The 392,359-nt window shown below is 71.4% G+C and carries 350 protein-coding genes, 5 tRNA genes and 1 riboswitch (1 of these 356 running past the window's edge); of the genes, 205 read left to right on the plus strand and 150 right to left on the minus strand.

Annotated elements, in window-relative coordinates; genetic code table 11:
* A protein-coding gene (locus ACIQU3_RS13530; RefSeq protein ID WP_403740288.1) for an alpha/beta hydrolase crosses the window boundary here: on the plus strand, positions 1 to 1,279 show its 3' portion. Its footprint begins 329 nt before the window's first position; 1,279 of the gene's 1,608 nt are visible here — the last part of the coding sequence; its start codon lies off the left edge, out of view; its stop codon occupies positions 1,277 to 1,279.
* A gap of 203 nt (positions 1,280 to 1,482) precedes the next feature.
* Positions 1,483 to 2,175 (plus strand): formylglycine-generating enzyme family protein, encoded by a 693-nt coding sequence (locus ACIQU3_RS13535; RefSeq protein ID WP_403924927.1) that lies wholly within the window; start codon positions 1,483 to 1,485, stop codon positions 2,173 to 2,175.
* A 60-nt stretch (positions 2,176 to 2,235) separates the two neighbouring features.
* Here the strand turns inward: ACIQU3_RS13535 and serC are convergent, their stop codons facing one another.
* Together serC and ACIQU3_RS13545 are read right to left on the minus strand one after the other, a co-directional pair.
* Entirely contained in the window at positions 2,236 to 3,354 is a 1,119-nt protein-coding gene (serC, locus tag ACIQU3_RS13540) for a phosphoserine transaminase (RefSeq protein ID WP_403924930.1), read from the minus strand.
* A gap of 72 nt (positions 3,355 to 3,426) precedes the next feature.
* Positions 3,427 to 4,779: a mucin-1 gene (locus ACIQU3_RS13545; RefSeq protein WP_403740291.1), complete on the minus strand. Its 1,353-nt coding sequence runs from the start codon at positions 4,777 to 4,779 to the stop codon at positions 3,427 to 3,429.
* A gap of 209 nt (positions 4,780 to 4,988) precedes the next feature.
* Between ACIQU3_RS13545 and ACIQU3_RS13550 the strand changes: the two genes are divergently transcribed.
* From ACIQU3_RS13550 to ACIQU3_RS13625, 16 genes are all read left to right on the plus strand, one after another.
* Positions 4,989 to 6,008 (plus strand): LacI family DNA-binding transcriptional regulator, encoded by a 1,020-nt coding sequence (locus ACIQU3_RS13550; protein ID WP_403740294.1) that lies wholly within the window; start codon positions 4,989 to 4,991, stop codon positions 6,006 to 6,008.
* 95 nt (positions 6,009 to 6,103) lie between these two features.
* Complete coding sequence (locus ACIQU3_RS13555) at positions 6,104 to 7,447, plus strand: ABC transporter substrate-binding protein (protein WP_403740297.1); 1,344 nt, start codon at positions 6,104 to 6,106, stop codon at positions 7,445 to 7,447.
* Positions 7,448 to 7,541: 94 nt separating this feature from the next.
* Positions 7,542 to 8,534 (plus strand): carbohydrate ABC transporter permease, encoded by a 993-nt coding sequence (locus tag ACIQU3_RS13560; RefSeq protein WP_403740301.1) that lies wholly within the window; start codon positions 7,542 to 7,544, stop codon positions 8,532 to 8,534.
* 7 nt (positions 8,535 to 8,541) lie between these two features.
* Positions 8,542 to 9,384 carry a carbohydrate ABC transporter permease gene (locus tag ACIQU3_RS13565; RefSeq protein ID WP_403924933.1) on the plus strand — a complete coding sequence of 281 codons (843 nt, stop codon included), beginning with the start codon at positions 8,542 to 8,544 and terminating at the stop codon, positions 9,382 to 9,384.
* A gap of 39 nt (positions 9,385 to 9,423) precedes the next feature.
* Entirely contained in the window at positions 9,424 to 12,363 is a 2,940-nt protein-coding gene (locus ACIQU3_RS13570) for an FAD-binding and (Fe-S)-binding domain-containing protein (RefSeq protein WP_403924936.1), read from the plus strand.
* Positions 12,364 to 12,667: 304 nt separating this feature from the next.
* The gene (locus ACIQU3_RS13575) at positions 12,668 to 13,801 is read left to right on the plus strand and encodes a lipid II:glycine glycyltransferase FemX (protein ID WP_403740313.1); all 1,134 of its coding nucleotides are present in this window, start codon (positions 12,668 to 12,670) and stop codon (positions 13,799 to 13,801) included.
* Positions 13,802 to 13,962: 161 nt separating this feature from the next.
* A complete protein-coding gene (locus ACIQU3_RS13580; RefSeq protein ID WP_403740316.1) occupies positions 13,963 to 14,919 on the plus strand; it encodes an EamA family transporter in 957 nt (318 codons plus the stop codon).
* A gap of 312 nt (positions 14,920 to 15,231) precedes the next feature.
* Positions 15,232 to 15,834 (plus strand): DinB family protein, encoded by a 603-nt coding sequence (locus ACIQU3_RS13585; protein ID WP_403740320.1) that lies wholly within the window; start codon positions 15,232 to 15,234, stop codon positions 15,832 to 15,834.
* 290 nt (positions 15,835 to 16,124) lie between these two features.
* Positions 16,125 to 16,919, plus strand: a complete 795-nt coding sequence (locus ACIQU3_RS13590; protein ID WP_403740323.1) for a TIGR03084 family metal-binding protein — start codon at positions 16,125 to 16,127, stop codon at positions 16,917 to 16,919.
* Positions 16,916 to 18,583, plus strand: a complete 1,668-nt coding sequence (locus ACIQU3_RS13595) for an acyclic terpene utilization AtuA family protein (protein ID WP_403924938.1) — start codon at positions 16,916 to 16,918, stop codon at positions 18,581 to 18,583. Before ACIQU3_RS13590 ends, ACIQU3_RS13595 begins: the two co-directional genes overlap by 4 nt.
* On the plus strand, positions 18,580 to 20,178 hold the full coding sequence (locus tag ACIQU3_RS13600) for an acyl-CoA carboxylase subunit beta (RefSeq protein ID WP_403924941.1): 1,599 nt from the start codon (positions 18,580 to 18,582) through the stop codon (positions 20,176 to 20,178). Before ACIQU3_RS13595 ends, ACIQU3_RS13600 begins: the two co-directional genes overlap by 4 nt.
* Positions 20,179 to 20,188: 10 nt before the next feature.
* Complete coding sequence (locus ACIQU3_RS13605) at positions 20,189 to 22,033, plus strand: acetyl/propionyl/methylcrotonyl-CoA carboxylase subunit alpha (RefSeq protein ID WP_403924944.1); 1,845 nt, start codon at positions 20,189 to 20,191, stop codon at positions 22,031 to 22,033.
* 56 nt (positions 22,034 to 22,089) lie between these two features.
* A complete protein-coding gene (locus ACIQU3_RS13610) occupies positions 22,090 to 23,217 on the plus strand; it encodes an acyl-CoA dehydrogenase family protein (RefSeq protein ID WP_403740336.1) in 1,128 nt (375 codons plus the stop codon).
* 39 nt (positions 23,218 to 23,256) lie between these two features.
* Complete coding sequence (locus ACIQU3_RS13615) at positions 23,257 to 24,825, plus strand: 4-coumarate--CoA ligase family protein (protein WP_403924947.1); 1,569 nt, start codon at positions 23,257 to 23,259, stop codon at positions 24,823 to 24,825.
* Positions 24,822 to 25,556, plus strand: a complete 735-nt coding sequence (locus tag ACIQU3_RS13620; protein WP_403924950.1) for an enoyl-CoA hydratase family protein — start codon at positions 24,822 to 24,824, stop codon at positions 25,554 to 25,556. The genes ACIQU3_RS13615 and ACIQU3_RS13620 overlap by 4 nt, the downstream gene beginning before the upstream one ends.
* Complete coding sequence (locus ACIQU3_RS13625) at positions 25,544 to 26,155, plus strand: TetR family transcriptional regulator (RefSeq protein WP_031135992.1); 612 nt, start codon at positions 25,544 to 25,546, stop codon at positions 26,153 to 26,155. The genes ACIQU3_RS13620 and ACIQU3_RS13625 overlap by 13 nt, the downstream gene beginning before the upstream one ends.
* A 233-nt stretch (positions 26,156 to 26,388) precedes the next feature.
* On the opposite strand, the gene pdxH is transcribed toward ACIQU3_RS13625, so the two are convergent.
* Complete coding sequence (gene pdxH / locus ACIQU3_RS13630) at positions 26,389 to 27,057, minus strand: pyridoxamine 5'-phosphate oxidase (RefSeq protein WP_366710965.1); 669 nt, start codon at positions 27,055 to 27,057, stop codon at positions 26,389 to 26,391.
* A gap of 283 nt (positions 27,058 to 27,340) precedes the next feature.
* Here pdxH and ACIQU3_RS13635 point away from each other — a divergent pair, with 283 nt between their 5' ends.
* Positions 27,341 to 28,441 (plus strand): citrate synthase 2, encoded by a 1,101-nt coding sequence (locus ACIQU3_RS13635; protein WP_366710967.1) that lies wholly within the window; start codon positions 27,341 to 27,343, stop codon positions 28,439 to 28,441.
* Between the two features lie 17 nt (positions 28,442 to 28,458).
* On the opposite strand, the gene ACIQU3_RS13640 is transcribed toward ACIQU3_RS13635, so the two are convergent.
* Positions 28,459 to 28,968 (minus strand): HIT family protein, encoded by a 510-nt coding sequence (locus tag ACIQU3_RS13640; RefSeq protein ID WP_403740352.1) that lies wholly within the window; start codon positions 28,966 to 28,968, stop codon positions 28,459 to 28,461.
* A 297-nt stretch (positions 28,969 to 29,265) separates the two neighbouring features.
* Between ACIQU3_RS13640 and ACIQU3_RS13645 the strand changes: the two genes are divergently transcribed.
* Together ACIQU3_RS13645 and ACIQU3_RS13650 are read left to right on the plus strand one after the other, a co-directional pair.
* Positions 29,266 to 29,679 (plus strand): RidA family protein, encoded by a 414-nt coding sequence (locus tag ACIQU3_RS13645; protein WP_403740355.1) that lies wholly within the window; start codon positions 29,266 to 29,268, stop codon positions 29,677 to 29,679.
* A gap of 140 nt (positions 29,680 to 29,819) precedes the next feature.
* Positions 29,820 to 31,280: a PAS domain-containing protein gene (locus ACIQU3_RS13650; RefSeq protein ID WP_403924953.1), complete on the plus strand. Its 1,461-nt coding sequence runs from the start codon at positions 29,820 to 29,822 to the stop codon at positions 31,278 to 31,280.
* A gap of 197 nt (positions 31,281 to 31,477) precedes the next feature.
* Here the strand turns inward: ACIQU3_RS13650 and ACIQU3_RS13655 are convergent, their stop codons facing one another.
* Positions 31,478 to 32,233: an SIS domain-containing protein gene (locus ACIQU3_RS13655; protein ID WP_403924956.1), complete on the minus strand. Its 756-nt coding sequence runs from the start codon at positions 32,231 to 32,233 to the stop codon at positions 31,478 to 31,480.
* A gap of 276 nt (positions 32,234 to 32,509) precedes the next feature.
* On the opposite strand from ACIQU3_RS13655, the gene ACIQU3_RS13660 reads away from it, so the two are divergent.
* Both ACIQU3_RS13660 and ACIQU3_RS13665 read left to right on the plus strand, forming a co-directional pair.
* Positions 32,510 to 33,202 (plus strand): metal-dependent transcriptional regulator, encoded by a 693-nt coding sequence (locus ACIQU3_RS13660; protein WP_020276329.1) that lies wholly within the window; start codon positions 32,510 to 32,512, stop codon positions 33,200 to 33,202.
* A gap of 600 nt (positions 33,203 to 33,802) precedes the next feature.
* Positions 33,803 to 34,756, plus strand: coding sequence for an alpha/beta fold hydrolase (locus ACIQU3_RS13665; protein ID WP_403924959.1), 954 nt, complete (start codon positions 33,803 to 33,805; stop codon positions 34,754 to 34,756).
* Between the two features lie 32 nt (positions 34,757 to 34,788).
* On the opposite strand, the gene ACIQU3_RS13670 is transcribed toward ACIQU3_RS13665, so the two are convergent.
* The 3 genes from ACIQU3_RS13670 to ACIQU3_RS13680 all read right to left on the minus strand — a co-directional run bounded on the left by ACIQU3_RS13670 (position 34,789) and on the right by ACIQU3_RS13680 (position 37,939).
* The gene (locus ACIQU3_RS13670; protein WP_403740367.1) at positions 34,789 to 36,381 is read right to left on the minus strand and encodes a transporter; all 1,593 of its coding nucleotides are present in this window, start codon (positions 36,379 to 36,381) and stop codon (positions 34,789 to 34,791) included.
* Entirely contained in the window at positions 36,378 to 37,169 is a 792-nt protein-coding gene (locus ACIQU3_RS13675; RefSeq protein ID WP_403740370.1) for an ABC transporter ATP-binding protein, read from the minus strand. Before ACIQU3_RS13675 ends, ACIQU3_RS13670 begins: the two co-directional genes overlap by 4 nt.
* Positions 37,170 to 37,276: 107 nt before the next feature.
* A complete protein-coding gene (locus ACIQU3_RS13680) occupies positions 37,277 to 37,939 on the minus strand; it encodes a bifunctional DNA primase/polymerase (RefSeq protein ID WP_403740373.1) in 663 nt (220 codons plus the stop codon).
* A 306-nt stretch (positions 37,940 to 38,245) separates the two neighbouring features.
* On the opposite strand from ACIQU3_RS13680, the gene ACIQU3_RS13685 reads away from it, so the two are divergent.
* Both ACIQU3_RS13685 and ACIQU3_RS13690 read left to right on the plus strand, forming a co-directional pair.
* Positions 38,246 to 39,631 (plus strand): transcriptional regulator, encoded by a 1,386-nt coding sequence (locus ACIQU3_RS13685; protein ID WP_403740376.1) that lies wholly within the window; start codon positions 38,246 to 38,248, stop codon positions 39,629 to 39,631.
* Positions 39,632 to 39,832: 201 nt separating this feature from the next.
* Positions 39,833 to 41,686, plus strand: a complete 1,854-nt coding sequence (locus ACIQU3_RS13690) for a hypothetical protein (RefSeq protein WP_403924962.1) — start codon at positions 39,833 to 39,835, stop codon at positions 41,684 to 41,686.
* Positions 41,687 to 41,729: 43 nt separating this feature from the next.
* On the opposite strand, the gene ACIQU3_RS13695 is transcribed toward ACIQU3_RS13690, so the two are convergent.
* Entirely contained in the window at positions 41,730 to 43,043 is a 1,314-nt protein-coding gene (locus ACIQU3_RS13695) for an ABC transporter substrate-binding protein (RefSeq protein WP_403924965.1), read from the minus strand.
* 117 nt (positions 43,044 to 43,160) lie between these two features.
* On the opposite strand from ACIQU3_RS13695, the gene ACIQU3_RS13700 reads away from it, so the two are divergent.
* Both ACIQU3_RS13700 and purU read left to right on the plus strand, forming a co-directional pair.
* The gene (locus ACIQU3_RS13700; RefSeq protein ID WP_403740389.1) at positions 43,161 to 43,661 is read left to right on the plus strand and encodes a hypothetical protein; all 501 of its coding nucleotides are present in this window, start codon (positions 43,161 to 43,163) and stop codon (positions 43,659 to 43,661) included.
* Positions 43,662 to 43,707: 46 nt separating this feature from the next.
* Positions 43,708 to 44,589 (plus strand): formyltetrahydrofolate deformylase, encoded by an 882-nt coding sequence (gene purU, locus ACIQU3_RS13705; protein WP_403740392.1) that lies wholly within the window; start codon positions 43,708 to 43,710, stop codon positions 44,587 to 44,589.
* Between the two features lie 121 nt (positions 44,590 to 44,710).
* Here the strand turns inward: purU and ACIQU3_RS13710 are convergent, their stop codons facing one another.
* Together ACIQU3_RS13710 and ACIQU3_RS13715 are read right to left on the minus strand one after the other, a co-directional pair.
* Complete coding sequence (locus ACIQU3_RS13710) at positions 44,711 to 46,240, minus strand: zf-HC2 domain-containing protein (protein ID WP_403925331.1); 1,530 nt, start codon at positions 46,238 to 46,240, stop codon at positions 44,711 to 44,713.
* Between the two features lie 221 nt (positions 46,241 to 46,461).
* Positions 46,462 to 47,043 (minus strand): sigma-70 family RNA polymerase sigma factor, encoded by a 582-nt coding sequence (locus ACIQU3_RS13715; RefSeq protein ID WP_403740395.1) that lies wholly within the window; start codon positions 47,041 to 47,043, stop codon positions 46,462 to 46,464.
* Between the two features lie 363 nt (positions 47,044 to 47,406).
* Between ACIQU3_RS13715 and ACIQU3_RS13720 the strand changes: the two genes are divergently transcribed.
* Together ACIQU3_RS13720 and ACIQU3_RS13725 are read left to right on the plus strand one after the other, a co-directional pair.
* Entirely contained in the window at positions 47,407 to 47,787 is a 381-nt protein-coding gene (locus ACIQU3_RS13720; RefSeq protein WP_403740400.1) for an STAS domain-containing protein, read from the plus strand.
* Between the two features lie 168 nt (positions 47,788 to 47,955).
* Positions 47,956 to 48,468, plus strand: coding sequence for an EF-hand domain-containing protein (locus ACIQU3_RS13725; protein WP_366710989.1), 513 nt, complete (start codon positions 47,956 to 47,958; stop codon positions 48,466 to 48,468).
* Here the strand turns inward: ACIQU3_RS13725 and ACIQU3_RS13730 are convergent.
* Positions 48,447 to 49,955 (minus strand): class I adenylate-forming enzyme family protein, encoded by a 1,509-nt coding sequence (locus ACIQU3_RS13730; RefSeq protein ID WP_403924968.1) that lies wholly within the window; start codon positions 49,953 to 49,955, stop codon positions 48,447 to 48,449. The two genes, ACIQU3_RS13725 and ACIQU3_RS13730, sit on opposite strands and share 22 nt — an antisense overlap.
* Before the next feature lie 101 nt (positions 49,956 to 50,056).
* Here ACIQU3_RS13730 and ACIQU3_RS13735 point away from each other — a divergent pair, with 101 nt between their 5' ends.
* The 4 genes from ACIQU3_RS13735 (at position 50,057) to ACIQU3_RS13750 (ending at position 54,257) form a co-directional block, all read left to right on the plus strand.
* Entirely contained in the window at positions 50,057 to 51,253 is a 1,197-nt protein-coding gene (locus ACIQU3_RS13735; RefSeq protein ID WP_403924971.1) for an amidohydrolase family protein, read from the plus strand.
* Positions 51,253 to 52,386 carry an acyl-CoA dehydrogenase family protein gene (locus ACIQU3_RS13740; protein ID WP_403740412.1) on the plus strand — a complete coding sequence of 378 codons (1,134 nt, stop codon included), beginning with the start codon at positions 51,253 to 51,255 and terminating at the stop codon, positions 52,384 to 52,386. Before ACIQU3_RS13735 ends, ACIQU3_RS13740 begins: the two co-directional genes overlap by 1 nt.
* Before the next feature lie 6 nt (positions 52,387 to 52,392).
* Entirely contained in the window at positions 52,393 to 53,334 is a 942-nt protein-coding gene (locus tag ACIQU3_RS13745) for an acyl-CoA dehydrogenase family protein (RefSeq protein ID WP_403924973.1), read from the plus strand.
* A 443-nt stretch (positions 53,335 to 53,777) separates the two neighbouring features.
* Complete coding sequence (locus ACIQU3_RS13750; protein ID WP_403740464.1) at positions 53,778 to 54,257, plus strand: ATP-binding protein; 480 nt, start codon at positions 53,778 to 53,780, stop codon at positions 54,255 to 54,257.
* A gap of 435 nt (positions 54,258 to 54,692) precedes the next feature.
* Here ACIQU3_RS13750 and ACIQU3_RS13755 read toward each other — a convergent pair whose 3' ends face one another.
* Together ACIQU3_RS13755 and ACIQU3_RS13760 are read right to left on the minus strand one after the other, a co-directional pair.
* Positions 54,693 to 55,973 carry an IPT/TIG domain-containing protein gene (locus tag ACIQU3_RS13755; protein WP_403924977.1) on the minus strand — a complete coding sequence of 427 codons (1,281 nt, stop codon included), beginning with the start codon at positions 55,971 to 55,973 and terminating at the stop codon, positions 54,693 to 54,695.
* A gap of 117 nt (positions 55,974 to 56,090) precedes the next feature.
* Positions 56,091 to 56,837, minus strand: coding sequence for an IPT/TIG domain-containing protein (locus tag ACIQU3_RS13760; RefSeq protein ID WP_403740425.1), 747 nt, complete (start codon positions 56,835 to 56,837; stop codon positions 56,091 to 56,093).
* A gap of 654 nt (positions 56,838 to 57,491) precedes the next feature.
* On the opposite strand from ACIQU3_RS13760, the gene ACIQU3_RS13765 reads away from it, so the two are divergent.
* On the plus strand, positions 57,492 to 58,577 hold the full coding sequence (locus ACIQU3_RS13765; RefSeq protein ID WP_403924980.1) for a right-handed parallel beta-helix repeat-containing protein: 1,086 nt from the start codon (positions 57,492 to 57,494) through the stop codon (positions 58,575 to 58,577).
* 56 nt (positions 58,578 to 58,633) lie between these two features.
* Here the strand turns inward: ACIQU3_RS13765 and ACIQU3_RS13770 are convergent, their stop codons facing one another.
* Positions 58,634 to 59,560, minus strand: coding sequence for a cyclase family protein (locus tag ACIQU3_RS13770; protein ID WP_403924983.1), 927 nt, complete (start codon positions 59,558 to 59,560; stop codon positions 58,634 to 58,636).
* 104 nt (positions 59,561 to 59,664) lie between these two features.
* On the opposite strand from ACIQU3_RS13770, the gene ACIQU3_RS13775 reads away from it, so the two are divergent.
* From ACIQU3_RS13775 to ACIQU3_RS13785, 3 genes are all read left to right on the plus strand, one after another.
* The gene (locus ACIQU3_RS13775; RefSeq protein WP_403732495.1) at positions 59,665 to 60,579 is read left to right on the plus strand and encodes an SDR family oxidoreductase; all 915 of its coding nucleotides are present in this window, start codon (positions 59,665 to 59,667) and stop codon (positions 60,577 to 60,579) included.
* A 204-nt stretch (positions 60,580 to 60,783) separates the two neighbouring features.
* On the plus strand, positions 60,784 to 61,932 hold the full coding sequence (locus ACIQU3_RS13780) for an acyl-CoA dehydrogenase family protein (RefSeq protein ID WP_403924986.1): 1,149 nt from the start codon (positions 60,784 to 60,786) through the stop codon (positions 61,930 to 61,932).
* Entirely contained in the window at positions 61,932 to 62,981 is a 1,050-nt protein-coding gene (locus ACIQU3_RS13785; RefSeq protein ID WP_403924988.1) for a Zn-dependent alcohol dehydrogenase, read from the plus strand. Before ACIQU3_RS13780 ends, ACIQU3_RS13785 begins: the two co-directional genes overlap by 1 nt.
* 12 nt (positions 62,982 to 62,993) lie before the next feature.
* On the opposite strand, the gene ACIQU3_RS13790 is transcribed toward ACIQU3_RS13785, so the two are convergent.
* Positions 62,994 to 64,067 (minus strand): GlxA family transcriptional regulator, encoded by a 1,074-nt coding sequence (locus ACIQU3_RS13790; protein ID WP_403924991.1) that lies wholly within the window; start codon positions 64,065 to 64,067, stop codon positions 62,994 to 62,996.
* 84 nt (positions 64,068 to 64,151) lie between these two features.
* Here ACIQU3_RS13790 and ACIQU3_RS13795 point away from each other — a divergent pair, with 84 nt between their 5' ends.
* The gene (locus ACIQU3_RS13795; protein WP_403924994.1) at positions 64,152 to 65,450 is read left to right on the plus strand and encodes an MFS transporter; all 1,299 of its coding nucleotides are present in this window, start codon (positions 64,152 to 64,154) and stop codon (positions 65,448 to 65,450) included.
* 12 nt (positions 65,451 to 65,462) lie between these two features.
* On the opposite strand, the gene ACIQU3_RS13800 is transcribed toward ACIQU3_RS13795, so the two are convergent.
* From ACIQU3_RS13800 to ACIQU3_RS13820, 5 genes are all read right to left on the minus strand, one after another.
* The gene (locus ACIQU3_RS13800; protein WP_403924997.1) at positions 65,463 to 65,930 is read right to left on the minus strand and encodes a hypothetical protein; all 468 of its coding nucleotides are present in this window, start codon (positions 65,928 to 65,930) and stop codon (positions 65,463 to 65,465) included.
* Between the two features lie 236 nt (positions 65,931 to 66,166).
* Positions 66,167 to 66,769 carry a flavin reductase family protein gene (locus ACIQU3_RS13805; RefSeq protein WP_403732512.1) on the minus strand — a complete coding sequence of 201 codons (603 nt, stop codon included), beginning with the start codon at positions 66,767 to 66,769 and terminating at the stop codon, positions 66,167 to 66,169.
* Positions 66,770 to 66,825: 56 nt separating this feature from the next.
* Positions 66,826 to 67,617 carry an enoyl-CoA hydratase/isomerase family protein gene (locus ACIQU3_RS13810; RefSeq protein WP_403924999.1) on the minus strand — a complete coding sequence of 264 codons (792 nt, stop codon included), beginning with the start codon at positions 67,615 to 67,617 and terminating at the stop codon, positions 66,826 to 66,828.
* Entirely contained in the window at positions 67,617 to 69,842 is a 2,226-nt protein-coding gene (locus ACIQU3_RS13815; RefSeq protein WP_403925002.1) for an acetate--CoA ligase family protein, read from the minus strand. Before ACIQU3_RS13815 ends, ACIQU3_RS13810 begins: the two co-directional genes overlap by 1 nt.
* Positions 69,843 to 70,364: 522 nt before the next feature.
* Complete coding sequence (locus tag ACIQU3_RS13820) at positions 70,365 to 71,570, minus strand: flavin-containing monooxygenase (protein WP_403925005.1); 1,206 nt, start codon at positions 71,568 to 71,570, stop codon at positions 70,365 to 70,367.
* Between the two features lie 246 nt (positions 71,571 to 71,816).
* Between ACIQU3_RS13820 and ACIQU3_RS13825 the strand changes: the two genes are divergently transcribed.
* The 5 genes from ACIQU3_RS13825 to ACIQU3_RS13845 all read left to right on the plus strand — a co-directional run bounded on the left by ACIQU3_RS13825 (position 71,817) and on the right by ACIQU3_RS13845 (position 74,632).
* Entirely contained in the window at positions 71,817 to 72,269 is a 453-nt protein-coding gene (locus ACIQU3_RS13825) for a DoxX family protein (RefSeq protein WP_403732529.1), read from the plus strand.
* On the plus strand, positions 72,266 to 72,682 hold the full coding sequence (locus ACIQU3_RS13830; protein WP_403732533.1) for a Zn-ribbon domain-containing OB-fold protein: 417 nt from the start codon (positions 72,266 to 72,268) through the stop codon (positions 72,680 to 72,682). Before ACIQU3_RS13825 ends, ACIQU3_RS13830 begins: the two co-directional genes overlap by 4 nt.
* A 9-nt stretch (positions 72,683 to 72,691) precedes the next feature.
* Positions 72,692 to 73,318, plus strand: a complete 627-nt coding sequence (locus ACIQU3_RS13835; protein ID WP_403732538.1) for a GNAT family N-acetyltransferase — start codon at positions 72,692 to 72,694, stop codon at positions 73,316 to 73,318.
* A 96-nt stretch (positions 73,319 to 73,414) separates the two neighbouring features.
* A complete protein-coding gene (locus tag ACIQU3_RS13840; protein WP_403732541.1) occupies positions 73,415 to 73,627 on the plus strand; it encodes a DUF4287 domain-containing protein in 213 nt (70 codons plus the stop codon).
* Between the two features lie 60 nt (positions 73,628 to 73,687).
* A complete protein-coding gene (locus ACIQU3_RS13845) occupies positions 73,688 to 74,632 on the plus strand; it encodes a GNAT family N-acetyltransferase (RefSeq protein ID WP_403925008.1) in 945 nt (314 codons plus the stop codon).
* Here ACIQU3_RS13845 and ACIQU3_RS13850 read toward each other — a convergent pair.
* Positions 74,609 to 75,286: a pyridoxal 5'-phosphate synthase gene (locus ACIQU3_RS13850; RefSeq protein WP_403732546.1), complete on the minus strand. Its 678-nt coding sequence runs from the start codon at positions 75,284 to 75,286 to the stop codon at positions 74,609 to 74,611. The genes ACIQU3_RS13845 and ACIQU3_RS13850 overlap by 24 nt on opposite strands.
* A gap of 207 nt (positions 75,287 to 75,493) precedes the next feature.
* Positions 75,494 to 76,663, minus strand: coding sequence for a thiolase C-terminal domain-containing protein (locus tag ACIQU3_RS13855; protein ID WP_403925011.1), 1,170 nt, complete (start codon positions 76,661 to 76,663; stop codon positions 75,494 to 75,496).
* Between the two features lie 222 nt (positions 76,664 to 76,885).
* Here ACIQU3_RS13855 and ACIQU3_RS13860 point away from each other — a divergent pair, with 222 nt between their 5' ends.
* Complete coding sequence (locus tag ACIQU3_RS13860) at positions 76,886 to 78,076, plus strand: acyl-CoA dehydrogenase family protein (protein WP_403925334.1); 1,191 nt, start codon at positions 76,886 to 76,888, stop codon at positions 78,074 to 78,076.
* Positions 78,073 to 78,546, plus strand: coding sequence for a nitroreductase/quinone reductase family protein (locus tag ACIQU3_RS13865; protein ID WP_403925015.1), 474 nt, complete (start codon positions 78,073 to 78,075; stop codon positions 78,544 to 78,546). Before ACIQU3_RS13860 ends, ACIQU3_RS13865 begins: the two co-directional genes overlap by 4 nt.
* A gap of 91 nt (positions 78,547 to 78,637) precedes the next feature.
* Here ACIQU3_RS13865 and ACIQU3_RS13870 read toward each other — a convergent pair whose 3' ends face one another.
* Positions 78,638 to 79,285: a TetR family transcriptional regulator gene (locus ACIQU3_RS13870; RefSeq protein ID WP_167345935.1), complete on the minus strand. Its 648-nt coding sequence runs from the start codon at positions 79,283 to 79,285 to the stop codon at positions 78,638 to 78,640.
* Between the two features lie 122 nt (positions 79,286 to 79,407).
* On the opposite strand from ACIQU3_RS13870, the gene ACIQU3_RS13875 reads away from it, so the two are divergent.
* From ACIQU3_RS13875 to ACIQU3_RS13885, 3 genes are all read left to right on the plus strand, one after another.
* Entirely contained in the window at positions 79,408 to 80,130 is a 723-nt protein-coding gene (locus ACIQU3_RS13875; RefSeq protein ID WP_403732555.1) for a VOC family protein, read from the plus strand.
* 193 nt (positions 80,131 to 80,323) lie between these two features.
* The gene (locus ACIQU3_RS13880) at positions 80,324 to 82,723 is read left to right on the plus strand and encodes a PQQ-binding-like beta-propeller repeat protein (RefSeq protein WP_403925017.1); all 2,400 of its coding nucleotides are present in this window, start codon (positions 80,324 to 80,326) and stop codon (positions 82,721 to 82,723) included.
* A gap of 167 nt (positions 82,724 to 82,890) precedes the next feature.
* The gene (locus tag ACIQU3_RS13885; RefSeq protein ID WP_403925020.1) at positions 82,891 to 83,517 is read left to right on the plus strand and encodes a hypothetical protein; all 627 of its coding nucleotides are present in this window, start codon (positions 82,891 to 82,893) and stop codon (positions 83,515 to 83,517) included.
* Between the two features lie 23 nt (positions 83,518 to 83,540).
* Here the strand turns inward: ACIQU3_RS13885 and ACIQU3_RS13890 are convergent, their stop codons facing one another.
* Genes ACIQU3_RS13890 through ACIQU3_RS13905 form a run of 4 tightly spaced genes read right to left on the minus strand, consistent with a single transcriptional unit; the run spans position 83,541 to position 86,898 of the window.
* On the minus strand, positions 83,541 to 84,491 hold the full coding sequence (locus ACIQU3_RS13890) for an alpha/beta fold hydrolase (RefSeq protein WP_403925337.1): 951 nt from the start codon (positions 84,489 to 84,491) through the stop codon (positions 83,541 to 83,543).
* Between the two features lie 49 nt (positions 84,492 to 84,540).
* On the minus strand, positions 84,541 to 85,317 hold the full coding sequence (locus ACIQU3_RS13895; protein ID WP_403925022.1) for an enoyl-CoA hydratase/isomerase family protein: 777 nt from the start codon (positions 85,315 to 85,317) through the stop codon (positions 84,541 to 84,543).
* Complete coding sequence (locus tag ACIQU3_RS13900) at positions 85,314 to 85,727, minus strand: Zn-ribbon domain-containing OB-fold protein (protein WP_403732566.1); 414 nt, start codon at positions 85,725 to 85,727, stop codon at positions 85,314 to 85,316. The genes ACIQU3_RS13895 and ACIQU3_RS13900 overlap by 4 nt, the downstream gene beginning before the upstream one ends.
* A gap of 10 nt (positions 85,728 to 85,737) precedes the next feature.
* Positions 85,738 to 86,898, minus strand: coding sequence for a lipid-transfer protein (locus ACIQU3_RS13905; protein WP_403925025.1), 1,161 nt, complete (start codon positions 86,896 to 86,898; stop codon positions 85,738 to 85,740).
* 97 nt (positions 86,899 to 86,995) lie between these two features.
* On the opposite strand from ACIQU3_RS13905, the gene ACIQU3_RS13910 reads away from it, so the two are divergent.
* Complete coding sequence (locus tag ACIQU3_RS13910; RefSeq protein ID WP_403732572.1) at positions 86,996 to 88,627, plus strand: FadD3 family acyl-CoA ligase; 1,632 nt, start codon at positions 86,996 to 86,998, stop codon at positions 88,625 to 88,627.
* Here ACIQU3_RS13910 and ACIQU3_RS13915 read toward each other — a convergent pair.
* From ACIQU3_RS13915 to ACIQU3_RS13925, 3 genes are all read right to left on the minus strand, one after another.
* Positions 88,593 to 89,519 carry an SMP-30/gluconolactonase/LRE family protein gene (locus tag ACIQU3_RS13915; RefSeq protein WP_403925028.1) on the minus strand — a complete coding sequence of 309 codons (927 nt, stop codon included), beginning with the start codon at positions 89,517 to 89,519 and terminating at the stop codon, positions 88,593 to 88,595. The genes ACIQU3_RS13910 and ACIQU3_RS13915 overlap by 35 nt on opposite strands.
* A 279-nt stretch (positions 89,520 to 89,798) precedes the next feature.
* Positions 89,799 to 89,975: a hypothetical protein gene (locus ACIQU3_RS13920; RefSeq protein ID WP_184910197.1), complete on the minus strand. Its 177-nt coding sequence runs from the start codon at positions 89,973 to 89,975 to the stop codon at positions 89,799 to 89,801.
* A 213-nt stretch (positions 89,976 to 90,188) separates the two neighbouring features.
* Entirely contained in the window at positions 90,189 to 93,227 is a 3,039-nt protein-coding gene (locus ACIQU3_RS13925) for an AfsR/SARP family transcriptional regulator (RefSeq protein ID WP_403925032.1), read from the minus strand.
* A 226-nt stretch (positions 93,228 to 93,453) separates the two neighbouring features.
* On the opposite strand from ACIQU3_RS13925, the gene ACIQU3_RS13930 reads away from it, so the two are divergent.
* The 6 genes from ACIQU3_RS13930 (at position 93,454) to ACIQU3_RS13955 (ending at position 100,881) form a co-directional block, all read left to right on the plus strand.
* Positions 93,454 to 94,701, plus strand: a complete 1,248-nt coding sequence (locus ACIQU3_RS13930; protein WP_403732582.1) for an amidohydrolase family protein — start codon at positions 93,454 to 93,456, stop codon at positions 94,699 to 94,701.
* Between the two features lie 14 nt (positions 94,702 to 94,715).
* Positions 94,716 to 95,618 (plus strand): TIGR03619 family F420-dependent LLM class oxidoreductase, encoded by a 903-nt coding sequence (locus tag ACIQU3_RS13935; protein WP_403733395.1) that lies wholly within the window; start codon positions 94,716 to 94,718, stop codon positions 95,616 to 95,618.
* 9 nt (positions 95,619 to 95,627) lie between these two features.
* Positions 95,628 to 96,398: an SDR family NAD(P)-dependent oxidoreductase gene (locus tag ACIQU3_RS13940; protein WP_403732585.1), complete on the plus strand. Its 771-nt coding sequence runs from the start codon at positions 95,628 to 95,630 to the stop codon at positions 96,396 to 96,398.
* 96 nt (positions 96,399 to 96,494) lie between these two features.
* Positions 96,495 to 97,613 (plus strand): LLM class flavin-dependent oxidoreductase, encoded by a 1,119-nt coding sequence (locus ACIQU3_RS13945; RefSeq protein ID WP_403732588.1) that lies wholly within the window; start codon positions 96,495 to 96,497, stop codon positions 97,611 to 97,613.
* An 89-nt stretch (positions 97,614 to 97,702) separates the two neighbouring features.
* A complete protein-coding gene (locus tag ACIQU3_RS13950; protein ID WP_403925035.1) occupies positions 97,703 to 99,433 on the plus strand; it encodes an amidohydrolase family protein in 1,731 nt (576 codons plus the stop codon).
* Positions 99,430 to 100,881, plus strand: a complete 1,452-nt coding sequence (locus ACIQU3_RS13955) for an aldehyde dehydrogenase family protein (protein ID WP_403732594.1) — start codon at positions 99,430 to 99,432, stop codon at positions 100,879 to 100,881. Before ACIQU3_RS13950 ends, ACIQU3_RS13955 begins: the two co-directional genes overlap by 4 nt.
* A gap of 6 nt (positions 100,882 to 100,887) precedes the next feature.
* On the opposite strand, the gene ACIQU3_RS13960 is transcribed toward ACIQU3_RS13955, so the two are convergent.
* Entirely contained in the window at positions 100,888 to 101,280 is a 393-nt protein-coding gene (locus tag ACIQU3_RS13960; RefSeq protein WP_403732597.1) for a nitroreductase/quinone reductase family protein, read from the minus strand.
* A gap of 100 nt (positions 101,281 to 101,380) precedes the next feature.
* Between ACIQU3_RS13960 and ACIQU3_RS13965 the strand changes: the two genes are divergently transcribed.
* Complete coding sequence (locus ACIQU3_RS13965) at positions 101,381 to 102,202, plus strand: endonuclease/exonuclease/phosphatase family protein (RefSeq protein WP_403925038.1); 822 nt, start codon at positions 101,381 to 101,383, stop codon at positions 102,200 to 102,202.
* Here ACIQU3_RS13965 and ACIQU3_RS13970 read toward each other — a convergent pair.
* Positions 102,199 to 103,707, minus strand: a complete 1,509-nt coding sequence (locus tag ACIQU3_RS13970; RefSeq protein ID WP_403925041.1) for a CehA/McbA family metallohydrolase — start codon at positions 103,705 to 103,707, stop codon at positions 102,199 to 102,201. The genes ACIQU3_RS13965 and ACIQU3_RS13970 overlap by 4 nt on opposite strands.
* A gap of 236 nt (positions 103,708 to 103,943) precedes the next feature.
* Between ACIQU3_RS13970 and ACIQU3_RS13975 the strand changes: the two genes are divergently transcribed.
* The 3 genes from ACIQU3_RS13975 (at position 103,944) to ACIQU3_RS13985 (ending at position 107,771) form a co-directional block, all read left to right on the plus strand.
* Positions 103,944 to 104,789, plus strand: coding sequence for an LLM class F420-dependent oxidoreductase (locus ACIQU3_RS13975; RefSeq protein WP_403732606.1), 846 nt, complete (start codon positions 103,944 to 103,946; stop codon positions 104,787 to 104,789).
* Positions 104,790 to 104,934: 145 nt separating this feature from the next.
* On the plus strand, positions 104,935 to 105,141 hold the full coding sequence (locus ACIQU3_RS13980) for a hypothetical protein (RefSeq protein WP_403732611.1): 207 nt from the start codon (positions 104,935 to 104,937) through the stop codon (positions 105,139 to 105,141).
* A gap of 44 nt (positions 105,142 to 105,185) precedes the next feature.
* On the plus strand, positions 105,186 to 107,771 hold the full coding sequence (locus tag ACIQU3_RS13985; protein WP_403925044.1) for a bifunctional FO biosynthesis protein CofGH: 2,586 nt from the start codon (positions 105,186 to 105,188) through the stop codon (positions 107,769 to 107,771).
* 114 nt (positions 107,772 to 107,885) lie between these two features.
* Here ACIQU3_RS13985 and ACIQU3_RS13990 read toward each other — a convergent pair whose 3' ends face one another.
* Positions 107,886 to 109,805 carry a GtrA family protein gene (locus ACIQU3_RS13990; protein WP_403925047.1) on the minus strand — a complete coding sequence of 640 codons (1,920 nt, stop codon included), beginning with the start codon at positions 109,803 to 109,805 and terminating at the stop codon, positions 107,886 to 107,888.
* Positions 109,806 to 109,929: 124 nt separating this feature from the next.
* On the opposite strand from ACIQU3_RS13990, the gene ACIQU3_RS13995 reads away from it, so the two are divergent.
* Entirely contained in the window at positions 109,930 to 110,928 is a 999-nt protein-coding gene (locus ACIQU3_RS13995; protein ID WP_403732620.1) for a glycosyltransferase family 2 protein, read from the plus strand.
* An 85-nt stretch (positions 110,929 to 111,013) separates the two neighbouring features.
* A complete protein-coding gene (locus ACIQU3_RS14000; protein ID WP_403925049.1) occupies positions 111,014 to 111,568 on the plus strand; it encodes a hypothetical protein in 555 nt (184 codons plus the stop codon).
* Here ACIQU3_RS14000 and ACIQU3_RS14005 read toward each other — a convergent pair.
* Entirely contained in the window at positions 111,561 to 112,070 is a 510-nt protein-coding gene (locus ACIQU3_RS14005) for a DUF2165 domain-containing protein (RefSeq protein WP_403925052.1), read from the minus strand. The genes ACIQU3_RS14000 and ACIQU3_RS14005 overlap by 8 nt on opposite strands.
* Before the next feature lie 272 nt (positions 112,071 to 112,342).
* Here ACIQU3_RS14005 and ACIQU3_RS14010 point away from each other — a divergent pair, with 272 nt between their 5' ends.
* Positions 112,343 to 113,644 (plus strand): hypothetical protein, encoded by a 1,302-nt coding sequence (locus ACIQU3_RS14010; protein WP_403925055.1) that lies wholly within the window; start codon positions 112,343 to 112,345, stop codon positions 113,642 to 113,644.
* Here ACIQU3_RS14010 and ACIQU3_RS14015 read toward each other — a convergent pair.
* Both ACIQU3_RS14015 and ACIQU3_RS14020 read right to left on the minus strand, forming a co-directional pair.
* Complete coding sequence (locus tag ACIQU3_RS14015; RefSeq protein ID WP_403925058.1) at positions 113,641 to 113,838, minus strand: DUF397 domain-containing protein; 198 nt, start codon at positions 113,836 to 113,838, stop codon at positions 113,641 to 113,643. The genes ACIQU3_RS14010 and ACIQU3_RS14015 overlap by 4 nt on opposite strands.
* Complete coding sequence (locus ACIQU3_RS14020; protein ID WP_403925061.1) at positions 113,835 to 114,647, minus strand: helix-turn-helix domain-containing protein; 813 nt, start codon at positions 114,645 to 114,647, stop codon at positions 113,835 to 113,837. Before ACIQU3_RS14020 ends, ACIQU3_RS14015 begins: the two co-directional genes overlap by 4 nt.
* Before the next feature lie 113 nt (positions 114,648 to 114,760).
* Between ACIQU3_RS14020 and ACIQU3_RS14025 the strand changes: the two genes are divergently transcribed.
* Positions 114,761 to 115,180 carry an ATP-binding protein gene (locus tag ACIQU3_RS14025; protein ID WP_403732646.1) on the plus strand — a complete coding sequence of 140 codons (420 nt, stop codon included), beginning with the start codon at positions 114,761 to 114,763 and terminating at the stop codon, positions 115,178 to 115,180.
* Between the two features lie 84 nt (positions 115,181 to 115,264).
* Positions 115,265 to 116,380, plus strand: coding sequence for an ADP-ribosylglycohydrolase family protein (locus tag ACIQU3_RS14030; RefSeq protein WP_403732649.1), 1,116 nt, complete (start codon positions 115,265 to 115,267; stop codon positions 116,378 to 116,380).
* Positions 116,381 to 116,425: 45 nt separating this feature from the next.
* On the opposite strand, the gene ACIQU3_RS14035 is transcribed toward ACIQU3_RS14030, so the two are convergent.
* Both ACIQU3_RS14035 and ACIQU3_RS14040 read right to left on the minus strand, forming a co-directional pair.
* Entirely contained in the window at positions 116,426 to 117,997 is a 1,572-nt protein-coding gene (locus tag ACIQU3_RS14035; protein ID WP_403925064.1) for a sodium:solute symporter family protein, read from the minus strand.
* Positions 117,998 to 118,123: 126 nt separating this feature from the next.
* On the minus strand, positions 118,124 to 118,909 hold the full coding sequence (locus ACIQU3_RS14040) for an SDR family oxidoreductase (protein ID WP_403732656.1): 786 nt from the start codon (positions 118,907 to 118,909) through the stop codon (positions 118,124 to 118,126).
* Between the two features lie 85 nt (positions 118,910 to 118,994).
* Between ACIQU3_RS14040 and ACIQU3_RS14045 the strand changes: the two genes are divergently transcribed.
* Positions 118,995 to 119,834 carry a hypothetical protein gene (locus ACIQU3_RS14045; RefSeq protein ID WP_403732659.1) on the plus strand — a complete coding sequence of 280 codons (840 nt, stop codon included), beginning with the start codon at positions 118,995 to 118,997 and terminating at the stop codon, positions 119,832 to 119,834.
* A gap of 3 nt (positions 119,835 to 119,837) precedes the next feature.
* Here the strand turns inward: ACIQU3_RS14045 and ACIQU3_RS14050 are convergent, their stop codons facing one another.
* Together ACIQU3_RS14050 and ACIQU3_RS14055 are read right to left on the minus strand one after the other, a co-directional pair.
* On the minus strand, positions 119,838 to 121,853 hold the full coding sequence (locus tag ACIQU3_RS14050; RefSeq protein ID WP_403925066.1) for an MFS transporter: 2,016 nt from the start codon (positions 121,851 to 121,853) through the stop codon (positions 119,838 to 119,840).
* A gap of 160 nt (positions 121,854 to 122,013) precedes the next feature.
* The gene (locus ACIQU3_RS14055; protein ID WP_403732668.1) at positions 122,014 to 124,860 is read right to left on the minus strand and encodes a D-alanyl-D-alanine carboxypeptidase; all 2,847 of its coding nucleotides are present in this window, start codon (positions 124,858 to 124,860) and stop codon (positions 122,014 to 122,016) included.
* 236 nt (positions 124,861 to 125,096) lie between these two features.
* Here ACIQU3_RS14055 and ACIQU3_RS14060 point away from each other — a divergent pair, with 236 nt between their 5' ends.
* From ACIQU3_RS14060 to ACIQU3_RS14070, 3 genes are all read left to right on the plus strand, one after another.
* Positions 125,097 to 125,852 carry a GPP34 family phosphoprotein gene (locus tag ACIQU3_RS14060; protein WP_403732671.1) on the plus strand — a complete coding sequence of 252 codons (756 nt, stop codon included), beginning with the start codon at positions 125,097 to 125,099 and terminating at the stop codon, positions 125,850 to 125,852.
* Positions 125,853 to 126,100: 248 nt separating this feature from the next.
* Positions 126,101 to 126,958: a helix-turn-helix transcriptional regulator gene (locus ACIQU3_RS14065; protein ID WP_053672886.1), complete on the plus strand. Its 858-nt coding sequence runs from the start codon at positions 126,101 to 126,103 to the stop codon at positions 126,956 to 126,958.
* A 196-nt stretch (positions 126,959 to 127,154) separates the two neighbouring features.
* Entirely contained in the window at positions 127,155 to 127,346 is a 192-nt protein-coding gene (locus ACIQU3_RS14070) for a DUF397 domain-containing protein (protein WP_385664851.1), read from the plus strand.
* 106 nt (positions 127,347 to 127,452) lie between these two features.
* Here ACIQU3_RS14070 and ACIQU3_RS14075 read toward each other — a convergent pair whose 3' ends face one another.
* From ACIQU3_RS14075 to ACIQU3_RS14085, 3 genes are all read right to left on the minus strand, one after another.
* Complete coding sequence (locus ACIQU3_RS14075; protein ID WP_403925069.1) at positions 127,453 to 128,337, minus strand: MerR family transcriptional regulator; 885 nt, start codon at positions 128,335 to 128,337, stop codon at positions 127,453 to 127,455.
* 77 nt (positions 128,338 to 128,414) lie between these two features.
* Positions 128,415 to 128,918 (minus strand): glutathione peroxidase, encoded by a 504-nt coding sequence (locus ACIQU3_RS14080; RefSeq protein WP_403925071.1) that lies wholly within the window; start codon positions 128,916 to 128,918, stop codon positions 128,415 to 128,417.
* Between the two features lie 9 nt (positions 128,919 to 128,927).
* Entirely contained in the window at positions 128,928 to 129,920 is a 993-nt protein-coding gene (locus ACIQU3_RS14085; protein WP_403925073.1) for an ArsR/SmtB family transcription factor, read from the minus strand.
* A gap of 288 nt (positions 129,921 to 130,208) precedes the next feature.
* Between ACIQU3_RS14085 and ACIQU3_RS14090 the strand changes: the two genes are divergently transcribed.
* Positions 130,209 to 131,387 carry an MFS transporter gene (locus ACIQU3_RS14090; RefSeq protein WP_403925076.1) on the plus strand — a complete coding sequence of 393 codons (1,179 nt, stop codon included), beginning with the start codon at positions 130,209 to 130,211 and terminating at the stop codon, positions 131,385 to 131,387.
* Positions 131,388 to 131,443: 56 nt separating this feature from the next.
* Here the strand turns inward: ACIQU3_RS14090 and ACIQU3_RS14095 are convergent, their stop codons facing one another.
* The 8 genes from ACIQU3_RS14095 to ACIQU3_RS14130 form a co-directional block, all read right to left on the minus strand.
* The gene (locus tag ACIQU3_RS14095; RefSeq protein ID WP_403925340.1) at positions 131,444 to 131,878 is read right to left on the minus strand and encodes a MarR family winged helix-turn-helix transcriptional regulator; all 435 of its coding nucleotides are present in this window, start codon (positions 131,876 to 131,878) and stop codon (positions 131,444 to 131,446) included.
* A 67-nt stretch (positions 131,879 to 131,945) separates the two neighbouring features.
* Entirely contained in the window at positions 131,946 to 132,629 is a 684-nt protein-coding gene (locus ACIQU3_RS14100; protein ID WP_403925078.1) for a hypothetical protein, read from the minus strand.
* Positions 132,630 to 132,890: 261 nt separating this feature from the next.
* Entirely contained in the window at positions 132,891 to 133,316 is a 426-nt protein-coding gene (locus tag ACIQU3_RS14105; protein ID WP_403925081.1) for a DUF5959 family protein, read from the minus strand.
* 152 nt (positions 133,317 to 133,468) lie between these two features.
* Positions 133,469 to 134,299, minus strand: a complete 831-nt coding sequence (locus ACIQU3_RS14110) for an SAM-dependent methyltransferase (protein ID WP_403925084.1) — start codon at positions 134,297 to 134,299, stop codon at positions 133,469 to 133,471.
* A gap of 131 nt (positions 134,300 to 134,430) precedes the next feature.
* Complete coding sequence (locus ACIQU3_RS14115; protein ID WP_403925086.1) at positions 134,431 to 134,925, minus strand: hypothetical protein; 495 nt, start codon at positions 134,923 to 134,925, stop codon at positions 134,431 to 134,433.
* A 94-nt stretch (positions 134,926 to 135,019) separates the two neighbouring features.
* The gene (locus ACIQU3_RS14120) at positions 135,020 to 135,625 is read right to left on the minus strand and encodes a TIGR03086 family metal-binding protein (protein ID WP_403925087.1); all 606 of its coding nucleotides are present in this window, start codon (positions 135,623 to 135,625) and stop codon (positions 135,020 to 135,022) included.
* Positions 135,626 to 135,707: 82 nt separating this feature from the next.
* Positions 135,708 to 136,406 carry a polysaccharide deacetylase family protein gene (locus ACIQU3_RS14125; protein ID WP_403925090.1) on the minus strand — a complete coding sequence of 233 codons (699 nt, stop codon included), beginning with the start codon at positions 136,404 to 136,406 and terminating at the stop codon, positions 135,708 to 135,710.
* Positions 136,403 to 137,080, minus strand: coding sequence for a glycoside hydrolase family 11 protein (locus ACIQU3_RS14130; protein ID WP_403925093.1), 678 nt, complete (start codon positions 137,078 to 137,080; stop codon positions 136,403 to 136,405). The genes ACIQU3_RS14125 and ACIQU3_RS14130 overlap by 4 nt, the downstream gene beginning before the upstream one ends.
* 359 nt (positions 137,081 to 137,439) lie before the next feature.
* Between ACIQU3_RS14130 and ACIQU3_RS14135 the strand changes: the two genes are divergently transcribed.
* Both ACIQU3_RS14135 and ACIQU3_RS14140 read left to right on the plus strand, forming a co-directional pair.
* Complete coding sequence (locus tag ACIQU3_RS14135) at positions 137,440 to 138,036, plus strand: hypothetical protein (protein ID WP_403925096.1); 597 nt, start codon at positions 137,440 to 137,442, stop codon at positions 138,034 to 138,036.
* Positions 138,037 to 138,271: 235 nt separating this feature from the next.
* The gene (locus tag ACIQU3_RS14140; RefSeq protein WP_403732712.1) at positions 138,272 to 138,571 is read left to right on the plus strand and encodes a hypothetical protein; all 300 of its coding nucleotides are present in this window, start codon (positions 138,272 to 138,274) and stop codon (positions 138,569 to 138,571) included.
* Between the two features lie 450 nt (positions 138,572 to 139,021).
* Here the strand turns inward: ACIQU3_RS14140 and infA are convergent, their stop codons facing one another.
* Positions 139,022 to 139,246: a translation initiation factor IF-1 gene (infA, locus tag ACIQU3_RS14145; protein ID WP_133931053.1), complete on the minus strand. Its 225-nt coding sequence runs from the start codon at positions 139,244 to 139,246 to the stop codon at positions 139,022 to 139,024.
* Positions 139,243 to 140,037 (minus strand): GNAT family N-acetyltransferase, encoded by a 795-nt coding sequence (locus ACIQU3_RS14150; RefSeq protein ID WP_403925099.1) that lies wholly within the window; start codon positions 140,035 to 140,037, stop codon positions 139,243 to 139,245. Before ACIQU3_RS14150 ends, infA begins: the two co-directional genes overlap by 4 nt.
* 287 nt (positions 140,038 to 140,324) lie before the next feature.
* On the opposite strand from ACIQU3_RS14150, the gene ACIQU3_RS14155 reads away from it, so the two are divergent.
* The 5 genes from ACIQU3_RS14155 (at position 140,325) to ACIQU3_RS14175 (ending at position 142,587) form a co-directional block, all read left to right on the plus strand.
* The gene (locus ACIQU3_RS14155; protein ID WP_403925102.1) at positions 140,325 to 140,783 is read left to right on the plus strand and encodes a MarR family transcriptional regulator; all 459 of its coding nucleotides are present in this window, start codon (positions 140,325 to 140,327) and stop codon (positions 140,781 to 140,783) included.
* An 85-nt stretch (positions 140,784 to 140,868) separates the two neighbouring features.
* A complete protein-coding gene (locus ACIQU3_RS14160) occupies positions 140,869 to 141,378 on the plus strand; it encodes a hypothetical protein (RefSeq protein WP_403732723.1) in 510 nt (169 codons plus the stop codon).
* Positions 141,375 to 141,680, plus strand: coding sequence for a transcriptional regulator (locus ACIQU3_RS14165; RefSeq protein ID WP_403925105.1), 306 nt, complete (start codon positions 141,375 to 141,377; stop codon positions 141,678 to 141,680). Before ACIQU3_RS14160 ends, ACIQU3_RS14165 begins: the two co-directional genes overlap by 4 nt.
* 16 nt (positions 141,681 to 141,696) lie before the next feature.
* Positions 141,697 to 141,891 carry a hypothetical protein gene (locus ACIQU3_RS14170; protein ID WP_403925107.1) on the plus strand — a complete coding sequence of 65 codons (195 nt, stop codon included), beginning with the start codon at positions 141,697 to 141,699 and terminating at the stop codon, positions 141,889 to 141,891.
* Positions 141,892 to 142,200: 309 nt separating this feature from the next.
* The gene (locus ACIQU3_RS14175; protein WP_403732732.1) at positions 142,201 to 142,587 is read left to right on the plus strand and encodes a hypothetical protein; all 387 of its coding nucleotides are present in this window, start codon (positions 142,201 to 142,203) and stop codon (positions 142,585 to 142,587) included.
* 676 nt (positions 142,588 to 143,263) lie between these two features.
* On the opposite strand, the gene ACIQU3_RS14180 is transcribed toward ACIQU3_RS14175, so the two are convergent.
* A complete protein-coding gene (locus tag ACIQU3_RS14180; protein WP_403732735.1) occupies positions 143,264 to 143,650 on the minus strand; it encodes a hypothetical protein in 387 nt (128 codons plus the stop codon).
* A gap of 653 nt (positions 143,651 to 144,303) precedes the next feature.
* Between ACIQU3_RS14180 and ACIQU3_RS14185 the strand changes: the two genes are divergently transcribed.
* On the plus strand, positions 144,304 to 145,947 hold the full coding sequence (locus ACIQU3_RS14185) for a hypothetical protein (protein WP_403732738.1): 1,644 nt from the start codon (positions 144,304 to 144,306) through the stop codon (positions 145,945 to 145,947).
* Between the two features lie 157 nt (positions 145,948 to 146,104).
* On the opposite strand, the gene ACIQU3_RS14190 is transcribed toward ACIQU3_RS14185, so the two are convergent.
* The 3 genes from ACIQU3_RS14190 to ACIQU3_RS14200 form a co-directional block, all read right to left on the minus strand.
* On the minus strand, positions 146,105 to 146,962 hold the full coding sequence (locus ACIQU3_RS14190) for a hypothetical protein (protein WP_403925110.1): 858 nt from the start codon (positions 146,960 to 146,962) through the stop codon (positions 146,105 to 146,107).
* Positions 146,908 to 148,380, minus strand: a complete 1,473-nt coding sequence (locus ACIQU3_RS14195) for a reverse transcriptase domain-containing protein (RefSeq protein ID WP_403732744.1) — start codon at positions 148,378 to 148,380, stop codon at positions 146,908 to 146,910. The genes ACIQU3_RS14190 and ACIQU3_RS14195 overlap by 55 nt, the downstream gene beginning before the upstream one ends.
* Before the next feature lie 359 nt (positions 148,381 to 148,739).
* Positions 148,740 to 149,978: an IS110 family transposase gene (locus ACIQU3_RS14200; RefSeq protein WP_403733401.1), complete on the minus strand. Its 1,239-nt coding sequence runs from the start codon at positions 149,976 to 149,978 to the stop codon at positions 148,740 to 148,742.
* Positions 149,979 to 150,417: 439 nt separating this feature from the next.
* Between ACIQU3_RS14200 and ACIQU3_RS14205 the strand changes: the two genes are divergently transcribed.
* Both ACIQU3_RS14205 and ACIQU3_RS14210 read left to right on the plus strand, forming a co-directional pair.
* A complete protein-coding gene (locus tag ACIQU3_RS14205; protein ID WP_062927388.1) occupies positions 150,418 to 150,600 on the plus strand; it encodes a helix-turn-helix domain-containing protein in 183 nt (60 codons plus the stop codon).
* On the plus strand, positions 150,600 to 151,751 hold the full coding sequence (locus ACIQU3_RS14210; protein WP_403732748.1) for a tyrosine-type recombinase/integrase: 1,152 nt from the start codon (positions 150,600 to 150,602) through the stop codon (positions 151,749 to 151,751). The genes ACIQU3_RS14205 and ACIQU3_RS14210 overlap by 1 nt, the downstream gene beginning before the upstream one ends.
* 68 nt (positions 151,752 to 151,819) lie before the next feature.
* On the opposite strand, the gene ACIQU3_RS14215 is transcribed toward ACIQU3_RS14210, so the two are convergent.
* A tRNA-OTHER gene (locus tag ACIQU3_RS14215) sits at positions 151,820 to 151,898 on the minus strand.
* A 234-nt stretch (positions 151,899 to 152,132) separates the two neighbouring features.
* On the opposite strand from ACIQU3_RS14215, the gene ACIQU3_RS14220 reads away from it, so the two are divergent.
* The 9 genes from ACIQU3_RS14220 to ACIQU3_RS14260 all read left to right on the plus strand — a co-directional run bounded on the left by ACIQU3_RS14220 (position 152,133) and on the right by ACIQU3_RS14260 (position 157,483).
* Entirely contained in the window at positions 152,133 to 152,612 is a 480-nt protein-coding gene (locus ACIQU3_RS14220) for a DUF6907 domain-containing protein (RefSeq protein ID WP_403925112.1), read from the plus strand.
* Positions 152,612 to 152,761, plus strand: coding sequence for a hypothetical protein (locus ACIQU3_RS14225; protein WP_403925115.1), 150 nt, complete (start codon positions 152,612 to 152,614; stop codon positions 152,759 to 152,761). The genes ACIQU3_RS14220 and ACIQU3_RS14225 overlap by 1 nt, the downstream gene beginning before the upstream one ends.
* 2 nt (positions 152,762 to 152,763) lie before the next feature.
* A complete protein-coding gene (locus ACIQU3_RS14230; RefSeq protein ID WP_403925117.1) occupies positions 152,764 to 152,976 on the plus strand; it encodes a hypothetical protein in 213 nt (70 codons plus the stop codon).
* Positions 152,973 to 153,347, plus strand: a complete 375-nt coding sequence (locus tag ACIQU3_RS14235; protein ID WP_403925120.1) for a DUF6907 domain-containing protein — start codon at positions 152,973 to 152,975, stop codon at positions 153,345 to 153,347. The genes ACIQU3_RS14230 and ACIQU3_RS14235 overlap by 4 nt, the downstream gene beginning before the upstream one ends.
* On the plus strand, positions 153,344 to 153,562 hold the full coding sequence (locus tag ACIQU3_RS14240) for a hypothetical protein (RefSeq protein WP_403925122.1): 219 nt from the start codon (positions 153,344 to 153,346) through the stop codon (positions 153,560 to 153,562). The genes ACIQU3_RS14235 and ACIQU3_RS14240 overlap by 4 nt, the downstream gene beginning before the upstream one ends.
* A 193-nt stretch (positions 153,563 to 153,755) precedes the next feature.
* Positions 153,756 to 154,691, plus strand: a complete 936-nt coding sequence (locus ACIQU3_RS14245) for a hypothetical protein (protein ID WP_403925125.1) — start codon at positions 153,756 to 153,758, stop codon at positions 154,689 to 154,691.
* The gene (locus ACIQU3_RS14250; RefSeq protein WP_403925128.1) at positions 154,688 to 155,011 is read left to right on the plus strand and encodes a hypothetical protein; all 324 of its coding nucleotides are present in this window, start codon (positions 154,688 to 154,690) and stop codon (positions 155,009 to 155,011) included. Before ACIQU3_RS14245 ends, ACIQU3_RS14250 begins: the two co-directional genes overlap by 4 nt.
* Before the next feature lie 2 nt (positions 155,012 to 155,013).
* Positions 155,014 to 155,190: a DUF6257 family protein gene (locus ACIQU3_RS14255; protein ID WP_403925130.1), complete on the plus strand. Its 177-nt coding sequence runs from the start codon at positions 155,014 to 155,016 to the stop codon at positions 155,188 to 155,190.
* A gap of 88 nt (positions 155,191 to 155,278) precedes the next feature.
* On the plus strand, positions 155,279 to 157,483 hold the full coding sequence (locus tag ACIQU3_RS14260) for an FtsK/SpoIIIE domain-containing protein (RefSeq protein ID WP_403925133.1): 2,205 nt from the start codon (positions 155,279 to 155,281) through the stop codon (positions 157,481 to 157,483).
* 132 nt (positions 157,484 to 157,615) lie between these two features.
* Here the strand turns inward: ACIQU3_RS14260 and ACIQU3_RS14265 are convergent, their stop codons facing one another.
* From ACIQU3_RS14265 to ACIQU3_RS14290, 6 genes are all read right to left on the minus strand, one after another.
* Positions 157,616 to 159,265, minus strand: coding sequence for a terminase (locus ACIQU3_RS14265; protein WP_403925344.1), 1,650 nt, complete (start codon positions 159,263 to 159,265; stop codon positions 157,616 to 157,618).
* Positions 159,246 to 159,632 carry a hypothetical protein gene (locus ACIQU3_RS14270; protein ID WP_403925136.1) on the minus strand — a complete coding sequence of 129 codons (387 nt, stop codon included), beginning with the start codon at positions 159,630 to 159,632 and terminating at the stop codon, positions 159,246 to 159,248. The genes ACIQU3_RS14265 and ACIQU3_RS14270 overlap by 20 nt, the downstream gene beginning before the upstream one ends.
* A 595-nt stretch (positions 159,633 to 160,227) precedes the next feature.
* Entirely contained in the window at positions 160,228 to 160,833 is a 606-nt protein-coding gene (locus ACIQU3_RS14275) for a hypothetical protein (RefSeq protein WP_403925138.1), read from the minus strand.
* Between the two features lie 172 nt (positions 160,834 to 161,005).
* Positions 161,006 to 162,604 carry a phage/plasmid primase, P4 family gene (locus tag ACIQU3_RS14280; protein WP_403925140.1) on the minus strand — a complete coding sequence of 533 codons (1,599 nt, stop codon included), beginning with the start codon at positions 162,602 to 162,604 and terminating at the stop codon, positions 161,006 to 161,008.
* The gene (locus ACIQU3_RS14285) at positions 162,604 to 163,503 is read right to left on the minus strand and encodes a bifunctional DNA primase/polymerase (RefSeq protein ID WP_403925142.1); all 900 of its coding nucleotides are present in this window, start codon (positions 163,501 to 163,503) and stop codon (positions 162,604 to 162,606) included. Before ACIQU3_RS14285 ends, ACIQU3_RS14280 begins: the two co-directional genes overlap by 1 nt.
* 295 nt (positions 163,504 to 163,798) lie before the next feature.
* A complete protein-coding gene (locus ACIQU3_RS14290; RefSeq protein ID WP_403925145.1) occupies positions 163,799 to 164,032 on the minus strand; it encodes a DNA-binding protein in 234 nt (77 codons plus the stop codon).
* Positions 164,033 to 164,157: 125 nt separating this feature from the next.
* Between ACIQU3_RS14290 and ACIQU3_RS14295 the strand changes: the two genes are divergently transcribed.
* Complete coding sequence (locus ACIQU3_RS14295; protein WP_403925148.1) at positions 164,158 to 164,778, plus strand: helix-turn-helix domain-containing protein; 621 nt, start codon at positions 164,158 to 164,160, stop codon at positions 164,776 to 164,778.
* Positions 164,759 to 165,958 (plus strand): tyrosine-type recombinase/integrase, encoded by a 1,200-nt coding sequence (locus ACIQU3_RS14300; protein ID WP_403925151.1) that lies wholly within the window; start codon positions 164,759 to 164,761, stop codon positions 165,956 to 165,958. The genes ACIQU3_RS14295 and ACIQU3_RS14300 overlap by 20 nt, the downstream gene beginning before the upstream one ends.
* A 96-nt stretch (positions 165,959 to 166,054) precedes the next feature.
* On the opposite strand, the gene ACIQU3_RS14305 is transcribed toward ACIQU3_RS14300, so the two are convergent.
* The 3 genes from ACIQU3_RS14305 to ACIQU3_RS14315 form a co-directional block, all read right to left on the minus strand.
* Positions 166,055 to 166,127 (minus strand) — tRNA-Arg (locus ACIQU3_RS14305).
* 186 nt (positions 166,128 to 166,313) lie between these two features.
* Positions 166,314 to 168,047, minus strand: a complete 1,734-nt coding sequence (locus ACIQU3_RS14310) for an IclR family transcriptional regulator C-terminal domain-containing protein (protein ID WP_403925347.1) — start codon at positions 168,045 to 168,047, stop codon at positions 166,314 to 166,316.
* 282 nt (positions 168,048 to 168,329) lie between these two features.
* Entirely contained in the window at positions 168,330 to 169,673 is a 1,344-nt protein-coding gene (locus ACIQU3_RS14315) for a M6 family metalloprotease domain-containing protein (RefSeq protein WP_403925349.1), read from the minus strand.
* A gap of 321 nt (positions 169,674 to 169,994) precedes the next feature.
* On the opposite strand from ACIQU3_RS14315, the gene ACIQU3_RS14320 reads away from it, so the two are divergent.
* Entirely contained in the window at positions 169,995 to 170,639 is a 645-nt protein-coding gene (locus ACIQU3_RS14320; protein WP_403732759.1) for a TetR/AcrR family transcriptional regulator, read from the plus strand.
* Between the two features lie 195 nt (positions 170,640 to 170,834).
* On the plus strand, positions 170,835 to 172,376 hold the full coding sequence (locus tag ACIQU3_RS14325; protein WP_403732762.1) for an MFS transporter: 1,542 nt from the start codon (positions 170,835 to 170,837) through the stop codon (positions 172,374 to 172,376).
* Positions 172,377 to 172,473: 97 nt separating this feature from the next.
* Here the strand turns inward: ACIQU3_RS14325 and ACIQU3_RS14330 are convergent, their stop codons facing one another.
* Entirely contained in the window at positions 172,474 to 173,007 is a 534-nt protein-coding gene (locus tag ACIQU3_RS14330) for a MarR family winged helix-turn-helix transcriptional regulator (RefSeq protein ID WP_403732764.1), read from the minus strand.
* Between the two features lie 90 nt (positions 173,008 to 173,097).
* On the opposite strand from ACIQU3_RS14330, the gene ACIQU3_RS14335 reads away from it, so the two are divergent.
* Positions 173,098 to 173,883 carry a dioxygenase gene (locus ACIQU3_RS14335; RefSeq protein WP_403925154.1) on the plus strand — a complete coding sequence of 262 codons (786 nt, stop codon included), beginning with the start codon at positions 173,098 to 173,100 and terminating at the stop codon, positions 173,881 to 173,883.
* 37 nt (positions 173,884 to 173,920) lie between these two features.
* On the opposite strand, the gene ACIQU3_RS14340 is transcribed toward ACIQU3_RS14335, so the two are convergent.
* Positions 173,921 to 174,439 carry a GNAT family N-acetyltransferase gene (locus ACIQU3_RS14340; RefSeq protein WP_403925157.1) on the minus strand — a complete coding sequence of 173 codons (519 nt, stop codon included), beginning with the start codon at positions 174,437 to 174,439 and terminating at the stop codon, positions 173,921 to 173,923.
* 194 nt (positions 174,440 to 174,633) lie between these two features.
* Between ACIQU3_RS14340 and ACIQU3_RS14345 the strand changes: the two genes are divergently transcribed.
* Together ACIQU3_RS14345 and ACIQU3_RS14350 are read left to right on the plus strand one after the other, a co-directional pair.
* Positions 174,634 to 175,632, plus strand: coding sequence for an RNA polymerase sigma factor RpoD/SigA (locus ACIQU3_RS14345; RefSeq protein WP_403925159.1), 999 nt, complete (start codon positions 174,634 to 174,636; stop codon positions 175,630 to 175,632).
* Positions 175,633 to 176,076: 444 nt separating this feature from the next.
* A complete protein-coding gene (locus ACIQU3_RS14350) occupies positions 176,077 to 176,877 on the plus strand; it encodes a TetR/AcrR family transcriptional regulator (protein WP_403925162.1) in 801 nt (266 codons plus the stop codon).
* A gap of 101 nt (positions 176,878 to 176,978) precedes the next feature.
* Here ACIQU3_RS14350 and ACIQU3_RS14355 read toward each other — a convergent pair whose 3' ends face one another.
* Positions 176,979 to 177,962, minus strand: a complete 984-nt coding sequence (locus tag ACIQU3_RS14355) for a helix-turn-helix transcriptional regulator (RefSeq protein ID WP_403925165.1) — start codon at positions 177,960 to 177,962, stop codon at positions 176,979 to 176,981.
* Positions 177,963 to 178,024: 62 nt separating this feature from the next.
* Here ACIQU3_RS14355 and ACIQU3_RS14360 point away from each other — a divergent pair, with 62 nt between their 5' ends.
* From ACIQU3_RS14360 to ACIQU3_RS14385, 6 genes are all read left to right on the plus strand, one after another.
* A complete protein-coding gene (locus tag ACIQU3_RS14360) occupies positions 178,025 to 179,530 on the plus strand; it encodes an MFS transporter (RefSeq protein WP_403925168.1) in 1,506 nt (501 codons plus the stop codon).
* A 276-nt stretch (positions 179,531 to 179,806) separates the two neighbouring features.
* Positions 179,807 to 180,568, plus strand: a complete 762-nt coding sequence (locus ACIQU3_RS14365) for a DeoR/GlpR family DNA-binding transcription regulator (protein ID WP_403732802.1) — start codon at positions 179,807 to 179,809, stop codon at positions 180,566 to 180,568.
* Positions 180,565 to 181,512, plus strand: coding sequence for a 1-phosphofructokinase (gene pfkB / locus ACIQU3_RS14370; RefSeq protein ID WP_403732805.1), 948 nt, complete (start codon positions 180,565 to 180,567; stop codon positions 181,510 to 181,512). The genes ACIQU3_RS14365 and pfkB overlap by 4 nt, the downstream gene beginning before the upstream one ends.
* Complete coding sequence (locus tag ACIQU3_RS14375) at positions 181,509 to 181,670, plus strand: hypothetical protein (protein WP_403732808.1); 162 nt, start codon at positions 181,509 to 181,511, stop codon at positions 181,668 to 181,670. Before pfkB ends, ACIQU3_RS14375 begins: the two co-directional genes overlap by 4 nt.
* A complete protein-coding gene (locus ACIQU3_RS14380) occupies positions 181,667 to 183,781 on the plus strand; it encodes a fructose-specific PTS transporter subunit EIIC (RefSeq protein ID WP_403925171.1) in 2,115 nt (704 codons plus the stop codon). The genes ACIQU3_RS14375 and ACIQU3_RS14380 overlap by 4 nt, the downstream gene beginning before the upstream one ends.
* Before the next feature lie 117 nt (positions 183,782 to 183,898).
* The gene (locus tag ACIQU3_RS14385) at positions 183,899 to 184,057 is read left to right on the plus strand and encodes a hypothetical protein (protein ID WP_403732813.1); all 159 of its coding nucleotides are present in this window, start codon (positions 183,899 to 183,901) and stop codon (positions 184,055 to 184,057) included.
* A 36-nt stretch (positions 184,058 to 184,093) separates the two neighbouring features.
* Here ACIQU3_RS14385 and ACIQU3_RS14390 read toward each other — a convergent pair whose 3' ends face one another.
* From ACIQU3_RS14390 to ACIQU3_RS14405, 4 genes are all read right to left on the minus strand, one after another.
* Positions 184,094 to 184,840, minus strand: a complete 747-nt coding sequence (locus ACIQU3_RS14390) for a DUF6227 family protein (protein ID WP_403732819.1) — start codon at positions 184,838 to 184,840, stop codon at positions 184,094 to 184,096.
* 191 nt (positions 184,841 to 185,031) lie between these two features.
* The gene (locus ACIQU3_RS14395; protein WP_403732822.1) at positions 185,032 to 186,249 is read right to left on the minus strand and encodes an Ig-like domain-containing protein; all 1,218 of its coding nucleotides are present in this window, start codon (positions 186,247 to 186,249) and stop codon (positions 185,032 to 185,034) included.
* A 166-nt stretch (positions 186,250 to 186,415) separates the two neighbouring features.
* Positions 186,416 to 187,444, minus strand: a complete 1,029-nt coding sequence (locus ACIQU3_RS14400; protein ID WP_403925174.1) for a P1 family peptidase — start codon at positions 187,442 to 187,444, stop codon at positions 186,416 to 186,418.
* 113 nt (positions 187,445 to 187,557) lie between these two features.
* Entirely contained in the window at positions 187,558 to 188,790 is a 1,233-nt protein-coding gene (locus tag ACIQU3_RS14405; RefSeq protein ID WP_403732828.1) for a low temperature requirement protein A, read from the minus strand.
* A 56-nt stretch (positions 188,791 to 188,846) separates the two neighbouring features.
* On the opposite strand from ACIQU3_RS14405, the gene ACIQU3_RS14410 reads away from it, so the two are divergent.
* Entirely contained in the window at positions 188,847 to 189,026 is a 180-nt protein-coding gene (locus ACIQU3_RS14410; RefSeq protein WP_403732831.1) for a hypothetical protein, read from the plus strand.
* Positions 189,027 to 189,114: 88 nt separating this feature from the next.
* On the opposite strand, the gene mscL is transcribed toward ACIQU3_RS14410, so the two are convergent.
* From mscL to ACIQU3_RS14440, 6 genes are all read right to left on the minus strand, one after another.
* Complete coding sequence (gene mscL / locus ACIQU3_RS14415; protein WP_403732835.1) at positions 189,115 to 189,573, minus strand: large conductance mechanosensitive channel protein MscL; 459 nt, start codon at positions 189,571 to 189,573, stop codon at positions 189,115 to 189,117.
* A 96-nt stretch (positions 189,574 to 189,669) separates the two neighbouring features.
* Positions 189,670 to 190,185, minus strand: a complete 516-nt coding sequence (locus ACIQU3_RS14420; protein WP_403732839.1) for an RcpC/CpaB family pilus assembly protein — start codon at positions 190,183 to 190,185, stop codon at positions 189,670 to 189,672.
* Between the two features lie 389 nt (positions 190,186 to 190,574).
* Complete coding sequence (locus ACIQU3_RS14425; protein WP_403732843.1) at positions 190,575 to 191,435, minus strand: S-methyl-5'-thioadenosine phosphorylase; 861 nt, start codon at positions 191,433 to 191,435, stop codon at positions 190,575 to 190,577.
* Between the two features lie 76 nt (positions 191,436 to 191,511).
* Positions 191,512 to 191,826, minus strand: coding sequence for an FmdB family zinc ribbon protein (locus ACIQU3_RS14430; RefSeq protein ID WP_403732847.1), 315 nt, complete (start codon positions 191,824 to 191,826; stop codon positions 191,512 to 191,514).
* Positions 191,827 to 191,893: 67 nt separating this feature from the next.
* Positions 191,894 to 193,186, minus strand: a complete 1,293-nt coding sequence (locus tag ACIQU3_RS14435; protein WP_403732850.1) for an MFS transporter — start codon at positions 193,184 to 193,186, stop codon at positions 191,894 to 191,896.
* A gap of 278 nt (positions 193,187 to 193,464) precedes the next feature.
* On the minus strand, positions 193,465 to 194,994 hold the full coding sequence (locus ACIQU3_RS14440; RefSeq protein ID WP_403732853.1) for a potassium/proton antiporter: 1,530 nt from the start codon (positions 194,992 to 194,994) through the stop codon (positions 193,465 to 193,467).
* Positions 194,995 to 195,232: 238 nt separating this feature from the next.
* Between ACIQU3_RS14440 and ACIQU3_RS14445 the strand changes: the two genes are divergently transcribed.
* The gene (locus ACIQU3_RS14445; protein WP_403925177.1) at positions 195,233 to 198,073 is read left to right on the plus strand and encodes a penicillin acylase family protein; all 2,841 of its coding nucleotides are present in this window, start codon (positions 195,233 to 195,235) and stop codon (positions 198,071 to 198,073) included.
* Between the two features lie 90 nt (positions 198,074 to 198,163).
* On the opposite strand, the gene ACIQU3_RS14450 is transcribed toward ACIQU3_RS14445, so the two are convergent.
* Entirely contained in the window at positions 198,164 to 198,787 is a 624-nt protein-coding gene (locus ACIQU3_RS14450) for a 5-formyltetrahydrofolate cyclo-ligase (protein WP_403925180.1), read from the minus strand.
* Between the two features lie 93 nt (positions 198,788 to 198,880).
* Here ACIQU3_RS14450 and galU point away from each other — a divergent pair, with 93 nt between their 5' ends.
* The 7 genes from galU (at position 198,881) to ACIQU3_RS14485 (ending at position 204,402) form a co-directional block, all read left to right on the plus strand.
* Complete coding sequence (gene galU, locus ACIQU3_RS14455; protein ID WP_403732863.1) at positions 198,881 to 199,780, plus strand: UTP--glucose-1-phosphate uridylyltransferase GalU; 900 nt, start codon at positions 198,881 to 198,883, stop codon at positions 199,778 to 199,780.
* Positions 199,781 to 199,784: 4 nt separating this feature from the next.
* Positions 199,785 to 201,125: a gephyrin-like molybdotransferase Glp gene (gene glp / locus ACIQU3_RS14460; RefSeq protein WP_403732866.1), complete on the plus strand. Its 1,341-nt coding sequence runs from the start codon at positions 199,785 to 199,787 to the stop codon at positions 201,123 to 201,125.
* Positions 201,126 to 201,207: 82 nt separating this feature from the next.
* Positions 201,208 to 201,717 carry a cyclic pyranopterin monophosphate synthase MoaC gene (moaC, locus tag ACIQU3_RS14465; RefSeq protein ID WP_403732873.1) on the plus strand — a complete coding sequence of 170 codons (510 nt, stop codon included), beginning with the start codon at positions 201,208 to 201,210 and terminating at the stop codon, positions 201,715 to 201,717.
* Positions 201,714 to 202,214, plus strand: a complete 501-nt coding sequence (locus tag ACIQU3_RS14470) for a molybdenum cofactor biosynthesis protein B (RefSeq protein WP_403732877.1) — start codon at positions 201,714 to 201,716, stop codon at positions 202,212 to 202,214. Before moaC ends, ACIQU3_RS14470 begins: the two co-directional genes overlap by 4 nt.
* A gap of 23 nt (positions 202,215 to 202,237) precedes the next feature.
* Positions 202,238 to 202,858, plus strand: a complete 621-nt coding sequence (locus ACIQU3_RS14475; RefSeq protein ID WP_403733413.1) for a GNAT family N-acetyltransferase — start codon at positions 202,238 to 202,240, stop codon at positions 202,856 to 202,858.
* A gap of 172 nt (positions 202,859 to 203,030) precedes the next feature.
* A complete protein-coding gene (gene glpR / locus ACIQU3_RS14480) occupies positions 203,031 to 204,245 on the plus strand; it encodes a gephyrin-like molybdotransferase receptor GlpR (RefSeq protein WP_403732879.1) in 1,215 nt (404 codons plus the stop codon).
* Between the two features lie 83 nt (positions 204,246 to 204,328).
* Positions 204,329 to 204,402 (plus strand) — tRNA-Ala (locus ACIQU3_RS14485).
* Positions 204,403 to 204,530: 128 nt separating this feature from the next.
* Here ACIQU3_RS14485 and ACIQU3_RS14490 read toward each other — a convergent pair.
* Positions 204,531 to 205,019, minus strand: coding sequence for a GNAT family N-acetyltransferase (locus tag ACIQU3_RS14490; protein ID WP_403925182.1), 489 nt, complete (start codon positions 205,017 to 205,019; stop codon positions 204,531 to 204,533).
* Between the two features lie 127 nt (positions 205,020 to 205,146).
* Between ACIQU3_RS14490 and ACIQU3_RS14495 the strand changes: the two genes are divergently transcribed.
* Positions 205,147 to 205,950, plus strand: coding sequence for an exodeoxyribonuclease III (locus tag ACIQU3_RS14495; RefSeq protein ID WP_403925185.1), 804 nt, complete (start codon positions 205,147 to 205,149; stop codon positions 205,948 to 205,950).
* Positions 205,951 to 205,960: 10 nt separating this feature from the next.
* On the opposite strand, the gene ACIQU3_RS14500 is transcribed toward ACIQU3_RS14495, so the two are convergent.
* On the minus strand, positions 205,961 to 206,602 hold the full coding sequence (locus tag ACIQU3_RS14500; RefSeq protein ID WP_403732890.1) for a MerR family transcriptional regulator: 642 nt from the start codon (positions 206,600 to 206,602) through the stop codon (positions 205,961 to 205,963).
* Positions 206,603 to 206,732: 130 nt separating this feature from the next.
* On the opposite strand from ACIQU3_RS14500, the gene ACIQU3_RS14505 reads away from it, so the two are divergent.
* From ACIQU3_RS14505 to ACIQU3_RS14520, 4 genes are all read left to right on the plus strand, one after another.
* Positions 206,733 to 208,256, plus strand: coding sequence for a flavin-containing monooxygenase (locus tag ACIQU3_RS14505; protein ID WP_403925188.1), 1,524 nt, complete (start codon positions 206,733 to 206,735; stop codon positions 208,254 to 208,256).
* On the plus strand, positions 208,253 to 209,176 hold the full coding sequence (locus ACIQU3_RS14510; protein ID WP_403732897.1) for an alpha/beta fold hydrolase: 924 nt from the start codon (positions 208,253 to 208,255) through the stop codon (positions 209,174 to 209,176). The genes ACIQU3_RS14505 and ACIQU3_RS14510 overlap by 4 nt, the downstream gene beginning before the upstream one ends.
* Entirely contained in the window at positions 209,173 to 210,057 is an 885-nt protein-coding gene (locus ACIQU3_RS14515) for an SDR family oxidoreductase (RefSeq protein ID WP_403732901.1), read from the plus strand. Before ACIQU3_RS14510 ends, ACIQU3_RS14515 begins: the two co-directional genes overlap by 4 nt.
* A gap of 76 nt (positions 210,058 to 210,133) precedes the next feature.
* Entirely contained in the window at positions 210,134 to 210,358 is a 225-nt protein-coding gene (locus tag ACIQU3_RS14520) for a hypothetical protein (protein WP_185007610.1), read from the plus strand.
* A 68-nt stretch (positions 210,359 to 210,426) separates the two neighbouring features.
* Here the strand turns inward: ACIQU3_RS14520 and ACIQU3_RS14525 are convergent, their stop codons facing one another.
* Positions 210,427 to 213,669 (minus strand): S41 family peptidase, encoded by a 3,243-nt coding sequence (locus ACIQU3_RS14525; RefSeq protein WP_403925191.1) that lies wholly within the window; start codon positions 213,667 to 213,669, stop codon positions 210,427 to 210,429.
* 155 nt (positions 213,670 to 213,824) lie between these two features.
* Between ACIQU3_RS14525 and ACIQU3_RS14530 the strand changes: the two genes are divergently transcribed.
* The 5 genes from ACIQU3_RS14530 to ACIQU3_RS14550 all read left to right on the plus strand — a co-directional run bounded on the left by ACIQU3_RS14530 (position 213,825) and on the right by ACIQU3_RS14550 (position 218,757).
* Positions 213,825 to 214,424 carry a TetR/AcrR family transcriptional regulator gene (locus ACIQU3_RS14530; protein WP_403732910.1) on the plus strand — a complete coding sequence of 200 codons (600 nt, stop codon included), beginning with the start codon at positions 213,825 to 213,827 and terminating at the stop codon, positions 214,422 to 214,424.
* Positions 214,425 to 214,521: 97 nt separating this feature from the next.
* Positions 214,522 to 216,729, plus strand: a complete 2,208-nt coding sequence (locus tag ACIQU3_RS14535) for an MMPL family transporter (protein ID WP_403925194.1) — start codon at positions 214,522 to 214,524, stop codon at positions 216,727 to 216,729.
* A gap of 283 nt (positions 216,730 to 217,012) precedes the next feature.
* A complete protein-coding gene (locus ACIQU3_RS14540) occupies positions 217,013 to 217,567 on the plus strand; it encodes a YbaK/EbsC family protein (RefSeq protein ID WP_403925197.1) in 555 nt (184 codons plus the stop codon).
* Positions 217,564 to 218,409, plus strand: coding sequence for an EamA family transporter (locus tag ACIQU3_RS14545; RefSeq protein ID WP_403925200.1), 846 nt, complete (start codon positions 217,564 to 217,566; stop codon positions 218,407 to 218,409). The genes ACIQU3_RS14540 and ACIQU3_RS14545 overlap by 4 nt, the downstream gene beginning before the upstream one ends.
* Before the next feature lie 72 nt (positions 218,410 to 218,481).
* On the plus strand, positions 218,482 to 218,757 hold the full coding sequence (locus ACIQU3_RS14550) for a DUF1876 domain-containing protein (protein WP_403732953.1): 276 nt from the start codon (positions 218,482 to 218,484) through the stop codon (positions 218,755 to 218,757).
* 6 nt (positions 218,758 to 218,763) lie between these two features.
* On the opposite strand, the gene ACIQU3_RS14555 is transcribed toward ACIQU3_RS14550, so the two are convergent.
* The 6 genes from ACIQU3_RS14555 to ACIQU3_RS14580 all read right to left on the minus strand — a co-directional run bounded on the left by ACIQU3_RS14555 (position 218,764) and on the right by ACIQU3_RS14580 (position 223,592).
* Complete coding sequence (locus tag ACIQU3_RS14555) at positions 218,764 to 219,939, minus strand: serine hydrolase domain-containing protein (protein WP_403732958.1); 1,176 nt, start codon at positions 219,937 to 219,939, stop codon at positions 218,764 to 218,766.
* Between the two features lie 40 nt (positions 219,940 to 219,979).
* On the minus strand, positions 219,980 to 220,426 hold the full coding sequence (locus tag ACIQU3_RS14560; protein ID WP_403732962.1) for an organic hydroperoxide resistance protein: 447 nt from the start codon (positions 220,424 to 220,426) through the stop codon (positions 219,980 to 219,982).
* Positions 220,427 to 220,528: 102 nt separating this feature from the next.
* On the minus strand, positions 220,529 to 220,990 hold the full coding sequence (locus ACIQU3_RS14565; protein ID WP_403732967.1) for a MarR family winged helix-turn-helix transcriptional regulator: 462 nt from the start codon (positions 220,988 to 220,990) through the stop codon (positions 220,529 to 220,531).
* A gap of 10 nt (positions 220,991 to 221,000) precedes the next feature.
* Positions 221,001 to 221,768 carry an energy-coupling factor ABC transporter ATP-binding protein gene (locus ACIQU3_RS14570; RefSeq protein WP_403732970.1) on the minus strand — a complete coding sequence of 256 codons (768 nt, stop codon included), beginning with the start codon at positions 221,766 to 221,768 and terminating at the stop codon, positions 221,001 to 221,003.
* Complete coding sequence (cbiQ, locus tag ACIQU3_RS14575) at positions 221,756 to 222,517, minus strand: cobalt ECF transporter T component CbiQ (RefSeq protein WP_403732973.1); 762 nt, start codon at positions 222,515 to 222,517, stop codon at positions 221,756 to 221,758. Before cbiQ ends, ACIQU3_RS14570 begins: the two co-directional genes overlap by 13 nt.
* Before the next feature lies 1 nt (position 222,518).
* A complete protein-coding gene (locus ACIQU3_RS14580) occupies positions 222,519 to 223,592 on the minus strand; it encodes an energy-coupling factor ABC transporter permease (protein ID WP_403732976.1) in 1,074 nt (357 codons plus the stop codon).
* Positions 223,593 to 223,760: 168 nt separating this feature from the next.
* Here ACIQU3_RS14580 and ACIQU3_RS14585 point away from each other — a divergent pair, with 168 nt between their 5' ends.
* Complete coding sequence (locus ACIQU3_RS14585) at positions 223,761 to 224,126, plus strand: SsgA family sporulation/cell division regulator (RefSeq protein WP_403732979.1); 366 nt, start codon at positions 223,761 to 223,763, stop codon at positions 224,124 to 224,126.
* Positions 224,127 to 224,271: 145 nt separating this feature from the next.
* Here ACIQU3_RS14585 and ACIQU3_RS14590 read toward each other — a convergent pair whose 3' ends face one another.
* The 3 genes from ACIQU3_RS14590 to ACIQU3_RS14600 form a co-directional block, all read right to left on the minus strand.
* On the minus strand, positions 224,272 to 225,939 hold the full coding sequence (locus ACIQU3_RS14590; protein WP_403925203.1) for a penicillin-binding transpeptidase domain-containing protein: 1,668 nt from the start codon (positions 225,937 to 225,939) through the stop codon (positions 224,272 to 224,274).
* Positions 225,940 to 226,042: 103 nt separating this feature from the next.
* Entirely contained in the window at positions 226,043 to 227,677 is a 1,635-nt protein-coding gene (locus tag ACIQU3_RS14595; protein WP_403925206.1) for a penicillin-binding transpeptidase domain-containing protein, read from the minus strand.
* 124 nt (positions 227,678 to 227,801) lie between these two features.
* Positions 227,802 to 229,550, minus strand: a complete 1,749-nt coding sequence (locus ACIQU3_RS14600) for a dolichyl-phosphate-mannose--protein mannosyltransferase (RefSeq protein ID WP_403732988.1) — start codon at positions 229,548 to 229,550, stop codon at positions 227,802 to 227,804.
* A 110-nt stretch (positions 229,551 to 229,660) separates the two neighbouring features.
* Here ACIQU3_RS14600 and rsmI point away from each other — a divergent pair, with 110 nt between their 5' ends.
* The 11 genes from rsmI to ACIQU3_RS14655 all read left to right on the plus strand — a co-directional run bounded on the left by rsmI (position 229,661) and on the right by ACIQU3_RS14655 (position 243,814).
* The gene (rsmI, locus tag ACIQU3_RS14605; RefSeq protein ID WP_403732991.1) at positions 229,661 to 230,509 is read left to right on the plus strand and encodes a 16S rRNA (cytidine(1402)-2'-O)-methyltransferase; all 849 of its coding nucleotides are present in this window, start codon (positions 229,661 to 229,663) and stop codon (positions 230,507 to 230,509) included.
* A 298-nt stretch (positions 230,510 to 230,807) separates the two neighbouring features.
* Entirely contained in the window at positions 230,808 to 231,236 is a 429-nt protein-coding gene (locus ACIQU3_RS14610; RefSeq protein WP_403732994.1) for a hypothetical protein, read from the plus strand.
* A gap of 79 nt (positions 231,237 to 231,315) precedes the next feature.
* Positions 231,316 to 232,206: a TatD family hydrolase gene (locus tag ACIQU3_RS14615; RefSeq protein ID WP_403732997.1), complete on the plus strand. Its 891-nt coding sequence runs from the start codon at positions 231,316 to 231,318 to the stop codon at positions 232,204 to 232,206.
* A 142-nt stretch (positions 232,207 to 232,348) separates the two neighbouring features.
* Positions 232,349 to 233,941, plus strand: a complete 1,593-nt coding sequence (locus ACIQU3_RS14620; RefSeq protein ID WP_403925209.1) for a ubiquitin-like domain-containing protein — start codon at positions 232,349 to 232,351, stop codon at positions 233,939 to 233,941.
* A gap of 39 nt (positions 233,942 to 233,980) precedes the next feature.
* Positions 233,981 to 234,871: a 16S rRNA (adenine(1518)-N(6)/adenine(1519)-N(6))-dimethyltransferase RsmA gene (gene rsmA, locus ACIQU3_RS14625; protein WP_403733000.1), complete on the plus strand. Its 891-nt coding sequence runs from the start codon at positions 233,981 to 233,983 to the stop codon at positions 234,869 to 234,871.
* Positions 234,868 to 235,770: a 4-(cytidine 5'-diphospho)-2-C-methyl-D-erythritol kinase gene (locus ACIQU3_RS14630; protein WP_403733005.1), complete on the plus strand. Its 903-nt coding sequence runs from the start codon at positions 234,868 to 234,870 to the stop codon at positions 235,768 to 235,770. The genes rsmA and ACIQU3_RS14630 overlap by 4 nt, the downstream gene beginning before the upstream one ends.
* Before the next feature lie 65 nt (positions 235,771 to 235,835).
* Positions 235,836 to 237,050, plus strand: a complete 1,215-nt coding sequence (locus ACIQU3_RS14635; protein ID WP_403733008.1) for a hypothetical protein — start codon at positions 235,836 to 235,838, stop codon at positions 237,048 to 237,050.
* Positions 237,051 to 237,121: 71 nt separating this feature from the next.
* Positions 237,122 to 238,933 (plus strand): ABC-F family ATP-binding cassette domain-containing protein, encoded by a 1,812-nt coding sequence (locus ACIQU3_RS14640; protein WP_403733013.1) that lies wholly within the window; start codon positions 237,122 to 237,124, stop codon positions 238,931 to 238,933.
* Positions 238,934 to 239,125: 192 nt separating this feature from the next.
* The gene (locus ACIQU3_RS14645) at positions 239,126 to 240,886 is read left to right on the plus strand and encodes a PQQ-binding-like beta-propeller repeat protein (RefSeq protein ID WP_403733016.1); all 1,761 of its coding nucleotides are present in this window, start codon (positions 239,126 to 239,128) and stop codon (positions 240,884 to 240,886) included.
* Between the two features lie 58 nt (positions 240,887 to 240,944).
* On the plus strand, positions 240,945 to 242,876 hold the full coding sequence (locus ACIQU3_RS14650; protein WP_403733019.1) for a PQQ-binding-like beta-propeller repeat protein: 1,932 nt from the start codon (positions 240,945 to 240,947) through the stop codon (positions 242,874 to 242,876).
* 257 nt (positions 242,877 to 243,133) lie between these two features.
* The gene (locus ACIQU3_RS14655; RefSeq protein WP_234850744.1) at positions 243,134 to 243,814 is read left to right on the plus strand and encodes a LuxR C-terminal-related transcriptional regulator; all 681 of its coding nucleotides are present in this window, start codon (positions 243,134 to 243,136) and stop codon (positions 243,812 to 243,814) included.
* A gap of 309 nt (positions 243,815 to 244,123) precedes the next feature.
* Here ACIQU3_RS14655 and ACIQU3_RS14660 read toward each other — a convergent pair whose 3' ends face one another.
* Both ACIQU3_RS14660 and ACIQU3_RS14665 read right to left on the minus strand, forming a co-directional pair.
* On the minus strand, positions 244,124 to 244,441 hold the full coding sequence (locus tag ACIQU3_RS14660; RefSeq protein ID WP_366712707.1) for a hypothetical protein: 318 nt from the start codon (positions 244,439 to 244,441) through the stop codon (positions 244,124 to 244,126).
* A gap of 30 nt (positions 244,442 to 244,471) precedes the next feature.
* Entirely contained in the window at positions 244,472 to 246,151 is a 1,680-nt protein-coding gene (locus ACIQU3_RS14665) for a sodium:solute symporter family protein (protein WP_403733023.1), read from the minus strand.
* 164 nt (positions 246,152 to 246,315) lie between these two features.
* Between ACIQU3_RS14665 and galT the strand changes: the two genes are divergently transcribed.
* From galT to galK, 3 genes are read left to right on the plus strand one after another with little or no spacing between them, the layout of a single operon-like run.
* Positions 246,316 to 247,377 (plus strand): galactose-1-phosphate uridylyltransferase, encoded by a 1,062-nt coding sequence (gene galT, locus ACIQU3_RS14670; protein WP_403925212.1) that lies wholly within the window; start codon positions 246,316 to 246,318, stop codon positions 247,375 to 247,377.
* Entirely contained in the window at positions 247,374 to 248,342 is a 969-nt protein-coding gene (gene galE, locus ACIQU3_RS14675; RefSeq protein WP_403733028.1) for a UDP-glucose 4-epimerase GalE, read from the plus strand. The genes galT and galE overlap by 4 nt, the downstream gene beginning before the upstream one ends.
* Positions 248,342 to 249,496 (plus strand): galactokinase, encoded by a 1,155-nt coding sequence (gene galK / locus ACIQU3_RS14680; RefSeq protein ID WP_403925215.1) that lies wholly within the window; start codon positions 248,342 to 248,344, stop codon positions 249,494 to 249,496. Before galE ends, galK begins: the two co-directional genes overlap by 1 nt.
* Before the next feature lie 63 nt (positions 249,497 to 249,559).
* Here the strand turns inward: galK and ACIQU3_RS14685 are convergent, their stop codons facing one another.
* The 3 genes from ACIQU3_RS14685 to ACIQU3_RS14695 form a co-directional block, all read right to left on the minus strand.
* Positions 249,560 to 250,582 carry a hypothetical protein gene (locus ACIQU3_RS14685; RefSeq protein ID WP_403733036.1) on the minus strand — a complete coding sequence of 341 codons (1,023 nt, stop codon included), beginning with the start codon at positions 250,580 to 250,582 and terminating at the stop codon, positions 249,560 to 249,562.
* Positions 250,570 to 251,229 carry a hypothetical protein gene (locus ACIQU3_RS14690; protein ID WP_403733038.1) on the minus strand — a complete coding sequence of 220 codons (660 nt, stop codon included), beginning with the start codon at positions 251,227 to 251,229 and terminating at the stop codon, positions 250,570 to 250,572. Before ACIQU3_RS14690 ends, ACIQU3_RS14685 begins: the two co-directional genes overlap by 13 nt.
* Positions 251,230 to 251,347: 118 nt before the next feature.
* Positions 251,348 to 251,806, minus strand: coding sequence for a GNAT family N-acetyltransferase (locus ACIQU3_RS14695; RefSeq protein ID WP_403733041.1), 459 nt, complete (start codon positions 251,804 to 251,806; stop codon positions 251,348 to 251,350).
* Positions 251,807 to 252,115: 309 nt separating this feature from the next.
* Here ACIQU3_RS14695 and ACIQU3_RS14700 point away from each other — a divergent pair, with 309 nt between their 5' ends.
* Entirely contained in the window at positions 252,116 to 252,883 is a 768-nt protein-coding gene (locus tag ACIQU3_RS14700; protein WP_403733044.1) for a LuxR C-terminal-related transcriptional regulator, read from the plus strand.
* On the opposite strand, the gene tamR is transcribed toward ACIQU3_RS14700, so the two are convergent.
* Positions 252,842 to 253,339, minus strand: a complete 498-nt coding sequence (gene tamR / locus ACIQU3_RS14705; RefSeq protein WP_234850245.1) for a MarR family transcriptional regulator TamR — start codon at positions 253,337 to 253,339, stop codon at positions 252,842 to 252,844. The two genes, ACIQU3_RS14700 and tamR, sit on opposite strands and share 42 nt — an antisense overlap.
* Before the next feature lie 138 nt (positions 253,340 to 253,477).
* Here tamR and ACIQU3_RS14710 point away from each other — a divergent pair, with 138 nt between their 5' ends.
* Positions 253,478 to 254,308: a trans-aconitate 2-methyltransferase gene (locus ACIQU3_RS14710; protein ID WP_403733047.1), complete on the plus strand. Its 831-nt coding sequence runs from the start codon at positions 253,478 to 253,480 to the stop codon at positions 254,306 to 254,308.
* Positions 254,309 to 254,453: 145 nt separating this feature from the next.
* Here the strand turns inward: ACIQU3_RS14710 and ACIQU3_RS14715 are convergent, their stop codons facing one another.
* Positions 254,454 to 255,131, minus strand: a complete 678-nt coding sequence (locus ACIQU3_RS14715) for a TetR/AcrR family transcriptional regulator (RefSeq protein WP_053675827.1) — start codon at positions 255,129 to 255,131, stop codon at positions 254,454 to 254,456.
* Entirely contained in the window at positions 255,128 to 256,141 is a 1,014-nt protein-coding gene (locus tag ACIQU3_RS14720) for an acyl-CoA desaturase (RefSeq protein WP_403733052.1), read from the minus strand. Before ACIQU3_RS14720 ends, ACIQU3_RS14715 begins: the two co-directional genes overlap by 4 nt.
* Before the next feature lie 294 nt (positions 256,142 to 256,435).
* Here ACIQU3_RS14720 and ppc point away from each other — a divergent pair, with 294 nt between their 5' ends.
* The gene (ppc, locus tag ACIQU3_RS14725; protein WP_403733056.1) at positions 256,436 to 259,168 is read left to right on the plus strand and encodes a phosphoenolpyruvate carboxylase; all 2,733 of its coding nucleotides are present in this window, start codon (positions 256,436 to 256,438) and stop codon (positions 259,166 to 259,168) included.
* Positions 259,169 to 259,231: 63 nt separating this feature from the next.
* Here the strand turns inward: ppc and ACIQU3_RS14730 are convergent, their stop codons facing one another.
* From ACIQU3_RS14730 to ACIQU3_RS14765, 8 genes are all read right to left on the minus strand, one after another.
* Complete coding sequence (locus ACIQU3_RS14730) at positions 259,232 to 259,936, minus strand: LPXTG cell wall anchor domain-containing protein (RefSeq protein WP_403925218.1); 705 nt, start codon at positions 259,934 to 259,936, stop codon at positions 259,232 to 259,234.
* Between the two features lie 145 nt (positions 259,937 to 260,081).
* Positions 260,082 to 260,585, minus strand: coding sequence for a hypothetical protein (locus ACIQU3_RS14735; protein ID WP_403925221.1), 504 nt, complete (start codon positions 260,583 to 260,585; stop codon positions 260,082 to 260,084).
* Between the two features lie 42 nt (positions 260,586 to 260,627).
* Positions 260,628 to 261,230 (minus strand): aminoacyl-tRNA hydrolase, encoded by a 603-nt coding sequence (gene pth, locus ACIQU3_RS14740; RefSeq protein WP_403733065.1) that lies wholly within the window; start codon positions 261,228 to 261,230, stop codon positions 260,628 to 260,630.
* Between the two features lie 69 nt (positions 261,231 to 261,299).
* Positions 261,300 to 261,896, minus strand: a complete 597-nt coding sequence (locus tag ACIQU3_RS14745; protein ID WP_403733068.1) for a 50S ribosomal protein L25/general stress protein Ctc — start codon at positions 261,894 to 261,896, stop codon at positions 261,300 to 261,302.
* Positions 261,897 to 262,089: 193 nt separating this feature from the next.
* Positions 262,090 to 263,070, minus strand: a complete 981-nt coding sequence (locus ACIQU3_RS14750; RefSeq protein WP_234850236.1) for a ribose-phosphate diphosphokinase — start codon at positions 263,068 to 263,070, stop codon at positions 262,090 to 262,092.
* 136 nt (positions 263,071 to 263,206) lie between these two features.
* On the minus strand, positions 263,207 to 264,655 hold the full coding sequence (gene glmU / locus ACIQU3_RS14755) for a bifunctional UDP-N-acetylglucosamine diphosphorylase/glucosamine-1-phosphate N-acetyltransferase GlmU (RefSeq protein WP_403925224.1): 1,449 nt from the start codon (positions 264,653 to 264,655) through the stop codon (positions 263,207 to 263,209).
* Positions 264,656 to 264,786: 131 nt separating this feature from the next.
* Positions 264,787 to 264,862 (minus strand) — tRNA-Gln (locus tag ACIQU3_RS14760).
* 14 nt (positions 264,863 to 264,876) lie between these two features.
* Entirely contained in the window at positions 264,877 to 265,737 is an 861-nt protein-coding gene (locus tag ACIQU3_RS14765; protein WP_403925227.1) for a hypothetical protein, read from the minus strand.
* Positions 265,738 to 265,905: 168 nt separating this feature from the next.
* On the opposite strand from ACIQU3_RS14765, the gene ACIQU3_RS14770 reads away from it, so the two are divergent.
* Positions 265,906 to 267,249, plus strand: a complete 1,344-nt coding sequence (locus tag ACIQU3_RS14770; protein WP_403733082.1) for a sensor histidine kinase — start codon at positions 265,906 to 265,908, stop codon at positions 267,247 to 267,249.
* A 184-nt stretch (positions 267,250 to 267,433) separates the two neighbouring features.
* Here ACIQU3_RS14770 and ACIQU3_RS14775 read toward each other — a convergent pair whose 3' ends face one another.
* Together ACIQU3_RS14775 and ACIQU3_RS14780 are read right to left on the minus strand one after the other, a co-directional pair.
* The gene (locus ACIQU3_RS14775) at positions 267,434 to 267,928 is read right to left on the minus strand and encodes an SUKH-3 domain-containing protein (RefSeq protein ID WP_403733086.1); all 495 of its coding nucleotides are present in this window, start codon (positions 267,926 to 267,928) and stop codon (positions 267,434 to 267,436) included.
* A 96-nt stretch (positions 267,929 to 268,024) separates the two neighbouring features.
* The gene (locus ACIQU3_RS14780; RefSeq protein ID WP_403733089.1) at positions 268,025 to 268,669 is read right to left on the minus strand and encodes a YwqJ-related putative deaminase; all 645 of its coding nucleotides are present in this window, start codon (positions 268,667 to 268,669) and stop codon (positions 268,025 to 268,027) included.
* A 373-nt stretch (positions 268,670 to 269,042) separates the two neighbouring features.
* Between ACIQU3_RS14780 and ACIQU3_RS14785 the strand changes: the two genes are divergently transcribed.
* From ACIQU3_RS14785 to ACIQU3_RS14800, 4 genes are all read left to right on the plus strand, one after another.
* Positions 269,043 to 270,047 (plus strand): SMI1/KNR4 family protein, encoded by a 1,005-nt coding sequence (locus ACIQU3_RS14785; protein WP_403733092.1) that lies wholly within the window; start codon positions 269,043 to 269,045, stop codon positions 270,045 to 270,047.
* 8 nt (positions 270,048 to 270,055) lie between these two features.
* On the plus strand, positions 270,056 to 273,031 hold the full coding sequence (locus ACIQU3_RS14790; protein ID WP_403925230.1) for an SUKH-4 family immunity protein: 2,976 nt from the start codon (positions 270,056 to 270,058) through the stop codon (positions 273,029 to 273,031).
* A 183-nt stretch (positions 273,032 to 273,214) separates the two neighbouring features.
* On the plus strand, positions 273,215 to 273,676 hold the full coding sequence (locus ACIQU3_RS14795) for a carboxymuconolactone decarboxylase family protein (RefSeq protein ID WP_366712670.1): 462 nt from the start codon (positions 273,215 to 273,217) through the stop codon (positions 273,674 to 273,676).
* Between the two features lie 141 nt (positions 273,677 to 273,817).
* Entirely contained in the window at positions 273,818 to 274,705 is an 888-nt protein-coding gene (locus ACIQU3_RS14800) for a cellulose-binding protein (protein ID WP_403733098.1), read from the plus strand.
* A 186-nt stretch (positions 274,706 to 274,891) separates the two neighbouring features.
* On the opposite strand, the gene ACIQU3_RS14805 is transcribed toward ACIQU3_RS14800, so the two are convergent.
* The 4 genes from ACIQU3_RS14805 to ACIQU3_RS14820 form a co-directional block, all read right to left on the minus strand.
* On the minus strand, positions 274,892 to 276,505 hold the full coding sequence (locus ACIQU3_RS14805; protein ID WP_403733101.1) for a cation acetate symporter: 1,614 nt from the start codon (positions 276,503 to 276,505) through the stop codon (positions 274,892 to 274,894).
* Positions 276,502 to 276,951, minus strand: coding sequence for a DUF485 domain-containing protein (locus ACIQU3_RS14810; protein WP_403733104.1), 450 nt, complete (start codon positions 276,949 to 276,951; stop codon positions 276,502 to 276,504). Before ACIQU3_RS14810 ends, ACIQU3_RS14805 begins: the two co-directional genes overlap by 4 nt.
* Positions 276,952 to 277,191: 240 nt before the next feature.
* Complete coding sequence (locus tag ACIQU3_RS14815; RefSeq protein ID WP_403925232.1) at positions 277,192 to 277,701, minus strand: GNAT family N-acetyltransferase; 510 nt, start codon at positions 277,699 to 277,701, stop codon at positions 277,192 to 277,194.
* Between the two features lie 20 nt (positions 277,702 to 277,721).
* Positions 277,722 to 279,215 carry an MFS transporter gene (locus tag ACIQU3_RS14820; protein WP_403925235.1) on the minus strand — a complete coding sequence of 498 codons (1,494 nt, stop codon included), beginning with the start codon at positions 279,213 to 279,215 and terminating at the stop codon, positions 277,722 to 277,724.
* Positions 279,216 to 279,684: 469 nt separating this feature from the next.
* On the opposite strand from ACIQU3_RS14820, the gene ACIQU3_RS14825 reads away from it, so the two are divergent.
* From ACIQU3_RS14825 to mfd, 3 genes are all read left to right on the plus strand, one after another.
* Positions 279,685 to 280,473 (plus strand): ABC transporter ATP-binding protein, encoded by a 789-nt coding sequence (locus ACIQU3_RS14825; RefSeq protein ID WP_403733113.1) that lies wholly within the window; start codon positions 279,685 to 279,687, stop codon positions 280,471 to 280,473.
* Positions 280,470 to 283,049, plus strand: coding sequence for an ABC transporter permease (locus ACIQU3_RS14830; RefSeq protein WP_403733118.1), 2,580 nt, complete (start codon positions 280,470 to 280,472; stop codon positions 283,047 to 283,049). Before ACIQU3_RS14825 ends, ACIQU3_RS14830 begins: the two co-directional genes overlap by 4 nt.
* 288 nt (positions 283,050 to 283,337) lie before the next feature.
* The gene (gene mfd / locus ACIQU3_RS14835; RefSeq protein WP_403733121.1) at positions 283,338 to 286,895 is read left to right on the plus strand and encodes a transcription-repair coupling factor; all 3,558 of its coding nucleotides are present in this window, start codon (positions 283,338 to 283,340) and stop codon (positions 286,893 to 286,895) included.
* A 109-nt stretch (positions 286,896 to 287,004) separates the two neighbouring features.
* Here mfd and ACIQU3_RS14840 read toward each other — a convergent pair whose 3' ends face one another.
* Positions 287,005 to 287,373 (minus strand): MerR family transcriptional regulator, encoded by a 369-nt coding sequence (locus ACIQU3_RS14840; protein ID WP_403925352.1) that lies wholly within the window; start codon positions 287,371 to 287,373, stop codon positions 287,005 to 287,007.
* 62 nt (positions 287,374 to 287,435) lie between these two features.
* The gene (locus ACIQU3_RS14845; protein ID WP_403925238.1) at positions 287,436 to 288,251 is read right to left on the minus strand and encodes an SDR family NAD(P)-dependent oxidoreductase; all 816 of its coding nucleotides are present in this window, start codon (positions 288,249 to 288,251) and stop codon (positions 287,436 to 287,438) included.
* Between the two features lie 217 nt (positions 288,252 to 288,468).
* Between ACIQU3_RS14845 and ACIQU3_RS14850 the strand changes: the two genes are divergently transcribed.
* The 15 genes from ACIQU3_RS14850 (at position 288,469) to ACIQU3_RS14920 (ending at position 305,354) form a co-directional block, all read left to right on the plus strand.
* The gene (locus ACIQU3_RS14850) at positions 288,469 to 289,245 is read left to right on the plus strand and encodes an HNH endonuclease family protein (RefSeq protein WP_403733127.1); all 777 of its coding nucleotides are present in this window, start codon (positions 288,469 to 288,471) and stop codon (positions 289,243 to 289,245) included.
* A 170-nt stretch (positions 289,246 to 289,415) separates the two neighbouring features.
* A complete protein-coding gene (locus ACIQU3_RS14855; RefSeq protein WP_403733130.1) occupies positions 289,416 to 290,162 on the plus strand; it encodes an N-acetyltransferase in 747 nt (248 codons plus the stop codon).
* Between the two features lie 185 nt (positions 290,163 to 290,347).
* The gene (locus tag ACIQU3_RS14860) at positions 290,348 to 291,010 is read left to right on the plus strand and encodes a hypothetical protein (protein ID WP_403733133.1); all 663 of its coding nucleotides are present in this window, start codon (positions 290,348 to 290,350) and stop codon (positions 291,008 to 291,010) included.
* Between the two features lie 38 nt (positions 291,011 to 291,048).
* A complete protein-coding gene (locus tag ACIQU3_RS14865) occupies positions 291,049 to 292,545 on the plus strand; it encodes a protein kinase (RefSeq protein WP_403733425.1) in 1,497 nt (498 codons plus the stop codon).
* Positions 292,546 to 292,684: 139 nt separating this feature from the next.
* Positions 292,685 to 293,332 (plus strand): SurA N-terminal domain-containing protein, encoded by a 648-nt coding sequence (locus ACIQU3_RS14870; RefSeq protein WP_403733136.1) that lies wholly within the window; start codon positions 292,685 to 292,687, stop codon positions 293,330 to 293,332.
* Between the two features lie 326 nt (positions 293,333 to 293,658).
* On the plus strand, positions 293,659 to 294,678 hold the full coding sequence (locus tag ACIQU3_RS14875; RefSeq protein ID WP_403925240.1) for a nucleoside triphosphate pyrophosphohydrolase: 1,020 nt from the start codon (positions 293,659 to 293,661) through the stop codon (positions 294,676 to 294,678).
* Between the two features lie 133 nt (positions 294,679 to 294,811).
* Complete coding sequence (locus ACIQU3_RS14880; RefSeq protein ID WP_403925242.1) at positions 294,812 to 296,119, plus strand: cytochrome P450; 1,308 nt, start codon at positions 294,812 to 294,814, stop codon at positions 296,117 to 296,119.
* A 120-nt stretch (positions 296,120 to 296,239) separates the two neighbouring features.
* Positions 296,240 to 297,214: a transglycosylase family protein gene (locus ACIQU3_RS14885; protein ID WP_403733145.1), complete on the plus strand. Its 975-nt coding sequence runs from the start codon at positions 296,240 to 296,242 to the stop codon at positions 297,212 to 297,214.
* A gap of 228 nt (positions 297,215 to 297,442) precedes the next feature.
* Positions 297,443 to 297,609: riboswitch (cyclic di-AMP (ydaO/yuaA leader) on the plus strand.
* Positions 297,610 to 297,613: 4 nt separating this feature from the next.
* A complete protein-coding gene (locus tag ACIQU3_RS14890; protein ID WP_403925244.1) occupies positions 297,614 to 298,309 on the plus strand; it encodes a transglycosylase family protein in 696 nt (231 codons plus the stop codon).
* Positions 298,310 to 298,595: 286 nt separating this feature from the next.
* Positions 298,596 to 299,876, plus strand: coding sequence for a phosphopyruvate hydratase (gene eno / locus ACIQU3_RS14895; protein WP_366712643.1), 1,281 nt, complete (start codon positions 298,596 to 298,598; stop codon positions 299,874 to 299,876).
* A 111-nt stretch (positions 299,877 to 299,987) separates the two neighbouring features.
* A complete protein-coding gene (locus tag ACIQU3_RS14900) occupies positions 299,988 to 300,464 on the plus strand; it encodes a septum formation initiator family protein (RefSeq protein ID WP_234846886.1) in 477 nt (158 codons plus the stop codon).
* A 52-nt stretch (positions 300,465 to 300,516) separates the two neighbouring features.
* The gene (locus tag ACIQU3_RS14905; RefSeq protein ID WP_385661312.1) at positions 300,517 to 301,047 is read left to right on the plus strand and encodes a DUF501 domain-containing protein; all 531 of its coding nucleotides are present in this window, start codon (positions 300,517 to 300,519) and stop codon (positions 301,045 to 301,047) included.
* A complete protein-coding gene (locus ACIQU3_RS14910; RefSeq protein ID WP_403733152.1) occupies positions 301,044 to 301,985 on the plus strand; it encodes an exopolyphosphatase in 942 nt (313 codons plus the stop codon). Before ACIQU3_RS14905 ends, ACIQU3_RS14910 begins: the two co-directional genes overlap by 4 nt.
* Positions 301,986 to 302,405: 420 nt before the next feature.
* Positions 302,406 to 303,794: an NAD(P)/FAD-dependent oxidoreductase gene (locus tag ACIQU3_RS14915; protein ID WP_234846889.1), complete on the plus strand. Its 1,389-nt coding sequence runs from the start codon at positions 302,406 to 302,408 to the stop codon at positions 303,792 to 303,794.
* A gap of 252 nt (positions 303,795 to 304,046) precedes the next feature.
* Positions 304,047 to 305,354 carry a class I SAM-dependent methyltransferase gene (locus ACIQU3_RS14920; RefSeq protein WP_403925247.1) on the plus strand — a complete coding sequence of 436 codons (1,308 nt, stop codon included), beginning with the start codon at positions 304,047 to 304,049 and terminating at the stop codon, positions 305,352 to 305,354.
* A 75-nt stretch (positions 305,355 to 305,429) separates the two neighbouring features.
* Here ACIQU3_RS14920 and ACIQU3_RS14925 read toward each other — a convergent pair whose 3' ends face one another.
* The gene (locus ACIQU3_RS14925) at positions 305,430 to 307,961 is read right to left on the minus strand and encodes an ABC transporter permease (RefSeq protein WP_403925250.1); all 2,532 of its coding nucleotides are present in this window, start codon (positions 307,959 to 307,961) and stop codon (positions 305,430 to 305,432) included.
* 38 nt (positions 307,962 to 307,999) lie between these two features.
* Positions 308,000 to 308,770: an ABC transporter ATP-binding protein gene (locus ACIQU3_RS14930; protein ID WP_403733160.1), complete on the minus strand. Its 771-nt coding sequence runs from the start codon at positions 308,768 to 308,770 to the stop codon at positions 308,000 to 308,002.
* 415 nt (positions 308,771 to 309,185) lie between these two features.
* On the opposite strand from ACIQU3_RS14930, the gene ACIQU3_RS14935 reads away from it, so the two are divergent.
* The 3 genes from ACIQU3_RS14935 (at position 309,186) to ACIQU3_RS14945 (ending at position 311,701) form a co-directional block, all read left to right on the plus strand.
* Positions 309,186 to 309,269: transfer RNA gene (locus ACIQU3_RS14935), tRNA-Leu, on the plus strand.
* A 140-nt stretch (positions 309,270 to 309,409) separates the two neighbouring features.
* Positions 309,410 to 310,585, plus strand: coding sequence for a 4-hydroxybenzoate 3-monooxygenase (locus tag ACIQU3_RS14940; protein WP_403925253.1), 1,176 nt, complete (start codon positions 309,410 to 309,412; stop codon positions 310,583 to 310,585).
* Between the two features lie 204 nt (positions 310,586 to 310,789).
* Positions 310,790 to 311,701, plus strand: coding sequence for a Bax inhibitor-1/YccA family protein (locus ACIQU3_RS14945; RefSeq protein ID WP_403733165.1), 912 nt, complete (start codon positions 310,790 to 310,792; stop codon positions 311,699 to 311,701).
* A 72-nt stretch (positions 311,702 to 311,773) separates the two neighbouring features.
* Here the strand turns inward: ACIQU3_RS14945 and ACIQU3_RS14950 are convergent, their stop codons facing one another.
* The gene (locus tag ACIQU3_RS14950; RefSeq protein WP_234846895.1) at positions 311,774 to 312,004 is read right to left on the minus strand and encodes a DUF4287 domain-containing protein; all 231 of its coding nucleotides are present in this window, start codon (positions 312,002 to 312,004) and stop codon (positions 311,774 to 311,776) included.
* Between the two features lie 101 nt (positions 312,005 to 312,105).
* Here ACIQU3_RS14950 and ACIQU3_RS14955 point away from each other — a divergent pair, with 101 nt between their 5' ends.
* Positions 312,106 to 312,411: a hypothetical protein gene (locus ACIQU3_RS14955; RefSeq protein WP_403925256.1), complete on the plus strand. Its 306-nt coding sequence runs from the start codon at positions 312,106 to 312,108 to the stop codon at positions 312,409 to 312,411.
* Between the two features lie 83 nt (positions 312,412 to 312,494).
* Here ACIQU3_RS14955 and ACIQU3_RS14960 read toward each other — a convergent pair whose 3' ends face one another.
* The 3 genes from ACIQU3_RS14960 to ACIQU3_RS14970 form a co-directional block, all read right to left on the minus strand.
* Positions 312,495 to 313,277 (minus strand): hypothetical protein, encoded by a 783-nt coding sequence (locus tag ACIQU3_RS14960; RefSeq protein ID WP_403733174.1) that lies wholly within the window; start codon positions 313,275 to 313,277, stop codon positions 312,495 to 312,497.
* 273 nt (positions 313,278 to 313,550) lie between these two features.
* Positions 313,551 to 314,771: an acetyl-CoA C-acetyltransferase gene (locus ACIQU3_RS14965; RefSeq protein WP_403733179.1), complete on the minus strand. Its 1,221-nt coding sequence runs from the start codon at positions 314,769 to 314,771 to the stop codon at positions 313,551 to 313,553.
* 213 nt (positions 314,772 to 314,984) lie between these two features.
* The gene (locus tag ACIQU3_RS14970; protein ID WP_403733182.1) at positions 314,985 to 316,010 is read right to left on the minus strand and encodes an SGNH/GDSL hydrolase family protein; all 1,026 of its coding nucleotides are present in this window, start codon (positions 316,008 to 316,010) and stop codon (positions 314,985 to 314,987) included.
* A gap of 158 nt (positions 316,011 to 316,168) precedes the next feature.
* On the opposite strand from ACIQU3_RS14970, the gene ACIQU3_RS14975 reads away from it, so the two are divergent.
* Entirely contained in the window at positions 316,169 to 317,557 is a 1,389-nt protein-coding gene (locus ACIQU3_RS14975; RefSeq protein WP_366712625.1) for a cystathionine beta-synthase, read from the plus strand.
* Positions 317,558 to 317,898: 341 nt separating this feature from the next.
* Here the strand turns inward: ACIQU3_RS14975 and ACIQU3_RS14980 are convergent, their stop codons facing one another.
* Positions 317,899 to 318,750, minus strand: coding sequence for a helix-turn-helix transcriptional regulator (locus ACIQU3_RS14980; RefSeq protein WP_403733187.1), 852 nt, complete (start codon positions 318,748 to 318,750; stop codon positions 317,899 to 317,901).
* A 145-nt stretch (positions 318,751 to 318,895) separates the two neighbouring features.
* Between ACIQU3_RS14980 and ACIQU3_RS14985 the strand changes: the two genes are divergently transcribed.
* A complete protein-coding gene (locus ACIQU3_RS14985) occupies positions 318,896 to 319,657 on the plus strand; it encodes an SDR family oxidoreductase (protein WP_403733194.1) in 762 nt (253 codons plus the stop codon).
* A 20-nt stretch (positions 319,658 to 319,677) separates the two neighbouring features.
* Here the strand turns inward: ACIQU3_RS14985 and ACIQU3_RS14990 are convergent, their stop codons facing one another.
* From ACIQU3_RS14990 to ACIQU3_RS15000, 3 genes are all read right to left on the minus strand, one after another.
* Positions 319,678 to 320,103 carry a hypothetical protein gene (locus ACIQU3_RS14990; protein ID WP_403733428.1) on the minus strand — a complete coding sequence of 142 codons (426 nt, stop codon included), beginning with the start codon at positions 320,101 to 320,103 and terminating at the stop codon, positions 319,678 to 319,680.
* A gap of 273 nt (positions 320,104 to 320,376) precedes the next feature.
* On the minus strand, positions 320,377 to 320,685 hold the full coding sequence (locus ACIQU3_RS14995; RefSeq protein WP_403925259.1) for a hypothetical protein: 309 nt from the start codon (positions 320,683 to 320,685) through the stop codon (positions 320,377 to 320,379).
* A 37-nt stretch (positions 320,686 to 320,722) separates the two neighbouring features.
* Positions 320,723 to 321,016, minus strand: coding sequence for a hypothetical protein (locus ACIQU3_RS15000; RefSeq protein WP_403733200.1), 294 nt, complete (start codon positions 321,014 to 321,016; stop codon positions 320,723 to 320,725).
* 675 nt (positions 321,017 to 321,691) lie between these two features.
* Here ACIQU3_RS15000 and ACIQU3_RS15005 point away from each other — a divergent pair.
* The 4 genes from ACIQU3_RS15005 to ACIQU3_RS15020 all read left to right on the plus strand — a co-directional run bounded on the left by ACIQU3_RS15005 (position 321,692) and on the right by ACIQU3_RS15020 (position 326,636).
* Positions 321,692 to 323,272 (plus strand): alpha/beta hydrolase, encoded by a 1,581-nt coding sequence (locus ACIQU3_RS15005; protein WP_403733203.1) that lies wholly within the window; start codon positions 321,692 to 321,694, stop codon positions 323,270 to 323,272.
* A 718-nt stretch (positions 323,273 to 323,990) separates the two neighbouring features.
* Positions 323,991 to 324,779 (plus strand): calcium-binding protein, encoded by a 789-nt coding sequence (locus ACIQU3_RS15010; protein ID WP_403925261.1) that lies wholly within the window; start codon positions 323,991 to 323,993, stop codon positions 324,777 to 324,779.
* 339 nt (positions 324,780 to 325,118) lie between these two features.
* Entirely contained in the window at positions 325,119 to 325,961 is an 843-nt protein-coding gene (locus ACIQU3_RS15015; protein ID WP_234846903.1) for a MurR/RpiR family transcriptional regulator, read from the plus strand.
* Between the two features lie 90 nt (positions 325,962 to 326,051).
* Positions 326,052 to 326,636, plus strand: coding sequence for a hypothetical protein (locus ACIQU3_RS15020; protein ID WP_403733210.1), 585 nt, complete (start codon positions 326,052 to 326,054; stop codon positions 326,634 to 326,636).
* Between the two features lie 76 nt (positions 326,637 to 326,712).
* Here the strand turns inward: ACIQU3_RS15020 and ACIQU3_RS15025 are convergent, their stop codons facing one another.
* Positions 326,713 to 328,074, minus strand: coding sequence for a diaminopimelate decarboxylase (locus ACIQU3_RS15025; RefSeq protein ID WP_403925264.1), 1,362 nt, complete (start codon positions 328,072 to 328,074; stop codon positions 326,713 to 326,715).
* Between the two features lie 130 nt (positions 328,075 to 328,204).
* On the opposite strand from ACIQU3_RS15025, the gene hutU reads away from it, so the two are divergent.
* The 5 genes from hutU to ACIQU3_RS15050 all read left to right on the plus strand — a co-directional run bounded on the left by hutU (position 328,205) and on the right by ACIQU3_RS15050 (position 334,121).
* Positions 328,205 to 329,869 carry a urocanate hydratase gene (hutU, locus tag ACIQU3_RS15030; RefSeq protein ID WP_403733220.1) on the plus strand — a complete coding sequence of 555 codons (1,665 nt, stop codon included), beginning with the start codon at positions 328,205 to 328,207 and terminating at the stop codon, positions 329,867 to 329,869.
* A 29-nt stretch (positions 329,870 to 329,898) separates the two neighbouring features.
* Positions 329,899 to 331,101: an allantoate amidohydrolase gene (locus ACIQU3_RS15035; RefSeq protein ID WP_403733431.1), complete on the plus strand. Its 1,203-nt coding sequence runs from the start codon at positions 329,899 to 329,901 to the stop codon at positions 331,099 to 331,101.
* Positions 331,092 to 332,444 carry a formimidoylglutamate deiminase gene (locus ACIQU3_RS15040; RefSeq protein WP_403733223.1) on the plus strand — a complete coding sequence of 451 codons (1,353 nt, stop codon included), beginning with the start codon at positions 331,092 to 331,094 and terminating at the stop codon, positions 332,442 to 332,444. Before ACIQU3_RS15035 ends, ACIQU3_RS15040 begins: the two co-directional genes overlap by 10 nt.
* Positions 332,441 to 333,736 carry an imidazolonepropionase gene (hutI, locus tag ACIQU3_RS15045; RefSeq protein ID WP_403733226.1) on the plus strand — a complete coding sequence of 432 codons (1,296 nt, stop codon included), beginning with the start codon at positions 332,441 to 332,443 and terminating at the stop codon, positions 333,734 to 333,736. The genes ACIQU3_RS15040 and hutI overlap by 4 nt, the downstream gene beginning before the upstream one ends.
* Positions 333,737 to 333,800: 64 nt before the next feature.
* Positions 333,801 to 334,121, plus strand: coding sequence for a hypothetical protein (locus ACIQU3_RS15050; RefSeq protein WP_403733228.1), 321 nt, complete (start codon positions 333,801 to 333,803; stop codon positions 334,119 to 334,121).
* Positions 334,122 to 334,207: 86 nt separating this feature from the next.
* Here ACIQU3_RS15050 and ACIQU3_RS15055 read toward each other — a convergent pair whose 3' ends face one another.
* On the minus strand, positions 334,208 to 335,134 hold the full coding sequence (locus ACIQU3_RS15055) for an RNA polymerase sigma factor SigF (protein ID WP_403733233.1): 927 nt from the start codon (positions 335,132 to 335,134) through the stop codon (positions 334,208 to 334,210).
* A 238-nt stretch (positions 335,135 to 335,372) separates the two neighbouring features.
* Between ACIQU3_RS15055 and ACIQU3_RS15060 the strand changes: the two genes are divergently transcribed.
* The 4 genes from ACIQU3_RS15060 to ACIQU3_RS15075 all read left to right on the plus strand — a co-directional run bounded on the left by ACIQU3_RS15060 (position 335,373) and on the right by ACIQU3_RS15075 (position 338,892).
* Positions 335,373 to 335,750: an STAS domain-containing protein gene (locus ACIQU3_RS15060; RefSeq protein WP_403733236.1), complete on the plus strand. Its 378-nt coding sequence runs from the start codon at positions 335,373 to 335,375 to the stop codon at positions 335,748 to 335,750.
* A 243-nt stretch (positions 335,751 to 335,993) separates the two neighbouring features.
* Positions 335,994 to 336,548 (plus strand): ATP-binding protein, encoded by a 555-nt coding sequence (locus tag ACIQU3_RS15065; RefSeq protein ID WP_403733239.1) that lies wholly within the window; start codon positions 335,994 to 335,996, stop codon positions 336,546 to 336,548.
* Positions 336,549 to 337,025: 477 nt separating this feature from the next.
* A complete protein-coding gene (locus ACIQU3_RS15070) occupies positions 337,026 to 337,730 on the plus strand; it encodes an LPXTG cell wall anchor domain-containing protein (protein WP_403925268.1) in 705 nt (234 codons plus the stop codon).
* Between the two features lie 166 nt (positions 337,731 to 337,896).
* Positions 337,897 to 338,892, plus strand: a complete 996-nt coding sequence (locus tag ACIQU3_RS15075; protein ID WP_403925271.1) for a hypothetical protein — start codon at positions 337,897 to 337,899, stop codon at positions 338,890 to 338,892.
* Between the two features lie 62 nt (positions 338,893 to 338,954).
* Here ACIQU3_RS15075 and ACIQU3_RS15080 read toward each other — a convergent pair whose 3' ends face one another.
* Positions 338,955 to 340,493, minus strand: a complete 1,539-nt coding sequence (locus tag ACIQU3_RS15080; RefSeq protein ID WP_403733250.1) for a peptide MFS transporter — start codon at positions 340,491 to 340,493, stop codon at positions 338,955 to 338,957.
* A 515-nt stretch (positions 340,494 to 341,008) separates the two neighbouring features.
* Here ACIQU3_RS15080 and ACIQU3_RS15085 point away from each other — a divergent pair.
* Both ACIQU3_RS15085 and ACIQU3_RS15090 read left to right on the plus strand, forming a co-directional pair.
* Positions 341,009 to 341,686: a response regulator transcription factor gene (locus ACIQU3_RS15085; protein ID WP_053675697.1), complete on the plus strand. Its 678-nt coding sequence runs from the start codon at positions 341,009 to 341,011 to the stop codon at positions 341,684 to 341,686.
* 28 nt (positions 341,687 to 341,714) lie between these two features.
* Positions 341,715 to 342,992 carry an ATP-binding protein gene (locus tag ACIQU3_RS15090; RefSeq protein ID WP_403733253.1) on the plus strand — a complete coding sequence of 426 codons (1,278 nt, stop codon included), beginning with the start codon at positions 341,715 to 341,717 and terminating at the stop codon, positions 342,990 to 342,992.
* Between the two features lie 32 nt (positions 342,993 to 343,024).
* Here the strand turns inward: ACIQU3_RS15090 and ACIQU3_RS15095 are convergent, their stop codons facing one another.
* Positions 343,025 to 343,525, minus strand: coding sequence for a GtrA family protein (locus ACIQU3_RS15095; protein ID WP_403733256.1), 501 nt, complete (start codon positions 343,523 to 343,525; stop codon positions 343,025 to 343,027).
* Positions 343,526 to 343,688: 163 nt separating this feature from the next.
* Here ACIQU3_RS15095 and ACIQU3_RS15100 point away from each other — a divergent pair, with 163 nt between their 5' ends.
* The 4 genes from ACIQU3_RS15100 to ACIQU3_RS15115 all read left to right on the plus strand — a co-directional run bounded on the left by ACIQU3_RS15100 (position 343,689) and on the right by ACIQU3_RS15115 (position 347,848).
* Complete coding sequence (locus tag ACIQU3_RS15100; protein WP_403733259.1) at positions 343,689 to 344,828, plus strand: 5-(carboxyamino)imidazole ribonucleotide synthase; 1,140 nt, start codon at positions 343,689 to 343,691, stop codon at positions 344,826 to 344,828.
* The gene (purE, locus tag ACIQU3_RS15105) at positions 344,825 to 345,352 is read left to right on the plus strand and encodes a 5-(carboxyamino)imidazole ribonucleotide mutase (protein ID WP_403733264.1); all 528 of its coding nucleotides are present in this window, start codon (positions 344,825 to 344,827) and stop codon (positions 345,350 to 345,352) included. The genes ACIQU3_RS15100 and purE overlap by 4 nt, the downstream gene beginning before the upstream one ends.
* A gap of 5 nt (positions 345,353 to 345,357) precedes the next feature.
* The gene (locus tag ACIQU3_RS15110) at positions 345,358 to 346,545 is read left to right on the plus strand and encodes a dipeptidase (RefSeq protein ID WP_403925274.1); all 1,188 of its coding nucleotides are present in this window, start codon (positions 345,358 to 345,360) and stop codon (positions 346,543 to 346,545) included.
* A 166-nt stretch (positions 346,546 to 346,711) separates the two neighbouring features.
* The gene (locus tag ACIQU3_RS15115; protein WP_403925277.1) at positions 346,712 to 347,848 is read left to right on the plus strand and encodes a dipeptidase; all 1,137 of its coding nucleotides are present in this window, start codon (positions 346,712 to 346,714) and stop codon (positions 347,846 to 347,848) included.
* Positions 347,849 to 347,860: 12 nt separating this feature from the next.
* Here the strand turns inward: ACIQU3_RS15115 and ACIQU3_RS15120 are convergent, their stop codons facing one another.
* Together ACIQU3_RS15120 and ACIQU3_RS15125 are read right to left on the minus strand one after the other, a co-directional pair.
* Positions 347,861 to 348,259, minus strand: a complete 399-nt coding sequence (locus ACIQU3_RS15120; protein WP_403733275.1) for a VOC family protein — start codon at positions 348,257 to 348,259, stop codon at positions 347,861 to 347,863.
* Between the two features lie 14 nt (positions 348,260 to 348,273).
* The gene (locus ACIQU3_RS15125; RefSeq protein WP_403733278.1) at positions 348,274 to 348,645 is read right to left on the minus strand and encodes a VOC family protein; all 372 of its coding nucleotides are present in this window, start codon (positions 348,643 to 348,645) and stop codon (positions 348,274 to 348,276) included.
* Positions 348,646 to 348,761: 116 nt separating this feature from the next.
* Between ACIQU3_RS15125 and ACIQU3_RS15130 the strand changes: the two genes are divergently transcribed.
* Positions 348,762 to 349,268, plus strand: coding sequence for a CGNR zinc finger domain-containing protein (locus tag ACIQU3_RS15130; protein WP_403733283.1), 507 nt, complete (start codon positions 348,762 to 348,764; stop codon positions 349,266 to 349,268).
* 167 nt (positions 349,269 to 349,435) lie between these two features.
* Here ACIQU3_RS15130 and ACIQU3_RS15135 read toward each other — a convergent pair whose 3' ends face one another.
* Positions 349,436 to 350,779 carry a UDP-glucose dehydrogenase family protein gene (locus ACIQU3_RS15135; protein ID WP_403733286.1) on the minus strand — a complete coding sequence of 448 codons (1,344 nt, stop codon included), beginning with the start codon at positions 350,777 to 350,779 and terminating at the stop codon, positions 349,436 to 349,438.
* Positions 350,780 to 350,965: 186 nt separating this feature from the next.
* Between ACIQU3_RS15135 and ACIQU3_RS15140 the strand changes: the two genes are divergently transcribed.
* A complete protein-coding gene (locus ACIQU3_RS15140; RefSeq protein ID WP_403733289.1) occupies positions 350,966 to 352,123 on the plus strand; it encodes an acyl-CoA dehydrogenase in 1,158 nt (385 codons plus the stop codon).
* A 43-nt stretch (positions 352,124 to 352,166) separates the two neighbouring features.
* Here ACIQU3_RS15140 and ACIQU3_RS15145 read toward each other — a convergent pair whose 3' ends face one another.
* A complete protein-coding gene (locus ACIQU3_RS15145) occupies positions 352,167 to 353,366 on the minus strand; it encodes a phosphatidylserine/phosphatidylglycerophosphate/cardiolipin synthase family protein (RefSeq protein WP_403733434.1) in 1,200 nt (399 codons plus the stop codon).
* Positions 353,367 to 353,619: 253 nt separating this feature from the next.
* Between ACIQU3_RS15145 and ACIQU3_RS15150 the strand changes: the two genes are divergently transcribed.
* Positions 353,620 to 353,985, plus strand: a complete 366-nt coding sequence (locus ACIQU3_RS15150; protein ID WP_403733292.1) for a four-helix bundle copper-binding protein — start codon at positions 353,620 to 353,622, stop codon at positions 353,983 to 353,985.
* A gap of 60 nt (positions 353,986 to 354,045) precedes the next feature.
* Here the strand turns inward: ACIQU3_RS15150 and ACIQU3_RS15155 are convergent, their stop codons facing one another.
* Positions 354,046 to 355,347 carry an LCP family protein gene (locus ACIQU3_RS15155; RefSeq protein ID WP_403733299.1) on the minus strand — a complete coding sequence of 434 codons (1,302 nt, stop codon included), beginning with the start codon at positions 355,345 to 355,347 and terminating at the stop codon, positions 354,046 to 354,048.
* 119 nt (positions 355,348 to 355,466) lie between these two features.
* On the opposite strand from ACIQU3_RS15155, the gene ACIQU3_RS15160 reads away from it, so the two are divergent.
* Positions 355,467 to 356,024, plus strand: a complete 558-nt coding sequence (locus ACIQU3_RS15160; protein ID WP_053675667.1) for an acyl-CoA thioesterase — start codon at positions 355,467 to 355,469, stop codon at positions 356,022 to 356,024.
* A 31-nt stretch (positions 356,025 to 356,055) separates the two neighbouring features.
* Here ACIQU3_RS15160 and ACIQU3_RS15165 read toward each other — a convergent pair whose 3' ends face one another.
* Positions 356,056 to 357,537, minus strand: a complete 1,482-nt coding sequence (locus ACIQU3_RS15165) for an LCP family protein (protein WP_403733304.1) — start codon at positions 357,535 to 357,537, stop codon at positions 356,056 to 356,058.
* 127 nt (positions 357,538 to 357,664) lie between these two features.
* Here ACIQU3_RS15165 and ACIQU3_RS15170 point away from each other — a divergent pair, with 127 nt between their 5' ends.
* Positions 357,665 to 358,702 carry a glycosyltransferase family 2 protein gene (locus ACIQU3_RS15170; RefSeq protein WP_403925281.1) on the plus strand — a complete coding sequence of 346 codons (1,038 nt, stop codon included), beginning with the start codon at positions 357,665 to 357,667 and terminating at the stop codon, positions 358,700 to 358,702.
* Positions 358,703 to 358,837: 135 nt separating this feature from the next.
* Here the strand turns inward: ACIQU3_RS15170 and ACIQU3_RS15175 are convergent, their stop codons facing one another.
* The 5 genes from ACIQU3_RS15175 to ACIQU3_RS15195 all read right to left on the minus strand — a co-directional run bounded on the left by ACIQU3_RS15175 (position 358,838) and on the right by ACIQU3_RS15195 (position 366,942).
* The gene (locus ACIQU3_RS15175; RefSeq protein ID WP_403925284.1) at positions 358,838 to 360,523 is read right to left on the minus strand and encodes an LCP family protein; all 1,686 of its coding nucleotides are present in this window, start codon (positions 360,521 to 360,523) and stop codon (positions 358,838 to 358,840) included.
* Positions 360,524 to 360,750: 227 nt separating this feature from the next.
* Positions 360,751 to 362,511, minus strand: coding sequence for an LCP family protein (locus ACIQU3_RS15180; RefSeq protein ID WP_403733314.1), 1,761 nt, complete (start codon positions 362,509 to 362,511; stop codon positions 360,751 to 360,753).
* Positions 362,512 to 362,743: 232 nt separating this feature from the next.
* Complete coding sequence (locus ACIQU3_RS15185; RefSeq protein ID WP_403733318.1) at positions 362,744 to 364,486, minus strand: LCP family protein; 1,743 nt, start codon at positions 364,484 to 364,486, stop codon at positions 362,744 to 362,746.
* Positions 364,487 to 364,728: 242 nt separating this feature from the next.
* Positions 364,729 to 365,943: an LCP family protein gene (locus ACIQU3_RS15190; RefSeq protein WP_403733321.1), complete on the minus strand. Its 1,215-nt coding sequence runs from the start codon at positions 365,941 to 365,943 to the stop codon at positions 364,729 to 364,731.
* Between the two features lie 228 nt (positions 365,944 to 366,171).
* Positions 366,172 to 366,942 (minus strand): TIGR03089 family protein, encoded by a 771-nt coding sequence (locus ACIQU3_RS15195; protein ID WP_403925287.1) that lies wholly within the window; start codon positions 366,940 to 366,942, stop codon positions 366,172 to 366,174.
* A 150-nt stretch (positions 366,943 to 367,092) separates the two neighbouring features.
* On the opposite strand from ACIQU3_RS15195, the gene ACIQU3_RS15200 reads away from it, so the two are divergent.
* Positions 367,093 to 368,559, plus strand: coding sequence for an N-acetylmuramoyl-L-alanine amidase (locus ACIQU3_RS15200; protein WP_403925290.1), 1,467 nt, complete (start codon positions 367,093 to 367,095; stop codon positions 368,557 to 368,559).
* A 133-nt stretch (positions 368,560 to 368,692) separates the two neighbouring features.
* Complete coding sequence (locus ACIQU3_RS15205; RefSeq protein WP_403925293.1) at positions 368,693 to 369,775, plus strand: sugar phosphate nucleotidyltransferase; 1,083 nt, start codon at positions 368,693 to 368,695, stop codon at positions 369,773 to 369,775.
* Between the two features lie 305 nt (positions 369,776 to 370,080).
* On the opposite strand, the gene ACIQU3_RS15210 is transcribed toward ACIQU3_RS15205, so the two are convergent.
* From ACIQU3_RS15210 to ACIQU3_RS15225, 4 genes are all read right to left on the minus strand, one after another.
* Positions 370,081 to 371,082, minus strand: coding sequence for a DNA-3-methyladenine glycosylase family protein (locus tag ACIQU3_RS15210; RefSeq protein WP_403925295.1), 1,002 nt, complete (start codon positions 371,080 to 371,082; stop codon positions 370,081 to 370,083).
* A 67-nt stretch (positions 371,083 to 371,149) separates the two neighbouring features.
* A complete protein-coding gene (locus ACIQU3_RS15215; RefSeq protein WP_403733340.1) occupies positions 371,150 to 372,481 on the minus strand; it encodes a coenzyme F420-0:L-glutamate ligase in 1,332 nt (443 codons plus the stop codon).
* Positions 372,478 to 373,437, minus strand: a complete 960-nt coding sequence (gene cofD / locus ACIQU3_RS15220) for a 2-phospho-L-lactate transferase (RefSeq protein WP_403733343.1) — start codon at positions 373,435 to 373,437, stop codon at positions 372,478 to 372,480. The genes ACIQU3_RS15215 and cofD overlap by 4 nt, the downstream gene beginning before the upstream one ends.
* 34 nt (positions 373,438 to 373,471) lie before the next feature.
* On the minus strand, positions 373,472 to 374,014 hold the full coding sequence (locus ACIQU3_RS15225; protein ID WP_403733346.1) for a cysteine dioxygenase: 543 nt from the start codon (positions 374,012 to 374,014) through the stop codon (positions 373,472 to 373,474).
* A 660-nt stretch (positions 374,015 to 374,674) separates the two neighbouring features.
* Between ACIQU3_RS15225 and ACIQU3_RS15230 the strand changes: the two genes are divergently transcribed.
* The 3 genes from ACIQU3_RS15230 to ACIQU3_RS15240 all read left to right on the plus strand — a co-directional run bounded on the left by ACIQU3_RS15230 (position 374,675) and on the right by ACIQU3_RS15240 (position 380,323).
* Complete coding sequence (locus ACIQU3_RS15230) at positions 374,675 to 374,938, plus strand: WhiB family transcriptional regulator (protein ID WP_010034659.1); 264 nt, start codon at positions 374,675 to 374,677, stop codon at positions 374,936 to 374,938.
* A gap of 163 nt (positions 374,939 to 375,101) precedes the next feature.
* Positions 375,102 to 378,761: a glycosyltransferase family 2 protein gene (locus tag ACIQU3_RS15235; RefSeq protein ID WP_403733350.1), complete on the plus strand. Its 3,660-nt coding sequence runs from the start codon at positions 375,102 to 375,104 to the stop codon at positions 378,759 to 378,761.
* Complete coding sequence (locus tag ACIQU3_RS15240; RefSeq protein ID WP_403925298.1) at positions 378,758 to 380,323, plus strand: DUF5719 family protein; 1,566 nt, start codon at positions 378,758 to 378,760, stop codon at positions 380,321 to 380,323. The genes ACIQU3_RS15235 and ACIQU3_RS15240 overlap by 4 nt, the downstream gene beginning before the upstream one ends.
* 52 nt (positions 380,324 to 380,375) lie before the next feature.
* Here the strand turns inward: ACIQU3_RS15240 and ACIQU3_RS15245 are convergent, their stop codons facing one another.
* Positions 380,376 to 380,831 carry a metallopeptidase family protein gene (locus ACIQU3_RS15245; protein WP_403733356.1) on the minus strand — a complete coding sequence of 152 codons (456 nt, stop codon included), beginning with the start codon at positions 380,829 to 380,831 and terminating at the stop codon, positions 380,376 to 380,378.
* Between the two features lie 295 nt (positions 380,832 to 381,126).
* On the opposite strand from ACIQU3_RS15245, the gene ACIQU3_RS15250 reads away from it, so the two are divergent.
* From ACIQU3_RS15250 to ACIQU3_RS15285, 8 genes are all read left to right on the plus strand, one after another.
* Positions 381,127 to 381,549 carry a DUF3499 domain-containing protein gene (locus ACIQU3_RS15250; RefSeq protein ID WP_161363971.1) on the plus strand — a complete coding sequence of 141 codons (423 nt, stop codon included), beginning with the start codon at positions 381,127 to 381,129 and terminating at the stop codon, positions 381,547 to 381,549.
* A gap of 474 nt (positions 381,550 to 382,023) precedes the next feature.
* Positions 382,024 to 383,391 carry a phosphomannomutase/phosphoglucomutase gene (locus ACIQU3_RS15255; protein ID WP_403925301.1) on the plus strand — a complete coding sequence of 456 codons (1,368 nt, stop codon included), beginning with the start codon at positions 382,024 to 382,026 and terminating at the stop codon, positions 383,389 to 383,391.
* Between the two features lie 70 nt (positions 383,392 to 383,461).
* Positions 383,462 to 383,632: a Trm112 family protein gene (locus ACIQU3_RS15260; protein WP_403733362.1), complete on the plus strand. Its 171-nt coding sequence runs from the start codon at positions 383,462 to 383,464 to the stop codon at positions 383,630 to 383,632.
* A gap of 106 nt (positions 383,633 to 383,738) precedes the next feature.
* The gene (locus tag ACIQU3_RS15265; protein ID WP_403733365.1) at positions 383,739 to 384,866 is read left to right on the plus strand and encodes an SIS domain-containing protein; all 1,128 of its coding nucleotides are present in this window, start codon (positions 383,739 to 383,741) and stop codon (positions 384,864 to 384,866) included.
* A 54-nt stretch (positions 384,867 to 384,920) separates the two neighbouring features.
* Entirely contained in the window at positions 384,921 to 386,072 is a 1,152-nt protein-coding gene (gene manA / locus ACIQU3_RS15270; protein WP_403925304.1) for a mannose-6-phosphate isomerase, class I, read from the plus strand.
* Positions 386,073 to 386,224: 152 nt separating this feature from the next.
* On the plus strand, positions 386,225 to 387,208 hold the full coding sequence (locus ACIQU3_RS15275; RefSeq protein ID WP_403733371.1) for a cation diffusion facilitator family transporter: 984 nt from the start codon (positions 386,225 to 386,227) through the stop codon (positions 387,206 to 387,208).
* A 348-nt stretch (positions 387,209 to 387,556) separates the two neighbouring features.
* Positions 387,557 to 389,014, plus strand: a complete 1,458-nt coding sequence (ahcY, locus tag ACIQU3_RS15280; RefSeq protein WP_403733374.1) for an adenosylhomocysteinase — start codon at positions 387,557 to 387,559, stop codon at positions 389,012 to 389,014.
* Positions 389,015 to 389,197: 183 nt separating this feature from the next.
* Positions 389,198 to 389,812, plus strand: a complete 615-nt coding sequence (locus tag ACIQU3_RS15285) for a hypothetical protein (protein WP_403925307.1) — start codon at positions 389,198 to 389,200, stop codon at positions 389,810 to 389,812.
* 89 nt (positions 389,813 to 389,901) lie between these two features.
* On the opposite strand, the gene ACIQU3_RS15290 is transcribed toward ACIQU3_RS15285, so the two are convergent.
* Positions 389,902 to 390,861, minus strand: coding sequence for an RDD family protein (locus tag ACIQU3_RS15290; protein WP_403925310.1), 960 nt, complete (start codon positions 390,859 to 390,861; stop codon positions 389,902 to 389,904).
* A 128-nt stretch (positions 390,862 to 390,989) separates the two neighbouring features.
* On the opposite strand from ACIQU3_RS15290, the gene ACIQU3_RS15295 reads away from it, so the two are divergent.
* On the plus strand, positions 390,990 to 391,997 hold the full coding sequence (locus tag ACIQU3_RS15295) for a stage II sporulation protein M (RefSeq protein ID WP_403925312.1): 1,008 nt from the start codon (positions 390,990 to 390,992) through the stop codon (positions 391,995 to 391,997).
* 179 nt (positions 391,998 to 392,176) lie between these two features.
* Here ACIQU3_RS15295 and ACIQU3_RS15300 read toward each other — a convergent pair.
* Positions 392,177 to 392,359: hypothetical protein (locus ACIQU3_RS15300; RefSeq protein WP_403925315.1), on the minus strand; the 183-nt coding region annotated here is incomplete at its 5' end.

Below are 392,359 nucleotides of genomic sequence, written 5' to 3' on the forward strand. Positions count from 1 at the left end.
CGTCGCGTCCTCCCTGCCCAAGGAGGTCGCCGCCCAGTACGACGTGATCGGCTTCGACCCGCGCGGAGTGGGCGAGAGCCGGCCCGCCCTCGACTGCAAGCCGGGTCACTTCGACCCGGTCCGCCCCGACTCCGTGCCCAGCACGCCGGCGCTGGAGAAGGCCAACCTCGCGCGCGCCAAGGCCTTCGCCAAGGCCTGTGGCACGAAGTACAAGGACGTCCTGCCGTACATCGACACGGTCAGCGCCGTGAAGGACATGGACTCCATCCGCAAGGCCCTCGGCGCGTCGAAGATCAACTACTTCGGTTACTCGTACGGCACCTACCTGGGCGCGGTCTACGCCAAGCTGTTCCCCGAGCGGGTGCGGCGCCTGGTGCTGGACTCGATCGTCGACCCGACCGGCGTCTGGTACGACGACAACATCCAGCAGGACTACGCCTTCGACAAGCGCCACAAGGCGCTCATGGCGTGGATGGCCAAGTACAACGGCACCTACAAGCTCGGCACCGACCCGAAGAAGATCGAGGCCAAGTGGTACGCCATGCGGGCGGCCCTGGCCAAGAAGCCCGCGGGCGGCAAGGTGGGCGCCTCCGAGCTGGAGGACATCTTCATACCCGGCGGCTACAACAACGCCTACTGGCCCACGCTCGCCCAGACGTTCGCGGCCTACGTCAACAACCACGACACCGCCGCACTGGTCAAGGCCTACGACAACATCGCGGCGATCGACGCCTCCGGCGACAACGGCTACAGCGTCTACACCGCGGTGCAGTGCCGTGACGTGTCCTGGCCGCGCGACTGGAAGCAGTGGCGCAAGGACAACTGGGCGGTCTACAAGAAGGCGCCGTTCATGGTCTGGAACAACGCCTGGTACAACGCGCCGTGCGCGTTCTGGCCGACGAAGTCGCTGAAGCCGGTGAACGTCTCCAACAGCAAGCTCCCGCCGGCGCTGCTGTTCCAGGCGACGGACGACGCGGCCACCCCCTACCAGGGCGGCGTCACCATGCACCGGCTGCTGAAGGGCTCCAGCCTGGTGGTGGAGCAGGGCGGCGGCAACCACGGCATCACGCTGGGCGGCAACACCTGCCTCGACAAGCACCTCGCCGCGTACCTGACCAACGGCAAGGTCCCGCACGGCAGCGGCGTGGCCGACGCGGTGTGCAAGAAGACCGCCGACCCGAAGCCGCAGCCGGCGGCGCCGAAGGCCGCGAGCGCGACGCAGCCCGCCGTCGCGGCGGTCGGCGACAGCCTGCGCGGGATCCTGGGGTTCGGCCGCTGAGCACCCCGGTGACCCGGCCCTGACAGGGCGACAGGGGGCGCCCGGCGAGTCTCGCCGGGCGCCCCTGGGTCGTGTCCGCACAGTCCCGTCGTCCGCTCGGAGGGCGTGCCGCGCGGCGTCTGTTGCGAGAGGGCGTGCCAGGCGTTGCGCGGCAGGCGGGACTTTGCGGACACGACCTAGGCTGTCCGGTCATGGGGGAGTGCATGAACAACGAGGTGGACGACGACATGGTGGTCGTCCCGGCGGGGGCCGTCACACTGTCCGACCGGCGGACCGGGCGTAGTTGGGCGGTCGAGGTCGCCTCGTTCCGGATGGCGGCGGTGCCGGTCACCCAGGCCCGGTACGCAGAGGTCACCGGCGAGCGTCCGAGCACGGCCAGGGGTGAACGACTACCCGTCGAGGGCGTGTCCTGGTGGGACGCGAACCGGTTCTGCAACGCCCTGTCCCGGCGCGAGGGCCTGACCCCCGCCTACGCCGTCCCGCCCGGCGCCGAGACCGCCGACTGGGACACCACCGCCGACGGCTACCGGCTGCCGACCGAGGCCGAGTGGGAGCACGCCTGCCGCGCCGGTGGCACCGGACCCCGCTACGGCCCGCTCGACGAGATCGCCTGGTACCGGGGCAACGCCGACGACCACATCCACCCCGTGGGCGGCAGGCGGCCCAACGCCTGGGGCCTGTACGACATGCTGGGCAACGTCTGGGACTGGTGCTGGGACCTGTACGACCCCGAGGTCTACGGCACCTACCGGGTGCTGCGCGGCGGCGGCTGGTCCGACGAGCACTGGAGCTGCCGCGCCTCGGTGCGCCGCCGGAGCCATCCGACGTTCCGGATCGACGACGTGGGGTTCCGGGTGGCGCGTTCGGCGCCGGCCACGGGCGCGCGTCCGGCCTGAGCGCGGGAGAGGGCGCCCCGCACGAGCGGGACGCCCTCGACACTCACGTACGCGAGAAGGTCAGAGCTTCTCGATCACGTAGTCGACGCACTTGGTGAGCGCCTCGATGTCCGCCGGGTCGATCGCCGGGAACATCGCGACGCGCAGCTGGTTGCGGCCCAGCTTGCGGTAGGGCTCGGTGTCGACGATCCCGTTGGCGCGCAGCACCTTGGCCACGGCGGCGGCGTCGACCTCGTCCGTGAAGTCGATCGTGCCGATGACCTGCGAGCGCTTGGCCGGGTCGGTGACGAACGGGTTGGCGTACTTGATGTCCTCGGCCCAGCCGTAGAGCGTGCGGGCGGAGGTCGCCGTGCGCCGGACCGACCAGTCGAGGCCGCCCTGGCCGTTGATCCACTCCAGCTGCTGGTTCAGCAGGAAGAGGGTGGCCAGCGCCGGGGTGTTGTACGTCTGGTTCTTGCGGGAGTTGTCGATCGCCGTCGGCAGCGAGAAGAACTCCGGGACGTGGCGGCCGGACGCGTGGATCCGCTCGGCGCGCTCGATCGCGGCCGGGGAGAACACGCCGATCCACAGGCCGCCGTCGGAGGCGAAGGACTTCTGCGGGGCGAAGTAGTAGACGTCCGTCTCGCTGACGTCGACGGGCAGGCCGCCGGCGCCGGAGGTGGCGTCCACGAGCACCAGGGCGCCCTCGTCGGCACCGGCCACGCGCTTGATCGGCATGGCGACACCGGTCGAGGTCTCGTTGTGGGTGAACGCGTAGACGTCCACGCCCGCCTGGGCGACCGCCTCGGGGTGGGTGCCCGGGTCCGAGGCGATGACGTCCGGCTCGGCCAGCCAGGGGGCCAGCTTGGCGGCCTTGGCGAACTTCGAGGAGAACTCGCCGAAGTTCAGGTGCTGCGACTTGTTCTCGATCAGGCCGTGCGTCGCCACGTCCCAGAACGCGGTCGAGCCGCCGTTGCCGAGGATCACCTCGTAGCCGTCGGGGAGCTGGAACAGCTCGCTGATGCCTTCGCGGACCTGGCCGACCAGGTTCTTGACGGGAGCCTGGCGGTGGGAGGTGCCCATGAGAGAGGTGCCGGTCGCGGCGAGGGCGTCCAGCGCCTCCGACCGCACCTTGGAGGGACCCGCGCCGAAACGTCCGTCCGCGGGCTTGATGTCAGAGGGAATCCGGATCTCAGCCACGGAGGGGAGCGTAGCCGTTTCCAGAAACGCGGGCGAAACGTCGTCCGTCGGGTGAGACGGCATGTGGACGGGTCAGCACGGGGCCGGGCCGGGCCAGACGGCCGAGGCGTCGTCGCGGTGCGGGTCCGGCAGCCGGAGCGGACGTACGGCGACGGGCCGCCGGACCCCGTCCTCGCCGGTGGCCGTCCAGGGGGCGGGGCGGCCGGAGTAGCACAGGGTGGTGAGGACGAAGACACCGTCGGCGTAGACCTCGACGTACTCCCCGACGGTGAGGATGCGCAGGCCGGTGACGGGTTCCGGCAGGAGGGTCTCGCCGAGCGGGGTGCCGTCGGGGCCGGTGACCCGGAGGTTCTTGCCGTCGCAGCCGATCGTGAGCGCGGGTCGGTCCGTGTCGGAGACATGCGTGCGCAGGGTGACTTCGGTGCGTCCCGAGAGGGTGACGTCGCCGACCGCGTGCAGGGGGGCGTCGTGGGTCTCCTCGCCGAGCCAGCGGTCCAGGCCGGGCCACCACTCCAGGCGTGGCGCCGCGTCCGGCGCTGCGACGAGGGACTTGGGCTGGGCGAGCATGCCGCGGCAGCGCTCGCCGGTGTCGGTCAGGCCGACGCGGCGCGGGGTGGTGTGCAGCACGACGCGGGAGCCGTCGGGTGCGGTGACGACGCGCGGGGCGTACGCGCCCGTCGGGCCGAGCGGGCCGCGGCGGGTCCACGGGCCGCGCAGGCGCGGAGCGGTCCACGCCTCGAAGCCCCGGGTGGCGCCGATGGAGCCGAGCAGCAGCCAGCCGCCGTCGTCGAGGCGTTCCAGGACCGGGCACTCCAGTTCGTCGACGTCACCGGGGGAGAGGAGCGGCGGGTGCACCGTCCAGTGCTCCAGGTCGTCCGAGGTCGCCCAGGCGACGCAGCCGCTGACCTCGACCGGCAGGGAGGCGTCGGCCGCGCAGATCAGCATGACCCAGCCGTCGGACTCGTCGTCTCGTACGACGAAGGGGTCGCGCCAGCCCATGCGTTCGCCCGTGCGGTACCAGCGCCCGTCCGCCTCGACGACCGGTCCGGTGCCGTGCCGGCGCCAGCCGGTGCCGTCGGCGCGCTCGGAGCGGGCCAGACCGACCGACTGCAGGGGCCAGCCGCCCGGCGTGAGTCCGGAGACGGCGGTGTAGAGCATCGCCATGCCGGTGCCGTGCGGGAAGGCGTGCATGGTCCACACCGCCTGCTGGTCGAAGCGGCCCGGCAGGCCGTTGCCGAAGGCCGTGCCCTGCGGTTCCCAGTGGACCAGGTCGGCGGAGGTGGCCCGGCCGTAGGAGGTCTCCATGCGCAGGTGGTCGAACTCGGCCGTCCACGGGCCCTGGAGGTGCAGCGCGGTGTAGGTGCCGTCCGCGTGGCGCAGGAGGTCGAAGTCGTTCACGCAGAGGCCGGGCGGCGCGTATCGCATGGACAGGTCCTGTCTGCCGACAGCGGCACTCAAACGTGTGCGCTGTTCTCGTGCTGGTGGGAGTTCCTCTGGGAGTCAGCCGAAGTAAATCCGAACGCAAACGCTTGCGCAACCACAGGAGCGGGTTTACGGTCTCGTCACTCCCTCACACGCCGATGTGCTCCGGGCGACCCCGAGCACACGGCGCCCATCCGATCCAGGAGCGTCCCGTGACGGTCAGCATCACCGATGTCGCCGAGGCCACCGGAGTCTCGGCGTCCACCGTGTCCCGCGCCCTGCGTGGCCGTCCCGGCGTGTCGGAGGAGATGCGGGCCCGGATCGTCGCGGCCGCCGCCGACCTCGGCTACACCGCCTCGCGCTCGGCCTCCAGCCTGGCCAGCGGACGCACCTACACCATCGGCGTCGTCGTCCCGTATGTCGGCCGCTGGTTCTTCGGCACCGTGCTGGACGCCGCCGAGAAGGTCTTCAGCGCCGCCGGCTACGACGTCCTGCTGTACAACCTCGGCTCACCCGAGGCCCGCAAGCGCTTCTTCACCAAGCTCCCGATCCGCAAGCGGGTCGATGCCGTGCTGTCCCTGCTGATCCCCGACCCGGAGGAGGCCGCCGCCCTGCGGTCCCTGGACGTGCCGCTGGCGACCACGGTCGGCGGCGCCCGGCCCGGCTTCACGGTGGTCGGCATCGACGACCGGGGCGGCGCGGAGAGCGCCGTACGGCACCTGGTGAACCTCGGCCACCGGCGGATCGGCATGATCTCCGGCGCCAGCGAGCCGCTGCACTGGACCACGCCCGTCGACCGCCGGCAGGGCTACCTGGACGTGCTCGCCGACTCCGGGATCGAGCCCGACCCCGCCCTGGAGGCGGACGGCGGTTACACGGTCGAGGGCGGCGAGCGGGCCATGACCGAACTGCTGGCGCTGCGCCAGCCGCCGACCGCCGTGTTCGCCCAGTCCGACGAGATGGCGATGGGCGCCCTGCGCGCCCTGCGCCGGCACCGGCTGCGGGTCCCGGAGGACGTGTCCGTGGTCGGCTTCGACGATCACGAGCTGTCCGAGGTGGTCGGGCTGACCACCGTGGCCCAGCCGGTCGCGGCCCAGGGCCGGGAGGCGGCCCGGCTGCTACTCGCGCAGCTCGACGAGCCGGACGCCGGGCCGCCGCGCCCCGTCGAGATGCCCATCCGCTTCATCCTCCGCGAGACCACCGCCCCGCCGCACTCCGGCCGGCAGCGGTAGCGCCGCGTCCTTTCCTTCCCCGACCCGCTGCTTCCCCTGTTTCCCCCTCCCCACCGTCCGCGCATCCACCGCACACCCCGCTCGGAGGCACCATCATGATCACCGGCCACGGAAGACACCGTCGTACGGGCCTGACGGCCCTCGCCCTGCTGCCCCTGGCCGCGCTGGCCGCCTGCGGCGGGGGCGGTGGCGGCACCGACACCTCCGCCGAACAGGGCAGCGGCAAGGGCACCATCAGCGTCTGGGCCCACCAGGGCCAGGCGAGCGAGGCGACCGCACTGCAGAACGCGGTGAAGTCCTTCAACTCCTCGCAGAGCGACGTCAAGGCCGAGCTGAAGCTCATACCGGAGAAGGACTACACGAAGACCATCACCGCCACCGACGCCTCCGAACTGCCGGACGTGCTGGAGTTCGACGGCCCGACGATGGCGAACTTCGTCTACAACAGCAAGCTCGCCCCGGTCGACGGCCACGTCTCCGCCAAGACCCTCGGCAACGCCACCGACGCGATCAAGGCGCAGGGCGAGATCGACGGCAAGCACTACGGCCTGGGCATGTTCGACGCCGGGCTCGGCCTGTACGCCAACAAGAAGCTGCTGGACGCGGCCGGCGTGACCTATCCGAAGGGCGTGGACGACGCCTGGACGGCCGAGGAGTTCGGCAAGGCGCTCAAGGCGCTGAAGGGCAAGGACTCCGACGGCAAGGTCCTCGACCTCTCGGAGCAGTACGGCCTGGCCTCCGAGTGGGGCACCTTCGGCTTCTCCCCGATCGTCTGGTCGGCCGGCGGCGCCCTGCTGAAGGACGGCAAGGCCGAGGGCGCCCTCGACAGCCCGAAGACCGTCTCCGCGATGAAGACCTTCCAGTCCTGGAAGCCCTACGTCGACCCCAACACCGACGGCAACGCGTTCGCCAAGGGCAAGGTGGCGCTGAGCTGGGTCGGCCACTGGAACTACCCCGCCTACAGCGAGGCCCTCGGCGACGACCTCGCCGTGCTGCCGCTGCCCGACTTCGGCAACGGTCCCAAGACCGGCCAGGGTTCGTGGGCGTGGGGTATCGGCGCCGACAGCAAGAACGGCAAGGCCGCGGGCGCCTTCCTGGACTACCTGCTGAACGACACCAACGTCGGTGCCATGACGAAGGCCAACGGCGCGGTGCCCGCCACCAAGTCGGCCCTCGCCAAGAGCGAGCTGTACAAGAAGGGCGGCCCGCTCCAGCTCTTCGCCGACCAGCTGGCCAAGCCGTGCGGCGACAGCGACATCACCTCCTCCTGCGTCGCCGTCACCCGCCCGGTGACCGCCGGATACCCCACCGTCACCGCCAAGTTCAACACGGCCCTCAACTCGATCTACGGCGGCGCCGACCCCGGGGAAGCCCTCCGGAAGGCCGCCCGCGCCATCGACCGGGACTTCACCGACAACGCCGGCTACGAGATCCCGTAACCCGCAGGACGCATCGGCCCGGGCGGCCGCCGTCGACGTGGTGACACCGTCACCGACCGGCCACGACCGCCCCGCCGGGAAGAGGACCCCTGTCGTGAAAACCGTGGAATCCGCACAGGCCGCGGGCCCAGACCGGGCGCAGGCCGTTTCGTCCGCACCTCCCGCGAAGCCCCCGCGTGCCGCCCGCGGCAACCGTGACCGGCTGCACGGGCTGCTGATGTCCGCCCCGGCCGTCGTCGGGCTGATCGCCTTCGTCGGCATCCCATTCGGCTACGCCGTGGTGCTCTCCTTCTACAACGTCCGCCTCGGCTCGCCGCTGGAGCCCGCCTTCTTCGGCGTGGAGCACTACCGGCGGCTGTTCACCGACCCCGACCTGTCGGGCCCGTTCCTGCGGGCGCTGCTGAACAACCTGACCTTCGCCGTCGTCGTCGTACCGCTCCAGACGGGTCTGGCGCTGGCGCTGGCGATCCTGCTCAACCGCAAGCTGAGGGCGATCGGCCTGTTCCGGTCCTTCTTCTTCATGCCGGTGGTCTTCCCGATGGCGCTGGTCGCCGTGATCTGGCGGCTGATCCTCGCCCGCAGCGAGCAGGGCATGCTCAACTCCCTGCTGGACGCGGTGAGTTTTGGCAACTGGGGCGCCTTCGACTGGCTCGGTGACGGCCTCACCGCGATGGGCTCGGTCATCGTGCTGTCGGTGTGGCAGGGCGTCGGCTTCCAGATGGTCATCCTGCTCGCCGGCCTCCAGCAGATCCCGGGCGAGCTCTACGAGGCCTCCCAGCTGGACCGGGCCTCGCGCTGGCAGCAGTTCCGGCACGTCACCCTGCCCGGCATCCGCGGCACCCTGGTGTTCGTCGCGATGCTGACCTCGGTGCTGTCCTTCCGGGTCTTCGACCAGGTGTACGTCCTCATCCGGGGCGGCGGCCTGGACGAGGACGCCACCCGCACGGTGATGTACCAGGCCGTCACCACGGCCTTCGACCAGAACGACATCGGCCAGGCCTCGGCCGTCACGGTGGTGTTCTTCCTGATCGTCGTCGCCCTGACCATCGTCCAGCGCCGCGTCGTCCGGCCCGACAACGAGGACTGACCCACCCATGGCCATGACCCGTACGCCCGTGCGCCGCGTCCTGGACTACACCGTCCTGAGCGTCCTGGCGTTCGTCTTCGCCCTCCCCGCGCTCTACCTCTTCCTCGGCAGCCTCAAGCCGTCCGACGAGGTCCTGAACGGCCTGTCCGGCTTCCTGCCCACCCACCTCTCCTTCGACAACTACACGGCCGTCCTCGACAGCCTGAACTCCGAGAGCACCGGCTACTTCTGGCAGTTCATGGGCGTCTCCGTGCTGCTGTCGTTCGTGGTGGTGACGGGCGGGCTGATCGTCAACTCGATGGCGGCCTACGGGCTGACCCGGCTGAAGTGGCGCGGGCAGAACGCGGTGTTCACCCTGGTCCTGCTGCTGATGCTGATCCCGTTCGAGTCGGTCGCGGTGCCGCTGTTCTACATGTTCAACGGCCGGCGCAACACCCTGTTCATCCAGGCGCTGCCGTTCGTCGCCAACGCCTTCGCGATCTACCAGTTCCACACGTTCTTCAAGAAGATCCCGACGTCGATCGAGGAAGCGGCCCGGCTGGACGGGGCGGGCCCCTGGCGCACCTTCTTCGCGATCATCGTGCCGATGTCCAGGCCGGTGTTCGCCTCGGTCGCCATCCTCACCTTCCTCATCCAGTGGGGCTCGTTCCTGTGGCCGGTGCTGATGGTGTCCGACCCGTCCGTGCGCCCCCTGCCGCTGGAGATGAGCGTCTTCCAGGGCCAGCAGCCCCCGGACTGGGGCCAGATCCTCGCCTTCGGCGTGCTGCTGGTGCTGCCCGTGCTGATCGTCTTCGCGTTCTTCCAGCGCTGGTTCGTCGAGGGCGTGGCGAGCTCGGCCGTCAAGGGCTAGAGGGCCGTCACCGCCAGTGTCCGGATGCATCCTGGACGCATGACGGATCTCGAAGCACAGCTGCGTGCCGTCGTCCGGGGCGAGGTCGGGTTCGACGTCACGTCCCGGGCGCTGACGACCATGGACGCGTCCAACTACCGGCGGGTCCCGGCGGGCGTGGTCGCTCCGCGTGACGCCGACGACGTCGCGGCGGTGCTCGCGGTGTGCCGGGAGCGAGGCGTGCCCGTGGTCGCCCGCGGTGGGGGCACGTCCATCGCCGGGCAAGCCACCGGCACCGGTGTCGTCCTGGACTTCACCCGGCACATGAACCGGCTGGTCGCCCTGGACGCCGAGGCGCGGACGGCCGTGGTGCAGCCGGGGCTGGTGCTGGACCGGCTCCAGGAGGCCGCCGCCCCGCACGGCCTGCGGTTCGGGCCCGACCCCTCCACCCACAGCAGGTGCACGCTCGGCGGCATGATCGGCAACAACTCGTGCGGCTCGCACTCCGTGGCGTGGGGCACGACCGCCGACAGCGTGCGGGAGCTCGACGTCGTCACCGCCCGGGGCGCGCGACTGCGACTCGGGCGGGACTGGGCCGGGGCGCCGGGCGGGCTGCGGGAACTGGCCGAGGCGGAACTGGCGCGGCTGCGCACCGGATTCCCGGAACTGCCCCGCCGGATCTCCGGATACGCCCTGGACGCCCTGCTGCCGGAGAACGGCGCCGACGTGGCCCGCTCCTTCTGCGGCTCCGAGGGCACGCTCGGGGTGCTGACGGAGGCCGTCGTACACCTCGTCGAGGCGCCACGCGCGCGTGCGCTGGCCGTGCTGGGCTACGCCGACGAGAGCGCGGCGGCCGAGGCCGCGGCCGGGCTGTTGCCGTTCGGGCCGCTGACGGTGGAGGGCATGGCGGCGGACCTGGTGCGGTCCACGGCCGAACTGCCGCGGGGCGGGGCCTGGCTGTTCGTCGAGACCGGCGGGGAGACGGCGGGGGAGGCACGCACGCGTGCGGAGGCGATCGTGCGGGCCGCCGACGTCGTGGACGCGCTCGTGGTCACCGACCCGGCCGGACAGCGCGCGCTGTGGCGGATCCGGGAGGACGCGAGCGGCACGGCGACGCGCATGCCGGGCGGGACCGAGGCGTGGCCGGGCTGGGAGGACTGCGCGGTGCCGCCCGCCCGGCTCGGGGCGTATCTGCGGGACTTCCGGGCGCTGATGGCGGCGCACGGGCTGCGCGGCACGCCCTACGGGCACTTCGGGGACGGCTGCATTCACGTCCGGATCGACTTCGACCTCCTCACCGAGGCCGGTGTCACCCGCTTCCGCCGCTTCTCCGAGGAGCTCGCGGACCTGGTGGTGGCGCACGGCGGCTCGCTGTCCGGGGAGCACGGCGACGGGCAGGCGCGGGCGGAGCTGCTGCCGAGGATGTACGGGGCCGAGATGATCGGCCTGTTCGAGCGGGTCAAGGGCGTGTGGGACCCGGACGACCTGCTCAACCCCGGGATGCTGGTCCGCCCCGCGCCCCTGGACAGCGGCCTGCGCTTCTCCGTCCTGCCCCGCGAACCGGTCGACGTGGCCTTCGGCTACCCCGCCGACGGCGGTGACTTCGCGGCGGCGGTACGGCGCTGCGTGGGCGTGGCCAAGTGCCGTACGACGTCGGTGTCCGGTTCGGCCGTCATGTGCCCGTCCTTCCGGGCGACGGGCGCGGAGGAGCACTCCACGCGCGGGCGGGCCCGGCTGCTGCACGAGATGCTCGCCGGCGAGGTGGTGACGGACGGCTGGCGCTCGGAGGAGGTCCGGGACGCTCTGGACCTGTGCCTGTCCTGCAAGGGCTGCCGGTCGGACTGCCCGGTCGGGGTCGACATGGCCACGTACAAGGCGGAGTTCCTGCACCGGCACTACGCCGGCCGGCGCCGGCCCGCCGCGCACTACGCGCTGGGACGGTTGCCGGTGTGGCTCCGCGCGGTGTCCCGTACGCGCACGGCACGGCTGGTCAACGCGCTGTCCGCGGTACCGCCCCTCGCCTGGGCGGCGAAGCGGCTGGGGGGTCTCGCGCCGGAACGGGAGATCCCGCGGGTGGCGACGCGGACGTTCAGCGGGTGGTGGGAGCGGCGCGGGGGCGGCGGTGCCGGTGCAGGGGGTGCTGCCGGTGGCCGCGAGCCTGCTCGTGGTGGTTCGGGCGGTGCCGGGCGGGGGCCGCTCGTCGTTCTGTGGCCCGACACCTTCACCGAGCATCTCTCGCCGGCCGTGGGACAGGCAGCCGTGCGGGTGCTGGAGGCGGCCGGGCTGCGGGTGGCGTTGCCGCCGACTCTGCGGCTGGAGAAGCCACCGGTGGGCGACGGCAGGACGGTCGCCCTCGACCCGCTGTCGCTGTTGCGTGGCCGGGGGCGCGTCTGCTGCGGGCTGACGTACGTGTCGACGGGGCAGCTGGAGCGGGCCCGGGCCGTCATGCGCCGCACGCTCGACCTGATGGAACCGGTCCTGGAGACCGGCGCCCCGGTCGTCGTGCTGGAGCCGAGCTGCGCGGCGGCCCTGCGCACGGACGTCCCCGAGCTGCTGCACGACGACCCGCGCGCGGCCCGCCTCGCCGCGAAGGTCCTCACCTTCGCCGAGACGCTGGAGCGCCACGCTCCCGGCTGGACGCCGCCGCGCGTGGACCGTCCGGTGGCCGGGCAGACCCACTGCCACCAGCACGCGGTGCTGGGCGACGCCGCCGACCGCCGACTGCGGGAAGCGGCGCTGCTCACCGGTGAACTGAGCGGCGGCTGCTGCGGCCTGGCGGGCAACTTCGGCTTCGAGAAGGGGCACTTCGAGGTGAGCGCCGCCTGCGCGGAGGAACAGCTCCTGCCGTCGGTGCGGGACGCCCCGCAGGACACGGTGGTCCTCGCGGACGGCTACTCCTGCCGCACCCAGCTGGAGCAGCTGGCGGGCGTGCGCGGCAGGCATCTGGCCCAGGTGCTGGCCGAGGCATTGGACGGGCACCCCGAGCGCGAGGGGACGTGAGGCGTTCGGGCTACGGGGCGGGCGGCTGTGTGGTGGGGCGTTCGGGGTGCGGGGCGGGCGGGCTGTGTGGTGCGGTGTTCGGGGTGCGGGGCGGGCGGGCTGTGTGGTGGGGCGTTCGGGGTGCGGGGCGGGCGGGCTGTGTGGTGGGGCGTTCGGGGTGCGGGGCGGGCGGGCTGTGTGGTGAGGCGTTCGGGCCACGGGGCCGGTGGACCCGAGTGTCTGAGCCGGGGAGGGCCGATGCCGCTCCTAGGCTCGCGGAACCAGTCACCGCCCGCCGAGGGCCGCTGCTCGAAGGAGCCCGCGCATGAGCGTCCGCGTCCAGCCGATCACCCGTGACGAGCACCTCGCGTTCGTCACGGCCCGCCCCTCCGCCAGCCACACCCAGGTGCCGTCCTGGGGCGAGGTGAAGCCCGACTGGAAGGCGGAGAGCCTCGGCTGGTTCGACGACGGCGGGCAGCTCGTCGGCGCGGGACTGGTGCTGCTGCGTCCCCTCCCCGGGCCGCGGCTGCCCGGACTGCCGCGCTACTTCGCGTACCTGCCCGAAGGCCCGCTCCTCGACTGGCACGAGCCCGGCCTCGACCGCCTGCTGGAGCCGATGCTCGCCCACCTGAGACTGCGGGGCGCCTTCGCGGTGCGGATGGGCCCGCCGGTCGTGGTGCGCCGCTGGAGCGCCGACGCGGTCAAGGCCGCGATCGCCGATCCGGCCGCCCGGCGGCTGCGCGACGTGCGGGCGACGTCGTACGAACCCCGGGCCGGCCAGGTCGCGGACCATCTGCGCCGCATGGGCTGGCGGCAGACCGGGCCCGGCGAGGACGGCTTCGCCGCCGGGCAGCCCCGGTACGTCTTCCAGGTGCCGTTCGCCGGCCGGTCGCTGGAGGACATCCACAGCGGCCTGAACCAGCAGTGGCGCCGCAACATCAAGAAGGCGGAGCAGGCCGGGGTGAAGGTCGTGCGCGGCGACCTGGAGGACCTGCCGGCCTTCCACGAGCTGTACAGCGAGACGGCGGAGCGGGACCGCTTCGTCCCGCGCCCGCTGCCGTACTTCCAGCGCATGTGGCGCGCGCTCACCGCCGAACACCCCGACCGGATGCGGCTCTACCTCGCCTACCACGACGGCGAGGTGCTCGCCGCGGCCACCATGCTGACCGTCGGCGACCACGTCTGGTACTCCTACGGCGCCTCGACCGCCCGCCGCCGCGAGGTCCAGCCGAGCAGCGCCGTGCAGTGGCGCATGATGACCGACGCCCACGAACTCGGCGCCGCCGTCTACGACCTGCGCGGCATCACCGACACCCTGGAGGAGTCCAGCCATCTGCTGGGCCTGCTCCGCTTCAAGGTGGGCACCGGCGGCGAGGCCGTGGAGTACCTCGGCGAATGGGACTACCCGCTCAACCGGCTGCTCCACAAGGCGTTCGGCCTCTACCTCTCGAGGCGGTGACGTCTCACGCCCTGGGACAGAGGCAAAAAGGGTTCACGCACCTGACGGAGTCCATTACCCTGGACTGTGCAGTACATCGGGATGCACATTGAGTGTGTCCGGGTGTACGCACCGCACACGCGCACCACCCGGACACCGCCCCCCGAGCCCAGGACCCGCCCGTGACCACGCCGGAGACCACCGCCACACCCCAGCCCACCGCCGGTGCCGCCGCCTCCGCGGCCGGCCCGGGCCGTCTCGGCTCGCTCGGACCCGTGGGCCTGGTGCTCGCGGGCGGGATCTCCGTCCAGTTCGGCGGCGCCCTGGCGGTGACGCTGATGCCCAGGGCCGGTGCCCTCGGAGTCGTGGCGTTGCGCCTGCTGGTGGCGGCGGTCGTGCTGCTCCTGGTCTGCCGGCCGCGGCTGCGCGGCCACTCGCGCACCGACTGGGGCACGGTCGTCGTCTTCGGCATCACCATGGCCGCGATGAACGGCCTCTTCTACCAGGCCGTCGCGCGCATTCCGCTGGGCCCCGCGGTCACGCTGGAGGTCCTCGGCCCGCTCGCCCTCTCGGTCCTCGCCTCCCGCCGCGCGATCAACGTCGTCTGGGCGGCGCTGGCCCTCACCGGCGTCTTCCTCCTGGGCGGCGGAGGCTTCGACGGTCTCGACCCCACCGGTGCGGCCTTCGCGCTGGGGGCGGGCGCCATGTGGGCGGCCTACATAGTCTTCAGCGCCCGTACGGGCCGCCGCTTCCCGCAGGCGGACGGGCTGGCGCTGGCGATGGCGGTGGGGGCGGTGCTGTTCCTGCCGCTGGGCATCGCCGAGTCGGGGGCGAAGCTGCTCGACCCGGTGACCCTGGGTCTGGGCGCGGCGGTCGCCCTGCTCTCCTCGGTCCTGCCCTACACCCTCGAACTGCTCGCCCTGCGCCGCCTGCCCGCGTCCACCTTCGCGATCCTGATGAGCCTCGAACCGGCCATCGCCGCGACGGCCGGCTTCCTCATCCTCGACCAGGCCCTCGACGCCGCCGAGGCCGCCGCGATCGCCCTCGTCGTCGCGGCGAGCATGGGCGCGGTGCGCACCCAGGTGGGTCCGGGGCGGAGGAAGAAGGCGGCACTGGAGAGCACGGGCCTGGAGGGCTGACCGGCCACGCGACGACCGTCCCGTCGACCCGGTGCCCAGTCGTCGGTCCGGGCGGGTGGTCTATACGGTGCCCGGCCGTCGGTCCGGGCGGGTGGTCTTTACGGGGCCCGGTCGTCGGCCCCGCCCGGCTGTGGGCCAGGCGGGTTGTCGAGCCGGTGCCCGGCCGTCGCCCTGGGCGGGTGGTCGCCCCGGAATCCGGTCGTCGGGGCAGGTGGTCCACCCGGCGGCACGTCGTCGGTCCGGGCCGGTTGCGGGCCTGGCCCTGCCGTCGGCCCGGCCCCGGTTGTCAGTGTCCGGTGCCACACTGCCCGCATGACCGCATCGGGCCCGAAGGCCGACCTCCTCCGCTATCTCCAGGACGCGCGCGATGCCCTGCTCTGGAAGCTCGACGGACTCTCGGAGTACGACATCCGCCGCCCCCTGACCCCGACCGGCACCAATCTGCTGGGGCTGGTGAAGCACGCCGCCGGGGTGGAGCTGGGGTACTTCGGGGACACATTCGGCCGCCCGTTCTTCACCGAGAACCCACCGCCCTGGTGGTACACGCAGGACGCCGACCCCAATGCCGACATGTGGGCCACCCCCGAGGAGTCGCGCGAGGACATCGCCGGGCTGTACCGCAAGGCGTGGGAGCACGCGGACGGCACGATCGGGAAGCTGCCGCTGGACGCCACCGGCCACGTCCCCTGGTGGCCCGAGGAGCGGCGGGAAGCCACCCTGCACCACCTCCTGGTGCGCGTGATCGCCGACACCAGCCGTCACGCCGGCCACGCCGACATCGTCCGCGAAGTCATCGACGGAGCGGTCGGCCTGACGCCGGGCAAGGGCAGCATGCCGCCGGGCGACCGGGCCATGTGGGACACCCATCGGCACCGGCTGGAGGAGGCGGCGAGGGCGGCGGACCGCACCGTCTGAACCCACCGCGGCGAGCGGGCCCGGGCAGCGCGCGGTCCGGCGCGCCGGCACCCCGCGCCGGCACCCCGCGCCGCGCCGGCACCCCGCGCCGAGCCGGCCCGCCCGGCGGCGCCGGCCCGCGCACCACGTGTATTGATCCCGCCCCCGAGGAGCACGCTTCCGGCCACCCCGACAATTTCATGCAAGCACGCTTGATTGTTTCTGGTGCCGCTGCCATGCTCCTCAGCACGCCGCACCACCCCGCACACCGCCACACCCCGCACACCGCCGTGCCCCGAGGGGAGCGCCCCGTGTCCGATCCGATGCCCGTGATCGACGATCTGCGCGAGGAGAGCGAGGAACTCGACCGCCTCATGGCCGGGTTGTCCTCGCAGCGCTGGTCGCTCACGACCCCCGCGCCCGGCTGGACCGTGGCCCACCAGATCGCCCATCTCGCCTGGACGGACCGCTCGGCCCTGCTCGCCGTCACGGACCCCGACGGCTTCCACACGCTGGTCGAGAAGGCCCTCGCCGCGCCGGACTCCTTCGTCGACCAGGGCGCCGAGGAGGGCGCGGGACTCCCGCCCGGCGAGCTGCTCGCCCGCTGGCGTGACGGCCGTACGGCACTGGAGGAGGCCCTGCGGGCCGCTCCGCCGAAGGCGCGCTTCCCCTGGTACGGCCCACCCATGTCGGCCGCCTCCATGGCGACGGCCCGCCTCATGGAGACCTGGGCCCACGGACAGGACGTGGCCGACGCCCTCGGTGTGGTGCGCCCACCCACCGACCGGCTGCGGCATGTGGTCCGGCTCGGGGTCCGAACCCGGGACTTCGCCCACGGCGTGCACGGCCTGACCCCGCCCGCCGACCCGTTCCGCGTCGAACTCCGCGCCCCCTCCGGCGACCTGTGGACGTACGGCCCCGAGGACGCCCCGCAGCGTGTCACCGGATCGGCCCTCGACTTCTGCCTCCTGGTCACCCAGCGTGCCCACCGTTCCGACCTCGCGCTGCGCGCCGAGGGCCCCGACGCCGACCGCTGGCTCGACCTCGCGCAGGCCTTCGCCGGCCCGCCGGGCGGCGGACGCCCGCCGAGGGGGACCGCCTCATGACCCTCCGCATCGGCAACGCCTCGGGCTTCTACGGCGACCGCTTCGACGCGATGCGCGAGATGCTCACCGGCGGCGAACTCGACGTCCTCACCGGCGACTACCTCGCCGAGCTGACCATGCTCATCCTCGGCCGGGACCGCCTGAAGGACCCCGCCGCCGGATACGCCCGCACCTTCCTGCGGCAGCTGGAGGAGTGCCTCGGGCTCGCGCACGAGCGGGGCGTCAGGATCGTCACCAACGCCGGCGGCCTCAACCCGGCCGGACTCGCGGACGCCGTGACGCGGTTGGCCGACCGGCTGGGCATCCCCGTACGCGTCGCTCATGTGACGGGCGACGACCTCACCGCCGCGCACCCCGGCTCCCTCGCCGCCCACGCCTACCTCGGCGGCTTCGGCATCGCGGAGGGCCTGCGGGCGGGCGCCGACGTCGTCGTCACCGGGCGAGTGACGGACGCGGCGCTGGTCACCGGGCCAGCCGCCGCGCACTTCGGCTGGACCCCGGGGGACCACGACCGGCTCGCGGGCGCGGTGGTCGCGGGGCACGTCCTGGAGTGCGGGACGCAGGCCACCGGCGGCAACTACGCCTTCTTCCGGGACGGCGACGTCCGCCGCCCCGGCTTCCCGCTCGCGGAGCTGCACGAGGACGGCAGCTGCGTCATCACCAAGCACCCCGGCACCGGCGGCTTCGTCGACGTCGGCACGGTCACCGCGCAACTGCTCTACGAGACGGCCGGTGCCCGGTACGCGGGGCCCGACGTCACCGCCCGGCTGGACACCGTGCGGCTGAGCCAGGACGGGCCCGACCGGGTGCGGATCGAGGGCGTGCGCGGGGAGGCGCCGCCGCCCACCCTCAAGGTCGGCCTCAACCGGCTCGGCGGCTTCCGCAACGAGGTCGTCTTCGTGCTCACCGGCCTCGACATCGAGGCCAAGGCCGCCCTGGTGCGGGACCAGATGGAACCCGCCCTTGCCAAGGTCGCCGACGTGCGCTGGGAGCTGTCCCGCACCGACCGCCCCGACGCGCCGACCGAGGAGACGGCGAGCGCGTTGCTGCGGCTCGTCGTACGGGACCCCGACCAGGAGACGGTCGGGCGGTCGCTGAGCGGGGCGGCCGTGGAGCTGGCACTCGCCGGCTATCCGGGCTTCCATGTGCTGGCCCCACCCGGAAAGGGCTCGCCCTATGGGGTCTTCGAGGATGTGTACGTCCCCCATGGGGGAGTCGACCATGTGGCCGTCCTCCACGACGGGCGCCGGATCCCCGTGCCACCCGCCCACGACACGGCCGCACTCGAGGCGGTGCCGGAGCCGCCCCTGCCGGAGCCGTCGGAGCCCGGGCCCACCCGGCGTGCCCCCCTCGGACTGGTCGCGGGTGCCCGCAGCGGCGACAAGGGCGGCGACGCCAACGTCGGGGTGTGGGCGCGCACGGACGACGCCTGGCGGTGGCTCGCCCACGAGCTGACCGCCGACCGGTTCCGCGAACTGATCCCCGAGAGCCGCGAGTTGACCGTCGTACGGCACGTGCTGCCGAACCTGCGCGCCCTCAACTTCGTCGTCGAGGGGATCCTCGGTGCCGGTGTCGCCGCGCAGCACCGCTTCGACCCGCAGGCCAAGGCCCTCGGCGAATGGCTGCGCTCCCGCCACCTCGACATACCGGAGGCCCTCCTGTGACCGTCCTGACCTCCGGGCTCGACCCCCACGGTCCCGGCTTCCGGGCCAACCGCGAGGCGATGCTCGCCAAGCTCGCCGCCCTCGACACCGAGCACGCCAAGGCCCTCGCGGGCGGTGGCGAGAAGTACGTCGCACGGCACCGGAAGCGCGGCAAGCTCCTCGCCCGCGAGCGCATCGAGCTGCTCCTCGACCCCGACACGCCGTTCCTGGAACTGTCCCCGCTGGCAGCGTGGGGCAGCGACTACACCGTCGGCGCGTCGCTCGTCACCGGCATCGGGACGGTCGAGGGCGTGGAGTGCCTGATCACCGCCAACGACCCGACCGTGCGCGGCGGGGCGAGCAACCCCTGGTCGCTGAAGAAGGCCCTGCGCGCCAACGACATCGCGCTCGCCAACCGGCTGCCCTGCATCAGCCTGGTGGAGTCGGGCGGCGCCGACCTCCCCTCCCAGAAGGAGATCTTCATCCCGGGCGGCGCCATCTTCCGCGACCTCACCCGGCTGTCCGCCGCGGGCATCCCCACCGTCGCGGTCGTCTTCGGCAACTCCACGGCCGGCGGCGCCTACATCCCCGGCATGTCCGACCACGTGATCATGGTCAAGGAGCGGGCGAAGGTGTTCCTCGGCGGTCCGCCGCTGGTGAAGATGGCCACCGGCGAGGAGAGCGACGACGAGTCCCTGGGCGGCGCCGAGATGCACGCCCGCACCTCGGGCCTCGCCGACTACTTCGCCGTCGACGAGCCGGACGCGCTCCGCCAGGCCCGCCGCGTGGTCGCCCGCCTCAACCACCGCAAGGCGTACGAGGATCCGGGGCCGGCCGAGCCGCCCAAGTACGACGCCGAGGAGCTGCTGGGCATCGTTCCCGGCGACCTGAAGAGCCCCTTCGACCCGCGCGAGGTCATCGCGCGCATCGTCGACGCCTCCGACTTCGACGAGTTCAAGCCGCTGTACGGGACCAGCCTGACCACCGGCTGGGCCACCCTCCACGGCTATCCCGTGGGTGTGCTGGCGAACGCCCGGGGCGTCCTCTTCAGCGAGGAGTCCCAGAAGGCCGCCCAGTTCATCCAGCTCGCCAACCAGCGCGACATCCCCCTGCTCTTCCTGCACAACACCACCGGCTACATGGTCGGCAAGGAGTACGAGCAGGGCGGCATCATCAAACACGGCGCGATGATGATCAACGCGGTCAGCAACAGCCGCGTGCCCCACCTCTCCGTCCTCATGGGCGCCTCCTACGGCGCCGGCCACTACGGCATGTGCGGCCGCGCCTACGACCCCCGCTTCCTGTTCGCCTGGCCCAGCGCCAAGTCGGCCGTCATGGGCCCGCAGCAGCTCGCGGGTGTCCTGTCGATCGTCGCCCGTCAGTCGGCCGCCGCCAAGGGACAGCCCTACGACGAGGAGGCGGACGCGGCCCTGCGCGCCATGGTGGAGCAGCAGATCGAGTCCGAGTCGCTGCCGATGTTCCTGTCCGGGCGGCTCTACGACGACGGCGTCATCGACCCGCGCGACACCCGCACCGTCCTCGGCCTGTGCCTCTCCGCGATCCACACCGCCCCCTACGAGGGCGCCCGCGGCGGCTTCGGCGTCTTCCGGATGTGAGGAACCTTCAGTGATCACTACTGTGCTGGTCGCCAACCGGGGCGAGATCGCCTGCCGCGTCTTCCGCACCTGCCACGACCTGGGCATCCGTACCGTCGCCGTGCACTCGGACGTCGACGCGAACGCCCTGCACGCGCGCGTGGCCGACGTGAGCGTACGACTTCCGGGGCAGACGCCCGCCGACACGTACCTGCGCGGCGACCTCATCGTGAAGGCCGCCGTCGCCGCCGGGGCGGACGCCGTGCACCCCGGCTACGGCTTCCTCTCCGAGAACGCCGACTTCGCCCGGGCCGTCCTGGGCGCGGGCCTGCGCTGGATCGGCCCGCCCCCGGACGCCATCGAGGCGATGGCGTCCAAGACCCGCGCGAAGCAGCTCATGGGCATCCGGCCCCTCACCGACGTCACCGGGACCGACCTGCCCGTGCTGGTGAAGGCGGCGGCCGGCGGCGGCGGCCGCGGCATGCGCGTCGTACGCCGACTCGCCGACCTGGAGGGCGAGTTGGCCGCGGCCCGGGCCGAGGCTGCGAGCGCCTTCGGTGACGGTGAGGTCTTCGTCGAGCCGTACGTGGAGAACGGCCGTCACGTCGAGGTGCAGATCCTCGCCGACACCCACGGCACGATCCGGCCCCTCGGCACCCGCGACTGCTCCCTGCAGCGCCGCCACCAGAAGGTGATCGAGGAGGCCCCGGCGCCCGGCCTGTCCCGGGAGCTCGAGGAGGAGGTCCGCGCGCTCGCCGTACGGGCCGCGCGGGCCGTGGACTACGTGGGCGCGGGAACGGTCGAGTTCCTCGTCGCCGGCGGCCGGGCGCACTTCCTGGAGATGAACACCCGCCTCCAGGTCGAACACCCGGTCACGGAAGCCGTGTTCGGCGTCGACCTGGTGGCGGAGCAGATCCGGATCGCCGAGGGGCACCCCCTCGCGGCCGACCCGCCGCACGCGCGTGGCCACGCCGTCGAGGCCCGCCTGTACGCCGAGGACCCGGCGCGCGACTGGTCCCCGCAGACCGGCACCCTGCACCGACTGACCGTCCCCCCGTCCGTCCGCCTGGACACCGGGTACACGGACGGCGACGAGATCGGCGTCCACTACGACCCCATGCTCGCCAAGGTGGTCGCCCACGCGCCCACCCGCCCGGAGGCCCTGCGCATCCTGGCCTCCGCCCTGGAACGGGCCGTGATCCACGGCCCCGTCACCAACCGCGACCTCCTGGTCCGATCCCTGCGCCACCCCGAGTTCACCGCGGCCCGCATGGACACCGGCTTCTACGAGCGTCACCTGCCGGACCTGACCGCACCGTCCCCCGACCCGCACGCCCCCCTGGCCGCCGCCCTCGCCGACGCCCACGGCCGATCCCGCTTCGGCGGCTGGCGCAACGTCCCCGCGCAGCCGCAGACCAAGCGGTACCTGATGGCGGGCGAGGAGCACGAGGCCCGCTACCGGCACACCCGGCAGGGCCCGGAGGCGGACGGGGTACGGGTGGTGCACGCGGACGCGCACCTCGTGATCCTCGAAGTGGACGGGGTGGAGCGGAAGTACGAGGTCTCCCGCTACGGCGACCGCATCCACGTCAACACCACCACCCTGACGGCCCTGCCCCGCTTCCCCGACCCCACCACGCAGCACGCCCCGGGCTCCCTCCTGGCGCCGATGCCGGGCACGTGCGTCCGAGTCGCCGACGGCCTGACGGCAGGGGCGCCCGTGAAGGCGGGCGAGCCCCTGCTGTGGCTGGAGGCGATGAAGATGCAGCACAAGATCACGGCCCCGGTGACCGGAACGCTGACCGACCTGTGCGTCGTACCGGGACAGCAGGTGGAGCCGGGCGCGCTCCTGGCCGTGGTGAAGGAAGCCCCGTAAGGGGCGCGGGGAACTGCGCGACTAGCCACATCCGGCCCGCACCGAAAGGACTCCCCATGGACACCGAAGACCACAAGGCGCTCCGGGAAGCCGTCGCCGCCCTCGGCAAACGCCACGGCCGCGGCAACGACCCCGCCCAACTCTGGTCGGATGCAGGAAAACTCGGCTACCTCGGAGTCAACCTCCCCGAGCAATACGGCGGTGGAGGCGGCGGCGTCTCCGAGCTCTCCATCGTCCTCGAAGAGCTGGGCGCAGCCGGCTGCCCCCTCCTGATGCTGATCGTCTCACCGGCCATCTGCGGCACGGTCATAGCCCGCTTCGGCACGGACGCCCAGAAAGAAGCCTGGCTCCCGGGCCTTGCCGACGGCACCCGTCTCATGGCCTTCGGCATCACCGAACCCGACGCCGGCTCCAACAGCCACCGCATCACCACCACGGCCCGCCGCGACCAGGACAGCGGCGACTGGCTCCTCACCGGCCGCAAGGTCTTCGTCTCCGGTGTGGACATCGCCGACGCGACCCTCATCGTCGGCCGCACCGAGGACGCCCGCACCGGCCGCCTCAAGCCCTGCCTGTTCATCGTCCCGCGCGACACCCCCGGCTTCACCCGCAGCCCCATCGACATGGAACTGAACGCCGCGGAGAAGCAGTTCGAACTGGTCCTGGACGACGTACGGCTGCCTTCCGACGCCCTGGTCGGCGACGAGGACGCCGGCCTCCTCCAGCTCTTCGCCGGCCTCAACCCCGAACGCATCATGACCGCCGCCTTCGCGATCGGCATGGGACGGCACGCCCTGACCGGAGCCGTCGAGTACGCCCGCGACCGCAGCGTCTGGAACACCCCCATCGGTGCCCACCAGGCCATCGCCCACCCCCTGGCCCAGGCCCACATCGACCTCGAACTCGCCCGCCTGATGATGCAGAAGGCCGCCGCCCTCTACGACGCGGGCGACGACATGGGCGCCGGAGAGGCCGCCAACATGGCCAAGTACGCCGCCGGGGAAGCCTGTGTGAAGGCCGTCGACCAGGCCGTGCACACCCTCGGCGGCAACGGCCTCACCCGCGAGTACGGCCTGGCCCGGCTGATAACGGCAGCGCGCGTGGCTCGTATCGCACCGGTGAGCCGGGAGATGATTCTCAACTACGTCTCCCACCAGACCCTGGGCCTGCCCAAGTCGTACTGAGAAGCCTGAGACGGCCCGCGCCGCGAGGAGGAACCAGCCATGTTCCGCAGCGAGTACGCAGACGTCCCGCCCGTCGAACTGCCCATCCACGAAGCCGTCCTGGCCCGGGCCGCCGAGTTCGGCGGCACCCCGGCGCTGATCGACGGCACCGACGGCACCACCCTCACCTACGAGCAGGTCGACCGGTTCCACCGGCGCGTCGCCGCCGGACTCGCCGAGGCCGGGGTCCGCAAGGGCGACGTCCTCGCCCTGCACAGCCCCAACACCGTCGCCTTCCCGACCGCCTTCTACGCGGCCACGCGCGCGGGCGCCACCGTCACCACCGTGCACCCACTCGCCACCGCCGACGAGTTCGCCAAACAGCTCCGGGACTCGGCGGCCCGCTGGATCGTCACCGTGTCGCCCCTGCTGGACACCGCCCGGCGCGCCGCCGAACTCGCGGGCGGCGTGCGGGAGATCTTCGTGTGCGACAGCGCGACCGGCCACCGCTCCCTGATCGACATGCTGGCCTCCACGGCCCCCGAACCGCGGGTCGCCATCGACCCCGCCGAGGACGTCGCCGCCCTGCCGTACTCCTCCGGGACCACCGGCGTCCCCAAGGGCGTGATGCTCACCCACCGGCAGATCGCCACCAACCTCGCCCAGCTCCACCCGGCGGTCCCCGCGGGCCCCGGAGACCGAGTCCTGGCAGTTCTTCCCTTTTTTCACATCTACGGCCTCACGGCCCTGATGAACGCGCCCCTGCGGCAGGGCGCCACCGTCGTCGTCCTGCCCCGCTTCGACCTGGAACAGTTCCTCGCGGCCATCCAGAACCACCGCATCACGGCCCTCTACGTGGCCCCGCCCATCGTCCTGGCCCTCGCCAAACACCCGGCCGTCGCCCAGTACGACCTGTCGTCCCTGCGCTACATCATCAGCGCCGCCGCACCCCTGGACGCCCGCCTCGCAGCCGCCTGCTCCCGGCGCCTCGGCCTGCCGCCCGTCGGCCAGGCCTACGGCATGACGGAACTGTCACCCGGCACCCACGTCGTCCCCCTGGACGCCATGAACGACGCCCCGCCCGGCACCGTCGGCAAGCTCGTCGCCGGCACCGAGATGCGCATCGTCTCCCTCGACGACCCGGGCAAGGACCTCGGCCCCGGCGAATCCGGCGAGATCCTCATCCGCGGCCCGCAGATCATGAAGGGCTACCTCGGCCGTCCCGACGCCACCACCGCGATGATCGACCCCGACGGCTGGCTGCACACCGGCGACGTGGGCCATGTGGACGACGAAGGCTGGCTGTTCGTCGTCGACCGGGTCAAGGAACTCATCAAGTACAAGGGCTTCCAGGTGGCCCCCGCCGAGCTGGAGGCCCTGCTCCTCACCCACCCGGGCATCGCGGACGCCGCCGTCATCGGCAGGTACGACGCCGACGGCAACGAGGTCCCGCACGCCTACGTGGTCCGCCAGCCGTCCGCCGCCGACCTCACCGAGGCCGAGATCATGATGTACGTCGCCGAGCGCGTGGCCCCCTACAAGCGGATACGCCACGTCACCTTCATCGTCGGCGTCCCCCGCGCGGCCTCCGGCAAGATCCTCCGCCGACAGCTCAGGGAGAGCGCATGACGCTGATCGCCCGTACCCGCGCCCGTGCCGTTCAGACCCTGTCCCTCGACTCGCCCCACAACCGCAACGCCCTGTCGGCGGCCCTCGTCGGCGAACTGGCCGACGCGCTCAGCGACGCCGGCAAGGACACCGGCGTCCGCGCGGTCGTCCTCACCCACACCGGCAACACCTTCAGCGCGGGCGCCGACCTCAAGGACCCGCCGCCGCCCGAGGCGCTGGTCGCATTGCTGCGGCAGATCATCGAACTGCCCAAGCCGGTCGTCGCCCGGGTCACCGGCCACGTCCGCGCGGGCGGCCTCGGTCTCCTGGCCGCCTGCGACATCGCGGCCGCCTCCACGGATGCCACCTTCGCCTTCACCGAGGTCCGCATCGGGGTAGCCCCCGCCGTGATCTCCCTGCCGATCCTGCCCCGCACCGGCCCCCGCGCCCTGGCCCGTCACTACCTCACCGGCGAACGTTTCGCAGCCTCCGAGGCCGTGGCAACGGGCCTGCTCACCACCTGTGACAGCGATGTCGACCAGGCCCTCGAACCCATCCTCGACGGTCTGCGCCGCTCCGCTCCTGAAGCCCTGGCCGAGACGAAACGGCTGCTCACGGCTAGGGTGCTGGAAGCCTTCGACCGGGACGCGGCCGACCTGACCGCGCTCTCGGCCCGGCTGTTCTCCTCCCCGCAGGCCCGCGAGGGGATGACGGCCTTCCTCGAACGACGGGATCCGGCATGGGTGGTGTGAGCACGGTCGACCGTGCGGAGAGAGTCCCCAAGCAGGACCGCAGCCGGGCCACCCGGCAGCGGCTCCTCGAAGCCGCCGTGTCCTGCCTCGCCGAGCACGGCTGGGCAGGATCCACCGTCTCCGTCGTCGCCGAACGCGCCGGCGTCTCCCGCGGCGCCGCCCAGCACCACTTCCCGACCCGCGAGGACCTCTTCACCGCGGCCGTCGAGTACGTCGCCGAGGAACGCTCCACGGCCCTGCGCGCCCTGTTCCCCGAGGGCGCGGCCGGCGACCGCCACGCCGTCGTCGCCGCCCTGGTCGACCTCTACACCGGGCCGCTGTTCCGCGCCGCCCTCCACCTCTGGGTCGCCGCCTCCAACGAGGAGCAGCTCCGGCCCCGCGTCACCGAACTCGAATCCCGTGTCGGCCGCGAGACCCACCGCATAGCCGTCGACCTCCTCGCCGCCGACGAGTCCGTCCCCGGCGTCCGCGAAACCGTCCAGGGCCTCCTCGACATGGCCCGCGGCCTCGGCCTCGCCAACCTCCTCACGGACGACGCGGCCCGCCGGGAACGGGTGGTCGCACAGTGGGCGGGCCTGCTGGAGGAGACCCTGGGCTGAGGGGGGCAGTGGCCGGCAGTGGCAGGGCTGCGGTTCCGTTGCCCCGCCTGCCCGCGCCCCGCCCCCCTGGCCCGACTGGGCCAGGACCGACGGTCGTCTCGCCCTCGGTCACCTCGGCTTCGAGTTCTGGAACCGGCCCGAGCTGACCGGCGACTTCCGTACCCGCCCGTCGGGCCTGCTGGACGGTCACCGCACGGCGTACGCGTGGGGAAAGATCCGCGCCCCGGAAACCGTCAGGGACTGAGCCGCTCCACCCGCCAGCTGCCGTCCGGCTGCTCCACGTACCGCAACCGGTCGTGCAGCCGGTTCTCGCGGCCCTGCCAGAACTCCACCGTCTGCGGGGCAACCCGGAAACCGCCCCAGTGCGGCGGCACCGGCACCTGCTCGCCCTCCGGGTAGCGCGCGGCCAGCTCGGCGTACGCGGCGTCGATGTCGGCCCGGGTGGGAACCACCGACGACTGGGCGCTGGCCCACGCGCCCAGCTGCGAGCCGTGCGGCCGGGTGCGGAAGTACGCCGCCGTCTCGTCCCGCCCGGTCCGCCGCGCCACCCCGCTCACGATGACCTGCCGGGCCATCGGATGCCAGGGGAACAGCAGCGAGACGTACGGGTTCTCCGCCAGATCACGCGCCTTGCGGGACTCGTAGTTGGTGTAGAAGACAAAGCCCTGTGTGTCGAAGTGCTTCAGCAGCACCGTACGGGCGCTCGTCCGCCCCTCCGCGTCCGCCGTCGAGACGATCATGGCGTTGGGCTCGAACAGTCCGCCGTCCGTCGCGGCCTGCTTGAACCAGCGCGCGAACTGCTCGACGGGCGTCGCGGCCAGCTCGGTCTCGGAGAGGCCCTCGGCCCGGTACTGCTTGCGCATCGAGGGCAGATCGAAAGGGACGTCGTCGCGGTCGGTCACCCGGTCATCTTGCCGTACCGACGGTGTCCTTCGTCACTGCCTGGCACTGAGTGCCGTGAACCCTCCCCAAGTGTGGCACTCGGAGATATCGTTTCCGTGCCGTTCCGGTTGGGTGACCGCCATCCGAACGGGGCATCACAGGGGCAACCGGCCAGGACCGCGAGTCGCCTGCACGACCGTGGATCCACTGGACGGCGCCCGCTTCGCCAGCTGACTGACACATGGTTCGTTCGTCCCACCCCATAACACACCATCTGTCACTTACATCACGAGGAGCCGCCTGATGTCCGACTTCGTACCCGGGCTCGAAGGAGTCGTCGCGTTCGAGACGGAGATCGCCGAACCCGACAAGGAGGGCGGCGCACTCCGGTACCGGGGCGTCGACATCGAGGACCTCGTCGGCCACGTCTCGTTCGGCAACGTCTGGGGCCTGCTCGTCGACGGCGCCTTCAACCCCGGCCTGCCCCCCGCCGAGCCGTTCCCCATTCCCGTGCACTCCGGCGACATCCGCGTGGACGTCCAGTCCGCCCTGGCCATGCTGGCGCCCGTCTGGGGCCTCAAACCCCTCCTCGACATCGACGCCGAGGAGGCCCGCGAGAACCTCGCGCGAGCAGCCGTCATGGCCCTCTCCTACGTCGCCCAGTCCGCCCGCGGCCAGGGCCTGCCGATGGTCCCGCAGCGGGAGATCGACAAGGCGCAGTCCGTCGTCGAGCGCTTCATGATCCGCTGGCGCGGCGAGCCGGACCCCAAGCACGTCGCCGCCGTGGACGCGTACTGGACGAGCGCCGCCGAGCACGGCATGAACGCGTCCACCTTCACCGCCCGGGTCATCGCCTCGACCGGCGCGGACGTGGCGGCGGCGCTGTCCGGCGCGGTGGGCGCGATGTCCGGCCCGCTGCACGGCGGCGCCCCCTCCCGCGTCCTCGGCATGATCGAGGAGATCGAACGCACGGGTGACGCCGAGGCCTACGTCAAGAACGCGCTCGACAAGGGCGAACGCCTCATGGGCTTCGGCCACCGCGTCTACCGCGCCGAGGACCCGCGCGCCCGGGTCCTGCGCCGCACCGCCCGCGAACTGGGCGCCCCCCGCTTCGAGGTCGCCGAGGCCCTGGAGAAGGCGGCCCTCGCGGAACTCCACGCCCGCCGCCCCGACCGCGTCCTCGCGACGAACGTCGAGTTCTGGGCGGCCATCGTCCTGGACTTCGCCGAGGTCCCGGCCCACATGTTCACGTCCATGTTCACCTGCGCCCGCACCGCCGGCTGGTCCGCCCACATCCTGGAGCAGAAGCGCACGGGCCGCCTGGTCCGCCCCTCGGCCCGCTACGTGGGCCCGGGCACCCGCAACCCCCGCGAGATCGAGGGCTACGAGGACATCGCCCACTGACACCCCCGCTCACGGCCTCACCCGACTCCGGGTGAGGCCCCCTGCCCCTCCCCGCCCCCGAGCCGGTCCAGCTCCTCCCCGATGGCCCCCCGCAGCCGGTCGTGCGCGGGCCCGAGGGCGTAACGCTCCTCGCGCCACGTCTCCCGCGGATACAGCCAGACGGGCAACCGCACCAGTTCCTCGGGCTCCCACTCGTACCGAGGCCACACGTGCGCGTGCAGAAACCCGTCGGTGTTCCCGAGGATCTCCAGATTGACCCGCCGGAACCCCGTCTCCACCCGCCGGCAGGCTCGCTCGACGGCTTCCCCCAGCCGGTCCATGTCGGCCAGGAACGCCAGCCGCGCGCCCCGTGGCAGCTCGGACAGCCGCTGGACGGCGGGGTCATCGGTCAGCAGCACCGAGTAGCCGGGCAGGAACTGCACATCACCGATCGCCGCGAACCCGGAATCCAGCCTCCGCATCACGGCCGGGTTCTCACCGCGCAGAGCGCTGCCGATCCGGTCCTCGCGCCATGCACCCACCGCCATCACCCCCGGGCACCTCGGAAAACACAGACGACCCGCGAGTCTGGTTCCTCCTGGGGAGGAGCCGGCCGGACGTACCGGCGACTCGCGGGTCGGGTGACTGCCTGAGATTGGGCCGGCTGCGCGCTTCGATCACACGCTGGTCCGGCACCGCACTGAGTGTGGTGACGAGCCGCTAGCCCGCAGCCACCTCACGCGTCCGGTTCTCATACATCTGCCGAACCACCTCCCTTCTCGTGTACCTGAACCCTAAGAAAGCGTTCGGTCTCGCATCAACCGTTTTTTTGAGACCTTGACTCCATGACGCAGCGGCGGGTGGTTCTCAGTGGTTCGGTGTTCGAGGAGCGGATCGGATATGCCCGGGCCGTCGTGGACGGGGACTGGGTGCACGTGTCGGGGACGACCGGGTTCGACTACGCGCGGATGACGATCTCCGAGGACGTGGTGGAGCAGGCCGAGCAGTGTCTGCGGAACATCGGGGCCGCGCTGGAGCAGGCCGGGTGTTCGTTCGCGGACGTCGTACGGGTGCGGTACCTGCTGCCCGAGCGGGAGGACTTCGAGCCGTGCTGGCCGGTGCTGCGCACGTGCTTCGGGGAGGTGCGGCCGGCCGCGACGATGATGGTCTGCGGGCTGGCGGACCCCCGTATGAGGATCGAGATCGAGGTGTACGCGCGGCGGGGCAGCGGCGGCGGGTCCCTGCCGTTGATCGACTAGCCGGCCGGCCAGGGGTGCCGGCGGGCCGGTGACGGGCCCGGTGGGACGCCCTCGGCGGCGTTGACGTGGGCATTGCCGCCGTACAACGATTCCTTCAATGTTGTGGGAACCCGGTGTGCGCTGGGTCACGTTCCAGTTGAATGATTGCAAGGAGCGAACCGACGTGCCGTACGTGCGGACGCAGCCTGCAGGGGGTCCAGGTGAGTGCTTCCCGGCGTAGTGGGACCACCGACGAGCTGGGGCCGGACGAGCCCGAGCGGGACGGTTCGGATGGTTCGGATCTGCTTGCCGCTTTGCTGGACGGGATGGACGCGGCGCTGTGCGCGTTCGACGCCGACGGCGTCGTCACGCACTGGAACCGCGAGGCCGAGCGGATCCTCGGCTGGAGCGCGGACGAGGCCGTGGGGCGACGGGGGCTCGCCGGGTGGGCCGTGCGCAGCGCGGACGCCGAGGAGGTCGAGGGCCGGCTGCTGTCGTCGATGCACGCCCCCGGCCGGCAGGTGCACGAGTTCGCGCTGCTGACCAAGGACGGCGGGCGGGTGCTCGTGCGGACGCAGTCGGCGGCGGTGCGCGGGCCCGACGGGAAGCCGGCGGGTGTGTACTGCGCGTTCAGCGAGGTGCACGCGCAGATCGATCTGGAGCGGTCGATCGCGCTGAGCGAGGCGCTGTTCGAGGACGCGAGCTGGGGTGTCGTCCTGGTGGACGTGGACCTGCGGCCGGCGGTGGTCAACGCGCACGCGGCCCGGGCGCTGGGCACGGGCCGTACGTCGGTGCTGGGGCGTCCGCTCGGGGAGCTGCTGTCGCAGGGCGTGGAGGAGCTGGAGAGCGCGTTGCAGCACGTGCTGGCGGAGGGCGCGCCGCCCGCGCCCGCCGAGGTGTGGGTGAGCGTGCGTGCCGTGGAGGGCGAGCAGCGCAGGTGCTGGCGCAGCGGCTTCCTGAGACTGGCCTCGCCGCTCGCGGAGGAGCCCGTACCGCTGGGGGTGGGCTGGCTGTTCCAGGACGTGACGGAGGCCAAGCAGGCCGAGCAGGAGGCGTCCCTGCTGCGGTTCCGTACGCAGCAGCTGCACCGGGCGTCGCGGGCGGCGGCCGAGTGCGAGGATCCGGCCGAGGCGGCGACGGTCCACCTGGACTTCGCCCTGGCCGGGTTCGCCGATCACGCGCTGATCGACCGGGTCGCCGGGGGTGCGCTCACCGACGTCGGGGAGGCGGAGGGGCCCGTCCGGCTGGTCCGGGTCGCCGCCACGCCGTCCGGAGCGCCGGGCCCGAGCAGCCTGTCCGGGCACGCGGGCCTGCCCGTGCGCTACGCCGAGGGGCACCCGGCCCTGCAGTGTGCGGAGCGGGCGGGTGCCCTGCGGGCGAGCGCGGGCACGGCCGCGCCCGAGGCGGCCCGGGAGTGGGCGGTGGCCCGTCAGTGGCCTCCGGACGCGGTGCACGCCTTGTGCGCGGTGCTGCGCAGCCGGGGCCGGACGCTGGGTGTCGTGACGTTCCTGCGGGGTGCGGGCCGCAGCGCCTTCGAGCGCTCGGACGCGCTGTACGCGGAGGACGTGGCGGTGCGGATCGCCGCGGTGCTGGATCTCGCGGGGTTGTCGGGCCGGGAGTGAGCGGCGCCCGGCGTGGTCCCGCCGCTGCGGGACGGGACCGGTCTCCCGTGTGTCGTGGTGCCGGTGTCGGCGCCGGATGCAGCGCCGGATGCAGTGCCGGTTCCAGCGCCGGATGCAGTGCCGGTTCCAGCGCCGGATGCAGTGCCGGTTTCAGCGCCGAATGCAGCGCCGGTCAGTGCCGGATCCAGTACCGGGATTCAGTGCCGGTAGAAGATCCGGTCGCGGTACTGCTCCATGACCCGGGCGTTCCATGCGTGGCCGCCGTCCACGTTCCCGGAGCGCAGCAGGGGCGGTTCGATGCCCCGGTCGGCGAGGGTGGTGGCGGTCGTCGCCATGACGGCCTGGAGGAGGGCCGTGGTGACGACCGTCGAGGCCGGGGCGAAGGGGGCCGGGATGTCCTCGTGGGTGAGTGTGGCGTCGCCGACCGCGATCCCCGAGTCGAGGACGAGGTCGCAGTGGTCCTTGAGGTAGGTCCCGGAGGAGTGCCGTGACTTCGTCTCGGAGGTGTAGGCCACCGAGGTCACGCCGATGACCTTCACGCCCAGGGCGCGTGCGTTCATGGCCATCTCCACGGGCAGCGCGTTGCGCCCCGACAGGGAGATGATCAGCAGGGCGTCGCCCGCGCGGAGCGGCGAGCTGTCGAGGACGGCGCTCGCGAGGCCGTCGACGCGTTCCAGCGCGGAGCCGAGCGGTGCGGGCATGACGTCGACGCCGACGACACCGGGCACGGCGAGCAGATTCATCAGGGCGAGGCCGCCGGCGCGGTAGACGAGGTCCTGCGCGGCGAGGGAGGAGTGCCCGGCGCCGAAGGCGAAGAGCCGGCCGCCTTCCGCGACGGTGTCGGCGAGGAGCGTCCCGGCCGCGGTGATGCTGTCGGTCTCCTCGTCGCGCAGCCGCTGCAGCAGGCCGATGGCGGCGTCGAGGAACGGGCCGGCCGGCGCACGGTCGCTCATACGGGGTCCCTTCGGGCAGGCCTGGGCGGCTGGTGTCGCGCATCACGGTGCGGTCTGGACCAGTGCGGTGTCAATACGGCCGTGGGTGCCGCGCGCGGAGCGCCTGAAGGCCCCCGAAGGGGAAGTCCGTACCCTTGCGCGCGGCCGGGTAATCCTCCGCTTCGCCTCCCGCGGCACGGTTGTCGGTGGTATCCGGCAGAATTGGGTTCAGGGCCAGCGCAGCGCACACGCCGGTGAGCCGTCCAGCCTCCGGCAGATCTCATTCGAGGGGCACGTATGTCCGGACTGATCGACACCACGGAGATGTATCTCCGCACCATCCTCGAGCTGGAGGAAGAGGGTGTGGTCCCCATGCGCGCCCGTATCGCCGAGCGGTTGGACCAGAGCGGGCCGACCGTGAGCCAGACCGTGGCGCGGATGGAGCGCGACGGCCTGGTGTCCGTCGCCAGCGACCGGCATCTGGAGCTGACCGACGAGGGCCGCCGGCTGGCGACGCGCGTGATGCGCAAGCACCGCCTCGCCGAGTGTCTGCTCGTCGACGTGATCGGTCTGGAGTGGGAGCAGGTCCACGCGGAGGCGTGCCGCTGGGAGCACGTGATGAGCGAGGCCGTCGAGCGCCGCGTCCTGGAGCTGCTGCGGCACCCGACGGAGTCGCCGTACGGCAACCCGATCCCGGGTCTCGAGGAGCTCGGCGAGAAGGACGGCGCCGACCCGTTCCTGGACGAGGGCATGGTGTCGCTGGCCAGCCTCGCCCCGGGTGCCGAGGGCAAGACGGTCGTGGTGCGCCGGATCGGCGAGCCGATCCAGACGGACGCGCAGCTGATGTACACGCTGCGGCGGGCGGGCGTGCAGCCCGGCTCGGTGGTGAGCGTGACCGAGTCTGCGGGCGGGGTGCTGGTGGGCAGCGGCGGCGAGGCGGCGGAGCTGGAGTCGGACGTGGCCTCCCACGTGTTCGTCGCCAAGCCCTGAGCCCGGGCCGTCCCTCGCGCCAGGGTGGACGCCAACTCCCGCTGTCCATGCGGTCGTTGTGGTGCCGGAGGCCTCTTGGCGTGATCCGGACCGAATCCGGGATCCAGTCCGTCGAACGGCAGCGCTCGCCCGCTTCCCGTGCGACGCTGTCGCGAGAGGCATATGACCTGAGGGCTCTGGGCCGCGGCTCGACAGTGAGACCGCCGGCCGGGGAGGGGGCGGGAGGATGTGCCGTGAGGACGCGGAGAGCCCCGGCGCCGTGCGGCGCCGGGGCCTGTCCTCCCCTGTGCTGACCCGGAGCCCCGAGCTCTCAGGGTCATTCCCCTCGGACCGGTTTCCCCGAGCGGTCCGCCTCCCGTTGAAGATCTCCCCTCGGAAGCGGCGATCAATCCCCGAGGATGGTCACTCGAACGAGGGGTGTTGCCCGCGAGAACGCCATCCTCGAAAGCGCATTCGATAGTCTGCGGGCGGCGCACGGCACATGTGCACCGACGCGTACGGCAACCAGCACGGCAGAAGGCACAGCAGGCAGAACACGGTTCACAGGACCGGCCGGCTCCGACGAGCCGCGGTCCGCGCGAGGCTTGGGGGGTGCCAGACATGGCGCGACGCATCGACGTGACCGGGACGGGCGGCGTACGCCTGGCGGCCTGGGAATTCGGCGACCCGCCCAAGACCGACCCGGCGCAGGACGGCCAGGGGGCGTACGACGGGCGCACCGCGCCGGAGGGTTCGCCGGGCGTGCTGTTACTGCACGGCCTCATGGGCCGCGCCTCGCACTGGGCGTCCACCGCCCGCTGGCTGTCCGCGCGCTACCGCGCGGTCGCCCTCGACCAGCGCGGCCACGGCCGCAGCGACAAGCCCCCGCAGGGCGCCTTCACACGTGACGCCTACGTCGACGACGCCGAGGCCGCGATGGAGGAGCTCGGCCTCGCCCCGGTGGTCCTCATCGGCCACGCCATGGGCGCGCTGACCGCCTGGCAGCTCGCCGCGAAGCGTCCCGACCTGGTCCGCGGGCTGATCATCTGCGACATGCGGGCCTCCGCGCTCGGAGCCGCCTCGCAGCGCGAGTGGGGCCAGTGGTTCGAGTCCTGGCCCCTGCCCTTCGCCACGCTCGCCGACGTCCGCAAGTGGTTCGGCGAGGACGACCCCTGGGTGGAGCGGCCCAATCCGGCCCGCGGCGAGTTCTACGCCGAGGTGATGACCGAGGCCCCGGACGGCTGGCGCCCGGTCTTCGAGCCGGAGCAGATGCTCCGTTCCCGTGAGACGTGGGTGTACGACGCGCACTGGGAGGAGCTGGCCCAGGTCCGCTGCCCCGCCCTGGTCGTGCGCGGTCTGGACGGCGAGCTGGGCCGCGCCGAGGCCCAGGAGATGGTTCGGGTCCTGCCCCGCGGCCAGTACGCGGAGGTCGCCGATGCCGGCCACCTGGTGCACTACGACCAGCCGGAGGCCTGGCGCGCCGCCATCGAGCCGTTCCTGGACTCCCTGGGTGACGGGGACGGGGACGGGCACGGGAGCGGGGACGGCGACAACGACGGCGAAAACGGCCGCTGACGGCCGCTGACGGCCGGTCACCGGCGGGCGGGTCACCCCTTGCTGACGGCCGCCAGGATCTCCGGCAACCGCCGGGCCGTCCGCGGAGCGGCCAGTTTCAGCCCCGCCGCCGTGAGAGCCGCCCCGTACGCCGTGCCCACCGGCAACAGCAGCCACGCCCAGTCGTCGCCGTCGGCGCTCACGTTCAGCCAGATCGCGAGCGCGATGACGGGCGCGCACAGCAGGGCGGCCGCCATCATCCCACCGAAGATGGAGATCCAGGCGAGCCCGGTCTGCCCGGGGGCGACGTTCTTGTAGCCCTCCTGCGGGATGGAGTACGGGAAGCGGGCGGATGTCCACGCCCCGGTCGCGAGCATCGCGCCGAGCAGCGCGAAGGACAGCCCCAGCGCCTCGGACAGCCGCCGCCAGTCGCCCAGCATGGCCGTCGTCAGAACCGTCACGAGCGTGGCGTACGGCAGGGTGATCAGCAGCAGGGCGTACGCCCGGGCGCGCAGCTCGACGTAGGCGTCCCAGGGCGAGGAGATCGTCATCGCGACCATCCAGAACGCCGAGGTGTCCTGCCCGAACTGGTTGTACATCTGGATGCCCAGCATCCCGGCGGCGAAGCACGCGAAGTACACCGAGCCGGTGCCCTGCCAGGCGTTGAACACCGGCACGATCAGCCCGATGGCCAGCGACGTCACCCAGGCCGCCTTGGTCTTCGGGTCCCGCCACACGTACCGCAGGCTGCGCTCCATGACCGTGCCCGTGCGGCCCGGGGGCAGCAGCCGCCCCAGCCCGGTCGAGGCCCGCTCTTTGGCTGCCGACTCGGCGCTCGGCAGGGTGGATCCGTCGGGCGAGGTCATCAGCCGGGTCAGATGCCGCGACCAGAAGGCGAGAATCGCCATCAGCGCACCGGTGGTCAGCGCCAGCTGCGCGACGGCGAGCCCGTAGGAGCCCTCGGACACCGCGTGCACGGCCCCGATCGCCGACGCCGGTGGCACCCATTGCAGGACGTGCGCCACCGGGTCGAGTTCCCCCAGCCCCGACTGCCCGAGACGCTGCGCACCGAAGTTGACGAGCTGCGCCCCGATCGCGATGACGAGCCCGCTGAGCACCGCCAGGTCCCGCCCCTTGCGGCTGGTCAGCAGCCGTACGTTGGCGGCGGCGACGGCCCGCGCGAGAGCCACGCACACCAGCAGCGTCAGTACGACGGCCACCCCACCCACCACGAACGCGGCCCCGCCCCGCGCCACCGCGATCACGGAACCGACCAGCAGGCACAGTGTGAACAACGGCCCGATGCCCACCAGCGAGGCCGTCAGCAGGGCCCGCACCAGCGGCCGGGGCCGCAGCGGCAGCATCACCAGCCGGGTCGGATCGAGGGTCTCGTCACCGCTGGGGAAGAACAGCGGCATCACCGCCCAGCCGAGCCCCAGCACCGCCACCGCCGGCACCACCACCGACTCGGCATGCGCGTGTCCGCGCAGCGCGATCAGCCCGATCAGCTGGAGCGCGGCGAACAGCAGCGCGAAGACGGCGGAGGAGATGTAGGCGGCCTTGCGCCCGCCGGACTGCCGCAGTCCGTTGCGCAGCAGCGACAGCTTCAGCCGTACGAAGACGGGGGTGAGCCCGGGGGTGCTCACCGCGCCCCTCCGCCCAGCCAGTCGAGGTCGGAGCCGGCGTCCCGGCTCCGCGCGCCGACGAGTTCGAGGAACGCCCGCTGCAGCGAGGGCGCGTCCCCGCGCACCTCGGCGAGGGTGCCGGTGGCGCGGATCCGCCCCGCGGCCATCACCGCGACCCAGTCGCACAGCGACTCGACGAGCTCCATGACGTGGGAAGAGAACACGACCGTGGCGCCCGAGGCGGTGTACCGCTCCAGCACGCCGCGGATGGTCTGAGCGGAGACGGGGTCGACACCCTCGAACGGCTCGTCCAGGAACAGCACTTCGGGATTGTGGAGGAGAGCGGTGGCGAGCCCGATCTTCTTGCGCATGCCGGTCGAGTAGTCGACGACCAGCTTGTGCTGGGCCCCGGCCAGGTCGAGGACGTCCAGGAGCTGCGTGGCGCGCTTGTCGACCTCGGCACCGGGCAGGCCGCGCAACCGCCCGTTGTACGCCAGCAGTTCCCGCCCCGACAGCCGCTCGAACAGCCGCAGGCCCTCCGGCAGCACCCCGATCCGGGCCTTCACCTCGACGGGGTCCCGCCACACGTCGTGCCCGACCACCTCGACGGTCCCTTGGTCGGGGCGCAGCAGCCCGGTCACCATCGACAACGTGGTGGTCTTCCCGGCTCCGTTCGGCCCGACGAGCCCGATGAACTTGCCCGCGGGCAACTCGAGATCGATCCCTGCGACAGCGACCTGCTGCCCGAACCGCTTCCAGAGCCCCCGCACACGCACAGCGCTGGATCCCACCGCGCCTCCCTCCGTCACGTAGAACCCTACGGGGGCGTTGTTCAGGGGCGCGGGGAACTGCGCGATCAACCACGACGAAGCCGCAGCCGCCGACGAACACGGACCAGGCAGGACAGAAGGCGCTCTCAGCGATCCCTGCCGCACGCATAGGCCAACGGCGAGATCAACTCCTCCGCATCCGGCAGCCACCGATTGGCAGGAGTCGGCCGGCAGGCCCACTGCACGGCCCCCCGGGACCCGAACCGCGTGGGCGGCGCGGCCACGTACGCCCCCTCACCCAGCACCGTCAGGTCCAGCGACGACACCGACCACCCCAGCTTCCGCACCAGATCGGGCACCTTCACGGCGGCCCCCGGCAGCACGAAGAACTCCATCTGCCGGTCCGGCGTGAGCGCCACCGGCCCGAGCGTCAGTTCCATCCGCTCCATCCGCGCCAGCGCCAGGAACCCGGCGGTCTCCGGCACGGAGATCGCGTCGAACGTCCGCCCCGTCGGCAGCAGGATCGACGCCGTCGGCTGCTTCTGCCACATCCGCCGCGCGACCGTCGCACTGCCCGTCGCCTGCGTCGCCCAGTCCGGACGCGCCGGGTGCGCTCCGGGCACCGGACACGCCACGTCACCGCAGGAGCAGCGCTGGCTGCCGTCGACGGCGTCGAGCCAGGTGCCGGGGAACACGTCCCAGTGGCGCTCCTCGACGTAGCGAACAGCGGTCTCCAGCAGCGAATCCCCGCGCTGCGTCGGGATCTGAGCGGCTTCGGTGCCGGCGATCGTCTCTTCCACGATGAACACAACTCCGGGCGTCACCGGGGGTTACGCCCGCCCGCGTGCGCGGGGGAGAGCATCGCCCCTGTTCCCGGGGCGCATGGGTGCATGTGCGGGGGCGCGCAGGAGGAACCGTGGCTGGGGCTGGGTAGCCACGAGTGGGGCCGGCAACAGCCGTTACCCCGGCATTCCTCACATGCCTCGCATTTTCGCCTGGTCGGCGGGGCATTGATCTTCACGGCCGGATCTTGTCGCTGGGACGTGAGGGGTTCGGCCGCGGAAGACACGTCAACTCGGTGCGTGGGCAGGCACCGCAGCCTCAGGGGGTACGCCATGGCCGCAAGGCCGCTCGTCGCCCGGCAGCCGAACGAACGGCTCCAGGCGCTCATCCAGGAAGCCGGATGCTCCAACGCCGGGCTGGCCCGCCGGGTCAACATGTGCGGTGCCGAGCACGGCCTCGACCTGCGCTACGACAAGACGTCGGTGGCGCGCTGGCTGCGCGGACAGCAGCCGCGGGGCCGCGCACCGGCGATCATCGCCGAGGCCCTGGGACGCAAGCTCGGCCGCACGGTCACGATCGACGAGATCGGGATGGCCAACGGCAAGAACCTCGCCTCGGGCGTGGGTCTCCAGTTCTCGCCGACGGTTCTGGGGGCCATCGAGCAGGTCTGCGAGCTGTGGCGCAGCGACGTGGGGCGGCGGGACTTCCTGTCCGGCTCCTCCGTCGCCTCGTCCGCGCTGGTCGAGCCCAGCCGGGACTGGCTGATCTCCGTGCCCGACGCGCAGGTGTCGCGCTCGGCGGGGCCGCGGGTGGGGCAGTCCGACGTGCAGGCCGTGCAGGCCATGACGCAGGCGCTGGTGGACCTCGACCACCAGTACGGCAGCGGGCACGTGCGGCCGGTCGTCGTGCACTACCTCAACAGCGTGGTCTCGGGACTGCTGGCGGGGTCGTACCGGGAGGCGGTCGGGCGGGACCTGTTCGCCGCGGTGGCCCGGCTGACGGAACTCGCCGGGTACATGGCCGTCGACACCGGGCAGCCCGGTCTGGCCCAGCGCTACTACATCCAGGCGCTGCGGCTGGCACAGGCCGCCGGGGACCGCGGCTACGGCGGGTACGTCCTCGCCGCGTCCATGAGCCACCTCGCCGCGCAGCTCGGAAACCCGCGGGAGATCGCGCAGTTGGCGCGGGCGGCGCAGGAGGGGGCGCGGGGGCGCGTGTCGCCGCGGGCGGAGTCGATGTTCCACGCGGCGGAGGCGCGCGGGCACGCCCTCTTGGGCGACGTGCGCGCCGCCCACTCCTCGGCGGGGCGCGCGGTGAGCGCCCTCGAGGCGGCCGACCCGGCCGCAGGTGACGACCCGGTGTGGATCGCGCACTTCGACGAGGCCTATCTCGCCGACGAGCTGGCCCACTGCCACCGGGACCTCGGGCAGGCCGACGCGGCGGCCCGGTGCGCGCAGGAGTCGCTGGCCGGGCACCCCCGCACGCGGGCGCGCCGCCGGGCCATCGGCTATGTGCTGCTCGCCACGGCGCAGGTGCAGCAGCGTGAGATCGAGGAGGCGTGCAACACCGGCATGAAGGCCGTGGAGCTGCTGGAGGGACTGCGCTCCAACCGGGGCGCCGAGTACCTGGACGACTTCCAGCAGCGGCTGGAGCCGTACCGGGACGAGGCGGTGGTCAGGGAGTTCGGGGCGCGGCTCGACTTGCAGGCGGCGGCATGAACACAGGGTCCGCGGATGCGTGAACGTGCGGGAAACGGCAGCCGGACGCGAGGGGGGTGACGTGGGCGACGTGCCGTGAGCCGTCGGTGTTATCGCGCTCACAGGGCGGGCGGCCGGGCCCTGTGCTGCGTGGCACGGGGCTCCGGGGACCCGGTAGCGTGACCCGACGATTCACAAGGTCCCCCATTAGTAGGAGTCCCGGTGACGCAGAGTGGACAGGGCGAGGAGCCCTCGGCGCGCCCCGCGCGCGAAGGCATCGTGCTGCCCTCCGACGGTGGCGAACCTCTGCTGCCGGGCATGACGGGCGGACCCGCAGACGCCCACGGCCGCCGACCCGCCCCGCCCTCGGCGGGCGGGCCGCAGGCGTCGGCCCCCGCCGAGGGCCAGACGTGGGGCCAGCCGTGGGGCCCCGAGCAGCAGCAGACCCCGCCTCCGCCGGGCCAGAGCTGGCAGTCCCAGCCCCAGTCGTGGAGCACGCCGGAGCAGCCCGCGTGGGACGCCCAGGCCCCGGGTGCCCTCCCTCCGGAGGGGGGTCAGGCCCCGAACCCCCACGCCGGCTCACCGACCGACCCGGGCTCGTACGGCACGCCACAGCCGCCGGCGGGCCCGCACGGCCACGCCTCGTACGGAGCCGCGGGCGGCGGCGCCCCGCTGCCCCCGGAGAGCTCCGGCACACCCGGATCCGGCCGGCCGCCGCAGGCCGCCGCCGACTACGGACAGCCGCCCGCCGCGGGAGCGTACGGCGCCCCGGGCGCGGGCGCCCCGCAGCAGCCGGGTGCCGAACCGTACGGGGCAGCACCGCAGCCGGGCGCCGACGTGTACGGGGGAGCACCGCAGCCCGGTGCCGGCACGTACGGGGGAAGCGCGCAGCAGGGTGACTCCCACGCGGGCGGTCTGCCGCCGGCCTCCGGGGCGTACGGGACCCCGGCCGGAGGCGCCCCACTGCCCGCGCCCGCGGACGAGGGCGCGACCCAGTACATACCGCCCGTCGCGGGTGACGCCGCCGCGGCCACGCAGTATCTGCCGCCCGTCGCCCCGGCCGCCGACGAGGGGGCGACCCAGTACATACCCCCGGTGACCCCGGGGGCGCTGCCGCCCGAGATGCCTTCCGGGGAGGACCCGGAGGCGACGCGGTTCCTCGGGACCGGACCCCGGGCCGGAGCGGGCGCGGGACCGTTGCCGCCCGCCTCGCATCCGGACGCCGAGGCGACGCAGTACATCCCACCGGTGCCCGGCGGCGACCAGCAGCCGCCCGCCGGGTTCGAGAACCTCTTCCGCAGTGACCCGGGCGCCGAGGGCCCTGCCGGGGCCACCCAGCAGATGCCCCGCATCGAGCAGCCGCAGGCACAGTCGCAGGCTCCGTACGGCGCTCCCCAGCCCTCTCACGCTCCGCCCGCCGGGGGCCGCTCGCGCGGTGGCCGCACCGGATCGCGCGTTCCCGTCATCGCCGCCGTCGGCATCGGCATCGCCGTCCTCGGGGTCGGCGCGGGCGCGCTGCTCGCCGGTGGCGGGGGCGGCGGTGACGACGACGGCGGCGACAACAAGACCGTGGCCGCCTCCGCACCCGCGACGGACGACTCCGCCTCGCCGTCCGCGGACCCGGCCCGGGCCCAGGCGGTCGAACTGGACAAGCTGCTCGCCGACAGCGGCAACAGCCGCAGCACCGTGATCAACGCGGTCGCCGACGTCAAGGGCTGCGACAACCTCCCCAAGGCCGCCAAGGACCTGCGCGACGCGGCCAAGCAGCGCAACTCGCTGGTCACCCGGCTGTCCGGCATCGAGGTCGACAAGCTGCCCGACCACGCCGCGCTGACCACGGCCCTCACCAAGGCCTGGCAGGCCTCCGCCTCGGCCGACAACCACTACGCGGCCTGGGCCGACCAGACGGCCGGCAAGAAGGGCTGCAAGAAGGGTCAGGCCCGCGCCACGGGCCAGACCCAGGCCGGCAACCGGGCCAGCGGCATCGCCAGCACGGAGAAGGCCAAGGCGGCCGGGCTGTGGAACGGCATCGCCAAGAAGTACGGCCTGACCGAGCGCCAGCCGACGCAGCTGTGACGGGGGCGGCCCGGCCGCGGCGTGAACCACAGGGCGGGGACGCTCAGTAGTTCACGTCGGCGTTCTCCAGCGTCCTCGTGGTGTCGAGGAAGCCCTTGCGGGCCGCGACGAGCCGCCCGTCCCGCACCACCTGAAGGGTCACGTCGGCGTTGACCAGGCGGGGGAAGCCCACCCCGGCGAGCTTGTCCTGGAACCGCCACCGCAGCGTCGGGGTGAGCCCGCCCGTCTCGATCTCCAGACCGTCGTCCAGGGCCTCCGCCACGGTGTCGGCACTCACCTCGCCGTCGCCGAGCGCCTCGACGATCTGCCGGAACACCGTGTAGGCGATCCAGGTGGTCTGCACACCGGCGTCCGCGGGGTCGATGCGGTTGTCGCCGAAGGCCTCCTCGCGGATCACCCGCTTCATCCCGTCCCAGCGCGGATCGCCGGCCACCGGGTACCAGCCGGTGATGTAGGAGCCCTCGTAGGGTCCCGACGCCCCGCCGGTCGCGTCGATCACCGTCTGGTCGACGCTGCCCAGCACGGTGGCCGTCCGCACCTCGGGGTAGTCCTCGCGGGCCCGCCGGAAGGAGTCCATGAAGGTGCCGTTGCGGTCCCCCAGCGCGGGCACCACGCACCCGTCGTCCGCCGCGCCGGCGGCGGTCGTGCGCAGAGCCCGGTCGGCCTGCCCGTCGTACGCGGTGGCGTCCTCCGCCGCCCGCTGGTCGGTCGAGGCCCGGTGCCCGCCCGCCTTCAGACCGGAGTCCAGCAGCGGGGGCAGCTGGTCGCCCGCGATGGTGTCGGGCCGGATCAGCGCGACGGGCCCGCAGTCGGCGAGGGCGCTGCCCAGACCGGCGAGCAGCGCGGGCTGCCCGCCGTTGACGGGGTAGGACAGGGGGCTGGTGAACTCGGCGTTGGTGATGCCGTAGCCGCCTATGTAGGGGATGCCCGCGCCCTCCAGCGAGGGGAAGAACGAGTCCGCGTACTGGCTGTAGGATCCGACGACCGCGACCACGTTCTCCTTGACGGCCCGCCGTGCGCACTTCGCGGCGGCCACGCTGTCGTTGTGGTCGTTGCAGGTCAGCACGTTGAGTTTGCGGCCGTTGATGCCGCCTTCGGCGTTGATCCAGCGGGCGTAGGCGCGGGCGAAGGCGGGCATGCCGGGCTTGTTGGTGGCCTTGGTGTCCTGCGGGGCCCAGGTCATGACGGTGATGGTGCCGTCGTCCCCGGCACCCCCCGTGGTACCGGGGACGACCCCGCATCCGGCGAGGAGCGACACGCACGCGAGGGCCGTGCCCGCACAGAGTGCGGCGCCTCTGGAACGACGGGTGAGGAGGCCGGGGAGGAATGTGCTGCGGGTGCGTCGCCTGCCGGTCATGCTTCCGCACGATTCCGTCACACGGCTAACCCGTGCGTGATCTCTGGTCAACAATGGGTGACGTGCAGGTGAATTGCGGGGGCCCGTGGGAGCGATGTGGAGGGGAACGTACGATCGATGACCGTGCAAGCTTCGGAGAACTCTTCCCGTCGTGGCCGTCGCTCCTCCACCATGGGCGGCATGCCTGTCAACGACATGCCGTGGTGGCGCTGGCGCAGCAATGTGCGCTCGGCGCTGCACATGCTCTCCGATCCCGGGTTCCAGCGGGACGTCTGGCTGGCCGGTGCGGACGGCTACGGTGACGTGACCGACGCGGTGTACCGGCTGGTCGAGGACACCTGGCTGGACCACTGGTCCGCCGACAAGTACGTCGGCACGATCTTCCGTGACTCGCAGGAGGCGGCCCTCGTCGACACCGCGGTGCTGCGGGTGCTGCGGATCATGCACCAGGTCGGGCCCGACGCGCCGGTCGCCGCCTACCTCGAGCACGAGGCCTGGCCGGAGGCGGTCCAGGCCGCCCGGGACGCGCACGTGCGGCTCGCCGCGAGCGACGGCGAGGAGCCGGACGCGGCGCCGCGGAGCCTGGAAGTGCTGCGGATCATGACCAGGTCCGCCTAGCGGGACGATTGCCGGTGGCGTCGTTCCTTGTGGGAACCTGTCCTGCATGAACGAGCAGTCCACCAGTGCCGCGGTCCCGGCCGACCAGTACGTCCTCACGCTTTCCTGCCCTGACCGCAAGGGCATCGTGCACGCCGTGTCGAGCTACCTGTTCATGACCGGCTGCAACATCGAGGACAGCCAGCAGTTCGGCGACCACGACACGGGACTGTTCTTCATGCGGGTCCACTTCTCGGCCGACGCCCCGGTGACCGTGGAGAAGCTGCGGGCGAGCTTCGCGGCGATCGGTGACTCCTTCCAGATGGACTGGCAGATCAACCGGGGCGACCAGAAGATGCGCATCCTGCTGATGGTCAGCAAGTTCGGGCACTGCCTGAACGACCTGCTGTTCCGGGCACGGACCGGGGCGCTGCCGGTGGAGATCGCCGGAGTGGTGTCGAACCATACGGACTTCGCCGAACTGGTGGGGTCGTACAACATCCCCTTCCACCACATTCCGGTGACGAAGGACACGAAGTCCGAGGCGGAGGGGCGGCTGCTCGACATCGTGCGTGAGGAGGGTGTCGAGCTGGTCGTGCTCGCCCGGTACATGCAGGTGCTGTCGGACGACCTGTGCAAGGCGCTCTCCGGGCGGATCATCAACATCCACCACTCGTTCCTGCCGAGCTTCAAGGGGGCGAAGCCGTATCACCAGGCTCATGCCCGGGGTGTGAAGCTGATCGGTGCGACGGCGCACTATGTGACGGCCGATCTCGACGAGGGGCCGATCATCGAGCAGGAGGTCGAGCGGGTCGGGCACGACGTGACGCCCGACGGACTGGTCGCCATCGGGCGGGACGTGGAGTGCCAGGCGCTGGCGCGGGCCGTCAAGTGGCATGCCGAGCGGCGGATTCTGCCCAATGGGCGACGGACTGTGATCTTCGCCTAGGAGCTCGGGGTGTCCCGTCCGGCGGCGGGTGCGGGTCGTGTGCGGTGGTTCGCGCCCACGCGGCGGAGCCGCATATCGGACGGAGCCCCGCGCCCCTGAGGACGCGCCCTGAGGCGGGGGACTACATCCGGCTGAGCGAAGCGGCCGCGAACAGGACGTCTCTGATCGCCTCCTTGTCTCCCACCTGGCCTGCCGCCGCCTCCTGAGGAGGAACGTGGCCGGCGGCAAGGCGGCAGAACTCGACGCCGTCCAGGGCCACATGGGCCACCTCGTGCTCGGCGGAGCCCTTCGCGGCGGGGGAGTCCAGCGGGATCAGCCACTCGCCGCCGCCCGAGCCCTCGATCTCCAGCCGGAGACTGCGGCCCGGTTCCCCCGCGGCGACCAGGTGGCGATGATGGGCCGGGGCGGCCAGACCGGCCCGGCGGCGGTGGGCCAGTGCGGTCGGCAGCATGCGGGCCGCCAGGTCGATCATGCGGTGCAGATGGCGCGGCGAGGGCGGGTCGTAGGGGTAGTCGACGGCGTCGGCGATGTCCTCCGCGTGCACCCAGCACTCGAAGGCACGGTCCAGCATCGCGTCGTGCAGCGGCAGTTCGAAGTCGCCGTACGACACCGGAGTCTGCTCGGAGACGCCGCCCGTGAAGGACACCGTGCGCACGAGGCTGTGGCTCTGCTCCCGCCAGGGCGCGCGGACGGACCGCGTGGGCGGGAAGTGGGAGGCGCGCCAGAACGCCTCGGTGCGGGCCGCCGGTGTCGGACGCCGGGCCGGGGCGTCGCCCAGCGGGTCGTCGAGACCGAGCGCGACCCCCACCAGGCCGTCGACGCTGAGCAGGTGCGCGATGACCCCCGCGACGGTGGTGCGGCGGCTCGTCGACGCGTCGGAGCGGAACCAGCGCAGCCGCACAGGCGCGTGCCACTCGGCGTCGCCGAAGTCCTGCAGCAGCGCGTCGAGGCGCGCGGTCTCGGCGTCGTACGCGGCGGCCCACTCCGGCACCGGGACGCGTGGCGGGCGCCGCTCCAGGCAGGCGTCCAGGACGCGGGTGCGCAGCCCCGGGTCCAGGTCGAGGCTCTCGGGGCGTTGCAGCAGTCCGACCGCCTCGCGCAGCCGCCGGGCCTCGTCGGCGCAGGAGCCGCACGCGCCGAGGTGCTCCTCGACGGCCGTGGCCTCCTCGGCCGAGCAGGCGGCCAGCGCCCAGGCGCCGAGCAGGGCCTTCAGTACGGGGTGCTCGAAGACGGGCGGGGCGGGTGGCGGTGGCGGATCGCCGAGGGCCGCCGGCGCGGGCAGCGGAAGCCCGCTGTCCTCGACGGACACCCGGGGCGTGGGGATCCGCGGCGGACGCTCCCGCCCCGTGGCCCCGACGCCGGCCTCCCCCCGACCCGCCCCACCCGGCCCCCCGAAGCCGCCCGGCCCCGGCTCGTCCGCCCCACCGGCGCCCTGCTGGTCCGCCCCACCGGCGCCGCCCGGCCCCGGCTCGTCCGCCCCACCGGCGCCCTGCTCGTCCGCCTGACCGGCGCCACCCGGTCCCTGCTCGCCTGTCCTGCTGGAGCCGCCCCGCGCTGACCCTTTCGTCCCGCCGAAGCCGCCCGGCCCCTGCTGGTCCGCCTCGCCGGCGCCACTCGGCCCCTGCTCGTCCGTCCTGCTGGAGCCGCCCAGTCCTGGCCCGTTCGGCCTGTCGGAGGTGTCCGGCGTGCCCGGGGTGGGGCCGGGCTCGGTCTTGCCGTTCGTGCGCGGCGTGCCGTTCTCGTCCCTCACACCGGCCTCGTGCTGAATGCCGCTCTCGTCCTGGATGCCGCTCTTGTCCCGGCTGTTGCCCTGTTCCTCGTGGTCGTCTTCCCCCGCGCCGCTCTCGTGCGCCTCGAACCGGTCCGGCCCGTTCACACCGCACCCCCGTATCCGGGCGGCGCACCGGGCGGTTCGGTGTCGTGGGCGGTGGAGAGCAGTTGCAGGCCGAGCCGCAGACGGCGGCGGGCCTCGTCCTCGGTGATGCCGAGGTCGGTGGCCGTCCGGCGGTAGTCGCGGCGCTGGAAGTAGGCCCGCTCCAGGGCCGAGCGCAGCGGGACCGGCATGGACTGGACGATGTAGTCGGCGCGGGCGGCGATCGAGGCGCGGCGCACCCTGTGCTCCAGCTCGTCCGCCGTGCCGGCACCGTCCCGGGCGAGAGCGGCGGTCTCGGTGGCGCGCAGCCGCTGCACCGCGAGCCGGTGCGTCAGGGTGGCGACCCAGGTGCGCAACGGGCCCTGCCTGGGGTCGTAGGAGCCGGGATGCTCCCAGACGTGGACGAAGACCTCGCGCGTGATGCCGTCGGCGGCGCGCTCGTCGCCGAGCACACGGTGGGCGAGGCCGTGCACGAGGGAGGCGAACCGGTCGTAGAGCTCGCCGAGGGCAGCCGCTTCGCCGCGGGCGAGCCGCTGCTGCATCGTGCGGTCCCAGCGGGGCGGTACGTCCTTTTCCGCCATGCGGCCCCTCCACCCCCCTGCTCGTGTCCCGCGCCCGTGCCGTGTCCAGCCTGTGTCCGACGTCTCCTCGAATGTAGTCGGCACGGCCGGTGGCGCACGCCCCTTTGTGGCAATGTGCGCCCCCTGACCGGCCGCAGGTGGTAGAGGACCACCGGCGCTCGCACCGGGTGCCTTTGGGCTCGCGCCTACCCCACCGGCCTCCGATCAGACCTGACTGAAGAGGATCGAACAGGATCGAAGTCGACTAAAACAAGCCTCTTCCGCGGGGGATCCGTTTTCCGGGTCGCGTTTCAGGGAACCGCCGCTGGGCAGCCGCGCTGCAAGGAAGCGTAGGGTCTGCTTCCGGTTTGGCGATCGAAGGGCGTGGTGGTGACCTTCAAAGTGACCGGCGGCGAGCAGGGCGGATGGGCCGTGCTCCAGGTGTCGGGCGAACTGGATCTGGTGACGTCACCGGTGCTGCGTCAGCGCGTGCACGACGTGGTGGCCGAGGGGCATCACTGTCTCGTCCTGGATCTGTCCGAGGTGTTCTTCTGCGACTCCAGCGGCGTCGGCGTGCTCATCGCGGCCCGTCGGCTGATCCGCTCGTGCCAGGGCCGGCTGCGCCTCGTGCTGCCCGCCCGGGGCGCGGCCGACGGGTCCCACGTCAACCGGGTGCTCGGCGCGCTGGGTGTCCGCAGACTGTTCGACGTGTACGGCGATGTGGAGGCGGCCCTCGGCGACGAGGGCGAACCCCTGTCCGCGTGACGGCCCGATGACGCACGGTACGGCGAATGTCGCCGTTCCGACACGCCGTTGTCCCGGAATTCCCCCGGTCTTGGCAGAAGTGACGTTTTCCCGCGCCCGAACGGCGCCCTCCGTCGTACGCTCCGACCGAGACGTACCCCACCCGACGTAAGGCGGCCCGAGAGAGACATGGTCAGCAGCGAGTACGAGCGCAGGATCGCCGCCCGGTTCGCCACCTTCGACCAGGACGGCAACGGCTACATCGACCGTGAGGACTTCTACGGCGCCGCCAAGGCGCTGCTCACGGAGTTCGCCGTGGCGGCCCGGTCCGACAAGGGCCAGGCCCTGTACGGCGGTGCCGAGGCCTTCTGGCAGGGCATGGCCGGCATCGCGGACCGCGACGGCGACCAGCGCATCACGCGCGAGGAGTTCGTCAACGGCGCGGTCAAGCGCCTGCGCGACAACCCCGACCGGTTCGCCGAGATCGCCCGCCCCTTCCTGCACGCGGCCCTGGACGTCGCGGACACCGACGGTGACGGCACGGCGACGGTCGACGAGGCCGGACGCGTCCTGAAGTGCCTCGGCGTCCCCGAGGACGTCGCCGGACCGGCCGCCGCCACGCTCGACACGGACGGTGACGGCAAGGTCGGCGAGGCCGAGGTCGTCCCCGCGTTCGCCCGCTACTTCACCGTGCCCGAATAGCGCTCGCGCAGCTTGTACTTCAGCACCTTCCGCAGGGTCTCGCCCCGCGGAAGGGCGTCCACCACCTCCAGCCGCTCCGGCAGCTTGTGCACCGACAGTCCCTCGGCGCGCAGGAACGCGGTGACGCTCGCGAGCGTCAAGGCCCCGGCCCCCGGCGGCTGTTCCACCACCGCGCACACCAGCTCGCCGCGCGCCGCGTCGGGCAGGCCGATCACGGCAACGTCCCCGACGGCCGGATGCCGGTGCAGCAAGTCCTCGATCTCCTGCGCCGAGATGTTCTCGCCCTTGCGGATGATCACGTCCTTCAGCCGGCCGGTGAGGACCAGATGCCCGGTGTCCGTGAGGTGACCGAGGTCGCCGGTGCGCAGGAACCCCTCGGCGTCGAAGGCCTCCACCGTCTGCCCCGGATCCAGATAGCCGCGGCACACGGCCTCCCCACGCAGCCGCACCTCCCCGTCCACGATCCGGATCTCCATCCCCTCCGGTGGCCGTCCCTCGGTCGTCGCCAGCAGCTCGGGATCGTCGTCGGGCGCCCCCATGGTGATCATCGGCACCTCGGTCATGCCGTAGCCGTGGGTGAGCCGCACACCCATCTCGCGCACGACCGCGTGGTACAGCTCCGGCGGCTTGGGCGCCCCGCCGCCCGCCAGCAGCCGCAGTGACGGCACCACCGGTTCGCCCGGGCGCTTGCGCTGCTCCGCCAGGAACATCGAGTAGAACGCCGTCGAGCCGCCCGCCATCGTCACCCCGTGCGCGCGGTACGCCGTCAGCGCGTCCGGCAGCGCGAACTGCTCGAACAGCACCGCCGGGAAGCCGTACAGTAGCAGCATCACCGTGTAGTCGGGACCGCCGATGTGGGCGTAAGGGAAGGCGATCGAGCCCACGTCGTCCGCCGAGGGGCGCAGCGCGTGCGCGAGGCAGGAGCCGCCCGCGAGCAGGGAACGGTCCGTGTGCAGCACGCCCTTGGGGTCGGACGTCGTGCCGGACGTCCAGTAGATCCAGCGGACGGCGGCGCCGTCGGAGGGCGGGGGAGGCAGGACGGACGGATCGCCGTCAGGCAGGTCGTCGTAGGCCTCGAAGACGCCCTTCGCGCCGAGGCGCCGGGCCATCTCGGCGTGGTCGAAGCCGCGCCAGGTGCCCGGCACCGCGAAGAACTCGGCCTTCGACTCGCGCAGTGCGAAGCCGACCTCGCGGTCCCGGTAGAAGGGGATCACCGGGGTCTGCACGGCGCCGAGCCGGGCCAGGGCGAAGGACAGCACGGCCGTCTCGATGCGGGTGGGCAACTGCCAGGCGACCACCGTGCCGGGGCGCACGCCCATGCCGTACAGCCCGGCCGCGACCCGCTCGGCACGGGTGTGGAGAGCCCCGAAGGTCAGCGTCCGCCCGTCCTGGAGGAAGAGCGGGCGGTCGGGCGTGAGGGCCGCACGGCGGGTGACCAGCTCCCACAGCGTGCGGGACGCACTCAGGGCCTGCGGGGTGTCGTGCACGGCTGCCCCCTGCTGCTCGGCGAGGTCCTTGGCTGACGGGTCGTCAGATGCGATGCTATCTGACGAGTCATCAGATTAGTACCGTCCGGCGGAGGGGACCCATGGCGACCGAACTGCCCCGCATCATCAGCGTCGACGACCACGTGATCGAACCGGCCCACCTCTTCGACACGTGGCTGCCGGCCAGGTACCGCGAGCGCGGCCCCAAGGCGCTGACCGCCGGAATCGGTGAACTCGCCTACGTCGGCGGCACATACCGCATCACCATGGACCCGGACGGCCAGCCCACCGACTGGTGGGTCTACGAGGACCTGAAGTTCCCGTACAAGCGCAACATCGCCGCCGTCGGCTTCGACCGTGACGAGATGACCCTGGAGGGCATCACCCGCGAGGAGATGCGGCCCGGCTGCTGGGACCCGAAGGAACGCCTGAAGGACATGGACCTCAACCATGTCGAGGCGAGCCTGTGCTTCCCGAGCTTCCCGCGTTTCTGCGGCCAGACCTTCGCCGAGGCGCACGACAAGGAGGTCGCCCTCGCCTGCGTGCGCGCCTACAACGACTGGATGGTCGAGGAGTGGTGCGGCGACAGCGGCGGGCGGCTCATCCCGCTGTGCCTGATCCCGCTGTGGGACGTCGGGCTGGCGGTCCGGGAGATCCACCGCAACGCCGCCCGCGGGGTGCGTGCGGTGACCTTCTCCGAGATCCCCACCCACCTCGGACTGCCGTCCATCCACTCCGGCTACTGGGACCCGTTCTTCGCCGCCTGCCAGGAGACCGGCACGGTCGTCAACATGCACATCGGCTCGTCCTCGCAGATGCCCGCGGCCTCCCCGGACGCCCCGCCCGCCGTCCAGGCCTCACTCAGCTTCAACAACGCGATGGCCTCGATGATGGACTTCCTCTTCAGCGGAGTCCTGGTGCGCTACCCGCGCCTCAAACTGGCCTACTCCGAGGGCCAGATGGGCTGGATCCCCTACGCCCTGGAGCGCGCCGACGACGTCTGGGAGGAGCACCGCGCCTGGGGCGGGGTGCGGGGTGCCATCCCCGAGCCGCCGTCCACGTACTACTACCGGCAGATCTTCTGCTGCTTCTTCCGCGACAGGCACGGGGTGGCGTCCCTGGACGTGGTCGGCCGCGACAACGCCACCTTCGAGACCGACTACCCGCACGTCGACTCGACGTTCCCGCACACCAAGGAGGTCGCCCTCGAGCACGTCGAGGGACTCGACGACGAGACGGTGTACAAGTTGATGCGGGGCAACGCCATCCGGATGCTCGACTTGGACCTCGACCGCTGATGGACCTGTCGGACACGCCCGAGGAGGCCGCTTTCCGGGCCCGGCTGCGGGAGTGGCTCGCGGCGGTGCTCCCCGGCCTCCCGAGCAAGCCGTCCCCCGGCGACTGGCCGGGGCGGCGCGCCTACGACCTCGGCTGGCAGCGGCGGCTCCACGACGCCGGCTACGCCGACGTCCACTGGGACGCCTCCCCGACGACCCGCCTGATCTTCCTGGAGGAGACCGAGAAGGCGGGCGCCCCCTACGTCGGTGCCAACTTCGTGGGCCTGCTGCACGCGGGCCCGACCATCGCCGCCGAGGGCACCGCGGAGCAGCGGCGGCGCTGGCTGCCGCCGATCCTGCGCGGGGAGGAGGTCTGGTGCCAGGGCTTCAGCGAACCGGGCGCCGGTTCCGACCTCGCGGCGCTGCGCACCCACGCGCGGCGCGACGGTGACGCCTACGTGGTGACCGGCTCCAAGATCTGGACGTCGCACGCGGAAGTCGCCGACTGGTGCGAACTGTTGGTGCGAACCGACGCCGGGGCGCCGAAGCACCGGGGCATCACCTGGCTGGCCATGCCCATGGACGTGCCCGGCATCACCGTACGGCCGCTGAGGACGCTCGCCGGGTCGGCCGAGTTCGCCGAGGTGTTCCTGGACGAGGTGCGGGTGCCGGTGGCGAACCGGGTCGGGGACGAGAACGACGGCTGGCGCGTGACCATGGTGACGCTGTCCTTCGAACGCGGCACGGCGTTCGCGGGCGAGGTCGTGGCCTGTCGGCGCGTGCTGGGCGAACTGGCCGTCGAGGCCCGCAAGAACGGCCGGTGGGACGATGTGGCACTGCGTCGCCGGCTGGGCAGGCTGCACGCCGAGTTCCGGGCGCTGTGGCGGCTCACGCAGTGGAACGTCAGTGCGGCGGAGGCGACGGGTGGGGTGCCGGGAGCCTCGGGCTCCGTCTTCAAGCTCCGCTACTCGCACGCCCGTCAGGAGCTCTACGACGCCGCCGCCGCGGTACTGGGGCCCCACTGCCTGGACCTGGACCGCCCGTGGGTCCTGGACCGGCTGTCCGCCCTGTCCTACACCATCGCGGCCGGCACCTCGCAGATCCAGCACGACATCATCGCCGAGCGCATCCTCGGCCTGCCCAGGGGACGGTGAGCCGCCGTGCGGTTCCGGCTGACGGACGACCAGCGGGCGCTGCGGGAGGGCGTCCGCGAGGTGCTCGCACGGCGGTTCGACGGGGAGGCCCTGCGGGCGGCGGTGGAGGCGGCCGGCGGAGGTGGTGTCACCGAGGGGGGTGCCGACGGGGCCGGTACGGGGCGCGTGGCCGGGCCGCCGCGGGTCGACCGGGGGCTGTGGCGGGCCCTCGGGGACCTCGGGTTCTTCGCCCTGCGGCTGCCGGAGGCGCAGGGCGGGGTCGGACTCGGCCTGCCGGAGGCCGTGTTGGTGTTCGAGGAGGCCGGGCGGGTGCTGCTGCCCGGCCCGCTCGTCGCGACCCACCTCGCGGCCGGTGCCGTACCGGGCGCGGCCACCGGGGAGAGGGTCGTGGCGGCCGTGGACGGCGGGCTCGTGGAATGGCTGGCGGAGGCGGACGTCGTCCGGGGGGACGCCGCGGGTGCCGTGCCGCTGCGCTCGGTCGACCCGCTGACCCCCCTGCACCGCGTGACCGCGCGGCGACCCGCGCCCGATCCCGTCGCGATCCTGCTCACCGCGGCCGAGCAACTCGGCACGGCGGCCCGGGTCTGCGCACTCGCCGCGCAACACGCCCGGGTGCGCGAACAGTTCGGCCGGCCTGTCGGGGCCTTCCAGGCGGTGGCACACCTGTGCGCGGGGATCCTGGTCCGCGTCGAGACGGCCCGCGCCGCCGTCTACGCCGCCGCCGTCACCGGCGACGCCGCCGACATCGCAGCGGCCCGGCTCCTCGCCGACGAGGCCGCCGTGCGCGGCGCCCGCGACTGTCTCCAGGTGCACGGCGGCATGGGCTTCACCTGGGAGTCCGAGGTCCATCTGCATCTGAAACGCGCATGGGTTCGAACCCAGCGTGCGGGCGGTGTCACGGAGAGTGAAGACCTGCTCGCGGCCACCCTGGCGTCCGAAACGGCCTGACGGGCCGTCTGGCTGCGATATCGCCGCACGCCCTCCCGGAGATGTCGCGGATCGTGGCATACCGGAATCACGGAGCGTTGATATCGGCTTGTGTCCTCAGTGTGACTCGTTACGGCCTGGAGTCGATTGCCGACTCCGGTACCTTGTGTCAGATGCGAGTGGCTCCGAGCGCAGTGCGACCCCGTGGCGCCGCCTGTTCGACTGCCCGCGGCGAGCGTCGCACAGTATGCCGCACGGGTACTCCTTCGCGCTGGAATATGCCCGAAGCGCTTGTTGGCGTGACTGTACGTCAACCATGCTGTCCCACAAGGGATTCACGTTCTGTGATCCTCGTCCCGGCCGTTGTTCTGGCCATGCAGAAAATGGCTACGATCGTGGCCCTCGTGAGGCGCGAGTTCAAGTGTCCGCCGGTTCGGATGGTGTGAGCGGTGCAGGTGCTTCAAGTGCAGCTGGAGATCCGGCCCGACCCCGCAGAAGTGGGGCGAGCCCGGCGGTGGGCCCGCTCCCGCCTGGCCGGGTCCGGCATACAGGCCGATGAGCCCGTCGCCGAGACGCTGATCCTGCTCGTCTCCGAACTCGTCACCAACGCCGTGGTGCACACCGGGTGCCCGGCGGTGCTGCGGCTCTCGCTGCCGGGCGCGGCGTCCGGGGAGGCCATCGTCCGCCTCGAGGTCGCCGACCGCAGCGTCCGCGCCCCCGTGCCCCGATGCGCGGACGACGACGCGACCGGCGGCCGCGGTCTCGCCCTCGTCGACGGGCTCGCCGACCGCTGGGGCTGGAGCGCCGAGGGCACCGGCAAGCGCATCTGGTGCGAGCTGGACTGCGGTGCCGAACCGCGCGGCGCCGCCGTGTGCGGGAGTCGTGTCGTGCCGTACGGCGGGGCCGCGGCGGCGCGTGAGGGGATCACCTACGAGGCGGTGTAGGGCCCGCTCGTCCGACCGGTGGCCGAGGTGTACGGGGGCACGGCGACCGAACGCCCCGGTCCTGCCACGATGCGGTGCGCCTGGGTGTGCTTCCGTGCGCGCCTGTATCAAAAAGGTCATAAGTGGCAAATCCCCGAACGGGCGTTGACGCGTCGTAATGGTTTGATCACGCTTGTGGGAACGATTCGCCGTGAGGGGACGGCGAGGGCTTCAGCGACGGGAGTCCTCGGCGAGTGTGGGTCGTGATCCGGTGCCCGTCGCCCAGGGCCGGGGAACCCGGGACCGGGACGCCGGATCGGGGTGACGGCGCGGACTGCCGGGCTCGGGGTGTGCAGTGCCGCGCCGTCGGCCGTCCTTCCGCAGGGGGGTGAAGGGCGCCAGAGCCGTCCCGGGCCGGAGGAATCCGTCCCGGGACGGTGCGGACGCCGCCGCCGGTCAGATGACGGGGGCCGCGACCCGGGTGTAGGTGACGGGATTGCTCGTGCCGGCGGGAGTGGTGACGCGGACGGGGACCGGTCCGGCCGCCCCCGTGGGGGCCACGGTGGTGATCTGGGTCGGCGAGACCACCGTGAACGACGCCGAAGTCGTGTCGAAGCGGACGTCGGTGGCGGTGGCGAGGTTGGTGCCGGTCAGGGTGACGACGGTGACGGCGCTCGCCGGTCCGCGATCGGGGGCGAGCGCGCTCAGCGCCGGGGACGCGAGATAGACGTAACCGACGGGGTCACTGGTGCCGCCGGGGGTGGTCACGGTCACCGACGTGGTGCCGGCCGCATGGGGCGGCGTGACCGCCGTGATCTGGGTGGCGGAATCGACGGTGAACGAGAGCGCCGCCACCCCGTCGAACCGCACCGCTGTCGCATTGAGCAGGTCGGTGCCGGTCAGCGTCACCGAGGTACCGCCGGCAGCGGAGCCGGAGGGTGGAACAGCGGCCGTCAGCGCGGGCCGGGCCGCGTAGTAGAAGTACGCCTGCGGATTGTTGGGATTGCTGGTGCCTGCGGCGGTCGTGACCGTGACGGGTGCGGCGCCGGGGGTGTTCGGTGGGGTGGTGGCGGTGATCTGGGTGGCGGAGTTGACGGTGAACGAGGTCGCCGGTGTGCCGCGGAAGGAGGCGGCTGTGGCGCCGGTGAGGTTGGTGCCGGTGAGGGTGACGGTGGTGCCGCCGGAGGTCGGGCCCTGGTTGGGGGCCAGGCCGGTGACTGCGGGTACCGCGAGGTAGGTGAAGGTGAGGCTGTTGCTGGTGCCGGCGGCGGTGGTCACCGTGACGGACGCGGCGCCGGCGGTGTTCGCCGGGGCGGTGGCGGTGATCTGGGTCGCGGAGTTGACGGTGAACGAGGCTGCCGGTGTGCCGCCGAAGGAGACGGCTGTGGCGCCGGTGAGGTTGGTGCCGGTGAGGGTGACGGTGGTGCCGCCGGAGGTCGGACCCTGGTTGGGGGCCAGGCCGGTGAGGGTGGGAACGGCGACGGTGACATAGGTGAACGTCACCTGCTGGCTGCTGGTGCCCTGACTGGTGGTGACGGTGACGTTGACCGCACCCGTGCCGGACGGCGTGACAGCCGTGATCTGGGTACTGCTGTTGACGGTGAACGAGGTCGCGCTCTTCACGCCGAATCGAACGGCCAGGGCGCCGGTGAAGTCCGATCCGGTCACCACGACGGTCGTACCGCCGGAGGCCGGCCCCTGGACGGGGGTGACGGAAGAAACCACAGGAGCGGCCAAAGCTGTACTCCTTCACATGGGGACACGGCTGCAAATGAAGGGGACCCGTCCGGGCGGAGGGGGGCCACCGCCCGGACGGGCGTCATCGCCTCCGCTGCGCGGAGGCCGCCAGGGGGATCAGATGCCGGGACCAGCGACGTACGTGAAGGCGCCGACGGCGGTGTCCGATCCCGCGGGGTTGGTCACCACCACGTCCACCGCGCCCGCCGTGCCGGGCGGGGTCACCACCGAGAGGGTCGTGGTGTTGATGACCGAGAACGGTGCCACGGCACCGTCGAAGGTGACCGACTCGGTGCTGTCGAGGTTGGTGCCCGTGACGGTGACCGCGGTGCCGCCCGAGGTCGGACCCGAGGTCGGGGTGAGGGACGTGATCGTCGGGGTGTCGACGTAGGTGTACGTCAGACCGTTGTTGGTGCCGCCCGCGGTGGTGACGCTGACCGAGACGGGTCCGGCCGCCGCGCCGGCGGGAACCGTGACACTGAGCGAGCTGTCGGAGTTCACGGTCGGCGTCGCGGTCACTCCGCCGAAGGAGACACTGGTGGCCGTCGACAGGCCGGTGCCGTTGAGGCTGATGGTGTTGCCCCCGGCCAGCGGACCGGACGACGTGCCCAGGGAGGACTTGAAGGGGGCGCCGACGTAGAAGAACGGAACCGGGTTGCTGGTCCCGCCGGGCGTGGTCACGGTGACCCCGACCGTGCCGGTGCCCGAGGGGGAGACGGCGGTGACCTGGGTCGGCGAGACGTTGGTGACGGCGGTGGCCGACTTGGTGCCGAACTTCACCGCGCTGGTGTTCGACAGGTTCGTGCCCGTGATCGTCACCAGCGTGCCGCCGCCGGTGGACCCCTGGTTGGGAGAAATGGGCATGAAGCACTCCTCACTGGTCGATGGAGACGTGCGAGGAACCGGCACAAGGCGTCCGGCGATGGCGGAGGTGTCATCGCTGCCGGGCCCCGGGCGGGCGAGGAGACAGGTCCGGTACGCCTCCTGGGCAAGGAGAAAACCGGCATGGGCTGCCTCGACGTCCCCCCGGCTCGGGGATGGGCAGCCCGCCGGTTCGTACTCTCAGTGACCCACAGGGCCAACCGAGTGACAAGGGGATGTCATTGCACGTCACCCGGACGGAGTAATGGGTGACGGGGTGCGTGTGCGGTGCCGGCACGGCGTCGGCCGGTGTCGTGGACGACACCGGCCGACTGGATCCAAGTCCCCACCAGGGGTGCCCATCGCGGTCCGCCAACATTCACTCCCGGCTTCTCCGGAGAAGTCGCAGGTGGTGCGGCTGCCGCAGCCCCCGGTGAGGATGGGCGGCCCACCGGTTGGATCTCCTTCAGTAATCCACCTCCGCCGCGGGACCGGCAAGACGCTCTGTGCCATGTCACGCGAATGGCCCAGTGGAATATGCGGTTCGCCCCGGAGCGGAACTCACTCATCCGGCTTGCCCTGCGTGCGCACGATCGACGGTCACGGTCAAGTGGGACTGCCGAGAGGCAGTCCGGCGCACCGACGAAGGGAGACTCCGTGCTGACCGTGAGAAGAGTGCGCTGCCTGGCGCTGGCCGCGCTGCTGGGTACGGCGGTGGCGGGTACGGTGCCGCACGCCGCCGCCGGCAGCCTCGGCCCACGCCGGGCGGTGGCGGTGCCGTGCGGGAATTCCGCCGCGCTGATCCAGGAGATCAACAAGGCCAACAGCCTTGGTTCCGGGTCCATTTCGCTCACGTCGGGCTGTGACTACCCGCTCTCCGGCCCGGCCCAGCCCCCGGGCCCCAACGGCCCCAGCGGGCTTCCCGTGATCACCGGGAATGTGGTCATCAGCGGCGCCTCCGCCGGCATCACCCGCGTCACCGGCACGCCGTTCCGCATCGCGGAGGTCGCCGCCGGCGGATCACTCACGCTCAACGGGATCACACTGGCGAACGGCAGCGCCACGGCGACCCCGGATGGCACCGGGGGCGGCGTCCTCACGCAAGGGACCCTCTCGCTGGCCAACTCCCGCGTCACCGGCGGCGAGGCCGCGCGACTCGGCGGCGGTATCGCCGTCGCCTCCGGCGGGACCGCCCGCTTGTCCAACAGCTTCGTGTCGGGCAACACCGCCTCGGACGGCGGTGGCATCCATGTCGGCGCCACCGGCCGGCTGACCGTGAGCGGCGGATCCGTCACGGAGAACACCGCCACCTACACCGGTGGGGGACTGGCCACCTACGGAAGCACGTCGCTCAGCAGCGTGACCGTGAGCCGCAACGACGCCGAGACCTTCGAAGGCGGAGGCGTCTTCGCCGGTGACGGTCCCCTGACCGTCACCTCGTCGAGGATCGCTACGAACTCGGCCGCCTCGAACGGTGGCGGCATCGCCAACCTGGGCGCCTCGGTGCGGCTGGTCGCCACCGGTGTGACGGAGAACGAGGCCGAACTCGGCGGCGGCGGGCTGTACAACCTCGCCGGCACCTCCACACTGGTCCTGGCCACCGTCACCGGGAACACCGCGGGCGAGCAGGGTGGCGGTGTCCTCCGTGACGGCGGTGCGGTCGTCCTGACGGGTTCCGTCGTCACCGGCAACACGCCCGACCAGTGCGCCCCGCCCGGGGCGGTCCTCGGCTGCTCCTCCTGAACGGTCCCGAGCGTCCCCCGAGTTCTTCGAGCTGCAGGAGTGTTCTGCCCCTGGCCCTAGAGGACGGCCACGGGTGCCACCGGGGCACCTGTGGCACCCGTGAACGGCTCGGGTGTCGCGGCCAGCAGAAAGGCGTAGCGGCCCGCTTCTCCACAGGCTGTGGACAATGCTTCCAGATTCCAGTTCTGCCCCTGCGGCATCCCCATCTCCACGAGATGCAGGGCGTGCACCGGCAGCCACAGTCCGTCCACCTCGGGCGGGAACACCTCGAAGGTCAGGGTGTCGTTGGCGACGGCCGCGACATCGCGCGCGTGGAACCACTCCGGCGTACGGATCGACAGCCCCGGTGACGGATACGCGTAGCCGTGCCGGTCCCCGGCCAGGAGGCTGCGGATCTGGCCGGTCCGCACGAGCACGACGTCACCGGCCCGCACCCGGGTGCCGGCCAGCTCCTCGGCGGCGTCCAGGTCCTCGGGCGTGACGGCGTACCCCCCGTCGAGCCGCTCCGTGCCCCGGGCCCGGGCGACGTCCAGCAGCACCGCGCGTGAGACCACGTGCCGGACCGTGCCGATGCCGCCGAACGCGGCGCCGCCGTGCGGGGTGACGGTGTCGGCCGGACGGCCGTTGTAGAGCCGGCCCGAGTGCGAGACGTGGGGCAGCGCGTCCCAGTGGGTGGCCGCCTGGAGCCCCATCGTCACCACGTCGTCGCTGCACGCGACCGTGCCCGGGCCGAAGATCTCCTGGTTGATCTGCACCATGGTGTGCAGGGGGTTGACACGGCCGGGGATCGCACCGGTCTGCACGCCGTCCTGCTGGAGGGGCAGTGCCAGCGGGACGCGGAGGCCGGTGCGGACGGTCGCCGCCGCATCCCGGACGACCTCGTCGGTGATCAGGTTCAGCGTCCCGATCTCGTCGTCGGCCCCCCAACGCCCCCAGTTGTTCACGCGCTTGGCGATGTCGTGGAACGCGTCCGGCAGCGACATGAGTCCTCCCCGGGGCTTGTCTTCCCGTATCTGACGGGTCGTAGAATTCGGGAACCGATAATCTAACGGTCCGTCAGAAACCGTGGGACGGGAAGGGGCCGGGCGTGGGGAACTTCTTGGCAGGCAAGGTCGTCGCCGTCACGGGTGCCGGGCGCGGCATCGGCCGGGCGGTCGCGCTCGCGGCGGCGGCCGAGGGGGCGAAGGTCGTCGTCAACGACTACGGCGTCACGGTCGACGGGTCCGCACCGACGAGCGAGGTCGCCGACGCCGTCGTCAAGGAGATCGAGGCGGCGGGCGGGGAGGCGGTGGCCGTCGCCGACGACATCTCCACGATGGCGGGCGGGCAGCGGGTGGTCGACGTGGCGCTGGCGTCGTACGGGCGGCTGGACGGGGTCGTCTGCGTGGCCGGGATCCTCCGTGAGCGGATGCTCTTCAACATGACCGAGGAGGAGTGGGACCCGGTCGTCGCGACGCACCTGAAGGGCACGTTCACGGTGTTCCGGGCGGCCTCCGCGGTGATGCGGAAGCAGCGGGCCGGGACACTGATCGGCTTCACCAGCGGCAACCACCAGGGGTCCGTCTCCCAGGCCAACTACAGCGCCGCCAAGGGCGGGATCATCTCGCTGGTGCGCAGCGCGGCGCTGGGGCTGCACAAGTACGGGGTGACCGCGAACGCGGTGGCGCCGGTGGCGCGGACCCGCATGTCGGCGGGGGTGCCGGTGGAACTGGCGGAGATCGGGCAGCCGGAGGACGTCGCCGCCCTGGTGGTGTACCTGCTGTCCGACGCGGCCTCCCGGGAGGGGATCACCGGGCAGGTGTACACGGTGGCCGGGGCGAAGATCGCGGTGTGGGCGCAGCCCAGGGAGCTGCGTGCGGCGTATGCCTCCGGCGGGTGGACCGTGGAGGGGATCGCGGAGTTTCTGCCCGGGTCGGTGGGGGTGGATCCGATGCCGATGCTGGAGCGGGTGGCGGCCATGGAGAAGGCGGCGGCTCGGGGAGAACGGCCGAACGCCCGGTAGTTCGGGGGCGGCGGTGGTGTGGCGGGTGCGGGTGCGTCGTGGCTTGTCGCCCAGTTGCCCGCGCCCCTTCGAGGCGTTGGTCCGCGGGCAGTCGTGCCGTCCGGGGCGGCATGGGTGGGCGCGGGCGGCACCCCGCGGCGCCGGGTTGCGCACTCGGCCCACCTCAGCTCGCCCACCCAGTCACTTCGATCCAAGGCGGCGATCGTGGACTTCGGATTCACTCGAGCGGACGAGGACTTCCGTGCGGAAGCCCGGGCCTGGCTGGCCGAGAACGTCAAAGGCGATATCGACCGCCGCACGTGGGAACGCACCCTCGGTGCCGAGGGGTGGATCGGGCTCGGGTGGGGCGTGGGCGGCTACGGGAACCGCAGGGCCACCCTCACCCAGCAGGTCGTCTGGGCCGAGGAGTACGCGCGGTCGGGGGCGCCGCCGCGTTCCGGGCACATCGGGGAGAACCTGCTCGCGCCCACACTCCTCGCCCACGGCAGCGACGAGCAGAAGTCCCGCTTCCTCCCGCCGATCGCCGCCGGTGACGAACTCTGGTGCCAGGGCTACAGCGAACCCGGCGCCGGATCCGATCTGGCCGGGATCCGGACCGCGGCCGTGAGCGAACCGGACGGCCGTACCTACCGCGTCACCGGGCAGAAGGTCTGGACGTCGCTCGCGCACCTGGCGGACTGGTGCTTCGTGCTGGCCAGGACCGAGCCCGGCTCGGCGCGGCACCACGGGCTGAGCTTCCTGCTCGTGCCCATGGACCAGCCCGGCCGGATCGAGGTCCGCCCCATCCGCCAGATGACCGGCACCAGCGACTTCAACGAGGTCTTCTTCGACGGCGCCCGCGCGGAGCACGTCGTCGGCGGGGCGGGCAACGGCTGGCGGGTCGCCATGAGCCTGCTCGGTTTCGAACGCGGTGTGTCCACGCTGGCCCAGCAGATCGGGTTCGCCGAGGAACTGGGCGCGGTGGTGCGGGCGGCCGTCGAGTCGGGCGCCGTGCGGGACCCCGTCGTACGGGAACGGCTCGTGCGGCAGTGGGCCGAGCTGCGCACGATGCGCTGGAACGCCCTGCGCACCCTGGGGAGTTCCGGTGACGCGGGCGCCCCGAGCGTGGCCAAACTGCTGTGGGCCGGCTGGCACCAGCGGCTCGGGGAACTCGCGGTGCTGGTGCGGGGCGCGGCGGCCGGGGTGGGCCCCGCCGACTGGTCGGCGTCGGCGCCCTACGAACTGGACGCCGCGCAGCACCTGTTCCTCTTCTCGCGGGCCGACACGATCTACGGCGGCTCGGATCAGATCCAGCGCACGATCATCGCCGAGCGCGTGCTCGGCCTGCCCAGGGAGCCCAAGGGGGCCGTGTAATGCGAGGCGTGATCTTCGACGGGAATCAGGTCCGGGTCGTGACGGATCTGGAGGTGCGTGAGCCGGGGCCGGGCGAGGTACGGGTCGCGATCTCGGCGGCCGGGCTGTGCCACAGCGATCTGTCGGTGGTGGACGGGACCATACCCTTCCCCGTGCCCGTGGTGCTGGGCCATGAGGGGGCCGGGGTCGTGGAGGCGGTGGGTGTGGGCGTCACCCATGTCGCGCCAGGGGACCATGTGGCGCTGTCCACCCTGGCGAACTGCGGTACGTGCGCGGAGTGCGACCGCGGGCGGCCCACCATGTGCCGGCGGGCCATGGGACGCCCGGGCCGGCCGTTCCGCCACGGCGGCTCGCCGGTGCACCAGTTCGCGTCCAACTCGGCGTTCGCCGAACGCACCGTCGTCAAGGCCGTACAGACGGTCCCGATCCCCGGCGACGTCCCGCTGACGTCGGCGGCGCTCATCGGGTGCGGGGTGCTGACGGGCGTGGGAGCCGTGCTGAACCGGGCGCGGGTGGACCGCGGTGACAGCGTCCTGGTCATCGGGACGGGCGGCATCGGCCTGAACGTGCTCCAGGGGGCCCGGCTCGCGGGTGCCGGGCGGATCGTCGCCGTCGACGCCAACCCGGCGAAGGAAGAGGCGGCACGACGGTTCGGCGCGACCGACTTCCTCGCCTCGGCCGAGGGCGTGCGCGACCTCCTGCCCACGGGTGTGGACCACGCCTTCGAGTGCGTCGGCCGCGTGGAGCTGATCCGGCAGGCGATCGACGCGCTGGACCGGCACGGCCAGGCCGTCCTGCTGGGGGTCCCGCCCGCCACGGCCGAGGCGTCCTTCCGCGTCTCCTCCATGTACCTCGACAAGTCCATCCTGGGCTGCCGCTACGGTTCCTCGCGCCCGCAGCGGGACATCGCCCTGTACGCCGGGCTGTACCGCCAGGGGCGCCTCCTGCTCGACGAACTGGTCACCAGGACCTACCCGGTCGAGGACTTCGAGAAGGCCGCCGCGGACGCGGAGGCGGGGCGGGTGGCGCGGGCGGTGCTCACTTTCTGAGGGCGGCGGTGCTCAGCCTGCTGTGAGGGGGCGGTGCTCACCCTGCTCTGGGAGCGGCGGTGCTAACCCCTCGACGGCCGCGGTGCTCTCGTTCTCCGCGCGGAACGTGCGCCGGTAGGCCGTGGGCGTGACTCCCAGCGCCGACTGGAGGTGCTGGCGCATGGACTGGGCCGTGCCGAAGCCCGCGTCCCGGGCGACCTGGTCGACGGAACGGTCGGTGGACTCCAGGAGGTGACGGGCCCGCTCCACGCGCTGCTGGGTGAGCCACTGGCCGGGGCTGACGCCGGTCTCCTCACGGAAGCGGCGGGTGAAGGTGCGAACGGACATGGACTCCTGGGCGGCCATGTCGCGCAGCTGGATCGGCTCGTGGAGACGGCCCAGGGCCCAGGCGCGGGCCGACGTCGTGGTCGCCTGCTGCGGGTCGGGCACGGGCCGGTGGATGTACTGCGCCTGACCGCCGTCGCGGTGCGGCGGTACGACCGTGCGGCGGGCCACGTCGTTGGCGACCGCCGTCCCGTGGTCCCGGCGCACCATGTGCAGGCACAGGTCGATGCCGGCCGCGACACCGGCGGAGGTCAGGACGTCGCCGTCGTCGATGAACAGGACGTCCGGATCGACCCGGATGTGCGGGAAGAGCCGCTGGAAGCGGTCGGCGTCGGCCCAGTGCGTGGTGGCGGGCCGGCCGTCCAGGAGACCTGCGGCGGCCAGGACGTAGACGCCGGTGCAGATGGAGGCGAGCCGGGTGCCCGGGCGGATGTGGGCCAGGGCGGCGGCCAGTTCGCCGGTGAGCACGCCCTGCTCGAAGACCGGGCCCAGTTCGTACGACGCCGGGACGATCACGGTGTCGGCGGTGGCCAGGGTCTCGGGGCCGTGCTCGACATGGATGGCGAAGTCGGCGTCGGTCTGCACCGGGCCCGGCGGGCGGATCGAGCAGGTGACGACGTCGTACAGCAGGCGTCCCCGGGCGTCCCGGGGGCGGCCGAAGATGCGGTGCGGAATGCCCAGCTCGAAGGGGAGCAGGCCGTCCAGGGCGAGGACGACGACCCGGTGCGGGCGGAACTCCGGCTCACGGCTCAGATTCTTCATGCCCCGATCGTATGGCCCGATCCTAGTGAATGCTGTCCTTCGGGCCACTCGATGGAGCGCACCGCAGGCCGGAAGCTTTATGTCGTGACCCAGACAACCGAAGCAGCCGCCGTCCAGCAGCCGCCGAAGCCGACCCGTGCGCGCGTGCACCGCGCCTGGTTCGTCGCCGCCGTCACCTTCGTGACGATCATCGGTGCCGCCGCCTTCCGTTCCGTGCCGGGCTTGCTCATCGACCCGCTGCACGAGGAGTTCGACTGGTCGCGCGGCACGATCGGCGCCGCGGTCTCGGTGAATCTCGCGCTGTACGGTCTGACGGCCCCGTTCGCGGCGGCCCTGATGGACCGCTTCGGCATCCGCCGGGTTGTCGCGGTCGCCCTGACCGTGATCGCCGCCGGCTCCTGGCTCACCGTGTGGATGACCGCGGCCTGGCAGTTGATGCTGTGCTGGGGGCTGCTGGTGGGCCTCGGTTCCGGCTCCATGGCGCTGGCCTTCGCCGCCACCGTCACCAACCGCTGGTTCACCGAGCGGCGCGGACTGGTCAGCGGCATCCTCACCGCCGCCTCGGCCTCCGGCCAGCTGATCTTCCTGCCCCTGCTGTCCTGGATCATCGCCCGGTACGACTGGCGTCCGGCGGCCGTGACGGTCGCGCTCGCCGCGCTCGCGGTGGTGCCGTTCGTATGGCTCCTGCTGCACGACCACCCGGCGGACGTGGGCCAGAAGCCGTACGGGGCCGCCGAGTTCGTGCCGAAGCCCCCGCCCGTCCGAGGTGCCGCCCGCCGGGCCGTGACCGTGCTGTTGTCCGCCGTGCGCACCGGCCCGTTCTGGCTGCTCGCCGGCACCTTCGCGATCTGCGGAGCCTCCACCAACGGCCTGATCCAGACGCACTTCATCCCCGCGGCCCACGACCACCACATGCCCGGCCAGGCCGCCGCGTCCCTGCTCGCGGTCATCGGGGTCTTCGACGTCGTCGGCACGATCGCCTCCGGCTGGTTCACGGACCGCTTCGAGCCGCGCCGTCTGCTGGCCGTGTACTACGCGCTGCGGGGCGTGTCGCTGATGTTCCTCCCGCTCCTGCTGGGCCCGGCGGTCCACCCGCCGATGGTCTTCTTCATCGTCTTCTACGGCCTCGACTGGGTCGCCACGGTCCCGCCCACCCTCGCCCTGTGCCGTGAGCAGTACGGCGAGGACAGCGCGATCGTCTTCGGCTGGGTCCTGGCCTCCCACCAGGTCGGGGCCGCCCTCGTCGCCTTCCTGGGCGGTGTCGCGAGGGACACGTTCGGCACGTACGACGTGGTCTGGTACGCCTCCGGCGCCCTGTGCGCGGCGGCGGCGCTGATGGCGCTGGTGATCCGGCGCAGGCCGGTGCTCGCGGCGGCCGCCTGAACCCGCCGCCCGTCAGGCGGGGTCCAGCCGTGCGAGACCCGCCCGGGCGGTGCTGCGGATCCGCTTCGTCCGCCCGTGTGCTGCGAGGACGGCGAGGGCCTCGGGGTTCGAACCGGCCGCGGTCCTCAGCTGGAGCCGGTCGGAGGCGGCGAGCAGATCGTCCCGGTGCCAGGGCAGCCGCAGCACCACGGACCGGTACAGCGACCACTCCTCCAGACGCCGCACCAGGAAGGGACGGCCGTCCACCACCCGGGCCATGGCCCCGGCCCACTCCTGCCAGGCGGCTTCGGGGCGGAGCTCCGCGGCGCGGCGATCGACGTGCCGCACCACGGCGGCCTGGGCCATCACCTGGTCCGGATCGGCCAGGTCACGCCCCACCAGCTCGACCTCGTCCCGGTCGGCGACCTGCTCCAGCTCGACGAGATACCGGCCGAACCGCGCATGCTCGGCGGGCTCCTCCGGGCTGTCCTCGGTGTGCATGGCGCCGCCTCCCCGTTCCGCCGGGACGCTCCGGCTGATCTGCCTGTTCTCAATGCTGCAACCCCACTGCCCCGACCGGGGCGAGGCGCGGGACGCCGTCGCGGCGGCGGGGCTGCGCGTCGCAGGGCGGCTGGACACCCGCCCGCGCCACTCCCGCGTACGGGACACCGGTGATCCGCTCCGTGCCGCGATCCGCCGAGGTCACGTCACTGTGGCGGCCGGCGGCGAGGTGAGCCCTACGGCGGGGTCAGCCGGGTGAACCGCCCCCGGTGGAACAGGAGCGGCCCGTCCGGGGCGTCGCCTGTGCCCAGGGCGTTCACCCGGCCCACCACGATGAGGTGGTCGCCGCCGGTGTGGACGGCGTGGATCGTGCAGTCGATCCAGGCGACGGCGCCCGGCAGCCGCGGGGCGCCCGACACCGGTGCCGCGTCGTACTCCACCCCCGCGAACTTGTCCGCGCCGCTCACCGCGAAGGCCCGGCACAACTCGTCCTGGCCCTCGGCCAGTACGTTCACGCAGAACAACCCGGCGCCGGCGATGCGTGGCCAGGTCGTCGACGTACGGCCCACCATGAAGGCGACCAGCGGCGGGTCGAGGGAGAGGGACGTGAAGGACTGGCACGCGAAACCGGCCGGGGAGCCGTCGCCGGTGGCCGGGGGTGCCGTGATCACGGCCACGCCGGTGGCGAAGTTCCCCAGGACCCTGCGGAACTCCCGGGGGTCGAGCGGAGCGCGTTCGTCGGCGCCGACGCACCTCAACTCGGGGCGGGGCAGCGGCTCGACGGGCTCTGGGGCGGCTGTGCGGACCGACCTGAGGTAGCGGACGGCGGCTTCCGCCATCCCTGCTTGTCCCATCACCCCGCCATTGAAGCTGACGTGCCGTCAGATAGGAAGGGTCAGCGTCCCCTGAACTCCGCGCCCCGGCGCTCCACGAAGCTCCGCACGCCCTCCTGTGCGTCCGTCGTCGTCATGTTGATCTCCTGCGCCGCGGCCTCGGCTGCGAAGGCGGCGGCGCGGTCGGTGTCGAGGGAGGCGTTGACGAGCTGCTTGGTCAGGGCGAGGGCGCGGGTCGGTCCGGCAGCGAGGCGCTCGGCCCAGGCGCGTGCAGTCTTCTCCAGCTCCTCGTCCCGGACGACCCGGTTGACCAGCCCGAGGCGTTCGGCGTCCGGGGCGGTGAGCGCGTCACCGAAGAACATCAGCTCCTTCGCCCGCTGTGGGCCGACGAGCCGGGGGAGGAGGTGGGCGCCGCCGCCGTCGGGAACCAGCCCGCGCCGTACGAACACCTCGATGAAGCGGGCGGACTCGGCCGCGAGGACCAGGTCGCAGGCGAACGCGAGGTGCGCCCCGAGGCCGGCCGCCGTCCCGTTCACCGCCGCGATCACCGGTTTCTCGCAGTCGAGCACGGCGGCGATCAGCCGCTGGGCGCCGGTGCGCAGGGTGCGCGCGACGTCCCCCGCGAGCCGTTCACCCAGGGCGCCGGAACCCCGGAGGTCCGCCCCGGCGCAGAAGCCGCGGCCCGTCCCCGTGATCACCACGGCCCGCACGTCCGCCGTGGCGGACGCCTCCGACAGCAGCCCGATGACCTCCTCGCGCTGCCCGGGCGTCAGGGCGTTGAGGCTCTCGGGCCGGTTGAGGGTGAGGGTGAGGACCTGGTCCGTGGTCGTGTGCAGCACCGTCGGCCCCGCCATCAGCGGCACACCGCCAGCGCGTCCAGCGCCACGGCGCCCTGCCCCTGCGGCAGCACCATCAGCGGGTTGATGTCCAGCTCGGCCAGCTGGTCGCCCAGTTCCAGGGCCATGCGCTGCACCCGCAGGACGACCTCCACCAGCGCGTCCAGATCCGCCGCCGGCCGCCCCCGCACCCCGTCGAGCAGGGCCCGGCCGCGCAGCCCGGAGATCATGTCCCGCGCCTGCTCCTCCCCGAAGGGCGGCACCCCGACGGCCGTGTCGCGCAGCACCTCGACGAGCACACCGCCGAGACCGACGGTCACGGTCGGGCCGAACAGGTCGTCGTGGGCGACGCCGACGACCGTCTCCACGCCCTGCTCCACCATCTGGCAGACCAGGACGCCGTCCAGGGTGACGTCCTCGTAGCGGGCGATGTCGGTCAGCTCCCGGTAGGCGTCGCGGACCTGGCTGGCCGAGGTCAGCCCGATCTTCACTAGGCCCAGCTCGGTCTTGTGCGCGATCCGGGCACCGGAGGCCTTCATCACCACCGGGTAGCCCACGAGCCCGGCCGCCCGGACGGCCGCCGCCGCACTGGTCACCAGCTGCTCGCGCGGGACGCGGATGCCGTACGCCCGCAGCAGCTGCTTCGCCGCGTGCTCGCTCAGCTGCCCGCCGGGGTGCATCAGGGCCTGTGCCTTGCGGTAGGACGGCGAGGGAGTGCGCGGGGCCTCGTCGAAGGGGGAGCGGTAGGCGGCCGTGAAGCGGTGGTGGGCGAGGTGGGCGCGGACGGCGGTGAGACAGTTGCCGACCGTGCGGAAGGTGGCCACGCGGGAGGAGCCGAGCAGCACCTCGCGGTAGGCGGGTTCGGTGCCGACCGGCGAACCCCACACCACGCACACCAGCTTGTCGGTCTGCTCGGCCGCGTCCACCAGGTCCCGGACGAGCCGGTCGCTGAGCGGCGGGAACGGCCCGGTGACCGGGCAGATCAGCACGCCCACGTCGGGATCGTCGAGGATGGCGTCGATGATCTTCCGGCCGCGCTCGTCCCCGACCGGGTGCCCGCCGTTGTCGACCGGGTTGGCGACGGACAGGTACGCGGGGATCCACTGGTGCAGCTCGGCCTGCTTGGCCTCGGACAGGACCGGCAGGCTCAGGCCCGCCTCGGTTGCGAGATCGGCGACGTGCGCGCCCGTGCCGCCCGAGATGGAGTAGACGACGACGCCGTCGGCCCGCGGTGGCCGGGCCCGGGCCAGCAGGGCCGCGGTGTCCTGGAGTTCGTCCAGCCCGTCGACACGGATCACGCCGTACTGGCGCAGCGCCGCGTCCACCACGGCGTCCGCGCCGGTCAGTCTGCCGGTGTGGGAGGCGGCCGTGCGGGCGCCGGTCTCGGTGCGGCCCACCTTGACGGCCACGACCGGCACTCCGCGCCGGGCGGCCCGGTCTGCGGCGAGCAGGAAGGCACGGCCGTCCTTCAGCCCTTCGAGGTAGCAGGCGATGGCGCCGACCTCGGGTTGCTCGGCGAAGTAGGACAGGAAGTCGGCACTGTCCAGGTCGGCCTCGTTGCCGGTGGGGGCCCAGTGGGAGAGGCGGATGCCGAGTTCCTGGAGGGCGAAGACGGGGCGGCCCTGGTGTCCGGACTGGGTGATCAGGGCGATCGCCGGCCCCTGAAGGTCGTCGCGGAACCGCTCGAAGGCGTTGAGGTTGGTGTTCGGCCCCAGCAGCCGCATCCCGGACTGCTCCACGGCGGCGGCCAGTCGCCGCTGGGCGGCCTCGCCCTCCGGTCCGGTCTCCGCGAACCCGGACGCGAAGACGACCGCGAACCGCGCCTTGGCGTCGGCCAGTTCCTCGATCACCGGGAGCGGGTCTCCGACCAGTACGACGGCCAGATCGACCTGTTCGGGCAGGGCGGCGACGGACGGGGAGCAGGGGATGCCGAAGACGGCCGGCCGGCTGGGATGCACCGGGTGCAGCCGGGCGCCGACCCGCTCCGCCCAGCCGGCCAGCTGCCGCGTGATGCCGGTGTTGGGGCGGCCCTCGGTGTCCGAGGCACCGATTACGGCGACGGACCGGGGGTGGAAGAAGCGGTCGAGATCGGGTACGCCGGCGTGCAGTGGCCGTCCGCCGACGTCCAGGTCGCCCGCCTGGGCCGGCCTGCCGTGCACGACGGGCCCGGACCGCTCGCCACAGGCGATGGCCCGGGCCCGGCGGGAGTCGGTGGTGAGGGTGCCGTGGGTCGATCCAAGCATCGTTTCCGCCCGCTCCTGTGAGACAGCAGCTAACTGACGCATTGTCAGATTACTGAACTGATGCGACGTCAGGAACCGAGCGGGCAAGCTAAGTTGTCGATACGCCGGGCGGGACCGGGCGGGACCGGGCGGGATCGGGCGGGACCGTGTGGTGTGGCGGTGCGGGGAGGGGCGGTGCGGGCTTCGACCCGGCCGCACTCCGGACCGGGCGGGGGTGGGTTGCGACCCGGCTGCGCTCCGGGCCGGGTGGGGGTGGGTTGCGACCCGGCTGCGCTCCGGACCGGGTGGGGGTGGGTTTCGACCTGGCTGTGCTCCGGACCGGGCGGGGGTGGGTTTCGACCCGGCTGAGCTCCGGACCGGGCGGGTGCGGGCTTCGATCCGGCAGTACCCCGGACGGGGCCGAGGCGGGCTCGGTCCGGCTGTCGCCGGGCCGGGCGGGGGCGGGGCTTCGGTCCGGCAGTCGCCCGCCCGGGCGGACGCGGGCGCCGGCCCGGCAGTGTGCCGGGCCGGGCCGGGCGGGTCTCAGGCCGGCAGTCGGGACACGCCCCGCGCGCCGTTCCGTGCGACGGCCTTCGCGATCTTCACCGCGTCCAGCGCCATCTCGCGCAGGTTGCCGCTGATCGGGTTGGTGAAGCCGGTGAAGTACAGGCCCGGGGCGGCCTGCGGGGTGCGGGCACCCTGGGCGACGGGCCTGCCGCGGTCGTCGAGCACGCCGAGGTGGCCGACGAGGCCCTCCAGTGCGCGGACGTATCCGGTGGCGGCGATCACCGCGTCCGGGGAGATCCGGCTGCCGTCGGCCAGGGCGACCTCGCCGCCGTCCTCGAAGCCCTCCACGGCGGCCACGATCTCCACCCTGCCCTTGCGCACGGCGTCGATCAGGCCGACGTCCTGCACCGGGATCGCCCCCTGCTTCACCCGCGAGTACAGCCCCGTGTCAGGACGCGGCAGCCCGTGGGCCGAAAGGTCGGGCACCGCCACCCTGGCCTGCACCCGGGAGATCCGGTCGACCAGGCCGACCGGCAGCCGGCGCACCAGGACGCCGCTGTACTGGGCGGCCCAGCCGGCGGTCGAACGGCGCACGATGTGGGGGACGGTGCGCACGGCGAGCCGGACCCGCGAGGCGCCGCTCTCCACCAGGTCGACGGCGATCTCGGCGCCGGTGTTGCCCACCCCGACGACGAGGACGTCCCGGCCCGCGTAGGGCTTGCCGCTGCGGTACTCGCCGGCGTGCAGGAACTCGCCGGTGTAGGCGGAGCGGCCGGGCCAGTCCGGCAGGCGCGGGGTGTGGTTGTAGCCGGTGGCGACGACCACGGCCGCGCCGGTCAGTTCCCGGCCGCCGGTGGCGTGCAGCAGCCAGCCCGTGCCGTCGGGGGCGCGCTCGACGCGGGTCACCTCGACGCCGGTGACGATCTCCAGACGGTGGTGCTCGGCGTATTTCTCCAGGTACCGCACCACGTCGTCCCGGGACACCCACCGTCCGAACCGGCGCGGCATCGGCAGTCCGGGCAGGGCGGAGAGGCGGCGGGTGGTGTGCAGGCGCAGCCGGTCGTAGTGGCCGCGCCAGGACGCCCCGACGCGGTCGGACTTCTCCAGGACGACGGCCCGGACGCCCCGGGCGCGCAGCGCGTACGCCACGGACAGCCCGCCGGGGCCGCCGCCGATGACGTAGACGGGGCGGTCGGGTGGGGGCTGTGCGGAGGCGTGTGTGGGGGGTGTGGAGTCGGCCATGAGCGGGAGCGTAATCACGGGACCGCTTGATGGGTCTCGGTCAAGACCGGAATTGGTTACGGAATGATCACGGCTGTAGGGGGAGGGGGCGGGGCCTGTGGGCGGCGGGTCGAGTTGTGGCGGCATGGTGATCGTTCCTGGCGGTGCGGCCGGTCGTGTGTGCCGGGCGCGGTCGGGGGGTGCCCACCGGGTGGATCGCCGAGGGGGGTCTTGCGCATCCGTGTAACTGACGTACCGTCAGATCACATGGACGCGATCTGGCTCACCGGGGCGGAATGGCTGGCCGTGCTGCGGATCGGGCTCGGGCTGTGGTGGCTGGAGAGCTGGCGGCACAAGGACCGCAAGGCCTGGTTCGAGCGGGGTGCCGGCATCGCATGGGCCGCCGGGATAGCCGCCGAGCACCGCTGGAGCGCGGTCCGTTCGGGCTTCGAGGCGGTCGTCGCGCCGCGCCCGCGCGTGATGGCGTACGTCGTCGTCCACGCGGAACTGGCCCTAGGACTGGGCCTGATCGCCGGGTTCCTCACCCCGGTCGCCCTGGTCGGCGGCCTCCTGCTCAACGCGCTCTACTTCACGCTCATGGTCCACGACGTCGCCGAGCAGGGGCAGAACTCGATGATGGCGCTGATGTCGGTGGTCGGACTGTTCGGGATGTCCTGGCAGGCGTGGTCGCTGGACAGTGCCCTCGGGCTGTTTCGATGACCGGCCGTTTCGACCTGCCCGAGCCCGACGCCTTCACCCGGACGTACTGGGACGCCTGCGCCGAGGGCAGGCTGCTGATCCGCCGCTGCGGGGCGTGCGGCCGGGCCCACCACTACCCGCGCGAGTTCTGTCCCCACTGCTGGAGTGAGGACGTGTCGTGGGAGACGGCCGGCGGCCGCGCCACGCTCTACACCTGGTCCGTCGTCCACCGCAACGACCTGCCGCCCTTCCGGGACCGTGTCCCGTACGTCGCCGCCGTGGTCCAGCTGGCGGAGGGGCCGCGGATGATGACGGAGATCGTGGGGACGGAGGCCCACCGGGCCGGTGCGGGTCCGGAGCTGTCGGACGGGGTGGACCTGGAGGCGGTGTTCCGGGACGGGATCCCGGTGTTCCGGCCGGTGCCGAGGGGTTGAATGGGCCCCATGGCCCCCATACGCGACCAGTCCCTTACCGGCCCCCGTCCGGACCTGCACGGCCACGGCCTCCGCCTGCACCCCTGGAACGCGGGGTCGGGTGCGGACGTGGACACGTGGCTGCGAGGGCTGAGCGACCCGGAGTTCCGGCGCTGGAACACCCCGCTGCGGCCGGTCACCGACCGGGCGAGTGCGCGGGAGTCCCTGCTCGCGCGGGCGCAGAGCGCCCTGGAGGGGACGTCGGTGTCGTTCCGGGTCGCGGACGCGCACAGCGACGCCTCCCTGGGACACATCGGCGTCAACGAGATCAAGTACCACCTGAAGGTCGCCCGGGTCGGCTATTGGGTCCTCCCGGAGGCCCGCGGCCAGGGCGTCGCCACGCGCGCTCTCCTGCTCGCCGCGCGCTGGGCCCTCACGGAACTCGGCCTGCACCGGCTGGAGCTGGACCACGCGGTCGGCCACGACGCCTCGTGCCGGATCGCCGAGCGGTGCGGGTTCCCGTACGAGGGCACCCTGCGCGACGCGATCTTCGAGGAGGACCGGCATGACGCCTTCCGGGACGCCCATCTGCACGCCCGCCTGGCCACGGACCAGGAACCGCGGGATCCACGGGAGGGATCGAGAGCGCTCATGTGACGCACGTCACTCCACTCGGCCGATCAGTCCCGCCCGCACCACCGGTCATACCCGTGACCGAAGCGCCACCGCAGTGCAGAAAAGGGACCGCCCGAGATGACCGCACCCGTGAAGGGCCCCGCCAGTTACTTCCCGTCCATCGAGAAGAAGTACGGCCGGCCGATCGCCGACTGGCAGGAGCTGATCCGCACCTCGCCGCTGACCCGGCACATGGAGCTCGTCACCTGGCTCAAGACCGAACACGGCCTGGGACACGGCCACGCCAACGCGCTGGTGGCGTACACGCTCGCCGAGGACAGCGGCACCTGAGCCGACGGGCTCTGCCGAAAATCAGGAGTGCCCGGCGGTCGGCGGACGGCACCATGAACCATGGACACCGACAGGAACACCACGAGCGGGAGGGGCAGTTGGCACCTCACCCATGACCTGGACGGCTTCCTCGCCCGCGCCGGCGCCTTCCTCCGCTCCCGGCCGGCGCTGCACACCGTGCCGCTGACCGTCACGGAGACCCTGCGGACGCGCGGCCGGTGCGTGTACGGAGAGGGGCCACCGGAGTTCGGCGTATGGGAACGGGACGGGGAGGTCCGGGCGGCCTTCTTCCGCACCCCGCCGCACTGGCTGAACGTCACGGCGCTGACGCCGGGGGACGCCGATTCCCTGGCCGCGCGCCTGGCCGCCCTCGGGCGGCGCCCGCCCGGTGTGAACGCGGACTCCGGCACCGCGGCCGCCTTCGCCGAAGCCTGGCAGCGGCACACGGGCGTCCCGGCCGCCCTGCGTCAGCGCCAGCGGCTCTACCGGCTCGGCACGCTGACCCCGCCCGGGCCCGTGCCGCCCGGCCGCCCCAGGGTGGCCGTCGCGTCCGACCGCGAGCGGCTCCGGCACTGGCACGACGAGTTCAGCGCATCCGTCGGCCTGGGCACCGTCCGCGACTCCGCCGAGTGGGCGGACGCCCGGATCGACAACGGCGGCATCACCTTCTGGGAGACCCCCGACGGCACCCCCGTCGCGATGGCCGGCACCACGCCCCGCGTCGCCGGCCAGGTTCGTGTCGCCCCCGTCTACACCCCGCCCCATCTGCGCGGCCGCGGCTACGCGGGTGCGGCGACAGCCGAGGTCAGCCGCGCCGCCCGCGCCGCCGGAGCAGAGGAGGTCCTCCTCTTCACGGACCTGTCCAACCCCACCAGCAACGGTCTCTACCAGCGCATCGGCTACCGCCCGGTGGCCGACTTCGCGGTGTACGACTTCACGTGGTCTCCGATCACGCCCGGGCGGCAGCCGGAGACACCGGCCTCACGGCCACAGCAGCTCCCGTGACCACTCCTCGCCGGCCCGCTCCTCCGCCCGCCGGTAGCGAAGCCGGACGTGGCGGCGGCGCTCGTCGCCCTGGAAGAACTCCACTTCCTCGGCCCGCAGCCGGTACAGCGTCCAGGACGGCACCGGTGCCTCCGGCTCGCGGGACGCTCGTTCCCACGCCGACTCCGAGGCCCGGGCCAGGTCGTCCAGGGAGGGCAGGACCTCGCTCTGCCGCCCGGTCAGCGCCGCCGCCAGCGCGCCCGTCGACCGGGCGTGCAGGTCGCCCTGGGCCGCCTCGGACGGAGCCGCGGTCACCGGGCCGCGGACCCGGACCTGGCGGCCCAGTACCGGCCAGTAGAAGCCGAGCGCGGCGTACGGGCGGCCGGCGAGGTGCCGGCCCTTGCGGCTGCCGGCGTGTGACGCGAAGGACCAGCCGTCGGCGTCGGCGCCGTGCAGCATCACGATCCGCACGTCGGGCAGACCCGACTCGTCCGACGTCGCCAGCGACATGGTGTGCGGCTCGGTCTGGCCGGCCGCCACCGCCGCCGCGAACCACTCGGTGAACAGGGGCAGCGGCGCGGCCGGAGCGGTGCCCGGCTCGAAGGAGCGCAGGTCCGTGACCTTCGGGTCCCAGACCCGCAGTGACCTCAGCAGCTCGTGAAGATCGGTTGCCATGCCTCGATTGTCACCGGTCGCGCGCGAGGGCGGCGGTGGGGGCCGGCAGGCCCCCGGGCGTGGCGCGGGGTCCAGCAGGGGCGCAGGCCGCTCACTCCGCCCCCGGCACCGGCGTCCCGTACGTGCGGCCCAGGAGTGGCGCAGGCCGCTCACTCCGCCCCCGGCACCGGCGTCCCGTACGTGCGGCCCAGGAGTGGCGCAGGCTGCTCACTCCGCCCCCAGCACCACCGTCCCGGACGAGCAGAACCAGCCCCCCGTCCCCGACGCCACCGCCAGCCGCGGCAGCGAGCCGCCGGTGCGCCGCACCTGCCGCTCCCCGCACTCCCCGCGCAGCTGCCGCACCGCCTCCACCAGCAGGAACAGCCCCCGCATCCCGGGGTGCTGCGCCGACAGCCCGCCCCCGTCGGTGTTCACGGGCAGCTCCCCGCCCTCGACGCGCAGCCGCCCCTTCTCGACGAACGCCCCGCCCTCGCCCTTCTCGCAGAAGCCCAGGTCTTCCAGCGTCACCAGGGTCATGTAGGTGAACGCGTCGTAGATTTCGGCGAAGTCGATCTCCGACGGCCGCACCCCGGCCCGTTCGAAGGCGAGCCGCCCGCTCACCGCCGCCGGCGTCACCGTGAAGTCCGGCCACTCGGACATCGCGGCGTGCGAGACGGACTCCCCGCTGCCCAGCACCCACACCGGGGAGGTACGGCAGTCCCGCACGTACTCCTGCGCCACCAGCAGCACCGCCGCCCCGCCATCGCTGCGGACGCAGCAGTGCAGCTTGGTGAAGGGGTCCGCGATCATGGGACCGGTCAGGACCTCGTCGACCGTGACCGGCGCGCGGAACATCGCCTCCGGGTTGAGGGCCGCGTTGGCCCGGGCCTGCACGGCGACCTGGGCCAGCTGCTCGATCGTCGTGCCGTACTCGATCATGTGGCGGCGGGCCGCCATGGCGTACTTGGCGATCAGGGTGTGGCCGTAGGGGACTTCGAACTGCAGGGGGCCGCGCGTGCCGAAGGACAGGGTCCCGGTGCGGCGGCCGGCCTTGACGTCGGCGCGGGCGGTCGAGCCGTAGACGAGCAGCACCGCGCGGGCGTGCCCGGCCGCGATCGCGTCCGCCGCGTGGGCCGCCATGACCTCCCAGGTGGAGCCGCCCACCGAGGTGGAGTCGACCCAGGTGGGGCGCAGGCCCAGATACTCGGCGACCTCCACGGGCGCCAGGGTGCCGAGGCCCGCCGAGGCGAAGCCGTCGACCACCGACCGGTCCAGGCCGGCGTCGGCCAGGGCGCGCCGGGCCGCCTGGGCGTGCAGGGCGTAGGGGGTCGCGTCGTCCACGCGGCCGCAGTCCGAGAGGGCCACGCCGGCGACGGCCACCTTCCTCCGGGCCATCATAAAACTGACGGTACATCAGATCGATGTCGCCGCGGCAGGGCTCTGGGCTTCCCCGTTCCTCCGCCCTAATATGACGCACCGTCAGATATGGCGAACGCGGGACGGCTCGGCCTCAAGGACAGTGCGGGTCGCCGACTGCTGGTCGACCGGCGTTCCCCTGCCGCCGAGCCGTTCTTCGGGGCCACCCACGGCAACCGAGGTGCTTGCGGAGAGAGGTGCCCCATGGACGCCCGCTTCACCGACGAACAGGACGAGATCCGCCGCACCCTGCGCGAGCTGCTCGCCAAGCGGTGCGGTCCGCAGGAGCTGCGGGCCGCCGTCGACACCCCGGCCGGGCACGACCCCGCCCTGTGGGCCGCCCTCGCCGGACACCTCGGCCTGCCCGCGCTGGCCCTCCCCGACACCTACGGCGGTGCCGGCTGCACCCCGGCCGAACTCGCCCTGGCCTGCGAGGAAACCGGCCGGGTACTCGCCCCCACCCCCCTGCTGGCCACCGCCGTCCTCGCCGCCCCGCTGCTGCTCGCCCTCGGCACCGGCGCCCAGCGCGCCGAGCTGCTGCCGCGCATCGCCTCCGGCGAACTCACCGCCGCCCTCGCCGTGCCGGGCCCCGCCCTCGCCACCGCCCTCGCGCTCACCGGCCGCGACCGGCGCGGGCAGTGGGCCGGCGGGGGACGGGCCGGGGGCGTCCAGGCCCGGCGGACCGAGGACGGCTGGCAGGTCTACGGGCAGGTCGACCAGGTTCTCGACGGGCACAGCGCCGGGCTGCTCGTCGTCGCCGCGCACACCGGGGGATTCGCCCGCTCCCGGGTGCTGCTGTTCTTGGTGCGCGGGGGCGCCGCCGGTCTCACCCGGGCACGGCAGACCGCGCTGGACGCGACCCGCCCACAGGGACGTCTCCAACTGCGGCACTCTCCAGCGGAGTTGCTGGGCGACGAGGAGGCCGACGCCCTGCCCGCCCTCGCCCGGCTCGGCGACACCGCCGCCGCCTGCCTCGCCGCCGAGGCGGTGGGCGCCGCCGCCCGGGTGCTGGAGCGGACGGTCGAGTACGCAGGGCAGCGCGAGCAGTTCGGCCGGCCGGTCGGCTCCTTCCAGGCCGTCAAGCACCGGCTGGCCGACGCCTACGTCCAGGTCCAGGCGGCCCGCTCGGCGGCGTACTACGCGGCCTGGACCGCCGCGACCCCGGCCCCCGAGGAGACGGTCGGCGCGCTGGCCCTCGCCCAGGCGCTCGAGGCGCTGCGGCGCGCCGCCGCGGAGGGGATCCAGCTGCACGGCGGGATCGGGTTCACCTGGGAACACGAGGCCCACCTGTACTTCAAGCGCGCCGCGGGCGACGAGCTGCTGTTCGGGCCGGTGCACCGGCTGCGGGCGCACGCCGCCGACGCGGCACACGTCTTCGAGGAGGCCGGTACATGAGAGGTGCGCGCGTGGTGCAGAAGGTGTCGTCGACCAGGGGCTTCGCGCGGGTGGCGCCGCACGTGGTGCCCGCCCTCGACCGGGCCGTCCACCGGCTCACCGGAGGGCGGGTGCTGCTCAGCGCGCGGATGCTGCCCGGTGTGGTGCTGACCTCCACCGGGGCGAGGAGCGGGCTGCCCCGTCGCACGCCTCTGGCCTGCATGCCGGAGGACGGCGGGCGCCGCTGGATCCTCGTCGGGTCCAACTTCGGGCGGCCGGGGCACCCCGCCTGGAGCCACAACCTCCTCGCGCATCCCGACGCGGAGATCAGTTGGAAGGGCAGGGACGTCCCGGTCACGGCCCGGTTGCTGGCGGGGGAGGAGCGGGCGGCGGCGTGGCAGGAGCTGCTGGCGTTCTGGCCGCCGTACGCGGCCTACCAGGCGCGGGTGGAGCGGGAGATCCGGGTGTTCCGGCTCGTACCGAGGCGGTGACCGGCGGCAAAGCGCGACAGGCGGCGGTCCACCTGGGTGAACCACCGCCTGCCAGACAGGACTTGGGTGCGCGAGGGGCCGCCGCCCGGCGTTACTTCGTCGGCTTCCGGCCGGTGACGCCGAGGTGCACCAGCAGGGCGAGGTTCGGTTTCAGTTCGGCCTGCTTCACTCCCCAGGAGGAGAATCCCTTCTGGTGGGAGGCGACCGCGGCGAGCATCGCGACCAGCGAACCGGCGACGGCCGCCGGGTTCACGTCCTTGTCGACCCGGCCCTTGGCCTGGAGCTCGGCGACGGCGTCCGCGAGCGAGTTGTTCACCGAATTGAGGATCTTCATCCGGAGTTTGTAGAAGCGTTTGTCGCCCTCGGCGGCGCCGAGATCGACGACCCGGAGGATGGCGTCGTTCTTGCGCCAGAACTCCAGGAAGCCGTCGACGAGTTCCTGAGCCGTCTGCCAGCCGGCCTTGCCGGCCCACGAGCGGCCCTCCAGGAGCTCCGTCAACGCGGCGCCCTCGGTCGCCATTTGCTCGGCGATCTCCAGGACGGCGCCCTCGACGTCCGGGAAGTACTGGTAGAAGGTCGCGGGCGAAGTGCCCGCCTTCCGGGCGACATCGATGACCTTGACGTCCCGGTACGGGGAGGAGCTGAGCATCTCGCTGAGGCAGTCGAGCAGCTTCTGCCGGGTCGCCTGCCCACGCCGGCCGGCCACGCGGCCGTCGACGGTACGCACTTGTCCTGTCATGCCGTCAGCTTACCGAGGCGTGATCGGGGCGCGATTCGGCCGACTGCAAATGGGGTGCGAGGGAGTACAGGGGCTGGTGTGCCTGGTCTGCGGGGTGCGGCAGTCGCGGTTACGTTGTCGGCATGGCCGAAAACAGGGCATCGGTGTACGGAGAGGGCGTCCCCTGCTGGGTTGACGCGCAGCTCCCGGACGTCGAGGCGGGCAAGCGGTTCTACGGTGAACTTTTCGGGTGGACCTTCGAGGACTGGTTCGGCTCCTTCGCGCAGGCGCTGAAGGACGGCGAACCCGTGGCCGCTCTGGTCCGCAAGGTGGACGGACGGTTGCCCAGCGTCTGGACGGTGTACTTCGCGACCCCGGATGCCCCGGCCCTGGCCCGGCGCATCCGGGACGCGGGCGGACAGGTCGTCTCGGCGCCGGTGCCGGCCGGCGAGCTGGGCGTCACCGCGCTCGTCACCGACCCCGAGGGTGCCGTCTTCGCGCTGTGGCAGCCGGAGGACCACCCCGGCTTCGGCAAACGGCACGAGCCGGGCACCTTCGCCTGGGTCGAGCTGTACGCCCGGGACACCGAGGCGGCCAACACCTTCTACGGCGACCTCTTCCGGGATGCCTTGTTCGGGCCGGACGCCGAGCCCGACTTCGGCCGGGCCGCCGTCACGGACGTCTTCTCCGAGCGGATGCCGCCCCACTTCCTCGTGCACTTCGCCGTCGAGGACGTACCGGCCGCCCTGGAGGACGTACGGCGGCTCGGCGGCCGGGTCCAGGCCCCGCCGTTCGGTACCTCGTACGGAGAGGTCGCCGTCGTCACGGACAATCAGGGGGCGTCGTTCGCGCTGTTGCGCCGCTGAGCAGGCATTGTTTGGTCATCTTTTGATCACTTCCATGTCGAGACATCCCAATTGTCAGCGGGTTCGCCACCAGGGCTCCGGCCAGGAAGAATCAGGGTGCGTGCCGCCATGGCGGTGCGGTGGTGAGACGCTGCACGAAGGTCGCGTGGAACATGTGGCTTGGCGCGGCTCGTACGGGGAGGTGGCAGGCAGAGTGGTGGATCAGCTGACGCAGCACGATCCGCGGCGGATCGGGCCGTTCGAGGTGCTGGGACGGCTGGGTGCCGGCGGCATGGGGCTGGTCTATCTCGCGCGTTCGGCGTCCGGCCGGCGCGTGGCGATCAAGACCGTCCGGACGGAGCTGGCCGAGGACCAGCTGTTCCGGGTCCGCTTCACGCGTGAGGTGGAGGCGGCCCGCGCCGTCTCCGGGTTCTACACGGCCGCCGTCGTGGACGCCGACCCGCGCGCCGCCGTGCCCTGGCTGGCCACCGCCTACGTCCCCGCGCCCTCCCTCGAGGAGATAGTGAACGACTGCGGCCCGATGCCGGCCCAGGCGGTGCGCTGGCTGGCGGCGGGCGTGGCCGAGGCGCTCCAGTCCATCCACGGTGCCGGCCTGGTCCACCGCGACCTCAAGCCGTCGAACGTCCTCGTCGTGGAGGACGGCCCCCGGGTGATCGACTTCGGTATCGCTTCGGGTGTGTCGAACACGCGTTTGACGATGACGAACGTCGCTGTCGGCACCCCCGCCTACATGTCACCCGAGCAGGCCAAGGACTCCCGCAGCGTCACCGGTGCCAGCGACGTCTTCTCCCTGGGCTCGATGCTGGTCTTCGCCGCCACCGGACATCCGCCCTTCCACGGCGCCAACCCGGTCGAGACGGTCTTCATGCTGCTGCGCGAGGGCCCGGACCTCGAAGGACTCCCGGACGAACTGCGTCCGCTCATCGAGTCCTGTATGCAGATGGACCCCACGGCCCGCCCCAACCCCGCCGACCTCCAGGCGCAGCTGGCCCCCCACCTCTTCGGCTCCGGCTCCGACGACAGCGGCACGGCCTCCGCGTGGCTGCCCGAGCGTGCCGTCGGCCTGATCGAGTCCCGCCGCAACGGCCGCCCGGCCGGAAAGCCCGCCCCGAACGCGGGCCGCAGCGGCGGCGGCGGACGCCCCGGCCCCGCGCCGGGCCCCGCCCCCATCCCGCCCCCGCCCGCGCACGACCCCGTCGTCCCGGCGCCCGTGCCCGCCGGTTCCGTGGCGGCCCCGGCCGGCGGCCCCGACACCGGCCCCGTCCGGCTGGCCGGCGCCCCGGTGCCCATCGGCCCGGGGCCGCGTGTCGCCGACGTGCGTGCCGCCGCCGTCGCGGCGCCCCGCCCGGAAGCCGCCCTCGCCGCCTCCTGGTCCAAGCCCCGCCCCGGCGTCAACGGCACCGACCCCGCCGTGGGCCCCGCCGTCGCCGCACCGGCCCCCGCCGCGCCGCCGGAGCAGGCCGGCGGCTGGCGGCCCTGGCGCTTCCGCATGTCCAACGACGTCTGGGGCACCCCCTCGGTCGCCGACGACCTGGTCTACGTCACCTCCTTCGAGGTGCACGCCCTGGACGTCGCCACGGGGCGCCGCCGCTTCAAGACCCGGGACGTCGCCTGGTCCATGGCGGTCGCGGAGGGCCGGATCCACGCCTCCGACGGACCCACTCTGTTCGCCCTGGACGCCCGTGAGGGCGGTGACCTGTGGCGCCTGCAGACCGACGCCTGGGTCTACTCGCTCCAGGCCGGCCGCGGCACCGTCGTCACGGGCACCCGCGGCGGCGGGGTCCAGGGCTGGGAGGCGTCGAGCGGCCAGAAGCTGTGGGAGGTCACCGGCTGCCAGACCGACTTCGAGTCCCCCGAGGCCGGGCCCGCCCTGCACGACGGCACGGTCTACGTGTGGCAGGACGCCCGGCTGCGCGCCCTGGACGCCCGCACCGGCGACGAGCGCTGGTCGTACCCGATCGGTGACACGGCCTCCTGCGGCGGCGTCCCGGTCCGGCTCACCCAGGCGGACGACGGCTACGTCTACGTCTGCGCCGGCACCCGCGTCCTCGCCCTCGACGTGGCCGCCGGGCACGTCAAGTGGCACTTCGAGGCCCCGGCCGTGTTCCTCTGCCCGCCGACCTTCGTCCCCGGCCCGGCCGTCACCGGCGGCGGCATCTACCTCGCCGACTACCTCGGCACGGTCTACGCCCTCGACGCCACCGACGGCCGCGACCGCTGGCGCATCGCCACCGAGTCCCGCTCCTGCGTCGATCCCGTCCTGGTCGCCGCCGGCCATGTCCACGTGGGCAGCGGCAAGGGCCTCTACACCCTCGACGCGGTCACCGGCACGCCCAAGTGGCGCTTCCAGGCGGGCGGCGACATCGTCGGCGCCCCCTCGGTCGCCGAGGGACGTATCCACTTCGGCTCCACCGACCATCTGCTCTACACCCTGAAGGCCGACGACGGCCGGCTCCGCTGGAAACTCGCCACCGGCGGCGAGATCACCGGTTCCCCGGTCGTCCAGGACGGGGTGGTGTACGCGTGCAGCAAGGACCGCTGCGTCTACGCGCTGGACGCGGAGAAGGGCACGGGCACCGCGCGCACCGCCTGACCGGCCCGGGACGGCCGTCGCACCGGCGTACGGAAGGGGCTCCGGACGGCGGCCGTCGCACGTGGGGAGCGGACCGATCACCGCTTCCACCCCAGACGCTACGCCGGGCACGCTCCGGTCGCCACGCGGTGACATGACCGTGACAGTCGATCACTACGCTCTCCTCCATGCGGATACGGGGGCGCAAACTCAGGTTCACGGCGGTGCTGGTCCTGGTGGTACTGGCACTGACCGGTTTCTCGTCGGGCCGGGGCCGCGGCGGCAGCCACGGTCACAGCGGCGGAGGCGGCGGGTGCAGCAGTTCCAGCCAGGACCACGACAGTTCGAGCTCGTCGTCGTCGAGCGGCGGCTCGTACGGCTCCGGCGGATCGAGCGGCGGTTCCTACGGCTCCGACGACGATGACTACTACGGCAGCAGCAGCAGCAGCGGCGGCAGCAGCAGCGGTGGCGGTTCCTACACCCGCAGGCCGGACCACGGGTCCACGCCGACGTCCTCCTCCGGCTCCGGCGGCCGCAAGGCGCTCGAGGACGGCACGGCGCGGCTGGTGAGCTGCGCGACCCCGGCCCGGCCGTACGCGACCGTCGAGGTCAGCAACCCCAACGGCCGCACGGCCGACTTCTCCGTCTCGGTCACCTTCGAGGACGACCGGGGCCTCACCGTCGTCAGCCGGTACGGGGAGGTCACGGTGCCCGCGAACGGCAGGGCCACCGTCGACGTCCGGGTGGGCGGCTCGGGCCTGGTGGACTCGGTCGACCACTGCGAGGTCGACCGTCAGGCCCTCGTCGACGACTGACGGGACCCGCGGGCGACGGGACGTCAGTCCCGCAGCTCGGTGAGGAATTCGATCAGCGCCTCGTTCACCTCGGCGGGCCGCTCCTGCTGCGTCCAGTGGCCGCAGCCCGGCAGCACGAGCGGCTTGCGGCGCAGATTGGGCATGAGGCCGGGCAGCCGCTCGATCAGTTCCGGCGTGCCCGGGAAGCCCGGGACCAGGTCGCGGTCGCCGTACACGTACAGCGCGGGCGGGGAGAGGACCGCGCCCTGCCAGGGGGCGGTCAGCTCCCAGTTGCGGTCCAGGTTGCGGTACCAGTTGAGGGCGCCGGTGAAGCCCGGCTCGAAGCTCTCGGTCAGCACGTCGAGGTCCGACTCGGTCAGCCACGCGGGCAGCACCTCGGGGTCCGGGGCGTCCGCGAGCCAGCCGCGCTCCGGGTCGACCAGGGCCTGCTCGGGCCGCCCGGCGCCCGGCGCGTCACCGGAGGTTGCGTACAGCAGCTTGCGCAGGGCCGTGCGGGTGTCGGCGCCGAGCTCGGCCTCGGCGGCCCCGGGCCGGTCGAAGTAGTTCCAGTAGAAGCGGCCCTCAAACCGCTCCTGCATGGTCTGAAGCGGGGGCCTGCTGCCGCGGAACGGCGGCGGCACGCTCAGCCCGGCCACCCCGCGCACCACGTCCGGGCGCAGCAGCGCGGTGTGCCAGGCCACCGGCGCGCCCCAGTCGTGCCCGACGACGAACGCCCGCTCCTCGCCCAGCGCGTGGACCAGCCCGACCACGTCCCCCACCAGGTGGAGGATGCTGTAGGCGGCCACGTCCTCGGGGCGGTCGCTGCCGCCGTACCCGCGCTGGTCTGGCGCCACCACCCGGAACCCGGCCTCGGCCAGCGGCCCGAACTGGTGCCGCCAGGAGTGCCAGGACTCCGGGAAACCGTGCAGCAGCACCACGAGCGGGCCCTCGCCCTGCTCGGCGATGTGCAGTCGTATGCCATTGACGTCGATCATCCGATGCTCAACCACGCCCCGAGCATACGCGTGTAGGGCTCAACGACTTTTACTCGCGCAACCGGTACTCCCGGGACCGCCCGGCGAACAGGCGGGCCTGCCGCTCACCCGCCGCGTTCCCGAGTGCGATCAAGTGGGGCGCCTGCGCGAAGCCCTGCGCCCGGCCCGCCTCACTCGCGGCCCACAGCGCCCGCACGGTGCCCTGCACGGCCTCGGTCGGATACCCGGCGAGGACGGTGGCGCAGGCGGTCGCCGCGGCCGGCGCGCCGCCCTCCGCGACGAGTTCCGACACCAGACCGACCTCGTACGCCCGCCGGGCCGAGATCCGTTCCGCCGTGCCCATCAACGCCATCCGGGCCACCTCCCCGTACGGCATGCGCTGGGTCATGAGCACGGACTCGTAGGCGCTGACCATGCCGTACGTGGTGTGCGGGTCGAAGAACGTGGCGGTGGTGTCGGCGACGACGAACTCCGCCTCACCGAGCAGGTAGAAGGCCCCTCCGCAGGCCATGCCGTGCACGGCGGCGACGACCGGCTTCCACAGGTCGTTCGCCTTCGGGCCGATGCCGAGCAGCGGATCGTCCTGTGCATACGGCGAGTTGGGCTGCGGTACGACCGTGTCCCGGTCGATGCCGGTGCAGAAGGCGCGCTCTCCGGCCCCGGTGAGGACGATCGCCCGCACGGAGTCGTCGAAGCGCAGCTCGCCCCACGTGGAGGCCAGTTCGTCGGCCATGGCGAGGTCGACGGCGTTGAGCCGTCCCGGCCGGTTCAGCGTCACGACGGCGACCCCGCTGTCCCGGTCGGCCCGCACGAGCACACTGCTCATGACCGCTCCGGAACCCACTGGGGGAGCCCGTCGTGGAAGACGGCCCGCACCCGCGCGCCGATGCGCAGGTTCTCCGCCGGGAAGGCGCCCAGGGGCTGTCCGGCTCCGGGGACCAGGTTGCCCACCAGCCGGATGCGGGGTGCCTCGTCCAGCTCGACGACGACCACGTTGTACGGCGCGTGTGCCGCGTAGTCGGGCAGCAGCGGCGGATGGGCGACGACGTACGACCAGACCCGGCCGCGGCCGGACACCGGCCGCCACTCGCTGTCGAAGGACTGGCAGTGCGGACAGCAGGGCCGGGGCGGGAAGCGCAGCTCGCCACAGGCGGCGCAGGCCTGGACGCGGAGTTCGCCCTGGGCGGCGTACTCCCAGAAGGGGGCGCCGTCGGTGTCGGGGACGGGACGCAGCATCGGTAGCTCCTCAACTCCTCAGCAGCAGGGCGGAGGTCGGGACCCCTTCGCCCGCCGTGACCAGACAGACGGAGGCGCCCGGCACCTGCGCGGTACTGGTCCCGCGCAGTTGCCTGACCCCTTCGTTGACGAGGTTGAAGCCGTGGACGTAGGCCTCGGACAGCCCGCCCCCGCCGGTGTTCAGCGGCAGCAGCCCGCCGGTCTCCAGTGCCCCGCCCTCGGTGAACGCCCCGCCCTCCCCGCGCCCGCAGAAGCCGTAGCCCTCCAGACTGAGCAGGACCAGAGGCGTGAACGCGTCGTAGATCTGGACGACGTCGACGTCCTCCGGTGTCAGGTCGGCGTGCTTCCACAGGTGCCGGGCGGCGGCCCAGGCGGGGCCCGTGAGGGGGTCGTCGTTCCAGTAGTTGACCATGCCGTGGTGCTGGGCGGGCAGCGACTGGGCGGCGGAATGGACGTACACGGGCCTGTGCCGGCAGTCGCGGGCCCGCTCGGCGGAGACCACCACACAGGCCAGCGCCCCGTCGGTCTCCAGGCAGTTGTCGAAGAGGCAGAGTGGCTCGCTGATCCAGCGGGAGGTCATGTACATCTCGCGGGTCAGCGGCCGGTCGTACATGATCGCGTCCGGGTTCTGGTTGGCCCGGTTGCGGCAGGCGAGGGCGACGTTGAACAGGTGGTCCCGGGTGGCGCCGTACTCGTGCAGGTAGCGGCGGGTGAGCATCGCGATCTCGTCGGCGGGGCGCAGCAGTCCGAAGGGCCGGGTCCACTGGGCCGGGGTCGGGAGCTGGACGGTGGTGCTGGTCCAGGGCCGGGGCCCGCTGCCCCGCTTGCGGGAGCGCCAGGCCACCCCGACGCTCGCCTGCCCGGCGGCAATGGCGGCGGCGAGATGGGCCACGGTGGCGCACGAACCGCCGCCCCCGAAGCCGACCTTGCTGAAGAACGTGAGGTCACCGAAGCCGCAGGCCTTCGCCAGCTCAACCTCGTCGGTCTCCTCCATGGTGTAGGAGGCGAGGGCGTCGACCTCGCCGGGCGCGATCCCCGCGTCGTCGAGGGCGGCCAGGACGGCCCGGCAGGCGAGGGTGCGTTCGTCCTCCGGAAGCCGTTTGGCGAAGGGCGTCTGGCCTATGCCGACGATGGCGGTGGCGTCCTTGAGGGCTCCCGATCCTGCTGCCATGCTGCGCGCACCTCCGGGCCCGAACGGTCGCTGACAGGTCGTCAGATTACAGATAATCTGACGGGTAGTCAGCTCCTACGTCGTCGGGAGGCGCACTGTGCGAGCGGATACGGCATGGGAGAGCATTCCTGCCCTGGTCAGGGCGTCGGCCGAGCGGTACGCGGACACCGAAGCCGTCGTCGAGGGCCGCACCCGCGTCACCTACGCGGAACTCGGCGCACGCGTGGAGCGCGCGGCGGCGGCCTGCCTGGCGACCGGCCTGGAACCGGGCGACCGCGTCGGCATCTGGGCCCCGAACTCGCTCGACTGGATCGTCGCCGCCCTGGGCGCGGTCTCGGCGGGGGCAGTGCTCGTCCCGCTCAACACCCGCTTCAAGGGCGCCGAGGCGGCGGACGTACTGCGCCGCAGCGGCGCCCGGCTGCTGTTCGTGACCGGCACCTTCCTCGGCACCTCGTACGTGGCGTCCCTGCGCCGGGCGGCGGGCGACGGCCCGGGCACCGGCCCGCTGCCCGGCCTGCCCGCGCTGCACCACGCGGTCGTCCTCTCGGACGACGCCCCGGCCGGCTTCCTCACCTGGAAGGACTTCCTGGCCGCGGGGGAGGGGGCGGAGGCGGCGGAGGTACGGGAGCGGTCCGCCGCCGTACGGGATACCTGGCCCTCGGACATCATCTTCACCTCGGGCACGACCGGCCGCCCCAAAGGAGCGGTCATCACCCACGGCCAGACCCTGCGGGCCTACGACATCTGGGGCGAACTGGCGGGCCTCACCCGGGGCGACCGCTACCTGATCGTCAACCCCTTCTTCCACACCTTCGGTTACAAGGCCGGGGTGATCGCCTGCCTGATGCGGGGCGCGACGATGATCCCCCAGCCGGTGTTCGACGTGAACACGGTCCTGGCCAACATCGCCGCCGAGCGGATCTCCGTCCTCCCCGGTCCCCCGACCCTCCTCCAGTCCCTGCTCGACCACCCCGCACGTGACGCCCACGACCTCTCGTCCCTGCGCCTGGTCGTGACGGGAGCGGCGGTCGTACCGCTGCGCCTGGTGGAGCGCCTTCGCACCGAACTCGGCATCGGCACGGTCCTCACGGCGTACGGCCTCTCCGAGGCGAGCGGCGTCGTCACGATGTGCCGGCGCGGCGACGACCCGACGGTGATCGCGTCCACCTCGGGCCGGGCCATCCCGGGCACGCGGGTACGAGTCGCGGATCCCGGGGGCCGGCCCCTCCCCCCGGGCCTGCCGGGCGAGGTCCTGGTCCGCGGCTTCCACGTCATGACCGGCTACCACGAGGACGAGCCGGCCACCGCCGAGGTGCTGTCCCCGGACGGCTGGCTGCGCACCGGCGACGTCGGCGTGCTGGACGAGGCGGGCAACCTGCGCATCACCGACCGCCTCAAGGACATGTTCATCGTCGGCGGCTTCAACGCCTACCCCGCCGAGATAGAGCAGCTCCTGTGCCTCCACCCGGAGGTGGCCGACGCGGCGGTGATCGGTGTACCCGACGCCCGCCTCGGGGAGGTCGGCCGGGCCTACGTCGTACGCCACCCCGGTGCCCTGCTGACCGCCGACGACCTGATCGCCTGGTCGCGCCGGGAGATGGCGAACTACAAGGTCCCGAGAAGCGTCGAGTTCGTCGCGGAACTGCCGCGCAATGCGAGCGGGAAGGTGGTGAAGGGCGCACTGCGGGACGCCGTCACCGGCCGGGCGGCAGGGCAGGGGTTCCGGTGACCGACATCATCAGGGAGTACAGGGTGGTGTCGGCGGCGATGAACAGGCGGTTGCGGCGGGCGCCGCCGAAGCGGACGTTGGCGACGGTGCCGGGCACCAGGATGCGGCCGAGCAGCGTGCCGTCGGGGTGGTAGCAGTGCACGCCCCCGTCCATGGCGGCGGCCCACAGCCGCCCCGCGTCGTCGAACCGGATGTTGTCGAAGGTGCCGTGCGCGCACACGGCGAACACCTCACCGCCGGAGAGCGAGGTCCCGTCCTCGCCGACGTCGAAGACACGGATGTGGCCGGCCAGGCTGTCGGACACGTACAGCCGCCTCTCGTCCGGCGAGAAGACCAGCCCGTTCGGCCCCTCGAACCCGTCCGCGACCAGCCGCACCTCGCCGGTCACGGGGTCGGCGCGGTAGACGTTGCGAGCCCCGATCTCGCTCTCGGCGCGACGACCCTCGTAGTCGGTGGCGATCCCGAACTCGGGGTCGGAGAACCACACCGACCCGTCCGACCTCACGACGGCGTCGTTCGGGCTGTTGAGCCGCTTGCCCCGGAACCGCTCGGCGATCACCGTGACCGAACCGTCGTGCTCGGTCCGGGTCACCCGCCGGTTGCCCTGCTCACAGGTGATGAGACGGCCCTGGGCGTCCAGGGTGTTGCCGTTCGGGAACCCGGCGGGGGAGCGGTAGACGCCGACGGCCCCGGTGGTCTCGTCCCACCGCAGCAGCCGGTCGTTGGGGATGTCGCTCCACACGAGATACCGCCCCGCGGGTACGTACACCGGCCCCTCCGCCCACCGGCACCCCTCGTACAGCGTCTCCAGCCGTGAGTCCCCCGCCTGGCACCTGCCGGTCCGGAACCGCTCGTCGAGCGTCTCGTAGAGGTGGGGCTGCTCGCCGGGCATGGGGGCCGCCTTCATATGGGGACCGACTGTGATCTGCGCCGACCCACTATCGCGCGCTCCGGCCCGCGGCGCACTCCGCCGGGCCGACGGTGCCCCGATGCCGCATGTCGTCGTGGAACCCGTGATCAAGGGGGGCGCCGACGCGGCGGTCGCCCTGCTCCAGGAAACCGGCCTGCCCGGCCACCGGCACGCGATCGGCGCGCCCCCGCCCCCGAACACACCTCGGCCGCGACGGCTCCCCCTCCGCGCCGCCGCGGCCGAACCCCGTGTTCCGGTGGCTTACTTCGTCGGCTTGAAAGGCTCCGACGTGGCGTGCAGGTCCTTGGTCTCCAGCGGCTCGTCCGTGGCGTGCAGGTCCTGCTTCTTGAGGGCCCCCTCGTCCGTGGCGTGCAGGTCCTTGGTCTCCAGCGGCTCGTCCGTGGCGTGCAGGTCCTGCGGCTTGAGCTCGTCGCCCATGTTCGTCAACTCCCCTTGCGATGGATCAGGCAGTCAGGTCGGCGGGCCCGTCCGGTCACTCCCCCGAGGGTGGCCGGGCGGGCCCACCCGGGTCTCACCCCGGACAACAGGGCGAGGCCCGTGCGACGACCCGTCTGCCCCCCGACGCGACGGATCGACTGCGTCCATCATGGCGGGAGGCGATAAACGAATGATGAACGCCCCGGCGAACCCTCAGGCTGCCTGCACCGGGGACAGCAGCGCCCGCACCTCGGCGGCTTCGGGCGAGCCCAACTCCTCGTAGATCCCGGCCGCTTCCTGCCAGCAGACCTGGGCCCGGCCGGTCTGGCCGATCCCGCTGAGCGCGCGCCCGAGGACCGTGAGGACATTGCCGCGCCGCCACTCCCCGCCGATCCCGCGCAGCACCGTGAGCGCCATCTCGGCATTCGCCGCGGCCCGCGCCGCTCGCCGGGCGGCGAGATCCACCTCGGCCAGCCGGAACAGGCTCATGCCTTCCCAGAGGCGCTGTCTGCTGTCGCGGAACACCTCCAGCGCCTCCCGGAGCCGGTCGGCCGCCTTGCCCAGTTCGCCGCTCTGGGTGAGAGCGAGCCCGAGGGCGTAGCGGGCGTTCGCGCCGCGCATCGAGTTGCCGAGGCCGTCGTAGACGTCGATGCCCTGCTGGGCCAGCGCGACAGCGCTCTGGGTACGGCCGGTCGCCAGGTGGATCCGGGAGAGGTTGCAGAGCGCGGCGGCCTCACCCGGGCGGTCGCCCAGGGCCCGGAAGTGCTCGATGGCCCGGGAGAGGTGCTCCTCGCCGTCCGTGTGCCGGTTCTGGTACAGCGCGATGATGCCGCGCGCGTTGCGGGCCCAGCAGACGGGGAGCAGGTCGTCGGACTCCTGCGCGAGCAGGATGGCCCGCTCCGCCTCCTCCTCGGCCCGTTCGAAACGGCCGCTCACGTGGTGGACGTTGACGAGCGTCATCAGGGCCCGTGCCTCCGCCCGCGCGAGGCCGTGCGAGCGGGCCGCTCCGACGAGCGCCCCGGCCGTCGCCTCGTACTCCCGGGAGTTGGCCCCCGACTCGGACAGGTCGTGCGCGGCCCACAGCATGTCGATGGCCCGGGGAAGGCTCTCCGGCTGCCCCGCGGACTGCCGTGCGCAGGCGAGGAGGCTCATGGCCTCCGCGTACAGCCAGTCCTGCGCCGCGTGCCGGTCGTCGAACCGCAGCCCCGGATACGACGTGGGTTCCAGATGGTCCACCAGCCGGTCGCCCGGTCGTTCGATCGCGTACACGCCGGCGGCCGACGCCAGGTAGAAGTCCAGCAGCCGGGACAGCGCCGCCCCCCGTTCGCTCGGGGGCAGTTCGTCCCGCTCCGCGCAGGCACGCGCGTAGAGCCGCACCAGGTCGTGGAAGCGGTAGCGGCCGGGGGCCGCCGATTCGAGGAGGGACGTGTCCACCAGGGACTCCAGCAGGTCCTCCGTGTCCTCGGCCGGCAGGTCCAGGACCGCCGCGGCGGCGGTGAGGGAGATGTCGGGGCCGTCCGCGAGGCCCAGCAGGCGGAACGCACGGGCCTGGGCGGGCTCCAGCTGGCCGTAGCCGAGTTCGAAGGTGGCCTTGACGGCCAGGTCGCCGGCCTGGAGTTCGTCCAGGCGGCGGCGTTCGTCGGCGAGCTTCGCCGCGAGGACCGACACCGTCCAGGTGCGGCGGGCCGCCAGGCGGGAGGCCGCGATGCGGATCGCCAGCGGCAGGAAACCGCAGGCGGCCACCACGTCCAGGGCGGCCTTCCGCTCGGACGCCACCCGCTCCTCGCCCACGATCTTCGTGAACAGCGCCAGCGCCTCGTCAGGGGACATCACGTCGAGGTCGATCAGGTGGGCGCCCGCGAGGTCCACCATCCGCACCCGGGACGTGACCAGCGCGGCGCAGCCGTCCGTGCCGGGCAGCAGGGGACGTACCTGGGCGGCGTCCCGGGCGTTGTCCAGCAGGACCAGCACCCGGCGCCCGGCCAGGACCGAGCGGAACAGGGCCGCACGCTCCTCCAGCGAGTCGGGGATCGCCGAGTCGGCCGTGCCGAGGGCGCGCAGGAAGGAGCCGAGGACCGTCTCCGGCTCCGCCGCCCGGGCGCCCGCACCCTGGAGGTCGACGTAGAGCTGCCCGTCCGGGAACGCCGTGCGGGCCTGGTGGGCCACGTGCACCGCGAGGGTCGTCTTGCCGACGCCGCCGATGCCGGCCAGGGCCGAGACCGCCATGACCCGCCCCTCGGCGGACGAGAGGATGTCGCCGAGTTCGCGGACGAACGCCGAGCGGCCGGTGAAGTCCGGGACGGTGGCCGGCAGTTGTGCCGGGCGCACCGGGACGGCGGCCGGTTCGGGCGCCGGGGAGGAGGGCTCCGCCAGCGAGGGGTCGGCCTGGAGGATCCGCTGCTGCAACTCGCTCAGGCCGGGGCGCGGGTCCACGCCGAGCTCGTCGGCGAGCAGGCGCCGGGTGTCCGCGTACACGGCGAGTGCCTCGGCCTGGCGGCCACTGCGGTAGAGCGCCAGCATCAGGAGCTCGCGCAGCCGCTCGCGCAGGGGGTGGGCGGCGGTGAGGGCCGTGAGTTCGGAGACGGCCTCGGCGTGCCGGCCCTGCTCCAGGTCCATGTCCAGCCGGGACTCGACCAGTTGGAGCCGCCACTCCTCCAGACGGACGCGCTGGGCCTCCGCGTAGGGGCCGGGCACGCCGGCCAGAGTCTCCCCGTCCCACAGGGCGAGGGCGCGGCGCAGGGTGGTGCGGGCGTGGCAGAGGTCGCCCGCGGAGCGGGCCTTCTCCGCCTCGGTCGCCAGGTCCTGGGCGACGGTGAGGTCCAGGGCGCCCAGGGCGAGGTCGCGGACCGCGTAGCCGCCGGACTCGCTGACCAGGACGGCGGTGGCGGTGCCGCCCGGCCGGCGGGCCTCGCCGCCCGGGTCCAGCACCTTGCGCAGGCGGGAGGCGTACGTCCGCACCGCAGCCAGTGCCTGGGAGGGCGGTTCCTCGCCCCACAGGGCGTCGATCAGTTCCGCCGCCGTGGCGGTGCGGCCCTCGCGCAGCAGCAGGGCGGCGAGGAGCGCGCGCTGCTGGGGGGACCCGGTGCTGACGGGCTCGTCGCCGCGCCAGGCGCGGACGGGGCCGAGTACCCCGAAACGCAGCGCCGCGGCCTCCGCCGGCCCGGCCGGTCCGGTCGTCTCCGCCGGCTCTGGTGTGGAGTCGGGACGCCGCTGCTCCGGTACGCGCGGCACACCCTTCGGTACACCGTCCATGCAGTCCCCCTAGACATCCTGAGCAACCAGGCCAGTTTGCCCTGTGGGCGGCGGATACGTCAGCCGTGGGAGACACCGATCACAGGGCGACGCGGGGGAGTCCACCGTGTCTGCACAATCTCTCCGCACGCACCCGGCCGCAACGAGCACATCACGCCACCGCGGCCGGAACCGGCCCCTGTACGCATAGCTGACGACCCGTCAGATCAGCGCTACCGTGAGCGCCATGGACACCCACCACAGCACCTTTCCGCTGATCATCTCCGTGGACGACCACACCGTGGAGCCCGCCGGTGTCTGGCAGGAACGGCTTCCGCGGAAGTACCGGGACGTCGGGCCGCGGATCGTGCGGGCTCCCGTGAGGGAGATGACCTTCCTCGGCGGGCGCTTCAAGCCGGTCATGGGGCAGGCCGGGGACGACGGTCCGGTCGGGGACTGGTGGGTCTACGAGGACCTGCGGCGGCCGCTGACCCGGCTCGACACCGCCGTCGGGTACGCCAGGGACGAGATCCGGCTGGAGGTCATCACCTACGAGCAGATGCGCCCGGGCTCCTACGACGTCACCGCACGGCTCGCCGACATGGACGTCAACCACGTCCAGTCCGCCCTGTGCTTCCCCACGTTCCCGCGCTTCTGCGGCCAGACCTTCACCGAGGCGAAGGACCACGAGCTGGGTCTGCTCTGCGTCCGGGCCTACAACGACTGGATGGTGGAGGAGTGGTGCGGCCCCGACGCGCACGGGCGGCTCATCCCCCTGCCCATCGTCCCGCTGTGGGACGCCGGGCTGGCCGCGGCGGAGGTCCGGCGCAACGCCGCCCGCGGCGTCCGTGCCGTCGCCTTCTCCGAGATACCGCCCTTCCTCGGACTGCCGTCCATCCACACCGACGACTGGGACCCCTTCCTCGCGGCGTGCGACGAGACCGGCACGGTCGTCGCCATGCACATCGGCTCCAGCAGCCGCATGCCCTCCACCTCCGCCGACGCCCCGCCCGCCGTCGGCTCCACCATCACGTACGCCAACTGCTGCTTCTCCATGGTCGACTGGCTGATGAGCGGCAAGTTCGAGCGCTTCCCGAACCTCAAGGTCATGTACGCCGAGGGGCAGATCGGCTGGATCCCCTACATCCTGGAGCGGGCCGACGTGGTGTGGGAGGAGAACCGCGGCTGGGGCGGCGTCGCCGACAAGGTGCACCGGCCGCCGTCCGAGCTCTTCGCCGGGCACGTGTACGGCTGCTTCTTCGACGACGCCTTCGGGCTGCGCAACCTCGACTCCATCGGCGTCGGCAACGTCCTCTACGAGACCGACTACCCCCACTCCGACTCCACCTGGCCCAAGTCCCGCGAGGTCGGCGAGGCACAGATGGGCCACCTGGCGCCCGACGTGGTCGAGCGGATCGTGCGCGGCAACGCCGTCGAGCTGCTCGGGCTGACGCCCGAGGGTCTGTGGCCGGGCACCGGCGGTGGTGAACGGTGACCCTGCGCTACGGGATGCAGCTGCCCGTCCAGTCGCAGAGCACCCTCTACGCCGAGGGCTGGGAGGCCGCCGCCGGGCCGGAAGACCTGCTGGAGATCGCTCGCGCCGCCGACCGGGCCGGGTTCGACTACCTCGCGAGCTGCGACCACGTCGGCATCCCCCGCCGGCTCGCCGCCGCGATGAGCACCGTCTGGTACGACCCCGTCGCCACGCTCGCCTTCCTCGCCGCCGCCACCGAACGCGTCCGGCTGCTCAGCCACGTCGCGATCGTCGGACTGCGGCACCCCCTGCTCACCGCCAAGCAGTACGCGACCCTCGACCACCTGAGCGGAGGCCGGCTGGTCCTCGGGGTCGGCGCCGGGCACGTCCAGGAGGAGTTCGAGGCCCTGGGCGTCGACTTCCGTGGGCGCGGAGCCGTGCTGGACGAGTCGATCGACGCCCTGCGCGCCGCACTCGGACCCGCCGAGTTCCCCGAGCACCACGGCAAGCTGTACGCCTTCGAAGGTCTCGGGCAGCGGCCCCGGCCCGTCCAGGACCCCGTCCCGCTGTGGGTCGGCGGTTCCTCGCCCGCAGCCGTACGGCGGGCCGCGCTCAAGGGCGACGGCTGGCTGCCGCAGGGGGATCCGCGGGACCGGCTGCCCGAGCGGATCGCCCGTATCGGGGAGCTGCGCGAGAGGGCCGGGGCGCGGGGCCCGTTCACCGTGGGGGCCATCGCCGAGCCGCTGTACGTCGGCACGCCCCGCTGGGAGGTGGGGCGCCGCACCCTCACCGGCGCTCCGCGGGGGCTCGCCGAGTCGCTGCGGGCGTACCGGGCGATGGGCGTGCACCAGATCCAGGTGCGGTTCCGCAGCCGGAGCCGCAGTGAACTCACCGACCAGATCGCGGCGTTCGGCGCCGAGGTCGCCCCCGAGCTGTGAGGAGACCCCATGGGCAAGCTCGACGGACGGGTCGTCATCGTCACCGGCGCCGCACGCGGCCAGGGCGAACAGGAGGCCCGGCTGTTCGCGGCCGAGGGCGCCCGGGTGGTCCTCGCGGACGTCCTCGACGACCGGGGCGAGACCCTCGCGAAGGAGATCGGAGGGCGGTACGTCCATCTCGACGTGGGCCGGGAGGACGACTGGGAGGCCGCCGTCACCGCCGCCAAGGCCGCCTACGGCCACGTCGACGGGCTGGTCAACAACGCCGGCATCCTGCGCTTCAACTCCCTCCTCGACACGCCCCTCGACGAGTTCATGCAGGTCGTGCAGGTCAACCAGGTGGGCTGCCTGCTCGGCATCAAGGCGGTCGCCCCGGAGATGGCCGACGGGGGCACGATCGTCAACACCGCCTCCTGTACGGGGCTGACCGGGATGGCAGCGGTGGGCTCCTACGCGGCGACCAAGCACGCCGTGGTCGGTCTGACCCGGGTCGCGGCCCTGGAGCTGGCGGGTCGCGGGATACGGGTCAACGCCGTCTGCCCGGGGGCGATCGACACGGCGATGGCCAACCCGGCCCGGCTCGACCCGGACGCCGACCCGGAGGAGGCGGCGAGGGGCCTCGACCGGCTGTACCGCAAGCTCGTTCCGCTGGGCAGGGTCGGCCGCCCCGAGGAGGTGGCCCGGCTCGCGCTGTTCCTCACCTCGGAGGACTCCTCGTACATCACGGGGCAGCCGTTCGTGATCGACGGCGGGTGGCTGGCCGGGGTCAATGTCATCTGACGCACCATCAGCTATTGACGCCCTCAGGGGCCGGTGAAACAGTCGGAGCCATAATCTGACGCACCGTCAGAATCAACTGTGGGGCGGTGAACCTCCTTGGAATTCGGCATCTTCGTTCAGGGATACGTCGGCAAACGGGCCGAGACCGACCCGCTCGCCGAGCACAAGGCGCTGATGGAGGAGACCGAGTACGTCATCCAGGCGGACAGGTCCGGCTTCAAGTACGCCTGGGCCTCCGAGCACCACTTCCTGGACGAGTACTCGCACCTGTCCGCCAACGACGTCTTCCTCGGCTATCTGGCACACGCCACCGAGCGGATCCACCTCGGCTCGGGCATCTTCAACCCGCTCGCCCCGGTCAACCATCCGGTGAAGGTCGCCGAGAAGGTCGCCATGCTCGACCACCTCAGCGGCAACCGTTTCGAGTTCGGCAGCGGCCGGGGCGCCGGATCCCACGAGATCCTCGGGTTCATGCCGGGGGTGACCGACATGAACCACACCAAGGAACTCTGGGAGGAGACCATCGCCGAGTTCCCCAAGATGTGGCTCCAGGACGAGTACCAGGGCTTCCAGGGCAAGCACTGGTCGCTGCCGCCGCGCAAGATCCTGCCCAAGCCGTACGGCGGCTCCCACCCGGCGATGTGGTACGCGGCCGGGTCGCCGCCGTCGTACGCCATGGCCGCGAGGAAGGGGCTCGGCGTGCTCGGCTTCAGTGTGCAGAAGGTCTCCGACATGGAGTGGGTGCTGGAGCAGTACAAGACGGCGATCGTGGACGCGGAGCCCGTCGGCGACTACGTGAACGACAACGTGATGGTGACGACGACCGCGATCTGTGCGCCGACCCATGCGGAGGCGGTGCGGATCGCGGCGAGCGGGGGGCTGCACTATCTGCCCTCGCTGGTGTTTCGGTACCACGACACGTTCCCGCGGCCCGAGGGGTTCCCGGTGTGGCCTCAGACGCTGCCGGAGTACACCGAGGAGTTCGTGGAGGTGCTGATCGAGGAGGAGCTGCTGATCTGCGGAGACCCGGACGAGGTGCTGCGGCAGTGCGAGCGGTGGGAGCGGGCCGGGGCGGACCAGTTGAGTTTCGGGTTGCCGGTGGGGGTGCCGAAGGAGGAGACCCTGCAGACGATCCGGCTGGTCGGGGAGTACGTGATTCCCAAGATCGACACGGATCCCGTGCATCGGACCTCGCGGTTCCGGCGGGGGGCCTGAGCTTTCGTCGGCGGGTGCGGCGTACATGTGGCTCGTCGCGCAGTTCCCCGCGCCCCTGAAGGTGATCATCCCAAGGGAGTTGACTGGGCATGCTCGATCACGTCATCAAGGGTGTGACCGTCGTGGACGGGACGGGCACTCCCGCTTTCACCGCTGACGTCGGCATCAAGGACGGGCGGATCGCGGCCATCGGTCAGGTCACCAGGAGAGCACGGTCGGTCGAGGACGCCTCCGGGCTCGTCCTCGCCCCCGGCTTCGTCGATCCCCACACCCACTACGACGCCCAGCTCTTCTGGGATCCGTACGCCACGCCCTCGCTCAACCACGGTGTCACCACCGTCGTCGGCGGCAACTGCGGGTTCACGCTCGCGCCGCTGCATCCCGGGCGGCCCGAGGACGCCGACTACACGCGGCGGATGATGTCCCGGGTCGAGGGCATGGCGCTGGTGGCGCTGGAGCAGGGGGCGCCGTGGAGCTGGCACTCCTTCGGTGAGTACCTGGACGCCCTGGAGGGGCGGATCGCCGTGAACGCCGGGTTCATGGTGGGGCACTGCGCGCTGCGGCGGTACGTGATGGGGCCCGGGGCCGTGGGCGGGCAGCCGAGCCAGGAGCAGCTCGCCGCGATGGTGCGGCTGCTGCGGGAAGCCATGGACGCCGGGGCGTGGGGGCTGTCCACCACCCAGTCGACCAGCCACTCCGACGGTGACGGGCAACCGGTCGCCTCCTGGCACGCCCAGCCGGCCGAGCTGCTGGCGTTGTCGCGGGCCGTCGGGGAGTGCGAGGGCACACAGATCGAGGCGATCGTCGCCGGCTGTCTGGATCAGTTCAGCGACGCGGAGATCGATCTGTTCGTGGAAATGAGCGCGGTGGCCGGGCGGCCGCTGAACTGGAACGTGCTGACGATCGACGCGGCCGTTCCCGAGCGGGTGCCCCGGCAGCTGCTCGCGAGCGAGCAGGCACGGAAGGCGGGCGGCAGGGTCGTGGCCCTGACCATGCCGATCCTCACGCCGATGAACATGTCGCTGGGGACCTTCTGCGCGCTCAATCTGATCCCGGGCTGGGGGCCCGTCCTCGGACTGCCGGTGCCCGAGCGGATCCGGAAGCTGCGTGATCCGGACGTGCGGGCCGAACTGCTGCGCCGCGCCGACTCCAAGGAGGCCGGGGTCTTCCGGCGGCTCGCCAACTTCGGGCGGTACGTCATCGGGGACACCTACAGCGAGGCGAACGCCGGGCTGACCGGGCGCGTGGTGGGGGACATCGCAAAGGAGCGCGGGCAGGAGCCCTTCGCGTGCCTGGTGGAGATCTGCGCCCGGGACGACCTGCGCACGGTGCTGTGGCCGATGCCGGCCGACAACGACCCGGCGTCCTGGGCCCTGCGCGCCGAGACCTGGCAGCACGAGGACGTGCTGCTCGGCGGGTCCGACGCGGGCGCCCACCTGGACCGGATGTGCGGGGCGCCGTACACGACCCGGTTCCTCGGGGACTGTCTGCGGGGGCGGAGGCTGGTCGGTCTGGAGCAGGCCGTGAAGATGCTCACCGACGACCCGGCCCGGCTCTTCGGGCTGCGGGACCGGGGCCGGATCGAGGAGGGCCGGCACGCGGACCTCGTGCTGCTCGACCCGGAGCGGATCGACGCGGGCCCGGCCACCCTGGTGCACGACCTGCCGGGCGACAGCCCGCGGCTGGACTCCCGGGCGCTGGGCGTGCGGGCCGTCTGGGTCAATGGGGTCGAGGCGATCCGGGACGACGTGGTGACCGGGGCCGTGCCGGGCCGGGTGCTGCGTTCCGGGCGGGACACGGAGACGGTGAGCACACGGTGACGGCACGGCAGTCGCTGTTCGTCGGCGGCTCCTGGGTGGAGCCGGACGGCGGGCACTACGAGGTGATCGACCCGGCGGCCGAGCGGACCGTCGGGTGGGCCCCGGAGGCCTCGCGGGATCAGGTGCGGGCGGCGTGCGCAGCGGCCCGCGAGGCCTTCGGGCCCTGGTCGCGCACGGCGCCGGAGGAGCGGGCCGCGGTGCTCGCCCGGGCGGCGGGGCTCATCGCCGCCCGGCTGAAGGAGCACGCGGAGCTGGCCGGGGCCGAGACCGGAGCGACCCCGCGCACCGCACGCGCCCTGCAGGTCGGGGTGGCGGCCGCCCGCTTCCGGCGCTACGCCCGCGTGGAGCCCGCCGAGTGGGCGGTCCCGCCGCAGATCAACGAGGCCGGGCCGATGGGGAAGGCGGGTGTGATGGGCGCCCTGGCCGTCCGGCAGCCCGTCGGGGTCGTCACCTGCATCACCTCGTACAACAACCCCTGGGCCAACCCGGCCGGCAAGGTCGCCCCCGCCCTGGCCATGGGCAACACGGTCGTGGTGAAGCCGGCTCCGCAGGATCCGCTGTCGGTCTACCGGATGGCCGAGGCGCTGGAGGCGGCCGGTGTGCCTCCGGGGGTGGTGAACGTGGTCAGTGGCACACGTGCGGAGGTCGGTGAGGCCGCCGTCGCCTCGCCGGACGTCGACATGGTGAGCTTCACCGGCTCCACGGCGGTCGGACGGAGCATCGCCGAGGTGTGCGGGCGCGGCATGAAACGGCAGTTGATGGAGCTGGGCGGGAAGGGTGCCGCGCTCGTCTTCGACGACGCCGACCTCGCCTCGGCCGTGGCCGGGATCGGGACCACCTTCTCCTTCTACAGCGGGCAGATCTGCACGGCGCCGACGCGGGTGCTGGCCCAGCGCGGGACGTACGACCGGCTGGTGGAGCAACTGGCGGCCTATGCGCGGCGATTGAAGGTCGGGGACCCGCGGGAGCCGGACACCGTCGTCGGGCCGGTGATCTCGGCGGCGCACCGCGACCGTGTGGAGTCGTACGTCGAACTGGGCCGCAAGGAAGGGGCGGTGGTGGTAACGGGCGGGCAACGCCCGGACCTGCCGACCGGCTTCTACGTCGCCCCGACGCTCCTGGCCGACTGCGGCAGCGACATGCGCGTGGCCCGTGAGGAGATCTTCGGGCCGGTGGTGGTCGTCATCCCCTTCGACGACGAGGAGGAGGGCATCGCGCTGGCGGACGACACCGACTACGGGCTGATCGACTACGTCTGGTCGGGCGATGTGGCCCGGGCCTTCCGGGTGGCCCGGCGGCTGCGGGCCGGCGGGGTCGGGATCAACACGGTCGGGCGGAACATGGAGGCGCCCTTCGGCGGCTTCAAGCAGAGCGGTGTGGGCCGGGACGTCGGCTCGTACGCCCTGCACGCCTACAGCGAGGTGCAGTCGATCGTGTGGCCGGGCTGAGGCCTCTCAGGCGTCCAGGTCCACCCGCACGGTCAGCAGGTCCGTCCCGAGGGCCCGCACCCCCAGGCTGTTGACCCGGGGCAGGCCCCGCAGCCGTGCCACCGGATCGTCCTGCGGCATCGGATGCGCCGTGCCCTCGTGCCACCGGCCGCGGATGCGCACCCGTACCCGCGGATCGGCCTTGATGTTGCGTACGTACTGCGACCGTTCGCCGAACTCCGACACCAGCCAGAAGGAGCCGGAGACGAGGCGCCCGCCCACCGGTGTGCGGCGGGGCAGCCCGGAGACGCGGCCCGTCGTCTCCAGGACCGTCTGGAAGGGGAGACGGCGAAGGATCGGGTTGAGGCGGCGTTGGAAGGCCGTCGTCGCGCGGAACCTCAGGTCGGAGCGGCGGGACATCGTCTGCGGGTCTCCTTCGCACGAAGCTCACACGGATTCTGGCAACGCGGCCTGCTTCAATGATCCCCCACGCGGCAACGAGGAGAGCGGGTGGCTGCGGATGCGGATCGTGACCTGGAACGTGTGGTGGCGCTTCGGGCCGTGGCAGACGCGGCAGAAGGCGATTCTCACGGCCCTGCGGGAGCTGCGGCCCGATGTCGTCGGCCTGCAGGAGGTGTGGGCGGCCGACGGAGAGAACCTCGCCGAGTGGCTCGCCGGTGAGCTGGGCCTGTACTGGGCCTGGGGCGCCTCGCCCGCCCCGGAGCGCTGGCAGCGGCGGATCGGGGACCCCACGGTCGGCATAGGCAACGCCGTGCTGAGCAGATGGCCGGTCGTCGAGCAGGACGTGCTGCCGCTTCCAGCCCCGCCCGAATCGGACGACGGCCGCCTCGCCCTCTACGCCCGCCTCGCCGCGCCCGGCCACGAAGTGCCGTTCTTCACCGCCCACTTCAGCTCCGTGCTGCACGGCTCGGCGGTCCGCTGCGGTCAGGCCGCCGCGCTCGCCGGGTTCGTCGCCCGGCACGTCGGCGACACCCCGTTCCCGCCCGTCGTCACCGGCGACCTCAACGCCTGGCCCGACTCCGACGAGGTCCGCCTGCTCGGCGGCTACAAGACCGCCCCGGCCGTGCCGGGCCAGGTCCTCCTCGACGCCTGGGAGTACGCCGACCCGGCCGCCCCTTCCGCCACCTGGGACGCGGCCAACCCGTACGTCGCGCGCACCCTGGAGCCCAGCGTGCGCATCGACTACATCCACGTGGGCCCGCCGGGCCCCGGCGGAGTCGGCCACGTACGGTCCGTCCGGCGGGCCTGTGCCGCCCCGGTCGACGGGGTGTGGCCCTCCGACCACGCGGCGGTCGTCGCCGACCTGGCGGACACCGATTAGGCGCGTCCCAGGAACACCGGGTTGGTGAACGCCGCCAGCGGCCCGGGCAACGGTCCCGCCGCCGCCTCGTGCCGCAGTTCGGCCCGTACGTACGCCGCGTACGACGGTGTGGTGCGCCACTCGACCACGCCCGAGCCGGAGACCGGCAGCGGGGCGCCGGTGTGCAGGACGCCCTGGTCGGTGACGAGGCGGACCGTGCAGCGCGGGGCGCCGGTGACCTCCAGGCGGACGGTGACCGGGGTGTCGCGGCCGACGGCGAGCCGCTCGCCGATGCCGGCGTGCTCGCCGCGTCCGCCGGAAGCCCGCAGCGACAGCGCGACCCTCGCGGACTCCGCGACGTAGCACCGCCCCGCCCGGATGCCCTCCAGGATCGCCTCCCGGGTGAGGTCGTCGGCCAGGACGACCGTCTGGGGGCTGCCCACCGCGTCCGGGGAGCGGTGGGCGTCGCTGCTGCCCATCGCCGGGAGCCAGCCGCGCCCGTCCCGCACCGACGCCACGAGCATGCCGTCCCAGTCGGCCAGCGCCACCTCGTCGTCGGGCGTGCAGGGGCCGTTCCACACCTCGACGGCGTCCGCCTCGGCGAAGCCGAACTTCCAGTTGCAACCGACGCACGTGGCGTGCGGGTGGGCCGGGACGACCAGGCCGCCGGCCCGGCGGATCTGCCGCGCGAACCGGCCGAAGCGGTTGTCGCGGGCCCGGTAGCGCCAGTCGACGAAGGTGCCCGGGTCGGTGCCCAGCGCCACCACGTGACCGTTGCGCGTGGTGATCTCCTCGCCCAGCATGACCAGCAGGTCGTCCCCGGCCACATCGGCCCAGTGGGCGTGCGCCGCATGCGTGTTGTGCTCGGAGGAGTTGATGAAGTCCAGGCCTGCGGCCCTGGCCAGGTCGCCGATCTCGGCGGGGGTGCGGCGGCCGTCGGAGTGCCAGGAGTGCAGATGGCAGTCGCCCCGGTACCAGGCCCGCCCCCGGCCTTTCGCCCGCTGCGGTGGATACACCGGCCGGGCGGTCTCGCCCGGCTCCCCGTGGGTCAGCGTGATCGTGATCTCGTACGACAGGCCCTGCGGGGCGACGGTGTACGGGCCGAGCGCGATGTGCCAGGTGCCCTCCCGCACCGGGCCGGGGAGGTAGCCGGGCGTCGCGTCGTCCGCCCGTACGAAGAACTCCGTGCGCGCCCCGCCCGACCAGCCCCGGAAGCCCCGTCCGCCCAGCTCGGTGCCGCGCTCGTCGAAGACGCCGATGTCGAGGGCGTTGCCCGCGGTCCCGGCCGGGACGGACGGCCGGTCGTAGGTGTAGGCGACCTTCAGCTCGCGGACCCCGGCCGGGACCTCGACGGGCACGTACACGAAGTCCGGGGAGCCGGGCGGCAGCGTGCCGCGCACGGTCCTGCTCTCCCGGTCCCCGTCGCCCGCTGAAGCGAAGCTCACGCTTCCCAAGGTAAGCGCGGCCGCCGCTCCCGTCACGAACAAGGCGCGCCGGTCGAGCCCGCCGTGGCTGTCCTCGCGCATGCGTCTGCCCCCAGAAGTCGTCGTCGACGTGGCACGGGTGGTGCGGGGTGGTGCGTGTGCACCCTTGTAGCCAGCCGTGAACAGGCGTGCAAGAGAGGAGAATCGGACGGCGGGCGGCAGGAGGCGGCGGTGGGGCGCGGGGCGCAGGCTGTCGGTCATCCCGCGTCCGCACCGGTCATGTGAAAGTCCGACCGGTCGGTATCGACAGTTGGGCCGTCCTCCGGTACAGATACGTCATGCGCATCGCCGTGACGATCTTCCTCACCGACGAGACGATCACCCCGACCCGGCTCGCCCGGGAGCTGGAGGAGCGCGGTTTCGCCGGGCTGTACCTGCCCGAGCACACCCACATCCCCGTCGAGCGGACCACCCCGTACCCGGTGGGCGGTGAGCTGCCGCCCGAGTACGGCCGTACCCTCGACCCGTTCGTGGCGCTCGGCCAGGCCGCCGCCGTCACCGGGCGGCTCGGGCTCGGCACGGGCATCACACTCGTCGCGCAGCACGACCCGATCGACCTGGCCAAGCAGGTCGCGACCCTCGACCACCTCTCCGGCGGCCGGTTCACCCTCGGGGTCGGCTTCGGCTGGAACGTCGAGGAGGCCGCCGACCACGGCGTGCGGTGGAGCACCCGGCGCGAGCTGGTCAGGGACCGGATGGCGCTGATGCGGGCCCTGTGGTCGCGGGAACCGGTCGCCTACGAGGGGGAGTTCGGCAGCGTCCGGGCCAGTTACGCGTTCCCGAAGCCCGTGCGCGAGCCGCGCGGCCCGGTCACCGGCCCGCGCACGCTCGTCGGCGGGGCCGCCGGACCCAGGCTGTTCGCCCACATCAGCGAGTACGCCGACGGGTGGCTGCCGATCGGCGGCCGGGGCCTGGGCGAGGCCCTGCCGCTCCTGCGCACCGCCTGGGCCGACGCCGGCCGTGACCCCGGGGCCCTCCAGGTCGTCCCCTACGCCGTCCACCCCACCGCGGGCAAGCTCGCCCACTACGCCCATCTCGGCATCGAGGAGGTCGTGGCGCAGCTGCCCCCGGCGGGGGAGGCGGAGGTGCTGAAGGCCCTGGACGGCCTCGCCGACCACCTCTGACAACTCGCCTGCGTGACGGTCTCCTTGGCGCTCCCTACTAAACTGCGGGTCAACAAACGGGCCGGGAGCACACCGGTGCGCGGCTGACCACCGCGCGCGAAACGGTGTGAGGGTCCGGCTCAGCGATTCCACGGGGGAGAGTGTCTTGAGGGTTGTCTGGTTTTCCTGGCTCCTGCGTCACTTCACGGAGTACGGATACAGCCAGGGGTTGCTGCGCGCCGCGATCGGCACCACGGCCGTGCTGGTGACCGCCGCGCTGGTCTGGTTCACCCTGCACCGCAACCGACCGGCCGCGATAGCCGCCGCGGGCCTGACCTCGGCCGTCGGCATCGGGTGGCTGGCCTTCCACTGACGGGGCTCCCCCGAGCCTGATCAGCGCACTCGTATGCTCGGAGGATGACGACTCCCGCGACCTCCGGAACCGGCCCCACCGAGAACTCCATGCGTCGCGCCCTGAAACGGGCCAGGGACGGCGTCTCGCTCGACGTCGCCGAGGCGGCGGTGCTGCTCCAGGCCCGGGGGGAGCGGCTGGAGGACCTGTCGGCCTCGGCCGCCCGGGTGCGGGACGCGGGCCTCGAAGCGGCCGGGCGGCCCGGAGTCATCACGTACTCCAAGTCCGTCTTCATCCCGCTGACGCGGCTGTGCCGGGACAAGTGCCACTACTGCACGTTCGTCACCGTCCCGGGCAGGCTGCGCCGTGAGGGCCACGGGATGTTCATGTCGCCCGACGAGGTGCTGGACATCGCCCGCAAGGGCGCCGCCCTCGGCTGCAAGGAAGCCCTCATCACCCTCGGCGACAAGCCCGAGGACCGCTGGCCGGAGGCGCGCGAGTGGCTCGACGCGCACGGTTACGACGACACCCTCGCCTACGTCCGGGCCATCTCCATCCGCATCCTGGAGGAGACCGGCCTGCTGCCCCATCTGAACCCGGGCGTCATGAGCTGGACGGACTTCCAGCGTCTGAAGCCGGTCGCGCCCAGCATGGGCATGATGCTGGAGACCACCGCGACCCGCCTCTGGTCCGAGCCGGGCGGCCCGCACCACGGCTCTCCCGACAAGGAACCGGCCGTCCGCCTGCGGGTCCTGGAGGACGCCGGGCGTTCGTCGGTCCCCTTCACCTCCGGAGTCCTGATAGGCATCGGCGAGACCTACGAGGAGCGCGCCGAGTCGCTGTTCGCGCTGCGGAAGGTCTCCCGGGCCTACCACGGCGTGCAGGAACTGATCATCCAGAACTTCCGCGCCAAGCCGGACACCGCGATGCGCGGCATGCCCGACGCCGAACTCGACGAACTGGTCGCCACGGTGGCCGTCGCCCGCCTCCTCATGGGCCCGAGCGGCAACATCCAGGCCCCGCCCAACCTCGTGGACGACGAGTACGAGCGGCTGATCCGCGCCGGCATCGACGACTGGGGCGGCGTCTCCCCACTCACCATCGACCACGTCAACCCCGAGCGCCCCTGGCCGCAGATCGAGCAGCTCGCCGAGAAGTCCCGGGCGGCCGGTTTCGAGCTGCGTGAACGGCTGTGCGTGTACCCGGAGTTCGTGCGCCGCGGCGAGCCCTGGCTGGACCCCCGGCTGCGTCCGCACGTGGCCGCCCTGGCCGACCCGGAGACCGGCCTCGCCCGCCCCGGCGCCCTGCCGGCGGGTCTGCCGTGGCAGGAGCCGGAGGAGGTCTTCACCGCGTCCGGGCGCACCGACCTGCACAGCTCCATCGACACCGAGGGCCGTACGTCGGACCGCCGGGACGACTTCGACGAGGTGTACGGCGACTGGGGCGCCCTGCGCGAGGCCGCCGCCCCGGGCATGGCCCCCGAGCGCATCGACACCGACGTACGCGAGGCCCTGCGCACGGCCGCCGACGATCCGACGAGGCTCACCGACGAGGAGGCCCTGGCCCTGCTGCACGCGGACGGCCCGGCGCTGGACGCCCTCGCCCGGGTCGCCGACGACGTGCGGAAGTCCGCCGTGGGCGACGACGTCACCTACATCGTCACGCGCAACATCAACTTCACCAACGTCTGCTACACCGGCTGCCGTTTCTGCGCCTTCGCCCAGCGCCGCACCGACGCCGACGCCTACACCCTCTCCCTCGACCAGGTCGCCGACCGGGCCCAGCAGGCCTGGGACGTGGGCGCGGTGGAGGTGTGCATGCAGGGCGGCATCCACCCGGACCTGCCCGGCACGGCGTACTTCGACATCGCGCGGGCCGTGAAGGAACGCGTCCCGGGCATGCACGTGCACGCCTTCTCACCGATGGAGGTCGTCAACGGCGCGACCCGCACCGGCATGTCGGTCCGCGAGTGGCTGACCGCGGCCAAGGAGGCGGGCCTGGACACCATCCCGGGCACGGCCGCCGAGATCCTCGACGACGAGGTGCGCTGGGTCCTCACCAAGGGCAAGCTGCCCGCCGCCGACTGGATCGACGTCGTCACGACGGCCCACGAGCTGGGCATCCGCTCGTCCTCGACGATGATGTACGGCCATGTCGACCAGCCGCGGCACTGGCTCGGGCACCTGCGCACGCTGGCGGGCATCCAGCAGCGCACCGGCGGGTTCACGGAGTTCGTGACGCTGCCGTTCGTGCACACCAACGCGCCGGTCTACCTCGCCGGGATCGCCCGCCCGGGGCCGACCGTGCGGGACAATCGCGCGGTGACGGCCATGGCCCGGCTGCTGCTGCACCCGTACATCCCCAACATCCAGACCAGCTGGGTGAAGCTCGGCACCGAGGGTGCCGCCGAGATGCTCCGCTCGGGCGCGAACGACCTCGGCGGGACGCTCATGGAGGAGACCATCTCCCGCATGGCGGGCTCGTCGTACGGCTCGTACAAGTCCGTGAAGGACCTGATCGCGGTGGCGGACGCCGCGGGCCGGCCGGCCCGGCCCCGGAACACCCTCTACGGCGAGGTCCCCGAGGAGCGGCAGCGGGCGGCGACGGCGTCGGACGGGCACCTGCCGGAGCTGCTGCCGGTGCTCGACTGACCGGTGCTCGACCGGCTGGTACTCGACCGACTGGTACTCGACCGGGTGGTGTTCGACCGGCCGGTGCTCGACTGAGTGGGATTCGACCGGCCGGTGCGCAAAGCGGCCGGTGGTCTACTGGCTCCCGGCGTCCGCCGGTTCGTGCGCCGTCAGGGTGCGGCCTGCCGTGGTGCCGGGGGCCGCCGGGGGCGGTGCGGGCCTGCCCCGGCCCAGCAGGAGCAGCAGCAGGCCGAGGGAGCAGGCGACGGCCGGCCAGTAGACGTACCGGTAGTCCGTCGCGGGCATGATCGGCAGGTAGCCGAGGACGTAGGCCGCCGAGCTGACGCCCAGCGCCCGGACGGGCATCGCGAACACACCCCGGCCGGGACGGATCGTCAGCACCAGCGCGACGGCGAGCCAGAACCAGCCGCGGAACAGCCACGGCAAATCCTGTGCCGTGCCCTTGACGTAACGGCCGAGCATCTCCTCCAGACGTGGGTGCGCCACCTCGGCGCCCAGGTCGTTGCGGGTGATCCCGGCCTTGTACGGGTAGTCGGTCTCGAACAGCAGGGTCGTGAAGAGCAGCAGCCGGTACTGGAGGTACTGCGGCACGTGCCCGCTCATCTCCCGCAGCCACAGGGACGTGATCTCGCCCGAGTCGCCGCGCAGCCCGTCGGCCGGGCGGCGGTAGCAGGCCCAGTAGGCGTCGGAGAGGGCGCCGACGCGTTCGCACTCCCGCGCGGAGGCCACGAGCCGGTCCCGCAGGGCGGGTGACACCTCCGCCGAGCGCAGTTCGTCCACGCTCAGCACATGGACGAGGTCGTCGAGCATGATCTGCGCGCCCTGCTTGGTCTGCAGCGGCGCGGCGAACAGTGAGATGGCGGTGGTGGGGACGACGAGCGCGGCCGCGAGCGCCGCCGTGCACGTCACCCACGTACGGCGCCCGGGGGTGCCCCACAGCGCGAGGACCAGCATGACGAAGACGGGGATCGCGGCGAGGAAGGCGTTCTTGCGCACCAGCATGGCGTAGGCGAGGAACAGCACGCCGAGCCCGAGCAGGCCCCAGCGCACGGCGGGCCGGGGGCCGCGGTCCCGCATCAGCAGGCCGGTGAAGGCGACCGCGCAGGCGGCGAGCAGTGCGACCGCCGCGTGCACGTCCTTCCACACCACCCCGGCGAATGTCAGGACGTACGGCAGCAGCCCGAGTCCGAGCACGGCGAGCGAACCGCCCCGGCTCGCGGTGAGCCGCCACACGCAGTGGGCCAGTACCCACAGTGCCGCCCAGAAGAGGAAGGACTGCAGAACCAGCATGGACGTGATCGAGCCGGTCACCGCGATGAGCGCCCGCCACACCAGGGCGAGCACGGGCGGGTGCCAGTCGGTCAGCGGGGTCATGCCCCGGGCCTGCCGCAACTGGTCGAGGCTGTCGGGACTCAGATAGCCGGGGGCGAAGACGAGGACCGTGGCCGTCCAGCACACCGCCGCGACGGCGGCCAGCCCCCAGGTCCAGTGCTGCCGCTCCCGCCGCACCCATCCCTTTTGTTCCATATGCCGGATGCTAATGGTTCGGTGGGGGGCGGCCGGCCGGGGAGCGACGAAGACGAAACGCCGGTAGGCGTAGAAGCGGAACAGGGTCGCGAGGACCCAGCCGGTGATGCGAGCGGTGTTGTCGCTGAGAGCCGAGTCCAGCCCGAGCAGCTGCCGGGAGGCGAAGACCGTGCCCGCGGTGATGGCGAGCCCGACCCCGTTCGCGACGAGGAACAGCGCCAGCTCGTGGGCCACCTTCTCGCGGTGCCGGCCGCGGTAGGTCCAGTAGCGGTTCCCGACCCAGCTGAAGAGTGCGGCGACGGCCGTCGCGACGACGGAGGCCTGCACGGGGGCGGTCCGCATCACCCCGCCCGCCGCCCCGCCGGGCACGCCGAAGACGAGCAGGTTGTACCCGCCGTTGTCGACCACGAAAGCCAGGACCCCGACGACACCGAACTTGGCGGCCTCGCGCCAGATGCCCTTGATGGCGTCACGCGCCCGCAGCGTCACAGACTCGAGGACCGGCACACGGCGAGCGTAGCGACCCGGCGTGCCCCATCCGGTCAGGCGCGCTCATATCGCATGATGTCCGACTATATGAGGTGCTGATGTATGAGGTGCTGACGGTGTGCGGGAACCGGTCGAGTGAGGAGTGGTCGTGGAACCGACGATCGCGTGTGTCGTGCCGTGCCACAACGAAGAGGCGGCCGTCGGCAAGGTCGTCCGCGACCTGCGCACGGCCCTGCCCGAAGCCGTCGTCTACGTGTACGACAACGCCTCCACCGACCGGACCGTGGAGGTCGCCCGGGCGGCCGGCGCGATCGTCCGGCAGGAGACCCGCAAGGGCAAGGGCAACGTCATCCGCCGTGCCTTCGCCGACGTCGACGCCGACGCGCTGCTCATCATCGACGGCGACGACACCTACGACGCCTTCCGAGCCCGGGACCTGGTGGACCTGCTCTTCGAAGGCCCGTACGACCAGGTCGTCGGCGCCCGCCGGGTGACCGTCGACGGGGCCTACCGGGCCGGGCACGCGGTCGGCAACAAGCTGCTCACCGGGGCCGTGCGGGCCCTGTTCGGCAACGACGTCACCGACATGCTCAGCGGCTACCGGGTCTTCTCACGCCGCTTCGTGAAGTCGTTCCCGGCGCTGGCCCGCGAGTTCGAGACCGAGACCGAGATGACGATCCACGCGCTGCACCTGCGGCTGCCCACCGCCGAGGTCCTCACCGACTACCGCGTCCGGCCCGCCGGCGGCGAGAGCAAGCTGCGCACCTACCGGGACGGCTGGCGCATCCTGCGGGTCATCCTCGACCTGGCCCGGCGCGAGCGCCCGTCGCTGGTCCACACCGTGCTCGCGGGCGTCCTCGCCCTGGTCTCGCTCGTCCTCGGCATCCCCGTCATCGCCGACTTCATCGAGACGGGCACCGTGCCCCGGGTGCCCACGGCGATCCTCGCCGCCGCGATCATGACCATCGCGGCCCTGGTCCTGCTCGTGGGCTACATCCTCGAATCCCTCATGCACATGCGCCAGGAACAGACCCGCCTGGTCCACCTCTCCTACGCGGCCCCGCTGCGCACCCCGCGCTACGCCGCCCGGGGCGCGGGCACGGGCCCGGTCCCGGTCCGCAAGACCGCCGGGGACCCCTGAGGGATCCGAGGGGCGGCGGGTGCGCAGTACGATGATCGGAACCCCGCTTCGCTGCGGGGTCCCGTGACTGAGGAGATGCGTGCCGGTGCCTGCCCGACTTCCTTCGTGGGCCTGGGTGACCGGGCTGACCGTGGGAGCGATAGCCGCGGTGACGGTCCTGGGCGTGCGGGCGGACCAGGGCTCGCACCCCACCGCCACCTCGGCCGAGCCGAGCAGCACGGCCTCGGCGCAGCCCACCCCCACGGCTTCGGCGCCCACGCGGGTGCCCGACGGCTCCGGCACCGGCCGGCGCGTCGTCTACTCGCTGGGCGAGAAGCGGGTGTGGCTGGTCGACGCGAGCGAGGCGACCCGCCGGACGTTCACCGTCTGGCCCGGCTCGGTCAGCCCCGACCCCGGCCGCTACACGGTGTCCTCGCGCAACCCGGCCACGACCGGCTCGGACGGCGTCCAGATCGAGCACATTCTGTATTTCACCGCGAAGGACGGGGTCTCCGTCGCCTTCTCCAACGCGGTCGACGGCGCCTCGCCGCCGCCCGCCGCCTCCGGTGGGAAGACCGGCGGGGTCCGGATGAAGAAGGCGGACGGCACGGCACTGTGGACGTTCGGCACGGTCGGCACGACCGTGACCGTCGTCAGGTAGCGGGGGTCTCCGTCCGGGGGCCCGACAGCTGGTTGACGATCAGCACGACCCCGCTGAACAGGAAGATCCGGGTCGCCGCGTCCAGCCCGTTCCAGTTCTCCGACTGCCACATCGAGAACCACTCGCCGCCGATCGCGATGAACCCGGCCCCGAACAGCAGCATGACCATCAGCAGCCCGTAGCTGGACATCCGTCGGGCCCGCAGGTCGTCGCGGCGGACCCACAGCCAGCTGCCGTATATGAGGACCAGTGCGGCGAGAGTCTCCCAGACGATGATCCCGACGTAGGCGGCGTCCTGCAGCCCGCGGTTCGTGACGGCCCGCCACATCAGGTCCTCGTCCTTGAACGTGGTGTCCATGGCCAGCACATGACGGACGAACTGCTGATTGGTCCCGAAGTCGGTGATGTTCCCGAAGGCGACGAGCGCCATGTAGAGAGCGATGGTCGCGGTGAGCAGGGTGGCGGCGAGCGACAGCGTGCCGCGTGAAGTGGAGGTGGCCATGACCGTCATTCTTCCCGATGTACGCCTGCCCGCAGGGGAGTTGGGAGCCCGCTCGGTGCAGTACCCGGCCATGCCCTAAGTGCCGTAAATCTATGGGTGATTCCGGAAGCGGGCGACATGTTCGAATGTGTGACGCCTAGGATCCCCCGGGACTTCAGGGGGGATGAATGACCGCTGGTGGCAGTGCCGTTCCTGTTCCTGGCCCAACGAGAAACCCCGACGACGAGGAGGGAAGGGGACCCGGGAGCGCCCCGGCCGGCCTGCTGCGGCGGATGGCTGCCAGAAGCGACACGTTCATGCGGGGGCTTCAACGGCGTATCCGCAAACCCGGCCGCATCCTCCTCCTGATCTACGGCCTGCTGCTCGGGTACGTCGGCCTCACGGACGTCTACGGCGGCCTGGATCTCGGCGCGAAGATGGTCGGAGTCCTCCTCACGGTCGCCGCCGGCGTCATCGTCGGCAGCTGTGCCGCTGCCCTCGCTTCCGCTGCGCCCCCTCCCCGGAGCCGGCTTCTCCCAGGACACGTGGCCACGATCCTGATCAACAGCTGGATCATTTCCCGGGTTCTCTCCGATTTCGCGGTGCAACCCGTCCTGGTCATGACCGCGGTGGTCGTGACCAGTGCGACCCTCCTGGCTCTCTGCCTTGCGTGGGGCGACGTACGTGACAGCCCCGCCGGGCCGCAGCCTTCTCCAGCCCCGCCCCAGGCGACGTCGTCCGACGAGCAGGCAAGATCGACGGTGCTCGGTGCCGTGATCGCAGCGGTGGGTGCCCTTCTGGCGGCGTCCTTCACCGTCCCGCAGTTCTACTACTCCGCGCTGTACGAGCCCTCCCAGGAGCAGCCGGTCGTGCAGGCGGAGGCCGGCATCGAGAGCATCGAACGGCGGGAGCACGGCGTCGAGCTCACGGTGGAGATCACGCTGGAGAACAAGGGGAAGACCCCTGTCACGATGCTCACGTCGCTGTATGAGATCACGGGGACGGATCTGGAGAGCCCCGCCGCCCCCGAGGAGTCCGAGTACGGGGAGATCGTCGGCGACAATTGGGGTTCTCCTGCCAGGATGAGCCCCGATTTCGGATACGCGGACCCCGAGCCCATCCAAGTCGGCCCGGTTGGAGAGGACTTCGCCTGGATCGGCCCTGACGAGGAGCTGCACGCCACCCTGGTCGCGCGTGTCCCCGAGGAAAAGGACTACTCCCTGTACCGGATCTCGGTGGATGTCGCCGTGGCGAGGGCGGACCGGGTGGAGATCGAGAGCCGGACGGGTTCCTCGCGTCGGACCATGACGTGCGAGGGCACTCGCATTGCACAGGACCGCCGTCCGCTCACTCACCGAGGCACCTTCGACCGGCTGACCGAAAGCAAGCGAGAACTTGTCACCTACTGGGTTCTCAGTGGCGAGAAGGGCTGGGAGTCACCCTGGTGGCCGCCGTTCCCGTGGAACGGAGTGTCGATCGAGCATGCGGGCCACGGCTGCGACCATGCCTTGAGCCCGGATGACGACGGCTTGGAGAACGAAGCCATGGTGGGCTGGACCAGCACGGTCGCGGAAGCATGGAGGCCGCCGGACTAGCCCTGAGGGCGGACCGACCTCAAGAACCCGGACCAGGCACCGCCGGTGAACGACAGTTGGGCGCCGTCCTTGTTCTTGGAGTCGCGGATGTGGATGGCGAGTCGGGGGGTGGGGGATATGGCGGCTTCGACGCAGTCGGCGTCGTCGTTGCCGCTGTAGCTGCTCTTGAACCACCTCGGCGGGGTGGGTGTCATGTCTCTTCTCCCAGTACTTTCTCGATGAAGGCTCGCGACTCCCGGGGCGAGAGGGCCTGCGCCCGGATCATTCCATAGCGCATTTCCAGGACTTGGACATCCCTTGGGTCACTGACGACTCGGTCGTGCAACTGGCCCGCCGAGTGCCCGAGGGTCTTGCCGTCCCGCAGCTTCAGCACCCGAAACGGACCCATCAAGCACGCATGCTCCTCCCGGTCCGTCGGCATGACCTGGATCGATACGTGCCTCAACCCCGCTACCTCAAGCAGGTGTTCGAGCTGGCCTCGTAGGACCATCCTGCCTCCGATGGGCCGCCGAAGCGTCGCCTCTTCCTGGACAAACGTGAGGAGCGGCCGGGGTACCTTCTCAAAGACGGCTTTCCGGGCCATACGGGCGGCGACGAGCCGCTCGATCTCCTCCTCGGTGTACGCCGGCCGCCGCATGGCGTACAAGGCGTGCGCGTACTCCGGCGTCTGGAGCAGGCCGTGAATGTGCAGACCGGCGTAAGCCCCGAGTTCGACGGCGTCGTCCTCCAGCCTGGTCAGGTCCCGCACCTTCTTCGGATACCGAGCCCTCTCCACGTCCTCCCTCATCGCGGAGATCTTGCCGCCCGCGCCCAGCACCTCATCCGCCTTGTCGAGAAAGTCTGGTTTGGGGATGCGCCGGGCCCGCTCGACGGACGAGACCATCTCCTCCCCGTAGCCGATGGCCGAACCCAGCTCCGTCTGCTTGAGCCCGGCGGCCTCGCGCCACATCTTGATCTGCCGTCCGACCGTCCGCAGCACGGCCGCGGCTTCCTCGTCCTCCATGCGTTCCCCTCCTGACGTACGGGCCGTACGACCCCACCACGCGTCCGGACAGTCACGCTCCGTACCGAGGTCGTCGCTGTTCAGGGTAGGTACGGACGAGCACGCTGGGTGACATGAGTCAGAAATCCCCCACGCGAACCCCGCCGCACACCCGGCATTTCGGAGTGCAGCTGTCCACCACTCGAAGAGGTGCCCGACTGGCCCGGCTGCTCACCGAACGCCGGCTCGACGAGTGGGGAGAGTCGCACGAGGCCGCCGCGCAGGTCGTCGCGGAGCTGGCGTCCAATGCCGTCCGGCACGGGCGGGTCCCGGGCCGGGACTTCCGGCTGCGGCTGAGGCTCGGCCCCGACCGCACGCTGCGCATCGAGGTCACCGACGCGCGGGGCGACCGGCTCCCGCGGATCCCGGACCCGGGGGAGGAGGACGCGGAGGGCGGCAGGGGCTTGCGCCTCGTCGAGGCGTACGCGGACCGCTGGGGGGTGGCGGACGCGCCGGCCGGTGCGAAAACGGTGTGGGCGGAGCTGGTGCCGTAGGGCCCGGTCCTCGAAGGGGCCCACCGGTCCCGTTCGATTACAGTGCTGGGCGTCGTACGTGTGGACGGTCCCTGGGAGGTCGAGGTGGGTGCGACTGCCGGCGCCGTCTGGGGCCGTACGGAGCAGCAGGACTTCCGCAGCCGGGTGCGGGGGACCCTGCTCGGCGTGGCCGTGGGGGACGCCCTCGGGACGCCGGTCGACGGGCTGACCATGCAGGGGATCCGGGAGGCGCACGGGGCGGAGGGCCTGGTGGACCTGGCCCCCGCCTACGGCAGACGCGGCGCCGTCACGCATCTCACACAGCTCACCCTGTTCTCCGTCGACGGGCTGATCCGGGCCCAGGTCAGACGGGACACCGGCGCCTGGCACCCGCCCACCGACCTGCACCGGGCGTATCTGCGCTGGGCCGCGACCCAGCGCGACTGGGGGCCCGACGAGCGCCGCAAGGAAGACGGGTGGCTGGCGCGGGAGGAGTGGCTGTACGCGCGGCGGGACCCGAGCCGTGCCCTGCTGCTGGGGCTCGGCGACGAGACCATGGGGACGCCCGAGGCACCCAAGAACCCCGGTGAGGCAGGGCCCGAGCCCGCGGCCCGGTCCGCCCCCTTCGGGCTGCTCGTGGGCTGGGAGCCGCAGCTGGTCGCCCAGCTCGCCGTCGAGTGCGCCGCGCAGACCCACGGCCATCCCACGGCCTCGCTCGCGGCGGGCGCGTACGCCGTGCTCGTGCACGCGCTGGCGCTGGGCGAGAGCCTCGACGCCGCCGCGCAGCGGACACTGGCGCTGCTGGCCGCCCGGCCCGGGCACCAGCCCGTGTCGGACGCGCTGCAGCACGCGCTGGGCGCCGTGCGGCAGGGCATGCCCGGCCCGGAGCGGGTGGCCGAGCTGAGCGGTGCGGGTACGGCCGAGGGGCTCGTCGCCGCCGCCGTGTACTGCGCGCTGGTCGCGGCCGACGTGCGGCACGGGCTGTGCCTCGCGGTGAACCAGGACGGCCCGTCCGCCGCCACCGCCGCGCTGACCGGCGGCCTGCTGGGCGCCCTGCACGGCGAGACGGCCCTGCCGCCGGCCTGGCTGGCCGAGCTTGAGGGCCGTCCCACGATGCTGGAGCTGGCCGACGACTTCGCCATGGAGATGACCCAGGGGCCCGCACTGCACGGGCCCGCAGGGTCGTCGCCGGGCTGGCTCGCCCGATATCCGAGAGCGTGAGCCCGCCCGGTCCCGGACCGTCGCCCCGGGTCCACGGCCGTCGTGTCAGTCCTTGACGGTGGTCCGCACCACGTCGCCGGAGGGGCCGGCCGGTGCCGGGACCCCGGCCGCCGCCGTCCCGTCGCCGTCCGTGTTGATCTTCTCGATGAGCGCCAGCCGCTCCGGTGTGTCCTCCGGCCGGATGCAGCCGACCAGGACGTACAGCACCAGCGACACGGCCAGCGGGATCGACACCTGGTACTGGAGCGGCACGCCGCCCTCGACGTTCCAGTTGATCGGGTAGTTCACCAGCCAGAACGCGAGCAGGCCCATCGACCAGCTGACCAGGGCCGCCGTGGGGCCGGAGCGGCGGAACGCGCGCAGCAGGCCCAGCATCATGGGGATCGCCATCGGGCCCATCAGGCCGGCCACCCACTTGATGACCACCGTGATGATGTCCTTGAACGCGGGGGAGTTGACCTGGGTCGCCGCCGCCATGGACAGGCCGAGGAAGACGACCGTCGCGATCCGGGCGACCCGCAGGCCCTGGCTCTGGTTCCACGCCCGGGCCCGCGCCCAGATCACCGGCGCGCAGTCCCGGGTGAAGACGGCCGCGATGGCGTTGGCGTCGGAGGAGCACATGGCCATGGTGTGCGAGAAGAACCCGACGATGACCAGGCCCAGCAGGCCGTGCGGGAGGAGCTGTTCGGTCATCAGGGCGTAGGAGTCCGAGCCGTCCGGCTTCTGCGACTCGACCAGCAGCGGCGACATCCACATGGGGAAGAACAGCACCAGCGGCCAGACCAGCCAGAGGATCGCCGACAGGCGCGCCGACCGCTCGGCCTCCTTGGCGTTCGGCGTGGCCATGTAGCGCTGGGCCTGGTTGAGCATGCCGCCGTTGTACTCGAAGAGCTTGATGAAGAGGAACGCCAGCAGGAACACCGTGCCGTACGGGCCGACCAGCGGTTCCTCATGGCCCTGTAGCTCGGGCGAGTCCCACACGCCGAAGAAGCCGCCGTGGTCGTCGAGGCGTACGAACACCGCCACGAACATCGCGATGCCGGCCAGCAACTGGATGATGAACTGGCCGAGTTCGGTGAGTGCGTCCGCCCAGAGGCCGCCGATCGTGCAGTAGACCGCCGTGATGCCGCCGGTGATGAGGATGCCCTGGTTGAGGGAGATGCCGGTGAAGACGGACAGCAGGGTGGCGATGGCGGCCCATTTGGCGCCCACGTCCACGATCTTCAGCAGCATCCCGGACCAGGCCAGTGCCTGCTGTGTCTTCAGGTCGTAGCGGTTCTTCAGGTATTCCAGCGGGGAGGCGACGTGGAACCGGGAGCGCAGCCGGTTGATGCGCGGGGCGAACAGCTTCGACCCGATGGCGATGCCGAGGGCGATGGGGAAGGACCAGGTGACGAACGACGTGACGCCGTAGGTGTAGGCGATGCCCGCGTACCCGGTGAACATCACCGCGCTGTAGCCCGACATGTGGTGCGAGATGCCGGACAGCCACCAGGGCATCCTGCCGCCGGCGGTGAAGAAGTCGCTGACGTTGTCGACGCGTTTGTGCGACCAGACGCCGATCGCGACCATCACGGCGAAGTAGCCGATGAGCACGGCCCAGTCGAGACCGTTCATGTGCGCCCTCCCAGGGATCAGCCCGGCGCTCATCGTGGGCGCTGCCGCGTGAACACGACAAGTCAGGGTAAGGTCAAAGGGAGGTAAAAATGTTCGAAGTGATGGCCTCAGTTCACTCATATGAACTCAGCGCATCAGCTCCCCGGCGTTGACCAGCAACGACTGTCCGGTGATCGACCGTGCCCGGTCCGATGCCAGGAACACCGCCGCGTCGGCGACGTCGGCGTCCGTGGCCAGCTCGGGCAGCGCCATCCGCCCGGTCAGCCGCTCCAGGACCGTCTCCTCGGGCACGCCCTCCGACTGGGCCGAGAACTGCACGTACGCCTGCACCGGCGGCCCCCACATCCAGCCGGGCAGCACCGTGTTCACCCGGATCCGGTGCGGCCCGAGCTCCCGGGCCAGCGAGTACATCGCACTCGTCAGCGCCCCCTTCGACGCCGCGTACGCGGTCTGCCGCACCTGTGAGGGGGCGGCCACCGCCGACTGCGTCCCGATGAACACGACGGATCCGCCGGCCTCCTTGAGTGACGGCAGACAGGCCCGGGTCATCCGCAGCGTGCCCAGCAGGTTCACGTCCAGCACCGACCGCCAGGACTCGAAGTCGGCGTCCTCCAGTCCGCCGAAGTAGCCGTCGAGCGCCGCCACGTGCACCACCGCGTCGATCCCCCCGAACCGCTCCCGCGCCAGCCCCGCCAGCGCCTCGCACTGCGCCTCGTCACGGATGTCCGTGACCCGGTACGCGGTGCTCACCCCATCGGGATCGGCCTCGGCGGCCGTCTTCGCCAGACTCGCCTCCGTACGGGCCCCGAGCACGGCACGCCCGCCGTCCCGTACGACCGCCGCCGCGACCTGCCGCCCGAGCCCGGCCCCGACCCCCGACACGACGACCGTCTTCCCCGCGAGCAGTGACATGGCAGGACCTCCCCGGACCGGAACCCTGGCGCTCTATCTGACGGAGCGTCAGAGTATGGGTCAGTCACCGACGAAGGGGAAGGGCATGAGCGAGGACACCCGCAGCGAGCTGTACGCCGAACTGGCCGCCGTCGGCCCCTACGGCACCCACCCCGGGCACGCCCTCATCACCATGGTCGAGCCGCATCCCGGCCACGAGTACGCGTACAACCGCTGGTACGAGGACGACCACTACTACGCCGGCGCGATGGCCATGCCCTGGATGTACGCAGGCCGCCGGTGGGTGGCGACCCGCGATCTCCAGCTGCTGCGCTACCCCGAGAAGTCGGCCGTCGCCCAGCCGGTCACCACCGGCTGCTACCTCTCCACGTACTGGATCACCGACGGCCGTTACGACGACCACATGCGCTGGACGGTCGCCGTCAACAAGCGCCTCAACCGGGACGCCCGCGTCTACCACGACCGCACGCACGTCCTCACGGCGTTCCAGAACCACGAGGCGACGGTCTACCGCGACGGAGCGGCCGGCCCCCGGGACGTCCACGCCCTCGACCACCCCTACGCGGGGCTGGTCCTCCAGGTCGTCGAGGCGGACGAACCCGGGCAGCGCACCCCGCTCCTGGAGTGGCTGCGCACCCGCCACCTCCCCCGGCGCCTGGCCGGCTCCCCGGCCGCGCTGGTGACGGTCTTCCGCCCGACGCCCCTGCCCGGCGACCGCATGACGTACGTCAAACAGGTCGAGGGCGTCGACACCCGCCTGACGCTCCTGTGGTTCCTCCAGACCGACCCGAGGGAATGCTGGGACCCGTTCTTCACCGGCCTCGACCGGGCGGTGACCGAGTCGGGCCTCGGCAGGGTGGAGCTGGTGGCCCCGTTCATCCCGACGGTGCCCGGCACGGACACGTACGTGGACCTGCTGCGCTGAGGGTCAGCGCAGCTCCTCCGGACACGGCGTACCCCGCGGGAGCTGGTACGGCGCCGCCAGCCGGTACGTCCCGGCCTTCGGGGCCAGCAGCTCCGTCCACTTGTCGCCCTGCGCGTCCTCCTCCGTCTCCGCCAGACAGCCGTTGACGTTCACGTACGTCTTCGGCTCGTCCTCGGGAAGGCTCCGGGACTCCTCGGTCTCCTGCGGCGGCTTGAGGCTCTTGCCCTCCGCGTCGACGATGCTCAGCCACGGCGAGTACGGGATGCGCACCAGGATCCGGCCCGGCTTCTTCACCTGGAGGACCATCTCGCCCTGTTCGGCCCGGTCGACCACCGCGTTCGGCTCGGCCAGCGGGGTCGGGGCGGTCACCCTGAACAGCTGCCAGGTGGCGTCACCCCAGATCTGGGTCAGATACGGCAGCCCGCGCCGCACCAGCGCCCGCTCCCGCTGCCCCCCGTCACCGTCCGGCTCGCCCTTCGGCAGCACGACGTAGTGCACCGCCCAGCGCTTCAGCCACTCGTGGTAGTTCGCCGAGTTGAGCGTGTCGTCGTAGAAGAGGGGGTTGCGCTCCATGTCCGCCTGGCGGTTCCAGCCGCGGGCCAGGTTGACGTACGGGGCGAGCGCGGACGCCTCGCGGTGGGAACGCGCGGGGACCACCTCGACCCGGCCCTTCTCGGCACCGACCTCCTGCAGTTCGTTGACCAGCGGCGCGAGCTCACGCGACCAGGACGCCGCCGGGGCCGTGTGCACGATGTCGTCGACCGTCTTGAAGCCGATCCACACCCCGAAGCCGCACAGCGCCACCACGGCCGCGTACCACTTGCGGCTGCGCGGCACCGTGAAAGGCAGCGCGGCGACCAGCGCGACCCCGGCGAACAGCATCGCCAGCCGCGTGATGTTCGACCCGATCTGGGAGCTGATCAGCCACACCAGCACGACCCCGAGGCCGTACACCGCGGCCGTGAGCCGGACCGTCTTCCACTCCTGCGGCACCAGCACGTAGGCCAGGACGGAGAACGCGAGCGGCAGCAGCACCGAACCGATCACCATCGGCTGCGTGCCCGAGAACGGGAACAGCCACGCCGACACCGCCACCACGGCGGTCGGTGCCAGGCCCAGCGCCCACGCGCCCGGCCGCCGCTTCTGCAGGAACAGCGCCACCGCCACCAGGCCCACGAACAGGCCCGCGACCGGCGACGCCATGGTGGCCAGCGCGGCCAGCGGCGCCGCGCTCAGCGCCTTCGCCCAGCGCTTGTACCGCCACCGGTAGGGCCAGCAGAACACGACGGCGACCGCGCCGAGCGCGAACATCATGCCGAGACCGAACGTCACCCGCCCCGACACCGCGTTGCAGAACAGCCCGAACACGCCCGCCAGCGACGCCCACAGCGGGTTGAGGACCGAGCGGCTGCGCAGCAGGAGCAGGGTCAGCAGACCGGCCGAGACCGTCCCCGCGATCATCATCGTGGTGCGCACGCCGAGCACCGACATCAGATACGGCGACACCACGCTGTACGAGACCGGGTGCATCCCGCCGTACCAGGCGAGGTTGTACGCCGAGTCCGGATGCCGGCCGACGAACTCGGCCCACGCGTCCTGCGCGGCCAGATCGCCGCCGCTGTTCGCGAACGTGAAGAACCAGAGGATGTGCAGCGCCGCGGCGAGCCCCGTGATGGACAGCACCGGGTGCCGCAGCATGCGCTCCCGCAGCGCCAGCACGGCAGCGGGCCACTGGAACCCCGTCTCGCCCTCTCCGGACGCGCTCCCTGCGGACGGGCTGTGTTCGGAGGGGCTGTGTCCGGACGGGCTGTGCTCGGCGAGTCCGGCTTCGGACGGGCTGTGCTCAGCGAGTCCGGCTTCGGACACGGTGACGTCCGGCGCCGGGGCGTCCGGTGTCCCTACCTCTTGTGCGCCGGCTTCCGGTGTTCTGGCTTCCGGCGCTTCGGGCAGGCGTATTCGCGGGCCCGGTACCGAGCCCGGTTCGGCGTCGTCTGCGCGTGTCGGCTCCGCAGTGGCCACTCGAAGGCACTCCCCGTGTCCCGTCTTCTGTTCTCGCTTCGCCACAGCGCCTGCGCGAGCGGCGGCATGTCCCGATTCGGGACGCTAGCACGCACCCCGCCGGGCGGCGCCCGGACGGGCCGTCACCGGCGGGGTGCGGTGGGGCGGGTCGTGCCCCGGGTCAGCCGATGCGCGTGAGCTTGGCCCCGAAGCCCGGCTCCGCCAGGTCCTTCTGGAGGGCGACCGGGACCTTCACGGCACTGGTGGTTCCGTCACCGACGGTCAGTGTGCCCACCTTGGTGCCGGCCTTCGCCGTGTGCGGCAGGTCACCCCCGGCGAACGTCAGCTTGACCGACAGGCCCGCCCAGCCGACGGCCGTGACGTCCTCGGTGACGGCGACCGGCGTGCGGCCGCCGAGACCGTCGTCGGCGTACCCGACGACGTCGCCCTTCTTCAGGATCGTCGCCGACTCCAGCGCACCCTGCGCGGCCCGGATCAGCTTGTCGCCCTCGTGCAGCGCCGCGCCCAGGATCGTGTTGTCCGGACCGCCGGCGGGCTGGCGCACGACCGCGCCGATGATCCGGTGGGTCTCGCCGTCGACGTCCTTCTTGGCCGCGAAGACGAGGTTGCCGAGCGCCGAGGTGGTGGTGCCGGTCTTGATGCCGGTGACGTCGTTGGAGCCGACCAGACGGTTCCAGTTGTCGTGCTTGGTGCCCTTGTAGTCGACGTACGACATCATCGCCGCGACCTCGCGGAACGCGGGCTGCTGCATGGCGGCCTTGGCGAGCTTCACCTGGTCCACGGCCGTGGAGACGGTCGTGTTGTTCAGGCCCGACGGGTCGGTGTACGTCGTGTTCTTCATGCCGAGGTCCTCGGCGGCGTCGTTCATCTTCTGCACGAAGGCCTTCTCGGACCCCGCGTCCCAGCGGGCGAGCAGCCGCGCGATGTTGTTCGCGCTCGCGATAAGGATGCTCTCCAGGGCCTCACGTTCGGTGATGCTGTCGCCCTTGGTGACGTCGACGGTGGACTCCTGGCCGGCGTCGGACTGGTCCTGGGCGGCCTGGTCGATGTCGATCTTCGGACCCTTCTCACCGCTCTTGAGCGGGTGCTCGCGCAGGATGAGGTAGGCGGTCATGACCTTGGCGACACTCGCGATCGGGACGGGCTTCTGCTCGCCGGAGGACCCGAAGGTGCCGATGCCCTGGACGTCGAGCGCGGCCTGGCCGTCGGCGGGCCAGGGGATGCCGACCTTGCCGCCCTCGAAGGTGTAGCTGTCCTCGGCGGTGAGTTCCAGGGTGGGCGAGGGGAGCGGGCGGAAACTCTGCACGACCGCGAAGACGACCACCAGCAGCAGCACCAGCGGCGTCCAGATCTTCACCCGCCGGGCCGCCGTGCGGAGGGGGGTCTCCGGGGGCGGCGGGGTGTTCGTCAGCTCGGCCAGCAGGTCCAGCGGCGGCTTGGGCGGCAGGGGTTGCTGCGTGGTCCGCTCGGGGCCGACGGTGGGGACGGGCGCGGTGGCCTCCGCCGGGGCGGGCGGCTTCCGGGTCGCCGGGTCGTCCGGGTGCTTGAGCGCGACGAACTTGCTGGTCCGCTCGGCGTCCCGCTCCGAAGCGCCGCCCTTGGGCGCGTCCTTCTCCGGAGCGGCCGTCTTCTCGGCGTCCGCCTTCGGGGCTGCTGCCTTCCGGGCGTCCGTCTTCGGGGCGGCCGGGTTCTGGGCGTCCGTCCTCGGGGCGGCTGTCTTCCGGGCGTCCGGCTTCGGAAGGTCCGACTTCGGGAGGTCCTTGGCCCCGCCCCCGAGCTTCAGCATGGTGGTGGGCTGATCGACCGGGGGCCGCAGCGTCTTGAAGACGGCGGTGGGCTGGTCGACGGGGGGAGCGGCGGGAACGTCGTCCCCCCGCTCCTCACCGCCGTTCGGGGTCTTGCCCGAGCCGGACGCGCCCACAGCGGCACCGGCGACTCGGCCGTCCTTCGGGGTCTTGCCCGAGCCGGACTCGTCCTCGGCGGTGCCGTCGGCCGGGTCGTCGTCCTCGGCGTCGTCGCTCTCGCCGTCGGCGTCGGTCGCGCCGTCGGCGGCCTTCGCGGCGGCCGCGGTGGCGGCGTCCTCGGCCTTCGGCGCGGCCTTGGTGCCGGCGGAGACGCGCGGGTCCGCAGGCGCGCGGCCCTTGCCGTCGGCCCGCTCGGCAGCGTTGTCGTCGCCGTCGTCCTCAGCGGCCTCGGGCGCGGTCCTGTCGCTCACTGCGGCACCGGCGGCCTTTGTGGCCTTGCCCGTCCCGGACCCGCCCTTGGCGGCGCCGTCGGCCGGGGCGTCGTCCTCGGTGTCGGCGGCCTCGGGCGTCGTCTCGGCGGGCCGCTCGTCCCGCTTCGTCTCGGTGTCCGCGCCGTCCGCGCCGTCCCCGCCGTCCGCTGTGGCGGAACGGTCCGCCTCTGTGCCGTCGGCATCCACCCGGTCCGTCTCGGGGCCCTCGGAAGCCGATCCCGCGGCTTCCCGGCCGTCCTCGCCGCCCGCGCCCGCTCCCGAAGCCTCGGGCTCGTCCTGCCCGTCCCGGGCGTCCGTGACGGCCCTCTCGGACTCCTCGGTCTTCTCCGCGCGCTCGGCCTCAGGAACCTCGTCGTCGGCCCCGGCGGCAGTCTCCTGCTCACCGTCCGCCGACGCGACCCAGGCGGCCACGGCATCCCGCAGCCGCCCGTCACTGCCCCCGGCGTCGGGCCCCTCGGCGGAACCCGCGCCGGCCGCCGCGTCCTCGGCGCCCGAGTCGCTGTCGGTGCTGTCGGCGTCCTCGGCGCGCTGCGCGTCCGCGTCGGCCTCCGGCCGTTCGGTGTTCTTCGGGTCCTCCGCCGTCCGCGTGGACAGCACGCGGGTCGCCGTATCGGCGCCGCCTCGCGTGGAGGACTTCTCCGCGTCCCGGGCCACCGCGAGCCGCGGGTCGGCGGCTTCACTCCTGGCTTCCGGAACCGGACTCGCGCTCCCCGACGTCCTTCGTGCCGACGACTCGCGCTGCTTCGACCTGTCGGGGGACTCGCCCGCCACCGATGCCTCCTCCTCGCGCCGCTGCTCCCCGCGTGCGCGTACCGAACCGTGAACCGCCGCCCGTGACACCGCCCCGGCGCTGTCCGAACCATCTACCAGTGTCCTGTGTGCGGGCCAAACCCATCCGGTAGACGAGAACGACATACCTACTGGTTCCACTACGAACCGGTCACGCACCCTCGACAGACCAATGTGAGAGGGGTCACCCTGTCTTTCATCCACGCGGGGAGGCATGGATGGGCAGGAGCCGCAGAACACTTCCGGAGGAGCTTCTGCTGCTGGCGTTGGACCCGACCACGGGTACCACTGCACAGCCGCAGTCGCTCGACCTCGGTCTGGCCGGAGCACAGCTAGTAGAGCTGGCGCTGGCCGGACGGATAGCCCCAGACGGGGATCGTATCGCCGTGGTGGCACCACGGCCGACTGGAGATCCGACACTGGACTGCGCGTTGGAGTTGCTGCGAAGGCGTGGCGCTCCCGTGCGTGCCGTCCACTGGATCGGCGGGCCGCGTCTCGGGCTGCGCCAGACCTACCTCTCGCATCTGGAGCGGTGCGGCATGGTGCATGCCGTGGCCGGACAGATGTGCGGAGTGCTGCCGACGACTCGCTACCAGGCGACGGACACCGAGATCAGCCGGGAGATCAGGGCCCGGCTGGACTCCGCGATCCGCACCGGCGTCCCGCCGGACCCGCGGACCGCGGCACTCGCCGCCCTCGCGCACGCGGTCGGCCTCGGCAAGCACCTGTACCCGGGCAACGAGGGACGTTCCTCTCGCTCCCGGCTCAGGGACCTGATCAGGCACGACCCCATGGGCGGTCTCGTCGCGCACGCGGTGATGGACGTCCAGAACGGCGTCGCGGCCCAGCCGCGCCGCAGCCCGGCACCGTCCGGCCGTCAGGCCGCCGGCGGAGCCAGGCCCGCGACGGAACCCGCCCGAGGCGTTCCGATGCAACCGCGCCACGGATCCATGGCGCGCGCCGTGGCCCACTGAGCCGCGCCGCGCCCGCACGACCTACGACCGGCACACGCACCACGGGACCCACGAACCCGGTCACGGGAGCCGCTGTCCGAGCGGGGCGGAGAGAGCGCATTCTCTCCGCCCCGCTCGGCGTGCCGTGTCCGAACTGGCGTGGACCCGTCGCATATCCACCGTTTCCCAGCGGTAGTAAGCACCTTGGTGGCAGTCTGCTCAACAGCAGATACGCAAAGTAGAGGCACGCAGCCGGAGGTGCACGTCCCGTGGCGTCCAATGTCAATCCCACCGTCAGGCGGCGCCGGCTGGGCCAGGAGCTCCGCAGGCTCCGTGAGCTCAAGGGCATGACGGCCGAAGAGGTGGCCGAGCGACTGCTGGTGTCGCAGTCGAAGATCAGTCGGCTGGAGAACGGCCGGCGCAGCATCAGCCAGCGCGACGTCCGCGACCTGTGCGGGGTCTACGAGGTCGAGGACCAGCGCATCGTCGACTCGCTGATGCAGATGGCCAAGGACTCCCGCCAGCAGGGCTGGTGGCACGCCTTCGGGGACATCCCCTACAGCGTCTACATCGGCCTGGAGACGGACGCCGAGTCGCTCCGGGTCTACGAACCCCAGATCATCACCGGCCTGCTGCAGACGCGGGCGTACGCGGAGGCCATCATCCGCGGCGGCTCGCCCGAGGCCTCCGAGGCGGACAACGACAAGCGCGTCGAGGTCCGGCTGCGCCGGCAGGGCCGGATCACCGCCGAGACCGAACCGCTGCGCCTGTGGGTGGTCCTGGACGAGGCGTCCCTGCACCGGGTCGTCGGCAGCCGGCCGGTGATGCGCGAGCAGCTGGAACACCTCATCGAGATGTCGCAGCTGCCCCACATCACCGTGCAGGTGCTGCCGTTCGAGGTCGGCGCGCACGCCGGCATCAACGGCCAGTACTCGATCCTGGAGTTCGCCGACGCGGCCGACTCCAGCGTCGTCTACATCGAGGGCGTCACCAGCGACCTGTACCTGGAGAAGCCGCTGGACGTGCAGAAGTACACGGTGATGTACGAGCACCTGCGCGCCCAGTCGCTGAACGTGGACCAGTCCCGGCAGCTCATCGAGCGCGTGGCGAAGGAGTACGCGCGCTGAGCCGCCGCCGGAGGATGACCTTCCGTCGGGCAAAGCGCGGGATATTACCCCCTGACACGCCTGACTGGAAGTCTCCCCTGGAATATGCCATCCGGTCGAGTGAATGGCTGCTCCGAACGATGAAGGTGGCGAGTAGCGTCGATCACGCCAACCACCAGCACGGGTTGGCGTAAACGCAACTCGCAACGGAGCGAACATGGCAATTCGTCTGGGCGCCACGCAGACGTGGACGACCTCCTCCTACACCAACAACAACGGCGCGTGCGTGATGGTCAGGTCGACCGTCGCCGAGGCCCTGGAGCTCGGGGACACCAAGGTCCCCGAGGGTCCCAAGCTGGCGTTTCCCGCCGACGCGTGGAGCGCCTTCGTGGCCTCGGTCAAGGCCTGACCCCGCGATCGACAGCACCACAAGCACCACCGACCGAGCCCTCTCGACCAGTATCGCCGTCCTTGCCGAGAGGGCTCCGCTTGTGCCCGGAGCTCCGCGCGGGAGATCAGCTCACCGGGAACGCCACGTCACACACCGGGTCCCCGGGCCCCGCGGCCTCCCAGTCGGCGAAGTACAGCTCCCGGCAGGGCCCGGCCGCCGTCAGCCCCCGGGTCGCCATCCACTCCTCCACCGCCTCGAACGCGGCCAGGATCTGAGGGTGCGCCACCTGCGCCTTGGTGATCCTCGTGTACGCCAGCCGCCGGGCAGGCTCCACCCGTACCACCGTCTCCCACGCCCTGCCGTGCCGCTCGGCCCAGGCCCGGGCAGCCCTCTCGTCGGCCACCGGCACGCACGCCTCCGCCGGCCCGTCGCTCTCCATCGACACTTCCGCGTGATAGGCGACGTACGGCACCCCGGCCACGCCCCCGCACAACCGGGCCGCCTCCTCCAGCCGGCCCAGCGCCGCCCCGATCCACGCCGGCAGCTCGTCCGCCAGCGTGTGCCGCTTCTCGGAGATCACCACCTGGGCGGGCACCTCCACCGTCCCGACCGTGAACTTCTCGTACATCTCGGAGCTCCTCCCCGACAGTCGTCCACGGAGGTACTCGGCGAGCGTCCGCTGCCCCGCCACCCGCGCCTCGACGTCCGCCCAGTACGTGCCGAGCAGCGCGGCAGCCGCTGTCCCGTCGCCGGCCTCGACCACCTCGGCGATCCGGGCGAGCGGCATGTCCAGCTGCCGCAGCATCGCCACCAGCCGGGCCCGTTCGACCTGACCGGCACGGTAGTAGCGGTAGCCGGTCGCCCCGTCGACATGCGCCGGGGCCAGCAGGCCCAGCCGGTCGTACAGCCGCAGGGCCTTCGGCGACAGGCGGGCACGAGCCGCGAACGCCCCGATGGTGAGCAGCTCCAGGTTCCGTTCCGGTCCGTCCACCACGGCATCCTCCGTCATCGGGCGGCTCTTCCGCCCGATGACGAGGACACTCGGGCCTGCCCCAGGGGCAAGGTCAATGCCCCGACGGCCCCGCCTCAGGCCAGCTGGGCCTCGATCGCCGCCACGACCTCCGCCGCGTCCGGGTCGGTCTGCGGCGAGAAACGGGCCACGACCTGGCCGTCCCGGCCGATGAGGAACTTCTCGAAGTTCCAGCGGATGTCCCCGCTGTGCCCCTCGGCGTCCGCGAAGCCCGTCAGACGGTCGTACAGCGGGTGCCGGCCCTCGCCGTTCACCTCGACCTTCTCGGTCATCGGGAAGGTCACGCCGTACGTCGCCGAGCAGAACTCGGCGATCTCGTCGGCACTGCCGGGCTCCTGGCCCAGGAACTGGTTGCAGGGCACGCCGAGGACGGTGAAGCCGCGCCCCGCGTACTGCTCGTGCAGCTTCTCCAGGCCCGTGTACTGCGGGGTCAGGCCGCACTTGGAGGCGACGTTCACCACGAGCACCGCCTTGCCCGCGTACTGGGACAGGTCGGCCGGGCCGCCCTGCAGCGCACCGATCTCGACGTCGAGGGGAGAGGAACCGTTGCTAGTCGTCATGAGCAGACCCTAGCTCCGCCGGGTGACGGGCCGGCTCCGGGCCTCGGCGGCCTCCACCAGCACCTGCCCCGCCGCCGTCCGCGAGTACAGCACCGACCGGCCCGCCCGCCGCCGCTCCACGAGACCGGCGTCCAGCAGCACCCGCAGATGCCGCCCCACCGACCCGAGTCCCTGCCCGGTCACGGCGACCAGCTGGCTGGTGCTCAGGGGCGAGCCCAGCCGGACCAGCACACCGGCGCGGGCCGTGCCGAGCAGCGCGCCGAGACTCGCCGGCACGGGCCTGCCGTCCGGGTCGGCGAGTGCCCCGGCACAGGGATAGACCAGCGCGTACCGGTCCGTCCCCTCCCACGCCACCCAGCCGATGCGCTGCGTGGTGACGGGCACGAACACCAGCTCCGCGCCGGACAGCTCGCGCGGCGGGTACTCGTGCGCGTTCACCTGGAGCCGGTTCTCCCCGAGCCACTGCGTCCCCGGCCGCAGCGTGTCCAGCGCACTCGCCCAGCCGCCCCGGCTGACCCGCGCGGTCCGGGCGACCACATCGGCTTCGAGGACGTGCCGGCGGTGCGGCCAGTACGGCAGCACCGCCGTCGTCCAGACGTACGTCAGGAGGTCCGCCGCGCGCTGCGGCAGATCGCCCCGGTGCAGCCGGGCCGGGACCGGGCCGCGCAGGGAGACGGTCAGGTCGGCGCGGGCCGTGTCCGGGTCGGCCGCACGCACCCGCGCGACGCCCTGCTCGAAGGTCTCCCCGTCCCGTGGAGTGGGGGAGAGGAAGTCCGCCGTCCACTCCCGCCCGATCCCGGCGCTGATCAACTGCGCGGTCACCGGATCACCCGCCAGCCGCCGCCGGTAGGCCGGCAGATGTGCGTCGAGCCACCGCCGCTCACCGGGATGCGCCGCCTCGGCCGCGTGCAGCAGCCGCAGACTCGCGAAGGCCTCGGCGAACGGCGAGATCACGAACCGGCTCCCCGCGAGCGTGTCCGCATTGATCTGCCACCAGCCCACCGGCCACCCCCTTCACCAACATCTCCACGAGCCCGCGCACCACGAGCACGTCCGTGCGCCCCTGCTCGGCGAGCCCTTGCGTGTGACCTGCTCCGCGGGCACGTCCGCGAGCCCCTGCTCGGTGAACACGTCCGTGCCGCCCCTGTTCGACGAGCCCTTGCGCGTGGTCTGCTCCGCGAGCCCTTCCGGGTGGCCTGCGCGCGAGCTGGTCCGCGTGGCCTGCCCCGTGAGGTTTCGCGTGCGTGCGAAACAATAACCACGCACACGGGGGCGTCGAAGACTCCGCGTATGCGCAGCTACCGCGATCTGTTCCGCACCCCCGAGTTCAGCCCGTTCTTCCTGGCCGCGTCGGCGCAGACGGTCGCCCAGACCATGGGCGGACTCGCCCTGGGCACCCTGGTGTACCGGGCGACCGACTCACCGCTGCTGTCCGCGGTGAGCATGTTCGGCTCGTCGCTGGTGCAGGTGCTGGGCGCGACCTTCCTGCTCTCCGCCGCCGACCGGTTGCCCCCGCGCGCGGCCCTGACGGCCCTCCCCCTGCTCTTCGCCGCGGCCACCGCCGCCCTTGCCCTGCCCGGCCTGCCCCTCTGGACGCTCTTCGCGATCGTCTTCGCCAAGGGGCTGGTGGAGTCCGTGGGCGGGGGAGTGCGCTGGGGCCTGCTCAACGAGATTTTCTCCAAGGACGGCTACCTGCTGGGCCGCTCGGTGTTCAACATGATGAGCGGCGTGATGCAGATCGCCGGTTACGCCACCGGCGGCGCTCTCGTGGCCCTGCTGTCCCCACGGCTGTCCCTGCTGGCGGCGGCCGCCCTGTACGGCACGGCGGCCGTCGTGGTCCGCCTGGGCCTGACCCGCCGCCCGCCCCGTACGACGGGCCGCCCCTCGGCAGCGGCGACCCGGCGCGCCAACGCACTGCTCTGGTCCTCCCCGCCCCGCCGCCAGGTCTATCTGGCGCTGTGGATCCCCAACGGCCTGGTCGTCGGCTGCGAATCCCTCTACGTCTCCTACGCCCCCGACGCCGCCGGCACCCTCTTCGCCTGCGCCGCGCTGGGCATGCTCGTCGGGGACGTTCTGGTCGGCCGGGTGCTCCCACCGCGCCTCCGCCCCCGTCTGGGCTTCCCGCTCCTGCTGCTCCTGGCGGTTCCGTACGTGCCGTTCCTGCTGCATCCGGCCCCTCCGCTCGCGGCGGCCGCGGTCACCCTGGCCTCCGTGGGGTTCGGCGCGAGCCTCGTGCAGCAGGAACGACTGGTGGTCCTCACCCCCGACGGGCTCACGGGGCACGCGCTGGGCCTGCACTCGGCGGGGATGCTCACGATGCAGGGGGTGGCGGCGGCGCTGGCCGGATCACTGGCCCAACTGACCTCGCCGGCCGGGGCGATGACGGTGATGGCCGTGGGCTCGGCCGGCGTGACGCTGTGGCTGATGGGGGCACAGAAGCGGGAGGAAATGAGGGCGGTGAGCTGCTGACCGGCTCGGGCAGACGAGGTGGGGCCGGGGCTCGGCCCGGTGTGGTGCTGAACGGCTCAGGCCGGTGAGGTGCCGAACACCTCGGGCACGGCGTTGTCCAGGACGACCCGTGACAGGAGGAAGGCGAGCCGGTCCCGCTCGGCACCGCTCAGCCCGGACGGCAGGACCTCCATACGACGGCAGGCCTCGGCGTGGAACTTCCCAGCGAGCGCGGCACCTTCGTCCGTCAGCCCCACCCGCACGGCCCGTCCGTCGCGAGGGTCGGCCTCCCGCCGCACCAGTCCCCGCCGTACCGTCCGGTCCACCAGCCCGGTCAGGCTCGACTTCGCCAGCCCGAGCGTCTCGCCCAACTCGCTCATCCCGTAAGGCTGCGGCAGCAGCACGCACAGCAACTGCCCCTGCTGCGGCGTCAGTCCGTACGCCCGGCCCGCCTCCGCGTACACACCGTCGACGAGGAACGCCGTGCGCACCAGCGCGGCGACGACCCCCATCTGCCCGGCTGCCCCGTTCCCCATCGGGTCAGGGTACCGACCGGTCAGTCGCCGTGCCGGGGCGTGGTCATTCCTCGTCCGGGGCCTCGCCCTCGATGAGGCGTTCGGCGATGTCGTCGGCCCACTCCTGGGCCCAGCGGCGCAGCCCGGGTACGGCCGACGCGTCGAGGCCGTGGACGGTGAACGCCCGGTCGTCGAGCCAGTCGGTGCCGGTGAGCCGGGCCTGGAGGTCGGTGAGGTCGAAGGTGTCGGGGGCGTGGCGGCGGCCCAGCTCCTCGAGTTCGGGGTGGCTCCAGTGCGCCGCGGCGGCGTGCACGTCGACCAGGTCACGCGCGAGTCCCCGGTCGGCCAGGTCCCGCACCCGGGTGCCCATCAGGTCGTCGAGGGCGAGCGCCGGCCCGAGTTCCGTCTCCACCGGCGGACGCCACAGCACCTCCTTGCGGAGGGTGACCTCGCACTCCGCGCCGCTCGGCGCGTCGGTCACGAGGAACTGTGCGGACAGCGCCCCGGCCTCCAGGGTCTGCACGAGCCAGCCGCGTCCGACCAGCCCGGTCCGCACGGCGTCCGCGACGACCTCCGTCGCCGCCGGATGCCCGGTGGCCACATCCACGTCCCGCCCGACCCGCTCCACCAGCCCATGAGCCAGCACGGCACAGCTCCCGGCGAGCAGAAGGGAGTAACCCTCCCCGACAGTCACCAGCTCTCCGAGCAGCCGACCGGCGGGCTCGGGGACGGGGGAAGGGGCGGACATGCCCTGATTATCGCGTGGCGGAGGGTGACACCTGAAACGACGGACCCGGACGGGTGACGGACGGGGACAGGTCACACCGAGCAGGCGGACGAGGCATCCGAGGGCGAGCCGCGCTTCATGGACCGCGACGAACACGACAGGGGGCCCGGTAGCCATGCACATCACCACCAGCGCCGACGGGGTGCGCATCGCCTACGTCGAACTGCCCGACTGACGGGCACCTCGACACGTTCCTCCGGACCGACCTGACCTTGCCGATCGTCAGTCCGTGGGCCAGGTCTCCCAGACCAGGTCGAGGCGTCGGTAGGCGTCGTCGAACCAGGCATCGACCAGGGGGACGGTGACCGTCACCCTGGTCAGGGACATCGAGTGGTCCTTGATCGTGACCTGGCACCGGTCGTCGTCCTCGTCGAGGTCGATGAACAGCCACGGAGCGCGCTGCCCCTCGCGCCAGGCGATGTCGCGTCCCGCGTCGAGGGAGTCCAGGGCCTGCTGCCACTGCCGCAGGTCCTCCGGAAGGATCCAGGTCTTGAGGGCACCACGGACGAAAGGCGTATCGACCAGGAACTCCCCGACCAGGACATCGGCCTCGGCGGAACCCTCCCGCTCCTCCCGCCCCACGACCCGGAGAACGACGCTGTTGCCCTCCCCCTCCAGCCGGATCAGATCGATCGGCCCCTCACCCATGACTGCCCCTCCCCACTCGTACCTGCCGCCGAACACTAATCGCCCGCGCGACCGTCCCCCACGGCGCGGCACACGACGACGGCGGTCCGCCCCTCAGGGGCGCGGGGAACTGCGCGATCCGCCCCCACGGCGCCGCACACCACGACAGGCTGCTACGCCTTACGCCCCACCCCGCAGTACGCATCCACCGCAGCAGGACCGGCTCCCGCCCCGGCACCCCCGGAGCCCCCAACACTCCCCGCATCAGCCTCCGGCCGCCACTCGGGAACCCTCACCACCCCCGGCTCCACCAGCTCCAGCCCGTCGAAGAACCCGGCGATCTCAGCCACCGGCCGGACGTAGTAAGGCACCGCCCCACTCGAGTTGTAAGCCTCCGACGCGGCGATCATGCCCTCACTCGTCGCGGTGCTGTCACTGATCACCAGGTAGCTGCCGGACGCGAGCCCGGCCATGAGCCGCCGCACCAGCTCGCGCGCCCGCCCGTAGTCGGCGACATGTCCGAGCGTGTTGAGGATCATCAGCCCGACCGGCCGTGAGAGATCCAGCGTGCCGGCGGCAGCCTTCAGCACTGCCTCGGGGTCGTACAGGTCCGCGTCCAGGTACGCCGTCCTGCCCTCGGGGCTACTGCTGAGCAGCGCGTTGGCGTGGGCCAGCACGATGGGGTCGTTGTCGACGTAGACGATCCGGGACTCCGGCGCCACGCGCTGCGCGACCTCGTGCGTGTTGTCGGCGGTCGGCAGCCCGGTACCGACGTCCAGGAACTGCCGTACACCCCGCTCACCGGCCAGATGTGTGACGGCCCGCCCCAGGAAGCGCCGGCTCGTGACCGCCACGTCGACGAGCCCCGGGAAGATCGACTTGATCTGGTCACCGATCTCGCGGTCGACCTCGTAGTTGTCCTTGCCGCCGACGAAGTAGTTCCAGAAGCGCGCCGAGTGCGGCTTGGACGTGTCGATGCGGTCGCGCAGGCTGTCGTCGGACACGGCGGGTCCTCCTGGGGGGGTGGGGAAGGGTGACCGGCCCACCAACCTAGGCGAACCTCACGCCGGGATAAGGGCGTTGCCCTTCCCGCCCCGGGCCCGCCGTGGTGTTTCGGCCACGGCCGGGCCGGCCGCTACACCCCGCGGGAGGCGACCCCGCCCAGATCGCCGCCACCGAGCCCGCCCTCGGAGCCGTGGCGCTGGGTGACCAGCCAGAAGGCCCACGCCAGGGACCACAGCAGCAGCCCGGCGGCGATCGGCGTACCGAACAGGATCAGCAGTCCGGCCCCGATGTTGGCTCCGATGCCTCCCGTGGTCAGGATCCGCCAGCCCACACCGGCCATGAGCCCGAGCGCCACCAGCGGCCCGAGCACCCCCCACCACCGCTGGTCCATCGCCCCGCGCAACGAGGCCCGCACGAGCCACGCCACGCCGGCCAGCGCCAGTGCCAGCGCGAGCCCGCCGGCGATCGCGGCCACGCCGTCCCCGATGTCCCACGGCTGGAACGCGTAGTCCAGCTCACTGGCCGGCAGCCCCTTGTAGTTCTGCTGCCCCATCAGTCCCCAGGCGGCCACGGGTACACCGCCGACAAGAGCGGCTCCGGCCGCCACGATTCCCCGATTCCTCATACGGCCAGCATCGGGCGCCGCCGCGGGCCCGGTCATGAGCACGCGTACTCAGATGCGCCCACCCGCGTGCCCGCTCCCGTAGCCGCCGTGAGGCCTAGGAGGCGCGCCGGCGGGGGTCGCGGCCGAGGTGGCGCAGGAGGACCGCCACGTCGTCGTCGCCCCGCTCGGGGGCCAGGGCGGCGGCGTACGCACCGTAGGGGCGCAGCGGCTCGACGATCTCCCTGGCGACCTTGAGGAGGGGGCGGGCCAACTCGGGGGTGAGCGGCGACGGCCTGCCCGTCGCCCGGGCGATGTCCCAGGCGTGGACCGCTGCGTCCAGCCCGCACGCCGCCGAGCCGGACCACGGGGACATCGAGTGCGGCGGCACCGGCGTGGGCACCTCGGCGGTGCCCGGGTCGACCCCGGCCCATGCCTTCGCCGCGCGCGCCAGAGCGTCCTCCAGGAACTTCGCCGGGTCCACCCCCTTCATCTCGCCGGACGGGTGGAACGGGTCGAAGCCGGGGCCGGGTTCACCGGTCAGCGCGGCGGCGTAGCCGATCTGGTCGCCGACGGCGTGCTGGAAGACCTGGGCGACGGTCCAGTCGGCGCAGGGCGTCGGCAGGTGCCAGCCGTCGTCGGGGACGCCGTGGACCGCGGTACGGAGTGCTTCGTGGGAGTCGTCCAGGACGTCCCAGCCGCTGGACTTCATGCCATTGCTCATCGAAGGGCCCCCTTTCGTGGAGCTCATTGTGCAAGAACTCCGTGGGGCGCGACGGTCGTTGACGCCGTCGCGCCACACGCCATCAGGAGGGGGCCACCGCCCGGCCCGTCCGGGGGGAGATCATTCCCGCGCACAGGCCTCGCGACTCCAGCGTCCGGGCGATACGGGGGACGGCGGCGAGGGTGTTGGCGGGCCAGTCGTGCATGAGGATGACCTGGCCGTCGGTGAGGCGGGCGACGGACTGCACGATCGCGTCCGTGCCCGCCCCGTTCCAGTCCTGCGAGTCGACCTGCCAGATGATCTCGGTGAGGCCGTACCGGGCCGCGACCGACTTCACCGTCGCGTTGGTCTCGCCGTACGGCGGGCGGAACAGTTTCGGTGTGCCGCCCCCCGCGTTGGCCACGGCCTGCTGGGTGCGGGAGATCTCGGAGTCGATCTGTGCCTGGCTCAGCCGGGTCAGGTGGGGGTGGGTGTAGCTGTGGTTGGCGACCCACATACCGGCCGCCACCTGGGCCCGGACCAGGGACGGGTTGGCCGCCGCGTTCTGGCCCTGGTTGAACATGGTGGCCCGCAGCCCGTTCTGACGGAGCGCGTCGAGCAGCTTCGACGTGCTGCCGGACGGGCCGTCGTCGAAGGTGAGTCCGACGTACCCGCTGCAGGCGGCGGCCCCCGCCGGGTCGGCGGTCGAGGAGGGGACGGCGGCCGAGGCCGTGACGGTCGTGACCGTGAGAGCCGCGGCCGCGGCCGTCGTGACGACGACCGGCACACGCCTCGTCCTCACGACCCCACCCTGATACTGGAGCTGCCGCTGCTCCGGTACCCCTCGGTCGCCATGATCATGTAGTACTTGAAGTTGCCCAGGGGCATCCCGGCCCGGGCCCACGCGTCGAAGTGGTTGCCGGCCGTGATGGTGCCGCCCGTCCGCTTCGACTGCCGCACGCTCCAGTACTGGTCGAAGGTGCGTACGCCCTCGACCGACGGGGCGTTGTACCGCGTCGTCTTGTAGATGTCGTACGTGCCTCCGTCGCTGGTGACGGTGCCCTTGTAGGTGCCGGTGGGCCGGTAGGTGCCCCAGTTGTCGACGATGTAGTACTCGACGAGCGGGTTCGCCGTCCAGCCGTAGAGGGTCAGGTAGGCGTTGCCGGACGGGTTGAACGAGCCCGAGTACGTCACGGTGCGGCGGGCACCGGTGCTCCAGCCCTTGCCCGCGACGAAGTTCCCGGTGTTGCGCCATGAAGTGCTGTAACTGCCGCCGGACGACAGGGTCATGGAGACCGTGCCCGGCGCGTCCGTCCAGAACGAGTAGTGGTAACCGTTGTTGGAGCCCGTCTGGTTCGTGGTGACGACGGTGTCGGCGTGCGCGGTGCCGGGCATCGTGAGGGCCGCGGCGGCGACCAGCATCATGGTGCAGGTACTGCTGATGAGCAGCCGGAAGCTGCCTGGTGACTTCTTCATGGGGGTGCTTCCTCCTCGTCTTCGTGGGGTGGGTCGACGGGGGAGCTCTGTCATCGACGGAGTGTTGGCCGGGCCCTGTCAACTGTCAATGGTTTCGGCGCCACTCACGAAATATTCGGTGTCATGCGACGACGGCACCCTCCTGAACCCCGCTGCTCAGTCGGGTGTTGAGGACGACGAAACAGCAAGCCTCGCCCCGGAACGAGCCCCGCCGCCCAAGAACAAACAATTCCGTTACCCGAATGTTTCGAACGATTTCCGGACCGGAGAACGACTTCTCCGCCCACCGGACCGGCGAAATCCGGCCTCATCGCAAAAGACGACGGAACCCTGCACAGGGCCCCGGGTACTCTCCGCGAGTGCCGTCGACCTCCGCAGCAACGCCCGCCGTTCCGCCCGCCGACGACCCCGAGTGTCTGGCGCTCACCCGTACCCTGCGCCGCCGAGGCGTGCTGGTGCTCTCGGTGTTCGCGCTGCTGTGGGCCGTCGCGGCGGCATCCGGCACCGGCTCGGCGACGGACGCCGCGCCGCTCGGCATCGAAGCGGCGGCACTGGTGCTCACCGTCGTGGCGATCTACCTGGGATACCGCGGGGATGCCACCCCCTCCCCCCGGCCGGTGAACCTGCCGCCCCGCTGGGCACGCGGCGTGGGCATCGTCAACACGGTCGAGCTGATGGCCGTCTTCACCGTCGTCGCCGCGTCCAACGCGGCGGGCCGGCCCGAGGCCGTCCCCGCGGGCATCGCCCTCGTCGTAGGACTCCACTTCTTCCCGCTCGCCCGCCTGTACGACCAGTGGCAGTACCGGTGGACGGCGTCGCTGCTGACGGCCGTCGCGGTCGCCGGGTTCGTCCTGATCGCGGCGGGCCTCGCGGACGAGAGCGTGCGGATCGTGGTGGGCCTGGGCAGCGCGGCGGTGCTGTGGGCCTCGTCGTACCACTTGGCGCTGCGCGGCTGACCGCCGTTCCCACTGCGGCCGTCCCACCCGGCCGAACGGCCGGCCCTCAACCGGCTTCCGTGCCGTTTCCCCGGACCGGCGTGGAAGTGATGGCCGAAGTCGACGACGTACCGCACATCCAACCTGCGTAGGGAATTCCGCCCTTGCCCGGAATGCCTGGATCGACTCCAATAATGGTCGACTGACCGTCAACTCCCTGTCCGCTGAATGACGAGGCAAAGGTGAGTGAGTGCACATGGCGGATTCCGAGCGGGAGCGGGAACCCGGCAGGATCGAGAAGGAGATCTACGGAAGGATCGGCGACGCGATAGGCGCCGCCAGCGGCGATGGCACGGGACTGCTGGGAAAGTTGTGGGGACGTGCCATAGAAGAGGTGGCGGCGAATCCCAAACGCTTCAACGACAACGTCGCGAAATACGGCACACTCCCGGGCAGCGGGCACATGATGCTGGTGGTCAAGGCGATGGACGACATGGAAGAGCATCGCCGCAACGACGAACGGCGACAGCAGCAGTCGCCGAAGAAAAAGAAGTAAGGGGGGTCAGAGGAGTGCTGGGGGCGGCCCGCCAACTCGGGTCACGTGCCGGGCACCGCTCCGAGAGCCGTCCCCACGAGAGTCACCATTCCACGCGGTGGATCGTGCCACTCGGAGACGTGCGGCGTGACGGACCACTGCAACGCCGACGGCCTGCCTGGCGGGTAGGGGCGTAATTTGCTTGCCTTGAAAACGAGTTGAGGCTGCACTGTGGCCGGACGGCACAGGGTCGTGGTCCGGTACCACGAGACAGGGACCTGGGCTCCCTTCCACACGCATCGCCCGCCACACTGCCTGCACTGGTTCTGAAGGATCTCCGCATCGGGAGCCGCCCCAGCATTACGGCCTCCCGGCGCCCAGGCATTCCGGCCACGAACACGCCGTGGCCGGAATGCCGGGGACACCTACATGCGAAGGAAGTCACCTACCGCCACTTCACGCCCAAATCAACTAGTTCCGATACCGGAACACGATCCGCCCACGCGTGAGGTCATACGGAGGGAGCTCCACCAGCACCCGATCCTCCAGCATGATCTTGATGTAGTTCTTGCGGATCTTCCCGCTGATGTGCGCCAGCACCTGGTGGCCGTTCTCCAGCTCCACGGTGAACATGGCGCTGCGCAGGCACTCGACGACTCTGCCCTCGACCTCGATGACGTTCTTGTTCCTGCTCATCGCACCAGCTCCAGGTTGCTGCTCATCGGCCGGGCGCCGACGCCCTCGAACAGCGCGGTGGCCGCGCGGTTGGACTCGTGCACCTCGGTCCAGGCCGTGGCGAACCCGGAGCGGTGGGCCGTCACCAGCGCATGAGCCAGCAGTGCCCGCCCGATGCCGCGACGCTGCTCGCCGGCCCGGACCGCGACCAGCCCGATGCGAGGCCGAATCGGAGTCACCACCCTGATCAACCCCAGGTAGCGGCCCGCCGCCGAGGCGACCGCGTACTTCGACGGGTCGACGACGGTGTCGCCCTCGGTGCGGGGAAACACCTCCGCGGGCATCGACTGCCACCACCCGACGCTGGTCTCGACCTCGTCCCGGATCGCGCGGTCCACGTCCCGCAGCAGACCCTCGTCGGCCTGACCGGCGGGCACGATCGTCACGCCCGAAGGCGGCAGGACCGCTTCGAGCCCCGTGACCCGCGGGTCGGTCGGTACGGCGTACTCCCACTCGCGCCGCCCGACCGCGAAACCCGCCCGCCGCCACTGGGCCGTCAGCTCGACGTCCGCTTCGTCGACCACCGTGTACAGCGGGGAGGTCAGTTCCGCCACCACCACCCGGGCGAGCCGGTCGAAGACGACGTCGTGCCAGGCGTCGATGCTGACGAACAAGCGCCCGTCGGGCCGGTACTGGGCATGCCCGCGACCGACCACGAGGTCGTCGTGCAGGGCGTGCCATTGCCTGTCCGCGACACGCGTGATCACCACTGCGTTCTCGCTCAGGCCGGACGCAAAAGGCTTTGTGTCCATCGGAGTCTCCCTTCCAGGAGTGCCTCGAACTCAGGCGCTCCTGGCGACACCGAACGTCAGCCGCCGGACCGTGACGGGATGAGGGAGCACCCACGGATAACTGCGTTCACGGGTCTCACCTCCTACGTCGCCTGACGGTCCACCGAGAAGGTAGCAGCGGCCCACCAGGTTCCTCAAAGCCTTTTCCCGACTCGCCGGGCCCGCACAACTTCCTTGACCTCAAGTTTGGTTGAGCTCCTACGGTCGATCGCATCGACCCGACGGGAGCAGCGACGGAGGCCACGGACATGGAGTACACGCACAGCGACACCGACCTGATCAAGCAGCCCATCGGCTACTGGAGCTGGGCGGCCTACAAGGCCGTCATCAACCGCACCCGAGCCGCACTCGCCGGAATCGGCACCACCCAGCCCCAGTGGTGGGTCATCGCGCAGGTCGCACGCACCGCCACACCCAAGACCCGCGATGAGGTCTCCCACCTCCTCCGCAACTACCTCGACACCGGACCGGAAGCCATGGAGTCGGAGATCGACAAGACCATCGTCCGCGGCTGGATCACCGAGGACTCCGAGGGGCGCCTGGGCATCACATCGCAGGGCAGAGCGTTCTACGACAAGACCGCGATTCTCCAGTCCGAACTCTGGACAGAGCGCCACGAGGGCATCTCCGACGAGGAGTACCTGACGACCCTCAAGGTGCTGCAGCGTTTCATCCACAACGCGGGGGGACGGGCCTGGCACCACTGAGCCACGCCGACACTCGGCAACCACTCTTTCCGTACCGGAAAACCTTCACTTGCCACACCGGAAAGACAGGCCTAGTCTTTCCGGCATGGAAACTGGTGCGAGCGTCCCTGACCGTTACCCCCTGCCCACGTCGGACGAGGCGCGGGCGACGCTGGCCGAGGCAGCTCGCATCAGGGCGACGGCCACCGCCCTGTCGGCCACGCCGTGGCCGACGTGGTTCGCCACGACCCTCACCGCCTACGTAGCGTTCTTCCCCTTCGCGTACGGAGGGCTGCTCGCCGACGAGCGATGGCTGCTGCCGAAGGCGGCCTGGGCGGCAGCGCTGCTGGTCGTCACGGCGGCGTACATGATGCTGTTCGCGGTCGCCGCCCGCTCCTGGAGGCAACGCACCGGTGTGGCACTCCGATTCGACGTGCTGCCCAAACGGGCGACCGTCCCCCTGGCGATCGGCATGCCGGCGCTGTTGGTGGGACCGGCCTGGGCCTTCCGAGCCACCGGCCAGGCAAGCTGGCTCGCCATCGCCGCGGTGGCCGCGGCCGCGGTGTCCGTAGGCTTCCACCTCACCTTCGTACGGCTGCACCGGAAGACCTCATGAGCACCGGCCCCACCGACGCGATGGACGGCTTCGACAACCTCGTCCACGCACCCAACCGCCTGCGCATCTGCGCGTTGCTCGACACCACGGGCGAGGCCGAATTCGCCGTACTGCAAGAACAACTCGGCCTGTCCGCCTCCGCATTGAGCAAACACGCCGGCGCCTTGATCGAGGCCGGCTACGTCGAACAACGCAAGGCGGTACGTGACACCCGCCAACGAGTCTGGCTACGCCTGACCCCCCAGGGCCACAAGGCCTACCACGGCCACCTGGCGGCACTCCGGGCGATCGTCGGCGAGTAGACACGGCAGGAGCACGATGGCTGATCACGGCTGGTACGACGACAGTGACCACCACGAAGCAGCGCAACAGGCCGAACGAGCAACACGGTTCGGCTGGTCAGCGATGGCCTGGTCTACGGGAGTGCTCGGCTGCGCACTGATCACCACCGCCGTTCTCTGCGCAGCCACGGTCGCCGCGTGCGTGTTCGTCGTGGTGTCGAGCCATTACTGAGTGCCCAAAAGACGCGAGTGCGGCCCCTGATCCGAATGGCCCCGTCCCGCGTCGTCGAGGCCTCCCAAGCCGCCAGCGATCTGTCTTCCTCGAAGCCCCTGAGTACGGCACCGTGTCTCCGACTGTCCGCGTGAGCCATGGGGGGAATCGACATTGTGGGAGCAGCTGCCGGCTTTGGCCGGCGTTGCCGTGGGAGCCATCGGCTCCTACGTGGCAACCAGCCTTACGGAACGGAGCAGGTGGCGACGGGCAAGAGCCGAACGCTGGGACCAGAAAAGGCTGGACGCCTACGCGTCCTATGCGAACAGCTTGAAGCATCAGATCAACATCGCCCAGCGCATAGGAGCGGCGAGGGGCTTCCAGCACGCTGTGGACCCGCTGGATCCGGAGCAGGGTCTAGTACAGCTCAGCGAGGCCGAGGCACGGCGTGCGGCCGATTGGGAGACGGTGCTGCTCGTCGGGGATGCCGAGACCATAGCGGCGGCTCGCAAGTGGCATGAAGCCGTGTGGAACGTCGAACTTTACGCTCGCGGCCTGAAGGAAGACCCGGCCGGCTGGGAGAGAGCAGTCGGGCAGATGAGCCGAGCACGTGATGACTTCTATGCTCTCGCACGCCGAGACCTGGGCATCTCGGGGCCCCCACCACCGTCCGGCAACTGGCCGCGAGCCTGGCAGCAGCAAGACGAAACGAACTGAGAGCGACCCGTGACTGCCACGGCTGCCGGAGCCACGACGTGAGCTACAAGAACGAATCGGAAGATCAAGCAGGCGCCTGGGACCGAATCCTGGAGGAACATCTCAAAGACGACCGGGGCCGTGATCCACGTCGGCGGGGGACGTCGGGCTCAGGGATGCGGCATCCACGTGGCACCAGTGGCACGCGTGTGGCACAAACCGCCACGACGAAGGGCCAGCCTGGGAGGAAGCCCCTCCTGAGCTGGCCCTTTTCTCTGTGCCCCCGGCAGGATTCGAACCTGCGACACCCGCTTTAAGAGTTCGATGCGAGCCCGCTCCTGCTGATGTCGGTGACTGGTGTGACGGCCGGACCGAAACGCTGTTGTATGCCCCTGTCCGGCGTCGTTGATGTCAGCCGTGGATGTCAGAAGCGCTTTGGGGCGGCTGCACTTGGTTGTAGTACAGCGGCGAGGCACCGCCGCTCCTCCTGGGCCCGGACCGTTGTCAGTGCCACTTGCTAGTTTGCTGGTGGAGTGAGACCGGTCAGAGAACCTTCGAGGTCCGCGGTCAAGGGGGGTGGGCATAAAGGTCCCCGGGAGCCACCTCGGGACTATGTTGCAGGCCGTAGATCCCCACCCCCCTCATCCTCTGAGGTCAGCGGCCGGGGCACCTCCACTGGACGGTTGTGCCGGGAGCCTCACTCCTCCCCAGGCGGGATAAGGCGATCGGCGTCCTCAGCGTCGTCCACGTGTCCGTGCGCGTCGACGGCGATCGGGGTGGCGCGTCCTCGGGCCGTGACCAGCCAAGCAAGAACCTGCTCGGTCAATGGCCCGTTGCTGGGCCCTTCGTCCTTCCAGTACGCGCGCCAGCCGCCACCTGGTACGGCGGCTACCACCTGGTCGGCTTGCTCCAGGTGGGAGAAATCCGGGTAGTCCGTCACGGGGCGGCGGGTACCGCGTTTGGGATCGACCACCAGTGCCACGCCCGTCGCCTCGTCCCAGGCGTCCACGTGCGCTGTTCGACCGATCGTCGTCTCCGTGCCGGTGAAGATTGCGAGCCAGCCTGTCCCGTTGAAGTACCGCATGCGGTCATCGTCCATGACGACGGCCGGCCCCGACGGGGAAGTGCCCACTTCGGTGCCTTGGCGTGCTCTCAGCTTGGGAAGCTCAAGTCTCATTGGCAGCGGTTACTGTGCTGACCTGCGGCGGAGTACCGGTGGAGTCCTGGTCGCACCAGGCCAGGTGCCCGCTATTCCCCGTCGCTCCCCGCAGGATCTGGCACGCGAGTGGCACGGTCCCTTTGCCTCGAACGTTCCTCGGTGGATCTGGACCCCCGAGGGGCTGAGCCTCAGCCGAGGGCAGTCAGCAACGCGGCGGGCGCGCTGACCGACCACGCACTTGTATGCCTTGCCGCGCCCCCCACCGCCACGCTGTCATGAGGTCGACCATAGTGGGCCGCGCCGGCGGAAGCGTGGTGGGCTGGAGAGATAACCAGCTGACCAGCGCTTTGCGGGATGTGCCGCGCGTAGCGACCAGCCGCAGACGTAGGCAGGACACGCCTGGGCATCCATAAGAGAGCTGAGCGGCAGCCGTTCGTAGAGCGTTAGGGAGCCCAGGAGACTGTCCGGGGCTTCCTGTTCTGTCTTGCGTGCACCCTTAGCCCTCAACGGGTGAAAGTGATGGATAAGCAAGAGCCACCGCCCTAGAATGGCATACCTATGCATTTCGGGAGGTAGCCGTGCCTGACATCAACACCCTAGTCACTTTCTTTGGTGAAACCTTTTTGACCTACATCGGCGACTTGGATCCTGTAGCGAAACGGAAAGAGGGGGAGCTTACACCAGAAACGGTTAGCATCCTGGACAGCATTTGCATGTCGACGGCATACCAGGATCCGCAGACCCGATGGATGAACGTCGCAGCTAGCATCATGCGCTATGTGGGCCCTGCCGATATCTCCTTGGGTAATTACCTGCGCCAGCTCAATGGCGGGGATCCTGTTGTTCTGGAAACTACAGATGACGAACTGCATAACCAGCTGATTACTGTCGCCGCGGCCCTATATCCTGCTTTCCTCGTGAAACGCCCGGACGGTGAGCCGCTTAACGGCACCTTGGCCTGTGGCGGGGAGTTTATGGGGCATCCTCAAGGCCTCTCGTTCCTGGTGGGCGCTTTGAGGGATCCGGACATTTCTAAGCTCTTCCCGGGCGTAGAGCCTCCTGTAGGTCAGGAGTTGGGAGGGCAAGCGCGCTCAGTTACCGGCGTGGAGTCTTTCCTCGCGACCTCAAAGGGGGGCGTGCAAATTTTGCGCCTGCATTCCCTAGGAGAGCACATTCTGAACAATGCTTTCCATCGGCTAGTAGTGCAGGGCGGTGAAGTATCGCTTCAGACGTTCCTAGCGCAGGTCGGAGAAGTCCTTGGTGACATTCGGAGGTTGGGACGTGGAGAGTCTATTGGTGTAACGGTAGCAGTGGGCTTGTCTCGACTCGGCCTTGAATGTAAAGGGATTAAGTTGGGCGACGAGCGCATTGTGAAACGCGAATTCTTCTATGGGCGCCAGGGGGATGGAAGTCCTTGGGCCCCCATCGTGCTTCTGGCAAGGCAGGAATACAAGATCTATGCCATTAAAAGTGTGGTTTGGCGCGACAGCATGTTTGAGGAACTAGATCCTACGCCTTATGTGGACCGTACGCGCGAGTGGCATAGCGCGATGGAGTTGCGAGTCGATCGGTGCTGTCTCTCAATCTTCCTGGCCTCTGGCGCGGCTAGGCCTACCGGAGCCGTAGTGGACTTCACGGCCATTTTGGATCCCTTTACGCACTATCCCGTTGAACCATGGCAATCCCGCCCCTCCCCTAATGTGAGCGGAATTAGTCTCACGCAAGCTGCTGCTGATGAAGTGGCTTCCTGGTACTCGCGCGTTGGACAAAACCATGCCGCCAACCTCGATGTGTGCATCAGAAGGATGGTGTCTGCCTGCAACAGTCGATACACACCATCGGATTCACTCCTGGATGCGGTACTTGCTTGGGAGAATATGTTCAGTGGCACCCCGGAGACTGTGTTGCGCGTCTGTGGAGCCCTCTCTTCCCTTCTAGCAGCGGATACTTACAAGGACCGCGCCGAGCTTTTCAGCGAAATGAAGAAAATCTACACCGCTCGCAGCCAGATCGTTCACGGGAAAACTAAGCGTACACTGACGGAAGACGTAATCAGAGCCCACGCCGATAAAGCAATCGAGTATGCCTTCAAGGCTCTAAGGAAGCTATACGACTGCCCGGAGGTGTTGGCACTGAAGGATTCTGATGCTCGAGGAATGGCAGTGCTGATGGGTATTGCTCATGACAGAGGACATATGCTCAGTGAAGGTGACAAAAATTGAGCATCCTGTCAGTTGATGGTGAGGCGTCGAGGTGACGCCAACCGATCGAGGGAAATGCCGCAGGGACGAGCTTGGCGACTGGCCTATAGTTCGGCACGGTCAAGTAGGGGCTTGAGCCGGCCAAAACGCGACGACGGGTGCGTTGACTGATTACTCCTCAAATAATCTTCTCGGCGTGCTCTGCGATGGGTACAACGTTGGGCGTACCTGGAAGCACACCGCGTCGCCTGATTTCTTCGCCAGTGAACCAGCCGAATTCATCTCGCGTGGCCGTGAGGGTTGACCTTAGTGTGTCCTCTTGTTCGCGGGTGGGCAACAGTTCGTACACGTCTGCCATGATAAGTTCATGTGAGTCGGCATAAGGGCTGAATCGAATCTTGTCCACTATGCGGCCCTGGTATTCATGGAAGATGTAAGGGAACGGACCAGAAGGAAGAATGGAAGTGGATATGAGTTCCTCCTGGAACTCTCGCCATGGTGCATCTTCACGTCCACTTCGACTTTCAAACCAATGATAGAAGACTGAAAGGCTTGCCCCTCTAAGTCGAATCCTCAAATCAGCTTCGCTGGTTTGATCAATAGGAATCAGGTCGTCGTCCTGAGCTTCAATACTCGCTAGGAAATTCTGACCCTTGGGTGAGACCTTGAAGACGCCTCCAACAGGCTGATAGTGAGGAAATCGGGATCCCTTCACCAGTAGGTATTTTCCGTCGATCTTGATACGGAACAAGTAGGCGGCGGAAATGCGCACCATCTCGCTTCTGTATCGTATCGAATACCATCGCATGCGCAGGGCTGTTTTCTCACCGTTGATGGCGATTGCGGCAGGGACCACAAGAGCCAAAAATCCACCAGTCGCAAGATCGCTAACAGTCGAGTTTTGAAAAGTGAACCCTGATATTAGTAGCGCCATCGACGTAATGGCGTAGGTAATTGCACGTAGCATGTTGCGTCGGCTTTCTATTTCGGGAGGGGTATAATTGGAGGCTTCCGGAGTAGGTAGCGTGCCGTCCATCGAAGGTCAGACGTTGAGTCGGACAAGCCTTCGAGAAGAAATGGAGGAAGGTAGTCACATTCATACAGGGCTACGAGTATCGCTCGTTGAACAGGCTCACTACCTTCCGCCTCGTACTGCATGCGGAGAAGAGGCCCATCCGCCATCTCTGAAAACCGTCCGATATATCGCGCTGCAAATTCACGCGGATAATTGGGGCGATTCCTGTCGCGTAGGGTTGTCCATGCGTAATCTTTGAGCACCTTGGAGTTAATTTTCCTGCGCAGCGCTGAGTGAAGTATGTTCCTTTCGAGATAGGAGTAGTCGGCTAGGTCGAAGTCAAGCACCGTCGATTCGAGCGTGCTTACCATATCCTCGCGATGCTTAGGTATGCTCTCAACATATCGAAGGATCTGATCAGAAATGTGGTGAAGGTCTTTGAGGCTGCGAAGGGCCCATTGAACTGCTGTGGCATCGCGCTTTCTGCGGAAGCGGGTTAGGGAGAACTTGATATCTCGCTCTCCTTTCGGCCCCTGTTGCGTCGCTTGCTTGAAGAGTTCCCGGAGTAGCTTCTTAGCCTGCTGCGATCCACGATAATAAAAGTACGAGATCTGATCATGTGTGGAGTCGTCTAGGTGAGCAAGGCTTTCGGCTCGATCAAGTATTTCCGTCTTTCTGGAAGCGATCGTCAGGCGCCTAGCGCGTAGGGCCTGATTGGCACCGGCTAGTACTGATCGCAACTGCTCCCAGCCATAGCCGAATATGTAGGTGTCGTCCGAGTAGCGAACGTGCTGCACTCCGGATTGCCTTATATATTCGTCATATGGAAGCAGGTAAACGTTCGAAAGTGCACCTGATGCACTAGATCCTTGAGGAAGGCCCCAGGCGTGTGATTGCTGCTGGAATCTTTGAAGAAAATTGTAGAGCTGGCTAAGTAGCGGCTCATCGACTCCGGCTCTCGCTAGGTCCAACCGTAGAATGTCGATATCTATGTGCTCGTAGAAGGAGGCAACATCAGTTCTTGCCATTGTTAGCAGCGAGTCACTGTCTAGTATCTTCCGCGCTTGATGGCGCCATTCCAGCCAGTCTTCCACTGAGTGGATTTGGCTGCGACTGGTTCTATAGCTAAAGACGTTGTCCGAAAGTAGGTCATCCGTCTTAGATGTTGCCTGTGCGACTATGGCTTCGTACGTTAGACGATCTTTGATATCGAATCGAGCAAGCGGGCGTACTGAAATGGGGTCTTTGGGATGTTCGATGATTTCGACTCTGTTGGGGCCGCAGTTGATTCGCGAGATGTGCTCTAACATTTCCCGGCGGTAGCCATCTGTCCATAATGAACTGATGTCCCGGAAATTGATGATGTCTGGAAGTTCTTGACGGCTCTCAACGTTGAACAGGCGGCCAGCTACGAGATCCAGATATTTTGCCTTCGCCACTGACTTTCCTGCCACCCCGTCAACTCGCCGTAGTCACAGGCAGGTTACCCCCAGGATGGGGGTGGGCTCCAGGGTGGCCGAGCGGGCGGTGCAGCGGCTTTGGGCTGGAGCTGCTTTGGCGCGAGTGATCATGGCCCCATAAGCTTCCGGCGCGTCGGGCAGTCTGTGGACCTGCCCGCTAAAGCACGACGTTGGGGCCATGATCTTCGAGGCTCGCGCCAAAGTGGCTGCCTAAAGCCGCGGAGCCGACCGCCCCAGCCACGACGTACCCCTTCTCTTACCTCAAGCGGCTGATCGCTCTAAGCGCGGTGCGGGCGCCGGCCGGGCTGGAGCGGGGCGGAGACAGACATCTCACGCTGTTAAGGCGTCAAGGGGTGGGGGCCGAAGGCTTGCTGTTCGTTGTAGGGCTGTCGGGTTTGGAGGCAGTGGTAGAGCTGTCCGAGGAAGCGGTTGAAGAGGTGGCGTTGGGCGGCGGCGTGCCAGTCGCCGTGGTTGCGCCTGCGTTGGTAGTGGGCTTTGGCTCCTGGTGAGGCGCTTAAGGAGGCGAAGGCCCAGAGGTGGCCGGCGTGGCAGAGGCGGTCGTTTTTGATGTAGCGGCGGCCCACGTAGTGCTTCTTGCCTGATGAGCGGGTGATGGGTGCGGATCCGGCATAAGCCTTCAGGCCGCGGGCGTCGGAGAAGCGTGTGTGGTCGTCTCCGATCTCGGCCAGGATGCGGGCGGCGAGCTGTGGTCCCAGGCCGGGGAAGCTGAGAAGGATCTGGGCGTCGGGGTGTGTGCGGAGTTGTTCGTCGACGGCGATGGTGAGGTCGTCGGTGGCTTGGCAGGCGGCGTCCAGTTGGGTGAGCAGGGCGAGCAGTTGTCGGCCCATGGCGTGTTCGACGGGTGCGGGCTGGCGGGGCCTGTCTGTGCGGAAGAGGGCGTGTAGTTGGCGGGCGTCGGTTTCGATGTTCCGGCTTCGGCCGGCGCGTGTGAGGGTTCTGCGGAGTTGGGCGAGGGTGAGGTGGGCGGCTTGGGCCGGGGTGGGTGCCGTGGTCAGCACGTGACGGGCGTCGGGTCGGGCCAGTCCGCCTTTTCTGTTCTGGAAGGCTTCCAGGGCGGCTGGGTAGTACTCCCGTAGGAGCGAGCGTGCCTGGTTGGCGATCTGCTGGCGGTTCCAGACGGCGTCTTGTTGGGCGCGGGCCAGGACCGTGATGGCTTTGGCCTGGTCGCTGTCGTTTGGCAGAGGGCGGTGGCGGTGTATGTCGGTGCGCAGGATGTGTGCCAGTGCCAGCGCGTCAGCGCGGTCTGACTTGGTGCGGGAGAGTGTGTGGCGGTCCCGGTAGCGGGCGACGGCGAGCGGGTTGATTGCGAAGACCTGCCGGTGGCCGTTGTGCAGGGCAGCGACGAGTAGGCCTCGGCTGGTCTCGATGGCAACGGGGATGGGGTGTGTCGGACTGTCGCCGTGTTCGGTGAGCAGATTCAGAAGTTGGGTGTAGCCGGTGGCGTCATCGGTGATGCGGCACTGGGCCAGCGGTGTGCCGGCGTCGTCGACCAGGGCGACATCGTGGTGGTGTTCGGACCAGTCGATCCCGCAGAAGACCTTCACGGCGTCCTCCATGCGCGCGGTGTTGTGGGCGGAGCCGGTGCGGGCCATGCGGCGACCTAATTCCAGGACTTGATCTGTCCGCCATCTCACCAGCCGTTCATGGCACTGCACTCGGCCGGGCCTCTGTCTCAAGGAGAGCTCGCTGGCTCGCGAAGCGACGAAGAGGTCACTACGGCCGGGCTGGCTCACACCCCAGCCGCGCAAGGGTTGTCTTGGCTGTGACGTGATGTCGTGCTGGTCCGAGGACACCGGGTGTACCGCTCTGTCTCAAGGCCTGCGGGCCAGAAGCGCAGCAGGTATCTGCCCGGTGTCCACGCGGCCGTCACGTTACGCCAGCGTCCTGCGGGCGCCGCTCTTCCGTGAGGCGTCAAGGGCCAGGAGAACCGCAGGCATCCCCCGGTCAGCCAGCACACCATCGACCGCCTTAAGGAGGAATTAGGAGAGCCCACCCATGCATGACGACGAACTGCTGACGGTGCCTGACGTGATGGAGCGGCTGAAGCTCGGCCGCTCCACCGTCTACGACCTCATCCGCTCCCGTCGTCTGCCCTCGATCACCATCGGCCGATGCCGTCGCATCCCCGCGCGGGCTGTCCGCGAGTACATCACCCACGAACTGGAGGCAGCCGCCTGATGGCCCAGCAACGCAAGCGCAACCCCAACGGCGCCGGCACCATCACCAAGCGCAAGGACGGCCGCTTCCAGTGCGCGGTCTACGTCCTCCAGCCGGACGGCACCCGCGCCCGTAAGTTCGCCTACGGCAAGACCTGGGCCGAGTGCGACGCCAAACGTCGCGAGCTGCTGGACAAGGTCGACCAGCGCGTGCCCGTGCCCACCAAGTCGGCCAAGCTCTCGGACTGGCTCCTGTACTGGCTGGACAACGTCATCAAGCCCCGGCGGAAGCTCAGCACGTTCGACAAGTACGAGGCACACGTCCGGCTCTACCTGGTGCCCCTGCTCGGTGCCAAGCGGCTGGAATCCCTCGGCGTCGCCGACGTCCGCCGGTTCCTCGTCCGCCTGGAGAAGGAGACGACCGCCGCAACGGCCAAGGAGTCGCTCCGAGTTCTGCGCTCGGCCCTGTCTTCCGCCTGCCGCGAGGAACTCATCGCGCGCAACGTCGCCAAGCTCGTCGAGCCGCCCCGCACGGACAAGCCCGAGCTGCACCCCTGGACTCTCGACGAGACGCTCGACTTCCTCGCTGCCTCCCGCAAGGACCCGCTCTACGCGGCCTTCGTGCTCGCCATCGCCATGGGGCTCCGCCGAGGAGAGATCGTGGGCCTGCGCTGGTCGGACCTCGACCTCGACAACCGTGTCTTGTACGTCCGCCACCAGGTCCAGCGCCGCCGTGGCGTTCTGTACGACGACGACCCCAAGAGCCGCCGTCGCCGGGCGGTCCCTCTCCCCGCCCTCTGCATCGCGCCCCTGCGCTGGCACCGCCTACGGCAGGCGGACGCTCGTGCCAAGGCGGGGGAGAGGTGGCAGGAGTCGGACTACGTGTTCGCCACCCGAACCGGCCGCCCGGTCGAGCCGCGCAACCTGTACCGCTCCTTCACCCGCGTCGCCGAGTCCGCTGGCCTCCGTGTCATCCGACTGCACGACGCTCGCCACGGGACGGCCACGTTGCTCACGGCGGCCGGAGTCGCGCCCCGAGTCGTGATGGAGATCCTCGGTCACTCCCAGATCAGCATCACCATGGACGTCTACACGCACGTCGTCCAGGACACCCAGCGCGAAGCCATGAGCCACATGGACCGCCTGCTCAGGAGACGCCTCATCCGCGCGTGACCGCCCGCGTTGATGTCAGAAGTAGATGTCAAAGGCCCCGGACCATGATCGGTCCGGGGCCTTTTGGCTGGTGCCCCCGGCAGGATTCGAACCTGCGACACCCGCTTTAGGAGTCCGTTACTGAGGCGGGTGTGACCAGCGATCGGCGACCAGCAGGCCTCTGACCTGCGCGTTTCTCATCGTTGGGTATCGGATGGTATCGAGCCGAGTCGGATTCTGATGTGTACGGCATGTGTACGGGAACCCTTGCCGAGGGTGTTGCACGTTAGACGCACCCGGGTCTAAGGTGATGTCATCGCTTCGAAAACGAAGCGGCCCCAACCCGGTGCGTCAACACCGTGAAGGGGCCTGACGGATCACCTGACGCAACAGGAGACCGCTATGGCTCAGTCTGCCATCAGCCAGCACGTTGCCGCTCTCGCCGGCATCCCTTCTCAGCCGACGGCTAAGACCGTTCCCGGCGCCCTGAAGCCGGGTTACCGGCTCGTCCCGGCCCGTATCGGCCGGTCGACCGACGAGGGCATCATCGTCCACCTCCCCTGCCCCACGTGGTGCGTCGTCGACCACGTCGCCGAGAAGAGCGTGTTCCTCGAGGACGTGAACCACGAGGGCGAGCGCCGGGCGATGTCCTTCACCCCGAGCAGCGGCCCGCGGGTGCCCGTCGAGGTGTACCTGTCGCAGTGGCCCGGATCGCACGAGCCGCAGACGCAGCTGGCGGTCGACCTCGACTACGAGGTGGAGACCTACGACCGGACGGCCGCGCTCGCGCTGGCCGACCAGATGGCGGCGTTCGCCGAGGACGTTCGCCGGCTCGCCGAGACGCTGCCGGACGACAGCCGGGTTCGTGGGGAGGCCGTCTGATGCCGCGCCGCAACGCGAACGTCGACCGCAGCAGGTACCTGGTCATCGAGTCGGTGGACCTGACCCGGGTCGAGGAGACGCCGGCCCTGCCGAAGCTGCCCCGTAAGGCCTGCTCCCGCCGCCGCGCCATGCGCGTCCGGGGGTGGTGAGCGTGAGCTACACGCCGCTGCACGACCCGGCCCGGGCGATCTCGGAGCCCGCGCACCTCGACGTCGAGATCGCCGTCACCCGGCAGATCCTCGACGAGACCGCCGGCCTGAACATCCACTCCGACGACGACATGCGGTCCGCGGCGTTCGCCCTGGACTGCCGCGTGCGCGCCCTGCTCGCCGCGATCGAAGCCGCGCGGGGTGAGCGCCAGTGAGCACGCCCCGCACGGTGACCGTGCACACCGGGGATCACGGCGACGTCCACATGATCGAGCCGTTCTGGTGCGCCGGGGACCACCCGGCCGAGGGGTACCGCGAGGACATCGAGCACCGGTCGGAGGATGTGGTGCTGACGGTGCCGACGCCCTGCTGCGGAGAGCAGAAGCTGACGACGCTCACGCTCGTGCAGCGGCCGTTCTCCCGCACGGACACCACCGCCAAGGCCACGGTCGAGTTCTCCGAGGACTACCACGACGTCACCTCCGCCCAGCTGGCCGAGTTCACCGACGCCCTGGTCGCCCTGGCGGTCGGCCCCCTCCACCAGTTCATCGAGCGCCTGCAGCTGCTGGAAGGGGGCGAGCGGTGAGCCGCGCCCTGATGTACGTCCTGGTCCTGCCGCTGCTGGCGGCAGAGGTGTGGGCGCAGTTCGTGGCCAACGACCAGCGGCTCGTCGCCCTGTTCGCGGTCCTCGCACTCGGGGTCCTCGCCGTGCGCTGGATCACCGGCCCGGAAGCGGACGCCTGCCCGCCCAACTGCCGCAAGTGCGCCGAGTCCGAGTCGCTCGCTGAGGGCGACCGGTGACCGCGAAGTGGCCCGTTCGCCGGCCGACCGAGCATGCCGCCTTGCGTGCGGTGTGCCGGTCGGCCCGGCCGACCCCGTCTGTCCCTGCCCTGATGGCTGCGTTGCTGCTCGCGAATGAGCGGCGTGACCGTGAGGGCGTCTGCCTGGCCGCACATCGCGTCGCTCGCGTCGCGGCACCGAAGGAGTTCGGAGAATGAGCACTCTCAAGAAGGCGGCGCCGTGGGCGCTGCCCGCTGCACTGACCGCCGTCGCTGTCGTGTGGGCGGTGGCCGCGATCGGCGACACCCTCACCGCGCAGGCTCACCCCGCGTTCGCGTACAGCGTCGCCGTCCTCTATGACGCCGTCTGGCTGTACGCCCTGGCGCAGGAGACCGCGCACCGCCGGCAGGGCTCGAGCGCCCGCCTGCCGAAGGCGATCGGCTGGACGTTCCTGCCGCTGACCGTCGCCGTGCTGGCCGTTCACGGGCTGCTCGCCGGTGACGTCCTGGCCGCCGCGGTCGGCGCCCTGATCCCCGTCCTGGCGAAGGTCACTTTGGTGATGGCGATCGACCGGGACCGCACACGGATCAGCCCCCGGGCGCAGGCCGCCATCGACCGGACCCGTGCTGCGACCCGTGACCGTATCGCCGTGTCCCGGGCCGTCGCCGCGGCACGGGCCGACGAGACCACGGCGGCGGCCGACATCGTGAAGGGCGCCCGCCAGGCGGAGGCGGAGGCGGTCACCGTCACGCACGACGCCTACGAGAAGTACGCCGAAGTGATCGACCGGCACCCCCTGCCGGAGGCGGTCGAGGAGCTGCCCGGCCTGATCTCCGACAGGGAGCTTGAGGCCCTTCTGTCGGGGGGTGTGCCGGAAGGTGTTCCCGCACTTGGCACGGGGGGTGCGGAGACTATCCGCACCCCTGGCGGCACACCCTCGGCACAGGAGGCGAAGGCCGCCAACGACCAGGCGGTGGCGCTGCTCGCCGTGCAGCTGTACGCGACGAACCCGCCGCCCTCAAAGCGCAAGTTCCGGGAGGCCATGCGCGCCGAGATGAACGCCCGTGGCCTGACCGGGTCGTGGGAGACCATCGACGCCCTGTACGACCGGGAGAAGTCCCTCACCGGGCAGGGCGGGGGCACGCCGTGAGCGACGCACTCGACAAGGCGGAGAAGGCCCTCATCGAGGCGCAGACGAACACGTCCGCCGTGCAGCTGGCCGCGATGGCGATGGAGCTGGCGAAGCTGGCCACCCAGCAGCAGGCACAGGCGCCGGCGCAGACCTGCCAGCACGACCACCACAAGCCGCGACGGAGCTCGGGCGAGTGGATCGGCATCGCCTGCGCGGTGTGCGTCGGATCCGTCGGCCTGGCGTTCGCGTCGCTGGCGCTGGCCATCCTCGGCGGCGTCGCCGCCATCGTCGTCCTGGTCCTGCGGGACATGTGGGCCGACTTCCAGAAGGGAAAGTGACCATGGCCGATGACCTGAGCCCGAGCGACTTCACGTTCGGGGAGAAGGCCCGCCTGGCCGGCCTGGTGGCCCGGATGGCGAAGCGCGGCGTGGCCGGCATGGACGTCGACATCCGCGACCTGCAGCGCAAGGTCGAGCGGATCGAGGACCAGGCCCGCCGCCGCAAGCACGGCAAGTAGCTACACCCCGGGGCGGCCGTCATGCTGCCAGGCTCGCCGGCCGCCCCGGGCCTTCCAGCCGCCCTCACGAGCAACCGGAGATCACATCATGACGGACACCCTGCCCCGACCCGCAATCAACGGGCACGACAAGCCGCAGGTGAGCCTGCTCAAGTTCGCACCCGAGCAGCCGGAACTGCCCGCTGTCGAGGACGCCCAGGGCGTCGAGGCGGTCGACCGCCCGGACAACCCCCTTGCCGACTGGCTGACCGTGCCGGACGTGCCGATCCTCCCGCCCTGGGCCCGCTCCGTGGCCTCCCTGAAGGCCAACACGGCGGCCCTCGGCCGTCTGTGCCTGTGGCACACCCGCTACCACTCCCTGCGCATCCCCAAGTACGCGTTCCGCATGGCGTGGCTGGCCACAAAGGGCCTGTGGCGTGCGGTGCGCGGCCTGTGGCCCACGCTGACCGCCCACGACCAGACCGCCCCGGTCAAGGCCCTGCGCGCCCAGGTCAAGGTCAAGCCCGAGGACGTCGAGACGGCCGCCCGGTACGCCCTCGCGCACCGCCAGCGAACCATCACCCGCCGCTGGAGGTGGGGTGCCGCCGCAACCGCCGTCACCGCCGCCGCCGTTGGCTGGTACCTGGCCCCGCCGCTGCTGCAGGCCGGGATGGCCGCCGCCACGATGGTGCCGCTGGCCTACTTGGGCCGCGGGGACGACGTGCAGCTGCTCGACAACCCGACCCCGCCTCTGCGGGTCGACATGACCGCCCAGCAGCTCAACGACGCGCTCCGGGCCGCGGGCCTGCTCAAGCAGGGCAAGGGCGACGACGACGGACCCAAGGTCACCTGCGTGATGGGCCCGGTACGAGACGGGCGCGGCTGGGCAGTCATCTTCGACCTGCCCAAGGGCGGCGGGAAGACCGCTGCTGACGTGCTGGCGAAGCGCACGGCGATCGCCGCCGAGCTCGGCGTCGACGAGATCCAGGTCATCGCCTCCCGCGTCCGCGCGGCGGCCGGCGGCAACGCCGGACGGGTGTCGATGTGGGTTGCCGACGACGACCCCTACCTCGGCACGCCGAACCCGTCGCCGCTGGTCAAGGCCGAGACGTTCTCCGTGTGGGACCCGATCCCGTTCGGGCAGGACGCCCGCGGCAACCGCATCACCGTGCCCGTCATGTGGCAGTCGCTGTTCTTCGGCGGCCTCCCCCGCCGCGGCAAGACGTTCACGCAGCGCCTCATGACCGCGGCCGGCCTGCTCGACCCTTTCGTCAGGCACTACGTCGCCGACGGCAAGGGCGGCGCCGACTGGATGCCGATGAAGGCCGTCGCGCACCGGCTCGTGATGGGCGCCGAGGACGACGCCGTCGAGGCGCTGAAGGCCATGCTGAAGGAGCTGCTGGCGGAGATGGAGCGCCGCTTCGTCCTGCTGCGCGGCCTCCCGGTATCGGTGTGCCCCGAGGGCAAGCTGACGCCGACGATCGTCGAGAAGTACAACGTGCCGGTCATCTTCGTGACGATCGACGAGCTGCAGGAGTACTTCACGGCGATGGAGAAGGACGACCGCGACCAGGTCATCAACGACCTGTGCCGCATCGCACGGCGCGGCCCGGCAGCCGGGTTCATCTCCAACTTCGCCTCCCAGCGGCCCGACGCCGACAGCGTGCCGACGAAGTTGCGGGAGATCATCACCCTTCGGTACTCGACGCAGGTCGTCGACCAGACGTCCAGCGACATGGTGCTCGGCAAGGGCAAGGCCGCCCAGGGCGCGGACGCGTCGGTCCTGTCCGAGGAGCACAAGGGCACGGGCGTGCTGGTCACAGGCCCGGCCTCGTTCGTCACGGTGCGGGCCGACTTCCTCGACGGGCCCGGATTCGCCGAGCTGTGCCAGCGCGGCCGTACCCTGCGCGTCAAGCACAACCAGCTGACCGGCGACGCAGTCGGGGACGTCACCGCGGCAGCCGACCAGGCCGGCGTCACCATCGCCCCCGTCCTGTCCGACTGCCTCGACGTCATGCGGCACGCCGACCGCATGCACACCGTCGACCTGCTCGACCGGCTCGTGAACGTCGACGAAGACCGTTACGGCGACTGGGACGCCGAGCGCCTGGCCGCCGAGCTCGAGGCCGCTGGCGTCGACCGCACCACGAAGCAGGTGAAGGTGGGCGGGAAGAACCTCGCCGGCTACCGGCGCTCCGACCTCGAGGCCGCCGTGCCTGCCGAACTGCTGCTGGCCGCACGGCGGGTAGAGGCCGCCCCCACTACGGACCCCGCTACGAACAGCCCTTCCGGCGAGATCACCGAAGGCGCCTGATGTAGAGGGGGCCCGCTACCCCGGTAGCGGGCCCGGTAGAGGGCTCCCACCTGCGAAGTAGTGCCCGTAGAGGGGCACAGAAGGCCCCCGTCCGAACCCACGGACGGGGGCCTTTTCGCGTTTCTGGGGGCGTCACCGCAGAACGATGACGCGGCCTTTGCCGGGCGTCCCGCGGCTGCTCTTGTCCTTGCCGAGTCCCTTAGCCATGGCGTCGACGCGGCACTGCCAGGCGAGGACCGCGGCCACGGCCGCGTCAATCTTGCGGGGCGACTCCGGATGCTCCTTCATGATCTGGATACCGGACCGGGACGAGCGGCGCCGGGCGTTGAGGATGTGGCGGGCCAGGACGCTCGACCCGTCGTGCGTCATCTCCGAGTCGGCAACCGACGAGCGGAACGCCTCCAGCGCCCGCACGATCAGATTCGATCGGCCACCCGTCATCCACCACTCGATGGGGTGCTGCATGGTCGCCTTCACCTTCAGCCGGCGCCCATACTTCGCCTCCCAGCTGGCGACGTGAGACTCCCACTTGGCAGGGTCCGCGTACATACCGACCACCTTGTACGAGCGGAACGCGTCCTCCACCGCGGCCAGCACCTCGACCGTGGGCACCTGCCAGTTCATCCCCTCCGGGCCGTCCGGCTGCTCCCAGCAGCCCAGCAGGAACACGTGCCCGTCCGAGACACGGCAGCCCACCAGGGCCGTCGCGTCCGTCACGGCGTGGGAGCGGCGCCGGGACCCGTCGAACCCGAGCACGATCGGCTCGTTCGGGCCGACGACCTTGTCCGCGGCCGTGACCGCCGACCACTCCGGCTGAGAGATCCACCCGTCCGCGGCGTGCGTAACCTGCCCCAGGTAGAAGCGGCGCGCGTCCTGCGGGTGCGTCGCCGGGTCCCACACCTCGGCGGCGATCCGCTCCAGCCGCACCCAACCGCCGTTCACATCAGCCGAGTCCCCGTAGGCGTGCGCAAGACCGCTCAGCAGAGACTCGCGGTCGCCCATGTCCGTCTCGGCCGGCGCCTCCCGGTGGTCGTACAGCAGACCCTCATCTTTCGCCCGACCTTCCCGTATCCGCTTCCAGTACTCCGCGGTGTCCTCCGCGACGGAACCCTCACCGGGCACGTAGGCGTTCGGCGACTCCACCGACGTCCCCCCGGTCTTGCCCAGGTTCCGGCGCAGCGTCGCCGCCAGGCGCACACCGCCGTTCGACGGGCGCCACTCCTCGGTTTGGTCGAGCACACACCAGATGGGCCGGTTGCCCTCCCTCGACGGTGCCGACGACGTCACGAACTCGATGCGCCCGGAGGGCAGGTTCACGAACGTGTCCAGCGGCTCGACGCCCCGGTACGCGTCCAGCACCGGACCCTCGCGGAGCATCTCCAGCAGGGGCGCCCAAGCGTTCCTGGTCTGATCCTCGGACACGGCTGCAAGTTGCAGCCAAGGAGTACGTACATCGGCCCACGGCCGGCCCACCGGTTCGCCGTTGGCGTCGTACCCGTCCGGGACCACATCGGCCAGAGCCTCCGCACAGGTGAGTGCGGCCAGAAATGGAGACTTCCCCCACCCCTTCGGGCGAGACAGGCAGGCACGGCGGTACCGGCGCTGCCCGGTCCGCGGGTCGATGGCGTACAGCTGCAGGACGAAATGCGCCTGCTCGCGGGTCACCTGGAACGGCTCGTAGTCGGCACGGTCCGGTGTCGCCAGGAACTCGCGCATCCAGTCGATGACGTAGTGCCCGAGCGTCGGCAGCTCCCCCGGGTACCTAGGCCCCCGCCACGGCATCCGTGCCACCCCCCTCGATCACCTTCAGGTCCGCGAAGCGCTCCGAGGACGACGCCCCGGTGGGCCGCTTGCTGTCGGCCTCGTCGGCCTGCGCGAACTGCATGCGCAACCTGGCTCGGTCCTCCGGGGTGGCGCCGAACTTCGCCACCCTCAGCCGCAACTCGGGGCCGGCCGACATCTCACCGGCCCACAGGCGGGCGTGAATCAGGGCCGTGTCGACCAGGAACGACCAGTCCGACGACGAGAAGTGCTCAGCCTGAGGGGACGCCTTCCACATCTCCCACCAGTCGAGGGTGGGCTGAGGCCACTCGGCATCCCGCGGGAGCCGCGGGAGGTCCGGCGGCTCCGCCTTTTCATGGCGGAGCACGGTCTGAGCGTGCTGATCCTTACGGTGCCCGGCACGGCGCCGGGGGTCCTTCGGCGGTACTCCGCGGCCTGCCATGGCCACCTCCCTAGTTCATGATCCAAAGGCCCAGAGGCGGGCCCAGACAGGGCGTCAATACGGTCCCGATCCGCATAACCGCAGGTCAGGGGCATTTCCCCAGGTCAGAGGCTTGATCGCGTAGCGCCTTGATCGGCTGCTTGATCGCGTCTCCGGGGTGCGGTGTCGGCGTCCGTGCTCGGTGTCGTCTCGCTCGCCTTGATGCTGTTGTTGATGTTGCTTTCGAGTTCCTTTGATCAATTCGTTTCGTTGATTGATCTTTCGAACTTCGTTTTGATCTTTTGTCTTTTGATCTTTGTCTTGTCTCTGCCCTTGCCCCTGCCCCCCGGTGGGGGGTGGGGGTAGGGGTGCGGTCCGGCCGGCTGGCGGCCTCGGCCCCGAGGTAGGACCGACCGGACCGCGCGACGCTGGTGAGTCGCTTGCAGTCGCCCCTGGAGGAATGGACTGCTCGCTCACCATCGGTCCATGTCAGCCGTGAAGATGGCAGCTGCACGGTGCCGTTGACGTCGGGTCTCATGGGTCAGGCTGCGTCGTTGCCGTGCACCTCGAGGTCGGCGCCTGCCAGCTGCATGACCTGTCCGGCGCTGAGCCTGCCGAGTTCGGTGGGCGTGTCGAGCGCGTAGCTCCAGTCGCTTCCGGTGTCAGGCTCGTGCAGTTCGGTGAGCTGCTTGTAGGTGTCGGCCTTGCCGGGCGAGGACTCGGCGTAGGCGGCGACGATGGGCTGCCATGCCTGGCCGAGGAGGGTGACGCCGGCCTGTTCGGCGGCGTGGGCGGCGAGGGCCTTGACCATGTCGGTGTCACCGGCGCGCTGCGCCCGCTGGAATGCGGCCTGTGCTTCGCGGGGGTCGGTGATGGCGGCGGCCTTCTCCCTCGCGTCCCTTGCGCTCATGGCGCCTGCGCCGGTGGAGTCGTCGCCGCCGAACAGCTTCCGCTCGAGGAAGTCGCGCTGCCGCTGGTAGCTGGCCTTGTTCTCTTCGAGCAGGGCGGCCATCTTCCGTTCGGCGTCCTGGTGGGCGCGGGCGATGGACACCTGCCGGGCCTGCTGGGTGAGGTCGCGCCGGCTGCGGATGCGGGCGAGGGCACGGTCGCGCTCGGCACGGATGCTGTCGGGGGTTGCCTTGGTCATGGTCAGTTCCCTTCGGGGAGTTCGAGGTGCGGGCATTGCCCGCCGTGGACGTCGGAGCACCGGGGGATGTGGGCGGCGCGGCATAGGCGGGCGCCGCAGTCTCGGCTGCAGGGCCGCCCGCGGCCGGCCTTCAACGGCCGGTCGCAGACGGCACAGCGGTAGCGGACCCGGGTCACGCGGCTTCACATCCGGGATGGGCGGTCTGGTCGGGTGCGTAGGGCTCGAACGGTTCCTTGCATCCGGTGCAGACGGAGGCTTGCGAATGCTGGGGCCACAATGGGCTGAGTCCCGTCTCAGCCCGTCTCACGCCCGTCTCTGAGTCGCTGAGACGGGTTGAGTCGGGACTCACGCCATTGCGGGCTGTACTTTTCAGCGTGAGTCCGGAGTAGGTCGGAATCTGCTTGCCGGTCTCGTCCCGGGGGCGGGTCCGCTTCACCTGGGGAACGACTGACTGAAGGTTGCGGCCGAACATGGCCTTCGTCCCGTGCCGCACCCCCTGGTCGTCGGCCCAGTCCTTCCAGGCGTCCCAGAGTTCGTCGACGGTGACCTCACAGGTGGGCCCCTTGTCGCAGCACTCCCGGACGAACGCGGACGTCGGCGACGCGGTGTCCTGCATCGTCGTCACGGCGTCCGCGGATCCGGGCGGCTCCGTGATGTGGCCGTTCTTCTCCAGGCGGGCGAGCCCGTCGAGTGCCCAGTTGAGGATGCCGGGCATCTCCCCGGCCAGCTTGTCGGTGAGGTCGGTGTCTTCCTTGCCGAGCCAGCTCACGGTCATGTTCAGGACGATGAAGCGACGAGCGATGACCCCGGAGGCGTCGCCGAAGTTCGGCAGCTCGTTGGACAGGATCATCAGCCGGGTGGGCATCTTGCCCGTCCACGGGTCGCGGAACTTCCGGTCAACGTCGATGGTGTCCTCACCGGAGATGGTGAGCAGCCGCTCGACGACCTGGTGCCCGTCCTTGCCCGCAAGCCGGGCGTCGGAGATGACGGCGAGGGACTTCCCCAGCAGAGGCGACAGACCGAAGTTGGTGGCCAGGCCGGCGAGGGTGGGGCCTGCCATGTTCCCTTTGCCGACCAGGTTGGTCAGGATGCGGGCGATGGTGCCCTTGCCGGACCGGGTGGGGCCGACGACGAGCAGGATCTTCTGCTGGTCGGTGCGGCCGGACAGGACGTAGCCGAACCACTCCTGCAGGGCCGCGATGGACTCGGGACTGTCGGGCCAGATACCGGCGAGGAACTTCTCCCAGGTGGGTGCTGTCGCCTCCGGCACGTAGTCGAACGGCACGGACACGAGGTTGAAGAACCCTGGGGTGAGCGGTAGCAGTTCGCGGTCATGGACCCGCAGGAGTCCGTTCGTGCACGCCACGATCGGGCTGTCATCTCCGTGCGTATTGGAATTGCCAGAGTCCCGACTCAACCCGTCTCGGGAGATCCATTCGGGGGCGTCGACGGACGGCCGGAGATGGGTGACAGCTGAGATCGCCTCCATCAGATCGGAGATCTTCCGCTTCGTAGGGGACCACGGCTTGATGAGCGGCTGGCCGTGCTTGTCGAGGCCAGCGACGTACTCGGCGTGCTCCAACTTCTTGTAGAGGCTGGCCCTCACCTCCTGGTCGTCCATCTCACGCCAGTACGAGCCCTCCCAGCGCATCCACGTGCCACGCCAGTAGCGGCGGGTCAGAAGCCCGTGCTCGTCCCGCCAGGCCGGGGCCAGCTGCCGCGCCACGGCCATCGGGTTGGTCGGGGGCGGGTACTCAAGTTCGTCGTTCATCAGGTCGCCCCTACGGTGCGGTTGGCGGAGGCGACCGTGCGCCGCGCTTCGGCCTCACTGAGACCGACGCGGGTAGCCGCCGAGATCAGCTCAGACTCGACGTCGCCGGCCGCGAGATGTCCGTCTGCCACGTGCGCCCACCCCTTGCAGGCGGCCCAGTACAAGCGGCTGTTACGCGTGTTGGCGGGGGCGTCGAGGACGACCCGCACCAGGCCCTCGAGGGCCCGCCCCGCGGCATCGCCGGACGTGGGGATCACGCGACGCTGGGGGCGGACGACGGGGGGCGGAGGCAGCATCAGGCGCAGCAGCGCCTCAGGTACCGGCTGAGGGTCGACGTACCCCAGCTTGGGGTGAAAGGTGTACTCCCCGTTCCGGCCGGTCGAGCCGGGGCCGACGACGTAACCGCCCGTCCCGCGGACGTCGATGCCGGGACCGAGACGGCCGACCGAGTTCGGCACGGTCACGCCCTCCGGAACCGTCAGCCACAGATGGAAGCCACCGGACGGGGTGCAGATCGTCACGGTCTGTGGGACGTCGAACCCGTGCTCACGGGCGAGTCGGTTGAGCGTGGCAACCCCGTCGACTCCGTTCTTCCTGTCGAGGTCCAGGCCGATCATGCGCCCGCTGCAGGCGATGCCGTAGCCGTCCGCGTGCGGGGCCAGCAGGAACAGACGACGGACATTGGCCGCGTCGGTGGTGGCGTCGTACACGCCGTGTCCGGGCTGCCCGCACTGTCCCTTGCAGTTGTGCCCCCGGTCGTGGGGCGACCGGATCGCCGGGAGCTTGTTCCGGGTGGGGAACACGGCCAGGCCCTGCGCTGCGGCCCGCTGGGCGTTGTCGTAGCCGGACCGCCAGGCAGCCTGGCGGGCCTGCTCGCGTGCTCGGGTCCATGCGCTCATGTCGTCACCGCCGGGACGCGCAGCTGCACGACGTAGACGGCTCCGCAGGGCGCGGTCTTGAGGACGGAGCGGACGAGGGGGAGGGGTGCTCGGTGAAGGTGGGGGTGCCCACAGCCAGGGCACTTCTCGACCTTGACCTGCCGGTGCCACTTCCGGGACCGGGACCGGTACGTGTCGAGCCGGCCCGCTACACGCTGCGGGTCGCCCTGCGGTACGGTGACAGCGGACTTACCGCCCGCCGCGGAGTCTTCCTGAAACGCCCCGGTCAGCCCCCGGGGCGTTTCTGCGTTCGTGGTCATGCTGCGCGCTGACCTCCAGTCCGCACGGTGTGCTCGTCCAGCCACCGCTCGATGGCAGATCGCCTGTAGAAGACGCGGCCGGCGCGCCCCTCGGCGGTCTTGATGTACTCGGGGCCTTGCCCGCGCCAACGCAGGTCGGCGAGAGCCTGCGTTGTGCTGAAGACCGGGTACTGCTCGCACACCTGAGCCGGGGGCAGGAGGTCGTCCACGGGCTTCCCGGTGTTCGGCATTGCGTCTCCTTAGCTCATACCGTTGCACGTTAGACGCGAGCGCATCTATGGTGATGCACATGAACGCGATGGTAGCCCAAAACAGTCGATACGCAAGAGGCTTGCTGCCGCATAGGCTTGCCGACATGAGCGATCAGCAGTACGGCCGGCGTGCAGTCGAGGTAGGTCCCACCGGAATGACCGTGGCCGACAACCTGGCCCGACTTCGCAAGGTGCGCGGGTACAGCACGCGCCAGCTAGCTGCAGAGATGGAACGCAAGGGGCGCCCCGTCTCCCCCTCCGGCATCACTCGCATGGAGAAGGGGGACAGGGTCGTGACGGCTGACGACCTAGTCGCGTTCGCCGCGATCTTCGGAGTCTCGCCCGTCTCACTACTGCTGCCTCTCACCCCCACGGCCGAGACCTCTGTAGAGATCACGGGTGGGGGGACGGTCGACGCGCTTAGGGCGTGGGAGTGGGGCATCGGCCGGCTGCCGCTGCGGACCACGCCCGAGCACGAGCGGACGCAGCTGGCAGAACACCGCCTGTACGGCATGCCGCAGTGGCTGCAGGATCATGTCGGTTACGCCGTGAAGATGCGCAGCACGGTAAAGGCGCAGCCCACGGCCGAGGCGCAAGCTGCGATGCAGGGCCTGAAGGACCGGTACCGCGAGCAGACCGGCAAGGAACTCGACCCGGACGACTTGCTGAGGCTCATGTTCGGCCCGTCGATGGAAGGGGGCGGCGATGGCCCGCGTGTGGATTGAGGACCGCGAGACCCACGCGGACTACCGGGAATCTGTGGAGAAGTGGCAGGCGGCGAAGAAGGCCGGCAGCAAGCGGCAGCCTCCGGGCCGGTGGCGGGTGCGGTGGTACGCCCCAGACGGCAAGGGCAAGGCGAAGACCTTCGCGAGGCTGCCGCAGGCCGAAGCAGAGGTGCACGCCCTCACAGCGAAGCTGAGCAAGGGCTCATACCGTGACCCTCAGTCGGGAAAAGCGGCAGTGCGTCTGGTCGCCGACGAGTGGCACGGCTCGCTTCGGAAGCAGGGCCGCCGGACGAAGGACGACTATCGGGAGCTGCTCGACCTGTACGTGATCCCGAAGTGGGGTGACTGGCAGGTGCGCGCGGTGCAGTGGGCGGACGTCAACGAGTGGGTTACCGAGTTGTGCGAGGCGCCGGGCAAACGGGGCGCGAAGCTGGGGCCGGACCGCGTCAGGAAGACGTACTACGTGCTCAGCAGCGTGATGAAGCACGCGGTGAAGACGCACCGGATCGCGGCCAGTCCGTGCCACGAACATGACCTGCCGCGCAACGATGACCAGGACGACCACGTTTACCTGACCCACGACCAGCTGGAAGCGCTCGCCGAGCAGGCAGGCCGCTACCAGACGTTCGTGAGGACGCTCGGCTATACCGGCATCCGGTGGGGTGAGGCCATCGCCATCAAGGCGGGCCGCGTGCAGCTGGCAGACAGGCGCATCCGCATCCTGCAGGCGTACTCCGACATCGACGGACACCTCGAGCTAGGCCCGGTGAAGAACCACGAGAAGCGGTCCGTGCCGCTCCCGCGGTCGTTCGCCGAGGAGCTGCGGCCCCTGGTCGCAGGCAAGCCGCGGGACGGACTCGTGTTCACGGCACCGGAGGGCGGGCCGATGCGGTACCCGAACTTCAGACGCCGCGACTGGGACAAGGCTGTGAAGGCGGCCGGCCTGGACGACCTCGACCTCACCCCGCACAAGCTGCGGCACACGGCCGCGTCGCTCGCCATCAGCGCGGGAGCAGACGTGAAGGTCGTGCAGACCATGCTCGGGCACAAGTCGGCGGCGATGACGCTCGACGTGTACGGGCACCTGTTCCCGGACCGTCTGGACGAGGTCGCCGACGCGCTGGACGCCGGTCGCTCTGCCGCACTGACAAGGCTGAGAGCGTCAATCATGCAACTCTGACGACTTGTGGATCATGTACGAAATGTGTACTGGCCCCCAGGATCATCCTGGGGGCCAGTCTCGTGATCTGGCCCGTGACCTGCACGGACTGTGCTGTGCCCCCGGCAGGATTCGAACCTGCGACACCCGCTTTAGGAGAGCGGTGCTCTATCCCCTGAGCTACGAAGGCAGTGGCAGTGGACGCAAGCAGCGACGTGCCCGTGGTCTGGGAGGACCACAGGCGTCAGCGTACCGGATGTGGGTCGGGCGGGTGTGGGGGTCAGGTCAGGGATGCGGGGTGGGTGGGTGTGTGGGACGGGAGGGGGCGGAGTCCGAGAGGCCCTTTCCGGTGGGCGTCGGGGAGAGGGCGGGTGGGTCAGGTCGTCGGGACCCGGGTGAAGCGGGACGCTGTGTGGAGGTCTGTTTGGATGCGGGTGGCTGTCGTCGTCAGTTCCGGGAGGAGGTCCGTCACGCACTCCGCCGGCGTGCGGCGGCTCACGTGCATCGCCGTGTTCAGGGCGGCCACCACCCGGCCCGACCGGTCGCGGATCGGGACCGCCAGGGAGCGGAGTCCCTCTTCCAACTCCTCGTCCACCAAGGCGTAGCCCTGCGAGCGGACCGTGGCCAGGGTCCGCTCCAACCGCTGCTCGTCCGTGATCGTGTGGGGGGTCAGAGCACGCAGGTTCTCAGGCCCCGGCAGCGGCGTGGGCGCGTCCGCCAGCAGGACCCTGCCGAGTGCCGTCGCATACGCCGGCAGCCGCGTGCCCACCGTGATGTTCACGCTCATCACCCGGGCCGTCGCCACCCGGGCCGTGTACTGGATCTCCTCGCCCGACTCCGACAGCACGGCCAGTGACGTCGATTCGTGGATGCGGGACGTCAGGTCGGCCAGGTGGGGCTGGGCGATCTCGGGGAGGGTCGTACGGGACAGGGATGGGAAGCCGAGGGAGAGGATCCGGGGGGTCAGGGCGAAGGTGCGGCCCGTCGCGGCCACCAGGCCCAGGTGCTCGTAGGTGATCAGAGCGCGCCGGGCCGTCGCCCTGGCCAGGCCCGTCGCCCGGGCCACCTCCGTGAGGGTCTGCTCCGGCCTGTCCTCGCCGAACGCCGTGACGACCGTCAGGCCACGCGCCAGGGACTCCACGAACTCGCGGCCCAGTTGCTGCTTGGACGTGCCCGTCCAGCGCGCCAGGTCCGAAGGGGGCGGGCCGGGCTCGGGGGGCGGGGCGGCCCGGAGTTCGCGTTCCATGGCCCGCACCGCGGACCGCAGCCGCGGGAGCAGCGTCGTGCGCAGGTGCCGCGCGCTGTGGCGGCTCGTGTGGCTGACCACGCTCGCCACGCACGCGATCCTGCCGTCCCTGCCGTCCGCGCCGTCCGTGCCAGGGGCCCGGACCGGTACCGAGACCGCCACCAGACCCGGCTCGATCAGCTGGTCGTCCAGGGACCAGCCGTTCGCCGAGGCCTCGTGCGCGCGGCGTACGAACGTCTCGGCGTCCCGCTCGTCCGCCCCGTACGTGCGTGGCGGTACGGCCGTGAAGAACAGGTCCCTCGGGTCCGCCGCCCTGCGCTGCCGCCAGCGCTGCCAGTCCGTGTCCGTCCACTCCGTCGCGAACAGCGGGCCGGGTGCGGTGCGTTCGGCGGGGAGCAGGTCGCCGATGCGGAAGCTGAGGGACATCGCGCGGCGGCGGGTCGCCTGGTGGATGAAGCGGATGCCGTCGAGGTCCGCGACCGCGAGCGAGACCGACTCGTCCAGTTCATCGGCGAGCGCGTCCGCGTGCGGTGCGAGCAGGGCGGGCAGGCGCAGGGCGGACAGGTAGGCGTTGCCCAGTTCCATCAGGCGGGGGGACAGGTGGACGTCCCGGCCGTCGAAGCGGACGTAGCCCATGCGGGCGAGGGTGGCGGTGATGCGGTCGACGGTGGAGCGGGCGAGGCCGGTGGCCCGTTCCAGGCCGCTCAGGCTCAGTGCGCCGTTCGCCTCCGTGAGTTCCCGCAGTACCGCGATGCCGCGGATGAGAGGGGTGACCGCCTCCGCGGGGACGTCCTTCGGGACGTCCTTCGGGACGTCCTTCAGGACGTGCTCCGGGACGTGCCTTGGGACGTCCCTCTGCCCCATCTCGTCGGCCGGCGAGGCGGCGCCCTCCTGGGGCTCGGGCATGGGCTTCGCTGGCATCGGCTCTCCGGTACGGCGCTCGCGACGGTCGCGGCAGGCCCACCGTAATCCGAGTCAACCGAGTCAACCGAGTCAACCGAGAGATCCGAGATCGGTGCCAGGTGGACAGATAACCGGGTGGCCAGGTGGATAGGAGGCCGGATGCAAAGTGGCCGGGTGGCCGGGTGGCCAGGTGGATGGGACGCCGCACACCGGGTGGCCCGGAGGCCAGGGCGGCGCTTGGTCCTAGTCCCGTGTGACCCGCACCCGGTACCCCCCTTCCACGCCCGCCCCAGCCACCCCGACCCCCGCCCCCACGCCCACCACCTCGATCGTGACCCCCCGGCCCGCGTCGCGGAACGTCTCCCCGGGGGTGAAAGGCGCGTCGGACAGTTCCGCGTGGACGTTCGGTGCGCGGGTGCAGCCGCCGCTGTTGCGGCGGGAGTCGGTGACGGTGACCGGGCCCATGCCCGTGTCAACCGCCGCGTCGACCTTGTAGATCAGGACGCCCGGGCGGCACACCGCCTCGTCGTTGCCGGCGCGGGTGCGCAGTTCGACGGCGTAGCCGGTCCCGCCGTCCAGGGGGACGAAGACGAGCTTGGGACCACCGGCTTCCGCCAGGGGCGTCAGGGTGTACTCCGTGGTGCCGGGGGACGACGCGCAGTGGACCTGGGCGGCGTCGAGCCAGCCCAGCTTCCACTTGTGCCAGCCGAGGAAGTCGTTGTTGGCGCCCCAGTCCTCGCTCATGATGTCCCAGTGGCCGACCGCGCCCCCGCCCTCCGCGGTGTACAGGTCGGGCAGGCCGAAGACATGGCCGTTCTCGTGGGGGAGGACGCGGTAGCCGGTGCGGTCGTAGGAGCCGGAGCCGTCGTCCTGGCGGGAGTAGACGAACGAGGCGTTGGCCACGGGTACGCCGTCGGCGAGCGGGGCGTCCGGGTTGCCGGCGAAGGTGACGGACAGGACCGTGTCCAGGGCGGAGGGGCCGGCGTTGGGGCTCACCAGCACGTTCAGCAGGTCGTACGCGCGGAAGTCCACCTCCGGGTCGGCCGCGGCGACGAGGTCCTGGACCAGGGTGCGGTAGCCGGGCTCGAACGGCGCCCCGCGCTCTATGCCGTACTCCCGGAAGGACTTCGGCATCCGCAGCCAGCCACGGATGGGGGTTTCGGGGCGGTAGTCGAGGCGGCCGTAGGAGCTGGTGCGGAACCACTTGCGGGTCTGCGGGAAGAACTCGCGGAAACGGTCCCGGGCGTCGCCCTCACCGGGGGCGTCCGAGAAGTCGATCATCAGGGTGAGGGCGCGGACGGTGCCGGTGGAGCGGGAGTAGCCGGTGGGGGTCGGGATGCCCTCGGACATCTGGACCCCGCGTGCGCCGCGGATCATGCAAGGGCCGTGCGCGGGGGTGTGGGAGAGGACGATCGGGCCTGCTCCCGCGGTACTGGTGCCCGGCGTGAGCCCGCCTGTGCCGGCCGAGGTGCTGACCGTGAAGGTCAGGGCGGTCACACAGGCCAGAGCGGTCAGGCGCCGTCCGGATATCCGGCCGCGGGGCGGCCCCGTGCCGTCCGGGCGGGGGCGACGGGGCTGCGGCTGTATGCAAGGGACCTGCAAGGGACCTCCCGCGCCACGGCAGCCTCCCGTCTCCGGCTGCACCCTTCCGATCACCCTGCGTCGCCGGACAGGGGGGACGCGCGCTGGAGGAGACCGATCGTGGGTTTCCCGTCAGTAGCGGGCGGGGTGGTGCGCGGTCGGCTCGCGGGCCAGACCCGAAGCTGCTTGTGAGTCAGGTCACAAAGAATTTCCTCGGGAGCGGGAAATACCGGGGACCCACTCCCCGTTTAGCCATGTGTCCGACCGAAACGGGGAACCGCTCCCCGGATCGGAGCACCAGCCACTTTCCACCACCAGGAGTACGCCGTGCAGACCGCCAGCCCCGAAGCGCGCAAGGTGCCCCGGCCCCGCGCCGACGCCCTGCGCAACCGGGAGCGGATCGTCACCGCCGCCCGGGAGATGTTCGTCGAGCACGGCCCCGAGGTGCCGCTCGACGAGATCGCCCGCCGGGCCGGCGTCGGCAATGCCACGGTGTACCGCAACTTCCCGGACCGCGACGCGCTCGTCCGCGAGGTCGTCTGCTCGGTCATGGACCGCACGGCCGCGGCCGCCGAGGCCGCGCTCACGGAGACCGGCGACGCGTTCGAGGCGCTGGAGCGCTTCGTGCACGCCGCCGCCGACGAGCGGATCAGCGCGCTGTGCCCGATGGTCTCCAGCACGTTCGACCAGCACCACCCGGATCTGGAGGCCGCTCGTGAACGAGTCGAGCGGCTCATCGCGGAGGTCATGGACCGCGCCAGGTCGGCCGGACAGCTCCGGTCCGACGTGGACGTGGGGGACGTCATGATCGCCGTGGCCCAGCTCAGCCGGCCCCCGGCCGGCACGGACTGCGTCCTGGCCGACCGCTTCGTCCACCGCCACCTTCAGCTGTTCCTGGACGGGCTGCGGGCTCCCGCCCGCTCCGTCCTGCCGGGTACGGCCGTGACCCTGGAGGATCTGCGCCGGCCCTGACCGACCCGTCCCGGCCGATCGGATCCGTCCGGTCGCCCCGGCCCGATGAGTTCAGACCGCCCCACCCGTCTGAACCCTGAACGACAGCCCCAGCACCACAGTCCCTGCGGCCGTCCCCGTGGACGAGCCGTCACCTTTCACCTTTCGTCATCTTCTTCCGTCACGAAGTCACGAAGTCCCGAAGTGGGTATCCCCATGTCTGAAACAGCCTCGAAGACTCTCGGCACACCGGTCAGAGAACCGGACGCCAACCGCTGGAAAGCGCTCGTCTTCATCGCCCTGGCCCAGCTGATGGTCGTCCTGGACGCCACCATCGTGAACATCGCCCTGCCCTCCGCCCAGCAGGACCTCGGCATCTCCGACGGCAACCGGCAGTGGGTCGTCACCGCCTACGCGCTCGCCTTCGGCGGTCTGCTCCTGTTCGGCGGCCGGATAGCCGACCTGTGGGGCCGCAAGCGGGCGTTCGTCCTCGGGCTCGGCGGTTTCGCCGCGGCCTCCGCGCTCGGCGGTGCGGCCACCAACGAGGCGATGATGTTCGGCGCCCGCGCCCTCCAGGGAGCCTTCGGAGCGCTGCTCGCGCCCGCCGCGCTCTCCCTGCTCGCGGTGATGTTCACCGACGCCAAGGAGCGCGCCAAGGCGTTCGGCATCTACGGCGCGATCGCCGGTGGCGGCGGCGCCGTCGGCCTGATCCTGGGCGGCTTCCTCACCGAGTACCTGGACTGGCGCTGGACATTCTTCGTGAACATCCCGTTCGCCATCGTCGCCGCGGCCGGCGCCTACTTCGTCATCCGTGAGCCGGAGGGCGGCCGCAACCGCTCCCCGCTCGACATCCCCGGCGTGATCCTGTCCACCCTGGGCCTGGTCGCCCTGGTCTACGGCTTCACGCGCGCCGAGTCGAACGGCTGGGACGACTCCCTCACCATCGGCATGTTCATCGCCTCGGCCGTGCTGCTGCTGTCCTTCGTGGTCGTCGAGTCGAAGGTCAAGGCGCCGCTGCTGCCGCTGCGCGTGGTCACCGAGCGCAACCGGGGCGGGATCTACCTCTCCCTCGGTCTCGCGATCATCGCGATGTTCGGCCTGTTCCTCTTCCTGACCTACTACCTGCAGATCGTGAAGGGCTACTCGCCGGTCAAGACCGGGTTCGCCTTCCTGCCGATGATCGCGGGCATGATCACGGGCTCCACGCAGATCGGCACCCGCCTGATGACCCGGGTCGCGCCGCGCCTGCTGATGGGCCCGGGCTTCCTGGTCGCCGCGCTCGGCATGCTGCTGCTGACCCAGCTGGAGATCGGCTCCTCGTACGCCGCTCTGCTGCTGCCCGCGATGCTGCTGCTCGGTCTCGGCATGGGTACGGCGTTCATGCCGGCCATGTCGATGGCCACCCAGGGCGTCGAGCCGCGGGACGCCGGTGTCGCCTCCGCGATGGTCAACACCTCGCAGCAGGTGGGCGGCGCGATCGGCACGGCCCTGCTGAACACCATCGCCGCCTCCGCGACCACGGCCTACGTCGCCGACCACATCGCCGGGGCGACCAGCCGGTCCCAGCAGCAGCTGGTCCAGCTGGAGGCCATGGTGGAGGGCTACACCAGCGCCATCTGGTTCGCCGTCGGCATCCTCGTGGTGGCCGCCGCGATCGCCCTGACGTTCGTCAACGCCGGCCGCCCGGGCGGTACGGCGGTGGCGTCCTCCGGCGAGGACGCGGTGGACGAGGCGCAGATCCCGGTCGTCGCCCACTGACGGCCGTGCACCGCACCCCTTCGGGCCATCCGTAGGCACGAGGAAGGGGACGCCCCGCACCTACGGAATCCAGGACCTGCCCTGGCCCCGCTTCGACTCAGCGGAGCCAGGGCAGGTCCGCACCCGCTTCGGCCGGCTGAAGTCCCTCGGCGATGATCCGCATGATCTCGCCGAGGGACTTCTGCTGTTCCGCCGACAGCCGGTCGAAGACGGCCTGCCGTACGGCCTCCACGTGTCCGGGCGCCGTCTGCCGCAGCACGTGCAGGCCCTCGTCCGTGAGGACGGCGAACTGGCCCCGCTTGTCGTCGGGGCAGTCCTCCCGGCGTACCCAGCCGTTCTTCTCCAGGCGCGCGATGGCGTGCGAGAGACGGGAGCGGGTGATCTTCGCCAGCATCGCCAGCTCGGTCATGCGCAGCCTGCGCCGCGGCGCTTCGGCGAGCTTGACCAGAAGGCCGTAATAGACGTGCGGCATGCCCGCGTCGCGCTGGAGCTGACGGTCGAGATGGTCGTCGAGGAGGGTGGCGCCCTCCATGAACCAGCGCCAGACGCGCTGCTCCTCGTCGGTGAGCCAGCGCGGCTCCTGGGGGCGGGCGGGTGAGCCGGTTGTCGGTGCGGATGCGGGTGCCTTCATGTGTTCCACTCTACGTGGCCCCTCCTTGAACTTTAAACAAATGGCCCGTACAGTTTTGTCAGGGAACCACGTTTCGGAAGGAGCCGCAGCATGTCCGCCGCCACCCGGGAGCGCATGCCCGCTCTGTACCTCAGCCACGGAGCGCCGCCCCTGGCCGACGACCCGGTCTGGCCCGGTGAGCTGGCCGCTTGGTCCGCCGGTCTGCCGCGACCCAAGGCCGTCCTGATCGTCTCCGCCCACTGGGAGGAGGCCCCGCTCGCCCTCGGTGCGACCGAGACCGTCCCGCTCGTCTACGACTTCTGGGGCTTCCCGGAGCACTACTACCGGGTGAAGTACGCCGCCCCCGGCGCACCGGAGCTCGCGGAGTCCGTACGCAAACTGCTGCGCGCCCCCGGCATCCCAGTCCAGGACGTCCCCGACCGCGGCCTCGACCACGGCGCGTACGTCCCGCTGGTCGAGATGTATCCGGAGGCCGACCTCCCTGTTCTCCAGGTGTCCATGCCGACGCTCGACCCGGTCCGGCTCATGGAGATCGGCCGCAGGCTCGCGCCCCTGCGGGACGAGGGCGTGCTCATCGTCGGCTCCGGCTTCTTCACCCACAACCTGGCCGCGCTCCGGCAGGGCGGCATCCCCGCCTGGTCGGCCGAGTTCGACGACTGGGGCCGGCGGGCGCTGGAGGCACGTGACGTGGACGCGCTGCTGGACTTCACCCGCAAGTCGCCCGCGGGGCAGCTCGCCCACCCGCGCACCGAGCACTTCGCCCCGCTGTTCGTGACCATGGGGGCGGCCGACGCCACCGGTGAGCTGGACGCGCAGAATTCCGTGATCGACGGGTTCTGGATGGGGCTGGCGAAGCGGTCGGTCCAGTTCGGCTGAGGCGGGCCCGGGCGCTCGCGCCCGCGGGGGGCCGCTCCTACAGCGGCTTCTCGTACCAGGCCACGTCCCAGTACCGCCCGAACTTGCGGCCGACCTCCCGGTACGTGCCCACGTGCCGGAATCCGAAGCGCTCGTGCAGCCGGGCCGACGCCTCGTTCGGCAGTGCGATGCCCGCGTAGGCGCGGTGCAGATCCTCACCGGACAGGGCCTCGAAGAGGGCCGTGTAGAGGAGCGAGCCGACGCCTCGTCCGCCGGCGCCCGGGGCGACGTACACGGTCGTTTCCACAGAGGTTGCATAAGCGGGCTTCACACGGAAAGGGCTGGAAGTGGAGTAGCCCAGGATCTGCTGTGTCTCCTGCTCCGTGGCAACCATCAGACGGTGCGGCCCGTCTTCAGGGTGGGAGAGCAGCCAAGGGCGGCGCTCCTCCGGAGTGAAGATCGCGGTATCGAATGTGATCGCCGTCTCACCCACATAGTGGTTGTAGAGGGCCGTGAGGGCCTCGAGGTCATCCTCGACCCCCGGCCTGACCTGCACCTCTGTGGACTGTGACGGCATCGGGCCTCCTCATGTGGCCGGGCAGGATACTGCATGATCAGAAAAATCGGGGGCCTGGTTGGGAATTCTGTCCTGATTCCAGTCGTTGTTTCCATCGGATGCAGGGCACCCGAGGAGAGTCCGGAGAGTCCCGGAAGACGGAGTCCAGCGTCCGAAGGACCACCCGCTGACCTCACCATCGCAAGGGAGCTCGCATGGCAACCCGTGCCGTCGCCCGTCGTCAGTCCGCCACCGGCGAGACGGTCGACGCGGCAAGCAGTGTTCGCGCCCATGGCGGCGAGATCGCCGACCGCGACCTGGTCGGCATGTACCTCGACGAGATCGCGCGTACGCCGCTGCTCGACGCCGCCAAGGAGGTCGAGCTGTCGCAGATCATCGAAGCGGGTGTGTTCGCCCAGCAGATCCTCGACGGCCTGGAGGAGAACAAGGCCGGGGCCTCGCCCGAGGAGCTGCGGGCCCTGGTCGAGGAGAGCGAGCGCGCGAAGGACGTCTTCATCCGCTCCAACCTCCGTCTGGTCGTCGCCGTCGCCCGCCGCTACCCCCGCAGCGGCCTGCCGCTGCTGGACCTGATCCAGGAGGGCAACGCCGGCCTGGTGCGCGCGGTCGAGAAGTTCGACTACCGCAAGGGCTTCAAGTTCTCCACGTACGCCACGTGGTGGATCCGCCAGGCCATCACCCGGTCCATAGCCGACCAGTCCCGCACGATCCGCCTGCCCGTCCACCTCGTGGAGGAGCTCGGCCGGATCCGCCGTGTGCAGCGCGAGTTCAACCGCGAGCACGGCCGGGACCCGGAGCCCACCGAGATCGCCGCCGAGCTCGGCTCGACGCCCGAGCGCGTCACCGACGTCTTGGACTGGGCCCGCGACCCGGTCTCGCTGAACATGTCGGTGGACGACGAGGGCGAGACCCAGTTCGGTGACCTCCTGGAGGACACGTCGGCGGTGTCGCCCGAGCAGTCGGTGCTCACGCTGCTGCGCAGCGAGGAGCTGGACGACCTGATCGGCCGGCTCGACCAGCGCACGGCGTCGATCATCAAGATGCGCTACGGCATCGAGGACGGCCGGGAGCGCACGCTGACCGAGGTCGGCAAGGAGCACGGCCTGACCCGCGAACGCATCCGGCAGATCGAGAAGCACGCGCTGCTGGAGCTGAAGAAGCTGGCCCGCAGCACCGGCTTCGACGCGGCGGCGTAACCCTCGACCCCGCGCCCCCGGCGCCGGTGAACCCGGTGCCGGCGGGCGTCGGTGAACCCGGTGAGCGTCCCGGTGCACGACGCGTCCCCACGGCCAGTGGGCGACGGGCTGTGTGCGCCCGGTGGACACCGCGTACGCCGGGTGGCGAAAGACCGCGCAAACATGGCGATGTAACGCCGCTTCAATCCGCGGACTCAGGGAACAAGACTTCTGGGTCCACCAGTTCGGATCCGGGACCACACCCCCTGGGTCCCCCGACAAGCCACGTCCCGTCGCACTCCCCCCGGCGCCGGGACTTTCCCCGAGACCGGGCTTCGGCGTCCCTCCCCCCCCGGACGCCGGGGCCCGGTTCTCGTCCGTCTGGAGGGCGGGCCACCCCGTACCTGAACCACGGGGTGGCCCGCCAGATGGCAGATTGTGTCACATGGGCATAGCCTGCCGGGCGTGAGCAGCACCACCCCGCCCCCGCCTCCGTCCTCGCTGACCGAGCGGCGGAAGGCAGAAACACGTAGGGAGATCGCCCGGGCGGCAGCCGGTCTCTTCGTACGGCACGGTCTGCGCGCCACCCGCGCGGAGGACATCGCCCAGGCCGCCGGTATCGCCCCGCGCACCTTCTACCGGTACTTCGCCACCAAGGAGGAGGCCGTCGCCCCGCTCTACGCGACCGGTGCCGAGCGCTGGGTGGAGGCGGTGCGCACCGCTCCCCCCGACGCCGGTGTGCTGCGGGCACTGGAGGAAGGGGTGCGGCACACCCTCACCCCGGGCGTCGCCGTCTCGGCGTCCTCCTGGGAGTGGGTCCGCACGCTCCTGCGCCTGGCCGAGGCGACCCCGTCCCTGCACCGGGTGTGGGCGGAGGTGTGCCAGGCGTCCGAGCGGCGCCTGGGGGAGGTGCTGGCGGAACGGGTGACACGTGCCGGTGCGCCGGGGTTGACCGGGGCGGCGGCAGGGGCGGTGAGCGGGACGGTTGCAGGAGCGGCGGCAGAGGCGGCGACCGGGGCGGTTGCCGGGGCTGCGGCCGGGGCGGTCGCCGGGCCTCTGGGCGGTGGCGACAACGTTGCCGTGGCCGGTGAGCCGCTCGCGCTCACCCCCGAGCTGCGCTTCGCCGCCGCCGTGGCCAGTGCCGCCGTACGGGCCGCCCTGGAGGCCTGGGCGGCGGGGGACGGGCCTGTCGAGGGGCCCGACGGCCCGGTGGAACTCGCCCTGCGCAATCTCGCGGCCCTGCGGGACTTCCCCTGGGGAAGGTGACGCCTCGGCGCTGGGGGCGCGGTGACGTGACGGCGCTGAGGCGATGGCGCCACGGCGCTGGGGACGGTGACGCCACAGCCCTGGGGCGGTGACGCCACGGCTCACGCCCCGCCCGTGTCCGGGGCCCCGGCCGCCCTGCTCAACCGTGCCCCCAACTCCCGCACCGCAGTGACGAGTTGCTCCGGCCGATGCACCACGAAGTCGCACTCCAGCATCGCCAGCCGGAACGCCACCCACTGCACCGCGTCCCCGGCGGACCCCCGCAGCCGGCAGCTGCCCTCGTCCAGCGGCTCGGGCCTGCCCAGCCAGTCGGGCACCCGGGCGGCGACGTAGTCGGCCGGTGCGGCGAACGTGACGTCGAAGTCGTAGGTCTGGTACTGCCGTTGCATCGAGCGCCGCAGGAACTCCGCCGCGTTCCCCGTCGGCAGTTCGCGCGGCACGAACCTCGCTCCGGTGGCGAACGGCTCGTTGACCCGGTCGACGCGGAACGTCCGCCAGTCGTCCCGGTCGATGTCGTACGCCACCAGGTACCAGCGGCGGCCCGTCGACACCAGCCGGTACGGCTCCGTCAGGCGCCGCGTCTCGGTGCCGTCGGCGGCCCGGTAGGCGAAGCGCAGCCGTTCGTGCCCGGCCACCGTGGAGGCCATGACGGTCAGGGTCTCGGGCGCGATGCTCGGCCCGTCCCCGCTGGTCAGTGGCGTGGTCGCGGCCTGGAGAGTGGTCACGCGGTGGCGCAGCCGGCCCGGCAGGACCTGCTCCAGCTTGGCCAGCGCCCGCACTGACGCCTCGTCCAGGCCCTCCACCGCGTGCCCCGCCCCGGCGCGCAGCCCGACCGCGATGGCCACGGCCTCCTCGTCGTCGAGCACCAGCGGCGGCATGGCCTTGCCGGCGACCAGCCGGTAGCCGCCGTCGGCTCCCTTGGTCGCCTGCACGGGGTAGCCGAGTTCGCGCAGCCGGTCGATGTCCCGCCGCACCGTACGGCGGGACACCCCCAGCCGCTCGGAGAGCTCGCCGCCGGGCCATTCGCGGGGCGTCTGGAGGAGGGAGAGGAGCGTCAGCAGCCGGGCCGGGGTGTCCGTCGTCATACCGATGAGGATGCCGCACCACTAGGACATGATCTGACCTAATAGGGGTCTAACTTCGAAGCATGAACTCCACCGACACCACCCCCGGCACGGCGGGCGGCGGGACCGACCGCCGGCGCTGGTTCGCTCTCGCGATCGTGATGACCGCGGCCTTCATGGACCTCGTCGACGTGACGATCGTCAACATCGCCATCCCGTCGATCCAGCGGGAGGCGGGCGCGTCCTTCAGCCAGATCCAGTGGATCACCGCCGGTTACGCCCTCGCTTTCGCCGCCGGTCTGATCACCGGCGGGCGGCTCGGCGACATCCACGGCCGCAAGCGGATCTTCCTCGTCGGCATCGGCGGGTTCACGGTCGCCTCCGCGCTGTGCGGCCTCGCGGTGAACCCGGAGATGCTGGTCGCCTCGCGGTTCCTCCAGGGAGGCATGGCGGCGCTGATGGTGCCGCAGGTGCTGTCGATCGTGCACGCCACCTTCCCGGCGCACGAGCGTGGCAAGGTGTTCGGGCTGTTCGGCGCGGTCGTCGGCCTCGGGGCCGTGTCCGGTCCGCTGCTCGGCGCGCTGCTGACCGAGTGGAACCTGTTCGGCTGGGAGTGGCGGTCGATCTTCCTGATCAACCTGCCGGTCGGCGTCGCCGGACTGATCCTCGGCAGCCGCTTCATCACCGAGTCCAAGGCGCCGCGCGCTCTGAAACTGGACCTGGTGGGCGTCGCGCTGGTGACGCTGGGCCTGCTCATGCTGATCTACCCGCTCACCCGCGGCCGTGAGCTGGGCTGGCCGGTGTGGGGATACGTCTCGATGGCCGGCTCGCTCGTCGTCCTCGCGGCGCTGGTGGCGTATGAGAAGCGCAAGACCGCGCGGGACGGGTCACCGCTGGTGGAGCTGTCGCTGTTCAGGGTCAAGAGCTTCGCGGCCGGGATCGCCGTGCAGACCGTCTTCGGTGTCGCACTCGGGGTGTTCTTCCTGGTGTGGACGCTGTACATGCAGGTCGGGCTGGGCTGGAGCCCGCTGAAGGCCGGGCTGACCGGCGTGCCGTTCTCGATCGCGGTGTCGGTGGCCGCCGGGATCTCGGTACAGAAGCTGGTCCCGCGCTTCGGCCGCAAGGTGCTGCAGACGGGCGCGCTGGTGATGGCCCTCGGGGTGCTGCTCTACATCTGGGAGTCCGGGCACTACGGACTGGACCTGTCTCCCTGGCAGATGGCACTCCCGCTCGTCGTGATGGGTGCCGGCATGGGCCTGATCGTCGCGCCGCTGACCGACGCGATCCTCTCGGAGGTGCCGCGCGAGCACGCCGGTTCGGCCTCGGGTCTGATCAACACGGTGCAGCAGATGGGCAACGCGCTGGGCCTCGGGCTGGTGTCGGTGGTGTTCTTCGGTTCGATCTCCGACCACCTGCGGCCCGAGCAGATCGGTCCGGCCTTCGCGGACGCCTTCCAGAACGCGCTCGGCTGGGTCGCCGCGGTGATGGGCGCCATCTTCCTGCTGATGTTCGCGCTGCCGAAGCGGCCCGCGCAGCACGTGGAGGGCGGACAGGAGCCGGTGGGGGAGAAGGAGGCGGTGCTGGTCTGACCGCAGGAAACGGGCCCGGCACCTCGGTGCCGGGCCCGTTCGCGTTGTCGCTCCCGTTCCCGCGTCCCGCTCCCGGGCCCCACACCCACTCCCGCGTCCCGCTCCCTTATCCCGCTGCCGCTGCCGCTGCCACTCCTACTCCTGCGCCTGCTCCCAGGTCCCGGTCTCGCTTTCTGGTCATGCCCGATTGGGTCCGAACCTGTTTACTTTGCGGAAATCTCGGCGTAGCCTCCCGCTGAAACCACACGTTCGGGCATGAGGCGGAGGCGAACGGACATGTACGCACCGGAGCGGCAGCAGGAAATCCTCCGGCTTGCCCGTGACGGCGGCCGAGTGGACGTCGTATCACTGGCCGAGGAGTTCCAGGTGACGGCGGAGACGATCCGCCGGGACCTGAAGGCCCTCGACCGCGCCGGTCTGGTCCGCCGGGTGCACGGCGGAGCCATCCCGGCCGGCCGCCTCGACTTCGAGCCGGACCTCGCCGAGCGCGAGACGACCGCCGCCGACGAGAAGGACGGCATCGCCAAGGCGGCCCTCGCGGAACTGCCGACCGAGGGCACGGTGATCCTCGACGCCGGGACGACGGTGGCCCGGATGGCCGCCGCCCTCCCCCTGGAGGCCTCCCTCACCGTCGTCACGCACAGCCTCCCGATCGCGGCCCGCCTCGCCGACCACCCCGGCATCCAGCTCCACCTCGTCGGGGGACGTGTACGGCACCGCACGCGCGCCGCCGTGGACGCCTGGGCGCTGCGGGCATACGGCGAGATCCGTGCCGACGTGCTGTTCGTGGCCGCCAACGGCTTCTCCGCCGAACACGGCCTGACCACCCCCGACCTCGCCGAGGCCGCCGTGAAGCGCGCGGCCGTGGCCGCCGCCCGCCGGGTGGTGCTGCTCGCCGACTCCTCCAAGCACGGCCAGGAGCACTTCGCCCGCTTCGGCGACCTGAGCGATGTCGACCTGCTGATCACCGACAGCGGGCTGAGCCCCGAGGACGCCGTCGCGATCGAGCGCGGCGGCACGGAAGTAGTGCGCGCATGATCCTCACCGTCACCCCCAACCCGTCCCTGGACCGCACCTACGAGGTGCCGTCCCTCGACCGCGGCGAGGTCATCCGCGCCACCGGCGAGCGGATGGACCCGGGCGGCAAGGGCGTGAACGTCTCGCGCGCCGTTGCCGCGGCCGGACAGCGCACGGTGGCGGTCCTGCCCCTGGGCGGCGCCCCGGGCGCACTCGTCGCCGACCTGCTCGACCAGCAGGGCATCGAGGTCGCGCCCGTCCCGGTGGCCGGGGCCACCCGCTCCAACATCGCCCTCGCCGAGTCCGACGGCGTCCTGACGAAGATCAACGCGCCGGGCCCCGAACTGTCCGGCACCGAGCGCGAACTGCTCCTGGAGACCGTGCGGCAGCAGTCCCGCGACGCCTCCTGGATCGCCTGCTGCGGCAGCCTCCCCCGCGGACTCGCCCCCTCCTGGTACGCCGAGCTGGTCGCCCGCGCGCACGCCGCCGGGGCCCGGATCGCCCTGGACACCTCCGGGCCCGCGCTGCTCGCGGCCCTGCGCGAGCGGCCGGATGTGGTCAAGCCCAACGCCGAGGAGCTCTCCGAGGCCGTCGGCCGCCCCCTCGCCACCGTCGGCGACGCCGTCAAGGCCGCCGAGGAACTGCGCGAGATGGGCGCCCGGGCCGTCCTCGCCAGCCTCGGCGCCGACGGGCAGCTGTTCGTCTCCCACGAGGGCGCCTGGTTCGGCAGCGCCCGGGTGGCCGCGGTCCGCAGCAACGTGGGTGCCGGTGACTCCTCCCTCGCCGGTTTCCTGATCGCCGGCGGCAACGGCCCCGAGGCCCTGGCCTCCGCGGTCGCGCACGGCGCTGCGGCCGTTCAGCTGCCCGGCAGCGTGATGCCGACGCCGGGCGACCTGGACCCGGCGGCGGTGACGGTCACGGCCGAGGTGCCGGCGGACCGTGTGCTGAAGGAGCCGGTGTCATGACGTACGACGAGCAGCGCGCACCCACGCGCGAGCGGCGGGCCCTCTCCCCGTTACTCAAGGGCCCCGCCGCCATCCCCGTCACCCCCCACCGCACCCCCGTCCCCCTCCCCGCCCACCCCTCCCACCGGGCGATACGCGTGCTAAGGAGCCCGCGATGAGCGACATGATCACGGCGGAACTGGTCGACCTCGGCCTGACCGCCGACACCAAGGAAGCGGCGGCCCGTGCGCTCGCCGAGCGCATGGTGGCCCTGGGCCGGGTGACCGACCTGGACGGCTTCCTCGCCGACGTGGCGGCCCGCGAGGCCCAGATGCCCACCGGCCTCGACGGCGGCATCGGCATCCCGCACTGCCGCAGCGAGCACGTCACCGAGCCGACGCTCGCCTTCGGCCGCAGCGCCGAGGGCATCGACTTCGGCGCCGCCGACGGCCCCGCCGACCTGATCTTCCTGATCGCCGCTCCGGCCGGTGCGGACGACGCCCATCTGACGATCCTGTCCTCGCTGGCCCGGCAGTTGATGAACAGCGAGTTCACCGACGCCCTGCGCGCGGTGGGCGACGCGCCGGCCGCGGCGGCCCTGATCCGCGGCGACGAGCCGGACACACCCGCACCCGCGGGTGCCGAAGACCCCGTGGCGTCGGCGGGAGCGGCCTCTCCCGCCGCCGCCACGGTCACCGCTGAATCCGGCGGCACAGCCGAAGCGGGCGGCACCGCTGAATCCGGCAGCACAGCCGAAGCGGGCGGCACCGCTGAATCCGGCGGTGAGGAGAGGCCGTTCCGCATCGTCGCCGTCACCTCCTGCCCCACCGGCATCGCCCACACCTACATGGCGGCCGAGTCGCTGGAGAACGCCGGCCGCGAGGCGGGCGTCGAACTCACCGTCGAGCCCCAGGGATCGGCCGGATTCACCCGCCTGGACCCGCAGGTCATCGCGGCGGCGGACGCCGTGATCTTCGCCCATGACGTGCCCGTACGGGAGAAGGAGCGGTTCGCAGGCAAGCCCACCGTCGACGTCGGGGTGAAGGCGGGCATCAACCGCGCCGCCGAACTCATCACGGAGGTCCGTGGGAAGGCCGCACGCGGCGAGGTCAGCTCCGGATCCGCCCCGGCCACTCCCGTGGAGCGCGCGGGCGAGTCCGGCGAGGGCTACGGCACCAAGCTGCGCAAGTGGCTGATGTCCGGCGTCAGTTACATGGTGCCGTTCGTCGCCGCCGGCGGTCTGCTCATCGCCCTCGGCTTCGCGCTCGGCGGCTACAAGGTCGACAAGGCCCCGTCGGTGATGGACCACTTCGTGTGGACGCAGGCCGACAGCTGGGCGGCCCTGCTCTTCCAGATCGGCGGTGTCGCCTTCGGCTTCCTCGTCCCGGTCCTGGCCGGCTACATCGCCTACGGCATGGCCGACCGGCCCGGCATCGTGCCCGGCTTCGTCGGCGGCATGATCGCGTTCAACATCAACGCAGGCTTCCTCGGCGGCCTGGCGGCCGGTCTGATCGCCGGTGGCGTCGTGATGACGATCCAGAAGGTGAACGTCCCTGCGGCGCTGCGCGGCATCATGCCCGTGGTGGTGATCCCGCTGATCTCCTCGGCGATCGTCGGGTTCCTGATGTTCGTCGTCATCGGCAAGCCCATCGCCGAGGCCCAGAAGGGCATGACCGACTGGCTGAACGGCCTGTCCGGCAGCAACGCCATCCTGCTCGGCACCCTCCTCGGCCTGATGATGTGCTTCGACCTCGGCGGCCCCGTCAACAAGGTCGCCTACACCTTCGCCACGGCCGGTATCGCGGTAAGCAGCCCCAGCGACTCGGCGATGAAGATCATGGCCGCGGTGATGGCGGCGGGTATGGTCCCGCCACTGGCCATGGCCCTGGCCACGACCGTGCGCGGCAAGCTCTTCACCCAGACCGAGCGCGAGAACGGCAAGGCCGCCTGGGTGCTGGGCGCCTCCTTCATCTCCGAGGGCGCGATCCCCTTCGCGGCGGCCGACCCGCTGCGCGTCATCCCCGCCTCCATGGCGGGCGGCGCGGTCACCGGCGCGCTGTCGATGGCCTTCGGCGCCACCCTGCGCGCCCCGCACGGCGGCATCTTCGTGGTCCCGCTGATCGGCAACCCGTTGCTCTACCTGGTCGCCATCGCCGTGGGCGTCTGCGTCACGACGGCTCTGGTCGTCGTCCTGAAGGGCATGCGCAAGCCGGCCCCCGGCACCGCGACGGCCTCCGGCGCGGACGGCGAGGTCCGCACGGCCGGGACGAAGCAGCCCGTCGCGGCCTGAAACGCCCTGCGGTTCGCCCCATTCGGGGTGTGTGAACCGTTCATGCCACCTGCGAGATAGATCACGAAAATCACGGCCCGGGACCAAGGTCCCGGGCAGTGGTGTCTACTGGGGCGCATGCCCGAGCACGTCTCCCGATGGCCCGAAGGCCACCCTCTCCCCGCCCTCCCGCAGCAGCGGCAGACGGGCTCCCGGTCGGAGTCAGTGGAGCTGACCGCCGAGGAGAGAGACGCCTTCGCCGATCTGGTGCGCCGGTTCGGCGGCAGACGCGCCTGAGGCCTGCCCGATCGGGGGCAGGCCGAGGGACGGCGCTCAGGACAGCTGCGCCGCCCGCCGCTCCATCGCCTCGCGTGCCGCGTCCTCGCTGGCGTACACCTCACACATGTGCCGGCCGTCCGGCGTCGCCGTGTGCTCGACCTCCCAGAGGGAGATCTCGTCACCGTCGCGCAGCAGGAACGCGTGCTCGTAGAGTGAGAAACCCAGCTGCGCCCGGCCCGCACGGCACGGGCGGCCGAAGGCCTGCGTGATCTGGTGCCCGGACGCCGTGGCGAGCAGGGCCGCGGTCTCCGCGCCCGGCCGGTCCACGTTCTCCGCCCGGCGCAGTAACCTGCGCGCGTGGTCCGCCGAATCCTCCGCGGCGTACGCGTGCCGGGGCGCCGGGACCGGGGACAGCTGCACCGTCACCGGCAGTTCGAAGTCGGGCGTGTCCGGCGGCAGCGGCAGCCGCGCGGTGGCGGCACGCAGCTCCTCCTCGTCCGCGTACACCTCGTGCTGCGGTTCGCTGCCCGGTGCGGTGTTGTGGACGAGCTCCCAGAGGGTGAGCGCCGAACCGTCGGCCAGCAGCCACGTGTGCCGGTACGTCTCCCGGTGCAGGCCCGCGCTGTGGTGCGCGGAGTGCAGCGAACCGTCGTGCGCCAGCGCGCAGTCAAGACGCCTGATCGCCTCGTCCGGTAGCTCGAAGGAGTTCAGGGCGCGGCCGAGGAGTCGCGCGAGGTGCTCCTCCGGAGTCACGGGCGAGTCGTGGGGTTCGTACGGCGCCGTCTCGTACGGAACGCTCAAGGTTTCTCCCGGCGTTGCTGCATGTCACCTTGTGGGTGCATACCGTAGCCCCTCGATCGGACATCATGTCCGGGAACCGAGAAAACGTACGTCCGGGAAAACGCCCGGGCCGCGCGAAAAGTTCCCGCGCGGCCCGAACGGCCCGTCAAAAACCCCAGCTGGGGCGCTTGTTCGAAGAGGCGTCGAACCGGTCAGGAAGCGCTGTCCGCGGTCCACTGGCTCCAGGCCATGTTCCAGCCGTTCAGCCCGTTGTCCGGAGCCACCGTCTTGTCCGGGGAGTTCTTCACGATCACCACGTCCCCGATGAGGGAGTTGTCGTAGAACCACTTGGCGGACGTGCTGCCCCCCGCGCCCTGGACGTCGGCGAGGCCCACGCAGCCGTGGCTGGTGCCCTGGCGGCCGAAGGGCGGGTTGCCCTTGTTGTACCAGTAGTTGCCGTGGATGAACGTGCCCGACGTCGTCAGACGCATCGCGTGCGGCACGTCCGGGATGTCGTACTCACCGCCCAGCCCGACCGTGCGGCTGTTCATCCGGGTCTGGACGAACTTCTCGGAGATCACCATCTGCCCGTTGTAGGTGGTGTGCTCCGGGCTGCCCGCCGAGATCGGGACCGTCTTGACGGTCTTGCCGTCCCGGACGACCGTCATCGTCTGGGTGTTGACGTCGACCGTGGAGACCTGCGAACGGCCCACGGTGAAGGTGACCGTCTTCTTCTGCACGCCGTAGACGCCGTCCGCGCCCTCTACCCCGTCCAGGTCGATGTTCATCGTGACCTTGGAGCCGGCCTTCCAGTACTCCTCCGGCCGGAAGTCGAGCCGCTGCCCGTTGAACCAGTGCCCCACGACCTGCTGCCCGCTGCTGGACGTCACCTTGATGTGCGACTGCACGGCCTTGCGGTCGGTGATGGCCTTGTCGAAGGTGAACGACACCGGCATGCCCACACCGACCGTCGTGCCGTTGTCGGGCGTGTACGTCCCGATGAAGCTGTTCGACGACGACACCGTCGTGAAGATCGAGTTGGCCGCGGCCGTCCGGCCGTCCGCGTCCTTGGCGGTCGCCGATATCCGGTACTTGGTCCCGCGCTCCAGCTGCTCCTTCGGCTTCCACACCTTGCCGTCACCGGAGATCGAGCCCTCGACGGCCTGCCCGCTGCCCGCCACCGTCATCTTCACGTCGGTCAGCTTCCCGTCGCTGACCTTCACGCCCGTCTTGTTGATGGACGCGCCGGTCGAACCGTCCTTCGCCGAGATGGCGATCCTCGCCACGGACGTCTTGCCGCCGCCCTTGCCGCCCTTCCCGTCGTCCTCGGCGTTGGCGCTGCCACCGCATGCGGTGAGCGTCAGGGCGCCGACCATCAGGGCGGCACAGGCCCCCAGAGTGCGCCGCGCTGAAATGTTCGGCGTTGTCACGGGCTGCTCCCAGTTCGTGTGATGTTGCGTGATCCGCTCCGGTACGTGGGAGTAGAGGGGCCGGGGAGCCGGTCGGGTTCCGTCCGTTCCCCATGAAGGCCGTCACGTGACAGAACCGCGACAAAAGACGGGCCCGCCGTGCATCCGCTGCGCCCCGCGCGCCTGTTCAGCGGCCCGGATACAACTCCCCGTACGACGGCCACACCCCGCCCGGGCCGTCGACCGGCTCCGCGGCCCGCACGGCCCGTACGATCGCGCGCGTCACCACGTCCGCGCCCGCCGCCAGGATCTCGTTCAGGGCGAGCGGGTTCGCGGTGTCCAGGGCTCGGCCGCCGGTCGCCAGCGTGAACACCGTGTCCCCGTCGTTGAGGAGATGCACCGGACGCACCGCACGCGCGATGCCGTCGTGCGCCGTGCCGGCCAGCTTCTGCGCCTGCGCCTTGGACAGATCCGCGTCCGTGGCGACCACCGCGAGCGTGGTGTTCAGCGGCGGTGTCGTGCTCCTCGCGGCCGTCTCGGCGAGACGCCGCTGCGCGGCCTCGTGGACCTCCGCCTCCGGGTACTCCACCCGCCCCTGGAACAACTCCCCGTACAACACCCCCGTTTCCGGATCCACCGTCGATCCCGCCGCGTTGGCCACCACGAGCGCGGCCACCGTGATCCCCGAGCCGAGTACCGTGCTCGCGCTGCCGACACCGCCCTTCACCACCCCGACCACGGCTCCGGTGCCCGCGCCCACGCACCCCTGGGGCACCTGGGCGCCGACCTCACTCGCCGCGGCCGCCTCGATGGCGGCCCGGCCGGTGCCGGCGTCGGGCCGGGCCCGGAAGTCACCACCCCGCCCCAGGTCGAAAACGCACGCGGCGGGCACCACCGGCACCACGTGCGCCGGATCCGCCCCGACCCGGATCCCACGCCCCCGCTCCTCCAGCCACGCCATCACCCCCGAAGCCGCGTCGAGCCCGTAGGCGCTGCCACCGGTCAGCACGACCGCCTCGACCGTGCGCACCACGTTGCGGGGGTCCAGCGCGTCCGTCTCCTTGGTGCCGGGCCCGCCACCCCGCACGTCCACGGCGGCCACCGCCCCGCCCTCCGGGGCGAGTACGACCGTGGTGCCGGTGAGCCAACCGCCGCCGGTGCGTGTCGCGTGCCCGACCCGCAGGCCGGAGACGTCCGTCAGAGCGTCAACTGTCATGAGACCCCAGTCTCGTCCAGCGGCCGGGCCCTGCGGACGCACCGAGCCGGTGCGGCACCCGCGCGGGCCCGCCCGGCCGTGAGCCGGTCGGCGGGGCCGGCCCTTCGGCGCGCTCACCCGGTGCGCGTCGTCGGACCCCGCTCGCCGGCGGCCAGTCGTGCCGCCAGGGTCTCGCCGGCCACCACCGACAGCGCGCAGACCACCCCCGCCGCGAACACCGCCCAGTGACCCAGGAACGTGCAGCAGATCACCAGCAGCGCCGTCGTCGGCAGCACCAGCTGCTGGGTGATGCCCCGCTTGAAGTGGCGCGAGTGCAGGGCCCACACCGTGAGCAGGTACAGGGCCGTCGGCAGGGTGACGGCCGCCGACGCCGCCAGCGTGGAGATGTGTGCCTTGCCGACCGTCTCCTCCACCGCCACCTCCAGCCCGGCCCCGATCGCCGCCGCGGAGGCGAACACCAGGTAGTGGCCGTAGCCCCAGAGAAACGCCTGGCGGTTGGAGCGCAGATGGCCGTGGATGGGCACCACGAAGTAGATCCACCAGGCGGCGAAGATGACCAGCAGTCCGCCCGCCGCGATGGGGAGGAGCTCGCCCAGCGCGTCGTTCTCGTCGATGCCGGACTTCACCGCGACCGTGGCAGCCGCGATCGTCTCGCCGAGCACGATGATGGTGAACAGCCCGTACCGCTCCGCGATGTGGCGGGGATGCCAGGACGTGGAGTGGCCCCTCTCCGCGAGCGGCGGCACGCACATCTCCAGCAGGGCCATCACCAGGAACCACCAGGGCCGCGCCCCCTCGGGCAGGAACAGCAGCCCCAGCCAGCCGACCTGGCACGCCAGGACGCCGCCGGCGTAGCGCTGGGCCGTGGTGCGCTCCGGGCCCTGACCGGCGCGGGCCGCCCGCAGCCACTGTGACGCCATGGCCACCCGCATGATCGCGTACCCCAGCCAGACCACGAGGTACTCGTGCTCCTCGAACGCCTGCGAGACCCCCGCCGCGAGGACCAGCACACCCGCGATCTGCACCAGGGTGACCACCCGGTAGAGCACGTCGTCGTTGTCGTACGCCGAGGCGAACCAGGTGAAGTTCATCCACGCCCACCACAGGGCGAAGAACACCATGGCGTAGTCGAGGATCCCCTGTCCCGCGTGGCCCTCGGCGACGGAGTGCACCAGCTCGCTGCCCGCCTGGGCGACGGCCACGACGAAGCACAGGTCGAAGAAGAGCTCCAGCGGCGAGGCGGTGCGGTGCGCCTCGTCACGGCCACGGGCCCGGAGCCTGCGCAGCGGCCCCCGGCCGCCGGGCGCGCCGGAGGGGACGGGCGGGGAAGCGGGGCTGGACGTCATGCGTCCCAGCAGAGCAGAAGGCACGGGGAATTTCTCCGCGAACGTACCCTGGTTGCATGAGTACCGTCCCCGGCCCCGAGCCGCGTGAGCCGAAGCCCGCGCTGGTCTTCGACGACCCGCTCGACCAGCAGTCCTCCGACGACACCGACCGCGGCTGGGGCGAGCGCACCGACGCCGGCGGCAGCGCGGCGGACCTCAAGCGCTTCCTGGACGAGAAGCCGCCGCACCACATCTGAGACGCGAAGCCGCCCCGCCACCTCGGAAACAGCCGGGCGGCCGCCCGCACCGGCTTCCGGGCCGCCCCGGCCGCTGCTCGAAGCGCCCCTACTGCCGGTCGTGCCCCGAACCGCGCTGGGCGACCAGGGCGTCCCGGATCTCCTTCAGGACCTCCAGCTCGGTCACCTCGATGATCTCCTGCGTGCCTTCCTTCTCCTTCCGGCGCGCTTCCTGCCGGGCCAGGTACTTCGCCATGGGCAGGACCATCAGGAAGTAGACGACCGCCGCGGTGATGACGAAGCTCAGCGTGGCGCCCAGCACGGAACCCCAGTAGATCTGGATGCCCTTCTCGCCCTCGCAGCTCGAGCTCAGGCACGAGCTGTAGTGGTCGAGGTTCTTGGTCCCGATGGCCCCGACGACCGGGTTGATGATGCCCTTCACCACGGCGTTGACGATGTTGGTGAAGGCGGCACCGATCACCACCGCCACTGCCAGATCGACGACGTTCCCGCGCATCAGGAAGGCCTTGAAGCCTTGCAGGATGGTCGGCTCCTTCTTCTCGCTCACCTCGGGGCGTCTCCTCACACGAGCAGCTTGTGGAATAAAACGCTCCGCAACCTACGTCAAGCCCGGGCCGAACCGGGAACCCGGGCCCCTCCGGGGTCACCACAAGGTCACCGCCAATCGCCCGGTGGCCCCCGCACCGGCCAGCCGCGCGGCGGTGGCCCGCGGCACCGACAGCACGACCAGCGCCCCGCTCCCGCCCGCCTCCTCCACGGGCTCCGGCACCTTCGTCACCCGGGCGCCGCGTGCCACCACCTCGGCAGCGCCAGCCGGCACCGCCCCCTCGGCGGCGATGACGTCGACCCGGTCCCCGGGCCGCAGCAGCCGCACGATGGCCGCATCGGAGATCCGGACCGGGGCCGTCACCGCCCCGGCGGCCTGAGGCGGATGCGCGGAGCGCTGCCCGGACAGCGACGCCGTGTGCGCGGGGGGCCGGGCCCGGGGATGACCGCGGGCTCCCTCGGTATCGCGCGGTACCGCCGCCACGAGTGCGGTCGCGGTGACCGCGAGTCCGACGGCGACGGTCCGCCGCCGGTGCCGGACGAGCCGGCCGGAGCGGTGGCCGCCTCGCACCCGCACCGGATCGAACCACGGCACCTCACGGGTCCCGGGCACCTCCGCCCCTGGCGGGCCCGAGGCGAGCGACCAGGAGGGAGCCTGGGGAGAAGAGGGAGAAGAAGGAGAAGAGGGAGAAGCGGACAGGGCCGAGGAACGAGCGAAGGGCACGGAGACCACCACCTGCGACGAGGGACCGGCTTGCGCTCCCCACGATGAGGCTTCGCGCCGCCGCCCACTCCGGCCTGTGGACCCACCGCCGACCTGTGGACAACTCCCTCACCCGAACGGCAACTTCCGGGCGCGCACGCCAATGCCCGCCTACGTCATCGCCTGAGCAGGTCAATGCCCGCCTACGTCATCGCCTGAGTAGGTCAATGCCCGCCTACGTCATCGCCTGAGCAGGTCAATGCCCGCCTACGTCATCGCCTGAGCAGGTCAATGCCCGCCTACGGCAGCACGAACCCCGGATCCATCCCGCCCAGCGCACTCACACACAGACAGTCCCGCTCCCCGGTCGCGGGCAGCGCCGCCACCGCATCGAACAGCACCCCCCGCAGCCGCTCCACATTCGCCGCGAACACCCGGAGCACCTCGTCGTGCGAGACCCCCTCACCCGTCTCGGCGCCCGCGTCGAGGTCGGTGACCAGGGTCAGGGACGTGTAGCAGAGCTCCAGCTCACGGGCGAGCGCCGCCTCGGGATGGCCGGTCATGCCCACGACCGACCAGCCCTGCGCCTGGTGCCACAACGATTCCGCACGGGTCGAGAACCGCGGCCCCTCGACGACGACCAGCGTGCCGCCGTCCACCGGCTCCCAGTCCCGGCCGCGCGCCGCCTTGAGCGCTGCGGCCCGCCCGGTGGGGCAGTAGGGGTCGGCCAGCGACACGTGCACCACGTTCGGCACCGAGCCGTCCGGCAGCGGCAGCCCGTCGAAGTAGGTGCCCACGCGGGACTTCGTGCGGTCGACCAGCTGGTCCGGGACGAGCAGCGTGCCCGGCCCGTACTCGGGACGCAGGCCGCCCACGGCGCAGGGGGCGAGGACCTGGCGCACGCCGACCGAGCGCAGCGCCCACAGGTTGGCGCGGTAGTTGATCCGGTGCGGCGGCAGATGGTGTCCCCGTCCGTGCCGCGGCAGGAAGGCGACCCGGCGGCCGGCGACGTCACCGAGGAAGAGGGAGTCGCTGGGCGGTCCGTACGGGGTGTCGATCTGGATCTCGGTCACGTCGTCGAGGAAGGAGTAGAACCCCGAGCCGCCGATGACACCGATCGCGGCGCCTGCCTGGTCCGTCACGTTCGCCTTGTTCGCCATGCCCGCACCCTAACCGCACGCGGAAACGCCGAGGACCCCGTCGCCCCAGGGCGACAGGGTCCCGTAAGAAAAGGCCTCAGGCGGCGGTGGTGCTGCTGGAAGAGGAGCTGCCGGTGCTCGACGACGAGCTCGACGAGCCGGAGTCGGAGGACGACGAGCTCGAGGACGACGAGGTGCTCGACGACTTCGCCGCCGGGGAGCTGCTCGACGAGGAGCCGCGGCTGTCGTTCCGGTAGAAGCCGGAGCCCTTGAAGACAATGCCGACCGCCGAGAACACCTTCTTCAGGCGGCCCTGGCAGCTGGGGCACTCGGTCAGGGCGTCGTCGGTGAACTTCTGCACCGCCTCGAGGCCCTCGCCGCACTCGGTGCACTGGTACTGGTAGGTGGGCACTGTCTTCCTCCTGGCACTCTCACTCGATGAGTGCTAACGACGATCCATAGTGACGTATTCCGGCCGCTCAGTCCACTGCCACCGGCACGCGGTGACCCACGCCACGTGCGACCGTCCGGCCGTTGCCCCGCGCCACCAGCCGGGAACGCAGGGCCAGGAGGGTCGCCAGGGCCAGCACCGTGCCGCCCATCGGCACCAGGAATCCGGCGCCCGACCAGAAGCGGTCCTCCAGCTGTCCCGCGACCGTGACGGCGGCGGCCTGGCCCAGCGCCACCGCTCCGGTCAGCCAGGTGAAGGCCTCGGTGCGGGCACCGGCCGGGACCAGACCCTCGACCAGGGTGTAACCGGTGATCAGGGCGGGTGCGATGCACATGCCGACCAGCAGGCCGAGGCCGGCCAGGACCGGCACCGAGTGGGCGGCCCACAGGCCGGAGGCGGTGAGGGCGAGCGCCGTGTAGCCGACCACCAGGCGCCGCTGCGGGGCCACCTTCCAGGCGATCGCACCGCAGACCACGCCGGAGAGCATGTTGCCCGCGGCGAAGACGCCGTAGAGGACGCCGTTCAGGCCCGGCTCGCCGATCGACTCGGTGAACGCGGCCAGGGAGACCTGCATGCCGCCGAAGACGGTGCCGATGCCCAGGAAGGTCACGATCAGCACGCGCACGCCGGGGACGCGCAGGGCCGAAGCGTGCTCCACGCGCGCGTGCCCGCCGCCGGCGACGGAGGGCTGGGTGCTCTTCTGCGCGGCGAACAGCAGGCCGCCGATCAGGGTCAGCGAGGCCTCGGTGACGAGTCCGGCGGCCGGGTCGACGGCCGTGCACAAGGCGGTGGCCAGCAGCGGGCCGACCACGAAGGTCAACTCGTCCGTGACGGACTCGAAGGCGGCCGCGGTGGTCATCAGCGGCGAGTCCTTGAGCTTGACGCCCCAGCGGGCCCGCACCATGGGGCCGACCTGCGGCACCGAGGCGCCGGTCGGCACGGCCGCCGCGAAGACCGCCCACAGGGGTGCGTCCAGCAGGGCGAGCGCCGTGAGTGTCAGCCCGGCGACCGCGTGCAGCAGCACTCCCGGGATCAGTACGGCGCGCTGCCCGTAGCGGTCGGCGAGGCGGCCGCTGTAGGGCGCGAACAGGGCCATGGAGACACCGGTGACGGCCGCGGCGGCGCCCGCCGCCCCGTAGGAGCCGGTGGTGTGCTGCACCAGCAGCACGATGGAGATGGTCAGCATCGCGAACGGCTGACGTGCCGCGAAGCCGGGGAGCAGGAACGTCCAGGCGCCGCGGGTGCGCAGCAGCCGGCCGTATCCCGGGCGGGCGGAAGCGGTCGGGTTCTCCGACGCCTTCGAGGTGACCGTGGACGCCACGGCCCGTGCCTTTCTGCCGCCTGGTAGCGCGGCCCCCGTAGCGGGCGGCGCCGAGAGCTGTCCTCTTGCGCGGAACTGCGGTAGATGCCGGGCCCGGTGAGGAGGGGTGTCCCGACCGCCATACGGTCGCGCCAGCTCTGCGTCAGGCAGAGTTGGTTCGATCTGGGTAACGCCTTCATCGTACAGGGATCAAGGCGGGGTGAACCTGTGAAAGTGAGCACCATGGGGCTGCCGCCCTGTGAATCACAAAGGGTGCAAAACGCCCCCACCCGAGGCCCTCAGGCGTTCGCCCCGCCCGTCCCGAGCCAGCCGGCCAGCTTGCCGCCGTGCCCCACGGCCCGCAGCCGGCTCTCGGTGGCGTCCCGGACGGGGTCCGTGGCGACCACGAGGAGCTCGTCCCCCCGCTGCAGAATCGTCGTCGGCAGCGGAACGAAGGACTCGCCGCCGCGCACGATGAGCGTCACGGCGGCGCCGTGCGGCAGTCGCAACTCGGCCACCTCCACGCCGTGCATCCTCGATTCGCCGGGGATCGCCACGGACAGCAGATGCCCGCGCAGCCGCTCCAGGGGCGCCGACTCGATGCCGAGGTCGGCCGCCTCCGAACCGTCACCGAGGCGCAGCTTGCGGCCGAGCCAGGGCAGCGTCGGGCCCTGGACCAGGGTGTAGACCACGACCAGCACGAAGACGATGTTGAAGATCCGGCGGCTGGCGTCGACGCCCTGCACCATGGGGATCGTCGCCAGGATGATGGGCACGGCTCCGCGCAGTCCCGCCCAGGACATCAGCGTCTGTTCCTGCCAGGACACCCGGAACGGCGACAGGCACAGCACCACGCTCAGCGGTCGCGCCACCATGGTCAGGACCAGTCCGATGACCAGCGCGGGCACGATGTCGTCGCCGAGCTCGTGCGGGGTGACCAGCAGGCCCAGCAGGACGAACATGCCGATCTGGGCCAGCCAGCCGAGCCCGTCGGCGAACCCGCGCGTGGCCGGCCAGTGCGGCAGCCGCGCGTTGCCCATCACCATCGCGGCGAGGTACACCGCGAGGAAGCCGCTGCCGTGCGCCAGCGCGCCGGCCGCGTACGCCACCACGGCGATCGCCATCACGGCGATCGGGTAGAGGCCGGACGCGGGCAGCGCCACGTGCCGCAGGCCCCAGGAGCCCAGCCATCCCACCGCGAGCCCGATGGCCGCGCCGATGGCCAGCTCCAGCATGATCACGCCCAGCAGCGTGTACCAGTGCTCGACCGGACCCGCCGTGGACAGGGACACCACGAGGATGACCACCGGAGCGTCGTTGAAGCCGGACTCCGCCTCCAGCGTGCCCGTCACGCGCGCCGGCAGGGGGATCTTGCGCAGCACCGAGAACACGGCCGCCGCGTCCGTCGAGGAGACGACCGCCCCGATGATGAGCGCCTGCCGCCACTCCAGCCCGATCAGATAGTGCGCGGCCGACGCCGTGACCCCGACGCTCACCGCGACACCGGCCAGCGCCAGTGCCGTGGCGGCCGGCAGGGCCGGCTTGATCTCCTTCCACTTCGTACCCAGACCGCCCTCGGCGAGGATCACGACCAGGGCCGCGTATCCGATGACCTGGGTCAGCTCGGCGTTGTCGAAATGGATGTCGCCCACGCCGTCCTGGCCCATGGCAACGCCTATCCCCAGGTACACGAGCAGGCTGGGGAGCCCGCTGCGCGAGGAGATCCGTACCGCTGCGACGGCGACGAGCAGGACGAGCGAGCAGACGAGCAGGAGCTGGTTGAGGTGGTGAACAGTCAGCGGCCGAATCCTTCCCTGGCCCGCACGCACGCGCGCGTGGGCTCACGTACATCGCACATGAAGCTGTGGCGCAGTGCGCCAACTACTTCGTTACCTTACCTAACTCTTGACGATTTCTTGACGCTTGCGGGGGCGGGATCGAACGTCAGTCCGTGCCGGTTCCCGACTCCGCGTCAAGGCGCGCAGGGTCCTGCGCCTATCGTTGCTCCAGCGCTCAGTTAAAAGCACAGCCGAACCTGCCGCTCGCGTTAGGACAGCAAGGACAGCGATGCCCACCGACACCACCGCCTCCACGGGTCAGCAGCCCGGCAAGTCCGGCAGGAGAAAGGGGCGCAAAGCCCGACTTATCGTGCTCGTCCTGGTGCTGGCCCTCATCGGGGGTGTGGCGTACGGGTCGTACTGGTCCATCAGTACGGTCCGGGCCTCCTTCCCGCAGACCAAGGGCACCCTGACGCTGAAGGGCCTCTCCGGCCCCGTCGAGGTCAAACGCGACAACTACGGAATCCCGCAGATCTACGCCTCTTCCGACGCGGACCTGTTCATGGCGCAGGGCTACGTCCAGGCGCAGGACCGCTTCTACGAGATGGACGTCCGCCGCCACATGGCCTCCGGCCGGCTCTCGGAGATGTTCGGCAAGAGCCAGGTCGACAACGACGAGTTCCTGCGCACCCTCGGCTGGGACCGGGTCGCGAAGCGGGAGTACGACACCAAGCTGTCGGCCGCCACGAAGAAGTACCTCCAGGCCTACGCCAAGGGCGTCAACTCCTACCTCCAGGGCAAGGACGGCGAGGACATCTCGCTGGAGTACGCCGCGTTGGGCTTCACCAACGACTACAGGCCACAGGCGTGGACCCCGGTCGACTCGATCTCCTGGCTGAAGGCGATGGCCTGGGACCTGCGCGGCAACATGCAGGACGAGATCGACCGCGCCCTGCTGACCAGCCGCCTGGGCCCGAAGCAGATCGCCGACCTGTACCCGAAGTACCCGTACAGCCGGAACAAGGCGATCGTGCAGGAGGGCCAGTACAACGAACTGACCGAGGCGTTCGAACAGGGCGGCACCTCCGGCACGTCCGGCGCCTCCGGGGCGAACGGCACCGGCGGCGCCTCCACGGGCACGGCGTCCGGCGCCTCCGGCACGGGCGGCACCGGCTCCGGCACGGGCGGAACGGCCTCCGGCGCGGGCGGCGCCGCCTCGGGCACCTCGGGCCTGGACAGTCAGCTCGGCGGCCTGACGCGGGTCCTCGACGACCTCCCGCCGGCCGTCGGCGTCAACGGCGACGGCATCGGCTCCAACTCCTGGGTCGTCGGCGGGAAGTACACCATCACCGGCAAGCCGCTGCTGGCCAACGACCCGCACCTGTCGCCCTCCCTGCCGTCCGTCTGGTACCAGATGGGCCTGCACTGCCGCAGCGTCTCCAGCGCGTGCCAGTACGACGTGAGCGGCTACACGTTCGCCGGCATGCCGGGCGTGATAATCGGTCACAACCAGGACATCGCGTGGGGCATGACCAACTCCGGCGTGGACGTCACGGACCTCTACCTGGAGAAGATCACCGGCGACGGTTACCTCTACGACGGCAAGATCAAGCCATTCACGACGCGCGAGGAGACCATCAAGGTCGCCGGGGGCTCCCCCAAGAAGATCGTCGTGCGTGAGACCAACAACGGCCCCCTCCTGTCCGACCGCGACGAGGAGCTCGTGAAGGTCGGCAAGAAGGCCGCCGTCGACACCGCCGCGCCCGACCGGGGCGACGGCTACGGCGTCGCGCTGCGCTGGACCGCACTGCAGCCCGGCACCACCATGGACGCCGTCTTCGCCATGGACAAGGCGAAGAACTGGACCGACTTCCGCAAGGCGGCCTCGCAGTTCGAGGTGCCCTCGCAGAACCTGATCTACGCCGACAACGAGAACCACATCGGTTACACGCTGCCGGGGAGGATCCCCACGCGCGCGAAGAAGGACGACGGCTCCGTCCCGGCGCCCGGCTGGGACCCGGCGTACCGCTGGACCGGTTACCTCCCGCAGGACGCGCTGCCCTACGAGTACGACCCGGAGCGCGGTTACATCGTCACCGCCAACCAGGCCGTGATCGACCCGGACAAGTACCCGTACACGCTCACCGCGGACTGGGGCTACGGCGCGCGCAGCCAGCGGATCACCGACCTGATCCAGTCGAAGATCAAGGACGGCGGCAAGATCTCCACGGACGACATGCGCCAGATGCAGCTGGACAACAGCAGCGAGGTCGCGCGGCTGCTGGTGCCCACGCTGCTGAAGATCGACCCGGAGAACAAGGACGTCCGCGAGGCGCAGAAGCTCCTGGAAGGCTGGGACTACACCCAGGACGCCGACTCCGCGGCGGCGGCCTACTTCAACGCGGTCTGGCGCAACGTCCTCAAGCTCGCCTTCGGCAACAAGCTGCCCAAGGAGCTGCGGCCCAAGGGGCAGTGCCTGTGGGTCGAGCCGGTCAACACCACGGGCCCGGCCGACGAGGCCGAGAAGGTCCGCGAGTGCGGCCAGCGCGACCCCGACCGGGCGCAGCCGGACGGCGGTGACCGCTGGTTCGAGGTGGTGCGGGGGCTCATGAACCAGCCGGACAGCGACTGGTGGAAGACGCCCAAGGTGAGCAACAGCCGTCCCGGCGCCGTCAACCGCGACCAGCTGCTCAAGCGGGCCCTGATCGACGCCCGCTGGGAGCTGACCGCCAAGCTCGGCAAGGACATCGACTCCTGGAGCTGGGGCCGGCTGCACCGGCTGTTCCTGAAGAACCAGACCCTCGGCACCGCGGGTCCCGGTTTCATCCAGTACGCCCTCAACCGCGGCCCGTGGGAGCTCGGCGGCGGCGAGGCCACGGTCAACGCGACCGGCTGGAACGCGGCCGGCGGCTACGGGGTGGTGTGGGTGCCGTCCATGCGGATGGTGGTGAACCTCGGCGACCTCGACAAGTCGAAGTGGATCAACCTCACCGGTGCCTCGGGGCACGCCTACAGCGCGCACTACGTCGACCAGACCGACAAGTGGGCCGACGGCGAACTGCTGCCGTGGGCCTTCTCCGACCAGGCGGTCGAGAAGGGCACGGCCGACAAGCTGGTGCTCAAACCGTGAGCCACCGGCGCCCGTAGGACGAGCGGCCCTCCACGCACGCGTGGAGGGCCGCTGCCGTATCCGCGACCGGGGCCCGCAGCACCGGGCCCGTCAGGGCTCCTGGCGGAACCGCCGTACGCCGGACGGGGTCACCACCGCGTGCACCGGCCGGTCGTGCGGCTCCTCCGGGACGTGCCCGACGACCTCGGAGTCGTACAGCAGCACCACCAGGGCCGGACGCGTGCCCGCCCGCTCGAGCCGTGCCAGGACCCGGTCGTACGAGCCGCCGCCCCGGCCGAGCCGCATCCCGCGCGCGTCCACCGCGAGCCCCGGCAGCAGCACGGCGTCGGCGGTGGTCACGGCGTCCGGCCCGAGGCGCTCGCCGGCGGGCTCGAAGAGGGCCATCCGGCCGCCGTGCCGGATCCGGGCGAGCGACTCCTCTCCCTCGTACGCGCCCCAGTCGAGGTCGTTGTCGGGCAGCAGCGCCGGAAGCAGCACGCGCACGCCCCGGGCGCGCAGGGCGTCCAGGAGCGCGAGGGTGCCGGGTTCACTCCCTACGGAGACATACGCCGCGACCGTGCCGGCACCCGCCAACTCGGGCAGCTCCAGCGCTCGCCCGGCCAGCGCGGCCGACGTTTCCCGCAGGTCATCCGCCGTCAACCTGCTCCTCACCGCGAGGAACTCGCGTCGCAAACTCCGCTTGTCAGGCTCGCCCGGACGTGCGATTGGCCTCATTGGTTGCTCCCGAACTATGGCAATACGCTCATATGAGCGTCTATGAACCGGAGCCGCAGATTCCATGCAAAGGCACCGGATAGGGTGGCGCACATGACTCAGCACCCTCGGATCAGCAAGGCTGTCATTCCCGCAGCAGGCCTCGGCACCCGGTTTCTGCCGGCCACCAAAGCCACTCCCAAGGAAATGCTGCCGGTCGTCGACAAGCCCGCGATCCAGTACGTGGTCGAGGAGGCCGTCGCGGCGGGTCTCGACGACGTCCTCATGGTGACGGGCCGCAACAAGCGCCCCCTCGAGGACCACTTCGACCGCAACTACGAGCTGGAGTCGGCTCTCCAGAAGAAGGGCGACGCCGACCGTCTGGCCAAGGTGCAGGAGTCCAGCGACCTCGCGACCATGCACTACGTCCGCCAGGGTGACCCCAAGGGCCTCGGTCACGCCGTCCTGTGCGCCGCCCCGCACGTGGGCGACGAGCCCTTCGCGGTCCTCCTCGGCGACGACCTCATCGACCCCCGCGACCCGCTGCTGCAGCGCATGGTCGAGGTCCAGGAGCAGCGCGGCGGCAGCGTCATCGCGCTCATGGAGGTCGCCCCGGAGCAGATCCACCTCTACGGCTGCGCGGCCGTGGAGACCACCGAGGACAGCGACGTCGTCCAGGTCAGCGGCCTCGTCGAGAAGCCCGACCCGGCCGACGCCCCGTCCAACTACGCCATCATCGGCCGTTACGTCCTCGACCCGCACATCTTCGAGATACTGCGCCGGACCGAGCCGGGCCGCGGCGGCGAGATCCAGCTCACCGACGCCCTCCAGCAGCTCGCCGAGGACGAGAAGATCGGCGGCCCCGTGCACGGCGTCGTCTTCAAGGGCCGCCGCTATGACACCGGCGACCGCGGGGACTACCTGCGTGCCATTGTCCGACTCGCATGCGAACGTGAAGACCTGGGCCCGGACTTCCGGACCTGGCTTCGCAGTTACGTAGCCGAGGAGATGTAGCACGTTGAGCAGCGCCGCGCCCCACGTCACCGGCCAGGACCACAGCGGCCCCGACCACCTCTGGTCGGTGGACGAGCACCTGGAGGACATCCTCGCCACCGTCCGGCCCCTGGAACCCATCGAGCTGCATCTGCTCGACGCCCAGGGCTGCGTCCTCGTCGAGGACATCACGGTGCCGGTGTCCCTGCCGCCCTTCGACAACAGCTCGATGGACGGCTACGCGGTACGGGTCGCGGACGTCGCGGGCGCGAGCCAGGAGTTCCCGGCGGCCCTGGAGGTCGTCGGGGACGTCGCCGCGGGCCGGGCCGAACTGCTCCACGTGGGGCCCGGCCAGGCCGCCCGCATCATGACCGGCGCCCCGCTGCCGCCCGGCGCCGAGACGGTCGTGCCCGTCGAATGGACCGACGGCGGCCTCGGCGAGGGCCCGGTCCACGGCATGCGCGCCCGCAGCCTCGCCCCCGAGGGCGCCACCGGGCACGTCCTGGTGTACCGCCCGGCCGAGGCCCGCGCGCATGTGCGCGCGAAGGGCAGTGACGTGAAGGCCGGCGACCGCGCCCTGGCGGCCGGCACCGTCCTCGGCCCGCCCCAGATCTCCCTGCTCGCCGCGATCGGCCGCGGCACGGTCCGCGTACGCCCGCGCCCGCGGGTGGTGGTCCTCTCCACCGGCAGCGAACTCGTCCAGCCCGACACCGAACTGGGCACCGGTCAGATCTACGACTCCAACAGCTTCGCCCTCACCGCCGCAGCCCGCGACGCCGGCGCCATCGCCTACCGCGTGGGCGCCGTCGCCGACGACGCCGAGACCCTGCGCTCCACCATCGAGGACCAACTGGTCCGCGCCGACCTGATGGTCACCACCGGCGGCGTGAGCGTCGGTGCGTACGACGTGGTCAAGGAGGCCCTGTCCCACGTCGCGGACGAGGACGAGGCGGGCAGCGGCATCGAGTTCCGCAAGCTCGCCATGCAGCCCGGCAAGCCCCAGGGCTTCGGCTCCATCGGCCCCGACCACACCCCGCTGCTGGCCCTGCCCGGCAACCCGGTGTCGTCGTACGTCTCCTTCGAGCTGTTCGTCCGCCCCGCGATCCGCACCCTCATGGGACTCGAGGACGTCCACCGTCCGACGACCCGGGCGACGCTGTCCGCCGACAAGGCGCTGACCAGCCCCAAGGGCCGCCGGCAGTTCCTGCGCGGCACCTACGCCGACGGCAAGGTCACGCCGGTCGGCGGCGCCGGGTCCCACCTGGTCGCGGCCCTCGCCCACGCGGACGCCCTGATCGCCGTCCCCGAGGACACCGTCTCCGTCGAGCCCGGTACCGAGGTCGAAGTGGTCCTGCTCGGCCGATAGCCGCTGGTTGGGGGTACCGTGTCGCGCACAACAGGCCCGTGCGCCGCACCGCGCCGGGCCCGGACCGGGAGCGCCACACAGCATGAGCACGCAGGACCCATCCCCGCACGACGGCCGTACGCCGGACCGGCTGACGCACATCGACGAGGCGGGCGCCGCCCGCATGGTCGACGTGTCGGAGAAGGACGTGACCTCGCGCACCGCACGGGCCAGCGGGCGGGTCCTCGTCTCGCCCCGTGTGATCGAGCTGCTGCGCGGCGAGGGCGTCCCCAAGGGCGACGCCCTCGCGACCGCGCGGATCGCCGGGATCATGGGCGCCAAACGCACCCCCGACCTGATCCCGCTCTGCCACCCGTTGTCGGTGTCCGGTGTGAAACTGGACCTGTCGGTCGCGGACGACGCCGTGGAGATCCTGGCCACCGTGAAGACGACGGACCGCACGGGCGTCGAGATGGAGGCCCTCACCGCGGTCTCCGTCGCCGCGCTCACCGTGATCGACATGGTCAAGGCGGTCGACAAGGGAGCGGTCATCACGGACGTACGGGTTGAGGAGAAGACGGGCGGCAAGTCGGGCGACTGGAGCCGCTCATGACCTATCGCGCTCTCGTCGTCACGGCCTCGAACCGGGCCGCCGCCGGGATCTACGAGGACAAGGGCGGCCCGATGGTCTCCGACGGCCTGAAGGGCTTCGGCTTCGAGGTCGACGGCCCGCAGGTCGTCCCCGACGGCGACCCGGTGGAGGCCGCGCTGCGCGCCGGTGTCGACGCCGGCTACGACGTCATCGTCACCACCGGAGGCACGGGCATCTCGCCCACCGACCGCACCCCCGAGGCGACCCGCCGCGTGATCGGCCACGAGGTGCCGGGCATCGCCGAGGCCATCCGGGCGTACGGCCGGGAGAAGGTGCCGACCGCGGCGCTCTCCCGGGGCCTGGCCGGAGTGGCGGGCCGCACGCTGATCGTCAATCTGCCCGGCTCCAGCGGCGGGGTGAAGGACGGCCTCGCCGTCCTGGAGCCGCTGCTGATCCACGCCGTCGAACAGCTCCGGGGCGGCGACCACCCCAGACCCGGCAGTGGGGGTGCGAGCTGAACAGCCCATCCTGGCCCGTGGAACTGGTGGACGGCGACATCGTCCTCAGGCCCATAAAGCTGCGCGACCAGCGGGCCTGGCGCGAGGTCAACCGGCGCAACCGCGACTGGCTGCGCCCCTGGGAGGCGACGATCCCGCCGCCCACGCCGGGCGGGCCGGTGACGCAACGCCCGACCTACCGCCAGATGGTCCGCCATCTGAGGGCGGAGGCGAACGCGGGCCGGATGCTGCCCTTCGTCATCGAGTACCAGGGGCGGCTGGTCGGGCAGTTGACGGTCGCCGGGATCACCTGGGGCTCGATGTGCTCGGGGCACGTCGGGTACTGGGTCGATGAGTCGGTGGCCGGGCGCGGGGTGATGCCGACGTCGGTGGCGCTCGTCGTGGACCACTGTTTCCGCACCGTCGGGCTGCACCGCATCGAGGTCTGCATTCGACCGGAGAACGGGCCCAGCCGCCGGGTCGTGGAGAAACTCGGATTCCGCGAGGAGGGGCTGCGGCCGCGCTATCTCCACATCGACGGAGCATGGCGCGACCATCTCGTCTTCGCCCTCACGGCCGAGGAAGTCCCGGACGGGCTGCTGAGGCGCTGGCACCGGTCGCGATCGCGGAGTAATCCGGGAATGCGACAGCACCCCGGAAATTGAATGCATGTTCGAAATTGATCGAGCGGTGACCGTCTCGGGGCAATGAATTCCCGGCCCGGGTGGTCTGCTGATCGCATCGGTCGCAAAAAAAGTTCGAAATATCAGCCAGATCGTGCGACACACCGGCTCAATTGGCAGATGGCCTCACACAAACCCCTCTACGGTGTGAGACGTGAGCAGCAGCGGCCTCATCTACGCAGTCATTGTCGGGGCCTGGGCCGCCTACTTGGTGCCGATGTGGCTCCGTAGGCAGGACGAGCTGAACGAGGCCCGTCCGACGGAACGCTTCAGCACCGCCATCCGGCTGCTGTCCGGACGGGCGGGAATGGAGCGCCGGTACGCCAAGGACCTGCGGGCGCGCTCCGCCGACGAGGGGGAGCAGGACGCCGACGACCCGGATGCCGTCACCGACTCGGTGGACGTCCGGGCCTTCGCCGTGTCCAAGACCCGTCCGCAGACCCAGGCACCCGTACCGTCTTCCGCCCCGGGGCAGCCGGCCCGCACGCCGAACCCCGAACCTCAGACCCCGCAGACGCCCGCACCCGCCGCGGCGCGCTCCGGGCGCCCCCGGGAACGGGTGCCCGCCGCCCGCCGCAGCGCCTCGGCGCAGGCGGACCGGGCGGCCGCAGCACGAGCCCGGCGCTCGAAGGTGCTCGCGCGCCGTCGGCGCACCACCATCATGCTGTTCCTCGCCTTCACTCTCGGCGCGATCGTCGCAGCCGTCGGAGGGCTCGCGTTCCTGTGGGCCCCCGGCGTGCCCGCGATCATGCTCAGCGTCTACATCGCCTATCTGCGCTCCCAGGAGCGCCGCCGCTTCGCCTACCAGATGGACCGCCGCACGGCCGAGGCGGCGGCCCAGCGCCTGCGCGAGCGGCAGCGCCAGCCCCGTCGGCGTGCCCTGGCCGAAGAGGAGAGCGACGAGCCGGAGGAGGGATCCGAGCCGGTCGCCGACCCCGGTCTGTCGGCCCTCGCGGCGGACCGGCGCGCCCTCGTCGAGCAGACCGACCACGCGGAGTGGGTCGACCAGCAGCGCGAGCGCCAGCGGCGGCCCGGGCAGGGCGGCGACAGCTGGGATCCGGTGCCGGTGCCGCTGCCGACGTACGTGACGGCCCCGGTCGCCCCGCGGGCCACCAGCGACGTGGACCTCGGCGCCCCCGACACCTGGAGCTCGGCCCGGTCGAGCACCGTGACCCCGGAGGCGGAGAGCGACTCCGGCGACCACCCGGCGGAGCCGCACCCGCCCGCCCCGGACACCGGCGACGGCGAGGACGACGGGCGTACCGACGCCCGCCGCGCCGCCTCCGCCCGGCGGGCCCGGGAGCGCGGCCGCACGCCGCTTTTCGACCAGTACGAGGACGGGGGGCGCCCCCGGGCGGCCAACGAGTAGCGCCGCGAAGCCGCAGGTGACCGCCCCTGGGGAACGGATTTCCAAGCAGGCCGATCGGGGTGCTAGAGTTTCACTCGTTGCAAGGGCCTGTGGCGCAGTCCGGTAGCGCACCTCGTTCGCATCGAGGGGGCCAGGGGTTCAAATCCCCTCAGGTCCACGCAGCTCAGAGCCCGGTCGGGAAACCGACCGGGCTCTGACGTGTGTTCAGGCCCCGGACGGTGGGCGACGGGCGGCGGCCCGCGCCGCGTGACACGGGCCACAGCCGGACCCGTCGCTGAGTGGCCGTCAGCCGGCCGGCCGCAGGTCCTTGGCGAAGCAGCGGCTCGCCTCGTGGCAGCGGTAGTAGCCGAACTTGGCGCACGGCTCGTAGCCGCTGGACGTGTACAGGGCGATGGCCTCCGGCTGCTTGGTGCCGGTCTCCAGGACCATGCGGACGCGGCCGGCCGAGCGGGCGTCCTCCTCCAGGGCGGCCAGGATGCGGCGGGCCAAGCCCCGGCCACGCATGCCGTCGACCACGTACATGCGCTTGAGCTCGGCGTCGCCGTCGAGGTTGCCCTCGCCGTTGGCGTCCTGGGCGCGCCAGCCGCCCGAGGCGACGGGGGTGCCGTACTCGTCGTACGCGATCAGGTAGACGCCGTTCGGCGGCTCGAAGTCCGCGACGGCCATGGGCGTGGCGTCGCCGTCGTCGCCGTAGCGGACCGCGTACTCGGCCTGGACCTGGTCGTTCAGCTTCACGGCGTCGGGGTGGTCGAAGGAGACCCGGCGTATGTGCATGGCCGCTACCGTATTCGATCCGGAACTGGACCTCGTCCAGCGTGCCGGTATCGTGCCGGGGTGCTCACTGTGACCTCCGACAACGGGTCCTGCCGATGGGGTCGCCTGTGATGTCGAGGAGAGTGCTTTGCTGACAGTGACCTCTGTGAATGTGAACGGGCTGCGTGCCGCCGCGAAGAAGGGCTTCGTGGAGTGGCTCGCGGGGACGGAAGCCGATGTGCTGTGCCTCCAGGAGGTGCGGGCCGAGCCGGAGCAGCTGCCGGAGCACGTCCGCGCGCCCGAGGGGTGGCACGTGGTGCACGCGCCGGCCGCCGCCAAGGGGCGGGCCGGGGTGTCCCTGTACAGCCGCCGCGAGCCCGACCGGGTGCGGATCGGGTTCGGCTCGGAGGAGTTCGACGGCAGCGGGCGGTACGTGGAGATCGACCTGCCCGGAGTCACCGTCGCGTCCCTCTACCTGCCCTCCGGCGAGGTCGGCACCGAGCGCCAGGACGAGAAGGAACGCTTCATGGGCGAGTTCCTCGCCTATCTGAAGGGGCTGCGGGAGCGTGCCGCGGCCGAGGGCCGCGAGGTGCTCGTCTGCGGCGACTGGAACATCGCCCACCAGCGGGCCGACCTGAAGAACTGGCGCGGCAACCAGAAGAGCTCCGGCTTCCTGCCGGAGGAGCGGGAATGGCTGGGAGGGGTCTTCGACCCGGCCGACGGCGGCTACGTCGACGTCGTCCGCACCCTGCACCCGGACACCGAGGGACCGTACTCGTGGTGGTCGTACCGGGGGCGGGCCTTCGATAACGACACGGGGTGGAGGATCGACTACCACGGGGCCACCCCGGGGCTCGCCCAGCGCGCGGTGAAGGGGTTCGTGGAGCGGGCCGCCACGCACGCCGAGCGGTGGTCCGACCACGCCCCCGTGACCGTCGTCTACGACCGCTAGGACCCGCCCGCTAGGGCCTTCGCATTCTCCGGTCCAGTGCCAGTGACAGTTCTGCCTCCACCACGCTTCGGGCCAGCGGGCGCAGGCGGGGGAGGTCCTGGGGGGTGGCGTGGCGGGTGACCAGGTCGGTGAAGAGGTCGGCCAGGGCGTCGGCGTGGGTGCGGACCTGGGCGGCGGCCTGGAGGACCTCCGCGAGGGGGATGCCCTCGTGGACGAGGGCCGACGAGACGTCGAGCAGGCGGCGGCTGATGTGGACGATCTCCTCGCCGTCGGTGCCGAGGTAGCCGAGTTCCATGGCGGCGGCGAGGTTCTCCGGAGTGGCCTCGCCCGCGAAGTGGTCGGCGAGTTCCTCGGGGGTGAGGTGGACCGGCTCCTCCTCGGTGGGGCCGCCGACGCCGAGCAGGTCGCCGACGTCCCGGCCGTGGTCGAACGCCTCGGCCAGTTCCGCGATGCCGTTGAGGGTGTGGCCGCGTTCCAGCAGGGCCGTGATCGTGCGCAGCCGGGCCAGGTGGTGGTCATCGTACCAGGCGATGCGGCCCTCGCGGCGGGGCGGGGGGATCAGTTTGCGTTCGCGGTAGAAGCGCAGGGTGCGCACCGTGATCCCGGCGAGGCGGGCCAGCTCTTCCATGCGGTATTCACGCTTCTCGGCCACCTGGGCACCTTAAGGCGTACTGCGGGTAACTTCCTTGTCCCGCCCCCTACCCATCAGTACGCCGCTGCCCTACGCTCCCATTGCGCCAGTGTTCACTGGCACGGTTCTCGTGGTGTGTGGAGGTGTCGGCGTGGGCGAGCGTGAACACGAGCATGTGCGGGTCGCGGTGGTCGGGTCCGGTTTCGGCGGGCTGGGGGCGGCCGTGCGGCTGCGCCGTGAGGGTGTCACCGACTTCGTCGTCCTGGAGCGGGCGGGCAGTGTCGGCGGTACCTGGCGGGACAACAGCTACCCGGGATGCCGATGCGACGTGCCGTCGCACCTCTACTCCTTCTCCTTCGCACCCCACCCCGACTGGCCGCGCACCTTCTCGGGGCAGGAGCACATCCGCGCCTATCTGGAGCACGTGACGGACGTGTTCCGGCTGCGGCCGCACATCCGCTTCGACTCGGAGGTGAAGCGGATGACCTGGAACGGCGAGCGGCTGTGCTGGGACATCGAGACCAGCAGCGGGAACCTGTCGGCGGACCTGGTGGTGTCGGCCACGGGTCCGCTGTCCGACCCGAAGGTGCCCGACATCCCCGGGCTGGAGTCCTTCCCGGGCAAGGTGTTCCACTCGGCCCGCTGGGACCACGACTACGACCTGCGCGGCAAGCGCGTGGCGATGGTGGGCACCGGTGCCTCGGCCGCGCAGATCGTGCCGGCGATCCAGCCCGACGTCTCGCGGCTCACCCTGTTCCAGCGCACCGCGCCCTGGGTCATGCCCCGCGTCGACCGGAACATCAGCGGCGCCGAGCGGTGGCTGCACCGGCAGCTGCCCTTCACCTCGCAGCTTCGGCGCGGACTGCTGTGGGGCATCCGGGAGTTGCAGGTCCAGGCGTTCACCAAGCATCCGGGGCAGCTCGGGTTCATCGAGGACCTGGCCCGGCGCAACATGGCCCGCGCCATCAAGGATCCGGCCCTGCGGGCGAAGCTCACCCCGGACTACCGCATCGGCTGCAAGCGGATCCTCCTGTCCAGCGACTACTACCCGGCGCTCGCCCAGCCGAATGTGGACGTCGTCGCGAGCGGGCTGACCGAGGTCCGCGGCTCGACCCTCGTCGCCGCCGACGGCAGTGCGGCCGAAGTCGACGCGATCGTCTTCGGCACCGGCTTCCACGTCACCGACATGCCCATCGCCGAGCGGGTGGTGGGCGCCGAAGGGCGGACCCTCGCCGAGACGTGGAAGGGCGGCATGGAGGCCCTGCGCGGCGCCTCGGCGGCCGGCTTCCCCAACTGGATGACGATCATCGGACCCAACACCGGCCTCGGGAACTCGTCGATGATCTTGATGATCGAGTCCCAGCTGAACTACCTCGCCGACTACGTCCGCCAGCTCGACGTCCTCGGGGGCCGGGTCGCCCTGGACGCCCGCCCGGACGCCGTGCGCACCTGGAACCAGCAGGTGCAGGAACGCATGCGGCGCACCGTGTGGAACACCGGTGGCTGCACCAGCTGGTACCTCGACGCGAGCGGCCGCAACACCACCATCTGGCCCGGTACCACCGGGGAGTTCCGGCGGGCGACCCGGCGGGTGGACCTCGGTGAGTACGACGTGCTGCGGGCGCCAGCGGCGACGAAGGCAGCCCCGGCACAGAAGGCGGAGGCGGACGCGTGAGCCGTCTCCTGCACGCCGACTCCGGCCCGTACGCCCCGCCCGCCCCGGTGCGTGAATTGACCGCGGTCTCCGCCGACGGCGCCCGCCTGCACGTCGAGGTGCACGGGCCGCAGGGCGCGCCCGCCGTCGTCCTCGCCCACGGCTGGACCTGCTCCACCGCCTTCTGGGCGGCCCAGTTGCGGGACCTCTGCGCCGATCACCGGGTCATCGCCTACGACCAGCGCGGCCACGGGCGCAGCCCCGCGAGCCCCGCGTGCAGCGCCGACGCGCTCGCCGACGACCTGGAAGCCGTTCTCACGGCCACCCTCGCGCCGGGCGAACAGGCCGTGATCGCCGGGCACTCCATGGGCGGGATGACCGTGATGGCGGCCTCGGGGAGAGCCGCCTTCCGGGCGCACGCGGCCGCCGTCCTGCTGTGCAGCACGGGCAGTTCGCAGCTGGTCGCGGCCTCCACCGTCGTGCCGATGCGGGCCGGGAGAGTGCGGACCTGGGTGACCCGGCGGATCCTCGGCTCCCGCGCTCCGCTCGGGCCGGTCACACCGCTGGCCCGCCGGATCCTCAAGTACGGCACGATGGGCCCGGGTTCGGCCCCGCACATGATCGAGGCGTGCGCCCGGATCGTGCACGCCTGCCCCCGCAAGGTCCGCCACGCCTGGTCGCAGGTGCTGGACCTGCTGGACCTCGACCACGGCGTGCGGGAGCTGGACGTGCCCACGGCCGTGATCGGCGGCACGGCGGACCGGCTGACACCGCCGGTGCACGCCCGGGCCCTGGCCGCCGCGCTGCCGCGGTGCACCGGGATCGTCGAGCTGCCCGGCATCGGCCACATGACGCCCGTCGAGGCGCCCGACCTGGTCAGCGGCACCATCAGGGAACTCGTCCACGCACACATCCAGGTCGTATCCGAGGAGAGCGCATGAGCAGGGTGAGCCTCGAAGGCAAGGTCGCCGTCGTGACCGGCGCGGCGCGCGGGGTCGGGGAGTTGCTGGCCCGCAAGCTCTCCGCCCGCGGGGTGAAGGTGGCGCTGGTCGGCCTGGAGCCGGACGCGCTCAAGCAGGTCTCCGCGCGGCTGCACAGCGACAGCGACCACTGGCACGCCGACGTCACCGATCACGAGGCGATGGTCCGCGTGGCCGGCGAGGTCGAGGAGCGCTTCGGCCGGGTCGACATCGTCGTCGCCAACGCCGGTGTCGCCACCGGCGGGCCCTTCGTCGATTCCGACCCGGAGTCCTGGCGGCGGGTGATCGAGGTCAACCTGATCGGCTCGGCGGTGACCGGCCGGGCGTTCCTGCCGTCGCTGCTGCGCAACCGGGGCTATCTGCTGCAGATCGCGTCCCTCGCCGCGATCACCCCGGCGCCGATGATGACCGCGTACTGCGCGTCCAAGTCGGGCGTGGAGGCGTACGCGCACAGCCTGCGGGCCGAAGTCGGGCACCGGGGTGTGAAGGTGGGCGTGGGATACCTGTCGTGGACCGACACGGACATGGTGCGCGGGGCCGACCAGGACGACGTCATGCGGGAGTTGAGGCAGCGGCTGCCCTGGCCGTCCAACAAGACGTACCCGCTGGGGCCGGCCGTGGACCGGCTCGTGGAGGGGATCGAACGCCGGTCGAGCCACGTGTACGGGCAGTGGTGGCTGCGCGGCATGCAGGGGGTGCGGGGTTATCTGCCCGCGGTCATCGGGACGGTGGGCCAGCGCGAGATGCGGCGGTTCGCGGACCGGCTGACGGGCATGCGCACGGGCCTGGTCGGGGCCGGTGGGGCCGCCGACGAACAGCGGCGGGCTACGCTCCGTAAGTGATCGACATGCGCAGCGTCACGGCCCGTGTGAATCTGATCGGGCCAGATCCCCTCACCCCCAACGGGAGTGAACCCACATGGGTATGAAGGACCAGTTCCAGGAGAAGTCCGAGCAGTGGCAGAACCAGGCTCGCCAGAAGGCGGACCAGGCTCGCGAGCAGGTGCAGGGCCGCGGTCGCCGGCGCGACGAGGACATGGACCCGTCGCACCCGCAGCGCGACCGCGAGCGCTCCGAGCCGCAGCGCGACCGTGAGCGTGAGCGTGACCAGGAGGACCGCTTCGACCAGGACTACGACGCCTGACGTTGCGCGCCCGAGGAAAGGGGCTCCCCTGCGCGGGGTGCCCCTTTCCCCTTGTGCCGCAGGGGCGTTCACGCCCTGGGCGGCAGCTTCGGACGGGAGCGGTCCGGTACGTCGCTGTAGGTCGGCGGTGTGGCGGGCGGGTTGGTCTCCAGCAGCCCGAGCGCCAGCTCCACCGCGTCGGACAGCTGGGCGTGCCGCCCCTCGGCCCAGTCCAGCGGGGTGCGCAGGACGTCGATGTCCGGGGCGACACCCTTGTTCTCCACCGACCAGCCGTAGGCGTCGAACCAGGCCGCGTTCATCGGCACCGTGATCACCGTGCCGTCGCCCAGTTCGTGGCGGCCGGTCATGCCGACCACACCGCCCCAGGTGCGCTGCCCCACGACCGGGCCCAGCTTCAGCAGCTTGAACGCGGCGGTGATCATGTCTCCGTCGGAGGAGGTCGCCTCGTCCGCCAGGGCCACGACCGGGCCCCGCGGCGCGTTCGAGGCGTACGACACCGGCTGGGCGTCACGGGTCAGGTCCCAGCCGAGGATGGTCCTGCTCAGCGTCTCGACGACGAGTTCGCTGATGTGACCGCCCGCGTTGCCGCGCACGTCCACGATCAGCGCCGGGCGGGACACCTCCATGCGCAGGTCGCGGTTGAACTGGGCCCAGCCCGAACCGCCCATGTCCGGGATGTGCAGGTAGCCGCAGCGCCCGCCGCTCAACTCGCGTACGACCGCACGGCGTTTGGCGACCCAGTCCTGGTAGCGCAGCGGGCGCTCGTCGACCAGCGGGACGACAGCGACCCGCCGGGCCGGGCCCCCGCCGCCCGTCGTGTCCCCGGGCGGTGCGAAGGTCAGTTCCACCGTGGTGCCGCCCGCGCCGGCCAGCAGCGGATACGGGCCCGCGTCCGGGTCCACCGGGCGGCCGTCGACATGGGTGAGGACCGCGCCTTCGCGGATGCCCGTACCGGCCAGCGGGGAGCGGGCCTTGGAGTCGGAGGAGTCGCCGAGCAGGATCCGCCTGACCGTCCAGCCGCCTTCCCTGCGAACGAAGTTGGCGCCCAGCAGGCCCTGCCGGCGCTGGTAGTGGGGAGGTCCCTCGTTGCGCCGGGCGGCGGTGACGTAGGCGTGGGAGGTGCCGAGTTCGCCGAGGACCTCGCGCAGCAGGTCGGCGAACTCGTCGGGGGAGGCGACCCGTTCGACCAGCGGGCGGTACTGGTCCAGCACCCCGTCCCAGTCGATGCCGCACATGCCCGGTTCCCAGAAGTGGGCCCGGATGAGCCGCCCGGCCTCCTCGTAGGCCTGCCGCCACTCCGCCGCCGGGTCGACCGTGTGCAGGATGCGGCGTGCGTCGATCCAGACGGTGGAGTCGCTGTCGCCCTGCTCGTCGGCCGGGACCGCCCGCAGCTCGCCCTCGTCGACGATCACCAGTCGGCTGCCGTCGCCGCTGACCGCGAACCAGTCGAGGTGCTGGGCGAGTTCGGTCTTCCGGGCCTTGGTGATGCCGAAGTGCTCCAGCGTCGGCCGGCCGCTGGTGTCGTCGGGGTTGGCGAACGTCTCGCCGAGGGCGCCCGAGATCGGCCAGCGCAGCCACACCAGTCCGCCGCCCGCGACCGGGCGCAGCGCCGAGTACTTGGAGGCGGCCACCGGGAACGGCGTGACGCGGCTCTCCAGCCCTTCGGCCTCGACGGTCACGGCCCCGCCGTCCCCGTTGCCGTCGTCCTCGACCGGGTCCAGGCCCCCGGCGGCCGGGCGGCCCTCCGGGTTCACCGCGAACGGGGAGGGCGTCGCGGAGGACAGCGGCACGAGGTAGGGGCGGCAGCCCAGCGGGAAGGACAGGTCTCCGGTGTGCACGTCGTAGACGGGGTCGAAGCCCCGCCAGGACAGGAAGGCGAGGTAGCGGCCGTCGCGTGTGAAGACCGGGTTCTCGTCCTCGAAGCGGCCACCTGTGACGTCCACGACCAGCCGGTCGGCGAGCCGGGCCAGCTTGATCTGCCGCAGCGTCCGCCCGATGCCCGGGTGGGACCAGGTGAGCCACGCACCGTCCGGTGAGAACGCGAGATCGCGCACGGGTCCGTTGATCGACCGGATCAGCTCGGTGACCTCGCCGCCGGAGTCCTCCGTGACGTCGAGCAGGAGCAGCCGGCCGTCGTGCGAGGCGACCGCGAGCCGCTCGCCCTCCGGGTCCGAGACCAGCTCGTGCACGCGGCCCAGGCCGCCCGGGGCCAGGCGGCGGGGCGCCCGTTCGCCGCTCGCCCGGGGCAGTGAGGCGATCTCGATCGCGTCCTCGCCCTCGGCGTCGGTCACGTAGGCCACCCGTCCGCTGCCGCCGAGCATCTCCGGCAGCCGCACCCGGACGCCGGGGGTGTCGGTGAGGGTGCGGGCCGGGCCGTCCCGGTGGGTCAGCCAGTACAGGCTGCCGCGCACGACGACGGCACTGGCCCGCCCGGTCTCGTCGACGGAGAGCCCGTCGACGTGCCGGGACGCCGCCACCTGGTACGGGCGTCGCCCCGCCCGCGGCCCGCTCAGCCGTACGTCGAGCCGGCGCGGCTCGGAGCGCGGGGACAGGTCGTCGACGATCCACAGGTCGCCCGCGCACTGGTACACCACGCGGGTGCCGTCGCTGGCGGCGTGCCGGGCGTAGAAGGCGTCGTGGTCGGTGTGCCGGCGCAGCCCGGAGCCGTCGTGGGCGCAGGAGTAGAGGTTGGCGACGCCCTCGTGGTCGGAGAGGAACGCGATGCGGCCGCCGACGAACATGGGGGAGTGCAGATGGCCGCCGAGGCCCTCCAGCAGCCGTTCGCCGTGCAGCCAGAGGCGGCCCGTGGCGCCGCCGCGGTAGCGCTTCCAGGAGGCCGGTTCGTGGGGTGGGGTGCCGGTGAGGAGGAGGGACTTGCGCTCCCCGTCGATGTCGGCGACCTGGATGTCGGAGACCGGCCCCCAGGGCAGTTTGCGGCCCGGGCCGCCGCCGGGGGCGACCTTGTAGGCCCAGGTGAAGTAGGAGAAGGGCTCGCCGTGCGAGGCCACGGCCAGGATCTCGCCGTCCGGGGTCCAGCCGCAGACCCGGGTGTCGGCGCTGCCCCAGTGGCTCACCTGGCGGCCCGGTCCGCCGTCCACCGGGACGGCGTGGACCTCGGGCACCAGGCTGCGCCAGCTCGTGTACGCGAGGTGGCGGCCGTCGGGCGAGAAGCGGGGGTGGCCCAGCTTGGTGCGGTCGACCGTGAGCCGCCAGGCCCGGCCGGGGGCGTCGAGCGGGGCCAGCCAGAGGTCGTCCTCGGCCACGAAGCACAGCAGGTCGTCATGGAGGTGCGGCAGACGCAGATAGGTCACGCCCTCATGCTTTGCCGGGGGACGTACCCGGGCAACTCAGGACGGATGCCCGGCCGTGACGCGCGACACGTACGAAACGGTTTCGTTTTCTTGGAGGGTGCGCTACATTCGTGACGTACGAAACCGTGTCGTTCGGAAGCAGGAAGGTGAGAGGGGTGACCGAGGCCGTCGCCGCGCGTCGCAGCCGGATCACCCCCGAGCGTGAGGCCGAGCTCTACGCGGCCGTGCTCGACCTGCTCCGCGAAGTCGGCTACGACGCCCTCACCATGGACGCCGTGGCCGCCCGCACCCGGTCCAGCAAGGCCACGCTCTACCGCCAGTGGGGCGGCAAGCCGGAGCTGGTCGCGAAGGCGATCCGGCACAACAAGCCGGGCAACATCGCCGACATCGACACCGGGTCCCTGCGGGGCGACCTGCACGCCCTCACCTCCCGTGAGGACGACTGCACCATGCAGCAGAACGCCGCGCTGATGCGGGGCCTGTTCATGGCGGTGCACGCCAACCCGGACCTGCTCCAGGCGTTCAAGGAACTCCTCGTGGAGCCCGAGATGGCGGAGTTCCACCGGGTGGTGCAGCGGGCCGTCGACAGAGGCGAGGTCCGTGCCGACTGTCCGGCGCTGGACTACGTCGTCCACATGCTCATCGGCGCGTTCGCGACGCGCACGCTGATCGACGACCGGCCTCCGACACAACGGTTCCTCATCTCGTACATCGACGCCGTGGTCCTCCCCGCCCTCGGCGTGCCCACCGAGTAGTCCCCCTCGCCCAACCCCTACCTGACGTCTCCGCTCACGTCGTCGGGCTGATCACCCCTGCCCTGAAGACCCCACGACTGACCGGGAGTACGCCCTCGTGGCCACTTTCCTGTACAAACTCGGCCGGCTCTCGTTCCGGCGGCGACACCTCGTCGCCCTGATATGGGTCGCGCTGCTGACCCTCGCCGGCGTCGGCGCGGCCAGTGCCCCCGCCGCGGGCAACAGCTCGTTCTCCATCCCCGGCACCGAGGCCCAGAAGGCCTTCGACCTGCTGGAGCAGCGTTTCCCCGGCACCAGCGCCGACGGTGCCACCGCACGCGTCGTCTTCAAGGCGCCCGACGGCGAGAAGATGACCGACCCCGGCAACAGGGCGACGGTCCAGGACACCGTGAAGGAGCTGTCCGACGGCTCCGAGGTCGTCCGCGTCACCGACCCGTACCGGGCGAAGGCCGTCAGCAAGGACGGCACGATCGCCTACGCGCAGGTGTCGTACAAGGTCTCCGGCATGGAGCTGGACGACGCCGCCAAGGACGCCCTGGAGAACAGCGCGCAGGACGCGCGCAAGGCCGGGCTGACCGTCGAGATCGGCGGTGACGCGCTCCAGGCCGTCCCGCACACCGGCTCCAGCGAGGTCATCGGCATCGCGGTCGCCGCGGTGGTCCTCGTCATCACCTTCGGCTCGCTGGTCGCGGCCGGGCTGCCGCTGCTGACGGCGCTCATCGGCGTCGGCATCGGAGTCTCCGCGATCACTGGCCTCGCCAGTGCGCTGGACCTGGGCACCACCACCTCCACCCTCGCGATGATGATCGGCCTGGCCGTCGGCATCGACTACGCGCTGTTCATCGTCTCCCGCTACCGCGCCGAGCTGGCCGAGGGCCGCGAGCGCGAGGAGGCGGCCGGCCGGGCCGTCGGCACGGCGGGCTCCGCGGTGGTCTTCGCCGGTCTGACCGTGGTGATCGCGCTGGTCGGCCTGTCCGTGGTCAACATCCCGATGCTGACGAAGATGGGTGTCGCGGCGGCGGGCACCGTGGCCATCGCGGTGCTGATCGCCCTGACGATGGTCCCCGCCCTGCTCGGACACGCGGGCCGCAAGGTGAAGCCGATGGGGGAGAAGGGCAAGCTCCTCGGCCGTGCGAAGAAGCCCGCCACGCCGCAGAAGCCGAACCTCGGCACCCGCTGGGCGAGCTTCGTCGTGCGCCGCCCCGTCGCGGTCCTGCTGCTCGGCGTCATCGGCCTCGGCGCGGCGGCCGTCCCGGCGACCTCCCTCGAACTGGGCCTGCCCGACGACGGCTCCCAGCCCACCTCCACCACCCAGCGCCGTGCCTACGACCTGCTGTCCGAGGGCTTCGGCCCCGGCTTCAACGGCCCGCTGATGGTCGTCGTCGACGCGAAGGACAGCGACGACCCGAAGGCCGTCTTCGCCGAGACCGGCGACGAGATCAAGGGCCTGAAGGACGTCGTCACGATCACGCCCGCGCAGCCCAACAAGGTCGGTGACACCGCCACCATCACCGTGATCCCGGGCTCCAAGCCGTCCTCCGTCACGACGGAGAACCTGGTGCACGGCATCCGGGACGCGGGCGCGGACATCAAGGCGGACACCGACGCGAACGTCCTGGTCACCGGCAGTACCGCGATGAACATCGACGTCAGCGAGAAGCTCAACGACGCGCTGGTGCCGTACCTCGTGTTGGTCGTCGGCCTGGCCTTCCTGCTGCTGATCGTGGTCTTCCGCTCGATCCTGGTCCCGCTGAAGGCGGCCCTCGGCTTCCTGCTGTCGGTGATGGCCGCCCTCGGCGCGGTCGTCGCGGTCTTCCAGTGGGGCTGGCTGTCGGACCTCATGGGAGTCGAGCAGACCGGGCCGGTCATGTCGATGATGCCGATCTTCATGGTCGGCGTGGTCTTCGGCCTGGCGATGGACTACGAGGTGTTCCTCGTGACCCGGATGCGGGAGGCCTACGTCCACGGTGAGAAGCCGGCCCAGGCCGTCGTCACCGGGTTCCGGCACGGCGCCCGGGTCGTCACCGCCGCCGCGGTCATCATGATGGCCGTCTTCGCGGGCTTCATCGGCTCGTCCGAGTCGATGGTCAAGATGATCGGCTTCGGGCTCGCGATCGCGGTGTTCTTCGACGCGTTCATCGTCCGCATGGCCGTCGTCCCGGCCGTCCTGGCCCTCCTCGGCCGCAGGGCCTGGTGGCTCCCCAGGTGGCTCGACCGCGCGCTGCCCAACGTCGACGTGGAGGGTGAGGGCCTGCGCACCCGCACCGACCGCGGCGACGAGAACAGGGAGCTGGTCCGCGCCTGAGGGGGGCGCCGCGAGTACCGGCCGGTGAGGGCTCCGTGGGGACGGGGACCCTCGCCGGTCTTCCCGCATCGGTCTTCCTGTGTCCATGCCTCCCGTCTCCCGTCTCCCGTCTCCGGTCTCCCGTTTCCCGTCTCCCGTTTCCCGTCTCCGGTCTCCCGTTTCCCGTCTCCGGTCTCCCGTTTCCTGTGTCGGTCTTCTCGTCTCCCGGTCTTCCGGCCCCCTGTCCCCGGGCCTGGCCGGAACCCACTCGCGTGGCTGATACACGCACCGTTACGGTGCCTTCATGACGACGACAGCCGCCACTGACGCCGAGGGCTCCGGAGCCCACCCCCGATTCGCCGAGGCCCTGCGCGAGCTCGGGCTCGGACACCTCGTACCGCAGGTCCGCCGCTTCCCCGACGCCACCCGTACCGCCACCGAGGCCGCGGCCGCCGTCGGGTGCGAGCTGAGCCAGATCTGCAAGTCGCTGATCTTCGCCGCATGGGGGTCCCCCCTGCTCGAGCGAAGCCGAGAGCCTGGGGGAGGCGTTCCCGTGCTCGTGCTGATGGACGGCGCCTCCCGGGTCGACCTCGAACTCGTCCGCAAGGAGCTCGGCGCCGACAAGGTCACCCGGGCCAAGGTGGACGTGGTCCGGGAGACCACCGGGTACGCCATCGGGGGCGTGCCGCCCTTCGGGCACAGGACCCGGACCCGCGTGCTCGCCGACCGCTCCCTGCTGGAGCACGACGTCGTCTGGGCCGCCGCTGGTACGCCCTACACCGTGTTCCCGCTGGCCCCCCGGGACCTCGTCGCCCACGCCGACGCCACGCTGGTGGACGTGCGCGAGCGCACCTCGTGACCCCGCTGGTCACCGCAGCCGTCCTGCTCGCCGCCGTCACCCACGCCAGCTGGAACGCCATCGCCCACAAGATCACCGACAAGACCGCCGGATTCGCGCTGATCTCCGGCGGCGGCCTGGTCATCGGGCTGGCCATGGCGCCCTTCGTGGCGTTCCCGGCGGCCGGGGCGTGGCCCTACCTGCTGGGCTCCGCCGCCGTCCACATCGCCTACTACGCCCTGCTGATGACGTCCTTCCGGCTGGGCGACTTCGGGCAGGCCTACCCCATCGCCCGGGGCACCGCGCCGCTGGTCGTGACCCTGCTCGCCGCCCTCTTCGCACACGAGGTGCCCGACGGGTGGGCCGCGGCCGGGATCGCCGTGTCCTGCGCGGGGCTCACCGGCGTCGCCCTGTGGGGGCTGCGCGGGCGGCGGCCCGACTGGGCGGCGATCGGGGCGGCCCTGGCGACCGGGCTGACCATCGCGGTCTACACCGTCGTCGACGGACTGGGCGTGCGCGCCTCCGGGTCCTCCCTCGGGTACATCGCCTGGCTGATGGCGGTGCAGGGGGTGGTCATCCCCGCGTACGTCGTCTGGCGCCGGCGTGGGGAGACCGTCGCGCTCCTGCGGCCCTTCGCCGGGATCGGGCTGATCGGCGCCGCGCTGTCCGTCGCCGCCTACGCCCTCGTCCTGTGGGCCCAGACCAGGGCCGAGCTCGCGCCCATCGCGGCGCTGCGCGAGTCGTCGATCATCGTGGGCGCGGCGATCGGGGCGGTGTTCTTCAAGGAGCGGTTCGGGGCGCCGAGGATCGCGGCGGCGGGGCTGCTGGTCGTCGGGATCGGGCTGATGCTGCACACCGGATAGGGGCCCGCCAGGCGGGTGCGTCCGGCCGGTGGGAGGAGCACCCTGGAACTAAGCGTTCCGGAGGTGATCGTCATGATGCACACCACCGTGGGGTGGCACGTCGAGATGGAGTTCACGGAGGACGACCAGCACACGAAGGCGGCTGCGATGGTCCGGCTTCCCGACGGCAGCGAGGTACGGGCGCACGGGCACGCCAGCCGGCACCGGACCGATGCGAATCAGCCGCGGGTCGGGGAGGAGATCGCCGGGGCCCGAGCGCTCAACGAACTCGCCATGGCGTTGCTGACCAAGGCCCACGATGAGATCGACCAGGCGTCCGGCCGGACCTCCCACCCCATCCACGTCTAGCCGGTCTCAGAGGTCCAGCACTCCCCGCACCGCCCGCACCAGCCCCTGCGCCCGCGGGTCCGCCGTCACCGTCTTGCGGAAGCCGTTGGTGACGTAGCCGAAGGCGATCCCGTTCTCCGGGTCGGCGAACCCGAGGGCGCCCCCGCGGCCGGGGTGGCCGAAGGAACCCGGGGTGAGCAACGGCGAGGCGCTGCCGTGCAGCATGTAGCCGAGGCCGAAGCGGGTGCCGACCACCAGGACCCGGTCCGGGCCCGCCGACTCCTCGGCCCGGGCCAGTTCCACCGTCTCGGGGGCGAACAGGCGTGGGAAGAGGCGCCCGGCGTGGGCCGTGTCGCCGATCAGCGTCGCGTAGAAGCGGGCCAGCCCGTCCGCCGTCGCCGTGGCGTTCGTCGCGGGGAGGGCGGCGGCCCGGTAGGCGGGGTCGTTCTGGTCGGGGAACGGGGAGATCGCGGCGAACGCCCGGCGGGTGAGGGAGGCGGGATCCTCGTAGGCCTCGGTGACCGAGCGCTTCGGGCGGGCCCGCAGCCCCCCGGTCGGCTCGGCCCCTTCGACGCGGCCCACGTGACCGGCCCGGCCGGCCTCCGACTCCGGCAGGCCGAGCCACAGGTCCAGCCCCAGCGGGCCGGTGACCTGCGATGCGAGCCACTGGCCGGTGTTCTGCCCGGTCACGCGCCGCACCAGTTCGTCGACCAGCCAGCCGTAGGTGAGCGCGTGGTAGCCGTGGTCGGTGCCGGGCTCCCAGGCCGGGGCCTGCGCGGCGACCGCCTCCGGGCCCCGCAGCGGGTCGAGCGCCTCCTGCGGGGTGAGCGGCCGGTCGAGCACCGGCAGCCCGGCGCGGTGGTTCAGCACGTGCCGGACCAGCACCCGTTCCTTGCCCCGCGCCTTGAACTCGGGCCAGTAGTGCCCCACCGGCGCGTCCAGGTCCAGTTGCCCGCGCTGGTGCAGCAGCAGGAGGACGGCCGCGGCGACACCCTTGGTCGCCGAGCGCACGACCTGGGCGGTGCCGCGCTCCCAGGGAGCCGTGCCGTCGACGTCCTTGGTGCCGCCCCACAGGTCGACGACCTTCTGCCCGTCCCGGTAGACGGCGACCGCCGCGCCCCGGTCCCCGAGTGTCTCGAAGTTCCGTACGAACGCGTCCCTCACCGGCTCGAAGCCCCCGGCCACTGTGCCGTGAACGTCCACGCCCGTACTCCTCGTCTCGCCGCTGTGCTCGTGGTCCCCCCTAGCCAAGCAGGATGGTCACCTCGATGTTCCCGCGGGTCGCGTTCGAGTACGGGCACACCTCGTGGGCCGCGTCCACCAGCCGGGTCGCCAGCTCCGCGTCCACGACCGGCAGCGAGACGCTGAGCGCGACCGCGAGACCGTAGCCGCGCTGCCGGTTCGGGCCGATGCCGACCTTCGCGGCGACCGTGGAACCGGTCAGGTCGTAGCCCTCGCGGTTGCCGACGAGGATCAGTGCGTTGTGGAAACAGGCGCTGTAGCCGGCCGCGAAGAGCTGTTCCGGGTTGGTGCCGTTGCCGTCGCCGCCGAGCTGCGGGGGCATCGCGACCTTGAGGTCGAGCTGACCGTCCTGGCTGGTCACATAGCCCTCACGGCCGCCGTGGGCGGTGGCCTCCGCCACGTACATGATCTTCGTCGGGCGGGTGTCGACGTCGGGGCCGTCGGTCATGCTGTCCTCCCCCGGAACCAAGTGCGCACAAAAGCATCGTGCACAAGGTACTGGCCGGTAACCGACCTGTCGTACCAGGGGGTATGCAACCGGGGGTAACCCTCAGTGGGCCCGGTCCGCCGCCGACTCCGCCCGCTCGGCCAGCCGCCACAGCTCCGCGCGCAGCCGCCCGGCCTCCGTCCCGTCGAAGCCCGTGACCGTGAGCAGTGCGCCGGGCACCCGCGCCGCCCGTTCCCGGAGTTCCTCCCCGCGCCCGGTCACGGCCACCAGGACCGACCGCTCGTCGCGCGCCGACCGCTCACGCCGGACCAGACCGGCCGCCTCCAGCCGCTTCAGCAGCGGTGAGACCGTGCCGTAGTCCAGGCGCAGGGCCGCGGCCAGGTGCTTGACCGTGGTCTCGCCGCGCTCCCAGAGGACCAGCAGGACCAGGTACTGCGGGTAGGTGAGGCCCAGCTCGTCGAGGAGTGGGCGGTACGCCGCCGTCACCGCGCGCTGCGCGGCATACAGCGCGAAGCACAGCTGCTCGTCCAGCAGCAGCGATCCGTCGCTCTCCTCGTTCGTCACGCGCCCATTGTCACGGACGGGCCCCGGCCGCCGGAACGGAACGCGGATCGAAACCGAACGGCAGCTCCAGGCGGTGGGCCCGCATCAGCCCCTCGTCCGAGAGCAACTCGCCCGTCGGCCCGTCGGCCGCGATCACCCCGTCGCTGAGGACCAGGGCACGCGGGCACAGCTCCAGGGCGTACGGGAGGTCGTGCGTGACCATCAGCACGGTCACATCCAGGGAGCGCAGGATGTCCGCCAGTTCCCGGCGGGAGGCCGGGTCGAGGTTGGACGACGGCTCGTCCAGGACGAGGATCTCCGGCTCCATCGCCAGCACGGTCGCCACGGCCACCCGGCGGCGCTGCCCGAACGACAGGTGGTGCGGCGGGCGGTCCTTGAACTCCGCCATGCCGACCCGCTCCAGCGCCCGGTCCACGCGCTCCTCGAGCCCGGGCCCCTTGAGCCCGGCCGCCGCCGGCCCGAACGCCACGTCCTCGCGGACCGTCGGCATGAAGAGCTGGTCGTCCGGGTCCTGGAAGACGATGCCGACCCGGCGCCGGACCTCGGCCATGTTCCGCCTGTCCACGGGCAGTCCGGCCACCGTCACCGTGCCGGTGCCGCCGGTCAGGATGCCGTTGAGGTGCAGCACCAGGGTCGTCTTGCCGGCACCGTTCGGGCCGAGCAGGGCGACCCGCTCGCCGCGCGCGACCGAGAAGTCGACGCCGAAGAGGGCCTGGTGTCCGTCGGGGTAGGCGAAGGCGAGGCCCGAGACCTCGAGAGAAGCAGTCACAAGGTCCATCCCAGCAGACAGACGAGCAGCGCGGCGCAGGGGAGGGCGAGGGCGTACGACCACTGCGCCCGGGACGCGGTCACCTCGTCGATGACGGGCATCGAGCCGGCGTACCCGCGGCTGACCATGGCCAGGTGCACGCGCTCGCCGCGCTCGTAGGAGCGGATGAACAGGGCGCCCGCCGACTTGGCGAGCACGCCCCAGTGCTTCACGCCCTTCGCCTCGAAGCCGCGTGACTCCCGGGCGATCCGCATCCGCCGCATCTCGTCGGTGATGACGTCGCCGTAGCGGATCATGAAGGACGCGATCTGCACGAGGAGCGGCGGGAGCTTGAGGCGCTGAAGGCCGAGCAGCAGTTCGCGCAGCTCGGTCGTGGCGGCCAGCAGCACCGAGGCCGCGACGCCGAGCGTGCCCTTGGCGAGCACGTTCCAGGCGCCCCACAGGCCGTTCACGCTCAGGGACAGGCCGAGGACCTCGACCCGCTCGCCCTCCGCCACGAACGGCATGAGCACCGCGAACGCGACGAACGGCACTTCGATCAGCAGCCGCCTGAGCAGGAAGCCGGCGGGCACGCGCGCGGCGTACGCGACGGCCCCCAGCAGTAGGGCGTACAGCGCGAACGCCCACATCGCCTCGCGTGGTGTCGACACCACGACCACCACGAAGGCGAACACGGCCGCGAGCTTGGTGTGCGGCGGCAGGCCGTGCACGGGCGAGTGCCCGTGCCGGTACAGCTTGTGCGCGTGCCCTGCTCCCATGTCAGACGCTCGTCGTGCTCGTCGTGCTCGACGTCTCCGAAGGGGAGGTGTCGTCCGTGCGGCGGCGGCGCACCGCCCAGAAGACGCCGGTGCCCGCGGCGACCGTGACGCCCACGCCGATGACGCCCGCCAGCCCCCCGGACAGGCGGGCGTCGTCGACGTCCTTGACGCCGTAGTCGGCGAGCGGGGAGTCGGCCGCCGAGTGCTCCTCGGCCTTCTTGTCGATGCCGTGGTCGGTGGCGACCTTCTCCAGGCCGTCGGGGTTCGCCGAGGCGTAGAAGCTGACGAAGCCGGCCAGCACGAGCGAGGTGACCAGGCCCGCCGCCCACACCGAGCGGTGCGAGGTCCGGGCGGCCACGGGAGCGGGCTCAGGCCGCGCGTCGGGCGCGTCGACCAGCTCGCCGTTCACGCGCAGCTTGAGCTTCTGCGTTAGACCGCGCGCCCCGTACACCAGGTCGGGGCGCACCGCGATGACCGCGCCGACGGTCAGCGCGGTGATCACGGCCTCACCGATGCCGATCAGGACGTGCACGCCGACCATGGCGGTGGCGACCTTGCCGATCGAGACGTCGGTGGTGCCGCCGATCGCGTACATCAGGGTGAAGGTCAGTGCGGCGGCCGGGACGGAGACCAGAGCGGCGACGAAGGACGCCACGGTGACCGACCGGCGGGTGCGCGGCAGCACCTTCACCAGGCCCCGGAAGAGGGCGTAGGCGACGACCGTGGTGACGATCGCCATGTTGGTGATGTTGACGCCCAGGGCGGTCAGACCGCCGTCCGCGAAGAGGATGCCCTGCATCAGCAGGACGACGGAGACGCACAGGACCCCCGTGCAGGGGCCGACGAGTATCGCCGCCAGCGCCCCGCCGAGCAGATGCCCGCTGGTGCCCGCGGCGACGGGGAAGTTCAGCATTTGCACGGCGAAGATGAACGCCGCGACGAGTCCGGCCAGCGGCGCCGTGCGCTCGTCGAGTTCGCGACGCGCGCCGCGCAGGCTCACGGCGACGGCGCCCGCGGCGATCACGCCGGTGGCGGCGGAGGTGGGCGCGTTGATGAATCCGTCAGGTACATGCACCCCTTGATGATGTGGCTTGATGCGAACGGTTTGCAAGAGCGTGAAGCTCGTTTTATCTCACCCGTGATATATGCGCCTCGGCAGGCGCAATCCGGAAAATATGCGACATTGGAGAGGGAGTGGACGCAGAGTTTCCACTCGGATTGCGCACGGTGAAGGGGCAGTCCGATGTCCGTAGTCGATCAGTACGCGCGAGCCCACATCGTCTCGGACGCGGCCGTCCCGCTCGTCGACGAGCTGGAGGCGGTTCCGGTCAGACTGCGCTACGACCCCGACCACGACCCCCGCAAGGTGCGCATGGAGCTGCCCGGGGCCGGGGGAGGCGAGTGGACCTTCGGCCGCGAGCTGCTGGAGGAGGGGCTGCGGGCCCCCGCCGGGAGCGGCGAGGTGCGGGTGTGGCCGTGCGGCCGGGTGCAGGTCGTCGTGGAGTTCCACTCCGCGCAGGGCGTGTCGGTGGTGCAGTTCGAGCGGCAGGCGCTGTTGCGGTTCCTGCGGCGGACGTACATGGCCGCCGCGGAGCCCGTCACCCACTGAGCCCCGCGCCTGCCCGCGGTCTCGGCCGCCGGCGGCCACGGTCTCGGACGGGTGAGCCCGAGGCGGTCCACGAGGTTGTGGCCGATCACCGATCACCGATCAGCCGGTCACGGTCACTCCGGACCCACATGTCCCGGCCCCTGTTTCAGCTGCCCGCCTTCAGCAGTGCCGCCACGATCGGACCGGCCGTCGAGCCGCCGTGCCCGCCCTGCTGGACCACGCCCGCGGCGGCCAGGTCGCCCCGGTAGGCCGTGAACCAGCCGTTCGGCTTCTTCTGCCCGTCGACCTCGGCGGACCCGGTCTTCGCACCGGCGTCGCCGCCGACCCCGGCCATCGCCTCGGCGGCCGTGCCGTACGCGGCCGTGTACGACATCAGCTCCCGCAGCTGCGACAGGGTGCCCGCCGGCAGGGTGCGCGAGGCCTTCGCCAGCTTGCGTCCGTCCACGTCCGGCGAGACCAGGTAGGGCTGGTGGAAGGTGCCGGACTTGACCGTCGCCGACACCGACGCCATGTTCAGCGGGTTCATACGGACCCCGCCCTGCCCGATCAGCGAGGCGCCCATCTGGGCCGCCGACTGCACCGGCACCGCGCCGTCGAAGGACGGCACGCCGATGGCCCAGTTGTTCAGCCCCAGGCCGAACACCTGCTGGGCCTCCTTCGTCAGGTCGTCGTCCTTCAGCTTCGGGGCCTGGCTGATGAAGGCCGTGTTGCAGGACCGGGCGAAGCTCGCCTTGAAGGTGCCGTTCTTGATCTCGAACTTGTCGTCGTTCTGGAACTTCCAGTGGCCGTACGTGAAGTACTTCGGGCACGGGTGCTTCTTGTCCGCCGCGGCCAGGCCCTTCTCCAGCAGCAGCGACGAGGTGATGACCTTCATCGTGGAGCCGGGGGCCAGGGAGCCCTGGAAGGCGGTGTTGAAGCCGGGGGAGGCGTTGGCCGCGGCCAGGATCTCGCCGGTCGACACCCGCAGCAGGACCACCGACGACCGGGCCTTCTTCGCGACCTGCTGCTCGGCCGCTTCCTGCAGGGCCGGGTCCAGCGTGGTCTTCACTGTGCCGGGCGTGCCCTCGCTCAGCTCCACCAGGGTCTTGTCGGACAGGTCCTTCGCCTTGGCGGCCTTGCCGCGCACGACCCGCAGCTCGATGCCGGCCTTGCCGCCGGCCTTCTTGCCGTACTTCTCCCGCAGCCCGTCCAGGACCGGGCCGAGGGAGGCGTACTTCTTCGCGGTGAGTTCGCCGCCGTCCCGGTCGAGGGCCTTGACCGGGGGCGTGCCCGCTTCGCCGGTGACCAGGGTGTCGCCGTCCTTCAGATCCGGGTGGACGACGGCGGAGTGCCAGTCGACCAGCGGTTTTCCGTCGCTCTGACGGCGCACCACGGTCAGGGCGCTGCTGTACGTCAGCGGTTTCTCGGCGTCCTCGTACGACACCGTGGCCCGAGCGCGGAACGGGACCTTGTCGCCCTCGGGCGTGCCCGCGGTGAGGGCGACGTCCTTGATGTGGGCGTCCTTGGTGTAGCCGGTGAGCAGGGACTTGGCCGCCGCCGGGTCGTCGGTGACCGCGGCGGCCCGGGCGGCCTTGCCCGACTGCCAGGCGGTGAGGAAGGCCTGCGCCGTCTCGGTGACCTCGGTCGCCGACAGCGGGCCGGTCTTGACCTTGGGCTTGTCGTCCGCCGCGCGGGTCCCGTCGTCGGCGGCGGCACCGCCGCCGAACAGCGCGTAGGCACCGGCTCCACCGCCCGCGACGACCACGGCGATCACCCCGCCGATCACGGCGGGACTCGTCTTCCGTCGCTCGGCGACGCGCCTTCTGTTGCCCACTGCTGTTCTTTCCTCCGCGAATCCCCAGGGTCCCCGTCGCCCTCAGCTGTCCCCTGTCCCAACGACGGCCACCACCCTAGAGTCCCGTCTCCCGGAGGTGAGATCAGCCACCTGTTCGTAGCACGGCTGCGACAATCGGCCCGGCCGCGTCGCCGCCGTGGCCGCCCTCCTCTGTCATCGCCGCCGCCGCGATGTCGTTCCGGAAGCCGGTGAACCAGCTGTTGGACTTGGCGTTGCCGTCGACCTCGGCGGAACCGGTCTTGGCGCCGATGCCCCCGCCGAGGTCGGCCATGGCCTGGGCGGCGGTGCCCTGCGTGGCCGTGAGCCGCATCATCTGCTTGAGCTGGGCGGCGGTGCTCGACCGCAGTCCCTCGGCCCGCGCCAGCTCCCGGCCGTCGAGCTTCGGTGAGACCAGATAGGGCTGGCGGAAGGCGCCGGTGATGGCGGTCGCCGTGACCGAGGCCATGTTCAGCGGGCTCATCTGGACCTGCCCCTGCCCGATGGCGCCCGCCGCCCGATCCGGCCCGTCGACCGCGGGCACGCTGCCGTCGAAGGAGACGACGCCGGTCTTCCAGTCGTCCCGCCCCAGCCCGAAGCGGTCCTCGGCCTCCCGGGTCAGCGAGGCGTCCGTGAGCGGCTTCTCGTCGATGAGCTTGATGAAGGCGGTGTTGCAGGACCGCATGAAGCTGTGGGCGAGGGTGGCGTTCTCGTTGGGCTTCATGTTCGTGAGGTTCTTGAAGGTCTGGCTCTGCCACACCGCGGTGTCGGGGCAGGGGGCCGGGCCGTTCATCGAGGTCACGCCGTTGTCGATGAGCATCGCGGCGGTGATGATCTTCATGGTGGAGCCGGGCGCCGCTTGGCCCTCGAAGGCCGCGTTGAAGCCGTCCGTGCGGTTGTTGGCCACGGCCAGGACCTCGCCGGTGCTGGGCTTGACGGCCACCACCGACGACTGGGCGAACCGCTTGACCGCCTTCTCGGCCGCCGCCTGCGCGCTCGGGCTGATCGTGGTGGTGAGCTTGCCGGGCTTGCCCTTGGCGAGGGTGAGCAGCGGGGTGTCGGGGGCGCCGTCGCCCTCGTGCCGGACGACCAGCTCGATCCCGGGGGTGCCGCCGGCCTCCTCGCCGTACTTGTCGCGCAGGGCGTCCAGGACCGGGCCGAGTGAGGGGTACTTCCCCTTCGTCAGCTCCGAGCCGTCGCGGCCCACGGCCTCGATGGGCGGGGTGGCCGACTGCCCGGTGACGAGGGTGTCGTCCTTGCGCAGTTCGGGGTGCACCACGGACGGCTGCCAGTCCACCAGCGCCCGTCCGGTGGTCAGTCCGCGCACGACCTTCAGCTCGCTGCGATAGCTCAGCGCCGCGGACTTCCCGTCGTAGGCCACCTTCGCCTTCACCGTGTACGGCACGGTCGTGCCCTTCGCCGATCCCGGCGTGATCTTCACGCCGGTGATGTGCGCGTCGTCGGCGAAGGCGGAGAGCAGCCGCTCGGCGGCCGCGTCGTTGTTGGTGTACGAGGCGGCCTTCGCGGACGCGCCCGTCTGCCAGGCCTCGAAGAAATCGGCCGTGGTCTCCTCGACCTCGTCCTTGCCGGGCGGACCCGTCCGCTTCTGCGCGGCGACCCCGTCCGTGCCGCCCCCGTCACCGCTCAGCGCGCTCACGATGTTGAAGGCGCCGTATCCGGCCCCACCCACCATCACCGCGAACACGCCGCCTATGACGGCAGCCTTGACCCCCTTGCCCATCGGGCCCTCCCCGTTGAGCCTTCCGCGCTCCTTTGAACGCGTTCAGAAAGCTCGATCCCGGGAGCACTCTATGCGTAAGCGGTTACCGGCGGGGCGGGCGTTTCGATTTTTGACCGAACACCGATCAGACCCACGTGTCCAGCCACATCCGCGACCGCCAGTCGTCGATCGGGATGGCCTGGCCCGTGTACAGCGGCCAGAAGTAGATGAAGTTCCAGGTGATCAGGAGGACCAGGACGCCTGCTGCCGTGGCGCCCGCGACGCGGCGGGTGTCGGAGGAGCGGGGCGGGCCGATGATCGCGCCGAGCAGCATCGCCACCGCCAGGCACAGGAACGGCAGGAAGACGACGGCGTAGAAGAAGAAGATCGTCCGCTCCTGGTACATGAACCAGGGCAGATAACCCGCCGCGATGGCGCAGGCGATGGCACCGGCGCGCCAGTCGCGGCGGAAGAACCAGCGCCACAGGACGTAGAGGACCGCGAAGCAGGCGACCCACCACAGCAGCGGCGTGCCGAGCGCGAGGACCTCGCGGGCGCACTTCTCGCCCGCGTCGGCGGGGCAGCCGTCCTTGCCGGGGGCCGGGGACTCGTAGAAGTACGACACCGGGCGGCCCAGGACGAGCCAGCTCCACGGGTTGGACTGGTACGTGTGCGGCGACGACAGACCGACGTGGAACTCGTACACCTGGTGCTCGTAGTGCCACAGGCTGCGCAGCCAGTCCGGCAGGAACGACCAGCCGCCGCCCTTGCCGCCGGTCGCGGCCCAGTTGCGGTAGTAGCCGCCGGAGCCGTTCGTCGCGGAGAGGATCCAGCCGGTCCAGGACAGCAGGTAGGTGACCAGGGCGACCGGGACCGTGGCGAGGAACGCCAGTCCCGTGTCCCGCTTGAGGACCGCCGAGTACGGGTGCCGCGCACCGGCGACCCGTCGCGAGCCGACGTCCCACAACACCGCCATCAGGCCGAACGCGGCCAGGATGTAGAGGCCGTTCCACTTCGTGCCGATGGCCAGGCCCAGCATCAGGCCCGCCGCCCAGCGCCAGGGGCGCCATCCCAGCCTGGCCGTCTCGGCCGTGTGCCGGTCGGGCCGGGCCCGGCCGTCCTCGTCCAGCGGCAGCGCGGCGGCGAGCCGCGCCCGGGCCCGGTCCCGGTCCACCAGCAGACAGCCGAACGCGGCCAGCACGAAGAACATCAGCACACCGTCGAGCAGCGCGGTGCGGCTCATCACGAAGTGCAGCCCGTCCACCGCCATCAGCGCGCCCGCGAGACACCCCAGGAAGGTGGAGCGGAACAGGCGGCGGCCGATCCGGCACAGCAGCAGCACGGAGAGCGTGCCGAGCAGCGCGGTCATGAACCGCCAGCCGAAGGGTTCGAACCCGAACATCAACTCGCCGAGCCCGATGACGTACTTGCCCACCGGCGGGTGCACGACGTACGCCGCGTCCGACGGCAGCGTGACATGGCCGCCCGACGACAGGATCAGGTCGTTGGCGTTCTTGTCCCAGTTGAGCTCGAACCCGCGGTGGACCAGCGCCCACGCGTCCTTCGCGTAGTACGTCTCGTCGAATATCACCGCCCTGGGGCTGCCCAGGTTCCAGAACCGCAGCACGCCCGCCAGCAGGGTCACGAGCAGCGGCCCGATCCAGCCCGACCAGCGCACCAGCCGGACCGCGAGCGTGTGCGGGACGCCGAGCGCCGCCCACAGGCGCGGCGAGGGCTCGGTGTACGGCGGCACCAGGCGGTCACGGACGTCGCGGGCGTCGCTTCCGGGCTGCCCCTGGTAGCCGAAGCGGCGCAGCCGCTGCTGCCAGGACGGCCGCTGGTCGAGCGGCGTCCGGCCCTGGCGGGTGTCCGTGGAGGATGCGGTACTGGTCACCGCGCCATCGTAGGGAACCGTTCTGTGTGAGTCCCGTGCATGGCCGTATGCGTCCGCATCGTCCGCCCCTGGGAGGAGTCCCGACCCGCCGCCCCTGGGAGGATGGGGGAGTGATCGGAACCCTCGTACTCGCAGGCACCCCCATCGGCGACATCGCGGACGCCCCGCCCCGGCTCGCCGAGGAACTGGCCGGAGCCGACGTCGTCGCCGCCGAGGACACGCGGCGGCTGCGCCGGCTGACCCAGGCGCTCGGCGTCACGCCGAAGGGCCGGGTGGTGTCGTACTTCGAGGGCAACGAGTCCGCCCGGACACCGGAACTGGTGGAGGAACTGGTGGGCGGGGCGCGGGTGCTGCTCGTCACGGACGCGGGCATGCCGTCGGTGTCCGACCCGGGGTACCGGCTGGTCGCCGCAGCGGTCGAGCGGGACGTGCGGGTCACCGCCGTGCCCGGACCGTCCGCGGTGCTCACCGCGCTCGCGCTGTCCGGGCTGCCCGTCGACCGGTTCTGCTTCGAGGGGTTCCTGCCGCGCAAGGCGGGGGAGCGGCTCGGGCGACTGCGGGAGGTCGCCGACGAGCGGCGGACGCTTGTCTACTTCGAGGCCCCCCACCGGCTCGACGACACGCTGTCGGCCATGGCCGAGGTGTTCGGGGCCGAGCGGCGGGCGGCGGTGTGCCGGGAGCTGACCAAGACGTACGAGGAGGTCCGGCGGGGCGGGCTCGGGGAGCTGGCCGCGTGGGCCGCGGAGGGCGTGCGCGGGGAGATCACCGTCGTGGTGGAGGGGGCGCCGGACAAGGGCCCCGAGGAGGTCGGCCCGGAGGAACTGGTGCGGCGGGTCCGGGTGCGGGAGGAGGCCGGGGAGCGGCGCAAGGAGGCGATCGCCGCGGTGGCGGTGGAGGCCGGGGTGCCGAAGAGGGTCGTTTTCGATGCCGTGGTCGCTGCGAAGAATGCCACTCCCTAGCCGGGTTCGGGGTGGGGCTCGGGGTGGTTTGCGGGGCGCGGGTTGTGGGGGTTGATCGCGCAGTTCCCCGCGCCCCTTCCGGGGCGCTCCCCCAGGGTGCTGAACACCCTCTGAGCAGGGCGCATGTCGTTTGAGCGTGCGCCCCATGCCTGAGCAAAGCAGAAGGGGTGCAGGGGCAAGGGACGCCCAAATCGGGGCCAATAGTCGACAGGTCGGCTGCCATCGGTCCGCCCGAGGAGTCCACTGGGTTGCGGGGACGGAATCGTCCCCACGTCACAGCGGACCAACAGGAGCTGGCATGAGTGAGATCGCAGGGCAGACCGGGCTCCGCGCCGGTGCGACCGCAGTCGTCAACGAGTCCTACTCCTTCGCCTGCATGCGGTGCGGGCACGGCTGGGAGCAGTCGTACGAGATAGAGCACCACAGGGACGCCGCGGGGCACGAGTTCGTCCTCTACGTCGCGAACGGCAAGGTGGTGCCCTCCCCGCTGAGCAAGCCCGAGTGCCACAACTGCGACAGCCACGTCGTGCGGATCATGCGGCCCGGGCGGGTCGCCTCGGCGCGCGACGCGGCCCACCGGCCCCGGCGGCTGCCGCCGCCCGCCGGGCCCGTGGAGGCGCCCACCGCGGACGCCGAGGCCGGGACGACGGCCGGCCGGCAGCAGGGCGAATCCCACCACTGGCACCTGTCCGATCTGCTGCACCCCTTCCAGCGCAAGGCGAGCTGACCCGTCCGGATTCCCTTGTCGACGCCCTCCCCGGTCCTCCCCCACCGGGGAGGGCGTACCCCTTTCGTAGGATCGGGGCATGCCTTCGAACGCCTCCGGCCGCCAGGACAAGAACGCGGCCCCGCCCCTTCCGGAGCCCCTGCGGGTGCCGGTCGCCGACTCCCACACCCACCTGGACATGCAGTCCGGCACGGTCGAGGAGGCGCTGGCGAAGGCGGCGTCGGTCGGGGTGGCGACGGTCGTTCAGGTCGGCTGCGACCTGAAGGGCTCGCGGTGGGCCGCGGAGACGGCGGCCGCGCACGACGCCGTCCACGCGACGGTCGCCCTGCATCCGAACGAGGCACCCCGCATCGTGCACGGCGACCCCGACGGGTGGTCGCGGCAGGGCTCCCGCGAACCCGGCGGGCCGGCCGCCCTGGACGAGGCACTCGCCGAGATCGACCGGCTCGCCGCGTTGCCCCAGGTCAAGGGCGTCGGCGAGACCGGCCTCGACTACTTCCGCACCGGGCCCGAGGGCAAGGAGGCGCAGGAGCGGTCCTTCCGCGCCCACATCGAGATCGCCAAGCGGCACGGAAAGGCCCTGGTCATCCACGACCGCGAGGCCCACGCCGACGTCCTGCGGGTGCTGAAGGAGGAGGGCGCCCCCGAGCGGACCGTCTTCCACTGCTACTCGGGCGACGCCGAGATGGCCGGGATCTGCGCGAGCGCCGGCTACTTCATGTCCTTCGCCGGCAACGTCACCTTCAAGAACGCCCAGAACCTGCGGGACGCCGTGGCGGTGGCCCCGCCGGAACTCCTCCTCGTCGAGACGGACGCGCCCTTCCTCACCCCCGCTCCCTACCGCGGGCGGCCCAACGCCCCCTACCTCGTGCCGATCACGGTGCGGGCCATGGCCGAGGTGCGCGGCGTCGACGAGGACACACTGGCCACGGCCCTCGGCGCCAACACGGCACGCGCGTTCGGCTACTGACCCGCCCGGTCGCCAACCGCCCATCCTCACCGTACGACTGTGCGTAGTCGCGTCGCTTTGGAGAGTGACGACCGCTCCGCTAGGTTCTGGGGGCCCGATCCGGACCCCTCTGGACCCCCTCCGGCCCCTGGAGCGCGTCGGCGTGAGCAACTCCCGGTACGAGACGTACGAGACGTACGAGCCGTACGCCACGGTGCCGTACGTGCCGTACGTGCCGTACGAGCCGTACGAGCCGTACGAGCGTCACGAGACGTACGAGCCGAACAAAGCATGCGAGACGTACGAGACGGCGTACGAGGCGTATCAGGCGTACAGGGCCTACAACCCCGCCCGCGCCGCCGACCCGGTGTACGGCGGGCTCGGCGTGTCGCCGGCGGATCTGCACAGCGCCGAGACCCTCGCCCACGGCACGCCCGCACCCCCCGGCGCCCGCGAGGACACCTACCGGCCCGCCTACGAGGCGCCGACCCTGCCCGCACTGCCCCGGCAGGGCGCCCCGCACGGCGGGTCCGCCCCCGCCGCCCGGCCCGTGGGGCACCCCGAGCCCGGCCCGGGCGTGCGCGCCGGGTCGCGTGCCGCGGCGCGCAACGGCTCGCACCGCAGGTCCGCACGCCGACGCAAGGCGCGCTACGCCGAGCGCCCGGACGGTCCCGTGCGACGGCTGCTCCCGCAGGCCCTCGTCGTCGCCTTCCTGGCCGGCGGCACCACGGCGTTCGTCGCCGAGGACAAGGCGATCGAGCTCAACGTCGACGGCGAGGCCCGCACCCTGCACACCTTCGCCGACGACGTCACCGAGCTGCTGGCGGAGGAGGACGTCGAGATCGGCCCCCACGACCTGGTCGCGCCCGGCCCCGGCACGCGGATCAGCAGCGGCGACGAGATCGCCGTGCACTACGCCCGTCCCGTGCGGCTCACCCTCGACGGACACCGGCGTGAGGTGTGGACGACCGCCCACACGGTGGAGAGAGCGCTGCGGCAGCTCGGCGTACGCCAGGAGGGCGCGTACGTGTCCACCTCGCGCTCGCGGCACATCGGACGCGAAGGGCTCGCGCTGGACGTGCGGACCGAGCGCACGGTCACGATCATGGCGGACGGCCGCGCCCGCACGGTACGCACCAACGCGGCGACCGTTCGGGAGGCCGTCGAGGAGGCCGGGAATACCCTGCGCGGCCAGGACACCACCTCGGTCCCGCAGGGCAGCTTCCCGCGCGACGGGCAGACCGTCACGGTGCTGCGCATCACCGGCGGCGAGGAGGTCCGTGAGGAGCAGATCCCGTTCCAGGTGCGGTGGGCGGAGGACCCTGCCCTGTTCCGCGGCACCGAGGTGGTGGAGCGGGCGGGCGAGCCGGGCCTGCGCCGGGTCACCTTCTCCCTGCGCACGGTCAACGGCGTCCGCCAGAAGCCGCGCCTGATCGGGTCCGAGGTGGTGCGCGAGCCGCGCCCGCAGATCGTGAAGGTCGGCACCAAGCCGCGCCCGTCGTCCGTGCGGGGCGCCGACCACCTCGACTGGCAGGGACTCGCGGCCTGCGAGTCCGGCGGACGGCCCGACGCCGTCGACTCCTCGGGCACCTACGGCGGCCTCTACCAGTTCGACACCCGTACCTGGCAGTCCCTCGGGGGCCGTGGCCGCCCCCAGGACGCCCCGGCGGCGGAGCAGACGTACCGGGCGAAGAAGCTCTACGTGCGCCGGGGCACCAGCCCGTGGCCGCACTGCGGGGAACGGCTGCACGGGTAGCGGACCCCGGCTCCGGAACCCCCCCGTACCCTTGTCCCCGTGACCAGCAGCCCCACCCCCGACGCCCTCCTGGGCCCCGCCGACGTCCGCGAACTCGCGGCAGCCCTCGGCGTACGCCCGACCAAGCAACGCGGACAGAACTTCGTGATCGACGCGAACACCGTCCGCCGTATCGTCCGCACCGCACAGGTCCGCCCCGACGACGTGGTCGTCGAGGTCGGCCCGGGACTCGGGTCGCTCACCCTCGCGCTGCTGGAGGCCGCCGACCGGGTCACGGCGGTGGAGATCGACGACGTGCTCGCCGGCGCGCTGCCCGCGACCGTCACGGCCCGCATGCCGGAGCGCGCCGACCGGTTCGCCCTGGTCCACTCGGACGCCATGCACGTCACCGAGCTGCCGGGGCCCGCCCCGACCGCGCTGGTCGCCAACCTGCCCTACAACGTGGCCGTCCCGGTGCTGCTGCACATGCTGGACACCTTCCCGACCATCGAACGCACCCTCGTCATGGTCCAGGCGGAGGTCGCCGACCGGCTCGCCGCCCCGCCCGGCTCGAAGGTCTACGGCGTCCCCTCGGTCAAGGCCAACTGGTACGCCGAGGTCAAGCGGGCCGGTGCCATCGGGCGGAACGTGTTCTGGCCCGCGCCCAACGTCGACAGCGGTCTGGTCTCCCTGGTCCGCCGGGGCGAGCCGCTGAAGACGGCGGCTTCGAAGCGGGAGGTGTTCGCCGTCGTCGACGCGGCGTTCGCCCAGCGCCGCAAGACGCTGCGGGCCGCGCTGGCCGGCTGGGCCGGATCGGCCGCCGCCGCCGAGGAGGCCCTGCTCGCCGCCGGGGTCTCGCCGCAGGCCCGGGGCGAGTCGCTGACCGTGGAGGAGTTCGCGCGGATCGCCGAGCACAAGGCGAACCGGCACCAGGAGAAGGAGACCGCGTGAGCGTCACGGTCCGCGTCCCGGCCAAGGTCAACGTCCAGCTGGGGGTCGGCGCCGCCCGCCCCGACGGCTACCACGACCTCGCCAACGTCTTCCTCGCGGTCGGCCTCTACGACGAGATCACCGTCACCCCCGCCGACGAGCTGCGCGTCACCTGCGACGGCCCGGACGCCGACCAGGTCCCCCTGGACCGCACGAACCTGGCAGCGCGGGCCGCCGAGGCGCTCGCCGCACGGTACGGACGCAGCCCCGGCGTCCACATCCACATCGCCAAGGACATCCCCGTAGCCGGTGGCATGGCCGGCGGCAGCGCGGACGGTGCCGGAGCCCTGGTGGCCTGCGACGCCCTGTGGGGGACCGGCGCCTCCCGGGACGAACTGCTCGACATCTGCGCGGAGCTGGGCAGCGACGTGCCGTTCAGCCTGGTCGGCGGGGCCGCCCTCGGTATCGGGCGGGGCGAGCAGCTGACGCCCCTGGAGGTCGGCGGCACCTTCCACTGGGTGTTCGCGATGGCCGGGCGGGGCCTGTCCACCCCGGCGGTGTTCCGCGAGTTCGACCGGCTCGGCGAGGGCACGGACATCCCCGAGCCCGTCGCCTCCGGGGAACTCCTCGCCGCCCTCGCCAAGGGCGATCCGGACGCGCTCGCCGCCGCCGTCTCCAACGACCTCGAGCCCGCCGCCCTCTCCCTCTTCCCGGAACTGGCCGGCACCCTCGCCGCGGGCCGGGCCGCCGGTGCCCTCACCGCACTCGTCTCGGGCTCCGGCCCGACCACCGCCTTCCTGGTCCGGGGCCCGGAGGCGGCGGCCGCGGTGGCGCAGGCCCTGCTGACGTCGGGAACGTGCCGGACGGTGCGCACGGCGTCGGGCCCGGCCCCGGGGGCGACGGTGGCCGCCGCCGGTTAATCAGGTGCCCCGGCAGCCGACCGTTGTCTAGGCTCCCCCGGTCGTCGACGAGGGGGAGCGCAGGCGTGGAGCGACTGGTCGAGGCCGTGCGGCGCGGAGACCCGGACGAGGTCCGGGCCCTGCTGGACGACGGGGCCGACCCCGATACCCTCGCGGAGGGCCTGCCGGTCCTGTGCCTCGCCGTGGCCGCCTACGACACACCGGTCGCCGAGGCGCTGCTCGGCGGCGGTGCCGACCCCCTGCGCCCGCTGCCCGACGGCAGCACCCCGCTGACGCGCGCGGTGGAGGGCGGGTCGCACCTGCTGACCCATGCGCTCGCCACCAGCCGGATCCCGCTCCCGGCACCGGCGCGCGCCGACCTGCTGGCCAGGGCCCGGCGCTGGACCGAGGCGGGCGCCGAGGCCGAACTGCGCCGCCTCACCGGCCTCACCGGGCCCGTCGAGCGGACCCGGGTCGAGGACGACGAGATCGGCTGGTGGTGCGAGCAGCTCACGCTCGGCCCCATGACCGTGCGCGACGAGCACCGGGCCGTCCTGACGTCCATGGAGGCCCTGTACGGCATCCGCACCCCCTTCGACGAACTCGTCGCCCGAGCCCTCGCGCACCCCGACCGGGACCACGTCGTGTGGTGCGACGTGGTGTTCACGCTCGGCCGGCGAACCGACGAGGAGACCTGGCAGTGGAGCCGGGACCTGCTCAACCACCCCGACCGGCTGCACCGCCTGCTCGCCGCCGACCTCCTGCTGTCCCTGATCCTCGGAGACGTCACCAAGGGCGCCCAGCCGTTCTGGGACCGGGGCCGGGAGCTCGTGCCCTGGGCGGAACAGGAGGAGGACCCGCAGGTGCTGGCGGTCCTCCTGCACGCGATGACCCACGACAGCTCCCCCGAGATCGAGGCGGTCGGGCTGTCGTACCTCACTCACCCGGACCCGCGGGTGCGCGCCCTGGTGCCGCAGACCGTGCACCGCCCCGAGAGCCTCACCAGCGTGCTCACCCTGGTCCATGACGAGGACCCCGGCGTCCGCGAGGCGGTGTGTCACTGGCTCGCCCACCACCGGGGCGGCGAGCCCGAGGCGGGGGACGCGCTGGTCGCGCTCACCCATGACGAACGGCAGGCGATCCGCGTCGGCGCCGTATCCGGCCTGGCCGTGCGCGACGACCCGCGCTGCGTGGAGGCCGAGCAGCGGATCGGCCCCGTCGATCCGGAGCTGCCCTTCGACGAGCGGCTGATGGACGTGTGGCGCTACCAGCGCCGCCGGGAGGCGGCGGCCGACGGGTGAACCGCCCGGCCGGAGCACCCCCGCGCGCGACTACCCTGGAGGGTCGATCCATCCCCCTTGGCAGGAGAGTAATGGCCGTCAACCTGGTCAATGTCGAGAACGTCAGCAAGGTGTACGGCACCCGCGCCCTGCTCGACGGCGTCTCCCTCGGCGTCTCCGAAGGGGACCGCGTCGGTGTCGTGGGCCGCAACGGCGACGGCAAGACCACGCTCATCCGGATGCTCGCCAAGCAGGAGAGCGCCGACAGCGGCCGGGTCACGCATTCCGGCGGGCTCCGCCTCGGCGTGCTCACCCAGCACGACTCCCTCGACCCCGAGGCCACCGTCCGGCACGAGGTCATCGGCGACATGGCCGACCACGAGTGGGCCGGCGACGCCAAGGTCAGGGACGTGCTCACCGGCCTGTTCGGCGGGCTCGACCTGCCGGGCTTCCCCAAGGGCCTGGACACCGTCATCGGCCCGCTGTCCGGCGGTGAGCGGCGCCGGATCGCGCTGGCCAAGCTGCTCATCGAGGAGCAGGACCTGCTCGTCCTGGACGAGCCCACCAACCACCTCGACGTCGAGGGCATCGCCTGGCTGGCCGGCCACCTGCAGAAGCGCAGGTCGGCCCTCGTCTGCGTCACCCACGACCGGTGGTTCCTCGACCAGGTGTGCACGCGCATGTGGGACGTCCAGCGCGGCGCGGTCTACGAGTACGAGGGCGGCTACTCCGACTACGTCTTCGCCCGGGCCGAGCGCGAGCGCATCGCCGCCACCGAGGAGGCCAAGCGGCAGAACCTCGTCCGCAAGGAGCTGGCATGGCTGCGCCGTGGCGCGCCCGCCCGCACCTCCAAGCCCCGCTTCCGCGTCGAGGCCGCCAACGAGCTCATCGCGGACGTACCGCCGCCCCGGGACAGCAGCGAGCTGATGAAGTTCGCGTCGACCCGGCTGGGCAAGACGGTGTTCGACCTGGAGGACATCACCGTCCAGGCCGGCCCCAAGGTCCTGCTCAAGCACGTCACCTGGCAGCTCGGTCCCGGCGACCGCATCGGTCTGGTCGGCGTCAACGGCGCCGGCAAGACGTCGCTGCTGCGGGCCATGGCGCAGGCGGCCAGGACCGACGGCGAGGCGCAGCCGGCGGGCGGGCGCGTCCGGGTCGGCAAGACCGTCAAGCTCGCCTACCTCTCCCAGGAGGTCGCCGAACTCGACCCGAACACGCGTGTGCTGGAGGCCGTGCAGCAGGTGCGCGAGCGCGTCGACCTCGGCAAGGGGCGGGAGATGACCGCCGGGCAGCTGTGCGAGACGTTCGGCTTCACCAAGGAGAAGCAGTGGACGCCCGTCGGCGACCTGTCCGGCGGTGAGCGCCGCAGGCTCCAGCTGCTGCGCCTGCTCATGGACGAGCCCAACGTCCTCTTCCTCGACGAGCCCACCAACGACCTCGACATCGAGACGCTGACGCAGCTGGAGGACGTCCTCGACGGCTGGCCCGGCTCGATGATCGTCATCTCCCACGACCGGTTCTTCATCGAACGCACCACCGACCGCGTCTTCGCGCTGCTCGGTGACGGCGCGCTGCGCATGCTGCCGCGCGGCATCGACGAGTACCTGGAGCGACGCCAGCGCATGGAGGAGGCCGCGGCCGCCTCGGCCTCCGCCGGCGCATCGCAGCAGTCCGCCGCCCCGGAGAAGAGCGCGGCCGACCAGCGCGCCGCCAAGAAGGAGCTCCAGAAGATCGAGCGGCAGCTCGACAAGGTCTCCGAGAAGGAGACCAAGCTCCACGCCCAAATCGCCGAAAACGCCACGGACTTCGCGAAAGTAGCCGAACTGGATGCGGAGCTGCGGGAGTTGGCCGGTCAGCGCGAGGAACTGGAGATGCGCTGGCTGGAACTCGCCGAGGACGCGTGAAGGGTGCGTGAAGACGCATAACGGCGGCATCACGGGCCGGTTCTCCCTTGGGAACAGGGGGTGAGGCGGCCCGCTCCGCTGTGGGAACGGAGTGATAGAAAGAGCCGTCTTAGAACTTTATGAAGCATCTCTGAGCCCCATGGGCATTTCAGGGTGTGGCTAAAAATCAGTGATCGAACGGGGGAGCCGCTGATGACTCAGCCGCCCAGTCAGCCACCGCACGGTGGCTTCGGAGCACCGCAGAACCAGCCGCCGCAGGGCGGTGGTTACGGGGCGCCGCAGACTCCGCCACCGCCCCAGGGCCCGCCCCAGACGCCGCCGCCCCCGCAGGGCCCGCCGCAGCCCGGCTACGGCTACCCGCAGCAGCCCGGTCCCTACGGTCAGCCGCAGCAGCCGGGCCCGTACCACCCAGGCCCCTACGGTCAGCCGCAGCAGCCCGGCCCGTACGGCCAGCCCGGCTACGGCTACCCGCAGCAGCCGCAGTACCCCGGCGCGCCCGGAACCCCGCCCGGAGGCGGTTCGAGCAACCCCTTCAAGGGCAAGCCCGCGATGATCATCGGTGCCGCGGTCGCCGCGCTGCTCGTGGTCGGCGGAACCGTGTGGGCCGTCACCGGCGGTGACGACGGCAAGGGTAAGAAGAAGCCGGTCGCCCAGAAGACCGACGACGCCAAGCCCGGCTCCTCCGCACCGGTCAACCCCGGTGACGGCAGCGGCGACGGCGGCGAGGACCCGGAGGACCTCAACGCGGGCCGCCAGGCCGGCGAGGCCAAGGTCCTCTGGTACAAGGAGGCGCCCGACGCGCCCGGTTCCGGCGCCGACGCCGACGGCATGTGGATCACGGGCAAAACCGCCGTGAAGGCCGCCTACAAGCAGCTCTTCGCCTACAACGTCGGTGACGGCAAGCCCACCTGGGACGCGATCACCTTCCCGCAGAAGATCTGCGCGACGACCCCGCAGAAGACCTCCGACGACAAGATCGTCGTGGCGTACATGAGCGGCTCGAGCGACCGCGCCAAGTGCAACCAGCTCCAGGAGATCGACCTCGCCACCGGCGAGAAGGGCTGGAAGGAACAGGTCGCCGACGGCGCCCTGTTCGACTCCACGCTCTCCGTCGAACTGTCCATCACGGGCAAGACCCTGATGGTGGGCCGCTCCCAGTCCGGCACGGCCTACGACGTCACCAACGGCGACAAGCTCTTCGACAAGAAGAAGTACGGCAACGCCTGCTTCCCCGCCGCGTTCGCCGGCGGCGAGAAGCTGATCGCCGTCTCTTCCTGCGGCGCCGGCAGCGACAAGGAACACGACGAGGTCCAGGAGCTCGACCCGAAGACCGGCAAGGCCAGGTGGACCCAGCCGTTCGACAAGGGATGGCGGGTCGCGCGCACCTACTCGGTCAGCCCCCTGGTCGTGTACAGCACCAACGAGGACAAGAAGGCCTGGAACATCTCCACCTTCACCTCCGGCGGCAAGTTCCGCTCGCAGGTCGGCTTCGACGAGGACTTCGCCCCCGAGTGCGGCTGGGCCATCCTGGAGCGCGACCTCACGGGCTGCGAAGGCGTGGCCGCCGACGACAGCACGCTCTACCTGCCGACCAAGGCCACCACCGGCGCCAACGAGATCGTCGCGATCGACCTCGCGAACGGCAAGGAGAAGTGGCGCGTGAAGTCCCCCTCCGACGAGTCGATGCTGCCGGTGAAGACCGAGGGCGGCAAGCTCATCGCCTACGTGCAGCCGTCGTACGACGCGGGCGGGCAGATCGTGTCCATCCCGACCGGCGGCGGCAGCCACAAGCCGTCCAAGCTGCTGCAGAACCCGGAGGGCGCCGCGGACGTCGAGGACAGCTTCTTCTCCAAGGACATCGACTGGGTCGACGGGCGCTTCTACATCTCGACGACCCGGCTGAGCGGGAACGACGACACGAAGGAGAAGTTGATGCTCGCCTACGGCAAGTGACTCCTCCTCCTTCCGCACTCCGTTCGTCGCCCGTCCCCTCCCCCGAGGTGCCCACGTCATGACCCAGCCGCCGCCCCCGCCCCCTCAGCAGCCCCCGCAGGGGGGCGGCTTCGGCCCGCCCCCGGAGCAGCCGCCCCAGGACCAGCAGCCGCAGACCCCGCCGCAGACTGCGCCGCAGGGCCGGCCGCCCGCGTCCGGGCCGAACCTCGGCAAGGCCCCGGAGCCGGGGTACGGCTACCCCCAGACGCCGTCCGCGCCGCAGACGCCTCCGCCGTCCGCGCCGCAGAACCCGCCCCAGCCTCCGCAGGGTTACGGCTATCCGCAGGGTGCCCCTGCGCCCCAGCCTCCGCAGGGTTACGGGTATCCGCAGGGTGCTCCGGCGCCCCAGCCTCCGCAGGCCCCGCCCGGCTACGGCTACCCGGGCCAGCAACCGGGACCGTACGGGCAGCCGCAGGCGCCCTATGGCCAGCCCGGTTACGGGCAGCAGCCCGGCTACGGCTATCCGCAGCAGACCGTGCCGCAGCCGCAGGCCGGACAGCCGGGCGGCGGCAAGAAGCGCAACGTGCAGCTGCTGATCATCGTCGCCGCGGTCCTGGCGATCGCCCTGATCATCGGCGGCGGCGTCTGGTACGCCTCGTCCGGCAAGGACGAGGGCAGGCAGAACGACACCGCCGGCCAGAGCGGCGGCACCGGCGGCACGGACGACGGCAACGGCGGCACCGACTCCGGCAAGGAGAAGGCGCCGTCCGACCCCAGCGCCAAGGTCCTCTTCCAGGTCCCGGCGCCCGAGGTGAAGAACGACAGCACGGTCGTCGTCTCCGGCTCGTGGCTCACCGACAAGGCGTACGTCAAGAGCGGCATCGCCCGGATCGTCGGCTACGACCGCGACAAAGGCAGCGAGTTGTGGAAGCTGCCGCTGGCCGGCCCGGTCTGCCAGGCCAGCCGTCACGTCACCGACGACAACCTGACGGCGATCCTCTACCAGCCGGCCATGCCCACCAAGGCCGACCCGTCGCACGGGTGCAGCCAGATCGCCCTCATCGACCTCGACGCGGGCAAGAGGCTGTGGACCAAGACGGTCAAGAGCGGTGACCAGCTGGTCAACTTCGACAACATCACCCTCAGTGGGAAGACCGTCGCCGTCGGCAGCACCAGCGGCGGCGCCGCCTTCGACGTCTCCGGCAAGCAACTGTGGAGCCCGAAGCCGGCCGACTCCTGCTATGACGCCGGTTACGGCGGCGGCGACAAACTCGTCGCGGTGCGCAAGTGCGGCCCGTACGACCAGCGGCAGCTGCACATCCAGACCATCGACCCGAAGTCCGGGAAGGTGGTCTCGGAGTACAAGATGACCGAGGGCATCGAGTACGCGAGCATCGTGTCCACCAACCCGCTGGTCGTGGCCGCCGACGTCGGCGACTCCGCGGGCGACGGCAGCGGCATCTCCGACTTCTTCTCCATCGACAGCAAGACCGGCAAGCTGCGCACGCGCATCTCCGCGCCGGGCGAGCAGTTCGCGGCCCGCTGCGAGGGCATCACCCGCGTCGAGGCGTGCACCCTGCTGGCCGTCGGCAACGACCGGCTGTACCTGCCCACCGAGGAGCACGACGGCACCGGCAAGTACAGCCAGACCAACGAGATCGTCGCCTTCGACCTCGCCACCGGCAAGCAGACCGGGCAGCGGGCCGACGCGGGCGACGGCTACACGATCTCGCCGCTGCGCATGGACGGCGGCAACCTGATCGCGTACAAGCGTCCTCCCTACGACAAGGGCGGACAGGTCGTGAGCATCGCCGGGGGCAGCTTCAAGGAGACGACGCTGCTGCAGAACCCCGCGACGGACTCGGTCCGCGACGTGGAGACCAGCATGTCGCCGGAGTACTCCGAGTTCCTGTACGCCGACGGGCACCTTTACATGTCGAAGGTGTACGCGAGCAAGCGGTCGACGGTGCGGGAGAAGGAGTATCTCGCGGTCGGCTTCGGTACGGACTGATCGCTCCGACCGGGCTCTGACCGGGTACTGACCGGTTATTGATCGACTGGTGGCCGATGTGGCCCCGTCCCTGTTCAGGGGCGGGGCCACAGCTGTTTGGCGCCGTCAACCTGGATTGCTGGGAATTTCGGCGATCCGGGGCGATTCTCGCCGGTAGGGGGAGCGCAACGTCGAACAAGCGTGTAGCTTCCGGGGGCATGAAGGCGGGGGAGCCGGGGGGCTTCCATGGGGGGCTGGGGTGACTGGGGGGTTACTCGATGGGAGTGCGGCTCATGGTGGTCGACGACCACCGTTTGCTGGCCGAGGCACTGGCTTCGGCGCTGAAGCTGCGGGGGCACCGGGTGCTGGCCGCGGCGGCGCCGGCCGCGGGCGCGGCGGAGCTGGTGATCACACGGGCGCCGGAGGTGTGCCTGCTGGGGACGGCGGCGCCGGCCGAGCCGGGGGTCTTCGACCCGGTGGTGCGGATCAAACGGGAGCGGCCGCAGGTGGCGGTGCTGGTGCTGGGGCCGGTGCCGAGCCCTCGGGGCATCGCGGCGGCGTTCGCGGCGGGGGCGTCCGGCTATGTCCGGCACGACGAGCGCATAGAGGGTGTCGAGCGGGCGATCATGAAGGCGCGGGCGGGGGAGGCGGCGGTGGCGCCGCAGCTGCTGCAGGGCGCGTTCGGTGAGTTGCTCAACCCCGCGGCCCAACCGGACGACGAGGGCCAGCGGTTGCTCCAGATGCTCACGCCCCGCGAGGTGGAGGTCCTGGTCCGGGTCGCCGACGGCGAGGACACGCGCCTGATCGCGGCCGGCATGGGCATCGCACCGTCGACGGCACGCACGCACGTCCAGCGGGTCCTGATGAAACTGGGCGTCGGCTCCCGCCTGGAAGCAGCGGCCCTGGCGGCCCGAACGGGCTTGCTGGACCGCGCGGGACCGGTGCAGCGGGAACCGTGAGCCGGGGCGCCGCCGCTATCGCCGCGTGGTGGGTCGGGGCCGCGTCGGGGGGGTGCCCGTCCTCGGAACGGCGCGATCGACTTGCGTCCGACCGACTGTTCGTTGACGCGCCAACCGCTGTGGGCGGACACCCCACGACACGTCCCCTTCTCGCCGTACGCGGGTGCGCGTGCATCGTGGCTCGCCTCGCCCGAGCTGCGGGCATGCGTGCCGCCAGTGGCGGCACGGGTGGGCGCAGCGGCACCCCGCTACGCCGGGCTGCGGACCCACCCGGCCTCAGCAACAACGCAGCGCACCGGACACCCCGTCTCACTCCACCCGCTCGTCGTCCTCCGGTTCGACTCCCGGCGGCGCCGGAGCCGCAGGCCTCAGCTTCAGCCAGACCAGGAAGAACACGCCCAGCAGCAGCATCCCCAACCCGGTCCACAGGTTGATGTTCACTCCCTCGGCCTTGTCGATGTCCGCGTCGGACGCCGTGAACCCCGCGATCGTGACGATCACGCCGTAGACCACGAACAGCCCGCCGATGATCCGCCGGATGTCGAACAGCCGCGCAGCGGTCGCCGACTTGCCCTGCAGTTCGGTGACTTCCCGCTGCAGGTCCTTCTCGGAGTAGAACTCGGACATGTGCGATCACACTCCTCGGTCGGGGTTCGGTCAGAACGAGAACGGGATGTAGCAGGCCGCGGCCAGGACGATCGCACCCCAGCCCAGCAGTGCCGGCTTGCGGTACCAGGCCTCGTCCCCGGGCGCGGGCGGCTCGGCCATGCCGGGCGAACGCGTGCCGTAGACCAGCCCCTGCAACTCCTCGGCCGGCTTGGGTGCCGTGAACAGCGACACCGCCACCATCACCACCGCGCCCGCGACGAAGCCGGCGATCGCCGAGACGAAGTTGGCCCCCTGGTCGGAGGGGATGTCGACGATGTCCTGCTTGTAGAGGACGAAGTAGTTGACCATCGCGGCGGTGGTGCCCGCGATCAGCCCCCAGAACCCGGACTTCATGGACGCCCGCTTCCAGAACATGCCGATGATGAAGACCACGAACATCGGCACGTTGAAGAAGGAGAAGAGGGTCTGCAGGTAGGCCATGATGTTGGAGAACGAGCGGGCGAGGAACGCCGTGCCGATGGAGGCCAGGACGCCGATCGCGGTGATGAGGCGGCCGAAGCGGACGTAGTACTCGTCCTCGCGGCCCCTCACGACGTACTTCGCCCAGATGTCCGTGGTGAACACGGTGTTGAACGACGACACGTTGGCCGCCATGCCCGCCATGAACGCCGCCAGCAGACCGGTGACGGCGATGCCCAGCACGCCGTTGGGCAGCAGCTGCTCCATCAGGTAGGGGATGGCGTCGTTGTACTGGAGGTCGGAGCCGGACGTGCCGATCTTCGGGACCAGCACGGCGGCGACCAGGCCCGGGATCATCACCAGGAACACGATGAAGATCTTCGGGAACGCGGCGATCAGGGGGGTGCGCTGGGCGGCGGAGAGGTTCTTCGCGGACAGCGCGCGCTGCACCTCGGCGAAGTTCGTCGTCCAGTAGCCGAAGGAGAGGACGAAGCCGAGGCCCAGGACGATCGTCAGCCAGTTCGCGCCGAGGGGGTTGTCGCTGCCGATGCCCGTACCGCCCCAGGACGTCATGAAGTCGGCGCCGTGGCTCTTCGTGAGGGAGTCGGACAGCCCGTCCCAGCCGCCGACCTTCTTCAGCCCGAGGAAGGTGATGGGGATGAGCGCCGCCAGGATCACGAAGAACTGGAGGACCTCGTTGTAGATCGCCGAGGAGAGGCCGCCCAGGGTGATGTACGCCAGGACGAAGAAGCCGGCGACGACGATGGCGACCCACTCCGGCCAGCCCAGCAGCGCCTCCACGACGATGGCCAGGGCGTAGAGGTTGACGCCCGCGATGAGGATCGCGGCGAAGGCGAAGAGGACCGAGCTGAGCAGGTGCGCCGCCCGGTCGAAGCGCATCAGCAGGAACTCGGGGACCGAGCGCACCTTCGAGCCGTAGTAGAAGGGCATCATCACCAGGCCGAGGAAGACCATGGCCGGGATGGCGCCGATCCAGTACCAGTGCGTGGTGTAGACGCCGTACTGGGCGCTGTTGGCGGCCATGCCCAGGATCTCCGTGGCCCCCAGGTTGGCCGCGATGAACGCGAGACCGGTGACCCAGGCGGGCAGCGAGCGTCCGGAGAGGAAGAAGTCGAGACTGGTCTTCACCGAGCGGCGGGCGGCGAAACCGATGCCGAGGACGACGAGGAAGTAGATGCCGAGGATCGTGTAGTCGAGCCAGTTGGTGGGGAGTCGTAGCTCGGCCGACAGATATGTGGGGGTTTGCATGAGCCCTCGCTTCGTTGCGCGAACCGATACCTCGCGGGATCTTCTTCTCCGCGTTCAGCAATTGAACCCGTTTGGTGATGCACTTTGTTTGATTGTGATGTTGACGTCTGTGGTGGGTTGCGTTTTGATATGTTGGGTTCTGTTTGAAGGACAAGGAGTCCGGCGTGAAGAAGACCTCGACCCGGCTGGCCGACGGTCGCGAGCTCATCTACTACGACCTGCGTGACGACAGCGTGCGGGACGCGACCGACCGCCGGCCGCTGGACCGCACCGTCACCACGTCCGAGATCCGCCGTGACCCCCTCCTCGGCGACTCCGTTGCCATCGCCTCCCACCGCCAGGGCCGCACCTACCACCCGCCGGCCGACAAGTGCCCTCTGTGCCCCTCCGAGGGCGAGCGGCTGAGCGAGATCCCCGACTCGTCCTACGACGTCGTCGTCTTCGAGAACCGCTTCCCCTCGCTCGCCGGCGACTCGGGCCGCTGCGAGGTCGTCTGCTTCACCTCCGACCACAACGCCTCCTTCGCCGACCTCACCGAGGAACAGGCCCGCCTGGTGCTGGACGCCTGGACGGACCGCACCTCGGAACTGTCCCACCTCCCGTCCGTCGCGCAGGTGTTCTGCTTCGAGAACCGGGGCGCCGAGATCGGCGTGACCCTCGGACATCCGCACGGCCAGATCTACGCCTACCCCTTCACCACCCCCCGCACCGCGCTGATGCTCCGCTCGGCCGCGACCCACAAGGAGATGACCGGCGGCGAGAACCTCTTCGACGCCGTCCTGGAGCGCGAACTCGCGGGCGAGCGGCTCGTCCTGGAGGGGGAGCACTGGGCGGCCTTCGTGCCGTACGCGGCCCACTGGCCCTACGAGGTGCACCTCTACCCCAAGCGCCGCGTGCCCGACCTGCTCGGCCTCGACGAGGACGCGCGCACAGAATTCCCCAAGGTCTATCTGGAACTCTTGAGGCGCTTCGACCGGATCTTCGGGGAGAGTGAACCTCCCACGCCCTACATCGCGGCCTGGCACCAGGCCCCGTTCGGCTCCCTGGAGGAGTTCGACGGCGTCGTGCGCGAGGACTTCGCGCTGCACCTCGAGCTTTTCACCATCCGCCGCACTTCCGGCAAACTGAAGTTTCTCGCGGGTTCCGAGTCCGGCATGAACGTGTTCATCAACGACGTGCCGCCGGAGCGCGCGGCCGAGCGACTGCGAGAGGTAGCGAGTTCATGAGCGGGAAGTACCTGGTGACGGGCGGCGCGGGATACGTCGGCAGCGTGGTCGCCCAGCACCTGCTGGAAGCCGGTCACGAGGTCGTGGTCCTCGACAACCTCTCCACGGGCTTCCGTGAGGGCGTCCCGGCGGGCGCGTCGTTCGTCGAGGGCGACATCCGCGACGCCGCGAAATGGCTGGACTCCTCCTTCGACGGCGTGCTGCACTTCGCCGCGTTCTCGCAGGTCGGCGAGTCGGTCGTGAAGCCGGAGAAGTACTGGGACAACAACGTCGGCGGCACCATGGCGCTGCTGGCCGCGATGCGCGAGGCGGGCGTGCGCAAGCTGGTCTTCTCCTCGACGGCGGCGACGTACGGCGAGCCCGAGCAGGTCCCGATCGTCGAGTCGGCGCCCACGTCCCCGACCAACCCCTACGGCGCCTCCAAGCTCGCGGTCGACCACATGATCACGGGCGAGGCCGGGGCGCACGGCCTGGGCGCGGTCTCCCTGCGCTACTTCAACGTGGCGGGCGCGTACGGCGCCCACGGCGAACGCCACGACCCCGAGTCCCACCTGATCCCGCTGGTCCTCCAGGTGGCGCAGGGCAGGCGCGAGGCGATCTCGGTCTTCGGCGACGACTACCCGACGCCGGACGGCACCTGCGTGCGCGACTACATCCACGTCGCGGACCTGGCCGAGGCCCACCTGCTGGCCCTGACGTCCGCCACCCCCGGCGAGCACCTGATCTGCAACCTCGGCAACGGCAACGGCTTCTCGGTCCGCGAGGTCATCGAGACGGTCCGCCGGGTCACCGGCCACCCGATCCCCGAGGTCGTGGCCCCGCGCCGGGGCGGCGACCCGGCGGTCCTGGTGGCCTCGGCCGACACCGCCCGCGAGAAGCTGGGCTGGAACCCCTCCCGCGCGGACCTCGCGGGAATCGTCGCGGACGCGTGGGACTTCGCGCAGAACATCGCAAGGGAGCAGTAGTGGGCGCACAGCAGGTGCGGGACGGGTTCGAGGAGCTCTACGGAGCCGCCCCCGAGGGTGTCTGGGCGGCCCCGGGCCGCGTCAACCTCATCGGTGAGCACACCGACTACAACGACGGCTTCGTGATGCCCTTCGCGCTGCCGCACACCGCCGTGGCAGCCGTCTCCCGGCGCACGGACGGCGTGCTGCGCCTGCACTCGGCGGACGTCGGGGGCGGGGCCGTCGAGCTGCGCATCGACGAGCTCGTGCCGGAGGCCGACCGGAACTGGACGGCGTACCCGTCGGGTGTGGTGTGGGCGCTGCGCGAGGCCGGTCACCCGGTCACCGGCGCCGACATCCACCTCGCCTCGACGGTCCCCTCCGGCGCGGGCCTGTCGTCGTCGGCGGCGCTGGAGGTCGTGGTCGCGCTGGCCCTCGACGACCTGTACGAACTGGGCCTGAAGGGCTGGCAACTGGCCCGCCTGTGCCAGCGCGCGGAGAACGTCTACGTCGGTGCCCCCGTCGGCATCATGGACCAGACGGCGTCGGCCTGCTGCGAGACCGGCCACGCGCTGTTCCTCGACACGCGCGACCTCTCCCAGAAGCAGATCCCCTTCGACCTGGCGGCCGAGGGCATGCGCCTGCTGGTCGTGGACACGCAGGTCAAGCACTCCCACAGCGAGGGCGAGTACGGCAAGCGCCGGGCCGGCTGCGAGAAGGGCGCGGCCCTGCTGGGCGTCGATGCGCTGCGGGACGTGCCCTACGCGGACCTGGACGCGGCCCTGGCCCGCCTCGGCGACGAGGAGGAGGTCCGCCGGCTGGTCCGCCACATCGTCACCGAGAACGAACGCGTCGAACGGGTCGTCTCCCTCCTGGAGTCGGGCGAGACCCGCGCGATCGGCCCGGTCCTCGTCGAGGGCCACGCCTCCCTCCGCGACGACTTCCGCATCTCCTGCCCCGAACTGGACCTGGTCGTCGACACGGCCCTGGCCAACGGCGCGCTGGGCGCCCGCATGACGGGCGGCGGCTTCGGCGGTTCGGCGATCGTCCTCGCGGAGGAGGCGGACGTGGACACCGTCACCAAGGCGGTGACAGAGGCTTTCGCATCGGCCGGCTTCACCACACCCCGCGTCTTCGAAGCAGTCCCCTCCCCAGGAGCCCACCGCCTCCCCTGACCCCCGACACCGACGGCGCCCTCCCCCCCCCCCCGGGGGGAGAGCACCGCTGCCGTCACCTTGTCAGCGGTTGACGGACTGGATCTCCTGGACCGGCACCTCGGTGGTGGTGGCGAACGTGCCGTTGGGCAGGTCACCGCCGGTGCCGCCCGCGCCCTCCCAGGTGATCTCCCAGGTGAGCGTCGCCTCAAGGCCGTAGGTGTCGTCTCCCGAGGAGCGCAGGTACCGTACCCCGCACGGTGGCGTCAGCTCCGCCTTGCCCCGGGCGTACGGCTCTCCGATGGAGCCGTCGTCGTTGATCAGGCACTCACCGGACGCCGGAAGGGTCTCCGCGTCCGCTGTTCCCGGATTCAGGTGCAAGCTGACCGGCTTGGCCGTGGTGGTCGCCCACAGTCCCGTGCCGGGCAGACTCGCCGTGACCGAGACGAGTTTGAAGGCGCCCTTGTCCAGCCAGACCCACGTGGGCGCGTTCACCGTCGACCTGGCCTCCGGAGCGAGGGAGATCTTCGTCGGCGGCACGACGGTCCGCTGGTGGGCGAGCCCGGCGAGGGTCTCGGTGTCGATGGCCTGAGGGACACCGGGGTTCTTGCCGTTGTCGACCCAGAAGGGGTCACGCGTGCAGGACTTGGCCGCCGGGTCGTCCTTCATCTCCGGGTTCTTCACCGCCACCCACCACATGCCCTCGTCGTTCTTGGCGACGTTGAAGTCCTTGTACGGGTGGCCCTTCTTGTAGCGGGCCTGGACGTCGGCGATGCCTTCGGGCGAGCCTCCGGCAGACTCGTACATCGACCACTTGGCCTCGTTGAAGGTCTTGAAATCCTTGGCCTTCCAGTACGGCTCATACCAGCAGGCGGGCGGCTCCCAGTCCACGGCGGTGGAGGTGATCGGACCGCTGCCCTTCGCCTTGGTGCCCTTGACCGTGATGCTGACTCGGGATTCAAGGGCCGGGCCTGAGGAGTCCCCGGATGTCTTCTTCTGCTGGGAACCGACAGTGTCGAACCCTCCAGCCGTAGCCGGAAACGTCCCGAGTCCGGTCAGCGTCACGGTCAGGGCCGCCAGCCCCAGGCGCCGCGTCAGGGCTGGCACTTCTGCGACCCCCGGTCCTCGGTGAGGTCCCAGGTCTGCCAGACGCCTTCCTTGTTCTTCTTCAGGCCGAGGTTGTAGAAGACGTAACTGTTGGGCGTGGTCTTGGTGCCCTGCAGCTTGTTCGTCTCGCGATCCTTGAGGTCTGCTTTGCTCTCGTCGACGCAGTACGTCAATGCCGCGGACTTCTTGTCGAACACCGTCACCCGGCGGTCGAAGTAGCGCAGCGTGCCGGCCCAGCTGGTCTTCTTGTCGATGGCCCCCTTCGCATACTGGTAGATGCCGACCAGCGCGTTGTCCGTGTAGTAGAAGGCCATGCCCGAGTTCTTCAGGTCGCCGTATGCCATGGCCTGCCACACGGTGCTGACAGTGCGTTCGTTGTCCGCCAGGATCGCGTCCTTGACGGCGTCGCCGGTCTGCCGGCCCTCGAACACCATCTTCATGTCCGAAGGCAGCTTGACGTCGGGCCGATCGATCCCGTCGGCGGACGCCGAAGCCGAAGGCGAAGCAGAGGCCGTGTCGCCCGAACCCGCACCGGCGATCTTGTCGGACGATGACGAACCGTCACCTCCCCCCGAGCCACAGGCGGTCAGCAGCAGGGCCGCGGTTGCGGTGAGCGCGGCTGTCACGAGCCGAGCGGGGCGGTTCACTGTGTCTCCCGTTGATCATGTGGGGGGATAACTCAAGCGAACCAACGCTATCGGTGAGTGACGCCCGGGCGTCACCGAGGGGTTCGCGCCCGCAACCGGCCCCGCAACTCGCCCCCCGCTACCCCAGCCTCTTCACCAGCGAGTACTCCGTGATCCCCGGCGGATAGTCCGGCACCACGCACACGACCTCGTACCCCTGCTTCTCGTAGAACCGCGGGGCCTGGAAGTCCCAGGTTTCCAGGCGGGACGACCGGCAGCCGCGGGACGTGGACGCGATGTGTTCCGCCTCCGCGAGGAGCCGTGCGCCCAGGCCCCTGCCGCGATGGCGTTCGTCGACCCAGAGGTAGGTCACGTGGAGCCAGGTCGCCCAGGTGTGCCCGACCAGACCGCCCGCGAGGTCGTCGGTTCCGTCGTTCACAGCCCACACATGCAAGGGCCTGTCCCTTTCGTCCGGTGTCCCGCGCAGGGCGCGCAGGATCGGAGAGGCGGCGGTGTTCGTGTCCCGCAGGCGGGTGCGGAGCAGATCACGTCGGTCCTTGTCGACTTCTGTCTCAAGACGGAACATGCGGCACACCATAAACGCGTCGGACAGTCAGTTCTGCAAATAACCTTCCGCTCCGGGCCCCCGTCCGTACCCTGATGAACAGCACCGGTGGGGGCCGGTGCCGATCAGGGGGCGAGACAGCCGGGGTACGACGCCCGGGGTGGGGGTGGCGGTACTGCACGGCGGCGGCCGTGCGGCTGCGGCGACCCGAACAGGCCGCTGCGGCAAGGACGGACGACGCAACGCAGCGGACCCTGACACCCCGGCGTCGTACCCGTGCGGTGTCAACCCCCGACGTTGGGGTATCCCCTGCTCTTCAGGAGCACTGGGGAAGGGGGTTACGTGGTTCGCATCCGAGTCCTGGTCGTCGACGACCATCGCATCTTCGCCGAGTCACTCGCGGCGGCCCTCGCCGCCGAGCCCGATGTCGACGTCTCCGCGGCCGGCAGTGGTCCGGCCGCGCTGCGCAGCCTGGAGCGGGCGGTCGCCGAGGGGCGGCGGTTCGACGTGCTGCTCGTGGACGCCGATCTGGGCGGCAAGGTACCGGGCACCCGCCCGGCCGTCCCCGTGCAGGAGGGCAACGAGGACGGGCTCGTCGACGGGATCTCCCTCGTCACGGGTGTGCGCTCCGCGCAGCCGAACGTACGGATCGTCGTGCTCGCCGAGAAGGACGACCCGCGGCGGGCGGCCCTCGCCCTGCAGGCCGGCGCCTCCGGCTGGGTCGCCAAGGACTGCTCGCTGTCCCGGCTGCTCACGGTCATCCGGGGCGTGCTGCGGGAGGAGACCCATCTGCCGCCCGCCCTGCTGACGGGTGTGCTGCGGGAGCTCACCGCAGCCCGCAAGCACCGCACCGAGAGTGAGCGGCTCGTCGAGTCCCTCACTCCGCGTGAGCGGGAAGTGCTGCGGTGCATGGTGGCGGGACTGGGGCGCAAGGCCGTCGCCGAGCGCCTGTTCCTGTCGCCGCACACCGTACGGACCCACATGCAGAACGTCCTCGGCAAGCTCGGCGTGCATTCCACCCTCGCCGCCGTCGCCCTCGCACGGCGGGCCGGGGTCGGGCCGGTGGACCTAGCCGGGGATGTTGTCGAACGGGGCGGTCAGCTGGCGTAGCAGCCCCGCCAGCTCACCGCGCTGGGCTCGGGAGAGCTCCGCGAGGATCGCGCGCTCCTGGTCCAGCAGACCCGCCAGGGCCTGGTCCGCGCGGTCCCGGCCTTCGACCGTCAGCCGCACCAGGACCCCCCGGCGGTCGCTGGGGTCGGGGAGGCGCTCCACCAGGCCCTTCTTCGCCAGACGGTCGATGCGGTTCGTCATCGTGCCCGAGGTGACCAGGGTCTGGGTGAGGAGCTGTCCCGGCGAGAGCTGGTACGGCGTACCCGCCCTGCGCAGGGCCGTCAGGACGTCGAACTCCCACGGCTCCAGGTTGTGCTCCGAGAACGCCAGCCGCCGCGCCCGGTCCAGATGCCGGGCCAGCCTGCTCACGCGGCTGAGCACCTCGAGCGGTTCCACGTCGAGGTCCGGGCGCTCCCGGCGCCACGCCGCGACCAGCCGATCGACCTCGTCCTCCATGACGATCAGTGTAGTGGTTGTGTCGACGTAGAGTCTCTTGACATCCAGTTTCTTGACATCGAGATACTCCTGGCGTCACGCTGGGTGTGCGCCCCCGCACGGTCACCACCGGGACACATCAGGACACCAGGAGGAACCATGCCCGCAGCCGCGCCCACCTGGGACCCCGGCCAGTACCTCCGTCACGCCGGCCACCGCGCCCGCCCCTTCACCGACCTCCTCGCCCGCGTCCCCGACCTGCCCGTCCGGTCGCCCGACGGCCGTCCCCGCATCGCCGACCTCGGCTGCGGCCCGGGCAACGTCACCACGCTGCTCGCCACCCGCTGGCCCACCGCACTGATCACCGGCTACGACAACTCGCCCGAGATGCTCGACAAGGCCCACGTCGACCACCAGGGGCCGACTCCGGGCGGAGGGTGTCTCGACTTCGAGCACGCCGACGTACGGACCTGGACGCCGGACGAGCCGTACGACCTCATCGTCAGCAACGCCACGCTGCAATGGGTGCCCGGGCACGCCGAACGGTTCGCCGGCTGGGTGGCCGGACTGAACCCGGGAGGCACCCTCGCCTTCCAGGTGCCGGGCAACTTCGACGCTCCCAGCCACCGGCTCATGCGTGAACTCGCAAATGCACCGCGCTGGCGCACCCGGCTCGCCGGCATCCTGCGCCACGCCGACGCCGTCGGCACCCCCGAGACCTACCTGGAGCGGCTGACCTCCCTCGGCTGCGCGGCCGACGTGTGGGAGACGACGTACATCCACCTGCTCCAGGGCGAGGACCCGGTGCTCGACTGGGTGAAGGGGACCGGACTGCGGCCCGTGCTCACCGCCCTCGCCGACGAGCCGGAGCAGCGGGAGGCCTTCGTCGCCGAGTACCGGGCGGCCCTGCGCGAGGCCTACCCGGCCGGTACGCACGGCACGCCGTTCCCGTTCCGCCGGGTGTTCGCCGTGGCCCGGAAGGAGAGCTGATGATCACCGCCCTCGACCACGCCCCGCTCGCAGCCCCGCCCGGCAGCCGGGAGCGGCCGCCCCCTGCCGGGGCGCCGGCGGTTCCACACGCAGGACGCGTTCGGCGACCGCCTGGAGTCACGCGTCAGGGCGTGTGGCGAAGGCACTAGGCCTTGCGGCGTCCTATCAAGTGCGGCTTGGCCTCTATCCCGTCCAGGCCGTGCCACGCCAGGTTCACCAGGTGCGCGGCCACCTCGGCCTTCTTCGGCCGGCGCACGTCCAGCCACCACTGGCCGGTCAGAGCGACCATGCCGACCAGGGCCTGCGCGTACAGCGGGGCCAGCTTCGGGTCGAAGCCGCGGCTCTTGAACTCGCGGCCCAGGATGTCCTCCACCTGGGTGGCGATGTCGGAGATCAACGAGGCGAAGGAACCCGTCGACTGGGGGATGGGCGAGTCACGGACCAGGATGCGGAACCCGTCCGTGTACTCCTCGATGTAGTCCAGCAGCGCGAACGCGGCCTGTTCGCACAGTTCGCGCGGGTGACCGGCCGTGAGCGAACTGGTCACCATGTCCAGCAGGCGCCGCATCTCACGGTCCACGACGACCGCGTACAGCCCTTCCTTGCCGCCGAAGTGCTCGTACACCACCGGCTTGGACACCCCGGCCTTCGCCGCGATCTCCTCCACCGACGTGCCCTCGAAGCCCTTCGCCGCGAAGAGCGTGCGACCGATCTCCAGCAGTTGCTGACGGCGCTCGGCACCGGTCATCCGGGTGCGGCGCGCTCGCCGCGGCTTGTCATTGCTGGGGGTGCTGCTCGAGTCGGTCGCCACAGCGACCATCATGCCGCCTCGACGGGCTCCTTCCCGCGCGGGGAGCCGCCTTCCCCGGTGTTACGGCGCGAATCGATACGCGAGCGTGACGGCCACCTCACGTCGTACGCCCAGCCCGCCATCTCGAACCAGCGGATCAGCCGGGCGGACGAATCCAGCTGGCCGCGCATCACGCCGTGCCGGGCCGACGTCGGGTCGGCGTGGTGCAGGTTGTGCCACGACTCACCGCACGACAGCACCGCCAGCCACCACACGTTGCCCGAACGGTCACGCGACTTGAACGGGCGCTTGCCGACCGCGTGGCAGATCGAGTTGATCGACCACGTCACATGGTGCAGCAGGGCCACCCGGACGAGCGAACCCCAGAAGAAGCCGGTGAACGCGCCCCACCAGGACATCGTCACCAGACCGCCGATCAGCGGCGGCAGCGCCAGCGACACCACCGTCCACAGGACGAACTGGCGGGAGATGTTACGCAGCGTCCTGTCCTTGATCAGGTCGGGCGCGTACTTCTCCTGCGACGTCTGCTCCTCGTCGAACATCCATGCGATGTGTGCCCACCACAGGCCCTTCATCAGGGCCGGGAGCGTCTCACCGAAACGCCACGGCGAGTGCGGGTCGCCCTCCGCGTCGGAGAACTTGTGGTGCTTGCGGTGGTCGGCCACCCAGCGCACCAGCGGCCCCTCGACCGCCATGGAACCCGCGATCGCCAGCGCGATCTTCAACGGCCGCCTGGCCTTGAAGGACCCATGGGTGAAGTGACGGTGGAAGCCGATCGTGATGCCGTGGCACCCGAGGTAGTAGAAGAAGACCAGCAGACCGAGGTCCAGCCAGCTCACTCCCCAGCCCCAGGCGAGCGGCACCGCCGCCAGCAGAGCGAGGAACGGGACGATGATGAAGAGGAGGAGGGCGATCTGCTCGATGGACCGCTTCTGCTCGCCGCCCAGCGTCGCCGGGGCGACTTCGGTGGCCTGACCGGGCGCCTCGGGAGCGTCCTCGATCACATCGGAACTACTGGTCATACGCGTCCCCTGGGGGGTATGTGGAGGGAGAAGGGGTAGCCGGGGCACGAGAACCGTCACGTACTTCCTACGGGTCCGTAACCTACGGCATCGTAAGTATGGCAGTGCGTCGCCCGGCGGCAAGAGCCCGCGAGCCTGCGCGTCCTTGCCGACACCTATCCTTGAGTCGGTCGGACAGCGCGGTCCGCTCTGATTTCTTCCCGGATGTCCGGACCGTATGCGGCGCCCCGCCGCGCGAGACGCCGTCCGGGTTCCCCTCCCAGACGAGCTTCAACACTGCAAGGAGCCGCACCTGTGAGCAGTGCCGACGACCAGACCACGACGACGAGCAGCGAGCTGCGAGCCGACATCCGCCGGCTGGGTGACCTCCTCGGCGAGACCCTCGTCCGCCAAGAAGGCCCCGAACTGCTGGAACTCGTCGAAAAGGTCCGCCGCCTCACCCGCGAGGACGGCGAGGCCGCCGCCGAGCTGCTGCGCGGCACCGAACTCGACACCGCGGCCAAGCTGGTCCGCGCCTTCTCCACCTACTTCCACCTGGCCAACGTCACCGAGCAGGTCCACCGCGGCCGCGAGCTGCGCGCCCGCCGCGCCGCCGAGGGCGGACTCCTCGCCCGTACGGCCGACCGGCTCAAGGACGCCGACCCCGAGCACCTGCGCGAGACGGTCCGCAACCTCAACGTCCGCCCCGTCTTCACGGCCCACCCCACCGAGGCCGCCCGCCGCTCCGTCCTCAACAAGCTCCGGCGCGTCGCCGCGCTCCTGGAGACCCCGGTCATCGAATCCGACCGGCGCCGCCTGGACACCCGCCTGGCCGAGAACATCGACCTCGTCTGGCAGACCGACGAACTGCGCGTGGTGCGCCCCGAGCCCGCCGACGAGGCCCGCAACGCCATCTACTACCTCGACGAGCTGCACGCGGGCGCCGTCGGCGACGTCCTGGAGGACCTCACCGCCGAACTGGAACGCGCCGGGGTCAAGCTTCCCGACGACACCCGCCCCCTCACCTTCGGCACCTGGATCGGCGGCGACCGCGACGGCAACCCCAACGTCACCCCCCAGGTGACCTGGGACGTCCTGATCCTCCAGCACGAGCACGGCATCAACGACGCCCTGGAGACCATCGACGAACTCCGCGGCTTCCTCTCCAACTCCATCCGCTACGCCGGCGCCACCGAGGAACTGCTGACCTCCCTCCAGGCCGACCTGGAGAACCTCCCCGAGATCAGCCCCCGCTACAAGCGCCTCAACGCCGAAGAGCCCTACCGGCTCAAGGCCACCTGCATCCGGCAGAAGCTGGAGAACACCAAGAAGCGCCTCGCCAAGGGCACCGCCCACCGCGACGGCCACGACTACCTCGGCACCGGCGAACTCCTCGCCGACCTGCGGATCATCCAGAACTCCCTGCGCGAGCACCGCGGCGGACTCTTCGCCGACGGCCGCCTCGCCCGCACCATCCGCACCCTCGCCGCCTTCGGTCTCCAGCTCGCCACCATGGACGTCCGCGAACACGCCGACGCCCACCACCACGCCCTCGGCCAGCTCTTCGACCGGCTCGGCGAGGAATCCTGGCGCTACGCCGACATGCCCCGCGACTACCGCGCCAAGCTCCTCGCCAAGGAGCTCCGCTCCCGCAGGCCCCTCGCCCCCACCCCGGCACCCGTCGACGCCCCCGGCGAGAAGACCCTCGGCGTCTTCGGCACCGTCAAGCGCGCCCTGGAGGTCTTCGGACCCGAGGTCATCGAGTCCTACATCATCTCCATGTGCCAGGGCGCCGACGACGTCTTCGCCGCCGCCGTCCTCGCCCGCGAAGCCGGCCTCATCGACCTGCACGCCGGCTGGGCCAAGATCGGCATCGTGCCGCTGCTCGAAACCACCGACGAGCTCAAGGCCGCCGACACCATCCTCGAGGACATGCTCTCCGACCCGTCCTACCGGCGCCTCGTCGCGCTGCGGGGCGACGTCCAGGAGGTCATGCTCGGCTACTCCGACTCCTCCAAGTTCGGCGGCATCACCACCAGCCAGTGGGAGATCCACCGCGCCCAGCGCCGGCTGCGCGACGTCGCCCACCGCTACGGCGTCCGCCTGCGCCTCTTCCACGGCCGCGGCGGCACCGTCGGCCGCGGCGGCGGCCCCACCCACGACGCCATCCTCGCCCAGCCCTGGGGCACCCTGGAGGGCGAGATCAAGGTGACCGAGCAGGGCGAGGTCATCTCCGACAAGTACCTCATCCCCTCCCTGGCCCGGGAGAACCTCGAACTCACCGTCGCGGCCACCCTCCAGGCCTCCGCCCTGCACACCGCGCCCCGCCAGTCCACCGAGGCCCTCGCCCGCTGGGACGCCGCGATGGACGTCGCCTCCGACGCCGCCCACGCCGCCTACCGACGCCTCGTCGAGGACCCCGACCTGCCGACGTACTTCCTCGCGTCGACTCCGGTGGACCAGCTCGCCGACCTGCACCTGGGCTCCCGGCCCTCCCGCCGCCCCGGTTCCGGCGTATCGCTCGACGGCCTGCGCGCCATCCCCTGGGTGTTCGGCTGGACCCAGTCCCGGCAGATCGTCCCCGGCTGGTTCGGCGTCGGCTCCGGCCTCAAGGCCCTGCGCGAAGCCGGCCTCGACACCGTCCTCGACGAGATGTACGGACAGTGGCACTTCTTCCGCAACTTCATCTCCAACGTCGAGATGACCCTGGCCAAGACCGATCTGCGGATCGCCCAGCACTACGTCGACAGCCTCGTCCCCGACGAGCTCAAGCACGTCTTCGACACCATCAAGACCGAACACGAACTGACCGTGCGTGAGGTGCTGCGCGTCACCGGTGAAGAGGAACTCCTCGACGCCGCGCCCGTCCTGAAGCAGACCTTCGCCATCCGCGACGCCTACCTCGACCCCATCTCCTACCTCCAGGTCGCCCTCCTCAAGAGGCAGCGCGACGCCGCCGAAGCCGGCGAGCAGCCCGACCCGCTCCTCGCCCGCGCCCTCCTCCTCACCGTCAACGGCGTGGCAGCCGGCCTGCGCAACACCGGCTGAACCGCCCCGGACACCACTGTGCCCCCGAGCCCGTACAGGCTCGGGGGCACAGTGCCGTCCGGATCAGCCGCGGCCGGCCCTCCGGCGCCGCACCACCAGGAACCCGCCACACGCCACCAGGGCCGCCGCCACACCGGACAGCACACCCACCGGCGCCCCGTTGCCCGTCTCGGCGAGATCACCGTCGCCACCACCCTGCGCCGACGGCGACGAGGACGGCGCCGAAGAAGCAGGCACCCCACCGCCGGCCGACGCACTCGGCGACGCCGACCCACCCGGCTCACCCGACGGCTCACCGGACGCACCCGACGACGGCGATGCCGACGCCGAACCCGACGGCGTCGAACCACCCGGCTCCTGCTCGTCCTCGCAGTCCGACCAGAACACCTTGTGCTTGGCGGACCCCTTCTCACCCTCGAACGTCCAGAACAGCTTGTAATGCCCGTCGGGCAGCGTCAGATCCCCGGTCCGGCCGTGACCCTCGGCGTCCAGCACCAGCGCACCGGACTCCACCCTCTCCCCCTTGTTCTCACTCGGAGGGATCGCGTCGATGTGCCAGTCGACCTTCTGCCCCCCGTCGAAACCGAAGGCATCCAGGTAGAAGGCGCACACATGCGGCTCATTGCGCCGCAGCTCCTCACCCGTCGAGGCGTCATGGATCTTCACCGTGCCGTTGTCGCCGGGGGGAGTGGCGTGGGCGGCCGGAGCGAACAGGAGAACCGAGGAAGCGGCAGCGCAGACAGCGCCGAAACGGGAGAGGGATCGCATCACAGGCAGTCCGTCTTCGAGAAGTGACAGGAACATGTGGAGGGGGCGGCTCAGCTTCCGGCCTCGCCCGGCCACACGTCAATCACGAACACACAACACTCGCACCGGCACACGGGAAACACACGGGAAACGGCGGCCCCACATCTCACACGGCGACGAAAGCCGCCGTCAGCAAAGCCACCCCCGACAACCCCATCACCCACGCGAGCCGCGACCGCAACAGACCACCCGCCACCACGACCGACGCCAGCAACAACGCACCACCGAGCGGAACCCACGCGTACAGCACACCCGCCGGACCCGAACGCACCGCGCCGTCACCACCGGGCTTCACGACCACCGTGTACGTCCGGCCGCGCTCCACCGCGACCGACTTCTCCAGCACCACCCGCGCCCGCGGCTGCGAACCCGCCGACAACGGCGTGTACCGGCCCCAGCACACCTCGGACCCACACCGCGACACATCGACCGTGCCCTGCTCCCGGCCCTTCGTCAGCATCACGTGCTGCGCCGTACCCCACGACGCCCACACACCCGCGATCAGGATCAGCACCACGACCGAACCCATCGCCGCGAACCGCCCGAACCGCAGCACGGCAGTCGAAGCCTGGGACGAAGAGGCGGCAATGGCAGGCATGGCCGGGATCATTGGCCATGCCTGAACGGCCCGTCAACCTCGACGGGTGACAAGTCAGGAGTTGTACGTGCTTTGCGCCCGCTCCAGCCCCTCGATCACCAGACACTCCACCGCATCCGCCGCCCGGTCCACGAAGTAGTCCAGCTCCTTGCGCTCCGACGACGAGAAATCCTTCAGCACGAAATCCGCCACCGGCATCCGGCCCGGCGGCCGCCCGATCCCGAACCGCACCCGGTGATACTCCGCACCGAACGCCTTCGTCATCGACTTCAGCCCGTTGTGCCCGTTGTCCCCGCCACCCAGCTTCAGCCGCAGCACCCCGTAGTCGATGTCCAACTCGTCATGCACCGCCACCACATGACCCACCGGCACCTTGTAGAAATCCCGCAGCGCGTTCACCGGCCCGCCCGACAGGTTCATGTACGACATCGGCTTCGCCAGAACCACCCGCCGGTTCAACGGCCCCGGCGGCCCGATCCGGCCCTCCACGACCTGCGCCTGCGCCCGCCCGGCCCGCTTGAACCTCCCCCCGACCCGGTCCGCCAGCAGATCGGCCACCATGAAACCCACGTTGTGCCGGTTCCCCGCATACTCCGGCCCCGGATTGCCCAGCCCCACGATCAGCCACGGAGCGGCCGCATCGGTCGTCACGTCCATGTCTCCTTCATACGCGTCGGCCGCTGCCCCGCACGGGAACAGCGGCCGACGAAACGACGACGCAGAGGATCAGGCCTCGGCGGCCTCTTCCTCAGCGGCCTCCTCGCCCTCCGGGGCCTCCTCGGCCTGCGCGGCCAGCACCTGGAGGACGACAGCGTCCTCCTCGACGGCCAGCGTGGTGCCCTTGGGCAGCGTGATGTCCTTCGCGAGGATCGAGGCACCGGCCTCGAGACCCTCGACGGACACCGTCACCGACTCCGGAATGTGCGTGGCCTCGGCCTCCACCGGCAGCGCGTTCAGCACGTGCTCCAGCAGGTAACCACCCGGGGCCAGCTCACCCTCGGTCTGCACCGGGACCTCGACGGTGACCTTCTCGCCGCGCTTCACCAGCAGCAGGTCCACGTGCTCCAGGAAGCCCTTCAGCGGGTCACGCTGCACCGACTTCGGGATCGCCAGCTCGTTCGTCTTGCCGTCGATGTCCAGCGCGATCAGGACGTTCGGCGTACGCAGCGCCATCAGCAGCGCGTGACCCGGCAGGGTCAGGTGCAGCGGGTCCGAACCGTGCCCGTACAGCACGCCGGGAACCTTGTCCTCACGACGGATACGGCGCGCGGCACCCTTGCCGAACTCGGTGCGCGTCTCGGCGGCGATCTTCACCTCGGACATGATCACTCCTCATAGTCAGAAAAACGGACGTGGTCACCCGGCCACGAACGGCCTGCTACGAAGAGCGCGTCGATAACGGACAGCCGCATCCCGAAGAACAACGGGAACGGCCTCCCTCGCCGAGCAACTGCAGCAGTCTACTCGGACAGGGAGGCCGCACCCAAAAGGATCTACGCCGGCACCACGCCGGGGCCTACTGCTCGTCGAACAGGCTCGTCACCGAACCGTCCTCGAACACCTCACGCACCGCACTCGCGATCGTCGGCGCGATCGACAGCACCGAGATCTTGTCCAGATCACCGCTCAGCTCCGACGGCGTCGGCAGCGTGTTCGTGAACACGAACTCACTCACCCGCGAGTTCTTCAGCCGGTCCGCGGCCGGACCCGACAGCACACCGTGCGTCGCCGTCACGATCACGTCCTCCGCACCGTGCGCGAACAGCGCGTCCGCCGCGGCACAGATCGTCCCACCGGTGTCGATCATGTCGTCCACCAGGACACACACGCGACCCTCCACCTCACCCACGACCTCGTGGACGGTGACCTGGTTCGCGACGTCCTTGTCACGCCGCTTGTGCACGATCGCCAGCGGCGCACCCAGACGGTCGCACCAACGGTCGGCCACCCGCACACGGCCCGCGTCCGGAGACACCACCGTCAGCTTCTCCCGGTCCACCTTCCGGCCCACGTAGTCCGCCAGCAGCGGCAGCGCGAACAGGTGGTCCACCGGACCGTCGAAGAAGCCCTGGATCTGGTCCGTGTGCAGATCCACGGTCAGGATCCGGTCCGCACCCGCGGTCTTCATCATGTCCGCGATCAGACGCGCCGAAATCGGTTCACGTCCACGGTGCTTCTTGTCCTGCCGCGCGTAACCGTAGAACGGCACGATGACCGTGATGGAGCGGGCCGACGCACGCTTCAGCGCGTCGATCATGATCAGCTGCTCCATGATCCACTTGTTGATCGGAGCCGTGTGGCTCTGGATCAGGAAGCAGTCGGCACCACGCGCCGACTCCTGATAACGCACATAGATCTCGCCGTTCGCGAAGTCGAAGGCCTTCGTCGGGACAACCCCGACACCCAACTGCTGGGCGACCTCCTCGGCAAGCTCGGGGTGGGCGCGGCCGGAGAAGAACATCAACTTCTTCTCGCCGGTCGTCTTGATCCCGGTCACAGCACTGTCTCCTCAGAGGTGTCGCAGCTGGGTGGCGAGAGACCTCGCAGCCGACTTGCCGGAGGCCGTCTCAGCTGGTGGGGGTGCGGGTTGTGCACTTATCACCGTACGCCGTGTTTGAGGCATCGGTTTCCGGTCAGCCCTCGCCGGCCGACTCCCGGGAAGCCGCCTCCGCCGCCTTCGCGGCCGCGCTCCCCGGACGCTTACGAGCCACCCAACCCTCGATATTCCGCTGCTGACCACGGGCCACGGCCAGCGAACCCGCCGGCACATCCTTCGTGATCACAGACCCCGCAGCGGTGTACGCACCGTCCCCCACCGTGACAGGCGCCACAAACATGTTGTCCGAGCCCGTACGGCAATGCGAACCGATGGTGGTGTGGTGCTTCTCCTGCCCGTCGTAGTTCACGAAGACGCTCGCGGCACCGATGTTCGTCTGGTCACCGATCGTCGCGTCCCCCACGTACGACAGGTGAGGCACCTTCGTCCCCTCACCGATCGACGCGTTCTTCGTCTCCACGTACGTCCCGATCTTGCCCTTCGCACCCAGCCGCGTCCCCGGCCGCAGATACGCGAACGGACCCACCGTCGCCTCCGCGCCCACCTCGGCACCCGCCGCCACGGTGTTGTCCACCCGCGCACCCGCGCCCACCCGGGTGTCGGTCAGCCGCGAGTTCGGCCCGACCTCCGCACCCGTGGCCAGATGCGTCGTGCCGTGCAACTGCGTCCCCGGGTGCACGACGACGTCCTGCTCGAAGGTCACGGTGACGTCGACCCAGGTCGTGGCCGGATCGACCACGGTCACACCCGCAAGCATCGCCTCGGTCAGCAACCGGTCGTTCAGGATCCGCCGCGCCTCCGACAGCTGCACACGGTTGTTGATCCCGGCGATCTCACGGTGGTCGCCGGCCACCGACGCCCCCACCCGGTGCCCCGCCTCACGCAGGATCCCGAGCACATCCGTCAGGTACTCCTCGCCCTGGCTGTTGTCCGTCCGCACCTTCTTCAGCGCGTCCGCCAGCAGCTGACCGTCGAACGCGAACACACCCGAGTTGATCTCACGGATCGACCGCTGGGCGTCCGTGGCGTCCTTGTGCTCGACGATGGCCGTGACGGCCCCCGTTGCATCGTCACGGACGATCCGCCCGTACCCCGTCGCGTCCGGCACCTCGGCGGTCAGCACGGTGACCGCGTTGCCGTCGGCGGAGTGCGTCCCGGCGAGAGCCCGCAGGGTCGCCCCGGTCAGCAGGGGCGTGTCCCCGCACACGACCACGACGGTCCCGTCCACGGACCCGCCCAGCTCCTCCAGGCCCATCCGCACGGCGTGCCCGGTGCCGTTCTGCTCCGCCTGCACGGCGGTGCGGACGTCCGGGGCGATCTCACCGAGATGGGCGGTGACCTTCTCACGGGCGTGGCCGACCACGACGACCAGATGCTCGGGCTGCAGTTCGCCGGCGGAGGCGAGGACGTGCCCCACGAGACTGCGGCCGCAGAGCTCGTGCAGGACCTTGGGTGTGGCCGACTTCATACGGGTGCCCTCACCCGCTGCGAGAACGACGACGGCTGCCGGGCGGTTGGCGCTCACGGGATGCCCTTCGGCTGTGGATGGGGTGGGGTGACATCCGCAGGATACCGGGGGGTTTTGTGGGGGGCATGGGTGCGGGTCCTGACCGAGGTCTTCCCAGTCAGGACCCGAACCGAGGCTTGGTGCGCCGTTGGCTCCCCCGCAAGGATTCGAACCTTGTCCTGCTGGTACCAAAAACCAGTGTGCTGCCAGTTACACCACGGGGGACAGCGCCTCAGACCTTACCGGAGACGTGCTTCAGCATGGGCCACGATGCCGCTCCACCAGCCCTCGATGCGGTTGTACAACTCGGCACCTCGGGCCACGGTGACGACCAGGCAGCCGTGGTAATCGTCGCCGGTGTTCTTGCGGACGGTCTTGGGGTTGTGCTTCTTGAGCGTCGGCTTGGCGAAGACAGATGTGTCGACGCCCGCGACGTCCGCCCAGTGACGGTGGGCGGCGTCCACATCTGCTGATTCATGGATGAGTACCCGGAATCGCAGCCGCTCCCGGTCCACCCCGAGAAGGTCGAGCCAGGCGAGGTAGACCTGGATCACTCCAGGGTCACTGTTGACGAACACGACCCGCTCGCGCCGGTCGTACGGCTTGCTCTTGGCGCCTTCGGCCCAGTACAGGGCGACGCCTGTGAGGAACAGCTCTCGATCCGTAAGTTGCCCGACCTCCTGCGAGGCGGCCTCCTTGACGCGCTCGCGCTCTTCGTCCTGAGTGGCGCGGAGACGGACGAGGCCCGCTTGCATCAGGGCCAGCTGCTGCTCCCGCGTGTATTTGGGTTCAGGCTTCGGCAGATCTCGTACCCAAAGCGACACCGAACTCCTCGAACACCCCAGCTCCACTTCGATCTGGTCGTATGTCCAGCCCTGGAGCCGTAGTTCCCTCGCCCTCTCCCTCAGGTCGTCCTTTGCGTTCGGACGCTTCGTCCAGGCCGGTGGTGGTTCTCCCTTCACCAGTCGATTGAGGATGTCGTTGTTGTAGATCCTCAGCTCGTCGCGGATCTGGCGGAGGCTGAGGCCTTGGCGTCGTAGCGCCACCGCCCTCTCCCGCAGCCCCTCGAAGTCGGCGTACTTGCCCGGTGCATGTGTCATACGCATACCGTCCGGGCGGAATGGAGGCCTCCGGGGTCGAACGGTGTGCGATTCAGCAGTTCGAGGGATATCGGGTGGTATCGCGGCCGAACGGTCACGGAGTGTGGTGTAGGCCAGTCCGGGAAATGCGACGGAAAACCGGCGGGAGCCGCCCGTAGGCTGGGAGGCATGACCGCGACGGGGGAAGACCATGTGACGGCCCGGGGAGGGCCGTGGTGGTGGGCCAGGCGGCGCAGCGCCGTGCTCGATGTGAGCCTGGCCGTGGTGTCCGCGCTGGAGTGCGCGCTGGAGGGGATCCCGTTCGCCGGGGACGCGGGGATCCCGGTGGCCGTGGGGGTCCTCTTCGGGTTGCTGGCCGGTTCCGTGCTGCTCGTGCGGCGGCGGTGGCCGATCGCCGTGGTGCTGGTGTCGATCGCCATCACGCCCGCCGAGATGGGCTTCCTGATGGGCATCGTGGGCCTGTACACGCTGGCCGCGGCCGAGCTGCCCCGGCGGATCATCGGTTCGCTGGCGGGGATGTCGCTGGTGGGGACGCTGATCGTGACGTTCGTGAAGACGCGGCAGGACATGTCGCGGGGGGATCTGGACATCGGGGACTGGTTCGTGCCCTTCGCGGCGATCACGATGTCGCTGGGCTTCACGGCGCCGCCGGTGCTGCTGGGGCTGTACGTGGGGGCGCGGCGGCGGTTGATGGAGAGTCTGCGGGAGCGGGCGGACAGTCTGGAGCGGGAGCTCCAGTTGCTGGCGGAGCGGGCTGAGGAGCGGGCCGAGTGGGCCCGGAACGAGGAGCGGACGCGGATCGCCCGGGAGATGCACGATGTGGTCGCGCATCGGGTGAGCCTGATGGTGGTGCATGCCGCGGCGTTGCAGGCGGTGGCTCGGAAGGATCCGGAGAAGGCCGTCAGGAATGCCGCGTTGGTGGGGGACATGGGGCGGCAGGCGCTGACGGAGCTGCGGGAGATGCTCGGGGTGCTGCGCAGTGGTGGGGACGGCCCGCCGCGTGAGCCGTCTGCCCCGGTGTCGGCATCGGTATCGGCATCTGCGTCGGCATCTGCGTCGGTGCCGTTGGCGGCTGTGGGGGTGGCTGCTGCTGCGGCTGCTTCGCGGGCGGCGGATGACGAGGGGCCGTGCCTGGCGGAGATCGAGGAGCTGGTGGGGCAGTCGGCTGCGGCGGGGATGGTGGTGGCGTTGTCGGTGGAGGGGGACGTGCGGTCGTATGCGCCGTTGGTGGAGCAGACGGCGTATCGGGTGGTGCAGGAGGCGTTGACGAACGTCCACAAGCACGCGGCCGGGGCGAAGACGTATGTGCGGCTGGCGCATCGGGTGTCGGAGATCGCGATGCAGGTGGAGAACGAGCCGCCTGAGGAGGCGGCGTCGTCGGCGCGGTTGCCGTCCGGGGGGAACGGGCTGGTGGGGATGAGGGAGCGGGTGTCGGCGCTGGGCGGGGTGTTCGTGTCGGGGCCGACGGATGCGGGGGGTTTCCGGGTGTCGGCGGTGATACCGGCGTCGTAGCCCGTTCGGGCGGGGCCGCCGACTGCGGACCGACCGCGGACCGAGCGCCGATCGACCGCGGACCGAACTTCGACCGACCGCAGACCGACCGCCGACCGAGCGCCGATCGACCGCGGACCGAACTTCGACCGACCGCAGACCGACCGCCGACCCCGGCCGGTGGTCGGGTGTCGCCGGCCGGTGGTCAGCCGGCGGTGAGGCGGTGGGGGGCGGTGCCGGCGATGAGGGTGGCGAGGGCCTGGTCGATGTCGTGGCCGAGGTACCAGTCGCCGGTGTGGTCGAGGGTGTAGACGCGGCCGTCGGTGTCGATGGCGAGGAGGGCCTGGCTGTCGGTCTCGGCGCCGAGGGGGCAGACGTCTGTGCCGAGGGCGCGGCCGAGGTCGCCGAGGGTGCGGGCCATGTGGAGGCCGTGCAGCGGGTCGAGGTGGAGGGTGGCGGGGGCGACCTGGCGGCCGGGGCCCGTGGGTGTGATGTGGAGTCCGCCGAATTCGGCCCAGGCCTCGACGGCTGCGGGGAAGACGGTGTGGCGGTGTCCCGCGGGGGAGGTGTGGTCGCGCAGGGCGTCGGCCCAGATCTCGGCTTGTTTGATGTCCCAGCGTCCGGGTTGCCAGCCGGCGGCGCGCAGGGCGGCGTCGACGGGTACGGCGAAGCGGGTGGTTGAGGTGCGGTCGGTGTGCATCTGCCCTTCGTCTCGTCGAGGTCATGGGTGGTGGCGGGTGCGCGCGGGCGCACGCCGGGTGTTCGGCTGTGCGGTGTGGTGGTGGGGGTGGGGGCGTCAGGTGTTCTGGGACGCCGGGTCGACTATCCGGACGCCGAAGTGGGCGCTGAGCGCGGTGCAGGCGCGGCAGGGGGTGGCGAAGCTGCCGTGGAGGGGGTCGCCGTCCTCGCGGATGCGTCGGGTGGTGAGTTTGGCCTGCTTGAGGGCTTTGCGCGCTTCGCCGTTGGTCATGGGTTTGCGTGCGGCGCGTTTGCTGCGTGCGGTGTCCGCGGCGGCGATGTGCCGGGAGATGAGGATCGTTTCGGCGCAGCGGCCCGTGCAGCGGTCGCGCTGGGCGCTGGGGAGGGTGTCGAGGAAGTCCTGGACGAGGGGGTGCAGGGCGGGGGGTGTGTCGCCGCGGGCGGCGGTGCCGGTGAGGGTGGTGCCGCGGACGGAGAGGGCGGCGGCGATGGTGGGGAGGATGCCGTCGCGGCGGTGCAGCAGGGTGGGGGCGTGGGCGGTTTCGGTGGTGCTCCAGCCGATGCGGGGGTCGCCGTTGCGGGGGTCGGCGTGGTGCGGGTCCCTGCCGCGGGGGTCGCCGATGCGCGGGTCGCCGTGCGGGTGGCCGGCTGCGGGGCCGGTGTCGCGGCTGCCGCCTCGGGGGTCGCCGTTTCGTGGGTCGGCGGACCTGCCGGTGTGTGGTCCCGTCTGCGTCGCGTTCATGATCGTCTTCCCCTCCGTGCATCCCCCCGGGGTCACAGACTGCCAAATGCCGTGGCTGGTGCGGAAGCTGGGGCGCGGCGACACGCCCGTAGCGGGTTGTGTCGTCACGGTGGGGTGACGGCTGGTCACGGAGGCGGAGGGGGCGCCGACCGGTGCCGGTGACCGGTGTCGTCGCACCGCATAGGCTGTCGGCACCGCGGGCGATGCGGTGATCCGTTCGGAGATCGATGCCGTGAACCGGAGGGGGATCCTTCGGGTCGGCGCGTGCGGTGAAGTGCAGTGAAGTCGAAACAGACGTGACAGTCGATACGGTTCGTAGTGCGCCAAGGGTGGCCAATACGGGTCGTACAGAGTGCCGCAGGGGGCAACCGCCATGACGACAGGTCGGCTCGGGCAGCAAGCCGCGCCGCCGAACGCGGCCTACGCCGGGCAGGTCGTGCATTTCCCGGATCCGGTGCGGGCGGCCCGTCACCCGAGAGGGGTACGGGTCGACGAGCATGGTTACCCCGACTTCTCGGCGTACGCCCGGGCGGCCGCGGAGATCGCGGAGCCGCCGGAGGGTTTCGGTGTCGACGAGTTGCGGCTGACGGACTACGTGTCGGCGAACACGGCGCTGTCGTCGTCGGGGCACGAGTTGTGGGACACGGTGCCGGCGGTGGCGACGCCGCACGGCTGGACGTGGCACCACGTGGTCGGTACGCGGCGGCTGGAGCTGGTCCCGGTCGAGGTGAAGGCGCTGCTGCGGCATCACGGGGGTGTGGCGACGTCGGGCGTGGACCATGCGAAGCGGGGCACGCGGCCGCTGCAGGAGACGCGTCCGGCGCACTTCGGGTTGCCGAAGTCGGGGGTCGCGGTCACCGAGTCGCAGGTGCAGGGTGTCGAGGAGGACCTCGGCTACCGGCTGCCGGGTGCGTACCGGTCGTTCCTGAAGGCGGCGGGCGGTTGCGCGCCGGTGGGTGCCGCGCTGGACGCGGAGCTGGGGCTGCTGGTCGATCAGCCGTTCTTCACGGTGCGGGACGAGGCGGCGGTCAACGACCTCGTCTACGTCAACAAGTGTCTGCGTGACCATCTGACCAAGGACTATCTGGGGATCGCGTTCGTCCAGGGCGGGTTGCTGGCCGTGAAGGTGAAGGGCGAGCGGATCGGCTCGGTGTGGTTCTGCGCGTACGACGACGCGCGGGACGTGGATCCCTCGGTGCCGCCGGCGGAGCGGGTGGAGCGGTTGCTGCTGCCGTGCGGCGACGACTTCGACGTGTTCCTGTCGCGGTTGGCGGGCAATCCGCCGGAGTTGGAGACGGTGGCGAACCTGATGGTGGACGGCGGGTTCGCGCGTGTGGTGCCGGTGGGTGCGGTGTCGTCCTCGGCCGTGGGGGAGTGAGGTCGGCGATGGTGACCTTCGCGCAGGCGCAGGAGCGCGCGGAAGAGTGGATCAACGGGGATGTGCCGTCGTACCAGCATCGTGAGGTGCGGGTGCGGGAGTTCGATCTCGGGTTCGTGGTGTGGGCCGAGGACCGGGCGGACGGGCCGCGGTCGGACGGTGGCGCGCAGCGGCTGGTGATCGCGCGGGACAGCGGCGAGGCGACGCTGTGGCCCGGCTTGCCGGTGGGCGAGGTGATTCGCCGGTACGAGGAGGAGTACGGCCGTCCGGACGCGGTGGACGAGCCGGCGGCGGCGCCCGCCGCGCGGGTGGATCTGAACCAGACGTCGTTCCTGCTGACTCCGCCGGAGTGGTTGCAGGACGCGGCGGACAAGCTGGGGATTCCGGACCGGCGGGGTGCGGGTGCCGAGGAGCGGGCTGCTTCCTCCGGCCCTGCTGCCGGTGCTGGTTCCCCTTCGGCGGTCGGGGCCTCGGCCGGTGGCGGGGCGGCTCCCGCACCGGGGGCGCCCGCGGAGCCGGGCAGTGGTGCGTCCGCGGCTCCCGCGCAGGGAGTGCCCGCGGAGCCGGGCAGTGGTGCGTCGTGGCCGGCGGCCGGGGGTGACTCCGGGGCCGACGCGGGTGCGTCCGGGTCTCCGGCCGCGCCGGGTGCGCCGGAGGGGGCGACGCCCTGGGCCGGTACGGACACCACCGCGGACGCGGGCGAGGACCGTTCCGTGCCGCTGCCGGCGACGGTCTTCGCGCCGCCGCTGAGCGGGGACGACGGCGACACTCCGCCGCCCTCGGCGATGCCCGAGGCCAAGACGACGCTGATGTCGGGCGGCAGCCAGCTGCCGCCGACGGCGCTGTCGCCGGCGTTGGACGACCCGAACGCGCAGGGCCCGGCGCCGGTGCCCGCGCCCGGTGGCCCCGGTCAGGGGAGTCCGGCCGGTCCGGCGGGCGCTCCGCCCGTGCCCGGGACGCCGCCCGCTGGTGTGCCGCAGGGCAGTACGCCGCCTCCGGCGCCCGGGGGGCAGCCGTACGGGTATCCGCAGGCGCAGGGCAGTACGCCGCCGCCCGCGTCCGGGGGGCAGCCGTACGGGTATCCGCAGCCGCCGGGCAGTACGCCGTCGGCCGCCGCGCCGCAGCCCGCCGGGCCGGGGGCCGCTCACAGCGCCGGGGACATCGCCGACGCCGCGACCAGCAAGGCGGCTCCGCCGCCCGGGCGCCGCGGGACGGGCCCCTCCACGCCGCCTCCTCCGGGTGCCCCGGGGACGCCCGGTGCTCAGCGGGGCGGTACGCCGCCGCCGTCGGGGCCCGGGGCGCCGGGTACTCCCGCGGGCGGGTACGTGCCCACGCAGATGGTGTCGGCGCTCGGGCCGGACGGTCCGGGCGGGGCCGGGGACCCGTCGGGCACGGGAGCGGGCGCGCCGCCGCCGGGGGCTCCGGGCACTCCGGGTGCTCCGCAGGCGGGCCCGGGTGCTCCCGGTACTCCGGGTGCGCCCAATCCGCCCGGTCCGCCGGGCGCGCCGCAGCCTCCGGGTGCCCCGGGCGGTACGCCGCCCGGCGGTGTCCATCACGCCGCCACGATGTTTGCCGACCCCGGGCGCATGGGCCCGGGTGCCCCGCAGCCGCCGGGTCCTCCCGGTGCGCCCGGTGCCCCCCAGGGTGCGCCGAGCCCGGGTGCTCCCAACGCGCCGGGCGGTCCGCGGCCTCCGGGTGCCCCGGGTGTTCCTGGTGCGCCGGGTGCTCCCGGCGGTCCTGGGCCCGTGCACCACGCGGAGACCGTGCTGGCCGCGCCCCCGGCGGGCGGCCCCGGCGTGCCTCCGCCGCCGCAGGCCCCCGGCGCACCACCCGCCGCCCCGGGTGCTGCACCGGGCACCCCTGGCACGCCCGGTGCGCAGCCGATGCCGCCCGGGATGCCGGGAGCGGTGCCTCCCGGTGTGCCGCCGGGTGCCGTGCCCCCCAATGCGATGCCGCCGCCCGGTCCCGGGCAGCCTCCCGCGTACGGGTATCCGCAGCAGCCCACCGGGCAGCCGACCGTCGGTCCCGGCTACCAGGCCGTGTTGCGCTACCGCGCGCAGGACGGTTCCGAGCAGCAGCTGATCCGGCGTTCGGCGCCGGGCACGCCGCACCCGGAGTGGCAGATCTTCCACGAGCTGCGGGCCATGAACGTGCCGCCGGACCAGGTGCTGGAGCTGCACACCGAGCTGGAGTCGTGCGAGCTGCCGGGTGCGTACTGCGCGCGGATGATCCGGGAGCAGTGGCCGCAGGCGCGGATCGCGAGCATCGCGCCGTACGGTACGGACCACGCGAGCCGGCAGCAGGGCATGCAGCAGCTGCTGGCCCACCAGGGCGAGTTGCACCAGGTGGCGGACGGCCCGGCGCGTCCGGCGCCGGTGCGCGCTCCGCTGCCGCCGGTGCAGATGGCGCCGCCGATCCCGCCGGAGGCCATCGGGCAGGAGCTGGGGGCCGCGTTCGGGCCGGGGGTGTTCCGGTTCGAGCAGGCCGCGGTGTCGCGGCAGGGTGTGCCGCCGATCGTGGCGCACACGCTGGTGGCGGCAGGACTGCCGATGGACATGGGCCCGTTCTTCTGGGCGCAGGCCCAGCCGGGGCGGCCCGTTCCGACGCTGGCGGAGCTGGCGGCCGAGCGCGGTGTGCAGCCGGCCTCGGACGCGGGTTCCTATCTGGTGATGGGCAGTGACTTCGGCAGGGCGATCTGCGTGCAGTACGGCACGGCGAACATCGTGGCCGTGCCGGTGGAGGCCGGGCCGGGCGGGGCGCCGGTGCCGCCGCAGTTCGTGAACACCGGGCTGCCGGAGTTCGCACGCTGCCTCGCCCTGCTGGGGCGGATGTGGCGGCTGCGGTTCGGGCTGAACCAGGAGCAGGCGGGCCGCTGGACCGTCGACTTCCAGGCGCAGCTCGCCGCGCTCGACCCGGCGGCGCTGGGGTCGCCGGAGAGCTGGTGGTCGGTCCTGCTGGAGCAGATGTGGGACGGGCTGCTGTGAGGCGTCGCCGCTGAGGCGGTGCCGCCGATGCGCCGCAAGGAGCCGGGTCCGGTCGCGCGAGCGACGGGGCCCGGCTCTTTCGTGCCCGCGGTGAGAAATCCTCGCGCCGGGCTGTCACATCTCTCCCCGCCGTTCCGTCAGTGCAGTGACAGCGACGCACCGCGGACCCAGGAGGCAGAGATCATGCAGGCACGGATGACGAACCCGGCGTTTGTCCTTTCCGGCGCGATGAAGGGCATCGGCACCCTCTTCCAGGCGATCGGGGAGGGCGGCCTGGCGCAGGACGTGGCGGAGATCGTCGGGCTGCGCGCCAGCCAGATCAACGGCTGCGGGGCGTGCGTGCACGGTCACGTCGCCAACCTCCGCAAGGGCGGGGCGAGTGAGGAGCGCATCGCGGCCGTCGCGGCCTGGCGGCACGCGCCCTTCTTCTCGGACGCCGAGCGCGCCGCGCTGAAGCTGACCGAGGCGATGACGAGGCTGTCCGACCTCTCGGGGGAGTCGGTGCCGGACGCGCTGTGGGACGAGGTGGCCGACCACTTCGACGAGAAGGAGCTCTCCGCGCTGATCCTCACCGTCGCGGTCACCAACATGTTCAACCGCATCAACACGACCATCCAGGAGCCCGCGGGCACCAGCTGGGGCTGACCGGCGTACGGCCCCGCCAGGGGCCCGTGACCCGTGTGCGGAGTGTCGTGTTACGAACACTTCCGTCGGATCCACCAAGATGTGCGCGAAATCATCCCGTTTCTAGCGCGACTTCACGTTCTGTGGTGGAGAGGGGTCCGGATGAGCGGCGCGACGGTGTCCCCGCACGGTTTCACGGCCGTGCGGGGACGCGGCTACCGTCCCGAGCAGGTCGACCAGTACGCCGAGACCCTCTCCGCGGACCGGGACGCGGCCTGGGAGAGGGCGGCCCGGCTGACGGTGCTGGCCCGGCAGATGGACGAGGAACTGGGGCGGCTGCGCGAGGCCGTGGCCCGGCTGGCCCCGCAGCACTACGAGTGCCTCGGGGAACGGGCACTGCGGCTCTTCGCACTCGGTGAGGAGGAGGCCGCTGCCGTACGGGAGGGGGCGTGCCGGGAGGCGCGGCAACTCGCCGACGGGGTGCGGGCGTCCGCGGCCGGGGTGCACGAGTCCGCCCGAGAGCATGCCGATGCCTTGCGCACGGACGCCGAGGAACGGGCCCGGCAGCGGCTGCTCGCCGCCACTGCCGAGGCCGACGAGATCCGGGACGCGGCCCGTCGCGAGGCGCAGGAGGAGCGGGGGGAGGCCGTGGCCGCGCTGCGGGAGATGCGGCACCGCACCTCCGGGATGCTGGCCGAGCAGGACAGGGAGCGCGCCGAGCGGTGGGCTCGGACGGAACGGGAGGAGGCCGCCCGGGTGGCGGAGCTCGACGCGCGCCACGAGGAGGCGGTGTCGGGCGCCCGGGACGCGCTGGCCGAGGCCGAGCAGGCCTTCGCCGACGCGGAGGACTCCGCCCGCGACCTGGAGGAGGAGGCCCGGGCCCATGCGGCGGAACTGGTCGCCGGGGCCCGTGAACACGTGCAGACCGTCGAGGAGGAGACCGACCGGCTCCTGCGCGAACACGCCGTGCAACGCGACGACGCCCTGGCCCATATCGACCACGTCCACCACAGCCTGACGGCTTGGGCGGGCCGGGTGGCGGCGGAGTGACGCCGCAGCTGTCCGTCCTCACCGACGCGGCGACTGGGCGCGTGCCTCGGCGGACCGTCGGCCGTCACTTGGCCGTCACCTTGATTCTCCACCGCCACCATCGCCGACGACGGAGGCGCTGCCCGGTCCGGGGCGCCGGTTCGGCCGGTGGCACGGCGGGCCGTGGTGGCCGCCGTGCCGTCCGTGTCAGTGGTCCCTGCGGGCCGCTCCCGCCAGGATCCAGCTCTCCACCGCCTCGTACTGGTGGCGTTGTTCCTCCGACTTCCGCCGGCCGGAGGCGATCGTGCCCAGCCAGCCGCAGGCGAAGCCCAGGGGTATGGAGAGCAGGCCCGTGGTGGTGAACGGGAACCAGTTGAAGTCGGCCTCGGGGAAGGCCGAGACCGGGGAGCCGGAGACCAGGTTGGTGCCCGGCATCAGCAGCAGGACGGCCAGGGAGCCGCCGATGAGGGTGCTGAGCAGGCCCGTTCGCGTGTAGCGGCGCCAGAACAGGCTGTAGACCAGCGCGGGCGCGATGGCCGAGGCGCCCAGGCAGAAGGACAGCGTCACCAGCGGTTGCAGGCTGCGGTGCTGGACCTGGGTGGCCAGGAGCACCGCGGGGAGACCCACGGCGAGGGCCGACAGCCGCGCCACGGTCATCTCACGGCGCGGAGACATCTCCTGCACCCGGGCCGCGAACACGTCGTGTGCCAGGGAGTTGGCGCAGGCCAGGATCATGCCGGCGACGGAGGCGAGCAGGGTGAGGAAGACCGCTGTCGTGACGGTCGTGAAAAGGAACGTCTCCGCCGACGACACGTCCGCGCCGAACGCCGCCTGCGAGCCCAGCAGGTACGCCGTGTTGCCCTGCGGGTCGACCTGCGCGATCAGTTCCCGCCCCACCAGCGCGGTCGCTCCGAAGCCGACGACCGTGATGACGAGCACGAACAGGGCCACGCCCGACACCGCCCAGGACATCGAGCGGCGCACCTGCCGGGCGCTGGAGGCCGTGTACATGCGCATGGTGACGTGCGGCAGGACGCCACCGCCGAGGACCACCGTCAGCTGTGCGGTGATCATGTCCAGGTCGGGGCTGGGGCCGCCGGAGAACTGCAGGCCCGAGGAGAGGAACGCCGAGCCCACGCCGCTGTTCCGGGCGGCCGCGCCGAACAGCGCCCCCGGGTCCCAGTCGAAGCGGTTAAGGATCAGCACCGCGACCACCATGCCGGAGCCGAGCAGCATCACGATCTTCAGGATCTGGATGAGGGCGGTGCCCTTCATCCCGCCGATCGCCGCGTAACTGATCATCAGCACGCCCACGCCGATGATGCAGCCGGTCTGCAGGGACTCGCCGGAGAAGCCGAGGATGAACGCCATCAGCTGCCCCGTCCCCGCCAACTGCACCAGCATCAGCGGAAGCAGCGCCGCCAGGGTCACCGCGCAGGCCGCGATGCGCACGGCACGTCCCGGCATCCGGCGGGTCAGCGCGTCGCCCATGGTGAACCGGCCCGCGTTGCGCAGCGGTTCGGCCAGCAGGAACATCATGAGCATCAGCGACAGCGCCGTGCTCAGCGCCAGTACGACACCGTCGTAGCCGAACAGTGCGATGACGCCGCCGGTGCCGAGGACGGTCGCGGCGGAGATGTAGTCACCGGCGATGGCGAGGCCGTTGCGCATGGGCGACAGGGAGCTGTAGCCGGTGTAGAACTCGTCCAGGTCGTCCCGGTCCGGGCCCGTCATCACGCACAGCAACAGCGTGACCGTGGCGACGGCGGAGAAGCCGACCAGGGACATCGTCTGGGCGTTGCCGCTGAAATCGGTGGTCACGGGGTGCCCTCCCGCTTCGCGTCCAGCTCGGCCAGCCTGCGGATCCGGTCCGCGATCGGGTCGACGCGGCGGCGGGCCGTCTGCTCGTACAGGGCGATCGCCAGCCAGGTCACGGGCACCTGGACGAGCGCGAGGAGCAGTCCGGTGGGCAGGCCGTCGGTGACGCTGCTCGTCATGAACGACGGCGCGAACGCCGACAGGATCAGGAAGAGGACGAAGTAGCCGAGGGCCGTGAGTGTGGCCACGCGCCGCTGCCAGCGGTAGGCGCTGCGCAGGACCCGCAGGTCGCTGTGGTGCCCCAGTGCGGCGTGCCGCTGGGGGCGCCGCCCTGCCGGTTCGGACGCCTCCTGCGGTGCCCAGGGGTAGGTGTCGTACGTGTACGGGTCGTAGGGCGCGGGCGGATCGGGTGGTCGGAACGGGTGGGGCGGGGACGGGTCGTAGGACATCCCGGTGCTCCTTGCGAGGGTGGTTTCCGGTGCGGCGGGCCGCAGGGAGGTGGGGGGCGGGAGCCACGCACGCTACTTCGGAGTAGGGGTCCAGCGCGAGGGTTTCGGCAAACTGATCGGTCGGTACGCGCTTACCTTTCCGACCTCGGGTGTTACTCGCGTTAACTCGTTCTTCCCGCAGCTCGTGGCGTATCGGGCGCGGTGGACCAACGCCACGGACGCGGGCACTCCGGTTGGGTCCTAGGGGCCGTCGGGGGCGGCGTCGAGCAGCCGGCGCTCGAAGCGGACCCCCGGCTGTCCGTCCACCGTCGTGTTCTCCACCCGGGTGAAGCCGCTGCGGGTCAGGACCCTCATGGACGCCGTGTTGTCCAGGGTCGTGACCGCGGTCAGGGATGTCAGGCCGTAGTCGGCGACGGCCAGTCGGCACACCTGTGCGACCGCTGCCGTCGCCACGCCCCGGCCGGCGGCCCGCCGGCCGACGCGGTAGCCGAGTTCGGCGCTGCCGTCCGCCAGGTCCATCAGGTTCACGCGGCCGATCAGCTCACCGTCCTCCGCGAGGACCACGTGGAACCGGCACACGCGCGCGTGCTGCTCGTCGAGGAGTGCCTGAAGGCGCGCGGCGAACCCCGCCGCCGTGAAGAAGGCGTCCCCGCGGTCCGGCACCGTGCGGGCGAAGTAGGCCCGGTTCTCCCGCTCGAAGGCCAGCAGCGCCTCCGCGTGCTCCGCCCGCAGCGGCTCCAAAGTGACCATGGGCGCGAGGATACGGATGTTCAGTCGTGCAGCACCGGGAATTTCCGGGGCGCGAGGAACAGCAGCACCAGGAACGCCAGGGCCGCCGCGCACGCCGCCCCCAGATAGACCGAGTGCACCGCGTCCGCGATGGCCCGCCGGGTCGCCTCCGGCACGCTGCCCGAGTCGAGCGCCCGCGTCACCGAGTCCAGGTCCCCCGCGCCGCCGAGCCGCGCGGCCAGCACCCCGTTGGCGACGGCGCCGAACACCGCCGCGCCGGCCGTCTGGCCGGTCTGGCGGCAGAACAGCACGGACGCCGTCGTGGTGCCGCGCTCCGCCCATCCCACCGTCGACTGCACTCCGATGATGAGCGGCAGCTGGAACAGGCCCAGCGCGGCGCCGAGCAGCAGCATCAGCAGCGTCGGCTGCCACGCCTGCCCCGGGTAGGGCAGGAAGGGGAACGCGAAGAGGATCAGCGCGGCCGCGCCGATGCCCAGCATCGCCGTGTTGCGGAAACCGATCCTGCGGTACACGTGCTGGCTCAGGGCCGCCGACACCGGCCAGCTCAACGTCCAGACGGACAGCACGAACCCGGCGGCCACGGGCGCGAGCCCCAGCACCGACTGGGCGTACGTGGGCAGGAAGACCGTCGGTGCGACCATCAGCAGGCCGAGCGCTCCCAGGGCCAGGTTGACCGCGGCGATCGTACGGCGCCGCCACACCCAGCCCGGGATGATCGGGTCCGCCGCCCGGCGCTCCACCAGCACCACGATCACCACCAGGGCGAGCCCCACGCCGAACAGCGCCAGGGAGGGCGCCGACAGCCACGGCCACGCCACCCCGCCCTGCACCAGCGCCGTGAGCAGCACCCCGCCGCAGGCGAACACCGCGAGCGCGCCCGCCCAGTCCACGCGCGCGTGCCCGGAGGTCTCCCGCTCCGGCTCGTGCAGGTGACGGACGATCAGCCACAACGCGACCGCGCCGATCGGCAGGTTGACCAGGAAGATCCACCGCCAGTCCGCATACGCGGCGAGCACTCCGCCGAGGCCCGGCCCGGCGACCGCGGACACCGCCCACACCGTCGACAGCTTCGACTGGATCCTGGGGCGGTCCTTCAGCGGATAGAGGTCCGCGGCGAGGGTCTGCACCGTCCCCTGGAGCGCACCGCCGCCCAGACCCTGCACGACCCGGAACGCGATGAGCGCCCCCATGTTCCAGGCCAGCGCGCACAGCAGCGAGCCGAGCAGGAACAGCACCGAGCCCGTCAGGAGAACCGGTTTGCGGCCGAAGGTGTCGGAGAGCTTGCCGTACACCGGCAGGGTGACGGTCACGGTCAGCAGATAGCCGGAGAACAGCCAGGAGAAGACGGAGAAACCGCCGAGGTCCCCGACGATCTGCGGAACGGCGGTCGACACGATGGTCGCGTCGAGCGCCGCCAGCGCCATCGACAGCATCAGTGCCGCGACGACGGCTCCGCGCCGGCCGGCCGTGGCGGAACGTGCGGCCTCGCGTGCCGTGGAACGGGTACTGCCCACCCCGGTGCCTCCCCCCGGCCCCGGCCGCGCCCGCGCCACGGGTCCCGTCGTATGCCTGCCCCTTGCACCTACCTGCCGCGGACAGCTTGCCACTTGACCTTGACGCGACGGGAGGGTGGAGCCTGAGTCGGCCGCCGGGGGGAGCGAACCCTGAGACTGTCTCCACCCATCGGCGGAGTGCCCCTAGGGGTACCTCCGTACTACGACCTGGGGAGGGTTCGTACCGACGGAGGACGAGACGGCCAGGGCGCCGTCCTTAACCTGGCTTTACGCCGCCGGGGGGCGGTGCGAACACCGGCGGGGGTGGGGTTTTCCACAGGAAAAGACTGCGCTGCACACCAGGGCGATGGACCCCTCCCCGCCGGGAGACTGACACACGTCGGACGGATTGCTGATCCGGCACCGCACACGGCGGCTGCCGACCGGGCGACCGTCTTCACCATCTGCCGACCGATATAGGAGACATACCGTGACTTCGGCTGTGACCATTCCCAGGCACGGGGGTACTGGAGGGCGTACGGCCGTTGCCGCGCGGGCTCGGCAGGTCGTGAAGGCGTACGGGTCCGGTGAGACCCGTGTCGTCGCCCTCGATCACGTCGACGTGGACATCGCACGTGGCCAGTTCACCGCGATCATGGGCCCTTCGGGGTCCGGCAAGTCCACCCTCATGCACTGCCTGGCCGGCCTCGACACCGTGACGGGCGGCCAGATCTACCTGGACGACACCGAGATCACCGGTCTGAAGGACAAGAAGCTCACGCAGCTGCGCCGGGACCGGATCGGATTCATCTTCCAGGCGTTCAACCTGCTGCCGACGCTGAACGCGATCGAGAACATCACGCTGCCCATGGACATCGCGGGCCGCAAGCCGGACAAGCAGTGGCTGGCACGGGTCGTGGAGACGGTCGGACTCGCCGAACGCCTCAAGCACCGGCCCACCCAGCTGTCCGGTGGCCAGCAGCAGCGCGTCGCCGTGGCCCGGGCCCTCGCCGCCCGGCCCGAGATCATCTTCGGGGACGAGCCGACCGGAAACCTCGACTCCCGCGCCGGCGCCGAGGTCCTGGGCTTCCTGCGCCGGTCCGTCGACGAGCTGGGCCAGACCATCGTGATGGTCACCCACGACCCGGTGGCGGCCAGTTACGCGGACCGGGTGCTGTACCTCGCCGACGGCCGCATCGTCGACGAGATGTACAAGCCGACCGCGGACGCCGTACTCGACCGCATGAAGGACTTCGACGCCCGGGGGCGCACGTCATGACCGTCCTGAAGACCTCGATGCGCAACTTCTTCGCGCACAAGGGACGGATGGCGCTCTCCGCGATCGCCGTTCTGCTGTCGGTCGCCTTCGTCTGCGGCACGCTCGTCTTCACGGACACCATGTCGACCACGTTCGACAAGCTCTTCGCGGCCACCTCCTCCGACGTGACAGTGAGCGCCAAGGGCGCCTCCGACACCGGTGAGACCACCGCCGACAACGGCAAGCCGCCGGTCATGCCGGCCTCCGTGCTGGGCGAGGTCCGCAAGACGCAGGGCGTGAAGTCGGCCGAGGGCACGGTGTTCTCCACCTCCGTGACCGTCGTCGACGGCGACAAGGAGAACCTGTCGCCCTCCAGCGGAGCCCCGACCATCGTGGGCAACTGGAACGACACCGACGCCCGCACCATGAAGATCACCTCCGGTGTGGCGCCCACGGGCCCCGAACAGATCATGGTCGACGCCGACACCGCCGACAAGCACGACCTGAAGCTCGGCGACGAGATCGGCGTGATCAGCGCGGTCGGCACGCACGAGGCGAAGGTCTCCGGCATCGCCGACTTCACCGTCACCAACCCCGGCGCCGCGATCTTCTACCTCGACACCAGGACCGCCCAGCAGGCCCTGGTCGGCGAGAACGACGTCTACACCAACGTCAACGTCACCGCGGCCGCCGGCGTCAGCGACGCACAGCTGAAGAAGAACGTCACAGCCGAACTCGGCGCCGGCTTCCAGGTGAAGACGGCCAAGGAGACCGCCGACGCCAACCAGAAGGATGTCGCGAGCTTCATGAACGTCATGAAGTACGCGATGCTCGGCTTCGCCGGGGTCGCCTTCCTGGTCGGCATCTTCCTGATCATCAACACCTTCTCCATGCTGGTCGCCCAGCGCACCCGCGAGATCGGCCTGATGCGGGCCATCGGCTCCTCCCGCAAGCAGGTCAACCGCTCCGTCCTGGCCGAGGCGCTGCTGCTCGGCGTCGTCGGCTCGGTGCTCGGCGTCGCCGCGGGCGTCGGCCTCGCCGTCGGCCTGATGAAGGTCATGGGCACGGTGGGCATGGAACTGTCCACCGACGACCTGACCGTGGCCTGGACGACCCCGGTGGTCGGCCTCGTCCTCGGCGTGGTCGTCACCGTCCTGGCCGCCTACCTGCCGGCCCGGCGCGCCGGCAAGATCTCCCCGATGGCCGCCCTGCGCGACGCGGGAGCCCCCTCGGACGCCAAGGCCGGCTGGATCCGGGCCGCCATCGGCACCGTCCTCACCGGCACCGGCGGCTTCGCCCTGTACCTCGCGGCCGCGGCCGACAAGGCCAAAGAGGGCTCGATGTGGCTCGGCCTCGGTGTGGTGCTGACGCTGATCGGCTTCGTCGTCATCGGCCCGCTGCTCGCCGGCGCCGTGGTCCGCGTCCTGGGCGCTGTCCTGCTGCGCATGTTCGGCCCCGTGGGCCGCATGGCCGAGCGCAACGCCCTGCGCAACCCGCGCCGGACCGGGGCGACGGGCGCAGCCCTGATGATCGGCCTCGCCCTGGTGGCCTGCCTGTCCGTGGTCGGCTCCTCCATGGTGGCCTCCGCCACCGACCAGCTCGACAAGACCGTCGGCACGGACTTCATCATCCAGCACGACCGCGGCCAGTTGATCACCCCGCAGGCGGTCAAGGCCGCCAAGTCGGCGCCGGACGTCGAGCGGGTCACCGAGTACAAGCTGGGCAGGGCCGACTTCACCACCCCCGACGGCAAGACGCTCAAGGACACGTCGATCACCGCGGCCGACCCGTCGTACGCGACCGACCTGCGCACCGAGACCGTCGCCGGCAAGCTCCCCGACGCTTACAAACCCGACTCGATGTCGGTCCACGAGAAGTTCGCCGAGGACCACGGCATCACCCTCGGGTCCAAGATCAAGGTCGCCTTCAAGGACGGCTCCGCGGCCGAACTGACCGTGCGGGCGATCACCAGCAGCGACGTCGTGATCGACGCGGGCGCGATGTACACGTCCATCTCGACGATGGCCAAGTACGTCCCGGCCGACAGGATGCCGCTGGACTCGCTGGTCTTCGCCAGCGCCAAGGAGGGGCAGCAGGACGCCGCGTACAAGTCCCTGAAGTCGGCGCTGCACGACTACCCGCAGTACGTCGTGCGCGACCAGACCGACTACAAGGACGCCCTGAAGGACCAGATCGGCCAGCTGCTCAACATGATCTACGGCCTGCTGGCCCTGGCGATCATCGTCGCCATCCTCGGTGTGGTGAACACCCTGGCCCTGTCGGTGGTGGAGCGCACCAGGGAGATCGGCCTGATGCGGGCGATCGGCCTCTCCCGCCGCCAGCTGCGCCGCATGATCCGCATGGAGTCCGTCGTCATCGCCCTCTTCGGCGCCCTGCTGGGCCTCGGACTGGGCATGGGCTGGGGCGCCACCGCGCAGCAGCTGCTCGCCCTGGAGGGCCTGGGAGTCCTGGACATCCCCTGGCCGACGATCATCGGGGTCTTCATCGGCTCGGCGTTCGTGGGCCTGTTCGCGGCCCTGGTCCCGGCGTTCCGGGCGGGCCGGATGAACGTCCTCAACGCCATCGCGACGGAGTAGCGGCACATACCGAGAACCACCGCACACGGGGGTTGCGGGGGAACCCGGCGCCGGGGAGTCCAGTCCAGGGCTGCCCGGCGCCGGGCGTTTCAACGGCCCGCGAGCCCGGCTTGCTGTCCGACCGAGCCCCCGGGGGCCTTGCGGCCATGCCGATCACCTCACAGCCGGGTGCGTCATCCACCGGCCCCGACGCCGAGCCGCGCAGCGACGTACGCTGGAGACCCCCCGGCCCGCGGCGCGCGTCGGGCCCGTGGTGTTGCCCACCTCCCTGGACGGAAAAAGCCCCGAATGAGCCTGCACGGTCTGCTCGACGCCGTAGTCAAGGACGCCGCCCTCGCCGAAGCGATCAGGGCGGCCGCAGACGGCAACCGCATGCACGTCGACCTGGTCGGCCCCCCTGCCGCCCGGCCCTTCGCGGTCGCCGCCCTGGCCCGGGACACCGGCCGCCCGGTGCTGGCGGTCACGGCGACGGGCCGTGAGGCGGAGGACCTGGCCGCCGCCCTGCGCTCCCTCCTGCCGCCCGAGGGGGTCGTGGAGTACCCGTCCTGGGAGACGCTCCCGCACGAGCGGCTGAGCCCCCGCAGCGACACCGTCGGCCGCCGCCTGGCCGTGCTGCGCCGCCTGTCCCACCCGCGGCCCGACGACCCCGAGACCGGCCCGGTCTCCGTCGTCGTCGCACCCGTCAGGTCCGTGCTCCAGCCGCAGGTCAAGGGCCTCGGGGACCTCGAGCCGGTCTCCCTGAGAACCGGGCAGACCACCGACCTCAACGAGATCGTCGAAGCCCTCGCCGCAGCCGCCTACGCGCGCGTGGAGCTCGTCGAGAAACGCGGCGAGTTCGCCGTGCGCGGCGGCATCCTCGACGTGTTCCCGCCCACCGAGGAACACCCCCTGCGCGTGGAGTTCTGGGGCGACGACGTCGAGGAGATCCGCTACTTCAAGGTCGCCGACCAGCGCTCCCTCGAGGTCGCCGAGCACGGCCTGTGGGCGCCGCCCTGCCGCGAGCTGCTGCTCACCGAGGACGTCCGTACCCGCGCGGCCGCCCTGGCCGAACAGCACCCCGAGCTCGGTGAACTGCTCGGCAAGATCGCCGAGGGCATCGCCGTCGAGGGCATGGAGTCCCTCGCACCGGTCCTCGTGGACGACATGGAACTGCTGCTCGACGTGCTGCCCAAGGGCGCCATGGCCGTCGTCTGCGACCCGGAGCGGGTCCGCGCGCGCGCGTCGGACCTCGTGGCCACCTCGCAGGAGTTCCTCCAGGCATCCTGGGCGGCCACCGCCGGCGGCGGCGAGGCGCCCATCGACGTCGGCGCCGCCTCCCTGTGGTCCATCGCGGACGTCCGGGACCGGGCCCGCGAGCTGGACATGATGTGGTGGTCGGTCTCGCCGTTCGCCGCGGACGAGGAGCTCACCGAGAGCTACGGCGCCGACGCCGCCGGGGACACCCTCAAGCTGGGCATGCACGCCCCGGAGACCTACCGCGGCGACACCGCCAAGGCCCTCGCCGACACCAAGGGCTGGCTCGCCGACGGCTGGCGCGCGGTGTTCGTCACCGAGGGGCACGGCCCCGCGGCCCGTACGGTCGAGGTGCTGGGCGGTGAGGGCATCGCGGCCCGCCTCGACTCCGACCTCGCCGAGATCTCCCCGTCCGTCGTGCACGTGGCGTGCGGCTCGATCGACCACGGCTTCGTCGACCCCGCCCTCGGGCTCGCCGTCCTGACCGAGACGGACCTGTCGGGCCAGAAGGCGTCCGGCCGCGAGGGCGCCCGCATGCCCGCCCGCCGCCGCAAGACCATCGACCCGCTCACCCTGGAGCCGGGCGACTACATCGTCCACGAGCAGCACGGCGTGGGCCGCTACATCGAGATGGTGCAGCGCACCGTGCAGGGCGCCACCCGCGAGTACCTGGTCGTCGAGTACGCCCCCGCCAAGCGCGGCCAGCCCGGCGACCGCCTCTACATCCCCACCGACCAGCTGGAGCAGATCACCAAGTACGTCGGTGGCGAGGCCCCTACCCTGCACCGTCTCGGCGGCGCCGACTGGACGAAGACCAAGGCCCGCGCGAAGAAGGCCGTCAAGGAGATCGCCGCCGACCTCATCAGGCTGTACAGCGCGCGCATGGCCGCCCCCGGGCACGCCTTCGGCGCGGACACCCCCTGGCAGCGCGAGCTGGAGGACGCCTTCCCCTACGCGGAGACGCCCGACCAGCTCACCACCATCGCCGAGGTCAAGGAGGACATGGAGAAGACGGTCCCGATGGACCGCCTGATCTGCGGCGACGTCGGCTACGGCAAGACCGAGATCGCGGTCCGCGCCGCCTTCAAGGCCGTCCAGGACGGCAAGCAGGTGGCCGTCCTGGTGCCCACCACCCTGCTGGTGCAGCAGCATTTCGGGACGTTCAGCGAGCGCTACGCACAGTTCCCGGTGAACGTGAAGGCGCTGTCCCGCTTCCAGACCGACACCGAGGCCAAGGCGGTCCTGGAGGGCCTGCGCGAGGGCTCGGTCGACATCGTCATCGGCACGCACCGCCTGTTCTCGTCCGAGACGAAGTTCAAGGACCTGGGCCTGGTCATCGTCGACGAGGAGCAGCGCTTCGGCGTCGAGCACAAGGAGCAGCTGAAGAAGCTCCGCGCGAACGTCGACGTACTGACGATGTCCGCGACGCCCATCCCCAGGACCCTGGAGATGGCGGTCACCGGCATCCGCGAGATGTCGACGATCACCACCCCGCCGGAGGAGCGCCACCCGGTGCTCACCTTCGTCGGCCCCTACGAGGAGAAGCAGATCGGCGCCGCGATCCGCCGTGAGCTGCTGCGCGAGGGCCAGGTCTTCTACATCCACAACCGGGTCGAGTCGATCGACCGCGCGGCGGCCCGGCTGCGCGAGATCGTCCCCGAGGCGCGCATCGCCACCGCCCACGGCCAGATGTCGGAACAGGCGCTGGAGCAGGTCGTCGTCGACTTCTGGGAGAAGAGGTTCGACGTGCTGGTGTCCACGACGATCGTGGAGTCCGGCATCGACATCTCCAACGCCAACACCCTGATCGTGGAGCGCGGTGACAACTTCGGGCTCAGCCAGCTCCACCAGCTGCGCGGCCGGGTGGGCCGCGGCCGTGAGCGCGGCTACGCCTACTTCCTGTACCCGCCGGAGAAGCCGCTGACGGAGACCGCGCACGAGCGGCTCGCGACCATCGCCCAGCACACCGAGATGGGCGCCGGCATGTACGTGGCGATGAAGGACCTGGAGATCCGCGGCGCGGGCAACCTCCTCGGCGGCGAGCAGTCCGGTCACATCGCGGGCGTCGGTTTCGACCTGTACGTGCGGATGGTCGGCGAGGCGGTCGCGGACTACCGACGCCAGCTGGAGACCGGTGAGATCGAGGAGGAGCCGCCGCTCGAGGTGAAGATCGAGCTGCCCGTCGACGCGCACGTCCCGCACGACTACGCGCCGGGCGAGCGCCTGCGCCTCCAGGCGTACCGGGCCATCGCCTCCGCCAACTCGGAGGAGGACATCAAGGCCGTCCGCGAGGAACTCGTCGACCGCTACGGCAAGCTGCCCGAGCCGGTGGAGAACCTGCTGCTCGTCGCCGGTCTGCGGATGTTCGCGCGCGCGTGCGGAGTCGGCGAGATCGTGCTGCAGGGCAACAACATCCGCTTCGCCCCCGTCGAGTTGCGCGAGTCGCAGGAGCTGCGGCTCAAGCGGCTCTACCCCGGCGCGGTCATCAAGCCGGCGGTCCACCAGGTGCTGGTGCCGCGCCCGAAGACCGCGAAGGTGGGCGGCAAGCCGCTCGTCGGACGGGAACTGCTGGCGTGGGTGGGGGAGTTCCTGACGTCGGTACTGGGGTCGTGACGCCGGGGCGGCGGCGCGCCCGGTGACGGGACGGCGTCGCCACCCGGTCGCCGGGGCGGCGGGTCGGGGGCATTACCGGCGCCCCCGGTTGCGCTGAGCCGCCGTCAGGTCACCGGTCGTACGGGTGTGCGCCGCCGGCCCGGCGCAAGGCTTCCGCGAGCCGGTCGCGGACCGAGGCCTGCGCCGCGATACGGGCCTCCAGCACCGCGAGACGGTCCGCGGCCACCCGCAAACCCTTCCCGGAGGCGGGCCCCGCCGTGACGTCACCGTCCAGACACGGCAGGAACACCCTCGCGTCCTCCAGCGTCAGCCCCACGTCGAGCAGCTGCCGGATGTTGCGGACCCGCACGGCGGCACCGGCGTCGTACAGGCGATAGCCGTTCGCGGCCCGTTCGGAGGCGATGAGGCCCGCCTGCTCGTAGTGGCGCAGGGCGCGAGGTGACGTGCCGGTCGCCTCGGCGAGTTCGCCGATCCGCATGCGAGCTGCCGGCCTGTGCGTACGAGGTGCCGCCCTGCGAGGTTCTGCCATGCGCGTCAGTCTCATGTGACGACCGCACCGCCGTCCACGGGAAGGACCACGCCGGTGATGAACGAGGCCCGCGGCGAGGCAAGCCGGGCGATCGCCCACGCCACCTCCTCGGGGCGGCCGACCCGCCCGAGCGGCGTGTTGCGCAGCTGCCACGCCCTGATCGCGGCCTGCTGCTCGGGAGTGTGCCCGGCGTGTTCGCCGATGGGCGTGTCGATCGCGCCCGGGGCCACCGCGGCGACCCGGATCCCGAGGGGCGCGAGCTCCACGGCCCAACTGCGGGTCAGCACCTCCAGGGCCGCCTTCCCGGCGCCGTACAGGGAGTTGCCGGGCCAGCCGCGCTGCCCCACCGACGTGGTCACGTTCACGATGACGCCGCGGCTCTCCTCCAGCGCCGGGAGCGCGGCCTGGGTGAGCAGGACGGGAGCGAGGAGGTTCGTGGCGAGCAGGGGCTCGACGGTCTCGCGCGTGTAGGTGCGCAGCGAACGGGCGTCGACGATCCCGGCGTTGTTCACCAGCACATCGATACGGCCGTGCCGGTCGAGTGCCGTACGGACGACGGCCCCGGGGCCGTCGGCGGCCGTGATGTCGGCGACGAGCGGACTGATGCGGGACGGGGCATGGCCGGCGGTCTCGGCGAGGGGCGCCGCGCGGCGGCCCACCGCCACGACGTGTGCGCCCTCGCCGGCGAAGGCATGCGCGGTGGCACGGCCGATCCCGGTGCCGGCACCGGTGACGAGCACGACGCGCGCAGTCGCCCGCGCACTGTGCCGCCCGGTCCGCGGGTTCTGACGGGGAAGCGGGCGCGCGGGTGGAGGCGGAGAGGTCATGCGGGGATCGTCGGACCCTGACGCCGGTGTCAGGGTCAAGTCCAGACGGGCCGGGCGCAAGCGGCCCCCGGAGGTGACTCGGAATCGACGATGCGCGTGGGATGTGAAGTATGCGCCCCGAGGTCCGATGTGGTCTGAACTTCTTCCTCGCTACCGTGGAACCGGGCACCGGCAGCCCGTGCCGGAGCGGAACAGGCGGACAGAGGAGGGGCGCAGGGTGACGCGTCTGAGGGGTGGGGCGGCACTGGCTGTCGCGATGGTGTTCACCGGTTCGGCACTCGCCGGCTGCGAGGGCCTGGTCCCGCCCGCGGACGGCGGCGGGCCCTCCGGCTCCGGTGCGGCGTCCGTGGGCGACGGGCGGGCCGTGAACCCGCTGGACAATCCGGACGGCACCGAGCCGGGGCTGGCGGCCGTCACGTCCGCCGTGGACAAGGAGAAGGCGCGCGCCCTGATCGAGAAGGTGGAGACCAAGGGCCGCGGCCCCAGGACGGGTTATGAGCGGGACAAGTTCGGCTACGCCTGGATGGACTCGGCACCGCGTGACGTCCCGTTCTCGCACAACGGCTGCGACTCGCGGAACGACCTGCTGAAACGAGACGGGGAGGACCTGCGGTTCCGGGCGGGGTCGGACTGCGTCGTCACGTCCATGACGCTGCACGACCCCTACACCGGGAAGGTCATCGAGTGGACCAAGTCCCATGCGATCGAAGTCCAGATCGACCACGTCATGCCGCTCTCGTACGACTGGCAGATGGGCGCCTCCCGCTGGAGCAAGGACAAGCGGGAGTCCATCGCCAACGACCCGCTCAACCTCGTCCCGGTGGACGGGCCGACCAACGGCTCGAAGGGCGACTCCGGCCCGGCGTCCTGGCTGCCCCCGGACAAGCGGATCCGCTGCGCCTACTCGGTGCGCTTCGCCCAGGTGTCCCTGAAGTACGAACTGCCCGTGACGGCACCGGACAAGGAGATGATGCTGAAGCAGTGCGGCGGGTGATCGCCCCCCCCGGCGGCCGGTTGGCCCCTTGGGAGCCCAGCACCTTTGTCCGGCGGCCGGTTGGCCCTTGGGAGCCCAGCACCGGTCAGGCTGCCCGTCGGTGACGGCCGGACCCGTGCCCACCAGGTAATTCGGTTCCGTGGGGCCGCGCCCGTGCCTACCGTGATCACATGCAGCCGAAGATATCGATCCTCGCCGACCGCCCGGACATGCTGGAGCGGGTCGTCGGAATGGCGGACAGCTGGCCGGAGTTCGTGATCCAGGACCTCGTGGGCGCCGCCCACTTCCCGCGGATCGCCGCCGAACTCCCGGAGTACGTGCTGTTCGCCGAGGACGAGCAGGGCGAGATCGTGGCGAACGCCTACAGCGTGCCCTTCGCCCTCGGCACCGAGCACCGCGGTGGCCGACTGCCGGCCAACGGCTGGGACGCGGTCCTGGTGTGGGCGTTCTCCGACCTCCGGCGCGGAGTCCGGCCCGACACGGTCAGCGCGATCTCGGTCTCCGTCGCCCCGCACGCCCAGGGCCGCGGCCTGTCCACGGTGATGCTCTCGGCCATGCGCGACAACGCCCGGACCCGCGGCTTCCGGGAAGTCGTCGCGCCGGTCCGCCCCAGCGGCAAGCACCTCGAACCGCACACGCCCATGGAGGAGTACGCCCACCGCGTCCGCCCCGACGGCCTGCCCCAGGACCCCTGGCTGCGTGTCCACGCCCGGGCCGGAGCCACCGTCGACTCGGTGGCTCCGGCGTCGATGACGGTGGCCGCCCCGCTCGCGGACTGGCGCCGCTGGACCGGCCTTCCCTTCGACACCGACGGCGACATCGAAGTGCCGGGCGCGCTGGTGCCGGTGCGCTGTGAGACGGAGCGCGGATACGCGGTCTACGTCGAGCCCAACGTGTGGATGCGGCATCCCCTGTAGGGCGTGACGCGCTCCAGGTCCCACGACCGGGCCGGGGGCGGGCTGTTCACACGAAGTGATCATAATGACAACGGTTCGGTACAACCCGTGACCGCTTGTCCGTGTCGGGCTATACGCTCGGATCCGCAACAGGGTCTGTCACTCGCACGTCCGTCCCCATCGGTCACACCGGTCCAGGAGCAGTCATGTACGGCCACGGCGCGGCGCCGCCTCCCCGTAGCGCGGCAACGGTCATTTTCCTGCGCGTGCTGTTCGCCGCAGCCGGTTTCCTCACGTGCGGCGTGCTGGCCTGCGTACCGCTGTTCCGCGTGGCCGTCCTGCGCGGCCGGGCCCTCGACTGGGTGCTGGCCTGGGTCAGCCTGCCGCTGTCCATCGCCTGTTTCGCCGTCGTCGGCTCACTTCCGGAGGACGACGTCCGCACCGACATCGCGCTGGCCGTGATCCTGCTGCTCGGGGCGGGCGCCGCCATCTACTTCCTCGTCGTGGACATCGGCCACCACGCCGAGCAGCGGGGATTCGCCGGTTACGCCCCGCCCAACGCGGCGACCGTCACCCACACCCCGTACGGCTACCCGCACCCCGCGCCGCCCTACGCCCCGACGTCCACCCCCGTCCCGCAGCCCGCCGTGCCCCCCGCGCACCACACACCCACCGCGCACGACACGCCCCCGGCCCCGGGCGCGATCCAGCCGCCCCCGTCCCCCCAGCGGCCCGCCCCCGCCCGCATCGACCAGGTCCGCGCCGAACTCGACGAACTCAGCGACTACCTGCGCCGGCACGAGGGCGACGGCCACCACGACGGCCACCATGACGGCCACCGGGACGGCGACCACGAGGACGGAAGGTGACCGTGGCCGCAGGACGAGTCGTCGCCGGCCGCTACGAACTGTCCGCCGTCCTTGGGCAGGGCGGCATGGGCCAGGTCTGGACGGCGTACGACCAGCGGCTCGACCGCCGTGTGGCGGTGAAGTTGCTGCGCCCCGACAAGGTGGCCGGCCAGGACGCGGAGGAACTGCGCCGCCGCTTCGTGCGCGAGTGCCGGGTGACCGCTCAGGTCGACCACCCGGGCCTGGTCACCGTGCACGACGCGGGCAGTGAGGGCGAGGAGCTGTTCCTCGTCATGCAGTACATCGACGGGGCCGACCTCGCCGGCCACCTCGCCGAGCGCACTCCGTACCCCTGGCAGTGGGCGGTCGCGGTCGCCGCGCAGCTGTGCGCCGTGCTGAGCGCCGTGCACGCCGTGCCGATCGTCCACCGCGACCTCAAGCCGCGCAATGTGATGGTGAAGCAGGACGGCACCGTCACCGTCCTGGACCTCGGCGTCGCGTCCGTGATGGACGTGGACACCACCCGCCTCACCCACACCGGCACACCCATCGGCTCGCCCGCCTACATGGCTCCCGAACAGGCGATGGGCGGCGCGGTCGGCCCGTACACCGATCTGTACGCGCTCGGTGTGGTCCTGCACGAACTGCTCAGCGGCGACGTGCCCTTCTCCGGCTCCACGGCCCTCGGCGTCCTGCACCGGCACCTGTACGAACCCCCGCTGCCCGTGCGCCGCGTCCGGCCCGAGGTGCCCGAGGCCCTGGAGGCCCTCGTCCTGCGTCTGCTCGCCAAGGACCCGCAGCACCGGCCGGCCTCCGCGCAGGAGGTCTACGAGCACCTGGAGCTGCTCCTGCCGTCGCGCGGGACGCCCACCGGAGCGGCCCTGGACCCCACCCGCCCGTTCCTGCGTCCGCACGCCCCCTGGCCGGATCGTGCGCGCACCCCGGCGCCCCGGCCCGCGTCCGCCCCGCCCGTCACCGAGACCCCGGGGCACACGGACATCGCCCGCGCCGTCGACGAGGTCAAGCGGCTCCTCGGCGAGGGCCGCGTCACCCAGGCCGTCGACATCCTCGGGGGCATCCTGCCGGCCGCAGTCGAACAGCACGGCGCGCACTCCCCGGTCGTGCGCACCCTGCGCAAGCAGTACGCGGCGACGCTCCTGGACGACGGCCAGTACCGGCGCGCGCTGCCCGAGCTGCGCCGTCTCGCCGACGAACGCGCCGCCGAGGCGGGCCAGGCCGACCCCCAGGCCCTGCGGTTCCGCTACGAGGCCGCCCAATGCCTCGAACAGCTGGGCGACCCGGCCGCGGCGCTCGCCGAGTACCGCGCGGTGCTGCCCTACTACGAGAACCAGTACGTCGCCGCCGGAGGTCCGGAGCTGGCGCACGACGTGCGCCGCCGGATCGGCCACCTCCTGCTCGCCCTCGGCGACCGCGGCGGCGCCCACGACACCCTGGCCCGGCTGCTCCACGACGTGGAGCGCACCCACGGCCCCGGGCACCCGCTCGGCGCGGAGATCCGCCGGACGCTGCAGTGGCTGGGGCAGGTCCGCGGCTGACGGGCCGCGCGGAGGCGCGGCAGTGCCGGAAGTCCCGGTGAATCGTTGGTCGAATGGGTTGGCCAGAGGCTGGTCACTGCCTACCATCGATCACCGCAAGACCTTGTGCACCGTCGCACAATCTCCTCAGGAGGTCTCCTTGCACCGCCGCCGTCGCACCGCGCTCGTCCTCACCGCCGCGATCGCCGCCGCGGCACCCCTGCTCACCGCCTGCGGGAACGACGCGCATCCCGGCGCGGCGGCCGTGGTCGGCGGCCAGCGGATCACCGTCTCCCAGCTGGACGAGCGGGTCGGCGAGGTACGCGCGGCCCAGCGGGCGGCCGTAGCGGACGAGGCCCAGTACCAGCAGGCCATCGCCCGGACCGGCACCCTCACCCGCGACACCCTGCACACCATGGTCCTGGACCGGGTGCTGCACCGCGCCGCCCGGGACGCCGGAGTGACCGTCTCCCGCAAGGAGGTCCAGGCGATGCGCTCCGGCCTGGAGCAGCAGGCCGGCGGCGCCAAGGGGCTGGAGACGACCTGGCTCCAGCAGTACGGCATCCCGCCGCAGCGCCTAGACGAGAACCTCCGTCTGCAGCTGGAGGCCCAGAAGCTCGCCGAGAAGCTCGGCACGGGCACCGACCGCCCCGAGTTCTGGAAGGCCCTCTCCGACGCCTCCAACGACCTGAACGTCGACCTCAACCCCCGCTACGGCACCTGGGACGTCCAGAAGAGCAGCCGCGCCGACGCGAAGACGCCGTGGGTCCGGGACGTCACGGCGGCGCAGACCCAGCAGGGGATGTAGGCGACCAGAGGCCCTCCGAGGCGCGCCCGCACCCGGGGCCTCGCACCCCGGGGCCCGCACCCCGCCTTGCACCCCTGGGCCCGCACCCGGGGCCTTGCACCCCGGGGTTCCACACCCCGGGGCCTTGCACCCCCAGGTCCGGGCCTCCCGGATCCTGGCCTTACGGCCCCGCCTGGTCCCTGCAACCCGGCCCCTGCAACCCGGCCCCGGCCCCCTGTCCTTCTCGGTTCCTGACCCCCGGCCGCCCCCGCCCCCCTGTCCCCTGCCCCTCCCGGGCCCTGTGGACAACTTAGGGTGCCGTCCGCGGCGTGGGATAGCTTCGAACCGTGAACGCCAACAGCCCCGAAGCCACCCCGGGCCCCGAGCGGACCGCTCCCGACGCGGCCGCCCCGCCCGGCCGCGTCGTCCTGCTCACCACCAGCCACCGCGTCGCCCCCGGCCTGCTCTCCTGGCCGGCCTGGCAGGCCCTGCACGAGGCCGACCGGGTGCTCTGCGCGGACGGCACGCACCCGCAGCTGCCGTATCTGCGCGAGGCCGGGATCGACGTCGTCGAGGCGTCCCCGAGCGCGCAGGAGCTGGTCGACGCCTGCGCCGGCGGACACACGGTGGTCGTGGTGGCGACGGGCGAGGGGGAACCGGCCCTGACCGACGGCCTGGCCCGCCTGGCCGGCACCGGCCGCATCGCCATGCCCGAGCTGGAACTGCTGCCGGCCTCCTACGACCTTCCCGGCGCCCGGCTCCTCGACCTCGTCCAGGTCATGGACCGCATCCGCGCCGAGTGCCCCTGGTCCTCCCGGCAGACCCACCAGGGCCTGGCCAAGTACGGCATCGAGGAGGCGTACGAGCTCGTCGAGGCGATCGAGGAGGGCGACCGTGACGAACTGCGCGAGGAACTCGGCGACGTCCTCCTCCAGGTCGTCTTCCACGCCCGCATCGCCGAGGAGGGCCGCCCCGAGGACGGTGAGGAACCCTTCTCCATCGACGACGTGGCGGGCGGCATCGTCGCCAAGCTGATCCACCGCCACCCGCATGTCTTCGGCGACGCGACGGCCACCACCCCCGAGGAGGTCAAGGAGCACTGGCTGCGTACCAAGGCGGTCGAGAAGCAGCGCACCTCGATCACCGAGGGCATCCCCCTCGGCCAGCCCGGCCTCGCCCTCGCCGCCAAGCTGGCCTCCCGCGTGCGCACCGCGGGCCTGGACATACCGCTCCCGCCCGTCGAGGGCATCGGCTACGACCTGCTGGCCCTGGCGGTCCGTGCCGAGTCGGAGGGCGTCGACCCGGAGGCGGCCCTCAGAGCGGCGGCCCGCGCCTACCGCGACGCGATCCGGCAGGCCGAGGGCTAGGACCCGGGGGGCAGGGCCAGAGACGGGCGTCGCCCTGCCCCGGGGCCTGCCGGACCCGGGGAGTGCCGGGGCCCGCTCGGCCGAGCCCCGACGCAGGGCAGGGGCACCGCAGGAAGCCGGATACGGTCGACGCGTGACCGACCAGCACAGGCCCAGCCCGCCCCCGCCCGCTCCCGACCTCTTCACCTGGGAGTTCGCGAGCGACCCCTACCCCGCCTACGCCTGGCTCCGCGAGCACAGCCCCGTCCACAGGACGCGGCTCCCGAGCGGTGTGGAGGCCTGGCTGGTCACGCGGTACGCCGACGCCAAGCAGACGCTCGCCGACCCCCGGCTCTCCAAGAACCCGGCGCATCACGACGAACCGGCGCACGCCAAGGGCAAGACGGGGATCCCCGGGGAGCGCAAGGCGGAGCTGATGACGCATCTGCTCAACATCGACCCGCCGGACCACACCCGGCTGCGGCGGCTCGTGTCCAAGGCGTTCACGCCCCGCCGGGTCGCCGAGTTCGCGCCCCGGGTGCAGGAGCTCACCGACACCCTCATCGACGGCTTCGCGGCGAAGGGCTCCGCCGACCTGATCCACGAGTTCGCCTTCCCGCTCCCCATCTACGCCATCTGCGACCTGCTCGGCGTCCCGCGTGAGGACCAGGACGACTTCCGTGACTGGGCGGGCATGATGATCCGTCACCAGGGCGGGCCCAGGGGCGGCGTGGCGCGGTCCGTGAAGAAGATGCGCGGCTACCTCGCCGACCTCATCCACCGCAAGCGCGAGGCACTGCCGGCCGAACCCGCCCCCGGTGAGGACCTCATCTCGGGTCTGATCCGCGCCTCCGACCACGGCGAGCACCTCACCGAGAACGAGGCGGCGGCCATGGCCTTCATCCTGCTGTTCGCCGGTTTCGAGACGACCGTCAACCTGATCGGCAACGGCACCTACGCCCTGCTCACCCACCCCGGGCAGCGTGCCCGGCTCCAGGCGTCCCTGGCCGCGGGGGAGGGCGCCCTCCTGGAGACCGGCGTCGAGGAACTCCTCCGCTACGACGGCCCCGTCGAACTCGCCACCTGGCGCTTCGCCACGCAGTCCCTCACCCTCGGCGGGCAGCGCATCGAGGAGGGCGACCCCGTCCTCGTCGTCCTGGCCGCCGCGGACCGGGACCCGGAGCGGTTCGCCGATCCGGACGTCCTGGACCTCTCCCGCCGTGACAACCAGCACCTCGGGTACGGCCACGGCATCCACTACTGCCTCGGCGCCCCGCTGGCCCGCCTGGAGGGCCAGACCGCGCTCGCCACGCTGCTCACCCGGCTCCCGGACCTCCGGCTCGCCGTGGATCCGGCCGAGCTCAGGTGGCGCGGAGGCCTCATCATGCGGGGGCTGCGCACGCTGCCGGTGGAGTTCGCACCCACAGCACCGGTTGAACGTGACGAAACATCAGACCTGTGATCTTCACGTGATCTGCGCGGCATGAACTTGTGACAAGTGATCGTCTGCCGATACGTTCACCCATCAACGCGGCCGGTATCGCGCCGCGTCGGTCACTGCTGTCACGCGAAAGGTCTCCGTATGCTCTCCGGGAACGGTCGGCACCGTCGCCCCCGCCAGGCTCCGGCACTCCTCGTCGCGGCCGGAGTGACCGGCTCCGCCATCGCGATCCCCCTCCTCGGGGCCTCCGGCGCCAGCGCGGCCGACGGCACGACCTGGGACCGGGTCGCGGACTGCGAGACCGGCGGCGCGTGGAGCCAGAACAGCGGCAACGGCTACTACGGCGGCCTGCAGTTGTCCCAGGAGGACTGGGAGAACCACGGCGGCCTCGACTACGCCGCGAGCGCCGACCTGGCCAGCCGCTCCCAGCAGATAGCCGTGGCCGAGAGAATTCTCGCCGACCAGGGAGTCGGCGCGTGGCGCACCTGTGGCCTGCTCTCCGGCCTCGAGCAGGACAAGGGATCGGAATCATCCGAATCATCGGGATCATCCGACTCGTCCGACTCGTCCGGTGAGGTGGACTCGCCCGGTTTGCTCGACTCGCTCGGTTCGTCCCCTTCGGAGAGTGCTTCCCCGTCACCTTCGTCGCCTGACGGGTCATCGGCCTCAAGGGATGAAGGCGCCGATTCGGACAAGTCGCCCGAATCCACCGACTCGCCGAAGGGGCGGCAGTCCGGCAGCTCCTCGTCGGCCGATTCCAAGAGTGACAAGTCCGGCAACTCGCAGTCGGCGGACGACTCCTCGGAGCTGTCCGACACCGGCTCCGGCCGTCACCGCGGCCCCAGCGCCGACGAAAGCCGGGGGTCCGAGGACGGCCGAACGGGTGAATCCACGGGCCGTCATGCCTCGCGCGGTGACGACAGCTCCCGCGACGCCTCCGAGGGCGCCTACATCGTGGGCGTCGGCGACAGCCTCTGGTCCATCGCCGACTCCCTTGACGTCAGCGGCGGATGGCACGCGCTCTACGAGGGCAACGAGAAGTCCGTGGGTACCGATCCGGACCTCATCCTCCCCGGCCAGAAGCTCACGGTCGAGGGCGAAGCGGACGAGAAGTAGCTGTTCGGGCAGTGCGGAAACCGGGGCGGAAGTCGCCCCGAAACCGTGCGAGTTAGCGCCCCGATTCGCGGCTGATGTCCTGTTTGGGGCCCGTGAGAGATAGATCTCAGAAGCCCTGATCGTCTTTGAAATTCCGCCGATCGCGTGTCTACGGTCATGACCGCTCGCCACCGCGAGCCCCGGCTGCCGCAACGCCGAATCCTGCCAGCGGCCGCACGGGAACAGTCGTCGCGTCAAGCGCCGTAGGCAGGAGCGGGGGACCCAAGGTAGGTGCCCGACCGGCAGGTTGTGCCGGAAGGGCTCGGGGTGAAGCCGCGTCCCGGGAGGGACGCGGCCGGGCAACTCAACCGGCCCGAACCCGACAGCTCACCTCGCAGGCGTCGGTGAGGGGATCCATCCATGCTGTTTTCCGGCAAGGGCAAGCACCGTCGTCCGTCCAAGGCCACCCGTGCCGCCGCGCTCGCCGGCGTCACCGGGGTCGCCATCGCCGCCCCGCTGATGGCGGCCGGCAACGCCTCCGCCGCCACCGCCTCCGAGTGGGACGCGGTCGCCCAGTGCGAGTCCGGCGGCGACTGGTCCATCAACACCGGCAACGGCTACTACGGCGGTCTGCAGTTCTCCGCCTCCACCTGGGCCGCGTACGGCGGCACCCAGTACGCCTCCACCGCCGACAAGGCCAGCAAGGACCAGCAGATCCAGGTCGCCGAGAAGGTCCTGGCGAGCCAGGGCAAGGGTGCCTGGCCGGTCTGCGGCAAGGGCCTGTCGAGCGCCGGCTACACCGGCGGCGGCTCCTCGAGCGACTCCGGCAGCACCTCGCAGCAGAGCCAGCAGAGCACCGAGTCCCGCGAGACCCAGCAGCAGCCGGCCTCCCGCTCCGACGAGCGCCCCGCGGCCAAGAAGACCGTCACCACCCCGACCGGCAAGAAGGTCAAGAAGGGCGACGGCGAGTACAAGGTCGTCAAGGGTGACACCCTCAGCTCGATCGCCGCGGACAAGAAGGTCAAGGGCGGCTGGGAGAAGCTGTTCGAGCTGAACAAGGACATCGTCGAGGACGCCAACCTCATCTACCCGGGCCAGCAGCTGCACCTGAAGTAAGCAGCGGCCGACGGGCCCGCGAGGGACCCGGCCCGCCCGGACCCGTCCCAGGGTCCACAGGCTCCCCGCCCCGGTGCGTCACCCCCCGTACGCACCGGGGCGGGGTTTTTTCCGCAACGGGCTTTGTTCCGTTCGGAAACAATTTACTCTCGGTTCTGTCCATGGGGTGGGCGACCCGGTGGCCGATCGCCCCGGGCCGGTTAGGCTCATGTCGCGAGCCACCGGGCCCGCACCTCGCCGGGTCCACGCGACCCGCGTACCGCGTCACATCAAGAAGGAGATGCTCGTGCCGTCCATCGACGTCGTCGTAGCCCGGGAAATCCTGGACTCCCGAGGCAACCCCACGGTCGAGGTCGAGGTCGGCCTCGACGACGGCAGCACCGGTCGTGCCGCCGTCCCGTCCGGCGCCTCCACGGGCGCCTTCGAGGCCATCGAGCTCCGCGACGGCGACTCGAACCGCTACCTCGGCAAGGGCGTGGAGAAGGCCGTCCTCGCCGTCATCGAGCAGATCGGCCCGGAGCTGGTCGGCTATGACGCCACCGAGCAGCGCCTGATCGACCAGGCGATGTTCGACCTGGACGCCACCGACAACAAGGGCTCCCTCGGCGCCAACGCCATCCTCGGCGTCTCGCTCGCCGTCGCCCACGCCGCCTCCGAGGCCAGCGACCTGCCGCTGTTCCGCTACCTGGGCGGCCCCAACGCGCACCTGCTGCCGGTGCCGATGATGAACATCCTGAACGGCGGCTCGCACGCCGACTCCAACGTGGACATCCAGGAGTTCATGATCGCCCCGATCGGCGCGGAGTCCTTCTCCGAGGCCCTGCGCTGGGGTGCCGAGGTCTACCACACGCTGAAGAAGGTCCTGAAGAGCAAGGGCCTGGCCACCGGCCTCGGCGACGAGGGCGGCTTCGCCCCGAACCTCGGCTCGAACCGCGAGGCCCTCGACCTCATCCTCGAGGCGATCAAGGAGGCCGGCTACACCCCCGGCGAGCAGATCGCCCTCGCCCTCGACGTCGCCGCCTCCGAGTTCTACAAGGACGGCTCCTACACCTTCGAGGGCAAGACCCGCTCCGCCGCCGAGATGACCGAGTACTACGCGGAGCTCGTCGACGCGTACCCGCTCGTCTCCATCGAGGACCCGCTGTTCGAGGACGACTGGGAGGGCTGGAAGACCATCACCGCCAAGCTCGGTGACAAGGTGCAGCTCGTCGGCGACGACCTGTTCGTCACCAACCCCGAGCGCCTCGCCCGCGGCATCGAGGAGGGCGCGGCCAACGCGCTGCTCGTGAAGGTGAACCAGATCGGTTCGCTCACCGAGACCCTGGACGCCGTCGAGCTGGCCCAGCGCAACGGCTTCAAGTGCATGATGTCCCACCGCTCCGGCGAGACCGAGGACGTCACCATCGCCGACCTGGCCGTCGCCACCAACTGCGGCCAGATCAAGACCGGCGCCCCGGCCCGCTCCGAGCGCGTCGCCAAGTACAACCAGCTGCTGCGCATCGAGGAGATCCTCGACGACGCCGCGGTCTACGCCGGCCGCAGCGCGTTCCCCCGCTTCAAGGGCTGATCACCGAAGGCCCGGCCACGGCCGTGCCAGTCGTACGTACGTCCCCGGACCCGGTCCCGTACCGTGTCCGGGGACGTACGCGCGTAGGACGGTGGAGCGGGAGGCGGACAGATGGCCGTGAAGGACCGGGACCGGTTCTCCACCGCGACCAGGATCCGGTTGCTCGGCGAGCAGACCGCGGCCCGGGTCTACCGTTCCCAGACCAGGCGGCAGGCCCGCCGCTCGCGGCTGACCGGCCGGGCCGCGCTGCTCGCCCTGGTGATGTGCTCGCTGATCGTGGCCCTGGCCTACCCGATGCGGGAGTACGTCTCGCAGCGCGCCGAGATCGACGACCTGCAGCGCGAGCAGCGGCAGGCCCGTGAGCGCGTCGAACGGCTGCGCGACCTGAAGGCGCGCTGGCAGGACGACGCGTACGCCGAGCAGCAGATCCGGCAGCGGTTGCACTACGTGATGCCGGGGGAGACGGGCTTCATCGTCGTGGATCCGCACGCGGCGAAGCAGTCGCGCACCGACCTGGGGGCGGCCGACCGCCCCTGGTACTCCAACGTCTGGGACGGGGTCGACAAGGCCGACGCCTCCGACCGGTGACCCGAGCCCAGCCAGTGACCCGAACCCAGAGAAAGACAGCCTGAAGACAGTCATGGAAACGCCCCCGCCGACCACCCCGCGCACCGAGCCGACCGACGCCGACGTCGAGGCCTTCAAGCAGCAGCTCGGTCGGCCCCCGCGCGGTCTGCGCGCGATCGCGCACCGCTGCCCGTGCGGACAGCCCGACGTCGTCGAGACGGCCCCCCGCCTGCCCGACGGTACGCCCTTCCCCACGCTGTACTACCTGACGTGCCCGAAGGCGAACTCGGCCATCGGCACGCTGGAGGCCAACGGCGTGATGAAGGAGATGACCGAGCGGCTCGGCTCGGACCCGGAGCTGGCCGCGGCCTACCGTGCCGCGCACGAGGACTACATCCGGCGCCGTGACGAGATCGAGGAGCTGAAGAACTTCCCGAGCGCGGGCGGCATGCCGGACCGGGTGAAGTGCCTGCACGTCCTGGTGGCCCACTCGCTGGCGGCGGGGCCGGGGGTGAACCCGCTGGGCGACGAGGCGCTGGCGATGCTGCCGGAGTGGTGGCGCAAGGGCACCTGTGTGACGACCGCCGAGGAGGACGCCCAGTGACCCGTGTCGCCGCCGTGGACTGCGGCACGAACTCCATCCGGCTGCTGGTCGCCGACGCCGACCCGGAAACCGGCGAGCTGACCGACCTGGACCGCCGGATGACGGTCGTGCGGCTCGGGCAGGGCGTCGACCGCACCGGCCGGCTCGCCCCCGAGGCGCTGCAGCGGACCTTCGCGGCCTGCCGCGAGTACGCGGAGATCATCAAGGAGCACGGCGCGGAGCGGCTGCGGTTCGTGGCGACGTCCGCGTCCCGGGACGCCGAGAACCGGGACGAGTTCGTGCGCGGCGTGCTGGACATCCTGGGCGTGGAGCCCGAGGTGATCACCGGGGACCAGGAGGCCGAGTTCTCCTTCACCGGCGCCACCAAGGAGCTCGCCGGGGACGACCGTCTGGCCAAGCCCTACCTGGTCGTGGACATCGGCGGCGGCTCGACCGAGTTCGTCGTGGGCGACGACCACGTCCGGGCGGCCCGCTCGGTGGACGTCGGCTGTGTCCGCATGACCGAGCGGCACCTGGTCCGGGACGGCGTGGTGAGCGACCCGCCGTCCGAGGAGCGGATCGCGGCGATGCGGGCCGACATCGAGGCCGCTCTGGACCTCGCCGAGCAGACGGTCCCGCTGCGCGAGGCGCGCACCCTGGTCGGCCTGGCCGGCTCCGTGACGACGGTGTCGGCGATCGCCCAGGGGCTGCCGGGGTACGACTCGGAGGCCATCCACCACTCCCGCGTCTCCTACGACCGGGTCCGCGAGATCACCGAGTGGCTGCTGCGTTCCACGCACGCCGAGCGTGCGGCCGTGCCCTCCATGCATCCGGGCCGGGTCGACGTGATCGGGGCGGGCGCCCTCGTCCTCCTGGCGATCATGGAGCGGATCGGCGCGCAGGAGGTCGTCGTGAGCGAGCACGACATCCTCGACGGCATCGCGTGGTCGGCAGCGTAGCCCGCTTCTGAGCTGGCATGGATCACGAATGAGCGGGCCCGGGGGGTCCGGACGGACCCCCCGGCGACAGCCCGTCGGAAAAGTTCGTGAAGTTCTTCACAAGGAATTCGGCCCTCTCGGGCGACGAGAAGGGCTCCGTTGACCCGTCCGGGGGCTGAACGGCCCTTTGAACATGTTCAGAAGCATGGTATGGAGGCGTCCGTAAGGCACTCCGGGCGGCGCTCGCGGAGGACCTCACGGAGCCTTCTGCGGCACAGAGAGGCAGCTCACGCGGCATTGACAACGCTTCGGGGTGCACAAAGGAGCCCGGTTGTCACCATGACGTGGATCACGCGGGCCGCGGAGGATAGCACACACCCCACCCAAGCTTGTGAAGGGGCGCACGAGCCACCCCCCTGAGACGGGTGGATACTCGATGGCATGAGCACCACGGAGCGTCCCAGGATCCTCGTAGTAGGCGGTGGGTACGTAGGCCTGTACGCAGCTCGGCGCATCCAGAAGAAGATGCGCTACGGCGAGGCGACCGTCACGGTCGTCGACCCCCGGTCGTACATGACCTACCAGCCCTTCCTCCCCGAAGCCGCCGCCGGCAACATCTCCCCGCGCCACGTCGTCGTCCCGCTGCGACGCGTGCTGCCCAAGGCGGAGGTGCTGACCGGCCGGGTCACCACCATCGACCAGGACCGCAAGGTCGCCACGGTCTCCCCGCTGGTCGGCGAGGCCTACGAGCTGCCCTTCGACTACCTGGTGATCGCGCTCGGCGCGGTCTCCCGCACCTTCCCGATCCCCGGCCTCGCCGAGCAGGGCATCGGCATGAAGGGCGTCGAGGAGGCCATCGGCCTGCGCAACCACGTCCTCGAGCAGCTCGACAAGGCCGACTCCACCACCGACGAGGAGATCCGCCGCAAGGCGCTCACCTTCGTCTTCGTGGGCGGCGGGTTCGCCGGTGCCGAGACCATCGGCGAGGTCGAGGACATGGCCCGCGACGCGGCGCAGTACTACAAGAACGTGTCCCGTGAGGACATGCGCTTCATCCTGGTCGACGCCGCCGACAAGATCCTCCCCGAGGTCGGCCCCAAGCTCGGCAAGTACGGCAAGGAGCACCTCGAGGGCCGCGGCGTCGAGGTCTACCTGTCCACCTCCATGGACTCCTGCGTCGACGGCCACGTGGTGCTGAAGAACGGCCTCGAGGTCGACTCCAACACCATCGTCTGGACCGCCGGCGTCAAGCCCAACCCGGCCCTGGCCCGCTACGGCCTGCCGCTGGGCCCCCGCGGTCACGTCGACTGCGAGCCGACCCTCCAGGTCAAGGGCACCGACTACATCTGGGCCGCCGGCGACAACGCCCAGGTCCCGGACCTCGTCGGCCGCAAGGCGGGCAACGAGAACGCCTGGTGCCCGCCGAACGCCCAGCACGCGCTGCGCCAGGCCAAGGTCCTCGGTGACAACGTGGTCTCCGGCATGCGGGGCTTCCCGCAGAAGGAGTACAGCCACGCCAACAAGGGCGCCGTGGCCGGCCTCGGCCTCCACAAGGGCGTCGCGATGATCGTCATGGGCAAGATGAAGATCAAGCTCAAGGGCCGTCTCGCCTGGTACATGCACCGTGGCTACCACGGTCTGGCGATGCCGACCTGGAACCGCAAGATCCGCGTCTTCGCCGACTGGACCCTCGGCATGTTCCTCAAGCGCGAGGTCGTCTCGCTCGGCGCCATCGAGACGCCGCGCGAGGAGTTCTACGAGGCCGCCAAGCCGGCCCCGGTCGCCGCCGCGCCGAAGGAGAAGACCGAGGAGAAGGCCAAGGCCTCCTGACCTCCGTTCGGTCGTCCGTCTGACGAAGGGCCTCCCGCCATCCGTGGTGCGGGAGGCCCTTCGGCGTGCCGGGAGTTCCCCTCGCGTGCCGGGCTTCCCGCGCTGTCCTCCGGCACCTCGGGGCGCCGCGTCCGGGCGGGCGAAGCAGCTGTTTTGCCCAGACATGACGCGTGCCGGGGACTGCGCCGAAGCCCGGCAGGTGTTTACGTGGTGTCGGACATTCCGGGATTCCCTGTCACGGAGGTGTACACCATGGCAGACGCCGCGCCGCGGCTGCAGGGCCTCTTCACACAGTTGCTGGGAGCACCGCTCCCGGTGCGCATCCGCGCCTGGGACGGTTCGCAGTCCGGCCCGCCGGGTGCGCCGGCCCTGGTCGTACGCAACCGCCGTGCGCTGCGCCGCCTGCTGTGGAAGCCGGGCGAACTGGGCCTGGCCCGCGCCTGGGTGGCCGGGGACCTCGACATCGAGGGCGACCTCTACACGACCCTCGATCTGCTGGCCGGTCTCATCTGGGAGCGCGGCGAGGACGCCCGCACCCTCGTCCAGGCCCTGCGCGACCCCGAGGTCCGCGCCGCCGTCCGGGGTCTGGTCAAGCTCGCCGGGCCGCCGCTGCCGCCCGCCCCGCCCCGCGAGGAGACCCGCAGTCCACGCCGGCACCTGCACACCAAGCGCACCGACCGCCGCGCCGTCAGCCACCACTACGACGTCGGCAACGACTTCTACGAGATCGTCCTCGGTCCGTCGATGGTGTACTCCTGCGCCTACTGGCCCACCCCGGACGGCACCCTCGAACAGGCCCAGCGGGACAAGCTCGAACTCGTCTGCCGAAAGCTCGGCCTGAGACCCGGCGGGCGGCTGCTGGACGTCGGCTGCGGCTGGGGCTCCATGGCCGTCCACGCCGCCCGCGAGCACGGCGTGAGCGTCGTCGGCGTCACGCTGTCCCAGGAGCAGGCCGCCTACGCCCGCAAGCGCGTCGCCGACGAGGGCCTCACCGACAAGGTCGAGATCCGCGTACAGGACTACCGCGACGTCCGGGACGGGCCCTACGACGCCATCTCCTCCATCGGCATGGCCGAACACGTCGGCGCCGGCCGCTACCTGGAGTACGCGGCCGACCTGTACGACCTGCTCAGGCCCGGCGGCCGGCTGCTGAACCACCAGATCGCCCGCCGCCCGCAGCGCGACGAGTCGACGTACAGCGTCGACGCCTTCATCGACTCCTACGTCTTCCCCGACGGCGAACTCCAGCCGATCGGCGCGACCGTCGCCCTGCTGGAGCGGGCCGGGTTCGAGGTGCGCGACGTCGAGGCGATCCGCGAGCACTACGCCCTCACGCTGCGCCGGTGGGTGTCCCGCCTGGAAGCCGACTGGGAGCGTGCCGTGCGGCTGACCTCTCCCGGACGTGCCCGCGTCTGGCGCCTGTACATGGCGGCCTCCGCCGTTGCCTTCGAACGCAACCGCATCGGTGTCAACCAGGTCCTGGCCGTCCGCAGCCCCCACTCGGGCGCCTCCGGGATGCCGTTGCGGGCCCGCACCTGGGGCACGCCCGGCCAGGACTGAGCCGGGCCCGAACGGAAGGGCCGGGTCCCCCGTGTCGGGGAGCCCGGCCCTTCGGCGTGCCGCGAGGCGGCGAGGTCACTCCGCCTTGATCGCGTTCAGCATGTTCAGCCGCGCGGCGTTGCGGGCCGGCCACATCGCGGCCAGCACGCCCACCAGACCGGCCAGCACCAGGAAGATCCCGATCCGGTCCCAGGGCAGGACCAGCGTGTACCCCGGGATCTGGTCCGAGAAGGTCTCGCCGATCGCCCAGCCGAGGAACGCTCCGAGACCGATGCCGACCACCGCGCCGAACACCGAGATGACGACGGCCTCCAGCCGGACCATCCGCTTCACCCGGCGCCGGTCCAGGCCGATGGCGCGGAGCATGCCGATCTCCTGCTGCCGTTCGAACACCGACATCGCGAGGGTGTTGACCACGCCCAGCACCGCGATGATCAGGGCCATCGCCAGCAGGCCGTACATGATGTTCAGCAGGGTGTTGATGGCGCCGCCGAACTCGTTGCGGATGTCCTGCCGGTCCATGACGGTGATCGCGGGGTTGTCGCCCAGCGCGTCGATGAGGACCTTCTCGTTCGCCGCGGACTGGCCGCCGTCGACCTTCACGAAGATCTGCCTGATGGACGGCTTCGTCTCGTGGCGGTCCACGATCTTCCGGTCGACGAGGACGGGGGAGAGGAACTCACTGTCCTTGTAGACGGCGCCGACCGTCAGCGTGGCCTTCTTCTCGTCGGCGAAGGTGAAGGGGATGCTGTCCCCGGGCTTCCAGCCCTTGCTCCTGGCCGTCTTCTCGGCGACCGCGATCTGCCCCTCGGCGAGTGAGTCGGCGTCGCCGCTGACGACGTCGACGTTCAGCACACGCCGGATGTCGCCCGGGGAGACCGCGGAGGCGGAGACGTAGTCGTCCTTGACCTGGAGGTAGGCGTCCTGCTGCGGCGAGACCGCGGACACGCCCTTCGCGTTCTCCAGCGCGGTCAGGGCCGACCGGTCGAGGTCACCGCCGTTGGCCATCGAGACCATGTAGTCGGCCTTGATGTTGTCGGTGGTCATCTTGTCGATGGCCGTGCCGACCGTGATGCCGAGTACCGACAGGCCGGTCACCAGCGTCAGTCCGATGGCCAGCGCCGAGGCGGTGGCGCCGGTGCGGCGCGGGTTGCGGACCGCGTTCTGGCCTGCCAGCTTGCCGGCCACCCCGAAGGGGCCGACGAGCAGCGGACGGACGAGCGCGATCACGGGCCGGGACAGCAGCGGAATCAGGATGATCACGCCGATCAGCGCGAAGAAGGCACCGGCCCCGATGTACATGCGGCCGTCGTCGCCGCCGGTCGAGGCGCCCGCCACGATCCCCACCGCACCGAGGGCGGTGACGGCCGCACCGATGGAGTTGCGCAGCACCAGCGACTTGGTGGTGGCCACCGCGTGGACGCTGTTCATGGCCGCCACCGGCGGGATCTTCGCGGCCCGGCGGCCGGGCAGCCAGGCGGCGAACGTCGTGATCAGCACGCCCACCGCGAACGCCGCCAGCACCGGCGTGGCGGACAGGACCAGCGGACCGTCCGGCATCTTCATGTCGAACGCGGCCATACCGGAGCGGAGTCCGACGGCCAGGCCGATGCCGAGTACGAAGCCGACGGCCGAGGCGACCAGGCCCACCAGCGCGGCCTCGGCGAGCACCGAGCGGGTGATCTGCTTGCGGGACGCGCCGACGGCGCGCATCAGGGCGATCTCCTTGGTGCGCTGGGCGACCAGCATCGTGAACGTGTTGGAGATCAGGAAGATGCCGACGAAGAGCGCGATGCCCGCGAAGCCGAGCAGGACCTGCTTGAGGTTGCCCATGCCCTGTTCGATCTGCTCGGCCTGCTCGTCGGCGAGCGCCCGGCCGGTCTGTGCCTCGGCGGTGTCCGGCAGCAGCGGCTTGACCGCGTCCAGGATCCTCGCGTCGTCGGCGCCGGAGGCGGCGGTGACGGTGACGCTCTCGAAGTAGCCCGGCTTCAGGTACTGCCGCTGGGCGACGGCGGTGTCGAAGAGGACGAGGCTGCCGCCGGCGTTGACGGCGCCGTCCTCGGTGGTGAACACACCGCTGAGGGTGTACTCCTTCACCGGGCCGTTGGTCGCGACGCGCACCCGGTCGCCGACCTTGTACTCGCCCTTGGCGGCGGACTCCTCGTCCAGGGCGATCTGATCGTCCTTCACCGGGCCGGAGCCGTCGGTGAACGTGTAGGCGGCGTCCTTGCCGTCCTTGCCGGGGGCGAAGTTGGAGCCCTTGTTGGACCAGCCGACGCCGATCAGCTTCCCGTCGGGGTCGGCGACCCCGGCGAAGCCCTCGACCCGGCCGTACACCCCCGCGACGCCGTCCACGGCGGAGATCCTGTCGAGGACCTTGCCGGACAGGCCGGGCTCCTCCTCGCGGTTGTCCGGGTCGGCGTACGAGGAGACGGAGACGGCGACGTCGTCGTAGCTCTTCGCCGACTGGTTGCGGAAGGCGTTGGAGAGGGTGTCGGCGAAGACCAGCGTGCCGGAGACGAACGCGACGCCGAGCATCACGGCGAGTACGGTCATCAGGAGCCGGGCCTTGTGTGCGAGCACATTGCGCAAGGCGGTACGGAACATGGGTTCTTCTTCTCAGTCCTGTCGGTCCTGACGGGGGATCAGCTGGTGCGGCCCTTGGCGTCGAACGCCTTCATGCGGTCGAGTACGGAGTCGGCCGTCGGCCCGTGCATCTCGTCGACGATCCGGCCGTCCGCCAGGAAGATCACCCGGTCCGCGTAGGCGGCGGCCACCGGGTCGTGCGTCACCATCACCACCGTCTGGCCCATCTCCCGCACGGAGTTGCGCAGGAAGCCCAGCACCTCGGCCCCCGAGCGCGAGTCGAGGTTTCCGGTGGGCTCGTCACCGAAGATGATCTCGGGCCGGGAGGCCAGCGCCCGGGCCACCGCGACGCGCTGCTGCTGACCGCCGGACAGCTGGGACGGCCGGTGACCGAGCCGGTCCGCGAGGCCGACCATGCGGATGACGGAGTCCAGCCACTGCTTGTCCGGCTTGCGCCCGGCGATGTCCATGGGAAGGGTGATGTTCTCCAGGGCCGTGAGGGTCGGCAGCAGGTTGAACGCCTGGAAGATGAAGCCGATCTTGTCCCGGCGCAGCTTGGTCAGCTGCTTGTCCTTCAGGGAGCCGAGCTCCGTGTCGCCGATGCGCACCGACCCGGAGGAGAAGGAGTCCAGGCCGGCCACGCAGTGCATCAGGGTGGACTTGCCGGAGCCGGACGGGCCCATGATCGCGGTGAACTCGGCCTGCCGGAAGTCGACGGAGACGCGGTCCAGGGCGACCACCTGGGTCTCACCCTGCCCGTAGATCTTCGACAGATCCGTGGCGCGCGCGGCCGCTGCGGTGGCCCGGTCGGTGAGGGGGGCGGTGGTCACGGGATGACTCTCCTGTCGGACGGTTGTGAGGGGGAAGGACGTGTTCCATCGTCCGGGTCCCTCGCCGCCGTGTAGTCACCCGTTGTTCCGGTTCCGAAGGCCGACTGCAGGCTGACCGCGTGGGGCCGTGTCATACCTGGGGATGACGAACACCCCTGAGAGGCCCCGGTGTCGGGAACGGATGCGTCCGGGTGTCGAGAACAGGTGGAGTGCCCTTGTTCGGGCGGTGAAATTCCGTCATTCCGCATACGCGGCCGACCGCCGCACGCAAGGCTATTGGCAAGTGCGGATGGCGTGTTCCGTGTGCTGATGCACCCTCAGACGTCAATAAAATAAGACAACATCGGTCCACGCTCCGGCTGTTCGGGGGACCCGTCCGGATAGTCTCGGAACCTCGATGCGGAGCCCATGGCCTGCCCGGATGGTGGAATGCAGACACGGCGAGCTTAAACCTCGCTGCCCCTTCGCGGGCGTGCCGGTTCGAGTCCGGCTCCGGGCACCTTCCGATCCCTGTGTGGTCCATTGAAGAGTTCACGGCGTGCCCGTTGACAGCGGCGCCGTGCCGTCGGAGACTCACACCCACATGGTGAAAGAAATTTCACCTGACGAACGTGGACGTGGATGAGAAGAGGTCGTCCGATGCGCACCACCGTCGGCATCATCGGAGCGGGCCCCGCCGGTCTTCTCCTCGCCCGGCTGCTCCACAACGCCGGCATCGACTCGGTCGTGCTGGAGAGCCGCGACCGCTCCTACGTGGAACGGCGGCAGCGCGCCGGGATCCTGGAGCAGGGCACGGCGGACGTGCTGCGGGCGGCCGGGGCCGGGGAGCGCATGGACCGCGAGGGCCTGCGCCACGACGGCATCGAGCTCCGCTTCGACCGCAGGCGCCACCGCGTGGACTTCCCCGCCCTCACCGGCGGGCGGTCCGTGACGGTCTACGCCCAGACCGAGGTCTGCAAGGACCTCATCGCCCTCCAGCTCCGCGACGGCGGGCCCCTGCTCTTCGAGGCCGAGGCGCTGGCCGTCGAGGACGCCGGCACCGAGGCCCCGCGGATCCGCTTCCGGCACGAGGGCCGCGAGGACGTCCTGGAGTGCTCCTACGTCGTCGGCTGTGACGGTTTCCGGGGTGTGGCCCGCAAGGCGATCCCCGCCGGACTGACCCGGGTCTTCGAGCGGACGTACCCCTTCGGGTGGCTCGGCATCCTCGCCGACGTGCCGCCCTCCCACGACGAGCTCGTCTACGCCCGCCACGACCGCGGCTTCGCCCTGCTCTCCATGCGCTCACCGGCCGTCTCCCGCCTCTACCTCCAGGTGCCCGACGGCACCGACGCCGGGGCCTGGGGCGACGAGGAGATCTGGGACGAGCTGGAACGCCGGTTCGAGACCGCCGACGACTGGCGCCTGGAGCGGGGCCCGATCACCCAGAAGTCGGTCACGCCCATGCGCTCCTACGTCCACGAGCCCATGCGGCACGGCCGGCTCTTCCTGGCAGGCGACGCGGCGCACATCGTCCCGCCGACCGGCGCCAAGGGCCTGAACCTCGCCGTCGGCGACGTCGTGACCTTCGCGCGGGCCCTGGCCCACCGGCAGCGGACCGGATCCCCGGACCTGCTCGACGCCTACTCCGCGACCTGCCTGCGCCGGGTCTGGCAGGCCGAACGGTTCTCCTACGACATGACGACCCTGCTGCACCGCGCACCCGGCGCGACGCCCTTCGAGGACCGGCTCCAGCTCGCCCGGCTGGAGCGGATCGAGACCTCCCGCGCCGCCGAGGCGGACCTGGCGGAGGCGTACACGGGCTTCCCCTTCGGCTGAGCCCGCGGCCGACAACCCCCACGGGTGAACGGACGACTCTCCTCCGGTGAGGGGGTGACCCCCTCCGGTGAGGGGAATCACCAAGCCACGTAGCGTGTTGCGCAGCATGACGAGGGAAAGATCCTCCCCAAGCAGTAGGGTCATTCCTTTGCCTACCTATTACTCTTGAGCCAAGGCCACGCCTGGTGGCCATGGAGGAGTGAAATGAGGAGCAGAAACCCGGTCTTCTCGCGACGGGGGTTCAGCCGCGACAACGGCTACGCGGGCTTCAACACCGCGCCGCAGGCCGGGGGTCCCGCTGTCGCCACCCAGGGCAACCCGTACGCCCAGCCGACGGGCAACCCGTACGCGCAGAACCCTTACGCGCAGAACCCTTACGCCCAGCAGCAGGACCTGCAGTACGGCGCGCCGCCGCAGGCCCCGGCCACCACCGGCCGGATGACCATCGACGACGTCGTCCTGCGCACGGCGAGCACGCTCGGTGTGCTCATCCTCACCGCGGCGCTCTCCTGGGCCCTGCTGCCGGTCGACGACGCCAACATCAGCCGTAGCTACGGCATCGGTATCGGCGCCGCCCTGATCGGCATGGTCCTGGCGTTCGCGCAGTCCTTCAAGCGCAAGGCCTCGCCGGCGCTGATCCTGACGTACGCCGCGTTCGAGGGTGTCTTCCTCGGCGTCATCTCCAACATCGTCGACAACCGCATCGCCGACGGTGCGGCCATGCAGGCCGTGATCGGCACCATGGCGGTCTTCGCCGGTGTGCTGATCGCGTACAAGGCCGGCTGGATCCGCGTCAACCGCCGCTTCTACGGCTTCGTGATGGCCGCCGCGCTCGGCTTCATCCTGCTGATGACCGTGAACCTGCTGTTCGCGGTGTTCGGCGGCGGTGACGGCCTCGGCTTCCGCAGCGGTGCCCTCGGCGTCGTCTTCGGCGTCATCGGCATCATCCTCGGCGCCTGCTTCCTCGCCCTGGACTTCAAGCAGGTCGAGGACGGCATCGCCTACGGCGCCCCGCGCGAGGAGGCCTGGCTCGCGGCCTTCGGCCTCACGCTGACGCTGGTGTGGATCTATATGGAGTTCCTGAGGCTCCTCTCCATCCTCAACAGCAGCGACTAGTCCTCATCGGTCGCAGCGCGAAGGGCCCCGGCTTCGGCCGGGGCCCTTCGTCGTCGCGGGGAGTATGCGCGCCTAGACGAGTTTGCGCGCGGCCCTCCTCAGGTCGTACTCGTGGACGATCGCCTTGGCGTGGCCGTAGGCGAGATTGTGTTCGTGCCGGAGCCAGCTGACCTTTTCCTCGAAGCGGAAGAGCGCCGGGCCTTCGTCGACGGTGCGCAACCAGTCGGAGATCTCACGACCGGTGCAGTGCGGGATGCGGGCGAGCATGTTGCGATGGGTCTCTTCGGAGAAGACTTGGGACATCGGCGCCTCCGGACGCTGGGATGTAAGCCGGTCCTTCAGGTCACGGTGCCTGAGTGTTCGCCCGTTGGCAACAGTCCCGGTGCGACGCGTACGCTCGCGGAGTGGTTGATACGACGCCTCTGAGCCGTGCGGTGGAGCACTTCGCCGATCGATTGAGGGCCGCGCCCCAGAGCCGGTTGCAGCGGGGTGCTGCCGCCGAGGCCCTGGAGCTGGCCAGGGAGTTGGCCCGGAGGTCGCAGGTCCTGGAGGGCGTGGAGCCTCGGGAGATGCCGGATGCGGGGATGTTTGCGGCAGCAGATCAGATCACCGTGGCCGGGCATGATTTGGCCGTTGTGCTCACCGGTGATGCCGAGGTCGCCGAAGCGGTGATCCTGGTGGAGGAGGCGCAGAAGCGGGCGGGGGTCTGAGCTTCGTTCGCGGGGCGGGTGCGTGGCGGTTGTTCGCGCCGTTCCCCGCGCCCCTGATGGGGCGCTCCACTACGGGTACTTGCTTACAGGGACGCGATGACCCTGTCCGCCAGGATGTACACGTTCTCCTCGCCGCATTCGAACGTGAGCGTGTACGCGCCCGAGATGCCGGAGCCGCCCAGGAGGAACGGGGTGGCGCCCGCGCGCAGGGCCGCGGCGAGGTGCTCCGCCGTCTCCCGGTGGCCCGGGGTCATGCACAGCGTCGTGCCGTCGGCGAAGACGTAGACGTCCAGGGTGCCCAGCGGGCCGGGACGGACGTCGGTCAGCTCCACGCGGGCGGAGGCCAGCTCCTCCAGGGTGGCGACGGTGCGCTCGTGGTCGTTCACGACCGGCGACTGGGCCGGCACGAAGTCCGGGTGTGAGGGGTGGCGACGGCGGGCCGCGGCCAGCTCCGGGGACTCGCCGAGCGGCTCCTCCGTGTCCGCGCCGTGCTCGGACACCGGCTCCAGACCCGCGAAATCGGCCTGACGGGGCAGGAACAGATCGTGGTCGGGCAGGCCCAGCATCGGGGGCGCGTCGGAGGCGTCACGGGCCTCCTGGGCGGCCCAGAACGCCCGAGCCTCGGCGAGTTCGCGCTCTCGCTCCTCGGCGAGTGCCGCCGCCACGGCGGCACGTATCTCTTCGGTGTCGGCAGTGGTGCGGGCGGCGGGCAGCAGCGCACGGGTGGTGGCGGCGCGGCTCTCGGCCAGCGCGGTGTGCAGGGCCGCGACCTGTCGGCGCAGCTGCAGGACGGTGCGCAGGACGGCGACGCCCACGGCTCCCGTGGCGGCCGTGGTGACCAGCAACGCGATCGGCATGGCGCTCACTGACGTACTCCCGGTTCAAAGTCGACCCCCGACTTCCTACATCAGCTTGAAGGGCGGACTAACCAGCTGTCAGTGCGTAACGTCACGAAACGGACAGGGCTTCGGAGTCGAGGAAGGGGGTGTGGCTACTGTGACCTGGCGTTCTTCCCCGGCGCAGGGATATAGGTCACATCCTGGGGGAGATTGGATCACAAAACAGCCCAGAACCCTGGAGTTTCCAGGGTTCCGGGCCGGGAGCTCACAGCGAGTGCTATGGCGGCTACGGCGTGCCGCTCAGCTGAGGCGCTCGATGACCATGGCCATGCCCTGGCCGCCGCCGACGCACATCGTCTCCAGGCCGAACTGCTTGTCGTGGAACTGGAGGGAGTTGATGAGCGTGGTGGTGATGCGGGCGCCGGTCATGCCGAAGGGGTGGCCGACGGCGATGGCGCCGCCGTTGACGTTCAGCTTCTCCAGCGGGATGCCCAGGTCGCGGTAGGAGGGGATCACCTGCGCGGCGAACGCCTCGTTGATCTCGACCAGGTCGATGTCGCCGATGGTCAGGCCGGCGCGCTTCAGCGCCTGGTTGCTCGCCTCGACCGGGCCGAGGCCCATGATCTCGGGGGAGAGGCCGGAGACGCCCGTCGACACGATGCGGGCGAGCGGGGTGAGGCCGAGCTCGCGGGCCTTGGTGTCGGACATGATCACGAGGGCGGCGGCGCCGTCGTTCAGCGGGCAGCAGTTGGCGGCCGTGACCATGCCGTCGGGGCGGAACACCGGCTTCAGGCCCTGCACGCCCTCCAGGGTGACGCCGGCGCGGGGGCCGTCGTCCTTGGAGACGACCGTGCCGTCGGGCAGGGTGACCGGGGTGATCTCGCGCTCCCAGAAGCCGTTCTTGATGGCTTCCTCGGCGAGGTTCTGCGAGCGGACGCCGAACTCGTCCATGTCCTGGCGGGTGACGCCCTTGGTGCGGGCCAGGTTCTCGGCGGTCTGGCCCATCGCGATGTACGGGTCGGGCAGCAGGCCGTCCTCGCGCGGGTCGTGCCAGGTCGAGCCCTCGGACTCGGCGACCGCGGCGGTACGGGCCTCCGCGTCGGCGAACAGCGGGTTGTGCGTGTCCGGGAGGCTGTCGGAGTTGCCCTTGACGTAACGGGAGACCGTCTCGACGCCGGCCGAGATGAAGACGTCGCCCTCACCGGCCTTGATGGCGTGCAGGGCCATCCGGGAGGTCTGCAGGGAGGAGGAGCAGTACCGGGTGATGGTGCAGCCCGGCAGGTGGTCCATGCCCATCTGCACGGCGACGACCCGGCCGAGGTTGTGGCCCTGCTCGCCGCCGGGCAGGCCGCAGCCGAGCATCAGGTCGTCGATGTCCCTCGGGTCCAGCTCGGGGACCTTGGCCAGCGCGGCCTGGATGATCGTGGCGGTCAGGTCGTCCGGTCGCACGTCCTTCAGGGAGCCCTTGAAGGCGCGGCCGATGGGGGAGCGGGCGGCTGAGACGATCACGGCTTCGGGCATCACGGCTCCATTGACGTACCGGGTGGTCTGGCAGGGCTGACTGGGAAGTTACCCGTACGTATGGGCTGGGTCACGGGTGTCACGGTGTGACCCTGACCGCAGTTTCCAAGCGCTTGCTTTGCCGCGCTCCATGCGCGCCCCTCAGCACGCTCCTCAGCTGACTCCTCCGCTCGCTCCTGAGCCGGCTTCTCCGCTCGCTCCTCAGCATGCTCCTCAGCTCGAAGGCGTCGCGGGCGCCGGCTCCTGCTCGGAGACCCGCCGGCGCCGGCGGCGCTTCAGCAGGGCCCAGGGGCCGCGCGGCCCGCTCGGCATCGCCGCCGCGACCTCCGTGCCCGCCTCCGAGGCGGCCTCCGCCGCGGCACGCGCCACCGGCAGGAAGCCCTCGCGGCGGGAGGCGTCCGGGCGCTCCTCCTCGGCGGGCCACAGGCCCAGGGAGGCGCAGACGGTCGGCAGGACCGCCATCGCCGCCGTCGCGTAGCCCTCCGCGGAGGGGTGGTAGCTGTCCGGGCCGAACAGCTCACGCGGGTTCTCGGCGAACTCGGGGCCCAGCAGGTCGCCCAGCGACACGGTGCGGCCGCCCTGTTCGACGACTCCGATCGTCTGGGCGGCCGCCAGCTGGCGTGAGGCCCGCCGGGCCAGCCAGCGCAACGGCTGCCGCACCGGCTCGATCGTGCCCAGGTCGGGGCAGGTGCCGACCACGACCTCCGCACCGGCCGTGCGCAGCCGCCGGACCGCCGATGCCAGGCAGCGCACCGAGCGGGTCGCCGGCATGCGGTGGGTGACGTCGTTCGCCCCGACCATGATCACGCAGATGTCGGGCACGGGACCGCGATCGGCCAGCACCAGGGCCACCTGCCGGTCCAGGTCGTCCGAGCAGGCCCCCGGGGTCGCCACCGTGCGCAGCTCCACCGGGCGTTCCGCCAGCGCCGCGAGCCCCGACGCAAGCAGCGCCCCCGGCGTCTGCCCGCCCCGGTGCACACCCTGGCCCGCGGCCGTGGAGTCACCCAGCATCGTCAGCCTCAGCGGCACCCCTCCCGGACCGGCGTACGTACGGCCGTACAGCCCGTCCGCGTGCGGCACTCGGGGCGACGTGCCGTTGCCCACCCGGCGCCGTGCCAGCTGCACCTCGGCCAGCACCAGCCCCAGTGCGGCCGCCCCGGCCAGACCGACCCCGCCGCCGCCATAAGCCGCGCCGGCCGCGATCCGCCGGGCCACCCTCGCCCTCGACATGCTCGTCATGCGTCGCCGCCACCTCCTCGAACCCGTACACCCAGTGCTTGCCCCGTACAGCCCGTCGTCCAATCGCAACCGGGAGTGAACGACCGTCACGGACCACGGCGAGGTCATAGGCTGGCGGCACCATCAGGATCACTTCTTTGCGGCATCCGGAGACAACGGTGCAATTCCACGACTCGATGATCAGCCTCGTCGGCAACACCCCGCTGGTGAAGCTCAACAGCGTGACCAAGGGCATCAGGGCGACCGTCCTGGCCAAGGTGGAGTACTTCAACCCCGGCGGTTCGGTGAAGGACCGCATCGCCCTGCGCATGATCGAGGCGGCGGAGGAGAGCGGCGCGCTCAAGCCCGGCGGCACGATCGTCGAGCCGACCAGCGGCAACACCGGCGTCGGGCTCGCCATCGTGGCGCAGCAGAAGGGGTACAAGTGCATCTTCGTGTGCCCCGACAAGGTGAGCACCGACAAGATCAACGTGCTGCGCGCCTACGGGGCCGAGGTCGTCGTCTGCCCGACGGCCGTCGACCCCGAGCACCCGGACTCGTACTACAACGTCTCCGACCGGCTGGTCCGTGAGACCCCGGGCGCCTGGAAGCCCGACCAGTACTCCAACCCCAACAACCCGCTCTCCCACTACCACTCGACCGGTCCGGAGCTGTGGGAGCAGACGGAGGGGAAGATCACCCACTTCGTGGCGGGCGTGGGCACCGGTGGCACCATCTCCGGGACCGGCCGCTACCTCAAGGAGATCAGCGGCGGCTCCGTCAAGGTCGTCGGCGCGGACCCCGAGGGCTCCGTCTACTCCGGCGGTTCCGGCCGGCCCTACCTCGTCGAGGGCGTCGGTGAGGACTTCTGGCCGACCGCCTACGACCGGACCGTCGCGGACGAGATCGTCGCCGTGTCCGACAAGGACTCCTTCCAGATGACCCGCCGCCTCGCAAAGGAGGAGGGCCTGCTGGTCGGCGGCTCCTGCGGCATGGCGGTCGTCGCCGCGCTGGAGGTCGCCGAGCGGCTCGGCCCGGACGACGTCGTGGTGGTCCTGCTGCCGGACAGCGGCCGCGGCTACCTCAGCAAGATCTTCAACGACGAGTGGATGGCCGACTACGGCTTCCTGGAGGACACCGGCCCGAGCGCCCGCGTCGGCGACGTCCTGAACGACAAGGAGGGCGACCGCATGCCCTCCCTGGTCCACATGCACCCGGAGGAGACGGTCGGTCAGGCCATCGAGGTGCTGCGCGAGTACGGCGTCTCGCAGATGCCGGTCGTCAAGCCGGGCGCCGGTCACCCCGACGTGATGGCGGCCGAGGTCGTCGGCTCGGTCGTGGAACGCGAGCTGCTGGACGCGCTGTTCAGCAAGAGCGCCTCGCTCGACGACCCGCTGGAGAAGCACATGTCCGGCCCGCTGCCCCAGGTCGGCTCCGGCGAGCCGGTCGCGGACCTGATGGCGGTCCTGGGCAAGGCGGACGCGGCGATCGTCCTCGTCGAGGGCAAGCCGACCGGTGTGGTCAGCCGGCAGGACCTGCTGTCCTTCCTCGCCCGCACGGGGAAGTGACGGCGGACTCCGGATGAACCGCCCGTGAACGGGGCGCACTTGCCGCTTCCGCGATCTTCGCGGACTTCGCGCAACCGGTACGCGGGTGTCACGTTCGCGCAGCACCCGCTTAACACGCGTCCTGCACATTGGTGGGTGTCGGCAGGGGCGGGAGCGGCTCCCCGCCCGGGCCGGCGCCGAACGGCGTCGACGGACCTCCGGAGCGGCTCCCGGACCTCCACGGACGCCACGGACGCGCAAGCCCGGCCCTGACCGGGCCCGCGTCCCTCGCGGGGACCGCCGTCGTCCCGCCCCCCGTTCACGGGGGTGCGGCGGTCCCCGCGCACCTGCCTCACACGGCGTCAGCCCGTCCCGCTCGTCGCCCAGCTCCCCAGCAGCGCCAGGCGCTCCGCCGTCTCCGAACCCGGTTCCGGCGTGTACGCCACGATCGTCTGCTCCGGGGCGGCCGGGATCGTCAGGGTCTCGTAGGGGAGGGTCAGCAGGCCCGCGACCGGGTGCCGCAGGAGCTTCACGCCGTGGTCGCAGGGCCTGACCAGGTGGTCGGCCCACAGGTGGCGGAACCGCTCGCTGGCCCGGGACAGTTCGGCGACGAGCTCCGCCGTGACGAGGTCGCCGGGGTGGTGGCCTGCCTGCAGTCGCAGGTGCGCGACCGTCTGGGCGGTGACGTCGGCCCAGTCCGGGTAGAGCTCGCGTGCGTCCGGGTCGAGGAAGAGACGCCGCGGCAGGCTGGGGCCGCCCGGGCCGCCGAAGTCGAGCAGGGCACCGGCGAGGGCGTTCCAGGCGAGCACCTCCATACGGTGGTCCAGGACGTAGGCCGGGGTGCGGTCCATGCCGTCCAGCAGCAGCTGGACACCCGGCCGCACCCGGGACGCGGCCGGCCCGTGCCCGTCCTGCCGGCGGGGCCGGGCCACCGCCCGCAGATACGCCTGCTCGGCCCCGTCCAGCCGCAGCACCCGCGCGATCGCGTCCAGCACGGCGTCCGAGACGCCCCCGGACCTGGTCCGGGACGGGTCCCCGGGGCCCCGGGACTGTTCGAGGCGGACGTAGTAGTCGACGCTCACCCCGGCCAGCTGCGCCACCTCCTCGCGGCGCAGGCCCGGGACGCGGCGGCGGCCGTACGACGGCAGTCCCACGTCCTCCGGCCGGATCCGGGCGCGACGCGAGCGCAGGAAGTCTCCCAGTTCTCCGTCCATGGGCCCGAGCCTAGGCCGTACGGGCCCGGCGAACCTGGTACCGGCAGACCCAGGAAAAGCGCATCCCTGGGTAGGGCGGGCGATGCCGCCGAGGGTGGTGTCCGAGGCCGGGGAGACGCCCCGGCCGCCACCGAGGGGGTACCCCATGTCGTACGACAACCTGGCCGGCCGCACCGCCGTCGTCACCGGAGCCGCGAGCGGGATCGGCGAGGCCGTCGCCGTGCTGCTGGCCGCCCGGGGCGCCCGGGTGGCGCTGGTGGCCCGGCGTGCGGAACGGCTGACGGCGATCGCCGGGAAGATCCGGGCCGACGGGGGACAGGCCCTGGCCGTCACCGCCGACGTCACCGACGAGACGTCCGTCGCGGACGCCGCCGACCGCATCCACGCCGAGTACGGGACCGTCGACCTGGTCGTGAACTGCGCCGGCGTGATGCTGCCGCACCCCGTCGACGCCCGGCGCGCCGACGAATGGCAGCGGATGCTCGACACGAACGTCGCCGGGGTGCTGCGGATGATCGGCGCCTTCACCGGCGACCTGGTGGACGCCGCCACGGACGGCCGTACGGCCGACATCGTCAACATCTCGTCCATCGCGGCGCACGTCAGCTTCCCGAACTACGCGGTGTACGGCGCTACCAAGGCGGCCGTCACCTACCTGTCGGAAGCCCTGCGCGGGGAGTTCGGGCCCCGGGACGTCCGGGTCACCAACATCGAGCCCGGCTTCGTCGAGAGCGAGCTGCGCACCCACATCGCCGACGCGGAACTGTCCCGGCAGGTCGAGGGCATGCTGGACGCGGTGGGCGCGTTGTCCGCCGAGGAGCTGGCCGACCTGGTGGCCTACGTGACGAGCCGGCCCCGCCGGGTCAATCTCCGGCAGATCGTCGCGCTGCCCACCCGGCAGGTCTGAGACGGGCGGGGCGGGGGCGCTCAGTCCTCCCAGTCACCGCCCGGGGAGGACGCGCGGCGGCGTCCGAAGAGGTTCGGGTTGGTACGGGCCGCCTGGACGAGGTTGACGCCGACGATGCCCGCCCAGGCGACCAGCATGCCGGGCAGACGGGCCACGCCCCCGCCGATCGCGGACAGCGGCACCGCGAGGACCAGGGAGACGATCCCGAAGCCGAACCGCTCGCCCCAGGAGTCCGTGGCCCGTGGCGCACGCGAGTCCCGCGCCGTCTGCATCTGCTGCTCGGCGAGCTGCCGCCGCACCCGGCGCTCCACCGCGCTGTCGATGCGCTGGTCGACCTTCTCAAGGAACGATTCGACCAGCGCCGACTCGTACTCCTCGCCCAGATCCCTGCGGGCGTGCAGGGTGGCGTCGAGTTCCTTCTTCAGTTCGGTGTCCCGCGCGTCCATTCCCGTCATGCGCCCCACGGTAGAAAGCGCCGCCGCCGGCCGCACTGGGGTTAGCCCCCCTGTTCCCCAGGGGCCTGCCGGTCCGACCGCCGAGGGCGCCCCGGCCTCCTTCGAGTGCGAGGTCACGGGGCGCGGGGTGGATCGACGTCGAACGCCGGCTGGCGCTCCGACATCTGCGCCTGAGCACCCCGTCCCACCCGCCGTCGGCGACTGCCGGCGGCTTCATCACGGCAGTCCATGCGTGCGACGGGTGGTACGGGCCCCGGACACCTGTCACGGACTCGAGAAGACGACGCTGGCGAAGGCCAGCGCCTGGCTCTGTCCCGCGGAAAGAGTCCCCAGCGCTTCTCCCTGGCAAGCAGGGCTCGGATAAAGCGTGGCCGTCCGGTCGGTCAGATTGCGGGCGCACCCGTTGTTCGTCACCTGAATGCAGGTACCGCTGGGCGGGTCAGTGAGCACGACCTGCAGCTTCGTGTAGGCGTGTGTGTAGTGGAACTGGCCGGTCGCGGCGTGGGCGGTGGCGGGGATTGCAGTCACCGAAAGGACGCCGGCGGCGACCACACAGGCGGAAAGCCGCTTCACTGTGAGCTCCCGCTGCCGCGGGGTACCGGGCAGCGGGTCACGGCGCGGTGAAGAGGGCGCTGGCGAAGGCCAGGCTCGCCGTGCCCTTCGGCGGCAGCGTGCCCAGCGGTTCTCCCTGACAGGCGGGACTGGGATAGAGCGTGACATTGCTGTTGGTGTTGTTGGTGACTGCGCCGTTCGCCGTCGTCTGGATGCAGGAGGCGTCGGCCGGGTTGGTTACCGTGACGGTCAGTTTCGAATAGGCGTGCGTGTACAGAAACGCCCCGCTCGCCGCCTGGGCGCTGGTCGGAACGGCGACGCTCAGCAGCGCGGCAGCACCGGCAGCGGCCATGCCGACAGGGAAACGTCTTCTCACTGTGTCCTCCTGTGAGGAGAAGGGTCTCTTTCCTCAACAGATACGGCAGACCCGCCGCCTCAGCCCTTCGAGGCACTCCGTTCGAGTCCCATGACGATGACTCGCCTGCTCCCAGCGGGGCGCCGGGGACACATCTCGCAAAAGGCGCTCACCGCGCTGACGGCCTTGTGCCTGCTCCAGCCCGGCAGAACCGTCCAGATGGCGCCCCCGGCGCTCGATGAACCGGCGCTGCTCGGCGGCCGGTTCAGGAGCCTGCGTCGCGGATCACGGATGACACCCTGACATCCCCCGGGAGGTCCGGCATAAAGGAGAATGCGTGAAAACGGTCACGGATTCCGGACGGAACGGCCCGTGTTGATCGGTCCCCGTGTCGAAGCGCCGGTGGAATCACATCCGACATCACGAGGATGCGGGGGAATCCGCGGGAACGGGAATCACGCGGATAGTGCACGGATCAACTTCAACGCGGAGCGCCATATGAGGTAGATGGCACAGCGCCGGTCACGGTTGTCCAACTCCAGCACTATCCGGCCCAACTTCCCCTCCCTCCAGGGTGGTAGACAACACCGCCCTGTGGAGGGATCAAACCGCTGTGCGCGCACGGCAGGGTGAATGCGTCCCCCTACGCATCGGCCTAAGGACTCAACGCGCGTGCGCAACAGTCGAATAGCCCTCTTCCTGGCGGTCAGCGCAGTCACCCCGCTGGTTCCCGTGCTCACCCCGGCCACGGCATCCGCCGCCGAGAACACCCTCCGCCCGTATCTCCAGCAGAAACCGGCCTGGCACCGCTGCGATCGGGCGATGCCCGCCTCCTTCCAGTGCGCCACGATCAAAGTGCCGCTCGACTACGGCAAACCCGGTGCCAAGAAACTCGACCTCGCGATATCCAGGATGAAGACGAGTACCAAGAGGGAGCGGCGCGGCGTGCTTCTCCTCAACCCGGGCGGCCCGGGCGGCCCGGGCGTCGACATGCCGCAGTACATGGCAGGCGAACTGCCCAAGGCCGTGAAGAACAAGTACGACCTCGTGGGCTTCGACCCGCGGGGCATCGGACGGAGTTCACCCGTCGGCTGCGGCCTGACGTCCGACGAGCGGAACTGGGAACGGCCCTACAAGGCCGAGACGTTCACCAAGGACGTGAAGTGGGCCCGGACCGTCGCCGAGAAGTGCGACAAGAAGCAGGGCGACAGACTGCGCCACATCACCACCCGCAACACCGCCCGGGACATGGACGTCATTCGCGCCGTGCTCGGCGAGAAGAAGATCTCCTACCTCGGATACTCCTACGGCACCTACCTCGGAGCCGTCTACACGCAGATGTTCCCCAAGCGCGCCGACCGCTTCGTGCTGGACAGCGCGGTCGACCCGGCCCGGGTCTGGCGCGGGATGATCCAGGTCTGGGCGGAAGGTGCCGAGCCCGCCTTCACCCGCTGGACCGAGTGGACCGCCGCGCGGCACGCCACCTACAAGCTGGGCCGTACTCCCGAAGCGGTCCGCAAGACCTTCTACGGACTGGTCGCCCAGGCCGACCGCAAGCCCATCGACCTCGACGGCACGCTGCTGACCGGCGACGACATCCGTCTGGGCTTCCGGGGCATGTTCTTCGGCACGCGCGAGGCCGCCGAAGCGGTCGCCGAGCTCAAGAAGGCCGCCGCCGGAGCACCCTCGTCCGCCGACCGGGAACTCAGGACGCCCGAGCCCGTTGCGCCTTCATTCGGCCGGACGGTGCCCGAGGACAACGGCGACGCCGGCTTCTGGAGCGTCGTCTGCGCCGACACGCGCGCCTGGCCGCGCGATCCCGAGCAGTACCGCAAGGACGCGATCCGGGACAAGGCCGAGTACCCGCTGTACGGCGACTTCGCCTCACACATCAAGCCGTGTGCCTTCTGGAAGAAGAGCGGCAGCGAGCCCGCGACCCGGATCGGCAACAAGGTCGGTGCGCTGATCCTCCAGAACGAGTGGGATTCCCAGACGCCGCTGACCAGTGGCCAGGGCCTGCACCGTGTCATGAAGGGATCGAGGATGGTCACGGTCGCCGGAGGTGTCGGACACGGCATCTACGGCACCAAGTCGTGCGCCGACAAGACGGCCACCGCCTACCTGACCACCGGAAAGCTCCCCCGGAAGGACCTGACCTGCAAGGCCGCTCCGGCCGCGGACGAGCGCAACACCCCCAACCGACTGCCGCTCCCGACACCCCGCGGCATCCCGGGGATGGTCAGCCGCTTCTGACTTCAGGAGCCCTCGGCGGGGCCCGGCGGTCGGCGGGCCCCGCCGAGGGACCACGGTGCCGGGACCACCGCCGGGGGCTGCGCGACCGGGCGCGCCCGGTGCCCGGGAGGCAGGACCTGGATGCGCTCGGCCCTACCGCTCCAGGACCAGCCCCAAGAAACCCGCTTCGAGCCCGTTGTTCTCCTCCGAGTGGAGACAGCTCCTGTCCGGTGTGCCGTCCCGGGCGAGTGTGAGCTGGTGGCAGGCCGGCGTCCTCAGCCCTGTGGTGTCGGCCTCGGCCACGACCTGCCCGCCCCCCTGGTGGCGGGCCTTTGTGCGTGCACTGCCTCCCACGTGAAGAGCGGCCATACCCCCGCATCGCCTCTCCCACCGACGTCCGGAGACGCCTGAGTGACGTCTGAGGACGCAGATGCGCTGGATAACTGCGGCCAGTTTGTGTGATGGCTGTGACTGAATCATGGTCCATGTGAACTGGGGGATCAGCGTGGCACCGCGTGCGGCACGTCATCGGCGTTCGCCGAAGCGTCGCTTCCTGGCCGCAGACCTGTCGACGACGCCCTCCTGCGCACCGGCCGACACCGGAGACCCGGCGGTGATCCGGCACCAGGAGACCCATCCGGACACGCTCAGGTCCGTCCCCGGACCCTGGCCTGCGTCGGCTCCCCACCCCGCACCGCCCGCTCGGCGGTTCCCACTCACCACTCCGTGAAGGAGACACATGCGCAAGCGCGCTGCCCTCGCCGTACTCACCGCCGTCGCCGCGGCGGCAGGGCTCGCCGTTCCCGGTGCCTACGCGGACGACAACGTGGGCGACATCCAGGTCGACGGTGTCGTCGTCAACGGCGGCAAGAACATCGTGGTCGACACGGCCGACAAGACGATCACGGTCTCGGTGACGGCCTCCGACCCGTCGGGCATCTGGGACGCCGACTTCACCCTGTGGCGGGGCCCGGACGGCACCGACCCCTACTACAGCGCCGAGGGCCTCATCGATCCCAACGAGAACACCACCCCGGCGGACTGCGTCGCCTCGAGCAGTACGACGTCGACCTGCTCGAAGACGTTCACGTTCGAACCGGACTGGTGGCTCACGAACGCCGACGCCGGCACCTGGAAGGTCCAGGCCCAGGTCTCGGCCAACGACGGCAGCTACACCGACCGGTGGGCCTACACCACCACCCGCCTCCAGCGGCACTCCAAGCTGGTCGTCAACGCGAGCCCCGAACCGATCGTCAAGGGCAGGACCCTCACGATCACCGGCAAGCTCAGCCGGGCCAACTGGGACACGCTCGACTACCGGGGCTACACCAACCAGCCGGTCAAGCTCCAGTTCCGCAAGGCCGGTGCCACGACCTACACCACGGTCAAGACCGTGTACACCAACAGCACCGGCAACCTGGCGACCACCGCCCTCGCGTCCGAGGACGGCTACTGGCGCTGGAACTTCGCGGGCACCACCACGACCCCGGTCGCCGTGGCGACCGGCGACTTCGTGGACGTGCAGTAGCCCGGACGCCGTCGAACTCGCACGGCGAGCACGGGCAGGTGCCCTCGTCCCTCGCAGGGGGGCGGGGACACACCTCGGGGCCGTTGACCGTGGCGGCCGGAAGCCCGGTCGGCCCAGGCCCGTCCCGGGGACGGCCCGGGCGGTGACCCGTACGGCACACGGTGGTCGCACCGCACATGTCCCCGGGGCGGAGCCCTCGATCACCGATGCGGCGGCCGGCGGCTCCACCGACCGGAGCTCGGGCAGGGTCGAGCAGGCCGGGACCACCGGTCCGGCTTGCCGGTCTGCATATGCTCATGCAGAATCCTCAGCTACTGAATAGGCGAGGGGGAGCACGTCATGAGCGTGACCGACAGCCCTGCCGCGCGGCTGCAGGCGCTCTTCGAGGGCCACCGGCTGACGCCGACCCAGCGGCGCATCGCGCACAGCATGGTGCGGCGCGCCGCCGACGTGCCGTTCCTGTCGAGCGTGGAGCTCGCCGAACTGGCCGGGGTCAGCCAGCCGTCCGTGACCCGCTTCGCCGTCGCCCTCGGCTTCGACGGCTACCCCGCCCTGCGCCGCCACCTGCGCGAGGTCGCCCCCGCCGAACCGGCCGAGGAGGCCGGGGTCCACAACGAGTACCAGCAGGCCGTCGAGGCCGAGATCGCGAACCTGCGGCACCTGGCGGAGGCCCTGGCCGACCCCGCACCCGTGCAGCGCGCGGGACGCCTCCTGGCGGCCTCCCGTCCGCTCCTCGTCCTGGGCCTGCGGGCGGCCGCCGCCCAGGCACACGGCTTCGCCTACTTCGCCGCCAAGGTCCACCCCGACGTACGGCTGCTCGGCGAGGGCGGCACCATGCTCCAGGACCGCATCGACGCCGCCGTCCGGGCCGGGGCGAGCGCACTGCTCTGTTTCGCGCTGCCCCGGCACCCCCGCGAGGTCGTCGACACCCTCGGCTACGCGAGGGAGGCCGGGCTGACCGTCGTCACGGTCGCCGACTCCGCCTTCGCACCCGTCGCCAAGGTGTCCGACCTGCTGCTGCCCGCCGCCGTCGGCACCGGCCTCGCCTTCGACACGGCCTGTGCGCCGATGCTGCTCGGCCGGGTCCTGCTGGAGGCCATGTGCGACGACCTGCCCCAGGCGCAGTCCCGTCTGGAGGAGTTCGACGCGAAGGCAGCGGCGCGGGGCCTGTTCGTCGACTGACCGCTTGCCGCGCGGCTTCTCAGACTCGTCTCAGATTGCGTCGCTAACCTTCGGCTCCCCAAGGCTTCGGAGACCGGACGGAGGCTGGACGTGACGCGCGGAGGACAGGGACTGGCCCGGGTGGCCGTCGTCGTACGGGCGGGGGCGGCCCCGCTGTGGTGGCTGGGCGTACTCGCGACGGGCATCGGCCTGCTCGCACCGGGCCTGACGGGACGCCGTATCGGGGTCCTCGCCGGAGCGGCCCTCTTCGTCCTTGCGGTGGCCTTCGTGGGCCTCGGCCGCCGCAAGCGCTACGTGGCCCTGGCCGCCTCCGCGTCCCGGGCCGGGAAGCACGACGTACTCCAGGACCGCGCGGTCACGGTGCGCAACTGGCGCCGGGGACACCGCTGGTGGCTCCTTCTCGCCTTCCTCGCCGCCCTGGGCAGCGCCTTTGCCGCCCCGGCGGCCGGGGGCATGCTCCTGGCCGGCTGCGGCGCGGGCCTGTGGCTGAAGTCGGCCTGGCTGGGCCGCCGGGAGCGGGACGCGGACGCGCTGCTGTGGGTCCGCGTGGACTGGCTGCGCGGTGGAGCGGCCCACCCGTCCGGCAAGCGCGTCAGGGCGTATCGCAGCACGGGCATCGCGGCAGGGGACGCCGCGCCGGGAGGAGCCCGGAGGAAGTCACCGGCGCTGGTGTGACGCCTGTCCGTCAGGGGCGCGGGGAACTGCGCGAACGGCCACGACGCACCCGCAGGCCGCCGACCGGCGAATGCCCCTACGGCGCCTCGGTCAGTGCGTCCACATGCATCCCACCCGACTCGGCGACGACCTCCTCCACGGTCTGCGCCCGCCGCACCACCGGGAACCGCCCGCCCGGCCCGAACCCGTACACCCCGGGCCGGACCAGCGAGTTGTACCCGTAGTGGTGCGCGAAGTAGTACGCCCCGGTGTCCAGCGCCGCCGCGTAGTCCCCCTGCTCCAGCAGCGGCATGGACCGCCCCTGCGCCAGCAGGTCCCCCGCGAAACAGGCCGGCCCCGCGACGTCCTGTACCACCACCGGCCCGTCCTTCGGCCGCCCCTTCGCGTCGTACGCGAAGATCCGCAACGGCCAGCTCTCCGGCGCGTACACCGTCCGTGCCGCCACCTGGACCCCCGCGTGCGTCACCGCCACCGCCCGCCCGCCGGAGGCCTTCGCGTACTCGACACGCGCCACCACCGTCCCGTGCTTCGCCAGCAGTGACCGCCCGAACTCGGTGACCAGCCCGTACCGCCCGTCGAACAGCCCCGGCACGTGATCGGCCAGCAGCCGCGCGTACTGCGTGTACGTCGGTGTCGTCTCCTCGGAGGCGAAGTTCACCGGCAGGCCGCCGCCGATGTCGAGCGTGTCGACCTGCTGCCGCCCCGCCCGTCGGTTGATCTCCTCCGCCAGGGCGTACGTCTCGGCCACACCCCGTGCCATCAGGGCCGGCGGGATGCCCTGGGAGCCGGTGTGCGCGTGCAGCCGGGTCAGCCACGGCCGGTCCAGATACGCCTGGACGACCCACTCCCTGGCCCCCTCGTCGCGCAGCGCCACCCCGAACTTCGAGGTGGCCGTCGCGGTGGACAACGCCTCGATGGAACCCCCGCCCACCTGCGGATTCACCCGGATTCCCAGAGGGGAGCGGCTCGTCGGCGTCCGCATCAGGGCGTCGATGCGGTCCAGCTCCTGCGGGTTGTCCGCGTTGACGGCGATGCCCAGCGACAGCGCCTCGCGCAGCTCGGCCGGCGTCTTCGCGGGCGAATCGAGCACCGTCATGTCCGACGGCACTCCCGCGGCCCGCGCCAGCGCCAGCTCACCCGGGCTCGCGACCTCCGCGCCCACGCCCTCCTCGCGCAGCAGCCGCAGGACCGGCACCAGCGGGGTCGCCTTCACCGCGAAGGCGTGCAGCACAGGCGTGCCCGGCGCCACCACCGCCTCGAACGCCGCCCGCAGCCGCGCGACCGACTCCCGGATGCCGGTGACGTCCAGCAGCCCGACGACGGGGCTGTCGGGCCCCAGCAGCCCTTGCTCGACGGCGGCCCGCACCGCCTCGTCCCGCCGGGCCGCCCGCCCGGCCCCGGTGTCGCCCGCCTCTTCCGCCTCGATGTGTGCGCCCATGCATCCAGCCAAACACCCGCGGCACCGCCGCGCCGACACCCCGACGTATTGACTAGCTCTATTCATGAGGCCAGGATGTGAATAGAAGCAGCAACATCCCGCGCCGGGAGCACCCACCAGGAGGCAGACCATGTCAGGACCCCGCCCCGTCCGAGCACCGCGCGGCACGGAACCGAGCGCCCTGGGATGGCAGCAGGAAGCCGCCCTGCGGATGCTGCAGAACAACCTCGACCCCGAGGTCGCCGAGCACCCCGACAAGCTCGTCGTCTACGGCGGCACCGGCAAGGCCGCTCGCGACTGGCGCTCCTTCGACGCCATGGTGCGCACGCTGAAGGGCCTGAAGCAGGACGAGACCATGCTGGTCCAGTCCGGCCGTCCCGTCGGCGTCATGCAGACCCACGAATGGGCCCCGCGCGTCCTCATCGCCAACTCCAACCTCGTCGGCGACTGGGCCAACTGGGAGGAGTTCCGCCGCCTCGAACACCTCGGTCTGACCATGTACGGCCAGATGACCGCCGGTTCCTGGATCTACATCGGCACCCAGGGCATCCTCCAGGGCACCTACGAGACCTTCGCCGCCGTCGCCGCGAAGAAGTTCGGCGGGACCCTGGCCGGCACCATCACCCTGACCGCCGGTCTCGGCGGCATGGGCGGTGCCCAGCCGCTCGCCGTCACGATGAACGACGGTGTGGCGATCTGCATCGACTGCGACCCGCGCGCCATCGAGCGCCGCATCGAGCACCGCTATCTCGACGTGAAGGCCGACAGCCTGGACCACGCCCTGAAGCTGGCGACCGAGGCGCGCGACGCCCGCCGCCCCCTCTCCATCGGCGTCCTCGGCAACGCCGCCGAACTGGTCCCGCAGCTCCTCGCCATGGGCGCCCCCGTCGACATCGTCACCGACCAGACCTCCGCCCACGACCCGCTGGCCTACCTGCCGCTGGGCACCGCCTTCGAGGACATGGCCGACGCCGCCGCCAAGGACCCGGCCGGCTTCACCACCCGGGCCCGCGAGTCCATGGCCCGGCACGTGGAGGCCATGGTCGGCTTCATGGACGCCGGCGCCGAGGTCTTCGACTACGGAAACTCCATCCGCGGCGAGGCCCAGCTCGCCGGATACGACCGGGCCTTCGCCTTCCCCGGCTTCGTCCCCGCCTACATCCGCCCGCTGTTCTGCGAGGGCAAGGGCCCCTTCCGCTGGGCCGCCCTGTCCGGCGAGGCCTCCGACATCGCCAAGACCGACAAGGCGATCCTCGACCTCTTCCCGGAGAACGAGTCCCTGGCCCGCTGGATCAAGATGGCCGGCGAACGCGTCCACTTCCAGGGCCTGCCCGCCCGCATCTGCTGGCTCGGCTACGGTGAGCGCGACAAGGCCGGTGAGCGTTTCAACGACATGGTCGCGAGCGGTGAGCTGGCCGCGCCGGTCGTCATCGGCCGCGACCACCTCGACTGCGGTTCCGTCGCCTCCCCCTACCGGGAGACCGAGGCCATGCTCGACGGTTCCGACGCGATCGCCGACTGGCCGCTGCTGAACGCCATGGTGAACGTCGCCTCCGGGGCGTCCTGGGTGTCGATCCACCACGGCGGCGGCGTCGGCATGGGCCGGTCCATCCACGCGGGCCAGGTGACCGTGGCCGACGGCACGGCGCTCGCGGGCGAGAAGATCCGCCGGGTACTCACCAACGACCCCGGCATGGGCGTCATCCGGCACGTCGACGCCGGGTACGACATCGCCGAGTCGGTGGCGGGGGAGCGGGGCGTCCGCGTCCCCATGCGCGAGGGTGACTCGGCGTGACCCAGGACACCGGCGGCTCCTTCCACCGGATGTGGCGCGAACTGCTCCCGCTCGGCCGGCATCCCGACTCCGGCGGCTACCGCCGGTTCGCCTGGAGCGGCGTCGACGGCGACTGCCGCGCCTGGTTCGAGGACCAGGCCACCGCCCGCGGGCTGCGCTACGAGATCGACCGGAACGGCAACCAGTGGGCCTGGCTCGGGGACCCCGCCGAGGGCGACGCCGTCGTCACCGGGTCGCACCTGGACTCCGTGCCCGACGGCGGCGCGTTCGACGGACCCCTCGGCGTCGTGTCCGCCTTCGCCGCCCTGGACGAGCTGCGCGGCAGGGACGCCCGCTTCGAGCGGCCCCTCGCCATCGTGAACTTCGGTGACGAGGAGGGCGCCCGGTTCGGGCTGGCCTGCGTCGGGTCCCGGCTCACCGCCGGGCAGCTCACCCGCGAACAGGCGCACCGGCTCACCGACGGCGACGGCGTGACACTGCCCCGGGCCATGGAGGCGGCCGGATACGACCCGGACGCCATCGGCCCGGACCCCGAACGGCTCGCCCGCATCGGCGCCTTCGTCGAGCTGCACGTCGAGCAGGGCCGCGCCCTCGACCTGTCCGGCGACGCGGTCGGCATCGCAAGCTCCATCTGGCCGCACGGCCGCTGGCGGTTCGACTTCCGCGGCGAGGCCAACCACGCCGGCACCACCCGGCTCGCCGACCGGCACGACCCCATGCTGTCCTACGCCGAGACCGTCCTCGCCGCCCGTCGCGAGGCCGAACTCGCCGGGGCCGTCGCCACCTTCGGCAAGATCGCCGTCGAGCCCAACGGCGTCAACGCCATCCCTTCCCTGGTACGAGGCTGGCTCGACTCCCGTGCCGAGGACCAGGCGAGCCTCGACACCGTCGTCGGCGGCATCGAGAAGGCGGCCCGCAGTTACGCGGACGCGCACGGCGTCGACCTCGACGTCATCCGTGAGTCCTTCACGCCCGTCGTCGAGTTCGACCACGCCCTGCGCGACGAACTGGCCCGCATCCTCGGCACGGACACCGGCCTCAGGGTCCCCGTCCTCGGCACCGGCGCCGGCCACGACGCCGGGATCCTGTCCGGGAGCATCCCGACCGCCATGCTGTTCGTGCGCAACCCCACCGGCGTCTCCCACTCCCCGGCCGAGTCCGCGGGCGAGGACGACTGCGTGGCCGGGGTACTCGCACTGGCCGACGTACTGGAAGGACTGGCGTGCAGGTGACGACAGCAGCCCCGCGCACGTACTGGCTCGAGCACGCCTGGCTCGGCACTCACGTCGAGCCGGGTGTGGCCCTCGACGTCCAGGACGGCCGCATCACCGCCGTCCGCACCGGCACCCCCGCCCCGCCCCCCGGCGCCGAGGTCCTGCGCGGGCTCACCCTGCCCGGCCTGGCCAACGCCCACAGCCACGCCTTCCACCGCGCCCTGCGCGGCACCGTCCAGGTCGGCTCCGGCACCTTCTGGACCTGGCGCGAGGTCATGTACGCCACGGCCGACCGCCTCACCCCGGACCGCTACCACGCCCTCGCCCGAGCGGTGTACGCCGAGATGGCCCTGGCCGGCATCACGGCGGTCGGCGAGTTCCACTACGTGCATCACGCCCCCGGCGGCACCCCCTACGCCGACCCCAACGCGATGGGCGAGGCACTGATCGCGGCCGCAGCCGAAGCCGGGATCCGCATCACCCTCCTCGACACCGCCTACCTCTCCTCCGGCTTCGGACAACCCCCCACCACCCACCAGCTCCGGTTCTCCGACGGCGACGCCGAGGCCTGGGCCGCACGCTCTTCACTTCTCAAGGAACGGGATCACGCACGGATCGGCGCGGCGATCCACTCCGTACGGGCCGTGCCCGCCGACCAGTTGGCGACCGTCGCACGATGGGCCGAGGAGCGGCGGGCCCCGCTCCATGTGCACCTGTCCGAGCAGACCGCCGAGAACGAGGCGTGCCGGGAGATCCACGGCTGCACCCCGGCCCAGCTCCTCGCCCTGCACGGCGTCCTCGGACCGCGCACCACCGGTGTCCACAACACCCACCTCACCGCCGAGGACATCTCCCTCCTCGGCGGCAGCGGCACCGGCACCTGCATGTGCCCGACGACCGAAAGGGACCTCGCGGACGGCATCGGTCCGGCCGTGGCCCTACAGAACGAAGGCTCACCGCTCAGTCTCGGCTCCGACAGTCACGCCGTGATCGACCTGCTCGAAGAGGCCCGGGCGATGGAGCTGAACGAGCGGCTGCGCACCCGCACCCGGGGTCACTGGACGGCGGCGGCCCTCCTGCGGGCGGCCTCGGAGGACGGCCACGCGGCCCTCGGCTGGGACGAGGCGGGCGCCCTGGAGGCCGGCGCGCTCGCCGACTTCACCACCCTCGCGCTCGACTCGGTCAGGACGGCAGGGCCGCTTCCGCGGCTCGGGGCCGAGACGGCCGTATTCGCCGCGTCGGCAGCGGACGTGTCGCATACGGTCGTGGCAGGCCGGCACGTCGTACGGGACGGGGTCCACTGCCTCGTACCGGATGTGCCGCGGGCCCTCGCGGACGCCGTCGAAGCCCTGCGCGGATGACCGCGGGCCGCCCGCAGGCGCGGCCCGCCTCCGCCCCCGAACCCGCCCCCACCGCCGACCAGGCCACCAAGGACGCCATGAGCAACGCGACGACCGTCAGCCCCGCCCACTCCGCGAGCACCGCAAGCACGCTCATCACCAACATCGCAGCCCTGGTCACCAACGACCCCTCCTCCGGTGACGGTTCCCCCCTGGGACTGGTCCGGGACGCGGCCGTCGTCATCGAAGGCGACCGCGTCGTGTGGACCGGTGATCAAAGCAAAGCACCCGCCACTGACAATCGGGTCGACGCGGAAGGCCGGGCCGTCCTGCCCGGCTTCGTGGACTCCCACTCGCACCTCGTCTTCGCGGGCGACCGGACTCAGGAGTTCAACGCCCGCATGTCCGGGCGGCCCTACAGCGCGGGCGGCATCCGCACCACCGTCGCGGCCACCCGGGCGGCGAGCGACGAGGAACTCGAGGCCAACGTCACCCGTTACCTCGCCGAAGCCCTCCGCCAGGGCACCACGACCTTCGAGACCAAGTCCGGCTACGGCCTGACCGTCGAGGACGAGGCCCGCGCCCTGCGCATCGCCGCCGCCCACACCGACGAGGTCACCTACCTCGGCGCCCACATCGTCCCGCCCGACCACGCCGAGGACCCGGCGGCCTACGTCGCCCTCGTCACCGGCGAGATGCTCGACGCCTGCGCCCCGCACGCCCGCTGGATCGACGTCTTCTGCGAGAAGGGCGCCTTCGACGGCGACCAGGCCCGCGCGATCCTCACCGCCGGCAAGGCAAAGGGCCTGCACCCCCGCATCCACGCCAACCAGCTGTCCTACGGCCCCGGTGTGCAGCTCGCGGTCGAGCTCGACGCGGCCAGCGCCGACCACTGCACCCACCTCACGGACGCCGACGTGGACGCCCTGGCCGCCGGCCGTACGGTCGCCACCCTGCTGCCCGGCGCCGAGTTCTCCACGCGGGCCGCGTGGCCGGACGCGCGGCGGCTGCTGGACGCGGGCGTCACGGTCGCGCTGTCCACGGACTGCAACCCCGGCTCGTCCTTCACCTCGTCCGTCCCGTTCTGCATCGCCCTGGCGGTACGGGACATGGGGATGACCCCCGACGAGGCCGTGTGGTCCGCCACGGCGGGCGGGGCCGCGGCCCTGCGGCGGGACGACGTCGGGCGCCTCACCCCGGGCGCGTACGCGGACCTGACGCTCCTCGACGCGCCGAGCCACGTCCACCTGGCCTACCGGCCCGGCGTCCCCCTGGTCAGCGGGGTGTGGCGGCGCGGAGTGCGCGTGGTGTGATCACCGTTCGGTGAGAATGAGGCGCCGCGCGGGCGGCGACGGGCATCACCGGAGGGCGGGGCGGATGTTGAAGCACTGGTCGGCACCACTCGTGGTGAACGTGCTGCTCGGGATCCCGGGCGTGGTGCCGTTCTGGCTGCTCTGGTACCTCGCGGTGAACGGCCCGCTCGCCGAGGCCGGCTGGACCGTACGGGAACCCACCGAGAACGACGGCATGGCCCTCTGGCTCGTGATCGTCGTCCCCGTCGTCACGCTGTACGGCCTGGTCTGGTGGCTCGCCAACAGGCCGCTGCGGCGCCGGACGGCACTCGCTCCGTACACCTACTGGCTGCTGAGCCTCGCGGCCCCGCTGCTGCCGGCGACGGCGCTGTTCCTCAACTCCTGAAGGGCCGCCGCCGGTCCCAGGTGGCACGCGCCCGGGGGCGGGCCGTCCGGCCCGCCCCCGAGGGACACGTTCACCCGGGTCGAGGATCACTCCTCGACGGTCAGCCCCTTGCGCAGCCGCACCAGCGTCCGCGACAGCAGCCGCGAGACGTGCATCTGCGAGATGCCGAGCTCCTCGCCGATCTCCGACTGGGTCATGCCCGCGACGAACCGCAGGGACAGGATCTTGCGGTCGCGCGGCGGCAGTTCGGCAATCAGCGGCTTCAGCGACTCGACGTACTCGATGCCTTCGAGCCCGTGGTCCTCGTAGCCGATGCGGTCCGCGAGCGCGCCCTCGGAGTCGTCCTCCTCCGGCTGGGCGTCCAGCGAGGAGGCGGTGTAGGCGTTCGACGCGGCCATGCCCTCGACGACCTCGTCGTTCGAGATGCCGAGGCGCTCGGCCAGCTCGGCCACCGTGGGGGCGCGGTCGAGCTTCTGGGCCAGTTCGTCACCGGCCTTGGCCAGGTCGAGCCGCAGCTCCTGGAGCCGCCGCGGGACGCGCACGGACCACGAGGTGTCGCGGAAGAAGCGCTTGATCTCGCCGATGATGGTCGGCATCGCGAACGTGGGGAACTCCACACCGCGGGACAGCTCGAAACGGTCGATCGCCTTGATCAGGCCGATGGTGCCGACCTGGATGATGTCCTCCATCGGCTCGCTGCGGGAGCGGAACCGGGAAGCGGCGAACTTGACCAGCGCGAGGTTCAGTTCGACGAGCGTGTTGCGGACGTACGAGTACTCGAGGGTGCCTTCCTCCAGCGCCTCCAGACGCTCGAAGAGGGTCCTGGACAGGGCCCGGGCGTCGACCGCGCCGACTTCCTCGTACGGGGGGATGTCCGGAAGTCCGGCGAGAATGCCGTCCTGTGTGACGAGCATCTCGTCCTGCTCGATGGGATCCAGATGTTCCGGAAGGGGTGTCGACGTCGCTTTGTGGGTACGCGATCCGTCGAGCCGGGGTGACATGATGTCCTCCATCGTTCTCGGCATATGGCTGCCGGAGCCGTTAGGTGCACTGCGGTGTGCGGCGCCTCCAAAGCCGGCCGTGTCGGGTACGTGTCCTTACTAGGCCTACCCGCTTTCCCGAGCCCACCGCAAGTGCGTTCTGTGGGCATATGTCCGTTTGTGTGTAGTTGTTCGGGTGTCGGACCGTGCGGGGAGGGCGTAGTGTTCGAGGGCGTCAGCAACCACCTCGACGTCGGGAGAGAGAGACGGCATGGACCGCGGGACGGTCGGCAGCGCACAGTCTGGCCGGCTTCTGGTGGAGGTGCGGGAAGAGGGCTCTAGTGCCGTCGTGACCCCGGCGGGTGAGTTGGATCACCACACCGCCGATCTGTTGCGTGAGCCACTCGAGGACTGCCTCGCCAAGGGCTTCAAGCGCCTGGTCATCGATTGCGCACGCCTGGAGTTCTGCGACTCCACGGGACTCAACGTGCTCCTCGGTGCGCGGCTGAAGGCGGAGGCCGCCGGTGGCGGCGTCTCCCTCGCCGGCATGCAGCCGGTGGTGGCGCGCGTGTTCGAGATCACGGGCGCGGATGCGGTCTTCAGCGTCCATGACTCGCTCGAGGCGGCCCTGGCCGACGAGCCGGGCTGACCGGCGGTGCGTCGGCGCGTGGTGCCTCGGCGATCCCTCTGTGACCGGTATCGCGGCTCCGTCACGTCTTTCGTGCGGAATACATGGGTGTTCACCCCGTCCCCCAGGGCAGGAGACATCCTGAACCTGTCGGGCGCCGCGGTGGCAGGGGCGCCGCGAGACCGACGTGCCGCGCACTGCGTGACGGACGGTGTAGTGATTTCTTTGAATCGTGAACTGGTGAATCGGTGAGGTGAAGCGCTGATGAGCACCACCCGGCCTTACCCGCCGGGCGACCGCGGGCCGGAGCCCGGCGGCGCTTCCGGGGCGTCCGAGGGTGGCGTAGCGGCGGCCGGCACGGCCGGCGAGGGTGCGGGAGCGCCGTCCGGGGCCGCGGCGCCGCCGGGGGGCCCGCAGGTGCGCCGGCTGAGCTTCGACGACGAGAGCGGCGTCGTTCCGCTGGCCCGCGACTTCACCCGCCAGGCGCTGTACGCGTGGGGCTGGCTGCCGGCCGCCTCCGCCGACCAGCGGGCCGCCGCCGAGGATGTGCTGCTGGTCGTCTCCGAGCTGGTCACCAATGCCTGCCTGCATGCCGGGGGGCCGGACCAGTTGCGGATCAGCTGCGACAACAAGGTCATCCGCCTCGAGGTCACCGACCGGGGCACCGGACAGCCGGCACCCCGCAACCCGCACCGCGCGGGGCGCCCGGGAGGCCACGGCATGTTCATCGTCCAGCGGCTGTGTCTGGACTGGGGCGTCGTCCGCACGCCCGGACTCTCCGGCAAGACGGTGTGGGCGGAACTGGGCGCGCCTGCGTGATTCCGGGGGGCCGTGTTCGGTCGGGGCGGCCCGCCTGATCTCTGTGCATCCGTGTGATCCCGGCGTGCCGGTCCGATCTCGGCGTGCCGGTCCGATCTCGGTGTACCGGTCCGATCTTGGTGTACGGGGTCGATCCCACCGGTGCATCGGTCCGATCTCGGCGCGCCCGCCTGATCTCGGCACACGGGCCTGATCCCGCCGCACCGGCCTGATCTTGGTGCACCGGGCCGGGTGTCCGGCCCGGTCCGGCGCAGGTCTCCGGGGGCGTCCGAACGGGTGCCGCTCCCGAGCGCTCCGCCGTGCACCTCCGGCGACGGCCCCGGCCCGGCTTCCGCCGCACATCCCCCCATGCGTCATACACCGCACGCCGGATCCGCACAGATCCGGCGTGCGCCGTCTCTTCCTTCCTCGAGGCCCCGGGCGTACCTTGACGGCCCTATCTGATGCACCGTCAGGAACAGGAAGGGGAGCGGCACCGTGTCGTACCGGAAACGAACCGCCGCGCTCGCGTCCGCCGCGGCCCTGGCCGGCTCGGCGGCTGTGTGGATGACCGCCCCCGTCGCCCGGGCCGAGGTCGTCGACGTCAACTACCAGTGCAAGACGCCGATCGGCGACAAGAGTGCCGTCTCTCCCATCGACATCAAGAGCGTCGAGCGCGGCGACGGTTACCGGATCACCATGTCCTGGCAGAAGGGCGTCTCCTCCAGCCCGGTCGAACTGGGCAAGGGCGCGATGACCCCGAGCGCCACCATCGCCCTCGGCGGCGCCGACAGTGGCACCCTGTCGGTGACCGGCCCCGCCAACGACGCCGCGATCCCGGCCAACACACCCATCAAGATCAGCGATCTGAGCGGCACGTACATGCCGAAGAAGAGCGGCGAGGTCACCTTCACGGCCGGTGTGCTCACCATCAAGGCGCTCGGCACGACGACCATCTGCACCCCGACGAACGACCCGGGCCCGTCCCTCACGCTCGACGTCACGGCCGCGAGCGGCGGCGGCGCCTCGGGATCCGCCCAGGGTGGCGGCTCCGGCGCGGACACCGGCGCCGGCCTTCCGCAGACCGGCCCCGAGGACTCGGCCATCGCCCTCGGCACCCTCGGCGGCACGGTCCTGCTCGCCGGCGCGGCGGGCACCCTGTGGCTGACCCGACGTCACCGGGACACTCGGACAGGCCATTGACAGGAGCGCCCCTCCCGGCAGCCCCGCCGGGCACACGACTGCCGGTGCCGTCACGGGAGCGCTCCTGCGGCGGGTGCACCGCGCCGGGTGCACGATCGCCCGTGCCGTCACGGGAGCGCTTCTCCTGGCAGGTGCATCCCCGAGCGCACGACCGCTGGAGCCGCCCATGCCGCTCGCCGTCCGTGTTCCGTATCTCCGTCTCTCACTGCCGGTTCTGCTGGCGCTGCTGCTGGTCCTCGGGAGTCCCGGGTTCGCCGGGGCCGTGGACCGGCCCGTCGTCGAGCTGTCCAAGACCCAGGCGAGCACGGGCGGTTCGGTCACCGTCCGTGGCAGCGGCTGGCGGCCCCGGGCCCTGCTGACGCTGCTGGTGTGCGGGCAGGCCGAGCCGAAGCGGGGGGTGACCGGCGGCACCAACACCTGCGCCAACGCCGAGGGCCGGGCCGTCACCACCGGCGCCGACGGGCGGTTCCGCCGTGAACTGCCCGTCGTGGAGCCGCCGGTGCCGTGTCCCTGCGTGGTCCACGTGGCGACCGTGACGGGCGCCGAGGCCGAGGCCGACGCGGCCCTCCAGGTCGCGGGGCACGCGGTCGAGCCGCTGCCGGCGGAAGCGGCCGGCGGACGGCTGTCCCTGCTCGCGGACACCCGGCTGCGCGGCTCCGGCGGTCTGCTCACCTGGTTCGGCTCCCCGCCCGCCCGGACCCTCGTGGTCACCGTCGGCAACGTCGGCACGTCCCCGGTGCGGAACCCGGTCTTCCAGGTCGGCATCGCGCACGGCGTGTACGCCCCCGAGTGGCAGGACCAGCGCTGGCGCGGCACGATCCGGCCCGGCGGCAAGGCCCGTATCGAGCTGCCCGTGGAGCTCGGTGCCGGGGCGCACGGCGACTACACGGTGTCTCTGAAGTACGGCGGCAAGGTGCTCGCCGAACACCCCTGGGGTGTGGGCCGTCCCTGGGGCGTGACCCTGTTCTGGGGCCTCGTCCTGCTGGTCGTGCCGGTGGCGCTGTTCCGCGCGGGGCTGGCGGTGATCGACCACCTGCGGCCCCGCCGTCCCGGCCACGCGGCGCGCCCCGCCCGGCGCCTGCCGCTGCCCCCTGCCCACCGGCCCTCCGTCACCCCCTGGTTCGCCCCGGACGGCGATCCACCGGGATCGACCGGGACATGAGGAAGGGCCGTCACACCCGGGGGTGTGACGGCCCTTCTGTCCGAGTCAGGCTGCCGTCCTCATCAGTGGACGTCGCCCATCAGGGACTTGACCTTCCTGCGGTACATGTACACCGCAAGACCCGCGAGCACGGCGAGCACCGCCTCCGCGGCGACCGCACCGGTGCCGCTCAGGTCCACGCCGCCGACGGCCGGGTTGGAGAGCAGGCCCGTCACCGAGTCGCCCGCCGTGACCGCGAGGAACCAGACGCCCATCATCTGGCTGGCGTACTTGGCCGGGGCCATCTTCGTCGTCACGGACAGGCCGACCGGCGAGAGGCACAGCTCACCGACGGTCTGAATCAGGTAGATGCCCACCAGCCACATCGGGCTGACCAGCGTGTCGCCGCCGGCCATGCCCAGCGGCAGCAGGAAGAAGAAGAACGAGACACCGATGAAGAACAGCGCCGCGGCGAACTTGGCGACGGTGCTCGGCTCCTTGCCCTTGCGGTTCAGCCACAGCCAGAACCAGGCGAAGACCGGGGCCAGCGCCATGATGAACACCGGGTTCAGCGACTGGTACCAGGAGGACGGGAAGTCGAAGCCGAGCAGCGAGCCGGAGGCCTTCGTCTCACCGAACGCCTGCACCGTGGATCCGCCCTGGTCGTAGATCATCCAGAACGCGGCGGCCGCGACGAAGAACCAGATGTAGCCGGTCATCTTCGACTGCTCGACCGTGCTGAGCTCCTTGTCCCGCTTGATGCGGATCAGCACACCGGCCGGGATGACCAGGCCGATGACCGTCAGCGGGATCATCGCCCAGTTCAGGGTGAAGTGACCGGTGAAGCCGACGACGCCGTAGAAGACGGTCGCGACGATCAGCCACAGCAGGCCCTTGCGCAGCCAGGACGTGCGCTCCTCGGCCGCCAGCGGCTTGGGCACGACGTTGCTCTGCGGGCTCAGGTGACGGGTGCCGAGGAGGAAGGCGATCAGGCCGATGCCCATGCCGACCGCGGCGAGACCGAAGCCGAGGTGCCAGCTCACCTGCTGGCCGACGGTGCCGATGATCAGCGGGGCGAAGAAGGCACCCATGTTGATGCCCATGTAGAAGATCGTGAAGCCGCCGTCACGACGCGGGTCGTCCGGGCCGTCGTAGAGGTGGCCGACCATGGTGGAGATGTTGGCCTTCAGCAGGCCCGAGCCAAGGGCCACCAACGCCAGACCGGCGAAGAAGGGCGCCTGGCCTCCGGGCAGGGCAAGCACCAGGTGACCCGCCATGATCGTCATGGCCGCGATCGCCACCGTCTTGCGCGGTCCCCAGACGCGGTCGCCGAGCCAGCCGCCGGGCATGGCGAGCAGGTACACCATCGACAGGTACACCGAGTAGATCGCCGTCGTCGTGGCGAGGTCCATGCCCAGACCGCCGCCCATGCTGCCCTTCTTGGCGTCCGGACCGCCGGAGAGCAGGTACACGACGAGCAGGGCCCGCATGCCGTAGAAGCTGAACCGCTCCCACATCTCGGTCATGAACAGAGTGGCCAGTCCGCGGGGGTGGCCGAAGAAGGTCTTCTCGGAACCGGGGGTGCCCGGTCGGGCCGAGTCCTTCGTCAGGCTGGACGCCATGGTCGTTCCTTGCTGCTCGGGACGCGCCCCGCATGCAGCGGTGACGCGCCCGGTGGGGGTTGCCGGCACCGGCGGGTACGGCCGTCCGTCCGACGCCTACGGGGGTTCGCTCCGGGTCACGGAGTGATGGGCGGTCGCCGCCGGGATCCACGCCTCTACGCGCGTCGCCGCACGCATGAGGCCCGGCCACAGGTCGTTACACATCGGGGGCCGGCGGGAACCGGCCGCACACAAAAGAGACCTCCAGGGCAAACAGCCTCCGAAGGTCGCCGTGGTGCTACAGGCGTTGATTCACCATACGGCAGGACACCGCACCATATGGAAGGACTTGAGACACGGATCACAGGTTTCGACGGAACCGCACGACCGTTTCCAAGGTCCTTACCAGGATCCCACCCCACAGGCAGAGGTAGGTACGCATACCTCTGCCACGTAAGAGCCGTGCATGCCGACGGTAAGAATCAAGGATTCCGGTCACACCCCAGCTCAGGGCGCCGCAGGTCTACCATCACCTCATGACCCGTGTACTGCTCGCCGAGGACGATGCGTCCATCTCGGAGCCGCTGGCCCGTGCTCTGCGCCGGGAGGGCTACGAGGTCGAGGTCCGCGAGGACGGACCCACCGCTCTCGACGCCGGATTGCAGGGTGGCGTCGACCTGGTCGTGCTCGACCTCGGGCTGCCCGGCATGGACGGTCTGGAGGTGGCCCGCCGCCTGCGGGGCGAAGGCCACGCCATCCCCATCCTCATCCTGACCGCGCGCGCCGACGAGGTGGACACCGTCGTCGGGCTCGACGCGGGCGCCGACGACTACGTCACCAAGCCGTTCCGGCTCGCCGAGCTGCTCGCCCGGGTGCGGGCGCTGCTCCGGCGCGGTGTCTCCGAGCCGCAGCAGCCGCCCGCCACGCACGGCGTGCGCATCGACGTCGAGTCGCACCGCGCCTGGATGGGCGAGGAGGAGCTCCAGCTCACCGCCAAGGAGTTCGACCTGCTGCGAGTGCTGGTGCGCGACGCGGGCCGGGTCGTCACCCGCGACCAGCTGATGCGCGAGGTCTGGGACACGACGTGGTGGTCGTCGACCAAGACCCTCGACATGCACATCTCCTGGCTGCGCAAGAAGCTCGGCGACGACGCGGCCAACCCCCGCTACATCGCCACCGTGCGCGGTGTGGGTTTCCGTTTCGAGAAGAGCTGAGCCGCGAGGCGGGCTCGGGTAACAGGACATGCGTCGCCGACTGATCCAGTCCACGCTCGCCGTGGTGCTCGTCGTGATCGCCGTCTTCGGCGTCTCCCTGGTCATCGTCGAGACCCGGACCATCAGCAACAGCGCCCAGGAGCGGGTGGAGTCCGAGGCGGTCCGGCTCGCCAGCATCGTCGACAGCCGGCTCTTCGGGGCTCAGCAGGTCGACGCGGAGGTGCTGCGCGAGCAGGTCACGCAGGACCGCTACTACGCGGTGATCCGCATCCCCGGCGAGGCGCCCATCGAGGTCGGCGACAGGCCGGACGGTGACGTCATCAGCGCCACCGCGCCCGGCGAGGAGGGCGAGACGGTCACCGTCCAGGAACCGCGCTCCTCGGTCACCCGTGAGGTGGGCCGGACGCTGCTGATCATCGCGCTGGTCGCGCTGCTGGCGGTGGTGGCCGCGGTCCTGCTGGCCGTCCGCCAGGCGAACCGGCTGGCGTCCCCGCTGACCGACCTCGCGGAGACGGCCGAGCGGCTCGGCTCGGGCGACCCGCGGCCCCGGCACAAGCGGTACGGGGTGCCCGAGCTGGACCGGGTGGCGGACGTGCTGGACGGCTCCGCCGAGCGCATCGCCCGCATGCTGACCGCCGAGCGCCGGCTGGCCGCGGACGCCTCCCACCAGCTGCGCACGCCGCTCACGGCGCTGTCGATGCGGCTGGAGGAGATCACGCTCACCGACGACCCGGACACGGTGAAGGAGGAGGCGACGATCGCGCTGACGCAGGTCGAGCGGCTCACGGACGTCGTGGAGCGGCTGCTGACGAACTCCCGCGATCCGCGCACCGGCTCCGCCGTCTCCTTCGACCTCGACGAGGTCATCCAGCAGCAGCTCGCGGAGTGGCGGCCGGCGTACCGCAGCGCGGGGCGGGCGATCGTCAGCTCCGGCAAACGGCATCTGCGCGCGGTGGGCACACCCGGCGCGGTCGCGCAGGTGCTGGCGGCTCTGATCGAGAACTCCCTCATGCACGGCGGCGGCACGGTCGCCCTGCGCACCCGCGTCACCGGCAACCAGGCGGTCATCGAGGTCACCGACGAGGGGCCGGGCATCCCCGCCGACCTGGGCGCCCGCATCTTCGAACGGGCGATCAGCGGCCGCAACTCCACGGGCATCGGCCTGGCGGTCGCCCGCGACCTCGCCGAGGCCGACGGCGGCCGCCTGGAGATGCTCCAGACCAAGCCCCCGATCTTCGGCCTGTTCCTCTCCCGCACCCCGCTGCAGAAGCCCGCGGACGACGACGAGGAGCCGACGGTCCGCTAGGTCGTGCCCGACCTAGGGCCGCGTCGTGGGGGTCACGGCACCTGCTGCTTGGTCTTCGGGAGGTCGGCGGGGTCGGTCTGCGGGACCCGGGCCGGTGCGGGCTCGCGGGCGGGCAGCGCGCGGAAGACCCAGGAGCGGTAGGACCAGAAGCGGAACAGGGTCGCGATGCCGATGCCCACGAACTTGAAGACGTTGTTCTGGAGCGGGGTGTCCCAGCCGAAGCCGTACGTGGCCGTGTACAGGACGCCGTTCTCGATGACCAGGCCGATCGCGCTGAACAGCAGGAAGAGAGTCATCTCACGCGTACGGCGGCTCTTGTCGCGGTCGCGGTACGTGAAGTAGCGGAAGCCGACGTAGTTGAACACGATCGCGACGACCGTCGCGATGACGCTCGCGCGGACCACCTGGAGGTCGGTGGTGTGGCGCACGAGGTTGAAGACGGCGAGGTTGACCAGCACCCCGGCACCGCCCACGGCGCCGAACTTGGCGACTTCGCGTACGACACGTCGGAGCCGGGAGGCACCATGTCCCATGGTCGTGCAGGCCCCCGTCCGTTCGTCGGCGTCGATCCAGCCATGCTAACCACCCTCCCGCGCGATCTTCCTGCGGATACCGGTGGACGGCCGGAGATGGTCCGGGCCGTGCCGGTGGGGGACAGGAAACCGGCCACCCTGGCGCGGCCGATACCCTGGGGGCGTGACGTTCCCGGTAGTCGGCATGGTCGGCGGTGGCCAGCTCGCTCGTATGACACACGAGGCGGGCATCCCGCTGGGCATCAGGTTCAAGCTCCTCAGTGACACCCCGCAGGACTCCGCTGCGCAGGTCGTGAGCGATGTCGTCATCGGCGACTATCGCGACCTCGACACGCTGCGCGAGTTCGCCCGTGGGTGCGATGTGATCACCTTCGATCACGAACACGTGCCCACCGAGCACCTCAGGGCCCTGGAGGCGGACGGCATCCCCGTCCGCCCCGGCCCGGACGCGCTCGTGCACGCCCAGGACAAGGGGGTGATGCGCGCGAAGCTCGACGCGATCGGCGTCCCCTGCCCCAGACACCGGATCGTCTCCGACCCGCAGGACGTGGCCGCCTTCGCGGCCGAGGGCGAGGGTTTCCCGGTCGTCCTCAAGACCGTCCGCGGCGGCTACGACGGCAAGGGCGTCTGGGTCGTCGACTCCGTCGAGGAGGCCGCCGACCCGTTCAAGGCCGGTGTCCCCGTGCTCGCCGAGGAGAAGGTCGACTTCCTGCGCGAGCTCGCCGCCAACGTGGTCCGCTCCCCGCACGGCCAGGCCGTGGCCTACCCGGTCGTGGAGTCCCGGCAGGTGGGCGGCGTCTGCGACACGGTGATCGCCCCCGCGCCCGACCTCGACGAGGCCCTCGCCCTGGAGGCCTCCGAGATGGCGCTGAACATCGCCAAGGAACTCGGCGTCGTCGGGCACCTCGCGGTCGAGCTGTTCCAGACCCGCGACGGGCGGATCCTCGTCAACGAGCTCGCGATGCGCCCGCACAACTCCGGCCACTGGTCGATGGACGGCGCCGTCACCAGCCAGTTCGCCAACCACGTGCGTGCCGTCCTGGACCTCCCGCTCGGCGACCCGCGCCCGCGCGCCCCGTGGACGGTGATGGTCAACGTCCTCGGCGGGGACTTCCCGGACATGTACTCCGCGTATCTGCACTGCATGGCCCGCGACCCCCAGCTCAAGATCCACATGTACGGCAAGGACGTGAAGCCCGGCCGCAAGGTCGGGCACGTCAACACCTACGGCGACGACCTGGACGACGTGCTGGAGCGCGCCCGTCACGCTGCCGGCTACCTGAGAGGCACCATCACCGAATGAGCCCTGTTGTTGGCATCGTCATGGGGTCGGACTCCGACTGGCCCGTCATGGAGGCCGCCGCCAAGGCCCTCGACGAGTTCGAGATCGCCTACGAGGTCGACGTCGTCTCCGCGCACCGCATGCCGCGCGAGATGGTCGCCTACGGCGAGCAGGCCGACGCCCGCGGGCTCAAGGTGATCATCGCCGGTGCGGGCGGTGCCGCCCACCTGCCCGGCATGCTCGCCTCGGTGACCCCGCTGCCGGTCATCGGTGTGCCCGTGCCGCTGAAGTACCTCGACGGCATGGACAGCCTCCTGTCGATCGTGCAGATGCCTGCGGGTGTCCCCGTCGCCACGGTCTCCGTCGCCGGTGCCCGCAACGCCGGGCTGCTGGCGGCCCGCATCCTCGCCACGCACGACGAGGAGCTGCGCGGCCGGATGCGCGACTTCCAGCAGGAGCTGAACGACCAGGCCACCGAGAAGGGCAAGCGGCTGCGCTCCAAGGTCGGGGGCTCGGGCGGGTTCGGCTTCGGCGCGGGGAAGTGACGACGATGACGTCCCAGGAGGCGGCCCGGGAACTCCTGCGTGAGTTCCCGGTCGTCGACGGCCACAACGACCTGCCCTGGGCGCTGCGCGAGCAGGTCCGCTACGACCTCGACGCCCGCGACATCGCCGCCGACCAGAGCGCCCATCTGCACACCGACATCCCCCGGCTGCGCGCGGGCGGGGTCGGCGCCCAGTACTGGTCGGTGTACGTCCGCACGGACGCGCCCGACCCGGTCGCCGCCACCCTCGAACAGATCGACTGCGTACGGCAGTTGGTGACCCGTCACGCCGAGGACCTGCGCCCCGCGCTCACCGCCGCCGACATGGAGGCCGCGCGCGGGGAGGGCCGTATCGCCTCCCTCATGGGGGCGGAGGGCGGCCACTCCATCGCCAACTCCCTGGGCACACTGCGCGGTCTGTACGGGCTCGGCGTGCGCTACCTCACGCTCACCCACAACGACAACGTCGACTGGGCGGACTCCGCGACCGACGAGCCGAAGGCCGGCGGCCTGACCGCGTTCGGCCGCGAGGTCGTCCGGGAGATGAACCGGCTCGGCATGCTCGTCGACCTCTCCCACGTGGCGGCGACGACCATGCGGGACGCACTCGACGCGAGCTCCGCCCCGGTGATCTTCTCCCACTCCTCGGCCCGGGCCGTGTGCGACCACCCGCGCAACGTCCCCGACGACGTCCTGGAGCGGCTGCCCGCCAACGGCGGCATGGCGATGGTGACGTTCGTGCCGAAGTTCGTGCTCCAGGCGGCCGTCGACTGGACCGCCGCGGCCGACGAGAACATGCGCGCCCACGGCTTCCACCACCTCGACACCACCGCGGAGGCCATGAAGGTCCACCGCGCCTTCGAGGAGCGGCACCCGCGGCCCGTCGCGACGGTGTCGACGGTCGCCGACCACCTGGACCACATGCGCGAGGCGGCCGGCATCGACCACCTCGGCATCGGCGGAGACTACGACGGCACGGCCTTCACCCCCGACGGCCTCGCGGACGTCTCCGGCTACCCGAACCTCCTCGCGGAACTGCTCGACCGCGGCTGGTCGAAGGCCGACCTGGCCAAGCTGACCTGGAAGAACGCTGTCCGGGTGCTGGACGCGGCGGAGGATGTCGCCCGTGGTCTTCAGGAGACGCGGCCGCCGTCCAACGCCACGATCGGATCGCTGGACACGCCCGCCGGCTGAGCGTCGGGGGCGCCAGACACGGACGAGTCGATCGCGGCCGCCCGGCCGTCCTGAAGGCGGTCGGGCGCGAGGCCAGCACCGTACTCCGAACGCCCCGCCCACCAGGAACCACATCCTGCTCCGTGCGACGGTGACCGTACCTCACGAACGACCGTACGGAGCCGCCATGGCAGACCTCCACGACGACCTGCGCACCACCGCCGCGGCCGCCGGCGAGTTCGACGAGCTGGCCGAGCCGTACCCCGAGGAGGGCGTCGTCACGGCGGAGTCCTTTCAGGCCGTCTCCGACCCGGACGACGCGCCCATGACCCGGGCCCACGCCATCCTCGCCGCGCACCCCGTCGCCGACGGCTACAACGGGCTGCCCCGGGCGCTCAAGCGGCTGCCCTGGTACGACCTGGAGGACGGCGAGAGCACCGTGGACACGGACGTGCCCCGGCTGCGCAGCGGTCATGTGGGCGCGCTCTTCTGGTCGTTGCACCTGCCCGAGGGCCTCGACGGCGACCGGGCCGTCGGTGCCACCCTGGAGCAACTGGACCTGGCGAAGACCGTCGCCCGCACCTGCGAGGAGGGCCTGCGCCCGGCCTGCACGGCCGGGCAGGTCGCGGACGCCCGCAACTGCGGCCGCGTCGCCGTGCTCCTCGGTCCCGCCGGAGCCCCCGCCCTGGGCGGCTCGCTCGGCATCCTCCGCCAGCTGCACCTGCTCGGCCTGCGCGCGCTGACGCTGACCGGGGTGTCCTGGGCGAGCGAGGCGGGGCTGACCCGGTTCGGCGAGGAGGTCGTGCGCGAGATGAACCGCCTCGGCGTCATCGCGGACCTCTCGGGGGCCTCCTCGCAGACCCTGCGCCGGGTCCTGGCCCTCTCCCGGGCACCCGTGCTGTGCAGCCGCTCCGCGGCCCGGAGCCTGCGCCCCCACCCTGCCAATCTGCCCGACGACCTGCTGGCGGAGCTCGGCGCGGCCAAGGGGCTGTGCCTGGTGCCGCTGACCGCCGAGCAGACCGGCCCGACCGTACGCGACGTCGCCGACCACCTCGACCACATCCGCGCCGTGGCCGGAGCCCAGTGCGTCGGCCTGTCGGGCACCTACGACTCCGGGGCCGCCCACCCCCAGGAGCTCGGCGACACCTCCTGCTATCCGCGGCTGATCGCCGAGCTGCTGCGGCGCGGCTGGGACGAGCCGGACGTCGCCCTGCTGACCTGGGGCAACGTCCAGCGCGTCCTGCGCGGCGCCGACTTCACGGCCCGCAGTGCCCAGCAGCGCCGGGAGCCTTCGACGGCGACCATCTCGGAGCTGGACGGGTAGTCGGCCAGAGGCTCAGCCGTGTTCGATCCGGCACAGACAGAACGGGTGTCCCGCCGGGTCGGCGTAGACGCGGAAGTCCTTCTTCTCGTAGTCCTCCTTGTCCAGCACCCGCGCGCCCAGCGCCAGCACCCGCTCCTCGGCCGCGTCGATCTCGTCCCAGGTCGAGCCGGCGTCGAAGTCCAGGTGGAACTGCTGGGCGTTGCGGTCGGCCCGCGGCCACTCCGGCGGGGTGTGGCCCGGGGAGCGCTGGAAGGCGAGCCGGGGCCCGCCGGGGACGCGCAGCACCACCCAGCCGGGGTCGTCGTCCTCCCGCTCCGGCGTACCGCCGACGACCTGCGCGTAGAAACGGGCCAGGGCGTGGGGATCGGGGCAGTCGACGACCACGGAGCGGAAACGGGCCACGGTGGACATGGAGCCTCCGGAGATCAGCAGGCGCAGAGGCAGAACGGGTGCCCGGCAGGATCGGCGTAAACCCGGAACGAGCGCTCCCGGTCGTCGGCGTCCAGCGGCTTCGCGCCGAGTGCCAGTACGCCCTTCTCAGCTGTGTCCAGGTCGTCCACCACCAGGTCGAGGTGGAACTGCTGCGAGCCGTCGGCGGACGGCCACCGCGGCGCCACGTACCCGGGCGAGGCCTGGAAGGCCAGCGGTGTGCCGCCCGGCACCTTCAGGTCGACCCATTCGTCCTCCCCGTCGGTCTCCACCACCGGCGTGCCGCCGAGCACCTCGGCGTAGAAACCGGCCAGTGCGCGCGGGTCGGGACAGTCCAGGACGACGACGCCCAGCTTGGCGAGAGCCATGACTTCCTCCTCGAAGTCGGCGTTACCCACAGAGTGGGGTAACCGGTAACCGTTACTGCATGCTCCCCCATTGGCGGTAACCTCGCAAGGGAATTGGTGAGAGGTACGGTCGCGCCATGACGGAGAGATCGCCCGCGCCCGGCGGCCTGGCCCTGGTCGAGGCCCTGGTGAACACGCTGGACATCGAGTCCGGCGCCGACGCGCTCGACAGGCCCGAGATCCGTGAGCGCCTCGGCATCACCGCGGACGACACCGACAGCGCCCGCACCCTGCGGGAGTCGCTGCGCGCGACCCTCCTGGCCCACGCCGGCCACCCGCCGCACCGCGCGGTCACCCCGCTCGGCGAGCTCCTGGCCGAGGCCCCGCTCCTCGTCACCGTCGACGCGGCGGACGGGTCGGCCGCCCTCGCCCCCGCCCGCGACCACTGCCTGCACGCACGCGTGGCCGCCGCCGTCGCCGAGGCCCTGGTCGCCGGCACCTGGACCCGCCTCAAGGCCTGCGAGGCCGCCGACTGCCACTGGGCCTACTACGACCGCAGCCCGGCCGGCCGCGGACGCTGGTGCTCCATGCAGGTCTGCGGGGCCCGCGCGAAGATGCGCCGCTACCGGGCCAAGGAGGTGTAGGGGGCCCCGGGCGGCTCTCCGCGGCGTCGCGACGCCCGGACCGCTCCGCCCAGAAGCCCGCTAGCCGCCCCGCCGCCCGTCCCGGTGGGGCAGAATGCACGAAGACGCCGGTTCGGCCGACTGAGCCTCGGCCGAACCGGCGTCGCCTGTCCCGCGCTTCCTCGCGCTCAGGCCTTCGGACGTCCCATCGCCCGGTACGTCCAGCCGGCCTTCCGCCAGCGTTCCGGGTCCAGGGCGTTGCGGCCGTCCAGGATGACCCGCGCCGCCGCGACCTCGCCGAGGGCCTCGGTGTCCAGCTCCCGGAACTCCCGCCACTCCGTCAGGTGCAGCACGATGTCGGCACCGCGCACGGCCTCCAGTGCCGAGCCGGCGTAGCCGAGGGTCGGGAACACCCCGCGGGCGTTGTCCATGCCCTTCGGGTCGTAGACCGTCACCTGGCCGCCCTGGAGGTGGATCTGCCCGGCCACGTTGAGTGCGGGGGAGTCCCGCACGTCGTCCGAGTCGGGCTTGAAGGTCGCGCCCAGCACCGCCACGCGCTTGCCCAGGAACGGCCCGCCGCCCAGTGCCTGCCTGGCCAGCTCGACCATCTGCCCGCGCTGGCGCATGTTGATCGAGTCGATCTCCCGCAGGAACGTCAGCGCCTGGTCCGCGCCCAGCTCACCCGCGCGCGCCATGAACGCCCGGATGTCCTTCGGCAGGCACCCGCCGCCGAAGCCGATCCCGGCCCGCAGGAACTTCCTGCCGATCCGGTCGTCGTAGCCGATGGCCTCGGCCAGCTTGGCGACGTCCCCGCCCGCGGCCTCGCACACCTCCGCCATGGCGTTGATGAAGGAGATCTTCGTGGCGAGGAAGGAGTTCGCGGAGGTCTTCACCAGCTCCGAGGTGGGGAAGTCCGTCACCACGAACGGCGAGCCCTCGGAGATCGGCGTCGCGTACACCTCACGCAGCAGCTTCTCGGCCCGCTCGCTGCGCACGCCCACCACGAGACGGTCGGGGTGCAGCGTGTCGTCGACGGCGAAGCCCTCCCGCAGGAACTCCGGGTTCCACGCCAGCTCGGCGTCCGCCCCGGCGGGCGCGTGCGCCGCCAGGTAAGCCGCGAGGCGGTCCGCGGAGCCGACCGGCACGGTGGACTTGCCGACGACCAGCGCCGGACCGTGCAGATGCGGGGCGAGCGAAGCGATCGCGGCGTCGACGTAGCTCATGTCGCAGGCGTACTCGCCGTGCCGCTGCGGGGTGTTCACACAGACGAAGTGCACATCGCCGAACGCGCCGACCTCGGCCCAGTCCTGCGTGAAGCGCAGCCTGCCGCTGGAGCCCTCGATGCCGGCGACGTGCTTGCGCAGCAGCTCCTCGAGACCCGGCTCGTACATCGGGGCCTCGGCGCGCTCCAGCTTCTCGATCTTCTCGCGCACGACGTCGAGGGCGAGCACTTCGAAGCCCAGCTCGGCCATGGCCGCCGCGTGTGTCGCGCCGAGATAACCGGTGCCGATCACGGTGATCTTCAGGGCCATGGGTACTCCAGGGGTCTACGGCATGCGGTGCGCGCCCGAGCATAGCCGGGGCATGGCAGCGCGCTTGACTGGGCAACTTCTCCGCTGTCGCCTAGCTCACGTATCACTCGCGTGGGCGACCCCATAAACTTTTGATTACTTAACGGTAGTTAGCGTCACCATCGCAGCGTTTTGGAGTGAGAGACCTTGGCCGGATCGGCTGACTTCGACCTGTACCGCCCGTCCGAGGAGCACGACATGCTCCGTGACGCAGTCCGCTCGCTGGCCGAGGCGAAGATCGCGCCGCACGCCGCCGCCGTGGACGAGGAGGCCCGCTTCCCCCGCGAGGCCTTCCAGGCGCTCGTCGCGAACGACCTGCACGCCGTGCACGTACCCGAGGAGTACGGCGGCTCAGGCGCGGACGCGCTCGCCACCGTCATAGTGATCGAGGAGGTCGCCCGCGTGTGCGCCTCCTCCTCTCTCATCCCCGCGGTGAACAAGCTGGGCTCGCTCCCGGTGATCCTCTCCGGCTCCGAGGACCTGAAGAAGAAGTACATGACCCCGCTCGCCAAGGGCGAGGGCATGTTCTCCTACTGCCTCTCCGAGCCGGACGCCGGCTCCGACGCCGCCGGCATGAAGACCAAGGCCGTCCGCGACGGCGACCACTGGATCCTCAACGGCGTGAAGCGCTGGATCACCAACGCCGGCGAGTCCGAGTACTACACGGTGATGGCCGTCACCGACCCGGCCAAGCGCTCCAAGGGCATCTCGGCCTTCGTCGTCGAGAAGTCGGACGAGGGTGTCTCCTTCGGCGCCCCCGAGAAGAAGCTCGGCATCAAGGGCTCCCCGACCCGCGAGGTCTACCTCGACAACGTCCGCATCCCCGCCGACCGCATGATCGGCGAGGAGGGCACCGGCTTCGCCACGGCGATGAAGACCCTCGACCACACCCGCATCACCATCGCCGCCCAGGCGCTCGGCATCGCCCAGGGCGCCCTCGACTACGCCAAGGGCTACGTCCAGGAGCGCAAGCAGTTCGGCAAGCCGATCGCCGACTTCCAGGGCATCCAGTTCATGCTCGCCGACATGTCCATGAAGATCTCGGCCGCCCGCGCCCTGACCTACCAGGCCGCCGCCGCCTCCCAGCGCGTCGACGCCGACCTCACCTATCTGGGCGCCGCCGCCAAGTGCTTCGCCTCGGACGTGGCGATGGAGGTCACCACGGACGCGGTCCAGCTCCTCGGCGGCTACGGCTACACGCGCGACTACCCGGTGGAGCGCATGATGCGCGACGCCAAGATCACTCAGATCTACGAGGGCACGAACCAGGTCCAGCGCATCGTCATGGCGCGCAACCTGCCGTAACCCCTCTCCCGGGGGGCCGGATGGCACCGGCCCCCCACTGCCCTCACAGGAACCGTCGGATCGGGGTGACCGCAGCCTCGGCGAGGCGTTCGGTGAAGGGGCGGTGCTTCCAGCGGGCGGGGTCGATGGGCTCGCTGCGCTTGCGGTCGGCCTCGAAGTCGGCGTCGAGTTGTGCGGTGAAGTCCTCGTCGAGGACCGCCAGGACGACCTCCTCGTCGTGCTCCATGGAGCGGCGGTTGAAGTTCGTCGAGCCGATGAGGGAACAGACCCCGTCCAGCGTCATGATCTTCGTGTGGAGCATCGTCGGCTGGTACTCCCGCACCTCCACACCCGCGTCGACGAGCGTCTGGTAGTGCTGCCGCCCGGCCAGCAGGCACGCCCGCTGGTCGGTGTGCGGTCCGGGCAGCAGGATCTCCACCGCGACCCCGCGCCGGGCCGCCGCCGCCAGCAGGTCGACGAAGTAGGCGTCGGGGGCGAAGTAGGCCGTGGCCAGCCGCAGGCGCTCCTGCGCCGAGGTGATCAGGACCCGCAGGATCGTCTGCATGTCCTGCCAGCCGAACGAGGCCGAACCCCGCACGACCTGGACCGTGGCCCGCCCCGGCTGCTCCTGGGCGGTGAAGCGGTCGTGCTCGTCGTAGAGGTCGTCGTGGCACTCGGCCCAGTTCTGGGCGAAGGCCGCGGCGATGCCGTCCACGGCGGGCCCGCGGACCTGTACATGGGTGTCGCGCCACTCGTCCGGGTTCCGTGCGGAGCCGCACCACTCCTGCGCGATGCCCACGCCGCCCGTGAACGCCGTGTGCTCGTCGGTGACCAGGACCTTGCGGTGGCAGCGGTGGTTCTGCCGCATCGGGGACAGACGCGTGGGTCTGCGGAACCAGGCCACCTGGACGCCTGCCTCGTCCATCGCGTCCAGCAGGTCCTGCTCTATCTCCTTGGCCCCGAACCCGTCCAGCAGCAGCCGCACCCGGACACCCGCGCGGGCCCGCTCCGCCAGCGCGGCGGCGAACTCGTGGGCGACGTCGCCGCGCCAGTACACGAACGTCATCATGTCGACGGTGTGCTCGGCGGCCCGGATGGCGGCCAGCATCGCGGGGAAGATCTCGTCGCCGTTGCGCAGCGGCACCAGCTCGTTGCCCTCGGTCGCGGCGATGCCGATCAGCCGCTCCAGCCGTCTGCGCAGCCGCAGCTTCTGTTCCTCCGGCCCTCTCGCCTCCGGCTCCTGCGCCCGTCGTTCGTCGTACATCTGCTGTGTCATGTGTGGGTCTCCCCCCTGCACGGTTGCCGGCCGTCCCGCCCTCGCCGTGCCGGGCTCCGGCACGTCTGGAAACCCTTTTTGCCGCTGCCGGCGCTTTCACGCAGAGCCCCCTGAGTCGTGCCTCACAGACGGAGTGGGTCACATCAGGATGCTCCGCCCTGTGGTGCTCATGGGGCCGGAGGCGTAGGACGAGAAGGAGCGGGCGTCGAACCGCGGCTCCCGCCACCCCTGGGAGGACGTCATGACCCAGCAGCCCGCCACCACCACCCCGCTCAGCAAGGAGATGCAGGACTGCGTCCAGACCTGCATGACCTGCCACAGCGTGTGCGAGGAGACCATGAGCTCCTGCCTGCAGATGGGCGGCCCGGCCCAGATGCAGATCATGCGCGCGGTCATGGACTGCGCCGAGATGACGCGCATGTGCGCCGACATGATGATGCGCCGTTCGCCCCTGATGGCCGAGATGTGCGCGATGTGCGCCCGGGCCTGTGACATGTGCGCCGAGGCGTGTATGTCCATGCCGGAGGACACGCAGATGATGCGCTGCGCCGAGGCCTGTCGCCGCTGCGCCGAGTCGTGCCGCTCGATGTCGGGTGCCTCGATGTGAGAACCGCCTCAAGGCGAAGGGGGCACCCGCCCGGGTGCCTCCTTCGCCTCGCCTGCCCGCTCAGTTGCCGGAGACGGTGACCTTCTCGTCGTTCTTCAGCTGGCTCACCAGCGTCTTCACCTTCGTGGTGTCCCACTGGAGGTTGCCGTTGGCGCTGTTGCCGGCGATCGGCATGTTCATCGACTTGCCCTCGCCGCCGCTGACGCCCTTCATCGCCCAGAACATGGACGCCAGGTCGAACAGGCTCATGTCCTTGTCGACCACGAGGGTGTCGAGGCCGGCGCTCATGGTCGGGTACAGCTTGAAGGGGTTCAGGACCGTGCCCGGGGTGGCGACCTGGTTGGCCAGGGCCGAGAGGAACTTCTGCTGGTTCTTCGTACGGTCCAGGTCGGAGCCCGCGAGTGCGTAGCGGGTGCGGACGAAGGCGAGGGCCTGCTCGCCGTTGAGCGTCTGCTTGCCCTTCTTGAAGTCCGCGCCGGACTTGGTGTCCTTGATGTCCTGCGGGATGTCCATCTCGACGCCGCCGACCGCGTCCACGATGTTCGCGAAGCCGGCGAAGCCGATCTCCACGTAGTGGTCGATGTGCAGGCCCGTGTTGGCCTCCACCGTGCGCACCAGCAGCTCCGGGCCGTCCTCGGCGTAGGCCGCGTTCAGCTTCGTCTGGCGGCCCGTGGCCGGGTAGAGCTTCCCGGAGTCCGAGCCCTTGAACGACGGGATGGTGACGTTCGAGTCGCGCGGCAGCGAGACCAGCGTCGGTGCGCCGTCGCCGGTGTGCAGGATCATCATCGAGTCCGTGCGCTTGCCCTCGGCGGACCCGGTGTGCAGCTTCTTCTTCTCCTCGGCCGACATGCCCTTGCGGCTGTCGGAGCCGACGATCAGGTAGTTCGTGCCCTCGCCCGCCTCCGGACGGTCGATGACCTTCGACAGGTCGACGTCGCGGTTGAGCTTGGAGTCGGCCCAGAAGTACGTGCCGACGCTCGTCACGACGAGCAGCGTCACCAGCGTGATGGCCGTCACCTTGATACGCCGGCGCCAGTTCGGCGCGGGACGCGGCTCGTACATGCCGTCGCCCGGACCGCCGGGGCCCCGGCCGCCGGGCGCGCCGTAGACCTGGCCCGTGTTGTAGCCGCTGTCGTATCCGTCACCGGGGCCGTAGCCGCCGCCGTCCACGTAGGACGGCTGCTGCGGTACGCCGCCGCCGTACGGCGGGGCGCCGCCGTATGCCGCCTGCCCGGGCGATGCCGCCGGGCCGCGGCGGACCTGCCGCATGACGCGGGCGCTCTCGGGCTGCGCGCTCGAGCTGCCGCGTCCGTAGCGGTTGCCGCGGTTGTCGGCGGGGAATCCCTCGGGCCAGTCATTCATGCGCCCCAGTGTGCAGGTCCCCGTGGTGTGCCATACAAGAGTCGTCGGAAAATCAGAGCACGGCTGTGGCGAAGCTGACACAAAACCCCCACGCGCCGCCTCGGCATAAGGTGGGGGCCATGACAGACCAGGCCCCAGCTGCGGATTCCGGCAGTCCGGATATCCCGGGCAAGCCGACTTCGGCGTCCCGCACCACCCTCAGCCACATCATGACCCACAACGACACGAACCTTCTGGGGACCGTGCACGGTGGGGTGATCATGAAGCTGGTCGACGACGCGGCGGGGGCCGTGGCCGGGCGGCACTCCGGTGGGCCGGCGGTCACCGCGTCCATGGACGAGATGGCGTTCCTGGAGCCGGTGCGCGTCGGCGACCTGGTGCACGTCAAGGCGCAGGTCAACTGGACCGGCCGGACCTCCATGGAGGTCGGTGTCCGGGTCCTGGCCGAACGCTGGAACGAGTCCGCCCCGCCCACCCAGGTCGGCTCCGCCTACCTCGTCTTCGCCGCGGTCGACGCCGACGGCAAGCCCCGCCGGGTCCCGCCGGTCCTGCCGGAGACGGAGCGCGACAAGCGCCGCTACCAGGAGGCCCAGATCCGCCGCACCCACCGTCTGGCCCGCCGCCGCGCGATCATGGACCTGCGCGAGAAGCGAGCGGCGGAGGGCTTCGAGGACTGACCGGCCCCGCCCCCCCGAGGCCGCAGCGGCACTAGCCGCAGGACACCTCGTCGCCCCGGACCACGCCGAACTCGCCCTGGCCCGGGTCCTCGGCCCGTACCTTGTGGACGCGTTCGAAGTCCGGGCCCGCGATCACCTTCAAGGTCGGGCCCAGCCCTTTGACCGCGCGCAGTTCGCTGCCCGGCAGGGCGGCCGCGAGCGACTTGGCCGAGCGGTCCCAGCGGGGGTCGTAGGCGACGACCGTGCGCTTCATGTCACGGTTGGGGGCGTTCACGGGCGCGTGCGTCGTGCGGAAGCCCGTCGACGCCAGGGCCGCGTCCACCCTGCGGCCGAGGCCGGGCGTGCGCGTGCCGTTCTCCACCTGTACGCGGATCTGCTGCGGGGCGACCGAGACGACCCGGGCGGCGCCGCGCGACCGGTTCACGGACAGCGGCTGGTCCGTGCGCAGGGCGTGGAAGACGCGCTCCGCCTTCACGGGGTCCCACTTCAGCGTGGAGCCGACGCCCTTCACGGCGTACCCCATCCGCCCGATCGGGACGGTCGTGAACTCGGAGGAGGAGGGGGAGAAGTTCCGCATGGCGCGGCCCAGGTCCAGCATCTCGTCGGTGCCGAAACCCTTGTCGGCGCGTACCGAGCCCAGTACGGCCCGGGTCACGTCCCGGAACTTCATGGGGTTGAGCAGGATCCCGGAGGAGGTGAGCCGCTCCACCAGCGCCGCCATGAAGCGCTGCTGCCGCTTCATGCGGCTGAGGTCCGAGGCCCCGTCCACATGGCGGGCACGCACGAACTGCAGCGCCTGCCCGCCCCCCAGCGTGTGCCGGCCGGCCGGGAGGTTCAGGCCGCTGTAGCTGTCCTTCAACGGGTCGGTCGTGCAGATCTGCACACCTCCGACCACATCCACCGTCTTCATGAAGCTGGTGAAGTCGACCTCCAGATAGTGGTCGATCTTCACCTTCGTCATGCTCTCGACCGTGCGCACGGTCAACTGCGGGCCGCCCTCGGCGTACGCGGCGTTCAGCTTGATGGGGTGCCCGTGGTGCCGCTTGCCGGACGTACGGTCGACGTGCTCCGGCGTCACCGCGTACGAGTCGCGCGGCAGGCTCACCACACTGGCCTGCCGCCGGTCCTCGGAGATGTGCACGATCATCATCGTGTCGGTGCAGTGGCAGGGTGCGCCGCCCAGCCGGTACCGGCGGCGGTCCTCCGCGCTGATCTTCTCCCGGCCGTCGGTGCCGACGAGCAGGACGTTCATGCCGTGGCCCGCCTGCGGCCGGTTCTTCATGTCCTTGAAGGGGTCGACCCGGGCGATGTCCGCGTCCAGGCTGGTCATCACCGAGTGCCCGATGCCCGCGGAGGCGAGGACCACCACGGACAGCGTGGTGACCACGCGCATCGCCCAGCGCGGCTTGCGCGCGGGCGGCACGGGCCTGCGCGGGGCGCGACGGGGGGCGGGGGGCTGCGGACGGCGCTTGGGACCGGCGGTGGACCGGGAGGACCGCGGCGGCGTGGGCATGGGGACACCTCCGGACGACGGCCGTACGTGGGATCCGTGAAACCGTAGGCCGATACGATCTGCGGCCCGCGGCAGCGCCCCGGCGGCGCGCAACGCTGTCCCCCGTTCGCGGTAACGTGAGGCCCCTATGAACGCCAATCCCGACGTGCGGCACCCCGCCGTTTCCGTGATCATGCCCGTCCTCAACGAGGAGCGGCATCTGCGGGGAGCAGTCCAAGCGATCCTCGCGCAGGAGTACGCCGGCGAGATGGAGGTCGTGATCGCCCTCGGTCCGTCCACGGACCGCACGGACGAGATCGCCGCCGAGCTCGTGGCAGAAGACGCGCGCATCCACACCGTCCCCAACCCCACCGGCCGTACGCCCGCGGCGCTGAACGCGGCGATCAACGCCTCACGGCACCCGATCGTCGTCCGCGTCGACGGGCACGGCATGCTCTCGCCGAACTACATCGCGACCGCCGTACGGCTCCTGGAGGAGACCGGCGCGCAGAACGTCGGCGGCATCATGCACGCCGAGGGCGAGAACGACTGGGAGCACGCGGTCGCCGCCGCGATGACCTCGAAGATCGGGGTCGGCAACGCCGCCTTCCACACCGGTGGCCAGGCCGGCCCGGCCGAGACCGTCTACCTCGGCGTGTTCCGGCGCGAGGCGCTGGAACAGCAGGGCGGCTACAACGTGGAGTTCATCCGCGCCCAGGACTGGGAGCTGAACTTCCGCATCCGTGAGGCGGGCGGCGTCGTCTGGTTCTCGCCCGAGCTGAAGGTGTCGTACCGGCCGCGGCCGAGCGTGAAGGCGCTCGCCAAGCAGTACAAGGACTACGGCCGCTGGCGGCACGTGGTCGCACGCTTCCACGAGGGCTCGATCAACCTGCGCTACCTCGCCCCGCCGACCGCCGTGTGCGCGATCGGCGCCGGCGTCCTGGTGGGCGCGCTGCTGACGCCGTGGGGCTTCGTGGTGCCCGGCGGCTACCTCGCGGCGATCCTGCTCGGCTCGGTACCGGCGGGCAAGGGTCTGCCGCTGAAGGCGCGGCTGCAGATCCCCGTGGCGCTCGCCACGATGCACATGTCGTGGGGCTGGGGCTTCCTGACCAGCCCGCGGGCGCTGGCGAAGAAGGTCATCGCCTCGCGGCGCCCCGCGGTGCGTGCGGACGCCACCGCGAGCTGACCGACGTGGCCAGGGGCCCCTTCCCGGACGGGACGGGGCCCCTGGCGTGTGCGCACCGGCGCCTCCGGCGGGCGAACAGCGAGCCCGGCGGCGACGAGGAGGACCGGGGCCCCTTCTCTCACACCGATGCCGCGTTCACCACTGGTAGGGCTTGTACACGTCCATGCACTCCGTCTCGTCCGCGCTCAGCGCGTCCGCGGTCTCGGGCAGGTCGCCCGCCTCGGGAGCCTTCTGCTTCGGGTAGGCCGTGCCCTCCCGCCAGTCGCTGCCGATGGTCAGCGTGGTGGTCACGTCGTCCGTGGCCCGCACCTGGCCGCTGGGGACGCCGACCGCCTTCGCCACCGACAGCGCGTTGGCCCGGCCCTGCTCCCCGGTGCTCTTCGGGTACGTCACCTGCGTCCGGGTGTGCGGATCCTGCTGTCCGGAGGCGACGGCCCGGGTGAAACCCGCCCGCTGCAGCGCGGCCACGATCGCGGCGGCCCGCTGGGGAACGGCGGCCTGCTGTTCACTGGCCGTGCCGTTGACGACGGTGACCGACAGTCCCGCGGCCGGCGCGGCGGCGGGCCCGGTGGCCTTCACCGACGCCGGGGACGGACCCGAGGCCGATGCCGCACCGGTCTTGCCGCCCTTGCCCGCGTTGCCGCCTTTGCCCGCCTTGTCGAAGGAGACGTCGTCGCGGAGCATCGCCCACATCTTGTCGGCGTCCTCCGGCTTGGGCACCAGGTGGTTGGGGTCCAGGGGGTCCTCGATCCACGGCATCGTCGTCATCGTGATGCGGTTGGTCGGGACCGACTTCAGCTGCATGCCGACGTCGTACAGCTCCTTGACCGTGCCGATCTCCTCGGACACCGTCAGCGCCTTCGTGCCCGCCTCGGCCAGGCCCATCAGGCGGCCGGTGTCGGTGAAGACGTTCTGCTGCTTCAGCGTCCGGATCATCGAGTTCATGTACATGTGCTGCGCCTTGGCGCGCAGCGGGTCACTGCCCCAGGCGTGCCGGGTGCGCAGCCACTGCAGCGCCTGCTTGCCCTGCACCTTGTGCGTGCCGGACTTCATCTTCAGTCCCGAGCCGCCGCGCTGGCCGGACAGCGGCCGGTCCCACACGTTCTGGTTGACGCAGACCGGGACGCCGCCGATGGCGTCCGCCATGTCCACCACTCCGGCGAAGTCGACCATCATCCAGTGGTCGATGTACACACCGGTCAGGTTCTGCCAGGTGGCGAGGGTGCAGCCCGGGCCGCCGCGCTGGAGCGTCTCGTTGATGATGGTGTTCTTCGCCGGGTACTTCTCCCCGGTGTCGGGGTCGACGCACTTCGGGATGTCCACGCGGGTGTCCCGCGGGATGCTCACCACGGACGCGCTCTCCCGGTCCGCCGAGACGTGCAGGAGCATCTGCACGTCCGCCAGGGGCTTGCTGCCGACGTTGTCCCGGCCGCCGCCGAGCTTGACGTTCTCCGCGGAGTTCCGGCTGTCGGAACCGATCAGCAGGATGTTGAGCGGGGTCTGGCCCGCCGCGTTGGGCCCGGTCTTCTTGACGTCGGACTCGCCGCTGTTGCGCTTGCCCTTGTCGAGGTTGCCGTTGAGGTGGCGGTAGTAGAGGTATCCGGCGCCGGCCGTCCCGAGTATCAGCACCGACAGCACGAGCGCGGACCAGCGCAATATCCGGCGTCCCCCGCCGTGCCGCCGGCCGCGCCGACGGCCGTGGCCGCCTCCGCCCCCCTCACCGCCGCCCGTGGCGGGCGCCGCCGTCCCCGGACGCTCGTCCTGGGCCAGGCCGCCCGCATCGTGCCGCGTGCCGCTTCCGCGCACGTCACTCTGCGCCATATCCCTGCCTCCCCACCCAATGGCCGACCCCGGGGCGCGCCCCGCGTCGTGTTCGGATCACGGGTGACCCGTGTCCGTCCGGACCACGGGTTCCCCCGCTGCTCCGCCGGAGCACGGTCGTCCCCGCTTCTCGTTGGACCTCTGACATGCCCGGTCGGATGTACACCCGGCCGGATTCGTCCGGGCTTGCTCCGTCCACCTGTTAGACGCAGGAAGAGACGGTCAGGTCACTTCGCGCACTCGACCTTGTCGGCCGTGGCCTTCTGGACGTCGTCCGGGACCTTCGCCGGAGTGGTGAGGGGCACGCCCGCCCCCTTGAAGTCCTTGCCCAGGGTCAGCGTCATCGCCGGCACCCCCTGGGAGTTGGTCACGCTCTTGCCCGGCTTCATCGCTGATCCGGACAGCCCCATGATGTCGGCGAGCCGTCGCGCCTGGTCGGCCTGGTCGGGCGCGTACTCCAACGTGGTCCTCGCCAGCGGTGCTTCGGCGTTGCCCGCGTTCTCGGACCTCGTCACGCCCTCCTGCACCTGGAGCCAGCTGAGGGTCTCCTGGGCGCTGCCGGCGACGGCACCGCCGTTGAGGATGCGCACCCGCACCTCGGAGGCCGGGGCCTTGGTGCCCTTCAGCCGGGCGGCCGCGGCGGCCTTCTCCTTCTTCTTCTCCTGTTTCACGGCGGTCAGCGACACGTCGTCCCTGACCATCGCGAACAGCTGCTGGGCCTGAGGCTCCTTCAGGACCACCGTGGCCTTGACCTTCTCCACGGGATTGTCCACGACGGGCACGGTCGCGAACGTGAGGTTCTTCGTGTCGAACTTGCCCAGCTCCGCCCCGAGATCGGCCAGTTTCTTGATCGTGCTGATCTGGGAGTCGACGGTCAGCGCCTTGGTGCCCGCCTCGGCCAGCTTGATCATTTTCGAGGGGCTGGTGAGGGTGTCGTTGGACTTCAGCTTGCGCAGCATCGAGCCCAGGAACTGCTGCTGCAGCTCGATCCGGCTCAGATCGCCGCCGAAACCCACCGAGTGCCGGGTGCGGACGAAGGCCAGCGCCTGCTCGCCCTCGATCGTGTGCTCGCCCTTGGGCAGGTCGAGCTTGGAGTCGGGGTCCTTGATGTCCTTGGCCAGACAGACGTCGACGCCGCCCACCGCGCTGGTCAGCGTCTTGACCGCGTTGAAGTCGGCCACCATGAAGTGGTCCATCTTCAGTCCGGTCAGCTCGGTGATCGTGCGCATGGTGCAGCTCGGCGTACGGTCCTCCTGCCCGAGGCTGTTGTTGAAGCGAGTGCGCTGCTTGCCCGCGATGACCTTCTCCGAGCCGTCCTCCTGCGTCGTCGGGCAGTCCGGGATGTCGGTGATCAGGTCACGCGGAATGCTCAGCACCGTCGCGTTCGTGCGGTCCTTGGAGACGTGCAGCACCAGGGTGGTGTCCGCGTGCCCGGCGCTGTTCTTGTCGCCGTAGCCCTCGTTGCCCTTGCCGGTGCGCTTGTCGGTGCCGATCAGCAGGATGTTGATCGCGCGGTCCTTGCTGAACCCGCCGGTGCCGGCGCCGTCGTCGGAGACGGACGTGATGTTGTCGTTGAGGTGCTCGTAGTAGAGGTACGCGGCCGCGCTCGTCCCGACCAGCACGAAGGCCAGCGACCCGCCGGTCCACATCAGGACCTTCTTGCCCTTCCCCTTCTTCTGCGCCTTCTTCTGCACCGGACCGCGTCCGCGCCGCGCCGCGGCCGCCTCGGCCGGGGCGGTGCGTCTACGGGGGGAGGGGGCCTCACCGTCGGAGGCGGCGGCCCCGGGACGGCGGGAACGGGCCGCACCGCCCGTTCCGCCCGGGCCACGGCCACCGGAACCACGGCCACCGGAACCACGGGGACCGGGAACGGACGGCTGCGCTGCGGAAGGGGCCAGTCGCAGTTCGTATTCGCCGGTGTTCGGGTTGAGTACCCACTGGTCTGCGGGATCGACGTCGTCCGCCCGCCCACGGCCTTGCGCGTCCACGGTTGCCTGTTCCTCCGTATGGCCACGCGGCGCCCTCCCCCGGAAGGCGCACGGTGCTGGTCAAGCAGTGCACGCCCCCAGGACGGACCTCATGGGTGAGAGCACTGGATCGCACACACTATCCGCACACTTCGGCGTCAAGCGACGTGGGTGAGAAATTGCACGTTCTCACAACTGGGCAATCCGGCCCATTTGTTTGGAGGAAGTTCGGTGAACGCGATGAAATGTCACCTCACTTGGCGCACTCCACCTTGTCGGCGGTGGACTTCTGCACCCCCTCCGGTGCCTTTGTGGGTGCGGTGAGGGAGACCCCCGCCCCTTCGAAGTCCTTGCCGAGGGTCAGCGTCATGGCGGGCAGCCCCTGGGAGTTGGTCACGCTCTTGCCCGGCTTCATCGCGGATCCGGACAGCCCCATGATGTCCGCGAGGCGGCGGGCCTGGTCGGCCTGGTCGGGCGCGTACTCAAGGGTGGTCCTCGCCAGGGAGGCGGGTGCGTTGCCCGCGTTCTCGGACCGGGTCACGCCCTCGTCGTTCTGCAGCCAGCTGAGGGTCTCCTGGGCGCTGCCGGCGAGGGCACCGCCGTTGAGGATGCGCACCCGCACCTCGGAGGCCGGGGCCTTGGCGCCCTTCAGCCGGGCGGCGACCGCGGCGGCCTCCTTTTTCTTCTTCTCCTTCACGGCGGTGAAGGAGACGTCGTTCTTGATCATTTCGAAGACCTGCGGGGCCGTCGACTCGTTCAGCACGACGGTGGACTTGACCTTCTCCGTCGGATTGTCGATCACCGGGGTGGTGGTGAACGTCAGGTTCTTGGTGTTGAGCTTGCCCAGTTCCAGACCGAGGTCCTTCAGCTTGCCGATGCTGTCCAGCTGCGAGTCGACGGTCAGCGCCTTCGTGCCCGCCTCGGCCAGGTCGAGCATCTTCGACGGACTGGTGAGGGTGTCGTTGGACTTCAGTTTGCGCATCAGCGCGCTCAGGAACTGCTGCTGCAGCCCGATCCGGCTCAGGTCACCGCCGAAGCCGACGGCGTGCCGGGTGCGCACGAACGCCAGCGCCTGCTCGCCCTCGATGGTGTGCATGCCCTTGGACAGCTTCAGGTGCGAGTCCGGGTCGTCGAGGTCCTTGCCCACACAGACCTCGACCCCGCCCACCGCGCTGGTCAGCGTCTTGACCGCGTTGAAGTCGGCGACCATGAAGTTGTCGGGCTTGACCCCGGTCAGCGCGGTCACGGTCCGCATCGTGCAGCTGGGGGTACGGCCGTCCTGGCCGAGGCTGGTGTTGAAACGGACCTGCCGCGTGCCGGGTATGACCTTCTGCGACCCGTCCTCCTGCGTCGTCGGACAGTCCGGGATGTCGGTGATCAGGTCACGCGGGATGCTCAACGCGGTCGCGTTCGAACGGTCCTTGGAGACGTGCAGCAGGATCGTCGTGTCGGCGTGCCCGACACTGCCCGCGTCGCCGTAGCTGCCGTTGCCCTTGCCGGTGCGCTTGTCGGTGCCGATCAGCAGGATGTTGATGGCCTTGTCCTTGCTGAAGCCACCGGTGCTCGCGCCGTCGTCGGAGACGGACGCGATGTTGTCGTTGAGGTGCTCGATGTAGAAGTACGCCGCACCCGCGCCCGCGACCAGCACGAACGCCATCGTCCCGCCGGTCCACAGCAGGACCTTCTTGCCCTTCGAGGCCTTCTTCGCCGGGCGCCGTCCGCGCCGCCCCGGCAGCGGCTCCTCCGGCGCCCCGCGTCGTCTGCGAGGCGGCGGCACCGCGCGGCCGGGCGTCTCGGGCCGTGACCGGCCCGGCGCCTCCGTACGGCTGCGCGCGAGCGGGGCCGCCTCGGAAGGCCGTGGCCTGCGCGGTGAGGGGACGCCCGACTGCGGTGCGGAAGTACCCAGTCGCAGTTCGTATTCGCCGGTGTCCGGGTTGAGCACCCACTGGTCTGCGGGATCGATGTCGTCCGCCCGCCCACGGCCTTGCGCGTCCACGGTTGCCTGATTCCTCCGTCGGGGGACGCGGCGCCTTCCCCCTCCAAGGCGCCCGGGTCTCGGTCACACAGTGCGCGACCTCAGGACCGTCCCTCAGAGCCGGGCGCACCGGATCGCTCACACTAACCGCCCCTTTCGCCGACGGGCCACGACGGTGACCCATTCCACGTCCCTACACCTGGGCAATTCGCCCATTTTCTCGGGAGAGGAGTCATTGCTTTGGAGTGACCTTGGTGCCCGCTTTACTCGCAGGTGTCCTCGGCTGCCGTGTTCCCCCGATACGTCGGTGGCGGAGAAACGGTGACGGCGGGCTCTCGGTAAGGGCCCGGATAGGCGTCCCCGTACGACCCGTCACGCGTGCCGGTGAGCCTCAGCAGGGGCGAATTCCGCGGCCCGTTTCCCTCCACGACCAGGGGAGAGTCCGTGCGCAGCCGCTCGAACAGCCGCTGTGCCGCAGGCTCCACGAGTTGGTCGCGATTGGCGTCGTACGCATACGACTCCCGGGGGACGGTCAGGAATTGCACTTGTTCCATGGGGATGTCGCGCAGGCCGCGCACGAGTTCGTACAAACCACGCAAGCTGGCCAGTTCCGGGTCGGTGGTGAGCGACGACGTGGCGGCGTCCAGGACCGGATACAGCTTCGCCGGATTCAGCAGGACGTCATTGCTGCGCACCTTGTTGACCAGTGCCCCGAGAAATCGCTGCTGCCGCTCCATCCGCTCGGTGTCGCTGCCGTCGCCGAGGGTCTTGCGGGCGCGGACGTAGCCGAGGGCCTGCTCGCCGTTCAGCGTCACGCGCCCGGCGGGCAGCCGCAGCTTGGCGGCCCGGTCGTCGATCGGCTCCCGCAGGCACACCTCGACGCCGTCGACCGCGTCGACCATCTCCTTGAAGCCGTGGAAGTCGACGACGACGTGATGGTCGACGCGGATGTCGGTCAGCTTCTCCACGGTCCGGATGGTGCAGGCCGAACCGCCGATCTGGAAGGCCTGGTTGAACATCGCGAACCGGGGCGCGCTGCGGGACCCGTCCGGGCGCCGGCAGCCCGGCAGGTTCACCATGAGGTCCCGGGGGAGCGAGACGGCGGTGGCGCTGCCCCGGCCCGCGGACAGGTGCAGCAGGATCGTGGTGTCGGACCGCTCGGTCCCGGAGTCCCGCCCGTAGCGGGCGTTGTCACGCCCCTCCCGCGAGTCCGACCCGATCAGCAGGATGTTCCGGGCGTCCTTGACCAGGGAGGTGGGCCGCTCCTTGTCGTAGCGCGCGAGCTCGGCCGCGGCCGCGTCGTCGCGTGTGATGTTCCCGCTGAGCTTCGCGTAGAGGGCCCAGCCGACCCCGCCGGCCGCCACGAGGAGACCCGCGGCCCCGAACGCCGTGATGCGCACCCATCGCCGTCGACGCCGCCGCACCAGCCCCCGCCCACTGGCGGACGCCCCCGCGCCCGGCCCGACCCTGTAGCCCACGGCGGCATCCCTCCCTCCTGACGTGGGAACGCCCCGCGCGCACTGCTCCTACGACCATGGCGCGGATGGAGGGCCGGGGACGGATGGGGATGGGCCGAACGGGGAGGGGCCCGGGCGCCGCAACGAATACGGCGGGTGCGGCCGGACACCGACCGCCACCGAGCGGCCGGTGCGGCCCAGCGCCGAACGGCTGTGGCCGACGGCGCACGTGTTCGTACTGCCCCGGTGTCAGTGTCCCGCTGTGCCTCGGGCGATCACCGTGACGCGTTCGCTCTCCACCCGCTTGTCCAGCACCCCGTCCCCGGCCTGCTCCAGATGCCGGCACAGCACCACGGAGCCCCCGATGGCCAGAGGCCCGAACAGCCCGGCGTTCAAGCCGTCCCACGTGTCGTACGGCAGCCCCGACAGGATCCGCGACCCGGGCCCGGTCAGCCCCAGTGCCGCCGCTTCGTCCCGGGCCCGCTCGACCACCTCGGCCCCGCTGAACTCCCGCCCGGCCACGACCAGCGCGGGCCCCTCGGGATCCACCGGCGCGTACGGCACGAACCGGTCGCCCTGCCCCGGTACCTCCACCGCGTAGTCGACGAAACCCTCGGGCGTCTGCGGGAACCGCCCGCCGAGCGGCCGCAGTGCCATCGCGATGCGCGTCCCGGAGCAGGCCCGCGCCTCCTCCAGCCGGTCCGGCCCGCTCACCACGACGTCGGCCGCGCGGATGTCCCCCGACACGTCCGCGACGACTCCCACCGACGCGCACGCCAGCAGCCACACGGCCGTCTGCCAGTGCGCGGGCAGCAGCAGCGCCACCCGGTCCCCGGGCTCGACGGACAGTTCGTCCTGGAGGAGGTTCGCGGTCTTGGCCACCCAATTGGCGAAGGTGGCCACGGACAGTTCGACGCGTTCGCCCGTGGCGTCGTCGTAGAAGGTCACCAGGGGGCGTCCCGGATCCGCGGCGAGCGCGGAACCCAGCAGGTCGGCGGGGGTGCGGTCGGTGGCGTTCATCGGCGCAAGCGTACGCGGCGCCCAGGTCCCCGCCCAACGGCCCGCCCACCGCCGCACCGCGATTCCGCCACCGGTTCGGCCGAATCCGGGCCGACGGGCCGTCAAATCCCAAATGGACAGACTTATACGACTATGTCCAAGATCAGGGGCATGCGTGGATTCCTTGCTTCCTCGATCGGTGTCACCTGTGCGGCCGCTCTGGCCCTCCCCCTCACCCCTCCCGCCCTCGCGGCGACGGCGAGACCGGTGCCGGCCACGGACGCCGCGGCGACGGCGAGACCCGCACCTCATGCGGGAACCCGGGCCGCGGCCCCGACCGCCCGCGGCGCGGCCGAGCCGAACGTGGCCGGCAGCACCCAGTCCCTCCCCCTCGAACCCCTCGACCGCACCCGCGCCACCCCATCCGCCCCCGCCACCGAGCAGGGCCTGTCCCGCCGTGCCGTACGCCACTTCTCCCTCGTCGGTGTCGTCTGGGACGACCCCGACGCCGAACTGCACGGCCGTGTCCAGGTCCGCACCCGCGCCGCCGGCACCGGCACCTGGTCGCACTGGCAGGACGTGGAGACCCACAACGCGGACCACGCCGCCGACCGGGACACCCCCGAGCGGGCCTCGGACCGCGTCCGCGGCGCGACCGCACCGCTGTGGGTGGGCGACTCCGACGGCGTGGAACTCCGCGTCAGCTCCGAGTCCGACGGGACGAAGGCCGGTTCCCCCGACTCCTCCGCCACCCGCGACCTGCCCGCCGCGCCCCCGCTGCCCGCGGGCCTCCGCCTCGAACTCGTCGACCCCGGCGAGGGCGACACCCGGCGCGGAGCAGAGGAGGAGCCCCGCGGCGCCGACGCGGTGGGCGCCGAATCCTCCGCCCTCGCCGAGGCTTCCGCCGTCATCGGCGGCCTCGCCTCGTTCGGCGCCACCGGGAACGCGGCACCGAGCCGCGTCGAGACCGAGCAGGATCACCCTGCCCCCGGCGCCGACGAACTGACGGAGCAGCAGCGGCAGGCCAAGCCGTACATCGGCCCGCGCCCGGGTATCGTCACCCGGCGCGGCTGGGGAGCGGACGAGGGGTTGCGGGAGAGCGGCTTCCGGTACACGAAGAAGGTCAAGGCGGCCTTCGTGCACCACACGGCCAGCGGCAACAACTACAGCTGCTCGCAGGTCCCCTCACTCATCCGCAGTATCTACCGCTACCACGTCAAGAGCATGGGCTGGCGGGACATCGGCTACAACTTCCTCATCGACAAGTGCGGAAAGATCTACGAGGGCCGCGCCGGGGGCGTGGCGAAACCGGTCCTCGGCGCGCACACCCTGGGTTTCAACAGCAACAGCATGGGGATCGCCGTCCTCGGGTCGTACGGCTCGAAGAAGCCGTCGAAGGCCGCCGTCAAGGCCGTCGCCCGGCTCAGCGCCTGGAAGCTGGGGATGTACGGGATGAACCCGACGAAGAAGACCACGCTGCAGTCGGCCGGCAGCAACCTCTACAGCAAAGGCAGGAAGGTTCGAATGAACGTGATCTCGGGGCACCGTGACGGCTTCCTGACGGAGTGCCCCGGCGGGAAGCTCTACGCGAAGCTCGGCTCGGCCCGCTCCAAGGCGGCCCAGTACCAGGGCCGCTGAGTACACGTTCACCGCCGCCGGGGGCAGCGGGGCGGAATGCCGCACGGCCAGCGAAGGCGCCACGGAACGGTCTGCATACACTGACCGGCCGAAAGACAGTTCGGCCGGTCCCGGCAGGAAGCAGAGACGACACGTGACAGAAGCGATCCTCCTGGTCGGCGGCAAGGGCACCCGGCTGCGCCCGCTCACGGTGCACACGCCCAAGCCCATGGTCCCGGCGGCCGGGGTGCCCTTCCTCACGCACCAGCTGGCGAGAGCGAGAGCGGCCGGTGTCGAGCACATCGTCCTGGCCACCTCCTATCTGGCCGAGGTCTTCGAGCCGTACTTCGGTGACGGCTCCGCCCTGGGACTCCACCTCGAGTACGTCACGGAGGAGGAGCCGCTCGGCACGGGCGGTGCCATCCGCAACGTGGCCTCCCGGCTCCACTCCGGCCCCGACGACCCGGTCCTGATCTTCAACGGCGACATCCTGACGGGCCTGGACATCAGGGCTCTGGTCGACACCCACGAGACGACGGGCGCGGACGTCTCCCTGCACCTGACCAAGGTCACGGACCCGCGCGCCTACGGCCTGGTCCCCACGGACGAGACCGGCAGGGTCCTGGCGTTCCTGGAGAAGCCGCAGACCCCCGAGGAGATCGTCACCGACCAGATCAACGCCGGTGCGTACGTCTTCCGCCGCTCGGTCATCGACTCGATCCCGCTGGGCAGGCCGGTGTCGGTGGAGCGGGAGACCTTCCCCGACCTGCTCTCGGCCGGCGCGCACCTCCAGGGCATGGTCGACTCCACGTACTGGCTGGACCTGGGCACGCCGGCGGCATTCGTACGGGGCTCGGCGGACCTGGTCCTCGGCCGGGCCCCGTCGCCCGCCGTCCCCGGCCGCTGCGGCGACCGCCTGGTCCTGCCCACGGCGCAGGTCGCGTCCGACGCGAAGCTGGCCGGCGGCACGGTGGTGGGCGAGGGCGCCTTCGTCGCCGAGGGCGCGCGGATCTTCGGCAGCACGATCCTGCCGGGCGCGGTCATCGAACCGGGCGCGGTCATCACCGACTCCCTGATCGGCACCCGCGCGCGCGTGGGCCGGCGCTCGGTCCTCACCGGCACGGTCATAGGGGACGGTGCGGTGATCGGCCCCGACAACGAACTCCTGGAGGGCGCCCGCATATGGTGCGACGCCCGCATCCCCGCAGGAGCGGTCCGCTTCTCATCGGACCAGTAGACGAGCAGGCCAGGCGTGCGCGCTGCCCACGAGCAGGGCGCACCGCCCCTCCCCTCCTCGCCCCCCGCTGCGGGCATGCACCGGTCCAACCCCTCTTCGCCCCCCCGCTGCGGACATGCGCCGCCCCCCTCTTCGCCCCCCCCGCTGCGGGCATGCGTGCCGCTAAGGGCGGCACGGGTGGGCGCAGCGGCACCCCGCTACGCCGGGCTGCGAAGCCCCCCGCCCCCAGCACGAATGCCGAGTACGGGAAACCCACAGCCGACAAACCGCCCGCTCACAAGCCCGCCCGCTTGCAACGGCCCCGCTCACAACTGCCCGATGTCCCACCGAGGCATCTTCGGCACCCGCCGCGCCGGCACCCTCCCGCTCAGCAGGATCAACCGAGCCGCCCGATGCCGCTGCCCCGCATACGGCTCCAGCAGCTCCAGCATCACCGCGTCATCCGCATCCCGGTCCCCGGCCAGCGCCCACCCCACGATCCCGGGCAGATGCAGATCCCCCACCGTCACCTCGTCCGCCGCCCCATGACTGCGCTGCACCGTCTCCGCGGAGGTCCACGGCCCGACCCCCGGCACCAGCTCCAGCCGCGCCCGAGCCGCCCCGGGCTCCATCCCCACCGCCTGCTCCAGCCGCGCGGCGACCCGCACCGCACGCAGGATCGTCGACGCCCGCTTGTTGTCGACCCCGGCCCGGTGCCACTCCCACGACGGGATCAGCGCCCACGTCCGCGGGTCCGGCATCACGTACATCCGCGCGGGCGCGGGCCCCGGCGCCGGCTCCCCGAACTTCCGCACCAGCAGCCGCCACGCCCGGTACGCCTCATCGGTGGTGACCTTCTGCTCCAGGATCGACGGGATCAGCGACTCCAGCACGAGCCCGCTCCGCGTCAGCCGCAACCCCGGCCGCCGGTGCCGGGCCGACGCCAGCAACCGGTGCCGCGGCACGAACGCCGACGGGTCGTCCGCCGCCCCGAGCAACTCCGGCAACCCCGCCAGCAGCCACTCCGCCCCGGGCCCCCAGGCCTCGCCGCGCACCCCGCCGCCGTACGCGCAGACGCGCAGCGTTCCGGGCCCGGCCGGGGTGAGACTGGTGCGCCACACGGACCCGTCCGGTGTCGCCCGGAACGTCGGGTCGCCGGGCCCGCGCCGCAACGGGCCGAGCACCAGGCCGAGGTCCAGCGGCCCGTCCGGCACCCACTCCCGCACCCGGCCCGGCCCCGTCGCCTGCCGGGGCATACCCGAGGGCACGGCGACATGCCCGCCGCGCACCGTGGTACGCGTGGGTCGCTGAGCGAACCGTCCCGCCATGAATGACGTCCCTTGGATCCGTGAGGAGTGGAGTGGCCCTACGAGCGTAGGCGCCGCCCGGCTCCTGTCACCGCACCTCTATGAACGCACCCGCGTCCCGAGCAGGACGCGGCCGCGGTTCCTCGGCCGCGTGACCGACCGCCACCGCCCCCATCGGGTCCCAGTCCGCCGGCAGGTCCAGCACCTCGCGCACCACGTCCCGGCAGAACATCGTCGACGACACCCAGGCCGAACCCAGCCGCTCCCCGGCCAGCGCGACCAGGAAGTTCTGCACGCCGGCACCGGTGGCGACCACGAACATCTCCCGCTCGGCCGAGTCCCTGCGCGGGTCGCCGTACGTGTGCGACCCGTCCATGACCAGGCACGGGACGACGAGGCAGGGCGCGTTGCGCAGCACGTCCCCGCGCCGGATCCGCTTGGCGATCGACTCCTCGCCCTTGCCGTCCCGCCGCAGGTCGGCGATCCACGCGTCCCGCATGGCGTCGAGCAGCCGTGTCCGCGATTCCTCCGACTCCAGGAGGACGAAACGCCAGGGTGTCGTGTGGTGCGGGGCCGGGGCGGTCACGGCCGCGGCAACGGCCCGCCGTACGGCGTCCGCGTCGACGGGCTCGTCCGTGAAGGACCGGACCGTGCGCCGCTGGGTCACGGCCAGGCGGACCGCCTCAGAAGTGCCGAGGCGGAACATGTCGTCGCGTGCGCCGCGGACCATGGCCCGCGCTCCTTCACCGTCGTCGTCCTGCGCGACCAGGTGCCCGAGCCCGCGCACCACGGCGACGGGCAGCCCCGAGGCCTTGCCCTTGACCAGGTCACCGGCGGCGGCGAGTTCATCGGCGGTGGCGACGACGGTGGCGCTGAGCGGATTGCCGTACGCGTCCGTGCCACCGCGCAGATCGTCGAGCACGCGCACGCCGGCGGCTCCGATCGCGACGTCCGTGAGCCCGGCCCGCCAGGGCCGTCCGAACGTGTCGGTGACCACGACCCCGACCTCCACGCCGAGGGCGTCACGCAGCCCGTCCCGGATGGCGCGGGCGGAGGCGTCCGGGTCCTCGGGCAGCAACAGCACCGTCCCGGAGGGGGTGTTGGACGCGTCGACCCCGGCCGCGGCCATGACCAGACCCTGCCGGTTCTCCACGATCCGCAGGGCGCCGCGCCGGGCCACCACCCGGACCGTCTCGGCGTCGATCGCGGCGTCCCGGTCGGCGGCCCGGACGATCCGGCCCTCCGCCTTGGACACGATCTTCGAGGTGACGAGCAGGACGTCCCCGTCGGCCAGGCCGGGCTCGGCGGCCGCGATCAGCTTCGCCAGGTCGTCCCCGGCCGCGATCTCGGGCAGCCCGCCCGGGGCCCACACCCGGTACCCGGCGGCACCCGGCTCCGCGCCGGTGACCTCGCCGCTCACGCGCCCCGCACCTCCTCGGCCAGCGCCAGCGCCTCCTGGGCCATCCGTGCGGTCGCGTCGGCGTCGCTCATCATCAGCGGCACGGCCCGGCAGCGGATCCCGGCCGCCTCGACCCGTTCCACCGCCCCGGCGTCGACCGTGTCGACGAGCCAGCCGTCCAGCAGGCCCGAGCCGTAGTGCTCGGCCACCGCCGTGGCGGTCGACTCGACGCCCACGGCGGCGAGCACCTTGTCGGCCATGCCCCGCACGGGCGCGTCACCGACGATGGGGGAGAGGCCGATCACCGGCACTCCGGCGTCGGCGATCGCCTCGCGGATGCCGGGCACGGCGAGGATCGTGCCGATCGACACGACCGGGTTGGACGGCGGGAAGAGGATCACGTCCGCCTCGGCGATGGCCTCCAGGACACCTGGAGCGGGCTTCGCCTGGTCGGCGCCCACCGGCACGACGGCCCGGGCGGGCACCGAGGCGCGCAGCCGTACCCAGTACTCCTGGAAGTGGATCGCCTTGGTCTCGCCGTCCATCTCGACGGCCACATGGGTCTCGACGCGGTCGTCGGACATGGGGATGAGCCGCACGCCCGGCTTCCAGCGGTCACAGAGCGCCTCCGTCACCGCGCTCAGCGGGTACCCGGCGCCGATCATCTGCGTCCGCACTATGTGCGTGGCGAAGTCCCGGTCGCCCAGGCCGAACCACTCGGGCCCGACGCCGTACGCCGCGAGCTCCTCCTTGAGGTGGAAGGTCTCGTCGGTGCGCCCCCAGCCCTGCTCCTCGTTGATGCCGCCACCGAGCGTGTACATCACCGTGTCGAGGTCCGGGCAGACCTTCAGCCCGAAGAGGTGGATGTCGTCCCCGGTGTTGCCGATGACGGTGATGTCCGCGTCCGGGACGGCCTGCTTCAGACCACGCAGGAACCGGGCACCGCCGATGCCGCCTGCCAGAACCACAATGCGCATGGGAGCCAGTCTCGCAGGCCCCTGCGACAACGGGTCAGGCAGTCACCACACCCGGTACGTTCCGGGCCTCGCAGTGCTGTGAGACGGGGATCCCCCCGGTCGAACGAAGTTGAGACTGGGGGAGCATCGGCATCTCCGTCAGGCCCGGGTAGTACACGTGCAGGCTCACCGCCGGCTCCAGCGCGTCGTTGACGACCTCGTGTACGTACCCCGGCGCGAACACGCGCTGCGCGCCCGCCCGCAAGGCGTGTGTGCCCCGCTCCGTGCGCTCGGTCAGCGTGCCGTCGAGGACGGTCAGCACTCCGGAGGAGCGGCCGTGGTCGTGCAGCCCGCTGCCCTGCCCGGGGACCCAGGACAGCAGCCACACCTCGTAGCCCGGGCCGGTGCGCAGCCGGTGGTACCAGCGGCTGGTGGCGTCGTAGCGGACGAGGTGCTCCCACTGGGAGCGGTCCTCGGCGAGGGAGCGGGCCAGTCCGACGAACTCGGCGACGGTGGCCGGGTGCTCGCGCGGGGTCTGCAGGAGGTGGGTGACTTCGAGGATGTCGCCGGCGATCTGGAGGTCGCTGTCGCTGTTCATGGGGTGCGTGGTTCCTCAGTGAAAGAAGGTCAGAGGGAACGGGAGCCGAGAGAAGGGTGGGGCTCGGCCTTCAGCTGGAGCAGGGGTGGCTCAACAGCTGGAACAGCGACAGCTACAGCGAGCGCGGGCAGCACCGTGGGACCCGGCGGTGCGGGTCGAGGTGAATGCCAAGTTCGCGAGCATGCCCACAAGGACATCGGTTCACACCTTCGCTGTCAACTCGACACCCGGTACGTGGGACGTGTTTCACCTCATCCGGTCGATCGCTCAGATGAAAGGTTTGTTCATGCCCCGCCCGGGACACATGGCGTCCAACCGGGCGCACAAACCCCGTTGCGTAGTCGTGATCCGACTGTGATCCGTTTCGCTTCGACGTGCGTGTCGGAACGAGATCGAACCTCTGGGCGTCCTTGTCCGTACAGGTCTGCGCGGGGTCCGGCGGATGGTGTGAGCCCTCGTGGGCTCGGTCGGTGTGTCAGGCTTTATGGTGATTTGAACACTTTCCGCATGGGCTTGGTTCCGCAGAGTGAATAAGGGGCTCAATAGCAGATCTCGGCTTGACTCGCCCGGAGCAGCACACTTGTAATTTCACTCGTGTCGTTCAGCCGGAATCGGTAACGGCTAGATCACGGGGACGCGAAAGACAGACGAGGGGCGCACATGACCGAGACGGTGCAGCAACTGCTGGTCGACGACGCGGACGAGGAACTCGGCTGGCAGGAGCGCGCGCTGTGCGCCCAGACCGACCCCGAGTCCTTCTTCCCCGAGAAGGGCGGCTCGACCAGGGAGGCCAAGAAGGTCTGCCTCGCCTGTGAGGTCCGCTCCGAGTGCCTCGAGTACGCCCTCGCCAACGACGAGCGATTCGGCATCTGGGGCGGTCTGTCCGAGCGGGAGCGCCGCCGGCTGAAGAAGGCCGCCGTCTGACCCCGCCCCTCCTTGCGTGAACGGCCCGTCGCCCGTGGGTTATCCACAGGCGGCGGGCCGTCTTCCGTGCAGCCGATAGTGTGGTCGCTCGTCCGAGACACCCCGCCGCCCCCACCGGGCGCGGGCGTCCACCGCAGTCCACCGAACCGGGGCCCGTACCTCGATGTCCGTGCACAGCCACCCGGCAGCCCATCACGACACCGCTGCCGCACCTGAGTTTCCGCGCCATGTGGTGACCGCGGTCCTCGTCTCCCACGACGGCGCCCGCTGGCTGCCCGACGCGCTCGCCGGACTGCTCGGCCAGGAGCGTCCCGTCCAGTACGCGATGGGGGCCGACACCGGCAGCTCGGACGCCTCCGCGCAGCTGGTCACCGACGCGCTCGGCGCCGACCGGGTGCTGCACCTCGCCCGCCGCACCGGCTTCGGCCAGGCCGTCGAGGAGTGCGGTCGCACCGCCCCGGTCCTCACCCCCGAGGAACTGCCGTACCTGAAGCGCCCCAGCGGCTGGGACCCGGTCACACGCTCGTGGCGCGACGACGCCTACGACCTGCCCGAGCTGCCGCACGGCGAGCCGGTGCAGTGGCTGTGGCTGCTGCACGACGACTGCGCTCCCGACCCGGACGCCCTGGCGCAGCTGCTGCGCGTCGTGGACACCGAGTACGAGCTGGGCCGCGAGGACGTGGCCGTCGTGGGCCCCAAGCTCCGCGGCTGGTACGACCGGCGGCAGCTGCTGGAGGTCGGCGTCTCCATCGCCAACTCCGGCCGCCGCTGGACCGGCCTGGACCGCCGTGAGCAGGACCAGGGCCAGCACGACCACGTCCGGCCCGTGCTGTCGGTGTCCACCGCCGGCATGCTCGTGCGCCGCGACGTCTTCGAGCAGCTCGGCGGCTTCGACCGCCACCTGCCCCTCATGCGCGACGACGTCGACCTGTGCTGGCGCGCACACGCGGCCGGCTACCGCGTCCTGGTCGCCCCCGAGGCGGTCGTCCGGCACGCCGAGGCGTCCAGCCGCGAGCGCCGCACGGTCGACTGCGTGGGCCGCACGGCGGCCTCCCCGCACAAGGTCGACAAGGCCGGCGCCGTCTACACCCTGCTCGTCAACTCGCGTACCGCCGTGCTCCCCTGGGTGATCCTGCGGATCGTGCTCGGCACCCTGCTGCGGACCGTGGCCTACCTCGTCGGCAAGGTCCCCGGGCAGGCCGTCGACGAGATCCGCGGCCTGATGGGCACCCTGCTCCGGCCCGAGCGGATCCTCGCCGGGCGGCGCGGCAGAGGCGCACCCCAGATCGACAAGGGCGAGCTGCGGGCTCTGTTCCCGCCGCCCGGCGCGACCGTCCGCGTCACCGTCGAGCAGGTCGCGAGCAGCCTCGTCGGCCGCTCCGACCCGGAGGTCGCGGCCGGCGCCGGACGGCACGGCAGCGCCGTCGAGTCGGGCCCCGGCGGTGACGACGCCGACTTCCTGGAGATCGAGCAGTTCGCCCGGCTCAAGCGCATCGCGCGCAAGCCCGGCCCGGTCCTGTTCCTGGTGCTGCTCCTCGTCTCCCTGGTCGCCTGCCGTCAGCTCCTCGGCGGCGGCGCGCTCGCGGGCGGCGCCCTGCTGCCCGCCCCGGCCGACTCCGGCGAGCTGTGGTCGCGCTACCTCGACGCCTGGCACCCGGTCGGCGCCGGCGGCACCTCGCCCGCGCCGCCGTACGTCGCGTTCGTGGCCATGCTGGCGTCCCTGCTGTTCGGTTCGACCGGCCTGGCCGTCACCGTCCTGCTCGTCGGCTCGGTGCCGCTGGCCGGTGTCGCCGCCTACTTCGCCTCCCGTCCGCTCGTCGAGTCCCGGCTGCTGCGTGCCTGGGCGGCCGTGGTCTACGCCTTCCTGCCCGCGGCCACCGGCGCCTTGGCAGCCGGCCGCATCGGCACCGCCGTCCTCGCCGCGCTGCTGCCGCTCATCGCCCGCGCGGCCATCGCGGCCGGCGGCCTGACGCGGAGCGGCGGAGCGCGCGGCAGCTGGCGCGCCACCTGGGCGTACGCGCTGCTGCTGACCATCACCACCGCCTTCACTCCGATCGTCTGGCCCATCGCGCTGCTCCTCGGCATCGGCCTGCTCGTGCTGCGCCGGAGCGACATCACGGCCTACGGGCTGCGGTTCCTCGCCCAGCTCGGCACACCCCTGCTGCTCCTCGCCCCCTGGTCACTGACGCTGCTCCCGTTCGGCTTCCTCAGCGAAGCGGGCCTCGAGTACGGCCCCTCGGCCGCCTCCGCCCTCGACCTGCTGGGCGCCAGCCCGGGCGGCCCGGGCACCGTCAGCGGCCTCATGCTCATCGGCATCGTGCTGGCCGCCCTCGCGGCCCTGCTGCGCTCGGAACGCCAGTCGGGCATCCGGACCGCCTGGGCCGTCGCCCTGACCGGCTTCGTCTTCGCCGTCCTGTCCAACGGCTCCGCCTGGGCCGGACCGGCGACCCTCGTCTACGGCTTGGCCCTCCTGGCGGCCGCCGCGCTCGGCGCCGACGGGGCACGCGCGCGCGTGGCCGAGCAGAGCTTCGGCTGGCGCCAGCCGGTCGCCGTGCTGATCGCCTTCGCCTCGGCCGCGGGCCCGCTGCTCATCGCCGCCGGCTGGATGATCCGCGGCGCCGACACCCCCCTGGAGCGACGCGACCCCACGCAGGTCCCCGCGTTCGTCGCCGAAGAGAGCAGCACCCGCGACCAGGCCCGCACCCTCGTCCTCGACAGCGACTCCGGCGCCCACGTCGGCTACATGCTGGTCCGCGGCTCGGGCGCCCGCCTCGGCGACGGCGAGATCGCCGCGGCCGACGGCGAGAACGGCAGGCTCGACAAGGTCGTCGCCAACCTGGTCGCCGGCTCCGGCGCCGACCAGGCCGACCAGCTCGGCGGCTTCGCCGTGCGCTACGTCCTGGTTCACCAGGGCGCGCCCCGCGAGGTCACCCGCGTCCTGGACGCCACGCCCGGCCTGACCCGGCTCAGCCAGCAGGCCGGCGGCGCGCTGTGGCGCGTCAACCGGGAGGTCGCGCGCGCCACGGTCGTCCCCGCCTCCGGCACGCCACAGCCCGTCGCCGCCGGGCCGGTCGACATCCACACCACGATCCCCGCCGGCGCCGGCGGACGCGTGCTGCGCCTCGCCGACTCCGCGGCCGAAGGCTGGACCGCCACCCTCGACGGCAAGCCACTGACCCCCACCACCGTCGACGGCTGGGCCCAGGGCTTCCGGCTCCCCGCCTCCGGCGGAGCGCTGGACGTCACCTACGACGACCCGATCGGTCACACGGCCTGGCTGTGGGCCCAGGGCCTGCTCGCCGTCGTCCTCGTGGTGCTCGCCCTGCCCGGCCGGCGTCGCGACATCGACGACGACCTCCCCGACGAGCCGGCCGTCCCCGCAGAGGCCGTCGCCGGCGAGGGCCGCCGGGCCCGCCGCCTGCGCGCCCAGGCGGAGGCCGAGGCGGAAGAAGCCGCCGTCCCCGAGGAGTTCCCGCCCCCGCAGCCCCAGCAGCCGCCGGCGGCGGTGCCCCAGCAGCAGAACTACGGCGAGTGGGACGACGCCGGCTACCAGAGCGGCTCATACGCCGGCTACGGCGACCAGTACCAGAACGCCCAGTACCCGGCGGACGCCTACGGGCAGCAGTACCAGGCGGACCCGTACCAGGGCGGTCAGTACGACCCGTACGCCTACGGCGGCCAGGGCCAGAACCCGTCCTACGACCAGCAGGGATACGACCAGACCTACGGCCAGGGCCAGGGCTACGGAACGCCGTACGACCCGGCGCAGCAACACCACCCCCACGGCACGGGCAGTGAGCGTCCCGACGGGAGCCAGCAGTGAACCGCACCACCCTGTCCCTGATCGCCGGCACCACCGCGCTCGCTGCCGTCACCGGCTTCGCAGCGCTGTCCCAGCCGGACGCGCCGGGCACGGACACCGCCAAGGCGGCCGCCCAACTGCCCGTGGAGCGCACCAGCCTGCTCTGCCCGGCGCCCAGCACGTCCGACCTCGCCGAGACGTCCTACACGTCGTTCACGCCCGTCACCAAGGGCACCGGGAGCGGCGGCAAGGCCGAACTCGGCGCGGCCACGCAGGAGTCGGCGGACACCGCGCAGGACGGCGAGGACCAGGGTGACGGCAAGTCCGGCGGCAAGGACGCCGACAAGGAAGGCGACAAGGGGGGCGGCAAGTCCGGCAAGGACGCGGCCGCGAAGCCGGTGCTGACGCCCAAGGAGCCAGGCAAGCCGGTCACCGGCGACAGCTCCGGCGGCGACGCGCCCGCCCTCGTGGGGACCGCCGACGGCAGGTTCGCACCCGGCTGGACCGTCCAGGAGACGACCGAGGTCGCCGCGGGCACCGGGCGCGGCCTCCAAGGCGTCAACTGCACGGCCCCGGACACCGACTTCTGGTTCCCCGGCGCCGACACGGCAGCCGACCGCACCGACTACGTCCACCTGACGAACCCCGACGACTCGGCCGCCGTGGTCGACATCGAGCTCTACGGCAAGGGCGGCGCCCTGAAGTCCGAGGTGGGGGAGGGCATCACCGTCCCGCCGCACTCCAGCGAACCGGTCCTGCTGTCCACCCTCACCGGCGAGCGGCAGACCGACCTCACCGTGCACGTCAACGTCCGCAGCGGACGCGTCGGCGCGGCCGTGCAGGCCCTGGACGACAAGATCGGCGGCGACTGGCTGTCCGCGTCCACGGACCCGGCGGGCAGCCTGGTCCTGCCGGGCATCCCCAAGGACGCCACCTCCGTGCGGCTGGTCGCCTTCACCCCCGGCGACGCCGACGCGGACCTGAAGGTGCGTCTCGCCTCCCCCTCCGGGCCGATCACCCCGGCCGGGCACGAGACGGTGCACGTCAAGGGCGGCATGACGACCGCGGTCGACCTGGGTGACGTCACCCGCGGCGAAGCGGGCTCCCTGGTGCTGACCCCGACGGACCGGTCCGTGCCGGTCGTGGCGGCCCTGAAGGTCGTACGCGGCAAGGGCGACAAGCAGGAGACGGCGTTCATCCCGGCCACCCGGCCCGTCGGCACGCGCGCGACGTCCGCCGACAACAGCGGCAAGGGCAGCACCCTGTCCCTGACGGCCCCGGGCTCCGCGGCCACGGTCAAGGTCACCGCCTCGGCCGGCAGCGAGGGCGGCACACCGGTGTCGAAGACGTACACGATCAAGGCCGGCACGACCCAGGACATCGAGCCCCCGGTCCCCGGCGGCCTCAAGGGCACCTACGCGCTCACGGTCGAGCCGGTCTCCGGCGGCCCGGTGTACGGCGCCCGCACCCTGGCGGTGAACGAGGGCGGCGTCCCGGCCTTCACGATCCAGACACTGCCCGACGACCGGGGGACGGTGGCGGTACCGGAGGCGGACGAGGACCTGTCGGTGCTCCAGAGGTAGATCCGCGGGCGAGCGATCGTCCGGGATCGGCCGGCGGCCGGAGCCGTCCGTCTCAGCCCTGGTCCTCGCCGTACCTCGGGTCCACCGTCTCCGGGGTCAGCCCGAGGAGCTCGGCGACCTGCTCGACCACGATCTCGTGCACCAGCGCCGCCCGCTCGTCGCGCCCCTTGGTACGGATCTCGACCGGCCGCCGGTAGACGACCACGCGCGCCGGGCGGCCCTCGCGCGCGCTGATCGTGCCGCCGAGCGGCACGGCCTCGTCGTTCCAGGCCTGGCCGGGCCCGTCGAGCCGCGGCACCTCGAGCACCAGGAAATCGATGTCGGCGAGTTGGGGCCAGCGCCGCTCCAGACGCTCCACGGAGTCCTGCACCAGATCGGCGAACACGTCCGCGCGGCTCGCGGCGAGCGGCACCTGCGGCGGTGCGATCGGGCCGCGCATGCCCCGTCCGTGGCGATCACGACGGCGGGGGCCGGGGGCGGCGGCACGAGGCGTTACGGGCTTGTCCATCACTGGTGAAGGGTAGTCCCCGCCGTGCCGCCGTGCCCGGCACCGCACGGCGGCAGGGGCGGCTTCCGGCCGCCGCCCCAGGGCATGTCGTTACATGACCATTCAAGCCAAGGTTGGGCTCAAATCCGTATCCCGCCGAGAGCAGTGACCTCATGGTATTTGAGGGTTTTATGATGACTCTTGATCGCTTGCCGGGCTGTTCGACATCGCGGGCGTCGATGTCCTGCCAGGTCAGAAAGGTACGCCCGAAAGGGTGTGTGCGACGTTTCACAGCGCGACACGGGGGAGTGACCTGGTGGAGAGTCGTCGCGGCCCGCTCAAGAGTGCGGTACCGTCCAACATCGTGAGCCCTGTACGTCGCTGTTCGCGCACCGCCTGCGGCCGTCCCGCCGTCGCGACGCTGACGTACGTCTACGCCGACTCGACCGCGGTCCTCGGCCCGCTCGCCACCTACGCCGAACCCCACTGCTACGACCTGTGCGCGGAGCATTCCGAGCGCCTCACCGCCCCGCGCGGGTGGGAGGTCGTCCGGCTCCTCGACGGTTCGGCCCCGGCCCGCCCCAGCGGCGACGACCTGGAAGCCCTTGCGAACGCCGTACGCGAGGCGGCCCGTCCCCAGGAGCGGGCGGCCGAGGCCGGCGGCGGAGGCCGCGGTGCCGACCCGCGGGAGGTCGCGCGGCGCGGGCACCTTCGGGTCCTGCGGTCGCCCGACAACTGACCCGGCCCCCCGGTTCCTTGACGTGTGCGCCCGTTGACGTGAGCTTGGCGCGGACATGACCATTCCGGCGTGAGGGTGCGAGGAACCGCTTTCCCGTGACGTGAGCATGGCGGCGGCCGGGAGTCACCCGTGAACGTCCAGGAACTCCGACCCGTCGCCGGCTCACTCGGCGTTCGGCGCGATGGGCAACACCGGTCGTCACGCTCGCCCGGGAGACCGGGCCGCCCTGGACTCCGTGGCGTGTGGTGGGCCGTCAAATGCCTTTGCAGGCACCCGTGGTGCCCCTGGTGCCGGTATGGCACCCCTGCGCGCTGCCTGGTGATGCGCCTGCTCGTGGTCGGCCAGAGCACTGCGTCCTGCGCTGGACGCTCCCCTGACCTGAGGTGACGGCCGGGAGCCGTCTTGGCATCCGCCCGGCGCGCTGTCGGTGGGCGGGGGTAGTTTGTGCGGACCGACAGTACTTTTCCAGGAAGGTTGGCCGTGGCTGATCTGTCGCAGGTCGTGAAGGCGTACGACGTACGCGGGGTCGTCCCCGACCAGTGGGACGAGTCCCTGGCCGAGCTCTTCGGGGCGGCCTTCGTGCGGGTCACCGGCGCGAGCGCCATCACGACCGGGCACGACATGCGGCCCTCCTCACCGGGCCTGTCGCGTGCCTTCGCACGCGGGGCGGCCGCCCAGGGCGCCGACGTGACGGAGATCGGCCTCTGCTCGACGGACCAGCTGTACTACGCCTCGGGTGCGCTGAACCTGCCGGGCGCCATGTTCACCGCCTCCCACAACCCGGCCCAGTACAACGGCATCAAGCTGTGCCGCTCGGGTGCCGCTCCCGTCGGGCAGGACACCGGCCTCGCGGACATCCGCGAACTCGTCGAGCGCTGGAGCGAGTCGGGCGCCCCGGAGGCGGCCGCGATGACGGGCACCATCAGCGCCCGCGACACGTTGTCGGACTACGCGGCCCACCTGCGCTCCCTGGTCGACCTGACGTCCATCCGCCCCCTGAAGGTCGTCGTCGACGCGGGCAACGGCATGGGCGGGCACACCGTCCCCGAGGTCTTCGCCGGCCTGCCCCTGACGCTGGTCCCGATGTACTTCGAGCTGGACGGCACCTTCCCCAACCACGAGGCCAACCCCCTCGACCCCGCCAACCTCGTCGACCTGCAGAAGCGGGTCCGCGAGGAGGGCGCCGACCTGGGCATCGCCTTCGACGGCGACGCCGACCGCTGCTTCGTCGTCGACGAGCGCGGCGAGCCGGTCTCCCCGTCGGCGATCACCGCCCTGGTCGCCTCCCGTGAACTGGCCCGGCACGGCGGCAAGGGCACGGTCATCCACAACCTGATCACGTCCTGGTCCGTGCCCGAGGTCGTCGAGGAGAACGGCGGCAGCCCGGTCCGCACGCGCGTGGGCCACTCCTTCATCAAGGCTGAGATGGCCCGCACCGGCGCGATCTTCGGCGGCGAGCACTCCGCGCACTACTACTTCCGAGACTTCTGGAACGCCGACACGGGCATGCTGGCCGCCCTGCACGTCCTCGCGGCCCTCGGCGGCCAGGACGGCCCCCTGTCCTCCCTCGTCGCCCAGTACGACCGCTACGCCGGCTCCGGCGAGATCAACTCCACGGTCGCCGACCAGCAGGCCAGCCTCGCCGCCATCCGCGCCGCGTACGGCACCCGCGAGGGCATCACCCTCGACGAGCTCGACGGCCTCACCGTCTCCGCCGCCGACTGGTGGTTCAACGTCCGCCCCTCCAACACGGAGCCGCTGCTGCGCCTGAACGCGGAGGCGAGGGACGCCGAGACCATGGCCCGGGTGCGCGACGAGGTGCTGGGGATCATCAGAGGCTGAGGCCCGACCCCCACCGGCGGTAATCTGACCAGGCACGACTCCAAGCGCCCGCACCCACGGAGGAACCTCCATGCCCCTCGAATCCGGCCTCCTCGAGATCCTCGCCTGCCCGGCCTGCCACTCCCCGCTCAGGGAGCAGGACACCGAGCTGATCTGCACCGGCACCGACTGCGGCCTGGCCTACCCCGTACGTGACGGCATCCCCGTCCTGCTCGTCGACGAGGCCCGCCGCCCCGCGTGACCGGCAGGGGGCACACCCGCCGACGCGACCGTCGGTGCACATAGCCCCCGGCACAGCGGGCACGATCCACCTCACAACGGACCCCGGCGATGGGAAGCTGCCGCCCATGCTCGACGAATCGCTGCTCGACTCACCGGAGGGCCTCGCCGAGGCCGACCACCGCGGGCTGCTCCGCGGCGCCGCGGAAGCCGGCGCCCGCGTACGCACGGCCGCCCGCCACGCCGCCGAGGCGGGCGTCAACGACCTGAAGCCGGACGGCCGCCCCCGCGCGGTCCTCATCGCAGGCCCCGGCGCCGCCGCCACCCACGCAGCCGACCTCATCGGCACGCTCGCCGGCGCCGGCAGTCCGGTCACCCGCCTCGCCCCCACCGGCGTCGCCCCGGCCGCGGGCGCCCTGCGCTGGGAACTGCCCGGCTGGGTCGGCTCGGTGGACCTCCTGCTGATCACCACCCCGGACGGCACCGAACCGGGCCTGTCACTCCTCGCCGAGCAGGCCTACCGCCGCGGCTGCACCGTCGTCGCCGTGGCGCCCGCCCGCACCCCGCTCGCCGAAGCCGTCGCCGGCGCGCACGGCCTGTTCATGCCCATGGCGACCGCGCCCTACGACCAGGACGAGCCGTTCGCTGCGTCCGCCCCCGGCGTCCTGTGGGCCCTGCTCACCCCGCTCCTCGCCCTCCTGGACCGCACCGGCGTGCTCGCCGCCCCGCCGGACGCCCTCGGCAAGGTCGCCGACCGGCTCGACCACGTGGCCGAACGCTGCGGCCCCGCCATCGCCACGTACAGCAACGCCGCCAAGACCCTCGCCGCCGAGCTCGCCGACGCCCTCCCGGTCGTCTGGACCGAGGGCACCTCGGCAGGCCCCGCCGGCCGCCGCTTCGCCGCCGCCCTCGCCGAACTGTCCGGCACCCCCGCGGTGGTCGCCGAGCTCCCCGAGGCCCTCGCCGCCCACAGCGCGCTGCTCGCCGGCCCGCTGGCCGCCAGCGCCGACCCCGACGACTTCTTCCGTGACCGCGTCGAGGAACCGCCCGCCCTGCACGCGCGCGTGGTCCTGCTGCGCGACCGGCCCATCGGCGGCCTCACCGCAGCCCCCGGCGCCCGCGACCTCGCCCTCAGCCACGACACGCCGATCAGCGAGCTCGAACCGGAGGCCGGCGACGAACTGGAAACCCTCGCGGAACTGATCGCCATCACGGATTTCGCCGCCGTTTACCTGGCGCTCGCTTCGAGGGCCTGATCTTGCCCGGGACACCCTGACGCGCCCGCTCCCGCACCACGCAGAGAGAACCCCATGGACCGCCTCGACAACACCATCCGCCCCTACGCCTGGGGTTCCACGACCGCCATCCCGCGGCTGCTCGGCGTCGAACCGACCGGCGAACCGCAGGCGGAGATGTGGATGGGCGCCCACCCCGGCGCACCCTCGCGCACCGACCGGGGCACCCTCGTCGAGATCGTCGACGCCGACCCCGAGAAGGAACTCGGGCCCGCCGCCGTCGCCAGGTTCGGCCCCCGGCTGCCCTTCCTGCTCAAGATCCTCGCCGCGGGCGGCCCGCTCTCCCTCCAGGTCCACCCCGACCTCGCACAGGCGCAGGAGGGCTACGCCGACGAGGAGCGGCGCGGCATCCCCGTGGACGCCCCGCACCGCAACTACAAGGACGCCAACCACAAGCCCGAACTGATCTGCGCCCTCACCGAGTTCGACGGCCTGTGCGGCTTCCGTGACCCCCTGGAGGCCGCCGCCCTCCTCGACGACCTCGGAGTCGACTCCCTCAAGCCCTACGTCGACCTGCTGCACGCCCACCCCGAGGACGCCGCCCTGCGCGAGGTCCTCACCGCCATCCTCACCGCCGACCCCGACGAGATCTCCCGCACCGTCGCGGAGGCGGCCACCGCCTGCACCCGCCTCGGCGGCGCCTACGCCCCCTACGCCGACATCGCCCACCACTACCCGGGCGACCCCGGTGTCATCGCCGCGATGCTGCTGAACCACGTCCGGCTCCAGCCCGGCGAGGCCCTCTACCTCGGCGCCGGCATCCCGCACGCCTACCTGAACGGCCTCGGCGTGGAGATCATGGCCAACTCCGACAACGTCCTGCGCTGCGGACTGACCCCCAAGCACGTCGACGTCCCCGAACTCCTGCGCATCGTCCGCTTCCGCCCCAGTGACCCCGGCGTCCTGCGCCCCGAGGCCTCCCCGGACGGCGAGGAGGTCTACGAGACCCCCATCGACGAGTTCCGCCTCTCCCGGTACGTCCTGCCCGAGGCCGGCGCCGCCCACGACCTGACCCGTCCCACCCCGCAGATCCTGCTCTGCACGGCCGGCGCCGTCCGGGCCGGCGAACACGACCTGACCCCGGGCCGGTCCGTCTTCGTCCCGGCCGGCGAAAAGGCCGAAGTGTCCGGTACGGGCACGGTTTTCCGTGCCACCGTCGTCGCCTGACCGTTTCGATAACCCCGTGCCGGTGACCTGACTCACCGCTCCGGCGGCGGGCTGCAACAATGGCCCACCGTCAAGCACAGGCAAAGCCACGGGCGCGCACCAAGGCGATCGCCCGGCCCCTGGAACGGCGTACGAAGGGACAACGCGAACATATGAGCGCGTCAGGCGGTACCAAGGCGATCGTGGCGGCACTGGGCGCCAACCTGGCGATCGCGGTGGCGAAGTTCGTGGCGTTCCTCTTCAGCGGCTCGTCGTCGATGCTCGCCGAGTCCGTCCACTCCGTCGCCGACTCCGGCAACCAGGCACTGCTCCTGGTCGGCGGCAAGAAGGCGAAGCGCGAAGCCACCCCCGAACACCCCTTCGGCTACGGCCGCGAGCGCTACATCTACGCCTTCCTCGTCTCCATCGTCCTCTTCTCGGTCGGTGGCATGTTCGCCCTCTACGAGGGCTACGAGAAGATCAAGCACCCGCACGAGCTGACGCACTGGTACTGGCCCGTCGGCGTCCTGGTCTTCGCGATCATCGCCGAGGGCTTCTCCTTCCGCACGGCCATCAAGGAGTCCAACACCCTGCGCGGCAAGCGCTCGTGGAAGGAATTCGTCCGCCACGCCAAGGCCCCCGAGCTCCCGGTCGTCCTCCTGGAGGACCTCGGCGCCCTCGTCGGTCTGGTCCTCGCGCTCGGCGGCGTCGGCCTCGCCCTCCTGACCGGCGAGAGCGTCTGGGACGGCGTCGGCACCCTCTGCATCGGCGTCCTGCTCATCCTCATCGCCCTGGTCCTCGCCGCCGAGACCAAGTCGCTGCTCCTCGGCGAGTCCGCCGGCGCCGAGGAGACCCGGAAGATCGAGGCCGCGATCGTCGACGGCGACACCGTCACCCGCATCATCCACATGCGCACGCTCCACCTCGGCCCCGAGGAACTCCTCGTCGCCGCCAAGATCGCCGTGCAGCACGACGACACCGCCACCGAGATCGCCTCCGCCATCGACGCCGCCGAGGCCCGCATCCGTGACGCCGTCCCGATCGCCCGCGTGATCTACCTCGAGCCGGACATCTACAGCGAGAGGGAAGCGGCCAAGGGCCCCGACCCCGAGGCCTCCCCGGGCGGCCCCGCCCCCCACCCCGCCGACGAGCACTGACTCTCCCGCTCCGCCCCACGGGGCCCGCCGAACCACTCGGCGGGCCCCGCCCCGTTGTCCGCTCCGGCGACCCGCACGTCCCCCGGTCCGTCACATGATCGGCTCGATGTGTTCGCCGACGGACTGGGGATCGCCCCCGCGCCCGGTGTAGCTTGGGACGGAGCCAGACGTCGCTGCTGATGGCGGTCGGGCGGTCCCGCGCGGACCGGCCGAGGGAGAGAGGGCCTCCGACGGACTGCGCTGCGCGTACGCGGGCATGCCTGTGTCCTCTTTCGGGCACCCCTGTGTCCGCCGCCGCGCAGACCAGCCGTACCCACCCTCGACCCACACTCCGAGGAGCAGCTCGCAATGACGACTGTCGAGAACCGACAGGACTTCAAGGTCGCCGACCTCTCCCTGGCCGAGTTCGGCCGCAAGGAGATCACCCTCGCCGAGCACGAGATGCCGGGCCTGATGGCGATCCGCAAGGAGTACGCCGAGGCGCAGCCCCTGGCCGGCGCCCGTGTCACCGGCTCCCTGCACATGACCGTGCAGACCGCCGTGCTCATCGAGACCCTGGTCGCCCTCGGCGCGCAGGTCCGCTGGGCCTCCTGCAACATCTTCTCCACCCAGGACCACGCGGCCGCCGCCATCGCCGTCGGCCCCCAGGGCACGCCCGACAACCCGCAGGGCGTCCCCGTCTTCGCCTGGAAGGGCGAGACCCTGGAGGAGTACTGGTGGTGCACCGAGCAGGCCCTGACCTGGCCGGACAGCCCCACCGGCGGCCCCAACATGATCCTGGACGACGGCGGCGACGCCACCCTCCTCGTCCACAAGGGCGTGGAGTACGAGAAGGACGGCAAGGTCCCCTCGCCCGACACGGCCGAGTCCGACGAGCACCGCGTGATCCTGGAGCTGCTCACCCGCACCCTGGGTGAGAACCCCCAGAAGTGGACCCAGCTGTCCTCGGAGATCCGCGGCGTGACCGAGGAGACCACCACCGGTGTCCACCGCCTGTACGAGATGCAGCGCGACGGCACCCTGCTGTTCCCGGCGATCAACGTCAACGACGCCGTCACCAAGTCGAAGTTCGACAACAAGTACGGCTGCCGCCACTCCCTGATCGACGGCATCAACCGCGCCACCGACGTCCTCATCGGCGGCAAGACCGCTGTCGTCTTCGGCTACGGCGACGTCGGCAAGGGCTGCGCGGAGTCCCTGCGCGGCCAGGGCGCCCGCGTGATCGTCACCGAGATCGACCCGATCTGCGCGCTTCAGGCCGCGATGGACGGCTACCAGGTCGCGACCCTCGACGACGTCGTCGAGACGGCCGACATCTTCATCACCACGACCGGCAACAAGGACATCATCATGGCCTCGGACATGGCCAAGATGAAGCACCAGGCCATCGTCGGCAACATCGGCCACTTCGACAACGAGATCGACATGGCCGGCCTCGCCAAGATCCCCGGCATCGTCAAGGACGAGGTCAAGCCGCAGGTCCACACCTGGACCTTCCCCGACGGCAAGGTGATCATCGTCCTGTCCGAGGGCCGCCTGCTGAACCTGGGCAACGCCACCGGCCACCCGTCGTTCGTGATGTCCAACTCCTTCGCGGACCAGACCCTGGCCCAGATCGAGCTGTTCACCAAGCCCGACGAGTACCCGACCGGCGTCTACGTGCTGCCCAAGCACCTCGACGAGAAGGTCGCCCGCCTCCACCTCGACGCGCTCGGCGTGAAGCTGACCACGCTCCGCCCGGAGCAGGCCGAGTACATCGGCGTGAAGGTCGAGGGCCCGTTCAAGCCGGACCACTACCGCTACTGAGCCCCGGCAGCAGCACCGCTGCCGGCCGGTTCACCACCGGTTGATGCGTCACCGGTGGTTCGCCCCCGGTCGGTGCACCACCGGTCGGATCTCCGAGGCAGGCCCCCGCACCCCCGTGCCGGGGGCCTGCCCCGTTTCTCGACCGGCCGAGACCGGCCCAGCCCGTCAGGACCCAGGACCCCCATGCCCCGCGGCCGCTATTCGCTCCACGATCCGCACGATCACACCCCCCTCGCAGACGAACACTTCCAGTGCGCCCCCGGCCCCTCCGGCTGGCGTTACGTCTCTCAGCTGACCACCACCACCGGTGATCACCACGGCTCCGTCGACCTCACCCTCGACGAACTCGGCCGCCCCCTCCGCCTCGAACTCCACGCAGCCGCCTGGCAGGTCCGCGGCGCCGCCCTCGACGGCGTCACCTGGGTCCGCACCGACCCCACCGGGACCGAGGCCACCGAAGGCAATGTGCGCGCCCACGCCTTCACCGGCACGTCCCCTGCGTTCCTCGTCGCCACCGCCCGTCTTCTGCGCCTCACTCCCTCCGCGACAGCCACCCGCGTACGCCTCGTCGCCTTCACGGACCCGGTCCTCGCACCACGCACCGTGGACCAGACCTGGGCCTTGCTGAGTAGCGAAGCACACGCCACTGACAACGGCCCCCTGACCGTGGACGAATACCAGGTCACAGCCCTGGACACGGGCGAGCAGCACACCGTGCACATCGCCGGGGACGTGGTGCTCGCGGCCCCCGGCATCGAACTTGAAGACCTGGAATCACCACCGTCGACGTTCACCTGACCGGGCAGCCGCACCGGAGCCGACACGGGCGGCTGCGCCCTCGACGCCGGAGGCTGCGCGCATCACCAAGCCGGAGGCCGGGCCCTTCACTACGCCGGTGGCACGAACCCGGTGCCGGGCCGCTCACCGGCGGCAGCCTGCGGCTGCACCGGTTGCTGTTCACTCGCCGAACTCGTCGGCTGCACGGGATGCCGCTCGCTCACCGAACCCCCCGGCTGCACCGGTCGTCCCGGTGACTGAGCGGGCCGCTCCCCGCCGGACGGCATCGGAGCGGAGGCGGACATGGCCGTCCGGGCCGCTTCACCCCCGAAGGCCCGCCGGGCCTCCCGTGCCTGCCGCTCCTGCACGACCGCCGCCAGATAAGCGGCCGGCGGCACCCCTGGCGGCACCGGAGCCCCCGTGCGCTCCGCCAGATCCGCCGCAAGCCGCTCCGCCATCGAAAAGCCCACCTGCGGATCCAGTTGCTGCATGCGCGTCAGGTACTGCCGGACGGCGAGCCACAACCCGTCGGGCACCGCCGACAGATCGAGCTCCGCGAACCGCCCCGTCAGCCAGGGCGGAGGAGGCGGTACGAAACCGGTCCGCGCGACCGGAATCCGCTCCCGCACGACGAGCGTCCCCGCGAACACGTCTCCCAGCCGCCGCCCGCGCGCCGACACGAACGAGGCGATGCAGGCCACGATCCCGAACGTCATGAGGATCTCGATCACACCGATCAAGCCCCGCACCAGCGCGTGCCGGAACCGGATGGGTCCCCCGTCGTCCCGCACCACCCGAAGACCGCACGCCATCTTCCCGAGCGACCGCCCGTGACTGAGCGTCTCCACCGCGATCGGACCGCCGACCAGCACGAGAACGAACGACGCGATCGACAGTGCCGTCTGCGCCGCCTCGTCCAGGGAAGCCGTGGAAGTGACCAGCACGATGGTCACCGCGACATAGACCGCCATGGCCGCAACCAGATCGAGCAGTACGGCCAGCGCCCTGCTGGGCAGCCTCGCGGGACGCAGCTCCAACGCCACAGCCTCGCCCGTCACCAGCTCACTCACGCCCGCCGTCCTTCCCCTGCCCTGCCCCCGACAGGCCCAGTCTGCCAAGCTGAGGGCGCATCGCACCGTAGTACGACAAGCTGATCCACGACGAGCCTCCGACGACCAGCCGAGGAGCAGGCACACCGATGGACCTCGACGTCTTCGTCTCCGCCCACCGAGCGGAGTGGGACCGCCTCGAAGCCCTCCTCCGTCGCCAGCGCCGCCTCGACGGCGCGGAGGCCGACGAACTCGTCACCCTCTACCAGCGCACCGCCACGCACCTGTCCCTGATCCAGTCCAGCGCCCCCGACCCGCAACTCACCGGTCGGCTCAGCCAGCTCGTGGCACGCGCGCGTAGTGCGGTGACCGGCACCCGACGCACGTCCTGGCGCGACGTGACGCGCTTCCTCGCCCACAACTTCCCGGCCGCCGTGTACAAATCACGGCACTGGTGGGTGCCCACCGCGCTGCTGTCCACGGCGGTCGCGGCCCTTCTGGGCTGGTGGATCGGCACCCACCCCGAGGTTCAGGCCTCGATCGCCGCGCCCGGCGAACTCCGTGAGCTCACCCGCCCCGGCGGCCAGTACGAGACGTACTACTCCAGCCACCCGGCCGCCAGCTTCGCCGCCCAGGTGTGGACGAACAACGCCTGGGCCGCCGCCCTGTGCCTCATCCTGGGCGTCTTCCTCGGACTTCCGGTCCTCTGGATCCTCTTCCAGAACATGCTCAACCTCGGTGTCGGCGTCGGCCTGATGTCCTCGGCCGGCCGCCTCGACACGTTCCTGGGCCTGGTCCTCCCGCACGGCCTCCTGGAACTGACTGCCGTCTTCGTCGCAGCCGGCACCGGTCTGCGCCTGGGCTGGACTCTCATCGACCCCGGACCCCGGACGCGGCGCACGGCACTCGCGGAGGAAGGCCGAGCCGCCATCGGCATGGCCATAGGCCTGGCCCTCGTCCTCTTCGTCTCGGGCGCCATCGAAGGCTTCGTCACTCCGTCCGGCCTCCCCACCTGGGCCCGCATCACCATCGGCATCGCCGCCGAAGTGGCGTTCCTGGCCTACGTCTACGTCGTGGGCGGCCGGGCCGCCCGTGCGGGAGAGACCGGTGACGTCGAGGCGGCGGAGCGCAGCGCGACCGTCCCGACAGCCGCCTGATCGGCCCGCAGACCGGCGGATGTGCGACCACGTCCGTTCAACTGCTAGTCTCCTCTTCGCCCCACAGGAGCCGTTGACACGGCAAGTGCGGGGAGGTAGATTCGAACAGTTGCCTGGAGATGGGCTCTAGTCCCAGACCAGCCAGAGTGAACATCTATCTGCTTCTTGAAACGCTGATTTCATTGAAGCCTCTCCCGATGAATCGGAAATGAGCGGCCGGTCAGTCCGGCCCGAAACTTCTGATAAAGTCGGAACCGCCGGAAAGGAAAACGCGGAAGCGGGAACCTGGAAAGCACCGAGGAAATCGGATCGGAAAGATCTGATAGAGTCGGAAACGCAAGACCGAAGGGAAGCGCCCGGAG

This window comes from Streptomyces sp. NPDC101110 (assembly GCF_044759525.1).
Taxonomy (GTDB): Bacteria; Actinomycetota; Actinomycetes; order Streptomycetales; family Streptomycetaceae; genus Streptomyces.

Coding starts and splice junctions, on each gene's coding strand:
- ACIQU3_RS14220 (WP_403925112.1), top strand. CDS start 152,133: ATGGCTCAGTCTGCCATCAGCCAGCACGTTGCCGCTCTCGCCGGCATC.
- ACIQU3_RS15145 (WP_403733434.1), bottom strand. CDS start 353,366: ATGTACGACGAACGACGGGCGCAGGAGCCGGAGGCGAGAGGGCCGGAG.
- ACIQU3_RS15025 (WP_403925264.1), bottom strand. CDS start 328,074: ATGGGCGCACACATCGAGGCGGAAGAGGCGGGCGACACCGGGGCCGGG.
- ACIQU3_RS15245 (WP_403733356.1), bottom strand. CDS start 380,831: ATGGACAAGCCCGTAACGCCTCGTGCCGCCGCCCCCGGCCCCCGCCGT.
- ACIQU3_RS14045 (WP_403732659.1), top strand. CDS start 118,995: ATGAGCGAGGACACCCGCAGCGAGCTGTACGCCGAACTGGCCGCCGTC.
- ACIQU3_RS15095 (WP_403733256.1), bottom strand. CDS start 343,525: ATGGGACATGGTGCCTCCCGGCTCCGACGTGTCGTACGCGAAGTCGCC.
- ACIQU3_RS13615 (WP_403924947.1), top strand. CDS start 23,257: ATGTTCCGCAGCGAGTACGCAGACGTCCCGCCCGTCGAACTGCCCATC.
- ACIQU3_RS14730 (WP_403925218.1), bottom strand. CDS start 259,936: ATGCGATCCCTCTCCCGTTTCGGCGCTGTCTGCGCTGCCGCTTCCTCG.
- ACIQU3_RS13835 (WP_403732538.1), top strand. CDS start 72,692: ATGGCCCCCATACGCGACCAGTCCCTTACCGGCCCCCGTCCGGACCTG.
- ACIQU3_RS13915 (WP_403925028.1), bottom strand. CDS start 89,519: ATGCCCGGCGAGCAGCCCCACCTCTACGAGACGCTCGACGAGCGGTTC.
- ACIQU3_RS14845 (WP_403925238.1), bottom strand. CDS start 288,251: ATGACCTCTCCGCCTCCACCCGCGCGCCCGCTTCCCCGTCAGAACCCG.
- ACIQU3_RS15085 (WP_053675697.1), top strand. CDS start 341,009: ATGACCCGTGTACTGCTCGCCGAGGACGATGCGTCCATCTCGGAGCCG.
- ACIQU3_RS14785 (WP_403733092.1), top strand. CDS start 269,043: ATGACGACAGGTCGGCTCGGGCAGCAAGCCGCGCCGCCGAACGCGGCC.
- ACIQU3_RS13815 (WP_403925002.1), bottom strand. CDS start 69,842: ATGCTTGGATCGACCCACGGCACCCTCACCACCGACTCCCGCCGGGCC.
- ACIQU3_RS14950 (WP_234846895.1), bottom strand. CDS start 312,004: ATGTCCCAAGTCTTCTCCGAAGAGACCCATCGCAACATGCTCGCCCGC.
- ACIQU3_RS14650 (WP_403733019.1), top strand. CDS start 240,945: ATGACCCAGCCGCCGCCCCCGCCCCCTCAGCAGCCCCCGCAGGGGGGC.
- ACIQU3_RS14150 (WP_403925099.1), bottom strand. CDS start 140,037: ATGGACACAAAGCCTTTTGCGTCCGGCCTGAGCGAGAACGCAGTGGTG.
- ACIQU3_RS14265 (WP_403925344.1), bottom strand. CDS start 159,265: ATGCCGTGGCGGGGGCCTAGGTACCCGGGGGAGCTGCCGACGCTCGGG.
- ACIQU3_RS14040 (WP_403732656.1), bottom strand. CDS start 118,909: ATGTCACTGCTCGCGGGGAAGACGGTCGTCGTGTCGGGGGTCGGGGCC.
- ACIQU3_RS14720 (WP_403733052.1), bottom strand. CDS start 256,141: ATGACCAGTAGTTCCGATGTGATCGAGGACGCTCCCGAGGCGCCCGGT.
- manA (WP_403925304.1), top strand. CDS start 384,921: ATGGACCGCCTCGACAACACCATCCGCCCCTACGCCTGGGGTTCCACG.
- ACIQU3_RS15010 (WP_403925261.1), top strand. CDS start 323,991: ATGCGCAAGCGCGCTGCCCTCGCCGTACTCACCGCCGTCGCCGCGGCG.
- ACIQU3_RS13770 (WP_403924983.1), bottom strand. CDS start 59,560: ATGTCGCTGCCGGACGCGTTCCACGACATCGCCAAGCGCGTGAACAAC.
- ACIQU3_RS14640 (WP_403733013.1), top strand. CDS start 237,122: ATGGCCGTCAACCTGGTCAATGTCGAGAACGTCAGCAAGGTGTACGGC.
- ACIQU3_RS14810 (WP_403733104.1), bottom strand. CDS start 276,951: ATGTCCTACGACCCGTCCCCGCCCCACCCGTTCCGACCACCCGATCCG.
- ACIQU3_RS14830 (WP_403733118.1), top strand. CDS start 280,470: ATGACCGTCCTGAAGACCTCGATGCGCAACTTCTTCGCGCACAAGGGA.
- ACIQU3_RS14005 (WP_403925052.1), bottom strand. CDS start 112,070: ATGGCCACCTCCACTTCACGCGGCACGCTGTCGCTCGCCGCCACCCTG.
- ACIQU3_RS14105 (WP_403925081.1), bottom strand. CDS start 133,316: ATGGGTGAGGGGCCGATCGATCTGATCCGGCTGGAGGGGGAGGGCAAC.
- ACIQU3_RS15015 (WP_234846903.1), top strand. CDS start 325,119: ATGAGCGTGACCGACAGCCCTGCCGCGCGGCTGCAGGCGCTCTTCGAG.
- ACIQU3_RS13870 (WP_167345935.1), bottom strand. CDS start 79,285: ATGACAGGACAAGTGCGTACCGTCGACGGCCGCGTGGCCGGCCGGCGT.
- ACIQU3_RS13740 (WP_403740412.1), top strand. CDS start 51,253: ATGGACCTGTCGGACACGCCCGAGGAGGCCGCTTTCCGGGCCCGGCTG.
- ACIQU3_RS14325 (WP_403732762.1), top strand. CDS start 170,835: ATGTCTGAAACAGCCTCGAAGACTCTCGGCACACCGGTCAGAGAACCG.
- ACIQU3_RS14890 (WP_403925244.1), top strand. CDS start 297,614: ATGCTGTTTTCCGGCAAGGGCAAGCACCGTCGTCCGTCCAAGGCCACC.
- ACIQU3_RS15160 (WP_053675667.1), top strand. CDS start 355,467: ATGACAGACCAGGCCCCAGCTGCGGATTCCGGCAGTCCGGATATCCCG.
- ACIQU3_RS14100 (WP_403925078.1), bottom strand. CDS start 132,629: ATGTCCGCCCCTTCCCCCGTCCCCGAGCCCGCCGGTCGGCTGCTCGGA.
- purE (WP_403733264.1), top strand. CDS start 344,825: ATGAGCCCTGTTGTTGGCATCGTCATGGGGTCGGACTCCGACTGGCCC.
- ACIQU3_RS14595 (WP_403925206.1), bottom strand. CDS start 227,677: ATGGGCAAGGGGGTCAAGGCTGCCGTCATAGGCGGCGTGTTCGCGGTG.
- ACIQU3_RS14710 (WP_403733047.1), top strand. CDS start 253,478: ATGCCCGCAGCCGCGCCCACCTGGGACCCCGGCCAGTACCTCCGTCAC.
- ACIQU3_RS14130 (WP_403925093.1), bottom strand. CDS start 137,080: ATGAAGAAGTCACCAGGCAGCTTCCGGCTGCTCATCAGCAGTACCTGC.
- ACIQU3_RS14080 (WP_403925071.1), bottom strand. CDS start 128,918: ATGACGACTAGCAACGGTTCCTCTCCCCTCGACGTCGAGATCGGTGCG.
- ACIQU3_RS15125 (WP_403733278.1), bottom strand. CDS start 348,645: ATGGCTCTCGCCAAGCTGGGCGTCGTCGTCCTGGACTGTCCCGACCCG.
- ACIQU3_RS15115 (WP_403925277.1), top strand. CDS start 346,712: ATGGCAGACCTCCACGACGACCTGCGCACCACCGCCGCGGCCGCCGGC.
- ACIQU3_RS13610 (WP_403740336.1), top strand. CDS start 22,090: ATGGACACCGAAGACCACAAGGCGCTCCGGGAAGCCGTCGCCGCCCTC.
- ACIQU3_RS15075 (WP_403925271.1), top strand. CDS start 337,897: ATGCCGCTCGCCGTCCGTGTTCCGTATCTCCGTCTCTCACTGCCGGTT.
- ACIQU3_RS15200 (WP_403925290.1), top strand. CDS start 367,093: ATGCGTGGATTCCTTGCTTCCTCGATCGGTGTCACCTGTGCGGCCGCT.
- ACIQU3_RS14470 (WP_403732877.1), top strand. CDS start 201,714: ATGACCTATCGCGCTCTCGTCGTCACGGCCTCGAACCGGGCCGCCGCC.
- ACIQU3_RS13805 (WP_403732512.1), bottom strand. CDS start 66,769: ATGGCGGAAGCCGCCGTCCGCTACCTCAGGTCGGTCCGCACAGCCGCC.
- ACIQU3_RS15055 (WP_403733233.1), bottom strand. CDS start 335,134: ATGGAGGACATCATGTCACCCCGGCTCGACGGATCGCGTACCCACAAA.
- ACIQU3_RS13620 (WP_403924950.1), top strand. CDS start 24,822: ATGACGCTGATCGCCCGTACCCGCGCCCGTGCCGTTCAGACCCTGTCC.
- ACIQU3_RS15195 (WP_403925287.1), bottom strand. CDS start 366,942: ATGAACGCCACCGACCGCACCCCCGCCGACCTGCTGGGTTCCGCGCTC.
- ACIQU3_RS15000 (WP_403733200.1), bottom strand. CDS start 321,016: ATGGCCGCTGCCGGTGCTGCCGCGCTGCTGAGCGTCGCCGTTCCGACC.
- ACIQU3_RS13650 (WP_403924953.1), top strand. CDS start 29,820: ATGATTGCAAGGAGCGAACCGACGTGCCGTACGTGCGGACGCAGCCTG.
- ACIQU3_RS13810 (WP_403924999.1), bottom strand. CDS start 67,617: ATGGCGGGGCCGACGGTGCTGCACACGACCACGGACCAGGTCCTCACC.
- ACIQU3_RS13660 (WP_020276329.1), top strand. CDS start 32,510: ATGTCCGGACTGATCGACACCACGGAGATGTATCTCCGCACCATCCTC.
- ACIQU3_RS14840 (WP_403925352.1), bottom strand. CDS start 287,373: ATGCGGATCGGCGAACTCGCCGAGGCGACCGGCACGTCACCTCGCGCC.
- ACIQU3_RS14800 (WP_403733098.1), top strand. CDS start 273,818: ATGAGCGGCGCGACGGTGTCCCCGCACGGTTTCACGGCCGTGCGGGGA.
- ACIQU3_RS14340 (WP_403925157.1), bottom strand. CDS start 174,439: ATGCCGTCACAGTCCACAGAGGTGCAGGTCAGGCCGGGGGTCGAGGAT.
- ACIQU3_RS14075 (WP_403925069.1), bottom strand. CDS start 128,337: ATGACGGAGGATGCCGTGGTGGACGGACCGGAACGGAACCTGGAGCTG.
- ACIQU3_RS14245 (WP_403925125.1), top strand. CDS start 153,756: ATGAGCACTCTCAAGAAGGCGGCGCCGTGGGCGCTGCCCGCTGCACTG.
- ACIQU3_RS13700 (WP_403740389.1), top strand. CDS start 43,161: ATGACCGTGCAAGCTTCGGAGAACTCTTCCCGTCGTGGCCGTCGCTCC.
- ACIQU3_RS14655 (WP_234850744.1), top strand. CDS start 243,134: ATGGGAGTGCGGCTCATGGTGGTCGACGACCACCGTTTGCTGGCCGAG.
- pth (WP_403733065.1), bottom strand. CDS start 261,230: ATGGACGTGACGACCGATGCGGCCGCTCCGTGGCTGATCGTGGGGCTG.
- ACIQU3_RS14615 (WP_403732997.1), top strand. CDS start 231,316: ATGCCTTCGAACGCCTCCGGCCGCCAGGACAAGAACGCGGCCCCGCCC.
- ACIQU3_RS13785 (WP_403924988.1), top strand. CDS start 61,932: ATGCGAGGCGTGATCTTCGACGGGAATCAGGTCCGGGTCGTGACGGAT.
- ACIQU3_RS14540 (WP_403925197.1), top strand. CDS start 217,013: ATGACGACGACAGCCGCCACTGACGCCGAGGGCTCCGGAGCCCACCCC.
- ACIQU3_RS13925 (WP_403925032.1), bottom strand. CDS start 93,227: ATGGACGGTGTACCGAAGGGTGTGCCGCGCGTACCGGAGCAGCGGCGT.
- purU (WP_403740392.1), top strand. CDS start 43,708: ATGAACGAGCAGTCCACCAGTGCCGCGGTCCCGGCCGACCAGTACGTC.
- cofD (WP_403733343.1), bottom strand. CDS start 373,437: ATGCGCATTGTGGTTCTGGCAGGCGGCATCGGCGGTGCCCGGTTCCTG.
- ACIQU3_RS14980 (WP_403733187.1), bottom strand. CDS start 318,750: ATGGACGGAGAACTGGGAGACTTCCTGCGCTCGCGTCGCGCCCGGATC.
- ACIQU3_RS14745 (WP_403733068.1), bottom strand. CDS start 261,896: ATGTCCGAGGTGAAGATCGCCGCCGAGACGCGCACCGAGTTCGGCAAG.
- galU (WP_403732863.1), top strand. CDS start 198,881: ATGACTCAGCACCCTCGGATCAGCAAGGCTGTCATTCCCGCAGCAGGC.
- ACIQU3_RS15285 (WP_403925307.1), top strand. CDS start 389,198: ATGCCCCGCGGCCGCTATTCGCTCCACGATCCGCACGATCACACCCCC.
- ACIQU3_RS13940 (WP_403732585.1), top strand. CDS start 95,628: ATGGGCAAGCTCGACGGACGGGTCGTCATCGTCACCGGCGCCGCACGC.
- ACIQU3_RS15230 (WP_010034659.1), top strand. CDS start 374,675: ATGACCGAGACGGTGCAGCAACTGCTGGTCGACGACGCGGACGAGGAA.
- ACIQU3_RS14905 (WP_385661312.1), top strand. CDS start 300,517: ATGGAAACGCCCCCGCCGACCACCCCGCGCACCGAGCCGACCGACGCC.
- ACIQU3_RS13825 (WP_403732529.1), top strand. CDS start 71,817: ATGGACGCGATCTGGCTCACCGGGGCGGAATGGCTGGCCGTGCTGCGG.
- ACIQU3_RS13735 (WP_403924971.1), top strand. CDS start 50,057: ATGGCGACCGAACTGCCCCGCATCATCAGCGTCGACGACCACGTGATC.
- ACIQU3_RS14300 (WP_403925151.1), top strand. CDS start 164,759: ATGGCCCGCGTGTGGATTGAGGACCGCGAGACCCACGCGGACTACCGG.
- ACIQU3_RS13970 (WP_403925041.1), bottom strand. CDS start 103,707: ATGCGCGAGGACAGCCACGGCGGGCTCGACCGGCGCGCCTTGTTCGTG.
- ACIQU3_RS13875 (WP_403732555.1), top strand. CDS start 79,408: ATGGCCGAAAACAGGGCATCGGTGTACGGAGAGGGCGTCCCCTGCTGG.
- ACIQU3_RS14765 (WP_403925227.1), bottom strand. CDS start 265,737: ATGACACATGCACCGGGCAAGTACGCCGACTTCGAGGGGCTGCGGGAG.
- ACIQU3_RS15175 (WP_403925284.1), bottom strand. CDS start 360,523: ATGGCGCAGAGTGACGTGCGCGGAAGCGGCACGCGGCACGATGCGGGC.
- hutI (WP_403733226.1), top strand. CDS start 332,441: ATGACCGCGGGCCGCCCGCAGGCGCGGCCCGCCTCCGCCCCCGAACCC.
- ACIQU3_RS14585 (WP_403732979.1), top strand. CDS start 223,761: ATGTCCGTAGTCGATCAGTACGCGCGAGCCCACATCGTCTCGGACGCG.
- ACIQU3_RS14025 (WP_403732646.1), top strand. CDS start 114,761: ATGAGTCAGAAATCCCCCACGCGAACCCCGCCGCACACCCGGCATTTC.
- ACIQU3_RS14330 (WP_403732764.1), bottom strand. CDS start 173,007: ATGAAGGCACCCGCATCCGCACCGACAACCGGCTCACCCGCCCGCCCC.
- mfd (WP_403733121.1), top strand. CDS start 283,338: ATGAGCCTGCACGGTCTGCTCGACGCCGTAGTCAAGGACGCCGCCCTC.
- ACIQU3_RS15050 (WP_403733228.1), top strand. CDS start 333,801: ATGTTGAAGCACTGGTCGGCACCACTCGTGGTGAACGTGCTGCTCGGG.
- ACIQU3_RS14570 (WP_403732970.1), bottom strand. CDS start 221,768: ATGGACCTTGTGACTGCTTCTCTCGAGGTCTCGGGCCTCGCCTTCGCC.
- ACIQU3_RS14815 (WP_403925232.1), bottom strand. CDS start 277,701: ATGGTCACTTTGGAGCCGCTGCGGGCGGAGCACGCGGAGGCGCTGCTG.
- ACIQU3_RS14020 (WP_403925061.1), bottom strand. CDS start 114,647: ATGGAGGACGAGGAAGCCGCGGCCGTGCTGCGGACGGTCGGACGGCAG.
- ACIQU3_RS14365 (WP_403732802.1), top strand. CDS start 179,807: ATGTACGCACCGGAGCGGCAGCAGGAAATCCTCCGGCTTGCCCGTGAC.
- ACIQU3_RS14610 (WP_403732994.1), top strand. CDS start 230,808: ATGAGTGAGATCGCAGGGCAGACCGGGCTCCGCGCCGGTGCGACCGCA.
- ACIQU3_RS14925 (WP_403925250.1), bottom strand. CDS start 307,961: ATGTTCCGTACCGCCTTGCGCAATGTGCTCGCACACAAGGCCCGGCTC.
- ACIQU3_RS14120 (WP_403925087.1), bottom strand. CDS start 135,625: ATGAGCAATGGCATGAAGTCCAGCGGCTGGGACGTCCTGGACGACTCC.
- ACIQU3_RS13715 (WP_403740395.1), bottom strand. CDS start 47,043: ATGGCGGAAAAGGACGTACCGCCCCGCTGGGACCGCACGATGCAGCAG.
- ACIQU3_RS13695 (WP_403924965.1), bottom strand. CDS start 43,043: ATGACCGGCAGGCGACGCACCCGCAGCACATTCCTCCCCGGCCTCCTC.
- ACIQU3_RS14295 (WP_403925148.1), top strand. CDS start 164,158: ATGAGCGATCAGCAGTACGGCCGGCGTGCAGTCGAGGTAGGTCCCACC.
- ACIQU3_RS14275 (WP_403925138.1), bottom strand. CDS start 160,833: ATGACCAAGGCAACCCCCGACAGCATCCGTGCCGAGCGCGACCGTGCC.
- moaC (WP_403732873.1), top strand. CDS start 201,208: ATGAGCACGCAGGACCCATCCCCGCACGACGGCCGTACGCCGGACCGG.
- ACIQU3_RS14260 (WP_403925133.1), top strand. CDS start 155,279: ATGACGGACACCCTGCCCCGACCCGCAATCAACGGGCACGACAAGCCG.
- ACIQU3_RS13585 (WP_403740320.1), top strand. CDS start 15,232: ATGACCGCATCGGGCCCGAAGGCCGACCTCCTCCGCTATCTCCAGGAC.
- ACIQU3_RS13575 (WP_403740313.1), top strand. CDS start 12,668: ATGAGCGTCCGCGTCCAGCCGATCACCCGTGACGAGCACCTCGCGTTC.
- ACIQU3_RS13905 (WP_403925025.1), bottom strand. CDS start 86,898: ATGGCAGCAGGATCGGGAGCCCTCAAGGACGCCACCGCCATCGTCGGC.
- ACIQU3_RS14385 (WP_403732813.1), top strand. CDS start 183,899: ATGCCCGAGCACGTCTCCCGATGGCCCGAAGGCCACCCTCTCCCCGCC.
- ACIQU3_RS14735 (WP_403925221.1), bottom strand. CDS start 260,585: ATGATCCCGGCCATGCCTGCCATTGCCGCCTCTTCGTCCCAGGCTTCG.
- ACIQU3_RS13800 (WP_403924997.1), bottom strand. CDS start 65,930: ATGCACACCGAGGACAGCCCGGAGGAGCCCGCCGAGCATGCGCGGTTC.
- ACIQU3_RS14410 (WP_403732831.1), top strand. CDS start 188,847: ATGAGTACCGTCCCCGGCCCCGAGCCGCGTGAGCCGAAGCCCGCGCTG.
- ACIQU3_RS14665 (WP_403733023.1), bottom strand. CDS start 246,151: ATGCAAACCCCCACATATCTGTCGGCCGAGCTACGACTCCCCACCAAC.
- ACIQU3_RS14940 (WP_403925253.1), top strand. CDS start 309,410: ATGCGCACCACCGTCGGCATCATCGGAGCGGGCCCCGCCGGTCTTCTC.
- ACIQU3_RS13545 (WP_403740291.1), bottom strand. CDS start 4,779: ATGCGATACGCGCCGCCCGGCCTCTGCGTGAACGACTTCGACCTCCTG.
- ACIQU3_RS14095 (WP_403925340.1), bottom strand. CDS start 131,878: ATGGGGGTCGTCGCCGCGCTGGTGCGCACGGCGTTCCTCGTCGACGGT.
- ACIQU3_RS13555 (WP_403740297.1), top strand. CDS start 6,104: ATGATCACCGGCCACGGAAGACACCGTCGTACGGGCCTGACGGCCCTC.
- ACIQU3_RS13850 (WP_403732546.1), bottom strand. CDS start 75,286: ATGGCAACCGATCTTCACGAGCTGCTGAGGTCACTGCGGGTCTGGGAC.
- ACIQU3_RS14360 (WP_403925168.1), top strand. CDS start 178,025: ATGAACTCCACCGACACCACCCCCGGCACGGCGGGCGGCGGGACCGAC.
- ACIQU3_RS14285 (WP_403925142.1), bottom strand. CDS start 163,503: ATGAGCGCATGGACCCGAGCACGCGAGCAGGCCCGCCAGGCTGCCTGG.
- ahcY (WP_403733374.1), top strand. CDS start 387,557: ATGACGACTGTCGAGAACCGACAGGACTTCAAGGTCGCCGACCTCTCC.
- ACIQU3_RS15090 (WP_403733253.1), top strand. CDS start 341,715: ATGCGTCGCCGACTGATCCAGTCCACGCTCGCCGTGGTGCTCGTCGTG.
- ACIQU3_RS14780 (WP_403733089.1), bottom strand. CDS start 268,669: ATGAACGCGACGCAGACGGGACCACACACCGGCAGGTCCGCCGACCCA.
- ACIQU3_RS15165 (WP_403733304.1), bottom strand. CDS start 357,537: ATGCCCACGCCGCCGCGGTCCTCCCGGTCCACCGCCGGTCCCAAGCGC.
- ACIQU3_RS14290 (WP_403925145.1), bottom strand. CDS start 164,032: ATGCCGAACACCGGGAAGCCCGTGGACGACCTCCTGCCCCCGGCTCAG.
- ACIQU3_RS14160 (WP_403732723.1), top strand. CDS start 140,869: ATGGAAACTGGTGCGAGCGTCCCTGACCGTTACCCCCTGCCCACGTCG.
- ACIQU3_RS15060 (WP_403733236.1), top strand. CDS start 335,373: ATGGACCGCGGGACGGTCGGCAGCGCACAGTCTGGCCGGCTTCTGGTG.
- ACIQU3_RS13830 (WP_403732533.1), top strand. CDS start 72,266: ATGACCGGCCGTTTCGACCTGCCCGAGCCCGACGCCTTCACCCGGACG.
- ACIQU3_RS14180 (WP_403732735.1), bottom strand. CDS start 143,650: ATGCGGTACTTCAACGGGACAGGCTGGCTCGCAATCTTCACCGGCACG.
- ACIQU3_RS14770 (WP_403733082.1), top strand. CDS start 265,906: ATGACCGCGACGGGGGAAGACCATGTGACGGCCCGGGGAGGGCCGTGG.
- ACIQU3_RS14310 (WP_403925347.1), bottom strand. CDS start 168,047: ATGGGGCAGAGGGACGTCCCAAGGCACGTCCCGGAGCACGTCCTGAAG.
- ACIQU3_RS14855 (WP_403733130.1), top strand. CDS start 289,416: ATGCAGCCGAAGATATCGATCCTCGCCGACCGCCCGGACATGCTGGAG.
- ACIQU3_RS15210 (WP_403925295.1), bottom strand. CDS start 371,082: ATGGCGGGACGGTTCGCTCAGCGACCCACGCGTACCACGGTGCGCGGC.
- ACIQU3_RS13985 (WP_403925044.1), top strand. CDS start 105,186: ATGACGACTCCCGCGACCTCCGGAACCGGCCCCACCGAGAACTCCATG.
- ACIQU3_RS14695 (WP_403733041.1), bottom strand. CDS start 251,806: ATGGTGTGCCGCATGTTCCGTCTTGAGACAGAAGTCGACAAGGACCGA.
- ACIQU3_RS14190 (WP_403925110.1), bottom strand. CDS start 146,962: ATGGACGGCACGCTACCTACTCCGGAAGCCTCCAATTATACCCCTCCC.
- ACIQU3_RS14715 (WP_053675827.1), bottom strand. CDS start 255,131: ATGATGGTCGCTGTGGCGACCGACTCGAGCAGCACCCCCAGCAATGAC.
- ACIQU3_RS14090 (WP_403925076.1), top strand. CDS start 130,209: ATGCGCAGCTACCGCGATCTGTTCCGCACCCCCGAGTTCAGCCCGTTC.
- ACIQU3_RS14115 (WP_403925086.1), bottom strand. CDS start 134,925: ATGAGGAATCGGGGAATCGTGGCGGCCGGAGCCGCTCTTGTCGGCGGT.
- ACIQU3_RS14520 (WP_185007610.1), top strand. CDS start 210,134: ATGGGTATGAAGGACCAGTTCCAGGAGAAGTCCGAGCAGTGGCAGAAC.
- ACIQU3_RS13975 (WP_403732606.1), top strand. CDS start 103,944: ATGCGCATCGCCGTGACGATCTTCCTCACCGACGAGACGATCACCCCG.
- ACIQU3_RS13965 (WP_403925038.1), top strand. CDS start 101,381: ATGCGGATCGTGACCTGGAACGTGTGGTGGCGCTTCGGGCCGTGGCAG.
- ACIQU3_RS13655 (WP_403924956.1), bottom strand. CDS start 32,233: ATGAGCGACCGTGCGCCGGCCGGCCCGTTCCTCGACGCCGCCATCGGC.
- ACIQU3_RS14970 (WP_403733182.1), bottom strand. CDS start 316,010: ATGACGAGCATGTCGAGGGCGAGGGTGGCCCGGCGGATCGCGGCCGGC.
- ACIQU3_RS14775 (WP_403733086.1), bottom strand. CDS start 267,928: ATGCACACCGACCGCACCTCAACCACCCGCTTCGCCGTACCCGTCGAC.
- ACIQU3_RS15120 (WP_403733275.1), bottom strand. CDS start 348,259: ATGTCCACCGTGGCCCGTTTCCGCTCCGTGGTCGTCGACTGCCCCGAT.
- ACIQU3_RS14515 (WP_403732901.1), top strand. CDS start 209,173: ATGAGCAGGGTGAGCCTCGAAGGCAAGGTCGCCGTCGTGACCGGCGCG.
- ACIQU3_RS14920 (WP_403925247.1), top strand. CDS start 304,047: ATGGCAGACGCCGCGCCGCGGCTGCAGGGCCTCTTCACACAGTTGCTG.
- ACIQU3_RS13635 (WP_366710967.1), top strand. CDS start 27,341: ATGTCCGACTTCGTACCCGGGCTCGAAGGAGTCGTCGCGTTCGAGACG.
- ACIQU3_RS14990 (WP_403733428.1), bottom strand. CDS start 320,103: ATGGACGCGCGGGACACCGAACTGAAGAAGGAACTCGACGCCACCCTG.
- ACIQU3_RS13820 (WP_403925005.1), bottom strand. CDS start 71,570: ATGGCCGACTCCACACCCCCCACACACGCCTCCGCACAGCCCCCACCC.
- ACIQU3_RS13860 (WP_403925334.1), top strand. CDS start 76,886: ATGGACGCCCGCTTCACCGACGAACAGGACGAGATCCGCCGCACCCTG.
- ACIQU3_RS13900 (WP_403732566.1), bottom strand. CDS start 85,727: ATGCTGCGTCCCGTCCCCGACACCGACGGCGCCCCCTTCTGGGAGTAC.
- ACIQU3_RS13725 (WP_366710989.1), top strand. CDS start 47,956: ATGGTCAGCAGCGAGTACGAGCGCAGGATCGCCGCCCGGTTCGCCACC.
- ACIQU3_RS13645 (WP_403740355.1), top strand. CDS start 29,266: ATGACGCAGCGGCGGGTGGTTCTCAGTGGTTCGGTGTTCGAGGAGCGG.
- ACIQU3_RS14070 (WP_385664851.1), top strand. CDS start 127,155: ATGGCAATTCGTCTGGGCGCCACGCAGACGTGGACGACCTCCTCCTAC.
- ACIQU3_RS14155 (WP_403925102.1), top strand. CDS start 140,325: ATGGAGTACACGCACAGCGACACCGACCTGATCAAGCAGCCCATCGGC.
- ACIQU3_RS14915 (WP_234846889.1), top strand. CDS start 302,406: ATGAGCACCACGGAGCGTCCCAGGATCCTCGTAGTAGGCGGTGGGTAC.
- ACIQU3_RS14035 (WP_403925064.1), bottom strand. CDS start 117,997: ATGAACGGTCTCGACTGGGCCGTGCTCATCGGCTACTTCGCCGTGATG.
- ACIQU3_RS14560 (WP_403732962.1), bottom strand. CDS start 220,426: ATGACCGACGGCCCCGACGTCGACACCCGCCCGACGAAGATCATGTAC.
- ACIQU3_RS14345 (WP_403925159.1), top strand. CDS start 174,634: ATGGCAACCCGTGCCGTCGCCCGTCGTCAGTCCGCCACCGGCGAGACG.
- ACIQU3_RS13840 (WP_403732541.1), top strand. CDS start 73,415: ATGACCGCACCCGTGAAGGGCCCCGCCAGTTACTTCCCGTCCATCGAG.
- galE (WP_403733028.1), top strand. CDS start 247,374: ATGAGCGGGAAGTACCTGGTGACGGGCGGCGCGGGATACGTCGGCAGC.
- ACIQU3_RS13845 (WP_403925008.1), top strand. CDS start 73,688: ATGGACACCGACAGGAACACCACGAGCGGGAGGGGCAGTTGGCACCTC.
- ACIQU3_RS13960 (WP_403732597.1), bottom strand. CDS start 101,280: ATGTCCCGCCGCTCCGACCTGAGGTTCCGCGCGACGACGGCCTTCCAA.
- ACIQU3_RS14450 (WP_403925180.1), bottom strand. CDS start 198,787: ATGAGGCCAATCGCACGTCCGGGCGAGCCTGACAAGCGGAGTTTGCGA.
- ACIQU3_RS13790 (WP_403924991.1), bottom strand. CDS start 64,067: ATGAAGAATCTGAGCCGTGAGCCGGAGTTCCGCCCGCACCGGGTCGTC.
- ACIQU3_RS14400 (WP_403925174.1), bottom strand. CDS start 187,444: ATGACAGTTGACGCTCTGACGGACGTCTCCGGCCTGCGGGTCGGGCAC.
- infA (WP_133931053.1), bottom strand. CDS start 139,246: ATGAGCAGGAACAAGAACGTCATCGAGGTCGAGGGCAGAGTCGTCGAG.
- ACIQU3_RS14010 (WP_403925055.1), top strand. CDS start 112,343: ATGGCTGCCAGAAGCGACACGTTCATGCGGGGGCTTCAACGGCGTATC.
- ACIQU3_RS14405 (WP_403732828.1), bottom strand. CDS start 188,790: ATGACGTCCAGCCCCGCTTCCCCGCCCGTCCCCTCCGGCGCGCCCGGC.
- ACIQU3_RS14060 (WP_403732671.1), top strand. CDS start 125,097: ATGGGCAGGAGCCGCAGAACACTTCCGGAGGAGCTTCTGCTGCTGGCG.
- ACIQU3_RS15135 (WP_403733286.1), bottom strand. CDS start 350,779: ATGGCCCTGAAGATCACCGTGATCGGCACCGGTTATCTCGGCGCGACA.
- ACIQU3_RS14425 (WP_403732843.1), bottom strand. CDS start 191,435: ATGGCGAACAAGGCGAACGTGACGGACCAGGCAGGCGCCGCGATCGGT.
- ACIQU3_RS14860 (WP_403733133.1), top strand. CDS start 290,348: ATGTACGGCCACGGCGCGGCGCCGCCTCCCCGTAGCGCGGCAACGGTC.
- ACIQU3_RS15155 (WP_403733299.1), bottom strand. CDS start 355,347: ATGAATGACTGGCCCGAGGGATTCCCCGCCGACAACCGCGGCAACCGC.
- ACIQU3_RS13595 (WP_403924938.1), top strand. CDS start 16,916: ATGACCCTCCGCATCGGCAACGCCTCGGGCTTCTACGGCGACCGCTTC.
- ACIQU3_RS15170 (WP_403925281.1), top strand. CDS start 357,665: ATGAACGCCAATCCCGACGTGCGGCACCCCGCCGTTTCCGTGATCATG.
- ACIQU3_RS13535 (WP_403924927.1), top strand. CDS start 1,483: ATGAACAACGAGGTGGACGACGACATGGTGGTCGTCCCGGCGGGGGCC.
- ACIQU3_RS15275 (WP_403733371.1), top strand. CDS start 386,225: ATGAGCGCGTCAGGCGGTACCAAGGCGATCGTGGCGGCACTGGGCGCC.
- ACIQU3_RS14170 (WP_403925107.1), top strand. CDS start 141,697: ATGGCTGATCACGGCTGGTACGACGACAGTGACCACCACGAAGCAGCG.
- hutU (WP_403733220.1), top strand. CDS start 328,205: ATGTCAGGACCCCGCCCCGTCCGAGCACCGCGCGGCACGGAACCGAGC.
- ACIQU3_RS13895 (WP_403925022.1), bottom strand. CDS start 85,317: ATGAGCAGTGTGCTCGTGCGGGCCGACCGGGACAGCGGGGTCGCCGTC.
- ACIQU3_RS13920 (WP_184910197.1), bottom strand. CDS start 89,975: ATGGGCGACGAGCTCAAGCCGCAGGACCTGCACGCCACGGACGAGCCG.
- ACIQU3_RS15065 (WP_403733239.1), top strand. CDS start 335,994: ATGAGCACCACCCGGCCTTACCCGCCGGGCGACCGCGGGCCGGAGCCC.
- ACIQU3_RS14335 (WP_403925154.1), top strand. CDS start 173,098: ATGTCCGCCGCCACCCGGGAGCGCATGCCCGCTCTGTACCTCAGCCAC.
- ACIQU3_RS14375 (WP_403732808.1), top strand. CDS start 181,509: ATGACGTACGACGAGCAGCGCGCACCCACGCGCGAGCGGCGGGCCCTC.
- cbiQ (WP_403732973.1), bottom strand. CDS start 222,517: ATGGGAGCAGGGCACGCGCACAAGCTGTACCGGCACGGGCACTCGCCC.
- ACIQU3_RS13950 (WP_403925035.1), top strand. CDS start 97,703: ATGCTCGATCACGTCATCAAGGGTGTGACCGTCGTGGACGGGACGGGC.
- ACIQU3_RS13890 (WP_403925337.1), bottom strand. CDS start 84,491: ATGATCGACGTCAATGGCATACGACTGCACATCGCCGAGCAGGGCGAG.
- ACIQU3_RS14140 (WP_403732712.1), top strand. CDS start 138,272: ATGGCGGATTCCGAGCGGGAGCGGGAACCCGGCAGGATCGAGAAGGAG.
- ACIQU3_RS15130 (WP_403733283.1), top strand. CDS start 348,762: ATGACGGAGAGATCGCCCGCGCCCGGCGGCCTGGCCCTGGTCGAGGCC.
- ACIQU3_RS14015 (WP_403925058.1), bottom strand. CDS start 113,838: ATGACACCCACCCCGCCGAGGTGGTTCAAGAGCAGCTACAGCGGCAAC.
- ACIQU3_RS14660 (WP_366712707.1), bottom strand. CDS start 244,441: ATGTCCGAGTTCTACTCCGAGAAGGACCTGCAGCGGGAAGTCACCGAA.
- ACIQU3_RS13625 (WP_031135992.1), top strand. CDS start 25,544: ATGGGTGGTGTGAGCACGGTCGACCGTGCGGAGAGAGTCCCCAAGCAG.
- ACIQU3_RS13865 (WP_403925015.1), top strand. CDS start 78,073: ATGAGAGGTGCGCGCGTGGTGCAGAAGGTGTCGTCGACCAGGGGCTTC.
- ACIQU3_RS15225 (WP_403733346.1), bottom strand. CDS start 374,014: ATGAACAGCGACAGCGACCTCCAGATCGCCGGCGACATCCTCGAAGTC.
- ACIQU3_RS14355 (WP_403925165.1), bottom strand. CDS start 177,962: ATGACGACGGACACCCCGGCCCGGCTGCTGACGCTCCTCTCCCTCCTC.
- ACIQU3_RS14280 (WP_403925140.1), bottom strand. CDS start 162,604: ATGAACGACGAACTTGAGTACCCGCCCCCGACCAACCCGATGGCCGTG.
- ACIQU3_RS15235 (WP_403733350.1), top strand. CDS start 375,102: ATGTCCGTGCACAGCCACCCGGCAGCCCATCACGACACCGCTGCCGCA.
- pfkB (WP_403732805.1), top strand. CDS start 180,565: ATGATCCTCACCGTCACCCCCAACCCGTCCCTGGACCGCACCTACGAG.
- tamR (WP_234850245.1), bottom strand. CDS start 253,339: ATGGAGGACGAGGTCGATCGGCTGGTCGCGGCGTGGCGCCGGGAGCGC.
- ACIQU3_RS14645 (WP_403733016.1), top strand. CDS start 239,126: ATGACTCAGCCGCCCAGTCAGCCACCGCACGGTGGCTTCGGAGCACCG.
- ACIQU3_RS13570 (WP_403924936.1), top strand. CDS start 9,424: ATGACGGATCTCGAAGCACAGCTGCGTGCCGTCGTCCGGGGCGAGGTC.
- ACIQU3_RS14380 (WP_403925171.1), top strand. CDS start 181,667: ATGAGCGACATGATCACGGCGGAACTGGTCGACCTCGGCCTGACCGCC.
- ACIQU3_RS14205 (WP_062927388.1), top strand. CDS start 150,418: ATGCATGACGACGAACTGCTGACGGTGCCTGACGTGATGGAGCGGCTG.
- ACIQU3_RS13930 (WP_403732582.1), top strand. CDS start 93,454: ATGGACACCCACCACAGCACCTTTCCGCTGATCATCTCCGTGGACGAC.
- ACIQU3_RS13665 (WP_403924959.1), top strand. CDS start 33,803: ATGGCGCGACGCATCGACGTGACCGGGACGGGCGGCGTACGCCTGGCG.
- ACIQU3_RS13885 (WP_403925020.1), top strand. CDS start 82,891: ATGCGGATACGGGGGCGCAAACTCAGGTTCACGGCGGTGCTGGTCCTG.
- ACIQU3_RS13935 (WP_403733395.1), top strand. CDS start 94,716: ATGCAGCTGCCCGTCCAGTCGCAGAGCACCCTCTACGCCGAGGGCTGG.
- ACIQU3_RS14200 (WP_403733401.1), bottom strand. CDS start 149,978: ATGGAGGACGCCGTGAAGGTCTTCTGCGGGATCGACTGGTCCGAACAC.
- ACIQU3_RS14490 (WP_403925182.1), bottom strand. CDS start 205,019: ATGCACATACGCCGGGTCTCCTTCGACCACCCCGACGCCGTGAAGCTG.
- ACIQU3_RS13565 (WP_403924933.1), top strand. CDS start 8,542: ATGGCCATGACCCGTACGCCCGTGCGCCGCGTCCTGGACTACACCGTC.
- ACIQU3_RS15080 (WP_403733250.1), bottom strand. CDS start 340,493: ATGGCGTCCAGCCTGACGAAGGACTCGGCCCGACCGGGCACCCCCGGT.
- ACIQU3_RS14790 (WP_403925230.1), top strand. CDS start 270,056: ATGGTGACCTTCGCGCAGGCGCAGGAGCGCGCGGAAGAGTGGATCAAC.
- ACIQU3_RS13760 (WP_403740425.1), bottom strand. CDS start 56,837: ATGCCCATTTCTCCCAACCAGGGGTCCACCGGCGGCGGCACGCTGGTG.
- ACIQU3_RS14900 (WP_234846886.1), top strand. CDS start 299,988: ATGGCCGTGAAGGACCGGGACCGGTTCTCCACCGCGACCAGGATCCGG.
- ACIQU3_RS14550 (WP_403732953.1), top strand. CDS start 218,482: ATGATGCACACCACCGTGGGGTGGCACGTCGAGATGGAGTTCACGGAG.
- ACIQU3_RS14225 (WP_403925115.1), top strand. CDS start 152,612: ATGCCGCGCCGCAACGCGAACGTCGACCGCAGCAGGTACCTGGTCATC.
- ACIQU3_RS15295 (WP_403925312.1), top strand. CDS start 390,990: ATGGACCTCGACGTCTTCGTCTCCGCCCACCGAGCGGAGTGGGACCGC.
- ACIQU3_RS15265 (WP_403733365.1), top strand. CDS start 383,739: ATGCTCGACGAATCGCTGCTCGACTCACCGGAGGGCCTCGCCGAGGCC.
- ACIQU3_RS13855 (WP_403925011.1), bottom strand. CDS start 76,663: ATGATGGCCCGGAGGAAGGTGGCCGTCGCCGGCGTGGCCCTCTCGGAC.
- ACIQU3_RS14945 (WP_403733165.1), top strand. CDS start 310,790: ATGAGGAGCAGAAACCCGGTCTTCTCGCGACGGGGGTTCAGCCGCGAC.
- ACIQU3_RS14885 (WP_403733145.1), top strand. CDS start 296,240: ATGCTCTCCGGGAACGGTCGGCACCGTCGCCCCCGCCAGGCTCCGGCA.
- ACIQU3_RS14210 (WP_403732748.1), top strand. CDS start 150,600: ATGGCCCAGCAACGCAAGCGCAACCCCAACGGCGCCGGCACCATCACC.
- ACIQU3_RS14255 (WP_403925130.1), top strand. CDS start 155,014: ATGGCCGATGACCTGAGCCCGAGCGACTTCACGTTCGGGGAGAAGGCC.
- ACIQU3_RS14985 (WP_403733194.1), top strand. CDS start 318,896: ATGTCGTACGACAACCTGGCCGGCCGCACCGCCGTCGTCACCGGAGCC.
- ACIQU3_RS14795 (WP_366712670.1), top strand. CDS start 273,215: ATGCAGGCACGGATGACGAACCCGGCGTTTGTCCTTTCCGGCGCGATG.
- ACIQU3_RS15260 (WP_403733362.1), top strand. CDS start 383,462: ATGCCCCTCGAATCCGGCCTCCTCGAGATCCTCGCCTGCCCGGCCTGC.
- ACIQU3_RS15035 (WP_403733431.1), top strand. CDS start 329,899: ATGTGGCGCGAACTGCTCCCGCTCGGCCGGCATCCCGACTCCGGCGGC.
- ACIQU3_RS13685 (WP_403740376.1), top strand. CDS start 38,246: ATGGCCGCAAGGCCGCTCGTCGCCCGGCAGCCGAACGAACGGCTCCAG.
- ACIQU3_RS15110 (WP_403925274.1), top strand. CDS start 345,358: ATGACGTCCCAGGAGGCGGCCCGGGAACTCCTGCGTGAGTTCCCGGTC.
- ACIQU3_RS14165 (WP_403925105.1), top strand. CDS start 141,375: ATGAGCACCGGCCCCACCGACGCGATGGACGGCTTCGACAACCTCGTC.
- ACIQU3_RS14445 (WP_403925177.1), top strand. CDS start 195,233: ATGCCCACCGACACCACCGCCTCCACGGGTCAGCAGCCCGGCAAGTCC.
- ACIQU3_RS13640 (WP_403740352.1), bottom strand. CDS start 28,968: ATGGCGGTGGGTGCATGGCGCGAGGACCGGATCGGCAGCGCTCTGCGC.
- ACIQU3_RS14965 (WP_403733179.1), bottom strand. CDS start 314,771: ATGCCCGAAGCCGTGATCGTCTCAGCCGCCCGCTCCCCCATCGGCCGC.
- ACIQU3_RS15150 (WP_403733292.1), top strand. CDS start 353,620: ATGACCCAGCAGCCCGCCACCACCACCCCGCTCAGCAAGGAGATGCAG.